General features: G+C 42.6%; 349 protein-coding genes, 3 tRNA genes and 1 pseudogene. 247 read left to right on the top strand and 106 right to left on the bottom strand.

Annotated elements, in window-relative coordinates:
• Positions 1 to 223 precede the first annotated feature (223 nt).
• The 11 genes and pseudogenes from NH399_RS04555 to NH399_RS04505 all read left to right on the top strand — a co-directional run bounded on the left by NH399_RS04555 (position 224) and on the right by NH399_RS04505 (position 14,946).
• Positions 224 to 6,238: an RHS repeat-associated core domain-containing protein gene (locus NH399_RS04555; protein ID WP_305885087.1), complete on the top strand. Its 6,015-nt coding sequence runs from the start codon at positions 224 to 226 to the stop codon at positions 6,236 to 6,238.
• A 9-nt stretch (positions 6,239 to 6,247) separates the two neighbouring features.
• On the top strand, positions 6,248 to 6,631 hold the full coding sequence (locus NH399_RS04550) for a hypothetical protein (RefSeq protein ID WP_253037282.1): 384 nt from the start codon (positions 6,248 to 6,250) through the stop codon (positions 6,629 to 6,631).
• A gap of 449 nt (positions 6,632 to 7,080) precedes the next feature.
• Positions 7,081 to 7,299, top strand: coding sequence for a hypothetical protein (locus tag NH399_RS04545; RefSeq protein ID WP_253037281.1), 219 nt, complete (start codon positions 7,081 to 7,083; stop codon positions 7,297 to 7,299).
• Between the two features lie 380 nt (positions 7,300 to 7,679).
• Positions 7,680 to 7,913 carry a hypothetical protein gene (locus NH399_RS04540; protein WP_253037280.1) on the top strand — a complete coding sequence of 78 codons (234 nt, stop codon included), beginning with the start codon at positions 7,680 to 7,682 and terminating at the stop codon, positions 7,911 to 7,913.
• A 236-nt stretch (positions 7,914 to 8,149) separates the two neighbouring features.
• Complete coding sequence (locus NH399_RS04535; protein WP_253037279.1) at positions 8,150 to 8,677, top strand: hypothetical protein; 528 nt, start codon at positions 8,150 to 8,152, stop codon at positions 8,675 to 8,677.
• A gap of 430 nt (positions 8,678 to 9,107) precedes the next feature.
• Entirely contained in the window at positions 9,108 to 9,476 is a 369-nt protein-coding gene (locus NH399_RS04530; protein ID WP_253037278.1) for an SMI1/KNR4 family protein, read from the top strand.
• Positions 9,477 to 9,849: 373 nt separating this feature from the next.
• A complete protein-coding gene (locus tag NH399_RS04525; RefSeq protein WP_253037277.1) occupies positions 9,850 to 10,593 on the top strand; it encodes a hypothetical protein in 744 nt (247 codons plus the stop codon).
• Between the two features lie 723 nt (positions 10,594 to 11,316).
• Positions 11,317 to 12,529, top strand: a pseudogene (locus tag NH399_RS04520) (IS256 family transposase).
• 178 nt (positions 12,530 to 12,707) lie between these two features.
• Positions 12,708 to 13,025 carry a DUF805 domain-containing protein gene (locus tag NH399_RS04515; RefSeq protein WP_253037276.1) on the top strand — a complete coding sequence of 106 codons (318 nt, stop codon included), beginning with the start codon at positions 12,708 to 12,710 and terminating at the stop codon, positions 13,023 to 13,025.
• A 186-nt stretch (positions 13,026 to 13,211) separates the two neighbouring features.
• Positions 13,212 to 14,219 carry a tryptophan--tRNA ligase gene (locus NH399_RS04510; protein ID WP_253037275.1) on the top strand — a complete coding sequence of 336 codons (1,008 nt, stop codon included), beginning with the start codon at positions 13,212 to 13,214 and terminating at the stop codon, positions 14,217 to 14,219.
• 133 nt (positions 14,220 to 14,352) lie between these two features.
• Positions 14,353 to 14,946: a hypothetical protein gene (locus NH399_RS04505; protein ID WP_253037274.1), complete on the top strand. Its 594-nt coding sequence runs from the start codon at positions 14,353 to 14,355 to the stop codon at positions 14,944 to 14,946.
• A 107-nt stretch (positions 14,947 to 15,053) separates the two neighbouring features.
• Here NH399_RS04505 and NH399_RS04500 read toward each other — a convergent pair whose 3' ends face one another.
• A complete protein-coding gene (locus tag NH399_RS04500; protein ID WP_253037273.1) occupies positions 15,054 to 15,365 on the bottom strand; it encodes a Rho-binding antiterminator in 312 nt (103 codons plus the stop codon).
• A gap of 251 nt (positions 15,366 to 15,616) precedes the next feature.
• Here NH399_RS04500 and NH399_RS04495 point away from each other — a divergent pair, with 251 nt between their 5' ends.
• Together NH399_RS04495 and NH399_RS04490 are read left to right on the top strand one after the other, a co-directional pair.
• Positions 15,617 to 16,726 (top strand): hypothetical protein, encoded by a 1,110-nt coding sequence (locus tag NH399_RS04495; RefSeq protein ID WP_253037272.1) that lies wholly within the window; start codon positions 15,617 to 15,619, stop codon positions 16,724 to 16,726.
• Positions 16,727 to 18,751, top strand: coding sequence for a DUF3857 domain-containing protein (locus NH399_RS04490; protein WP_253037271.1), 2,025 nt, complete (start codon positions 16,727 to 16,729; stop codon positions 18,749 to 18,751). It begins immediately after the preceding gene.
• 83 nt (positions 18,752 to 18,834) lie between these two features.
• Here the strand turns inward: NH399_RS04490 and NH399_RS25820 are convergent, their stop codons facing one another.
• From NH399_RS25820 to NH399_RS04455, 7 genes are all read right to left on the bottom strand, one after another.
• Positions 18,835 to 20,520: a GAF domain-containing protein gene (locus NH399_RS25820; protein WP_253037270.1), complete on the bottom strand. Its 1,686-nt coding sequence runs from the start codon at positions 20,518 to 20,520 to the stop codon at positions 18,835 to 18,837.
• Positions 20,517 to 21,485 carry an ABC transporter substrate-binding protein gene (locus NH399_RS04480; protein WP_253037269.1) on the bottom strand — a complete coding sequence of 323 codons (969 nt, stop codon included), beginning with the start codon at positions 21,483 to 21,485 and terminating at the stop codon, positions 20,517 to 20,519. The genes NH399_RS25820 and NH399_RS04480 overlap by 4 nt, the downstream gene beginning before the upstream one ends.
• A gap of 227 nt (positions 21,486 to 21,712) precedes the next feature.
• Positions 21,713 to 23,881, bottom strand: a complete 2,169-nt coding sequence (locus tag NH399_RS04475) for a pre-peptidase C-terminal domain-containing protein (protein WP_253037268.1) — start codon at positions 23,879 to 23,881, stop codon at positions 21,713 to 21,715.
• A 626-nt stretch (positions 23,882 to 24,507) separates the two neighbouring features.
• Positions 24,508 to 25,227, bottom strand: coding sequence for a hypothetical protein (locus tag NH399_RS04470; RefSeq protein WP_253037267.1), 720 nt, complete (start codon positions 25,225 to 25,227; stop codon positions 24,508 to 24,510).
• 14 nt (positions 25,228 to 25,241) lie between these two features.
• Positions 25,242 to 26,690 carry a hypothetical protein gene (locus NH399_RS04465; protein ID WP_253037266.1) on the bottom strand — a complete coding sequence of 483 codons (1,449 nt, stop codon included), beginning with the start codon at positions 26,688 to 26,690 and terminating at the stop codon, positions 25,242 to 25,244.
• A gap of 279 nt (positions 26,691 to 26,969) precedes the next feature.
• A complete protein-coding gene (locus tag NH399_RS04460; protein ID WP_253037265.1) occupies positions 26,970 to 29,063 on the bottom strand; it encodes a winged helix-turn-helix domain-containing protein in 2,094 nt (697 codons plus the stop codon).
• Between the two features lie 242 nt (positions 29,064 to 29,305).
• The gene (locus NH399_RS04455; RefSeq protein ID WP_253037264.1) at positions 29,306 to 29,941 is read right to left on the bottom strand and encodes a hemolysin III family protein; all 636 of its coding nucleotides are present in this window, start codon (positions 29,939 to 29,941) and stop codon (positions 29,306 to 29,308) included.
• Between the two features lie 233 nt (positions 29,942 to 30,174).
• Here NH399_RS04455 and NH399_RS04450 point away from each other — a divergent pair, with 233 nt between their 5' ends.
• Positions 30,175 to 30,666: a histidine phosphatase family protein gene (locus NH399_RS04450; RefSeq protein WP_253037263.1), complete on the top strand. Its 492-nt coding sequence runs from the start codon at positions 30,175 to 30,177 to the stop codon at positions 30,664 to 30,666.
• Positions 30,667 to 30,760: 94 nt separating this feature from the next.
• Entirely contained in the window at positions 30,761 to 31,429 is a 669-nt protein-coding gene (locus NH399_RS04445) for an SMI1/KNR4 family protein (RefSeq protein ID WP_253037262.1), read from the top strand.
• Positions 31,430 to 31,477: 48 nt separating this feature from the next.
• Here NH399_RS04445 and NH399_RS04440 read toward each other — a convergent pair whose 3' ends face one another.
• Positions 31,478 to 33,652 carry a M3 family metallopeptidase gene (locus tag NH399_RS04440; RefSeq protein WP_253037261.1) on the bottom strand — a complete coding sequence of 725 codons (2,175 nt, stop codon included), beginning with the start codon at positions 33,650 to 33,652 and terminating at the stop codon, positions 31,478 to 31,480.
• A gap of 117 nt (positions 33,653 to 33,769) precedes the next feature.
• On the bottom strand, positions 33,770 to 34,207 hold the full coding sequence (locus tag NH399_RS04435; RefSeq protein ID WP_253037260.1) for a hypothetical protein: 438 nt from the start codon (positions 34,205 to 34,207) through the stop codon (positions 33,770 to 33,772).
• 342 nt (positions 34,208 to 34,549) lie between these two features.
• Between NH399_RS04435 and NH399_RS04430 the strand changes: the two genes are divergently transcribed.
• On the top strand, positions 34,550 to 35,212 hold the full coding sequence (locus tag NH399_RS04430; RefSeq protein WP_253037259.1) for a YceH family protein: 663 nt from the start codon (positions 34,550 to 34,552) through the stop codon (positions 35,210 to 35,212).
• Between the two features lie 106 nt (positions 35,213 to 35,318).
• On the top strand, positions 35,319 to 36,557 hold the full coding sequence (locus NH399_RS04425; protein WP_253037258.1) for a bifunctional alpha/beta hydrolase/OsmC family protein: 1,239 nt from the start codon (positions 35,319 to 35,321) through the stop codon (positions 36,555 to 36,557).
• Positions 36,558 to 36,571: 14 nt separating this feature from the next.
• On the opposite strand, the gene NH399_RS04420 is transcribed toward NH399_RS04425, so the two are convergent.
• On the bottom strand, positions 36,572 to 37,072 hold the full coding sequence (locus NH399_RS04420) for a hypothetical protein (protein WP_253037257.1): 501 nt from the start codon (positions 37,070 to 37,072) through the stop codon (positions 36,572 to 36,574).
• Between the two features lie 161 nt (positions 37,073 to 37,233).
• Here NH399_RS04420 and bluB point away from each other — a divergent pair, with 161 nt between their 5' ends.
• Positions 37,234 to 37,905: a 5,6-dimethylbenzimidazole synthase gene (bluB, locus tag NH399_RS04415; protein ID WP_253037256.1), complete on the top strand. Its 672-nt coding sequence runs from the start codon at positions 37,234 to 37,236 to the stop codon at positions 37,903 to 37,905.
• Positions 37,906 to 37,915: 10 nt separating this feature from the next.
• Here the strand turns inward: bluB and NH399_RS04410 are convergent, their stop codons facing one another.
• The 4 genes from NH399_RS04410 to NH399_RS04395 form a co-directional block, all read right to left on the bottom strand.
• The gene (locus NH399_RS04410) at positions 37,916 to 38,899 is read right to left on the bottom strand and encodes an NAD-dependent epimerase/dehydratase family protein (protein ID WP_253037255.1); all 984 of its coding nucleotides are present in this window, start codon (positions 38,897 to 38,899) and stop codon (positions 37,916 to 37,918) included.
• A gap of 74 nt (positions 38,900 to 38,973) precedes the next feature.
• Positions 38,974 to 39,327 (bottom strand): DUF3703 domain-containing protein, encoded by a 354-nt coding sequence (locus tag NH399_RS04405; protein ID WP_253037254.1) that lies wholly within the window; start codon positions 39,325 to 39,327, stop codon positions 38,974 to 38,976.
• Positions 39,328 to 39,541: 214 nt separating this feature from the next.
• Positions 39,542 to 40,045, bottom strand: a complete 504-nt coding sequence (locus NH399_RS04400; RefSeq protein WP_253037253.1) for a GrpB family protein — start codon at positions 40,043 to 40,045, stop codon at positions 39,542 to 39,544.
• A 17-nt stretch (positions 40,046 to 40,062) separates the two neighbouring features.
• Complete coding sequence (locus tag NH399_RS04395) at positions 40,063 to 40,416, bottom strand: GFA family protein (protein ID WP_253037252.1); 354 nt, start codon at positions 40,414 to 40,416, stop codon at positions 40,063 to 40,065.
• A gap of 358 nt (positions 40,417 to 40,774) precedes the next feature.
• Between NH399_RS04395 and NH399_RS04390 the strand changes: the two genes are divergently transcribed.
• From NH399_RS04390 to NH399_RS04370, 5 genes are all read left to right on the top strand, one after another.
• Positions 40,775 to 40,850 (top strand) — tRNA-Ala (locus NH399_RS04390).
• Between the two features lie 40 nt (positions 40,851 to 40,890).
• Positions 40,891 to 40,966: transfer RNA gene (locus NH399_RS04385), tRNA-Glu, on the top strand.
• Between the two features lie 114 nt (positions 40,967 to 41,080).
• Positions 41,081 to 41,156 (top strand) — tRNA-Glu (locus NH399_RS04380).
• Between the two features lie 99 nt (positions 41,157 to 41,255).
• On the top strand, positions 41,256 to 41,840 hold the full coding sequence (locus NH399_RS04375; protein ID WP_253037251.1) for a tetratricopeptide repeat protein: 585 nt from the start codon (positions 41,256 to 41,258) through the stop codon (positions 41,838 to 41,840).
• A gap of 85 nt (positions 41,841 to 41,925) precedes the next feature.
• A complete protein-coding gene (locus NH399_RS04370) occupies positions 41,926 to 42,909 on the top strand; it encodes an IS30 family transposase (protein WP_253037250.1) in 984 nt (327 codons plus the stop codon).
• A gap of 226 nt (positions 42,910 to 43,135) precedes the next feature.
• Here the strand turns inward: NH399_RS04370 and NH399_RS04365 are convergent, their stop codons facing one another.
• Entirely contained in the window at positions 43,136 to 44,089 is a 954-nt protein-coding gene (locus NH399_RS04365; protein ID WP_253037249.1) for a transposase, read from the bottom strand.
• Positions 44,090 to 44,307: 218 nt separating this feature from the next.
• Between NH399_RS04365 and NH399_RS04360 the strand changes: the two genes are divergently transcribed.
• From NH399_RS04360 to NH399_RS04350, 3 genes are all read left to right on the top strand, one after another.
• Positions 44,308 to 44,997, top strand: a complete 690-nt coding sequence (locus NH399_RS04360) for a metallophosphoesterase (protein WP_253037247.1) — start codon at positions 44,308 to 44,310, stop codon at positions 44,995 to 44,997.
• A gap of 160 nt (positions 44,998 to 45,157) precedes the next feature.
• Positions 45,158 to 45,490 (top strand): gamma-glutamylcyclotransferase, encoded by a 333-nt coding sequence (locus NH399_RS04355; protein WP_253037243.1) that lies wholly within the window; start codon positions 45,158 to 45,160, stop codon positions 45,488 to 45,490.
• 56 nt (positions 45,491 to 45,546) lie between these two features.
• Positions 45,547 to 45,990, top strand: a complete 444-nt coding sequence (locus tag NH399_RS04350) for a GNAT family N-acetyltransferase (protein ID WP_253037242.1) — start codon at positions 45,547 to 45,549, stop codon at positions 45,988 to 45,990.
• A 172-nt stretch (positions 45,991 to 46,162) separates the two neighbouring features.
• On the opposite strand, the gene NH399_RS04345 is transcribed toward NH399_RS04350, so the two are convergent.
• A complete protein-coding gene (locus NH399_RS04345) occupies positions 46,163 to 46,660 on the bottom strand; it encodes a nuclear transport factor 2 family protein (RefSeq protein ID WP_253037241.1) in 498 nt (165 codons plus the stop codon).
• Between the two features lie 187 nt (positions 46,661 to 46,847).
• Between NH399_RS04345 and NH399_RS04340 the strand changes: the two genes are divergently transcribed.
• Entirely contained in the window at positions 46,848 to 47,372 is a 525-nt protein-coding gene (locus NH399_RS04340) for a hypothetical protein (RefSeq protein ID WP_253037239.1), read from the top strand.
• A 181-nt stretch (positions 47,373 to 47,553) separates the two neighbouring features.
• Entirely contained in the window at positions 47,554 to 48,351 is a 798-nt protein-coding gene (locus NH399_RS04335; RefSeq protein WP_253037237.1) for an MBL fold metallo-hydrolase, read from the top strand.
• A 60-nt stretch (positions 48,352 to 48,411) separates the two neighbouring features.
• Here NH399_RS04335 and NH399_RS04330 read toward each other — a convergent pair whose 3' ends face one another.
• Positions 48,412 to 49,014 carry a hypothetical protein gene (locus NH399_RS04330; protein ID WP_253037235.1) on the bottom strand — a complete coding sequence of 201 codons (603 nt, stop codon included), beginning with the start codon at positions 49,012 to 49,014 and terminating at the stop codon, positions 48,412 to 48,414.
• 337 nt (positions 49,015 to 49,351) lie between these two features.
• On the opposite strand from NH399_RS04330, the gene NH399_RS04325 reads away from it, so the two are divergent.
• The 18 genes from NH399_RS04325 (at position 49,352) to NH399_RS04245 (ending at position 63,469) form a co-directional block, all read left to right on the top strand.
• Positions 49,352 to 49,678 (top strand): MmcQ/YjbR family DNA-binding protein, encoded by a 327-nt coding sequence (locus tag NH399_RS04325; RefSeq protein WP_253037234.1) that lies wholly within the window; start codon positions 49,352 to 49,354, stop codon positions 49,676 to 49,678.
• 179 nt (positions 49,679 to 49,857) lie between these two features.
• Positions 49,858 to 50,364 (top strand): hypothetical protein, encoded by a 507-nt coding sequence (locus tag NH399_RS04320; RefSeq protein WP_253037232.1) that lies wholly within the window; start codon positions 49,858 to 49,860, stop codon positions 50,362 to 50,364.
• Between the two features lie 93 nt (positions 50,365 to 50,457).
• A complete protein-coding gene (locus NH399_RS25815) occupies positions 50,458 to 50,538 on the top strand; it encodes an SEC-C metal-binding domain-containing protein (protein ID WP_371876058.1) in 81 nt (26 codons plus the stop codon).
• A 140-nt stretch (positions 50,539 to 50,678) separates the two neighbouring features.
• On the top strand, positions 50,679 to 51,257 hold the full coding sequence (locus NH399_RS04315) for a hypothetical protein (RefSeq protein ID WP_253037231.1): 579 nt from the start codon (positions 50,679 to 50,681) through the stop codon (positions 51,255 to 51,257).
• Positions 51,258 to 51,380: 123 nt separating this feature from the next.
• Positions 51,381 to 52,439, top strand: a complete 1,059-nt coding sequence (locus NH399_RS04310; RefSeq protein WP_253037229.1) for a serine hydrolase — start codon at positions 51,381 to 51,383, stop codon at positions 52,437 to 52,439.
• 47 nt (positions 52,440 to 52,486) lie between these two features.
• Entirely contained in the window at positions 52,487 to 52,795 is a 309-nt protein-coding gene (locus NH399_RS04305; RefSeq protein WP_253037223.1) for a hypothetical protein, read from the top strand.
• A 151-nt stretch (positions 52,796 to 52,946) separates the two neighbouring features.
• Positions 52,947 to 53,678, top strand: a complete 732-nt coding sequence (locus NH399_RS04300; RefSeq protein WP_253037221.1) for a hypothetical protein — start codon at positions 52,947 to 52,949, stop codon at positions 53,676 to 53,678.
• Between the two features lie 16 nt (positions 53,679 to 53,694).
• Positions 53,695 to 54,090: a hypothetical protein gene (locus tag NH399_RS04295; RefSeq protein ID WP_253037219.1), complete on the top strand. Its 396-nt coding sequence runs from the start codon at positions 53,695 to 53,697 to the stop codon at positions 54,088 to 54,090.
• A 31-nt stretch (positions 54,091 to 54,121) separates the two neighbouring features.
• Positions 54,122 to 54,442, top strand: a complete 321-nt coding sequence (locus NH399_RS04290) for a hypothetical protein (protein WP_253037218.1) — start codon at positions 54,122 to 54,124, stop codon at positions 54,440 to 54,442.
• A gap of 25 nt (positions 54,443 to 54,467) precedes the next feature.
• Positions 54,468 to 55,622 (top strand): FAD-dependent oxidoreductase, encoded by a 1,155-nt coding sequence (locus tag NH399_RS04285; RefSeq protein WP_253037217.1) that lies wholly within the window; start codon positions 54,468 to 54,470, stop codon positions 55,620 to 55,622.
• A 100-nt stretch (positions 55,623 to 55,722) separates the two neighbouring features.
• Positions 55,723 to 56,358, top strand: coding sequence for a DUF6058 family natural product biosynthesis protein (locus NH399_RS04280; protein WP_253037212.1), 636 nt, complete (start codon positions 55,723 to 55,725; stop codon positions 56,356 to 56,358).
• A 54-nt stretch (positions 56,359 to 56,412) separates the two neighbouring features.
• The gene (locus NH399_RS04275; protein ID WP_253037203.1) at positions 56,413 to 56,751 is read left to right on the top strand and encodes a tRNA-binding protein; all 339 of its coding nucleotides are present in this window, start codon (positions 56,413 to 56,415) and stop codon (positions 56,749 to 56,751) included.
• Between the two features lie 270 nt (positions 56,752 to 57,021).
• Positions 57,022 to 57,213, top strand: a complete 192-nt coding sequence (locus tag NH399_RS04270) for a DUF3185 family protein (protein WP_253037202.1) — start codon at positions 57,022 to 57,024, stop codon at positions 57,211 to 57,213.
• A gap of 185 nt (positions 57,214 to 57,398) precedes the next feature.
• The gene (locus NH399_RS04265; RefSeq protein ID WP_253037200.1) at positions 57,399 to 57,950 is read left to right on the top strand and encodes a hypothetical protein; all 552 of its coding nucleotides are present in this window, start codon (positions 57,399 to 57,401) and stop codon (positions 57,948 to 57,950) included.
• Between the two features lie 99 nt (positions 57,951 to 58,049).
• A complete protein-coding gene (locus NH399_RS04260; protein WP_253037198.1) occupies positions 58,050 to 59,198 on the top strand; it encodes a GGDEF domain-containing protein in 1,149 nt (382 codons plus the stop codon).
• Positions 59,199 to 59,265: 67 nt separating this feature from the next.
• On the top strand, positions 59,266 to 60,282 hold the full coding sequence (locus tag NH399_RS04255; RefSeq protein ID WP_253037196.1) for a hypothetical protein: 1,017 nt from the start codon (positions 59,266 to 59,268) through the stop codon (positions 60,280 to 60,282).
• Between the two features lie 198 nt (positions 60,283 to 60,480).
• Positions 60,481 to 61,977, top strand: coding sequence for a DNA recombination protein RmuC (gene rmuC, locus NH399_RS04250; RefSeq protein WP_253037195.1), 1,497 nt, complete (start codon positions 60,481 to 60,483; stop codon positions 61,975 to 61,977).
• Between the two features lie 100 nt (positions 61,978 to 62,077).
• Positions 62,078 to 63,469 carry an HDOD domain-containing protein gene (locus tag NH399_RS04245; protein WP_253037194.1) on the top strand — a complete coding sequence of 464 codons (1,392 nt, stop codon included), beginning with the start codon at positions 62,078 to 62,080 and terminating at the stop codon, positions 63,467 to 63,469.
• Between the two features lie 5 nt (positions 63,470 to 63,474).
• On the opposite strand, the gene NH399_RS04240 is transcribed toward NH399_RS04245, so the two are convergent.
• Complete coding sequence (locus NH399_RS04240) at positions 63,475 to 64,608, bottom strand: GNAT family N-acetyltransferase (RefSeq protein ID WP_253037192.1); 1,134 nt, start codon at positions 64,606 to 64,608, stop codon at positions 63,475 to 63,477.
• 56 nt (positions 64,609 to 64,664) lie between these two features.
• Between NH399_RS04240 and NH399_RS04235 the strand changes: the two genes are divergently transcribed.
• The 7 genes from NH399_RS04235 (at position 64,665) to NH399_RS04205 (ending at position 72,669) form a co-directional block, all read left to right on the top strand.
• Positions 64,665 to 65,183, top strand: a complete 519-nt coding sequence (locus NH399_RS04235) for a glycine zipper 2TM domain-containing protein (RefSeq protein WP_253037190.1) — start codon at positions 64,665 to 64,667, stop codon at positions 65,181 to 65,183.
• 119 nt (positions 65,184 to 65,302) lie between these two features.
• The gene (locus NH399_RS04230; protein ID WP_253037187.1) at positions 65,303 to 65,569 is read left to right on the top strand and encodes a PepSY domain-containing protein; all 267 of its coding nucleotides are present in this window, start codon (positions 65,303 to 65,305) and stop codon (positions 65,567 to 65,569) included.
• A 30-nt stretch (positions 65,570 to 65,599) separates the two neighbouring features.
• Positions 65,600 to 66,274 carry a response regulator transcription factor gene (locus tag NH399_RS04225; RefSeq protein WP_253037186.1) on the top strand — a complete coding sequence of 225 codons (675 nt, stop codon included), beginning with the start codon at positions 65,600 to 65,602 and terminating at the stop codon, positions 66,272 to 66,274.
• A gap of 24 nt (positions 66,275 to 66,298) precedes the next feature.
• Positions 66,299 to 67,660 (top strand): ATP-binding protein, encoded by a 1,362-nt coding sequence (locus NH399_RS04220; RefSeq protein ID WP_253037185.1) that lies wholly within the window; start codon positions 66,299 to 66,301, stop codon positions 67,658 to 67,660.
• Between the two features lie 50 nt (positions 67,661 to 67,710).
• Positions 67,711 to 68,784, top strand: a complete 1,074-nt coding sequence (dinB, locus tag NH399_RS04215) for a DNA polymerase IV (RefSeq protein WP_253037184.1) — start codon at positions 67,711 to 67,713, stop codon at positions 68,782 to 68,784.
• Between the two features lie 289 nt (positions 68,785 to 69,073).
• Complete coding sequence (locus tag NH399_RS04210) at positions 69,074 to 71,596, top strand: M9 family metallopeptidase (RefSeq protein ID WP_253037183.1); 2,523 nt, start codon at positions 69,074 to 69,076, stop codon at positions 71,594 to 71,596.
• Between the two features lie 419 nt (positions 71,597 to 72,015).
• Positions 72,016 to 72,669 (top strand): YHYH domain-containing protein, encoded by a 654-nt coding sequence (locus NH399_RS04205; protein WP_253037182.1) that lies wholly within the window; start codon positions 72,016 to 72,018, stop codon positions 72,667 to 72,669.
• A 77-nt stretch (positions 72,670 to 72,746) separates the two neighbouring features.
• Here the strand turns inward: NH399_RS04205 and NH399_RS04200 are convergent, their stop codons facing one another.
• Both NH399_RS04200 and pyk read right to left on the bottom strand, forming a co-directional pair.
• Complete coding sequence (locus tag NH399_RS04200; RefSeq protein ID WP_253037181.1) at positions 72,747 to 74,003, bottom strand: threonine synthase; 1,257 nt, start codon at positions 74,001 to 74,003, stop codon at positions 72,747 to 72,749.
• Positions 74,004 to 74,097: 94 nt separating this feature from the next.
• On the bottom strand, positions 74,098 to 75,543 hold the full coding sequence (gene pyk, locus NH399_RS04195) for a pyruvate kinase (protein ID WP_253037180.1): 1,446 nt from the start codon (positions 75,541 to 75,543) through the stop codon (positions 74,098 to 74,100).
• 644 nt (positions 75,544 to 76,187) lie between these two features.
• Here pyk and NH399_RS04190 point away from each other — a divergent pair.
• The 6 genes from NH399_RS04190 (at position 76,188) to NH399_RS04165 (ending at position 83,488) form a co-directional block, all read left to right on the top strand.
• The gene (locus NH399_RS04190; RefSeq protein ID WP_253037179.1) at positions 76,188 to 77,957 is read left to right on the top strand and encodes a PAS domain S-box protein; all 1,770 of its coding nucleotides are present in this window, start codon (positions 76,188 to 76,190) and stop codon (positions 77,955 to 77,957) included.
• On the top strand, positions 77,944 to 78,393 hold the full coding sequence (locus NH399_RS04185; RefSeq protein WP_253037178.1) for a response regulator: 450 nt from the start codon (positions 77,944 to 77,946) through the stop codon (positions 78,391 to 78,393). Before NH399_RS04190 ends, NH399_RS04185 begins: the two co-directional genes overlap by 14 nt.
• Positions 78,394 to 78,410: 17 nt before the next feature.
• Complete coding sequence (locus tag NH399_RS04180) at positions 78,411 to 79,481, top strand: ATP-binding protein (RefSeq protein ID WP_253037177.1); 1,071 nt, start codon at positions 78,411 to 78,413, stop codon at positions 79,479 to 79,481.
• A gap of 58 nt (positions 79,482 to 79,539) precedes the next feature.
• The gene (locus NH399_RS04175; protein WP_253037176.1) at positions 79,540 to 80,181 is read left to right on the top strand and encodes a glutathione S-transferase family protein; all 642 of its coding nucleotides are present in this window, start codon (positions 79,540 to 79,542) and stop codon (positions 80,179 to 80,181) included.
• Positions 80,182 to 80,775: 594 nt separating this feature from the next.
• Positions 80,776 to 82,932 carry an SdrD B-like domain-containing protein gene (locus NH399_RS04170; RefSeq protein WP_253037175.1) on the top strand — a complete coding sequence of 719 codons (2,157 nt, stop codon included), beginning with the start codon at positions 80,776 to 80,778 and terminating at the stop codon, positions 82,930 to 82,932.
• A 16-nt stretch (positions 82,933 to 82,948) separates the two neighbouring features.
• A complete protein-coding gene (locus tag NH399_RS04165) occupies positions 82,949 to 83,488 on the top strand; it encodes a hypothetical protein (RefSeq protein ID WP_253037174.1) in 540 nt (179 codons plus the stop codon).
• Positions 83,489 to 83,563: 75 nt separating this feature from the next.
• Here NH399_RS04165 and NH399_RS04160 read toward each other — a convergent pair whose 3' ends face one another.
• Complete coding sequence (locus tag NH399_RS04160; RefSeq protein ID WP_253037173.1) at positions 83,564 to 84,328, bottom strand: nucleotidyltransferase domain-containing protein; 765 nt, start codon at positions 84,326 to 84,328, stop codon at positions 83,564 to 83,566.
• A gap of 241 nt (positions 84,329 to 84,569) precedes the next feature.
• On the opposite strand from NH399_RS04160, the gene NH399_RS04155 reads away from it, so the two are divergent.
• Both NH399_RS04155 and NH399_RS04150 read left to right on the top strand, forming a co-directional pair.
• Positions 84,570 to 84,929 carry a DUF4156 domain-containing protein gene (locus tag NH399_RS04155; RefSeq protein ID WP_253037172.1) on the top strand — a complete coding sequence of 120 codons (360 nt, stop codon included), beginning with the start codon at positions 84,570 to 84,572 and terminating at the stop codon, positions 84,927 to 84,929.
• A gap of 372 nt (positions 84,930 to 85,301) precedes the next feature.
• The gene (locus NH399_RS04150; RefSeq protein ID WP_253037171.1) at positions 85,302 to 85,886 is read left to right on the top strand and encodes a 2OG-Fe(II) oxygenase; all 585 of its coding nucleotides are present in this window, start codon (positions 85,302 to 85,304) and stop codon (positions 85,884 to 85,886) included.
• A 45-nt stretch (positions 85,887 to 85,931) separates the two neighbouring features.
• Here the strand turns inward: NH399_RS04150 and NH399_RS04145 are convergent, their stop codons facing one another.
• Both NH399_RS04145 and NH399_RS04140 read right to left on the bottom strand, forming a co-directional pair.
• Entirely contained in the window at positions 85,932 to 87,062 is a 1,131-nt protein-coding gene (locus tag NH399_RS04145) for a PQQ-dependent sugar dehydrogenase (RefSeq protein ID WP_253037169.1), read from the bottom strand.
• A 50-nt stretch (positions 87,063 to 87,112) separates the two neighbouring features.
• Entirely contained in the window at positions 87,113 to 89,164 is a 2,052-nt protein-coding gene (locus NH399_RS04140; protein WP_253037168.1) for a TonB-dependent receptor, read from the bottom strand.
• 391 nt (positions 89,165 to 89,555) lie between these two features.
• Between NH399_RS04140 and NH399_RS04135 the strand changes: the two genes are divergently transcribed.
• The 4 genes from NH399_RS04135 (at position 89,556) to NH399_RS25810 (ending at position 94,830) form a co-directional block, all read left to right on the top strand.
• Positions 89,556 to 90,212, top strand: a complete 657-nt coding sequence (locus NH399_RS04135; protein WP_253037167.1) for a GDSL-type esterase/lipase family protein — start codon at positions 89,556 to 89,558, stop codon at positions 90,210 to 90,212.
• Positions 90,197 to 91,282 (top strand): acyltransferase family protein, encoded by a 1,086-nt coding sequence (locus NH399_RS04130; RefSeq protein ID WP_253037166.1) that lies wholly within the window; start codon positions 90,197 to 90,199, stop codon positions 91,280 to 91,282. The genes NH399_RS04135 and NH399_RS04130 overlap by 16 nt, the downstream gene beginning before the upstream one ends.
• Before the next feature lie 279 nt (positions 91,283 to 91,561).
• Positions 91,562 to 92,731, top strand: a complete 1,170-nt coding sequence (locus NH399_RS04125; RefSeq protein WP_253037165.1) for an FIST signal transduction protein — start codon at positions 91,562 to 91,564, stop codon at positions 92,729 to 92,731.
• A gap of 8 nt (positions 92,732 to 92,739) precedes the next feature.
• Positions 92,740 to 94,830 (top strand): ATP-binding protein, encoded by a 2,091-nt coding sequence (locus NH399_RS25810; protein WP_253037164.1) that lies wholly within the window; start codon positions 92,740 to 92,742, stop codon positions 94,828 to 94,830.
• A 53-nt stretch (positions 94,831 to 94,883) separates the two neighbouring features.
• Here the strand turns inward: NH399_RS25810 and NH399_RS04115 are convergent, their stop codons facing one another.
• Entirely contained in the window at positions 94,884 to 96,155 is a 1,272-nt protein-coding gene (locus NH399_RS04115; RefSeq protein WP_253037163.1) for a DUF945 family protein, read from the bottom strand.
• A 449-nt stretch (positions 96,156 to 96,604) separates the two neighbouring features.
• On the opposite strand from NH399_RS04115, the gene NH399_RS25805 reads away from it, so the two are divergent.
• From NH399_RS25805 to NH399_RS04025, 18 genes are all read left to right on the top strand, one after another.
• Positions 96,605 to 97,039: a prepilin-type N-terminal cleavage/methylation domain-containing protein gene (locus NH399_RS25805; protein ID WP_371876056.1), complete on the top strand. Its 435-nt coding sequence runs from the start codon at positions 96,605 to 96,607 to the stop codon at positions 97,037 to 97,039.
• Positions 97,040 to 97,228: 189 nt separating this feature from the next.
• On the top strand, positions 97,229 to 98,128 hold the full coding sequence (locus tag NH399_RS04105; protein ID WP_253037162.1) for a Dyp-type peroxidase: 900 nt from the start codon (positions 97,229 to 97,231) through the stop codon (positions 98,126 to 98,128).
• Positions 98,129 to 98,482: 354 nt separating this feature from the next.
• A complete protein-coding gene (locus tag NH399_RS04100; protein ID WP_253037161.1) occupies positions 98,483 to 98,653 on the top strand; it encodes a hypothetical protein in 171 nt (56 codons plus the stop codon).
• 135 nt (positions 98,654 to 98,788) lie between these two features.
• Positions 98,789 to 99,442, top strand: coding sequence for a paraquat-inducible protein A (locus NH399_RS04095; protein WP_253037160.1), 654 nt, complete (start codon positions 98,789 to 98,791; stop codon positions 99,440 to 99,442).
• Complete coding sequence (locus NH399_RS04090) at positions 99,439 to 100,077, top strand: paraquat-inducible protein A (protein WP_253037159.1); 639 nt, start codon at positions 99,439 to 99,441, stop codon at positions 100,075 to 100,077. Before NH399_RS04095 ends, NH399_RS04090 begins: the two co-directional genes overlap by 4 nt.
• A complete protein-coding gene (locus NH399_RS04085; protein WP_253037158.1) occupies positions 100,074 to 102,743 on the top strand; it encodes an MlaD family protein in 2,670 nt (889 codons plus the stop codon). Before NH399_RS04090 ends, NH399_RS04085 begins: the two co-directional genes overlap by 4 nt.
• 66 nt (positions 102,744 to 102,809) lie before the next feature.
• A complete protein-coding gene (locus tag NH399_RS04080) occupies positions 102,810 to 104,789 on the top strand; it encodes an alkaline phosphatase D family protein (protein WP_253037157.1) in 1,980 nt (659 codons plus the stop codon).
• A 181-nt stretch (positions 104,790 to 104,970) separates the two neighbouring features.
• Positions 104,971 to 106,317, top strand: coding sequence for an SWIM zinc finger family protein (locus NH399_RS04075; RefSeq protein ID WP_253037156.1), 1,347 nt, complete (start codon positions 104,971 to 104,973; stop codon positions 106,315 to 106,317).
• Positions 106,317 to 108,929, top strand: a complete 2,613-nt coding sequence (locus NH399_RS04070) for a DUF6493 family protein (RefSeq protein WP_253037155.1) — start codon at positions 106,317 to 106,319, stop codon at positions 108,927 to 108,929. The genes NH399_RS04075 and NH399_RS04070 overlap by 1 nt, the downstream gene beginning before the upstream one ends.
• A gap of 150 nt (positions 108,930 to 109,079) precedes the next feature.
• Positions 109,080 to 110,279 (top strand): hypothetical protein, encoded by a 1,200-nt coding sequence (locus NH399_RS04065; protein WP_253037154.1) that lies wholly within the window; start codon positions 109,080 to 109,082, stop codon positions 110,277 to 110,279.
• A gap of 21 nt (positions 110,280 to 110,300) precedes the next feature.
• Positions 110,301 to 110,519 (top strand): hypothetical protein, encoded by a 219-nt coding sequence (locus tag NH399_RS04060; RefSeq protein ID WP_253037153.1) that lies wholly within the window; start codon positions 110,301 to 110,303, stop codon positions 110,517 to 110,519.
• Between the two features lie 448 nt (positions 110,520 to 110,967).
• Positions 110,968 to 111,780 carry a response regulator gene (locus NH399_RS04055; protein ID WP_253037152.1) on the top strand — a complete coding sequence of 271 codons (813 nt, stop codon included), beginning with the start codon at positions 110,968 to 110,970 and terminating at the stop codon, positions 111,778 to 111,780.
• Between the two features lie 14 nt (positions 111,781 to 111,794).
• Positions 111,795 to 112,157 carry a response regulator gene (locus NH399_RS04050; RefSeq protein WP_253037151.1) on the top strand — a complete coding sequence of 121 codons (363 nt, stop codon included), beginning with the start codon at positions 111,795 to 111,797 and terminating at the stop codon, positions 112,155 to 112,157.
• Between the two features lie 16 nt (positions 112,158 to 112,173).
• Positions 112,174 to 112,707 (top strand): chemotaxis protein CheW, encoded by a 534-nt coding sequence (locus tag NH399_RS04045; protein ID WP_253037150.1) that lies wholly within the window; start codon positions 112,174 to 112,176, stop codon positions 112,705 to 112,707.
• Positions 112,708 to 112,738: 31 nt separating this feature from the next.
• Complete coding sequence (locus NH399_RS04040; protein ID WP_253037149.1) at positions 112,739 to 115,273, top strand: methyl-accepting chemotaxis protein; 2,535 nt, start codon at positions 112,739 to 112,741, stop codon at positions 115,271 to 115,273.
• Between the two features lie 4 nt (positions 115,274 to 115,277).
• Entirely contained in the window at positions 115,278 to 118,907 is a 3,630-nt protein-coding gene (locus NH399_RS04035; protein WP_253037148.1) for a hybrid sensor histidine kinase/response regulator, read from the top strand.
• The gene (locus NH399_RS04030; protein WP_253037147.1) at positions 118,898 to 119,377 is read left to right on the top strand and encodes a hypothetical protein; all 480 of its coding nucleotides are present in this window, start codon (positions 118,898 to 118,900) and stop codon (positions 119,375 to 119,377) included. Before NH399_RS04035 ends, NH399_RS04030 begins: the two co-directional genes overlap by 10 nt.
• A gap of 11 nt (positions 119,378 to 119,388) precedes the next feature.
• On the top strand, positions 119,389 to 119,862 hold the full coding sequence (locus tag NH399_RS04025) for a hypothetical protein (RefSeq protein WP_253037146.1): 474 nt from the start codon (positions 119,389 to 119,391) through the stop codon (positions 119,860 to 119,862).
• Here the strand turns inward: NH399_RS04025 and NH399_RS04020 are convergent.
• The gene (locus NH399_RS04020; RefSeq protein ID WP_253037145.1) at positions 119,832 to 121,607 is read right to left on the bottom strand and encodes a GGDEF domain-containing response regulator; all 1,776 of its coding nucleotides are present in this window, start codon (positions 121,605 to 121,607) and stop codon (positions 119,832 to 119,834) included. The two genes, NH399_RS04025 and NH399_RS04020, sit on opposite strands and share 31 nt — an antisense overlap.
• Before the next feature lie 607 nt (positions 121,608 to 122,214).
• On the opposite strand from NH399_RS04020, the gene NH399_RS04015 reads away from it, so the two are divergent.
• Positions 122,215 to 122,565 (top strand): helix-turn-helix domain-containing protein, encoded by a 351-nt coding sequence (locus NH399_RS04015; RefSeq protein ID WP_371876057.1) that lies wholly within the window; start codon positions 122,215 to 122,217, stop codon positions 122,563 to 122,565.
• 14 nt (positions 122,566 to 122,579) lie between these two features.
• Positions 122,580 to 122,843, top strand: a complete 264-nt coding sequence (locus NH399_RS04010) for a hypothetical protein (protein ID WP_253037143.1) — start codon at positions 122,580 to 122,582, stop codon at positions 122,841 to 122,843.
• A gap of 4 nt (positions 122,844 to 122,847) precedes the next feature.
• Here the strand turns inward: NH399_RS04010 and NH399_RS04005 are convergent, their stop codons facing one another.
• Positions 122,848 to 123,840 carry a sterol desaturase family protein gene (locus NH399_RS04005; RefSeq protein ID WP_253037142.1) on the bottom strand — a complete coding sequence of 331 codons (993 nt, stop codon included), beginning with the start codon at positions 123,838 to 123,840 and terminating at the stop codon, positions 122,848 to 122,850.
• 1,819 nt (positions 123,841 to 125,659) lie between these two features.
• Positions 125,660 to 126,760 carry a tryptophan 2,3-dioxygenase family protein gene (locus NH399_RS04000; protein WP_253037141.1) on the bottom strand — a complete coding sequence of 367 codons (1,101 nt, stop codon included), beginning with the start codon at positions 126,758 to 126,760 and terminating at the stop codon, positions 125,660 to 125,662.
• Positions 126,761 to 127,062: 302 nt separating this feature from the next.
• Here NH399_RS04000 and NH399_RS03995 point away from each other — a divergent pair, with 302 nt between their 5' ends.
• Positions 127,063 to 128,454: a TIGR03013 family XrtA/PEP-CTERM system glycosyltransferase gene (locus NH399_RS03995; RefSeq protein ID WP_253037140.1), complete on the top strand. Its 1,392-nt coding sequence runs from the start codon at positions 127,063 to 127,065 to the stop codon at positions 128,452 to 128,454.
• Positions 128,455 to 128,478: 24 nt separating this feature from the next.
• The gene (locus NH399_RS03990) at positions 128,479 to 129,507 is read left to right on the top strand and encodes an XrtA/PEP-CTERM system-associated ATPase (protein ID WP_253037139.1); all 1,029 of its coding nucleotides are present in this window, start codon (positions 128,479 to 128,481) and stop codon (positions 129,505 to 129,507) included.
• A gap of 101 nt (positions 129,508 to 129,608) precedes the next feature.
• Here NH399_RS03990 and NH399_RS03985 read toward each other — a convergent pair whose 3' ends face one another.
• The 4 genes from NH399_RS03985 to gltA all read right to left on the bottom strand — a co-directional run bounded on the left by NH399_RS03985 (position 129,609) and on the right by gltA (position 133,045).
• Complete coding sequence (locus NH399_RS03985) at positions 129,609 to 130,619, bottom strand: hypothetical protein (RefSeq protein ID WP_253037138.1); 1,011 nt, start codon at positions 130,617 to 130,619, stop codon at positions 129,609 to 129,611.
• 118 nt (positions 130,620 to 130,737) lie between these two features.
• Entirely contained in the window at positions 130,738 to 130,995 is a 258-nt protein-coding gene (locus tag NH399_RS03980; protein ID WP_253037137.1) for a hypothetical protein, read from the bottom strand.
• 27 nt (positions 130,996 to 131,022) lie between these two features.
• A complete protein-coding gene (locus tag NH399_RS03975; protein WP_253037136.1) occupies positions 131,023 to 131,643 on the bottom strand; it encodes a hypothetical protein in 621 nt (206 codons plus the stop codon).
• A 112-nt stretch (positions 131,644 to 131,755) separates the two neighbouring features.
• Positions 131,756 to 133,045, bottom strand: a complete 1,290-nt coding sequence (gene gltA, locus NH399_RS03970) for a citrate synthase (protein WP_253037135.1) — start codon at positions 133,043 to 133,045, stop codon at positions 131,756 to 131,758.
• A gap of 334 nt (positions 133,046 to 133,379) precedes the next feature.
• Here gltA and sdhC point away from each other — a divergent pair, with 334 nt between their 5' ends.
• The 9 genes from sdhC to NH399_RS03925 all read left to right on the top strand — a co-directional run bounded on the left by sdhC (position 133,380) and on the right by NH399_RS03925 (position 143,546).
• The gene (gene sdhC / locus NH399_RS03965) at positions 133,380 to 133,754 is read left to right on the top strand and encodes a succinate dehydrogenase, cytochrome b556 subunit (protein WP_253037134.1); all 375 of its coding nucleotides are present in this window, start codon (positions 133,380 to 133,382) and stop codon (positions 133,752 to 133,754) included.
• Complete coding sequence (sdhD, locus tag NH399_RS03960; RefSeq protein ID WP_253037133.1) at positions 133,748 to 134,095, top strand: succinate dehydrogenase, hydrophobic membrane anchor protein; 348 nt, start codon at positions 133,748 to 133,750, stop codon at positions 134,093 to 134,095. Before sdhC ends, sdhD begins: the two co-directional genes overlap by 7 nt.
• The gene (sdhA, locus tag NH399_RS03955) at positions 134,096 to 135,862 is read left to right on the top strand and encodes a succinate dehydrogenase flavoprotein subunit (protein ID WP_253037132.1); all 1,767 of its coding nucleotides are present in this window, start codon (positions 134,096 to 134,098) and stop codon (positions 135,860 to 135,862) included. It begins immediately after the preceding gene.
• Positions 135,863 to 135,880: 18 nt separating this feature from the next.
• Positions 135,881 to 136,579: a succinate dehydrogenase iron-sulfur subunit gene (locus NH399_RS03950; RefSeq protein ID WP_253037131.1), complete on the top strand. Its 699-nt coding sequence runs from the start codon at positions 135,881 to 135,883 to the stop codon at positions 136,577 to 136,579.
• 117 nt (positions 136,580 to 136,696) lie between these two features.
• Positions 136,697 to 139,510, top strand: coding sequence for a 2-oxoglutarate dehydrogenase E1 component (locus NH399_RS03945; RefSeq protein ID WP_253037130.1), 2,814 nt, complete (start codon positions 136,697 to 136,699; stop codon positions 139,508 to 139,510).
• 44 nt (positions 139,511 to 139,554) lie between these two features.
• Positions 139,555 to 140,748 carry a 2-oxoglutarate dehydrogenase complex dihydrolipoyllysine-residue succinyltransferase gene (gene odhB, locus NH399_RS03940; RefSeq protein WP_253037129.1) on the top strand — a complete coding sequence of 398 codons (1,194 nt, stop codon included), beginning with the start codon at positions 139,555 to 139,557 and terminating at the stop codon, positions 140,746 to 140,748.
• A 100-nt stretch (positions 140,749 to 140,848) separates the two neighbouring features.
• Positions 140,849 to 142,015 carry an ADP-forming succinate--CoA ligase subunit beta gene (sucC, locus tag NH399_RS03935; protein WP_253037128.1) on the top strand — a complete coding sequence of 389 codons (1,167 nt, stop codon included), beginning with the start codon at positions 140,849 to 140,851 and terminating at the stop codon, positions 142,013 to 142,015.
• Entirely contained in the window at positions 142,015 to 142,887 is an 873-nt protein-coding gene (gene sucD / locus NH399_RS03930; RefSeq protein WP_253037127.1) for a succinate--CoA ligase subunit alpha, read from the top strand. The genes sucC and sucD overlap by 1 nt, the downstream gene beginning before the upstream one ends.
• 146 nt (positions 142,888 to 143,033) lie before the next feature.
• Positions 143,034 to 143,546 carry a hypothetical protein gene (locus tag NH399_RS03925; RefSeq protein ID WP_253037126.1) on the top strand — a complete coding sequence of 171 codons (513 nt, stop codon included), beginning with the start codon at positions 143,034 to 143,036 and terminating at the stop codon, positions 143,544 to 143,546.
• A 246-nt stretch (positions 143,547 to 143,792) separates the two neighbouring features.
• On the opposite strand, the gene NH399_RS03920 is transcribed toward NH399_RS03925, so the two are convergent.
• The gene (locus NH399_RS03920; protein WP_253037125.1) at positions 143,793 to 144,746 is read right to left on the bottom strand and encodes a transposase; all 954 of its coding nucleotides are present in this window, start codon (positions 144,744 to 144,746) and stop codon (positions 143,793 to 143,795) included.
• A 228-nt stretch (positions 144,747 to 144,974) separates the two neighbouring features.
• Between NH399_RS03920 and NH399_RS03915 the strand changes: the two genes are divergently transcribed.
• Positions 144,975 to 146,321: an amidohydrolase family protein gene (locus NH399_RS03915; RefSeq protein WP_253037124.1), complete on the top strand. Its 1,347-nt coding sequence runs from the start codon at positions 144,975 to 144,977 to the stop codon at positions 146,319 to 146,321.
• Positions 146,322 to 146,408: 87 nt separating this feature from the next.
• Here the strand turns inward: NH399_RS03915 and NH399_RS03910 are convergent, their stop codons facing one another.
• On the bottom strand, positions 146,409 to 150,170 hold the full coding sequence (locus tag NH399_RS03910) for a cytochrome c peroxidase (protein ID WP_253037123.1): 3,762 nt from the start codon (positions 150,168 to 150,170) through the stop codon (positions 146,409 to 146,411).
• Positions 150,171 to 150,659: 489 nt separating this feature from the next.
• Here NH399_RS03910 and NH399_RS03905 point away from each other — a divergent pair, with 489 nt between their 5' ends.
• Positions 150,660 to 151,121: a response regulator gene (locus tag NH399_RS03905; RefSeq protein WP_253037122.1), complete on the top strand. Its 462-nt coding sequence runs from the start codon at positions 150,660 to 150,662 to the stop codon at positions 151,119 to 151,121.
• 59 nt (positions 151,122 to 151,180) lie between these two features.
• On the opposite strand, the gene NH399_RS03900 is transcribed toward NH399_RS03905, so the two are convergent.
• Positions 151,181 to 151,570: a hypothetical protein gene (locus NH399_RS03900; RefSeq protein ID WP_253037121.1), complete on the bottom strand. Its 390-nt coding sequence runs from the start codon at positions 151,568 to 151,570 to the stop codon at positions 151,181 to 151,183.
• A 324-nt stretch (positions 151,571 to 151,894) separates the two neighbouring features.
• Between NH399_RS03900 and NH399_RS03895 the strand changes: the two genes are divergently transcribed.
• Positions 151,895 to 152,122 carry a KTSC domain-containing protein gene (locus tag NH399_RS03895; RefSeq protein ID WP_253037120.1) on the top strand — a complete coding sequence of 76 codons (228 nt, stop codon included), beginning with the start codon at positions 151,895 to 151,897 and terminating at the stop codon, positions 152,120 to 152,122.
• A 55-nt stretch (positions 152,123 to 152,177) separates the two neighbouring features.
• Here the strand turns inward: NH399_RS03895 and NH399_RS03890 are convergent, their stop codons facing one another.
• Positions 152,178 to 152,759, bottom strand: a complete 582-nt coding sequence (locus NH399_RS03890) for a YceI family protein (protein ID WP_253037119.1) — start codon at positions 152,757 to 152,759, stop codon at positions 152,178 to 152,180.
• Positions 152,760 to 153,476: 717 nt separating this feature from the next.
• Here NH399_RS03890 and NH399_RS03885 point away from each other — a divergent pair.
• Complete coding sequence (locus tag NH399_RS03885) at positions 153,477 to 155,912, top strand: polyprenyl synthetase family protein (protein ID WP_253037118.1); 2,436 nt, start codon at positions 153,477 to 153,479, stop codon at positions 155,910 to 155,912.
• Between the two features lie 42 nt (positions 155,913 to 155,954).
• Here the strand turns inward: NH399_RS03885 and NH399_RS03880 are convergent, their stop codons facing one another.
• Positions 155,955 to 156,716, bottom strand: coding sequence for an energy transducer TonB (locus NH399_RS03880; protein WP_253037117.1), 762 nt, complete (start codon positions 156,714 to 156,716; stop codon positions 155,955 to 155,957).
• 19 nt (positions 156,717 to 156,735) lie between these two features.
• Positions 156,736 to 157,011, bottom strand: a complete 276-nt coding sequence (locus NH399_RS03875; RefSeq protein ID WP_253037116.1) for a hypothetical protein — start codon at positions 157,009 to 157,011, stop codon at positions 156,736 to 156,738.
• Between NH399_RS03875 and NH399_RS03870 the strand changes: the two genes are divergently transcribed.
• Positions 157,003 to 157,455 (top strand): hypothetical protein, encoded by a 453-nt coding sequence (locus NH399_RS03870; protein ID WP_253037115.1) that lies wholly within the window; start codon positions 157,003 to 157,005, stop codon positions 157,453 to 157,455. The two genes, NH399_RS03875 and NH399_RS03870, sit on opposite strands and share 9 nt — an antisense overlap.
• 44 nt (positions 157,456 to 157,499) lie before the next feature.
• Here the strand turns inward: NH399_RS03870 and NH399_RS03865 are convergent, their stop codons facing one another.
• Entirely contained in the window at positions 157,500 to 158,285 is a 786-nt protein-coding gene (locus NH399_RS03865) for a peptidylprolyl isomerase (protein WP_253037114.1), read from the bottom strand.
• Between the two features lie 292 nt (positions 158,286 to 158,577).
• On the opposite strand from NH399_RS03865, the gene NH399_RS03860 reads away from it, so the two are divergent.
• Positions 158,578 to 159,402, top strand: a complete 825-nt coding sequence (locus tag NH399_RS03860) for a hypothetical protein (RefSeq protein ID WP_253037113.1) — start codon at positions 158,578 to 158,580, stop codon at positions 159,400 to 159,402.
• Positions 159,399 to 159,884 (top strand): pilin, encoded by a 486-nt coding sequence (locus NH399_RS03850; RefSeq protein ID WP_305885085.1) that lies wholly within the window; start codon positions 159,399 to 159,401, stop codon positions 159,882 to 159,884. Before NH399_RS03860 ends, NH399_RS03850 begins: the two co-directional genes overlap by 4 nt.
• Before the next feature lie 56 nt (positions 159,885 to 159,940).
• On the opposite strand, the gene NH399_RS03845 is transcribed toward NH399_RS03850, so the two are convergent.
• Positions 159,941 to 160,357: a hypothetical protein gene (locus NH399_RS03845; RefSeq protein ID WP_253037112.1), complete on the bottom strand. Its 417-nt coding sequence runs from the start codon at positions 160,355 to 160,357 to the stop codon at positions 159,941 to 159,943.
• 259 nt (positions 160,358 to 160,616) lie between these two features.
• On the opposite strand from NH399_RS03845, the gene NH399_RS03840 reads away from it, so the two are divergent.
• Entirely contained in the window at positions 160,617 to 161,129 is a 513-nt protein-coding gene (locus NH399_RS03840) for a MerR family transcriptional regulator (protein ID WP_253037111.1), read from the top strand.
• Between the two features lie 49 nt (positions 161,130 to 161,178).
• Here NH399_RS03840 and NH399_RS03835 read toward each other — a convergent pair whose 3' ends face one another.
• From NH399_RS03835 to NH399_RS03825, 3 genes are all read right to left on the bottom strand, one after another.
• Positions 161,179 to 161,520: a hypothetical protein gene (locus NH399_RS03835; RefSeq protein WP_253037110.1), complete on the bottom strand. Its 342-nt coding sequence runs from the start codon at positions 161,518 to 161,520 to the stop codon at positions 161,179 to 161,181.
• 233 nt (positions 161,521 to 161,753) lie between these two features.
• Positions 161,754 to 162,533 (bottom strand): amidohydrolase, encoded by a 780-nt coding sequence (locus NH399_RS03830; RefSeq protein ID WP_253037109.1) that lies wholly within the window; start codon positions 162,531 to 162,533, stop codon positions 161,754 to 161,756.
• Positions 162,530 to 163,672: a methionine aminotransferase gene (locus NH399_RS03825; protein WP_253037108.1), complete on the bottom strand. Its 1,143-nt coding sequence runs from the start codon at positions 163,670 to 163,672 to the stop codon at positions 162,530 to 162,532. Before NH399_RS03825 ends, NH399_RS03830 begins: the two co-directional genes overlap by 4 nt.
• A 356-nt stretch (positions 163,673 to 164,028) precedes the next feature.
• Here NH399_RS03825 and NH399_RS03820 point away from each other — a divergent pair, with 356 nt between their 5' ends.
• The 4 genes from NH399_RS03820 to NH399_RS25360 all read left to right on the top strand — a co-directional run bounded on the left by NH399_RS03820 (position 164,029) and on the right by NH399_RS25360 (position 170,152).
• Positions 164,029 to 167,481, top strand: coding sequence for an ELWxxDGT repeat protein (locus NH399_RS03820; protein ID WP_253037107.1), 3,453 nt, complete (start codon positions 164,029 to 164,031; stop codon positions 167,479 to 167,481).
• A 748-nt stretch (positions 167,482 to 168,229) separates the two neighbouring features.
• Positions 168,230 to 168,736, top strand: coding sequence for a hypothetical protein (locus NH399_RS03815; protein WP_253037106.1), 507 nt, complete (start codon positions 168,230 to 168,232; stop codon positions 168,734 to 168,736).
• Positions 168,737 to 168,877: 141 nt separating this feature from the next.
• Positions 168,878 to 169,354 carry a dual specificity protein phosphatase family protein gene (locus NH399_RS03810; RefSeq protein ID WP_253037105.1) on the top strand — a complete coding sequence of 159 codons (477 nt, stop codon included), beginning with the start codon at positions 168,878 to 168,880 and terminating at the stop codon, positions 169,352 to 169,354.
• A 132-nt stretch (positions 169,355 to 169,486) separates the two neighbouring features.
• A complete protein-coding gene (locus NH399_RS25360) occupies positions 169,487 to 170,152 on the top strand; it encodes a peptidylprolyl isomerase (RefSeq protein WP_256489272.1) in 666 nt (221 codons plus the stop codon).
• Positions 170,153 to 170,201: 49 nt separating this feature from the next.
• On the opposite strand, the gene NH399_RS03800 is transcribed toward NH399_RS25360, so the two are convergent.
• The 4 genes from NH399_RS03800 to NH399_RS03785 all read right to left on the bottom strand — a co-directional run bounded on the left by NH399_RS03800 (position 170,202) and on the right by NH399_RS03785 (position 175,001).
• Positions 170,202 to 171,365, bottom strand: coding sequence for a hypothetical protein (locus NH399_RS03800; RefSeq protein WP_253037104.1), 1,164 nt, complete (start codon positions 171,363 to 171,365; stop codon positions 170,202 to 170,204).
• Positions 171,366 to 171,515: 150 nt separating this feature from the next.
• Positions 171,516 to 173,057 carry an aldehyde dehydrogenase (NADP(+)) gene (locus NH399_RS03795; RefSeq protein WP_253037103.1) on the bottom strand — a complete coding sequence of 514 codons (1,542 nt, stop codon included), beginning with the start codon at positions 173,055 to 173,057 and terminating at the stop codon, positions 171,516 to 171,518.
• Between the two features lie 23 nt (positions 173,058 to 173,080).
• Positions 173,081 to 174,085, bottom strand: a complete 1,005-nt coding sequence (locus NH399_RS03790) for a 4-hydroxyproline epimerase (protein WP_253037102.1) — start codon at positions 174,083 to 174,085, stop codon at positions 173,081 to 173,083.
• 1 nt (position 174,086) lies between these two features.
• Positions 174,087 to 175,001: a dihydrodipicolinate synthase family protein gene (locus tag NH399_RS03785; protein WP_253037101.1), complete on the bottom strand. Its 915-nt coding sequence runs from the start codon at positions 174,999 to 175,001 to the stop codon at positions 174,087 to 174,089.
• A gap of 135 nt (positions 175,002 to 175,136) precedes the next feature.
• Between NH399_RS03785 and NH399_RS03780 the strand changes: the two genes are divergently transcribed.
• Both NH399_RS03780 and NH399_RS03775 read left to right on the top strand, forming a co-directional pair.
• A complete protein-coding gene (locus NH399_RS03780) occupies positions 175,137 to 176,375 on the top strand; it encodes an FAD-dependent oxidoreductase (RefSeq protein WP_253037100.1) in 1,239 nt (412 codons plus the stop codon).
• Positions 176,376 to 176,535: 160 nt separating this feature from the next.
• On the top strand, positions 176,536 to 177,462 hold the full coding sequence (locus tag NH399_RS03775) for a universal stress protein (RefSeq protein ID WP_253037099.1): 927 nt from the start codon (positions 176,536 to 176,538) through the stop codon (positions 177,460 to 177,462).
• A 67-nt stretch (positions 177,463 to 177,529) separates the two neighbouring features.
• On the opposite strand, the gene NH399_RS03770 is transcribed toward NH399_RS03775, so the two are convergent.
• Positions 177,530 to 179,008, bottom strand: a complete 1,479-nt coding sequence (locus tag NH399_RS03770) for a serine hydrolase (RefSeq protein WP_253037098.1) — start codon at positions 179,006 to 179,008, stop codon at positions 177,530 to 177,532.
• Positions 179,009 to 179,237: 229 nt separating this feature from the next.
• Between NH399_RS03770 and NH399_RS03765 the strand changes: the two genes are divergently transcribed.
• Positions 179,238 to 179,885 carry a hypothetical protein gene (locus NH399_RS03765; protein WP_253037097.1) on the top strand — a complete coding sequence of 216 codons (648 nt, stop codon included), beginning with the start codon at positions 179,238 to 179,240 and terminating at the stop codon, positions 179,883 to 179,885.
• Here the strand turns inward: NH399_RS03765 and NH399_RS03760 are convergent.
• Positions 179,882 to 181,573, bottom strand: a complete 1,692-nt coding sequence (locus tag NH399_RS03760) for an ABC transporter substrate binding protein (protein ID WP_253037096.1) — start codon at positions 181,571 to 181,573, stop codon at positions 179,882 to 179,884. The genes NH399_RS03765 and NH399_RS03760 overlap by 4 nt on opposite strands.
• A gap of 346 nt (positions 181,574 to 181,919) precedes the next feature.
• On the opposite strand from NH399_RS03760, the gene NH399_RS03755 reads away from it, so the two are divergent.
• Positions 181,920 to 182,318: a VOC family protein gene (locus NH399_RS03755; protein WP_253037095.1), complete on the top strand. Its 399-nt coding sequence runs from the start codon at positions 181,920 to 181,922 to the stop codon at positions 182,316 to 182,318.
• A 39-nt stretch (positions 182,319 to 182,357) separates the two neighbouring features.
• Here NH399_RS03755 and NH399_RS03750 read toward each other — a convergent pair whose 3' ends face one another.
• Positions 182,358 to 183,863 carry a diguanylate cyclase domain-containing protein gene (locus NH399_RS03750; RefSeq protein ID WP_253037094.1) on the bottom strand — a complete coding sequence of 502 codons (1,506 nt, stop codon included), beginning with the start codon at positions 183,861 to 183,863 and terminating at the stop codon, positions 182,358 to 182,360.
• Between the two features lie 579 nt (positions 183,864 to 184,442).
• Here NH399_RS03750 and NH399_RS03745 point away from each other — a divergent pair.
• The 6 genes from NH399_RS03745 (at position 184,443) to NH399_RS03720 (ending at position 192,442) form a co-directional block, all read left to right on the top strand.
• Positions 184,443 to 185,759, top strand: a complete 1,317-nt coding sequence (locus NH399_RS03745) for a radical SAM protein (RefSeq protein WP_253037093.1) — start codon at positions 184,443 to 184,445, stop codon at positions 185,757 to 185,759.
• Positions 185,756 to 186,622 carry a hypothetical protein gene (locus tag NH399_RS03740; protein WP_253037092.1) on the top strand — a complete coding sequence of 289 codons (867 nt, stop codon included), beginning with the start codon at positions 185,756 to 185,758 and terminating at the stop codon, positions 186,620 to 186,622. Before NH399_RS03745 ends, NH399_RS03740 begins: the two co-directional genes overlap by 4 nt.
• Positions 186,612 to 187,364, top strand: coding sequence for a bifunctional 2-polyprenyl-6-hydroxyphenol methylase/3-demethylubiquinol 3-O-methyltransferase UbiG (locus NH399_RS03735; protein ID WP_253037091.1), 753 nt, complete (start codon positions 186,612 to 186,614; stop codon positions 187,362 to 187,364). The genes NH399_RS03740 and NH399_RS03735 overlap by 11 nt, the downstream gene beginning before the upstream one ends.
• A gap of 218 nt (positions 187,365 to 187,582) precedes the next feature.
• On the top strand, positions 187,583 to 188,668 hold the full coding sequence (locus NH399_RS03730) for a methyl-accepting chemotaxis protein (protein WP_253037090.1): 1,086 nt from the start codon (positions 187,583 to 187,585) through the stop codon (positions 188,666 to 188,668).
• Positions 188,669 to 188,751: 83 nt separating this feature from the next.
• On the top strand, positions 188,752 to 191,157 hold the full coding sequence (locus NH399_RS03725) for a DUF4157 domain-containing protein (RefSeq protein ID WP_253037089.1): 2,406 nt from the start codon (positions 188,752 to 188,754) through the stop codon (positions 191,155 to 191,157).
• A 19-nt stretch (positions 191,158 to 191,176) separates the two neighbouring features.
• Positions 191,177 to 192,442, top strand: a complete 1,266-nt coding sequence (locus NH399_RS03720; RefSeq protein ID WP_253037088.1) for a hypothetical protein — start codon at positions 191,177 to 191,179, stop codon at positions 192,440 to 192,442.
• Between the two features lie 119 nt (positions 192,443 to 192,561).
• Here NH399_RS03720 and NH399_RS03715 read toward each other — a convergent pair whose 3' ends face one another.
• Positions 192,562 to 193,263: a hypothetical protein gene (locus NH399_RS03715; protein ID WP_253037087.1), complete on the bottom strand. Its 702-nt coding sequence runs from the start codon at positions 193,261 to 193,263 to the stop codon at positions 192,562 to 192,564.
• Between the two features lie 30 nt (positions 193,264 to 193,293).
• Positions 193,294 to 193,764, bottom strand: coding sequence for an RNA polymerase sigma factor (locus NH399_RS03710; protein WP_253037086.1), 471 nt, complete (start codon positions 193,762 to 193,764; stop codon positions 193,294 to 193,296).
• 94 nt (positions 193,765 to 193,858) lie between these two features.
• Here NH399_RS03710 and NH399_RS03705 point away from each other — a divergent pair, with 94 nt between their 5' ends.
• The 3 genes from NH399_RS03705 to NH399_RS03695 all read left to right on the top strand — a co-directional run bounded on the left by NH399_RS03705 (position 193,859) and on the right by NH399_RS03695 (position 197,102).
• Complete coding sequence (locus NH399_RS03705) at positions 193,859 to 194,377, top strand: GNAT family N-acetyltransferase (protein WP_253037085.1); 519 nt, start codon at positions 193,859 to 193,861, stop codon at positions 194,375 to 194,377.
• 294 nt (positions 194,378 to 194,671) lie between these two features.
• On the top strand, positions 194,672 to 196,591 hold the full coding sequence (locus NH399_RS03700) for a S8 family serine peptidase (RefSeq protein WP_253037084.1): 1,920 nt from the start codon (positions 194,672 to 194,674) through the stop codon (positions 196,589 to 196,591).
• Between the two features lie 55 nt (positions 196,592 to 196,646).
• Positions 196,647 to 197,102: a GNAT family N-acetyltransferase gene (locus NH399_RS03695; RefSeq protein WP_253037083.1), complete on the top strand. Its 456-nt coding sequence runs from the start codon at positions 196,647 to 196,649 to the stop codon at positions 197,100 to 197,102.
• 3 nt (positions 197,103 to 197,105) lie between these two features.
• Here the strand turns inward: NH399_RS03695 and NH399_RS03690 are convergent, their stop codons facing one another.
• Positions 197,106 to 199,298, bottom strand: a complete 2,193-nt coding sequence (locus NH399_RS03690) for a TonB-dependent siderophore receptor (protein ID WP_253037082.1) — start codon at positions 199,296 to 199,298, stop codon at positions 197,106 to 197,108.
• Between the two features lie 486 nt (positions 199,299 to 199,784).
• Between NH399_RS03690 and NH399_RS03685 the strand changes: the two genes are divergently transcribed.
• Entirely contained in the window at positions 199,785 to 200,330 is a 546-nt protein-coding gene (locus NH399_RS03685) for a hypothetical protein (RefSeq protein WP_253037081.1), read from the top strand.
• Between the two features lie 114 nt (positions 200,331 to 200,444).
• Here the strand turns inward: NH399_RS03685 and NH399_RS03680 are convergent, their stop codons facing one another.
• On the bottom strand, positions 200,445 to 201,719 hold the full coding sequence (locus NH399_RS03680) for a M12 family metallo-peptidase (protein WP_253037080.1): 1,275 nt from the start codon (positions 201,717 to 201,719) through the stop codon (positions 200,445 to 200,447).
• 30 nt (positions 201,720 to 201,749) lie between these two features.
• Complete coding sequence (locus NH399_RS03675; RefSeq protein WP_253037079.1) at positions 201,750 to 202,091, bottom strand: hypothetical protein; 342 nt, start codon at positions 202,089 to 202,091, stop codon at positions 201,750 to 201,752.
• Positions 202,092 to 202,650: 559 nt separating this feature from the next.
• Here NH399_RS03675 and NH399_RS03670 point away from each other — a divergent pair.
• The 3 genes from NH399_RS03670 (at position 202,651) to NH399_RS03660 (ending at position 208,193) form a co-directional block, all read left to right on the top strand.
• The gene (locus NH399_RS03670) at positions 202,651 to 204,120 is read left to right on the top strand and encodes an MBL fold metallo-hydrolase (protein ID WP_253037078.1); all 1,470 of its coding nucleotides are present in this window, start codon (positions 202,651 to 202,653) and stop codon (positions 204,118 to 204,120) included.
• 183 nt (positions 204,121 to 204,303) lie between these two features.
• Positions 204,304 to 206,412 (top strand): FlgO family outer membrane protein, encoded by a 2,109-nt coding sequence (locus tag NH399_RS03665; RefSeq protein WP_253037077.1) that lies wholly within the window; start codon positions 204,304 to 204,306, stop codon positions 206,410 to 206,412.
• 128 nt (positions 206,413 to 206,540) lie between these two features.
• Positions 206,541 to 208,193, top strand: coding sequence for a C10 family peptidase (locus tag NH399_RS03660; RefSeq protein WP_253037076.1), 1,653 nt, complete (start codon positions 206,541 to 206,543; stop codon positions 208,191 to 208,193).
• A 48-nt stretch (positions 208,194 to 208,241) separates the two neighbouring features.
• Here NH399_RS03660 and NH399_RS03655 read toward each other — a convergent pair whose 3' ends face one another.
• Both NH399_RS03655 and NH399_RS03650 read right to left on the bottom strand, forming a co-directional pair.
• Entirely contained in the window at positions 208,242 to 208,772 is a 531-nt protein-coding gene (locus NH399_RS03655) for an SRPBCC family protein (protein ID WP_253037075.1), read from the bottom strand.
• Positions 208,769 to 209,089: a metalloregulator ArsR/SmtB family transcription factor gene (locus NH399_RS03650; protein WP_253037074.1), complete on the bottom strand. Its 321-nt coding sequence runs from the start codon at positions 209,087 to 209,089 to the stop codon at positions 208,769 to 208,771. Before NH399_RS03650 ends, NH399_RS03655 begins: the two co-directional genes overlap by 4 nt.
• Before the next feature lie 339 nt (positions 209,090 to 209,428).
• Here NH399_RS03650 and NH399_RS03645 point away from each other — a divergent pair, with 339 nt between their 5' ends.
• From NH399_RS03645 to katG, 5 genes are all read left to right on the top strand, one after another.
• Positions 209,429 to 209,971, top strand: a complete 543-nt coding sequence (locus NH399_RS03645) for a GNAT family N-acetyltransferase (protein ID WP_253037073.1) — start codon at positions 209,429 to 209,431, stop codon at positions 209,969 to 209,971.
• 108 nt (positions 209,972 to 210,079) lie between these two features.
• Entirely contained in the window at positions 210,080 to 213,526 is a 3,447-nt protein-coding gene (locus NH399_RS03640; RefSeq protein WP_253037072.1) for a hypothetical protein, read from the top strand.
• A 62-nt stretch (positions 213,527 to 213,588) separates the two neighbouring features.
• Positions 213,589 to 214,386 carry a hypothetical protein gene (locus tag NH399_RS03635; RefSeq protein WP_253037071.1) on the top strand — a complete coding sequence of 266 codons (798 nt, stop codon included), beginning with the start codon at positions 213,589 to 213,591 and terminating at the stop codon, positions 214,384 to 214,386.
• Between the two features lie 50 nt (positions 214,387 to 214,436).
• Positions 214,437 to 214,925 carry a hypothetical protein gene (locus NH399_RS03630; protein WP_253037070.1) on the top strand — a complete coding sequence of 163 codons (489 nt, stop codon included), beginning with the start codon at positions 214,437 to 214,439 and terminating at the stop codon, positions 214,923 to 214,925.
• Positions 214,926 to 215,246: 321 nt separating this feature from the next.
• Positions 215,247 to 217,418, top strand: a complete 2,172-nt coding sequence (katG, locus tag NH399_RS03625; protein ID WP_305885088.1) for a catalase/peroxidase HPI — start codon at positions 215,247 to 215,249, stop codon at positions 217,416 to 217,418.
• 532 nt (positions 217,419 to 217,950) lie between these two features.
• On the opposite strand, the gene NH399_RS03620 is transcribed toward katG, so the two are convergent.
• The 6 genes from NH399_RS03620 to NH399_RS03595 form a co-directional block, all read right to left on the bottom strand.
• A complete protein-coding gene (locus NH399_RS03620) occupies positions 217,951 to 219,987 on the bottom strand; it encodes a methyl-accepting chemotaxis protein (RefSeq protein ID WP_253037068.1) in 2,037 nt (678 codons plus the stop codon).
• Between the two features lie 222 nt (positions 219,988 to 220,209).
• Positions 220,210 to 223,287 carry an efflux RND transporter permease subunit gene (locus NH399_RS03615; RefSeq protein ID WP_253037067.1) on the bottom strand — a complete coding sequence of 1,026 codons (3,078 nt, stop codon included), beginning with the start codon at positions 223,285 to 223,287 and terminating at the stop codon, positions 220,210 to 220,212.
• A gap of 14 nt (positions 223,288 to 223,301) precedes the next feature.
• Positions 223,302 to 224,867, bottom strand: coding sequence for an efflux RND transporter periplasmic adaptor subunit (locus NH399_RS03610; RefSeq protein WP_253037066.1), 1,566 nt, complete (start codon positions 224,865 to 224,867; stop codon positions 223,302 to 223,304).
• A complete protein-coding gene (locus NH399_RS03605; protein ID WP_253037065.1) occupies positions 224,842 to 225,192 on the bottom strand; it encodes a hypothetical protein in 351 nt (116 codons plus the stop codon). Before NH399_RS03605 ends, NH399_RS03610 begins: the two co-directional genes overlap by 26 nt.
• A 44-nt stretch (positions 225,193 to 225,236) precedes the next feature.
• Positions 225,237 to 226,178 (bottom strand): M56 family metallopeptidase, encoded by a 942-nt coding sequence (locus NH399_RS03600; protein ID WP_253037064.1) that lies wholly within the window; start codon positions 226,176 to 226,178, stop codon positions 225,237 to 225,239.
• The gene (locus NH399_RS03595; RefSeq protein WP_256489269.1) at positions 226,178 to 226,564 is read right to left on the bottom strand and encodes a BlaI/MecI/CopY family transcriptional regulator; all 387 of its coding nucleotides are present in this window, start codon (positions 226,562 to 226,564) and stop codon (positions 226,178 to 226,180) included. The genes NH399_RS03600 and NH399_RS03595 overlap by 1 nt, the downstream gene beginning before the upstream one ends.
• A 193-nt stretch (positions 226,565 to 226,757) precedes the next feature.
• On the opposite strand from NH399_RS03595, the gene NH399_RS03590 reads away from it, so the two are divergent.
• From NH399_RS03590 to NH399_RS03570, 5 genes are all read left to right on the top strand, one after another.
• Positions 226,758 to 227,207, top strand: coding sequence for a hypothetical protein (locus NH399_RS03590; protein WP_253037062.1), 450 nt, complete (start codon positions 226,758 to 226,760; stop codon positions 227,205 to 227,207).
• A 77-nt stretch (positions 227,208 to 227,284) separates the two neighbouring features.
• Positions 227,285 to 228,364 carry a hypothetical protein gene (locus tag NH399_RS03585; RefSeq protein WP_253037061.1) on the top strand — a complete coding sequence of 360 codons (1,080 nt, stop codon included), beginning with the start codon at positions 227,285 to 227,287 and terminating at the stop codon, positions 228,362 to 228,364.
• A 31-nt stretch (positions 228,365 to 228,395) separates the two neighbouring features.
• Positions 228,396 to 229,244 carry an ATP-grasp domain-containing protein gene (locus tag NH399_RS03580; RefSeq protein WP_253037060.1) on the top strand — a complete coding sequence of 283 codons (849 nt, stop codon included), beginning with the start codon at positions 228,396 to 228,398 and terminating at the stop codon, positions 229,242 to 229,244.
• 73 nt (positions 229,245 to 229,317) lie between these two features.
• A complete protein-coding gene (locus NH399_RS03575) occupies positions 229,318 to 230,031 on the top strand; it encodes an NAD-dependent deacylase (RefSeq protein ID WP_253037059.1) in 714 nt (237 codons plus the stop codon).
• A gap of 815 nt (positions 230,032 to 230,846) precedes the next feature.
• Complete coding sequence (locus NH399_RS03570; RefSeq protein ID WP_253037058.1) at positions 230,847 to 232,511, top strand: SUMF1/EgtB/PvdO family nonheme iron enzyme; 1,665 nt, start codon at positions 230,847 to 230,849, stop codon at positions 232,509 to 232,511.
• A gap of 44 nt (positions 232,512 to 232,555) precedes the next feature.
• On the opposite strand, the gene NH399_RS03565 is transcribed toward NH399_RS03570, so the two are convergent.
• Together NH399_RS03565 and NH399_RS03560 are read right to left on the bottom strand one after the other, a co-directional pair.
• The gene (locus NH399_RS03565) at positions 232,556 to 234,379 is read right to left on the bottom strand and encodes a winged helix-turn-helix domain-containing protein (protein ID WP_253037057.1); all 1,824 of its coding nucleotides are present in this window, start codon (positions 234,377 to 234,379) and stop codon (positions 232,556 to 232,558) included.
• Between the two features lie 550 nt (positions 234,380 to 234,929).
• On the bottom strand, positions 234,930 to 236,108 hold the full coding sequence (locus tag NH399_RS03560) for a serine hydrolase (RefSeq protein WP_253037056.1): 1,179 nt from the start codon (positions 236,106 to 236,108) through the stop codon (positions 234,930 to 234,932).
• Between the two features lie 275 nt (positions 236,109 to 236,383).
• Here NH399_RS03560 and NH399_RS03555 point away from each other — a divergent pair, with 275 nt between their 5' ends.
• From NH399_RS03555 to NH399_RS03540, 4 genes are all read left to right on the top strand, one after another.
• On the top strand, positions 236,384 to 238,177 hold the full coding sequence (locus tag NH399_RS03555; protein ID WP_253037055.1) for a transthyretin-like family protein: 1,794 nt from the start codon (positions 236,384 to 236,386) through the stop codon (positions 238,175 to 238,177).
• A 343-nt stretch (positions 238,178 to 238,520) separates the two neighbouring features.
• Positions 238,521 to 240,863 (top strand): TolC family protein, encoded by a 2,343-nt coding sequence (locus NH399_RS03550; protein ID WP_253037054.1) that lies wholly within the window; start codon positions 238,521 to 238,523, stop codon positions 240,861 to 240,863.
• A gap of 19 nt (positions 240,864 to 240,882) precedes the next feature.
• Complete coding sequence (locus tag NH399_RS03545; RefSeq protein WP_253037053.1) at positions 240,883 to 242,001, top strand: efflux RND transporter periplasmic adaptor subunit; 1,119 nt, start codon at positions 240,883 to 240,885, stop codon at positions 241,999 to 242,001.
• Between the two features lie 11 nt (positions 242,002 to 242,012).
• On the top strand, positions 242,013 to 245,081 hold the full coding sequence (locus NH399_RS03540) for an efflux RND transporter permease subunit (RefSeq protein ID WP_253037052.1): 3,069 nt from the start codon (positions 242,013 to 242,015) through the stop codon (positions 245,079 to 245,081).
• A 316-nt stretch (positions 245,082 to 245,397) separates the two neighbouring features.
• Here the strand turns inward: NH399_RS03540 and NH399_RS03535 are convergent, their stop codons facing one another.
• Positions 245,398 to 246,351 (bottom strand): transposase, encoded by a 954-nt coding sequence (locus NH399_RS03535; RefSeq protein ID WP_253037051.1) that lies wholly within the window; start codon positions 246,349 to 246,351, stop codon positions 245,398 to 245,400.
• 207 nt (positions 246,352 to 246,558) lie between these two features.
• A complete protein-coding gene (locus NH399_RS03530) occupies positions 246,559 to 248,094 on the bottom strand; it encodes a DUF3369 domain-containing protein (RefSeq protein ID WP_253037050.1) in 1,536 nt (511 codons plus the stop codon).
• Between the two features lie 139 nt (positions 248,095 to 248,233).
• On the opposite strand from NH399_RS03530, the gene NH399_RS03525 reads away from it, so the two are divergent.
• Positions 248,234 to 250,210, top strand: coding sequence for a YfiR/HmsC family protein (locus NH399_RS03525; RefSeq protein WP_253037049.1), 1,977 nt, complete (start codon positions 248,234 to 248,236; stop codon positions 250,208 to 250,210).
• Positions 250,211 to 250,285: 75 nt separating this feature from the next.
• On the opposite strand, the gene NH399_RS03520 is transcribed toward NH399_RS03525, so the two are convergent.
• The gene (locus tag NH399_RS03520) at positions 250,286 to 251,998 is read right to left on the bottom strand and encodes a DUF4153 domain-containing protein (protein WP_253037048.1); all 1,713 of its coding nucleotides are present in this window, start codon (positions 251,996 to 251,998) and stop codon (positions 250,286 to 250,288) included.
• 51 nt (positions 251,999 to 252,049) lie between these two features.
• Complete coding sequence (locus NH399_RS03515; protein WP_253037047.1) at positions 252,050 to 252,538, bottom strand: hypothetical protein; 489 nt, start codon at positions 252,536 to 252,538, stop codon at positions 252,050 to 252,052.
• Between the two features lie 142 nt (positions 252,539 to 252,680).
• Between NH399_RS03515 and NH399_RS03510 the strand changes: the two genes are divergently transcribed.
• Positions 252,681 to 253,214 (top strand): DUF4166 domain-containing protein, encoded by a 534-nt coding sequence (locus tag NH399_RS03510; protein WP_253037046.1) that lies wholly within the window; start codon positions 252,681 to 252,683, stop codon positions 253,212 to 253,214.
• The gene (locus NH399_RS03505; protein WP_253037045.1) at positions 253,211 to 253,540 is read left to right on the top strand and encodes a low molecular weight protein tyrosine phosphatase family protein; all 330 of its coding nucleotides are present in this window, start codon (positions 253,211 to 253,213) and stop codon (positions 253,538 to 253,540) included. The genes NH399_RS03510 and NH399_RS03505 overlap by 4 nt, the downstream gene beginning before the upstream one ends.
• 80 nt (positions 253,541 to 253,620) lie before the next feature.
• Here NH399_RS03505 and NH399_RS03500 read toward each other — a convergent pair whose 3' ends face one another.
• Positions 253,621 to 254,631, bottom strand: coding sequence for an endonuclease/exonuclease/phosphatase family protein (locus NH399_RS03500; protein ID WP_253037044.1), 1,011 nt, complete (start codon positions 254,629 to 254,631; stop codon positions 253,621 to 253,623).
• A 152-nt stretch (positions 254,632 to 254,783) separates the two neighbouring features.
• Here NH399_RS03500 and NH399_RS03495 point away from each other — a divergent pair, with 152 nt between their 5' ends.
• The 3 genes from NH399_RS03495 to NH399_RS03485 all read left to right on the top strand — a co-directional run bounded on the left by NH399_RS03495 (position 254,784) and on the right by NH399_RS03485 (position 259,548).
• Entirely contained in the window at positions 254,784 to 255,455 is a 672-nt protein-coding gene (locus NH399_RS03495; protein ID WP_253037043.1) for a phytanoyl-CoA dioxygenase family protein, read from the top strand.
• Between the two features lie 115 nt (positions 255,456 to 255,570).
• Positions 255,571 to 257,394 carry a M14 family metallopeptidase gene (locus tag NH399_RS03490; protein WP_253037042.1) on the top strand — a complete coding sequence of 608 codons (1,824 nt, stop codon included), beginning with the start codon at positions 255,571 to 255,573 and terminating at the stop codon, positions 257,392 to 257,394.
• A gap of 399 nt (positions 257,395 to 257,793) precedes the next feature.
• Positions 257,794 to 259,548 carry an aryl-sulfate sulfotransferase gene (locus NH399_RS03485; protein ID WP_253037041.1) on the top strand — a complete coding sequence of 585 codons (1,755 nt, stop codon included), beginning with the start codon at positions 257,794 to 257,796 and terminating at the stop codon, positions 259,546 to 259,548.
• A gap of 59 nt (positions 259,549 to 259,607) precedes the next feature.
• On the opposite strand, the gene NH399_RS03480 is transcribed toward NH399_RS03485, so the two are convergent.
• Entirely contained in the window at positions 259,608 to 262,208 is a 2,601-nt protein-coding gene (locus tag NH399_RS03480; RefSeq protein WP_253037040.1) for a PEP/pyruvate-binding domain-containing protein, read from the bottom strand.
• A 382-nt stretch (positions 262,209 to 262,590) separates the two neighbouring features.
• On the opposite strand from NH399_RS03480, the gene NH399_RS03475 reads away from it, so the two are divergent.
• The 5 genes from NH399_RS03475 (at position 262,591) to NH399_RS03455 (ending at position 269,506) form a co-directional block, all read left to right on the top strand.
• Positions 262,591 to 263,481, top strand: coding sequence for a hypothetical protein (locus tag NH399_RS03475; RefSeq protein ID WP_253037039.1), 891 nt, complete (start codon positions 262,591 to 262,593; stop codon positions 263,479 to 263,481).
• A gap of 352 nt (positions 263,482 to 263,833) precedes the next feature.
• A complete protein-coding gene (locus NH399_RS03470) occupies positions 263,834 to 265,096 on the top strand; it encodes an efflux RND transporter periplasmic adaptor subunit (protein WP_253037037.1) in 1,263 nt (420 codons plus the stop codon).
• Positions 265,097 to 265,098: 2 nt separating this feature from the next.
• Positions 265,099 to 268,227, top strand: a complete 3,129-nt coding sequence (locus tag NH399_RS03465; protein WP_253037036.1) for an efflux RND transporter permease subunit — start codon at positions 265,099 to 265,101, stop codon at positions 268,225 to 268,227.
• Between the two features lie 54 nt (positions 268,228 to 268,281).
• Positions 268,282 to 268,902: a TetR family transcriptional regulator gene (locus tag NH399_RS03460; protein ID WP_253037035.1), complete on the top strand. Its 621-nt coding sequence runs from the start codon at positions 268,282 to 268,284 to the stop codon at positions 268,900 to 268,902.
• A gap of 64 nt (positions 268,903 to 268,966) precedes the next feature.
• On the top strand, positions 268,967 to 269,506 hold the full coding sequence (locus NH399_RS03455; protein ID WP_253037034.1) for a hypothetical protein: 540 nt from the start codon (positions 268,967 to 268,969) through the stop codon (positions 269,504 to 269,506).
• 50 nt (positions 269,507 to 269,556) lie between these two features.
• Here NH399_RS03455 and NH399_RS03450 read toward each other — a convergent pair whose 3' ends face one another.
• Positions 269,557 to 270,780 carry a phosphatidylinositol-specific phospholipase C domain-containing protein gene (locus NH399_RS03450; protein WP_253037031.1) on the bottom strand — a complete coding sequence of 408 codons (1,224 nt, stop codon included), beginning with the start codon at positions 270,778 to 270,780 and terminating at the stop codon, positions 269,557 to 269,559.
• Between the two features lie 1,062 nt (positions 270,781 to 271,842).
• Between NH399_RS03450 and NH399_RS03445 the strand changes: the two genes are divergently transcribed.
• From NH399_RS03445 to NH399_RS03420, 6 genes are all read left to right on the top strand, one after another.
• Positions 271,843 to 272,088, top strand: a complete 246-nt coding sequence (locus NH399_RS03445; RefSeq protein ID WP_253037030.1) for a hypothetical protein — start codon at positions 271,843 to 271,845, stop codon at positions 272,086 to 272,088.
• A 178-nt stretch (positions 272,089 to 272,266) separates the two neighbouring features.
• Positions 272,267 to 272,581 carry a hypothetical protein gene (locus NH399_RS03440; protein ID WP_253037029.1) on the top strand — a complete coding sequence of 105 codons (315 nt, stop codon included), beginning with the start codon at positions 272,267 to 272,269 and terminating at the stop codon, positions 272,579 to 272,581.
• A 705-nt stretch (positions 272,582 to 273,286) separates the two neighbouring features.
• Positions 273,287 to 275,413 (top strand): choice-of-anchor B family protein, encoded by a 2,127-nt coding sequence (locus NH399_RS03435; RefSeq protein ID WP_253037028.1) that lies wholly within the window; start codon positions 273,287 to 273,289, stop codon positions 275,411 to 275,413.
• Positions 275,414 to 275,517: 104 nt separating this feature from the next.
• Complete coding sequence (locus tag NH399_RS03430; protein ID WP_253037027.1) at positions 275,518 to 276,504, top strand: FixH family protein; 987 nt, start codon at positions 275,518 to 275,520, stop codon at positions 276,502 to 276,504.
• 14 nt (positions 276,505 to 276,518) lie between these two features.
• Positions 276,519 to 277,862 carry a cytochrome-c peroxidase gene (locus NH399_RS03425; protein ID WP_253037026.1) on the top strand — a complete coding sequence of 448 codons (1,344 nt, stop codon included), beginning with the start codon at positions 276,519 to 276,521 and terminating at the stop codon, positions 277,860 to 277,862.
• 180 nt (positions 277,863 to 278,042) lie between these two features.
• Positions 278,043 to 278,378 carry a hypothetical protein gene (locus NH399_RS03420; protein WP_253037025.1) on the top strand — a complete coding sequence of 112 codons (336 nt, stop codon included), beginning with the start codon at positions 278,043 to 278,045 and terminating at the stop codon, positions 278,376 to 278,378.
• Positions 278,379 to 278,431: 53 nt separating this feature from the next.
• Here the strand turns inward: NH399_RS03420 and NH399_RS03415 are convergent, their stop codons facing one another.
• Positions 278,432 to 280,150: an alkaline phosphatase gene (locus NH399_RS03415; protein WP_253037024.1), complete on the bottom strand. Its 1,719-nt coding sequence runs from the start codon at positions 280,148 to 280,150 to the stop codon at positions 278,432 to 278,434.
• 299 nt (positions 280,151 to 280,449) lie between these two features.
• Between NH399_RS03415 and NH399_RS03410 the strand changes: the two genes are divergently transcribed.
• Positions 280,450 to 280,788 (top strand): hypothetical protein, encoded by a 339-nt coding sequence (locus NH399_RS03410; protein ID WP_253037023.1) that lies wholly within the window; start codon positions 280,450 to 280,452, stop codon positions 280,786 to 280,788.
• A gap of 778 nt (positions 280,789 to 281,566) precedes the next feature.
• Here NH399_RS03410 and NH399_RS03405 read toward each other — a convergent pair.
• The 3 genes from NH399_RS03405 to NH399_RS03395 all read right to left on the bottom strand — a co-directional run bounded on the left by NH399_RS03405 (position 281,567) and on the right by NH399_RS03395 (position 286,994).
• Complete coding sequence (locus NH399_RS03405; protein ID WP_253037022.1) at positions 281,567 to 283,792, bottom strand: TonB-dependent receptor domain-containing protein; 2,226 nt, start codon at positions 283,790 to 283,792, stop codon at positions 281,567 to 281,569.
• Between the two features lie 73 nt (positions 283,793 to 283,865).
• A complete protein-coding gene (locus tag NH399_RS03400) occupies positions 283,866 to 285,131 on the bottom strand; it encodes an imelysin family protein (RefSeq protein ID WP_253037021.1) in 1,266 nt (421 codons plus the stop codon).
• 156 nt (positions 285,132 to 285,287) lie between these two features.
• A complete protein-coding gene (locus tag NH399_RS03395; RefSeq protein WP_253037020.1) occupies positions 285,288 to 286,994 on the bottom strand; it encodes a DUF4856 domain-containing protein in 1,707 nt (568 codons plus the stop codon).
• Between the two features lie 500 nt (positions 286,995 to 287,494).
• On the opposite strand from NH399_RS03395, the gene NH399_RS03390 reads away from it, so the two are divergent.
• Entirely contained in the window at positions 287,495 to 287,917 is a 423-nt protein-coding gene (locus tag NH399_RS03390; protein ID WP_253037019.1) for a DUF4177 domain-containing protein, read from the top strand.
• Between the two features lie 55 nt (positions 287,918 to 287,972).
• On the opposite strand, the gene NH399_RS03385 is transcribed toward NH399_RS03390, so the two are convergent.
• Positions 287,973 to 288,515 (bottom strand): PEP-CTERM sorting domain-containing protein, encoded by a 543-nt coding sequence (locus tag NH399_RS03385; RefSeq protein ID WP_253037018.1) that lies wholly within the window; start codon positions 288,513 to 288,515, stop codon positions 287,973 to 287,975.
• 870 nt (positions 288,516 to 289,385) lie between these two features.
• Here NH399_RS03385 and NH399_RS03380 point away from each other — a divergent pair.
• From NH399_RS03380 to NH399_RS03285, 20 genes are read left to right on the top strand one after another with little or no spacing between them, the layout of a single operon-like run.
• The gene (locus NH399_RS03380; RefSeq protein WP_253037017.1) at positions 289,386 to 289,985 is read left to right on the top strand and encodes a DUF4255 domain-containing protein; all 600 of its coding nucleotides are present in this window, start codon (positions 289,386 to 289,388) and stop codon (positions 289,983 to 289,985) included.
• Complete coding sequence (locus NH399_RS03375) at positions 289,985 to 290,653, top strand: hypothetical protein (protein ID WP_253037016.1); 669 nt, start codon at positions 289,985 to 289,987, stop codon at positions 290,651 to 290,653. The genes NH399_RS03380 and NH399_RS03375 overlap by 1 nt, the downstream gene beginning before the upstream one ends.
• Positions 290,654 to 290,670: 17 nt before the next feature.
• Positions 290,671 to 293,112: a phage tail sheath subtilisin-like domain-containing protein gene (locus tag NH399_RS03370; RefSeq protein ID WP_253037015.1), complete on the top strand. Its 2,442-nt coding sequence runs from the start codon at positions 290,671 to 290,673 to the stop codon at positions 293,110 to 293,112.
• 11 nt (positions 293,113 to 293,123) lie between these two features.
• Positions 293,124 to 293,555 (top strand): phage tail protein, encoded by a 432-nt coding sequence (locus NH399_RS03365; RefSeq protein WP_253037014.1) that lies wholly within the window; start codon positions 293,124 to 293,126, stop codon positions 293,553 to 293,555.
• Between the two features lie 6 nt (positions 293,556 to 293,561).
• Positions 293,562 to 295,697, top strand: a complete 2,136-nt coding sequence (locus NH399_RS03360) for a phage tail sheath C-terminal domain-containing protein (protein WP_253037013.1) — start codon at positions 293,562 to 293,564, stop codon at positions 295,695 to 295,697.
• 1 nt (position 295,698) lies between these two features.
• Entirely contained in the window at positions 295,699 to 296,202 is a 504-nt protein-coding gene (locus tag NH399_RS03355; RefSeq protein WP_253037012.1) for a phage tail protein, read from the top strand.
• A gap of 11 nt (positions 296,203 to 296,213) precedes the next feature.
• Positions 296,214 to 296,429, top strand: a complete 216-nt coding sequence (locus NH399_RS03350; protein ID WP_253037011.1) for a hypothetical protein — start codon at positions 296,214 to 296,216, stop codon at positions 296,427 to 296,429.
• Positions 296,426 to 297,160 carry a LysM peptidoglycan-binding domain-containing protein gene (locus NH399_RS03345; RefSeq protein WP_253037010.1) on the top strand — a complete coding sequence of 245 codons (735 nt, stop codon included), beginning with the start codon at positions 296,426 to 296,428 and terminating at the stop codon, positions 297,158 to 297,160. Before NH399_RS03350 ends, NH399_RS03345 begins: the two co-directional genes overlap by 4 nt.
• Before the next feature lie 4 nt (positions 297,161 to 297,164).
• A complete protein-coding gene (locus NH399_RS03340; RefSeq protein ID WP_253037009.1) occupies positions 297,165 to 298,331 on the top strand; it encodes a phage late control D family protein in 1,167 nt (388 codons plus the stop codon).
• Positions 298,328 to 298,837 carry a phage baseplate assembly protein V gene (locus tag NH399_RS03335; protein WP_253037008.1) on the top strand — a complete coding sequence of 170 codons (510 nt, stop codon included), beginning with the start codon at positions 298,328 to 298,330 and terminating at the stop codon, positions 298,835 to 298,837. The genes NH399_RS03340 and NH399_RS03335 overlap by 4 nt, the downstream gene beginning before the upstream one ends.
• Positions 298,838 to 298,873: 36 nt before the next feature.
• Complete coding sequence (locus NH399_RS03330; RefSeq protein WP_253037007.1) at positions 298,874 to 299,851, top strand: hypothetical protein; 978 nt, start codon at positions 298,874 to 298,876, stop codon at positions 299,849 to 299,851.
• Positions 299,851 to 300,285: a PAAR-like domain-containing protein gene (locus NH399_RS03325; RefSeq protein WP_253037006.1), complete on the top strand. Its 435-nt coding sequence runs from the start codon at positions 299,851 to 299,853 to the stop codon at positions 300,283 to 300,285. Before NH399_RS03330 ends, NH399_RS03325 begins: the two co-directional genes overlap by 1 nt.
• Complete coding sequence (locus tag NH399_RS03320) at positions 300,285 to 300,674, top strand: GPW/gp25 family protein (protein ID WP_253037005.1); 390 nt, start codon at positions 300,285 to 300,287, stop codon at positions 300,672 to 300,674. The genes NH399_RS03325 and NH399_RS03320 overlap by 1 nt, the downstream gene beginning before the upstream one ends.
• Positions 300,675 to 300,692: 18 nt before the next feature.
• On the top strand, positions 300,693 to 303,083 hold the full coding sequence (locus NH399_RS03315; protein WP_253037004.1) for a putative baseplate assembly protein: 2,391 nt from the start codon (positions 300,693 to 300,695) through the stop codon (positions 303,081 to 303,083).
• Positions 303,070 to 305,184, top strand: coding sequence for a phage tail protein (locus NH399_RS03310; protein ID WP_253037003.1), 2,115 nt, complete (start codon positions 303,070 to 303,072; stop codon positions 305,182 to 305,184). The genes NH399_RS03315 and NH399_RS03310 overlap by 14 nt, the downstream gene beginning before the upstream one ends.
• A gap of 40 nt (positions 305,185 to 305,224) precedes the next feature.
• Positions 305,225 to 307,888 carry a hypothetical protein gene (locus NH399_RS03305; RefSeq protein ID WP_253037002.1) on the top strand — a complete coding sequence of 888 codons (2,664 nt, stop codon included), beginning with the start codon at positions 305,225 to 305,227 and terminating at the stop codon, positions 307,886 to 307,888.
• Positions 307,875 to 309,158, top strand: coding sequence for a hypothetical protein (locus tag NH399_RS03300; RefSeq protein ID WP_253037001.1), 1,284 nt, complete (start codon positions 307,875 to 307,877; stop codon positions 309,156 to 309,158). Before NH399_RS03305 ends, NH399_RS03300 begins: the two co-directional genes overlap by 14 nt.
• A 34-nt stretch (positions 309,159 to 309,192) precedes the next feature.
• Positions 309,193 to 310,728 (top strand): hypothetical protein, encoded by a 1,536-nt coding sequence (locus tag NH399_RS03295; RefSeq protein ID WP_253037000.1) that lies wholly within the window; start codon positions 309,193 to 309,195, stop codon positions 310,726 to 310,728.
• Between the two features lie 17 nt (positions 310,729 to 310,745).
• On the top strand, positions 310,746 to 312,851 hold the full coding sequence (locus tag NH399_RS03290; RefSeq protein WP_253036999.1) for an ATP-binding protein: 2,106 nt from the start codon (positions 310,746 to 310,748) through the stop codon (positions 312,849 to 312,851).
• 17 nt (positions 312,852 to 312,868) lie between these two features.
• On the top strand, positions 312,869 to 316,750 hold the full coding sequence (locus NH399_RS03285) for a hypothetical protein (RefSeq protein WP_253036998.1): 3,882 nt from the start codon (positions 312,869 to 312,871) through the stop codon (positions 316,748 to 316,750).
• Between the two features lie 80 nt (positions 316,751 to 316,830).
• Here the strand turns inward: NH399_RS03285 and NH399_RS03280 are convergent, their stop codons facing one another.
• Positions 316,831 to 317,136: a helix-turn-helix transcriptional regulator gene (locus NH399_RS03280; protein ID WP_253036997.1), complete on the bottom strand. Its 306-nt coding sequence runs from the start codon at positions 317,134 to 317,136 to the stop codon at positions 316,831 to 316,833.
• Positions 317,133 to 317,534, bottom strand: a complete 402-nt coding sequence (locus NH399_RS03275) for a hypothetical protein (protein WP_253036996.1) — start codon at positions 317,532 to 317,534, stop codon at positions 317,133 to 317,135. The genes NH399_RS03280 and NH399_RS03275 overlap by 4 nt, the downstream gene beginning before the upstream one ends.
• Positions 317,535 to 317,990: 456 nt before the next feature.
• On the opposite strand from NH399_RS03275, the gene NH399_RS03270 reads away from it, so the two are divergent.
• On the top strand, positions 317,991 to 319,079 hold the full coding sequence (locus NH399_RS03270; RefSeq protein WP_253036995.1) for a GGDEF domain-containing protein: 1,089 nt from the start codon (positions 317,991 to 317,993) through the stop codon (positions 319,077 to 319,079).
• Here NH399_RS03270 and NH399_RS03265 read toward each other — a convergent pair.
• Both NH399_RS03265 and NH399_RS03260 read right to left on the bottom strand, forming a co-directional pair.
• Positions 319,069 to 319,440 carry a hypothetical protein gene (locus tag NH399_RS03265; protein ID WP_253036994.1) on the bottom strand — a complete coding sequence of 124 codons (372 nt, stop codon included), beginning with the start codon at positions 319,438 to 319,440 and terminating at the stop codon, positions 319,069 to 319,071. The two genes, NH399_RS03270 and NH399_RS03265, sit on opposite strands and share 11 nt — an antisense overlap.
• Before the next feature lie 139 nt (positions 319,441 to 319,579).
• Positions 319,580 to 320,458, bottom strand: a complete 879-nt coding sequence (locus tag NH399_RS03260) for an MBL fold metallo-hydrolase (RefSeq protein WP_253036993.1) — start codon at positions 320,456 to 320,458, stop codon at positions 319,580 to 319,582.
• Positions 320,459 to 320,564: 106 nt separating this feature from the next.
• On the opposite strand from NH399_RS03260, the gene NH399_RS03255 reads away from it, so the two are divergent.
• Complete coding sequence (locus NH399_RS03255; protein ID WP_253036992.1) at positions 320,565 to 321,467, top strand: LysR family transcriptional regulator; 903 nt, start codon at positions 320,565 to 320,567, stop codon at positions 321,465 to 321,467.
• A gap of 12 nt (positions 321,468 to 321,479) precedes the next feature.
• Here NH399_RS03255 and NH399_RS03250 read toward each other — a convergent pair whose 3' ends face one another.
• The 3 genes from NH399_RS03250 to NH399_RS03240 form a co-directional block, all read right to left on the bottom strand.
• Positions 321,480 to 322,151, bottom strand: coding sequence for a response regulator (locus NH399_RS03250; RefSeq protein WP_253036991.1), 672 nt, complete (start codon positions 322,149 to 322,151; stop codon positions 321,480 to 321,482).
• On the bottom strand, positions 322,148 to 324,337 hold the full coding sequence (locus tag NH399_RS03245) for an ATP-binding protein (protein ID WP_253036990.1): 2,190 nt from the start codon (positions 324,335 to 324,337) through the stop codon (positions 322,148 to 322,150). Before NH399_RS03245 ends, NH399_RS03250 begins: the two co-directional genes overlap by 4 nt.
• 256 nt (positions 324,338 to 324,593) lie before the next feature.
• Entirely contained in the window at positions 324,594 to 325,352 is a 759-nt protein-coding gene (locus tag NH399_RS03240; protein ID WP_253036989.1) for a heme-binding protein, read from the bottom strand.
• A 113-nt stretch (positions 325,353 to 325,465) separates the two neighbouring features.
• Here NH399_RS03240 and NH399_RS03235 point away from each other — a divergent pair, with 113 nt between their 5' ends.
• Positions 325,466 to 326,347 (top strand): LysR substrate-binding domain-containing protein, encoded by an 882-nt coding sequence (locus NH399_RS03235; RefSeq protein ID WP_253036988.1) that lies wholly within the window; start codon positions 325,466 to 325,468, stop codon positions 326,345 to 326,347.
• A gap of 2 nt (positions 326,348 to 326,349) precedes the next feature.
• On the opposite strand, the gene NH399_RS03230 is transcribed toward NH399_RS03235, so the two are convergent.
• Positions 326,350 to 326,901, bottom strand: a complete 552-nt coding sequence (locus NH399_RS03230) for a 4'-phosphopantetheinyl transferase superfamily protein (RefSeq protein WP_253036987.1) — start codon at positions 326,899 to 326,901, stop codon at positions 326,350 to 326,352.
• Between the two features lie 457 nt (positions 326,902 to 327,358).
• Here NH399_RS03230 and NH399_RS03225 point away from each other — a divergent pair, with 457 nt between their 5' ends.
• The 5 genes from NH399_RS03225 to NH399_RS03205 all read left to right on the top strand — a co-directional run bounded on the left by NH399_RS03225 (position 327,359) and on the right by NH399_RS03205 (position 338,942).
• Positions 327,359 to 329,014 carry a sensor domain-containing diguanylate cyclase gene (locus NH399_RS03225; protein WP_253036986.1) on the top strand — a complete coding sequence of 552 codons (1,656 nt, stop codon included), beginning with the start codon at positions 327,359 to 327,361 and terminating at the stop codon, positions 329,012 to 329,014.
• 85 nt (positions 329,015 to 329,099) lie between these two features.
• Positions 329,100 to 329,693, top strand: a complete 594-nt coding sequence (locus tag NH399_RS03220) for an imm11 family protein (RefSeq protein ID WP_253036985.1) — start codon at positions 329,100 to 329,102, stop codon at positions 329,691 to 329,693.
• 224 nt (positions 329,694 to 329,917) lie between these two features.
• Entirely contained in the window at positions 329,918 to 331,873 is a 1,956-nt protein-coding gene (locus tag NH399_RS03215) for a GMC family oxidoreductase (protein WP_253036984.1), read from the top strand.
• A 205-nt stretch (positions 331,874 to 332,078) separates the two neighbouring features.
• Positions 332,079 to 333,152, top strand: coding sequence for a hypothetical protein (locus NH399_RS03210; RefSeq protein ID WP_253036983.1), 1,074 nt, complete (start codon positions 332,079 to 332,081; stop codon positions 333,150 to 333,152).
• A 126-nt stretch (positions 333,153 to 333,278) separates the two neighbouring features.
• Positions 333,279 to 338,942: an alpha-2-macroglobulin gene (locus NH399_RS03205; RefSeq protein WP_253036982.1), complete on the top strand. Its 5,664-nt coding sequence runs from the start codon at positions 333,279 to 333,281 to the stop codon at positions 338,940 to 338,942.
• Positions 338,943 to 339,031: 89 nt separating this feature from the next.
• On the opposite strand, the gene NH399_RS03200 is transcribed toward NH399_RS03205, so the two are convergent.
• The gene (locus NH399_RS03200) at positions 339,032 to 340,570 is read right to left on the bottom strand and encodes an AbgT family transporter (protein WP_253036981.1); all 1,539 of its coding nucleotides are present in this window, start codon (positions 340,568 to 340,570) and stop codon (positions 339,032 to 339,034) included.
• Between the two features lie 674 nt (positions 340,571 to 341,244).
• On the opposite strand from NH399_RS03200, the gene NH399_RS03195 reads away from it, so the two are divergent.
• Positions 341,245 to 342,069, top strand: coding sequence for a hypothetical protein (locus NH399_RS03195; RefSeq protein WP_253036980.1), 825 nt, complete (start codon positions 341,245 to 341,247; stop codon positions 342,067 to 342,069).
• A 160-nt stretch (positions 342,070 to 342,229) separates the two neighbouring features.
• Here the strand turns inward: NH399_RS03195 and NH399_RS03190 are convergent, their stop codons facing one another.
• Entirely contained in the window at positions 342,230 to 343,018 is a 789-nt protein-coding gene (locus NH399_RS03190) for an alpha/beta hydrolase (protein WP_253036979.1), read from the bottom strand.
• 676 nt (positions 343,019 to 343,694) lie between these two features.
• On the opposite strand from NH399_RS03190, the gene NH399_RS03185 reads away from it, so the two are divergent.
• The 5 genes from NH399_RS03185 to NH399_RS03165 all read left to right on the top strand — a co-directional run bounded on the left by NH399_RS03185 (position 343,695) and on the right by NH399_RS03165 (position 349,090).
• A complete protein-coding gene (locus NH399_RS03185; protein ID WP_253036978.1) occupies positions 343,695 to 345,596 on the top strand; it encodes a glycosyl hydrolase family 18 protein in 1,902 nt (633 codons plus the stop codon).
• A 247-nt stretch (positions 345,597 to 345,843) separates the two neighbouring features.
• The gene (locus tag NH399_RS03180) at positions 345,844 to 346,476 is read left to right on the top strand and encodes an ATP phosphoribosyltransferase regulatory subunit (protein ID WP_253036977.1); all 633 of its coding nucleotides are present in this window, start codon (positions 345,844 to 345,846) and stop codon (positions 346,474 to 346,476) included.
• Positions 346,477 to 346,485: 9 nt separating this feature from the next.
• Positions 346,486 to 346,932, top strand: coding sequence for an AAA family ATPase (locus NH399_RS03175; RefSeq protein WP_253036976.1), 447 nt, complete (start codon positions 346,486 to 346,488; stop codon positions 346,930 to 346,932).
• Entirely contained in the window at positions 346,919 to 347,674 is a 756-nt protein-coding gene (locus NH399_RS03170; RefSeq protein ID WP_253036975.1) for a tRNA(His) guanylyltransferase Thg1 family protein, read from the top strand. The genes NH399_RS03175 and NH399_RS03170 overlap by 14 nt, the downstream gene beginning before the upstream one ends.
• Positions 347,675 to 347,707: 33 nt before the next feature.
• A complete protein-coding gene (locus NH399_RS03165) occupies positions 347,708 to 349,090 on the top strand; it encodes an SMI1/KNR4 family protein (RefSeq protein ID WP_253037518.1) in 1,383 nt (460 codons plus the stop codon).
• Between the two features lie 347 nt (positions 349,091 to 349,437).
• On the opposite strand, the gene NH399_RS03160 is transcribed toward NH399_RS03165, so the two are convergent.
• The 3 genes from NH399_RS03160 to NH399_RS03150 all read right to left on the bottom strand — a co-directional run bounded on the left by NH399_RS03160 (position 349,438) and on the right by NH399_RS03150 (position 355,122).
• Entirely contained in the window at positions 349,438 to 350,175 is a 738-nt protein-coding gene (locus NH399_RS03160; protein WP_253036974.1) for an MBL fold metallo-hydrolase, read from the bottom strand.
• A 4-nt stretch (positions 350,176 to 350,179) separates the two neighbouring features.
• On the bottom strand, positions 350,180 to 350,788 hold the full coding sequence (locus NH399_RS03155; RefSeq protein ID WP_253036973.1) for a hypothetical protein: 609 nt from the start codon (positions 350,786 to 350,788) through the stop codon (positions 350,180 to 350,182).
• A 206-nt stretch (positions 350,789 to 350,994) separates the two neighbouring features.
• A complete protein-coding gene (locus NH399_RS03150; protein ID WP_253036972.1) occupies positions 350,995 to 355,122 on the bottom strand; it encodes an ATP-binding protein in 4,128 nt (1,375 codons plus the stop codon).
• A 287-nt stretch (positions 355,123 to 355,409) separates the two neighbouring features.
• On the opposite strand from NH399_RS03150, the gene NH399_RS03145 reads away from it, so the two are divergent.
• The 9 genes from NH399_RS03145 to NH399_RS03105 all read left to right on the top strand — a co-directional run bounded on the left by NH399_RS03145 (position 355,410) and on the right by NH399_RS03105 (position 371,756).
• A complete protein-coding gene (locus tag NH399_RS03145; RefSeq protein WP_253036971.1) occupies positions 355,410 to 356,921 on the top strand; it encodes a hypothetical protein in 1,512 nt (503 codons plus the stop codon).
• Between the two features lie 400 nt (positions 356,922 to 357,321).
• Complete coding sequence (locus tag NH399_RS03140; RefSeq protein ID WP_253036970.1) at positions 357,322 to 363,315, top strand: hypothetical protein; 5,994 nt, start codon at positions 357,322 to 357,324, stop codon at positions 363,313 to 363,315.
• Between the two features lie 58 nt (positions 363,316 to 363,373).
• The gene (locus NH399_RS03135) at positions 363,374 to 365,209 is read left to right on the top strand and encodes an RHS repeat-associated core domain-containing protein (protein WP_253036969.1); all 1,836 of its coding nucleotides are present in this window, start codon (positions 363,374 to 363,376) and stop codon (positions 365,207 to 365,209) included.
• 441 nt (positions 365,210 to 365,650) lie between these two features.
• Entirely contained in the window at positions 365,651 to 367,087 is a 1,437-nt protein-coding gene (locus NH399_RS03130; RefSeq protein WP_253036968.1) for a hypothetical protein, read from the top strand.
• 4 nt (positions 367,088 to 367,091) lie between these two features.
• Positions 367,092 to 368,246, top strand: coding sequence for a hypothetical protein (locus NH399_RS03125; protein ID WP_253036967.1), 1,155 nt, complete (start codon positions 367,092 to 367,094; stop codon positions 368,244 to 368,246).
• Positions 368,243 to 368,620, top strand: a complete 378-nt coding sequence (locus NH399_RS03120; protein WP_253036966.1) for a hypothetical protein — start codon at positions 368,243 to 368,245, stop codon at positions 368,618 to 368,620. The genes NH399_RS03125 and NH399_RS03120 overlap by 4 nt, the downstream gene beginning before the upstream one ends.
• Positions 368,621 to 368,646: 26 nt before the next feature.
• The gene (locus tag NH399_RS03115) at positions 368,647 to 369,978 is read left to right on the top strand and encodes a HEAT repeat domain-containing protein (protein WP_253036965.1); all 1,332 of its coding nucleotides are present in this window, start codon (positions 368,647 to 368,649) and stop codon (positions 369,976 to 369,978) included.
• A 30-nt stretch (positions 369,979 to 370,008) separates the two neighbouring features.
• Positions 370,009 to 370,287 (top strand): hypothetical protein, encoded by a 279-nt coding sequence (locus tag NH399_RS03110; RefSeq protein WP_253036964.1) that lies wholly within the window; start codon positions 370,009 to 370,011, stop codon positions 370,285 to 370,287.
• 74 nt (positions 370,288 to 370,361) lie between these two features.
• Positions 370,362 to 371,756 (top strand): hypothetical protein, encoded by a 1,395-nt coding sequence (locus NH399_RS03105; protein ID WP_253036963.1) that lies wholly within the window; start codon positions 370,362 to 370,364, stop codon positions 371,754 to 371,756.
• Between the two features lie 30 nt (positions 371,757 to 371,786).
• Here the strand turns inward: NH399_RS03105 and NH399_RS03100 are convergent, their stop codons facing one another.
• The 3 genes from NH399_RS03100 to NH399_RS03090 all read right to left on the bottom strand — a co-directional run bounded on the left by NH399_RS03100 (position 371,787) and on the right by NH399_RS03090 (position 375,690).
• Positions 371,787 to 373,670, bottom strand: coding sequence for a DUF4157 domain-containing protein (locus NH399_RS03100; protein WP_253036962.1), 1,884 nt, complete (start codon positions 373,668 to 373,670; stop codon positions 371,787 to 371,789).
• A 153-nt stretch (positions 373,671 to 373,823) separates the two neighbouring features.
• The gene (locus tag NH399_RS03095; protein ID WP_253036961.1) at positions 373,824 to 375,023 is read right to left on the bottom strand and encodes an acyltransferase family protein; all 1,200 of its coding nucleotides are present in this window, start codon (positions 375,021 to 375,023) and stop codon (positions 373,824 to 373,826) included.
• A gap of 79 nt (positions 375,024 to 375,102) precedes the next feature.
• Positions 375,103 to 375,690, bottom strand: a complete 588-nt coding sequence (locus NH399_RS03090) for a CIA30 family protein (protein ID WP_253036960.1) — start codon at positions 375,688 to 375,690, stop codon at positions 375,103 to 375,105.
• A gap of 228 nt (positions 375,691 to 375,918) precedes the next feature.
• Between NH399_RS03090 and NH399_RS03085 the strand changes: the two genes are divergently transcribed.
• Positions 375,919 to 377,544 carry an RNA polymerase sigma factor gene (locus NH399_RS03085; RefSeq protein ID WP_253036959.1) on the top strand — a complete coding sequence of 542 codons (1,626 nt, stop codon included), beginning with the start codon at positions 375,919 to 375,921 and terminating at the stop codon, positions 377,542 to 377,544.
• Positions 377,545 to 377,889: 345 nt separating this feature from the next.
• Entirely contained in the window at positions 377,890 to 378,171 is a 282-nt protein-coding gene (locus NH399_RS03080; protein WP_253036958.1) for a hypothetical protein, read from the top strand.
• Positions 378,172 to 378,483: 312 nt separating this feature from the next.
• Here the strand turns inward: NH399_RS03080 and NH399_RS03075 are convergent, their stop codons facing one another.
• Entirely contained in the window at positions 378,484 to 379,515 is a 1,032-nt protein-coding gene (locus NH399_RS03075) for an amidohydrolase family protein (protein ID WP_253036957.1), read from the bottom strand.
• Between the two features lie 375 nt (positions 379,516 to 379,890).
• Here NH399_RS03075 and NH399_RS03070 point away from each other — a divergent pair, with 375 nt between their 5' ends.
• The 3 genes from NH399_RS03070 to NH399_RS03060 all read left to right on the top strand — a co-directional run bounded on the left by NH399_RS03070 (position 379,891) and on the right by NH399_RS03060 (position 383,114).
• Positions 379,891 to 380,499 (top strand): hypothetical protein, encoded by a 609-nt coding sequence (locus tag NH399_RS03070; protein WP_253036956.1) that lies wholly within the window; start codon positions 379,891 to 379,893, stop codon positions 380,497 to 380,499.
• Between the two features lie 356 nt (positions 380,500 to 380,855).
• Complete coding sequence (locus NH399_RS03065) at positions 380,856 to 381,299, top strand: type III secretion system chaperone (protein WP_253036955.1); 444 nt, start codon at positions 380,856 to 380,858, stop codon at positions 381,297 to 381,299.
• A gap of 27 nt (positions 381,300 to 381,326) precedes the next feature.
• Entirely contained in the window at positions 381,327 to 383,114 is a 1,788-nt protein-coding gene (locus tag NH399_RS03060) for a hypothetical protein (RefSeq protein ID WP_253036954.1), read from the top strand.
• A gap of 223 nt (positions 383,115 to 383,337) precedes the next feature.
• Here the strand turns inward: NH399_RS03060 and NH399_RS03055 are convergent, their stop codons facing one another.
• Positions 383,338 to 383,763 (bottom strand): MarR family winged helix-turn-helix transcriptional regulator, encoded by a 426-nt coding sequence (locus tag NH399_RS03055; protein WP_253036953.1) that lies wholly within the window; start codon positions 383,761 to 383,763, stop codon positions 383,338 to 383,340.
• 190 nt (positions 383,764 to 383,953) lie between these two features.
• On the opposite strand from NH399_RS03055, the gene NH399_RS03050 reads away from it, so the two are divergent.
• From NH399_RS03050 to NH399_RS03025, 6 genes are all read left to right on the top strand, one after another.
• Entirely contained in the window at positions 383,954 to 385,351 is a 1,398-nt protein-coding gene (locus NH399_RS03050) for an NAD(P)/FAD-dependent oxidoreductase (protein ID WP_253036952.1), read from the top strand.
• 399 nt (positions 385,352 to 385,750) lie between these two features.
• Positions 385,751 to 386,356: a transcriptional regulator BetI gene (gene betI / locus NH399_RS03045; RefSeq protein ID WP_253036951.1), complete on the top strand. Its 606-nt coding sequence runs from the start codon at positions 385,751 to 385,753 to the stop codon at positions 386,354 to 386,356.
• Positions 386,353 to 387,810 (top strand): betaine-aldehyde dehydrogenase, encoded by a 1,458-nt coding sequence (gene betB / locus NH399_RS03040; protein WP_253036950.1) that lies wholly within the window; start codon positions 386,353 to 386,355, stop codon positions 387,808 to 387,810. Before betI ends, betB begins: the two co-directional genes overlap by 4 nt.
• Positions 387,811 to 387,813: 3 nt before the next feature.
• Positions 387,814 to 389,475 carry a choline dehydrogenase gene (gene betA, locus NH399_RS03035; RefSeq protein WP_371876055.1) on the top strand — a complete coding sequence of 554 codons (1,662 nt, stop codon included), beginning with the start codon at positions 387,814 to 387,816 and terminating at the stop codon, positions 389,473 to 389,475.
• A 52-nt stretch (positions 389,476 to 389,527) separates the two neighbouring features.
• Complete coding sequence (locus NH399_RS03030) at positions 389,528 to 390,745, top strand: BCCT family transporter (protein ID WP_253036949.1); 1,218 nt, start codon at positions 389,528 to 389,530, stop codon at positions 390,743 to 390,745.
• A 19-nt stretch (positions 390,746 to 390,764) separates the two neighbouring features.
• A complete protein-coding gene (locus tag NH399_RS03025) occupies positions 390,765 to 391,469 on the top strand; it encodes a TorF family putative porin (RefSeq protein ID WP_253036948.1) in 705 nt (234 codons plus the stop codon).
• A 110-nt stretch (positions 391,470 to 391,579) separates the two neighbouring features.
• Here the strand turns inward: NH399_RS03025 and NH399_RS03020 are convergent, their stop codons facing one another.
• Complete coding sequence (locus NH399_RS03020; RefSeq protein ID WP_253036947.1) at positions 391,580 to 392,071, bottom strand: MarR family winged helix-turn-helix transcriptional regulator; 492 nt, start codon at positions 392,069 to 392,071, stop codon at positions 391,580 to 391,582.
• A 225-nt stretch (positions 392,072 to 392,296) separates the two neighbouring features.
• Between NH399_RS03020 and NH399_RS03015 the strand changes: the two genes are divergently transcribed.
• Both NH399_RS03015 and NH399_RS03010 read left to right on the top strand, forming a co-directional pair.
• Complete coding sequence (locus NH399_RS03015; protein ID WP_253036946.1) at positions 392,297 to 393,406, top strand: hypothetical protein; 1,110 nt, start codon at positions 392,297 to 392,299, stop codon at positions 393,404 to 393,406.
• Between the two features lie 8 nt (positions 393,407 to 393,414).
• On the top strand, positions 393,415 to 395,010 hold the full coding sequence (locus NH399_RS03010; RefSeq protein WP_253036945.1) for a BCCT family transporter: 1,596 nt from the start codon (positions 393,415 to 393,417) through the stop codon (positions 395,008 to 395,010).
• A gap of 206 nt (positions 395,011 to 395,216) precedes the next feature.
• Here the strand turns inward: NH399_RS03010 and NH399_RS03005 are convergent, their stop codons facing one another.
• Complete coding sequence (locus NH399_RS03005; RefSeq protein ID WP_253036944.1) at positions 395,217 to 396,392, bottom strand: carboxylesterase; 1,176 nt, start codon at positions 396,390 to 396,392, stop codon at positions 395,217 to 395,219.
• Positions 396,393 to 396,692: 300 nt separating this feature from the next.
• Between NH399_RS03005 and NH399_RS03000 the strand changes: the two genes are divergently transcribed.
• From NH399_RS03000 to NH399_RS02960, 7 genes are all read left to right on the top strand, one after another.
• Entirely contained in the window at positions 396,693 to 397,727 is a 1,035-nt protein-coding gene (locus NH399_RS03000; RefSeq protein WP_253036943.1) for a flavin reductase family protein, read from the top strand.
• The gene (locus NH399_RS02995; RefSeq protein WP_253036942.1) at positions 397,724 to 398,779 is read left to right on the top strand and encodes an acyl-CoA desaturase; all 1,056 of its coding nucleotides are present in this window, start codon (positions 397,724 to 397,726) and stop codon (positions 398,777 to 398,779) included. Before NH399_RS03000 ends, NH399_RS02995 begins: the two co-directional genes overlap by 4 nt.
• Before the next feature lie 106 nt (positions 398,780 to 398,885).
• The gene (locus tag NH399_RS02990; RefSeq protein WP_253036941.1) at positions 398,886 to 399,494 is read left to right on the top strand and encodes a glutathione S-transferase family protein; all 609 of its coding nucleotides are present in this window, start codon (positions 398,886 to 398,888) and stop codon (positions 399,492 to 399,494) included.
• Positions 399,495 to 399,753: 259 nt separating this feature from the next.
• Positions 399,754 to 400,917, top strand: a complete 1,164-nt coding sequence (locus NH399_RS02985; protein ID WP_253036940.1) for a diguanylate cyclase — start codon at positions 399,754 to 399,756, stop codon at positions 400,915 to 400,917.
• A 587-nt stretch (positions 400,918 to 401,504) separates the two neighbouring features.
• Positions 401,505 to 413,603, top strand: a complete 12,099-nt coding sequence (locus tag NH399_RS02970) for a DUF1566 domain-containing protein (RefSeq protein WP_305885084.1) — start codon at positions 401,505 to 401,507, stop codon at positions 413,601 to 413,603.
• Between the two features lie 15 nt (positions 413,604 to 413,618).
• Positions 413,619 to 413,948 carry a hypothetical protein gene (locus NH399_RS02965; RefSeq protein WP_253036939.1) on the top strand — a complete coding sequence of 110 codons (330 nt, stop codon included), beginning with the start codon at positions 413,619 to 413,621 and terminating at the stop codon, positions 413,946 to 413,948.
• Positions 413,949 to 414,520: 572 nt separating this feature from the next.
• The gene (locus NH399_RS02960) at positions 414,521 to 415,132 is read left to right on the top strand and encodes a hypothetical protein (RefSeq protein WP_253036938.1); all 612 of its coding nucleotides are present in this window, start codon (positions 414,521 to 414,523) and stop codon (positions 415,130 to 415,132) included.
• Positions 415,133 to 415,177: 45 nt separating this feature from the next.
• Here NH399_RS02960 and NH399_RS02955 read toward each other — a convergent pair whose 3' ends face one another.
• Both NH399_RS02955 and NH399_RS02950 read right to left on the bottom strand, forming a co-directional pair.
• Positions 415,178 to 416,479 carry a serine hydrolase gene (locus NH399_RS02955; protein WP_253036937.1) on the bottom strand — a complete coding sequence of 434 codons (1,302 nt, stop codon included), beginning with the start codon at positions 416,477 to 416,479 and terminating at the stop codon, positions 415,178 to 415,180.
• Between the two features lie 111 nt (positions 416,480 to 416,590).
• On the bottom strand, positions 416,591 to 417,763 hold the full coding sequence (locus tag NH399_RS02950; protein ID WP_253036936.1) for an AraC family transcriptional regulator: 1,173 nt from the start codon (positions 417,761 to 417,763) through the stop codon (positions 416,591 to 416,593).
• Positions 417,764 to 418,249: 486 nt separating this feature from the next.
• Here NH399_RS02950 and NH399_RS02945 point away from each other — a divergent pair, with 486 nt between their 5' ends.
• Entirely contained in the window at positions 418,250 to 419,293 is a 1,044-nt protein-coding gene (locus NH399_RS02945; RefSeq protein ID WP_253036935.1) for a VCBS repeat-containing protein, read from the top strand.
• Between the two features lie 127 nt (positions 419,294 to 419,420).
• Here NH399_RS02945 and metE read toward each other — a convergent pair whose 3' ends face one another.
• Complete coding sequence (gene metE / locus NH399_RS02940) at positions 419,421 to 421,733, bottom strand: 5-methyltetrahydropteroyltriglutamate--homocysteine S-methyltransferase (RefSeq protein WP_253036934.1); 2,313 nt, start codon at positions 421,731 to 421,733, stop codon at positions 419,421 to 419,423.
• Positions 421,734 to 421,843: 110 nt separating this feature from the next.
• On the opposite strand from metE, the gene NH399_RS02935 reads away from it, so the two are divergent.
• Entirely contained in the window at positions 421,844 to 422,731 is an 888-nt protein-coding gene (locus NH399_RS02935; RefSeq protein ID WP_253036933.1) for a LysR family transcriptional regulator, read from the top strand.
• A 175-nt stretch (positions 422,732 to 422,906) separates the two neighbouring features.
• Here NH399_RS02935 and NH399_RS02930 read toward each other — a convergent pair whose 3' ends face one another.
• Positions 422,907 to 423,830: an alpha/beta fold hydrolase gene (locus NH399_RS02930; RefSeq protein ID WP_253036932.1), complete on the bottom strand. Its 924-nt coding sequence runs from the start codon at positions 423,828 to 423,830 to the stop codon at positions 422,907 to 422,909.
• Between the two features lie 145 nt (positions 423,831 to 423,975).
• Here NH399_RS02930 and NH399_RS02925 point away from each other — a divergent pair, with 145 nt between their 5' ends.
• Together NH399_RS02925 and NH399_RS02920 are read left to right on the top strand one after the other, a co-directional pair.
• The gene (locus NH399_RS02925; protein WP_253036931.1) at positions 423,976 to 424,359 is read left to right on the top strand and encodes a helix-turn-helix domain-containing protein; all 384 of its coding nucleotides are present in this window, start codon (positions 423,976 to 423,978) and stop codon (positions 424,357 to 424,359) included.
• A gap of 406 nt (positions 424,360 to 424,765) precedes the next feature.
• Entirely contained in the window at positions 424,766 to 426,847 is a 2,082-nt protein-coding gene (locus NH399_RS02920; protein WP_253036930.1) for a S9 family peptidase, read from the top strand.
• An 81-nt stretch (positions 426,848 to 426,928) separates the two neighbouring features.
• On the opposite strand, the gene NH399_RS02915 is transcribed toward NH399_RS02920, so the two are convergent.
• On the bottom strand, positions 426,929 to 427,315 hold the full coding sequence (locus NH399_RS02915; protein ID WP_253036929.1) for a VOC family protein: 387 nt from the start codon (positions 427,313 to 427,315) through the stop codon (positions 426,929 to 426,931).
• A gap of 445 nt (positions 427,316 to 427,760) precedes the next feature.
• Between NH399_RS02915 and NH399_RS02910 the strand changes: the two genes are divergently transcribed.
• Together NH399_RS02910 and NH399_RS02905 are read left to right on the top strand one after the other, a co-directional pair.
• Positions 427,761 to 429,920, top strand: coding sequence for a TerD family protein (locus NH399_RS02910; protein WP_253036928.1), 2,160 nt, complete (start codon positions 427,761 to 427,763; stop codon positions 429,918 to 429,920).
• A gap of 134 nt (positions 429,921 to 430,054) precedes the next feature.
• A complete protein-coding gene (locus NH399_RS02905) occupies positions 430,055 to 430,456 on the top strand; it encodes a hypothetical protein (protein WP_253036927.1) in 402 nt (133 codons plus the stop codon).
• A gap of 93 nt (positions 430,457 to 430,549) precedes the next feature.
• On the opposite strand, the gene NH399_RS02900 is transcribed toward NH399_RS02905, so the two are convergent.
• Genes NH399_RS02900 through NH399_RS02890 form a run of 3 tightly spaced genes read right to left on the bottom strand, consistent with a single transcriptional unit; the run spans position 430,550 to position 432,658 of the window.
• The gene (locus NH399_RS02900; RefSeq protein ID WP_253036926.1) at positions 430,550 to 431,158 is read right to left on the bottom strand and encodes an outer membrane beta-barrel domain-containing protein; all 609 of its coding nucleotides are present in this window, start codon (positions 431,156 to 431,158) and stop codon (positions 430,550 to 430,552) included.
• On the bottom strand, positions 431,128 to 431,964 hold the full coding sequence (locus tag NH399_RS02895; RefSeq protein ID WP_253036925.1) for an SH3 domain-containing protein: 837 nt from the start codon (positions 431,962 to 431,964) through the stop codon (positions 431,128 to 431,130). The genes NH399_RS02900 and NH399_RS02895 overlap by 31 nt, the downstream gene beginning before the upstream one ends.
• 46 nt (positions 431,965 to 432,010) lie before the next feature.
• Positions 432,011 to 432,658, bottom strand: a complete 648-nt coding sequence (locus NH399_RS02890) for an outer membrane beta-barrel domain-containing protein (protein ID WP_253036924.1) — start codon at positions 432,656 to 432,658, stop codon at positions 432,011 to 432,013.
• A gap of 358 nt (positions 432,659 to 433,016) precedes the next feature.
• Between NH399_RS02890 and NH399_RS02885 the strand changes: the two genes are divergently transcribed.
• The 20 genes from NH399_RS02885 (at position 433,017) to NH399_RS02790 (ending at position 458,315) form a co-directional block, all read left to right on the top strand.
• A complete protein-coding gene (locus NH399_RS02885) occupies positions 433,017 to 433,574 on the top strand; it encodes an AraC family transcriptional regulator (RefSeq protein WP_253036923.1) in 558 nt (185 codons plus the stop codon).
• A 9-nt stretch (positions 433,575 to 433,583) separates the two neighbouring features.
• Positions 433,584 to 435,347, top strand: a complete 1,764-nt coding sequence (locus tag NH399_RS02880) for a lipopolysaccharide assembly protein LapB (RefSeq protein WP_253036922.1) — start codon at positions 433,584 to 433,586, stop codon at positions 435,345 to 435,347.
• A gap of 2 nt (positions 435,348 to 435,349) precedes the next feature.
• Entirely contained in the window at positions 435,350 to 438,190 is a 2,841-nt protein-coding gene (locus NH399_RS02875; protein ID WP_253036921.1) for a tetratricopeptide repeat protein, read from the top strand.
• Positions 438,177 to 438,950, top strand: coding sequence for a M48 family metallopeptidase (locus tag NH399_RS02870; RefSeq protein WP_253036920.1), 774 nt, complete (start codon positions 438,177 to 438,179; stop codon positions 438,948 to 438,950). Before NH399_RS02875 ends, NH399_RS02870 begins: the two co-directional genes overlap by 14 nt.
• Before the next feature lie 22 nt (positions 438,951 to 438,972).
• Entirely contained in the window at positions 438,973 to 439,263 is a 291-nt protein-coding gene (locus tag NH399_RS02865) for a hypothetical protein (RefSeq protein ID WP_253036919.1), read from the top strand.
• Between the two features lie 43 nt (positions 439,264 to 439,306).
• Entirely contained in the window at positions 439,307 to 440,017 is a 711-nt protein-coding gene (locus NH399_RS02860; RefSeq protein WP_253036918.1) for a MotA/TolQ/ExbB proton channel family protein, read from the top strand.
• Positions 440,018 to 440,023: 6 nt separating this feature from the next.
• Positions 440,024 to 440,527, top strand: coding sequence for a biopolymer transporter ExbD (locus tag NH399_RS02855; RefSeq protein ID WP_253036917.1), 504 nt, complete (start codon positions 440,024 to 440,026; stop codon positions 440,525 to 440,527).
• Position 440,528: 1 nt separating this feature from the next.
• A complete protein-coding gene (locus tag NH399_RS02850; protein ID WP_253036916.1) occupies positions 440,529 to 441,092 on the top strand; it encodes a biopolymer transporter ExbD in 564 nt (187 codons plus the stop codon).
• A gap of 10 nt (positions 441,093 to 441,102) precedes the next feature.
• Complete coding sequence (locus NH399_RS02845) at positions 441,103 to 442,071, top strand: AgmX/PglI C-terminal domain-containing protein (protein ID WP_253036915.1); 969 nt, start codon at positions 441,103 to 441,105, stop codon at positions 442,069 to 442,071.
• A 324-nt stretch (positions 442,072 to 442,395) separates the two neighbouring features.
• Entirely contained in the window at positions 442,396 to 447,447 is a 5,052-nt protein-coding gene (locus NH399_RS02840; RefSeq protein WP_253036914.1) for a PKD domain-containing protein, read from the top strand.
• Positions 447,448 to 447,781: 334 nt separating this feature from the next.
• Positions 447,782 to 448,291: a hypothetical protein gene (locus tag NH399_RS02835; RefSeq protein WP_253036913.1), complete on the top strand. Its 510-nt coding sequence runs from the start codon at positions 447,782 to 447,784 to the stop codon at positions 448,289 to 448,291.
• Positions 448,288 to 448,890: a hypothetical protein gene (locus NH399_RS02830; RefSeq protein ID WP_253036912.1), complete on the top strand. Its 603-nt coding sequence runs from the start codon at positions 448,288 to 448,290 to the stop codon at positions 448,888 to 448,890. Before NH399_RS02835 ends, NH399_RS02830 begins: the two co-directional genes overlap by 4 nt.
• A gap of 323 nt (positions 448,891 to 449,213) precedes the next feature.
• On the top strand, positions 449,214 to 449,966 hold the full coding sequence (locus NH399_RS02825) for a TetR/AcrR family transcriptional regulator (protein WP_253036911.1): 753 nt from the start codon (positions 449,214 to 449,216) through the stop codon (positions 449,964 to 449,966).
• Positions 449,966 to 451,084 carry an efflux RND transporter periplasmic adaptor subunit gene (locus NH399_RS02820; RefSeq protein ID WP_253036910.1) on the top strand — a complete coding sequence of 373 codons (1,119 nt, stop codon included), beginning with the start codon at positions 449,966 to 449,968 and terminating at the stop codon, positions 451,082 to 451,084. Before NH399_RS02825 ends, NH399_RS02820 begins: the two co-directional genes overlap by 1 nt.
• 2 nt (positions 451,085 to 451,086) lie before the next feature.
• Positions 451,087 to 453,393 (top strand): efflux RND transporter permease subunit, encoded by a 2,307-nt coding sequence (locus NH399_RS02815; protein ID WP_253036909.1) that lies wholly within the window; start codon positions 451,087 to 451,089, stop codon positions 453,391 to 453,393.
• Positions 453,394 to 453,416: 23 nt separating this feature from the next.
• Positions 453,417 to 454,181 (top strand): efflux RND transporter permease subunit, encoded by a 765-nt coding sequence (locus NH399_RS02810; RefSeq protein WP_253037499.1) that lies wholly within the window; start codon positions 453,417 to 453,419, stop codon positions 454,179 to 454,181.
• Positions 454,182 to 455,071: 890 nt separating this feature from the next.
• Complete coding sequence (locus NH399_RS02805; RefSeq protein WP_253036908.1) at positions 455,072 to 455,296, top strand: hypothetical protein; 225 nt, start codon at positions 455,072 to 455,074, stop codon at positions 455,294 to 455,296.
• A gap of 193 nt (positions 455,297 to 455,489) precedes the next feature.
• Complete coding sequence (locus tag NH399_RS02800) at positions 455,490 to 455,747, top strand: hypothetical protein (RefSeq protein WP_253036907.1); 258 nt, start codon at positions 455,490 to 455,492, stop codon at positions 455,745 to 455,747.
• 111 nt (positions 455,748 to 455,858) lie between these two features.
• Positions 455,859 to 457,019, top strand: a complete 1,161-nt coding sequence (locus NH399_RS02795) for a hypothetical protein (RefSeq protein WP_253036906.1) — start codon at positions 455,859 to 455,861, stop codon at positions 457,017 to 457,019.
• Between the two features lie 681 nt (positions 457,020 to 457,700).
• A complete protein-coding gene (locus NH399_RS02790; RefSeq protein ID WP_253036905.1) occupies positions 457,701 to 458,315 on the top strand; it encodes a hypothetical protein in 615 nt (204 codons plus the stop codon).
• A gap of 182 nt (positions 458,316 to 458,497) precedes the next feature.
• On the opposite strand, the gene NH399_RS02785 is transcribed toward NH399_RS02790, so the two are convergent.
• Positions 458,498 to 460,921, bottom strand: coding sequence for an Ig-like domain-containing protein (locus NH399_RS02785; protein WP_253036904.1), 2,424 nt, complete (start codon positions 460,919 to 460,921; stop codon positions 458,498 to 458,500).
• Between the last annotated feature and the right edge of the window lie 452 nt (positions 460,922 to 461,373).

Genomic DNA, 461,373 nt, shown 5'->3' with positions numbered 1-461,373 from the left:
ATTAAAATTGAAAAATAAATAAAGCCACTTGTTTTGTTATTTTTAAATCTCTAGTATTGGCTACGATTGCAAATAGAGTATAGCGATCTAAAATTCTACGCGTTTGGTTTAATGCGGGGAATAACAGGACAATTATTTTATTGGATCTCATTTACTGAGCTTTTTATTCAGTCATGCTGTTATTGCCCCGAATTTTAAAAAATGGAATCTCGGAGAAAATTTGATGACACTATCTATACGTGGGCGTTCGCTCACCTGTTTGCTGAGTGGTATTGCCTTTTTATGTCAATCCGTCACAGCAACAGACATTGAGCGACAAGGGAAAAAATTTGAAGTTGATGCAGTTTCGGAAAATTATTCTGTTAATGTTAAGCCATCATTGATATCCGTAGGGAGCTTTGAAAACCCTACTATTGAACAGGTTATGGCTTCAGGTCAGTTAGGTGGAGTTCTTCATCCTAATATTGATGTTCAACAAACAACACTTTCATTAGAGCAACGGGATAGCTTAGCAGTACAAAACAGTGCCTTTGCAAAAGCAATGGATGAATGGAATAGCCACAACTATAAACATGCTTACTCAATGATGGAGGACTATCTCCAACGTTATCCCAATGGACTCTGGGCGGGAGAAGCCGACCTGCATATGGGGTGTGAAGCGAGGTTCAACGGACGGTATCGAGAAGCGAATGAACGATTTACTCGTATCATAAAAAAGTTCGAAAACAGTCGCTCTGTTAATGCACGACTCATTGCGGAAAAAGCGAAAAGTAGACTTGCTGTCCTCAAGGTTATGGAAAATAACCCAGAGGGCGCAGAGAAGATGTTTTATGATCTCAAAGCCGATGGGAAGGGATGGCGTCAGAGAACGTATGCTACTTCTTGGGTGCAAAGAATTTCGAGGTTAAAGTCCAAAGGCAAGGAGTTGGCTAACTGCGGTAACCGAGCTTTCAGTGAACTCCTAAAAAGAGAAGGAAAAGTGATTGAGGCTGAACAAGTTCAATCACTTGTCCCTGAACAAGAAAAAGGATTTAGCATTCATGACTTAAGTAACCTCGCTAGTCAGTATGGTTATCACATGAAAGCGCTCAAGGTAGAAACACAGCAGTTATCGAAGCTACCACTACCCGCCATTGCTCATGTTGATAGAAGTGACACAGGGGGGTTAGGTCATTACTGGATAGTAGAAAACATAAGCGATGAAGGCATTACCGTTTATGACGAACAGAAACAACGTCGATTTGTTCAAACTTCAGAGGAGTTTTCTAAAGAGTGGGATGGCACTTTACTTGTCTTCGCATCAAACGACAGGGCGTCACTTAGCTCATTGCCAGGAACCGAGTTGTCAGCACTCAAAGCATCTGAAACCTACGGTGGTTGCTGTGGTATTCAGCGACCAGAATCGGGTTTAGGAGATCCTGGAAAGTTCAATAACGATTGCAGTGGTTACGGTTGTCCTGTATTCCGAGTGAATCGCGTGAATATGAATCTTTATGTCACGGACACTCCACTTTGGTACGACACGCCTTACGGTCCTGATGTTGAATTCAAACTGAGTTATAACAGCCTGTCTGCACTCCAGCAGTATGAACCGTTCGGGAATAAATGGTCATTCAGCTATGGCAGTTATTTAGTCGAAGATCCTGGCAAAGCGGTGACCGTCTTTAAAGGGGATGGAGAGCGAGCTGTCTATATTTCTGATGGTAACGGTGGTTTTGAAAAAGCCTATGGTGATGATTCGGTATTAGTCAAAGAGCATGCAACCAAATACACCTTAACACAACCTGATGGTACTGTGTTCACCTATGAGTTACCTCATAATACTCAGTCTCAGCAAGTCATGTTGACTGAGATTAAAGATCTCTATGACCACAAAATTACATTGCATTATAACGCCAGTATTCAATTGGAACGTGTAGAAGATGCACAAGGTCGTAGTACCGTACTTCGTTATAACGCGAGTGGCCGAGTCAAAGAGATTCAAGATCCTTTCGGACGCAAGGCTCTGTTTGCTTACGATGCCCATGGCAATCTTGAAGACATTACGGATATGGGGAGTTACACCAGCACCATTGGTTATGATGACAATGTGTTTATTACCTCTATTAAACGGCCAGTAGAAGGAACCTACACGTTTAAGACTGAGTTACCTGATGGCATTCAATCAAGTGGTTACCCTCGTGAAGGTTACTTTATGTGGGAGTACTATCGTATCACCGTCACACATCCTAACGGGAAAAAGTCAGAGTACTTTTATGCGGGTAATGAAAATGGATGGTATGTAAGTCCGAGAGATTATATTGAGTACCAAGATTCGGATGTGAACAGCTTTGCCTCAGATAAAGAGTATTATAACTTTATTTCTGATGATAGTGGTCGAGGTGAAATCAGTGAAGTCGCTTTCTCCAATGATCCTCAATGGAATGGTCAAGTTTTTTACAGTTACGACAGTCATGGTCGCATCAAGTCGATAAAAAAGTCGGGTAGAAATAAAACCGATATTATTTACAATGCTTCAGGGCAACTGGAAGCCGTCAAAGAAGCCGTAGGTACTTCGTCTGAGCGCGTTACTCAATTTGAGTTTCTGAATACGCACATAAACTTACCTACCAAAGTGACCTATGCACCGATTGATGATGGCTCTTTTTTAGAGCAAATAATTGATTATGATAGTTCCCAACGTCCTGAGTATTTTCATCTAAAGCAGACAGACACAAACGGCGTTGCATCTTTTAGAACCTCTCGTTTCGAATACAACGATAACCATCAGGTGCGTTTGGTTGATGGACCAAGAACCGATGTTTCTGATATCACCACCATGACCTATTATGATTGCTCAATGGGTATCAGTTATTGCGGACAGCTTCATACCATGACCAATGCGTTAGGTCATGTCACCACGTTTTCTGATTACACGCTCGATGGCAAAGTAGGGCGGGTAGTGGATGCCAATGGCTTAACCGTTTTGTACACCTATGACAACTTAGGCCGTTCAAAAACGATTACGCAATTCTCTGATGAAAATCCGGCTCAGACTCGCAAGGTCACTTATGAGTATGAGGGAGTCAATCGTGTTAAGAGTGTATCCTGGTCTGACGGTCGTTCAATGACTTACACCTATGACTCGATGGGACACGTTGAAAAAGTTGTCGATGAGAAAGGCGAGCGCATCGAGTATGTGAACGATGACAACGGCAATCAGAAGGTGACCAAGTTTTTTGATGCCGCAGGTATTGTGAAACATCAGATAAACAAAGGCTTTGACACCTTTAGCAATGTCTCTTCTCTCACGGACAGTTTGAATCAAACAACGGCTTATGAATTTCATACGTCACAACTGTCTCAAGTGACTTTTCCTGATAATGAAAAGACTTACTATTCCTATGACGACCTGGAACGTAATTCAAACGTTAGCTTTGATTTGTTGGATACTGGAAAGGAGTACAATAACTACGACCGAATCACAAAGGTGACAGGGGCTAATCAACTTTCGACCACCTATACTTACAATGCTTTTGGTGATCTGTTAGAGCGAAACAGTCCTGATACTGGCAAGACAACTTATACTTATTACCCTGATGGCAACTTAAAAACAGTTAAAGATGCTCGTGGTACAGAAGTTGTCATTAGCTATGATGCGCTGAATCGACCACTAAAAGCCGATTACGTGAATGATGCAGAAGACATCATCTACCATTACGATGACATCAACTCTGATAATCAAGGTAAAGGACGACTGACTAAGATTCAAGATGAATCAGGAGTGACTGAATATCACTATGATGATTTTGGTCAAGTCAGCAAAGTGACACAACACATTGCTTCCCATACATTCATTACAGAGTATCATTACAATCGTCATGGTCAGTTAGAGTCTGTTAAATACCCCAGTGGTAAGGTGATTGGTTATCAGTATGATGGTGAAAAAGTCGCTCAAGTCTCACTGACTCATAATGGTGAGAGTCAAACACTGGTCGACCAACATGAATACCTGCCCTTTGGGCCACTCAATCAAATGCGCTATGGCAATGGACTGGTTCTTAATCGTCATTTCAATCTGGATTATCGGTTAGAGTCAACCACCGTTGGTAATCTGATAAACAAGTCGTATACCTATACAAAGAACAATCTGGTTTCTCATATTAATGACAACCTCAACCCCGACGACTCCATTGCGTCTAAGATAGACAAGTTTGGTCGTGTCGAAGTCGAACAGTTACCCAATGCGTTTAAAGTTTTTGAGTATGACACGGTAGGCAATCGAACTAAAACGTTAACGTGTGAGTTTGGTCGATTTGGTGTGAATACAGGTGATGACTGCATTAATCTTTATCAGAAAACAAAGAATGAATGTACGATTGAGCGTTGCGAACCTGACTTTTGTTCTCACGCTGATGATCCTTTTTGTTACGAACCCGAACCGCCTTGTGACCCAAGTTCCGATCCCTATTGTGAGCCACCCGTTTGCGATCCCAATTTAGATCCTGATTGTGCGCCTGCTTGTGATCCAATTAGTGATCCGAGTTGTGTACCTCCTTGTGATATTGACTCCGATCCAAATTGTGAGCCGCCCTGTGATACAAACGTTGATCCAGATTGTAACGGTACGTTGCCCTGTGACACTTTGCCACAGTTTTGTTCTACCGCTCCACAAGACGCCTGTGATGGAACCGTCAGTATGTGTATGGTTCAAAATAATGACTGCGCCAATGTGGAAACTTACTGTGCGCTAGTGTCTACAGAAGCTTGCGATAACTTAAAGAATTATTGTTTAGCAATGACGATGAACTTCAAGAATGAAACTGCACGTTCATTGTTAACATCGAATCAATCATTTTTGACTTTACTTGAGCAGAGTAAAAGCGATTCAAAAACATCGACCAGTAACACTACCACTACATCACCTGAGCCTAAGTATGAACTGTATCACTATGCCGATAAGTCGCATCTGAGCAGTTTGAATAACACCTTGTTTAGCTACGATGAAATGGGTAATACCAAGTCAAAAGGGAATTGGTTATTCGAATACAATCACCGTGGCCGATTGAGTTCTGCTGTTTCAAGTGATTCTATCGCCAGCTACCAATATAACGCGGCAGGTCAGAGAGCGATTAAGACCGTTGATGGCACACCCACTATTTACTTATATAGTCTGGGTGGCATGTTAATAGCGGAAGTGGATCAGCATGGCGTTATCAAGAAGGAGTATGTGTATCAACACAATGAGCCGCTGGCTTTACTGGAAAATGATTCGGTTTACTTCTATCACAACTCACATATTGGTACACCAGAGATACTGACGGATAAGAACCAGAATGTGGTTTGGCAGGCGAAGTATGATGCCTTTGGTAATACCACCATCAATACTGAGCTGGTGGTTAACAACATTCGATTTGCAGGTCAGTATTTCGATAGTGAAACAGGCTTTCATTATAATTGGATGCGATATTATGATCCTCAAACAGGTCGTTATATCACCAGTGATCCTATTGGTTTAGCGGGTGGTATTAATACCTACGTCTATGCTCTCAACAATCCATTGACGTTCAATGACCCAACCGGAGAAATCGTCCCTCATTTAATTTATGGATTCATGATGGGCGCAGGATTTAACTTCCTGACTCAGATGATAGCTTACCAGGGCAATATCGCCTGTGTGGATTGGTGGCAAGTAGGGGCGTCAGGCGTTCTGGGTGCTTTGATTGATGTGTCAGTTATGTCGATGTTTCATAAGTTGTCACAATTAAGGCACTTGAGTAGAATGAGACGCGAGGCGATGTTGGACACCTCGTGGATGAGTAACCCTTATCATCCGAACTGGCGCTATGTGCAAGGACCTAGAAGTGTTGGGGCTGCGCAGGTTACAAAGGGTGGAAGGGTCCATATTGATGTTGGAGGTGAAGGTAGATTTGCTGATGCTATTAACCTCAACCCAGGGACACTTACAACTACGACCGGTGCAGCTGGAAAGCCAATCCCTAACCTTGTACAAGGAGTAGGAAATCAGATGCCATTTAAGTCAAATGCAGCCGATGTCATCACGCTCCAAAATGCTCCCATTTCGAATGCTACTGCAAGCGAAATAGCTCGAGTCATTAAGTCTGGAGGAAAAGTCCGACTCCAAAGCCCATCTGATTACGCTACAACTGCTCATCAACGCGTTATCGACGCAGTTGGGGGAACAGCTAGACAGCGTACATCTTCGGGTATGATGATCACAATAATTAATGTACGATAGGTAAATAGCATGAGCTACGACGTTAAACGTAAAGATGATATGTACCATGTAGAACTTTTTGATGAGCCTAAAAATTGCAGAGCACTAGAAATGAGCCCGTCTACTCTAGAAGGCTTTTTGTGCGAAGGTGTTTGGCTTGTACTGCTCTTTGCAGTGTGGAGTACGCCTGACCGCAAAGAGATAGAAATGGCATTGCGTTTCGCAAAAAACAAGGGAATTAACTTGGGTATCAGACCGTTTGAGGATTTTGACGAAAATTCTAATTGGTGTCCTGAATTGACTGGACAATTTGGTAGTCCTATATGGTTGCTTTATGACAACGGGAATCTAAAAAACAGAAAGGTTGGATTATGTTCAGAGTCTGATTTAAAGGACTTGGTTGGAATCGTATAAGTTTTAGTCTGTCTTAGGGTGCTAATGTTACAAAGAGTGAAACTAAGCTTATCGATGACAGGAAACCTATTAATAACAAATACGCTGGTGAGACACATCTTTCGGGCGTAAAGTTTAACAAAATGGGTTTCCAGACTTTTCTCCGTTTGCAAAAGCTGAAGTGAAGTTAGTGAGGCACAACTACCTAATATGCTTCTATGATATATACTTTCTTAACAATCAGACTCTATGGTACTTATAGAGTTGCAGCAGCAACATATCTCCTCTGTATGATGAAAACAAAAGGAGAATAGGAAAGTTAAAAGAGTTGCTACTTCAAGATAAGGAAATAAATCTAGCTTAGCATTGTATTACGAAAGGGGAACTAAGCTTCCCCTTTTAGTCATAATGTTCGTTAAGTGGAATAGTGACAGAGTTAGTGATTGTTATTTAAGCTTGGTGTATTTGCTATGATGAAGATTCAGGAGCTAAAAGCAAAGTTACTAATTAAGCAATTAAAAGAAGTCAGTATCGTACTCTCGAGGAACTATAATCAAAAGAAGCTCACTTTCTCCATAATGATAGAGGACAATAGAGTGATTGAATGTGTTACTCATGGAGTAAGCCGTATGGCATTTGTTTCTCCTGATATTACAGAAAAATGGATGCTAAAGAAGAAGTTGCAATAATTTAGTTTAAGTATATTACTGATATTTTTCAGTCGAATATGCACATAAATATGGCCTTTCAGACAAAGATATTTTACCGTTGCTAATTGATTATCCTGAATGGGCTAGTAATGCTGTTCCAGTATGCTAAAAATGTCTTTTTCTAGTTATGACGGTTTATGAGTGAGCATAATCTGAAGAGTGGGAGTCTCGGTGCTAAGCGGTCATATGCGAATAAACATCTGACTGCTTCAGGTTGATTGGGAGTTCAAGGAGAGCAATGGTTTGAGGCTTGTATGCTATTTGTTTACAAGCCGAAGAACTCTAGCTATCTGCATGATACCAAAGTTAGATAGCTCTCTTTAGTAGAGCTGTCTAACGTTACTAAAGGAAACTGTTAAATGAAAAGAAAAGATAATATGCCCGGTCTTGTTTATTGGGGGCTATATGGCATTAAAACTAAAGTCACTGCATTAGCATTTATGGCTTTGAGTGTTGCTATTTGCTTTGTCTGTATTGCTTATGGATTCGTTGAGCCCGTCTTTTTTCAAGGAGGCCTTTTTGCAGTACCTGCACTTTGGTATTGGTATGCTATTAAGTGGGTCGATAACAACTCCAGTTGGGATGAGGAGTGAATAACCTTGTTCCTATTCACTCTGTCAGTGCTGATAAACAATAAAAAAGGAGGTTGAATAAACTTGGACTAATAAAACATAGTATCAATGATATTTGCATTTGGAATAGTTTGCTCTGAATAAAGGGAATGTAGAGCCTGTTTTAACATATTCATGCATAGCATAATGGAAAGTAATTTCATCAGAGATTGCAGGAGTGCTATTGCTCAAAATATTTAATTGTATGGAAGTTTGCCATGAAAAAACCACTTTATTCTACAAAAGAGTGGAGGCGGCACGGTGTCACCAAAGAATGTCAATTATCAATAAAAGCATCAGGTGTTCAAGATTTTTTGCTGTCCTGTTTGCCCGAAGACTTCAAGCTTTACTCTTTGATAAGTAGCTATTACACCAAGCTAAAAAATAGCTCAGAGTACTTTAATGTTCTCAGAGAAATTCGATTAGATGATTTAAATCATGAGTATTCGGAAGGCGTATCTCAGTATTTTATTCGCTCTAAAAAGTTAACACCAAACATAAGTCTCGAGGCTATTGATAATAGCAATGAATTTTTGGTGTTGAATGGTTTGATTAGCTTGCAAGTATTCAAGTATTTTAGAGGGGTAACAGTGTCTCCAACATTACTTATCGTTGACTCTATTATAAATAGGCAGTCTAAAAGTAAGGTCTTTCACAAGAAATACTATCAAATATCCGAAACTCTCAAGGAGTTACTCCCCATTTACAGTATGAAGAGACTCAAAGCAAGAGATACTCCTGTATAATCGAATTGGAAAACGTCATGTTTGAGATAAAAATAATTATACTATTAAGCTTTTTCTTGCTGGTTTTGGCTTGGTTGAGTGGGATTAAAAGGACTGCTTTTGTACTTGCTTATTCATACTTTTTGGTTTTCTCGTTTAGCTATGCCTTAGATAGGTGGAGCATGGATCTGGGTGTTTTAAAAGTCGTTGCCTGGTATGTTTTGTTCGTTTCTACTCAGGCCTTAGGTTATTGGATTTTTCAGTACTTGTTATATCGAAAGGAAAGGGAGGGAAAAAGGGAAGAGTAGTAATACATGTTGTGTTTTATCAACAAGCCCTCCTGTGACAGGGGCTTGATGATACTTTGAACTTTATAATGTTTTAGAGCGTGTGCTTAGATTTTTGCATTTGGTTAAGAGCAGTTACTGTAAAGTACATTAAGGATTAAATTATGAAAGAGAAAGACTTAGTGAAAGTTGAATCAGAGTTAAAGATAAAAATCCCTTCTTTATATCGGCAGTTTTTAGCTGATTTGCCTTCTGAGCTTACAAACGATGATGAGTCGGGCATATATTGCGATGCAGATACCATTATTAAAGCGACAATGTCTGCACGAGATTACAAAGAAGAGGACTGGGATGAACCGTTTGCAAATAACTTACTTGCTGTTGGGTGGAATGGTGGTGGAAGTTGCTACTGTATAAGAGAGGGTGAGTCAGGAGAGCAGGTATATTTATTTGATCATGAGCTGGGTGCAATTGATCCTAAAGAAACACTCAATTTGAAAGTGTTTATCAAGGAGTGGTTGTTGGCAGATTAGCCCAACTATTGGGAATCTGTTTAACTGGCCTCAACAAGAATGTAAAATAGGCTTGTTCCATAAATATGGCGCAAGGATGTTAAGTAAGTCACTTAGATATGTTCGATTAATAGCCATTTTGTTCGTTTGGTAACTACACTATTCAACCGTTAGATGCATAATTTTTCCTATTTCGGTAGTGGTTTTTTGACGTTGACTTGTACCTAATGGAACACGAACTTGTCGAAGATGAGGAGAACAAGTTGTTCTGTTTCGATTAAGCTGGGAGCTTTTCGGTATAATTCCAGCAGGGTTTTTAACAAAACCTGCATTTGCTACTAACCTTGTTTTATATAGAAGCAAGTTAACATATTAAAAAATATAAGAGGATAAAATGTCAGAGGTATACGAGTTTATCAAAGGAGAAGTCGAAAGAAGCGAGATGGACCTCTCTGATGGGTATCGTCAGGTGTTTATAGTGGGATGCAGCGATGATGGTGAGATAGCCGTGTTTCCATGTAAGGCCATAACTCCATTTCATTACCCCAGAAATATAGAGGAACTAGAGAGTTACGACGAGCAACAGCACTTCGATATAGATGAAACTCATTGGGATGAACGCTGGCTAGTAGTTCAGGAATTTCAAAAACAATACGAATTTGCTTGTTTGCCAGAAAACGAAGAGAGTTTTGATACACTATTGAATAATGAGTTTGAAAGTAGAGTTAGTATATTGAAAGAAGCTTGCTTAAAGCTAAGATCTCAAAAGCCAATTGTATTTGTCAAAAGTGAGTCAGAGTATTGGTTTGAAGTCAACACCATTCATCTTGCTGGACCTGAGCTACCAAGGCAGTTTGAGAAAAGAAATGATATTGAAGTGTTTTCTATGCTACTTCGTCACGTTAATTCTCGCCCGGAATACAGCTTGAAAATAGAGGGCGGAGTTGTTGTAGAAGTGGACTTAAGCGGTGGCTCTACGGATGACTCGACGATTAACATACTGCGAAATATTCCAAGTATTGAAACAGTTTTACAACACGTAAGGCGTATTAATATGGATATGACAAGAGTATCGCAACACTCGTTAGATTTTCTTAAGAATAGGTTACAAAATGCAGAAGTAAACTATACTCACTAAAATAATCTTAATCGATTAAAGACTTGTAGGGTGAAAATACAAAGAAGGAGCGAGAAACTATTTGCTGATTTTTCTCGCTCTTAACACAGCCTTGCTTTTTATATTTTAGAGCGTGCGCTTAAATTTTTTCGAATTTAGTTGAGAGCAGTCATTATAAATACATTAAGAATTAAGTTATGAATGAGAAATAGACCTTCAATCAAAATAATGTGGATGGTATGTTTATCGGTTGTGGCCGCAATCGTGGCTTGGTTTATTGTACTTCTTTTTCTCAAAGTGATTAGCCTAAGCGTCTATTCAATAACGGCTATTTTATATGACATCATTATTGGCTCTATAGCAGCATTATCGAGCTCTTTCGTTATGATGGAAAAATATAGTATTGAAACTGATGAGGCATAGTAAGAATAGTAATGGCTTGATATTAATGGAGAAAATAAATTAGTAATACTGCCGTTAAAGGATGGAAGGCTGGTGAAGTTGTTGTTGGTTATCAAGGCATTGGATTTTCTTCAAAATATACTCGATGGTCTGTATGAGATTATTGGGTATATGCTTTTAGTTATTACTACAATAAAGTAGACTTTAAAAGGAAGTCGTTCATTTAACCTTTCGGTGTGCTAGCTTGTTATCACTTTTTCTTTCTAAGCGGTATTACCGTTGGCAGGTAGTGTTCAAAAATCTGTGTCATTTCCTTAAAATAGGCATGCGAGGAGATGACTCATGGCAAAAGATGACATCCAATTTGATTTAAATCAAGCACTTGAAGACTTGAAAGCGGGAAAACCAATGAGTGGTAAAGACGGCTTTCTCACACCGCTTATCAAACAGCTCACCGAAGCCGCCTTAAAAGCTGAGCAGGAAAAGCATTTAGAAAATGCTCCTGAACCGAATCGCAAGAATGGCTACAGCAAGAAAACGACAAAATCACCGGTTGGCTCGTTTGAGTTAGACACACCTCGAGATAGGGCCGGTTCATTTAAACCTCAACTTATTAAGAAAAATCAAACCCATTTAACGGAAGATTTAGAACGAAAAATACTCGCGCTGTATGCTCATGGCAATAGCTACCAAAGCAATCGAGAGCACTTAAAAGACTATTACGATATTGAGTTTTCCAACGGCACACTGAATGCTGTTACGGATAAGCTACTACAGGAATTACAATCCTGGTGAGAGCGTGATCTCGACCCGATTTATCCTATGGTTTTGGCCCGGTGCGATTCACTATAAAATCAGAGAAAACGGGCATTATGTTATCAAAGCCATTTACACCATTTTGGCCTTAACGATAGAAGGCAAGAAAGAATTGCTGGGGTTGTATCTGTTAGACGCGGAAGGTGCGCACTACTGGCTCAATGTCTTAACTGACTTACAAAATCGAGGTGTTCAAGACATTCTGATAGCTTGCGTCGATGGTCTTAAGGGCTTTTCTGAGGCGATAGAAATGATTTACCCTGACACTGAAGTACAACTGTGTATCATCCATCAAATACGTCACTCTATGAAGTATGTGGCGTCTAAAAACCAAAAAGCGTTTATGTCGGATTTAAAAGCCGTCTACAAAGCGGGGACCAAACACGCTGCTGAAATCGCCTTAGATGATTTAGATACAAAATAGGGAAAACAATATCCCCTGGTCATCAAATCGTGGCGTAATAAATGGGAAAATTTATCCGTTTATTTTAAGTATTCGGGAGACGTGAGAAAAGCGATTTATACGACCAACGCGGTGGAGGATGTGCATCGTCAATTTCGCAAGCTCACCAAAACAAAAGGCGGCTCCCCCAACGAAAATAGTTTACTGAAACTCATCTATGCTGGCGTGCTTAATGTCTCTGAAAAATGGACGCATCCGATACAGAACTGGAACCTGATGCTCTCGCAAATGGCTGTCCATTTTGAAGGTCGGCTTGAGCGATGCCTGGATCTTTAACTCCATTTTACTTAATATGAAAAGACTCTCGGTTACCGTCGAATAACGCCGTCGGTAACCGCTTGAGCATAGCGAAGTGTATTCGCTTCAATCATGTGACACAGAATTTTGAATAGCCTCCGTTGGCATGGTTCCCATGCTAGGACTGCTATATGAATAGGCTACAAGAGGGTAATCCATGTTTAAGTTCTTCTATTTAAATGTTAAAGGGCGATGTAGCCGGAAAATATACTGGCTAGTAGGTGTGTTGCCATTTGTTATTTTAGGCTTCCTTGCTTATTTCTTAAATAAGGCCCTGAATTTAGGTGAGGTGGCATTTTTGATTATTAATCTCTTGGTGTTGTGGCCTATTTTGGCGATGCAGGTTAAGCGACTACACGATATTAATGTCACGGGCTGGTTTTGTCTTTTGACCTTTATTCCTTATATAGGGCTTCTTTTTTCTGTGGTCATCGGTTTAGTACCAAGCTCTAAAGCTGAAAATAAGTATGACTGAAACTTGAGCCATGTTAAGAAGCCATGAATGAACAGATCAACTTTGAGACTGCCTAATCGTACTCATAACAGCAGCAATCTTTCATCATGGATGTTAAAATAGCCTTATGAGTCTTAAGCAAGTGGCTGTGCGCCAACAGCAGCACTCGCTAAACTGGTCAACAGTTAACCAAATTGCAGAGCGGTTATGAAAAAACAAAAATACTTAACCGGTATTACTTGTACTGGTATTCCTCATCTAGGAAATTATGTGGGGGCGATTCGCCCAGCGATTGAATCCTCTAAGGATGATAATAAGTCGTCTTTCTATTTTATGGCGGATCTTCATGCACTGATCAAATGCCAAGATCCGGCGTTGGTGAATGAGTCCTCTCTGGCCATTGCCGCAACCTGGCTGGCTTTTGGTCTAGACACTGATAAAGCGGTTTTTTATCGCCAGTCTGATGTTCCAGAAATCTCTGAGCTTTGCTGGATGATGAATTGTGTCGCTGCAAAAGGTCTGTTGAACCGAGCTCATGCCTATAAAGCCACGGTCGATGCAAATACTCAAGATGGTAATGATCCGGATTATGCCGTGACCATGGGTTTGTACAGTTACCCTGTACTGATGGCAGCGGATATTTTGATGTTTAACGCTAATAAGATCCCTGTTGGGCGAGACCAGATCCAGCACGTAGAGATGGCTCGAGACATCGCAGGACGTTTCAACCACATTTATGGTGAGATGTTTGAGCTGCCAGAAGCGGTTGTCGACGATAATATGTCGGTTTTGAAGGGCCTGGATGGTCGAAAGATGAGCAAAAGCTACAACAATACCATTCCGCTCTTCCTGGAAGAGAAAAAGCTGCGTAAGCATATCAATAAGATCAAAACTAACTTATTAGAGCCAGGCGAGCCAAAAGATGCTGATTCATCCACGGTCTTCCAGCTGTGGGAAGCTTTTGCTACTCCCGAGCAAACGGCTGCCATGCGTGAAGAGTTTGCCAATGGGATTGCCTGGGGTGAGGCGAAGAAGCAGTTGTTTGAACTTATCAACGAACAACTAAAAGAACCTCGCGAACGCTATAATGAACTGGTACAAAATCCTGCAGAAATTGAAGCGGTATTGCAGAAAGGTGCCGAAAAAGCGCGTGAAATCAGTGTGCCTTTTATCCAGTCACTGAAAGAAGCCGTAGGTATTAAACGTTTTAGTTAATAATGGATGCTAAATTCTGCTAGCCTTTCTTTGAATAGCAATGAAGGGCTGGCAGGTTCAAAAGAATAAAGGATAATTCTTTTTTTAATAACAGCAATGGACGTCGTATATTTTTGTCTTAATAAGGAACTTTATGTCTGAATCTAATGTATATAAAACACCTGAATCTTCTTTAATCGACATACAAGAAGGGGACGAGCTGTCTCCATTTTATGTCGTATCAACGAGGAAGTTTCTCATCATGTATTTCTTTACCGTTGGTTTTTATCCCATTTATTGGTTTTACCGAAACTGGGATCATTACAGCCAGGCAAAAAATATATCGATGTTGCCTTTAGGTAGGGCAATATTTTCAATTTTCTTTATTGTCAGTTTGGTGGGGAAAATACAAGATGAAATGGAATTGAAGAGTCGCAATCAACTCACTTTTCCTGCTGGTTTTATTGCGGCCATTTGGATCGCACTTATGCTTGTGAGCTCATTTGTGGGTGTCGTGGAACAAAATCTGGGATCACCAGAACTTGTGGTAGCTTTGTGGGCTGCTTCTTTCTTTGGTGTTCCTGCGGTTATGTACCAGGTTCAACGGGCCATCAATATGGCTTGTGGTGATCCTGATGGTCACAAGAATGACCAGCTAACCTGGAAGAATATCGCTTGGATGGCTTTCTTTATATCTATCTACGGATTTATATTAAAGGAACCTCTACTGGCTCTCATCGGAAATTAAGTCGGCAAAAAATCATAACTCACCAGAGAGTAAGCCAACTGAGTGCATAAACGATAGCTACCAATTACTTAATAGTTATCCCTCAGTTAGCTTACCCCCAAGTGAACCTAGTGTTCGACGTGAGCGTTTTCTCTAGGACTGAGCATAAGTCGTTTAAACTTGGCTTGCTCTGTCAGCACAACAATGTGGAGAATAGATGATAGTAGAATATTCCGCTGCTCATCATTTTCGGTACTGATAGTAATCCACTCGCCAACGTTTTTATTATTTCCCGTATCTCTTGCAACGCCTATCCACTTGTTTCCGTTGACACATTCGACGGCAATTTCGTAGCCAAATGTACAAGCAATTTCGATATAGTCGTGCAAGTCGCAATTGATGGGGGTGTGCGTATTCAAAATAACAACCTTACGTTTCATTGAATAGACAAAGTAGTTAGAGTGCAGAATGCAGGTTTTGTTTCAATATGCCCACATTTTACTTCTTTAGTAGTAGATGTGTGAACTGTGAATACGCTTGATATGGTGTCATCAGACGGTATAATGGCACCGATTTTATTGGTAGCGCTGGTAAAAACGGAATTTACTGGTTGCTGGGCAGTTTCAGTCGAGACCTTATTGCCCTAAATTCAATTAGTTAGAATTTTTATTTTATAGCTGGAGAGTCTATTTTGAGACGTTTTCTTATACTTTTTGTTGTATTTCTTTTGGCGAGTTGCGCTTCTGTACCTAAAAAAGCACGCCATTTGGCAATTGAAGCCCCCACTTTATCCTCAACGCAGAAACAAATAGATGATTTTTATCAAGCGGATAGTGGCACCATTATTTCTTATGTGAAGTTAGTGAACCAAATTCACAGTGTTGATGTGGCAAAGATGTGTGCGCCTGACAATATCCGTTTGTATGAAGATGCCTATCGAATTAACCCTTCCAGTCTTACTGCTATTGCTTTTATGGCTGAGTGTGAAAATGATGACAGCGAACGAGAGAGCAATCTATTAGACAAGTTGCGATATTTGATGGTGTCCTTGTTACAAGATAACAATGGAGACTCTCTTGAGTATCCCATCGAAATACGAGAGTTATTTGACGCAGAAATATTACTAGAAGGGGCCAACTATCGGATCCTTGATAGCGTTTATGTGGAACATAACAAGCAAGTCATTATGCAGTATCATGTTATGGATACGGAAACCGGCGAGTTTGAATACCGCTACTTTTCATTAGCGAAATTACTTCGCCAGGTATATTCGGGGATTTCAGGTCTGTTATCGCAAGAAAACATTCTAAAAATTACCAAAGCAACCTACTTAAAAAATAGATACCCTCACACTTTAAACGCTGTCGCAATGGATCATGTAAATAACGGAAATCTCGACAAGGCTTTGTCGACCATCAATTTATATGAAGAGCCAACGCAGATTTCTCATATTTTGCTTTCAGAGATTTATCTACAGAAAGGTGAGAATGATAACTTAGATACTCTTGTAGATTCCCTTTTTGAATATTCAGAGTTAGGTAACATTAATGCCACCGTACAGTTGGCGCGTATTTTCTGGTCGCTTGATTCATCGAAAGAAACAGAAAAACAAGTTAAACAACTTCTTGCTCGTGTTGACCGACAAACTCAAAAGGGACATGGTGCTTACTTGTTAGCGCAAAAGATAAAGCAGTACAAAGGTGAGCAAAAGAGCTTTAAATATTGGATAGAGCTAGCTGTTGAGCAAGGGCATAGCGATGCTCAAAAAGCTTATGAATTAATAAGAAAGGAAGCAAGCTAAATGAAATCTTATCTCTCAATGGTAAAGTGTTGCCTATTTTTATCGGCTACTTTAATGAGTTTTTCTGCATGGTCAGAGCAAATTCAGAGCAATGGCTTTTCTTATTACATCGACGATGCCCAACCATGGGTGAAGCCCGTTTCGCTCAAATCTAAAGATGTTAGCAAACATGATCAGAGTGTTGCATATCTACTATCTGATTCTCAGGTTTATATCAATAAAAATGACTATGGTCGCTACAAGCGGTATGCGTTCCAGGCCGTTTCTAAACAAGGTTTAGAAAATATCTCTGAGTTTTCAATCAGCTTTCAACCAGATTATCAAAAGTTCTATTTGCATTACATACGTATTACTCGTAATGGCAAACTGCTCGATCGTACGCGCTCCTCTGATATTCGACTCGTTCAACGAGAAGAAGAGATCTCTCGCCGTATGTACAACGGATATGTAACCGCTATGGTATTGCTAGAAGACATACAGGTAGGGGATATCGTTGAGTACGCTTTCACTATTAATGGAAGAAACCCTGTGTATGGTGAAGCGCAATTCAGTGCTTTTAGTCTTAACTGGTCGGTCCCTGTCCATCAAACTAATATCCGTCTGTTGACTGATCGAGAGTTAGAGCATCAAATGTTTAACAGTGATGCGAAGCTTAAGCGTATTACTCATTCCGACAATTCCATTGAATACTCTTTGTATAGAGAAAATGTTCCTGCTGTATATCATGAAGGTGAAGCACCTGCCTGGTTTGATCCCTATGCTTATGTGGGATTCACTGAATATAAAAACTGGGGAGAAGTTGTTGACTGGGCTAAACCACTCTATTCATTCAGTGGCATTAAGAACAAAGAGCTACTAAAAAAAGCTGCTACCTGGAAAGCTCAAAGTAAGAGCAAAAAAGAATATGCTGAAAAGGTGATTCGTTTTGTTCAGAATGACATTCGTTACTTTGGTATTGAAATAGGCGTTAACAGTCATAAACCTACCCATCCGGATGAGGTTTTTGAAAGAAAGTTTGGAGATTGTAAAGATAAGACTTCTTTGATTAATGAGCTACTGAGGCTTAATGGAATTGAGGCTTATCCGGCGTTAGTGTCTAATTCTACCCGCAAGGGGATTGAAGATTTTACCCCTCAACCAGGTGCATTCGATCACGTTATTAGCTACATCAAGCTAGATGGGAAAGACTATTGGATTGATGGCACTCGGACCTTCCAGTATGGCAGTTTGGACAATATTACTGCGTCAAACTTTCAGAAGGCATTGGTAATAAGTGATGACTCCAGAACGCTAACGCCTATCAAATTTAATGATGCGATGCGTTCGATGGTTTCGATAAAAGAAGCTTTCTCTGCCGATAACTACAAGGATGCCGTTAAATTAACGATTACCTATGTTTATAGTGGCAGTAAAGCAGAGTCTGTACGAGCCAGTCTGGATAGCAAGGGTAAAGAAAACTTCGCAAAAGACTATACTAATTACTATGCCAAGCAGTTCCCAAGTATTGCCAGAGAAGGTGACATCCAATTGATTGATGATCAAGATGGCAATCGATTGACTGTGCAGCAGAACTTTATCATCAAGGACTTTTGGGATTTGAGTGAAGAGCGATTAACAACTCCTCTCTATGGTGATTATATCGCGAGTTATGTTGCCAAGCCCGAAGTGGTTAGCAGGAACTTCCCGCTTGCTAATTATCACGCCATTGGAATTCAGCAAGAAGTGAGTATGTCATTTCCAGAAGTGATCGACTGGAATATTGATACCAATGCTTACCAAATAGAAAACGATGCAATGAAATACCAAAGAAAGGTAGATTTCGAAGGTCGTGAGTTTAAAGTGAAGCATTCTTATGAGTCTAAACAAGACCATGTAAGTGTTGAAGATGTTCCTGACTATGTAGAAAAAATCAAAGAGATCCGTGATGCTCTCTATTATTCCGTCTGGGTAAGTAATGAGCGCGAGGAGGAGGATGATTTACGGGGAACATTAAGAAGCTTATTAAAAGCTAAGCGTAAGCAGTAAATAATAGAATGGCTCTCTTTGAAAAGGAGAGCCATTGATAAAAGTCTCTGTATTGTGATGATAAGTTGTTGAGTCTAATGGTGTTAGAGCGGATTTCTCAAAGCTTGAGCCATCTCCAATGCTATTTTTCGTTTCTCAAGTGCATTTGCCAAAATATCAACGGCTAGTTGCAGATCTTTAATTTCGTCGAGCTTCCATTCATGAGCTGTTATCAGCGACGAAAAACCCACACCGCCCCATACCTGACCACGATAAATAATAGGGATCAGCAACGCCGACTTTACCTGGTGTTGTTGGAATAATTGCTTTAATTGATCACCTGTATCCAGTTCGTCAATTGAGTTGATGATCAAGTTGTTATGTTGATGAAGGACTTGCTCTACACCCACCAAAGAGCGAGTGGGCAGAAACTTGAAGGTCTTCTTTATGGATGGGCAGTTTGGACGAACCCATTCGTTGGTGCAAATTAGATGCCGCCGTTGCTCGGTGTAAAGCAAAATGTAGGCGCGATCAACCTCGACAATATGAGAGAGAGATTTGAGCGCGTCGTTGATAGCGTACTTAAGTTGAAGGGGGTGACGGCCCACCATGCTGGCAGAAATAGCAGCAAGAGCGGCTTCTATTTTGGACTTTCGAATCAGGCTAGCTCTATGTAACTCTTGTTGTCTTACTAGCCGTCGTACGGAGATAGAAATGGAACTTATCTTGTCATCACCTTCAATTTTAGCAAAAGGTTGTTGCTGTTCAATTGTGGTTTTTAGTTGAGTGTCTAGCAGGTTAAGCCGATTAATATGGATCCGTTGGACATAAAAAATTAACCCAATGCTGATGATAATACTGAACGCAAGTACCGTAATGAGTAGCCTCTCTTTGCTGAGAATGTTTTGGATAAGTCTATTAGACTGTGTTGCCATTATTTGATTGAGTTGTTGTTGGTAGTCATTAATAGCGACATTTAATTTAAGCAGAATAACATCAAGTTCAGCATTGAGCTGTTTGATATTAGCGTTAAGAGTTTGCAGCGACGCTACTTGATGAAAGTAACTCTCGTTGCCTGTTAGAAGGTGTGCAACTCGCTGTAAAATATGACTGGCACTTTCGTTGCCTTCTCGTTGGTAACGAGAAATTAATTGGCTGAGCTCGCTCTCTACCGATTGTTTACGTGACGAAAACAATTGAGGATTTTCACCGTCGCTAGTGGATAGAAGGATATGATCAACTTGTGACAATAGATGATGATGTATGGGGAGTTCATCATTGTGGGGAAGATCGTCATGACTGATCATTTGATGAAGCTTCTCGGATTGCATTAAGTAGCTTTTGATCAGTTGTTTGCGTTGATGGCGAACAGCAATGCGTTGAGCGTTGTAAGTATCCAGTTGGCGAATGGCTCGTTCAAGCTCATTAATGAACGGTTGAATATCCAGTTTTTGATTATCGTCTGACGCTTGATTCAAGGTTTTTGTTTGATTGCGAAATCTCTCTACCTCATCCAAAAACTTTAAACTATTCAACAGTAGTTTGTCTTGATCGACTTCGTTAGCGAGTATAAAGCGGTAATCGGCTAATGTATTGGACTGCAATACAATGTCATTGATTAAGAGCAGCCGATTACTGTGAGGGTAGATTTGCTGGGAGTACTGTTGGCTAACTGAGAGTAGGGTGAAGTAAGCTATTAACGTAATGGTACCAATCAACATGAGTAGTACCAATAGACTATTGATAATATTCCAACGTGGCAGGAAGTATGCGAGCAACTGACGTATCACTGTTTAACCTGTTGTTGGCATTTATCAGGGAGCCACTGTTGCCATACTGATTCGTTGTGATTGATCCAGTTGTGTGCGACTTCTTTGCGGGTAAAGCCAAGAGCATCCATCTGATGACTTAATTCAGCAATCGATCGATTATCAAAATTAAAGCGACGGATCATTTCGGCTGCACAAGGCCATTGCTTTAACAAGTCCAACGAGACGGCTTTTTTCAATATGCCATGCTTAGGATTTCCGCAATCAAAAAATTGCTGTGGATCGGCGCCGTATTCGGGTTGCGTATTGCATTCGGGGTGATGTTCTGGAAATTCCACAAATTCTCCTTCATAAACAGCCTGCATCGAATTCGGTTGCCAGTTATACAAAATAATGGGAGTTTTTTGGGCATAAGCCGCGGCGAGTTCTGACCATAGCGTTGAAGCATGAGGCGCATGGATTATTGTGTAGTTAAGATTAAGAGCATCGAGCCGTTTTTGATCCAATCGATTCCAGGGGCCACCTAAGAATCGTCCTTTTGGGGCTGTTTCGGGAGTCATAAACAGATCATCACAATCCTTTAAAGCTTGCCAGTCAGGCAATCCAGGGCACAGCTCTTTGACGTACAGTGGATACCACCATTCTTCTCGAGTTTTTGCATCGTGAGTGCCAGCATCAATAAGGTTGCCGCTACTGACTAACTGTTCAAAATCTTTGTTTAAGATACCAGGCCATACTTCTACCTGTATATCGATAAGGCCTCGAGCGATGGCTTTAAATTGGTGAGCTGTGCCGGTTGGGCGATAGGCAACCTGATAACCTTCACGCTCTAACAAGATCCCTGCAATATGGGATAGGATGATCTGGCTACTCCAGTCATTTTCGGCAATGACAATGGCGCGGCTATCCTTGTCGTTCGCCAGGACAGAAAAACACAGACAACAGAGAAGGCTGAGTGCAACAAAGTTGCGAAAAACAATGAACACAAATAGGACCTGTTATTATCTCAGTTAGTGGCATTTTTGAAAGGATCAGAATTTTTTGTTTCATTCTTATCCGTTTCATTATAGGCAAGCTGCCGTATTAATGACACTTTTTAACAGGGTAATATTGATGGAGAAAAATTAAAAAAATCGCACTCAATGATAAGTGGGGAGGGAATAAGCGGACGCTGGATAGCGTCCGCTTAGTATGAGAGAGATAGCTTAGTAAATTAAGGCTTCCACTCTGCATCTAACGTTAGGTTAGAGTAACTGCTATAGCCACGGATGCCAATGAACCAGGTACCGGCTTGAGGCGTTAATACCGCACAGCTTTCTGCATTACCATTGCGGTAAGGTCGGCAGTTGTACTCCGTTAGTGTAGGGCGAGCGCCTGGACGAACGTATAAATCTGCATCGCCTGTACCGCCGCTGATGTTAACAGAAAGACTTGCCATACCTTCTGGAATCTCCAGCTCAAAGTATGTCCACTGTCCTGCAGAACCCGAAAGCGTTTCGTTTAAGCTGCCGCCTTGAGGAGGTGTGTTTTCATTATACGAACCCACCAAGCTGACTCCACTAAAGGCGCTATAACCTGTGATAGAAACATGATATACACCAGCACTTGGAGTAGAGAAACTGCAAGTTTCATTGTTACCGTTCAACCATGGACGACAGTCATAGAGTGTGGCTGTTGGCTTTGCATTGTGGCGAACATACAAATCCGCATCTCCGTCACCACCTGACAGCACGAAAGATAAGTCTCTGGCACCTTCAGGTACTTCCATAGTGAACTCAAGCGTTTCGCCTTGTGCAGCAGTTAAACCTGTGACAGCTTGATTGTTCAATAACTTGCTGTTGTCAGTCTTGTCTTGGAACAAAGTTGCTACCAGATCAACATTTTCGAATGAACGACCAACCGGGCTTAACAGAATGTACCAACGACCTTCTTGAGGTGAATTGATAGTAATGCTTTCATCATTCTGAGGTTGAGTTGAGCGGAAGTCAAAGTCAGTAACAGAAGGTTGACGATTGAACGCAACATAAACGTCCATCACACCTTCTAGCTTGTCGCCGTGATTAGAGGTTTCAACAACCAGTCGAGTGTCATCAGCTGATACATCAATGTTGTAAGTCTGAGGACCTTTAGAGCGTAAGTCTTCTTTTACTTTTCCACTAACTAATGCATTTCTGTCTTCACCAATACAGCTCAGGTTGGTTCCATTTGCCAGAGGATTATAAACAACACCGTTGGTAGAAATACTTCCCTGCAAAAACTCAATGTTGGCACAAGAGTAAGCATCCAGAGGGTTGTTATTCATAATCAGACTAGAGATTAATGGAGAAAAACCCCACGAAGTGTCAACGTCGGTGATTTGGTTGAAAGAAAGATCAACCGTGCGGATGTGTTTTGACAATTCAGGCAAGCTGCTGATACTTTCGTTAGCTGCATTCAATGTGCGCAGGTGACGGAAATACTGTAAGCCTTCCAATGAAGTGATTTGACCATTTCCTGGTGTGTTAATGGTTTTTACTTTAACCGCTTCTAATGTGTCAATTTCGTTATCACCATTAGTATCAAACTGACCAACCAGGTAATTTTTGAAGTGAGTATCAGGAATATTGATGATCTTTGCACCGTAGTGTAAAGCTGCACTCCACTGATCGCCGCCACTGATGTAGCTGCGTTGACCTGCGAAGTTATTGTATTCTTCGTATCCTGCTTTGGGCACAATGGTTTGTTCACCGTTAGTAGTGAAAGCTTTTAAGCCGTAGTGCATGATAGATAGGAAGTCATAATCACCATCGGTGCTGGTATTACGAGCAGTAAAGTTATGAGTTTCGCCTGGCTTAACGTTCTCGGTTTTAATTTCGACGTAGTTGTCACGGTCAGCACGTTGCTGCTCATGCCACATACCTAAACTATGTCCTAACTCATGAACGATAATATAAAGCACTTCCCAGTTATTCATCGACAGGTTTTGACGACCACCAATCATGCCAACTGTGGCAAAGTTTTTGTTGTCATTACGTACATAAATGTGGTTGGTAGCGTTAGCGTCTTCGATAAAGGTTAATTGAGCGACACTTTCCCACACTTTTGTTGCTTCTACAAAGCGTTGACGATTTTCCTGAGTCACCGCTGGATCAAAAGTGTAATAAACCTTTCCATCTGTCCACTTATTTTTAGTTAGATCCATTTTTCGTGGGCCGATTGAATCATCAGCAAGAACTAACATATCGTCATATTGATAGAATTCACGACCGTCAATCTCTACTCGCTCAATTTGGTTAGAGTTAGACAATTTAAAGTGTGAAGGAGTGGAAGTGTTCTGGTGAGCAATTGTCGCAGTAGATAAAGTTACTGTCATTGCTGCTACGATTGCGTTTAATCTAGTCATTAGATTATTCCCTGTAATTTTTTCTTGTTTCTGAATTTCATCAGAAAAACTATGTGTTAACTAAAATTTTACCTAAGTAAAAACAAAAGTAGTTGGCACTCAGAAACGGCTGACAGTTCAAGTTCTGGACACATCCTCATCGCCACTTACGAAAACCTGAAGTATCAGTTGCTACCTTGCATTGGCAACGAACGTTTCACGGTACTAACTTAATCCGTGATCATCCTTGTTATTATTCTTATCAACTTTCATGTTGCGAAAGTTATGTGATGACCTGCACAGAAATTATCGTGTATTGAGAATGATTTTCTCAAACTAAAAAAAATGAGGTTATGGATTAGAAAAACTAATGGAAGCGTTATTGTGCATTAATACCGCAATAACGCCTGTTTTTTTTAACTTTTTGTCGGGAATTTATAGATAAGAGCGACTATTGTATACAGAATACTTTGTTAATTTTTTATGGCAGCAAAAAAAGAAAGGGATTTTTTGTCGGTTTTTATAGGTTAAAGTCTTATTTTTAGTAAGTCTAATAATGTTTTGTTAAAAAGAAAAAGTTGAATTTTAAAACTCTATACACTCAGGCAAAAAGAGACGTTGCCTGAGTGATACTACATTATTTACGGTTATTGACAGGAAGTTTTTTTAAACTCTTTCCATTTATCTTTCCATACATTTTTTTGTGCTCCAAAGTCGTCAGCGATTTCATGTATCTCGATGTCTAAGTCAGGCTCTCTTTCATCAAGTTGTCGAAGAGCGCCTCGACAATCTGGACATCGTTCGCGATTAATGGTGACTTTAAGTTTCGCTTTACCCAATTGTCTTCCTTCAGCTTGTCGAGTCATGCGCCATTCGTTTAATTTTTGTCTGGTAGAGTAAGCGATTTTAAACTCTGAATCGTCGATACGTCCTGTTGGAGATAGAATACTTTCATCGAGCTCATCGGGTGCTATTGCATTGGAGTAGCGTGTATCTGGATTTGCCGCTGCACCAGCAAGAGGGGCTTTAGGTTTGAGATCGAGTTTACCACTGACAGATATCTGTCGATCATAGAAACCATCTTCTGTAGATAATTCTCCAATAGCAATAGTGGATTGACCTGTATTGAGCTTCTTTACTCTTGCTGCGTGCGAGCTATCTGGTTTTGATTGCCCGTTCACTTTCTTTATACTGAGATCTCTTAAGTGTGAAGCGTCGACATAAGCCTGTTGATATTCGCGTGCTAAGTCCCCAAAGATTTGATGAAAATCTGAGTTATCCGGCGTGTAGGGGGGATGCTCGATAATCTGAGCAAAACAACTGAGTGAAAATATAGCTAATGATAATGTGGTTATAAATGACTTCATATTAAACTCCAAATTTATAAGCTGCATTGTAGTGATTCGTTTTCATCAAAAATGTCATCGATCAAGCTTTCTTCGGCGAGACCTTCTTCAGCAAGAAAACTGCCTTCGCCCAGCTCTAAGTCGATTGCTTCTTGTTCGATCAAGCTTTCGAAACCAGCCGATAGTCCATCTATCATCATTGAAATAGTAAAAACGAATTCCAATATCTTGCTTAGTTCGTCGGGTGTGCGGGACTGTAGGTCGGATATTCTTTGACCTATTGCCATTTGTTTTCTTTGTTCTAGTTTGTTGTTGTCCCTTTTTAGCTGACTAACAAAACAGCGCTCTCTAACATAAGACCAGGTCTTATCTTTGAGTTCTATGTTTGTGGCCGAGTTAGGTTTGTTGTCCTCAGAGCAAGAAGAACCTGAGAGATCTCCAATAGCGTGCTCAGATTCTATTTTATTAATGATCTCAATGGTCGCTTGAGTCGCTCTTAGTGATGGTGGTAGATATACCAAACTGCGTGTGCTTTTATCGTATATAGGAAGATAGTTTTGTTCGAACTGATTGAACAGGATGTAAGTAGCTGCCAAAAGTTTGGGGCCATTATGAGCATTCCTTGCAAAAAAGTCTTCAGCTGCTGATGTTCCATAGTTTTCCTCATATACTTGAAGAGTTGTAGCCATCAGTGCTCGTAGAGCAGGAACTTTTAGGTACTGTAGTATAGGCTTCTGCCAGGAATACTCTCTGACGCGTTTTATCCATTTATCAGAAATGATGTTGTCGTCGCCGTAGGCAAGTTCTCGATCTCGATTGTGATAGCCATAACTAGCGCGCAAAACTTGCCGCCCGATAAAATATTGTTCAATCTCTGGCACATTAGACGCTTGTTGCTCATAGAAATAGCTAAGATTCCAATTACTTAAAACATCTGATACGACACGGTTTGCGATATCTATATTGACTTTAACTGAGGGCGCAAAGTTTTTTAGCGTGTCTTTGAGTTGAGCTTTGTACTGAATATCTAGAGTGTGAAGATCTGCCTTATTTTCAGGGGTCGCTTTATTTAATTGACGTTTGTAGGCATTTACAGAGTTATAAATTCGTCTATCTATTTGTTCGTTAGGGTTCCATTGAAACAGCAAGTAGCGACAGTTAGATAAAGAAGATGGACAGAACTTTCTCTGATTAGACAAAAATAAGTTTTCTTGATTTATATTAAGTTCGGCTGGGGTTAGGTCGGGTAACGTGTTTATATTGAACTGGAAGTTCTCTCGGTAAGTGGCTAGTTGCTCCTCTGATAAACTTCTCCGTTCTGCCTGTTCCATAAACTCGAGACCTGAGAGGTAGGGGAGAATGGCAGGATCTGGGTTGTGAGATAATATATCCGCGACAGTTGGTCCTGTTTCAGCGTGAGTGGATAATGTGGAAAAAATGATTCCTGATACTAAAAGAATCGTAGTTTGCTTTTGTATTTTCATACTGTTCCTTATTAAGTTCGAAATGGAACAGCCAAGTTATCTTCTAAAAATGGATTTCTCTATCATTTAGCTCTGATTTAATCTGACTAGATTATGAAAAAGTATGATTTGGTGAAAAGTACTCTTGAACTTTGTTAAGTAGTAATGAGCAGAAGATTATATCGCGAAGCGAAAGAAGTAAATTATTAGGCCAGTAGTCTGAGGAGGGATTAATACTCAAGATAATAGAGGAGAAAAGGGCAAGTGTTATTTTGATACGGTTTTAATCAAGGGGAAGGCTCATTCCTTTGAGCAGTTTTTTGAATAAGTTTCATTAATTTGAGCAAGAACACTTTTTATGCTTTCGATGCTTTTAAGATGGGCTTTTCGATTGCTTGAAAGATGAGGCGTCGCTTTGACATTTTTAAATATAAGGTGCTTACTCCAGGTGAGTGCATAGAACGATGATTGTTTGGTTGCTTTATTAAGATGAAGCAGTGTTTCATTCAGGTCTTTCATTAACAGATAGTATTGAGCCAAAAGGAAGTGTCCATTAGCGGAGTTTAGTTCTCCTGCTGTCAGGCTACTTATATAAAACATGGCTTTCTTGAGGCTGTTTTCATAAGGACTCGAATTGAGCTTTAGTAACTTGGCTTTATAGAGTTCTACCTGAGCTCTAAATAATGCTTCACTACGTTTGTCGTGTATCTGGAGGTTATCTAGATTCCATAAGTACTCACGAGCTTTGCTATATTCATGTGCTTCTACCGCAGCAGAAGATAAGTAATACATCGATAAGAAGGGGCCATCAGGATCTTGTTCTATCGTAGAGCTTTTTTCGATATCTTGCTCAATTTGATCGATAAATTCTGAGAAGTTACCAGTAAGTACAGCTAATCTATAGTCTAGCGAATGGCCTGCAACTAATTGATACCAGTGTTCCTCTAATTGATTCTTCCAATGTCGATACATATTGAAGTCTCGAGCTTTTAGGTTGGCAAAGGCCAGGTTAGCCAGTGTCATAGGCTTACAGGAATATAGTAAGGTTTTTGAGCCCATAAATTGCAAAGCATCTGCTAATTGTGACGTTTGTATTAAGTTCGCTGCTAGATAAACGTGAGCAAGGTTTTGCTCGTAATTAAGATTTTTTATTTCATTGGCCATGTGAGCAAGTAGTTTAGAGCTTTTGTCTTGAGTTTGAGTGCTATCAATCAGCATCAATGTGTTGTCTTCAAACTCAGGGCGAGCTTCGAAAGCGAGTTTAAACTTATTGTGAGCTGACTCAAATTCTTTAAGATGTTTGAGATACATTCCATGAAGAAACAAACTAAGAGCATCATCATGTGTTTTTTGGAGCTCTTTAATAGATTGTTGATACTGATCGTATTTTGCAAAAAAAAGCGATATGGCGATATAAGTGAAATGATTATCAGGGTAGTGCTTAATAAAAAAATTGATGCTATTCCTAAGCTCATTATCCGAAGCTTCGTGGAACTCGTAGAAAGCCAAGAGTAACTTGAGAAAATGAGATTGAGTAAGGGCTTGCTGGGAGTTTAAGTTGTTATTGAAGTGCTTTTCTTTTAGCTTTTTCATCTCTCTATTGAATTTGTCTTGATTTGACCAATACATTGAAAATAAAGACTGTATTTTTTCTTCACTGTATAAAAGAACGGGAAGGTTATGAGGTGTGTCGTTACTTATGTGAGTGCTAAATATCGAGTCTTGAATATGAGTGATTAAGGCTTGAGTGTCTATTCGCTTTAGATTGACCGTCGATAAGTATTTTGTTGAAGCATCTATAGGGGATGTAATCGATATTATTAGATTCTCTGTTTTATCGAGTTGCAGAATCGTTAACGTCAGTGGTGTTTCCAGTTTGATTGAGGAGCCGAGCGTTGCTTTCAGGTGCTCGACTTTGGGCTTCATAGGGTGCTGACTATGAAGAAGCGTCTTATCGTCGATACATAAGTTGTTCAAACACTCATTTTGCTGGAAGAGGTGAGTTAGCAGAATACTTGTACTGATTATCAATAAAAATATCCATATTCCGGCTTTTCTATTTACATTGAACTTTTTAGTAGCCGTAGATTTCTCAGTTGTCAGTTTTTTTCTGTTTAAGGAATAACCTTTTCGCGGGATGTTTACGATCAGTTGATTCGCTTTATCTGTATCTTTGAGTTCAACTCGTAGATTTCTAATTCCTTGATAGACAACATTATCAACAACATGCTTATCGCTCCAGAGCTTAGATTTTATGTCTTCAATTGAGTGAATTGTGTCAGGGGAGTCATTAAATAGATGAAATAATTGCCAGCTCAGAGTACTGAGTTCTAAAGATTCTCCTTGATGAATAATACGCTCATCATCAGGCAACCATAACCATTTTTCAGACATTCGCTTTATATGGTAAGTCAATTATTGGGAAGAATGATGATAGTGATCTTTGCTATCAGATCAATTGCTAATATTACCTAAAAAGAAATTGTAACTTAGAAATTGATTACTATATCAAATAGTTAATTATGATTTTAAAGTAGCGCTGTTAGCATTTGTTAGTGGGTAACAGAAGTTGTCTGATTGTTTTATATTCACCTTGTTGTTGAAGATGAAATGAGTTGCTTACTCTAAGCTGTGAACTAGATCACGAAACTATAAATAGAAAAGAAGTGACAAGCACATCCTGCCATAACAAAGCAATGCCAGATCGCATGAGTGTATTGAATCTGCTTGGCAACGTAAAATATCACGCCAATGCTGAAACATATCCCTCCCGCCAATAATAACCACAGTCCATTAGTGGGTACTGCTTGATAAAGTGGATAGATAAAGAAAATAGCCATCCAGCCCATTAGCAGATAGAAAGCGACAGAGATTTTGGCAAAGCGTTTACCAGCGAACCACTTGAGCAATAATCCTACTAACGCCAATCCCCAAATAAGAGTGATACCTAAACTACTCAACCAACCATTTAAAGAAACTAATAAAAAAGGAGTGTAGGTTCCTGCTATTAATAGATAAATAGCGGAGTGATCGAGCATTTTTAGAATGGGCTTTGCAGTGGGTGAGGCGATGGTGTGATAGAGCGTCGATGACAAAAAGACAAGCAACAACGAGATACCGTAGATAAGGGTACTGGCTATCGCAACGGGCCCTTCGGCTTTGAGTTGCAGCATGACCAAACCAACAATGGCTAATAGAAATCCGACGCCGTGAGTTAACCCGTTCAGGCGTTCTTCAAGAGGAGAGTAGGCGGATGTTGTTAAATTATTCATCGTGGTTTGCTAACTGGTAGGATTAGTTGCATCTTACCCGTTTGGCGTACATCTGTACACTGAAAGATAAAGCACAGGAGTTGATACAACAGAATCTCTATTTCTTTTAGGCACTTACTGAGAGGGTGGGGATTGAGATAGTGTTATATTTACCAGCAACTGGCTTATTTGCTTTAGAGAAATTCGTTAAAATAGCCTCATAAGTCTTTAAATAAACAAAAGTGGTGATTTGGATGAAAATTGTGTTATTGGCACTCGTATTGTTTGGCTTGTCTGATATTACTCTTGCTGCACCCAATGAAGATATTCTGAGTGTATACCTGATTCGCCATGCCGAAAAGCAGCAGGGCAAAGATCCTGAGCTCACTAAAAAAGGTCTACAACGAGCAGGTTTTTACCGTCACTTCTTAAAAGATGCAGCAATAGATGGCATTTTTTCGACCGATTATCAGCGCACTCAGCAAACGGTTAAGCCCCTCGCACAACATTATAAAAAAGACGTAACCCTTTATGATCCTCGTCAACTTAAACAATTTGCCGAGCAACTTAAGCAAAAGAAAGGCAATTATGTTGTGGTCGGGCACAGTAACACGACACCGCAATTGGCTTCGTTTTTGGGGGCAGATGAGTGGGCAATGGATCATCACGAATTTGATCGTGTTTATCATTTAATATTAAAAGATGGCAAGCTTATTTTTTCGACCATATTGCGAAGCCCTAAATAAGTTCTTCGTTGGGGTATTGCTTTTTTAAAGAGTTTACAAAAAAGACAACTAATTACTGCAAGTAAAATAAAGATAATATGGGAGCGCAATAAATATGACTGCGAGCCGTCAAAAGATAGAAGAGTTTTTTAAGGCTATAGATTCTAAAATAGAAGTCACTGAACATTGCTTTAATAAAGGAGCGACGACGGATGAGCTGGATAAATTAGAATCTGCATTGGGTTTTGATTTACCTGTAACCTATAAAGAGTTACTACAGCATGCCAATGGAGAGGGCGAAAAAAAATTATTAACGATGGGCCTGTTTTTCTCAAGCTTTGATCGGGTGCTTGCCGAAATAGAGCGCTTTAAGTCATGGGATGATCATCAGCCTGAGAGTGTTTATCAAAAAGGTATGATAAAACCTAATTTATATAACCCCAAGAGGATTCCTTTTGCCAGTGATGAATCGGGGCAATATTTGTGCATTGATTTTGATCCTGACGTCAAGGGGCAGGATGGACAAATTATCTATTTGCCTACGTCAGAGCCAGAGCCTGTATCCGTCATTGCAGCAAGCTTTGATGACTTTTTAGATTTTATTACTGCGGCAATAAAAAACAATCAATTGAGTCTATATGATGAACGAGAAGATTGGGATGAAGATGACTGGGAAGAATGGAGAGTTGAAGAAGATGGAGATCTTCGACAAGTCACTGTTTATTTTGAGCGTGGTTGGAAAGATGATTGGACGGACGTCGCTGAACAATATAATTTGAGATAAGAATATTAAGCCCCTGACTTTCGAAGTCAGGGGCTTGTTCATCAGCTATTAACGAACGACAGGGAATCCTCGTGCTCGCATCAGAGCATTGATGTCGGCATCTTTGCCACGGAACGCTCGGTAGGCTTCTACCGGATCGACGGCATTACGAACGCTGAATAAGTGCTCTACGAGTTTTTCTGCCAGAGCTTCATCATAGAATCCACCAGGCGCATTGGCAAAAGCTTCTGCTGCATCAGCGGTTAACACTTCTGCCCACATATAGCCATAGTAAGCCGCTGCATAACCTTCGCCAGAGAATATGTGTCCGAAGTGCGGTGTTCTGTGACGCATAACGATCTCTTCTGGCATATTTAGCGCTTTAAGCGTTTCTCGCTCAAATTGATCCGCATCAATATTCGCAGGATCAATGGTGTGCAATTTCATATCAATCAGTGCAGACGCCAAGTATTCTGTCGTCGCAAATCCTTGATTGAAGGTCGCCGCTTTTTTAATTTTCTTAACCAATGATTGGGGCATTGGTTTTCCAGTTTTGTTATGAACCAGGAAGCGATCAATCACTTCATCTGTAAACAACCAGCGTTCTAATAGTTGCGATTGAAACTCGGTATAGTCTCGAACACCGCCATTTAAAGATGGGTAATTTACTTTTGAAGAAAGGGCATGTAAGGCATGGCCAAACTCATGGAAGAAGGTTTCGGCATCATCCCATGAAATGAGCGTGACTTCACCAGGAGCAGGTTTAATGAAGTTGGAATTGTTAGAGGACAAAACATTCGTCTTACCATCAATAGTGGTATGTCCGCGATAGCTGGTTGCCCAGGCTCCAGATTGTTTGCCTTTACGTGCAAAAGGATCGAGATACCATAAACCAACATGTTCACCGGTATTTTTGTTGGTCACTTCCCATACTTTAACGTCGGGATGAAAAACTGGAACGCTGCCTTCTTTGACTGGCGTAAACTCGAAGTGGAATAAGCGGCCAGCAACATAAAACATCGCGTCACGAAGTTTATCGAGCTGTAGGTATTGCTTAATTTCGTTGGAGTCCAGATCGTATTTCTGCTTACGGACTTTTTCGGCGTAGTAGCGATAGTCCCAGGGTTTAACAGTAATTTTATCGCCTAGTTTATTGGCAACTGCCTGCATGTCGGCGACTTCTTCTTTTACGCGAGCAATGGCGGCGGGCCAAACTGCTTCCATTAATTTGATCGCACGATCAGGGGATTGAGCCATACGATCTTGCAAACGCCACTCAGCGTAGTTAGAAAAGCCCAGCAATTGGACACGCTCATGGCGTAGTTTCAAAATTTTCGCAATCAGTTGATTGTTGTCGTGTTTATCACCGTTGTCACCACGACTGTAATAGGTCTCCCAGACTTTTTGACGTAGCTTTCGCTCGGTAGAGTAGGTCAAAAATGGAGACATTGATGAGCGCGTATTGGTGATGGCATAGGAGCCTTCTTTTCCGCGCGATTTTGCAGCAGCTGCAGCTGCGGATACAAAGGAGTCAGGTAAGCCACCCAGTTGTTCTTTGGTGAGATAGAGAACGTAGTTTTCTTCGTCAGCCAGTACGTTTGAAGCAAATTGAGTATGTAGCTGTGCTAGCTGCTCGTTAATTTCGGCAAACCGCTTTTTGGCAGCAGGCTCGAGAGTCGCGCCATTCTGTGCGAAATTATTGTAGGTTATTTGTACCAGGCGTTGCTGCTCTGGATTTAAGCTTTTCATCACCTCTGGGCTATGCACGGCCTTAATACGTGCAAACAAACGCTCATTTCGATTGATTTTTGCACTGTACTGGGCGTATTGAGGGATCAGCTTGACCTGAACAGCACGAAACTCTTCTGAAGAACGGTTTGAACTCCACACGCCAAAATAGGCAAACAGACGATTCAGTGCTTTGCCCGAACGCTCCATCTCAAGGATTGTATTATCGAAAGTGGGTGCCGCTGGATTGTTGGCTATGACATCGATTTCGTTGAGGCTCTCTTGAGCTGCCACCGTAAAGGCAGACTCCAGATCGCTGACTTTAACCGTATCGAAAGCGGGCACACCACCGTAAGGACCAGACCATTCTTGCAATAACGGGTTGCTTTGCTCTGCCTGTGCGGCTTTTGTGACAGGCACCTGGTTGGTTGGCTGAGAGGTGGTTTGCGTATCTGCACAACCCAGCATAAGGGTAGAGATAAGGGCGCTACTAATGAGTGAAGGGCGAAGCTTCATTGTTGTTATGCCTCCTAAACATGCACTTTTGAAATGCTTTAAGTCTATTTCATCCCGCCAGACTAACCGTATACGCCCTTCATGCCTAGTCAGGAAATGTAATAAAGCATTACCCCATTAAGGGCGATGAGGCCGTCTTCTTTCTGGAGGGGGGAGAGGAGATTGCATGACTCGTTCTAATGTTTGCAGTACTCGATGCTCTGCGGAGGGTTTGGCAAACATGAGCATTTTCCAGCCAACAAACAGCGAAAATACGATAGCGACCACCGACATCCAGACAAAGCGGTGCTTAAAGTAGCGAATAATAAAATACAGATACAGGCCCAGGATGATTAAGCGCGATGCCGTTTTGATAAAGGCGCCGCCATCGACAATCAACGCAGACAGTAAACTACCAACGACTCCGGCAAGTAGGCCAAATAGGGCAATGCGCTTATCGTGAAAAAATGCCTGCCATGTGAGCGTTGTTACACCAACAATCAGTAGGCAAAAATTGATTTCAAACAGAGTTTTGTAGCCGTCACTAAGGTAGAAGTAGTAATAGAGTATTTTCATTAAAAGTCGTTAGTTATAGCCAGAACAATCGTTATACCTCTATCGTCTTTTAGACTGCACTGGTGTTGACCAGGTGCAATGTAAAAAACTTAGGGCGTCAACCCTACCGGCTGAGCTGCTTTGCAGAATAGCCTAGTATATCAAAATAATCTTTAGCGAAGGAGTGATTCTGATCAATCCAGAGCTTGATTTGTGATTGCAAAAGGCGGCTTGATATCATCAGAGAGTGATAATAGACTGAGCCTCATCGCAGTATCAATTCCCAAAGTATTTTAAGGTGCAGGTAGGCGGCCAACAGCGCTGCACCTTGAAAGACGACGGGTATATTAGAAAGGAAACCTCATGAGCCTGGCATTATCGCTTCATCAAACTCGAGTCTTAGGGTGTTTAATAGAAAAAGAAGTTACCACTCCCGAACAATACCCACTATCACTCAATGCGTTGACCAACGCGTGCAATCAAAAAAGTAACCGTGAGCCGGTATTGTCTCTGGCAGAAAGCGATGTGCAAAATGCGCTGGATGAGTTGGCTTCTATCCACCTGATTATGGAAGACACCGCATCAGGCAGCCGTGTGGTTAAATATAAGCATCGATTTTGTAATACCGAGTTCGGTGAGCTTAAGTTAACGGCGCAAGAGCTGGGTATTTTATGCGTCCTCTTTTTACGCGGACCCCAAACGCCGGGAGAATTGCGCAGTCGTACCAATCGACTGTGTAACTTTCGCGATGTGAGCGAAGTGGAGTCGGTGTTATTGCAGTTATCTCGTCGTGAAGATGGACCTTTTGTTCAATCCTTGCCGCGTGAACCGGGTAAGCGTGAGAGCCGTTGGCAACATCTGTTAGGTGATAGCCAGGAAGAGCAGTCCACAGCGCCAGAGCCGGTGATGACTTCACCCTCTGCTTCTGGAGTTGAGGAGCGGGTAGCAGAACTGGAATCGCAAGTTGAATTAATGCAGCTTGAAATCGACGAGCTAAAAGAGCAACTTAAAGCTCTAATCGACTGAAGGTGATTTCAAGTTAATAAACTCAGCCGTTGTAGCGTAACAATTCTATACTCTCAATAGTCTTATTTAGACCAACAGGTCCTAACCCACATAAGCGAGAGGAACTATGAAGCTGCAACGAAAAAAGTTTACCTTTGTCAACGAGCAGGGCATTGAGCTCTCTGCACTGCTTGAAATGCCAGCGAATGAACCTCGTGGATTTGCGCTGTTTGCGCACTGTTTTACCTGCGGCAAGGATATCTCATCAGCTTCTCGTATCGCGAGAGCGTTAGCAGCCCGCGACATTGCCGTACTGCGTTTTGATTTTACGGGGCTCGGCAGTAGTGATGGTGACTTTGCTAACTCTAACTTTTCAACCAATGTTCAAGATTTAATCGCAGCGGCAGAACATTTGCGCCGCGACTATTTGGCGCCTGTTTTGTTGATCGGTCATAGTTTGGGGGGAGCTGCTGTCTTGGCTGCCGCCGAACAGATTCCAGAATGCAAAGCTGTGGTGACTATTGGAGCTCCATCGGATCCTGAGCATGTGCAAAAGCAATTTGCATGTGATATTGATGACATTGTCAGGCAAGGATCGGCGCAAGTCAGTTTGGCTGGGCGACCCTTTGTGATTACTAAGCAGTTTCTTGACGATATTGAGTCACAATCTCTGGCAGAAAAAATAGCCCATCTTAAAAAAGCATTATTGGTGTTTCATTCTCCACAAGATGCCACTGTGTCGATTAACGAAGCGGCAAAAATTTATCAGGCAGCGAAGCATCCTAAAAGTTTTGTTTCGTTAGACAATGCGGATCACTTACTGACTCGCAAAGAAGATGCAGAGTATGTCGCAAACACGATTAGCGAGTGGGTCTCTCGTTACTTGCCTGATGACCAGCCTGTCCATAAAAACTCATCGCTATCTGTGAGTGGTGGGCAAGTGGTTGTTAAAGAAAAAAACAAACAGTTTTTGCGCGATATTGTTACTGATGATCATTTCTTTCAGGCTGATGAGCCCATTAGAGTTGGCGGCAGCAATCTGGGCCCTGATCCTTATGAATTATTACTGGCTTCTTTAGGTGCCTGCACTTCGATGACGATTCGTATGTACGCTAATCGCAAAAAGATTCCTTTGGTTGATCTGGATGTCTCTTTATCTCACTCTCGTGAGCATTTAAAAGATTGTGAAAACTGTGACGATGCTGGCAATAAAATGGATGTTATCGAAAGGTATATTCGTTTTTATGGCGACGAACTAACGGCTGAACAACGTCAACGCCTGTTAGAAATCGCTGATCGATGTCCTGTCCATAAAACACTGATGAACATGGGAGAAATTCGAACCTTTGAAGCACCAAGTGAGTGAAGCTTTGTGTGTGATTAGTCCATCCAGTCTTTAATCAAAGAAACTAAAAAAGTAATACGACTATTGGATAACTGGCGGTAGTCTAAGTAGGGCGTAATAACACATCGAGCTTCTTCGTTGATCGCAAATTGTTCGTTAAGCCATGTCATAGACGGCAGGTCTAGTGTTTGTGCATAGGTTCTGCCAGCAATAAGATGAATGCGGTTTTTTGTTTTTATGTTGCTAAAATCAGGCGGACAAAAAAGCAGTGCTTGCTGGGAGTCTGCCTGTAGCAAATAGTGATCACGCAGCTGTTGCCAGGTATTCCATTGAAGGGAGTCGAGCTCGAACGCTAACTTGGCATACACATTAAAAATTTTTCGCCAATGGTTGCCCGTTTGTTGAGCAATACTAGCAATTTCTCCAGTCACCATGGGCTGCAAATGAGACAGTTGTTCATATTCCGCTAGGGGTGGTCGATTCTGTATATAAATGGCTAGTTTAAAGTGTTTGTTACCTAGTCCGACAAGTGACATAAAAGTGTGTAGGCTCCGTTATTTAATGCTTGCTCAATTTACCTGTGCTGGATGTGTTGTTCAAGTCTCCAAAAATTCCCTTTTCATTCTATTTCATTCCGCTATGATACTTGCGACTGTTTTAATATTTACTAGCAAGCCAGTGTAAAAGAGAATTCAATATGAGCCAGCATGCCTACCCACAAGAACAAATCGATGCCGTTTATCGAGCGATTTATGAGCGCCGTGATGTTCGCCATTTTGTGGCGGGTGAGATTGAAGAGAAAACACTCAAGCGTTTGTTGGCGGCGGCCCATCAGGCTCCCAGCGTTGGCTTTATGCAGCCCTGGCGGTTCATTCGAATTACCAGCCATGATACACGCCAAGCTATCCATGCTCTTGTCGAGAAGGAGCGTGTTGCTACTGCCGAAGCGATGGGGGAGCGCAGTGACGAATTTATGCGGCTCAAAGTAGAAGGCATACTGGAATGCTCTGAGGTGCTTGTTGTTGCACTGGCTGATAGGCGAGAAGAACATGTATTTGGCCGACGAACCATGCCGGAGATGGATCTATCGTCGGTTAGTTGTGCGATTCAAAATATCTGGTTAGCGGCCAGAGCGGAAGGTTTGGGCATGGGGTGGGTCAGCTTATTTGAGCCAAGCGAACTGGCGACCTTGTTAAAGATGCCAGAAGGTAGCCAGCCCGTTGCAGTTTTATGCTTAGGCCATGTTGATGCGTTTTATGACAAACCCATGTTAAGTATTGAAAACTGGGCGCATCGACGAGATTTGGATGAGCTGGTGATGGAAAATCAATGGCAAGAACTGGCCGATCATCAAGACCAGCCAGACTAAACTCTAAAATTTAGATGCGCTTGTGCTGGCGTAACCAGTCGAAGCAATCTTGCAGCATATCATCGAGTGGAACGCTTGCATTGTAGCCAAGCTCCTTTTGTGCTTTTGCACTGCTGACTTTTAATACGTCGCTTACAATTAAGGCTTTTTCGGGAGTGACGTCGGGTTCTTTTTTAGAAATAAACGCCCACCACTCTGACACTTGGCCAATGATGGTTAATAGCCAGGCAGGGATAGGTTTCTCAGGTACTTTTTTATTTAATAACCCACCAATTTTTTGCGCAAACTCTACAAACGAAGCGTCAGCCCCTGACAGAATATAGTTTTCACCTTTGCGGCCTTTGAGCGCAGCTTGCCAGTGGGCATGAGCAACCTGTTCGATGTGACAGAAGCTACCGAAACCTGGTGGCACACCCGGCAGTTTATCGGTTGCAATCAACGTAAACATTTGTGACCAGTTGTGGGTATCCCAGGGACCAACCAGGTGACATGGATTCAGTATGACTGCATCGAGATCTTGTTCTTTTACTGCCTTGCGAATATTTTGTTCTGATAAATATTTAGTTCGGTAGTAGTTGGCGATGCTGTCGCCGCCTCGCTGGGGTGTTTCTTCTGTGATCGTTTCGTTGTGATGAATACCAAAGGCAGCGATGCTAGAAGTATGGACCAGACGACAATTTTCGCGTGTTAAAGCTAACTGGATAATGTTCTCAGTACCGCCCAGATTTATCTTACTTTGCAGTTCATTTTTTTGTGACCACATGCTGGTATCGGCGGCAATGTGAAAGATGGTATCTACATCTTGAGGGCAAGCTGAATTAAGCGAGTCAAAGTTGAGTACATCGCCTTCATACCAGTTTATGGAACAGTCTTTAAAGGCAGATATGTCGGATGTAGTACGGCGGATAGCATGAACTTCTACCCCTTGCTTTAATAATAGAAATATCAGATTGGTCCCAAGAAACCCGGTGGCTCCAGTTATAAAAGCTTTCACGATGCGCCTCTTTTTTATTCTTGTAATAAGTCAAGAGTACCAAACCCGATTGAGATTGAATAGTTGCAGCTCTTCTATTCCATATTTTGTCCATCTTTAAAGTAGGGGAGCAATGCTTCGCGTATTGGCATGGGTTTAAAAGGGTTAACGTTTGCGCCGCCTGTATTGCCACGAGGAACCCAGAGATGGGTAAATAACAATGCCGCTATAATGCGAAAACCCTGTCCAATCCATTCGTTTAGATTTCGATACTTAATGGCCCATTTTGCCATTTCCCAATGACTGCGAGTATGCAGACGCCAGTTATCTTGTCCCAGAATATGAGCATTTTCTAGTTGATAGAAAGCTGCTTGAGGTTGTTCTTCTCGCATCAATCGATGAGCATTGGTTAGAGCGGTATAAAAAGCGGATTGGCGTTGAGGGTTCATAATGGCTCCTGATTAAAGTGATTGATCAGAAGCCTAAAGGCTGGAGTTGCTCGAGGGTCAATCGTTATCCATACCCAAAGTATTTCAAGGTGCAGGTAGGCGGCCAGCAAGCGAATCCCCTGAGCTTAGCTGTACTAAGCGATTGGGGTGAGTGCGCGCAGCGCTGTAACTTGAACAACAGCGCTGCATCTTGAAAGGCGACGGGTATATTAATTTATTGACGATTGAGCACTTCTTTAATAAACGGCCACTTCTTTTGAGTGTAAGCTTCTCTATCATCTCGATATTGTTCTGCCAGTTTGATTTTTAAAGTTTGATACTCGTTAGCTAACTCTGGATGGTTTCTCAGTCGATCTCGAAACAGCAATCGTTGGTGCCATAACTCACTATCGAACGGAATAAGATGCAAATGATGGGTTCGGAAGGCGTCGGAAGGTTTGCAAAACCAATGCATAACATCAGGTTTATAGGGATAGTAACAATAGCCATTTTGAGTCAGTACTTCGATAGCTTCTTTTGAAGCAGCCAAAGAGGTCACGCCAACCATTATATCTATGATAGGTTTTGCCGTAAGCCCCGGAACAGAAGTGCTGCCAACATGTTCGATGCTGCCACCTATCCAGGGGGCGAGCAAAGGGGATAAGAAGGCTTTCTCTTGCTCAAACTGTTTTGGCCAGTTGGTGTTATAGGGGGATAGTTCAATGGCTGCGGAAGTCATGTGTTTCTCTCTAAAGTCTATAGTTGGTTTCTGCCATCAAATTGAGTCAATTTTAGTGAACGGGGAGAAAGTCCTTCGACACAACCTAGATTGATACGGTATTTGCCTGGGTCATAAGTAGTATCGTGAAAAGGGTAGATACCACAATGCTTGCAAAAGTAGTGGTTAACATCTTTATCGCCCCATTGATAATTGGTTAATGCGTCTTTGCCAGACAGCAGATTGAATTGATCAGGTTCGACGTAATGCGCTGACATAATGGCGTTTTTACGAATGCAAATAGAGCAATTGCATTGAAGACCTGCGTCAATATTAGGCAATTGAAAGGTAAAAGTAACGGCTCCACAATGACAGCGTCCTGAGTATTCCATGGTTAGATATCCCGATGTATGTTTTTTATTGAGTGTATGTGAATTTTTAGAAAAATGCACTACTTAATTGAGTAGTTTTTTGTTGGGCAAATTTGGAGTGTTTGTATAGGATGCGTGTAAAGGTGAACCAAGAAGATAGAGAAGGGTGGGTTTTATGAGCTGCTGGCAAAAATATGTGTCTGTCTATTATAGTGTGAGAAATCAATAAGATGGCGTAATCTTGAGCGATTCGATGATTCTTCAATCGATTCTTATCTTAGCGCGATCACTTATCACCCAAGTCATAGAAATTTAATACTTTTTTCATCTTTTTTATTGACAGTTTACAGGTCTATCTATAATATTCGGCTCCGTCTTCGGGGCTATAGCTCAGCTGGGAGAGCGCTACAATGGCATTGTAGAGGTCAGCGGTTCGATCCCGCTTAGCTCCACCAAGATTTTTAATCTCGGTGTGAAAACACCGAGATGTCCTAAGTCCCCTTCGTCTAGAGGCCTAGGACACCGCCCTTTCACGGCGGTAACAGGGGTTCGAATCCCCTAGGGGACGCCATTATTTGGAGCGCTTACTCATCGAGTAGGCGTTTTTTATCGGAGACAAGCTATACTTGTTTGTCTCAACTGCCGACAAGTTCGGTGGGGCAGAGTAAAATCTGTTAAGTCCTAAGTCCCCTTCGTCTAGAGGCCTAGGACACCGCCCTTTCACGGCGGTAACAGGGGTTCGAATCCCCTAGGGGACGCCATATTTAAAGGCTCGATCATTTGATCGGGCCTTTTTTTATGCCTGGAATTTAAGTAGGGTGTCTGGTAAATCGAAACGCAGGTATAAGTGATTAATCTCAATGACTAGAACGACACGGTACAAAATAATTTATTTTTCAGCTATCGTTATTTTAATGGTAGTGGCGATTTATCTCTATCATGCATTTGATCGAAATTTTGTTGTATTGCTGGCGATTGTTGGAGTTGCTTTAATTCCTGGTCGTGCTCAAGGGATATTGCTTAGAGAACATTTTAAGGGAAGACAACTAATGACTCAGGGTGAGTACCAAGAGGCAAAAGAGTGTTTTGACAACTTTAGCAGAAAACTGAGCAATAAAAGTTGGCTAAAACATACTATATGGTTAGGAGGTTTTGTTTATACCAAAGATATTGAAGCCATGACGCTAAACAATATTGGTGTTTGTAATCTTGAACTGGGAGATGTTGAGAATGCTCGAGAGATGTTTAATGGTGCTCTCGAAATCGATGTTGATTATCCGATACCTTATTTCAATCTATCTATTATCAGCGAGTTGGATGGAAACCGAAGTCAGTCTGAGGAGTTTTTGAATAAATCTATTGAGTTGGGATATGCCCAAACGACTGCTGATCAAGTGATACATAAAGCTCAAGAAATATATGCGATTATTGAAAGTAGAGGATAAACGCTGCATTAGCGGACACTCCTCCTGGTTTCAAAATAGAAGTGCACCACCTATACTAATGGCTTATATGCCAAGGAGGTGCACAATGGGAAAGATTTACTCACATCTATCTCTATTTGAGAGACAGAGAATATTTGATTGGTTTCACTACCAGAAGAAGTCAATCAGGGAAATAGCAAGGCGATTAAGTCGTTCACATTCAACCATTAGTCGAGAAATAAAAAGGCATACTTACTTTTATTATGTTGATTGTTATTACCCTCACCCAGCACATCAAGCCTATAAAAGCATGCTCAAAAATAGGGCAAAGAAGATACTGACTAAGTGTGATAAAACCCAAAACTATGTCATTGAGAAATTAAAGCTAGGTTGGTCTCCAGGAATTATTTCTGGAAGGCTAAAGCGGGAAAATGAGTTGAGATATATCTGCCATGAGTCAATTTATCAGTTCATCTATAAAGAAGCTCCAGAGCTTAGAGCGTTTCTTCCAAGGAAACATAAAAGACGCAGAAAGAAATATCCCTATAGGAAACATCCCACAAAAATCAGTTTAAAAACAAGCATTCTTGAGTGTTCTCCATCGATTAACAACCGCTCAGAGTTTGGTCACTGGGAAAGTGATTCCATTGAGTCTAAAAACAGGAAGTGCGCGATTAACGTTTTATTAGAACGAGTTTCCAGGCTAACTCATATAACAAAACTTACTTCGAAAAAGGCATTCGTAACAAAGAATGCCATAGTAAAGCGATTGTCTGAGCATCCAGGTCATTTAGTTAAGTCGATAACCTATGATAATGGTGTTGAAAATGCTGAGCATTTAGAGGTTAATCGACGCCTTAATTGTGACTCTTATTTTTGTCAGCCATACCATAGCTGGGAAAAAGGCGCTGTCGAACAAATAAACAGCTTAATCAGACGGTTCTTACCTAAAGGAACTGACTTTACAGAGGTTACTGACACCGCTTTAAGAAAGATTGAATATCAGCTTAATTCCAGGCCCCGTAAATGTCTGGATTACAGAACTCCAAACGAAGTTTATAATGAAATAAATGGTGCACTTTCAACTTGAAGCTGGGCCTTTTATTAAAAGTAACAACAAGCAGACATCCTGTTTACAAGAAGTTAAAAACACTTCTTACAAGCAACTGCATTAAATTTGAAGGTGTTTTCTATTTGAATTTTGTTCTCAAAAGTTTGTTTGGGTCATATAGATTAATGCGAAATTGGGAGTGACATTTTCTCTGGATGATAAAGCGCCTTTCGCATAGGCGAAATAAGGACTTCTTTGTACTAACTCAGGAATAAAGCAGCTTAGCCGAACTGATTCCGTGCAAACAACGGCGATAAAGCTTCTTGGCTCGTTGTCGAATAAACTCAACCGGACCTATGACTCGACAGTAACGACTCTCTAAGGATTGAAGTTGTGTTAACCAATGGTTGCTCTGTAGGTTGAGACGTTCTAGTACGGATTGAGCTTCTTTAGGTATGGAGGCTTTATTGGGATGAACAATCGCTTTACCTGCCCATTCAACCAGATTAATGTAGTCCCTGTTTGATATATTCTGAGTAATTTGTTTTACAGAGCCTGAAACAGGAAGTAATGTTTCATTAAGTGATTTGTCATCAGTTATGTCATTAAGTCGCTGCTTGATGGAAGTGTGATGAGACTCTTCTAACTTTTGAGTGATTTTCGCTCTGACGGGATTCAGGTCCACATAAGCCATACAGGAAAGTACGGCTCCTTCATCCAATAGGGCTTGAGAGGTATAGCGAGACTGCCAGAACTTGCCATTGCAGTCATCTTCTTGATTACTGAGCTTAGCTAAGGGTTCATTCAATCGACTCATAAACCAGGAGAGGGAGCCGAGTCGTTGTCGATAGAGGGCGAGTGTTTTAGGTGAGTTCAAGATGGCCTGTTTTCGAAGAGTTCTTCTGACGTCAGTTTTACTGGGATAAATAGCAAGCCATCGCTCTGCGACCTCATCATTGCTCCATTGTAGTGGTGCCAATGGGTCTAGATACAACACAATATGATAATGGTTACTCATCACCGCATAAGCATAGATATCAATGGAGAAGAGGGTGCTCAGTTCCTTTATTCTCCTCTCAATCCAGTCTTTACGATGAGAATAGTCTTTGCCAGTTTCTTCATTTACCCCACAAAGAAAGGCTCTTCGAACACAACGAGTGGAGCAGTGATAAAATCCGGGCGAGTGGGAATCCACCAGTTCTTTTCTGGCAATGGTCATCCATGACCTCCTTAATACTTATAAAGTCAGCAACATAGTGTCGAACCAAAGACCTTGAGGCCAGAGGAGAATAACTACTGATGATGTGAGAGGTTTCTTAATCTGTATTAGGCAAAGTGCTATAGTCGGAATGTCTGGTGATTTTACGATTTGAAATTCTTAATTAGTGCCCTTACAAATATGGTAGAATAGAAAATAAAGGAGACAGTTGACTCATTATGAGTAACAGAGTATTTGCCATTGGCGACATCCATGGACATTTGAAGCCACTTCAAGCCATTATTCAAAAGGCGAATCTAGTTGCTGGAGATACTCTTGTCTTTCTGGGAGACTATATCGATCGTGGTCCAAGTTCGAAAGCGGTTATTGAATACTTGATTGAGTTAGAGTCTCAATATGAAACAATCTTTATATTAGGCAATCATGAAGAGGCTTTGTTAACCTCGCGAACCGATAGTGATTACTTTGAAGCTTGGTTAGGTTTTGGTGGGGATACAACCCTTCGCTCATATCAACTCCCCATTGAACAGGAGAGCTTAAGTAAAATACCAACCAGGCATTGGCAATTCTTGGATAACTGCCGTGAATACTATGAGACGGATACCCATCTGTTTACCCATGCGACCATTGATCCTGATGTAAACATTAAATATCAATCGGAAGAAAATCTTAGGTGGTCAAAGCAGTTTTCTACTACCCCCCACACATCTGGTAAAGTCTCGGTTTGTGGTCATGTATCCCAAAAGAATGGTCAAATACTGAATCTCGGACATTCCGTTTGTATTGATACCTACGTATATGGTGGCGGATGGTTAACATGCCTAAACTTAGCGGATAACAGCTATATTCAAGCCAACGAACACGGACTGTGCCAAACGGGTGTGTTAGCCCAAGAGCTATACGATTAAACTCAGGTCTAAGGTTCAGGGGCATCTATAATTAGTGCTTCGAAGCCAGAGGAAAATAGCCTTTAATGATGTGAGAAGTTGCTGAGTCTGCTTTGAGTTAAGTGTTATAGTCGGAGTGTCTGGTGGTTTGTATAGTTAGCAAATAAGTGAAGGTATTAGAGTGAAGCGATTATTTGTTTACGGTACTCTAGCTCCCGGTCGAGTTAATCATCATGTTTTAGCCAATGTGCCGGGCAATTGGGAGTCAGCCTCTTTGAAAGGACATCTATTTTATGAGGGGTGGGGAGCTGATATGGGATGTCCCGGAATTGTTCCCTCGGAGACAGGTGAAAGTGTTGAAGGTTATGTTTTATCCTCTGATTGTTTGGAGGAGTACTGGGATAGACTGGATGAGTTCGAAGGGAGTGGATATCAAAGAGAATTAGCTAAGGTAAAGTTAGCTAATGGCGAGTTCGTTGAAGCATTTGTTTATGCGCTTAGTGGCGGCAGTTGAATTTTTATTTTAAGGACCTATTAACATAATTTGTTTGGAAAGTTTGAGGTCTAATAATGGAAGTTACACTCCACCGAGTAACAAAAGAAAACTATGAAGCTGTTTGTGAGTTAGATGTTACTAAGGAGCAAGAAGAGTATGTTGCTTGTAATATGTGGTCATTAGTTGAATCTATGTTCAACCATGGTTATGAAACCAGAGCTATCTATTTAGAGAAAGAGGTTGTTGGTTTTTTTATGTGGGTGAAAGAGACTGACGATAAGGTTTCTATCTGGCGATTTATGGTCGATGCAAAGTATCAAAATAAAGGCATTGGACGGAAGGCTCTCAGCCTTGCGATAGATGAAGTAAAACGAAATATCAATATTAAACAGATTGAGATCTGTTATGACCCAAAAAATCCAGTTGCTAGAGACTTTTATGCCAGCTTTGGATTTGTAGAAACGGGGATGGATGAAGATGATGAAGACATGCTTGCTATAATAGAGCTTGCGGCATAACAATGCTTTGCCTGGTCGTACAGAGATTGCTTGTTGGCCATTAATATTTTAAGCATTCAGTATGTGAAGCTGAATGCTTAAATGTAAAAGAAAGATTGTGCTCTTATCAACTATATTCGTGTCTTCCTGGCCAAGGGGGCTCTTTGAAATTTAGTTAACTTAAGCGACTAAATTAGTCTTCGAAAGCGGGTTTATGATCAAAGCTGAGAACTCGTTTTAGTATCCATTGATCTTTTTCTAAAACCCAAAGGTGGGTGAATTTCGCTATGCCGGTTTTTTTCAATTGTTGCCCTGAACGTTTGATATAAAACTCGTGGGTGCCGTTTTGTATAGCTCCATAAAGCTTTCCGTTGTCTTTAAGAGGGTAGACCTCCATGGTGTCTTCAACTAATTTTCTTATGGGTTTGTTGTTTTCATCTGAGCAGATGTTTTTTTCTACCGCAGATAGAAAGGCTTGTCGGTTCTGTAGTCCTGCGACATCATGATAAAACTCGAAGTCTTCCGGTATGATAGGCTCTAGTACACTTGTTTTGCACTGATTAAAAGATTCTTCAAAAATAATATGATCCAGTTGCTGTATTTTTAGGAAGAGCTGTTTCTCCTCATCGACTTTTGATAATGCTGGAGCGGTCGAAGCCAGGGCTACGAACAAGAGAAAAATTATTTTCATTTTTTATACCTGAATTGTTTTTGGCTTAATGGAAAGAAACAAAAATCGTGCCAATATCAAACCCAGCGTAGAGCGCCTAGGGAAGGCTAGCAAAGTTATTTTTGTGTGATAAAAGGACTAAAATGTGGCGAGCATGTTTAGTTTAAGGTTAAAATACCTACTCTCATGTTAGAGAAGGATTAGTATTATGAGCATGGTAGTGCAAAGCGAGTGCCCGGGAGAGGCGCTATATGATCGATATTACAATGAATGGGATTATACCGATTGTTTTATTACCGAAGTGACTGGCGAAGTTAGCCTGGAACAATTTGTCGAAGCATTCTATACCACTTATGTTTTTAAGATGGAGCGAGTAGTTCTTGCATGTCTGGTGTTTAAGTTTTCGTCAGATAGAGATGTTGAACAGTTAGTTAAGGGAGAGTCAGATAAGTTTGCTGCATGGACGATTGAAGACAGAGCTGATGACCAACTATTGATGTGCGACTTTCAAAGGAAAACTCGGTCTTGGTTTAAAGTAGAGCCGTATGAAGAAGATGGCTGTCAAAAAACGCGTTTATATTTCGGTACCGCAGTTGTCGCTGATCGAAAAGATAAGCAAGGTAACCCAAGTATTGGCAAAGAGTTCAACTTTTTTATAGGGTTTCATGTTCTTTATTCTCGCGTGCTTTTGTCGGCAGCAAGGAATAGGCTAGTTAAAACACTGAAGCGATAGTCTTTATTGGCTGAGGTATCAAGGAGTTAATATTGAATTAGCTCCTTATTTTGAGATTCTTTAAGGTAGGAAAGGTCCGCGGCTTCCGTTTAATTATTGTTGATTGATTTTTAATCTTTTGTTGGCTCGTGTTAAGATATTCAATAACAATAATAACGGTCGTGTAAAGGCTACGCAGACAATGAAATTTCCCATCTTGATTATCTTTATATTTAGCAGTTTTTTATCGGTGGCCCATGATAACAAGGGCAGAGCTCATTACCTAGGCAATGAAGGTGTTATGGTGAGCCAGTCTGGTGTTAAAGTGCTTTTTGATCCTTTTTTTCATAATAGCTATGGGCATTACACTCTGGTTCCAGAAAAGTTGAGACAAGCTATTTTTGATAACAAAGCACCTTATGATAATGTCAGTGCGATATTCATTAGCCATGCTCATGGCGACCATTTTGATAAGAACGATGTTTTAAAATACCTGCAAAAAAATCAAACTGTGAAGCTGTTTGCTCCGGCACAAGCGGTAGAGATGATAAAGAACCTAAAAGGATATAAAGAAGTTAAAGACCGAGTAACTGCAGTACATTTAAAAAAAGGAGAGGCACCCAAGCATTTTAGTATAAAAGACATTGATATTGAGGTGGTGCGCATTCCTCACGCTGGTTGGCCTAAGCGAGCTGAGATAGAAAACATGGTTTTTCGAGTAAAGGTTGGCGGTTCAACTGTGGTTATGCATATGGGAGATGCCGATTCTGATGTCTCCCATTACTATGAGCAACAGTTTTTCTGGCCTAAGCAAACGACAGATATGGCTTTCCCTCCTTATTGGCTGTCGCTCTCAGCTTCAGGTAAGCATGTTTTAAATAAAGTTATCAACGCGAAGAAAATTATTGGAGTTCACGTACCTACTACTGTACCACCAGATTTAAAAGCGAGTGGAGATGACTTTTTCTCTAAGCCTGGTGAAACTCGGGATATCGAGTAGATAAAGTGTAATGAGATAAGAAGGGCACTCTTAGCTTAAATGAGTGCCCGTTGAGTTTAGTTAAGTATCGCTGTCACCTGTTTCTGGTGTATCGCCAGTTTCTGTTGGTTGTGGCGTAGAAGAGCTGGGTAAGGTTGGCACTGACGCCGAGTTGATCACCGCCGCTTTTTCTAAAGATGCGACTTTTTCTTTCAGGGTATTCAGTTCTTTTTTGATTCGCGTATTTTCTCGGCCTAGCCATCCAGCACGCGCTGATTCTTTTTCGAACTTTTTTTCAGCTTCAGTGAGTTTCTTTTTTAAATCGTCAGTTAAGGCGGCTGCTTGAGACGTATTAGCTGATTTTTGTTGCTCTGCTTGTTGGATTGTCTGATTGGCTTGTTCGAGTTGTTGGCCTAAGGCTTCGACTTGAGATTCAAGCTGCTGGATTTTTTGGGCGGCATCATCAATCTGTATCTGGCTTTTTTGGGCAATATCAAGCTCGGCTTGTTTCAGAGTGCGTTGATATAGCTCGTAGCCTCCTGCTGCAGATGCGCCTGCGACGACAATAAAGGCCAGCAGGCTGGACTTGTGGTGCTTAAAAAAGCTCTGCTGTGCACCGCAAAACGGACAGGCAGTTTCGCCCCATGCGATTTCTCGTTTGCAGCCTATGCAGCGGTTTTTCATAGTATGAGATCTCTTTGTACTGTCTTCATGCAAGAATAGCATGCCTCTCACTGCGAAAAAAGGCATGGATGTTTGAAGTGGCACAGCAGTCTAACCTTGGCTTTCAGCCTATACTCCTATTACTCGTTTGCGCGTTAAATGCCTCTTTGGTATGAACAAAATGTAAACTAAAAAAGTATTGATAGTATTTTCTGAATGCTGTGTTTAGATTAAAAACGTCATCGGAGATTGAGCTTAAGAGGCTTGTAATAGGTTTGTGCAATCTGGATACTTATGAAGAGCATGCAAGATTGACACAGGCATCTAAGAGTCCAATATCATTTTGAGGACAAACAATATGAGTGATCCAACTAAAGTTATTTGTGAGCAGGCACGGGCGTTTCCTGATGTTGTAGAAGGTATGTCATGTAATCAAAGTTCCTTTAAAGCCAAAAAAAGTAAGTTTTTGTTTATTGGACCAGGCCCGAAAGGAAAAGGCTATAAAGCCATGTTTAAACTGGAGCAATCCATAGAGCAAGCCCAGGAGCTTGCAACAAAAGAGCCAGAGCGATATAAAGTGGGAGCATCAGGCGGCTGGATCACTGTTTTGTTTACTGAACAAAAGCCCATCCCAAAGGGCATTTGGCAGAAGTGGTTAAAAGAGTCTTATCAATTAAGCTGCTAAGTTTAGACTGTCGGTGCATGATAATGGAATGAGCAAGGAGCAAAGGAAGTGAATAAACTTTGAGCTGGCGTTTTTAAATATGTTAGAATTCAACGCTTCTCGAGGAGGTAGACGAGAGATTTAGGAGCGAATGCTCATGGATTGGTTAGACACTGAATAATATTTACAGGAAGTCCACATTGAAATTAGAGTTATTGCTATTGTTTGGCATTCTTTCTTTGAGTTGCCACGGGAAACATGACATCACCTATGGAACTTTTCACTTTGAGGATGAGAAGCTAGGAGCGACCTACGAAAGCCACTATGAGTCATTGAGTGAATTTTGTCACTCTGCCAATGAGCTTTTTAAGCAAGAAGAGCCTCTGTGTGTTCCTGAGACTATCAAGAAACAAATAGACGTCTATTGTGAAGGATTAAAAAGTCAAATCGAGTCACAATTAAAGACATTGGCAACTAACGAAGCTATGCCAAAAAACTCAGATTACACAGGCTCTGGAACAATACAGGGAAACAGTGAACGAAATGTCTCTGTAACCATTCATGATGCAAAAGAGTCTTCCAGCGAACAACAAAAAGCGATAAGGCAACTCGCAGAAAAGATTGCTGGAGGACCGCCAAGAAAGTTTAATTACGAATTTAAGTTTGTCTGTTCATATAGTGACGAAAAACAAGGAGAAATATTATGAAAACTCAATTAGAAAACTTACTTTGCTTTCGAGGTTACGAGTAAGCGACGTAGAGGGTTCCCTTCTGAAACACAAGTAAAGACAGGTGACAGAGTGGTTCATGGAGACAAAGAGCTCATAGAAAAACTTGGGAGAAATGATCCCTGTCCTTGTGGTTCAAGGAGGTTATTTTAAAAAGTGTTGTTTAAAGTCAGGCTGTTTTTGACGGTAGTAATCGACACTACTATCGTCGCTGAAGGTTGAAATCAATTCTTTTTTTGCGTGGTCGACGATAAAGGCTCATTTTTGAGCCTTTTATAAAAGGAGTTCTTTTTATGAATGAAGCAGTAGAAGTTTCTGCGACAGAGTGGGAGCATCTGCATTTTTACGGTATCACATCTTATCCCTTGAGTGAGGTGGGGCTTAATCAGCAGATGGCTCAAGGTCTCATTAATATGGTTGGTGCAGGTGCATCGATTTGTACTGGCGCTTTGATTGCGCCTAAGTTTTTGATTAATCAAAAAGGTACGACACCGTGGCTTGCTATGTTTGCGCTTCTTGCTGCCAGACAACCTGCATTGCTACAGGATATACATAAAGGAGAGGCGGCGGCCTTTATACCTAATGATATTTTAGAGTCGCTCTTTATTGATCATAACAATTGGCCGGCTCAGTTATGGTCCCAATATAATATTGAACTTAAAGGGTTTAATGTATTTGTCTTACCATTCTTAGTGCCCAAAGGATCTGCTTACAATTTACACTTTGAGCAGTCGATGAAGGCACCAGATGGCAGTCTGGAAGTGTTTGGCGCTAATGTCTTCGATGAAAACCAGCCAGAGAAGTTACTGTTAGAGTTACAGAGTATACTGGAGTTTATTAATCTGCATCGTCCAGACATCGTTGAGCAATAATTGTCTTCTATTAGTGGAGCTAAAGATTCGTCGTATAAAAATCTTGGTATTCAATAATAAAGTTTCCACTAAAGGCTACCTTAGATAGAGCCTTTGGTGGCGTTCATTCTACAAGGATATCAAATGAAGTTTGCCTATATCATCGTCAATTTATTTATTTTGTGGTCTTCACTGTCTTTGGCAGCTAATCAAAATTCTATTGAAGCCTCGGTTTTAAAGATAAAGAGTGGGGCCTACACAGGCATCGATGGACTGCTAGTTTATAAAGAAGGTAAATTGACGAACGAGTACTACTTTAATGGTTTTGATGCGAAGAAGCTTCATCAAACACGGTCGACATTCAAGAGCGTTACGGGGTTGCTTGCGGCCATCGCATTTGATAAACAGCTCTTGAAGCCAGATGAGCTGATCGTTCCACTTATCTCTCGTTACATGAAACTAGAAAACATCGATCCCGATAAAGCAAAAATAAAGGTGAGTGATCTGCTTAATATGACGTCGGGTCTTGATTGTTCCGAAATGCCGGGCACTGGACCATATCATGACGAGCAGGTTGATAATGGTTCTAATCCTCTTAAGTACAGTTTATCTATTGCTATGTCTGGGCAACCTGGCAAGAAGTGGAAGTACTGTAATGCAAACTCCTTTTTGCTAGGTGTAGCTTTGTCTGCGGCTCTGGAGAGAGCGAAGCAAGGCAACATCAATGAATTTGCTAAAGAGCAGTTGTTTGCTCCTCTTGGCATTAGTGACTATCGAATATATCAAAGTCCTGAAGGTTTTTTATACGCTCAGGGGAATGCTCGTTTTAAACCCAAAGACTTAATGAAGCTTGGTTTGTTAGTTCTTAATAAAGGCAAGTGGCAGGGTAAAACGATTATTAGCAATCGTCATATTGATTCTATATTGAATGGGGTTGTCGATACGCACTGGTCCTGGACTGACTTAATTAAAAAAGATCCTAAGCACAAAGCTCGTTATGCTTATCAATGGTATAGAACCCTATTTGATTATGGAAATAAAATGGTTCCTGTCGCTCATACCTGGGGGAATGGTGGCCAATTTGTATTTGTTGCTCCAGATTTAAATTTAGTGGTTGTTTTTACGGGGAGCAATTATGGAGATATTAAAAAACAGAAGCAGGCATTTGAGATTATGAAAAAATATATTATTCCTGCCGTTTAAATGAAGTCTTAGTGCGGCCGACAACCTAAACTGGATATGAAAGAGCAGTGATTACAAAGGGAAGCGTGACTCGAGAGAAGGCGGCCAGTCAGTTTGAGTTTTTGGCAGAAAAATATCGAGGGCGAAGAAAAGCAATCAAAGAATTTACTCATACTGCACCAGATTTCGTATTCTGGATTTACCCAGATGGCGAATTATTTGATGCGAAAGATGCACATAAAAAGAACGTACCGAAAGGTTACCGTCATATACTCGAAGATGAGCCTGATTACGGCGGTTTTCTTCGAGGAAGGGTTGCTAGCAATTGCGGCCTCAACTCATTGTTGTTTATTGTCGAGCCGAAGCTCTTGCTATAAAAGGAAATAAGTTGGAGCAGTTTTTAAAGGGCGTTTCTCAACTCCCGATTCCCATCGAGTCGAAAACTCTGATTATAAGCGACAATGGCGATCTTTATGGCACTTTAGACGATCTAAAGCAAAGACAAGAATAAAAAAGTGATTGATATAGATGAGAGATGATAAGTACCGAAAGAGTATTAATCGATTAGCAGAAAAAGGAGAAAGAGGGTTTCCTAGAGCATCGCTTGAATTCTATGGTCCCAGTAAGTCCCGCGCAAAGAAAGCGGTACTCGTTATTTATGATGATAATGCTGAGCTCTTCCGTAGTGATTTTAATACAAAAGGTTATGATCTTCGCTGGGACTCTGGTTTTAACAAAGAGGTCTTACAAAAGCTTCGTGAGCATCATGTTAAAACTCTGGATCTATCAAATGTTGTTGTGGGCTGTCATAAAAGTATTCAACACTCAGAGTGCAGATACTGGCAGCGTTTAACTGATGTTAAATCCTATGACTTTAGTGAGCTAACTGAAAAAGGGCTAGTATACGAACTTGAACCCAATGAAGAGGGAAGTTTGATATTAACTGTTTGCAAGCCGCAGAGTGTTAAAGGGAACAAAATATACGATGATAGCTGCTACGTGGAACTTGATGGTATTGAATATCCGACCGACAGCCCTATCATTAGTGGGGTTCTTACGGATGGCGTGTGGGAGTTTGGTGTTGTATCAAGTTATGTGCCTGGTCCGGGGCCTGATGAGTGGTTTGAGGAAACAACGAATTTAACTTTTATGAAGAACACTATCATAGATTACTACTTTTCAAGCAGTAGCTTAATGAAGCGAGAGCCTATTCACTCACTCATTAGAAAGTTGAAACTTTTAGTAGAAAAGATGAAGTAAGAGATGAATACAGGTAATGAAGGAACTTGAATTCCAAATATCCAGTGTTCGGTGGAGTGATTTTTCTGGTCCAGAACATTATAAACCTGACGAGCTAGTAGAAGCTCTTATCGATTTATCTCGATATGACGAGTCGAGAGCTATCAATGGGCTAGAAAACAAAGTACTTTTTGCTGTAGGTAATAATCATGCTGGAACCTACTATCCTGCGGTGCTTGTAGCTCTTGATATACTGATAGTAATTGAGCAAAGCTCTGAGGTTGAAGCCATTCGCAATTGTGCTCATGCGATTTTAAATAATTTATACTATTTTTCGCCAGAAGTCGGCGACTACATGGCTCATTCTCCTCAAGAAATAGAGGACTATGTCAAAGTAAAGCTTAAGCCTTACTCTGACAACCCTGAGTCTTAACTCGATTTTAGAGGTTTGTATTGGATGTGTCATGAGAGCTGATATAGATAAAATAAAGGAAATCGTCGGATTTAGTTGTTTTTTCGCCGGGATTGTTCTGGTTTTAGTTGTGACTTTTTATCCGTCAGTGCCTCGAACTCCAATGGGTTGGTTGGCATTATTTCTATTTGGAATTCCGGCATGGATATTGTTGGAGATGCTGGGCGATTTCGTTTTAGGTTCTAGTTTTTACAAGAATCTTTCCTCATTTGCTCGTATACTTCTAACCATTCCAGCGGTAGTATTTCTTTGTGGTGTTGCGTTAGTCATTATAGGCGTTGTGCGGCGTTACGTATTCTTAGCTGGTGGCTAAACTAACTGTGAGCTAAGGAACCCTAATGAAATTGACTAGAAGAGACTTTGTTCGAGTGAGCGCTTTACTTGGCCTAAGTGGTGGCATCTCTTCTTTGTTTGCTAAGAGCAAAAATAAACCATCCCATGTCATCATTGTTGGGGCTGGTGCCGCAGGATTATCGGCGGGCTATTTACTGGCGCAGTTGGGTATCGACTTTAAGATATTGGAGGCATCTTCGGTTTATGGTGGAAGATTAAAAACATCAACCGACTTTGCTGATTTTCCTGTTTCGCTGGGAGCAGAGTGGTTGCATGTGAACCCTAATATCTTGGTACAAATTGCGCAGGGTGGAAAAACAGCGATTAATGTTCCTACTATTGGCTACAAACATGATGACAAGGCAGTTTACTGGGATGGTGAAGAACTGGAAGAAGTGATGGTAGGAAAAGTAAAAGACAGAAAATTCGTTGGAGGGTCATGGCTTAACTTTTTCGAGGATTACATACTGCCATCTGTTAAAGAGCATATTAGCTACAACACGATCGTAGAGTCTATCGATTACTCAAAGAAAAAAGTGTCTGTATCTACAAGAAGTAAGCAGAATTATGAAGCTGATAAGGTCATATTGACTGCCTCATTAAGGTTGTTACAGGATCAAGATATTGGCTTCTTTCCTCAGTTACCTGAGTCAAAACTCGTAGCTATAAAAAAGGCAACTATGTGGAAAGGCATTAAGATTTTTATGAAGTTCTCCAAGAAATTCTATCCTACCTTTGTCGTTCCAGAGGATATAGAAGACCGATCTGGACAGATTCTTTTTTATGATGCTGCTTACGGTCAAGATACGAGCGAGAATATCCTTGGTTTCTTCGCTGTTGGAAAACCTGCCGAACCTTATTTGTCACTTTCTGGTAATAACTTACGAGACTTTGTTTTAAGTCAGTTAGATCACATATTTGGCGGTGCCGCGAGCCGCAGTTTCATTAAGTTCATTGTGCAGAACTGGCAAGCTGAGCCCTTTGTGAAGGCTGCCTATCTTCAAGATTATGAGAGTCTAGATGTTGTTGAAGCTTTATCTCTGCCCATTAATAAGAAGGTTTACTTTGCCGGTGAAGCCTATGCTGGAAGAGAGGATTGGGGAGGTGTTCATACAGCAACGCAATCAGCTAGAACAGCAGTAGAGCAGATGATGAGCTAAATCTCTTGTTGTTTAAGCCGTAAACATCTGGCATTCATCTTGTGTTTTATAAGTCTTTATTGTTAAGCTACTTAAATAAGTAGCTTTCTGGGGGTAAAGATTGGAATTAATACAGTATTTGGAGCGTCACTTCTATAACAGGCAAGAACTGCTTGCCCTCAGCAAAGTAACAACAGAGGAGCTATTAAAGTATCAACAACAGGAGATGATGCCAAATTGTTCTTATCGTGTAAGTTTTGAGTTAAAAAGTGACTCCTTCTTTGGAGCTCACCAGGAAGCACACGAAACAGAATACTATGCTAAAGGGTACGCTTCTTGGTTAGGTATTGTTAAAACGCTGGAGTCTAAAGAACACGTCTATGAGCACTTTTATCAGCGTTACATACGGAAGATCGCAGAGTTAAAAAAGCTGGGCCATTGGTCAGACGATCCAAAAGTAAATGCTCAGATCGATTTGCATATAAGCTCAGAATGGAAATATTTTTTGGACGGTACCTATGGTTTGTGCACTCAATCTGGTTTGCCAGAAGATATTGCAGCTAAAGAATTGGCAATACTGGAAATCAATCAGTTGTCATCCGAGGAATCTTTAACTGTTGAACAAACAGCCCAATTAACTAAAGCGGTAAATCTACTCGATGAAGCAAGTTCGTTGTTTGCTCCCCACGAGAGGCCTAAGAGTTCGAGGCAGAGGCTAATTAACGATATTCGCCGACGTTTTCAATTATCGGCATGAATGAGTAAATACTAAAACAGAGATGAATGCGTCATTTAATAAGAGATTAAAACTATGAGTCACATTAGTTGGGATGATTTTCAAAAAGTGGAAATTCGAGTCGGGACTATTGTCGAAGTGGAAGACTTTCTTGAAGCACGAAATCCTGCCTACAAACTGAAAGTAGATTTTGGTGACAAGATTGGAATCAAGAAATCCAGCGCTCAAATAACTGACTTGTACACTAAAGATGAGTTACTCAACAAAAAGGTGGTGGCTGTTGTTAACTTTCCAGTTAAACAGATTGGTCCTGTGATGTCTGAATGTCTGGTGACTGGGTTTCATAGAGAAGATGGTTCTGTTGTGCTCGCTGTACCAGACTCGGATGTTCACGATGGTGCGCGATTGGCTTAAATCAAATTTTGTTATGTGGATTTTACATAGATGGTGAGTCATTCATCAGAGATATTCCGTTGTTAGAATCTATTGCATCAAAATCGAGTATTAATTAGTCTCTTAATTTTGTGGTATAACCCACTGTGAGTATGCTACTTTGAGGGCATATTACTTTTATTAGTCCTTACTTTTTGAGGGGAGTTCTTGAAAGAACTATTAAGTAATTGACTAGAAGAGGGAATATAGGCGTTGCATAAAAACGATTACTCTTAAAAACTGAGGTCATATATGAATAATAAAATCATTGGAATTGTATTAATCATTGTGGGAGTCGCGCTGGCTTTTTGGGGATATAACATCTATGACTCAGCAGGCTCGCAAATCACACGCGCATTAAGCGGCGACACTCCAATTGAAGCTTGGGCTGGAATGGTGGGCGGAGTGATTTGTGTGGTTATTGGAATCTTTAAAGTAAAATAAGTTCAAGTTGCCAAATACTGATTTAGGTTCTTCAGTAGGCTTGCTATTCATCCATTATTAAAGTTGATAAATAGCGAGCTGTTTCCTGTTCATTTACTGTAATTCTGGATAGCTCTTATTGCTAAGCATCTGTTAGGAAGAGTTGGTTAATCGAGTATAAGTTTAATTGGAATAAGTAGCGAATAATGTCTGACATAAAAGAACAAAAAACGATATTAAGTCGTCTGTGTCGATTAATGTGTGGAGTGTTTTTTATTGCTCTGGTCATGTCTTCAATTTTTACCAATGGTTTTTTCTCGATACTTCCATTGACTGTAAAGAACATTACGCTTTCTGTTTTTGTATGGATTTTATTTGTTCTATCATTTCATTTTTCTAAGCCTGATCCTGACCAGAGAAATGTTAAAGCCACTCTGGTGATCGCCTTTGTCGGCTTTTTCTTCACTCCTTTTTTAATTCTAGAAGCTGCTCCAGCTATTAAGCATATCAGTTCCTATGAGTATAAGGAGCTGGAGTTAAACATTGATCGCTTAGCAAAGTCTAGTGGCAGGGGAATGTGTTCTCCAAGAGTCGAGTTTGATGATGCTGGTATTCTTTTTTATCCATATATATGTCTATCAAATGACGATTATGAGAGGCTAATATCCATGCAGAAAGTATGTGCGGTCGTCAAAGCTTCTAATGTTGGGCGTAGCGACTACCGTCTTAAGCAACCGCTAACAGAAGAGTGCACTTAAGCTCACAAAATCAGGCCTCAAAATTACTGAGCAATGCCTATAAGGTGATATTTATCGTCTATACTAGAACCATCAATGGTATGACATTAAGCCTGCACAATGCAGATAGATGGCTACACATTATTTCTGATTTTCTTTATATCCGCATGTACCGGCGCATTAGTCAGCGGCTTTCTCTGGTTAGTTAATCGAGAAATCAAAGGTTTAGGTTATTGGTTCTGGTCTCAGCTCCTTTACGCACTTGCTGTTCCCTTGGCGATGTCTCGGTTTGTATGGGGAGAAACAGTCGGTATATTACTTGCTAACAGCGCTTACTTCGCTTCTACTCTGTTGTTTGTGATAGGCCACGTTGTCTTTCTTAAGAAAAAACATCCAGTATGGTTTTACACTGGCTTAATTGTCGGTTTTGTCTCTGTTTTTAGTTACTACTATTTTGTCGAGCCGAATACTCATGCTCGCACTCAGTTAATGAGTGGTGTTGCTGCTTCCGTAGCCATGTATTTTTGCTTTCTTTACTGGGAAGCGTGGCGTTATCAGAGACAAGTAGCCTATCTATTTGCATTGTCTGTATTTCTTATCTCCTTCACTATCAATGTGATGAACATTATGCATTCGCATTCAACACCGCCAGAAACTTTATTTGATGCGCTAGCAGAAAAGCCTGCTCTCTATATTGGACTCTTTATTGTCCAACTGGTGCAGCTCTTTGCGCATTTCTCATTAGTAAACGCCATTCGTCTAAAAGCGCTCAGTTATTTGGCCGATCACGATTCTTTAACAGACACTCATAATCGCAGAAGCTTTATGCAGCAGGCAGAAAGAATATTCAATCGAGCGCAGGATGATCAGCAGCCCTTATCGGTGTTAATGATCGACGTAGATTGGTTCAAGACCATTAACGATCGTTACGGTCATCACATAGGAGATGAAACTCTCAGAGCATTGGTCCAGCAAGTAAAAAGTCAATTGCGTCCGGGTGATCTGCTTGGACGATATGGCGGCGAAGAGTTTTGCGTTCTGTTGGAATCTGTGGAACAGGATGGTGCACTAAAAGTTGCAGAACGCATCAGAAAAGCAGTAGAGAATAATAATATTAAAGTTCGTGATGTTAGTTTGGTATCTACCGTCAGTATTGGCGTATCTGGCATAACACAACTGATGGATTCATTTGAACAGGCATTGCAGCGCGCTGATGAAGCTTTATATCAGGCTAAGGACAAAGGGCGTAATCAGGTTTGCAGCCTGTAATATTTATTGCCCAGTAGTACAACCTGTGATACATAGTGAAGAAAATCTGTTTTTCTTGGACTAAATATTGAAGGTTAAAGTTCTAAACATTTTTTCTGTTGCTATTTTATTGGCTGGCTGCTCTGGAGTTCAGCAAAAACGTATTTTTCATACTCAGACGCTCAATGCTAATGGGTTATATGATGAGCAGCAGCAAAACTTCTCGCTAATAATCAAAGATGAAGAGGTCGCTGCTTTTTCCAGACCTGGAATTCATGGGAACATAGGATTTAAGACACTTTCTGTCAGTAAGGCGAAGGCGGTTGTATCTTTTGCTGATTCTCTATCGAAGTCTTCATTTGAGATCTTGAGTCATGAACTAGTGTCGCGAGAGAAAAAAGCAACTTCTTATACCGGAGAGCATTCCAACCTATTTTCGCGTTATGTTAATCCATCCAAGTGTAACGAGATGGCGATTAAGTCTAAGTTGCCTTTGGACGTACAAGAAACTCTGTCTTTTAGAATGGAAGCGTGTGAAGACTTTATCGAAGTCATCACAAAAAATAATCAGCATAAATGTTCGATCGACTTAACCTCTTTTGCCAAAGCTCATACTAATAAAACCGGTAGCCCAGAATGGCCACTATCAACGGCTTTTGACTACGCGTTACAAGAAAGCAGCGGAAACGTAATATTACGAGAAAATAACTGGCGTTATGTGAGAAGTGGTGAAATAACTTTGTATGAGTTGTCATGTACAGAAAAGGTGAAACAATACGAAATTTCTACACGAGGTCTTGGTGATGAGTTTTTTATTGTGAAGGTAAGCCACTATGGAGAGCCAGCGTTAATTATTCGTTATGATGATTGGAAGAAAAATCGTATTGTTAAATTAGATGGAGAAATTCTATACGACGGACCCATACTCATGCGGAGCTTTCATAATGAGTTGTTTTTGCCCGATGAGGGTTACATATATTCCTTTGATGTAAAACGTAAAGAACAACAGAACACATCCTCTTTTTATTTGGATATTCATCGTCTGACTTATCAGAGAGATGGTTTTGTAAGTCAAACAGTTGAGTTTCCTTTACCATCACGTTAATTGGTGTTCCTTGGAGTAAAGTATTTTTTGCCATTGGTATGTTAACTCGACAAGTTCGACATTATTCCAGTTCTGTGACATACTGTTTTAATAAGTACTACTTGGATAAGCTGTGGGACATGCGGTAGACCCAACTTCGCGTGTTTTTATTGAGGTTTATTTAGTACCTATTGAATGATTAAGGACTGAAACGTGAGCATGATAAATAACATAACATTAGAACAAAGTGTGATCGGAATATTGGCCTTCAGTGTCATCCTACTGTTTATTTTGCTGTCTCTGATATTAAGGCGTTTGTCATCCTTAACCAAAAATCACCATGAATCATCACTGATTAAGCAAGAGCTCTCTGAACAGCTATTACAGCTTCGAGAAGTGCAGTTAGAACGATTCTCTCAGGCAACCGCAGATACGCAATATGCCTTTTCGCAGTTAAAAGAAAGCCTCACTCGGCATTTAGGCACTTTTCAGCTTAAGCTCGACAAACAAGCCAGTGTGACGGCAGAAAAATTATTGCGACAGCAGCATCAATTTCAAACAGTGATCGCTGAGCAGATGCAGGGGCTAAAACAATCCCAGACAGAAAGCTTCCACCAAGGGTTGATGCAACAGCAACGTCAGATAGAAACCTTTAGAGTTGCTTTAATGGAATCACTGCAACAATCACAAACAACGGCGTTGCGTGAGCAAGATGTCTTAAGGAAAAAACTGGTAGAAGAATTACGGACCCAGTTGAGTGATATCCGCGATGAGTTAAAAAATACCCTTAACCAAAATACTGAACAAGTAACCAAGGGCCTAACCAGCCTCACTCAATCCACCGATGACCGATTACAGCAAATCAGCGGACAGGTAGAAAAACGTTTAACAGAAGGTTTCGAAAAAACCACGCAAACATTTAGTGATGTATTAAAACGTTTGGCACTGATTGATGATGCGCAGAAAAAAATCACCGAGTTATCATCGAATGTTGTCAGCTTGCAACAGGTGCTTGCCGATAAGCGATCACGGGGAGCCTTTGGTGAAGTCCAGCTCAATGCATTAATTCGTAATGTATTACCAGCGGGTCATTATGCTATCCAACATAAACTATCTAATAATAAAATCGCTGACTGTATGTTGTTTTTACCAGAACCTACTGGGCATGTTGCTATCGACGCAAAGTTTCCTTTGGAATCTTATCAACGCATGACCGATTTTGAGCGTTCAGATATTGAGAGGGCAGCTGCTGCTCGACAATTTAAGCTCGACATAAAAAAGCATATTCGAGACATCAAAGACAAATACATTATTGCGGGCGAAACAGCGGCCGGTGCAATGATGTTCATTCCTGCTGAAGCGATCTTTGCAGAAATACATGGTCATCACTCCGAGCTGGTCGACTTTGCACACAAAGAGAAAGTCTGGCTAGTGTCACCTACCACCATGATGGCAATACTGACAACCGCCAGCGCGGTGATCAAGGACGAAGCAACGCGAGAGCAGGTGCATGTTATTCAACAACACCTTGGTTATCTGGCTCAAGACTTTGATCGTTTCCAACAACGCATGGACTCATTATCTCGTCATATCAACCAGGTATCCAAAGATGTTGATATGGTTCACACTTCGGCTAAAAAAATAACAAATCGATTTAGTAAGATTGAACAGGTCGAAATCAAAGAAAAGCCTGCTGAATCTCTGATTTCTAACTGATTTTTGAGATAGCGCGAAGATTTTGCGATCCGGGTAGGCGACTCGGTTATCTATTGGCTATATTTAAATAAAGCCTAGTGATCGTTTGATGGAGTCTGTAGTGACCTTAATAAAGTCTTTGGAAAATTACCTCAATGATAGGGAAGCGGATTTTGAAGTTGTCGAGATGGAGGAATGCAAACATCTGATAAATGCTGCTGACACCTTAGGGGTAGAACCCAATCAAATGCTTCGTTGTGTATTGCTGCAAGGGGATTCCAAGCGATACATGGCGGTTTTACCCGCCAGTCATTTGTTAGATTTTGAAGCTTTGCGTAATCTGAAAGCTGATGAATTTAACGTCATTGATGACGCCATGGCTCTGCAATACTTTAGAGGATGTGATCAGGGGTATTATCCGCCGGTTCCAGATTTATTTGGTTTTGAAGGTGTGGTTGACTCGAGTGTGTTTGAGCAAGAGCAGGTGTTTATTCACATAGGTCATGGTGATGGCTTTCTAAGGTTGGAACGACGTGCTATTGATCTGGTCTTCTCGGCTTTTGAAAGCATGTCCTTTGCTTGTGGCCCAGAAAAGCTCTATTCCGGTCGTAGTGCGCAAGAAGACTGTAATGATGCTGCGCTTCAGCAGTTTACGCCGATTCGAATAAAACAACGTATTGACGAAACCTTTGATTTACCTGCAATGCCAGACATTGCTCAAGAAATCATGAAGTTAAGAGTTGATCCCAGCGCTGATGCTCGAAAGTTAGGCGAAATTGTGGCCCGAGATCCCAGTTTGGCGGCTCAAATTATCAGTTGGGCGAGCTCTCCGTATTATGGTTATAAAGGCACGATCGACTCTGTTGAGACAGCCATCTCTCGAGTGCTCGGGTTTGATCTGGTAATGAACCTGGCGCTGGGTATATCCATTGGCAAATCGCTCAACGTCGCCGTCGATGGGCCCTTGGGAGTCAGAGCCTTCTGGAAGCAGTCGGTCTATTGTGCCAGCCTGGTCGAAAAGCTGTGCCTGGGAGTGCCGCCCAAACAAAGACCCGAGAGAGGCCTGTCTTACTTAGCGGGCTTGCTGCATAACTTTGGCCATTTGTTGCTTGGTCACTTGTTCCCACCTCAGTTTTTGTTGGTCAATCGATACGTAGAAGCCAATCCCTATATTCATATCGAAGATATTGAACATTTTGTATTGGGCGTTACTCATGAAGAAATGGGCGCCTGGTTAATGAAAAACTGGCACATGCCTGACGAGCTTATAGTCTCGGTACGTTGGCACCATAAAGAAGAATTCTGGAGTAAGCACGCGGTTTACTCCAATCTGGTCTTGCTGGCGAACCGGCTATTAAAACGCATCGAAATTGGCGATGCCTGCCGCATGGAATTGCCCCAATCGACACTCGAGCTCTTGTCTTTAGAAGAATCTAAAGTGATGCAGAGCTTTGAATCTCTGCTTGAAGAGCGAGATGTGCTCGATATGATGTCAAAACAGCTGGTGGCATAGCTTATTCAGGTTTTAAAAGGTAAGCGTTGATTAAGCTCATCACGGTAGGCCGACAATTGGAGCGATTCATCAGAATATATCTGTTTGAGCTGCTGATTGAGGCCGTCGTGACGGGTAAAGTAGAAAGATGAGCTCAGCTCTGCCTCGAATCCCCGCGTGACTTTATGCTCTCCCTGTACACCCGGGTGAAATGCCTGCAATCCTCGTTCAATACAAAACTCAATACCCTGATAATAACAACATTCAAAGTGCAGCTGAGTCACTGGGCTAAGAATTCCCCAATAGCGTCCATATAGAGTCCTATCATCAAAGGTCATGCACGACATGGCTAGAATGTTTTCATTTTCTCGTGCTACCACCAATAAGCACTGCTCGGCACATTCAGTGAGCCAGCGCTCAAAGAAAGATGCGTTCAAATAACCTAAATGCCCTGATTTTTTTAAATACGTCGATTGGTACAAGGAGACAAAGGCGGCGATCAAATCTGCGGTGATGCTGTCTCCGGTGCAGCGCTCAATGGTGAGTTGAGATTGAGCAATCTTTTTTCTTTCGGCACGAATGTTTTTGCGTCGTTTCAATTTGAGCTGTGAGAGAAAGTCTTCAAAGCTGGTATAGTCCCGATTTCGCCATAAAAACTGAATGCTATGACGCAAAATCCACTCTCGTGATACTAGCTGTTCCGTCCAGCTCTGTGGCAGATACAATAGTTGCCCCATAAAGAGCCCCAGGTTTTCTAGCTCTTGCTGAACTCGATCCGATACCTTCTGCATAACAAGAGGAGATGTCTCTGGCAAAGGCATCTCTACTGGCGTAAAGGGGAGTTGGGCCACCCACTTGGGGTAGTAGCGAATACCGGCTCGTTGCAGTTGCTGGGCAATATCCCAGTCAAAAACGTATTCACCGTAAGAGTGATGTTTTAGATAACCGGGCAAACACAGTGATTGCTCTTGAGCTTCTAGATTCAGATGGTAGGGCTGCCAGCCGCTCTCTGTCTCCAGACACCCTGACTCTTCCAGCAACGACAAAAACTGATGGTTGTAAAACGGATGTTTGGAATGGCCGGATAACTGCGTTGCCAAAGTGTTGCAATCACGAACACTGTGAGTGAATTGATGGGATGGAAAATGTTCAGACTTCATTCAGTTACATAGCCCTAAAATGGATACCAAGCTGAGCAAAGTTTGAAGGGTTATTCATGAAAAAGTCAATGTACGGGCTATTATTAAGCGTAATGAGTTTACCAGCTTTGGCCTATGACAGAGATGAAGGTTACGCTTGGGGCACTGTTTTAGAAGTAAAACCTCTGGTCGAAATCGTTCGTTCGACGGAACCAGAAGAATTTTGCCGAGAAGTCGTGCACTACGAAAAACCGAAATCCAGTAAAACCGCAACCATACTAGGGACTATTATTGGTGGTGCTATTGGTAACGAAATAGGCCACGGTAAGCGTAATAAACAGATTGGAGCGGTAGCTGGGGCAGTACTGGGCGGCGCTATTGGTAATGATATTGCCAAGTCCAATCAACGTCCAGGGCGTAGCAGTGTGAGAACTGTGTGTGATACTCGCTATGTTGAGGTAGAAAGAGAACGGGTTTCTGGTTATCGTGTGGTTTATCGATACAACGATAGAAATTACACAACCGAAATGCCTTATGACCCAGGTGATGAGATCCGAGTTCGTGTAAGCGTAGCGCCAGTCATTGACAATGACTAATGGCTAGGGCAAGATGCGGGGCACTCTGTACTTGTCTAAGTAGTAGCCGCTCGTATGACCTCGTTCTGTCGAGTGTTACTTAGTTATTATAATAATTCCAGTAGGCGGAGATTCTAGAAGTGAGAAAGTATTTAACATTTTTGGTGATTAGTGCGTTGATGTTGGGCACGTTAAATGCCAGTGCAGCGGATGCCAAAAGTTGTAAAGTGATTTCTAAAAGCCAGGCCATAGCAGCCGCACAAAGGCAAGTGAAAGGTAAGGCGCTCTCTGCCACTCGAATAAACAGTCGGGGGCCTGCTGTTTATAAAGTTAAAATTCTGGTTAAGGGACGGGTTAAAACCATTAATGTAGATGGATGTACCGCCAGAGTTATTCGTGTTAATTAAGACAGTGGTCGTAATAAGGAACCAATCTGTATGAGAATATTAGTCGTAGAAGACGAACAAGCATTGCAAGATCAACTTAAGGATGCTCTCAACCAGCAAGGGTTTGCAGTTGATCAGGCAACGGATGGTGAAGAAGGCCTATTTTTTGCTCGAGAATATCCCATTGATTTGGCCATCGTCGACTTAGGCTTACCTAAACTCAATGGACTGGACCTGATTAAGAAGGTTCGAGAACAAGACTTAACCTTTCCTATTTTGATATTAACGGCCCGTGATCGTTGGCAGGACAAAGTCGAAGGGCTTTCGCTTGGGGCCGATGATTATTTGGCAAAACCTTTTCAGATGGAAGAATTATTGGCGCGAACCAATGCGCTGCTGCGACGCTCTGCTGGCTTAGCCAATCCTGTGGTTAAAAAAGGCCCCATTGAGCTAGATACCATGTCGCAAGGTGTTACCGTAAATGGCGAAGTGCTGGAACTTACCGCTTACGAATACAAAGTGCTCGAATACCTTATGATGAATTCTGATAAAGTCATTTCAAAAACCGAGCTAACAGAACATATTTATGAGCAAGATCACGATAAAGACAGCAACGTCCTTGAAGTCTTTGTACGACGCTTACGCAAAAAGCTGGATCCCGAAGGAACCTTGCAACCCATCGATACGTTACGTGGTCGAGGCTATCGTATCAGTCCAAACTTATAGTCATAATACTCTAAAAAACACAGTATGTTTTCTTCGTTAAAATTTCGTTTAACGTTACTGGTCTCTATTTCACTGATCGTGTTGACCAGCGCCGTTGCCTGGGTGCTGGTTAAGGCCTTTGAGCAAAGTTTACAGTCTCAGCTCCAAGATCGTATGCAAACCCAGATGTATATGATCCTAACCGCAGCCGACGAAGATAAACCCGGTCAATTGTTAATCCCCGAAGTTGTTCATGAAGAAACCTTTAATCAGATCGACAGTGGCAACTATGCATTTGCACTCGATAAAGATAATACTGAACTCTGGCGCTCTTTTAGTGCGGTGGATCTTAATAGTTTTGCGGCCGAAAAAAGTGCGCCTGGTGACTTCGAGTTTGATCAGATAGTTACCAACGATATTGGCTACTTTCGTATGCGTTATTCAGTTATCTGGGAAAGCAACGATGGCAGCGAACACTTTTATCAGTTTATTGTATTGCACGAAGCTTCTCAGTTATACGATGTGATTGATGAATTCCAAATGACTTTATGGAGTTGGTTAGCATTTGTCTTTGCGGCCATGTTTATCGTGCAATTAGTCGCATTGCGTTGGGGGCTGAGTCCTTTGCGTCATATCGCTTATGATCTGGCTAAAATAGAATCTGGCGAACAAACACAGTTGAGTGCTAAGTACCCCAAAGAACTTAAACCCTTGACACAAAATCTGAATATATTGATTGAAACGGAACGAACGCAACGCGAACGTTATCGTCAGACTTTGTCTAATCTTGCTCATAGTTTAAAAACACCCCTGGCGGTTATTCAGGGTTCCTTAGGGCAAGACATTTCGAAAAAAGAATTTGATAAGCTTCTGTCACAGCAAGTCGTTCGAATGAATGAGATTGTACAGTACCAGTTAAATCGAGCGGTGACTGGACAAAAAAGTCATATGCTGGCGTCGGTCAACGTGAACGAAAACATCGAAAAAATTCTGGCTGCGCTACAAAAAGTGTATGCACGCAAAGCCTTATCCGTAGAATTTATCCAGCCCGAGCCTGCTCGTTTTTATGGCAATGCGGGCGACTTGATGGAGTTCATGGGTAACATATTAGACAACGCGTTTAAGTGGACGGCAACGCAGGTAAGGGTGTCATTGCAAGTTAATGAATCTCCGCAAATGTATGGAATAAAAATTATCATTGAAGATGACGGCCCTGGTGTTCCGCCAGAAAAGCGAATCAATATATTGCAACGAGGCAAACGGCTTGATGAGCAGGTCGAAGGGCAGGGCATTGGTTTATCGGTTGTTGCAGAAATTATCCATCAGTATGGCGGCTCCATTGTTATAGATGACAGTGAGCTAGGTGGTGCCAAGTTTGAGCTGGCGTTTGAGTTTGATCGCGTCTAGTTCCTATCACCAACAGTGCTTTTTAATCCCATTTATTGGTGCCGCTAACCATGGCTGAAGAATCCGTTCAGCGCAAAATTATTCATATTGATATGGATTGTTTTTATGCTGCGGTAGAGGTGAGGGATAACCCAACGTATCGCGGACAACCCATCGCTGTGGGAGGTCGTTCGGACCGCCGTGGAGTGATTGCAACCTGTAGTTATGAAGCTCGCGAATACGGCGTTCGTTCTGCCATGCCTTCGGCTCATGCTCGCAAGCTCTGTCCTGAGTTGGTTATCTTGCCACCTAACATGAAGAAATATAAGGCCGAGTCAGAGAAAATTCGTCAGATCATGGCTCGATACACGGATAAAATAGAACCGCTTTCATTGGACGAAGCCTATCTTGATACCTCTCACTCCGAAGCGTTTCGTGGCAGCGCTACTTTGATAGCCAATGCTATTAGAGATGACATTTACCGAGTGACTAAACTAACGGCATCTGCAGGAGTAGCGCCCAGCAAGTTCTTAGCCAAAATTGCCAGCGACTGGAATAAGCCTAACGGCATTAAAGTGATTACTCCTGATGATGTCGATGATTTTGTCTTTCACTTACCTGTTGCCAAAATTCATGGTGTAGGCAAAGTGACGGCACAAAAAATTCGCAATCTAGGTATCAATACCTGCGGTGAGCTGCGCGAACTGAGTCAGGCTGAGCTAATTAAAAAGTTTGGCCGTTTTGGTGATACTCTCTATCGATTTGCACGTGGCATTGATAATCGCGAAGTCAAAGCCCGATCAGAGCGAAAATCTGTCAGCGTAGAGCGCACCTATTCTGAAGACATGAGCACCTTGCAAGAATGTCAGCAAGAGCTCCCACACCTTACCTCTCGACTGTCCGTTCGTTTAGGGGGAGGAGACAATATTCATCGAATTCAAAAACTGTTCGTGAAGCTGAAGTTTTCGGATTTTACCATTACGACGATTGAAACCAGCGCTCGTCGCTTGGATGTCAATGTATTCTATGAACTGTTGGAGCAAGCTTTTGAGCGCAAACAATTAGCTGTTCGCTTAATGGGCATCGGTGTGCGCTTGCGAGAAGCGCCTACTCAGTTTGAGCAATTAGATATTCCTTTCCCATAACTATCCGTAATTTCTACGCAGTTCCATCTCCATCTCAATTTATTCTACTTTTACGATTAAAAAAAGATATCCCTTTGTAGGTATTTTGGCCTTCTGGAGTTCTCATTTCATATCTTTTATGCGATAGAAGTGGCAAAAAACAAATGGGTATATTGTATACAATATAATGTGTGGTTATGATGACAGTGCAGTATTCAAACAATAAAACTGAATACTGCTTTCCATTCTGCGCATACGGGGTGCAGCGCAGAATGCCACCTAACACAAAAAAATAATGTCGAGGTTCATCATGAACATGTTCAAAAGTCGAGGCTTGGTAGGAGTCTCTATGTTGCTTATGGGAGCAAGCTTTTCAATAGCTGCCAAGCAACATGCGCCTGTTAAGCATTCATCTCAACATATCAAACCGCAGATAGAAGTCGAGGCTCCTGTCGAGCCCATGTATCATCATATCCATAGCAAGCATCATTCACATCATCAAAAAGTCTCTATAAAAGCAACCTGTGATATGAATGGCTTTGCTACCAAAACCGGTTCTGCACTCGTCAGTCATATTCGTAATGCTGATACTGAGTGTCTGAACAACTTATTCACTGCCAACACAACCAGTTTTGCAGCTTTTCAAGCGAATAAAATGCTCGATGTTGCAAATGCAACGGCTACCTTAGCCAGCCAATACTCGGCGACAAACGGGCCGAATGATATTGGAAATCTCTATCTATTTTTGCGAACTGGTTATTACATTCAATTTTATAATCCAGATGATGTACCTGCTTACGGCAATAATGTGACACAAGCCGTAACTCGTGCATTGGATAACCTGGTAGGTAACGGCGATTTTTATGCAGCCAGTGATCAACATGGAAAAAATATTAATGACGCGATCATCTTGATGGATAGTGCGGGGTTACAGCATCGATATATACCTGCCGCAAAAGAGTGGTTGAATCGTTGGAATCAAGATGCCGCTCAGCACTGGTATATGAGAAATGCGGTTAATAGTTTTTTTACCATGCTGTTTCGTGGTCATTGGAATGATCAGTTTGTTGCAGCTATTGCCGATGATTATCAACTCGTAGAGCTGCTCGCTAAGTTTGCACAACAAGACTGGATGCTTACTCATGATGCATTGTTTATGCAAGAAAATGCAGCGGGTGAGCTCACCCGAATTCTACAACATAAGCAGGCTGCGGTTTATTCGACAGTAAAAGCTCGCACAAAAACAATACTGCAACGTTATAGCATGACCGGAACAGGCGCCAGCGTCTGGCTTCGTGCAGCAGGCAATGCTGATTATTACGATGACTGCGCAGAATTTAATATTTGTGGTTTCAAGGAGCAACTAGAGCAACAAATTTTATCGGTCAATCATTCTTGCAGCTCAACCATTAAAGTACGTGCACAAGAAATGAATTCATCAGAGTTGAATGATTCTTGTCAAAAACTTTCCGTTCAAGAAACCTTTTTTCACTCTATGTTAGAGACCAATAATACGCCCGTTGCAGATGACCATAACGAAGATCTCGAAGTGGTTGTGTTTGATGACTATGATAACTACAACACTTACGCTGGACTCTTTTTTGGCATCAGTACTAACAATGGTGGAATGTATTTAGAAGGTGATCCTTCCGATGTCAATAATCAAGCGCGTTTTATTGCTCATGAAGCTTCCTGGTTGCGTCCAGAGTTCGAAGTTTGGAACTTAACTCATGAATATGTTCATTATCTTGATGGACGTTTTAACCTTAAAGGGGATTTTGCCGACGCTCGTACCAGTAGCCACAAAACAGTTTGGTGGATAGAAGGATTGGCAGAATATATTTCGAAAAAGAATCGCAATGACAGCGCCATTGAAGCCGCTCGAACTCAAGCTTTCCCACTTAGCACGATTATGTCTAATGACTATAACAGTGGGCAAAACCGAGTTTACACTTGGGGTTATTTAGCCGTTCGTTTTATGTTCGAAAAACATCGTGGCGAAGTGGATCAAATGCTTGCCTATTTCCGTGCAGGTAACTACGACAATTACCTAAGTTACATCAACAGCATTGGCACCAGCTATGACGCAGAGTGGAATGCCTGGCTGCAAACTGTTGAAAGCAACGACGACATTCCCGGCAATGGCGGGGGAGGCGGCGGAACCGACGCTGAACTGCAAAATGGTGTAAGCAAAACGGGTATTGCTGTTGATGAGCAAAATGGAGAAGTTCACTTCTACATCGAGGTTCCAGAAGGTGCAACAGATCTTAAGTTTGAGATCAATGACGGAACCGGTGATGCTGATCTCTACGTTAAACGAGGAAGTCAACCAACAGCTTCTGATTATGACTGTCGTCCATGGAAAAACGGTAATCAAGAAAGCTGTGAGTTTGCTACTCCGGTCTCAGATCGTTGGTATGTGATGTTACGAGCTTACAATCCATTTGCTGGCGTTACCTTAACAGCGTCTTTCACACCTCCAAGTGGAGGAGGCGTTGATGCTTGTGCAAATAGCTCAGGTATTACTTACGGTAATGTCGAACTCAATACGCCTACTTGTGTTGCAGGCAGCAATGCACTTCAATATTTTTATACTTATGTTGAGGCTGACACGAGTCAATTAGTGATTGAGCTGAATAATGGCTCTGGTAATGGCGATCTTTATGTTAAGGATGCATCATGGGCTACGGTTTCTGACTACGATCAACGTTCAACCGGAGCAACTAACAGCGAGCGTATTGTTGTGAACAGTCCAACAGAAGGTTGGTACTATGTATCGGTTGCTGCTAATCCAGAGTATGGAGATACAACTTTAACTATTAGTTCTAACTAGCTGTAATAAAGCGCTGGTGTTGGCCAGCGCTTGTTTTATCTGAAGAAGCCTTGTGCAACTTCGATCTTTTCATGTATTCGAAGATAGTTTTAAAAATTTTAAGGAACCAAAGCCTACCTATAAAACTTTAATGTGGTTTGCTTAAATATTGTCCACTCTCTCCTGATCTTATTAGTGAAACATAATGTATGTTTTTAATAGAGCTTGTGACTACCTTCTCATTTATATTTATTGACAGAAATGACATTAAAGTAGTCAGATAAAAAACTTTAAAAAATATACTGAAATAGATATTTTGTTGTTTGTTTTTCTCATAAAATAAATCGTTCTTTAATATCCCGCCTAGCTTAACGATATGCAAACGACTGTTGATTTATCGTTCAAAAAAATTTACTAAAACAAAAATAGAAAGGTTAAAGATGAATTACTTCCTTATATTAGTTATTGGAGCCTTTATGGTATCGGCCAATGCTCATGGTGGTCGCACTAACAAAGATGGATGCCATGAGAATAAGAAGACCGGGGTATACCATTGTCATGGCGAAAAACTCCAGTATTCAACCTTAACAAAAACTAAAAATGAGTCTCAAAAATTACTTAACTATCGTCGTTCAGATTATGAGCACTGGATTGACCGGGATGATGATTGCCAGAATGAAAGACAGGAGCTATTGATAAAAACCTCTCAAAAGAAAGTAAGGTTTACCAATAGTAAGAAGTGTACTGTCTTTTCTGGCCGTTGGTATGATCCTTACTCCGGTGACACCTTTACAAGAGCCAGCGACTTAGATGTTGATCACGTAGTGCCACTGCTATGGGCTCATAACCACGGAGGTTACCAATGGTCTAAAGCAAAGAAACGAGAGTTTGCGAACGATACTGAAAACTTACTCGTGGTTTTAGATCGATTGAACAGTCAAAAGTCAGCCAGTGGTCCTGATAGCTGGCTGCCGCCACAGTTTTTTTATCAATGCGAATATGTTGAGAAATTCGACAGTATTGTCAAGAAATACAAACTTAAATATCAATCCGGTGAAAAAGCATTTATCCAGAAGTTTTTGGCAGAATGTTAAGTTGAGTTTCTCCTCTATGGATTTAGAGGAAAGTGATAAGAATGTTTTAAGACATTCTTATCACCCAAAGCGAAAAACTAACACAATAATTTGCGAACATTTGGTAAGTACTTCTCAAAACTTCCTGTATTAAAACACACCACCGAATCAGAAGACTTAATCAAGCCTGATTCAAAGGCTGGTTGCAAAGCCGCTACTGTGGCGGCACCTTCTGGACTGATCCAAAGACGGTAGTCACGATACAGTGCAGAAAGTTGGTCGGCAATCGCAGATTCAGAAACTGTAATACCACCGCCGCCGCTTTGGCGCACAATATCCAGTACTTTAAAATGTCCTACACCACCAGGCACATTAAGACCTGTTGCCAAAGTTTGGCCGCCATCAGTGGGTATTGTATCTTTTAGGTTGTTTTGTAATGCGTGAACAACGGGAGCATTCTTTTCACTCTGAACAGCAATAATACGCGGACGCTTTGAGTCGATCATGCCGAGCTGTTCCAATTCATCAAATGCTTTCCACATCCCTAAGATACCAGTTCCTCCACCGGTAGGATACAAAATAACATCAGGTAGTGACCAACTGTCTTTGATTCCAGGCCAGGGTTCTGCAAGTTCTAGTCCCATGGTTTTTTTGCCTTCAATACGCCAGCCCGGCTCCTGGAAGGTTGCACAATTAAAATAACCTTGGGGCAGGTATTTTTCTTTCATTAAGGCGGCAGCTTCTCGAATGGTTCCTGACACCAAATCCAGATGAATTTTTTCGTGCATCTGGGCATAGGCTGATACTTTTCCTAAGATAGGCATGGGAGTATCGTCGGGCATAATCACTGCGGTTTCGAAGCCAGCCTTAAGGCTGTATTCCGCTAAAGAATCACCCGCATTACCTTGGGTTGGCACCACCAGCTTATGTATTCCATGGAATCTTGCCATAGAAGCGACCATGGCCATGCCCCGGTCTTTAAAACTGCCAGTAGGGTTAGCACCAAATCCCTGATGTGGTTGTCCTTCATCCTTAATAAAGAAATCAATATTCAGTTTGAGTTGAGTTTTGGCGTATTGAGTAAAATCCAAAACAGGCGTGTGGCCTTCGCCGAGAGAAAAAATACAATGGCTTTCATCATTGTCATCAATATTCAAGGGAAGCAGAGCGCCAAAGCGCCACATGGATGGAAGATCATCATGATGCCAGCTTTCGTCAGGGTAATCGTTTTTGATTTTGGCGACATCCATAACAAACTGTAGAGGCCTGTTATCTTGTGGACACAAGTTCATTAGTTCGGTTTCTGGATAAGTGGTACCGCAACCGGTGCAGACTAAATGCTTTACATATTTCATGATGATGTCCCTGAGCCTTGATGGTGACTTTATTATTTTTGTGATGTTTTTTGGGGCAATAAAAAAGCCTCCATAAGGAGGCTTGATATTACGGTTAAACGATTTCGCCGACTTTTAGTATTTTTAAGGCGTTAGTGCCTCCAAGAAGTCCCATGTGATCGCCTTTAGTGAGCAATACCAGATCACCTCGTTCGACAATGCCTCGTTTTTCCAGTTCTGCTACTGCCAGTCGGTTAACATCATGTCGAGCCAGAACGCTTGGGTTAAAAGGAATAGAATCTACACCTCGATACAAAGCGATTCGACGTTGAGTATCAACACGAGAAGTTAGTGCGTAAATTGGAATGCCAGAACGAATACGAGACATCCACAAAGCAGTTGCTCCGGATTCTGTTAGACAGCAAATAGCCTTCACACCTTTTAAGTGGTTGGCAGCGTACATCACCGCCATGGCAATGGCTTCATCGCTGCGCTCAAATTTGCATTCAACTCGGTGCCCAGAAACTTGAGTACTCTTTTCTTTTTCTGCTCCAATACAAACACGACTCATCGCTTCAACCACTCGAATAGGGTGTTCGCCCGTTGCTGTTTCTGCTGATAGCATTACGGCATCGGTTCCGTCAAGAACAGCATTGGCCACATCGAAAACTTCGGCACGAGTAGGGATGGCATTGGTAATCATCGACTCCATCATTTGTGTTGCTGTGATGACAACACGGTCCAGCGTTCGCGCTCGTTGGATAATTTTTTTCTGTACACCTATTAATTCGGCATCACCAATCTCTACGCCCAAATCACCTCGAGCAACCATCACGGCCTCGGAAGCCTCGATGACTGAATCTAGTACTTCATCTGACTCTACCACTTCTGCTCGTTCTATTTTGGCGACGATTCCTGCGTGCCCACCAGCTTCTTCTTGAAGCTTTTTGGCCAATTGTATGTCTTCTGCACTGCGCGGAAAGGAAACCGCTAAATAGTCCACACCAATCTCAGCGGCCAGCAGAATGTCTTTTTTGTCTTTGTCGGTGAGGGCTGAGGCAGAAAGGCCGCCACCTTTTAGATTAATGCCTTTATTATTGCTTAATTCACCACCAATGATGACTTCTGTGATGACACGATTGCCTTCTATGGCGGTAATTTTAAATTCTAGTCGTCCATCATCTAATAACAGAATATCACCCGTTTGACAGTCGTTAGGTAATTCTTTGTAGTCTATGCCTACGACTTCCGAGTTTCCGGCTTCTCTATCAAGGTCGGCATCAAACACGAAGGTCTGACCAGGTTCGACAGTCACTTTGGTGTCGGCAAAACGCGCGATGCGGATTTTAGGGCCCTGAAGATCGCCGAGTATGGCAATTTCTATGTCCATTCGATGGGCCACTTCGCGCACACGCTGAGCGCGTAATTTATGATCTTCTGGACTTCCATGAGAGAAATTCAGACGAACGACATTGGCACCAGCCTTAAATAACGCTTCGAGCGCCTCTTCATTATCGGTGGCAGGGCCTAGCGTGGTGACGATTTTCGTTCTTTTATACACGTTTAATATTTCCTTTAAATGGGATGAGGGGAGCACTCTCACCGTATAAATATTGGACAATGAGTTGTGACGAAACCCTCATAGTATAGTTAAGCTATGAATAAATAGTGACATCTCTGCTTCAGATTTGTCGAAAATAAGACAATCTTCTTTGAATAAGGTTAGAGCATTGATTTATCAGACTATTATGAGGGCTTTGCCTGATTTTTCAATGCTTAAGAAGAATTGTGATTGTAGAGTGTTAGCAGCCATTCTAGTTCATATTTTATCCGGCTATGAAAGAGGTGACTGATTTAAGGAGTGGAGAGTTTAACAAGGTGTTCGAGTGAAAGATAAAGATGGTTATGAATGAGTCGATAAACGAATAGAAATACTCACGGCAGAATGTGGTCGTTCTAATCATTTTAAATGAGTAATACATTGGTGATAGTTTTCAAAGTATTTATACAATAAATGATATTTTTTATTTTAAAGTATTAGAAACTAGCGGAAATATGACTAATACTAAGGCAAGGAACCTGTCTCAATTGCTTTGTTTATTTTAAAAAAACATTCCTGTTACCAACGCTCTTTATGAGTTTTTTATGAACCAATTATGAGAGTAACATTGAGTCAAAACGGGAAGTTTTAAAAGGTAATCCAGTATGAAGGATGATGCGATCATTCTACTTGATACAAAAGGACGTGTTTTACAACAAAACGCCGTTGCTGACGATTGTTTTGGAAAAGCTTTAAAGAATTTTAATCTCATAAGTGAGTTTTTTCACGGTAGTGCAAAAGAAAAGATTAACCAGTCCTTCGACAAATGTTTAACAACAAAAGAAGACATTAAGATCGAAGTCGATTATAGCTCCGACTCGTTAGTTAATATTTCATTCAACGTTCTTTGTAATTCAGCGGATGCCGTCACCATTCTTGTTGTCATTCATGGTTTAAACAATGAGTATCATCATCAAGAGTTATTATCTCTTATTGTGGAGCAGGCTCCTAATGCGTTGATCATGACGGATGAGGATGGAACCATAGTCTTGAGTAATGCTCAGGCCGAAAGTCTCTTTGGTTATGAAGAGGGAGAGTTGCTAGGTACCTCTGTGCATTCTCTTGTGCCAGAAGACAGTCGAAAAATACATCCCCAAATGCGTAAGCAGTTTTTCGATAACCCTGTTCCTAGAGCCATGGGAGCCGGAAGGGATTTAAAAGGTCAGCGGAAGGACGGTAAGGCGATACCCGTTGAGATTGGTTTAAATCCTATTAAAATTCGTGACCGGCAGCTGGTTGTTGCGTCGATAGTTGATGTTTCTCATCGTCAGAAAGAACAAGACCAGTTAAGGCTGATTATAGAGCAGGCTCCGAATGCGTTAATTATGACTGATGTGAGTGGGATTATTGTATTGGCAAACACTCAAGCCGAAAATCTTTTTGGATATGGTCCTAAAGAATTATTAGGTATGTCTGTTGATAATTTGGTCCCACAGAAATATCGCCCTGAACACTCTAGCGTACAAAAGCAATTCTTTGAAAAGCCAACTACAAGAGCGATGGGTAAGGGAAGGGATCTTAATGGTGTTAGGAAAGATGGGACTGAAGTTCCTGTAGAGATTGGTTTGAATCCGATTCATACGCAATCGGGAATGTTTGTTGTTGCCTCTATTCTTGATATCCGAGAGCGCCTTTTGATTCAAAAAAATCTGGAGAGCCTCAATAGTAAGCTGACCCAAAAAAACCAAGAAATGGAGCAGTTTGTTTATACCGTGTCCCATGATCTTAAGTCGCCTTTAGTGACGATTGGTGGATTTACTAAGCAGCTTCAGCAACAACTGAAAGATATGTTAGATGATAGACAGTGTCATCGCTTTGAAAGAATTAGCGCAAATGTAAAGCACATGGAAGATTTGCTACTCGACTTGCTGAATCTGTCTCGCATCATTCGACAGGATATTGAGAAAGTTAAGGCAGATGTTAAACACTTGGCAATGCCCGTTATCCACTCAATTGAATCAATGTTAGAAGATGCAAAAGTCGTTGTGAACTTTGATGATTGCGTACATCCTGTATTGGCAAATGAACGCTTATTGTCGCAGTGCTTACAAAACTTATTAACTAATTCAATTAAATATCGAGACGACTCAAGACCTTTGGTTATTAATGTTTGCACTGAAGACTTAGGTCATGAGGTGGTGGTTAAAGTAATTGATAATGGAATGGGAATCGAAGAAAAATATCATGACAAGATATTTCGCATGTTTGAGCGTTTGGACATAGGAGAAGGGACTGGAGTTGGTTTGGCGATTGTAAAAGCCATTATGGAAAAACATAATGGCTCTGTCCAACTACAGTCGCGCTATGGTGAAGGCAGTTGTTTCTCACTTCACTTTCCGAGTAAGAGTGAGGAGTTAGATAATGAATCAAGTTAAGCCAATTAATATCTTGCTGGCCGAAGATAACTGTGATCATGCCGAGTTGATGATTGATACACTAAAAGATTTTAATAGTGAAAACTCGGTTGTTCATGTGACAAATGGTGAGCAGTTGTTGGAGTACTTAAGAAAAGAGCAGTGGAATAACACCGATGGCGAGCATAAGCCGGATCTGGTTTTACTCGATATTAAAATGCCTCGTATGGATGGTATTAGCGCACTAAGAGAAATTAAGTCTGACAGTAAACTAAAATCTATGCCCGTCGTAATGGTGACTACCTCAAGAGCTCAAAGTGAAATCGAGCTTTGCTTTAATGAGGGAGTAAACAGTTTTATCACCAAGCCCATTCAATTTGATGAGTTTTCTCGTAAGATAAGGGAACTGAATTTGTACTGGGTACTAACAACTGAGTTACCGGGTTCTCATATCTGAGATTTGAGAGGCAAAAAATGCAAATCTTACTCGTTGAAGATAACCAAGACCATGCGCTGCTTATTCAAGACTTGATTGGGAGTGCGTTTAGCGACGATACGTCTGTTCATACAGAGGAAAACCTGTTGCCAGCAATGGACCTGTTATCTGATAAAACATTTGATATTTGTCTTTGTGATCTGCAGCTACCCGACTCAAGCATTGGTGAAACCATTGATAGGCTCAAACAGATAGAAACCTGTGTTCCTATTATCATTCTTACCTCTATTAATGATGAGAATGTTGCTCATAAACTGCTAACTTATGGTATGCAGGATTTCTTACCAAAAGATGAGCTGAATATTAACTTGCTTCATCGTATTTGCACTTATGCTATTAAGCGAAAACAGCAACAGATATTGTTAGAAGAAAGAACTAGCGATATGGAAGCTTTTTGTCGTTCTTTATCCCATGACTTTAAAGGCATGGTGCGGCGAATTGGTAGTTCATCAAAAATTATACAAGAAAAGTTGGGTGAGGCGATTACAGAGGAACTCTCTGATTGGTTCCGTTTATTAGATACTAATGTCAACGCGATAGGAGCACTTGAAAAAGGTTTATATGATTATTTAAGTACTAACAATTTGGCTATAGTTACTACTGAAGTTGACTTGAATGTTGTGGTTGAGGAGGTTTGTGCTACCTTGGAGGGCGGCGAGGATCAGTCCTACAATATTGCTGTATCAGAACTTCCAAGTATTAATGGTGTGAGATCACAATTGTTCATTCTATTTTATAACTTGATTCAAAACGCAATTAAATACAACGAGAATGAACCTAAGATTAATATTGCTCATCAGTTTAATAAGAAAAGTCACTCTCATGTTATCACCTTTAAGGATAATGGCATTGGGATGAAAGAAGAGTATCTTAAGAAAATATTTTCACCTTTTTATCGACTTCACTCCGATAGGAAATATCAAGGCTCTGGCCTTGGTTTAAGCATCGTAAAACGTATTGTCGAAAATCATGGTGCAGATATTCGGGTAGAAAGTAAGGAAGGCTCCGGTAGTTGTTTTTTTGTTAGCTTCTCTCAACTCGAACACTAGAGTGACAGCAACCTCTATTTACATTAGACTGTCGTTTTGTAGATAGGCTTAAGAAACCATGTACACTCTATTTTATTATCCTTGTAATGCCAGTCTTGCTCCTCATCTTTTACTTGAACATATGGAATTGGATTATCAATTAACTTTGGTGGATAGAAAGGAGAATGCACATAAGTCTAAAGAGTTTTTGCAATTGAATCCACTTGGACGAATTCCTGCACTTATTGATGATGAGATGGTACTTTTTGAAAGTCCGGCTATCTGTGTTCATCTGGCAGAGAAACACCCCGAAAAATTTATGATGCCAGGGTTAGGTACTCCTGAGCGCGCAAAGTTTCATCAATGGCTTATGTTTTTAACGAACACATTACAAGCTGAACTGATGGTGTATTTTTATCCAGATAAATACACCACCATGCCCGAAGTCGCGCCATCAATAAGAGAACAGCAGCATGAGCGAGTCGCTCAATTTTTGGCCGTATTAGATGATGCACTATCGAAACAACCTTTTCTGGCTGGTGAGCGGCTATCGGCATGTGACTTTTACTTTTTAATGTTGGCAATATGGGCGGACGAAATTCACCAGCCACCAATGAGTTTCCCTCATATTAAAAAATATCTTCAACGGATTACAAAGTTGCCTTCTGTTATAAGAGTGTGCGAAAAAGAAGGCATTAGTTTAGAAGAATATCAAAGTTAGTTTTATTATATAAAGAGATGCCTAGCTATTCCTTTGTGGGTATTTTTTCTTTGGCAGGAGTAACGTTTATATTTCGTCTTATTGATAAGATGAAATATAAACTTTCGAGTTGATTATTTTTTCTTAGCGTTTTTACCTAGTTCAACACTATTACTGGCTCATCCATAAAACCTTATTCCATTGCGCGAGTCTTATGAGCTCTATTTCAAAATATCTTTTAGCAGGAAATTATTATTCAGGAAGTAAGCCAATTTATCATCATGCTTTATAACAAGACTTCTGGTTTTCTATATTGGAATGCATTCGATTATTTTTCTTTTAAACAGAGACTTATAAGACTAGCTACGATCAAAAGAAAATAAAAAAAGAGCTAGACCAAGGAGCTCATAACAAATCAGGATGGCTGCATAAATATTCTTTTATCTTTCTAACCTTAACCTGCTCTGAATTTTATTGAGCTCTCAGTCTCATTTTCTATGTAAATATTGTTGTTACAAAAAGTGTAATATTATTGTGTTTTGAGTTATGTCTTTTTCGAAACATTGCGTAGAATTCCGGCCTCAATTAATTCGTTTTTTGTATACAGGATATTATATGAAGTTAGTTAAACTCGTCCTTACTGCAGGGCTTATGTCTTTAGTTGCTGCTTGTGGCGGTGGAGGAAAAGATTCGGAACCAGCCAATCGTTCTCCGGTTCTTGATACTAGAGACAGCTTGTCTGCCGTTGAGCAATCACGAGTTGTGTTAACCGTTGTTGCTGCGGATTTAGATGGCACTATCGAGTCATTGACCTGGCGTCAGACAGGTGGCTCGCCAACGGTGACACTTGAAGAGACGTTTGCCAATACTGTATCTTTCGATGCGCCTGATGTTGATGTGGCTACTGAGTTAACTTTTACCGTGACGGCAGTAGATAACGATGGTGCTTCTTCATCAGCTACGATTAAGGTAACTATTACTCCTGATCAACCGCCAGTTGCTGTAGCTCCTGCTGACTTTAACGCAACCGCTGATTCAGAAGTAACCTTGAGTGGAACAGGAAGTACTGATGATGTATCGATTAAGAGCTATTTATGGGAGCAGGTGTCTGGTACTAATGTAACCTTGACCAATGCGAATACCGCTACTGCCACTTTTACTGCGCCAACTTTCGATCCTGCTAATGCTCAAGTATTAGTTTTTCGTTTAACAGTAACTGATAGTCTTGATGCAACAGCGACCGATGAAGTGTCTGTCACTATTGTTGAAACACCGACAGGCGCGACCTTATCAGGGCGCTTAACTTACGACCATGTTCCTCACAATACTGCATCCAGTGCACTGGATTACAGCAATATTGGGCAGCTGCCGATTCGAGGTGCTGTTGTTGAACTTCTAAAAGCTTCAGATTCTTCAATTGTTGAGTCAACGGTAAGTGATGAAAACGGTAACTACAGTTTTACTGTGACGACGGCGGGCGACTACAAAGTAAGAACCAAAGCGCAATTGCTAAAAACAGGTGACGCTCCTACCTGGGATTTTACCGTTGTCGATAACACCAATGGTCAGGCTTTATATGTAATGGACTCAGCCACTCAGGCGGTTGCAACCAGTCCTGTTACATTGAATGTGAATGCGGCATCAGGTTGGGGTGGCTCGAGTTATACCTCTACGCGTGTTGCTGGACCTTTTGCTATTTTAGACAATGTCTATGAAGCTAAAGAAAAAGTAGTTGGCGTTGATGCTGATATTAACTTTGTGGCGCTCAAATTAAATTGGAGTGTAAACAATCGCGCTGCTAGAGGCGATAAAGCGAATGGTGACATTGGCACATCTCACTTTGATGGCACTGATGTGTATATCTTAGGAGACGATGACAGCGATACTGATGAATACGATGGGCATGTTGTTATTCATGAATGGGGTCATTACTTTGAAGGTCGCCATTCTCGTTCGGATTCTATCGGCGGGTCTCATTCGGGTGGTCAGCGTTTAGATATGCGTGTCGCATTAGGTGAAGGTTTCGGTAATGCATTGTCTGGTATTGTAACAGACGATCCTTTCTATCGTGATTCTAATGGTGCTCGTCAAGGCAGTGGATTCGATATTAATGTTGAGCGCAATACGGTAACTAACGAAGGTTGGTATAACGAGGGTAGTGTACAGTCTGTGTTATACGATATTTATGACGCACAAAATGATGGGGTTGATACCATTGCATTGGGTTTTGCTCCAATTTACACCGCTTTAGTTAATGGTGAAGTCACAACGAATGCAAGAACCTCTATTTTTACTCTAGCTACTGAGATCAAAGCAGCCGCACCTGATGATGTTGCAGGTATTGATGCGTTGCTAGCTGGGCAGAGCATTATTGTTAATGACCACTATGGTACAGGTGAAACCAATGATGGTGGTGACGCAAGAAACTTACCTGTATACAAAAGTATTACCATTGGTGGACCTGATTTGGAAGTGTGTAGTTTCACTGCTAATGGTAATTACAATAAATTAGGTAATCGTCAATTTATTCGCTTACCTATTGCCACTGCTGGTAGTTATAAAATCAATGCAACGGCATCTGGCGGAGCCGATGCGGATGTAAGAGTATTTCGCCGCGGTGAATTGGTATCTCGATTAGAAGTAAGAGGTAATGAGTCGGGAGACGTAAATTTAGAAGCAGAAGAGTATGTGCTTGAAGTTTATGATGACCGTGCGGTATCTACCAGAAACAATTCAGATGCCTGTATTAACGTAACCGTCCGTGCTAACTAATTAATTGGAGAGTGATATGAAGTCTTTATTAAAATTAACGGTGGCTTTGAGTATTGCCTCTTCTTTGGTTGGTTGTACTCAAGAAGCAACACCTGTTGTAGAAATGAAAAAAGAAGCTGTTGCCCATGCATACAGTAAACCATCGGCACCCATCGAGTTGGATTACAAGGTACTAACCAAATCACCTTTAGCCGGTGATCTGATTGAAATTGAAGTGGCATTTCGTTCTTCGACAAAAGCACCTGTAAAAGCTTCAGTGTCGTCAGCTGAACATCTGGTATGGGTAGAGGGTAAACCACAATGGTCGACTCAGCTATCAGCAAAGACTGGCAAGTACAGTGCAGTAGCACCTATCCGTGTTATAGCAGAGAAAAACGGACGCTTTTACATTAACCTGGTGGCCAGTGTTGAGCAAGATGGAAAAACTCAATACCGTCCTTTTACCATTCCTGTTCAGGTGGGTAATGAAGCGGTTCAACATAAGCCTGTTGGTACTGTGGTAACCGATGAGCAAGGTCAGAAGATTCTGATTCAGAAAGGCCAATCGAGCAACTAATTGACTCATCGATAATAAAAGCCGCTTTCAGTTTCTGGAAGCGGCTTTTTTATTGGCTTTTATTTTATGAGTCTCTTAGTTTGAGCTGAGAAGTTGGCGAAACAGCTCATCAAAAAGAATGGGTTGTTTTTTACTATTTTTGCCAATATTGATTTCTTTTAACCGAACGAGTTGTTGTCGGGCATACGTCTGTAAATCATCATTCACACTGATCATGTCTTTTTCTTTTCCTTCAGCTTTCACTGTGATGATTTTTTCCAGCTCTTGTTGCACATCTCCGTATTTTTTTAACAGATCGTCCATCAGCTCGCCAAATAGCATAGGTGGAGCGGTTTGGTATTTTTCGATCCATAGGGCACATAATAATGTTCTATAGGCGTAAAGTAATCGTTTGGCAGAAAAGCTACTTTCTTGAGAAACATCAAACTTTTTGGCAGACATATTCAAGTAGTGATAGAAAGCGGGTACAGGGTTAAAAACGGACTCTGCAAAAGCTTTTAGCCTAGAGCTTTTTGTCTTTTCTTCACGATAAATAATCGGAGAGTTTAACCATTCATGAATTACTGCATTACCAGAGTACATTAAGTTAAGCGCTTTTTTAAGATCCCAGCCAGCAATATCTAATAAGTCAGTGATAGGTACTTCTAAGGTATCTTTTTGTTCAAAAACACTTAAGTAATGGCTAGCATCTTTGTAGTAAATGATTCGAACGTCGTAGTCGCTGTCATGAGAGGGGAATCCCCAGGCTCGACTACCACTTTCAATGGCTACAAGAATTTGAATGGACTTTTGTTGTTCGAGTTGAGTGAGATGTTGTTGAATGTCTTTCTCGATGGTCATGTAAATAATCCTTGTTTCACTGGACTCAAAAATACTAGTTCACTGAGCTTGCGTTAGTTTAGTGAAAAATTACCCAAAATACCATGTTCTAAAGGCGCGGTTTTTACTGTTAGTTCTTGTCCGTTAATGTATGTCTTTGTAAGGACTTGTCGTAAATGAATTAACTCTGAGTTTTGTTAAGTTATGATTCAGTTCAAGAGGGTATTATGCCTCCTACATTGATCGAATACTGGAGTAAAAAATGAAGAAGTTACTAACTGTTGTTGTTGCACTGAACCTGGCTGCTTGCTCGGCCATCCAAGTTAACCCAGGCGCAGAACGTGTACGTTTAACCCATCAAGAGCCAGGTAATGAGTGCCGCTTCTTAGGCGATGTAACTGGCAACCAAGGTGATTTTTTTACCGGTGGGTTTACATCTAATGCTGATCTAGAAACAGGCGCTCGTAACGACTTAAAAAATAAGGCGGCCGCACTCGGTGGTAATTTGGTCTATCTTTTAACCCAACGAGCGGGGCAGACCGGAAGTTTTGACGTTGATTATGGTGGCAGCACTCAACAGACTAACGTGACTTTAACGGGTAATGTTTACTCTTGTCCATAGGCGCACTTTATCCCCGTCGCCTTTCAAGATGCAGCGCTGTTGTTCAAGTTACAGCGCTGCGCGCACTCTCCCCAATTACTTAGTTAAGCTAAGCTCAGGGGATTCGATTGCTGGCCGCCTACCTGCACCTTGAAATACTTTGGATATATTAATAACAAGGGGTTGCTTGCCTGGGAATCTTGCGCAGGCTGATGAATGCTGAGTCATCTACTGCGCAGGACGCCTCTCTAAATCTCTTTCATTATTGTTATTGTCTCGAATAAAACGCATAATGCTGCATGAGTATTCAAACAGATAATTACTCGTAAAAATAAAAACGAGAATAGGCTTGGACCTGTCTGATAGTGTTTTAGTTATTGATTTGAGACGTATATGAACAACGATCCCTTTTTTGGTATTTACGAAAACAGCTTACCTGCCTCCTTTTGCCGCCAAATGATCCAGCGCTTTGAGTCGGATGCCAGCGTGACTAAAGGATTGGTTGGTAATGGCACACGAGAAGGTGCTTATCAGCCTGATATTAAAGACACCACCGAGATTGCATTAACCCCGGAACGCTCTGACTGGGCCGAAGAAAATAAAGTGTTGATGAATAGCCTTGGTCAGCATCTTAATCAATATATGAAACATTGGGGTAAGGCATTTGGCTGTGCTATCCGCCATGAGCCAATCAAGATTGCAAAATACAATCCTGGCGCCCATTTTGACTGGCACTCCGATAATTTAGGCGGAGGAGTGACCACTCGTGTTATTACCTGTCTGTGGTATTTAAATACGGTAGAAGAAGGCGGTGAAACCGAGTATCCGTGGCAAAAAATGAAAGTTAAGCCTGTAGAAGGGCGCTTGCTGTTATGTCCAGTGGGTTGGACTTATGTCCACCGTGGCGCACCACCCGTATCTAATGCTAAGTACATTGCGATTACCCAATTGCATCAGGTGAACTCTGAGAAGATCTAAAGGCTAGAGGCGCGTTCGAAAGAATGCGCCTCTAGATGATAAATATTAAGGCGCTGTATGAATAATACGCGCTATTTTTCCATTATCGGTTGCTACGTATAGGTAACCGTCTGCTGCTTCTATAATATTTCTGACCCGTCCGAGCTTATCGAGAACCACTTCTTGGCTAACAACTTTATTGCCTTCGAGTTTGCATAACACCAGATAGCCAAATTTTAATGAACCGACTAACAGGTGACCTTTCCATTCGGGGTAACGTTCGCTGGTAACAAAGACCATGCCCGAAGGTGCGATCGAAGGGGTCCAGTGCCAAAGCGGCTGTTGCATGCCTTCTTTATGAGTTATATCCGTAAAACGAGTGCCATTGTAGTTGATGCCATAGCTGATGACTGGCCAACCGTAGTTCAGCCCCTTTGATATCACATTGATTTCGTCGCCACCTCTGGGGCCGTGTTCATGGGTCCAGATGGCTCCTGTCTGAGGATGTTTGGCCATTCCCTGAGGATTGCGGTGACCATAAGAGAAGATGGCTTTTTTGGCTGACGCATCTTTTACAAAAGGGTTGTCTTTAGGAATTCTGCCATCATCGTGCAAACGATAGATCTTGCCTCCATCCAGTTTGATATCCTGGGGCAGGGTGTCGCGATCACCTCGATCGCCAATGGAGAAATACAAAAAGCCTTGCTTATCGAAGCTGATGCGGCTGCCAAAGTGATGCCCACGAGTGCTGTTAGGACTAGCTTTATATAACACCTGTTGTTCAGTCAGCTGGTCGTTTTTTAGCTTGGCGCGTGCAATCGCTGTATTGGAGCCTCTTCCTTTGCCTTCGGGGCTGGAATAGGCGTAATAAATCCAGCCGTTGTTGGCATAGTCTGGGTGTAGGTGGATGTCCAATAATCCTCCCTGACCCTTGGCAACAATATCCGGCAATCCCTTAATTTTTTTCTTTTTACCATCGGCACCTATTCGATACATAGCGCCTTTACGCTCGCTGTATAGCAGGCTGCCGTCAGATAAGAGCACCATTCCCCAAGGTATCGAAACATCGTCGACTCGAGTTTCAAGACGATAGTGGTCAGTGGTTTTAGAAGTAGGGATATTCGCTGCCTTTAGCGTCGTCGCAAACAGCGACAACCCAAGTAATAAATAGAGAGGATTAGTTATTCGATTTATCATAGTAATGTTCCTTTTGGCCCATTGTAATCATAGAGAAAACACTCACTTTTTTATAGTAATTGAGTGAGTTCGAAACCAACGACTATCTGACGTTCTGCGGCGGGCTCAAAATAGCGACCGCCAAAGGCGTTAATACGCAAATTGTCGTGGTATTTGCTGTTGGTTATGTTGTTGAGAATCACAAAACTGTTCAATTGAGTTTTTGACCATTGATAGCGGTAGGCGATAGTCATATTGAGTCGATGATATCCATCGGCGGCCAGACTATTGTCGTTGTTAACAAATCGTCGGCCAATTTTTTGCGCCTGAGTACGAATAGAGAAATCGTCAGTTGGTTGCCACCGTAACTGAATATCAAATTGGCGATCGGGTACACCGGGCAAACGACCACCACTAAAATTGCCATCCGGTGTGACAAAATCATCCAGTTTGTATTGAGCATGAGTTAACGCGGTTGTTAGCTGAATGGAAGGGGTCAGTTGCTGATTTAAGCTTATTTCTAGTCCTCGCCGCGTCGAAAGCCCATTGTTACGGAAGAAGTCTCGACCACTGCCAGAAAAATCAGGGACTTCGAAAGGAATGATGGTGTCTTTGACGCGAGTATTAAAAAGCACCACTTCCAGATAATCAAATGGTTGCCGATATAGACGCATACCTAGTTCTGCGTTTAAGGCACGTTCGGGCTCGAGTTGTTGGTTAAATCCACCTCCATCCGCTGGGGCCAGGGGATTCGCTAACTCCGTTGTGGTTGGGGTTTGAAAGGCTGAGCTGATGTTCGCGAAGAATAGTTGATTAGCCTGAGGGTGATAACCTATGCCCACGTTTAGACTCGTATCTTGCCAACGCTTTTGACCCGAGTCGTCGCCATTCGTTAAAAAGTGATCGTCTACCTCCAGCTCAATATCGTCGTAACGAAGCCCCACTGAACTCGACCAGTGTTGATGCCACTGGTGCTGCCACTGAGCAAAAGCGGCCAATGTGTTGAGCTGCTCCTGTTGCGAAAATACCAAGGCACCGCGCTGGCTCTGATCATTATTAAAGCGTAGTCGTTGATCCTTTTGTTGGCGCCATTCCCACCCTAAACTCCAGCTGGAATCTTCTTGATTGAGGTTCAGTCGTGAATGTAAGCCACGAAAGTGTCGTTCCAGATCAACCTGACCGCCACCGACAAATGGTAGTTTGTTGTCAAAGTCGCGTTGAATGTTAAAACCATTAATATGCCATTGCAGCTGTTCACTGAATTGGCGTTGATAGGCCAGCCCCAACTTATTTTGAGCAACGGATTCGCCAGCATCAAAGAGTTGATTTCGGTCTCTTGCCGACGTTGGATTTTCAGTTGCTTGTTCTAATGTAATACCACCAGGATCCTGCGCGAGTGGCGCATCCACTCGGCTAATTAATGCACTGAGTTGAGAATCTTCGTCTATGCGCCAGCTCAGTTTGCCATTCCATCGGTCTTGTAAGCTTTGGCTGTGATCGCGATAACCTTGATAATCCGTTCGACGCCAACTCATATTGATATCCAATGGTTCAAATGATGCGTGAGTGGCTATTTGTCGATCATCGAGCCCGTCGGCGCCACGTAAGTGGCGTAGGGTAGCATGAGGCTTATCTGCGCCCGTTCGAGTCACCAGGTGAACAACGCCACCTGCCGAATTACCGTAAAAAGAAGAGCTTGGGCCTCGTAACACTTCAAGCCGCTCGACTTGAGTTAGGTCCAGACTGTCAATTTGAGATTGGCCATCTGGTAGCGTGTGAGGTATGCCATCCACGACAATGGTGATGCCACGTATACCAAAACTGCTCCTTGAGCCAAATCCTCTTATGGATATTCTTTCGTCTTGGGCAAAATTAGCACTGCTTTGAAAAAAGACACCGGGTACACCAGTGAGTAAATGACCTAAGTTGATTCCGGATTCTGGTTGTAAGTCTGAAGCATCAATTACCGAAGTGGCTGAAGGTATGCGGCTTAATCGAATGTCATTGGTCGTCGCCGTTACTACGACTTTTCTTTCATCTCCCTCATTCGTGGAGGTTGAGGAAAGAGGCGTTGATGCCAGAGGAATTAGGACAAGCCCAATAAAAGAATGGGATAAAATCATTGTGGCGCTAGAGTCCTGCGTCAGTTGATAGCGGCAAACAAAGTGTGAGTTTTACCGAATTTTTTTAGATTCCGCCAGTCTAACACGGTTAGTCGTTGATTTTTATCGATAAAATACGTTTTGGTTGCAGAGGCTACGATTGAGATGAAAACATAAAATCTCAGGGAGGGGAGTTGCTATCTCATTTAATAAGGAACATAATATCAACACTTAATTAGCCTTGCAGAGCCCAGTATTGGCGGATATTTTGATTAGATGGGTGCCAATATTTTTTATTTTGATGGCTGTATAAATCGATTATTTTTTAGATAGAAACCTTCTTGGATATTCAAAGCTAATTACTCGCTAGATAAGCATTTATTCAATTATTTAATAAGCTTCGAGGGACTTCGTGAAAGCTTTGGGATTTAGACGACTCTTGTTGTTCACTGTGCCGCTTTTGTTAGTAGTGACAGGTTGGCTTGTGCTCGGCCAAAACAAAGTCGATTCTCGTATCCTTCACTATGTTATTGATGATTTACAACACAAGCATGGCCCCAAAGATCTTTTATTAGGCAGCTCTTCTGTCGAGTTCTTACCACATGAGTCCGGTATCTTATGTGGCTCCTGGTTGAATCGTGGGATTGGTCAGTCTCAGCTTGCGGATGTTATTCGTTATCTGCGGTGGTCTCCATTAAGTATCTCACCGTCTCGTATTTTTATTTATGCAGCAGAGAACGATCTCAGTTTTGGTCTTGAAGTCGCAACCACGATGAAGCATTACCAACAATTGGTGGATACGCTACGTCAGCGTTTTCCCAGCAGCTTAATTCACATTGTTGCCATTAAACCTTCGCCAGCGAGAGCACAAGACTGGGGGATATATTCGCAATTTAACCATCAGATGGAGCTGTGGGCCAGGCAGCAAGAGAAGCTAGAGTTTTATCGGCCAGAGTGGCAGTCACCGAAACATGAGGTCGCTGTTTTTCGCGAAGATGGTATTCATCTGACACCTTATGGTTATTCTTTATTAATACATGGAATTAATTCGACATGCGCAGTCAGTTAGAGCGACTTCATTTTTTAGATTCAATGCGAGGTGTATTGATGATGCTTGGTGTGGTGCTTCACTCCGCCCAGATATTTAGGCCCGCGAAAACCTGGGTCATTTATAGCGAAGAGTCATCACTGTTAGCAGACATCGTTGTTACTGTTATTCATACTTTCCGTATGCCCGCATTTTTTATGGTTTCAGGGTTGTTTTGTGCTTTGCTGCTCAGTCGTTACATGGCTCGTGAGTTTTTAAGAATACGCTTTAAGCGTATCATTTTACCGTTGATTTCTTCGGCTATTTTTCTCAACTCATTGCAAGCGATTGCATTAGTTCGCTCCGGCTGGTTGTCGACCGATGCCTCACAATATTTTTTGCAGGGAGGCTGGGTATATCATCTCTGGTTCCTTAACTACTTACTTATTTTTATTTTGCTGGCGGCATTGCTGGTGCGTTTTTGGGAGCCTTGGGTGGCTCGGATAAGTGATGCTGTTGCTTCTGTGCCCATTTTATGGATTCTGTTATTAGCGCCATTAACGAATGGTCTTATTGTAGTGTTTAACTGGTTGGGACTGCCTATATATAATGAATACTTTGGTGTCGTAAATACTTATACTTTATTGACCTATTTGCCTTATTTTGCGTTTGGTATTTTACTGTATTACAACCAAAAGTTACTTCATGAATTTGCTATGGTTCCGCTTTGGCTCAGTTTTTTAATCATGGCCCTTGCTGGAGTTATTGTTGAGTTTGCCAGCACTTCACCGGACCTTTTTAGTGGTTCTTTGGTGATATATTGCAAGTCTTTGTTGGGCTGGTTTTCTGTTTCTTTATGCTTCCATGTTTTTTATCGGTTCTTAAATACCGAGTCAAAACGATGGAGCTTTTTGTCTGATGCTTCCTATACCGTTTATCTATTTCACCATCTGTTAGTGATATTGTTTGGATTGATCTTTATTGGACTTGGATGGCCAGGAGAAATCAGCATGTTTCTCATTATCTTTCTAACCATTGTTGTCACTTTGTTGATTCATAAGTTCATCGTACTTAGATTTCCGGTGGTTCGATTACTGTTTAACGGAAAATAATATTATCTCAATGTGTAATTGATGCCGGGCTTTATGAAACTCGCAATGAGTTTAGTAGGGCCTTAGTTGCACTTTTTTATATCAAATCTATCCATAATTTTGATAATCATGTAATAACAAACCAACGTCATTCTTAAATGTTATGTCGTCTATAAAACACTGAGTTTGAAACTGATATTTCTTTAACTAGGATCTATACTTTAACGATGGATCCAAACTATACCATTACCTATTTATTAAAAGCTGTTAGGTGTTAATGACTCAACAACGAATTACACTATGACAACACAGGTAAAGTCTTTTCACTGCAAAGTCACCAATAGCGAAGAAGCTGGTGCTTTTTTAGGGCGCGAAATTCGAGCGCACTTTTGTGACCTGGATATTGATGCATTGGTTGTTTTTGCTTCTTCCACTCACCGTTATCCCAGCTTATTAAAAGCACTTGATGAACATTGTAATCCTAAAGTATTAGTGGGGTGTTCGTCTGCTGGTGAGTTTTCTCATGCACAAGTAGAAGAGAACTCCGTCAGTGTGATGGCCATTAGCAGTGACACCATGCACTTTTATGCCCATCTAGAATCTGGGCTTCGGGAAAATACCGAAGAGGTTGCCAGTCGACTTGCCCACAAATTTTCTCCCTATAAACATGCTGATTGCCATCATCGCTCAGCGTTAATATTAACTGACGCACTTGCCGGCGGTGTAGAGCTATTGATTGAGCAGTTAACGCTCTGCTCATCGGCACAATATCAGTTGTTTGGTGGTGGCGCGGGAGATGATGGGCACTTTGAAGAAACTCAGGTTTTTTTAGGGACCGAAGCTTACTCTGATAGCGTAGTGGCATTGGAAATTTTGTCACAGCAAAAGCTGGGTATTAGTGTTCGTCATGGTTGGGTTCCTGGTTCTGCTCCGATGCGCGTCACTCATGCTGAAGGGCCCGTTGTTTACAGTATTAATGCGACGGCAGCGACAGAAGTGTTTAAAGATTATGCTCAGCAACAAGGGTATCCATTTGATCCTGAGTGTCCCATGCCTTTCTTTTTACAAAACATTGTGGGAATTAAAAGCAACGATCAATACCACTTACGAGTGCCTTTAAAAATACAGCAAGATGGTGGTGTGGTCTTTGCTGCTGAGGTGCCTGTTGGAGCAACTATCTCGATTATGACCAGCGAAATACAGTCTGTCGAAGAGGCGGCAAAACTAGCAGCCAAAGATGCAATGTCTCAGGTTAAGGGTAAACCTGCCCACGCATTATTCTTTGATTGTGTTGCTACTCGGTTAAGAGCTGGAGGAGATTTTGATAAGGAGTTGCAGAGCGTTCAAGAAGAGCTTAAAGAGTGCGAATTTGTTGGATGTAACACCTATGGGCAAATTGCCAGAGTCGATGGGCAGTTTGAAGGTTTTCATAATTGTACCGCAGTTGTATGCACTATCCCGAGTGATTAGGAGACTATGTGAGTATCGAATCCTTGCATCAAGATTTCGCCACATTATTGAAGTCACCAAAACAGCGTCAAGAAGGTGCAAAAAAAGTGGCCCAACATCTGGGGGCTGATGATTTAGTGATTTTAATATATGACTCTGAGGTAGAGCAGTTTTTGCCTGCCGATGGGTTTATGCGTCAATACCCTGAACACAAGCAGTGGCAGCAATTTATTAACTCCTGTAAAGAAAACCAGTGCTATTCTGGTTCTTTATCTTATCCTGATATCGAGCAGTCGGCACTAGCGCAAGGCTTTTATTGTCAGCCTGATTGTATGTTTGTTTTCTTAGGTAAAGAAATCGAACAGTCAAAACAAGCTCTGGTTAACTCCTTAATGCCGATAGCCAGTCACAGTTTGCATCAAGAGTTTCAATTAAAACTATCGGAGCTGCGTGAAACTCAGGCCCTCAACGAGAAAAAGCGAGCCGAAAAACTTTCGCAAGAGCTAAGACGTTCTCAAATGCAATTACAGCAGGCTTTTGCAACATTAGAAAAAAGCAACAGCTTGTTAAATACCGTCATGTTATCTGCGCCACTAGGTATTGGATTCATTGACGCCAATTGTGAAGTCTTTGAATGCAATGATATCTTTATCAAGTTTATGTCGGACAGCGAACGTAAGCAAAAGGACGAACTTATTGGTTGTGCCCTAACGGATGTTGGCACATCAGTTAGCAAAATTATTCAGCCTTTGTGTCGTTTGGCTCAGCACACAGGTTGCTCTATTATCAATTTTGAAGTTGGCCCTATTATTAGAGAAGAAGGCTACGAAGAATTCTATTTGCTCAACGTTTATCCCATTAAACCAAGCTCAAATAATCGGTATCACGGGCTTGGAGTGAGTCTGATTGATATTTCTAATCGTAAAGCTGTTGAAAAACAATTAATGTTATCTAAAAAGCGAGCAGAGATAGCGAGCCAGTCTAAATCTGAATTTATGGCAAAAATGAGTCACGAGTTTCGTACTCCTATGAATGCTGTTATGGGCTTGTCGGAGTTGTTACTCGATACTGATATTAACCGACAACAGCGAGCTGATATAGAAATAATCCACGAGAGTGCGAGTAATTTATTACGTCTTATTTCGGATATTCTGGACTATATCCAGATGGACTCAAGAAGAATCAGCATTGAGCAGCAGGCTTTTTCTCCAACTGAGTGTATAGAAAAAGTTGTAGCTTTATTTAAGAATCAATTGCTAGAAAAAGACATTGCATTAAAAACTGAAATTGATTCATCTGTCCCTCAAAGTATTGCTGGTGATAAAACAAGAGTGCGTCAGGTGCTCATTAATTTATTAGGTAATGCGCTCAAGTTTACCGAACAAGGCAGGATAGTCATTCGCTTGTCGAGCTTTTACTCTTTAAAGGGAGAGGAGCAATTGTTATTTAGTATTGAAGACACTGGCCCTGGTATTCCTAAGGAAAGTCGCAATCGATTATTTAAGTTGTTTTCTCAGCTAACGCCGCTGAACAAGTTAACGGATCAATCCTACGAAGGAACCGGACTTGGGTTGGCCATTTGCAAACTCTTGAGTCATCAAATGGGAGGCGACTGCTGGTTTGATAGTAAACTAGGCGTTGGGTCCACTTTTTACTTTAATATTATGAGTCCTGTTGCACAGTCTAAAGAGCGGAAAAAACGACGTTTAAAAGAGCTTCCAGCAGCTGGCGATGTTGCTCTAAAAGTGCTGGTGGTAGATGATAATCAAATCAATCGATTAGTTGCGAATAAAATGTTGCGTCGAGAAGGGTGTGAGTGCATTGATGTGTCGGGCGGACATGAAGCCATTAAACTGTTAGAGAAAGAAAACTTCGATATCATATTTATGGATTTGCAAATGCCTGTGATGACAGGTTATGAAGCATCAGAGATTATTTTAAAGCAATACAATAACAAGCCTTATATTATTGCGCTTACTGCTGTTGCCGAGCAAAGCAGTCGTGATCGTTGTGCGAGAATAGGTTTTAGAGACTACTTGTCTAAACCTATTGAGCGAGAACAGTTGCGTACTGCATTGACAAACTATTTGCGTGAAAAAGATGCTTTAACATCAACTTGATATTGTGGTGAGAAAGAACACTTACTAAACAGTAAGTGTTCTTTTTAAAAGGATTAGAATAAAGCGCCAAGAGGGAACGGCTGGCCATTAAGTAATGCCTGGCCTTTGTCGAAACTGAAATCAAACTTTAGTTCTTTGTCTTCTCGAACTAAAAGGTTTTGAGCGATAAGAGTTTCGATTTGTTGAGCCATGCCTTTAGCAACAAAAAACTGTTCAGGTCCACGGCCATCAGCATTGGCTTGAATAGCCATTAAGATCTCCATTGGGTTGGACGGATTGAATTGGTCACCATTCACAGTTATTTTGGCTTTGCTGTTAAAATCACCTTCGTTTGTTGTCATCTTAAGGGATTTGATCTCAAGCTCAGGATTGTCGGCAATCAATGCGGGAAGAGATTGCATCAACGCCCATTGAATTTCCTGTGGAGCTTTAGCATTTTTTAAAGTGGTATTGATATTTATCAGCGCTGTTTTGTTGAGGTTATTCAGTGTCATTTGATAGCCAATATCAGAGAAGGTTTCTCCGTTAGCAACAAGCGCTTCGGTATTCATGGCGACCAGAAAGTCGACGGTTTTTTCTTTAACTTCTGAGGCCCAGTCAAACTTTATGTTAGATAAACGCGCTTTCTCTTCGGTTTTATCAAATGCTTTAAACTCCGTTAAGTGCATGCTAGAGCTACCATTAAAGATTGCACTGGCTTCTTCTGAGCCGATAACCTGATCAAGAGAGAAATGGGCTGCGCCAAACATCAACTCCGTATCTCCTTCTTTAACCGAGACGCCTTTAAATTCGCCCTGGCCTTTAATATGCTGGTCTTTATTGATAACGAAGTTAACTTCAGCTGGCTTTATATCAACTGTTACGCCGTCTTTTGCAAAACCAAATGCTTTTAATGCCAGTAGCATGTCAGTGTTGCCGTTGAAGTGAGTTTGCGTATAAAGCTTGATAGTATCTTCGTTTATATTGTAGGTTTTGAGGGCATCAGAGTCTTGTGGCTTCAAAGCCATTTCGATACTCATCAATCCAACATTAACCCCTTGATTGCCCCATAAAACAGGACCATGAAGAATGTTTAGCTGAGTGCTTACTGGAATGGATTGAGTTGTACCGGTTTCTACATCCAGAAGCGTGTATTCAATTTTCAACTCAGCGTTGGAACGATTAATGCCTCGTTCGTAGTGGGTAACTTCTGCCTGAATATTGGGCGACTGATTGAGTTTGGCAATATCAGCTTCTACATGTTGCTTAACACTCCCGCCCATAAAATAGGGAGCCACGCCAAAAAAGCCAACTAAAAGAGTGATAAACGAAAACAACTTTTTCATTGATAATTATCCTGATAAGTAAAAAACAGAGTGAAATAGCCGTGATGATTGAGCGACGGCAATAGCTGAACATCCATGACTTCAGACATATTAACGTGTTGCCTCATATTCCATGTGGCCAAGCTATCAGCAAGTTAACAGAACGCTGTTTTTCGAGTCAACGAGATTTTGTTTTTAAGCCTCTATATTTTAAGAATCGGCGAATAAGCGACATATAACCATAAATTCTATCTGGTCATACCAGTTGAGTTTATGCTGTTCTTATGCCGTTAGAGATTCATTAACTCTTTGAAATATAAGAGATACTAAGGCAGTTAATATGAAATGTGATGTGCGTCACATTTTTGCTGGTTAAGTAATATACTTTTCTAGTGTTAACAATAACTTGACGAAAATAAGGGCTATTTTTAGACTGTCTTTTCATCATTTTATCCAGTGCTGGAGTTTCAATGAAAAAACAATCAGGTTTTACCTTAATCGAACTTATTGTAGTGATTACTATTATCGCTATTTTGTCAGCAATTGCCATCCCTCGGTTTATCGAGTTGGACACACGTGCAAGAATTTCATCTATTGAAGGGCTCTTCGGAACCGTCAAATCAACATCGGTATTGGTTCATGCCTTAGTGTTGGCCGAACAGAATCCTGCTACGGTCACCATTGAAGGAAATGTCATTACTAACACGAACGGCTATGCCTCGGCGGGCACCATTGATGATGCCATGGACTTTACCACTGGTGACTATACCTTTGCCGTAGCAGGTAACACGGCGACTTTTCAACTGGTAGGCGCACCGACCCCAGCTGATTGTGTGGTCACTTATGTAGAAAGTGCGGCACTTAACCTACCGCCGACCATTACATTAACAACAACAGGCTGTTAATATCATTCGATTAAAAAAGAGGCATTAGCCTCTTTTTTAATGCCTTCGAGAAGTACCAAGTGCTCAACAGGCGAGCAATAGCCAGACTGGCTTACTTTAAGGATCTTTTTTATACTCAGTTCACGGATTTTATGAACTTGCACTCATAATAATCATTTCTTTTGATATTTATTTACTCGAGGTTATCGAATGTCGTCATTAGTGGGACCAGACATTATTCAAGACGGTATTTTGCAGGATGTGCCAGCCGTTGGTCGTTATTTATTTTTTACACAAAAAGAAGGTTCAGAGCCGCTCGAATCATTAAAAAAATTAGCTGAGTTATGTAATGGTAAAAATTGTGTGGTAGGGCTTGGATATTCGTTACTCAGTGCTATGGATAAAAGGATTCCAGGACTCACAGATTTTAAAGCCGTGGATAACGCCAAGGTCGAAGTTCCCACCAATCAGGCAGCTATTTGGTGCTGGCTTAGAGGTGAGCAAAGTGGGGATTTAGTTTTGCAATCGTTAGCGATTAAAGCGGCTTTAGAAGACGCTTTTGATTGCTGCCAAATAGTCGATGGCTTTAAACATCAAGACGGAAGAGATTTAACAGGCTATGAAGATGGGACCGAAAACCCGACAGGGGATGATGCTGTTAACACCGCTTTCGTCACTTCTGATGAGACTGGCGTTGCAGGATCGAGCTTCGTCGTTGTACAGCAGTGGTTGCACGATTTCCGCGCTTTTCATCGTTATTCGCAGCCAGAAAAAGACGACATGATAGGTCGACGACTAGAAGATAATGTTGAGTTTAAAGAGTCTCCCGCTTCGGCCCATACGCGACGAACGGGCCAGGAAAGTTTTGAACCTGAAGCTTTTTTATTGAGACGTTCTATGTCCTGGGGAGATGCTCAGGGAGAAGGCTTGATGTTTGTCGCCTTTACTCATGAGCTGCGTGCCTTTGAAGTGCAGATGGCGCGCATGGCTGGTGCAGAAGACGATATCGTTGATGGAATATTCAATTTTACCCAACCGCAGAGTGGCTATTATTTCTGGTGCCCCCCGGTTGTTGCTGGCAAACTGGATTTGACTGCCTTACTAGATTAATAAGGAGTCAAGCGTGCTGCGCTTATAAACAGCATCGGCAACCAGGCTCCGTTTTGATTATAAATTCAGACGAGCGGAGCCTGATAATCCTTTACTCCCATTCAAACCCTTATTCTCATTCAATCTCTGGATTTCTTCGACCAACCTCCTGGTCACTAGCTTAATAATCCTTCTACCTTTTTTAATTTATCTGGAAGCTTTATTTTGTGGCGACAAAAATTGTCGCTCAGGGGCCTATAATAACTATTAATCGCAAGGCACTAAGCAACAACGCGAGAGCATTTTGGTCACACAGCAGGAAATACTACCCCAAGGGATGGATGGGTATTCTATAAAGCGCACAATCAGGAATTAATGTTAACCAATATAGGATGGTTAAGAGATTATCTAGGGATTGAAATCGTTATTACGGCAGGGGATGCCGCCGCAGCAAGAGTTCTTAGCATGGACAAATGGCCAGGGATGGCACTTAAGGTTGTATTTGGCCTCTACTTGGTTGAAAAATATACTAACAGAGCGAGCTAATTTTGATAGAAAGCAGAACAAAGGAACTGTTTTCGTAGCCAGCAGTCTTATCAGAGGCATTGATAAACACAGGTTGGCAAAGGGAAAATTCCTGATATGATTACAAAAGCACAACAGGAATGGTGCCCATGATTTATGAACGATAATGATAACAATACATTGCAACAGTTGATGGTATGCCATCACTGTGATCTGGTGCTGCAAAAACCACCCTCGGTGCCGGAGCACCATCGAGTTTTTTGCCCTCAATGTCACCATAAACTGCTGAGTCACAAACCTAACAGTCTCGAACGAACCTTTATCTGGACACTCACAGCCTTAGTGTTCTTTATGCCCGCTATTTTTCTCCCTTTATTGCATCTGGACTTATTTGGTCAGTCTCCATCCAGCTCTGTTATGAGTGGAATACTGGCGTTGTGGCAACAAGAATTCTATAGCGTTGCAGTGGTTGTCTTGGTGACAAGCGTTTTAGCGCCTATGCTGCAATTAATCTTGTTAAGTTATGTGACTTACAGCCTGTATTTTGGACATAAACTTCCTGGTCTTGTTAGAGTTTTTAAAGCCTATCTTGAATTGCGCCATTGGGGCATGTTGGAGATCTATCTCATTGGATTGTTGGTATCTGTCATAAAACTGATTGATATGGCAGAAGTTGTGGTAGGTATCGGCTTGTTTAGCTTTATTGCGTTATTAATGGCACAGATTATGGCTGTTTTTTCGATGGATGCGCCTTTATTTTGGCGACTACTAGAACAAAACAAAGCGACGACGAAGGAGTTGCCTCAATGAGTGATATAAGCTACTCGCCAAAGTCTGCGCGCGCTCTTAATATTGCCGTTTGTCATCATTGCCATCAATTGGTCAGAGGGCATGGGCGTTGTAGCCGTTGCAATACACTAGTGCATTTTCGCAAACCAGATAGCTTGACACGAACCTGGGCATTTCTGATCGCTGCTATCGCTTTTTTTATTCCGGCCAATCTAGTGCCCATCATGAACATTAAGATGTTAGGACAGGGTGAACCCGCGACCATAATGGAAGGTGTCATTTTGTTTATTGAGCATGGTGATTTGCCCATAGCTATCGTTATTTTTGTGGCCAGTGTTCTGGTGCCTTTATTAAAAATTGTTGCACTGGTTTTTTTGCTATTGTCAGTGCATTTTGAGTGGGCTCGAACAGCTCGCAGAAAAACCATCTTGTATCGTATTGTCGAGTTTATTGGGCGTTGGTCGATGATTGATATTTTTGTGGTCACGGTATTAGTGGCATTGGTTCAACTAGACAAGCTAGCATCCATTGAGGTATCAGAAGGGGCAACGGCTTTCTGTTTTGTGGTGGTTTTGACCATGGTATCGGCACTCTGTTTTGACACCCGGTTGATTTGGGATATAAAAGAAGAATCTACAAAAGGCAATAAAAGATGAGCCAGAATACAGATAACGACATTCATACTCACGAACCCAATATTCAACCCAAAAAAGGGATTAATCTACTCTGGCTGCTTCCTATTGTAGCGATACTGATCAGTATCTGGTTAGTACATAAAAATTTATCAACCCACGGTATCATGATTCAAATCACCTTTGATTCTGCGGTTGGGCTCGAAGAGGGCAAAACCAAAGTTATGTACAAAGGATTGCAGGGGGGCATTGTAAAAAAGCTAGAGTTGACCGAAGACATTAATTACGTCATTGCACATGTCGAAATGATTAAAGAGGCTGAAGACAGTTTAACGGACAAAACATTATTCTGGCAGGTGAAGCCAGAAATTTCTTTAAGCGGTGTGTCGGGTTTGGAAACTTTATTGTCTGGAGACTACATTGCTATTCGACCTGATCGTACTGGTATACCTCAAACAGAGTTTGTGGCATTAAAACAACCTCCGCCGCCTGATCACAGTGAAGATGGATTGTATCTCGAGCTGGTTGCAGAAAAAGTGGGTTCTATATCTACTGGCTCTAAAGTTTATTATCGTCAGCTGGAAGTTGGTGAAGTTCGAAACTATTTTTTATCTGAAGACAATAAAAACATTATTTTTGAAGTATTTATTCCCGAACGTTTCACTCATTTGGTTAGTAAGGAATCGCGCTTCTGGAATTCCAGTGGGATTACTATTCGAGCCAACTTGCCTAACATTGAAGTGAAAACAGAATCTTTGGCGTCTGTTATTGCCGGAGGCATTAGCTTGTCGGAGCCTACGACTTCAAACGATGAGCCAGTCAAAGACGGTGACCGTTATCAACTGTTTGATGATTTTGAGGCAGCCGAGCAAAGCGAAACCTTAACTTTTACTTTAGACAGTGCGGCTGGCCTGAGTGTCGGCACTGAAATTCGTTGGCGTCAGTCTCGAGTTGGAGAAATCAGCAAGATTGAGTTTGACCAATCGTTGCAACAAATTACAGCCACCGCAACTTATGATCCTGACGTGCAGCCCTTAATTACAGAGTCCACCCAATTTGTTTTGGTGCAGCCTTCATTTTCCTTACAGGGTGTCAATCATCTGGATGCTTTTTTATCTGGAAACTACATCGATATTAAACCAGGCAAAGGTAAACCTCGGTCAAAGTTTCCGCTCATTGATTCTAATGACTATTTGGCGCAGTCGGGCACAGGCCGATTAATCACATTAAACGCTCCCTCATTAGGTTCAGTTCAAACTGGCTCACAGGTGTTTTTTAAACATATTCGTATTGGAAAGGTTGTTAACACGGCTTTATCAGAAGATTTTAAGAGTGTTGATATTAAAGTGATGATTGACCAACGATACAGCAAGCTAGTTAACGAGTTCAGTCGCTTTTATCGCTCTTCCGGAATTCAGATCAAAGCGGACTGGAAGTCTGGTTTACAAGTTAATGCCGGTTCCGCGCAAACCATTTTGGCGGGAGGCATTAGTTTAGTGAATGCCGAAAAAACTCCTAAAGAAACACTTAATGGAAGTTATCGATTGTTCGACGATTACCAGAGTGCAACAGAAAATGGGCATTTGTTAAGGCAAGTGAAAGGATCGCGAGTGGTTAAATTGCGTAGTCGAACATTACATTCGGTTACCCATGGTGCGCCAGTTTATTATCGTAAGTTAAAGGCAGGAGAGGTGTTAAACGTTGCTTTATCGAAAGATAATCGAAGCGTTGATATTGAACTCTTGATAGCGCCGCAATATGCCCATCTAGTGACACAGCAAAGTCGCTTTTGGAATGCCAGTGGCGTTCAGGCAAAAGCCAGTCTGGCGGGAGTGAGTGTAACCACCGAATCTATGTTAAGTATTATTGATGGTGGTATTGGCTTTGACTCTCCCTCGGCTAAAGCTAAAAGAGCATCGACTAAAAAGGTGTTCCCTTTGTATGAAACTTACGATCAGGCAGTCGAACAAAGTTTATCCATTACCATTGATTTTCCTAAAAACCAGGATTTAAACATTGGCTCATCACTTAAGTACCAGGGCGTTAAAGTGGGGGAGGTGACAAAGTTATCTTTGCGTGATGAACAAGGTGGAATCAAAGTGGTGGCCAAGCTCTATCAAGATGGGCATTTTCTCGCGCGCGAAGGCAGTTTATTCTGGATTGCTGATGCCAAACTTGGAATTAGTCAGACAGAATATTTGAGCAACGCTTTGTTTGGCAGTCATATAGAAATCGTCAGTGGTGAAGGTGCTGAGACGCGTCATTTTGCTGGCTTGTTAGAAAAACCTAACGTTAAGCCCGAAGAAGGATTAAATATTCGTTTAGTGACGGCTCAGTTGGGATCCGTTGGTTTGGATGATCCTGTGTATTATCGAGGGGTTACGGTTGGCAAAGTCACGCATTACGAACTCTCGCCTCAAGGTGATCAAGTATCCATTGATGTGAATATTCAGGCTCAGTATCAACACGTTGTAAAGAGTAATAGCCTGTTTTGGAATTTTAGTGGAGTGCATGCTGAATTTGGCCTCATTGATGGGTTTGAAATGAATACGGATTCTTTTGAAGCCATACTCACGGGTGGCATTGCGTTTATGACGCCGAGAGAGGAGTTTTCTGGTAAAGCGGCGACTGAATTAATGGAGTTTCCACTCTACAAAAAGTTTAACGAAAAATGGGAGAAACTGGAGTGATTGAGCACTCCTTGTAAGATGACCAGACCTGCTGGCAAATAAAAAATAACAATACAGAGGTGTTTTATGAGCATTATTGCTGGACCTGCTATTCGTCGGAGTGAGCTTACTCGTGTTTTCATTTGGTTAATTCTTGATAGTAAAGCGACAACTATAGAAGCTCGGGGATTTTATCATGGACAGTCTGCGGTGATTGCACGGTCAACCTCTGCAAGCCATAAACCCATGACGATTGGTGAAAAGGGATTTGCCTACCTGTTATGTCTAAAGCCGACACAAGGTTCAAAGTTTAAAGAAGACAAACGCATCGATTACGATATTGTCATTGATGGTGAGAATTTGCAGCAGCAGGGATTATTGAGCGGCCCACAAAAAATCAGTTATGGTCAAAATGAATTGCCCAGCTTTTTTGTTACCAATCAACATAGAAACATTCTGCAGGGCTCTTGCCGAAAACCTCATGGGATCGACAGCAAAGAACCTGGATTCGATCAGATGATTGCCGCCGATGGCCAGGTCGGTAAGTTACGTAATCGTATTGAGCAACGACCATCAATGTTGTTTTTTACTGGTGATCAGATCTATGCCGATGATGTCCCTTATTCAATGGCGTTGCCACTACGCACCCTCGGAGAGCAACTGGCGGGATGGCAACAGGAACTTCCGTCTATAACAAAGAAGCCCAAACCGGTTAATCCGGCCTCCTGGCGCATTGGCGATCGGCAGAGCAAGATTTCTCGTCATGGTTTTTCATCGGCTCATTGCCGCAATCATCTGTTAACTTTCGGTGACTATTGCGCCATGTATCTGATGGTGTGGGGCGGTGTAGTTCCTCAGTTACCTGATTATGAGGAAGTTGAGCCGTATTTAAAAAGAACCCGTCGCCGACAAGGGAAATCGCGCCCGGTTCTGACTCCTATTATTAAAAAGAAAACTTATGAAAAAGAGCAACAACAAGTCACCGCGTTTTTGCAGGATGCTTGGCATATTCGTCGATTAATGGCCAATGTTTCGACCTATATGATATTTGACGACCATGAAGTAACCGATGACTGGAATCTGACCGAGAAAAATGCCCACCAATTGGCAAATAATCCTTTCAGTCGTCGTGTTGTCACCAATGCGCTTGCTGCTTACTGGGTATTTCAGGGCTGGGGTAACGATCCTGATGCATTTGATGATGATTTTAAATCTTCGCTCGCTGACTATTTGGCATCACGTAAAGTGTCCGGTCACCAAGCCAGAGAAAATAAACTACTAAAGCGGTATTGGGGATATCAAATAGAAACCAACCCTTTGACCTTAGTGATCGATACTCGTACTCATCGAGTGCTAGAAAAGCGTAAGCCTCCTCAGTTGTTAAATCCTACACAGCTAAAGCGCCTAACCACTCAAATGAAAAAGTGGCGACAAGATTATCTCCATCAGGAGGCGCACCAAACGTTGTTATTGGTATCTCCGTCACCAGTTTATGGTTTTACGGCCATTGAGTTGTTACAACTGGCAGCTTCTTCGCTAGAGGTACTGACTCAAGGATTGCTAAAGACTCATAACTTGGCTGATATTGAAGCATGGATTGCCAACGAAGAAGGATTTGAGCGCTTCAAAGGTTTTATGGAGCAGATTTTTCTTAATCATTGCGTCATTTTTTCTGGCGATGTTCATTATTCTTATACCCGTCGTGAGCTTCGAGCCAGTCAATCTTCTCGCGGGCAAACCCGGTTTTTGCAGCTAACCAGTAGCTCGTTGGCTAATCACCCTGGCGCTTTTGGTAAAGGTTTCTTAAAAGCTCTCTCGGCAACCGAAAGAGTGGTGCGAGATTCGTTAGGCGTCTTTAATCGTCAACGTAGTCATTACCTATGGCCACAGGAGAAAGGCAAAGACAAGATGCTGTTTTTTGTGAATCATGAGCTTAACTATGGCGAACTGGTCTTAAAAGATGGTGTGCCAGTTAAACATTCCTTAAAGTTCCGTCATTTAAAGAATAAGCCAGACTATGAGTGGACATACGATCTGACTCAGACCTCTCTTGTTACCATGGATTAGAAGGTGATCTATTGAAACAGGGCTCATTTCGGCTGCGTTTTGTTGCTGGATGAGCCTTTTTTAGAGATTTTCAGGCGACAATATTTGTCGTATATATTGGTATTATAGTTCTTGTAGCCACCAATAGATACTTGCACTGTTGGTGAACGACTTGCCTCATCTTGCTATCAAGGACACGATTATGGTTCAAATAGAACAACATTATCAATATCATCAGCATTCATCTTTAGAGAAAGCACGCCGAGGTCTTTGCCTCAATTTATCTTCGTCGGCAGAGCTTACTCAATCAGCCACTTTATTCGAAGGAGATATTCAGCACTCGGAAGTCACTGCCCGAAGCTTGCGGGTACTGGGGGATGTGATCGAGTCACGATTTTATGAGCCTGCTGCATTAAACAATAAGCGCGCAAAGCATGCCGATCCGCTTGCGACTGTGGGGCATGACGCCTTGCGCTTTGAAGGATTCTCTTCTTGTTGCAGTATTTATGCGCGCCTGGACATTTTTAGTCAGGGGTTTAAGGCTCGTCAGCTCTCGGCGGGTACTACCCACGTTGAATTCGGTGCTACGGTAAAAGCCGCTCTTGCAGGTGTTTACAATCATTCACCTTTATCCATCATGTTAAATTCTGCTAGCCCACAATTGGTGACAAAGAAGAAAGCTCTGGTACACAAACAAATCAGTCTACCACTGCGATGGATAAAAGGGCTGGCTGAGGTACAGGCGCTACAGACAGATTTGCAACCTATTTTTACGCTCAATCGTTTTCGAGCATTAAAATTGTTAAGGCAGTTGCCATCCCGAGCCAGTAAAAATTCGGTATGGTTAGAGTGCTTAGATAATAACGTGGTAGTTCATCATCACCCTTATGCGACGGGTATTGAGTTTAATGGTGCAGAACGTTTGCAGTTATTAAAGAGTTTGATTCCTATTGCGCAAAGCGTTTCTTTATTTGCTGATCCCAAAGGACAGTTGACCACCTGGGTCGTAGACTTTGGCTCATCAACTTTTACGCTCGTATTGAGTGCCGAGCCTGCTCGTGGACTTTCGGGAGAAGGGCAGTTACTCAGTCACTTGGCAAACAGCAATGACGATTTAGTTGAACAAGTGCAACAGTTGTTGAATCAACAACAGTATCTGGCAACTGATGTTTTGAGCGAGCAGCTTTCTGTTACACCGGAAGCCGTAAAAAGTGCTTTAACCATTCTTGCCTCGCGGGGCCTGGTTGGTTTTGATGCTTATCAACAACGCTTTTTTTATCGCCGTCTTCCTTTCGATCGAAACCTGGTTGAGCAGGTTCATCCTCGTTTGTTAGAAGCGCGTAAGTTACTTCAGTCACAGCCCATTAAGTTAGTGTTGGGAGAACAGGAGGTCATCACGCATATTGCCAGCAACGATGCAACCTATCAGGTGAAGTTGAGAGCCGATGAGCAACGTTGTACTTGTCAATGGTTTGCTCAACATCAAGGTAAACGAGGGCCTTGTAAACATATATTAGCGGGCCAGATGGCATTAAGGGAGTATCACTGATGGAATCGAATCGTATGCAAGATTTATTGCCTTTAATTGAAGCGGGCGATCAACAAGCATGCTTCGACTTTTTAACCCCTCTATCAGTAAAGCACTTGTTGTTGGTGAGCGAGTTAAAATCTTTGGTTGAGTCACTACATAGAGAACGATTGCAACTGGCGGAGGTGCGGCGTAAAGATTCTACGCTAGCACCGCTAAAAGTGCGTTTTCAGTTAGCCAAAGCGTGTCTTTTTATCGTGTCGAACTTATCTCAGCAAAAGACGCGACCATTATGGATGATTCCCGAGGCGCAAATGCTGAGCTGCGTTGTTAAACAATTTCAACCGTCCTGGATCAATGAGTGGGCAGAGTGGGTGTTAGACAAAAATCCTCGTTATTACGCTATTATCGACGATTGGGTGCAGATGGGATACTGCCAGAAGCCGCAGTGTGATAGCTATTATTTGGGCATGATTGATCATTTAGGTGATGAACATCTGGTTGAGAGGTTGTTATCGTTACCGGATGTTTTGGCGGAAGATATATGGCGAATCTTTGAGATCGAAGGCTACGGAGAATTCAGTCTGGCAAGCCATGACAAATATTGTCCTGTGTCAGCTCGTTGGTTAAATGCACTGGTTTCTTTGAGTGCTCAAGGAGCTTTGCCTCGTGAACGTTTATTGAGTTGCACATTAAAAGCATTAAGGAAAGATTATTCACCGTTTCGAGCTGGTTGGTATGGGCGCTTGTTACAGCAACTTAATCCAACAGAAACTGAGTTAATTCGACATCTTCCTGAACTTATTTGTCTGGCGAATAGCCAAGTGAGTACTTCCGTTGCTTTGGCCGTTCGTTATTTTTTGCCCATGGTAAAAAGTGGACATCTATCAACAGAAAAACTCGTAGAACCTTTGAAAAGCGCACTGAATGCTCATACAAAGACGGTTTTTTCTGGTGTACTTAGAGTGTTAAAAGCCGCGGCAAAAGTCAGTCCAGAGAATAATAGTTTATTACTGGAAGTTGCGGTTAAAGCACTTTCTTTGGAGGCTTCAGATATTCAAACCACAGCGTTAGATTTTATCGAAAGTTATGAAGAGGGCCATTCTTCTGAGATCAAAATGTTGCTGAGTTCTTATCAGCCGTTGTTAATGCCTTCTATTCAGCAGCGAGTGTCACAATGGATTGAGGTCGACTCTAGCAAAGATATCGAGCCGACCTTTATTTTTGAGCAAGATTTAAATGCAGTAAATCGGATAAAACGAATTCAAGACTTTGATGAGCTGCTCACTTCGATCAGCTATTTATTTGAGCTATCTGATGATGTTATTGAGCTTGAACGTACTTTGGATGGTTTAGGGCGGTTAGCTACCAATAAGCCAGAAGGATTTGAGTTCATGACAGCGGCTTTAAGAAAGCGGGCTTACCGACTGGTTCGGCAGAAAGTTGCCGATCCTGTTCGATTTTTCTTCGCTCTTATGTTGCTTAGCTATTTTGATAACAAAAATTATTTTGGTAGTGAGTTGGACCGCAAAGATCTCTATCAACAACCACATGCGAGTTTTATCGATGTATTTTACCAAAGACTCTGTGGCTTAACTCAACAACTGCTGGACGAACAGAAGCTTCCATCATTAAGCTTGCCAGAGCTTCCTAGTGGCGCTGTTCATTTGGACACCTTAGTAGAGCGTTGGCTCTCGGTCATGGAAAGTGAAGCGAACTTTTTAGAGGTTGAACAAAGATTAGCTATTTATCGTATTGAGTCATTCGAGAAGTTATCAGATAAGCAAATCAAACAACTGCAACGAAGAGGTGATGAGTTTTCTAACATTTTATTATTTCTTGGGGGTATGGATGTTCAACTGAACAAAGAGGGGCCTCTGTTTGCTGCGGCATCAGAACAAAAGCTCAAGGCAGAAAGTAATGATATTTTGGTGGGGCTGGCTCCCTCAATGTTGTCGCAGGAAAACACCGAGGCAAGCCTATCTTTCGCTCAACTATTTGCTAGCGCTAATACGGGAAGCTATGGCCACCATGTATGTGGTTTACATAAAAGTATTGTTCGATGGGCCGCGACTGTGTGGCCAGCAAATATGGAGCTTTATTATGCTGCTGCCGCAGCAATCGTTGATGTTGAACGAACGGAAATTCAACGCCAGACCCCTCACTACTATGAGCCGTTGTTTGACTCAAATGTAAAACTTGGACCTATGGCGATGCGTTTATTGGCTAAGGGATTGTCGGCAGCAGACTTTGAGCATAAAGGTATGGCCATTGAAGTTGTTATTCGAGCTCTGGCCGAAGATCGTCTTGATGTTTCTATGTTAGCGGAGGCGATGTCGAAATTATTAAAAGACATACCCATAAAGCTGCTCCGTTGGCGTAAGAACTTGACTGAAATTGCAACAACCTCCGCCTATCATGCCGCCCAAGTTCTGACATTGTTAAAACAGTTGTTATCTGAGCAAGGCACCTGTTTGCCAAAAGGTATTGGCGAGCTATTAGAGTTAATGTATGAATTGAAAATAGCGTCGGGAGATTTTGATTTGGAGCCTCAATTGGAAACTTTATTAAAAGGTTTACAGCGAGGAGGTAAAGAAAGAAACTACTCCCAAAAGATACTGACATTGCACTGAATATTTTGAAGTGTCGAAAACCTGTTTTGAGTCAGGCCTCAATAGGAGATGAGGCCTTGATAAATACATGTTATTGTCGGCTCAGACACTTTTGTGTACTTTTACTGATGAGGGCTGTTAATCTTTGGTTAAAATATCAGAGGATGGATAATGGAACAGTTATTTACTTTATTTAATGTGATCGTGGCCTATGTTGCTGTGTTGGTGCTGTTTAGTATCGTGGTAACAGCGATTGTTCAAGGAGTTCAGTCTTATTGGAGATTGAGATTGAAGGCGTTAAAAGTCGGGGTCTCCCGATCAGCTGAATCTTTATCTGATGAAATCATCACTTATATTGCCACTATCGAAACCCAAACTGATATTTCTGTAGAAGAAGCCATCATTACCATCAAGCAGAAATGGCCTGTTATTAGTCGCCTGATTGGTATTGAGCAAAAAGATGCGCGTCAATTTAGTGATCTAAAAGCACTTAAAGATGAAGTAACCCAGCAGCTTGAGAAATTACTCGGGCAAGACAGCTCGAAAAGCTTATGGATGTCGAGGGATGCTTATGGTGCCAAAGTAGAGTCTGTGTTGGCATCCGTATCAACGGTGGGTATTGAAGAAAGTGTCGAAAAGGGCAACGAAAAAGTTCAAGCAATGATTCAACGAGGGTACGATACGCTCGAAGTCTGGTCTAATGAAATTTTTGTAAAACAGGTACGTGCCATCACCATCGCTGCGTCCATTTTTGTTGCTTTTGTGTTTCAACTGGACACGCCCCATCTATTGGCTCGACTATCTGTAGACGAGCAAACCCGTGGAAAAATAGTTGAAGCCGCTGTCTCACAGTTTGAAAAGAATGCTCAACAAAGAAACGATGAAAGCAAAGCTGAGGATTATCGACAGATAGTGACGAATCTGATTGGACAACAGAAAGATGAGAAGATAAAAGCTGTGCTCAGTGAAAATCTGGAGTCTATTGCTGATTCTGAATCGGAACAACAGGTAAGAAACACTATAAAAGAGGCTTTGGAGGATTTTTCAGCATCAGAGGTCACTGAGGTGATCAATCAACTTGATGAAACCTTGAGTATCGTTGAACAGAAGAAACTGGACAACATCACCGACGAGATATCACAAATCTCCTTGCTGGTTACACCTTTCGGTATTTCTACATCCGGTTTTAAAACCTTCTATTTCAAGCCTGACTCCTGGCAACCTAGATTCTCTCGTATATTGGGTACGTTACTCACCGCATTCTTATTGACTTTTGGCGCTCCTTTCTGGTTTGAAGTGTTAAAGAACATGATCAACTTAAAGAATCGTGCGACCAATCTACTGACAACTAAAGATCCAGAAAAACCGTAAATACTCTTCGGAGGATACAGAATGAAAAAGATAGAAACTTTGATGCAGGCCATCGAGTCCGGCGAAAAAGAACAAGCGTTGCAATTGGTTGAAGAGTTATATAATGAAGTCAGAGATTTTAGTCAGATGATTCATTTTGATGAAAAAGAGAACAGCATTTCTATTGCTAAAAACTCAGGAAGTTTTGAGTACGCAGTAGAATGCAAAGAGAGGGTGAAGGCATGGGTAGGAGGGCATTGATATTTTATCGATGCCTTTTCTTTTAGCTCTAACTAAATTGGCCGAAAGGAGTAATGTAATTATTCCTCTAAAGTGGCAGGAGTTTCTATAGGTTACCTACTAAGAGGAGTATTCATAAAACAATAAACTCAATAGATATTTGATCTCGTTCTCAAAATACGTTTTCTTTCTTAATGTATTTTACTTCTAAAACTAAGTCTTTAATGCTCTGTAAAAATAATATTTTCTCAATAGTCAATGTTTATCAAAAGCAGCTTATCTTTTTTTTCAATAAAGCTTTTGTAAGCGAATGATTACTTTGGACTATCTATAATATCAATGATATCTCAAGCTTGCTTTAGTCTTTGCTTAGTGACTCTCTAACAGCTACAGGCGTGGAAAGCGTGGGTAAAATCTAGTCTACACTCAAAAGCCCGATACCTTTTTGCAGTCAGGATCGTGTAGTCAGATGAATGCTAAGACAGATTATTCGGTTTTAATGGTTGGCTTGTCGAAAGATGAGATCAACATCATAGATAAAGTATTTAAGCTATCAACGGTGGGTAAAAAATATCAGCTTAGTTTTGCTGCAAGACACGCTGCCGAAGATGCCAGCATAGCTATTGTAAATGGTGATGACCTTCAGTTGGTTAAACGATGGAAAATATGGAATGCTCGAAGTCGACCTATTTTCACTATTTATGCCTGTCGTCAACAGCGCGTTAATAACACTTGTGTGACTATCGCAAAACCTTTTACGCCGATTAATATTATCCGAGGAATTGAGGCTGCACTTTATCACGGGTTTAATATTATACCCGACACGACTATCGATGATGAAACGCAACTATCTTCATCGAATCAAATTACTCCTCACTCGACTAAGTCTACACGCCGAGCTTTAGTTGTTGATGACTGTCCAACTATCTTAACTGCAATGAGAATGCACCTTGACCTTATGGGAATTCAAGCCGTGTGTTGTGATAGTGGAGAAGAAGCTCTTAATCTTTGTCGAACCAATCACTTTGACCTGATATTTCTTGATGTCGTATTAGATGGCATTGATGGCTATGAGGTATGCCGAAATATAAAGCAGATTGCTCACCTTAAGTCGGCACCTGTATGTATGCTCACTGGCAAGTCGAATATGTTTAATATCGTTCGAGGAAAACTTGCTGGCTGCGACAAATATCTTACTAAACCCGCTAAATCACATGAACTATCACAAGCAGTAATGGAGCTTCTCAAGGTAGATTCTATTGCTCGACTCAAAACAGCTTAACTGGAGACTTACTCATGTCAAAAATACTCATTGTTGATGATTCCAAAATGGAGCGAGAAAACCTTTATCAAATTGTTTCAGACGCAGGCTACCAGGTATCGTTAGCCTCCTCGGGTAAGGAAGCATTAGAGAGAGTCAGCAAAGAACCCCCAAGCCTTATTTTCCTGGATGTAATCATGGATGACCTCGATGGTTTTAAAGTATGTCGAAGTTTAAAGTCGGATAAAAAAACAAAGGATATCCCCATTGTTTTTGTGACCAGTAAAGGAGAAAAAGCCGATAAGAAGTGGGGAGAGATGCTCGGCGCTAGGGATTATATTACCAAACCTTTTAATGAAGACGACATTGTTCGTTCTTTAGGAAAGTCTTTAAGATAGTTTTAAGGTGACTGGTATGCATGATAACTCCCCATTATCGCCTCTAGAAGCCTTAGACGTTGGGCGCTTTAAGCGCTCAGCACAAGTAACAAGTCACGAAATAAATACTCGGTTTCATTGTCTCTCGACGGATGCCACTCGGTTATTGATCGCTGTTGAATGTCTCTGTCAGGTGGGGGATGCGTCTCAGGTTTTTATAATGCCAGGGCACTTTAAAGCTTTAGCAGGGGTCTATCATCATAAAGGACAGTTGATTCCTGTGTTTGACTTGTATGCCTGGCTAGACGAGACAAAAGATGTGAAACAGAAAACGCTTGTCATCTTAGGCGAGGAAGAAAAAGCCGTTGGATTGTTATGCAAAAGCCTGCCCCATAAACTCAGCTTTAATCAACAGCAAGGTGAGAGCTTGCCAACCAATGCCCCTCATGCTCTACAGCAAGTATCGAGCTGTATTTTTCATGATACCGACCATGGTATTTGCTTTTTACTAGAGCCGGACTCTTGGTTTTCTCATTTGGCTAGTACAGTGATTCAAACAGAACATCATTAACTGGTTGCTACATATATCAGGATACTAACTTATGAAATTGCGTCAAAAACTTATTATAGGTGCTCTCTCGGTGACGATTATTCCTGTTGTCGTTGTGTCTACATTTCTTGACCGATTGTCTTTCGAAGCAGGAAAAGAATCTTTGGAAGAACAAGCTAAGCACCAGTTGGTTTCGGTACGAGACTCGCGTCGAAGTCAATTGAAGTCTTATCTGGACGTACTAAAAAACCAGGTAAAAACATTTTCTGATGACTTAATGATTATTAATGCGGCTAGTGACTTTCTTTCATCTTTCAAGGACTTTCGTAGTCAGGCCGATAAAGGCGCGATTACTCAGACTGCATTAAACGAGTACAAACAAAACCTTACTCGTTATTATACTGAAGACTTTGCGCAAGTATATCAGCCAAGAAATACCGGTGACTTACCCGATATGAGTAAGCTCTTATTACCACTGGATGCTGACTCTATCGCTCTGCAATATCATTATATTTCGGCGAACCCAGAAGAAATTGGTAAGAAGGATAACTTGAATTATGCCAATGATTCATCGGATTATTCCCGCTATCACCGCGAGTATCATCCTCATATCAGAGAGTACCTCAAAGCGTTTGGTTACTATGACATTTTTATTGTCGATGCCAAAAGTGGTGACATCGTTTATTCGGTATTTAAAGAAATAGATTTCTCTACCTCATTGATCAATGGCCCTTATGCAGACTCGGGAATTGGTCGAGTTTTTCGACGTGCAAACCGCCTTACTGACCCTGACGGTGTTGTATTCGAGGATTTCTCATCTTACTTGCCTTCTTATAATGAGCAGGCGGTATTTATCGCCTCGCCCATTTATAAAAATAATGTAAAAACCTCCATACTGATCTTTCAGGTGCCCATTAGTCGTATCAATGAAATTATGACTGCCGAACAACAGTGGGAGCGTTACGGTTTAGGTAAAACCGGTGAAACCTATATTGTTGGAAGTGATAACTTGATGAGAAATAACAGTCGCTTTTTGGTAGAAGATAAACCAGCTTACTTAGCAGCTTTGAGCGCATCAAATCTTGATCAACGATTAGTCAAAGAAATTGATGCAAAAAATACCAGTATTGGTTTACAACGGGTCTCAACGGAAGCTACTCAGGCTGCGTTGTTAGATCAAACAGGGTTTGCCCATATCATCGATTACCGTGGCGAAATGGTGTTGTCTGCCTATACACCTCTGGAGTTTCTTGGTACCAAGTGGGCTATTTTGGCTGAGATAGATGAAGCCGAGGCATTTGCTCCTACTGTGGCCCTACGTGATACCATTTTTAATGCGGTATTAATTATTGGTGCGTTGGTTATGGCATTAAGTGGAGGCATCGCCTGGTTTATGGTGAGAGCACTTACTCGACCCGTTTCTAATCTGGAACAAACTGTAACCAGAGTGTCTCAAGGAGACTTTGCTGCCAGGGCCGAAGTTGAGTCCGATGATGAACTGGGCACATTAGCTGCAACGCTTAATCGTTTGTTAGATGATCGTATCGCTTCGTTGGCAGAAGCAGAGCGACAAAACGAAGCGCTTAATGACTCTATTATCAATTTGTTGCAAGGAACCACTCAATTGTCAGAGCGAGATCTGACGGCCGAATTACCGGTAGCGGAAGATGTGACGGGGCCATTATCGGATGCGATCAGCCAGGTCGTAGAGGCTATCAGTGATGTATTGCATGATGTTAATTCGATAGCACAAACCGTTGAAGGATCTTCCCAAGCTGTAAAGAATCAGTCGGTAGAAGTCGCCGAGGCTGCTGAAAAAGAACTAACTCTGTTAGAAACATCTTCTAACCGTCTTATTCGCGCTAGTAAATCAATGAAAGATAATGCTCGTCTTGCCAATCAATGTAACGAAATGACGGGCAGTATGTCGACCATGACCTCCAAAGCGTATGATGCCGTTAGTGATACGATTGAAGGCATGAACGATATACGAACAACGATTCACGAGGCAGAAAAACGCATCAAACGGCTGGGTGAACGCTCGCAAGAAATCAACAACGTAGCTGACATTATTAATAACATTGCCGAGAAAACACATGTACTGGCCCTTAACGCCAGTATGCAGGCAGCAGCGGCTGGTGATGAGGGCCGGGCCTTTTCGGTTATCGCAGAAGAAGTGCAGCGATTAGCAGAAAGTGCTCGAGGCGCTACTGCAGAAATTTCTTCGCTGGTAGAAAACATTCAGCTGGAAACTTCGGATACGGCCGAGACCATGAGTGTCACCATTACCAAAGTGGTGGATGGAGCAGAACTGGCAGAAGAAGCTGGTAAGCAAATGGAAGAAACAACACAGACTGCGGCGGAGCTGGTGACACGGATCCAACAAATTTCAGACGCTTGTAGTCTGCAAGCGCAGGTGAGCGATGATTTAAAGAATCGCTCAATGCAACTGCAAGAAACAGCAAAAGAAACTCAGGAAAAACTGGGGATGCAAAACGAAGAAGCGGTCAAGCTTGTGGGCAACTCCGAGAAACTCATCGAGTCGGTGGGGCTATTTAAACTTCCGGGTATGAAAGAGTCGGCGTAATCCTATGGATAACCTCAAACCATCCATTAAGTTATTTGACTGGCAGCAAGTGCTGGTTGAATGCGAGAGTCTGCAGGCACTGGTGGATCAGTGTTTAAGTGCAGAAACTGATGCCGATGCGACAAGTTATTTGATGCAGTATCAGCAGCACTTTTATGAGCTGCTGGTGTTACTGGAGCCTTTGGGTAGTGAATCTTTATCACTGCTGTATTCGCTTGTTGGAAGCGATGTCGATAAATTTACCCAACAACAAAAACGCCCTTGCTTGGTTAATCTTCGCTTACTTAAAGAATGGCCGCAGTTATTTTCTGATTGCTTTGCCCGTGTGACAGGGGAGCTTAGTTCCAGCTCTCTTATTGCTGTGCTAAGCAGTCAACATTGGTCTCATCCTTTGTCGGTAGAGCAGGCTGATTGTTTGGCAAAGGAGCTTACTTTGCTTCAGCAATCGTTTGAAGCTACAGAATTTTCTGCCTCAGAATTTCAGGAAGAGGTTGTTATTGAAAACTCAGAGGTACCGAAAGCTGAGTGGTTGCTCGAAGAAGTTCCTGCGGCAATGTCATCCGATGACTTACTCGCTGAGGTAGTCGAAGTTGCCGATGAAGCCATGCCAGACTTTTTAATGGATGCAGTTTCATTGCCAGAGACTGTCGTTCAACAAAAGAATAGCGCTCAGCAAGAGGATACTTTTCAACAAGTGGATATTTCTCAGCAAGAGAGTATCACTCAAAATGATCAATCCTCGCTTGAGGAAGCGTTTGCCAGCCAGCCTGATGAGCATCAACGTTCTGAGGTATTTAACGCATATCGTGAAGAAGTGATGCCTGTGCTGCAAGAGTGCCTTATGTTACTGGCGTCGCCAAAGGACGATAGAGAAGTTTCACCTTTAGCCGATCATTTTGTTAAGTTGGCTGATGTAGCCCACTATCTCGACCTTTCTGGTTCTTCGGCGGTATTTTTTGTCATTAATCAATGGCTACAACCGTTTGTGGATGGTGAGAGAGAACCAAAGCTACAGCACTTTGAGCAGCTGACACATTGGACTGATTATTATATCAAGGTGTTGGATTCTGGAAAGCAAGCAGATATTGAAGCCTTAACGGATTCTACTTTTGAATTGGCACAAGGTGAACAGCTGGCCTTTGATAAAAAAGAGTTAGCGGATTGGTTAGCAGAAGAACAGATTGCAGAGTGGGAGGATGGTGTTGATGATATGCCATCGATGCCCACCACTGCAGAGGCAAATGACGTTGCATTGGTTATTGCAGAAGATGCTCAGACCGCATTGATTGACATGTTTTTAGAAGAAGCTCCGGTGCATGTTGATACGCTAACTGAAGCGTTAAATCGTTACGCCAGTCAATGCAATAAAGATGATCTGATTCAGGCTCAGAGAGCGATTCACACATTGAAGGGAGCCGCTGCGACATTAAGCGTTGCAGGTGTAGAAAATATTGCTCACGCCTTTGAAGATATTCTGGAGTTTTTAATAGCGAAAGATCTCGAACCTGCTCAAGAAGTGATTGATTTCTTAATGGGGGTAGCGGATGCTTTGGCGGATTGTTGTGATTATTTAGTAGGCGGCGGTGCGCTTCCAGAGAATCTTTTGGCAATCTATCAAAGTGTGTTGGATGCCATTCAAGCCATTCGAAACGAAGGCAGTTTTTTATCAGTACTCGATTTCCGATCAGGTGAAAACTCTGACGGTTCTACGGTAGAGCCGCAGAATTTTGAGCCGCAAGCGGAGTACAAAGATAACTCTGTCTTGAATGAGAAGAAGGAAGCAGAAGGAAGTGCTCAATCGAGTGAGAAAAGTGATTCTTCCTATATTCGTGTTCCCGAAAAGAGTTTGGAGAGTATGCTCAATGCCTTAGGTGAGTCAACGATTTTACGAGGTCATGTGGACGATACTCTAATGCATTTTGGGCAACATCTAAAGGCACTGTCTCAACTGGCAGAAAATATTCGTTCTACAATCTTTAATCTAGAAAACTTTGTTGAGACACAGTCTGTGACTGATTGGGAGAAAAAGTCGGGTCGAGATCAACAAGAAAACCAATTCGATCCACTTGAAGTGAATCGAATGAACGAATTACACACCTATCTGAGTCAGGTGATCGAGTCATCATCGGATATTCGGCAGGTAGAGAGTGCATTAGCGAAGCGCCTATTACGTTTTGATGAGTTACACCAGAAGCAACAGGATATTTCGAAAACTCTGGAGCGACAGGTGATGGGGGCGCGAATGGTCACCGTAAAATCGGTTTCCGCTCGGTTGGAACGTTGTGTGAGGCAAGTTTCTCGCTTGTTGGGTAAGTCGGTTAAGCTGGAGATCCAGGGAGAGCATACTTTAATTGATATAAAAGTGATCAATGCGCTACTCGATCCTCTGATGCACTTGTTACGTAATGCGGTGGATCATGGCATTGAGTCTCTTGAGCGGCGGCAGCAGTTAAATAAACCAGAGCAAGGAAGCATTCGTTTGTCGTTTGAAGCCAAAGGTCATTCGTTTATTGTGAAGTGCCAGGACGATGGTGGGGGCATTCAATACGATGACATTCGTCACCGTGCCATTGTGAAAGGATTGATTACCGAACAGCAGGTAGTTGATCGTAAAACATTGAACCAGTTTTTATTGCAACCTGGCTTTTCTACGCGCGAAAAGGTGTCGGCAACTTCCGGTCGAGGCATCGGTATGGATGTGGTTGCACAGAGCTTGCGCCAGATGGGCGGCTTTTTTCAGTTAGAATCGCAACAGGACAAAGGTTGCTTAATCACTTTATCAATGGCTGCGACCATGGTAACTCAGCATATTCTTATGGTGAGAGTTGGTGAAGCGAGATACGGTATACCATCTTCTATTATTGAACAGGCGTTTGCTGCCCAGTCTGGAATCATTAAGATGGTCGCATCCAATTGCCAATTTGAGTTTATTGATAAAAGCTATCCCTTGTTCTGGTTAGGTCAGTTTTTGGGACAGTTGCCAGAAGATACAGAGACGACCGCTGAGAACAATAAACCTGGCTTTTTACTCAACAAAGATAACGAAACACTTGCGCTGTTTGTCGATGAGGTTCTGGGATGCCGCGATGTAGTGCTTAAGTCCTTCGGGCACTACTTGCCACGTCTTCCCGGTACTATGGGTGGTGCTCTAATGGGGGATGGTCATATATTACCTATCCTCGACATTAATGAATTGATGGCATCGAATAAAACGAGCTATCAATCAAGCTCAATACCCGTCGAGCCTGTGCAAACTTTGGGCTCGAAAAAAATATTAGTTGTTGAAGATTCTCTCAGTACTCGTCGTGCATTAGAACAGTTGTTAGGCGATACCGGATACGAAGTGAGAACGGCTATTGATGGTATTGAAGCAATTCAATCGTTAAAACAATGGCAACCTGATTTAGTGTTATCGGATTTGGAGCTACCGCGACTCAATGGGCTGGAGTTAACTGCACATCTACGTAGTCAATCTTCTTTTAAACAATTACCGGTTATTATGCTCACGTCTCGCTATACCGAAAAGCATCGGCAGCATGCGCAAAAGGTCGGTGTGAATCGTTATTTGACGAAACCTTATGTAGAGGATGAAGTGCTTAGTCATATTGAACAAGTGCTAGAGGAATGCGCATGAATTTGTGTGAGCAATTGGATTATGCATCTGTAACAGCAAGCGGTCACAGTGAGTTATTGAATAAAGGTCATTACCGGTTTTATATCGGCGATCAGGTGTTGGCTTTACCTTGTAATGATCCTGTGCAGGTTTTGTTAACCAAAGAGCTGGATATCAGAATTGGTGAGAAAGAGCGCGTTTATGTGGATGGCTTTCCTATTATTGATTTGCGTTGGCGTTTATCACAAAAAGAAAACTACGCCTATTGGGCAACTCATGTTTTGCTGGTGGACTATTGTTTTGGCGCTTTCGGGTTAGCCTGCTCTAATGTCGCCTTCTATCCTCCTGGTACCGATGCAAAAGTCATGAAGTTACCGACTATCATGTTGACTGAGAAAGCCTTTATTGGTGGGATATTAGTCGAGCCGCATCAAGTGAGTTTACAGCTGGACTGTGAGCGTTTGTATCAAATAGCTTTTGCAAACATTTAACGAGTACTACTATGTCATCTTATGCCTGGCAGCTCTCGGTAAGCCGAGATATCAGTTTTCTAGTGGCCTCACATCATATCAGCGAGTTGTTAAGAGCACCGCAATGGATTGATATACCCGGAGCTTGCTCTTACTGTCGTCGACTATTGTTGAGAGATTCTCAGTTGATTCCCATTCTTGAATTCAGTTCAGAGCAAGCTTATTCTCGTCAACCATTGGTATTGCTGCTGACTTACAAAGGGAAGCAAGGAGAAAGGTGGGGAGCTATTCGTTTGACTCATTATCCGCAGATGGTATCGATCAGTGATTCTATGGTGGGAGATATGAAGCAGTTGTCACCCATCATTCGAGACTACTCAATCGCTGCGGTTTGTATGGAGGAGCGGCATTACGGCATCGTCAACGTAGCACAGCTTTTTTCGCCTAGACCAGTGGTACTCAGTCCTTCTGGACTTCAATTGTTAGCTTCTCGAAGCAGGGCTTGATTTTTTTCTGTCGAGAGCTGACGCTTGGATTCTTTTAACGCTAATGCGTTGGCGTCATCAAGAGACAGCGGTTTCGAAAAATAATAGCCTTGAATATAATCACAGCGGTGTTTCTTAAGAAAGTTAACTTGTTCTAATGTTTCTGCGCCTTCAGCGACCACTTTTAATTTTAGACGTTTTGCCAGATCAATGATGACCTGAATAATCACTTCTTTCTGTGGCTTAACCCCGATCCCCTGCACAAAAGTTCGATCGATTTTAAGAACATCAATGGGTAGATCGGCTAGGTAGCTGAGTGATGAGTATCCGGTGCCAAAGTCGTCTATAGCTATTTTTACGCCGAAGTTATTTAACTCTTTGAGTGTGCTAACGGTTTGTGTTGGCTGTTGCATTAACACCGACTCGGTCACTTCGATATCAAGGTTTTTTGCGGCAACGTTATAATGAGTTAATGCGGTTTTAACACGATGAAATAATTGTTTGCCGGGACATTCGCTGGCCGATACATTGACAGAAAGTACCAAGTCTGGCAACGCACTTAACCATGGGCTAAATACTTCGCAGGACTGATTAAGAATGACTTCGGTAAGTTTACCACTAAGCGATAGTTTTTCGGCACAAGGAATAAATTCGTCGGGAGAAATAAAGCCACGCTCAGGATGTATCCATCGAGCTAACGCTTCGAATCCAATCAACCGATTGGTCTGCATACAAAACTGGGGTTGCAAGTAGGGAACAATGCCGCCATTTTCTAGAGCCAGTCGAAACTCATGTTCCAGTCGGATGCTTTCCTGACTTAACTGCTTCATGGATTCATTGAAATTTCGATAGGTTTTGCGCCCATCTTTTTTGGCAAAGTACAGCGCTTGATCCGCTTGCGTTAATAAATGATTAGGATCGAAATCGTCAAATGGAAAACAGGTCATGCCAATCGATGCACTGACCTGAATGACCTGACCTGAGATGATCAGTGGTTCTTCCATAGAACGCAGAATTTTTTGCGAAACATAGTGCGCTTTGGTTGAGTCTACATCTTCTAAAATGATCGCAAACTCATCACCGCCCAGTCGTGACACTGTATCAGAGGTTCGCACTGATTTTAGTAGACGACCAGAGAATTGTTTTAATACTTCATCGCCAACAACATGACCGAACTCATCATTAATCGATTTAAAGAAGTCAACATCAATATATAAAATGGCATGTTTGGACTGGTTGCGTTTTGACTGTGCAATCAAATGCTCCAGCCGATCAAAAAAGAGATTACGATCGACCAGATGCGTGAGAGAATCATGGTGAGCTAGATGTTGAAGCTCTAGATCCATCTGCTTGCGATGAATGGCATAACGCAAGGTTTTATCCAGCAGTTTTGCGGTCATTTCATCTTTACATAAAAAGTCGGCGGCACCCGCTTCTAAAGCAACTTGATCGATTTCATCCGAATTCATTCCGGTGATAAGAATGCAACTGGTGTTGGGATATTGAATGGCAATCTTTCTTAGCAATTCTATGCCGTTATCACTGCTGGCACCCAGATGATAGTCGATGAGGCAAACATCAAAGGTGCTTTGTGCCAGACAGGCTAAAGCTTCCGTGTGATCTTCTGCTTGCTCAATTTGATAAGAAGAGTGAGAACCACTTTCTACAAGGTAGTTTACATATTCGCGATCGGCTTCATCATCATCCACAATGAGCACTTTCACCGATTCGGCAAAATCATTCAATAGATGAAAATATTCATTCATACTTCAGACCTTAGCTATATCCTTGTTTTTCAACTTGTTTTAGCTCCACCAGAAACCAAAACAATAAGAAACGATACCTTTTAGTGTTAATAACTTAGATGAGGACGAATTGAAGTATTCTGACTATCTTTTTCAGTGTAGAACAAAATCCAGAGAAGCATAATATTCATTTACTTCATCTTAGTCTGTTTGGTTATTAGAATCTGAAGAGTTAGAAGGACTTACACTCTAAAGTGGTAGAAAAAAGCGACACAAGAGGGCGGTTTGACAGGAGAGCGGCTTCTCAGGATGGAGAGAATCGTAGAAATTTTGAACATCTTTATTGAAAACCCAGAAATACTGGTTTAAGGTAGTTTGACACGTTAAACCTGTTTCATACTGGTTAAATCTGGCGCTATACTTAAAATTGAGCATAGCGAGCAGCCATCGCAAAAGGGCAATAGGCTTAATGGATCGTCATTAGTTGAGTTTTATTGCCAACATGGATAAAGTACCCCAAAGTAGCTATGGATAAGCTGGCACTCCAGAAATGCGTAAGAGTATTGTTTCATTTAACATCGTCAGGGCGTAGTTAGCCCGAACAGCGGGAAATAATATGGACCAAAGCATTCATTACAGCAAGACCAAAACCAGCTTTTATCGTCGTTTATATGTGGCTTATTTAATTGATTCAGGCGTCAACTCGGTGCCAGCAATCATGGCCAAAACAGGCATGCCCAGGCGTACGGCACAAGACACCATTAAGGCCTTGGCTGAACTGGATATTAAGTGCCATTTTAATTTGCCCAAAAAATCCGGTTACTACGAGATCCTGGATTGGGGGGCCATGAACAAAGAATGGATTCATGAGCACCTAGAGCGCATCTGTAGCATATTAGGATATCAATATGAGCCTTTCGAAAAAGCACCAGAAGCAGAAGCTCCTGAGGCAACTCCAGAGGAGGCTCCATCAGAATAAGAGGACAAACATTATTGTTTAGATTTGAAGTACTACCGAAAGACTGGTTCAAAAGGCGTAAACCAGTAAAATCGCCGAACATCATTAAAGTAGAAGTCGATGATTTTAAAAAACAGCCTAATCATTTTTGCCGCATTCGCGTGTACTACGATGATGACAGTGAAAAATCACTAATTGGCCGAGTTCTCTACAACTCGATTAAAGAGCACTGGACGGTTGACGGCATGGAAGTCGCTGTCAGACTTATCGAAAACTCTCAAGGTGCGTCGCAACACTAGGCCCTCACTGGGCTGGTTTTCTTTGTTTTTTCTTGTTGATCCCAACCAATGACAACAACTGCATAAAGCTGAGCTTTAACGGCTGCCAGTATATGCCCAACAGGGTGTCGTGTTCCTTAAACTTATCACCAAATCCAAACTTCAATTTTGGTGTATCTTTGGCGGTAACCAGAGTGCCAGCCAGCCGATCCCATATCGCCAGCGCGGATCCCATATTCTTATCAAAATGAATCGGATTAGCGCTATGGTGGATCTGATGTTGCGCCGGACTGATAAACCAGTGTTCCAAAGTCTCACCCCAGCTCAGCCAGATATGAGAATGTCGCAAATTAGAACCCATGATGTTAAATAGAAAGACAAAAATATTGGCGCCTGCAAATTCGATAACCGATAAGGTCGGACCAAACAGGTAGTAAGAAATACCGACTGCTAACCCTTGTGCAATGGCTAAACGACAGGCAAACAGGTAGTTTTCGAAAGGATGAGAGCGATACACCGTAAATGGCGTTAACACCTTTGCCGAGTGATGGACCTTATGAAACTCCCACAAAAACGGCACTTTATGCAGCAGGTAATGCAAGATAAATCGTGATAAATCATCTAATACAAACAGCAATACCGTGAAACTGAACATGATCACTGGCTTAGATTCTGACACTACAACTACTGGCCCGAACAACCACTCAAGGGCATCGGTTACGGCCAGAGCAATAGGCACCATGGTCACAATCACGGGAGCCAGCAACAAACCTCGAATCACTTTGTTGATAATCAACAACCCATAATCTTGCTTGGCAGAACTTGCCAGCCAGATCTTCTTAGGAAATAGAAACTTTAGAAATCGCCTGATACTGCGACGACGACTCTGCATCACAAACACGGGAATAGCCAATAACACCGCACCTGCCAGATAGATCAGGTAGATACGCTGACCCGCATCAAACCAATAGAGGCTGAGATCTTTCAGGGTGGCGGTTAAGGTGTCGAGTAGAGGCATTCAGTGGTGGTTTTGTTCTGGGTTGAGGTTGGTAGTTTACCTGAAAATAGGGGAAGTTACAGGGGGGGTTTTTGAGTCCCTTACGGGGAATTTTTTACGTTTATCACTCTAAACGAAACGTTCTGACTTGATTCAGCCCGCAGGTTTCGCCATGCTAGGCGAGCCCCTTTTGTCAGCCCACAAAAGAGGCGAAAAAGGGCTATGTTCCAAAGATGAGGCCTTCGGCACCACTCCGTCAGCTTGAAGCCATCGACGAAACGTCATCCACGCGCTTCCCTGCGCGGGGATGACTCTTGCTGCGTCCATGCAGCAAGCTCGTGAGTCTTCAATCTGACTCCGTTCTCATCTAGTCACAAAGGAGTCGTCTGATAATTCAGAGCCAAGAAAGAGAGCTAAACAAAAACACAAACGAAGATCGAATCTTCCCTGGCATTGATAAGATCAAACAATCCCTTCGGCATTAACAGGCATACTAAGACCATAAAATCCCTGCTGAACAAATGCCAGCGCAGCGACTATGGGCTCTTTGCTTCCTTTACAGCTCTTGGTAAAGGAAGTCGCTGTAAGGCGAAACTCGTTTTATCGAAAGAGTAAGGAAGTAACAGAAGATCTTTTGAATGAACAAATCACTCCCTACGAAAAGTTCAGACTTGATTCAACCGGCAGGTTTCGCTTTTATGCCCTTTGGGTACTGCTGAGCGAGCCACTTTTGTCGGCCCACAAAAGAGGCAAAAAAGGGCGATGTTCCAAAGATGAGGCCTCCGGCACCACTGCGTAAAGTCTTAGCCCTTCGACTGAGCGTCTTATACGCACATCCTTGTGCGGATAAGACTCTTGCTGCGTCCGTGCAGCAAGCCAGTGCGGTCTAAGACTTTACTCCGTTCTCATCCAGTCACGATGGAGTCATCTGACAATTCAGAGTTAAAAAAGATAGCTAAGAGAGAAAGCGGAACAAAAACACAAAGCACGATCGAATCTTCCTTGGCACAAACAAGATCAAGAAATCCCAGCAGAATTAAAAATACATACTTCCCGCATAAAATCCCTTGTGAACAAATGCTAGCGCAGCGACCTAGGGCTTTTTGCTTCCTTTACAGCTCTTGGTAAAGGAAGTCGCCATCGGGCGAAACTCGATTTATCGAGAGGGTAGAGAGATAAAAGAAAGTCTTCTGAATTCACCAATCACTCCTAGCGAAAAGTCCTGACTTGATTCAGCCTACAGGTTTCGTCCTGCTGGACGAGCCCCTTTTGTCGGCCCACAAAAGAGGCAAAAAAGGGCGATGTTCCAAAGATGAGGCCTCCGGCACCACTGCGTAAAGTCTTAGCCCTTGGACTGAGCGTCTTATACGCACATCCTTGTGCGGATAAGACTCTTGCTGCGTCAATGCAGCAAGCCAGTGCGGTCTAAGACTTTACTCCGTTCTCATCCAGTCACGATGGAGTCGTCTGATAATTCAGAGCGAAGAAAGAGAACAAAACAAAAACACAGAGAAAGAGCGAATCTTCCCTGGCACAAACAAGATCAAAAAATTACTTCAGAAGCTAAAAGGCGTACTCGAACCATAAAATCCCGGCTGAACAAATGCCAGCGCAGCGCCCAAGGGCGTTTTGCCCCTATCTTGTAGTACAAGATGGGATCTAAGGACCTTCTTTTTCGCTCTTGAAAAAGAATGGTCGCCATCGTACCCGAACGGGGCATAAAGGCGAAACTCGATTTATCGAAAGGGTAGGGAATTAACAGAAGTACATAGAGAAACACAAAAGAAAAAAAGACACCCAATTCAGCGGAAAAACCACCGAATTGGGTAAAAAAGACTAATTATTCACCCTCAGGATGAAAATAAAAATTCAACGCCCGTCTTAAAGCCTCCGGCAACTCCGGTAACGCCGAACGCGGCAACAAGAAAGTCGGTAACGTAAATAAATCCTTAAAAAATCGATTATTCTCTGTCGTCTTACGCAAATAATCATGACCAGAAGAACCACCCGTACCAATCTTAGTTCCCAACATACGCAACACCATAATCGTATGACGATAACGCCAGCTGGTGAAATGCTCATCCAAATCCACTAAAGCCGTTAACAGTTGGAAAGGTGCCTGGAACATAGGCTCATCACGATATAAATTGATGAAAACAGCACCTAACAGCGACTTTTGACTCATACGAAAACGGCCATCTTCTTTAAGTTTGGCATATTGCTCTTCGTCAAGCAGCGCGTCAAAGTTGGCCAGAGTGTTGTCTAAGTCTTTTAACTGGAACTCTCGGTCAGCTTCAGAAAGGTAGTCATTATTTTCGATAATTTTGCGATCATTATCGAGCATTTCGTCAACGGCCTGGCGATATGTCTGCCAGAATTTAAAGTCTCCAAACTCGAAAAATGGCATGCGCTCGAGCCAGCTTTCGACACAATCAAACAGTGATGGCTCATCTTCCATCTTCAACAGGTGCGTTCTATCGGTTTCGTTCAAACGACTATAGAAAGACTCTTTGTCAAAGTTGATACGGAACTCAGATTTTAATCCCAGCAGGATCTCAATTTCTTTAAACTGAATGCTCTGGAAGCCTGATGCGGGTACCAGATAGTCTCTAAAATCAAGAAAATCCAGTGGTGTCATGGTTTCCATAACACTGATTTGGTCGATCAATAATTTTTGTATGGATTTTATTCGAGAAAGACGAGCATTGATCATACCCAGTGACTTTTCGGGCAGATGAGGGTTGGCAAACAGCTGGTAAATAGAGCGAAGCTCATGAAGCATCTGCTTAAACCACAGCTCATAAGCTTGATGAGTCACAATAAACAGCATTTCGTCATGGGCTTCGTTACCATAGTCCTGACTCACTGGATATTGACTATCTAATAATTTGTCGAGCTGCAAGTATTCGCCATAATAGCAAGGCTTTGTATTTCGTTGCATTGCGCACATTTTTTATTATCTCGCTAAGTTATAATTGATACGCCTTTATGGTATCACACCTATCTTTAAAAGCCGTCTGACCAGCCTGTAAATACAGCAAAACTTAAGACGCTTTTATTATATGTTGTCAATCTTTAGGCAAACGAGATGGTAAAGGGGAGCCGCGATGGCCTATGCTATTAATAATTGTTGCAATTACTTGATTTAGTTGATGTAGTTGTTGGTAATTTATTATAGAAGCGCTATAATTTGCCGCTTAATAACTCTCTACTAACTAAACTTACAATTACAAGGAAGTGCGAATGGTTCGTGTATTCGGTCATTACATTCCTCGCGGTCTCATTTTGCTGTTGTTGCTGGAATTTTGTGCATTATTTGTCAGTGTACATATTGCTGCGGAGCTGAGACTAGGCGAAGGAGTAAGCCCTGAGTTGTTTCACGACTTCAATATCAAAGCCACAGTATTTTCGTTAACCTTTGTGTTAATTATGATTGCGGTTGGACTGTATCAACGCAGTACGCGGGAGTCCTTTGCAACAGTAATCACGCGCCTGTTTTGGGCGTCATTCATTTGTTTCTGGGTACTGGCTATCTTTTTCTACCTCGTTCCTGAGCTATTCATTGGTCGAGGCGTGTTCTTTATTAGCTTAATTCTGGCGTTTGGTATTTTGGTTGTTAACCGTTACCTGTTTGAGCTGTTTTCTGATCATGAGATCTTTAAGTCTCGAGTGTTGGTGATAGGAACGGGTAATCGAGCAAAGCAGTTGGCTCGCTTGCGTCGAAAGAGTGACTGGCGCGGCATTAACCTTATCGGCTTTTTGCACCTGAAGGGCGATCACGATGAAGTCGATGCTGAAGATTTGATCATCCGACGAGATGATTCATTGCTGGCTTTAATCGATGAGTATGGTATTGATGAGTTAATTTTGGCGGTTGATGATACGCGCAAAAACTATCCTGTTGATGATGTTATCCAGGCTAAGCTGGATGGTGTCAAAATAACCGATATCACTGAGTTTTTTGAGCGTCGAACTGGTCGTATGGAAATTGATGCGTTAACACCGAATCAAGTTATCCTCTTTGAAGGCTTTGACAGCAGTTATTTGCGCGAGATGGTTAAACGCTTGTTTGATGTTGTTGTGAGTACCGTTTGTCTGATTTTAACCATTCCTGTCATGATTGTGCTGTGGTTCTTGATTAAGCGAGAATCAAAGTGGCGTGATCCTGTGATTTATACTCAGATACGCGTTGGCCAGCACGGTAAACCGTTTACTATTTATAAGTTACGCAGTATGGTGGTAGACGCAGAAGCCAATGGTGCGCAGTACGCGACTAAAAATGACGCTCGTGTGACAGGCATTGGTCGTATTATGCGCAAAACTCGCTTGGATGAAATTCCGCAAATGTGGAATGTACTGAAAGGTGATATGAGCTTTGTTGGGCCTCGACCTGAGCGTCCAGAATTTGTTGAGAAGCTCAACCAAATCATCCCTTATTATAATATGCGTCACCGAGTGAAACCGGGTATTACTGGTTGGGCTCAGATTTGTTATCCTTATGGAGACAACGATGAAGACGCAAAACAAAAATTGCAATACGATTTGTATTACATTAAAAACTTCAGCTTGTTCCTAGATATAACGACCATGATTCAAACGGCTCAGGTTATTATCTGGCAAAAAGGGGCTCGTTAAAAGGACTAGCAAGGCAGGTAATTTATGTACGATTCTTATTATAAGTTTAGTGGAAAACCTTTCCAGCTCGCGCCGGATCCCTTCTTCTTCTTCGGAAGTAGCACCCACAAGCGCGCACTGGCTTATTTGCGTTATGGTTTATCTCAGGGCGAAGGATTTATTATCGTCACGGGTGATGTTGGAACGGGTAAGAGTACTCTGGTACGTACCTTATTCGGAACATTAGAAAACAAAAAAGATATTGTTGCGGGTGAGTTAAACAATACTCAGCTGGATTCGACGGATATCTTACGAATGGTAGCCGCTACTTTTGGCTTGGCCCATAAAGCATCAGAAAAAACTTCTCTGATAAAGAATCTAGAAAACTTCTTTATCGCGCGTCAGCGCGAAGGCCGCCGCTGTATGTTGGTGGTTGATGAGGCACAAAACCTGCCACTGGAAAGCCTCGAAGAGTTACGCATGTTGTCAAATCTCTTCAATGATGGCAAAACATTACTGCAGATTTTCTTGTTAGGTCAGTCTGAATTCCGCGAGATGCTTGCTGTTCCTCATCTTGAGCAGGTGCGACAGCGTATCACCGCTTCTTACCATCTGGCTCACTTGAATGCGGAAGAAACTCAGGCCTATATTGAGCACCGACTGAAAAAAGTAAACTGGCAAGATGATCCGGTGTTTACCGCAGAAGCGTACCAACATATCTTTGATTTCACCGAAGGTGTCCCGCGTCGAATTAATAGTATTTGTGATCGCTTGTTGTTGTACGGATTTCTTGAAGAGAAGCATCGTATCGATGGCGAAATTGTAACCACTGTTGCCAGTGAGATTGCGGTAGAGCATCCCGAGATCGTTGCACCTTCTCAGCCTCGTCACAACCTGGAGCGCGCCAAAGCTGCTGGTGGCGGGGCGCCTGCAGCAGATGCGGGTCCATTAGAAGAGCGTATGCAGCAGTTAGAAGCAGAGATGGAAGCCATGAAAAAGCGCTTTAAGAAAGAGCGTGAATACATGCGCAAGATTATTCAAATCAGCTTAAACTTTGATGATGACGATGACTAATCGTTTTGAATCAGATTAAAAAAGGAGCGAAAGCTCCTTTTTTTGTGGATGACTGTCAGGGAGGGGCACGTTTCTACATAGATTGCCATTTAGCCCGCTTATCACAAGCGTGTTAAGCAGCTGTTATCCTGGTGGTTGCATATTACTCCTGTAATATCGACTTCGTTTTTTGGTACTTCTCGTCCTAATAAGTTAGATACAAAATCTCGCAATAAATCCCCATCTAATAATGTAACCATTTCTATATGATTTAGTTGGTCATAGGTTGCTCGTTTAAGATACTTCGAATGAGTATTATTCCAATCTGCTGCGAGTGTTACTCTGTCATGATTTGAGGTGTAGAGATAGACAGGAAACTCTGCTCCTTGGAGCTTTTGAGTAATGTCGAGCTCTTCTGGTGATACTTTTGATTCAGTATGGATTATCTGAATGGCTTTTTCGATAGTATCTGTTGATATCAGGCTAGCGTAAAACTTATCGTGATAAAGAATTTTCCATAGCGCTTTAACCGAGTACTCAAAATCGGTCATAGGGGCAATTAAATGCAGTTGTGAGTTTTTGACTTTTGCCGCTACCGCTTGAGCCGCTGCGGCTCCCATTGAGAAACCAATAAGATGAACTTTCTTAGGCGATTGTTGCTGAATTTCGGTAACAATAGGCTCTACTAAATCAAGTCCGAACCGAAAATGTTCAGACTTGTCGGCGCTGGGGACTACAAATACTTTGGCTCCTGTAATATGTTGAAGCCACTGTAAGTGAGTGAAGAGGATTTGTGTGGGTTGGGTATATCCTGTAAAAATAAAGATGAGAGAGGGATTTGTTGATGCGATTGATCTGGTGTTATTGCTATTTCGTTGATACTGCCAGATCTTATGGGTATCGTTAATTTGAGCATTAAAAGATAGCTTGATTTTGTCAGTCTCTAACCGCTTGGTGCTTAGCAGTTGAATGCAATGAGAATGTTCATCGCACACTTCTTTTTCGATAATATAGTTTGAAATATTACCCGTGAAATTCACTCTTTCTGGAGAAGTTATTTGGTTGGCAATATAGGATGCACAACCGCTGAGTGACAAAGTAGTGAGTAAAACAACCACCCTTTTTATAAGCATCACTAGTTCCTTTTCTGCTCTATTTTTAAGCATGTTAAAAACAAAAATTTTGCTTTGCAAGTAGCAGGGAGGCACAGGCTTTCATTTTCAAAGCCTGCTATTTACCAGCCTGAAGTTGTTATCTGGCTAACCAATCAGTGATTAAAAATTCAGCAGTTTTTTCGACCCCAAATCGTTGCAGAGGATCAAAATACCAGGCGGGATCGAGCAGACGTTCATAATGGATAGTCAGCGTAACCTGGGTTTGATGGTTATTTAAGGCTTTCAGTTTAATCGCAGTCGATTTCAAAGCCATATAGTTGGCAATATAACTGGTGTCTTTGATCACATCCGCTTTAATCAGATATTCATTCGCATCGGTGATTTTCAATTGCATCTGACCTTCGTGAGTATTCGTCACAAATCAACGATGATAGCGGTAGTCGAGAGTATGAATATCCTCCAGCTCCAACGAACCCGCCTGGATGGTATGTGGCATAGGGAAGAGGCGTAAAAATCCACTCCGTTTTGCGTTGAGATCCCTCAGTTGGGTGAGTTGATGTCGGATGGTTGCTACGTCAGATTGCACAACGCGGCTAACTTCAACCTTATTCATCCGTTCAAAACTGAGCTCGGGTGTCGTACCCTCGAAAGCGCTGATGAGAATAAGAGTAGGGAGCAGATGGCTATAGAGCTTCTTGGATTTATTATCTTTGGCGTATCGAATCATGGCATGCAGTGCGAAGACCAATAAAATAACGCCAAAATAGATGGGCATAAACATGACAACACATAAGAAACCTTCAAACAGAATGATTGAGCTGGCGAGCATAACAATCAAGGAATATAGGCAGAGATTTAGATAGACTCTTTTCCAGTCGCTGTTATCAGGGGAGGGAATCAAGAACAGCAAAGCGACGGCAATGGCATAAGGAATACCCACATAAAGCAGTGCTGATTCGTCGAATTTGTATTCGCTTAAGATACGAACCGACAAGGAAGCGATTCCGCTGACTATTAAAAGAACAAGACCTATTTGTCTCATTTAGCTTCTTCCTTCTTTAGAGTTATCCTTGGCATTTTCAGGATTAAGAGCAATAAATTTTAACCATAAAAAAAGGAAGCCGAAGCTTCCTTTTTACGAATCAGATCGCTGCTTAACGTTTGTCCATAGGAACAAAGGCGCGCTCTGTTGAACCATTGTATAACTGACGCGGACGGCCAATTTTCTGGTTTGGTTCGCTGATCATCTCGGCCCACTGTGCAACCCAACCTACCGTTCTTGCTAATGCAAAGATAACCGTAAACATATTGGTTGGGATACCAATCGCTTGCAAGATGATGCCAGAGTAGAAGTCGACATTTGGGTACAACTTCTTGGATACAAAGTATTCATCTTCAAGTGCAATGCGCTCTAACTCCATGGCTACTTTAAAGATAGGATCGTCCTGGCAACCCATTGCTTCGAGTACTTCGTGAGCACTTTCGCGCATAACTTTGGCACGTGGGTCAAAGTTTTTGTATACACGGTGACCAAAGCCCATCAAGCGGAAAGGATCGTTTTTGTCTTTAGCGCGTTCAATAAACTCAGGGATGCGAGACACATCACCGATTTCATTCAACATACGTAAACAGGCTTCGTTAGCACCGCCGTGCGCTGGGCCCCAAAGTGATGCAATACCTGATGCGATACATGCAAATGGGTTAGCACCAGAAGAACCGGCTAGACGAACGGTCGAAGTTGAACAGTTTTGTTCGTGATCCGCGTGCAAAGTAAAGATACGATCCATAGCGCGAACTAAAACAGGATCTGGGCGCTTGTCTTCAGAAGGCATGGCGAACATCTGGTTTAAGAAGTTCTCTGCGTAAGACATTTCATTACGAGGGTAAATGAAAGGGAAGCCCATAGAGTAGCGATAACACATCGCAGCAATGGTTGGCACTTTTGCGATTAAGCGGAAAGCGCTTTTGCGGCGGTGTTCTGGATTCGTGATGTCTAATGAATCGTGATAGAACGCAGACAATGCGCCAACAACACCGACCATAACAGCCATTGGGTGTGCGTCGCGACGGAACCCTTTGAAGAACTGAGCCAGTTGCTCGTGCAACATTGTGTGATTATTAATCTCAGCAAGAAAATCTTTTGTTTCTTCTTCGTTAGGTAGCTCACCATGTAATAAAAGGTAAGCAACTTCCATAAAGTCTGAATTGCTTGCTAATTCATCAATCGCATAACCGCGATATAATAGAGTGCCTTTTTCGCCGTCGATGTAAGTAATTTTGGATTCGCAAGATGCAGTCGACATAAAACCGGGATCATAAGTGAACACCCCATTCTTCACCAACTGGGTTACATCTAATACTTCCTTACCAAGGGTAGGCGTATAGACCGGTAACTCTAAAGTATCCCCAGAGGGTAGGGTGAGCTTCGCGGTTTTATCTGTCATTCGATGACTCCTTAGTAAACACAAATTTGTCGTGGTGCAAAAATCAACGCGTACTATAGGTTGATGAAATTATTTGTCAATGCTACCTGCCGTTTATTCGTCGAAAACGTTTAGTTTTTAGTCAAAATCTCAAGAATTTGTGCAGAACCACAAATCCATTTGTAAACAAGCAGTTGCATCTATATAATTTGCGCAACCTTGCTCATGTCACAGGTTAGCCTATAGTTAGTATAGCCTACTAAATGATCAGGCAAGACAAAACTTGATAGCTAAGTTAAGAGACACAGCCTATTCTGTGTTCAACTTTAAAACAAACAAAAGAACGTAACAAGCCGTGAAAAAGCAAAGACCAGTAAATCTCAATCTGTTATCAATTCGCTTTCCGGTAACAGCTATTTCTTCGATTCTTCACAGAATCTCGGGAGTAGTTTTATTTATCGGAGTTCCTGTTTTACTTTGGCTTCTTGGATTATCACTCGAGTCTCAGACTGGGTTCGAAAAAGCTAGTGCCTTTATCAGTGCCGGTTTCGGTAAGTTTTTATTCTGGGCAATCTTAACTGCATTGGCTTACCACATTATTGCAGGTATTCGTCACTTGTTGATGGATGCTGGTATTGGTGAAACCTTGTCGGGTGGCATGAACGGTGCGCGCGCTGTTCTTGTGTTGGGTGTAATCGCAGCTGTATTACTAGGAGTCTGGCTATGGTAACCGCAGTAACAAGTTTAGGACGTAGCGGACTACACGATTGGTTCGTACAACGCCTCAGTGCTGTTGTAATGGCACTTTATACATTTTTCCTCCTTTGGTTTGTCGCCACTACCCCTAATTTGGGATATGAGCAGTGGGTTGCATTATTCCATAATCCAGTTTTTAAAATTGCCAGTATTCTTGTTGTTATCTTAATGGCGTTTCATATCTGGATTGGTCTTTGGATCATATCAACCGATTACATTAAACCAGTTGCTATCCGAATGGTTGCTCAGGCGTTTACTATTTTAGTTTGCCTGTCATTTATTTTTTGGGGCATTCAAATTTTGTGGAGTGTATAAATGGCCATTCCAGTTTATACCTATGACGCCGTAATTGTTGGCGGCGGTGGTGCGGGAATGCGCGCATCATTACAGTTGGCTAAATCAGGTCAAAAAGTAGCATTAATTTCTAAAGTTTTTCCAACTCGTTCTCACACGGTATCGGCGCAGGGTGGTATCACCGTTGCGTTAGGTAACACGCACGAAGACGATTGGCGCTGGCACATGTTCGATACCGTTAAAGGTTCGGACTACATTGGTGACCAAGACGCCATCGAGTTTATGTGTAATCAAGGACCAGAAGCGATCTATGAACTTGAGCACATGGGCTTACCTTTTTCTCGTCGCGAAGATGGAAAAATTTATCAGCGTCCTTTTGGCGGACAGTCAAAGAATTTTGGTGGCGAGCAGGCTGCTCGTACAGCAGCGGCTGCTGACCGAACGGGTCACGCGTTGCTACACACCTTATATCAACAAAATTTAGCTGCGAACACTCAGTTCTTTACCGAATGGTTAGCGATCGACCTGGTAATGAATGACGATGGCCAAACTTGCGGCGTGATTGCCATGTCCATCGAAACTGGTGAAGTGGCTTTCTTCCGTTCTCGAGCGACCGTATTTGCGACAGGTGGTTCAGGACGAATTTATCAATCGACAACGAATGCATTGATCAACACAGGCGACGGTGTTGGTATGGCACTTCGTGCCGGTATTCCAGTACAAGACATTGAGATGTGGCAGTTCCACCCAACGGGTATTGCTGGTGCAGGTGTATTGGTAACCGAAGGTTGTCGTGGTGAAGGTGGTTATCTGGTCAATAAAGATGGCGAACGTTTCATGGAACGTTATGCGCCTAATGCAAAAGACCTGGCGAGCCGTGACGTTGTTGCTCGTTCGATGACCAAAGAAATTCTTGAAGGCCGTGGCTGTGGTAAAAACGGCGATCACGTTTTCTTAAAACTGGATCACTTGGGTGAAGAAACGCTCAACGCGCGTTTACCTGGCGTACTTGAGTTATCTCGTACCTTTGGTCATGCGGATCCTGTTAAAGCGCCGATTCCGGTTGTTCCAACCTGTCACTATATGATGGGTGGTATTCCAACGAATAAATACGGTCAGGTTATCGGTAAGAAATCAAAAGACGGTGAAGAATACATCGTTGATGGTTTCTATGCGGTAGGCGAAGTTGCTTGTGTATCGGTTCACGGCGCTAACCGTCTGGGCGGTAACTCATTGCTTGATTTGGTTGTCTTTGGTCGTGCAGCAGGTATGCACCTCGAAGAAGCCTTGGCAGATGGTATGCCGTTCGCAGAATACACTGACGAAAATATGGATAATGCGTTGGCTCGCGTTAATCGTTGGGATGAGTCGAAAGATGGTGAAGACCCAGCAGAGCTACGCGCAGAAATGCAAAAAGTTATGCAAAATGCCTTTGGTGTATTCCGCACCGGAGACTTAATGAAGCAGGGCCTCAAAGATCTACACGCGGTTCGTGATCGTCTTAAGAATGCTGTTTTGGCAGATAAGTCGAGAGCCTATAACACCCAGCGTGTTGAATGCCTTGAGTTAGATAATCTGATGGCGGTTGCTTGTGCAACAGCAAAAGCGGCAGAGTGTCGTACCGAAAGTCGCGGTGCTCACAGTCGTGAAGATTATCCAGATCGTGACGATGAGAATTGGTTGTGTCACACCTTGTACTATCCAGCAACAGAAGAAATGGATACGCGAGAAGTGAACATGGAACCAACGACCATGGAAGCATTCCCACCCAAGGCAAGAACTTACTAAGAGGCAGGTATCGCGAATATGAAATTTTCAATCTACCGATACAATCCTGAGACAGATAGCGCTCCACGCATGCAGGATTACGAACTGGAGATTCCAGAAGGTTCTGACATGATGCTGTTGGAAGCATTACTGTTATTGAAAGATAAAGATCCAACATTGGTGTTTCGACGCTCGTGCCGTGAAGGTGTGTGCGGATCAGATGGTATGAATATCAATGGTAAAAACGGCTTGGCGTGTATGACCCATGTTTCTGAACTAGGAAACAAAGTGGTTGTACGTCCATTGCCAGGATTACCTGTTATTCGTGATCTGGTCGTTGATATGGCTCAGTTCTACAAGCAATACGAAAAAGTGAAGCCGTATTTACAAAATCGCAATGAGCCACCTGCAAAGGAACGTTTACAGTCGCCCGAAGAGCGTGAAAAGCTGGATGGTTTGTACGAGTGTATCTTGTGTGCATGTTGTTCAACCTCTTGCCCATCATTCTGGTGGAATCCTGACAAGTTTGTCGGTCCTGCTGGTTTGCTTCAGGCCTATCGTTTTCTTGCAGATAGCCGCGATACCGAACAAGATGATCGTTTAGCGACATTGGATGATGCGTATAGCGTATTCCGTTGCCGTGGCATTATGAACTGTGTGAGTGTTTGCCCGAAAGGATTGAATCCGACGAAGGCTATCGGTCATGTACGTTCAATGCTGTTGCAGCGTGGCGTTTAATCCGCACATTATTGAAAGTTAGACTATTATTACGTTTATGATGACACTTTGAGCACTCTGTGCTCAAAGTGTTTGTGTCTGTTACCGGTAAAATTAACTAAAACAATCTGCTGAAAAATGGAAAAGACCCTTCAAGAACAGTTTGAAGCCAGTTTCTTAACTGGTGGTAGTGCCGACTATCTCGAAGAGATATACGAACAGTATCTGGAGGACCCGTCCTCGATCGATGAGAGCTGGCGCTCAAAGTTTGATGCATTGAAGTCGTTAGGTACGACTTCTGATGTTGCCCACTCACAAATACGTGATTACTTTCTACAGTTAGGTTTAAGCAAGCATCGCATTGCCGCTACCAGTTCTGGAGATACTTCCTTTGATGCCAAGCAGGTTAACGTTTTAGAGTTAATTCAGGCTTATCGTGCTCATGGCCATCAATATGCCAAACTCGATCCTTTAGGCCTCTGGAAACAGGCGACCATCGACCATCTGGATATCAATAAATACGGTTTATCCAAGATGGATATGGACACCAAGTTCCGTACTGGATCTATGTATGGTGCCGATGCCAAAACGTTAAAACAGATTATTGACGAGCTTGACTCAACCTATTGTCGTTCTATTGGTGCTGAATTTATGCACATGACGGATCCAGCGCAAAAGCAATGGGTTCAAGAACGCCTGGAAAGCTCGTTATCAACACCCAAATTTGATGCAGGTGCCAAACGACAAATTCTTTCTGCGCTGACAGCGGCAGAAGGTCTTGAAAAATATCTGCATAATAAATTCCCTGGCGCAAAACGCTTTTCTTTAGAAGGCGGTGATAGCTTATTACCTATGTTGGAAGAGTTGATCCAACGTTCGGGTAGCGCGGGAGTTAAAGAAGTTGTTATTGGTATGGCTCACCGTGGACGTCTTAACGTTCTGGTGAACTTACTGGGTAAAAATCCTGATGAGCTGTTTGCTGAGTTCGCAGGTACTAAACAGTTAGAGTCGGGTTCTGGTGATGTGAAATACCACCAGGGCTTCTCGTCGGACATTAACACGCCCGGCGGTACCATCCATTTGGCTCTAGCGTTTAACCCTTCTCATTTGGAGATCGTCGGACCGGTTATTCAAGGTTCTGTACGTTCTCGTCTGGAACGTCGCGCAGACGACAGTTATTCCAAAGTATTGCCGATCGTTATTCACGGTGACTCAGCCTTTACGGGGCAGGGTGTTGTGATGGAAGCCTTCAATATGTCACAAGCTCGTGGCTATAAAATTGGCGGCTCTGTGCATATCGTGATAAACAACCAGGTTGGCTTTACCACCAATAAACCAGAAGATACGCGTTCGACAACCTACTGTACGGATGTTGCCAAAATGGTTGAAGCGCCTATCTTCCATGTTAATGGTGACGATCCAGAAGCGGTCGTGCTGGTTACTCAACTGGCTTTAGACTTCCGCGAAACCTTTAAGAAAGATGTCGTTATCGACCTCGTTTGCTACCGTCGTCATGGTCATAATGAGGCGGATGAGCCACGCGCTACGCAGCCTCTCATGTACGCCAAGGTACGCAAACATCCAACACCAAGAAAAATATACGCGGACCAACTTGAGCAAGAGGGCACACTGGAAGCCAGTGCGACCAAAGAACTTGTCGAAGAGTATCGCAACAAGTTGGACGAAGGTAAAAATGTTGTTTCTAACTGGTTACCCATGCAACAACATGAATTTACCGTCGATTGGACTCCCTTTTTAGGCACTGATTGGTTGGAACCTGCTGTTACTTCATTATCTCGTGAGCAGTTCGATGCGTTGGCCCAACGTATTACCGAAGTGCCCGAAGATGTCGACATGCAAATGCAGGTGAAGCGCATCATGGCGGATCGCGTCAAGATGGCCAATGGTGAAATCCCTATGGACTGGGGTTTCGCTGAAACAATGGCTTATGCTTCCTTGTTAGACGATCAGTATCGTGTGCGAATTTCTGGACAAGACAGTGGCCGTGGTACTTTCTTCCATCGTCATGCTGTTTTACATAACCAGAAAGACGGCACCAACTATCAACCGCTGAAACATATCAGTGGTAAGCAAGCGCCTTTTGACGTGATTGACTCAGTATTGTCAGAAGAAGCAGTGCTTGCGTTTGAGTACGGTTACTCAACCACAGAACCTCGTGCATTGGTTGTCTGGGAAGCTCAGTTTGGTGACTTTGCCAACGGCGCTCAGGTAGTCATTGATCAATTTATCAGCTCCGGTGAGCACAAATGGGGACGTTTGTGTGGTCTGGTTATGCTGTTACCTCATGGTTACGAAGGGCAGGGACCAGAACATTCATCAGCTCGTTTAGAGCGTTATTTGCAGTTATGCGCCGAGCACAACATGCAAGTATGTGTGCCTAGTACACCTGCTCAGGTATTCCACATGTTACGTCGCCAAATGGTACGTAATTGGAGAACACCGTTAGTTGTTATGTCGCCAAAGAGTTTGCTACGTCACCGTTTGGCAACCAGTTCTATTGAAGAACTGACGAATGGAAAGTTCGAGCCAATCATTGACGAAATCGATTCACTGGATAAATCCAAAGTGAAACGAGTCGTTATGTGTAGCGGTAAAGTGTTTTACGATTTACTCGAAAAACGCCGCGCCGAAGAACGTGATGATGTAGCCATTATTCGAATTGAACAATTGTATCCTTTCCCACGCAACTTAAAAGAAGTGTTGGAAGGTTACGAGAATGCAAGTGAGTTTGTATGGTGCCAGGAAGAACCTAAGAATCAGGGTGCCTGGTATTGTAGTCGTCACAACTTCCAGGCGTCTGTACCTGCTGGAGTTGAAGTTGAATTTGCTGGTCGCCCGGCTTCTGCAGCACCTGCTGCTGGTCACATGTCATTGCATGTTGAACAGCAAAAAGCGCTGTTAGAAGACGCATTGGGTTCCAAGAAATCGTAAACAAATTTATAAAATTAAATATTGGTGAAAGGGTAATAAAAACCATGTCCATCGAAATTAAAGTTCCGGTCTTGCCTGAGTCAGTGGCTGACGCAACCATCGCAACTTGGCACAAACAGCCTGGTGAAGCATGTGAGCGTGACGAGAATATTGTTGATATTGAAACCGACAAAGTGGTTTTGGAAGTCGTAGCACCGGATGATGGCGTACTGGAATCCATCGTACGTAACGAAGGTGATACGGTTGTTGCTGAAGAAGTCATTGCCATGTTCAAAGCGGGTGCAGCAGGTTCTGCTAAGCCTGCGGCAAAAGAAGAAGCGGCTCCTGCAGAAGCTTCTTCAAGTGACGCCGACGCTGATGCATTAAGCCCAGCAGTTCGTCGCTTGGTTAGTGAACACGGTTTGGATGCAAGTGCTATCCCGGCAACAGGTAAAGGCGGTCGTCTTACTAAAGAAGACGTAGAAAAATTCATTAAGTCTGGCGCTAAGTCAGCACCAGCGGCAGCTCCTGCACCTGCAGCTCCGATTGCGGCTGGCGCGCGCGAAGAAAAACGTGTACCTATGACACGTTTGCGTAAGCGTATTGCTGAGCGTCTGGTTCAGGCACAAACAAATGCGGCTATTTTGACGACATTTAACGACTTGAATATGAAGCCGGTCATGGACATTCGTTCCAAGTACAAAGACCACTTCTTGAAAGTTCATGGTGTTAAGCTTGGCTTTATGTCGTTCTTTGTTAAAGCAACGGTAGAAGCACTAAAACGTTATCCAGCGGTTAACGCATCTATCGACGGTGATGACATTGTTTATCATGGTTTCTACGATGTGGGTATCGCGGTTTCATCACCTCGTGGTTTGGTGGTTCCTGTGATTCGTGATGCGGATCAGTTATCAATGGCAGAGATTGAAAAATCGATCATTGAATACGGCCAAAAAGCACAAAACAACCAGCTGACCGTTGACGATTTAACGGGCGGCACCTTCACTGTATCTAATGGTGGAGTATTTGGTTCCATGTTGTCGACACCTATTATCAATCCACCACAGAGTGGAATTTTAGGAATGCATCGTACTGAAGAACGTCCTGTTGTAGAAAACGGTGAGATCGTAATTCGCCCAATGATGTATCTGGCTTTCTCTTATGATCACCGTATTATCGATGGTCGTGAGTCTGTTGGCTTCTTGAAAACAATTAAAGAGTATCTTGAAGATCCTGCACGTATGTTGCTGGAACTTTAAGAGTCGTTTATTTCTAGTGAACCTCTCGACGATCCTGATGGTAAGCCGAGGGGTTTTGCCTTGTATCGTGATTGTTACTTAACTCAATTGGAAAAGTAAAATGAACCTTCATGAATATCAGGGTAAGCAGTTATTCCGCGAATACGGCTTACCAGTATCTGATGGTATCGCTTGTGATACCCCAAAAGAAGCTTTTGAAGCTGCAGGCCAAATCGGCGGTGATAAATGGGTTGTTAAAGCTCAGGTTCACGCAGGTGGGCGTGGTAAAGCAGGTGGTGTAAAGCTTGTTTCTACTAAAGAAGAAGTGAAAGATTTCGCCGCTCAGTGGTTAGGTAAAAATCTGGTAACTTATCAGACTGACGAAAACGGTCAGCCGGTAAGCAAGATTTTGGTAGAGTCTTGCACTGACATCGATCAGGAACTTTACTTAGGTGCGGTTGTTGACCGTACCACTCGTCGTGTCGTTTTCATGGCATCGACGGAAGGTGGCGTTGAAATCGAAAAAGTAGCTGAAGAAACGCCAGAAAAAATTCTAAAAGCCGTTGTTGATCCTATGGTTGGCGCTCAGCCATATCAGGGTCGTGAGTTGGCATTTAAACTGGGCCTTAATGCTGCTCAGGTTAAGCAGTTCACCCACATCTTCATGCAGTTGGCGAAATTGTTTGTAGAAAACGATTTGGCTTTGCTAGAGATCAACCCTCTGGTTATCACTGACGAAGGCAACTTACACTGCCTGGATTCAAAAATGGTAATCGACAGCAACGCTCTGTACCGTCAGCCTAAATTGCGCGAAATGCACGATCCTTCGCAAGAAGACGAGCGTGAAGCTCACGCAGCTCAGTGGGAACTGAACTACGTTGCATTAGACGGCAGCATTGGCTGTATGGTTAACGGTGCTGGTTTGGCCATGGGTACCATGGACATCGTAAACTTGCACGGCGGTTCTCCTGCTAACTTCCTTGACGTAGGTGGTGGTGCAACTAAAGAGCGCGTTGTTGAAGCTTTCAAAATCATCTTAACCGATGACAATGTTAAAGCCGTATTGGTTAATATTTTCGGTGGTATCGTTCGTTGTGATCTGATTGCCGAAGGTATTATCGGTGCTGTTAAAGAAGTGGGCGTTAAAGTTCCGGTTGTTGTTCGACTGGAAGGTAACAACGCAGACTTAGGTGCAAAAGTACTGGCGGAAAGCGGTTTGAATATTATCGCTGCAGAAAGTTTGACGGATGCTGCTAAGAAAGTAGTAGCGGCAGCGGAGGGCGCGTAATGAGCATTTTAATTAATAAAGATACCAAAGTTATCTGCCAGGGCTTCACGGGTTCTCAGGGTACTTTCCACTCAGAGCAAGCAATTGAGTATGGTACAAACATGGTTGGCGGTGTGACTCCTGGTAAAGGCGGTCAGACTCACCTGGGTTTGCCAGTATTCAACACGGTTTCTGAAGCCGTAGAAGCAACAGGCGCAGAAGCTTCTGTTATCTACGTACCGGCTCCTTTCTGTAAAGACTCTATTTTGGAAGCGGCTAACGCAGGCATTCAGTTGATCGTTTGTATCACTGAAGGTATTCCTACACTAGACATGCTGGAAGCTAAAATCCGTTGTGATGAGTTAGGTGTTCGTTTAATCGGACCTAACTGCCCAGGTGTTATCACTCCTGGTGAGTGTAAGATTGGTATCATGCCTGGTCACATCCACTTACCAGGTAAAGTCGGTATCGTTTCTCGCTCAGGTACTTTGACTTATGAAGCCGTTAAGCAGACAACTGACTACGGTTTCGGACAGTCTACCTGTGTCGGTATCGGTGGTGATCCTATTCCTGGCTCTAACTTCATCGACATCTTGCAAATGTTCCAGGACGATCCTGCAACAGAAGCAATCGTAATGATCGGTGAGATCGGTGGGACAGCTGAAGAAGAAGCGGCTGCCTTCATCAAAGAAAACGTTACTAAGCCAGTTGTGTCTTACATCGCTGGTGTAACAGCTCCTCCTGGCAAGCGTATGGGTCACGCAGGTGCAATCATCTCTGGCGGTAAAGGTACTGCTGCGGAGAAGTTTGCTGCACTTGAAGACGCAGGCGTTAAAACTGTTCGCAGTTTAGCAGACATTGGCGCTGGCTTAAAAGAAGCGACAGGCTGGTAAGTTATTACCGTCTATTAAAGCTTTTTAAAAAAACCGGAGCTTGAGGCTCCGGTTTTTTGTTTTTGAGGGGTGTGTTTTGTTATTAAAAGCGTGCTTAAGATAGCGAGCTTTTAATAGGAAAAACCTGGATAAGAGAATTTAAAGTAATGTACGAAGTATTATACGACTATGCCAGTCGTCCTCGTGACGAGTACTGGTTTGTTATTATTGGTATACCCGTTTCTTTTTTGATCGTGATGCGCTTGCGCAAAAACTTAAAGCAGGACTTTAGTTTTAAAAGAGCTTTGTATTACTTCACATTATTTTTTCTGGTTATGCAATGTTTTGCGACTCTGGTTTATGGCTATCAGGAATGGGCCTTTCGTCAGATCCAAAAAGAAAAAAAGTATCATACAATCGAAGGCCCGCTGTCAGAACTTAGCTATCACTCAGGATATGTTAATAACTTAGTTAATGGCAACAGACTGTCTTTTAAAGTTGGGGACCATCAATTCGCGTTAGAAGAAATTCGTACTGATAGCTGCTTAAAAGAGAGCGGTATTAAAGCCTTGGTAGCCGCAGGCGAATCTGTCGTTATCAGGGTGTCTTATGCTGAAGAGGTTTTTGGTAATAGAAACCCCTGCATCTTGCGAATAGAGAAAGTTAAGACGAGCAACTAACAGCGGATTAAGCAGACACCCTACTTATCAAAAAGAAGAAACTTCAAAATAACGGACATTCCACTTATCTAGAAGTAAACAATGTCGTTTATTGTTCGTTTTTTGAGAGAATGAAAATTGGCTTTTTGACTGTTCTGTCGAAAGTTTATTTTTGGTAGGTAGAGTTTTATCAAGTTGGGATAAGTATTTTATCAGGACGATAAAGAGCCTTCCGCTAAGGCAGAATCGTGATTTCTTTGTCCTTGTTTAGTTGTAAAGCAACTTGGCCGAACTGATTCCGTGTAAACAACGTCGATAAAGCTTCTTGGCTCGCTGTCGAATCAGTTCAACAGGGCCTATGATTCGACAGTAACGGCTTTCTAAGGATTGAAGTTGTGTTAACCAATGGTTGCTCTGTAGGCTGAGACGTTCAAGCACGGATTGAGCTTCTTCAGGTATGGAGGCTTTATTGGGATGAACAATCGCTTTACCTGCCCATTCAACCAGATTAATGTAGTCCCTGTTTGATATATTCTGGGTAATTTGTTTTACAGAGCCTGAAACAGGGAGCAGTGTTTTTACGAGCGATTTGTCATCGGTTATTTCATTAAGTCGCTGCTTGATGGAAGTGTGATGAGACTCTTCAAGCTTTTGAGTGATTTTCGCTCTGACGGGATTCAGGTCCACATAAGCCATACAGGAAAGTACGGCTCCTTCATCCAATAGGGCCTGAGAGGTATAGCGGGATTGCCAGAACTTTCCACTGCAATCATCTTCCTGATTACTGAGTTTCGCTAGCGGTTCATTCAGTCGACTCATAAACCAGGAAAGGGAGCCGAGTCGTTGTCGATACAGAGTGAGTGTGTCGGGTGAATTCAAGATAGCCTCCTTTCGAAGGGCTCTCCTGACGTCAGTTTTACTGGGATAAATAGCAAGCCAACGCTCTGCGACCTCATCATTGCTCCATTGTAGTGGTGCCAATGGGTCTAGATACAACACAATATGATAATGGTTACTCATCACCGCATAAGCATAGATATCAATGGAGAAGAGGGTGCTCAGTTCCTTTATTCTCCTCTCAATCCAGTCTTTACGATGAGAATAGTCTTTGCCAGTTTCTTCATTTACCCCACAAAGAAAGGCTCTTCGAACACAACGAGTGGAGCAGTGATAAAATCCGGGCGAGTGGGAATCCACCAGTTCTTTTCTGGCAATGGTCATCCATGACCTCCTTAATACTTATAAAGTCAGCAACATAGTGTCGAACCGAGTACCTTGAAACCAGAGGAGAATCACGACAGTTGGTGTGAGAGGTTTCCTAATCTGTATTAGGTAAAGTGCTATGGTCGGAGTGTCTGGTAGTCGTTATATCTGTTTAATTTTTCTTAAATTATTAGAAAAATAAGTGTCGTTGCTGATATATTAATCAAAACAACAAGGGAATGAGCTATGAGTTTAAAACATACTTTTTCTTTCAGTTTCTTATTATTTTTTCTTACGAGCTCACTGCAAGTTTTTGCACTAGAAGATAGCCGTAGTTGGTTACTGACCGATGTATCGATGATTGATGTTGAGTCAGGCACCGTAAAACCAGGCGCTAGCATCTGGATAAAAGATGGGATGATCGAAGCGATTAATCCTAAGAAAACACCAACCGGTATTAAGGCAGTTTCTGGGCAAGGCCGTTGGTTAATCCCTGGTTTAAGTGAAATGCATGCGCATATAAGCGGTGGTGAAAAATATATAGATAGAGTTTTAAAGTTATTTGTTGCTCATGGTGTCACTAATATCCGAGGCATGTTAGGCCAGCCATCTCATCTTGATTTAAGGCAAGCGCTTAACTCGGGCAAAAAGCTTGGACCTTATTTAGTGACATCAGGTCCTTCGGTGAATGGGAATAGTGTTAGAAGTCCTGCTGAAGCAAAAAGTAAAGTTACAGCCCAGGTCAACGCTGGTTATGACTTTCATAAAATTCATCCTGGCTTGTCGCCAGAGTCTTATCGCGCAGTTGTGAAAACTGCAAAACGGTTGGGCAGTTCTTGGGGGGGTCACATCGCCATGGAAGTAGGTATAGTGGGTACCGTAAAAGCAGGCCAATCTACCATTGATCACATAGATGGTTTTATCGAAGAACTGGCTATTAGAAATGGTGGTGATCTGGCCAATCGAGGGTTCTTTGGGTTCGGTTTAGCAGAGAAGGTTAAGACACAATCAATAGCTGAGCTCATTAAGGAAATTTCTGCTTATGATTTTGCTATCGTCCCTACTGAGACGCTTATGCATAATTTCGCGTTGGATAAGCCGATAGAAGAGTTGATGAGTAACCCTGCACACAAATGGATGCCTGAGAGTACTGTTCAGGGTTGGAAACGATCTCGAGAGAATTTTTGGTCGAACGATTCTGTCACTAAAAAACGAGCTAAGCAATTCCTAAATGTTCGCAGCCTACTAATACAAGAGTTTCAAAAGCAAGGTGTGCCTATTTTATTGGGTTCTGATGCTCCACAAGTATTTAATGTACCCGGTGATTCATTACATAAAGAACTCTCATTGATGGTAAATGCAGGGTTAACGCCATTGCAGGCACTTCAAGCAGGCACCCAGAGTATTCATCAGTTTTACCAAGGCAAGCATCCGGTAGGAAAAATTGCCAAAGGCTTACGTGCAGATCTTGTTTTATTGGATAAGAACCCATTAGAGAACATTAATAACACAAGTTTAATACGTGCAGTGGTAGTTGCGGGAAAGATGCTTGATCGTAATCAATTAGATGAAATTTTAAAAAGCCTTGAGTAGCGGGGTGTCTGTTGAATATATAAGCTTCAGAAACTCATCGAGCGAGCCATACAGTATCAGACAGTCTGGTTAAGACCTTCCTAAATGCTAAAGCGAATTTAGGAAGGTTACCAAGTCTGTTATTTCTTGCTCAGTTAACTCTAACGGTCTTATATCAGTATCAACAACCAATTGCTCATTAGCGCCGTCGTTATAAGCTTCTACAACGTCTTCTAGAGTGGCCAGGCTACCGTTGTGCATATAAGGAGCGGTTGTTTTGATACCACGTAAAGTGGGTACTTTAAATAATTTAAAATCTCTATCTCGTGAAGTGGTATCAGCGCGACCTATGTCGGTGCTGTCCACTAGTCCGGTGGCTCTAAAGCTTTCGTCTGTGAAGTTAGTACCTGCATGACAACCACTACAGCGCGCTTTACCTTCGAATAATAGCAGGCCTCGATACTCAGAATCAGAAAGGGCAGAGCGGTCACCTGCGACGAAATTATCGTATTGAGTTCTCGGTGAAAACTGAATCGCCTGAAAGCTAGCTAACGCTGCTGTGATATTTTCTTGATTTGGTGATTCTCCATAAACCTGTTGGAAACGTTCTGCGTAATTACTCTCACTGCTTAAGCGAGCAATGGCTTCATCCATCGGTAAGTTCATTTCATGCTCCGCTTCAATGGGAACAGAAGCTTGTTTATCTAGTGTTGTAGCTCCACCACTCCAGCCTTGCAATGTAGAGAATAGTCGGTTCACTAATGTGGGAGTGTTACGAACACCCGCGTCAGTTGGTTCGTTACCTTGGGCAATAGCCAAGCCGTCCGTAAAATTCAGGTTGGCTTTATGGCAAGTTGCGCAAGAGGTTGTTCTTTGTTTAGAAAGAATGACATCATTGAAAAGGGTTTCGCCTAGGTCGGCGGCCTCTTGGCTAAAGTTCTCAATAGCGGCTGCTTTGCCTGATAAAGATTGTAAGTGTGAGGGAATCCTATTTTTTAACGCCGCATTTGCTTCTCTATGAATATCGATATTTGCGTAATAACCAATTTCATAATCTTGTCTGGCAATGTTAGAGACTTTAACTTCATCTAGCAGCAATAAACCAGAGGAGGATTCAGGGCCAATTCGCACTCGACCGCTGGTTTGTAACACACCAAAATTATTCGCAAGTTTTTCTGTTCTCAATACACCATCAGAGTAGAGTTTTATTTTGCCTGTGCTTGGTTTAAAGCTTAAGGCAATATGAGTCCAGCGATCATCAGGAATACTAGGACCAGAAATTTCAATGCGATTATTTTCTGTATCGGTAATGACACCCCGTAAGGTGTTGCCATTTGTCAAAGAAACTTCCAGACCGTTTTGCATTCTAAATAAGCGAATAGTGCCATTGCCGTTGATTTTTTTAACCCAGAAGTCGATGGTTACACCTTCAGCGAGTTCATCCCAACCTTTATTTTTGGCAACTTCAATATAATCTCCGCCATTAAAATAAATGGCCTGGCCATATCGTCCTACCAGTTCATCACGATTATTAAATTCATTAGGGAACTGAGCACCCACTAAAGTACCATTGTTAAAGTTGCCCGAGGTATCATTGGTGCGAGTGACCAAAAAGTTGCCAGCACGGTTGAGTTGTTCGTTCATACCAAGGTACAACACAAAGTTACCGTCTAAGTAATCGTTAAATCCAACTTCACTGTAGTCATTCGAATTCGAACCTATGATCGGATAAACTGGTCCTCGTAACGAGTAAGGAATGTTTAAGTCGTTGATATCTTTAAACGGTGTCCACATAGTGGTGAACGCGCCTGGTGAAGATAAAAACAATCGGCTTTTTCCTCGACGAGGATTAATCGGGCCGTCAATATGTCGAAAAGTCCATCCGGTCCAACGTCCAACCACCGTAGTGCCCGTTCTTCTAGCACTGACACCTTCTCGCGAAGCTTGATAGAAAAGTTCTGAGCCATCACGGCTGACCCACGGGTAAGCGCCTTTTATTAATTCGTCTCGATTAAAGTCGTTGCCAGTGGCATCTAGCAGCGGTCGTTCGGCAATAGGAAAGCGAACATTGAATGGAATGCCATCGACCATGGTGTCGCTGTCATCCCAGTACATGTTTGCGATTGACTTGGGAACACTCCATCCATTAACACCACCTGGTGTTGGGTTCCAACTATAAACCAGATTGTCAATTCGACCATTGTTGTCTGGATGACCCTGACAAATAACCAGCCTGCCATCAATCGTGGCTGACGGTTCGATGCAACGGAAGTCCAGGTTTGCAACGGTTCTAAAGCGTTGGAACTCAGTGGTAAATTCGGCGCTGATGATTTGCGCATTTTGTGTGTTGGCATCACGAACAATGAAAGTTGCTTTCTGAAAGCCCATTTGGTCATTATCACCGTTGCGCTTGGAAGTATGATAAACCAGCGCCTTGTAAGTTCTATGAGTGCCGTTAAAGGAGTAATTGCCGTTTGCGTCAGAAGGGTAGGGATTTTCTCGCGTTTCGCTTGGATCAATGACGATTGCTAGCCAGTTCATCTGCATGTCAGGCGCATCTTCATTAGCCTGCATTAAAAGATCTCGGCCAAAGGCTCCACGCTTAAAATCGACAGTGCCATCATTACTACGAACGATATTTTCTGGACGGAAAGCCGTCGCAAACCATCCTTGAGAACGTTTACGTACAAAAACACGACCATCCCAGGTGACGGAATGGCCATTACCATTAAAACCTGTATCAATGATTTTTGGAAACCCTAGCTGGCGATCATCATTAAGCGCATACAAGGCTGCATCAGGTGAGGAAAATTGTTCTCGGCTTTTTGCGGTGCCGTCCCCTGAGTCACTGTCATCATCGCATTGATTTGAACCGTCGTGCGTATCCGTTTGCCAAACGATTTCGTTAGCTGGAGTGTGCAAAGCTAAGTTACCGTGATTGTGCAACATAAGGTAAGTGGCATCGGTGCCGTTGGTTTTACTTGACCACAGTGCATTGCCATTGGCATTTCTTAGCACCATATTTCCATCACCTTGCAATCGAAATCTTACGCCTCCCTGATCATGAGTCGCAGAAGACCAAAGTGCGGCGCTGTCACTTAATCGCCTCAAGACCAGGTTGCCATCGCCTTGTAAATAAAAACGGTAGCGACCATTGTTAGATTCTATAAATTCGTTATTAACTATTTGCTGTCTAGATTGAAGACTATTGTTGCTGTTCGGTGTGTTGGAACTGTCGCAAGTATCGTCTTCACCACCAATCTCGCTATCATCGTCGTCTTCATTGGTTATGGCTCCAAAGTTAGGATCTTGATGTCTGTCAAAATAAGAAAGCAAATTGTCGTCTACTGTGAGAGCTTCTGCGCCGTTGAGCTGATAGTTTAAAGATAAAGATTGTGAACCATTGCCTTGGAAGTATTCGACTCTCAGTTCATGAGTGCCTTGCACTAATTCCATACTTTGTGAAACGACGGTAGCCTCTCCATTTTCGCCGTTATTGGTAGCGATTAATTGCCCATTAATAAAGAGTTTTGCGCCATCGTCAGAATGCAAACGAAAGACATAAGCGCCACTGGCTTTCGCTTCAAAAAGACCTAATAACACCAGGCCGTAGTGACTATCGCCTAACTGATGAGTTCCTACATTTTCAACAATACGACTTTCTACAGGTGATAGGGTGGTGAAGTCGGGTAGCTCAGTCCAGCTACCATTGAACTTGTGTGCAATGAGACCTTTGGACGTATTGTCTATGGTATCGACGGTTTCTTCAGAAGACTCTTCTCCAGAGCAGCCGCTTAAAACTAAGGCTACGAAGAAAATAAAAAACAATCGATATAAAGTAGTGTTTAATTTATCAGTGAAAGCAGTCATAACAATAATCCCTACAACGTTCTGGCGTAATAAATTAATTCAGAAAAACGCAATAAAGAGATATCTCTTAAATGCGAAAGCGCAACTTACAAACCACATCACGTTAAAACTGTATTACCTATTAAGTAGTATGGAGTGTAATCATTGACCGTCTGTTGCACCGTAAACCAGTTCACAATATGAAGGTAAGAGAGCAAACTTTGATATTAATTATCTGCTTGTGCTATTTGATTAAGGGTATCAGCAGTAAAACATTGCACCGTAATGGTGAGTCTAAGAGGTTATTGCGATGTTAAACTCTAGGAAAAAGGTGTGATCGAAAACGCTACTAACTTCGATAAAACGGCAGTAACCAAGAGGCACATTCTTAGCGGTAGATAAAAAGAGTTGAACTATATTGTGTATAGAATTTAAGGATGCCCCTGGAATGTTTTACTCTCCCTCTGAAAAAAACGCCTGCTTACGCTGATTTCTGTCATTGTTCTTTGTGTGGGTCTTTCTGTAGTCATTGCGATTTACATCCTTTATTCGACGGCATATCAAAACCCTATCGAAGATACAAAGCTTTCGATTTCAAGTCAGAAGGAGTTAGTCTCGGCAGTCGGTCGATTTGACGCCATCAATAGTCAGACTGATCATCAAGGAGGGGCGCTTGGAGGAACTTTGAGTCAGGTTGTTGATGCTCACAAACACTATAACTGCCCAGGCGAGATCACTGAGTTTGAGCAGTGTGATATTTTATTATTGGATATACATCTTCCAGAGTTAGCCGATGGTCTGGAGCTTCTTGATAAATTTCCCGCAATGAAAACCATTATTTATACTTCGAAAGTCGATGGTCAGCTCAAAAAACAGTGGCTTGATTGCGGTGTTTTCGCCGTGTTTGAAAAAGGAACTGAACTGCAAAGTTTACTTACATTATTAAAAGCAGAAAGTAGAGAAAAGAAATAGTCCTTCGAGCCTGATTTGTAAAAAGAAAAGACGAGCAAAGCCCGCCTTTTAGAACACCATTAACGACAAGTGATTGTGCGGAATAATGGATAACATTGGTTTTTACTGCCTGTACCAAGTGATTCCCAGCGACGCTGATACCAATCATAGGTGGTATAAGAGCTTTCGTCTTCACCGCAGTAAATAGAACCTCCAATCATTTCGTTATAACCTTCTTCTTCACAAAACTGATTACCGTTTAATGCTGTGATAAAAATATAATCGACCTGACCGTATTGATTCATACGTTTAGGGTAGTAGTAGCTACGAGAGTATGGTTGAACTGCCTCGATACCGTGCGCTTTATCAAGCTCAATTACTTTGTCTGCTTTTGCATCTTGATTTTCTGCCATTGCGAAAGAGGCTGATGCACATGCGATAAATAAAGCGATGGATTTGATTGTTTTCATGGTTATATTCCTTTGGGTTTTGTTTTTAATGCGCTGTCTATCCTGTTGGTTGAAGATGTCAACAAATTGAAAAAGGGGTTTTGTTTTTATGATTGAATTGTTTCTTAAATGAGAAAAGTGATTGAATTAATTCTGCATGAGATACTTTTTATTGAGTAATTGAGATGGCTCTCAATGCTGTTGTTAAATTATGCAAAATATCTCTGGCTGGTGATGTTTGTAGATTGTATAAAGCAGCTCCAAGAAAAAGGTATTTTTGATATTGTATTATTTATACACTATATTTATGTTGGTATTTCCTATTGCTCAAGAGCTTAGTTTATTGTGATTGACTGGGTTTATGTAAATTCAAAAAGGATACGGCGCATCGGTTATAACTCGATCAGTCATGCTATGCATGTTGATATTAAAAACTCTCCTCAAAGTGGTATGTATAAAGGTGTGCCAAAAAGTTTATTTTGTGACTTTATAATGTCAGAAGATATAGATGCTTTTTATCAGGAAAAAATAGAATCTGTTTTGATGAATCAAGCGGTAAGAAAAACTTCTTAACACACTTGTTGCTATAAGAATACCAGCGAAAGGAGGCTCTCGCTGGCTGAATGTCTTATTGTTTATTAAAAGACAAAACAAAGGATACTGGAACTGTTGTTGTAATAAACTCCAGACCTGCCAATTCGGTTAGTTTTTTAAGACCATCGTTAAAAGCGAAAGTTTGAGCACTTAGCAGTATTGGACTGGTTGATGTCGCTACAATTTTGCCTTCGGCATTAACGTCAATAGTCATTGGAATTTTTATTTTGGCCGACTTTCCGTGCAGTGACAATAATCCTTCGATTTCGGCACGGTGCTGACCTTGCTTGAGTAGCGCTTCAGGCAACTTTGCTTCGATAGTCGCTGAAGGAAATTTGTCCGTTTGAAACACATGCTTAATCATACGCTCGTTACGAATGGGGATATTGGTTTCTACGCTACTTAGCTGAATATTGAGTTTCGCTGTACCATTTTTGCTGACGGTTCCCGTCACTGCTTTAAAAACGTTTTTTTCTGTCGCGCTGGCTGTTGAACCTTTAAATATTTTAGTAGAGAGGTAACTGACTTCTGATTGTTTGGTATCCAACTCCCAGTTTGCGAATAATGAACTGGAAAACAATAAGCCAAGGCTTAAAATTTTTGTCGAGTTTTTCATGACTGACAATCCCTTTTTGTGATTCTAAAAATGTAATGTTAGTAGTTGTCAGGCATTCTAAAAAAAAATACCGAGGACTTCTAATAACCTGTTCAAACTATCTCAAATCAATAAGTATTCATTGCGAAAAGGCAGCTTAACTTCTCGCTTATGAGATACATTAGCCCTTGGGTTTGGGCGTATAAAGCGCGACCTTATCGAGTACTATTTAGGTTGAGCATTAAATACTCTGAAGTGTTTTTATCCAGTACTAATCTTTGTCGTCCTGGTTGAAGTTTTTTGGCTACTTATCAACCTGAGAGCTCTAATTATGCTTACGGAAGACAAAGAATAGTTTCGACAGAGTTATAGCTTTTCATTTTAAGAAATAAAAACCATCTCCATTTGTTAATAAATATGGCAGAGTATGGACTCTACTAGGGTAGTTCTTATTGTCTTGCAAGTGATGTGGTTGCCAGCTACGCGATGTGAAACACTTGATAGGGTTTATCAGGAATACCTAATTACTGGTCAAATTGACTAATGTGATTAAAATATTAGAGCTAAATAGTATAGTTATCAATGAGTTATACTGTGGCATACCAATTGCTTAGATAATTAAACTGGGTGATTAATTGTGCAAAACCTTGTTTTCCGTTGATTTTTATTTGTTATAGCCAACTGACGGGATCACCCAGTCTTATTCTGTCTGATTGTTATGGAGTTTATCATTTGCCTATGAGCTTTGGAAAAACAGAACCTTCTTATCATACTCACCCCGACAACATCTCGTCAGATGCTTGTTCTTCCTACATCGATAAACACAGTTATAAGCGCGCGGAGCGTCGCGCCCATTGGTACCTGAAAGATCTACGCCAGTTATTAGAGAACGATGAATTTTTGCAGCAGCTGCATAAGGACTATCGCACTTGGCAAAAAACAAATCTGGTGACAGGCGCAGCCTTGTCTGAGTGGGAGGCTGAACAATATGAAAGTGCCAGTGGCCAATCTTTATCTTTCTTAGAACGCTTGGCCGCTGAGCACAAATTAAAGCGCTATCTAAAAAAATCGGTCGCATATATCTTTATGCGTGACTTGGGTCAATCTTTACAGTCGGAAGCAACACAAAAGCAAGTCGATGAAGTGGTTGGTAAATTACACGGATGGATAAAAAAGCGCATTCGAAATCAGAACTCAGAATCTATTGACTCGACTCCTTTATTGCATGAAAAAGCAAAAGAGTATGGTTTAGAAGAAACGCTCTATTGGTTAATGGGTAAACTGGGCCAGGTTCAAAGTCATATCCCCGGTGGGGTGGACGAAACTCACGGCATGCGTAAGTTGGTTAAAATAATTGCAGGTGTTGTGATGCACCAGTTTATTGAGTTACCTGCTGGTGTGAGCGAAGCGGAACGTAAGCAAAAGCTTGAACAAGCCATAAGGTTGGGTTACAGCTATGGATTGACTTATCCCTTTATTGACGACTTGCAAGATTCTTCGAGCGCGCTTAGTCGTCAAGATAAAGAGAAGTTCAATCAGGCCATCCGAACTAGTTTATTGCAGGGAGAAGCCGCGCCTTTGCCGAGCTTTTCTTCATCCAATCAAACGCAAATGACATTTGTTCATCGTGAGTTGTCAGAAGCATTCAATACTATTCGTAGCGCTCAGTCGGAGTCTTCGGCAAAGCAGTTTTTTGAGCAAGCCTATGTGTTTTTTGAAGCACAAGATATTGACCGTCAACATCGACTAGATAATAAAGCTTATAGCATTGAACAATTGTTTTTACCAGTTATCTTAAAGTCGTCGGGTTGTCGTTTGATCGCTCGCGATATGCTGGATGTGAAAGAAAATATCGATTTTAATCATCATACTTTTTGTTTTGGCATCTACAATCAGTTTAATGATGACATCAAAGACCTGTTCGATGATTTAGAAGAAGGCAATGTTACGCCTTACACTTACTATTATCTGCATCAAGAACAACGACCTGATTTGCTCAATCCCTATCGGGTTTACTGGTCGGTGGTTTTTTACCTTATTCATCGAGTGTATAACAACGATGCTTTTAGTAAAAATCTATTGTTAGAAAGAACCATCAACGCTCATAAAAGTTTACGAACCTCTATTGGTGTTGAGCGTTATCAAGCACTACGAGAAAAACTACTAACAACGGGTAATAAGGCTTTTGATGATCTTATCGACAAGTTGATCGAGAAGCCTAGCGATGTTGCCTGGTTTGATAAATTATTGAGTCGCCAAGTGGCTGATTTCTTTTCGCAACAGAAGCAAAAAAAGCGAGACTTTGTTGAGCGAATCAAACATGTTAAGCAACAGGTAGATGACTGCTTACCTCTTGCACCTTCAAAACATCATATTGACAATACATTAATTGATGCTGCTAATTACAGTTTGCAAGCAGGTGGTAAACGTTTGCGATCCATCATGGCTTATGTATTGGGCGTTGATCGATATGGACTGACATTTGAGCAATTGAAGCCAGTGTTGCGATTGCTAGAATATATGCACACAGCATCGGTGATTCTGGATGATTTACCATCGCAAGATGATGCCGATACGCGACGAGGAAAACCCTCATTGCATTGTCAGTATCAAAGTGAGGCAACCGCAGAGCTAACGGCAGTAATGATGATGATGCGCGCAGTAGAAGAACAGGCGAGCATCAAAGGTGTTGACGCGCAACGGGTGTTAGAATCCATGCGTTATTCTTCTCACACTACCCAGGTCATCTGCCAGGGACAGTGGATGGACTTAGAAGCTATGGGGAAACCCGTTGATATGGCACAGCTCGAAACCATCAGTGAGCTTAAAACCGGATTGGCGATAGAAGCGGCACTTTTAATTCCCGCTATTTTGGGAGGAGCTAATGATTTTGAACGTAAGCATCTAAAGCAATTTGCTTATCATCTAGGGATCGCGTTTCAAATTCGAGATGATATGTTGGATTATATGGGAGATGAAGAAACCCTGGGCAAACCTATTGGTCAGGATGAAGATCAATTAAAAGCAACTTTCGTGACCTGTTTGGGGATTGAGGGTGCTAACCATAAACTTTTTGAACATTATTATCTTGCGCAGGATGCGCTAAAACATCTCGGAAACGAAGGTTCTTTTTTAGCGCAGGTATTGGAGTTTGTTGTACACCGAGATCGATAATTGCGGTTTTAGACAAAGCTTCCGATTAGAAAACTGTGGAATTTAGTCAATAAAAGGGGGAGCCATAAGTTGCTCCTCGGCTTTTTTATTTCCCATAAATGCCGACATCATTAAAGCTGATTTTGCCAGCTTAAAATCTTTTGGGCCGTGCTTTCCTTCCAGCGCCATCTGTGCCAGTTGAAAGGTCATATTACGGTTAAGAGATGAGGATTCCAGCGGATAATTGATCGATTGTTCCATTTGGCTTCGGGCCAGCACTTTATCTTTGCTGACATTATAAAAAGCCATCACCATTAACGCATTACCATTGTTGTAGGACGCGGCGTATCTAAGGTGTTCGAGCATTTTTTCTTGATCATCGATGGCTAAAGCCTGGCGAAATAGCGCTTGGCTGTTTTGCCCTTGCTTTAAAAACTCCCGACGCCGAAGTTCTTTTTGGTAATCAAAGTTAATATGGTGGCTTACACGATAGTAAGCTTGGTTATTTACGTCAGTATGTCGCCAGCGCCACAATGATGCGGCGGTAATTGCTGCTTGATCAAACATTGCCTGAGGAGAGGCTTCAATAACGTGTATATCGTGAGCTCGACCTTGGGCGTCGAGAGTAAATTCCAATTTTACAAACCCACTTAAGCGTTGATTAAACGCTGTGTCTGGATAAAGCAAGTCGGTTGTTGGTGTGGCTATGGCTTCACCGTCTAGTCGAGGTAAGGTTTTTGCGTCTGGAATAGAAGAAAAGCAGCCTGTCAGTAAAATTAAGGACAGAATAAGGCTGAGCAAAAAAGGTACAGCTATCAATCTCATAAAATCTGCCTCGCTACTTTTAAAAAAGGAATAAGATACCTGTGATGGTTAAGCACCATAATACCGTCATTTCTACCACTTCGATATCTTTTGACAGGGTATCAAAGCAAGTTTTGTTTATTAATCGAATGTTTTGTGACGAAGTCATCGCTAGTTCTATCAATACGCAGCCCGTGGCATCAGGTAGCTGATGTTTTATCTCCCAGTCAAGTGAGGTATGATAGCAGGTGATATAAGTAACTCCTGATACTTTCTGTTTAACTTCTTCAAACTTGGAATATTTGTAATGATTCACTGTGTTCCCAAAGGGCTTTTATCTTGGGACTATCGAGTAACCAGAAATAACGAAAGTGCCTTCCTGTCTTTTGATTTTGAACGGGCGAATGGCAATATTCAGCTAAGTAAAGATCACAACTACATCGTAAAATGTCATGGTGAACGACGTGATTTCTGGACATTACAGCAAGGGAGCAATCTACTTTACTCAGCGAAAAAAGAACCTACTTTTTTGCATACTTTTGAAGTGGTTGGAGATAGGGAAGAACTGATATTAAAAGCTCGCTCAGCGTTTAAGCGTGGATTTGATGCCTATTCTGGTCAGCACCTGGTGACGACAATTGATCCAAAGTTTGTATTATCCAGAAAAGCGGTGATACACGAAAATAAAGATGAAGTGTCGTTTTTATGCGCCAGCTTCTTATTTTGGCTTGCAGCCTTTAGCTGGAAGAAAAAGAAATAAAAAAGCCACGTATTAAACGTGGCTTTTGCTATCCTGGAAAGGCATTAAGCTTTTCTGCGACGCAGAGTCGACAAACCTAGCAAGAGGGCTAAACCTGCAAATCCGAGGCTTCCGCCGCCGCCATCATCAGAATTATTGTTGTTATTTAGCAAAGTATTTTCTGGTGGGTTTAAGCCCGCCGCTGTGTTGGCCGCAGGATCAATAATGATAACGTTCGATATGATTAAGAAGTTATCCGCATCGGGATCAACACCGTTGGTTGCATCTGTTGTTGTGTAGTCGCGCAAAGGCAGATTAGTCAGAGCACCACCAAAGTTGAATCGATCCAAAGCCGCAATGGCTTCAACGACTTGCATACCATCACCAATAACTTCGCCAAATACAGTGAACCCGCCATTTTGCACGTCCAGGTTGGCACTGTTATCGGCTAAATTAAAGAACCACTCATTGGTAGCGCTGTTTGCGTTGCCCGACAACTTTGCCATGGCAATGGTACCACGTACATTTGATAGCTTAGGTTCATTGGCGACGGCTGGGTTAGAGTCGATGTCGTTTAAAGGCAATGCACCGTTATAAGCAAATCCACCACCTTGAACCACAAAACCAGGAACTGAACGATGAATAATGATGTTTTCGTAAGAACCTGCGTTAACGTAGGCTAAAAAGTTAGCAACGGTAGCGGGCGTTGTTTCGTCGTATAAGTTCACCTGAAAACTGCCCATAGAGGTTTGAAACTCAACAATGGTCGCTTCTGAAGGGGCAGAAAAGCCAATACCTGCTGCAAGGAGTAGGGATGACAGGCTTAATTTTGCTTTTGCTATCAATCTCATAAATCTTTAGTATCTATTTTATTATTGAGGGGCTAGCTAGCATAAACCAGCCGATGACAGAAATCTAGCGTATTGGGCGACATCTCAATAGCAGGAGTTTATAGTACGGCTGGTTAATAATTGTTCTATTATGTTGTATCTTGTTGAGCTAGAAAGTGTTGATAGCGTATAGCCCTGCTTACCGAAAGTGTATTTGGGAAAAAGATAACTTAGTCGTTGTTGCTCCCCGAGATAATCCTCACTTGACGACTTTAGACTATTAAAGTGATCACTACAGTATGATGGAGAAGATATGAGCTGGACGAGATTTCAGTATGTGTGTCGACGGTACTCCCTAAGAGAAAACCCACAAACAACCCTAGAGCAAGTGCGCCAAGAACTTGATCAAGATCCTGTCACTGACTTTTATGGAAGTTCAGGTCAAAACCGTTACTTAATAAACATGCTGTATCAACAGGCGAATCAGCTAGCCATCGATAAAGTGGATTCTATGGCTAAGCTTTATGGAAACTTAAAGTTTAATGATGAGCTTGTAGCCACACAAAAGATGAATATTATGATTGCTTATCTTGGGCTTGTATCCTTTGTGTTCTTTTTTGTATCAGTCATCTATCAAATATATGTTTTCCCAAACTTCTTTGAGTTATTTGAATCATTAGATATTGCAATGCCCTATGAGACATTATTCTTTGTACAAAACTGGCTTGTTATATCCTCAGGGATTTTCCTTTTTATTGCCTTTGTATTTCTGTCCTGTTTACGGATAAGAGCGTTGAATGAGTTTCGTCAAACGGCGTCTCAACATTGGTTGGATAAACTTTGTATACCTAAGAGTATTCGTTCTGCTCAATCGGAGTTGCTGGATGTACTCCTTTATCCTTTGCAGTCAAAAAGTAGTAACCCTCTTATTCGCCAACATTTGGGGCGTTATTCGACGGATGCATTACAAGCAGAGATCGAAGTGTTGGTTCAGAGAAAAAGTTCTCAGTTAATTAGATCTTCAGAAGCTTATTTGAACAAACTTATTCTTGTGGTTGTGATATTGATCGTCGGGTCCATCTATTTATTTTTATCGAGCGCCTATGCGCCTATTTTTATTTTGGGAGAAACGGCATGAAGAAAGTAGCGGGATTTACATTAATCGAACTTATGGTCGTAGTTGCTATTATTGGAATATTAGCATCGATTGCTTTGCCTCCTTATAAGGAATACGTACAACGCAGTGAAGTTGTTGAGGCTTTGGTGATGGCTGGCTCTTTGAAAGACAAAGTAACGCAATATTATACAGAGCATCTAAGCTTTCCTACCGACAATAAAATGAGCGGCATCCCCGAAGAGAAGTTACTTATTGGCAATCGTATTTCCGGCGTTAAAGTAGAGAATGGTGCGATTCATATTACCTTGGGCCACAAGGCCTCTAAAATACTGCACGGAAAAGTATTAACCTTTCGACCTGCAGTTGTCACAGGAAGCCCAACCAGTCCTATTACCTGGTTGTGTGGATACGATGAACCTGTGCCAGGTATGGAAGCCGTTGGAGATAATAAAACGAATTTAGATAACGTTCATTTGTCCGCATCATGTCGAAAAAAATCTTGATGTTTTCAGGCGAACCTCAATGTTCTTGTTAGGTTCGCCTAGATTCATATCACTCGCTACCTATAAGGCTTAATGTCTGGTGTTACTAAGGTCGTTCTTGCTTGGTCGCTAAACAAATATTCTTTAGAAAAATGACGCATTAAAATAGATAAGGCATCATTAACCAGATCAGAGTTTTGTTCTACAAAAGATGTCCAGTTGGTATCTGTTGTTTGACTCATTCTAGAAGCCATTATTTGTACCAGCGAGTGAGTGATAGTGAGATGAAACTTTTGATGAGCGCCCAGGCTCTCAGCATAGGCTTTGATGCCGGTACATACTTTATGTGTGGCCGTTTCTAAATCGTAGTCATTCAAATACAGCCAGGCCAATCGCAAATGCCCTAGGTGATCAAAGTGCACAGGATCAAGCGTTTGGTTTTCAAACTGGGTTAAAAAACTTTGCTCACTCAATGTCTCTATGGTTGTGCTCATTCTTTCGTATCCTCATGTCTCCAGGTTTTTGAATGATAAAGGCTGCACCTGTAGTCGGGTCAAACCCTTGAGCAAGCTATGTTGGGATGATACGCATTAAATTGAATGTTTACTGATAATAATCAATAGGCTAAGGCGGGGTGGTGAGCATGCAAAGAGTTCTTAACTTAGGCGCAAGAGCATAAGTAGATTTTTTGCGTTGACCTGTCTATAGGGTATAGGGTTGATACTAAGGGTTGTTGAAGTAATGGGAGATACGATGATCACAGTGACTCAGATAGCAAAACGCTTTGGCCTTTCTAGAGCAACCATTCTTTATTACGAGCGAGAGGGGTTACTTGCACCTGCCTGCCGCTCAGAGAATGGCTATCGTTGGTATGACGAAGCCCAGATTCAACGTTTGCAATCCATTCTGGCCTATCGCTCTTATGGCTTACCCTTAGCAGACATTGCCGTACTGCTTGATAATAAATCCGAAACGTCTCAAACACATTTGCTAAGAGAGCACTTTCATAAACTGGAAGTCGAAATTAATACCTTAAGAAAACAACAGGAAGCGATCGTTGTGGTGTTGCAGGAACCCGAATTGCTGGGGAAGAATAGCGTGACCAAAGAGCGTTGGGTGGCGATTATGCGGGCTGCGGGTTTCGATGACGAGGCTATGTTGAACTGGCATAAAAAGTTTGAAGAAATGGAGCCAGAAGAACATCATAGGTTTCTTGAGTCTCTAGGAATACAACAAAGCGAAATTGAACACATCCGAAGTTTATAGCGTTAATGGTTATACTCGATCACCTAGTCAATTAACACCCATATCGCGGTCATAAAACTTTTCGAACGCACTCTAATGATTCTGCACTACTGACAATGCCATCGGCATTTATATCAAATATTTGTTGAGAGCAAAAACTACCAACGACTTCGCCATCAGCATCGTCTTCGTCTATTGCATTCGGTGAGCACATCTCTCCGCCATAAAACTCTTGGTGGGGTGTTCTTTTGCCGTGGGAATAAGTGCTATAGCAGGTCACTATTAAGTATCCCACCAATTGAGTCAGAGTTTCATTGCTATAAAAATACACTTCGCGTTCACGATGAGTCATACCATCGGAAGGCATCGTGAATATCGTCATAATGATTAGCAGTACTAATTTATTAAGCATAGCTCTTGTCTCTTTGCTATATCATGGGAAGCTAAATTAGAAGGAGTTGATGTTAACGTCAACCATTTCGTTGAGATGTATCACTATGTTTAGATAATTCGTTTTGGTTGTTTAATACAAAAGTAATGTTGCGGTTATCCGTCATGAAAAGACAAAAACGCCTGACTGATTAAGGTCAGGCTTTTATCGGGATTACTGATTAGAGATAACTCTTTTACGGATTGTTTTGAGAGCTAAACCAATTCAAAATTATCGGCATCCAGGTGCGCCGGAAAACGCTGGCGGAAAGCGTGTAATTCTTCGTGATTTAAGCTGGCTTTGAGTTGCTGCTGGCGATTGGGTGTTGCAGCAGCTAATGAGTGCCCCACAAAATCCAGTATAACCGAGTCACCACTGTGGGCTACGTCTTTCCCATCGTCGCCAACGCGATTGACGCCGATAACATAAGCCTGATTTTCAATGGCTCTGGCTACGAGGAGAGAAGACCAAGCGTAAGCTCTGGCCGCAGGCCAGTTAGCCACGTAAATTAAAACATCGTAATCATTTTGATTGCGACTAAATACGGGAAAACGTAAGTCATAACAGATCTGCAAACACACTCGCCAACCTTGGTAGTTTACAATGACTCTCTCGGCACCCGCCTGATAATGTTGATGCTCATTACCCATGCGAAATAAGTGACGCTTGTCATAGTGGCTAACCTTGCCATCAGGCTCTACAAAATAACAGCGGTTAACATATTGATTGTCGTCTTTAACGGCCAGGCTACCAACGAGTGCGCATTGGTTTTGCTGAGCTTGCTGTCGCATCCACTCTAGCGCTTGACCGCCGTTTTCAGCGGCTACGCGTTCGCTCTGCATACTAAAACCCGTGGCAAACATTTCGGGCAAAACAACGATGTCTTGATCTTGGCAGTCTGCAAGCAGCTGCTCGAAGTGTAATAAATTCGCTGACACATCTTGCCAAACCAGTGATGTTTGAATGGCACTGATTTTAAGTTCTGGTTTTATCATAACTGGCCTAATCTTTTAGCGGCTTCTTTTAGCGTGTGCGGACGCTTGGCAAAACAAAAGCGTATGACTTTATCATCGCGACCTGAGGCAAAAAATACCGACATTGGAATGGCCGCAACGCCAGCATTTTCTGTTAGCCAGATACAAAATTCTGTATCGGGTAAATCACTGATGTCGCTGTAGTCTGCTAAAACAAAATAACTGCCAGAGGAGGGCAGTAATTTAAAGCGGCTGTTTTCCATTAATTGATTGAACAAGTCGCGTTTGTCCTGATACATATAGCCAAGCTCTGAACAGTGATCAGGCTGAGCCATCATCACATCTGCAAGTGCTAGTTGAGCAGGAGTGAACGAAGAGAAGGTTACATATTGATGAATTTTTCTAAACTCTGTGCTCAGGTTCTTTGGGGCAACACAATAGCCAAGTTTCCATCCTGTCATATGATAGGTTTTGCCAAAACTGGAAACAATAAAGCTGCGCGCTGCCAGACGCTCAAAGCGATGAACACTCTGATGCAGGATTCCATCAAAAGTAATGTGCTCATAGACCTCATCGCTGATTAGAAACAGTTCGTTGTCACAAACCAAAGCTTCTAGCCGGGACAAATCATCATAAGACAAACAGGTTGCGCTAGGGTTATGAGGCGTATTGATCACAATGGCTTTGGTGCGCTCGTTAATAGCGCTGTTCAAAGCATTCCAGTCGATACGATAAGCGCCTGGCGTAAGTTCCAAATGAACAGGAACACCACCCGCTAGAGTGATGGCGGGATCATAGCTATCGTAGGCCGGGTCAAACACGATGACTTCGTCGCCAGGTTGTACTACAGCCTGAATGGCAACAAACAGTGCTTCGGTCGCTCCAGAAGTGACCGTAATATCTGTATCCGCACTAACATCACGTTGATAACAACGAAAGATAAGCTCTTTGATCTGTTCGCGCAGTGGCAGTACACCAGGCATGGGAGCGTATTGATTCATCCCATTTTGAATGTACTCTTGTGTTTTGCGCTTTAATAGCTCCGGTCCGTCAAACTCTGGAAAGCCTTGCGAAAGATTGATGGCATCATGTTGTTGTGCCAAGGCCGACATCTGGCTAAATATCGTTGTGCCGACATGAGGCAGTTTGGTAGGTAGCATAAAGGAACCAAGATTACGATTGGAGTGACTTGCATGGTATCACCGCCGTTATGGAAAGTGTAGTTTTGGCCCGAGATGATCAAGTTCAGTTCGATGATTTGAAATACTGATTTTGTGCGTTAATTATCCAATTTATGACAATTAAATGACTGTATGCATCTTCTAGACGATTTTTTTATTGGTTTCTGGTATATAGAGCATTGTTGTTCGCTTGATTTTTAATTTAGCTCTGTGGAAGTAACAAAAAAAATAAAGAGCTAGGGACATTGGTTATTAGAGGACTCACAGGTATAAGGACAGTACCTGCTTCAAGCCAGTGGTGATATCAATATTTTGGGGATTTGAGGTTATATCTAGTGAGAATTACACATAACATAGGTTTGTTAATATTCTTTTCGATTTTTTTATTGAGCTCTTGCGGCGGTGGTTCTGATTCTGTTGAGCCGCCACCGGATACGACACCTGACACTTTTGCTTTTAACGCTGTTGATAATGCCGAACTGGATGTGTTCGTCGAGTCAAATAGTATTGTGGTAAGCGGCATTTCTCAAGCAGTCGCTGTTAATGTGACTGGTGGTGAGTATCGCATTGCGCAGGGCAGTTTTACTCAGCAAGGTGCTCAAGTTGCGGCAGGGCAGTCCGTCACCGTAAGATTGAAAACATCGACTAATTATGATGAGCAATCAGAAGCAACATTAACGATTGGTGGTGTCTCAGCGACCTTTCGTGTGACGACTAAGCAAGATACCTCTCCTGATGCTTTCTCTTTTGTTGCTCAAGACAACGTTGCGCTAAACACTCGTGTTGATTCAAACACGGTGACTATTACAGGCATCAGTGCGCCAACGCCCGTTTCGGCAACCGGCGGCAGCTTTAGTATTGATGGCGGTGAGTTGCAAACGTCATCGACTATTAACAACGGACAAGCGATTTCTTTAGCGCTGGTGACAGGTTCTGAACACTCGACGACTTATGAGGCAGAACTCAATATTGGCGGTGTGACGGCGACATTTTCTGCGCGTACCCTGGATGATACTCAACCAGAAGCGTTTAGCTTTCCTGCACAAACAGGGGTGGCGTTAAATGCCCCAATCGAATCTGCTCAAGTGGTTATTAGCGGAATAACAGGCTCTTCACCCATTAGCATCAATAACGGTGAATACAGTATCGATGGTGGCGCTTTTACATCTGCTGTAGGACAAATAAACAATAACCAACAAGTCGCTGTAAAGTTAACGTCTTCTGGTGAGTTTTCTAAAACCGTCACAGCAGAAGTCACCATCGGTGGAGTCAGTGGAGAGTTTGCGGCGACTACAAGCCATCCTGCGTTTTATGTTCATGCTGATGACGGTCTTCATGGTATGGAAGTATGGGGAACGGATGGCACTGAAGAAGGAACACTGCTGTTACAAGATCTCAATCAGGCAGAGCAAGTTTCTGCTCCAAAAGCCTTAACGACTTTTGGTAACGAGCTTTATTTGTTTGCCAATGACGGCAAAACGGGTACTGAATTACGAAAGCTAAACTCTACAACGGGCAATATCGAATTGGTAAAAAATATTCGCATAAGCCCTAATGCAACAGCAACGAATAAGATAAGCGCTGGTGCCACGCAAATGTACTTTTTCTTAGGCAATCAGCTTTGGGTTTCTAACGGAAGTGAAGCGGGTACCAACGCAGTTAAAGAGATTGCTCTTATCGATGATCAATCGATCAATATGCTCACCATTGTTGGCGACTTGTTATTTTTTACCGCAAACACGCAGGGAACTCCAAGTGCTGAGCTATGGGTGTCCAACGGAACGGAAGCTGGCACCACGATGTTGAAAGACTTTAACCAGGCCAATTCTTTTGATGCTCCGAGTGATTTAGTCGCATTATCCAATCAACTGTTGTTTAGCGCCAATGACGGCGTCAATGGCAGAGAGCTTTGGGTCTCTAACGGAACCGTCGCCGGAACACAGATGTTGTCAGATATTGAGTCTGGTTTGCTTTCTAGTTCACCTAGCTATTTGACGCGCGTTGGCAGCCAGGTATATTTTTCTGCTTCTACCGCGAGCAAAGGTACGGAGCTTTGGAAGACCGATGGAACGGGCGCTGGTACTCAACTGGTAAAAGATATTGATCCTAGCGGCTCGGGTTTTCCAATCCTCCTTCAAGCAGTGGGGAATGAACTGTATTTTGCGGCTCAAAGCAAAGTATGGAAAAGCGACGGTACTGACGCTGGCACCTTATCTATTACGACTCAAACAGAATGTTCAGAGTCACCAAGGGATTACCATGAACTTAGTGGTAAGATTCTGTTTAAGTCAGGTTTTAGTGAAGCGGTGTTATGTCAGATTTCGGGCAGCTCAGCAGGGCTGGTAAAGAATATTTTCCCTGATGTGACTAATGATCGCTTGCTTAATCTCAAAGTATTAAACAATCATCTTTATTTTCTTGCGACTCATGGAAACACTGCGGCTATTTGGCGAAGCGACGGTACCGAGGCGGGAACCACTGAGTTTAAGCCTGCTAATATCGATACTCGTATTTCTGATATCGTTATCGATAACGAGCTTTATATGGTTGATGCATCAAGTTCTTCTGAGCCTGGTGGAGAACTATGGAAAACCGACGGCACCATCGATGGCACACAGGTTATTAATATTAATACGGCAACGGATTCATCGGTTAATATTTTCCTGGCTAACACAGCGAAGACCACGGATTCTGGCTTGCATTTCTTTAATAATCTTTCGGCGGGTGTTTCGCTCTTATCGGTCACCAATGGTGCGTCGAATGGAGCAACCTCATTGGATGTCTATGACGCCGAAAATCTAACCGTTGCTGGTGATAGAGTTTACTTTACTACCAAAGCGGGTTCTGCCAGCGCGGCAGAGGGTGCAGAGTTGTGGGTTGCTGATGTGAACACGGCGACACGATTGTCAGATATCAACACTGGCAGTGGTGATTCTTTACCTAGTTTACTCACTTTGGCCTCCGATGGTGCTCTTTACTTCCGAGCTTATGATGGAACAACGACAGGATTATGGAAGTACACAACATCTGGCGGTGTGGAGTCGGTAAAAAATGGGTTTGATACTATTAACAGTATCTACATCAACAACGACAAGATTTTCTTTTCTGCCAACGACGGAAGCTCGGGAGCAGAACTGTGGGTGTCTGATGGTACTGAGAGTGGTACATCATTGTTAAAAGATATTTGGGTAGGGGCTGATGGCTCTGATCCCAATAATTTCACCAAGCTTGGTAATGATGTACTGTTTAATGCCAGAAATGGCAGTAGCTCTGGGCTATGGAAGACCGATGGCACAGAATCTGGCACCGTCTTTTTAAAGAATGTCTTCCTGGAAGATTATAATCGCCACGATCAGGGATTGTTCAATAATCAGCTTTATTTTGCGGGCTACGACAATGTGAATGGTCCTGAGCTGTGGAAAACCGATGGTACAGTTGCTGGTACGCAATTGGTAAAAGACATTCGACCTGGTATCAGTGGAGACAGTCCTCGTGTCATAGGTGTTTTGAATGGACGCTTGTTGTTCTTGGCGAACGATGGCACCACGGGTGTCGAACTATGGGAATCTGATGGAACCGCGTCTGGTACACAGTTAGTAAAAGACATTAATCCAGCGGGTGATGGTGTTGACAGTGCTTTGATCGTTGGAGAGTTAGTCTATTTACTGGCTAATGATAATGTGCACGGTTTGGAGTTATGGAAATCGGATGGAACGGCTCAAGGGACACTCTTGCTAAAAGATATCAATTCTGGCTCAGAGTCCAGTTTTTATTATCCGCAAAATTAGCGGTTTGCTCATTGTTGCTGGAGTTTAAAAACTCTATAACCTCAAAGGCTTTGGTTCGACAGGTTTTCTCCTGTAGGACTGAAGCTTTGGGGGACCTATAAAATTCTACCTTTCTTTTACTTGCCTTAATTACTTTTGTTCTTTTTCAATATTTAATAAAAAGGGCGATCAAAAATCCATTTTAGGGCATGCCTATCCTTCACTGAAGTTCACCGAGGAGTTGTGATCTTTTATTGTGTTAACAAAGGTTACACCCTTGTGAGAATACTGGTTTGTAGCTTTTTAGCGCGATTATTTTGATACCATCCAGTGCAATATAGCGTATGATTTATAATCTCCTGCAAAATTATCTCTTCTAAAAATAAAAGCTAAAATAATCCTACTTTGAGTTGGTTAATCATTGATTCGCATACTTTAATTCGATAGTGTGATCGCCAGTTGCCCTTAGGGCATGGATGGTTATTTTATGTTGCGAGTTGATGCGCAGCTTTTAGCGCTTGTTGAACAACTTAATAAGCAACATAGGGATATTTTTTGCTGAGTGACTTCTTACATTATCAGCATATTGATTGTCAGATGTTTTATTTGGAAATAGAAAGATAAACATTTTTTGAAGCCCTATTTTATAAAGACAATACCGATTATGGAGTTGTTTTGTGCTGTTGCTTAGTCAAGGATTAACAGTGCACGAGCAAATGGAATCGCTCTTTTTTTTAATATTAAAAATAGAAATGAGGATATATGCGTTATGATTCAGTTTTATAAGGAAAGTCAGTGGCACCGTTTTGGCCTTGCCCGTCAAGTCAGTTTGAGTAAAAGTGAGGATGATATTCCTAACTTTCTGGCTAACTATTTACTGGAAGAGTACGAACCTTACACCATCATTAGCAGCTATTTTGAAAAAAACAAAGTCGATTCTGGATACCGTAATATTCGCCGTGAAGTTAAATTGAATACCCTGGAAGCCATGATCAAAGGTGGAGTTTCACAGTTTTTTATTATGAGCAAAGCACTGACACCGCCGCTGGGCTTAAGAGGACTGCCTGCAAGCAATGAAACTTTATTACTCAATGGATTGATCTGTTTGCAAATCTATTCTAAGTTTCGCGGAATGACAACCAAGCCTACCATTATGCTGGTGGATGCCATTCAAAACAAAACCAATAATAAAGTTGTGCAGCACGCAGCCTATCGCGATATTTTTTGGGCATTTCAGCGTGCCTCTCGAAGAAAAATGATGACTAAAGCTGCTTAAACCGCAACAAACTTCCTATTCGAGCCTGTTGCTCCATAGTCGAAGCTATCAAGCAAAGGCAACAGGTTCCGATCTTAAGCTCGATAATTTCAATCTAATAAGTTTAATATATTAATTTACTCAATTGAGGAGAATCTCCCTTTGATTCCACAGATATATCCTGTTGCAAACATTGGCAAAGGCCAGCTCTATGTGATGCCCAAACCTTCTGCAGAATGGTTAGAAGAGGACGTGAAGTACTTTGCGTCTTTAGGTGTCACCAAAGTGGTTTCTTTATTAGAGTCTGATGAAGAATTTGAACTGGGACTCAGAAACGAAAAAAACGCTTTGCAAGCAGAGGGCATCGACTTTTTGCGCTTTGCTATAAAAGATCGAAACCTACCTGAGCCTCGGTCATTTGGACACTTGGTCGATAACTTATATCGAGACATTCAGAATGGACAATCAATAGCGGTACATTGTCGCGCAGGTATAGGCCGAACAGGCGTTTTAGCCTGTTGTTTGCTGATAAAAGATAATCTTGCCCCCGAGCAGGCTATCGACCAGGTTTCAGCGGTACGAAATATTCGGATACCCGACACACAGGAACAATTCGATTTTATTTGTGACTATCAGTAAACATTCTTTCTGATTGCGGCCTCTGCTGAACCCTTTGCATCGCGAATACTCTATTGGTCGTTAATTATTTGACGGCATAAATTCTCCGTTGATAAGCTTAGCGCATCATAACAACAGTATTTTGGAGACTTTATGGGACTGCGCAATCGTAAGCATCGGTTCGCTATTTTTTGTGGGCTTGTTTTCTTGGTTGGGTTATCAGGTTGTACCTCAGAAGACAAAGCTATTTTGGAGGCGGATGCCTTTATCGCCGAACAAAAAGTAGACAAAACCAAAGAGACCTGGAAAACAACGCTCAATAAACCACCTATTTTTACTTTGGATGCGCAACGTAAGTATTTTTGGGAGCTGCAAACAAACAAAGGCAATATGACGATTCAGCTGATGCCTGCGGTGGCACCCATGCATGTATCTAGCACTATCTATTTAACGCGCTTAGGATTTTATGACAACACGGTTTTTCATCGAGTCATCAAAAACTTTATGGCGCAAGGTGGCGATCCCACTGGAACAGGACGCGGCAATCCTGGTTATCGATACGATGGTGAATTTGATGTGAATGTAAAACATGATCGTGCTGGTTTGCTCAGTATGGCGAATGCTGGGCCGGGTACTGACGGTAGCCAGTTCTTTATTACCTTTAGAGACACTCCTCATCTAAATGGCAATCATACTATTTTTGGCGAAGTGGTTCAGGGAATGGATACGCTTAAAACCATCGAGTCACTGGGTGGTGGGCGTAGTGGACGTACAACAGAAAAACTTGAAATCGTAAAAGCGACCATTCGGGTCGAATAAGCACTAAAGCGCTTCCTCTGTACATAAGTGACAGAGGAAGCCCGTTTTCCTACTTAGTACTCGCAGCGCCTGCTAATACCATTTTCTTTACCTGTGTAATAATATTTTTACTGGCTTTGGGATCAAAGCCTGCAATTTTTGGTGTGTGAATGTGCCCAACAGGGATGGTTGATTTGAGTTTATTACGCAAACGAATGGAGCGATAAGAAATTTCGTTAGAAAGATAGCCGCCCCCTGAACCACGTACCGAGGTTTGACCTTCTAGCTGTTTGAGTGATTTGGGCTCAAACGTTTTCTCGAGTGTTGAAACCCGGTGGTTGTCTTTAACACTATACGGCGATTGAATAGTTAACATGGCTTTGACTGGCAAGCTGAACTCAACAAACTCTTTGCCTTTAAGTTGTTTGCCATTTGACAAAGGTGCCAGCGGATTTTGCGGTGTTGCTCCCGTATAAACGTTCAAGTTATCGGGTGCTTTGGCACTGCGTCTTAAACCAGGAAAACGCTCAAGATCGAATTGCTCTCGGCCCATACTCACGGTCACAATCATATCGACTTTGCGCTGTTTAAAATAAGGCCGTAATAAACTTTCTATCATACCTTCGTCAAAGTCTTGATAGCGTACTGGGATCATGGCGGTTTCTATGGCGATGGTTTTTCCTTCATGTTCGAATACTTTGCCATCTAACCAGAGAGCGGCAATACCGGACGGATTGCTTTGCCCAATAAAACGATCCAGGAAGAAAGGATCAAAACCTGTTAAAAGTACCTTGATATCCGCATCATCTTTGAATCGTATATCGAAAATACCACGGGTGTTTCTCTCGATGATATCCAGATATTGTTGCAGCATCTTCTCTTTTAACTTTTTGTTTCGCTTCCAACCTTTAACGATTTTGCGCAGAGACAATCGTGCCCAGTAGAGTGCGCGATCATCCAGATTTTCGTCTTTTTTCATACGTTCTACTGCGAGTCGCCAAAGTTGTCGGCTTGAATCTTCTACTAATTGACGTAGCAATTTTTTACTTTTGATAGGCTTTGCTTGTTGCTTAAATTGGTCGAGTAGGGGATCGAAGGCCGATACCACTTCTGGGATTCGTCGCTCGGCGATTTTTAACCGCTTTTCTTCAACATTGTCGGCACTAAAACCGGATATAGAAAATCCGAGAGTAAAAAGGAGTAGTAATGCATGTTTAATATAAGAAATGGGCATTATCGGTGGTCAACTTAATTAAATTTAAAAAGAATGGTGCAAGCTTATAATGGCCCTGCTTTTTGTCAAGGTATTCGTGATTGGTCGGTCATGATAGAAAAGCCTGCAATATGAGGTATTGCAGGCCTATTTGATGTTAGCGGCAAATGTTTAAACAACAAAACTGCCATCAATGACGCGTGGTACAGATAGTGCCGAAGTATCTTGTAACGCATCGTCTAGCAGACTCTGAGGGGCATTTTGGAAACACACCGGACGGCTGTATCGCAAAATGGCTTCACTTCCTACTGAGGTGCTGGCTGCTTGAGTGCCTGCGGGATAAGGACCGCCATGATGCATGGCTGGGCAAACTTCAACGCCCGTTGGATAGCCATTAAATATCACGCGTCCCGCTTTATGGCTGAGTACCTGGACCAATGAGCGATGTGCTTGCAGTTCATTGTCGGTACCGTGCAAGGTGGTCGTGAGTTGACCTTCTAGCTGTCGGGCAACGGCAAGCATTTCGTCGGGGCTGTCGCAAGCAATCAGTAATCCTGCAGGACCAAATACTTCTTCCTGCCAGGGAAGTTCGTCATTCAGCTCTGCCGCTTTCGTGGCCCAAATATGCGTCGATACATTAATCGGCGCTTCTGCTAACTCTTTGCCCTGAGCGATGAGTTCCATGGTTGGGAGTTGTTGACGCTCCAAACATTGCTGTTGAAAGCGATGCGCGATATCAGGTGTTAACAAAGTACCGGATTCTGTTGCTCGAACTTGCTCCCGAATAGCGTCTACCAGGGCTTGCCACTGTTCGTTCTGATAGCCAATCAACAAACCAGGATTAGTACAAAACTGACCGACACCCAGAGTGAGAGAAGCGACATATTGTTGTGCAAAACCTTCGACATCCTGCTCCAATTGTTGCGGCAGAATAAACATAGGATTGACGCTGCCCAACTCACCAAAAAATGGAATAGGGCTAGGGCGGTTTTGTGCGCGGTTAAAGAGCAGACGACCTACTTTGGTTGAGCCAGTAAAACCTACGGCGGCAATGGGAGCTGCGTCGACCAGTCGTTCGCTAAGCTCGGGTTGGCGACCCTGCAAGCACAAGAAGGTGCCTTCAGGCAGCTCACAGGACGTTACCGCCCGTTGAATGGCCTCGGCCACCATAGCCGTAGTGGTTGGGTGCGCCGGGTGGCCTTTATAAACAACACTGCAACCGGCAGCTAAAGCCGCGGCGGTATCACCACCAGCAGTCGAAAAGGCTAACGGAAAATTACTGGCACCAAAAACGGCCACTGGCCCTAAAGGAATGCGCATTTGTCGCAGATCAGGCTTTGGCAAGGGCTGTCGTTCGGCATCGGCATGATCGATGATCACATTAAGATGACGGCCACTATTAATATGCTCAGCAAACATGCGTAACTGGTTAGTGGTGCGTGCTCGTTCGCCAGTAAGTCGAGCGTGGGGGAGAGCGGTTTCTGCATGGCAAATGTCAATCAACTGATCGCCGAGAGCTTCAATTTCGTCGGCAATGGCCTGCAAAAAACGACTACGAGTTTGCGTGTCGGTGAGACTGTATTCTTCGAATGCTTTGGCTGCCAGTGCGCAGGCCTGAGTGACCTCGTCGGCACTGGCTTCTTTGTACATCGGACCAAAAGGCTCGCCATCAAAAGGACTACGAGCTTGAAATTGATGAGAGTCAGAATTCATATCATGTTCCTTTGAAAGGGTAATTAAGTCACTGAAAAGCCTTGAGCATAGGGGTCGGCAGGATCAACAAAGATGGTATTGATTCCTGTTACCTGTGCCCAGCCTTCGATACTTGGATTGATCGCCAGATGATGGCCGATTTCGCAGGTGCTTTCGATGCGACCTTTAAACTGGCTGCCAATAATGCTTTCGTGAACGAAAGTGTCATTTTGTTGCAACTGACGCTTAGCAAAAAGTTGTGCCATGCGCGCGCTGGTGCCCGTTCCACAAGGTGAACGGTCAATGGCTTTGGCACCATAAAATACCGCATTGGCGGCATCTGAATCAGCGTTCTGTGGTTCACCAGTCCAGAGCAGATGAGACAAGCCTTTTACTTTGCTATCCAGTGGGTGGACGCAATTCAATTGCTGATCAATGGCTGCCCGTATGACTGGACTCCAACGAACAATATTACTGGCACCAAACTCGACGAGTCCGGGGTAATTTTGTTGCGGTTCGATAATGGCGTAAAAGTTTCCACCGTAGGCAACGTCGTAACCTAGTTTGCCAAACCCTTCGATGTCGATTTCTTGATCTTGAAAGGCCAGAAAAGAAGGCACGTTAAAAATTTTTACGGCGGTGACTTTGCCATCGGTATTCTGTTGATACTCAACTTTGATGGTTCCAGCGGGAACATCCAGAGTCAGCTGGCCTGGTGTTTTCGGCTGCAAATAACCATGCTCAATGGCGGCTGTCACAATACCGATGGTGCCGTGCCCACACATGGGCAAGCATCCACTGGTTTCGACAAATAAAATGGACGCATCGCTGTCGGCATTGATTGCAGGATAAAGAAAGCCGCCGGACATCATATCGTGGCCCCGTGGCTCAAACATCAACGCCTGACGAATCCAATCATGGTGCGCCAAAAAGTCCAGACGTTTTTCGCCCATGGTGGCTCCCTCTAACTGGGGAGCGTTAGACACAATAAGACGAACCGGATTTCCGCAGGTGTGAGCATCGATACACTGGAACGAAGCTTTGCGCATATCAGGCTACCTTTAGCGACTGTATTTTAGGGCGAGTGGCCAGCGCTTCGCGCATGAGTGTTTCGACTTGCTCGCGCTCTGCACCTTCTAGAGGTAACCGAGGGGCTCGTACGGTTTCGCTGCCGCGTCCCATGATTTGCTCTGCTAACTTGATGCATTGAACGAGCTTGGGAATGGTATCGAGTCTTAGTAATGGCATAAACCAACGATACAGCTCGCGCGCGGCTTCAATTTGTTTGCTTTGCGCATAGTTATAGAGAGCAACAGATTCGCGCGGAAACACATTGGTCAGGCCTGATATCCAGCCATTGCAGCCAAGTAGTAAACTTTCTAACGCAATATCATCAACACCACAGAAGATATTGAAGCGATTACCAAATCGGCTGTAGAGTTCAGAAATGCGTCGCGTGTCAGTGGTTGATTCTTTGATGGCTACAATGTTTTCTATCTCTGCCAATTGTTCCATGCTGTCGAGACCCAGATCAACGCCGTAGCTAACGGGGTTGTTGTAGATCATCACAGGTAATTGAGTCGCCTTGGCAACCCGAGAAAAATGGGTGATCGCTTCCTGTTGATCGCTGTGATAAACGAGGCCAGGTAACACCATCAAACCGTCAACACCAATGGCTTCCGCTTCTTGTACATAGGTGATGGCGGCTGCCGTGGTGATTTCGGCAACACCGGTTAACAAAGGAACACGACCATTAATGGCTTGTTTTAACGCTTTGAGTAATTGCAGTTTTTCTGTTGCAGACAAAGCGTAGTTCTCACCGACGGTTCCAAGAGCGATGATGCCATGTATACCATCATCAATCAGTTGTTCTACCATGTTACAGGTAGCGTCAATGTTGAGGGATTCGTCGCTATTGAATTGCGTTGATATGGCGGGAAAAACGCCTGACCAGGTATTTTGCATTGGTGTTCCTTTTGATTTTAAGGTTGAGCTTAAATGTATATTGTATACAATATTGTATTTTCAACATTGACTCAAGCGTTATTTCATCTTGTGAAGATAGTCGAGCGCAGAGTGATTGGGTAATAAGGATAGAGCGTGTCGCAGAGTATTACGATTATTGGTGGCGGTATCATAGGTGTTTGCTGTGGATTGGAGCTACAGCAACGCGGGTTTAACGTGTCCATTATTGATGACAAGCAAGACCGTCAGGGCTGTTCGACGGGGAACGCCGGACATTTTGCTATTGAACAGATTAACCCTCATGCCAGTTGGTCTATGTTGCCACGCATCCCAAAAATGCTACTCGATCCTATGGGGCCTCTCACTATCCGTTGGCCTTATTTTCCGCAGCTTTTCCCCTGGTTGGCGCGGTTTTTCTGGAATGCGCGCAGTGCGTCGGTTGAACGCAGTCGTGAAGGTTTAAAAGCACTGAATCAACAGGCTCTGGCGGCCTGGGAAGCTCTATTGGCCAATATAGGCGCACCGGAGTTTCTGCAAGCCAAAGGCCATTTGTTGACAGCAGAATCGGATAAGGGAGTCGCCGCATTGCGTCAGATGCAGCGCCAAAGTGAGCGTCATGATATTCGGTGCCAATGGCTAACCAAAGAAGCCATGTTATCGATGGAGTCGTTATTATCAGACACCCTGAAAGCTGGCTTGTGGTATCAAGATACGGCGTTTTGTATTGAGCCTGGAGAGTTGCTTCTGCGGTTGCGTCACGAGTTTAAGCAACTGGGAGGGCGGTTAGAGCGCGACCGTATTTATCAGGTGGATCCCGATCCTCGAGGCTATAGATTGCAAGGCGAAAAATCTTATGTCTGCCAACGATTATTAATTGCAGCGGGGGCCTGGAGCCATCAGCTGACTAAAAATCTTGGCTACTCGGTCCCATTAGAGACAGAGCGGGGCTATCACTTAATGTTGCCCGAGCATCAACACTGTCTGTCACGTCCGGTAGCTTCTTATGAACGCAGTTTTATTATGACACCTATGTCGTCGGGGTTAAGGCTCGCGGGTACCGTTGAATTGGCAGGACTGAAAGCAAAACCCAATTATCAACGGGCGCATTTATTGCAAAATCATGCTCAGGCGATTTTACAATTACCAAAAGAGTTTGTTGCGCAGGACGCCTGGATGGGGTGTCGGCCAACGCTGCCGGATTCTTTGCCTGTCCTCGATCAATCTAGCAAGCACCAACACCTCTATTTTGCCTTTGGTCATCAACATTTGGGTTTAACGCAAGGGGCTATTAGCGCCCGATTAATGACGGCGATGATTACGGGTGATCATGTATCCATGGACATGAGCCCTTACCGTATCGACAGGTTTCATTAGCGAGTCATTTTACATAGTTGGAGTGGTGCCTTTGTAGATGGGGTGCATGACTATCATTGAGTGAGATGTATGCTCTTGTGCTGATCTGGATCAAGCTCACATTTATCGAATAAGAACATAATAGAAGAACACAAAGTGATAACGATAAATGAGGGCTAAGATGAAGATTAAGCACATTCTTGTTGATATTGATCCAACCAAAGATAGCCAGCCTGCTTTAACCAAAGCCATCGCGCTAGCTAAAGCTTATGATGCGTCAATAGAGTTGTTATTGGTTGCTCATGAAGAAGGATTCTTGTCTCAGGTTTTTTTAGGTGAAGAGCAACGAGAATTAGCCCGACTTCACTACATGGAAACCAAAAGAAAGTGGCTAAATGTTTATCTCGATCTGGTGGACAGTGTCGATGTTGATGTGTCTTATGATGTGGTGTGGAATAAATCTATCTGCGCAGGTATTTTAGAGAAAGTCGAAAAGTCCAACGTTGACTTAGTGGTGAAGTCTACCCATCGCCATCCGATGATTAACAAAGCGTTATTCACGCCTACCGATTGGCAGTTGTTGACCACTTGTCCTGTTCCTTTATTGTTGGCAAAAACCGGTACTGCACCCAGCTACAAAAACATTCTGGCAGCGGTTGATCCTATGCGTCAGCGTAATAAACCCGCTGAGCTGGATCAGGTGATATTAAAAACGACCGAACAATTGGCAGATAAACTCACAGCAGCGGCAAAGGTGATCCATTGTTACGAACCTGTGGGGTTGGAACTATGGCAAGATATGGGAGCTGGTATGCATGGCTTCAGTTTCAGCAACGAACAATACAAAGATTACACACAGAAGCTTGAAAAACATCATCAGGACCAATTTAACAACTTACTGAACGACTATCATTTTAGTGAAGACAGCCGTTTTTTGGTTGAGGGCGTCGCACATACGCAACTGGTTAATACGGTGGCTGAAAAAGAAGTCGACTTGTTGGTGCTTGGTACCACTTTTAAACCTGGTTTACTAGGAACTACCTCAGAGAAAATTCTTGATAATATTGACTGTGACTTATTGGCTGTTAAAGCCGACGAGGGTATTTAAGAGAAACAGCTTAAGAATGGCAACAAGCATCATCGGTTGATGATGCTTGTTTTGTATAAGAGACAAATTATTTTAGTGGTCTTAAGGCTTTAACGGTGCCGTCTGCTTCAACAAATGCAAACATGGTTTGTCCTTTATGCTCGATAAAACGAATTTTGGTCGGACGTTCTCGTCGAACATAGGTGTTTTCGGCAATTTTAAATAATTCGTCTTTTGGTGCGCCCTCAAAAGAATATTGTGCGTACACGCGATCTGCCTCAGCAAATACCGAAATATTGGTGTAGTCATCGTACTGGTAGGTACCCGACATACGTTCAATTTCTTTTTTATTAAACGGCTGTGCTTTCATCAAGGGAGGAATGATGTCTTGCCATTGATTGACCTCAGCGATGGAATAAATAATTTCATTAAGGATATCGGGCTGGTTGGCATTGGTTAAAATCACAATGCCATAACCGTCTCGCTGATGGCCGACCAAAGTAGCCGTAAAACCGTCGAGTCCACCACTGTGTTCGAAGTAGTCTCCGTAGCCTTTGAGCGTTCCGCGCAAAAATAAGCCGTTTCCTACATAAGGCATCGTTGAGGGAGTAATCATCTTCTGCGCGTATTCCTGCGAGATGTAGGAGTGTTTGTCGCCTTTCAGACTTTTTTGTAGGGCAATCACGAATTTTGCCAGGTCATCGGCGGTGGTCCACAGTCCTGCGGCGGCCATCTCTGGGAAGCGGCGATAACCATCAGCAACCGGTTTGCCATCGGGCAGGTAGCCGCTGGCATATTGCTTAGGTGCCTGTTGTGGTGCTGATTGATCAAAAGTACTGTGAGTCATGCCCAATGGTTGCAATAAAGAGGTTTGCATCAGAGTGGCAAAGGGTTGGTCTGCCACATCACTAAGGAGCTGCTGCAATACGGTATAGCCGCCTCCAGAGTAGCGAAAAAGTTCACCTGGTGCAGAGTTGACTATCACGGCATCGCTATTGGCAGGAGAACGCCCATTGAGGATTTGCAATACCGAGGGTAATGTTTGTTTTTGGTCGTAGCCATCGAAGCCATGAACCGTAAGACCCGCACTGTGATTGATCAGATGCTTTATTTGTACTGGGTTATTTTGGGTATGAAGGTTTGGCGCGATTTTCCAGCGTTTCAGTGCTTTATTCGCTTCTTGATCCAGCGAGATTTTGCCTTGTTGCACCAACTGAAGTGTTGCCAGTGCCGTTAAAGGTTTGCTAATCGAGCCCGCTTGAAATCGAGTAGACGAGGTGACTGGTTGTTGGGTTTTGAGTGACTGGATACCGTATGCTTTATGCCATTTGATATTAAAGTCTTCAATAACCGCGATACTGATCCCATGAATACCATAGTGCTTCATACGTCCTTTTAAGGTCCAGCTCTTATCGCCTTCAAACTTGATCGGTGTGCGCAAGCTTTGTTCAAACCGACGAATTTCTTCTGCGTGTGGAGTGGCGGTTTTGGTGTCAGAAGCATTCAGTGTGAAGGGAATAAGCGCTGTGCTAATAAGAAGTTTAAATAGAGTGTGCTTGTACATCATGGCTTTTCCAACTTTTTTATTGTGTCGCTGATTTAACGAGCTGCTCGAGGCGGTGGGGTTCGAGAGTCGATGTTTAATTTTTTGTTACAGTTCGGCTCTTGTCAATATACCCAAAAATTGGAGCATGGAGAACCGATTCGGTTGTGTTACACTCAGGTTCGCTCAATAGGGAGTGGGCAGGGTAATCAATATCAGGAAAATTCACCACTGACAATGCATTAAGAGTATTATGAGAAATTTCAAGAATTTAGTGTTTACTTTGGGGATGTGTTCTTTCGTATCGGGTTGTGTTGTAATAAAAGAACAGCCCACCACTGATAAAGCACCTGTCGAGCAGAAATCTCTGCAAGTGAATCATTCTCATGGCATCGACTTCTCAAATCTTGACTTATCTGATGCGGCTACCTTTGAAGAAGAGGAAACCGAAGATACTGCTGAAGTCTCAGAGAGCGCCAAGGAGAATGCTACAGAAAGTGCCACAGAAAGTGCTGAGATGGTTGAATCAAGCCCCAGTATTCAGTTCAGTATTGACGACTTCCCGTTTTTAAAACAGCATCCACAAAAGGTCGTTGAGATTGAGAACATCGAGCGTTCATTATTCATTACCACAGGCTTCCATTTAAAAGGCCCTTTGGTGGCGACTTATACCGGAGCCGAAAATTACATTCCTTCCTCCGTTCAAGCATTAATTGAGCAGCATGATATCAGCGTGTCTAAAGTGGTTGAGTTGATCATCGAAGGTGATAAGCAATGGCATGTGATTAACGACGATTATCAACATCTAAACCCAGGCGACAGAGTTTCTTTTGATGTAATGGCGGTTGCTAAACCCGAGTGGGGAACAGGAGTGATGATTTTAGAACTTCATCAGCCTTAGGGAGCCAGTTTAAAATTATTCTTGCCTGTCCGTTTTACTTTATACATCAATTTATCGGCAGTTTTTCTTAGCTTGATTGCACTGTCTGCATCATCTGGATAGACTGCCACGCCGATGCTCACACCCACTTGCAAAGCATTGTTTTGATAGCTCATGGGTGAGCTGATCTCTTCAATTAAACGTAAGCAACATGATTTTAGTTCTTGGCGTTCGTTCATACTGGTTAAAATAATTAGAAACTCATCTCCACCTATTCGTGATGCGGTATCCATTTCTCGAATCACTGAACGCATTTTATACGCGACATATTGTAGTACTTTGTCGCCGGCATCATGCCCGTGAGTGTCGTTAACAATTTTAAATCCATCTAAGTCCAGATAGAGCAGGGCGACTCTGTCTTTATTTCGCTTCGCAGAGCTGATGGCCATATTAAGACGATCAAGTGCCAGTCGCAAACTGGGCAAGCCTGTTAACTGATCATGGTTGGCCAGATGTTCTACTTCTGCTTTTTGTTGGTTTAATTCTTCAGTTCGTTCTTGAACCATCATCTCTAGTTCATCATTAAATCGGCGCAGATTATTTTGAATTTTTCGCCGCTGCCCAATGTTAATAAACAACAGAATAATGATTACCGTTAATAACACAAAACTGGTAACGACAATGTTAACAAGCGCTGTGTACTTACGATAAAAAGAAACTGGCTCGTTAACTAAATTGATATTATCGGGTAAGTGTTCTTCAGCTATGCCAAAGCGTTGCATTTGATGATAATCTAGTGTGGGCTCAAAGGGTAATTGGGGCTGTATCTTGATGTTTTCTACGGGCTCACCATCAATAATTCTTAGTGCAATCTGAGCCGCTGCGCCGCCATGGCGATGAGCATTGTTAATCATCCCTCCCAGAGCGCCACTACCGATGATGAGGTCGGCTCCCCACATACCATAGACTGGTGCATTACTTTGAGCTGCTAAGATGGGAAGGTCATGATGATAAGAGAAGTAACGGCCAGTATTATCTCGATATATAGCCATAACCAGAATGGCACTTTCCTGATTCATCTGACTGGATTTTTGACCGAACTCGTCCAGTGAAAAGTCATCCATAATATGCAGCTGTATATGTTTTTTGTCTTCGCGTTGTACCCATCTCTTCTTTATTTCTCTCGCTGACTTGACCATGTGTAAGGCGATATCTTTAGTACCACCTAGCAAGTAAATCTGTTTTAAGTTAGGTTGAACTTGACTAATAAACTCTAAATTGCCCTCAATCTCAACTCCTTCAATGACTCCCGTAAAGTTCTGCTTACCTTTCAAAATCGATTCATTGAAAACATTGATTCCCAAAAATACGACGGGAATATCTGGGAAGAGATCGTCACCATGCTCGACGATGAAATGAAGCGCTGCATCATCGGATGTGATTATCACATCAGGCCTAAATTGTTTATAAGTATAATGATAAAGCTTCAATAGCAATGCCCGATGTTTCTGATCATCAGCGAAACGGCGGTTATCCATATATTCAATATGAATGTTTTCTGTAGGAACCTTCGTACTTAATACTTCGATGGCACCACGAGTGAGTTCGTCAGTCCACTTATACTGAGGATGGTAGGAGTTGAGAATTAAAACCGTTGGTTGATTGTTGTCGGCGAACGATGACAATGAGATCAACAGTAATATCGGCATCAAGAATTTTATTCTGAACATAGGTGGATATAGAAGAACTCTATAAAATAGTATTCCGTACATTATTAATGCATTTAAAATCGGTGCCAGAGTTAGAAAATGACTGGGTCAACAGCCCGGATGAACAATTGTTATCGCTATCTCTTAAACATAGCAGTTATTAAGAAAAAATCATTATTAAATCGGCAAAAAGTTGCTCTGTTAGAGAGTGTTAGATGAGCTTATAAGCTCCTTTTAATCAAAAGCTTAGGTTAGGCTCAATGAATTTTTATGCTGCTCAACTGGCAATACCGTCAAATATACTCTATAAGCAACACTTTGAGCTATAGATTAAGTTGAGATCACAGTGACTCTGAGCGTAACGCCTTTCTTGATGTATGACGGTGATGCCCAAAGGGCGATTAACTTATATTTGTCCATCTTTTCTCAGTCGAGCCTAAAGTCGGTAACCTATTATGGGCCTGATGAAGAAGGGGCTGAAGGGCAGGTCAAAAGGGCTGAGTTGCGTATTGGAGAACAGAATATTATTTGCACTGACTCTCCAGTGAAGCATAGCTTCGCGTTTACTCCATCCATTTCTATGTTTGTTGAATGTGAGTCTTGCGAAGAACTGGACAAGTTAGCCGAAGGACTTAAAAAAGATGGCATTGTTTTGATGCCACCCCAGAAGTATGATTTCAGTGAGCGTTTTGCCTGGATTAACGATCAATTTGGCGTGTCGTGGCAACTTAATGTCGCTAGTTAATCGAGTAGAGCATTCGTCTATGTTAATACTAAGCATCCATTAGACAGCTTCGGCATAACACAAAGTATCGCGACCGTTGGCTTTCGCTTGATACAGTGCTGTGTCGGTACGTTCAAACCATTTTTCGACGGTTTCATTGGAGGTGTATTCAGAAATACCAAAGCTGCAAGTGATCGTGAGTGACTGTGGCATGGTATATTGTTTGAGTTGTGTTGCAATTCGATTGCATAGCTCTTCTATTTGGTTTTGCTGAGTATGTGGACAAATCACAATAAATTCTTCGCCGCCCCAGCGCCCAGTAATGTCAGTGTTTCTTACGGCTGTCATAATGAGCTCTGCAACGGCTACGAGTACCTGATCGCCTACCTGATGCCCGTAACGATCGTTCACATGTTTGAAGTTATCAATATCGATAAGTAACATGCTCAGAGGGTAATGATATCGGTTCGCTTGATTGGTAAGAAAATACAAACTTTGATTGATGGCTTGTCGATTCTTAAGCTTTGTCAAATCGTCATGGATCGAAATGTACTCAAGTCTGCGGTTACGGTCCTCAAGATCTTGTTTTAGCTTTTCAAGTTTTATGGCTTTCTTTTCTAGCTTTAAGTTGTAGGTTCGAATCGTTAAATAGCGCTCCAGAGTGATGATGGTAATCAGAAGAATGATCAAACCTGCCTGCCATAAATAGGAGTAATCTATTTCACTAACATACTGAACACTGCTCCACTTTTTAAAGATGATAATGTGTTCCTGCTCAGATATTTTGTTAATCAAAAAGTCCAGCACTTCGATCAACTGCCCTTGATCTTTTTTGGCCGAAAAAGCCAGTTCATCATAAGCAGAGGAGCGCCCAGATATTTTCAGGTTTCCTAGACCAGATTCTCTGATCAATTTATTAACGGATAAGAGTGAACCAATTGATGCATCGAGTTTGCCTTCTGAAACCCAGTGAAGACCTTCTAACTCGCTACCCATACTGACGACATGGATTCTTGGGTAGTTTTCTCTAACATATTCTTCTTGCGCATAGTTCTTGGGGATCCCCACTCGTTGCCCTGATAAGGACGATAAACCAGAAATAAAGGGAACATCATCTTGCGTTACGATCACAACGGGATCTTTTAAATAGACTTTGCTAAATAAGAATTGCTTTTTTCTCTTGGTAGTTTGATTCACCATGGCCAGTAAGCGGCATTGTTCCGATTTAAAGTACTCTAAACTTTGGCTCCAGCTGCTTGTTGGAACCAGTTGAAACTGGAGGCCAGATTTTTGTTCTAAAAGCTTGATGTAATCGGCAGAAATACCCTCATGTTTGCCATCTATAATACCTTCAAAAGGCATCCAGTTAGGATCGACACAATAGGTTACCACCGGGTTCTGGCGAACAAACTCTTGATGTTGTGCAGACAGCTTCAAGGATGCCGCATTTGATGTGACTGGAACTAGCAGGAGGAAGGCGAGGGTTAGATAGAATCCGACAACCCCCAACAAAGTATGCAGCAGAACGACCAAAGCATGATGAGTTACAGCCTTTGTTAGATCCATGACTAATCCTGGTAGCCGAGTTAGGGATATTGTTTAGCCGACAGTGGTGAAGGTTATTATTCTATCTACTCCTTTATTGGGATAGGATGAAATATAGCTATTGTCAATATTGCACACTTTTGGAGCATGGTGAGACACTAAATTTAAATCTTACTTTAGCTTTTAAAATAAGACTTTATACCTTTAAACTTGAGTATATTCTCAACAAAAGTGAAATCGACTTAAAGTGAAATGTTGTATAGCAGCATTAGCAATTCTATCGTTTTGACTTACTCCTATGGAAGTAGACGGATGAGAATGAGTTGGTTGCTTGATTGGCAAAGATGGTTAAGAAAGTAGAGTGTTTAAGCAGGCGTCGCTGTTTTGGGGGGCCAGTTGTTAGCCCAATCCCATTTTGGACGCCGCTGCGTTAGAATGTTAGGTATGTCGAATACCGACAGGTCTTTTGTTCTGTCTATCCAAGCAAATCATCGTTTTGGCATTGACTATCAAGTAACAAGTAAAGTGCCTAGCAAAGACAAAGGAACCGTGTGAGCGCAGGGACAAGATTTAAAGCATTATCTAATAGGAGATTTTATATTGACGACGGCTTATTTTCATTTAACAGTGCTTAGTAATTTCATAAAGGGATTTAACAAGTATCAAAAGGTTTATGATAAATCCAACATCAAGGGGAGCCGCTATCCTGGTGTGTTTTTTGTACTAGAAGAAAGCGAGATTGATATTGGAGTGAACAAAGCGTCTCGCTTGCTAGAAAAACTCAATATTCCTGATGATCGCATTATTGTGATGGAGGCTTTGTTACATCCACATCAAGTGCGCCAAAACGACATCACCGAAACTCAACTGGGCCAGTACATTGAGGGTGATCAAATTAAAATCAATCGAGTATTTGATTGGTGTGATGGAAAAAAAATAGAGCGCCGCTGTGAAGACTTGATGGCTGACTCTTATCGAATTAACGGTGTCAATCAGCAAGGTTTTTCTGAGCTAAAACCTCGCAGCCTTTCTTTTTTACCGGTTGCCAAGGGGTGTCAGGCAAAGTGTTCTTTTTGTTTTTCGACAGCATCTATCTCTGCCGAACAAAAACAGACAACGGCTGATACTCGGTTACGTCGAGCAGCTTTAGAAAAAGCGGTGTCTTTGGGTATTAATCGAGCGGTGATCACTGGAGGGGGCGAACCCGGTTTATTACCTTTGCCGCGGTTGTTGGAATTGATTGCTTTGTGTCGAGAGTATGTAAGTAAAGTGGTTTTGATTACTAATGGCTACAGCTTGATTAACAGCCGTGATCCTGAGGAGGACCTCAACCAATTGGAGCAAGCTGGATTAACGGTGTTATCGGTTTCTCGACACCATTTTTCGCGTCATGACAATGCTCGGCTAATGGGACTTGATATCGAGAGTGAAAAGCTTGCGCAAGTGTTTCGGGCCAGACTTAGCTCGTCACTTAAGTTACGTTGGGTATGTGTTTTACAGAAGGGTGGAATCGATTCAACCGAAAAGTTACATGCTTATATCGAGTGGTCGATGGCTTTAGGGGTTGCCGAAATATGTTTTAAGGAACTCTATGTTTCGAGTAGTTCAGAATCAATCTACTTTGATAGAGCAGCAAACGATTGGAGTTATCGTCATCAGGTGCCCTTAAGCCTCGTATTAGAGCTTGCTCAGCAACAGCAGTGGGAATTGGTCGAAACATTACCCTGGGGGTGTCCTGTTTATAGGATTCAACGAGGAGCATCCTCCATCAAGGTCGCTGCATATACGGAGCCTTCTGTCTCATGGGAGTTTGCTAATGGAATGTGCCGTAGCTGGAACATGATGGCCAATGGGGATGTCTATGCGAGCCTCGAATCCAAAGACAGCATTATCCATCTGGACAGGCTTGCATTATGAATTATGCCGAGTTCAAAGTGTATCAGAGTACGCTGTCGGATCAGATGGAGCGGTGGGACGACTTGGATCTCTATGAGCTTATCAATATGGGCTGGCAAGAGAAACTTTCGACCCATAAGAGCCTGATCTTTGGTGAGTCCTATTTTCGACGCTCTGCGCTTGGTGTTCGTCCGTTGCTGTCTGAATTATTTGCACTGTTTACCGGTTGGGGACATTCTATTGGATTACCCGAAGATGTTTATCCAGAATATTTTCGCTTGCTTCCTGCTGAAGCAAAGAGTGTGAGCTATCGGAGTTGCCTTAACAACATAGGTGAGAGTACAAAACTCAATTCAGGGCTACTGCTCGTAACGAATCCTGTTATTCCTGAGGGGCGTTATTTAGATGAACAGGAGCATCTGCATCTCGATCAATGGTTGCAGGGAGGAGAGCAACGCTGGTTGTTATTTGATAATGTCTATGATTATCAACAAAGGGCGCTGAGTTATTCTTTCGCGTCAGATCGAGTGATCTATGTGGGCAGTTATGCAAAGGTGCAGCTGCAACCCAAAACATTGGGCTGGGCATTGTGTCGACATCCGTTGGAGGGCTTTGAAACTCATTCAGGGGTGACGGTGGACCTTGGTCTGGCAGACAACCTGCACCAACACTATGGGAGAGCTTGGCGTCATATTGCTGCTCGATGGCCGAATTTATTTGACGGATCACGCCAACCAATTGGGTATCTTACGGTGGTTGAATGTGATTATCGAAACTTATTAACTCAGGGAGTTGCTGCTGTGCCTGGGTCTGTTTTTGGTATTGTTGATGAGACAATCAGTGTGGTTTCTTGTCTCTCTGAGGTGAAAAAGCATGTACTCTGATGAAGATTTACTAACACTTTATAGCGATGCAGAGTTTTATGATGCGGAGTTCGCCAATAGAAACTTTGAACTCGATTTTTATCATTCAAAGTGCAAAGACTACCATCGCATCTTGGAGGTTGCTTGCGGTACAGGACGTTTGACTATTCCGTTAGCAAAGCAGGGCCATGTCATTGAAGGGAAAGATGTCTCGCCTGCAATGATTGCCAAAGCGCAAAGCAACGCCGTGGCACAAAATGTTAATGTTTCATTCTCGGTAGAAGATGCGCGTCATACACAGGGACACTATGACCTGATATTTATGGCAACGAATGCTTTTCAGCATTTGATTGACTATCGTGATGCTTTGCAAGCTTTACGCTCACTTCGCGCCAGTTTGAAAAACTCTGGTCGGCTGATTATCGATGTGCAGATCCCAGATTGCAAAAGACTATCGCGGCCAGCTAATGAGTCTCGTCCGTATAAGACGTTTCAATATCAAGGTTTGCCAGTTCAGGCTTACCTGGAAAGTTACTATGAGCCCTGGACACAACTTTACTGTTTCTCCATTCGTTACTTTCGCGATGGTTCTTTGTATAAGCAAAAGGAAGTGGCTATGAGGATGTATTTTCCCCAAGAAATCCAGGCATTGTTTTACGCCGCCGGATTATCTGTGGACAGTGTTTGGGGGGATTATCATGAGAATGAGCTTTCGTCTTCATCCGATAAGCAGATCTATGTTTTAAAGAGTGCTCAGGACTGACTTATATATATCAAAATGGAATGCCAGAAGCCGCTAGGAGCCTCGGCAGAAGTTAATCGCAGCCCAGTTAGCAGCGCTTAGACATAATCACTTTCATCGACTATATTCAGGTAAAGTCGGGTTACTGCGTGTCAAAAATTAAAGCTAGCCCCAAAAATAGCAAGGAGAGGTTGCGGCGCGCAACTCTCATGTTGACAGTGTGTTAAGGTGAGTAATACATGTTTGTATCTAAAGGTAAGTACGACCAGCTATCGGATGATTATGATAAGTTAAGTGCAGAAAATGCTGAGCTTAAGGAGCAAGTCTCGCTGCTAGAGATGCAAAAGAATGATATAGCTCAAGCGTTGGAGCAAACTCAAGGACAGTCTGATGACTCCTTTACTATGAGTATGTTGGCTAATTCGATAGAAAGCTTGTTGCAAGTCGATAGCGTCAGACAAAGTGTACTCTTGTCTTACGAGCGGATTGAGGCCGAAAGCCAGTCAGTTGGTCAAATTAATGACCTGTTCGAAGTGTCTTCTAACGTACTCAATAATATTGTTTCTGGTATGCAGGGCTTAACGGGAAACATGGACAGTATGACCACCAACATATCGGGCTTGTCCGAAATGGCTGGCAATATTAATACCTTTGTTTCGACCATATCGCAGATTTCTGACCAAACCAATTTGTTGGCGCTAAATGCTGCTATTGAGGCAGCTCGAGCCGGAGATGCTGGTCGTGGTTTCAGTGTGGTTGCTGACGAAGTTCGCTCACTGGCCAACAGCACCAACTCGTCTGCCAGCGAAGTTGCTGAGTTGGTTAACAAGATTATTCATACGACAACCGAAACTGTGGATTCGGTTTCGGTTATTCAAGATAGCAACACGGAGTTATCACAAGGAGTGAATAGTTTGAACTCTGACTATCGCTCCATACTTGACTGTTGCAACTCCATGAAAAACACGATTACGGATGCGACGACCAAAACGTTTTTGCAAACCGTAAAACTGGATCACATTGTATGGAAAGCCGAAGTTTATTCTGTCGCGCTAGGCTTTAGTGACAAATCCGCAGAATCCTTTGCCGATCACAATATGTGCCGATTAGGCCAGTGGTGCAATGGGCAGGGTAAAGAAGAGTTTGGTAGCTCCTCGGCCTTTCGTTCTTTAACGGCTCCTCATGAAGCGGTGCATCGCAATGGAATTGAAGGCTTATCTCTGGTCCGCTGCGATAATAAAGATGATGCCATCAAGGCGTTCAGAAGAATGGAAGAGGCGAGTGTGCAGGTCATGTCTTATCTTGATGAATTAATGAATGCTTAAAGCGTTGTAATCTGGGGTTATCAGGCATTCATCAGCCTTTGTGAATAATGTTGGTTCTGGTCACATAGACAGGGATTCTAACCATGAGCCGTTATACAACAAAAGATTCTGGCGATAAAAATCGCCAAGCAAATCGTCAACAGCCCACATCTTCGTTGGCCTCGTCTGAATTTTCTGACAATCGGCCAAGTACGGTGCAGCATCAAAAACTTCAGCAGAGCGCTGACACCAGTTTTCGTAGTCAAAAGTTATCTCAACTGCAATCTAAAGCAGCCCAGTCGCCTAATCATCAAATGTCTTCGAATGTGTCAAATAGTGGGGGACTGCCCGATAATATTAAGTCAGGAGTAGAGCAGTTATCGGGCTATTCAATGGATGATGTGAAAGTACATTATAATTCGGCTAAACCCGCTCAACTTCAAGCCCATGCCTACGCACAAGGAAATGACATTCATCTGTCTAGTGGTCAAGAGAAGCACTTACCCCATGAAGCCTGGCATGTGGTGCAACAAAAGCAGGGCCGAGTAAAGCCCACCAAACAGCTGAAGTCAGCTGCTGTTAACGATGAGCCTCAGCTAGAGAAAGAAGCTGATATCATGGGACAAAAAGTTCTGGATTTCGGACAGCAGACATCCAGTAACCCGAATTCGCAATCTACTCAGTTGTTTTCCGTAAACCGAAGCTCCGTGGTCCAGAGAGTACTTAGCGAAAAAGATAAAACACGGCTGGTGAATGTCTTTTTGGTTAAAATTGGCAAGCTAGGGCAAACCTTGTCGGATGGTGATAACCAACAAATTCTCGACGACGCTATCGAGAACTATGAAGAGTATATCGATGCTTATTGTTATATGGACAATATGCTGACCATTGACAATGATATTGATATAGATAATGAAATAATTGACATTAAGAAGTCGGACGAAGTGGTTTTATCTGATAATAGTATGAAATCTAAGTTTGGCTTTTATATTAAAGATAATATTGTCGGGCATATTGATGAGCAGACCTTCAGCCCTGCTGCTAACAACGTGGATAATATAGCAAAAGATACTGAGGATGCTTTTGTCGGCTCAATTACTACCATTCCAAAATCGAAGGGAGGTAAAGGGCCTCTTGATGTGGCTAATCTTTACTTGCAAGAAAGTATGAGTGATCAAGGTGCTCGTAATGCGCTGGCGCTGGTTTTTGGAGTTAATTATAAAGCGGATCTTCAGGGGAGAAGTGATGTTGAGATACAAAAGGACATTAACTCTGTTAAATCGTGGAGTGCATTTGGTTTGCATGCGGATGGTTTTTTATGGCATCAGTGGTATACCGCAAAGGGAGCCCCGGCAAAAATTAAGGATGTGAGAAGTGCATTTTCAAAACAAGGTATCTTTCAGCACCGTGTTAAGCTCTATGAAAGCGAGAAGAGAACTAAAATCCCCTATGGCGCTGCTCGCAGCTGGACATTTGACCAAACAAAACCTGTTGCATCAGCGTTACAAAAGAAAGTAGAGAATGTTTGGGTGCATGTGAGTGACCCTGATGCGCCTAGCTTATTATCTCGCGCTAGTAATAAACATGGGCAACAGGTTTTAGTGCCAGTTTTTGATCAGTATCTAATGATCATTCAAGAGTTGGTAAAAGAACAAGGAGGCGGTTCTTTGCCTCCTACCGTCATCTCTGGCGGTTATGAGTTCAGAGAAAAATCCAAAGGTGGTGATGTTGATAAGAGTGAATTTCTGGCCATGATAGGCCATCGATTAGATCTCGCTATGCGAACGGCGATTGGTGATGCAGATCCTGAGCGTAACACAGCGAAGAATACCTATTTGCCAGAGCCGAACTTACTGTTTAAGTGGGAAGATTTTTTGAAGTCAAAAAAGAATCTTTTTGGAACCGATGTGAAAGAATCCATTAAGATGCTCAGCGGATATTTAAGAGAAGCGAATAAAGTCGATAATCCCATTGTAAGGTTTGATACTCGAGCCAATGTTGCAACAAAAACGGATGATCGTTTTAGAATCGATCAGCGCCGAGACTCTAAAAGCAAACCCACCTCTCTTGACGAGTTCAACCCTGATGTATTGACCAAAGAAGACATTCGTCTTATTGTTAACCAAAGTCAGAGTTACGCGACTTACAATACTTGGGTTTTACCAGTTGCCGAGAATTTTGGCATAAAAGGCGGTGCGCTAAAAAATATATTTGAAGGCTGTATGATTTCGGAGGTCTGTGACTTTGAGCCTGATAAGATAAAGGCACAGCTGGATACTTTTAAAGTGCCGAGTGTTTTTGTTATTAATCGCGATCTTACTAGTCAGGTTAGGGTGAAAGGGCGATTTAAGCCGGGAGTTCTCGAATCGTATCGTGCAGAAGTTGCACAACAGTTGAACAGTGCTGGTAAGGCGATGCTCGAGTTTATGAAGCGCCTCTTTGCGGGCGAAATTCCGGATCCTGCTTTTGAGAGAAGCCTGGAAAAAATTAAAGAGCTAGAAGAACACTAAAAATATAAGACGACAACGAATGTTGAAAGAGAATATTAATAAGAAAATACAACTGCTCGCCAATAAAGGACCCTCAGAAGAACACTGGAATCAGATTACTGTTTATCTTGATGCATTAAGTGATAGAGGTTTTGAACAAGAAGCTGTTGATGCATTTTCTTCCTTGCTGGACAGTTGGCCTGACTCCCTTCGTCAAGCACCGCGTCGATGGGTGAAGTGGATTATTGAGCAAGGGGCTCTGATGCCTCGTTGGCAGCTGGTAAAAGCGCTGGCACTTGAACACGAAGACGAGATCATTTCTTCAGATATGTTAAGCAATCTTACCTGGTTGCAGACGGGCAGTTTTACTACACCCACAGAGTTTTTTTATTTCGATGGTGCAAAAGGGCTAGGGTATCTAGAGTGTCGTGGTAATACTTATTTAGATGACAGCGCTCTATTGAAACATGCGACTAAGCTTCGCTTTCTAGATATTTCGGCGTCTGCCAATTTAACCGAAGTCGACTCGCTGGCAAAATGTAAGCAACTCGAAACCTTAATTCTTAGGGACATGTCTGCACTGGTCAAAATCGATGGTATTCATGGTTTGCCCATACGTCATCTCATTCTTCAAGCTTGCGACCACCTAATCGATACGCATGTTATTGCGTCACTTATGAAACTCGAAGAGCTGGAGTTGTCAGTAAAAGCGAGCAGAGAAGTAACCTACCTTAAAGCCTTGCCATTGTTGAAAAAGTTGAATCTACAGGTAGAAGACAATAGCTTGACGGCAAAAGACCTATCGAGTTTGCAGACGCTGAAAGAGTTATCAGTCAAAAAAATTAAGTTAAACTCATTAAGCGAGCTCGCTGAGTTAACGCACTTAGAGCAGTTTTCATGTCTGGAAGACTCGGGCATTACCGAGTTAGATTTTTCTAAACCGCTATCTAGATTATTTTATCTTCAATTAGCTCACCATCAACATCTTACTTCTATGCAAGGGAAGGGAATTTCATCACATCTAAGGCATTTATCCTTGCCGCACTGCCATGCACTGAAATCTTTAGATGGGATCGAACGGTTTGCTGAGCTAGAGTATCTGGAGTTAACTCTTAATCCTCAACTGGAAGACATATCGGCTCTAAAATCACTAAAGCATTTAAAATATTTGACTCTGAGTGGCTGTGAAAAGATTGTTGATGGAAGCGTCTTGGCAGAAATATCCAACTTAGAGGAGTTGGTGGTAGTCGGCTGTTCATCATTAAAAGGCGTTAGAGAGCTAACTGGTGTTGTTGTGACAGAGTAGTGAATAAGCTTTTTAATTTGTCTATCTGTTATACCTTTTTTTGAATCGGTTGAGCAGTCATCTTGAGCAAGTTGCTCAAGATGACTGCTCAATATAACGGCTGTGTTCTCATCATAGTTTTAAGCCGGTGAGTGTGAACTTCCACTTTGCTCGTTATTAAGCACTTTATTCAGTTCTGACTTGGTTATATAAAGTTCTTTAAGCAAAGGCCCAATCTCTTTTTTAACCAAATGGTTTTTCAACCAAAGGCATAACAGCATGGATACTGCAATAAAGGCAAAGTACAAGCATAAATAGAACCCTGGTACCCAACTGCCTAACAAACTATATTGCAATCCCCAAAAGAATGACACTCCGATAACAGTCGCTGGTATGAGAGACCATAAATGAGCGCGAGACCAAAAAGCGTTCTGTTGCTCCAGCAGTTCGATTTCGTTGTTAATGCGAGAAGAAAGCGTCCAGCTCATACTCTCTTTGGGTTGGAGAGATAGATAAAGCTTAACTGGAATAACAAGGCAATAAAGCGCCATCAAACTCATGGCTGCGTACATCATAATGTTCATTTGAGGAGCACCGTTTGCCACAAGGGAAGGAAATAGCTCCTCAATGATCATGGGATACAGATAGTCCCCTTTAATAATGAACATCATCACCGTAACGAAAGAAAAAATAGCAACAGCAACTTCCATTATAAAGTGGCGCTTTATCTTTTTGTTAAACAGGTCAACATTTTGAGTCATCATTTTGAATGTCCTTGATTCGATTGTTGGTTGGTGAGCTTTTTCGTCATTCATGGCTTGTTTTAAGTCATCGAGTTCCATAAGTGTTCCTCTGTTAAATAGGGCTGCTGCTTAATCGACAAACGTTTCGCGAAACTTGGTTTTTAATCGTGAAATTCTGACCTTGATGGTGTTTGCCTTGGTTCCTAGTACTTCTTCCATCTGCGAGGCATTCAATCCATCGAGGTACATAACAAATACGGCTCTATCGACATCATTGAGCTGAGAGACGAAGGTCGAGAGTATTTCTTCCTGGCTTAAGCCGGAGAGTTGTAGCTGCTCTTGGCTAGAAAGCGGTTTGTGAGCCTTATTTTTTCGCTCTCTGATCGCTGATCTTTGATAAGAGATGGCCGTATTGATTGCTACTCGGTAAAGCCAGGTTTCGGCCTTGGCATCTCCTCGAAAATTGTTGCGGCTACGCCATAATTGAATCATTATCTCTTGCATCAGATCCTCGTGATCATGAAGAGCCGTGTAACTTCGAGCGATATTACGAATCGTTCGAATATTGGCCTCAATGAGTTGTTCGTAGTCGATAGTCATTTATTGTTATATCTTGATGGTTTAACTTATTAGTCGATGGGTTTATCTAATAGTTACAATTGGGTGTGAACTATTTTTAAAAGGAATAAGGATAATGACAAGTATCCGCTTAGCCACTGTTGATGATATTAAGGAACTTGCTAACCTCTGTGAGCAGACTTTTCGCCAGGCATTTGCGTCTGACAATGCAGCGGATGATATGGATGCTTACTGCGACCATCATTTTAGTGATGAGCAGCTAAAGAAAGAGCTAGAGGACCCTAAGGTAATCACTCTGGTTGCGGTCGTTCAAGGAATGCTGGCTGGTTATGTGCAACTTGTCCTAAATCACTCTCATTCTGCAGTGGATGTCGCCCATCCTATGGAAATCAAGCGGTTTTACATAGAGCAAAACTACTACGGACAAGGTATCGCACAGCAGCTAATGACGGCAGTGTTGGAAGAGGCTGAGCGCTTGAGGGTGGATGGAATCTGGCTCGGTGTGTGGGAGCATAATCCCAGAGCCATTCGCTTCTATGAAAAGTTTGGCTTCTCAGAGGCGGGTGAGCATACTTTTCGGTTAGGAGAGGATGTTCAGCGTGATTTGATCATGGCAAAGCTTATTACTCACTGAGTACTTCTAACTCAGTCTCTGCTGTTTTTTATTAGATCTTCACTCATCTGCTTTTTTAATACGAAGGCGTTTTGCAGTCAATTTTATTGTGAGCTGCTTCCATAGTTTTTAGTTCTATATCAGAAATGTAGCATCAAGTAACCATATTGTATCAATGGAAATACAAAAAATAACGCGAATCTAGTTGTTTACTTTTTGAGTTGTATATACATTTTTTCGGGCGGGTATTTATCCGCAATAGTAGTAGGAGTTCTAGATTAAATTAATAACCAAGAAAACAAGAAGAGAATAACTATGAAAATAAATCGATCTACAGCACTAGTCGCGACACTCGTTGCTACATCGGTATCCGCTGCGATAACCGAGAATAGCAAGTCTGGACAAAATCATATCAAAATGAGTTATGGAGATGACGCTTATCAAACTGAAGGGGAGTTTGGAGAAAAGCGTTATATTGTGACTTTTAATAACGAGCAAACCTTTATGAGCAAAAGTGCCAATGGCAGTGCTCAATTCAATAAGGCGTTAGCGCGTGAGTTCTTAAGCCGCAAAGCGGGTTCTGTTAAGCGAGTTTTGGCAGAGCAAAAGTCGGTAGCTGTCATGATGACGCAACGACAGTTTGAGGCGTTGAATCAGGACCCTTCGGTTTCTATCGAAGAAGATCCTATTAGAACTTTGGCGGCTGAGTCGACGCCTTACGGCATTACCATGGTGCAAGCGAAACAGGTGAGTGATTCGCTGACAGGTAATCGTAAAGTCTGTATCGTTGATACCGGATATGATCGCAACCATGAAGATTTGATTTCAAATGGTGTGACGGGTAATGATAACGATGGTTCGGGTAACGATACCGGAAACTGGTACGAAGATGGTAATGGCCACGGTACTCACGTTGCAGGTACTATCGCAGCGGTTGGCGGCAACAGTAAGGGGGTTGTTGGCGTTAATCCAAGTGGCAAGCTCGGTTTACACATTGTTAAAGTATTTAACAACTCAGGCAATTGGGCTTATGGCTCTGATTTGGTTGCAGCGATAAAACAATGTCGTGATGCCGGCTCCAATGTCATCAGTATGAGTTTGGGTGGCAGTAACTCAAGTAATGCAGAAAAACAGGCTTTTGACAGTGCGTTAAGTGCTGGTGTGTTATCCATTGCTGCGGCCGGAAACGACGGCAACTCGTCACTTTCTTATCCTGCATCTTATGATTCAGTGGTATCAGTGGGCGCTGTTGATTCTAATAAGAATCGAGCCAGCTTTTCTCAGTACAATGCGCAGGTAGAGTTATCTGCACCGGGCGTTAATACTCAATCAACCTGGACTGGTGGAACTTACAAATCGATCAGTGGTACATCAATGGCAACGCCACATGTGTCTGGCGTAGCGGCATTAGTATGGAGCCATTACACCAGTTGTAATGCGACTCAAATTCGTAAAGCTTTGAACGAAACCGCCGAAGACCGAGGTAGCAGTGGTAGAGATAATGAGTATGGCTACGGTATCGTACGTGCCAAGGCAGCTTTTGATTATCTTGCTGATGGTTGTGATGGTTCTGGTAGTGGCGGCGGTGGAGGCGGCGGCACTGGTGGTAACGAACTGACCAATGGTGTTGCTAAAACCGGTTTGTCGGGTGCTGCGAATGCAGAAACTTTCTTCACATTAGAAGTGCCTGCGGATGCAACCAGCCTTAACTTTAAACTGGCTGGCGGTACAGGTGATGCTGACCTCTATGTTAAACATGGAGGCAAACCTTCAAGTTCCAGCTACGATTGTCGTCCTTATCTGAGCGGCAACAACGAAACCTGTAACATCAGCAGTGTTAAAGCAGGTATCTATCATGTCATGGTGAAAGGTTACTCTGCGTTTTCTGGAGCCAGCTTAACTGGAACCTACAGTAAAGATAGCGGCGGTGGCAGTGGTAGCTCGTTTAATCGCTCAAATGTTTCAGGTACTAGCGGTAGCTGGAAGCACTTTAGTGTGACCATTCCTGCTGGCATGTCTTCGTTTGTTGTTAATATGTCAGGAGGCACGGGAGATGCTGATCTCTTTATCCGCAAAGGTGCAAAACCTACCTCTAGCCGTTATCAGTGTCGTCCTTATTTAACGGGTAACACAGAAACTTGTACGATTAACAATCCTGAAGCCGCTACTTGGTACATTAGTATCAATGGTTTCGAAGATTATTCCGGCGTTAACCTTAAGGGTGTCTGGAAGTAGTATTGACCACTAAGCATCGCCCTGATGGGGCGGTGCTTTCTATTTCGATATTGTTATGAACTCTATTACCATTTCTTTTGATAAAAGTTTACTTAACCTGGCATTTGTTCATGAGTTTTTAAGTGAAAAGTCCTATTGGGCCAGAGGACGCAGCCTTCAAACGGTCGAAAAAACCATTCAGCATTCTTTTTGTGCGGGTGCTTACTGGCATGGTGAACAAGTGGGATTTGCTCGCGTAGTAACAGATTATCAAACCGTCGGTTACATTATGGATGTGTTGGTTTCGCCCGATATGCAGTTACGTGGTATTGGTAGTCAGTTAATACAGGCTATTTTAAATGCACCTCAGTTAGAAGAGGTGACTCGGTTTGCTTTAAGAACGAAGTCTGCAAATGAGTTTTATAAAAATCTGGGTTTTAAGACGCATCATTCAGAGCAGCTGGTTTTTGAACGGGGTAATCAACATTTTTTTTCTAGTGTCATTGATCAAAAAGGGTTGCGTGTATTGTGATAATTAGAATTTAGTATGAAAGCTGACTTCCAGAGTTCTCGGTGCACCGATCGCTACCTGATTAGGGTAAAAAATATCGGCCCAGGGTGCGTAGCGTTCATCAAATAGATTTCTAACATTGAGAGCAATACGAGTATCTTTGTCTTTTTGGTAGGCAACAAAGAAGTTCGTTAGATAATACTCCCTAAATGTCACCGTGTTCTGAAAATTAGAAAAGCGATCACTTACATAACGTAATCCCGCACCCACTTCAACAGGTAGCTGCCATGGATTATTATGGCTAAACCATAAGTTGGCAACAATATCGGGAACATTCGGTGGTGTATTATTCGTTGCATCAATCCCGAAATCAGGATCAACAAACTCTCCATACTTTGCATCGGTGTAGGCAATGTTGCCGCCCAATCTAAAATTGTCTGTTAACTGGCTGGATACAGCAAGCTCAATGCCTTGAGAGTCTTGTTGGCCCGAGTTGCCCACAGTATCGTGAGTGACTAATAATAAAAAATCACTCCGTTGAATATCATAAAGGGCTGTGGTTAATTCTATTTTTCCGTCTGGAGAAAAGTATTTGAGACCCACTTCATATTGACGAATATCGGTGAAGTCAAAGTTTTCGTTAGCGTTGACTAGCAATATGTTTGAGCCAACCGGATCGTGGCCGGTGCTCCACTGAGCGTATACTGACAAATTGTCTTGCAGTTTATAACTTGAAGCCAATCGATAAGATGTGGGTTTAAAAGTGCGAGCAAAACTGTCTTCGGTAATAAATGAGCCATCAACATCAAAGTTATCTCTGGTGAGCTGAATGGATTCGTCTCTCACACCCAAGTCCAGCCGCCAACGTTCTGTGAGCGAAAGAGAATTTTGTAAGATAAGTGCTTTGACATCAATTTTTGTTGGGCTGCTGCGTTTATCGAGTGGCCCAAATAGTCCTGCCGAAGGATTAAAAGGATCAACACTGTCGCCATCAGGAAAACCTCTGTCCCGCACAAAGTCCGTTTTATTGTAATCGATACCCAGGTGCAAATGATTTGGCATATCGCCTAAGGTACTTTGCCAGTGCCCATCCAATTGAAAGCCGTAAAGATCGTGATGATGAAAGACAAAGAAGCGATCGCGATCAAGTAACTCCGTCGTCTCATTAAAAACATAGCTTTCGGCATTTTTCCAGGCACGGCTGGCATGAAAGTGATAAAGGTTCAATTTAAGTTCAAAATCCTTAGAAGGTGCCCAGCGAGTCATTAATCGACTCCAAAGATGCTCCGACTCAGAACTTTGATCGTCAACGTTGTAGTTATTGATTCGCATAGCGTCATCTAACACTCGACCGTCATCTGTAGTGACGATGCCAGACAGAGGCGAACGAGCAAAGCTGGCGGGTACTAAAGGTGTTCCCCAGTAGGCGGGTAGATCATCTTTCAGATAATCGAAACTTAATTCCATGGTAAGGTCATTGTTAAATTGCTTGAGTGCAGACGCCGTCAGATTAATAGAGCTGGACTCTGTATCATCGACCCAGCCATTAGAAAGAGATTGATTGAGATCGATGCGGATGGCGGAGGAGTTGCTTATACCGCTATTAACACCAAAGCCCCATTCGCTGGTAGAAAAGGTCGCATTTGAACCAAAAAATTCGACGGTTGTTCCATCGTTGATAACGGGTTTTTTTGTGATCATATTGATCACACCTGAAGCAGTTGCCGAACCATAATTTAGCGTTGAAGGGCCTTTAATGACTTCAACCTGTTTTAAGTTGAAGGTATTTTGAGGTCGCATGGTCATAGATGCGGGCCCAGTTCTTATTCCGTCCCTTAGAATAATGACCGAGTCACGACTGAATCCTCTCATCGAGAAGCTAGAGGGCTCTGCCGGAGATTCTCCTGATATAACGCCGACCAGATTTTCGGCCGCTTCGGTAACACTTTTTAGTCCCCTGGCTCGAGTTGTCTGGCTGTCGATAATGTCGACAGACATAGGTAAGTCCAATAACTTTAATTGGGCTGGGTTACCTGTTTGTGGTGTTTGCTTGAGTCCTAGTTCTCGAACGGCTGCTCCTGTCACTCTTACGTGAAGCAATTGCTCAAGCGTGTAATTCATTAAATCATCATCTTCTGGAGCTGAATGAGCAATCACAGGAAAGTGACAAAAATAGACATATCCAATAAGAAGAACAACTCTACGATTATTAAGCATAAATAAGAGATTGTATTGTTAAAATTTTTAATAGCTATACACAGTATAGTCAAGGATATTAAAGCCGCCTGTATGATGTTTGTATTTACAGTGTAAGCAGCTATGAACAGTGATTTTAACTATCAGTTTCAAGAGGTTAAGTCATAAATGGAATAGTGGGTCAGGCTAACAGCTGTGAGTTAAAGTGGAGGATAGTCAATTTTAGCTACTTTCTGGCCAGTTAATTGATGTCTATAGCAGGATTGTCACCGAAAAAGCACTCATTGGCGGCTAGTGAATATTATATAAAATCGAAGGGCAGTTTTGCTGGTGTTTAAGAATAAGCTCGCTATAATTTGCGCCCTTGAGTTATCTGTAAATGGGCATGCGAGATGCTATCTGACGGATAACAAAGTCTCGTAAAAAAGTGTGTTAATTAGAGCATGTATTTTTGCGAGGCAATGACTGAAGAATCAGTATTAGATATTAATTTAAGGGATATTTTTTATGAGTCAATCTGTTTACGAAACACCTAAGTCGAATACCCAGGCCGTTAATGCTTTGGAGTGGGACGGTTATAACTACAAAATTCAAGATCCAGCAAAACTACCAAGCGTCTGTGTTTCTTGTGGTGGTGAAAGTGATTTGGTTTGTGTTCACAAAAAACTTAACTATGTTCATCCAGCAACTCTGCTTTGGATAATTCTGGGGCCTATTGTGCTGCTCATAGCTTACGTCGTCAGCCTTAAATCAATAAAAGTTGAGTTTCAGCGCTGCCAAAGTTGCCATCAAAAGAAAACATTCTGGTCGAAATTAAATATTGCTACCTGGATAAGCTTTATCGGATTTATCGCATTGGCCTTTGTAGTGGAAGGGTCTTTAAGAAGCTTTTGTTCCATTATGATTTTTGTGTCTTTTTTCTTTGGCCTTTTTACCTTAGTTATGCAGGATCCTGGCTTTTCGGTGAAGGCACACAATAAACCTTACTTTTACCTTAAGGGTTTCAAAAAAGAAGTTGCAAAAAAGTTTGCTATGAAAACGGCTAAGTCATAGTGACTTTAATATAAGGCGTGCAGAAAGAGAATGACCGTCGGAGGAAATAGAGTCGGGAGCTTGTGTTGCAAAAGAGTAGAGTGCTTCAAAAAGAAACACTCTATCTATTAGGCTCTATCCATTAATAATATAAGTGACAATGGGAACTAGCCAGGCCAGATTATCGCTCTGTTGGCTTACTCGAAAGTTTGCCACTTCATGCGCTCGAGTGTTGAGTACCCGGGCGTTGTCTTCATGAGCAGCGGTTCCTGTTACTTGATTATTAACTTGCACATTAGGATTTGACCATTGTTGTATTCGAGGCCCACCAGTGCCTGAAGGACAACCATAAGCCATGACCGTGCGCCAAGTGTTTGCCGTTACATTACAGTAACCATGCCCATAGGCAAAAGGTGTGGTACTGGGATCGGTGTGGCGAATATGTCGAGCACCAAACAGGTGACCAATTTCATGGCCAAAACTGTAGTAACCTGTTGCGCAGGACTCGCGCGCAAAACCAAAAGCACCGTCTGCATTGGCACCAATCTCATTGGCGATACCACAAAAACTATAACCGTTACCCGTTAACACAATCATAAGATCGGCATTGTGTGTATCGCGTAAGTTATTCAGCTCTTGTGCATGAGTATTGGATTGATTACGGAAGTAGGTTCGATCCGTGTAAAAGTCACCGCTATCGGCATATCCTGTTTGATAGTGATGGACAATGTTGACTCGAGTATTAACCTGGCTATTTGCATAGGAGTCGTTGGTTTCGGTTTCCAACAAATCCATATAGGCTTGAATATTACCCGCTACATTACTAAAGCCAGCGGTATAGGCAACAATGACTGTATACTCATCGCCAGAGTCGGTATTTTTTCGATCAACAGGGTTTTGCGGATCGAGTTCATTTTCTGCCGCGTTTTCGTAGGGTTTAATGGCTTCTTCTATATATTCATCAGCATGATCTCGCAAACTGGAATCGTCAACTTTAAATATCCAGACTTTGCCATCTTCTAAGGTTTTAAGTTGATACAAACCTTGTTTGCTGCGAATGTTGCCCACCAGATGTTTCCCGTTAATAGCTAACGATATGGATTCCACTTCGTCTTTGGAATAGGCAACCAGCGTTTTGCGTTGTTCGTCAATCAGATCAAGGCGTTTAATAAAAAACACATTATTCTGCGTAAATGAAGTAACAGAAAGTGGGCTGTCTTCACTGATCGAATCAAACTTGCTGAGATCAAACTGAGTGACACCAACTGCTTGTTTTGTGCGATCCTGTTGCAAGTAGTAAGGAGCAGACTTAACGCCTTGAACAATATTCTCGAAGAGATCAAGGGGCTTGTCATTACTCCAGCTACTCATGCTGGCAATCAGTAGTGAGCTTAATAGTATTTTTCTCATAAACTAACTCCTTTAATTGATGACTTAGAGCTAGTTATGACTCATTCGTACCATGCTGGTTTTGTCGTAGTGATTACAACTGGAACCGTCTAAACGAACGGTAACCGACTTATCGGTTGATAGAGCAGTGAGTGCGGTAGCGTACATGGATTTTCCTTGTCCAACACTGATATCCCACGTTAACCAGCCATTGCCTGGGCAGCTGTTTTTCGATGTCCAACCATTACAAGGTTTCATATAAGCGCTATTAGAACCTGTATGAGATTGTAGATCGCAAATCTTAAATTTATGATCCGCTGCTGTGGCAGAAACAGAACCTAGTGCAGAGAGTAATAAAGATAAAGCGGGTGCAAAAAAGAGTACTTTTTTCATGATATATCTCCTAAATAAATTGACTTCCTGATAAAACTCACCAGCAGAATAAACGAAATAAAAGAAAAATATCCATACTTTCTTTGCGATAATTAAATAAGTAGATCAGCATGAGTTTTTTGTGAAATTGAGATAACTCTGCACGTCTACCGATTGTCTGAAAACAGTCAATAAAAAAACGTCGTTTTTATGTGGGCTTGTTCAAATTTGCCTTCAGTCTCTTTTAATTTTTCTCCAATGCAGTGTCTTCAAACTTAGATAACGAACTAAAAAGTTTTTGCTAACAAGTGCTCAAGTTGTGAATAAATTTTGGGAGTAATGAATGAAACCTTTCTTCGAGCAGGGTTTTAAAATTAATAAACTCGTCTCTTTTTACTTACTTTTTATAGGATTTTCAGTGTCCTTGTCTGAGTGTGTCTACTGGCGTATTTGGGCTTTTTATTAAGGATTGCGCACAAAATATCTCAAATTAAGGCATTTTTCAGGTGAATTTCAGGGTTCTGAACCCTGTTATTGCTAGGTTCGAGCTTCGATAAGGCGATAACAGGAAATAAGAACAATGAAAAAGTTGATGATGATCTTGCTTATACTAGGGGCCGTAACAAGCGAGGCGGGAGAGCTGAAAGTACACAGTATTAATGTTGGATGGGGTCAGTCCGTATTGGTCGAGGGGCCTGATGGTACCAGTTTATTATTTGATGCCGGTCTTCGCAGCAAGCGCGAGCGAGTAAAAGGTTTTCTTGAATCTCGTGGTATTAAGCAACTGGATTACTTTGTTTTAAGCCATAACCACGCCGATCATGGCGGTGGTGCGGCAGATGTTGTGAAGGCATTTAGACCAAAGCAGAGTTTTTATTCGGGTGCCGAAGAGAATAGCCAGCGTGTGTTTATGCAAAACTGGTTCGCATCCTACGATACGGCGCAGGTGCCTGAGCCACAAGCCATGACACCGGGTCAGATAATTTCGCTTGGCGACGGCGCAACGGCAACGGTTATTTATGTTGGCGGTGAGCTCATTCACCAGCAGCAGGTGATCAACACCTTACAAGCTCAAGATTCAGCGTATCAATATCCGATGTCAAAACACATTAATGACTCGTCCATCGTATTATTAATTAAATACAAAGGTTTTGACTACATTCTATCGGGTGACTTGGGTGGCCATGAACACAATGGACAGCATGATTATGAAACGCCAGTCGCAACCGCTATGTTGATCAGTGATCAACCTTCATCATCGCTCTCATCAGGAGGAATGGACATTTTGCATGTGGGTCATCACGGTTCAAAAACCAGCAGCAATGCGCGTTTTGTTGAACTGATTAAACCCGAAGTGGCGATCGTATCTGTGGGGCCGAATCAAGGTCATGGATTGCCAAACACCGAAACCATTGATCACGTTCTGTTAGCTAATGATGTGTTGGTACTGCAAACTGACGAAGGCAAACTGAGTGATTATCGGACCAATCAAAGTGGCTATGTAGTAGGAGACATCACCATCACCAGTGATGGCGAACAATATCAAATCACCACCGATGGTTCTGCTATTGATACGCTTGCTCAACCCGCTGTGGTAACAGAGGCAGATTTGGCAGGATTACCCATGGTGAGTCATGTAGACGATGATATATCGGGTACCGATAATCCGCCGACATCAGAGTCGTCATTTACAGAGATTGAATCCAATAACACTTATCAAGCAGCGAACGTTATTGAGTCTCATGTTTCGTTAGTGATGGGTTTCTTTGAATCGACACAAGATGATTTTGATTGGTACACCATCGAATTACCCGCTCAGCAAACATTAGCTTTAGACATGAGTGGCCCGCAAGGCTCGCAAGACTATGATATGTACTTATACAGTGAAGGTGGGAGCCTGTTGGAGCACTCCGATAACATCGGTAATCAGGAATCGATTCGTTACTTTAACCCTAATCGATACAAGACCAAGAAACTCTACCTGTTGCTTTATCGCTATGAAGGTGTGAGTTCAACGGAAGCTTATCAGGTGAATGTCAGCAAACATTAGTCTGGCTCTTAATCATACAAATCAAGACGCCGCCTGTTGTTTTAACTACAGGCGGCTTGAAGAGTTCCTATTTAACCGTGCTTTATGTGGGGTTATATCCGCAAAAAACTCTATTTTTTACCTTTCTCTCGTTGAGTTAATCCTCTATATTGAAAGCTCTCTGCCACCACGATTTTCTATGTTTTGTCTGTATCGAGTCACCAGTATCTACAATTAGGCGATTGGTTTATTGATTGTCAGCAAATGTTGCTCAAACAGGATGACCAGTGGCTGGATATCCCTGTTCTCAGTTTTAAGTTATTAATGGCTCTGGCTCAGTCTCCTGGTGTTGTTGTCTCTGCCGATGAACTCATTAAATCGGTTTGGGGCCAAAAGGTGGTTTCGGACGAAAATCTGCAACAGAGAATCCGCATGCTGCGGAAGCTGCTGCAAGACGACAGTCAAAACGCGACTTATATTGGCACTGCTCGAGGAAAAGGCTATCGGCTTTTGATTGAGCCCGTTTGGTTGGCGAGCCTGCCGGAAGAATCCGTTGAAACCTCTGATTTATCATCAACACCGTTACCTCCTGAGCCGATATCAGCAGAACAAGCATCCTCACCACGAGCGCAAGCGACTCATGCTGGTAAGAAAAATAACCTGATTGCCACTTTGACTGTGGCGTTGTCGCTGGGTGTTCTATTGGTATTGGGCGTTCAATGGATGAGCACTAACACAAGTCACACCGAACAGCCGATTCAAGAGACGACTTTACCACTCAGCATTAAGCGTTTGGCTGTATTGCCCATTGTGCAAGAGGACCCCTTGCAACAGTTTGAAGGTCTTGGCGAAGGGTTAACAGAGCAATTGATTCAAGGGTTGTCACAAAATAAGAATCTTCAGGTTATCGCTTATGCGTCTGTCGCGGGTTACCAACAGCAGCCCAAAAAACTCAATGATATTGCGCAAGAATTGAATGTTGACGCATTGCTGATGGGAGACGTCAGCAATCAAGGAGAGCGATTCTTAATAAGCTTACGCCTACTGAATACCCAAGATGAAAGTGTGTTGTGGCGTAAGAAATTTGATTTACCCACTCATGAGTTGGCGGGTTTTTCTGATCAACTATTAAGCGCTATCAGCGCGCCTTTTGCTCATGATTATCACCCAAGACATCCGCAGCAGTCGACCTATCAGGATGCCTACAGTCTTTATTTGAAAGGGCGCAAACATTACTTGCGCTACAATCGGCTGGATAACCAGATGGCCGAAAAACTGTTTCGCCAAAGTTTGGCGCAGTCGCCTGCTTTTACCCTGGCCTTATGCGGACTGTCTGATACTTTGTCGCAAAAGGTCCAGCAGTATGAAGGCAGCTGGGCTGATTCGGAAGAAGCCTTACGGCTGGCAGAAGCCGCCGTAAATTTGCAGAGTGATCTGGCCGAAGCCTACAAAGCCAAAGGGTTTGCTCTAGACACTCAAGGTCGATACCCAGAATCTATAGAAGCTTATCAAAAAGCCATCGAGCTGAATCCCAATTATGCGGATGCCATGTTAAACAAGGCGGTCCTGCATTGGGAAAGTGGCGACTACGCCAGTGCTTATGAGTTGGTGAATCAAGTCATTACTCTTGATCCTCTTGAGGTGTTTGGTCATCTGCTCAAAGCGAATATTTTAGCGGGTGCTGGCGATTTTGAACGAGCGGAGCCTTTATTCCGGCAACTGTTGCTGCATCACCCTGATAATCTGATGGTGGCGCAAGGGCAGGGGCAGTTTTTGTTTGATCAGGGCGACTATAAGGGCGCTGCTGACGCAGCTCAGAATCTTTTGCGAATGGCACCTTATTACACGCCCGCGGTGTTGCTGGCTGCCGATAGTTTTCTGTTTAATGGCGAGGTAGCCAAAGCTCTGGAGTATTATCGAAAACTGGCGGCGTTAAAATCATCGTGGAAAGCCGATTACGCTTTGTTGCGTATCCAACTGATTGAAGCGAATCAAAAAGGTCATGCTTTATCAATGGAATTATGGCCAGAAGACACTGCGGAGTTGAATCAGACTCAATTGTTGACGCCCACGGTTAACCAATTATTGATGGCGTCTTATTTCGAAGGGCAAGTGCAGTTATCTTCAACTAACTTACTGGCGCGATTGATCGAGCAAGACAGGGTTCATCAAAAATGGTTGGCGAAAGACCCTCATTTGCAACGTCTCAGAAGCTTGCCAAAATACTCCACACTGTTGGAACAGTTGGCCAATAACAAGCGTCAGCACCAGCAATTGTTGCTGCAAATTGATCAGACAAAAAATAAAAACTGATACCACTAATGGATTGATTTTCCAACAATTTGGGTAAAATCAGCGAGTAATCAGGCTATTTTCAGGGAATCTTGTTGCACTTCGACTATGATGCGCGCGTTTTTCGTTGTAGAGATTAAGGAAATCTAATGCGCCAATCTTCTGTTTTTTCCATGATCAAGGTAAGTCTCGCCGGACTATTGATCAGCGGAGTTTCTATTTCTAGCCAGGCGGCTGTTGAGCCTTTGTTAAAAACCCAATGGGGTCAAAGTGACGTATGGCAATCGCAGACACCCAAACAAAACGGTAATCCAACTTATCCTGGGTGTACGACCATTTCTACCGCACAGATTCTCTACTATTTTCAGCATCAGAAGCAGGCGAGCTCGACGGTGTCTTATGTGTTAGAGCATGATGATGTGGTTGGTCCTCATATCGATGGTCGTGAGTTAAGCCTCGATCTCACGCAATTTAGCTACGACTGGCAAAGCATGGGCCTGACTGATCAAGATGCCACGGCAGCGGTTAAAGGTTCTGCTGAATTTATCTATCACGTTGGGGTGACGCTTAACGCCCAATTTGGTGGCGATCAGGGAACATCGGCGACGGGTAAGCAGATCGAAAATGCGTTCCGTTATCAGTGGGGGTTTAACGCCAAATCTCGCCGCAAAATGTCGATCATTTCGAAAGAGGCATTCAACTATTCTGACGAAGAATGGGCCGATGTGATTCGTGCGGAGCTGGATGCTGGCAGACCCGTTCTTTATAACGGCTTGCAACAGTCAGCCAATGCGGGACACTCTTTTGTTATCGACGGCTATCGTGATGATGGCAAAGTTCATGTCAACTGGGGATGGGGCGGATACGGTAATGGTTACTATGATGTAAACCAGCTGCAAGATCCTTCTGGTCGTCGTTGGAATCGTTTACCCATGATCTTTAGAGGGCTAGAGCCTTATGAAGGCCGTGGTCTGGAAATCAAACAAGCGCAACAGCAAAACGAAACTTTCACCTGGGTGGGCAACGGCTCTGTGATTTCGAAAACGTCGGGAGATATGACTGGATATGGTCTTACTCAAGATGAGCTCTATATTCCTGCTCACCAAAAAGCCGTCACTAGCTTTATTCAGTGGGAAGTCGACCAGACCGATGGTACTCGTTTGTTAATTGAGTCAGGTTCGAATAAAACCGTGTCGATTCAGTATGGTGTATGGAATGACCGGTCTCGTGATCGCGTTTATAAAAATGTGACTTTGCCTTTTGTACTTGATCCTGCAAAAGATAATTTCAGTGACATTCATGGCGAATATTTTGTGATTGCAGTGATTGATAGCGATACATCTACTACTGCACAAACCCTGGAAGTGAAAGCAACGACCCAAGCTGCATCAAACGTTAGCAGTCAAAAAGCCAAGCCGTTAGAAGTGGACGGTGCGATTTGGCAGGGCAATGGTTCTGTGATCAGCTACACGTCAGGAACTAAAAGTGGTTACGGTTTGACACAAGATGAGTTATCGATTGGCAAAGCTGACAAAGCGCCAGTGATATTTTTCCAATGGGAAGTTGATAAACGTGATGGCAAAAAGCTGCATTTATCAGCGCCTAAGCAAATGGCGAGCATCACTTATGGCGTATGGAATGATCGCAGTAAGGATGTGACTCATCGTGTTGAGTTGCCTTATACCATCGATCCCGAAGCCGATGGCCTAAACATTGATGACGGTTCTTATTTAGTCATCAAAGTAAAGTTTGAACAAATACCCAGCTCACCGACGGCTGTCACCGCCGAAACGCGTCAATAAATGATTAACCCCTTCTTGCCAATAGGCGAGGAGGGGTTTTGCAATGGTTTAAAGCATTGCTTCATATTCTTTTTCTAATGCATTGTGCTGCTTCCAGAACCCTTCTGGAATCTGATCCCCAAGAACGTCTTCGAAGATGTTAAGGTGCGTATGCCATCCCGCCATAATGCCCAAGCGCTCATCCTGAATAACCAGTCGACTGTGAATTAAAGTCAGTAAGACTTTCTCACCTTGTTGTTCAAGTGAAATGCGTACCTCGGTGTCCGCTTTTTCTCCCAACCAGGTAAAGCCAAAAAGATGAGGAGGGTTAAACTGTGTGATAACGCCTTTTGTGGGTACACAATCAGGCATGTCTTTGCAAGATTCTCCTGGCGCTTCATCTTGTTTGGGAGACAGCTCCGAATTCTTAAAATTCAGCTCCATGGTTCCGCCCACTTTGGGATCAGTCTCGCCTCCGGCAAGCCATCTGGCTCGTTTTTCGGGGTCAACGATAAAAGACCAGACTCGCTCTATTGGGCCAGGAAGTAAACGGCGAAACTCAAGCGTGTTGTCATCGATCAGTGTTCCATAACGATTCATGGTGAAGACTCCTCGTCATCAGATTGTGCCAATTCATATTCCAGTGCATCCAGGCTCGAATTCCAGAAGTTGCGAACTTGCTGAACCCATTGTTCAACTTCATCAAGACCCGATGAACTCAAACGATAAATGCGTTTTTGTGCCCGTTTCTCGCAAGTCACCAACTCGGCTTGCTTCAGCACTTTTAAATGTTGAGAGACAGCAGGTTGGCTGATAGCAAATCGCTCAACCAACTCTCCAGCCGAAAAAGCTTCCTGGCTCAATAGCTCCAGTATCTTGCGTCGATTGGGATCTGAAAGTGCTGTAAATTTATCCATAATTTTAATATAGTTGATTACTTATATAAGTCAACACTTATTTTTTCGGTGTTTTATAAATAACATTAAAATTGACTTGTAAGTATTTAATTAATAATGAAAATTAAAAGTCCTATCTAAATTCTAGATTGTATCAAAAATACGTTGTTTGCTCCGCCATTCGAACAAAATCGACAGACTGTCTGATAAAGAATTGCGGACTGTCTGATAAAGAATTGCGGACTGTCTGATAAAGAATTGCGGACTGTCTGATAAAGAATTGCGGACTGTCTGATAAAGAATTGCGGACTGTCTGATAAAGAATTGCGGACTGTCTGATGAAGAATTACGGGGTGTCTGATGAAGAATTACGGGGTGTCTGATGAAGAGTTGCTGGGTGTCTGGTATTTGACTTGGGTTTCCGAGAAAATACTAATTGGTTGCGCACACAAATTTATAAGAGAGAAAGTATTGGCGGAATATCAAATAATCGAAAAGATCATCGACGCAGATAACTTCTTACGTTTACGAGAAATTTCAGGTTTAAGCCCACGACCGAGAGAGGCTGCCGAAAAAGCCCTGCCTAACAGTCTGTATTGTGTTCAAGTTCTTTTTGATAACAAACCTGTTGGCATGGGTAGAGTGGTTGGCGATGGTGCGTTGAACTTCGATATTGTAGATATTGCCGTTGACCCAGAGCATCAAGGAAGAGGGCTTGGGCGAAAGATAATGGAATCCGTGATGACTTATATTAAGGGTGCTGCGGTACAAGGTTCTTATGTGTGCTTGATGGCAGATGTTCCTGAATTGTATGAGAAATTCGGTTTCACGCTTTCTCGACCTCAAAGTGAGGGAATGGTTTGGACTGGAATTGCAGATGAGAAAGGGACAATTATGGAGTGATTAAAATCTCTTTGTGAGACACTGATGGTGGTTAGTCGCTATGGAACCTAAACTATAAGATATTGAGACACTTAGGCTCCCACTATTCGAATAGGGATGAATCGTTTTATGTACGAGTCACAGGAAAAGTCAGCCCCCAAACTCGAGCAGAAAAAACAAAGTTCAAGTCGTGCGACTGAGACCCTCAAGGATAACCGCTCGCAAGCGGTCAGGCAGAATAAACTGCAAAGCATGGCCGATCAATATGTCTCTAATATGCCAGATCCCACGACTGGCGCTCAGCCTGCTGACCTCAAAAGCAGCTCTGTAACAAATTTACCACTTCAGTTAAAAGCTGGCCTGGAACATCTGGGTGGGGTTAATTTATCGGGTGTACAAGTGAACTATAACTCATCCGAGCCTGCCAAGATCGACGCGAAAGCCTATGCCGAGGGCAACACCATCAATGTATCTCCAGGAGAAGAGAAGCATTTGCCTCATGAAGGATGGCATGTGGTTCAACAAATGCAGGGGCGTGTAAAACCAACGGTTCAAGCGAAAGGGCTCTCTATAAATGATGATCCACAGTTAGAACACGAAGCTGATGTGATGGGTGCCAAGGCGATGCAGCTGGGCAAGCAGGGCATTGCGGATGACTCAGCAGCAAGTTTATCCAATAGCCAGGGACATGGAGAGACAAAACAGCTCAAGGGCAAGGCCGTTATTCAGGCAGAGCATGGCGATATTATCGAAATGATTATGACGGTTTTAGGCGTGGGCTCCGCTATTGCTATGGGGATTTATTACACGCTTCCTAGAATTCTGGTTCAAGGGCTTGCAGCGGGGGCGGCTTGGGCTGCACCTTTGTTGATTCGATATTATCGCTCTTCATCATCCAGCAGTAAGAAATCTGAGAGCGAAGACGAATCAAGCAAAACCAATGAAAGTGAATCAGAAACACCGCCCAAGGAAATAGGTGATAAACCTAAATTAGTATTGCGCCTTTATTCACCCAATTCTGAACATCCAGATGCGCCAGGAGAAGTCACTCATGTGACAAACAGTTGTTATGCAGCGTCTATTCTCAACTTGATTGCAAACTCAACGAACTATCGTCGACTTTTTGATCCTGCCCGAAATGTTTTGGGAGCAGATTCAAACGGCCGCAGATTACAGGATGTCGTATCTCCGTTGGTATTGTTAATTCACGGAGGAAATACATTAAGTGGTGAGCAGGTGACCGGGCTATTGCGGTTGTTGGCTCAATTAGGATTATTGCAAAGCGTTGAAGAAGACATTCCTCTGATTGAGCAACAGCAGGATGCGGCTCGAGTGCTTATGGGAATGTTACCTTTAGTGATGCCTGCCGATCCTTCCGATTTTTCTACTCGAACAAGAACGCATCGTGTTTATGATGATGAACAAGAAGATAGAGTTGATAACGAAAATGAAAATGTTTTACAACTAGGGACTCGAGGAAATCGAACCTTAGAGCAAGGTTTAGTAAACTACTTTAATAGCTACGCCATGCGCGACCCCGAAGTTAATGACCCTCATCAGGTTTCTCGCCGTGGTTCTAATTTTCCTGCCGTGTTGACCATTCATGTTGTGCGAGAGTCACGACACAGTCGCATAGATATGCCGGGTGCATTTACGATTCCACGTTCGATTACTCAAGATGGCCGTGTTGGTCCTCGTTATCGATTGCGAGGTTTTGTTGTTCACCGAAGTTCACATTATGTTTCTTATCTTCGTCGTACAGAACAGTGGTTCCGCTCTGATGATATTGGGCCCAGTGTTTCGCCCGTTAATATTTCCAATCATCAGGAGCCTGGCATGTCAGGGCCTGCGTTTGCTCAAGGTATGCTTTATACCTATGAGCGGGTAGATGATTATGAAGGAACGGAAAACCGACTGACTTTAGGTGAAGCGCACCCCCGAGTGGTTCGTCGTAATGGTTATACTGTTTATGTTCCCAAAGGCAAAACTTTAAAAGAATCCGATGATTCTCAATCGAGCACATCTAATAAACGAGTAGTTCGACGTAACGGTTACACGATCTTTGTACCGAGTGGAAAAAAGCTTAATGAGTCCACTGGAGCATCGAGAAGTCCGTCGACAGGAAGAGCAGTGCGCTTTGATGGGTTTACTATGTACCCTCCGACTAACCCGCCAACAAAAGAAGAACGTTCGAAGAAGCCCTCGTTGCCGAAAGTCTCACCGAATATCAAGACTCTAAAAGATATTCTGCCACAAGAGGATACCTCTGTTCACGGGCACTCGAGTTCTAAGCCGGGGCCTTCTGGCTCTACCATGAATCAAGGGCCGCAAACTGCCACTATGACAATCACCAAAAGCCCGAGCGAATTGGAGCAACCAAAAACAAAAAGCTCTGGCACCAATACTGGCTTTCAAGATCCCGATCCGAGTCCTTCGCAAACCGTTACTTTAGAAGATGAGGTACCAAAGTCAGGTCTTACTGCTAAAGCGAAAACAGAGCAAACACCAAAGACTTCCGAAGACACCACAACGCAAGTAGAAACTCCCGATGTAGAAACTCGTCGTCGATTGTTTCTTGAAGCCTACGACAAGAGACAGCAACAAAACAAAACCGAAGAAGTAGAGCCAGAGGTTCAAGTCGACTCCGAAACTAACGAACAACAAGCAAAACCTGTGGTTGTGAGCTCTGAGCCATCGGTTGTGGAAGAAGAGTCCAGTGTTGTTAAGGACACTCAGCCCAAAACGGTTGAGCCAGAACAAAGCACTGTGGACTCGGAGCCTAAGGTGGTTGTTGATGAGCAAACGTCAGCTAAAACCACCGTTGAAGAAGATTCTGTCGTGAATCCACCCGTTGAAGAAAACACGGTAGATCCAGTGGTTGCAGAGAGAGAGCGTTTACGCAAAGAAAGACGTAGACTAGAAAGACTTGCAGAAAAAGAACGTATCCGACAAAGACAACATAATGCACAAGATGCTCTGGGTACGGTGGAATACTATATTCACTTGGTTCAGACCATGATGTACAGCGGCGCACTCACGGATGAAGACTTTGAAGCACTGCAAAAAATAATGGATAAGCTGCGAGAAGTTCAAGCCAGTGTTCTTAATAAATCTGATGGGATCGCAAAAGAGTCGGTTCAACAAATAAAAGACTACATCACTCGCATTGCGACCAAAGCCTTAGCGAAAGTCATTAAAACCCAAGCGGCTTCTCAAAGAACGGGCGGAACCGATGGTGTCTGGACTGGAAACATCAGTGATGTACTTTTAACACAGTGGATTTTAGAGCATGAAAATCATGGTATGGCGGCCAGCAATGCCGCGCAAGTTGCTCGAGGTATTGTGAGCCACAATGGCACGACGAGCGGTGGAGGAACACGTTTTCGGTATAACGGTCACACTGTCTTCCACATTTCTCATGGCAAAAATGGGCGTACTGATGGATGTACCGTTTTCTTTATTGTGACCAAAGAGGGTGTCACGATAGTCGGTATAGGCGCACATGCAGGATCGTCTTCGTACAAACTAGACTGGAAACTCTCTGGGTGGTGTGAAGGTACCACCATTAGTTTATAAATCAAGATCGCATTGAGTACTGATTGTTAAGTCAGAGGCGAAAACCTAATAAGGATGTTCTTATGACATTAACTGATTTCATCAAACATATTGCCGTTCCAATTATTTCTGTCGGAACAGCCGTGATGGTAGGCATTTTAAACTATCAAGTGAGTCAAAATGATTTGGCGCTTCGAGATAGAGACCAACAACTTGAAGAGCGCATAAGCGAAATTGACTTGTTGATCAAGCGCTCAAAAGAGGAACGAGCAGAGCGAGAAAGTAACCAGGACTTTAATATAAGAATTTATGATATTGTGACACAATCATTGGAGGAGGGTAATCCAAAGAAACAGGAAGCCGCAAAAGCCTTTGTTATTGTGATGGTAGAAGAACCTCTGCGATCATCCTTGCTCAATGTCTTAAAGCAAGGGGGAGAGCCGGCAGTAAAAGCAAACATTGGGCGTATCTTGGCGCAAGAAGAAAAGTTTCTTAATAAAGTGTATGCCGAACCAGAAAAACAACGCAGTGCACCTGCAAGTTATAACTGGGGACAGTGGGACTTTGATGTTTTCTGGTGCTCTTCATCGGGTAATATTGCTAAGAGCCAAGCAAAAGCAATTGGCGATCAATTGTTGTCGGAGGGTGCAAAAGGAAGAGTCAGGATCAGAGAGTTACCTGAGTCCATTAATGCCAAAGCTGGTTACCAGATAGATGGTTATACTATTCGAAAGAACAAGGATGAAACTGAAGCTGCCGATGCAATTAAAGCACTTGCCGAAAAGTCTTTAAAGAAACTGGGCAACCAGAGTCAGTTCAGTATTGGCTTAACACGCCAAAAAACGCCTTGGTATATTAGTGTGTTTGTTTGTCCAAACTAAGAACCTGAGAGCTTAGAGTACTAAAGTTCTTGCTAGTAAGCGGTGAAGCGATGTTTTTTAAAAGGCGGAAAAGGCAAAATAAAGATACTGAGTCTCAAGAGAACGCTTTTAGTAGGGCTGATGGAGCATTTGTCCCTGACTTTACAAGACGAGAGTTTTCTTCTTCCATTGCTTACTCGACTTCCTTTGAAGGATGTTTTAATGGTGTTTGGGTTGGCTGGCTTGGAACTTATGTTCCTAATGAAGGTAATATTGACTCTAAAGCTTTAGATATCATTATGCACTTTAAACAATATCACTATGTTGACACTGCTGATCTTGGGTATCATACCTGTGAGTTGTGTAATCAGTATGAGGAGCGCGGTGAATTTGTTATAGAAACAAAGTATGCGCTTTATTACTTGCCACAAATGATCGACCACTACATATCTGAGCATAATTACTTACCGCCGACAAAGTTTATTCAAGATATACTTGAACATTGGGAAACGATACCATGCAAGAAAGGATTATGTGCTGCGCAAAGCGATAAAAGTTAGTCTTGAAGAAAAAGTGAGCGCCAATAGTTGTTTTTATTCTCAAAAAATTATTTTTTAATACTCATTAGGTAGGTAAGAAATCTCAAACCAATAGTACGATTGATAAAATCAATTGTACCAATAGATTCTTTTGATTACACATCGCCATTGTTATTCGTTAGTCTAATTTTCATAGCATTGTTAAGAGTTGAATAAGTCGATATCTCAACAAAACAGTGCTTTGGCATCGCATTTATAAATTATAAAAAAGAATTATGAGACTCTTTTGAGGAGTAATAGACTATGAATAAAGCAACGGTCGCGATTGTTACTGTGCTCACTATGGCTGTATCGAGTACTGCCAACGCTAAAAATTCCCAACCTAAATCCAACGACTATTGGTGGCCACAGAAACTGGATCTGGAGCCATTAAGAAAAAGTAACGAGGTTTCACCATTAGGCAAAGATTTTAACTATGCCGAAGAGTTTAAGAAGCTCGATCTCAAAGCACTTAAAGCTGATCTTGTGAAGCTTATGACGACTTCACAAGACTGGTGGCCTGCTGATTACGGACATTATGGTCCATTGTTTATTCGAATGTCCTGGCACAGTGCTGGTACTTACCGTACTTTTGATGGACGAGGCGGCGCTGATGGTGGTATGCAGCGTTTTGCGCCACTTAACAGTTGGCCAGATAACGGCAATCTGGATAAAGCGCAACGATTGCTGTGGCCTATCAAACAAAAATACGGTAACAAAATTTCTTGGTCAGATTTAATGGTGCTAGCGGGTACGGTCGCAATGGAATCCATGGGTTTTAAAACCTTCGGTTTTGCTGGCGGGCGTGAAGATGCCTGGGAGCCTGAAATTGTTAACTGGGGTAGCGAAGGCGAGTGGTTAGCCAGCAAACGTCATAGTGGCAAGCGTAAACTGGACAAACCATTAGCAGCAACACGTATGGGATTAATTTACGTTAATCCAGAAGGACCTAATGGAGAGCCAGATCCTCTAAAAGCAGCCAAAGACATTCGCGAAACCTTTAGTCGCATGGCAATGAATGATGAAGAAACCGTTGCTTTGATTGCTGGCGGTCATACCTTTGGTAAAGCTCATGGTGCAGCAAAAGCCAAGTATGTGGGCGTGGAGCCTGAAGGGGCAGGTGTTGAGCAACAAGGGCTAGGTTGGAAAAACAGTTATCGCAGCGGAAAAGGTGCTGACACCATCACTAGTGGTTTAGAAGGTGCCTGGACGATTAACCCAGTTGCCTGGACTCATAACTTTTTGCAAAACCTCTATGCTTTCAACTGGGTAAAAACAAAAAGCCCAGCAGGTGCAACTCAGTGGATTCCGGATGATAAAAGTGCTGCTTCATTAGTACCCGATGCATACGACCCTAAAAAGCGTCATGCGCCGATCATGTTTACTACGGATTTGGCTTTACGTTTTGATCCTGCATACAATAAGATCTCCAAACGTTTTCTTGATAACCCTAAAGAGTTTGAACTGGCTTTCGCCAAAGCCTGGTTTAAGTTAACTCATCGAGACATGGGACCGCGTATTCGTTATCTGGGTGAGTTCGCTCCTCAAGAAGAATTGATATGGCAAGATCCTGTGCCCGCTGTTAATCATTCGTTGGTTAATGCTTCGGATATCAAAAAGCTAAAAGATAAAATTAATAAATCAGGATTATCAACGTCGCAGCTGGTAAAAGCAGCCTGGGCTTCTGCATCAAGCTATCGCGGGACAGACATGCGTGGCGGTGCAAATGGCGCTCGCGTTCGTCTGGCTCCACAAAAAGATTGGCAAGCGAATGATCCTAAAGAGTTAGCCAAGGTGATAAGCAAGCTCGAGAAGATCCAGAAGGACTTTAATAAAGCACAGAAGGGGAATAAACAGATCTCCTTAGCCGATATGATTGTGTTAGGTGGTGCGGCAGGTATTGAGAAAGCGGCCAAAAAAGCCGGTGTTAAGGTAACTGTGCCTTTTTCCCCTGGTCGCAGTGATGCTAGCCAAGCAAAAACGGATGTTAAGTCGTTTGAGTTTCTTAAGCCGACAGCGGATGGCTTCCGTAACTACTTTGAAAAAGGTAATCCTCATTCACCAGCAGAAATGCTAGTCGATAAGGCCAGCATGCTTGAGCTCACCGCGCCAGAAATGACCGTGTTAGTCGGAGGCATGCGAGCACTTAATGCTAATAGTAATAAATCCAGCTACGGAGTTTTCACCGATAAGCCAGGAACTTTAACGAATGACTTTTTTGTTAATCTTTTAGATATGTCGGTGGAATGGAAAAAATCAAAGAAGTCAAAAGGTGTATATGAAGGCTATGATCGTTCCAATGGCAAGTTAAAATGGAAGGCCACGCCAGTTGATCTGATTTTCGGTTCTAACTCTGAGCTCAGAGCGATTGCTGAAGTGTATGCATCTGAAGGCGCAAAAGAAAAGTTTGTTCAGGACTTTGCCAAAGCCTGGTCTAAGGTGATGAAGCTTGACCGTTTCGACCTTAAATTATAGTGTGAAATATGACGTCACTTTGGGTGGATTTTAAAGTGACGTCATGACTTTTTTATAAAATGAGTTAACTGCACATCTCTAGTAAACGAGAGTAACCACATAGACTTCTCACTCTTTTCCTGGCACCTTGCATTTACTTTTTGCTTAATATAGATTGTCTACAGTTTTACATGGTGGATGATGGATGTGAGAAGAAGAAAGAGAGTATCGACAGCGGTTAGTAAAAGTCAGGAGATATCAAGTTCACTACAAAACCATTGGATATCATGCGTATTATTTGGTCTTTTGACCATACTGTCCGTACCGTCAGCATTATTTAAACCGAGTTTATTCTCTATATTAGTTGCACTTTTTTCTGTTTTGCTCTTTGTTCATTCAATATTGGGTATCATTGCGCTCAAAAAAATAAAGCAAAGGCTAATAGATGATCCCGATAAGTACGCCAACCAGCAGGTACCTCAGCCAATTCTTTATACTGCTGTATTTTGGTTTTTACCAAAGTGAAACTTAGATACGTTTAAAGAAGAGTGAATCAACGTTTTTGATAAAAAGTATCAACCACATTACGCATCTCTTCTGACAAGCGGCTCATTTCCTGACCGGCTTTGATAGTATCTGTTGAGTAGTTGGCCGTTACTCCTGATACTTGTTGAATATCATGCAATAAACTTTCTATGCTTTGCGCGAGCGACTGTTGGGTTCCTGAGGTTTGAATAGTCGCCTGGTTTTTACCTTGTATATCGCCAACGACTTCATTTATCTTTAGTAGAGCTTCATCCAGGCGTTCGGACTCCTGCAAGGTTTCTTGTGTTTTATCATTACAACGATTCATTACCTGAACGACCTCTGATACACCAGTTTGCAATGCGACGATGGTTGATTCTATTTCTTGCGTTGATTGTTGGGTACGTTGAGCGAGAGAGCGAACCTCATCGGCTACAACGGCAAAGCCGCGACCTTGCTCGCCTGCTCGTGCTGCTTCAATAGCGGCATTTAAAGCCAGTAAGTTGGTTTGCTCTGCAATAGATTTGATAACTTCTAATACTTGGCTAATGTTTTTACTTTGTGTATCCAGATGCTCAATAACATTCATCGAAGCGCTGATTTCTTCTGATAGCTCTGTATTTGAACGTCTGGCCGAGCTTACTATTTCGCTGCTGGCTTCTGCCTGTTCAGTAGATAGGTTTACTGCATGACTAACCCCTTCGGTATTGGCCGAAATTTCCTTCACTGACAATAACAGATCATGAGTAGCATCAATGATTTGTTGTGTTGAGCTTTGTTGTTGAGCGACAGCGGTTCCTGTTTGGGAGGCAATATTCTCAACATCGTTGGCTTGCTTGGTCACTTTGTCGGAGGATGCATTGATTGAGTTGAGTAGGGTGCCTACTTTTTCGATCATCCAATTAAAGGACTTACTTAATGAGGCGATTTCGTCTTTGCTATAAATGCCTGCTCTGACATCGGTGTCACCAGAGGCAAATCGTTCGGCTGTTTTTATCAAACTACGGACACTCATACCAATAGAAAAGCTCATACCAATAAAAAGATAACCTGCGGCTAGTAGTGAGATGATCACGAAGGTCAATAAAGAATACAGCTGGGCATTCTGATCGGCAATGCGCTCTTCATAAAACTCTTGCAAAAGCACCTTTCCTTGCTGGTAGCTTTGATGCAAAGTTTGTTCGTTTTTCATGATACGATCATGCATTTGTTGGCGAGTGACCGTAATATCCATTGCCAAAAAGAACTGCTCGTCAATAAAGGTGAGTAAGTCGGCTAGTTCTTGCTGTTGTTTGCTGAAGTTGCTATCGAGTTGTCTAAGGCGGCTATCGAAAGTCATTAAGTATTGATTGCTCGCCAATGATTTTTCTTTGATCACTTTTAAGGCATCAAATTCAATCGACATTTCATCGAACAAACGATTATCCGGTGGCTGCAACGCTAAGCCTGAGTTGGTAACGGCAAGTATTTTGTTATAGACCTGATACATCTCGAATATATCATTAGTGAGATAGCGCGCCAGATAATAGTTTGCTAGTTCAGAGTCATTTGCGATACCCGTTTCTATCGCCAAAATCTTTTGTAGCTGAATGATCTCGTTCGCCGGAGTTTGTAGGCCTGCGAGTATATCGGCTACAGAATCTCTAACGTTAAATGAGAGTTGGCTTGATGTATTGGCCGAATTTTGAATTTTGGCGACTTGTTTCTTCCAGCTTTCTGTTTGAGTAAACTTATGTGAACCTCGTGCTAGCTTATCGAGTTCTTGGTTGAAAGTGTTCAGGGAGCTTTTTACGCGCGCTAACTGGGCTTCACTAAGATCTCGATTAGCAACTATCGCCTCTTGGAGGTAAGCGTTATAAGTACGGTAGAGTGATTCTACCTGAGGAATCACTTGCAGTGCAGCAATTTCTTGGCGGCTCTTTTTTATCGACTCTGCGGCTTGAGACAGATAACCAAATCCTAGAATAAATAACGGAATAAGGAATATGACACTCACAAGAATGAATTTGCTGCTGTATTTAAGCCGATTCATCAAGAGAATCGATGGCAAAAAGAACCGCTTCATTGGTGCTCCAGTATTATCGTAACAAGTACTTCCCCTGAATAATAATAGACTAATACTTAGATTTAGTGAGCGAAAATTATTAAAGAATTTATGAAGTTAACTAAGAAAATTAAGCAATGAGAAGGTTTCTCTTCTCATTGCTTAGGACACTTAAAGACGATTTGACTCTGATAGTGGAGAATCATACACAAGGTTGTTTACTCCATCTTGAGTAGACAGACTTTAGTGCTTGTTAAAATTGGCGAAATAAAAGTATAACGCTGGCACAACCAACATATTCAAGAGGGTAGAGCTAATTAATCCAAATAGAATGACCACAGCCATGGGCGCTTGAATTTCGCTGCCAGGTTGTCCTGCAGCCAGTGCGAGCGGAACCAGTGCCAAAGCGGTTGCCAGTGCTGTCATTAAAATGGGGACCAGACGTTCTTCTGAGCCTTGTTCGATAGCCTGTTTTAACGGTAAACCTTCGTCCAATAGATGTCTGATATGATCAATCAAGATAACCCCGTTTCTAGTCGCAATACCAAAGAGAGTGATAAAACCAATAATGGCGGCAATAGTGAGGGTCCCACCTATTATCCAGACACCTGCAATACCACCAATCAGTGCGAGTGGCAGGTTTAACATAATTAAAAAAGCATCACGTATAGAGTTAAATGCTGTGACTAATAAAAAGAAGATACCAATGATGACAATGATGCCTAGCATCAGTAACTTTGAGCTGGCCGATTGCGCGCTTTCAAATTGCCCGCCGTAGGCAACAAAGTATCCGGCGGGTAACTCAATGTTTGTCTGTATTGTACGCTTAATGTCTTCTACCACGCTGACCAAATCCCGCTCTGCGACATTGGCCATAACCACCAGCTTTCTCTGCACATCTTCTCGCGATATTGTATTCGCCCCACGACGACGCTCAATGTTGGCAATGGCTTGAATTGGAACGATAGCTCCGTTGTCTAAGGTTATGAGTGTATTTTTGATGGACTCGTCAGAAGGTTGCTGAGTATTCAGTAACTTCACTACCAGATCGAAATTAGCTTGGCCTGCGAGTACGCTACCCACTTTTTTGCCATCAAAAGCTGTTTCAATAATGTTTGCAGCATCTTGCACAGACAGGCCATAGTTCGCGAGCGCTGGTCGGTCGAATTTGATCTGCAGAAAGGGGATTTCACTTTGCTGTTCCATGGCTACATCTACAGCGCCCGGAACTTGTGCGACAAGGCTCTCAACTTGTTTCCCTAGCTTCCGTAGCTCACTCAAGTTTTCTCCAAAAAGTTTGATAGCAATGTTAGCTCGAGTTCCCGACAGCATGTGATCAATGCGATGGGAAATCGGTTGACCTATGACAACATTGGTTCCTGGTACGGAAGAAAACTTTTGACGTAGAGAAGTGAGTAACTCGGCTTTAGAGCGCTCTTTCATGTTCAGCGTCACTTCTATCTCTGATGCAAAAACCTGCTGAGCATGTGGGTCCAGTTCCGCTCGGCCTGTTCGACGAGCCGTTGCGATCACTTCTGGCTCAGATAGCAAGATCTGTTCTACTCGTTGACCGATATCATTAGAAGTCTCTAAGGAGGTACCTGGTAGCGTTACTGCACTAACGGTTAAACTGCCTTCATTGAACTCTGGCAAAAATCCGCGGCCAAATTGGGTGAGTGTGATAACCGACAGCACTAATCCCACAAGAGCAACGGCTATGATCCACCGACTGTGAGTGATGGCCATTTTTAACCAGGGGCGGTAGCCAGATTTCAGTATTTGAATAAACCTGGAGTCATGCGTTGTTCTAACCACGCTGCTAGCTGGGAGTAAATAAAAACATAAGACCGGTGTTACGGTTAATGCAACAAATAATGAAGCTGATAATGCCATTACATAGGCAAAACCAAGAGGTTGCAGAAGCTTTCCTTCAACACCGCTTAAGAAAAATAGCGGAATAAAAACCAGGATGATAATCAGCGTGGCAAACACAATAGAACTCTGGATTTCTTGTGTTGCTTTAAGAATCACTCGAAACATGGGGTAGGGAGTTTCTCGGTGTGCGTTTTCTCTTAATCGTCTAACGATGTTTTCGACCACAATGATGGCGTCGTCTACCAAGGCGCCCATGGCAATAGCGATACCGCCTAATGTCATAGTGTTTAAACTACCACCTAACCAGTAAATGGTTAAAATAGCCGTGAGTACCGAAAGCGGTATTGCTAGCAGTGCGATGCTGGTTGCTCTGGCACTTAACAAAAAGATGAACATGATAGCAACAACCAATATTGCGCCGTCTCGTAACGCGGTTGTTAAATTACTGATTGAAGTATTAATAAAGTCGGACTGACGGAAGACATTGGTTTCGATACGCATACCTTCAGGTAGAGTGTCCTGTAGATTGGCGATCACGTTATCTAATTCTTCCGTTAGCTTTAGTGTGTTGGTATTGGGTTGCTTTTGAACGCCTAGCACGATAGAAGACTTTGCGTTGTAAGCTGCTGTCCCACGTCTTGGAGCAGGACCTATCTGCACATCGGCCAGATCACGAACCAGTACCGGAAAACCATCACGAGTCGTGACGAAGGCTTGCTCGATATCCGATAAATTTTCAATGCGGCCCAGTCCTTGAATCAGGTGTTCTTGCTGATTCTCTACAAAAAAGCCTGCGGAGGCATTTGCACTGGCTTTAGATACGGCATTATTTAATTGTTGTAAAGAGACCCCATAAGCAGATAACCGTTCTGGAGAGGCGACTACTTGAAATTGCTGTGTTTCACCACCGTTGGGAACAACTTCAGCAATGCCCGGTACTGCAAGAATGCGTCGACGTACTACCCAGTCTGCAACGGTTTTTAGTTCCATTTCTGAGTGTTTATCAGATACCAGGGCGATAAACATAATTTCGCCCATCACCGATGATACGGGAGCTAAAATTGGTGGAGGGATATCACTTGGCAAACTAGATAGCGTGGTTTGGAGTTTTTCTGAGACAATTTGTCGGGCATTATAAATATCGGTGCCCCATTCAAAATCAATATGAATGACAGAAATACCCACGCCTGTACTCGAGCGCACTCGGCGTACACCACTGGCACCATTCATTGCAGTTTCAATCGGAAAAGTAATCAGCTGCTCCACATCTTGTGGTGGCATTCCTCGACCTTCGGTTACCACTGTCACAACAGGGGCTGTAAGGTCCGGGAAGACATCAATGGGCGTATCTTTTGCTGTCCATCCACCCCAAAATAGCAAGAGTGCGGCCATGGCAACAATTAGCAGTCGGTTTTTTAGCGACCAGTGAATAGTATTTTTTATCATAGTAATGCCGCTAATTAATGGGCGTGACCGTGTCCGAGAGAATCTCCACCTAAGGTTGCTAACTTGACATAGTAAGCACCTTTCGAAACCACTCGTTCATTGTTTTGAACACCGGATATTACTTCCACCCAATGAGTATCTTTGATGCCTAAAGTGACCACTCGGCGTTCAAAAGATTCTCCTTCAGATTGGACGTAAACAACAGACTGACCGTTATCATCAATAACGGAAGAGGTAGGGATAGCCAAAACAGATTTTGATTCACCAATAAACAGGTTAACTGGAAAACGAGAACCTATCAGGCCAGGGCCTTGTGAGGTAGGGTAGGCAATAGCCACTTCGACAGTTCTGGAAGGCAAAGTCACTTGCTGATTTATTTTAACAAGGCTGGCATTGTTTGTGGTATCTAAAACGACCATCTGTTTGCTGGACTTAAACCATACGCCAGAAGTTTCGTTAACTCTTTCGCCGAATTTTTCTGGAATTTGAACGTTTAACCAACGCATGTTTTTATTGGCGATGGCAAACAAAGGCGCACCTTCTAAAACATAAGAGCCAGGGTGAACAAACACTTGAGTGACTTCACCCTGAAGAGGAGAAGTTAACAGAATACCTGCTGCTTTGTGCTTGCCCGTTTGTTGGGCAAGACGCGTCTTTGCTGTTTTGAGTTCGGCACTGGCTACCGTTTGTTCCTGTTTCGCCTCCATCAAAAGCTTTTCAGAAACTGAGCCTTTTTGGTAGAGTTTTTCCTGGCGAACAACGTCCGCTTTAGCTAGTTTTAGCTTCGACTCAGCACGCTCAATATCCAGTTGCAAATTTCCAATATCAGAGTTTGAGCCTAATCGTGGAACAAAACTACCTAGTGACTCATTAACCGCGATTGAGTGGCCTGCAGTGATCATCCGAGGTGCCGTATAATAACCATCTTCTGGTGCTCGAATAATAGTAAATTCATTAAGAGGTGCCGTGACCGTTCCAAAGCCAGGTAAAGATGGACGCAGCGCTTTATTTTGAACTTGAACGCTGGCAAATGGGTTTTGCCACTGTTGTTCTTTGAGGTAGCCAACGTCACCTTCATTGGCTGTGTGTTCTATTTTTGCGTCGGTTTTCTTTGCATACACTGAAATATGACCAAGGTGATGGACACTTTCAAAGTCTTCGGTGGTAAGTTTGACTTGAAGCTCAAAACGACCTGTTTTGTTAGGCACAACATCGGGCAAAAAGATACCTGTGCGGGCTGGTTCGCGAACTCTGAATCGAGCGACAGTTTTCTCTTGAGTTTTTAAATAAATATCCAATACGCCATTAAGAACAGGCTTAAAGTCTTTGAGCTGAGTAAAGTGCGCAGCAAAAGTCGAGGGTTTATTGACAACCAGGGGAGGGAACTCAACAAAAAGTTCTGTCGTATCGTTATAGTGGGTGACGACATTTGCGGGTTCTTTTTCTTCTTTATGTTGCTCAGGTGCTGAGTGGGCGTGACCACCACCCGCTTGTGCGGGGAGGCTAGTCAACCAACCCGCAATAAAGATGAAGCTTAGTTGAGTAGCAAGAGACTTAGTGATCATGGTCGCCTTCGTCATGAGAGTGGTCTTTGTCTTCATGCGAGTGGCTATTGTCGTCATGAGAATGTTCTTTGCCATCGTGAGTATGATTATCTTTTTTGGGTTCTTTTGACTGATTGTCATCATCGCCATAATAAGCTTCTGTTTTGGGCTTTTCTTTATGCTGTTCATCATGGCTATGACTGTGTTTCTCGTCGCCATGAGAATGTTCGTCATTACCGTGAGAGTGAGTATTTTTGTCGGTAGCCGAGTGGGCATGATCATCACCGTGATGATCGTCGCTACAACCTGTCATGCTTAGAGAAAAAGCAAGCATCGCAGCAATAAGAGCTGTGTGTTTCATGGTTACCCCTTTTATGTATTTTATTTATTAGTATGATTATGGGATCAAAGGATCCAGCCGATAAAGGTTTCTATTGCGTGGTGATTGGATACAACCAAAAGAGGTAATAGTAAAAAGTATGACCACAACATAATGTTTGATGAGAAGAACTTCGTTTTGGATTGTTCTCGCTCCAAAAGAAAACGAATCCTTTGTTCTACTTCAGAGCCTAATATAGAAACTGGATACAGGTTAGACTGTTGGCAGCGAGCCAGCTTGAGTAACACTTCAGCCACTTCCAGTTGGTTAAATTGGTTGGCAACATCTTGGTCGGCTCTTATTTCTGTAGAGAGTTGCCAACGCTTTTGTAACTTTCCTGGCGAAAGATGGAATGTCAAAAAAATCTCGAACCAGATGTTTTTGAATACGTCCTTTCTTCTAATATGAGCGCTTTCGTGCGCGAGTACTATACGCTGTTCTCTTTTGGTCAGGTACTTCATAATTCCCGTAGACATAAATATTTTGGGAGAGAATACACCCGAGGTGAATGCGAGCAGCTGCCGATGCTCAAATAATTGAAACAGCTTGTTTGGTTGCACAAGACGAGCCAGCTGGTTTCGTTGGTACAATGCTTTGATTTTATAAGCTGCTCGATAGATAAAAGCAGAAGTTAACACCATAATGACACAGATCCAGAGACCTGATTGAATAGTACTTAAAGTCACTTCGGGAAAGTGTACTAAGCAAAAGTGAGGGTGGTGGAGCGAGTGAGTTAAGCAATGATCATCTAACCAGCCTGTCAGTTTGGCAATGGACAAAATAACCAAAGACACCGAAATCAAGATTGGTAGAGACAACGGCATGGTTGCTGCAAACCACAGCAATCTTCTTTCGTTTTTAACACTGCTACATACTTTGGTGTGGCTAACGCCCCAGGCGATCACGTTACCAAGTATCCACGCCATGAGAGCGGTAACAAAAAACATCCAGAAAAACATCAACGACATTATGATTCACCTACTTTTCGGCGGCGTTCAATTTCTGCTCCGAGCATATTTAAAGCGTCGTCATCAATGGACTCGGCGGCGTTGATGATAGCCGCTGTTGACAGCTGAGAATCAGTGCCGAAACGACCTAACATATCGGTAATCATGGAGCCGAGTAGTTCTTCTTTAGAGACTTTTACGGAATAGATGTAACTGTGGCTCTGCTTACTTCTGACTAAGAGTTCTTTTCTAAAAAGTCTTTCGAGTGCAGATTGGATCGTATTGGTCGAGAGCTTCTTAGTGCTACTGAGGTGTTCATGGACCGATTTAACCGTTCCTTCACGGTGAATCCATAAATGTTCCATGACTTTTATCTCAAGTTCTCCCAAGATTGGAGATTGCACCATAGTTAGATACCATTACGTAAAGTGTGAGTATCGCTATCATACTGATAAAAAACCGATGGTCAATCGGTTTTTTATCAAGTTGGGGAATATGTTGGTTAAATAGCTGGAATGTTTAAGTGCGAAATGGGCTTGCAATTTCTTTATAATGGTTTGTTTTTATTGTATTTTATGGCTTTAGTTGGGAGAGGTGCCTGTGAAACTAGATGATCTTGAATATCTATGGGACGGCAGCGACCCGGGTTGGCAGCTTCACCGGATTGACAGCCAGGTATGGCGTTTGATCTTTCGATTTGCACAAGGAGGGCCAAGTAATCAAGAAATAATAGCGCTCAGAAAGGTGGTTCCAGAATTTAAGAAAATGAAGCTTCTTGAGGTTGTCTGCTTACTTAAAGGAGAAGGTTACTACGATACTCCTGATATTTTTAACGATAAGGAGTGTAATAATATGGCTGCATTAGCGACGAATTTGGGTTTAAAATTTGAAATCATTACTGAACAGAGTATAGGGTATTTACCTGTATCAAAAGACAACTATGCACTTCTAATAGAAGACGAAGAGCTATCATTAGTTGTTTGTGAGAAAATGTTAGAAGCTGGAGTTCCCGTCGTAACTACTGAGCAGGTGCGTAAGCACATGGATTAATCAATGGATATTGATTATTAATAAACTGGATTTTCGCCTATTTAATGTGGTCGTATAAGTTTTAAAAGGTTTAAATAATGTTATATCTTGCAGTAGCATTGATTGTTCTTATTTGGTTAGTTTTTAATTCAATTGCGTTAGGACGTATTAAAAATAATATCAATCTTACAGTCAATCAGATAAAAAATTATTCATTGTTTGTTTGGGGCGTGCCTTTTCTTGGCGCCATTTTTATTATTGGCCACATGCCAGCCTATGAGCCAGAAGAAAAAGGTAATGGAGAAAACTTTCTACTAACAACTACGAACCTTGAAGAGCAATTTTCTAATGAGTTTGGTGTGTCCTTCTCAGAGGTGGTCACAGCTAGTGAATCCAACAATATCGATTTAGAGAAGTATAAACATTATTTTCCCTATTGGTTTCGGCACTGGATAGCCTCTCTTGGTGACAAGGTGGGTGCTGATTTTTCGGCTTACGAATTAACGCATTCTGTTGTTTTATCACGAAGTCCTTTTAGTTTTGCTAAAGCAGTTGATACAGCGGTTGGATATAATCTGAACCGTATGCGTCAATTGCTCGCTGGTATAAATTGCTTTAACGAAGATAAATGCGCTGTCTTTATTTTTGATGATGAGGAACTCTATTACTCTTACTTAGGCCAGTTTTATGATGAAGAAGGAGAGTTTTCTCAAAGTTCTGGGGTATTTATTTCTTTGCCCTTTAAACATCTGGTAGTGAAATCGGTCGTGCTCAGCGAAATTGAGCATGTGCTTGTTCATGAACTGACGCATTTATTACTTTCTGATAATGACCTGCCAGTTTGGATAGACGAGGGTATAGCGATGAGCGTTGAGTCTCGACTGGCTGGTTACAATGTTTATCAAAAAAACTTGAATATGGAGAAGCACTCCGTGTTTTGGGAGCAGGATAGATTGGAGAGCTTTTTTTCTGGAGCTGGATTCAAAGAGGCTGGCGATTTATCTGAATATTCTTATGATTTAGCAATGAAGCTCGTTTCAGTATTCTCATCAGACTGGAGTCGTTTTGCTCAGTTTGTAAACCAGGCGACTAGAGAAGATGCTGGCCAGAAAGCAGCCGAAGAGATACTGGGAATAGACCTAAGAGAGTTTGTGATGCACTTTATTGCGGATGATTAGAAGCCTTATAATTCACGATTAATTAAAAACTATGAACATTAAACAGATTGATATTTTTCATCTAGAGGAGTGTGTTTGGCTAGCTCAAAAGTGGGTTGGCGTGTCCGCCTATGATTTTTCTTTTGAACCACTTTTTCGATGTCGTCGACCTTACCAGATACCACCAGGCCGAGAACTTATTTGCCGAGTAGGGGCATTTGAAAATTATGAAGACTCTTATTCTGAGTTGAAGAAAATAGGATTCGCGTTGATAAACAATGTAGAAGAGCACTTCCGAGCAAGTGAATTATCTCAGTGGTATCCTCTTATCGAAGGTGACACTCCGAGAAGCATTTGTTACGACAAGATTCCTGATGTTTTAGATATAGAGCGTGACTTTGATTACCCTGTGTTTATCAAAGGATCTCGTCAGACAGCCAAGCATAGTAAAAACTTAAGTGTTGCTAAAAACAGAGATGAGTGTCGTAGTATCCTAAAAGAATATCAACGCCATCCTATATTGCACTGGCAGCAGTTAGTCTGTCGTGAGTTTGTAGACTTAAGAGCAGTCGAAGCAGCTTCCACTGAAAAGGTATCACCGTCCTATGAATTTCGAAGTTTTTGGTATAAGGGTAAGCTGGTTGGAGTGGGGCATTATTGGTCTGAATTCGTTAAGTATTCATGGTCCGAATCAGAGAAAGCCGAAGCGTTAGCTTTGGCTAAAAAAGTATCTGATACGGTTAAAGTGCCGTTCTTGGTTATCGACCTCGCGCAGACTCTTGATGGTCGCTGGATCGTTATTGAGTGTAATGATGGACAAGAAAGTGGGTATGCGGGTGTTGAGCCTATTCAACTTTGGAACAATGTTTTAAAAGCTGAACACCAAACTGATGAAGTTTGAACTAAGCCGTTCGTACTAGTAAGAACTCAAGACACTAGGAAATAAAGATAAATAAGGGTGTGAAAGGATTATTATGAAACCACCTATCGACAAAAACAAAGTCGTTGTACTCACAGGTGCGGGTGTTAGTGCCGAAAGTGGCATTCCCACCTTTAGAGACGCTGACGGGCTGTGGAATAATTATTCCATACAACAAGTAGCTACACCTGGTGCCTGGAAGGCGAATCCTGAGTTAGTTCTGGATTTTTATAACGAAAGACGCCGTCAGATAGCGGATTGTGCGCCGAATAAAGCACACATCGCGATAGCTAAGCTGCAGGAGAAATATAATACCATCGTCATTACGCAAAACATCGATGATTTGCACGAGCGGGCTGGATCTAATCAGGTTATTCATGTGCATGGTGAAATCACTAAGGCGAGAAGCGAGAGTGATATTAAAGATGTTGTCTCTATCGGCTACAAGGATATTAATCTTGGCGATTGTTCAGCCGATGGCCAGCAACTACGCCCTCATATTGTGTGGTTTGGTGAGACGGTACTTAACTATAATTTGGCGCGGGAACACTTAAAAACAGCGGGGAAAGTGTTGGTAGTGGGGACCTCTTTATCGGTTTTCCCCGTAGCCAATCTGTTAAAGAAAGCCAGATACGGTGCAGAAAAGATCATTGTGGCTCTTGATATCGAGAAGCGTCCTTATGGATATCGTTTTATACGGGGTAAAGCGACTGAAATGGTATCGTATATTTCCTGCCGCTGGTTAGAGGGAATGAGGGCTGACGAATGACGACTTTGAGATTTGAAAGTTTGGTCGTATTTTGAACATATCGAATATTAAGTTTACGAAAGAGGCAATTGTTGGCCGAGTTTATCGCTAATAATATGGATTTTAATATGCCGAGAAATATTAAGATAATTATTAATAAACAATAGGATAGAAGAAATTTTAGCGGCTTTTAAGTTAAGAGATATTTTAATTTATAGGATTTTCTTCTGTTTTTATATTTTCGATAAAAAAGATAAGTTATCAGAGCGTTTTATAAGAGAGCTGTTACTGTGATGACTCGCATATTGGCCTTATAGATACTTCTGTTGTGATATCACTTTCTATCCTTGCACCAATGGACCCAATAAATGCAACGTCATGGTCAATCTCTGACATGTCATTAGATTCACGCAGACGCAAATAGAACTTTTCATGATTTCTCCCAGAACGCGCATTTTGAATTATTGAATAGAGCCTCGTGCACCTTCTATTAGTTAACTTTGATTCAAATGATTTGAGCATCTATCGAATATTTGATGGTTGAAAGATAACTAGCTCGAAAGGCCAGAGTGTCTTAGGATGGCATCAGGGTGTCTTAAGTTGGTGCTGAGAAGTTCTAAACGTAGTTTGTGTATATTAATTGCTCAGCCATTGCTGTCTAATTCATAAGAGAGTAATTTACTAAATAAAACAACGAGATAGCAAGGTATTCTTGATCTGGTTTATTAACTTATAAATCTATAATTTTTCTATTTTCATCCGAATTTAACTATTTGCTAGGATTTTCTTACTCGTTTTTCTCATTCTTGTTTTCTCTTTACACAAAGGAAAAGCGAATGAAATTAAACACAGTTTTACTCTCTGTATGCGTGTCGGTTGGTAGCATGAGTCTTTATGCAGGCAAGAATATTTCGCCTATTGAACCGCCCATGGTGACGATTCCAGCAGGCAGTTTTGAAATGGGATCTGACGACAGAGAATCCTCTAAACCTGTTCATAAAGTCCATTTGAAGGCTTTTGGTCTCGGCAAGTACGAAGTGACCGTTAAAGAGTTTCGGCAGTTTGCTAAAGCGACGGGTTATCCTCTACCTACCGAATGTCGCCATGAGTTAGATGGTTGGTTTAAGCTGGCGTCTCCAGGAAGCTGGGATGCCAATGCGCTGACGACCAGTGAATTTCAACCAGTAGTTTGCATCAACTGGAAGGCAGCCAAAGCTTATACGGATTGGTTGGCTAAAGAAACGGGGAAACCCTACCGCTTACCAACAGAAGCTGAGTGGGAATATGCCGCTCGAGCAGGTACCAAGACCGACTATTTTTTCGGTGATGATAAAGATGGTACACAAGTGTGCGAATACGCCAATACGGCGGATCTCTATGGCGAAAGCATTTTGCAACGGGATGCTAACACCAGTTATTACAATTGGACGACTGGGTTGCATAAATGTTCTGACTCTTCTGCTTACGCCAGCATCGTCGGTATGTATAAGCCAAATCCTTTAGGCTTATATGATGTGATCAGCAATGTTCAAGAAATGCTCGCCGATTGTTATGTGAGAGGATATGAAAACGCACCAACGGACGGTTCAGCGAGAAAAGATGGCGAATGTCGACGACGTGTCGCCAGAGGCAGCAGCTGGCACTGGGATAATAGCCCGCTCACAGCTCGCGGAGCCATCGGCGAAGATTTTTCGGGTGGTGTTGATGGTTTTCGAGTCGCCCTTGATGGCGAGGCTCCAAAAGCTTCTAAAGCGACCCAGTATTTTTTAAAGTCACTTAAATTTGCGCAAGCGACAGAACGAAAACGCCGAGCGCTGATATCTGACTTTCCAGAGCCTGTGCGCAATGTGAAGTTAAAACAGAGCGACGGCGTAGTGACCTTAACCTGGGATAAGCACCATCAGCAGGATATTGAAGGTTACCGCGTCTATCGTAACCCAATAAAAGGTGAGATGTTTAAGCTGGTTGCGGCTAACCTCAAGCACAATCATTTTGTTGATGCTAACGCCGGAAAACATGAGTATGAATACACCGTTGTAGCAGTAAAAAATCATTTGCAAAGTTATTACAGTGAACCGGTTATTACTAAGGCAGGTACTTTTAATTTGCCAGGCAAGATCGAGGCGGAATGGTCCGTTAAGACAGAAGGGGCTTCTATCAGTTTTTCTTCCGATAATGATCGTGGCGGCCATGTGCTGACAGGGCCCGAAGGTATTGCGAAACAGGCGCAAATGGAATATTCCATAGACGTTACTAAAGCCGGACATTATCAAGTGGAGTTTCGGGTTGCGAGTCCTGAAGATCGCACAGGTTTTGAGCTTTTGATCGACGATAAAAAGCTCGATCGATATGCTGTTGCCAAAACAGGCGGTTATCACGAGTGGCAGACTCAGGGAGGAAGCAGTATTTATTTAAGCAAAGGCAAACATTCGCTAAAGATCAAATCACTGGACAGCCACTGGAAGTTAAACTGGCTGTCATTGCTGCCAAAAGAGAGCTGATCGTTTGAGCCAGTAAGAGACAAAGGCAGCACTGAGTGCTGCCTTTATAAATTAAGCGCTGTGAGCTTTTCTTGATTGATACGAGACCAACGCTGTGTTGCATGTTCGCGAATATATTGACTGTAAAAATCGTAGTTCACATGAGTGTCTTTTTCTTCACATAAGAGAAGGGCGATGTTTAGGCTCAAGGGAGTTTCTCCGGCCATTTCTGCTTGTTCAAAAGCCCGCTGTGCCTGAACAATAAACGCGTGGGAATCTTGTGTTGCTTTCGCCAGAAGAACTCGTAAATAAGCATTGTGGGCGTTATTTGCAACCAGAGTATCAACAAGTGCTTTGGCATCACTCAATCGATTCTGTTCAATATACATAGTGAGCAGTTGTTCGCGACTTGATTTGGCAACCCAGTGGTTAGGTGTTAGTTGCGTATATTCCAGAACCCGTTTCAGGTGTGGCTCTTTGTCCGAAGGCTTTTTAGTAAATATCGAATAATGAAAAGGTATTTTTGCAAAGTGATAAATTGGCAGCTGGTAGCTTCTCATTTTACTTTCAGCTTGTCGCAGGTATTGGTATTTATCTTCGTCTTGACGGTTTTTAGATGCCATGACTGAAAGATAGGTAAGGGCGTGCAATTCTCGAGAAACATCTCTGGCTTGTTCCGACAGCTGAGCAGACATTAGCAAATCGTTTTTTACGGCGGCATAATCGCCCGCTTGATGATCGAGCCATGAGCGCGCGACCCAGGCATCCGCCTGACGCTTCAAGTTGCCAATATGCTCAAACTGTTCGATTGCGGCAGTTAACTTTTGAGCACTGAGTTCATATAACTCTTTACTTGTTAATATCTGACTTTGATACAAGAGTGCATTGCCTTGTTGCTGGCTGTCTTTTTGCTCTTGTGCCTGTTGACTGAGTTTTTCTGCCATTATCATGGCTTTATCTAACTCATCGGATGCGATGTAGTGATGAACCAGATGACCTAATAGAATGAGATCCGATGGTCGCTGCTGGTGAGCAATGGCCAGATTAGCCAGTTTGACTTGAGGTGGCTGCACTTCGTTGAGAAACGAGTATAGAAAATCTTGTTGCAGATGTTGCTGTAATTTAGCGATGGCCTGCGTTGTATTGGAGGCCGATAGTTCACCATTCCATTCATTGACACGTCCCTTAAGCGAAAAGTCGAGAAATGTAATCTGGTTGTGGGCACGCATATCAATGGACAAAACCATCGGATGTTCATCAGCAATCTTTGGATATTCTAGCTCGATGGCCAGATTGAAACTTCTCGAATCTATGTGGGTGAGCGCTGTAAAATTAAAGTGCTCATTATCAGTCAGTTCTATTGATGAGCCATCTTGTGGATCTGAAAAGGGCAGATAGGCAATCTTGGACACTGTTGCTCGGGTGTTTTGGTCGGAGGTGTCTCGAAGAGTGGTTAGGATAAATCCTAAACAGAACACTAAAACAATGGCTGCTAGTGCAAGTATTGAGCTTCGTCGAGGTTTGGAAGCTTTAAGGGTTATGTCTGTAGTTGGCTGAGGTGAGTGTTTTGGCTCTGCTGATTGAACCAAGGGTAATTGCCATTGATACCCTCTCTTCGAGAAGGTTTTGATGGCGTCGTTGCCTAATAGATTTCTTAAATGGCTGATATTCTGAAAGATAGCCTGATCAGAGACCACCTTGTCTTGCCAGACGTGAGACAATATGTCGTTTTTGCTGAGCACTTTGTCACGATGCTGCAACAGCAGGCTGAGCACCTTGGCTTCGTTATGGCGAATAGCGACGGCTTCACCCTTTTGCTTCAAAACAAGATCGGCACTGTTAAACTCAAAATCTTTAAATCGGTACAGCATGGTTGCTTGTGGACGCATCAGTGGTTCTTCGAATGTGAGCGTATTTTAACGGATTGGGCCTTATAGAGTCACTGTTTTATCTAAAGCTTTTATGAGAGGAAAGCGGTGTATAATCTTATTGTTCATAAAATAGGTATTTTAATTGTTAATAGGATGAAACTTAAGGTGTTAATTCTCTTTGTTGGTTTTTCGGTATTTGCTACTGCTGGTAAATGGACTGAGTCTGGAAAAATTACAAGTATATACCCTAAGCCCAGTCGAAATGGTATCTATTTTAAGCATCAGCACATGATCAATGATGGATGTTCAGTTTCTTCAAATCTTTTTCTTAGGGCTGACCAGCCGTTGTTTAAAGAAACTTACTCATTGTTACTGGCATCATATACATCGAATAAAAAAGTCAAACTTTATATTGACGGATGCCAAGCAACTTACAATTACCCCATAATCACAGAAGTAGTTGCAGACTAGCCGCTTGTTGGACTTGTAAATCATAGCTCAGAGTCCTGCTAGAGGACTCTGACTTACTAAACGAAAAGCTAACATTATTTAATTCTATCGTTATCAGTTACTCGTCCTTCATATTGTCGATAAGAGCGTAAACTTCGGGCACCAGCCAGCGGTCCATTTTTCGCCAGCCGTCTTCTAGCTGAGTCATCACTACGACCACCAGGTTTTGACTTGGATCAGCCCAGAAAAAAGTGCCGCCTTTACCTGCCCAATAAAAACTGCCTTTGGCTCTATGCCCATCGGTTGCTTCTTTGACACCGAGGCCGTAGCCGAAGCCTGTGCCTGGGTAAAGTTTGGGAAGTAACCAGGTATCCATATTTTCTGTGTGCGAGCTTAACATAGTGTTGACGAGGGATTCCGACAAGATCCGATGGTTTTTGTACTGGCCTTTGTGCATTAGCATGGAAACAAATTTGGCGTAATCACTGGTCGTAGAGATGAGTCCACCACCGCCAGAATGTAAACTGGGTTCTTCTAGATATTCACTACGATTTCCAAATTCACCAAAGCTCACTTCGCCATCTTCATACTCGTACATGTCTACCAATCGAGAGGCATTAGCGGCTGCTACCCAAAAGGCCGTGTCATTCATTTCTAAAGGGTCAAAGATGTGTTGTTTCAGATAATCGCCTAGTCGTTGTCCTGTCACTTTTTCGATCAATGCGCCCTGAATATCACTGGCAATACTATAACGCCATTGAGCTCCCGGCTTATGTTTTAATCCAATACCAGAGACATCGCTAATGAGTCCATCGGTTGTATTGTCGCGATCGTTAGGATCAAGTAATAAATACATAAAGTCTACCCAATTGCTAAAGCCACCAAAGTAGCCGAGTCCAGCAGTATGGGATAAGAGCTGATGGACGGTAATGGTGTGTTCTTTTCCATCAAATTCAAAAGGTTCAAAGTCGGGCAGGTAGGTTCTAATGTCTTCATCAAGTTTGATTTTTCCTTGTTGCACTAATTGCAACACCGCCACTGACACAATAGGTTTTGTCATCGAGTAAATGCGAAAAACGTCATTCTTTTTGAGTTCTTTTTTTTGCTTGATGTTGTTATAGCCAACGGAAGAGTAGTGGATAATTTTGTCATCCTTCATGATCATGGTGACAGCACCAGGAAACTGATGCTCTGTTACATATCGTTCAATCTTTTTATCCAGTGTATTTGCTGAGTTAACGATGGGTGTTAAAAAAAGCAGAGCCAGTGTAACCGTAAGAGTCCAATTGGTTTTCATTAGTATTACTCCTGATTGATTAGGCTACCAAGATAAGACAAAGCAAGTGAAATGAAAGTGAAAAGTAAGATAAAGCGTCCAATCAATTTCAGAGATTTCTTACAGAGATTTGCGAGAAGCCTGATTTTGTTGAACACGGCACTGGTGTATGATTTATCGTGCTGTTAGTTGTAGGTATACAGGGATAACTTTCAGCCAAATATTGCTCACAAAGGAATGATGTATTGGAAGGAAGTTATAGCATATTTAATGTAAATAACTGAAAGGACTTTAGCATGGCCAATCTATTTAGATTCAGTGCAAGCTTAGCTGCGCGCATTACAAAGTGCGGATGTCGCGCCAGATTTTCAAACGTTCGAGTACAACTCTTCAGGGCTCAAAAGGATGATTGCCCACGAGAACCATCGATTGCCAAAACGTATCAGCAACTGTCTGATAAAGATCTCGCCGGTCGAAAGAACGACTTATTAGTATCAGGAACAGCAGATGACGATGGTCAGTTTGCCGCGAGTTTTGATGGAGACAAACTCGATTATGCCGGAGAGTGTATCGAGGTCGTTGTTAGTTTTAGACAGATCCCTGGGAGTGAAAAGTCACTCGATCCCGAAGAACATTTTTTATTAGCTCGATACTGTCCACAATGGGAACAGTTAGAACGTTATCAACATCACTATTATGATTTTCTCGTTCCATCCAATATTTGGTGCGCATGGCTTAAAAAACACGATATCTGGGTCATTTGTGGCCGAGTGACTACCTGTGAAAAACCTCAAAGCCCTGTTGGTGGCGTTAAAGTAAAAGCGCACGATGTGGACTGGATTCAAAATGACTTTTTAGGTGAAGCCACTACTGATGCTAATGGTTGGTTTTATATTTACTATGATGGCGACCAATTCAAGAAAACACCTCTATCTCCCTTTATCAATCTAGAATGGACTGGCGGTCCTGATGTGTACTTTCAGATCGAAGCGCAAGATGCTAATGGCAATACCATCCTGCTGTTGGATGAGCCACCTGCACGCGGACGTAAGCCTGACAGAGAAGACATTACCAACTGTTTTTGCGTTGAGTTGTGTGTTGATCTGGAGCCGATTAACCCTGTTGAAATTCCTATGTGGACTCATGTGGGCAACTATCAAATACCCGACTCAACCAATATGCACGATTTTCGTAGCAATGGTTATACTCAAGTGGGTAATCTGGCGTTTACCGGAGTGATGACCATGATTGGTCAAACAGGAAAAGCAACCGCCAGCAGAAAACTACGCTATCGTTTTCTTTATGAAAGAAATTGGACTGGCCCAGCGTTGCCTGCCAATCCTGTCACCAAAGATATGATCCCTGCCACTCAAGTTGGGCAGATAGTGGCTTCTTTATCACCTCTCATTTTAGAGCCGGTTTATGTCAATAACCCGGCGGCGACACATAACCATGTTCCTGATGTTAATGGTTGGATCTCGGTAGAAAGCGACTCGCGTTATACACCTGTTGGCAATCGACTGATTCGGCTTAACTCAACACACTTAGCGCCTTCTCAAGGGTATAGTAATCCGTCTCCTAATCCTGATGCAGGTACTCCGGCAGCTATTGATGCTGCTCGACAAGTTCATGAGTTCGCTCTGGCGTATGAGCTTCAGGAAGATACAGGCGGAGGTTGGACAACCATCCATGAAAGTTTGTTAGAAAAGATTGTCATCAATAATGCCAGCGCGTTGATGTGGTTAGAGTTAGACGAGTTTCTAACGGGGGCTAATTTGTGTCAGCCTATCACCCATACGGTAACGGTTCGTTATACCGTAGACCATCCTCATCTTGACTGGTTCGAAGTAGAAATCGAAAAACAGGGAGCACACATGGATTGGCCGGTACCCAGAATCGATGATGGAGGCAGCTTTACCTTTAGAGGAGGGCAGTCCACTGGAACGCCTGCAACTTCTGATAACCCAGTCAATGTTGCAGCCTGGGATGCCTGTTCTTACATCGTGTTTTTGCGCTCTCATCGACGCCTGACAAATGGCTACGGTGGACCAGGAATACAAACGGCTTATCGAACCTTCTGTAAGACTTAATCTAGCCTTTGTTGACAGGCTCTCGATGTGTTCGAGAGCCTGATCGATTGTCTCCGTGTAACCTGAATAGAAAAGCGCCAAAGAAAGGGTAAGTTTTGGTGCTTTTTAAGCTCTTTGTCAAAAGCTTAACGAGCGTGAGATTCTAATCCATAGTCAAGCCACGTAAATCGTGGATTTAGAAAGAAAAACCAGACATATCGCCCTGCAATGGGGTGGCGTTTTGAGCCCTGTTACACTAGACTAAACTATTCTTACAAGCCTATCGTTTTAATAACTCAAAACAGCTGCATAGATAGGCCATTTTACTCAGTGTCTGACGTTTGTCTTGTTAAGGGATAGACTTATGTATTTTAAGTACAGTTTACTATTCATTCTTTTTTTCGTTTCTTTTTCGTTGAACGCCCGGGATGTCCATATTGCCTTGATTAAAGATGGGCCCGCTCAAAAAGAATTTTTATCCGAACCTCAAGTTATCCGTGAAATCAAAGATCTGCTTGGCAATGAATTCAACCCCATATTTGTCGCTGATGAGCTGACGACAGGGGATTGGACCATCGCTGGCATCAATCGAGTTCTTGATAATGCCTATGCAAATAAAAATGTTGATGTTTTGGTGACGTTAGGAGCTATCTCATCAAACGAAGTTGGCAAGCGCAAAAGCGTCGCTAAACCAACCATCGCGGCGGCGATTATTGATCCGGCTGCTCAGGGACTGCCCTATAGCAGTGGCAAGAGTTTGCGCAATAACTTCACTTATATTGCTGATGTAAAAGAGCCTGGACATGAAATTGCGTTCTTCAAAGACTTTGTTAGCAGTAACAAGTTAGGCGTCATCATTGAACCGATTTTGTTTGATAGTTGGCCTGAGCTAGCCGAACTGCTTGAGGAGGCCGAAAGAAGCTTCAATGTGTCGTTTGTGCGTATCAGCGCCGAAGGCAATCCTGCTGCTGTTGTTAATAAGATTCCAGCGGATGTAGAAGCGGTTATTGTCGGGGTGTTATCGCAGTATTCTGATCAACAAACGAGACAGTTAGCTGCAGAGCTTATTAAGCGCAAGCTCCCCAGTTATACCTTCGTTGGCGAAAAAGACGTAGAAAATGGTTTTCTGGTAACCAAAAACCAAATGAGTCAGGCACAGCAGCAGATAGCTCGACGGGTAGCGATTGACATTCAACGTATTTTGTTGGGAGCGAATGCAAAAGATTTGACCGTCGACATGCGCTTTAGCGAAAGAGTTATTTACAACGAAAATACTGGCCTTTCTATTGGCTTTGCGCCTAAGTGGGCCGATATTATTGATGCCCGCATAATCAACAGCGAAAAACAGGTCAATCGCCGAGCCTTTACGCTGCGTGAGGCCATTGCATTTGCCATCAAGAACAATCTGGATTTAAGCGCCTCTATGATCAATGTCGACTTGTCTGCCAAAGATGTTGCGCTGGCACGACAAGGGCTTTACCCCAGTCTATCGGTAGGGGCGGGTTACACACAGATTAAGGAGACTCAGGTAGTTCCCGGAGTTAGTCCAGAAAAACGCGCCGATGCTCAGTTGAGTTTTTCGCAAGTGATTTATTCGGAAGGTTTATGGGCAAACTATGATATCAGTAAGTTACTGCTAGAAAGCCAGGAATCTCTTTATCAATCCAGCTTATTCGATACCGTGCAACAGACAGCTACAGCCTATCTAAACTTATTACGAACTAAGTCAGAAGAAGAGATTCGTCAGGCCAATCTGGAGGTTACGCGAAAAAATCTGGAGCTGGCAGAAAACCGTTTACGAGTAGGCTCAGCCAGAAAATCCGATGTGCTGCGTTGGAAAAGCCAACTGGCTTCTGATAGAAAGAATCTATTTACATCTCAGGCTAATCGCCGTAACGCAGAACTGGAGTTGTCTCGTATATTAAATTTGCCGGGCAAAATATTAGTAGACGCACGTCAGCCAGAAGTTGGCAGTTTGTTAAACATACTCACTAACTCCAGATTTCAAAAGTTTGTTGCGAATGAAATACATTGGCAAGTATTCCAAGATTTCTATAAACAGGAAGCGTTAGCGAATTCGCCAGAGTTAAAAGTCTTTGAATCCAGACTTGGTATTAACCAACGAGAGTATCATGCTAATCGTCGTGGTCACTATGTGCCTGATGTGAGCTTGTCAGCTCAAGCCGGGCACAATTTTGATCAAAGTGGGTTGGGAGCGTTAGATCATCGAGTAGAAGACAGTTGGACCATCAGCTTGAATGCAACCTGGTCGCTGGACTTAAACAACAAACGACGAACCACCACAAGCCGTAAGAAGTTGGAACATAAACAACTGGAATTACAAAAGCAGGCGTTGGAAAGACAAATTGTCACCAGTACCGGGCAAGCGCTATTTCAAATTGGCAGCTCTTATCCCAGTATTGAGCTAACACAGATCAGTGCTCAGGCGGCATCGGAGTCTCTGGATCTGGTAAGAGATGCTTATGCCAAAGGCACCGTTTCTATTTCGGATTTATTAGATGCACAAAACAATGCGCTAAGTGCCAGATTGCTGGCTGCTGACGCAGAGTATTCTTTTCTTCAAGATTACATTAATTTGATGCGTACTGCTGGTGATTTAAAACCATTGCTGGATGGTCAGTATAGTAGCCAATGGTTTGATCGAATTATTAAGTATTTTCGTCAACAAGGTATAGAAGTTGAGTAGGTGGATAGGGGATAACAAAGTGAAAATATTATTCAATAAAAGCATCATCGCTTGTTTTGTTCTGGTGTTGATTGCGGGATGTGAGAAAGAACAACCCGTTATTAAAAAGTCTTATCGTCCCGTTCAATACGTTAAGGTGACCAATGCTGAAGGCGAAGTTAAACAAACTTTCTCTGGAGTGGTTGAAGCTGGATTGGATGCGCAGTTAAGCTTTCGAGTCAGTGGCACCGTTGATAATCGTCAAGTTAAACTGGGTGACCGAGTAGAGAAAGGGCAGTTATTGATGTCGCTGGAGTCCACCGACTATCAGGTGGCTGTTCAACAAGCTCAGGCTAACCTACAACAAGCTCGAGCGAATGAGCGCAACAGTAAGGCAAATTATGAGCGAGTGACTGAGCTCTACGAAAATAACAATGCCTCCAGAAGTGATCTTGATGGTGCAAGAGCCGGTGCCGAATCGGCAAAGGCGACCACTCAGGTAGCCTTTAAACAACTGGAGTCGGCGCAGCTGCAACTGTCTTACACCAAACTAAAAGCGCCTCAAGCTTGTTCTATCGCTCAAGTGTTGGCGGATACCAACGAAAACGTTGCCGCTGGACAAGGGGTTCTTAGAATCAATTGTGGCCAATGTCCGAAAATTAAAGTCAGTATCCCAGAGCAGTTTATTCGCTTAATTACTACTAATGACCATGTTCAAGTTACAAGCACCAGCAATCCCGATAAAGTGTATTCTGCGGTAATTTCTGAAGTGGGTGTAGCGGCTGAGTCGGGCGGTGCGTTTCCGGTAGAGGCTTTGCTTCAGGATTCTTGTGATGAGTTTCGTACTGGCATGACGGCCAATGTAAAGTTTGATTTTTCTCAGCACATCGCCAAAACAACCGACAGTCAGCTGTTTGTTCCTTACCTATCCGTTGGCCAAGATGAAAAAGGTAATTATCTGTTTGTGTTAGAGCCATTTGAGGGTGAAGTGTATAAAGCAACCAAGCGTTATATTCAGGTTGGAGAAAAGGCTCAAAATGGTATTCAGGTAGTGACTGGACTTAAAGAAGGTGAGCTTATCGCGACCGCTGGCGTACGCAAGTTGCTAGATGGTATGGAAGTTAAATTATTAGACAAGCCGATCTTGGGCGCCTACTGAGGGGTTTGTTTATGGACATTACACGTTTTGCCATAGAGCGCAATCGCGTATTTATTATGTTTTTCTTGATCCTCATGTCGGCGGGTATTGGTGCCTATCTTACCTTGCCGAAAAATGAGGACCCTGGATTTATTGTTCGAACAGCATTTATACAAACGATGTTACCTGGCGCTAGCCCACAGAGGGTTGAACAACTGGTGACAGATCGTCTGGAAAAAGAAATTCAGCAAATGCCAGAGATCAAAAATGTTCGTAGTGAATCTTTGACGGGCGTTTCTTTGGTTTATGTCGATATTAAAGCTGAGCACACGCATCTGCGCCCAATATGGGATAAGTTAAGACGTAAAGTTAACGATGCAAAAAATGATCTACCTAAAGAAATTCGTGGCCCTTTTGTTAACGATGAATTTGGTGACATTTTTGGTACCGTTGTTGCTATTACGGGCGATGGTTTTAACTATCGTCAATTAAAGCAAGTTGCAGATGAAGTGAAAAATGAGCTGCTATTGCTTTCGAATGTTGCGAAAGTCAATATTATTGGTGCTCAGGAAGAACGCATATTTTTGGAGTATGAAAATGCCAGACTGGTTGAGCTGGGTATTTCGCCGAATCAGCTTCAAGGCATCTTATCGCAAAAAAACATCATTCGTTCGGGTGGCGATTTTTCCACGCGTTTTGAAAAAGTCATTATCGAGCCAACGGGGAATTTCGACTCCATTGATGATATCGCCAATACGATCATCAACTTGCCGGGTACTAACGCTGTTGTTAAGTTAGGCGATGTTGTACGTATTAAACGAGGCACTATCGATCCGCAAGAAATGATCATGCGTAACACCGGCGAAGCAGCTATTGCCATTGCTATTTCGCTAAAAGAGGGCGGCAACATTATCGAGCTGGGCGAAGAAGTAAAAGCCATGATCGAGTATGTTAAAACGGTGTATCCCATAGGACTCGACTTTCAGTTTTTATGGTTTCAAGCGGATGATGTTGAAAAGAAAATTAATGAGTTTTTAGGGAATGTTTGGCAAGCCATTGCCATTGTTCTTGCCGTAATGCTGTTGTTTCTTGGCTTAAGAACTGGGTTTATTGTCGCCTCTTTGATTCCGTCAGCTATGGTGATGACATTGTTTGTTATGCAGTCTTTTGACATTGGGATCGATCAAATGTCACTGGCCTCGCTGATTATTGCGCTAGGTATGTTGGTGGATAATGCGATTGTTATGAGCGAGAGCATTATCGTTCGTACCAATCAAGGTGAGCCGGTTAAACAAGCATCCATTGAGTCTGCGAAAGAACTTCGCATGCCACTACTGATCTCTTCTCTAACAACATCGGCCGCATTCTTACCCATCTTTTTGGCGGAGTCTCAAGTGGGTGAGTATACGGCGCCACTATTTAAAGTGGTGACCATTACTCTAATTGCATCTTGGCTATTAGCATTAACATTAGTGCCTTTGCTTTGCGTACTGTTCCTTAAAGTGAAAAAGCAAGCGCAGTCAGAGAGTTTTGATTCCGGATTTTATAGCCGTTATAAGTCGATTTTATTAGGTCTGTTAAAACGACCTTGGTTATCAGTGGTTGGAGTGATAGGAGTGTTTTATATTTCACTGCAAGGATTCGCCTTTGTAGAGAATGTATTCTTTCCAGAAAATGATAAGCCAGTGGTCACCGTTGAGGTTGAAACACCAGAGGGATCGCCCATCGAAAGAACATTGGTGATTGTGGATCAAATAGAGACCTTTATTCGAGACAACTTGATGGTCAACGAGTCCAGAGAACGTGGCTTTATCAGTTGGGGAACCTACATAGGTGAGGGGCCTCCCAGATTTACACTCTCTGCGCCTTCTCATGCTCGAGCTTCAAACTATGCGATGGTGCTAGGAAATATCACTGATGTCGACATCGCTAAAGAGGAAATTTTCCCCAAAGTAGAGGCATTTATTTTGGCGAACTTTCCTGACGTTACGCCAACGGTTGATTTCTTACCCTTAGGAACGGCTGGCGGCGCGCCTATAGCGATTCGTGTTATGGGACGCGATCAAGACAAACTGTTTGAGCTTGTAGAAGAGGTGAAAAACAAACTGGCTAATATCCCCGGCACGAAAAACATTATTGATGATTGGGGCGTGCGTTCGAAAAAGATCGTGCTGGATATTGATAACACACGAGCACAGCTGTCCGGTGTTACCAATGATGAAGTGGCGTCTGCCATGCAGACTTATCTAACGGGTCTAGAAACTACCAACTATCGCGAGGGTGATAAACTAATTCCTGTTGTGCTTCGTTCGAAACATCCAGAAGATAAACCCATTGATTTTACCTTGCTCAGTAATATTGGAGTCTATTCTCAAGCGACCGGCAAGACGGTTCCTTTAAGTCAGGTGGCAACGCTCGACCTGGAGTGGCAAACGTCAAAAATACTACGCCGTGATCGCCTAAAAACGGTGACCGTCTCTGCTTATATGGAACCGGGTTTTAACGCGTTAGATGCGACCTTTGTTGCCAAAAATTGGCTTGAACAACAAGACTGGCCTTTTGGTTATCGTTGGGAACTTGGGGGCGAGTACGAAGGCTCTGTTGAAGCGCAGGAATCTATCTTTGCCAAACTCCCTATTGCCGGGCTCATTATGTTGATGTTGTTAGTATGGCAGTTTAACTCTATGCGCAAGACCGTCATTGTTCTGTTGACGATTCCACTTTCGCTCATTGGTGTTGTGTTTGGCTTGGTGGTTACCGATTTGCCTTTCGGCTTTATGACCATGTTGGGCGTGATTTCTCTCGCGGGTATTGTGATTAATAATGCCATCGTGCTGTTGGATCGTATAAAGATAGAAAACGAAGAGAACGATGTGCCTATTCATGAAGCGGTAGTTTATGCGTGTTTGCAGCGCCTCCGGCCGATACTATTAACCACAGCCACCACGATAGGCGGAATGCTTCCACTCGCTGTGGCTGGAGGCCCGTTGTGGGAATCTATGGCAGTCGCGATTATCTTTGGTATTTTATTGGCGACACTACTGACCTTAGGAGTTGTTCCATTGCTATATAGCTTATTCTATCGGGTTAAATACTCTTGATAAATATTGTTAACTAAATGACAACAAGCAGACTGTCTGATAAGCGCTACTTCTTTAAGCTGCTATCAGACACCCTGTTTGATATTTAATGGACAGTCTATGGAGTTCTAAATATTAGGCTCGCTATGTCGTATTAGCAGACAGTCTACTAATAGTCGGTGTAATTTGAACTATTTATGGAAGGAAGATTTACTCAAATTGCTAGAATGCAGTGAATAAGTGAGTATTGTTGTCGAAAAATGTGCGATAGATATAACTGGGCTGTTAAGAATACTTAATGAAGAGGTGCAGATACTTTCACTTTGACTCGTTGGAATTAATTTGTATAAAGCATTTTGGCTGAGGAGATACCTCGTAGATATCGACGTTTTAAGAGCCGGGCTTTTTCTCTTATCACTTCTACAGGACCAATCATTCGACAATAGTGCTGATCGAAATGTTGTATCTGCATTAACCAATGATTCGGTTGTAGATTTAATTGTTCCAGTACAGATGTAATGTGTTTGGGCATAGCTGCTTTATTCGGATAAAGGATGGACTGTCCAATCCATTCAACAAGATTGATATAGCTTACGGTTGATAAACCGAGGTTAGGTGTTTTAAGGGAGCCAAGTATCGACTTAATTGGTGTTCGTTGTTCTTTTGAAGTAAGGGATTGAATTCGATGCTTAATAGAAGTGAAGTGTGAGGTTTCAAGTGTTTGGGTAAGATTTGCCCGTATGGGATTTAAGTCAACATAAGCCATGCACGAAAGAAGGGCTGCCTCATCAAGTAACGCTTGAGAAGAGTAACGAGCTTCCCAAAATTTTCCTGAACATTCGTCCTCAAGATTACTCATTTTCGCTAAAGGTTCATTGAGTCGATTCATAAACCAAGAGAGAGAACCGAGTCGTTGTCTATATAGAGCTAGCTTATCTGGGTTGTTTAGAAGGGCTTGTTTTCTTTGAGCATGTTTTGCCGAGTCTTTACTAGGATAAGCGCGAAGCCATCGCTCAGCGATATCATCATCAGACCATGAAAGTGGGGCGAGAGGATCAACATATAGAACGATATGATAATGATTACTCATAATAGCATAAGCGTAGATATCAACAGAGAAGATGGAGGAGAGTTGTAAAAGTCGTTGCTCAATCCACGTTCTTCGGTGGTTAAAGTTTCGCCCAGTTTCTTCATCAAGGCCGCAGAGAAAAGCGCGACGAACACAGCGGTTAGTGCAGTGATAAAAACCTGGGTTGTGGGAGTCCACCAACTCCTTTCTGGCGATTGTCATCCTTGGTTACCTTAAAAACAGCTAAAGGGAGTGCTATTGTTGATATATCTCGCTAAAGAATCGATAAGTGATTGAATGTTTGGTGTGTAAGCCATTTCTGAAGAATGTGTAGGAGGAGCGAACTAACCAGACTGTCTGATTGTAGCTAGGCTACTCTTTGAGAGAGTCTGAAAGATTTTTAATGATCAGGCTGTCTGATTGATTACATTAGTCGGGGTATTTTTCTTGGATGGCTACAATATCAGACAGTCTGGCAACAAGCCGTTCGACAAGCTTTGGATCGAAGTGCTTCCCTTTCTGTTCCTGAAATAAATTAATGATTTTATCGATATGCCAAGGCTCTTTGTAACAGCGACGGTTATAGAGCGCATCAAATACGTCGGCAATGGCGGTAATACGGGCAAATAAGTGGATATCTTCTTCTTTTTTATTATTTGGATAGCCGCTGCCATCCCATTTTTCGTGATGGTCACCAGCAATTTTAGCCCCGGCTCTTAAAACTTCTAACTGCGAGTTGGCTAGTATGTCATGGCCTATCTGAGCGTGTTTTTGCATGACTTTCCACTCTTCATCGTCGAGTGGCCCCGGCTTATTCAAGATGTGATCTGGAATCGCTATTTTGCCAATGTCATGTAATGGTGAGGCCATATAAAGAACATCAACATCGCGGTCATTAAGCTGGATGTCTTGTGCGAGAGTTTTGCAAATCCAGGCGACTCTTTTTACATGGTTGCTGGTTTCTTTGGAGCGACTTTCTACTGCTTCACTCATTCGGTAAACGATTTCTCGCTGAGTGAGTTCGATTTCTTCAATCATGGAAACATTATCAAAAGCGACACCTATATGGGTGCAGAAAATTTGCAGTAGGTGCCTGTCCAGTTCTGACAACGGAGGTAGACCATCGAGATAGAGAATGTTTTTTCGATTCAGATGGGAATGGTAAACGCCGATGAAGTAGTCGTCTGCGAAGTGTTCTCCGCCTTTTGAGATGGTTTCTTGGACGATTCTTTCTTTATCCGAATCAATAACTTCTTCTAGCTTGCGTGAAATATGTTGATCGAAGCGGCCCGTGCCAGCAAGGATGGTGCTATTTTGCTTATCATAGGTTGCGGCGATACCTTCTATTTTTCCGTAGAAGGCACCTTCATTTGCCTGCAATAGAGCCGACAACTGCTCGAGCGCACCCTGAGTAAACTCCTGCAGTGAGTGATGAGCGAAGATTTTGTCAGTGCCTTTGATGATGGTTTCCAGACCAAGCTTATTTCGATGAAGAGCAATAATATCTCGGTAGGAGCGTAGGCAGCTGTACATCAGGGTAAATAACTTGTTAGACGTCAACTCCGTTTTTTCTTTGTAGTCGTTAATATCGTACTTCGCGATCACCTCTCGCTCTGGCGCCTGACCAGGCTGTCCGGTACGTAGTACAATTCTTACGTGGGTGTCGTTGTTGTCGTTGCGTATCCAGCGTGCTAGTTCTAGCCCTGCATGGTCGGTTTCCATAACAACATCTAGCAGGATGACGGCAAATTTTTGTTTCGAGAGCATCTCTTGGGCCTCTTTGGCTGAGTAGGCCGAGGCAATATTGAGAAGCTTTCCAGAAAATTCGAAATATTTGAGAGCCAGGCGAGTTACCTGGTGAACTTCGGGGTCATCGTCGACGATTAGTATATCCCACAGCTCGTTCTCATCTTGCTGTGTGTCATCGGATTCATCTGCAAACACTAATTCGTCATCTAATGTCATATTAAGATTATCTTCTTTAATTATGTTGGTAATCGCACAATCATAATAATATTTATAGTACGTTGTGCGCATTCGAGCTATTTTTCATATTAGAAACTTTCAACTATATTATGAATAATAGTTATAAATGGGCACTTTTATGCAATACTTTTGTTCCTTTCGCGCTCAGTTTACTGCTCAAAACTCGCTTATAATGCGCGGAGTTGTGTTGTTTGGCCTGCTCTTTGCCTGTCTTCAGCTGTCCAGCGCTTCAGTGTCTTCTGAACAAATAAAGGTTGCCTATATATATAATTTTATGCGCTATATTGAGTGGCCAAAAGGCGCTCATAGCCAGTCTTTTCGCGTTGTCTACTATGGATCAGAGGATGAATATTGGGAAGCGTTACAAAAATTGCGCTCCCGCAAGATAAAAAACCAGAATGTTGCACTACGTCGAACCACAAGCCTTGATAAATTACTTCCCGCAGACGCCATTGTTGTCGCTAAAGACAGAGGCGGGGCGCTGAGATCTATTAATACCAAGCTTGCCAAGCAGCCTGTCTTATTAATCAGCGATGGCGTGACAGAAAAACCTTTGATAGGCATCAACTTTACCAGTGAGGATGACAGCCGCGTAGGCTTTGAAGTCAACCGTTATAACCTCGTATACCAAGGCTTGAAGGTATCTTCCGATATTGTGGTGTTAGGAGGTACTGAAATCGAGATTGCGGGGTTGCTAAAAGAAATGGAAGCCAATCTCGAAAACAGCCGGTCGCAGCTGGCTCAGGTAAAAGATAAGGTTGATCAAAAGCAGAAGCAATTAGATGTTCAAAGCAAAAAGTTGAGTGCTCAAAATAAGCGCCTGGAATCCCAAAACCAAAAGCTTGCAAAACAAGAACTTAAGCTGACTACTTTGGACAAATCGATTAAAGATTATCAACGTTCCTATAACGAGCTTAAAGGGGAGTACGACAAGCTTACTCAGTCACTAGAGCAAAGCCGGGCAGAACTGGATGGTTACAACAAAAAGCTTCAGTCAAGGCAGGTTGAACTTAAGCAGAAGCAGGACGATATTGGTAAGCTTTCTTCTTCTATCGAAAGCAACAAGAATATTTTACTTGAACAGCAAAAGGCTCTTCAGCAGCAGCGGTTAGAGTTAGAAAACTTCCAGACAAAGGTATCGCAACAGTCTGAAGAACTTGAGGCCCAAAGTTCGATCATTAAAAGCCAGTCGATGGCATTGTATGGCTCGATTGTGGTGATTGCCTGCATTGCGATCAGTGTTGTCATGGTATATCGCGGTTATCGGATAAAGCAGCGAGCAAATTCTGAGCTGGAAGAAAAAAACAATCTTCTGGAAAAAATCAATACAGAATTAACAGACACCCAAGAACAATTGGTGAACGCAGAGAAGATGGCGGCACTGGGTGGATTGGTGGCAGGCGTTGCTCATGAAATCAATACGCCTATTGGTGTTGGGGTTACTTCTGTCAGCCATCTGATCGACTCTGTTGACCATTTTAAGAAGCAATATGATGCTGGTGAACTTAAACGGTCAAGTTTGGAGCAATTATTGATCGATCTTCAGGAGTCGGGGTCGATCATCAGTCGAAATTTGAATCGAGCCAGTCAGCTTATACGAAGCTTTAAACAAGTATCGGCTGATCAAACCAATGAAGAGAAAAGAAGCTTTAACATAAAGCAATATCTTGGCGAAATCACTCAAAACCTCCATCATCGCTTAAAGCAAAAAAATCATAATGTGACCATTGATTGCTCAGAAGATCTCAATATTGAATCTTATCCCGGTGTATTGGCTCAGGTGATTACTAATTTAATCGTTAACTCGGTGATTCATGGATTCGGAGAGCAAACTGGCGGTGAGATCAGCATTAAGGTAGAGAGCAACGGTGACTATATCGAACTACATTATCGTGATACTGGTAAAGGCGTTGATGAGTCGGTTCAAGAAAAAGTGTTCGACCCATTTTTTACGACAAACCGAAACCAGGGGGGGACTGGCCTCGGTTTAAATATTTGTTATAACATCATGACCAAAATGCACGGCGATATTCAATGTTTGCCTTCGGATTCAGGCGCCTACTTTAAGCTTAAGCTACCTATCAAGGAGGCCTAAGCTAATTAAGTTCTGAGCTCAATATTTTCCGACTTTTCAAAGCTATCCGCGACAGCCTTAATCAAAGGTCATTCCTTATTGCATTTTTAACGTCATACCTTCGGCCTTAATGTTACGCCACTTGGGTTTTTCTAGTTCGAAATCGTTGCTTTTTAACTTCTCCAGCAAGAGTTCAGGCTTGCCTGTACCTTTACCTTTTGTGAATTGCATGGATTGGCTTTTCCAACGACTCCCCTCGAGATAGTAAAGCGTGAAAAACACCGAGTAACTGTTTTGCACGAACAGATATTCAAGCTCCCCGTTTTCGTCCAGATCAATGGGGTAGATTGAATATTTGGGCGTATAACGTCCCCACAGTCTCTGACTTTTAACATGTTGATAGAGTGCTTCCATTAGATCGTCAGGGGCCGTTCCATTAACAACATGAACCGCTTTGGCAAACTCTTCTTTACTAAAAGAGACCTCGTCATCATTAAAGTTACGGTAAAGACGAGTAATGTTAAGAGCAATGTCAGGATCGGACTCTGCGATTTCTTTTTTGAGTGCCATAAGCGCTTCGTAACCTGGTCGTTCAAGATTGTAACGAAAATAGCTAAGGTCAAATTCTTTTAATGACACTTCGTTGGATTCAAGACGCGCAAGTTGACTGTTAACAGAGATTTTACGAAAGTCTACCAAGGGACTATTGATCATCAATAGAGTAACCAACAAAACGATACCCATGCGAACATTAACCCAACTGAGCTGATCTAACCAACGATCGCGATGCCGGATGATTCCAAGCAAATATCCAGCTGCAAATAGCGCAAGCAATCCCCACAACAAAAATGCCCAGCATCTTGCTATGCTCCAACCGTATTGCTCCACACGCAAGCTTAGCCCGTAGAAACTGATTAAACTGTATATTGGAAGCAGTGCGATACCAGCGTAGATGTAGCGATGCAGCCATACAGGATAGGGATGAGTATCGGGATCATCTTGGTATACTGCATTGACTGCAAAGAGAATTAAGGCCTGCATCCACAAGATAAGGGAACTACCGCCTGATTGCCAAAGCACATCCAGGCCAGTGAATGGAAGGGTGCTTAAAAATAGCATAGAGATAAAAATCAGCACTACTAACAAGAACTTCATTAAAGTTTGTTGAATTCGTGCGATGGTATCGATGATAGAAAACTGACGCCGGAATAATACAATTCCCATACCATGGGCGAGAGAAAGTGCTGGATAATAAAACCAGCTTTCAGTAAAGAGATCATAAAAAAGGTTGATCTTAATGGCTTTAAACAGGCCTGCCCACAACATGAGCACACCCCAAAAACAGAGCGTGAACAAAAGTGCCAGAGCAAGAGTCAAAAAATTTCGCCATGACCAACGAAACAACTGGCTGTAGTTAACCTGTTTGCTAACAGAAAACTGTTGTGTATACATTAAGGCTTTAAAGGTGGCTACCGTCATGGTCATCACATAGATAGCCAGCAGATCTCCTGAATGCAAATGGGGTAGCGGTGTTTTTTGGTATCCCACATAGTATCCCGTCAGACCTGCAATAAGGGTAAATGGAACCGCCCACTTCAATATGGCTTTAGTATTATTTTGATTCAAGGATAACAATAGAAGAAGAGGGCCAACCAGAGCAATACTGTAAAAACTGAACAACCATTGAGGCGATTGATACGGCCAGAACTTAAACTCTATTGACTGATGAAGCAGTAATAGTATTAGGCCTTGAACAAGAGCGATGGCAATGAGTAACTTTGTGGGTATATTAAGAGGTTGAGTTTGCATAATATCCTACGTATCCAAAGTGTGAGTTGGCATTATTTAACTTTATAAATCTCAATAGACTTTCTCTATCGGCGCATCGGTGATTCGAGCAATTTTCTTTGCTAAATTTTCTATATGATAAACTGATTTAGAGAACTCGATAGAAATGCTCTTGTTATGAAGCTCGAGTGATAACTCATATGAGTTGGCACTGTCTTGTCGAGTGCTCTCTGTAATAGTGATATTTCTTATCTGTGCAAACCTGGCAACGACTTTTCCTCGGTTGATAAAAAGCTTACTGGATTTAATAAATTGGTGACGGTCACCTTTTATAACAGAAATGGCATCATCAATGATTTTCTTTGCAAACAGAAGAGGGGCTAAAAAGAATAACCAAAATATGATTACCTCTAGAGATTCAGTGCGTTCAAAACCTGATAGAGTGTAATACCAGAATGAAAAGAAAACGATGTAAAACACCAAAGAGAAAAAGCATGCCAAACGTGAGCGATCAAGAATAAGCAAGCCGCTCGTATCTTTTATAATACGTAAACCATTCATATTATTTCCTTTATAAATCAAGCACTGAGTCGCTCTATGACTCTGTGTTCGCACTATATCATAGAGTTATCCCTTTTACTAAGTGGCTTGGGTTAAGTTAGAATGGCTTTATGTTAAATAATAATTTTCTTGTACTTGCTTTATGCTGGTAAAAAAATGGTTTGGCTCAAATTTTGAGCAGTTACACCCTCTGATGCAACAGCTGCATCTAAACGGAGGGGCTTTGAATGGTGTTATCCAGATAAAATATGCCCAAGGATTGCCTGGATGGATTGCCCGTCGTCTGGCTCAAAAACTCAATATTCCAGCGGCAGGGGAGCATGAGTTAAAGGTTCAAATTGAACACAAAGACGATGGCCTGCATTGGAATCGATGCTTCAACCAACAAAGTTGGGTGCGTAGCGTTTTTACACCGGTAGGAACCGCCGATAAAGGTTATTGGATCGAAACAACGGGGCCTCTGACCTTACGATTAACCGTTGATATTGCAGACGGTGGTTGGTATTGGCGTTGCCTAAGTATTCGAGCGTTTGGGTTACCTTTACCTTTGTGGCTGTTTCCACAGTCAAAAGCCTATAAGCGAATAGAGAATGGTGGTTATCGCTTCTTTGTTGGTTTTCGTATGCCATTGGTTGGTGAGTTACTCTCTTATAGCGGGTTGCTGAAGGCAGAATGAAAAAAAATTTGTTATTTATTTGCAGTATGAATCAATGGCGTAGTCCAACGGCAGAAACATTGTTTCGTAAACATGCCGATTATTCTGTCCGTTCTGCAGGAACACGTGATAAAGCTCGTCGTAAGGTGACTGCCAAAGATATACAGTGGGCCGACCTTATCTTTGTGATGGAACAAAAACACAAACAACGATTAAAGGCGACTTATGGTTCTTTGCTTCAATATAAGACGCTTCATGTTTTAGATATTGAAGACAATTATCAATACATGGACGAAGAGCTTGTACGTTTATTAACTCTCTCCATAGAGAACTTGCTCGACATTTAAATGACTTAAAAGAAAGTCGCTCGGGCACGACTTTCTTTCAAGCACGACTTTCCTTCAAGTATGATTATCTTTAGACGTGACTACTTTCTTGTCCAATAGAACCTTGCTTCTAGTGGCCAGTGGTCGCTCAGATCTTTGCCTGAATTATCTTTAAAATTGTCCAGGTAATTTAAGTCGATTGCTTCCAGGCTTATCTTATTGTTGCCGCGAAAAGCAATATGATCGGGTTTATTAAAGACATGGGTGCAAGTGTCTAAGTTGCCAGTAACAGCTTCGCAGGCAAAAGTCAGGTTAGTTGCTGCGAGAAAGTCTTCTATGATAACGCGAAACTCTTCGGCTTTGGGACGAGACTCAGGATCATGCCAACCAAGATTATAGTCACCGGCTACAATGATCGCGTTACCATCAGAGTTCGCGTTGATAAAGTTAGCCAGTGCTGCCATGGCCTTCTTTTTCGCTTTGATATCACCTTCCTGTCCACCTGCATCGTTATGTAAGTTATAGACATCCACAGTCAGATCTTTTGACAGGTAGTGACGTTGAAAAGTGAAACCTTTTTCGGTGTAGCAATCAATATCGTAACAGCTTGGCCATTCTGAGCGCACAAAACCATGAGCATTATCAAAAGGAAGTTGTGATACACGCAACAATCCATCGCCAAAAGACACTCTATTACCGCGGAAATGTTTTGAACGATAAGGGTATTGCGTGTCGCTTAGGTGATCTTTGACTTTCGAATGCTTGTCTTTAATGAACAGCTCTTGCATCACAAGAATATCAATGGGCAGCGTATTTAGGATCTTTACGATGGCTTTAAATTCTGAGTTTTTATTTCCACCGATGGAATGAGGAAAGCCATCGACATTGTAGGTGACAACCGAAAACTCACCTTGGTTATTCATCGGAATATCTTCTGGACTAAATGTTTTTCCGCCGGAGTTTTTTTTGCCTTTGGGCCATAAGTCGCTGACCAACCCAGGAATATCCGCCATTACCGTTCCAGGATCAACGTCAGCGAGAGTTGGAGCTGACGCTACCAATGCCAATCCTGCAACAGAAGGCAGTAAAAAGCGTTTTATTGTTGCTTGCATCAAGTGTTTCCTTTTATCGTTATGTCATTATGTTTGCGCGAAACTCATCGATACCATTCTTAAGTGCTACTCAGTAAGTTGCAAGAAAAAAGCAGTACTTTATTATTGAGAATGGCGATAGTTTGTAATCCGAGATAAAGAAGGGCGTCAGGATGGATAGTTTTTTACGTCAGGGTTTTGTGATTATTTCGCAAGCAGTTGACAGCGACATCATTGAGCGAGTTAAACAGGAGTTACAGGCCTCGCAACTTAGCGGACGCGCTGGTGCAAGAGATCTTGAAGAGTCCTGCGACTCTATTCGAGCGTTGGTTGCTTCGCACGCTTTACAGAAAATTGCTGAACAATTGTTAACTGCCCCCGTGAGTGTTGTTCGAGTTCTCGTATTTAATAAGGGCGTAGATAGTAACTGGGGAGTCAGCTGGCATCAGGATTTGAGTGTTGCCGTGACGACACAACAGGATCTTCCTGGATGGAAAAATTGGCGAGTCAAACAAGGTCGGTTACACGTTCAACCTCCGGTTGCTGTGTTACAACAAATGGTGACTTTGCGTGTCGCCCTTGATGATCAAGACGAACGCAATGGGTGTTTATGTGTAATTCCTGGCAGTCATCTCTTTGGCCGTTTGTCCGAGTCAGAGCAACAAGATTACATTGAACAAAAGTCATCGGTATCTTGTTCATTACAGGCGGGCGATCTTCTCGCTATGAGTCCTTTATTGTTGCATGCTTCGTCAAAGTCGCTAAACAACAAACCAAGACGCGTTGTGCATATTGAGTTTTCTAACTATCAGCTACCCAAGCCGATGGCGTGGGCCTATCGCTGAGTATGTTTGGTCATAATTTGTTACCTATTGTGAACCTGCTGACAATCTGCTAGAGCTCTGTGTAGAAACAAGTTAGACTTGGCGCAACAATAATAACATGAGGCTTTTTGGGAACATGAGCAAACGCCTTTCTATTTTGCCCGCAGTTTTGTCTGCCAGTATATTTTCTTTGTCGTTATCGGCTGCAACAACCTCTATTGAGCCGTCTTCTTTGTTACCACCTTTACCTGCGTGGAAGGGAGCGAGCGAAGCGTTAATACAACCTGCTAGCAATCCATGGCAAACACCGGCCGAAAAAAATGATCTGGCATCAACTCCAGATTATGAAGCCAGTGTTGCATTTATGAACAAGCTTGTTGCCAGTGATCCGAGATTACAAAAAGTTAATCTGGGCAAAAGCCCGCAACAGCGTGATATCTGGATGGTTATCGCCAGCCAGCAAGGAGCTAAAGACGCTCAAAGCTTGCGCAACAATAAAAAGCCAACGCTGTTAATTCAGGCGGGTATTCATTCTGGAGAAATTGACGGCAAAGATGCTGGCTTTATGTTATTGCGCGACATCATTCACGGTAACAAAGGCGCTTTGTTAGATGGTGTAAATATTCTGTTTGTCCCCATTCTCAGTGTCGACGGCCATGAGCGTCGTAGTCCGCTAAATCGTGTTAATCAACGCGGTCCAGACAATATGGGATGGCGCACCAATGCATCTAATCTTAATTTAAACCGCGATTATGCCAAGCTAGATACTCCTGAATTGCAACATATCATTCGAGCCATCAATATCTGGCAACCGGATCTATACTACGATGCTCATGTAACCGATGGCGCAGATTATCAATATGATATTACTTATGGCTTTAATGCCGATTTTGGTGACTCACCCTCTATCAGTCGCTGGTTAGAACAAAGACTCAGGCCTTCTGTTGATAAAGCGCTGGCAGCCAATGGACATTTGGGTGGTCCTTTAATCTTTAGTGTGGACTCTATGGACTTTAAGAAGGGGATTTCTGGTTGGACAGCGTCTCCCCGATTTTCTAACGGCTACGGTGATCTGCGTCAACTACCCACTGTATTGATCGAAAATCATTCCCTTAAGCCTTATAAACAACGGGTTCTCGGCACTTATGTCATGTTTGAAGAAACGCTCAAACTACTGGCTCGAGACGGCAAAAATTTGCGCAAAGCCATTGCAGAAGATCGCGCACGGCGTCCCGCCAAACAGGTACTCAAATGGAAGACGGACGTTAACAATCCTGAGTTAATTACTCTGAAGGGGATGGAATATAAAACCGACATCGATAAGGTGACTGGACTGCCTTATGTTGAATGGACAGGCAAACCTTATGATTATGAAAAACTGCCCGTTTATTGGTCGCGTTTACCTGCGGTAGAAGTAAAGACGCCACGCAGTTTTTACATTCCTGCTCAATACACGCAAGTGATAGAGCGTCTGAAGATTCATGGCGTTGATATGGAAGTTTTACCCAAAGCGATGACCATCAAAGCGACTCAGTTATCTGCCAAAGATTTTAAACTGGCAGAAAAACCCTTTGAAGGACGTCAGATGGTTAACTCCACTTTTGATAGTAGCCAAGGAAGCTTTGTTTTACCCGCAGGTAGTATGAAAGTGAAAACCGATCAGCCTTTGGGACGCTTAGTGGTCGGCTTATTAGACCCACGAGGTCCAGACTCTTTTTTTAGTTGGGGATTCTTTAACTCGATTTTTCAACGCACGGAATACATCGAAAATTATGTATTGATCCCAATGGCGCGCGAGTTGTTTGCAGAACAGCCAGAGTTGAAGCAAGCCTTTGAGCAGAAAAAACAATCTGATAAAGAGTTTGCCGAAAATACGCGAGCGCAAATGCAGTGGATTTATCGACATTCGCCTTTCTATGACCGTGCTTATCTGAAGTATCCGGTCCTATTGGAGTACTAAAATCCAACAACACCTCTCAGGCCATCATTAGTAGCTTGAGAGGTGTTTTTTATTATTTTAAGAAGAGCGCCCACCAGAAAAAATAAAGCTTTATTTTGTCAACGGAATGACGATTGGGTCGTTGTAGTCTCTAAGTGGCTGAAAATTTAGGCGTTGTCAGATATTTATGGCATGACCCTCGACGATATCGAACGATCTAATAACAAAACAAGTCGATAGATTTTCAGCGTTACTTATAAGCCTGCACAGCTACCCACTTTGTTGTTTATAGAAATGAGCCTGAGTATGCGTCAATGAGCAATGCTCAAAGCGTGTACAGATTTCAATGATACATTGAAGGAGTGTATTTTGTTTTCATTTCTATATCGTTTTTGTTTTAAATGTTGTTTGATATTCATTATGCTCACGGGCCTGGTGGCTTGTGGAGGAGGGAAAGAAGAGACACCAAGCCATTCACTGACCGCTAACTTAACGGTGGTTAGTCATGGCAACGAGAATGGTCCAGAAAATATACTATTAGCAGTCACCTTGAATGAACCCAATACTTCGGGATCTGCCATTGATGTTGAGCTAGTATTGGCAGATGGCAGCAGTGCCAGTGAGCTTGACGATGTTTTATTCGAACAAGGCAGGGTGCTAAGTATTCAAGAAGGTGCATCGAGTGGCTCCTTGAGTATTTCGGTGGTCGATGATGCGCTGGTGGAAGACACTGAGTCGTTGGTATTGACGGCCACCACTCAACACTCTGCTGTGTCTCAATGGAGCAATCAAACCGTAAGCGCTAATATTATTGATAACGATGCCAGTCAGGCAAACTGGAACTTTGCCTTTAGTGTGTCAGCTCATCCTGCGAACGCCTTGATGGTCAATGCGCAAATCACTGCTGATGTCGCTACTCAAGCTTCTTTGACTTTTGAAGCTGATGGGGTTGCACAACGTATCATCACCAGCAACAACATGGCAGCAGAGCATCAATTGACATTGGTCGGCCTGCGTGCAGAAACTCAGTACCGTATCAAAGCAACCTTAACGGATACCGACAACAACAGTGTCGAAACAGCAGAGCTGTTCATAACGACGGGGGCGTTACCCAATAATGTTCCTAATGTTGAAAGTTTAACTAACACTAGCCAAAGCGAAGGCGGCGTGACTTTCTTTGCTGTTGCCAATGACACGGCCAACTCAATGTTTATTGGCGTCGATGAAGAGGGAGTGCCTGTCTGGTACTATCATAACGATGCCAGCATGAGCGGAGCGCCTACCATAAAATCACTCGGGGATGGTCGTCTTATGCTGGTGCTTAGTCGTGAAGTTCGTATTATTTCTACCACAGGCGAAACCTTACAAAGTTATACCTTGCCTGCCTTCCATCATGATGTTTTGCTACTGGATAATGGTCATTTACTGGCGCTTACGAATGAGGCACAAACCATTGATGGCCAGCTGTTGCAGGGAGATGTGATTATTGAGCTCGATACAGAAGGTAACCTTGTTTGGGAGTGGTCCAGTTTTGAGCATTTAGACACGGCTCGTTTTCCTGGTAGCCTGTCAACACGAGAGCTTGGCTCTGGCGCGCTAGATTGGACCCATTCTAATGCTCTTTTCTATGACGCTCAAAACCATGCCATTTTGCTTTCCAGTCGTTCACAAAGCTGGGTTGTTAGCATTGACAGAGACAGTAGTGAATTAAATTGGATCATGGGTAGCAGCGAAGGTGCAGCAGCGTCTTTCGCCGATAAATTTTTTACTCTTGAAAGAGGCAGTTGGATGGCTTCTCAACATGCTCCTATGATCACCCGCGATGGCGAGTTATTGATATACGACAATCGTAATGAAGCAGAGTTGGATGGTCGTACTAACAACAGCCGCGTGGTGCGTTACCTGATTAATCATGATAACCAAAGTGTGACGCAAACCGGAGAGTGGATTGCTCCTAAGTACACTCAATCCTTAGGTGATGTTGATGAGTTGGCTGGGGGCAATATTTTATATAACTCGGGTGGGCCGGGTAGTCATAACGATGCTCATATTGTGGAAGTCACTGCCGAATCAAACAGTGCTACGGTGTGGGAAATCCGAGTACCGGGTGCATCGGTTTATCGTGCAGAAAGAATAAGCTGGAACGAACTATTAAGCGCCAATTTTAATCAATAAACAGACGGATGACTCTGTTGTGTTTAACGGAGTCATTCATTGAGCAGTAAAATCGAGTCTTAGTCGTTCAAGATGCGCAGGGTACCGTGATGGCCATCAACTTCTATCCGCTGACCGTCCTTTAATACACTCATTACTTGATCAATGCCTGTCACACAGGGTTTGCCAAATTCACGCGCGACCACTGCGCCATGTTGCAGGATGCCGCCCACTTCAAGAATAATCGCACTGGCGTTTACAAACAGCGGGGTCCAACCCGGATCGGTGGTGTAGGCGACGAGAATATCTCCTGCCTCAATGGGTTTATCGTGAGGTGTGTGCAGCGTTTTAACGGTACCAATGACCTTGCCAGGTGACACGCCTGTGCCTTTTAGTGTGCCATCCACCGCTTGAGAAGGAGGACGCAGAATACGACCGCGTGAATCAATGACCTGAGGAAACTCTCTGACTTGTTGTGTCAGCGTCTGGATGCTTTTGGCTTGCTTTTGAGCGATGTTTTTTAAATCGATAGCACTGTTTTTTTCGCTGGCTTCTATATCCGCTAACTTAAGATGAAAAATATCATCAGCCTTTGCCAGACGTCCTCGTTGTACCAGCGTTTCGCCAAGTAATAAGGCGCGTTGCCTCATGGCGTAGTTAAACAGTACTAATTGATGTTTGGGCATATCGCGGCTTCCAGCAAAGCACTCAATCAGATGATGTAAACGCTTAAGGCATTGGCGTCGCAACCAGCCACTTTGTTGCATGATTTGCGCAAAGGCTTCGCGTCGTTGCTGCACTTGTTGTTTGTGAATGCTGCGTGGATCATAGTCGGCATCCACCATAAAAGACATTGGCCGTAGCAAGATAAGAATATCATCCTGATAACGAGGATTAGACTGATCCATTTCTGACGGGCCTCGCATTCCGTAACGACTCATAAATGCATCCCAGGCCTGTAAGAACTCCACCGTCATGTTTCGTTGTTTGATGCGTTCTGCCAACAACTCCAGATCTTGAATATCATCTTGATTCAGTTGCTGGGCTAACTCATACATGGCGATGCCCATTTCTACCACTGGGTTCCCTGTAAAACCTGACAGAAGTTTTTCTGCCAATGGTCGATGGCGCTTTTTTACGACTTTTGTTATTAAATTTTGAGCTATTAGCCCGGCAGCAAGAGCGGCACCTGATACACCAAATATTTGTTCGGCCATCTGTTGACTGTAGGTTTCACGAAACTGTCGATAAGGCAGTGAGTAATCGACAGTGCTTGTCATTTGTTGCTGATAGGTTTGACAACTTTGTTGATAATGTTTTTCTGCTTTATCAGGCGCAAGCATCATTTTGAAAGTGGTGCTAATGAGCTTTCTTAAATGCCATAGTGTTTTTATGCCGGGGAGAACCATAGATAAACCCGCCCAACGAGGACGTTGTGGAGCTTTGTAAAAAGACTCATCGATAGTCGATAATATATCGGCCATCAGTGCATCGTTAATACGATTTGCTTCGGCTAGCTTTTGAGCCTTGTTAAGCCATAAGATATTAGAAAAATTTAAATACATGCGCCCGCCAGCATAAAATACAATGCCAGACTCAGGAGCAAGAGAAATGCGAAACTGTTCTTTTAACACCCTTGTTAAAAAGTATTCGCCGAGATCGGTTTCGAGCGCGCTAATAGGCGCATTGGTTGTCATGCCTTTTGAAAGCGCTGCGTCGGCATAGAGTCTTCTTGGTGCACCTGGTTGAGTTTGCATTGAGGGATCGAGAGGTACAAAAGTCGTAATAGGGCGGGCCTGTAATAAATAAAAATGTTCATCGGCATAAGCCCATTCAATATCTACCGGAAGTTGATAGAGAGACTCTATTTGTTTTAACCATTGAACCAGAGTTGTTAATTGCTCCTGGTTAAGCGTTTGTTGTGAGCTGCGGTCTGTTTGATGAGCTTGCAGTCCTCCTTCTTCTGCAAGCAATAGGCTTTGTTGTTTGCTGCCAATTTGGGTTTTAAGAGTTTGTTCGGTTACTTTATTAACAATAAACTGATCGGGAGTCACCAGGCCAGACACAACGGCTTCACCTTGCCCCCAGCTAGCATCAATCACAGCCTCATCGTAATCATTGGTTATGGGATTAATAGAAAAACCGACGCCGGCTATTTCGCTGTTCACCTGTTCTTGAATAATCAGTGCTAACTGCAAAGGTAATAGAGCAAAGCCTTTTGTTTGCTTATAGGATATAACATGAGGCTCGAAACAGGCTGCAAAACATTGTCGGATGGCCCACTCGAGTTGAGCTGCTGGCACTCCCAGCTGGGTTTTATACATGCCTGCAAAAGACGCATTGGCCAAATCTTCTTGAGCAGAGGAGGAGCGGACTGCCAATAATGAGGTATTCAATTGCTGTTTCGCCGTGTTAATGGCGGCTTCTTGTTCTGGCAGTAAAGTTTGTTCTAGAGCAGCTAGGCGTAAGGTTTGTTGAGCTTCGGGTTGAGTCAGATCGGTGTTGAGCAGGGGAGCGAGGTTTTCAATCCAGGAGGTAAAGAAGTGGCTGCTCAAGACATAAGCTTTTGGTACTGGAAAGCCAGCTTCTATCAACGTCTTTAATGACAGAGCCTTGCCACCAATCTGTTCCAGACTCACTTCTTCTGAAATTGAAAGGTCAATGATCAGTGATTGATGCATGGGTCACCAAATCAAACTCCATGGATGCAATAGAGTTTGAGTTATTGTTTATGACTCAGCAAATACTATCTCAAGTCATTGTATAACATCAATGTAAATTCTATTTTTAGATAAACCTGTGAGTTTGGTTTTTTTATTTCGGTAAAATTATTTTTGCGAAGAAGATAAAAGTAATGAAATCGATAAAAGTAAGTAGGTAACTAAGAAGTATTATATTTATAGTGCAACACTATAATAAATCTTATTGTGACGAGATGTTTGTATCTAAAAAAGCGAAGTTTTGTAAAAAAACATCTAGGGTTAACAAATAAGCAACAAAAGGATTTTACTGTCCTCTTTCATCGCAGTATTTTTTTGCGTTCATTCAAAAGAGGAAAGAAAAATGAGTAACAAGATAATCTCTGTACTTTTCGTCATAACTCTGGCGACAACGTCTTTAACATCATCAGCATCCACTTTGATCAAATCGATGACCGATAGTTCGGGCAAAGTGACGGTTGCAGTTTTTGAACAAATTTCACCAAACTATCGACAGCACTATACGGACTATGCTGTTAACGTCCCTGATGATTTTGTTGTCATTGGCGGAGGGGCCGAAGGCGCTCATGTTCCTACTGGTAATTTGATAACAGCGTCTTATCCAAATGCACAACTATCAGCTTGGTTGGTATCGACAAAGGATCACAGCCACCCTCAGGCCATTAAATTAAAAGCCTACGCCATTGGTTTAAAAATCGCTGGGTTATCACGTAGTCAATTATTGCAGCATATTTCTGTGAACGTTGCGACCAGCAGTTGGGGCTCTCATCCAGACATCACCGCAGGTGTTTCTGCTGGCCATCGATTGATTGGCGGTGGCATCAAAGTGAACTGGAGTGGTTATGGCAACTTGGCTACGGCTTCGTATCCGTCAAACAGTTTTGGCTGGCGCGCTCAATCAAAAGATCACTCGGTAAGCAGTTATGCGACGACTCAAGCGTATGCCATTGGCATCAGAGACTATATTGCGGGTGTGGGTACCATTGGCGTTGATATTAATACGGCGGGTTCTTCTTATGCGGCTCATCCTGCCAGCAGTGTTGGTGTACAGCACGGATATGCTTTAACGGGATGTGGCGCCAAGGTTCATTGGAGTGGGGCAGGAAACTTGTTGTGGAAGCTCAAGCCGCTTACTCAAATTTCGCAACATGGCTGTGAAGCATCTTCAAAGGATCATAGTCATTCTTCTCCTGCGACCATAACCAGTTATGCCTTAGGCATTAAAGTTCTGTAGTGTTTGGCTGCGCCGAGTCTTTCCTGTAGGTACTCCTTAGCCTACAGGAGAGAATCGGTGTATCTAATTGAGCGAAGAATAAGGCTCATTTAAGCTTAAAGATAAACTTGAAAAAATAACCCTTAATTAGCTGATTTATATGGACTTTTAGATTTCTATCTCTATGGAATAAGAGCGAAAATTAGCATGTGTAGTGCACTTCTATTTTGAAACTAAGGGTATCGATTTAAAGCCATTAGCAGACAGTCTGGTTACTGACAGAAAGTGGTAGAAATCTAAATATTAATAGCATACCTACCAGAAGGTATGTATAATCTTGCTCCAATTTTGTACAGATTAAGAGATGTTATCAATGTCGTTGAAGCAAAGATTGTTTGTCTGGAGTGTGTTCTGCTTGTTCAGTGTCAGCATGTCGCTGGAGGCTAAAGATAAGATTGCTGTCGCAGCCGTCAGGACCGAGACTGCCCCCATCATAGAGTGGCGATTTGCAGAGGGGATTGCTCAAGGTATTCGACGGGAGTTTCTGAACTTTGAACGAGCGGGCAAAGTTGTCTTTCTTGCAGAAGAAAATGTTGGTAGACAAATTCGAGCAGGCAGTAAAGTGGTAGGCCCCAAACAGGGAGAAACGTTTGGACAGCTATTAGCTCGAGTGGATGAACGCTCTGATATTCAGGCGGTAAAGCAAAATGAAGCGGCTCTTGAAGCGTCTCGTTTGCGTATCACTCAAGCAGAGGCGCAATTAGAGCAGGCAAAGAATAATTTAAATCTTGCTGAAGCCAACTTTGAGCGTAACAAGCAAATGTGGCAAAAGAAATTGCTCTCAAAGAATCAATATGACTCGGCTCGAACGGAGTTATTGAACGCTCAGCAAAACTTACAAAGTGCCGCAGCGTCTTTAGAGGCTGCAAAAAGTGATCAAGCGAGTGCTGTTGCTCAGCTAAATCAAGCCAAAGTGAGTTTGGAAAAAACCAGCATCTTTGCTCCCTTTGACGGTGTGATTCGAAAGCTCAATATCCGAGTGGGTGATTATGCCGCCGGACCTGCTGGTGGTGTCAGTGATCGTGAGCGAGAGTCGGGTGCTGCTATTGTGGTTATTGATACCAGTCAGTACGAAGTGACCTTAGAAATTCCTTATTACGAAGCGGGTGACATACAGGAAGGACAAAAAGTCTATTTAAGTTTTAGCAGCCATCAGTTACATGAAGCGTCAAAAAATAATTTTTCAGATAAAGATATCGCTATAGGCAGTGTTTATTCGGTGAGTCCGTCGATCAGTTTGGATAAACGGGCTGTTGAAGTCAAAGTCCACACTCAAACCAACGCAAATGCTTTACGAGACGGTTTATTTACTACGGCATGGATTGTCAACAAAGAAAAGAGCGATGCGCTTGTATTACCCCAAAGTGCCTTGATTATTCGCGGGCGTCAGGCCTTCGTTTATAAAGTATCTGCGGATGGAGAAACCGCAAAACTGCAACCTGTAACGCTAGGGATTGAAGGCTTGTCTAAAGTCGAAATTCTTTCGGGGTTAGAACCAGGAGATCGCGTTGTAACAACGGGTAAGCATAAGTTGGTTGACCAAAGTGCTATTCGTATTGTTAAAGAGGGAGTTTAGTCGTGCAGTCTAGTGGATTATCGAATCGGCTATTTGTTGATACTACCTTTGCCTGGTTATTGCTGTTGATGTTTTTGTTGGGTGGAGCCATTGCTTACCAATCCATGCTGCGAGAGAACAACCCTGATCTGGAGATACCACAGGCGCTGGTCATCACTGAGTGGGCAGGCGCGTCAGCGGAGCAAATTGAAAAACAGATCACCAAACCCTTAGAAGACAAAATTCGCTCGCTAAAAGGTTTAAAGAAATTACAAAGCGGATCACAAAACAGTTTCGCGATTCTAGCAGTAGAGTTTAATAGTAGTATTGAACTAACCGAAGCTATGAACCTGCTGCGAGCTAAGGTAGATGAAGCTCAGGCCGATTTTCCGCAGCAGGCAAAGAAACCTAAAATTGAGCAGGTATCTGTTAACGACACGCCGATTCTTGAATATGTTCTGTATGGCGAAATCGATGATCATGTGTTGAGTGAAGTCACTAAAACTCTAAAGCGTGAGTTTGAATCGCTGGCGGGTATTAAGAAAGTCGATCTAGGCGGAGAAAGAGAGTCCAGTGTCCATGTTCGCTTATTACCGGACCGTATTAAAACGCTGGGTATTTCGCCGTTATTAATTCAACAGCGCATCGAAAAAGCAAATCATGATATGGCCTGGGGTGAATTTGACGACGGCAGTGAAGTGTGGCAACTATATCTGGAAGGACGTTTCAACAACATAGAGCAGCTTAAACAATTACCGATACAAAGGGTTGATGAAAATCGACTAATACGATTGCATGAGCTTGCACATGTTTCTATTGATCTCGATCAGAAAAAAAGCTCAACTTATTTTTCTGAAGCAGGAACGGAATTTGAAAAAGGAGTGAGCTTTAGCATCGTTAAGCGCCCAGGCTCCGATACCATCACAACGATTGAAAAAGCAAAAGCATTGATGGTCACCATGCCAGAGCAAAGTTTTTGGCCTCAAGGGCTAGAATACGCACTCACCGCAGACGAAAGTGAAATCATTCACGAGTCTTTTAACAACATCGTGTCGAATATTCTACAGGCGATGGTAGCCGTTTTTATTATCTTACTGCTGTTATTAACCTGGCGCGAAGCGTTAATTGCAGGTATTGCGATTCCGGTTACTTTTTTGGCGGTTCTGGCTGTTCTTTATATGATGGGTTACACCTTAAACACCATGGTTATCATTGGTATGGTGTTGGCTTTGGGCTTGTTGGTTGACGTGTTTATTCTTGTGATGGAAGGTATGCATGAAGCAATTTTTACGCGCAAGCTATCTTTTGCTAAAGCGGCCATGAACACCGTAAGAACATTCATCAAACCGGCTTTTGCTGGCCAGCTTACAACGATTTTAGCCATGGCTCCCATGATGGCGATTGGAGGAATTGATGGCAAGTTCATTCGTTTGATTCCGGTCACCACCGTACTCAGTTTGATCATGAGTTTTGTAATTGCATTTTTAATATGCATTCCATTGTCTCGTTTGTTGTTAAGTAACAAACATGGCGCTGGAGAAACCGTGATGGATAAGCTGACTGCAACAGTGACTGGACGTCTGAAAATATGGCTGCGTCGTTATCCGCTTAAAAGCAAAGGCTCGTCAATGGCCTGGGTTGTTAGTGCTTTTGGAGTGTTGGTGTTAGCACTGTTTGCAGCAACCCAACTGCCTTCTGAACTTTACCCAAAAGCTGATGGTCGTAATCTTGGGATCACCATTGAGCTTTCGCCATCGGCTTCTCTGGAGCAGACCGAGAAGGTGGCTGAGATTGCAGGCGAGTATCTTCGACAACAACCGTATTTTAGCAATGTTGTTCGTTATGCGGGTCAAAAGAGTCCTTATTCTGTCGGCTCTTTGAAAGAACAATTGTTGCCAACGGATGGTAGTCATCTGGTGGGACTCTCTGCTTTGTTTACGCCAAAGAGCGAACGAGAACGAATGGCTTACGAATACCTTCCTGACATTCGACAAGGGCTCGAAAAAGCTCTGGCTCATGTTCCCGGTTTGACCATTATATTTACACCGCAGACGGGGGGATCAACCAGTGATGATCCTATTCAGATTGCCATCAGTGGTGCCGACATGCATCGGTTGTCAGAGCTTTCTCGAGAAGTTCAGCAATTACTTGCAAGTATTAATGAAGTGACTGATGTGCGCGATAATCTTGGTTATTGGCGACCACAAGTGAGAACTTCTGCACGTGCTGAAGCGTTAAGCTTTTACGGCTTATCAGAAGATGAGTTGTCTGCTCAATTACGTTTGGCAACCGAAGCCGATGAGTATGGTAAATTTAAGGTTGAGGGAGTTAACGACGACCTGCCAATTCGCATCAGTAGCTGGTGGGAAAGTCGAGCCGGTGCCGTTGGTGGGCCGCGAGAGATGAGCGAAGCATCGTTAATTAATATCATCACTAGCGAAGGTAAGGCGATTCCGCTAACCAGTGTCATGGATTATCAAATTGTTCAAGTGCCCACGGTCTATACTCACGACAAAGGTCGGCGCACAGTGATTGTTCAGGCAAAAATAGGACAAACAACCGTTGGGCAAGTGTTGGCAGAATTGCAACCCATGTTAGACAAAGCAAAAACCAACTGGGGTCAAGGATACGATTATCGTTTTGGTGGTGAAGCAGAAAGTTCTGCCGAAACTTATGGCAGTGCCGGGCAGGTGTTCTTTTTAGCCATTTTTATGGTGTTTGCTGTATTGGCATTGTTGTTTAATTCTTTTAAGCAACCCATTGTTATTTTGTTAACCATTCCTTTGGCTCTGATTGGCACTTTTGGAGGCTTTTATCTGCTAGGCATTGCTTTTTCATTCCCCGCAATGATTGGTTTGATTTCATTGGTGGGTATTGTGGTGAATAATGCTATTGTGATGATAGAAACGATGAATAGCTATCGACAAGAGGGAATGTCCTTAGTCGAAGCCGCTAGTAGCGGAGCCGCTGACCGGTTACGTCCAATTATTGGTACTACTGCGACCACAACGGTGGGTTTGATTCCACTCGCATTAAGCGATCCTATGTGGTATCCATTGTGTATGGCGATCATCTTAGGTTTGATAGCCTCAACCATAACGGCCATGGTGATTATTCCCGCAATGTATCGGTTATTAACCAAAGAGTCCTAGTTTGTTGTCGGCCCTCAGGCTTTGCTTGAGGGCTAATTCATTAGAGTAAAGGTTATGCCCAGAAAAACGAAAGAAGAAGCCGAGCAAACACGATTGCTTTTGTTATCAACTGCTCTAGAAGTGATGAGCCAAAAGGGCGTATCAAAAACGACCTTGAATGATATTGCTAAAGCCGCTGGATTAACGAAAGGCGCTATATATTGGCACTTTAATAACAAAGCTCAATTGATGGATGAGGTCATCACACACTACAGCCAGCAGGTAGATGAAGAGTCGGAACGGGTGATGGAAGAACAAGAACACCCGATTAAAAAAATCCTGGCGGGCGTAGATTATTATTTTGCCCAACTGGAAGCGTCTGATGATCTACAGCGGGTATACCAGCTGCTCTATCACAAATGTGAGTTTACTGAAGAAATGAGCGTGTTGATTGAACGTATGAAAACCGATCTACAACATGCCTTTGAGCTCTTTAGCACACCAATAGAGCAGGCACAGTCTCAGGGATTGATAGGTTCAGACACAGATAAAGAAAACGTTGTTAGAGGATTGATTATTCTGGTAAATGGTTTAATGGAGTTGTGGACTTTTCAACAGGCAGATTGGTCTATTCGCCAACAAGCTCAGTTGCAACTGGGTATTTATTTGCGAGGTTTAGGTTGGGAGGGGGAGTAACTCCAAGTTTCCATTAACCGAATTTATTCTATACTCAAGATGGGGTATGAGTGGTGTAGGTGTTATGAATACAAATCGTTCCAATAATAAAGCTCGCAAATTAGGAATGTCGAAGCTACCAGGTAAAGCGATGGAGAAAAGTGCTAAGGCATTATACGAGCACTTTAGTGGATTAAAGTTAGGGGTGTTTGATTCTGTTGCGTTGGCTTTGTCGATGGCTACAGATTGTCGTTATGCTGGCGTTGGTCGTTATAACGGTAAGGCAGGGGTGCGGGTAATGTCCTTTTGTGACAACGCGCGTATCATAAAAGATCCCATTGAATATGAACTGGCCAATACTCCCTGTGAAAAGGTCGCCGAGGCCAGTAGTAGCTGTTATTTTCGTAAAGTGCGCGCAACTTTTCCTGATGATGAAATGCTTTTTGAATTAGGTGTCGATGATTACGCGGGCTGTAATTACTACTCACCTGAAGGTGAAAAGTTAGGGCATCTGTTTATTATGAGTAACCGACTGATTGGCAACTATACAGATGTTCAAAGTACTTTGGAGTATATGTGCTTGCTGGCCGAGGTTGAGCTGGCCGAACAGATCGCCTTACATTAGCTGAAAAAATATAAACCTCGAAGATCCATTTCGAGGTTTTGTACGATGTCTTAGAACTGAGTGTTCTGACCTTCTACTTTCCACTGACCTTCTTGAGCTCGGTCATCATGGTTTAACCATACATGAGAGTGCCCAGCATTATCTTTGGCCTGTTTTAGCTTTTGGTTGTCGAGGCTATTGGTTGGAACGCTAAAGTGATACTGGCTGCCCAAACTTTGACACTGTGCCTGTCCGCTACTCCATGGACCGCTATTCGCCGTCACTTTCCAGCTGTTGTCTTGATGATTTTTACAAGCGAAAACATAGTAGGTATCGCAGCTCTGATCATCCCAACGACCATTACCCCACTGTAGAGCACAATCTTGTACGCCACCCCAGTTGTTGGGTTCGTTACGATCCCAACTCCAGATACCCGCTTCCAGACGGCCATCGTTCATTACCATATCGTCCAGATTGACGATGTTTGCACCTTCTCTAAAGAAGCGAGTCACATCACCTGAGCTGATGTGGCCAGTTTTACCACCGGTTACTACATTAGCAATGGTGCCTGTTGTGGTTCTGTCTTCCCAGATGCGACCAATATCGCCCAGGCTAGTGAAGGCGGTGTTCTTCCAGTTAGAGTTACCACTGCAACCGCCATCTCCCCAAAGCACCACTTTTTTGCCTGCGGCAAGTACATCGGCTTTGGTTAAGTCAGAAGGAATCGCACGGCAGCCGTTACTTTTGTAAATCTTGTTGCCGAAGCGCGCATTGATCTGGTTGTAGGCATCGTTATGACGTCCGTCCATGTGATCTTCAATGTATAAAATAAGAACCTGGTTGTCGCTTTCTGAGCTGTTTAACCAGTCTCTAATTTCATTAAGTCCTTCGGTCAGGTATTTGTCGTTTAAGCTACAGAAGCCATGACACATCAATAATCGCTTGGGGTAAGAAAAGATACTCTCCATTTTGCGTGTCCAGTGCACATCGATTTCAATAAAACGAGCGCCCATACGCAGCTGATCTTTAATGGAGTACTTTTGTTGTGGATCGAGATAACGACAGCCAACAGAAAAATTACAGGCACGATACACTTCGGAATTATAGGTATTGTGAGTACCTGGAATGTTGTTATCAGCCATCGGCGAATAAACATCGAGATTACGCTGAGCTTTTAGCGTTTTACCCACCCAACTGTTATTAAAGTTATCGATTGAATCAGCACTGACCAAACCGCTTAAGCCCAGAGCAACCAAAGCCGCCAGTGGCTTTGCCCAACGATGTTTTAATGTCATAACGCGTTACCTTTTATTGTTGTGTTTAACGGAGTAGGGGCCTTGCCCTATACAAAGATTGCCAGCCTCCCGCTTTGACAGCCTCTGTCTGTTAGACGTTATTCATCCTGAGTTCAGGATAAGCCTATCAATATACCGACACGGTTTTTCGTCCTAGTGAAGGGGAGTCAATGAGCGGTGGTGATCTCCAGAAGCCTCAAAGAGAATTTTTTTAGGCTCAAGATTCCTCAAACGCTTATGTGCTTCGTCTTAACCTTTAGAACCATCGTTAATGGTTCTGTCATGGCTCGTGTCGATGGTTTTATTGCACCAATGTATTAGCCCCTCAATAGGGCGACAAGGGTAAATAAAGCCTAAGCAAATAACTTTTTGAGAGATATTCTGCCTGAATTGAACGTTCTATGAGCAATCGAACCTCAATGGCTGGATGAGTTTTAAACTGTCAGAATTGTCGTTCTTTTTTGGGCTGGCTTTCTGTCAACCAGAAAACGATAAAAAGCGTTTAAAAAGTACGCTAAATATTTATCAAACATTCGAATGGGAGATATTTTTGAGAGTAAATAATGACATTCCCGAATAGCTCACCATAGGTATTTTTAATGTTTTAACTACCTAGTTTGAGATAATTTTCTGAGTGTTTTTTACTCTTTCTGATGTTACAAATGGCAAGTGGATACTAAGATATTGTGAAGATACAAAACTGCAATGTTTCTCAATAATAAGACTAGGTATAATTATCTTAATTATTGAAATTACGCTGGTTTTTTGTGGGCGTCTCTTGTGTTAAACGAAAAAAGCCTTTATTATTCGGACCAATTCGAAGGAACGGATAAGGGAAAGTGCTTTTTTGGAGCAGTTAGGTTTAGCTAACTTGCGCTATGGGACGTTACAAATTGCGTTTTTTGATTCATATCTGCGTGTAACAGCCAATTACCCACTGAAAAGATAAATTTGGGCGACCAGTTTGTGCTTTTTTGATGATTGACTACACTTATGTGAGAGTTGGACTATCTCAAGTAGCAAAGGTGTAGTCTGCTATGAAATACCTTGGGAATAAAGAAAATGAAATTAAACAAAGATAATTCGAAGTACTTCGTTGCTTTCTTGTTAGGAGCTGTATCTTTTTTGTTTGGCGTATTCAACTATTTCGGTATTATTTTTAATTCGGGTGAGTTGTTTCAGGCCAATGGCTCTTCTTTCCAATTAGTTGTTCTGTTTTGTTCTACCGTCTTTGGCTTTGTTTTTATGGCTTGGTCAGCGATGGAAATTCAAGTGCTGAAGCAACACAAAACTCATTCGAACCAATAGTGAAATAACATAGCTCGCTGCTTAGTCGCTGTGCAAGGCGGGCTATTTGTATTGGATGTAATGGACATTCCAGAAATACGGATTCTGGATACATGTCGATAAAACCTGCATTGCTTACTAGCAGGTTAGCACTCCTGTTTTTTAGAGTGCGGTCATTTTTAATTTGAGGAATTCCACTATGAAAACATTCATAAGTATTGTCATTGGAGTAATGGCATTACCTGCTATTGCGGGTAAAGATGTTAATGACAGAACCGTTAACTATGTTTATCAACCCGATCTCGCGCCAACAGAATTTGAGTTTAGTGCTAACAGAACAAACGCTTGTGGCACCGACTTATATCGAGTGCAAAGTCCAGATGAAGCAACAGCTGATCGCAAATTCTCTCTCGTACTAGCGGCATTCACCACTAAAAAGAAATTGTCTTTTCATGACACCGAAGTGTGTAAAAGTGGTCGCGCGGTCGTTTCTTGGGTTAAGTTGGTTAATTAATCACAAATAGGTTAGTGTCTGGGTATTGGGTACAATCACCTGATACCCAAAACCTGTTTCACTTGAAACTTTTTTTCAGTCCGTTTTTTATTATTCGTCTCAATTTGGTATTTCCTTTCTACGCGTTTTCTCTATCTCAAACACCAAAACAAAACCCTAGTTAACAAAAATGTAAGCTAATGTCCGGGTAAAAATTGCAACACTGAGATGAATTATTTTTTCTGTGGACTTTCATTAAGTTTTCAGTTGTTTATTGTTAAAAGCTTATTACAATTGCCCTATACTCGATTTGCTGGTTTTTTATACAGTGAATTGAGATATACCCAAAGCATTTCGAGGTGCAGCTAGGCGGCCAGCAAGCGAATCCCCTGAGCTTAGTTTTACTAAGTGATTGGGTGAGTGCGCGCAGCGCTGCAACTTGAACAAAACCGCTGCATCTTGAAAGGCGACGGGATAACAAAAAAGCACGCTGATAACATTAACTATCGGCCAATGAACCGATGGAATGAATACCAAAATCAAAGCGTGTTGTCGTTTAGGACCAACGACAAAAACTCGTCGAAAAAATGCTGTAACGAGTCAATGAGTTAACAATGTAAAAACGATTGATCGTTCTAGGGCGAAACAAGTTGTTGTGGGCTTGTTTGGTTCTGCTGTGATGCGATGAATGCAACAATAATACTCATGCACACGGGGCTAAATAATATGAAACTTCTCTATCAGAAGATCGTAGCAATGTTCTTTTGTCTAACGTTTTCTGTGCTCAGCTTTTCTCATAGCGCAATGTTTAAAGACAATTTTCGATACGACAATTCCAACGAAGGTTTATCGGCATCTATGCTGTTGATGCTAAGTGGTAATTTGTTTGCTGCTAATCAATGTACCAATGGCAGTGCGGCAGGTTATCCCTGCGATAAAGTTGATCTTATGGCTTTTATGCCAAAGGCAAACCTAGGTGGTGGGTCACAAAATCTGAATGACATTTGGGGTTGGACCGATCCGGTGACTGGCAAAGAAATTGCCATTGTTGGGCGTACTCACGGTACTGCATTTGTTGATATTACGAATGCAGAAAATCCCGTAAACCTCGGTTTTTTACCATCCCATAATAATGGCAGCGACTCATGGCGCGACATGAAAGTGTATAACGACCATGCTTTTATTGTTGCTGATGGCAGTGGCAACCGAACACACGGTTTGCAAGTATTCGACCTGACAACATTACGTACGGTAACGCCCGGTGGTACTTTAACTGAGACTGCACATCTGGGTGGTTTTGGTAATGCGCATAATATTGCTATCAACGAAGACTCAGGCTTTGCCTACATCGTTGGTTCCAATCAATGCAGCGGTGGTTTGTATATGGTTGACGTATCAACGCCAACGGCACCGACTTACGCCGGGTGTTTCTCTTCCGATGGTTACACTCACGACGTTCAGTGTGTCAATTATGCAGGACCAGATTCAACCTACAGTGGTCGTGAAATCTGTGTTGGCTACAACGAAGATACAATTACTATCGTTGATGTGACCAGCAAGAGCAATCCAGTGCAGATTTCTCGTAGTGGTTATGCGGGATCGCGCTATACCCATCAGGGCTGGTTTTTGGATAACACCCATAGCAAGCTCATAATGAATGATGAGCTGGATGAATCTGGTACTGGCAGCAACACCACCTCTTATATCTGGGACGTAAGCGATCTTGATAATCCTCAAGAAATAGGGCGCTATGTTGGACCCACGGCAGCTATCGATCACAATCTCTATACCTTGAACGGTTACGTTCTTGAAACCAATTACCGCGCAGGTTTACGGATTCTTTCATCAGACGATATCAATAATGGAAACCTGAGTGAGGTTGCCTACTTTGACACGATTCCAGGATCAGACTCTGCACAGTTTTCTGGCACCTGGAGCAGCTACGTTTACTTTGAAAGTGGCAATGTGGTGCTGAGTGATATCGGAACTGGTCTGTTTGTCGTTCGTCCTGATTGGGACGCTATTGGTAATGGTACGCCACCACCACCTCCACCGCCTGAGTATTGTACAGCGGCAAGCAACAACGCCAGCGAAGAGTGGGTGAGCAATGTAACCGTCGGCTCATTCAGCAAAGACTCTGGTAGTGCAAAATACAGCGACTTTACAGCAGACACCGTAAGTGTGGGTACTGGTACTACCGCTGTATCTTTGACACCTTCATTTTCTGGTTCACAGTACAATGAATATTGGCGTATCTGGGTTGACCTCAATGATGATAAAACTTTCGCTGATAGTGAAATTGTGTTTGATTCTGGCAGTGCGACCAATTCGACGGTGACTGGCAATATGACGATCCCTGCGTCAGCGGAAGGCACAACGACGCGTATGCGCGTGGTGATGCGCTACAATGCGGCACCGTCAGCCTGTGGCACTTTCAATTATGGTGAAGTTGAGGATTACACGGTTTCTATTGGCAGTGGTACACCGCCACCTCCGCCGCCACCCAATCCTGACACTTTCGAAAACACCAATAGCTATAGTATTCCGGATAATAACTCCACCGGTATCTCTAGTCCTATTGACTCCACTCGTACTGGTAATTCTGGAACGGTCAGTGTGGCTGTTGATATTTCTCACACCTACAAAGGCGATCTTATCGTGGACCTTGTTCATCCTGATGGAACGGTTTTCAATTTACATAATCGTACCGGGGGATCGGCGAATAACATTGTCGAAACCTACAGCGTCAACGTGGGGAATAAGCCAGCCAATGGTCAGTGGCAACTCAGGGTAAGAGATTTAGCTTTTTATGATCAGGGCACGATTAATCGTTGGAGTATCACTTTTCAATAGTCGAGGTAAACACGATTAAAAAGACATGATTGTTGAGTAAGAGTGGCTGAGTTATCAGCCGCTCTTTTTGCGTTTTTATTATCAGCAGAGAGCGATGTAACCAGATGACTAAAATAAAACAAAAGCTGTTCTTTACTGGATTAATCATTGTTATCAACCTTAGTCTTACTATCAAAGCGAGTGACAGTGCCGAGACTTTTTATGGTCTCGATGCGAACGAGCTATTTGATAAAGCAAACCACTACTTTGAATTATCTGACACCAACATGCAGAAGTCGCGCGCTTTAATCCTTGAGGCCAACAGTCTGCGCAAAAAAATAAATAAGCTAAGAGCTCATAAGAGAAGGGAAAGCAGTCCATTAGTGCAAGACCAACTGGCTCATGATGCTCAAAAGCTGGCTTTGCAACTGGAGCAAAAACAACTGGAAGGAGGGCGGTTACGCGCCGAGAGCCTGTCGCTTAAACAACGAGCTCGATCATTTTTTGAAGAGGCCTTTTGCCAGAAGTGGAAGCCCTGGGTGAAAAATCGTGATCCACTGACCATGGATGACACCATCGCTATGACGCTGGCTCATAACTCTCGTATTCTTAGTGTGAAGCCTTCTTTGCTAAACCGAATGGCTACAGGAACAGACCGTATTAAAGATCGCGGAGAGAATGACGATATGTCTCTTCAAATTCCCGCTCTCGCATCGCAGAATGCACCACCGGATCTTGATATCAGTGCCTTTCAGATTTCTCGCGAACAAGATTTTTTTGGCCATATTGAGGTAGATGCTCATCCTGAAGCTAAAGCGCAACATAATGTTAGTGCAGTGCCACTTAATAAAATTCATCGCTGGCATTTGTTACTCAGTGATCGTAATGGACAACCGGTGACTAATGCTAATGTTGATATCGAAGGCCACATGCCCGGCCATGTACACGGCTTACCTACAGAGCCTAGAGTGACGAAAGAAGTGGCTCCTGGTGTTTATCAGGTAGAAGGGCTTAAATTTCAAATGAAAGGCTGGTGGGTCATTAGTTTTAAGGTTCATTCAGCCGACAAAGAGTCGGTGCCGGATGACTTAACCTTTAACTTAGTTTTATAAGCCAGGGAGGCATTATGAAGATTTGTGTCCGCTGGCTTGTTATCGCTTTATTGGGAACTCTTTTATTGAGCGTTGTTCCCCTGCATGCTCAAGATCCTTATCGTTTTACCGAAGCAGATCTGAAGTTTCTTAAGCAGTTCTCTTTATCTCGCCTACCTGAGTTGCCTAAGTCTCCTGGCAATGTGATCGCAGATGATTTAGCTGCGGCAAAGCTGGGGCAGCAGTTGTTTTTCGATAAGCGCTTGAGTGGCAATGGGCAAGTCTCTTGTGCCACCTGTCATCAACCCGAGCGATATTTTACCGATGGTAAAGCGCTTTCTGTTGCATTGGGTACGACACGCCGTAGTGCGCCGTCTTTGTTGGGAGCTGCCTGGAGTCCTTGGTTATTCTGGGATGGTCGAAAAGACAGCCTGTGGTCGCAAGCACTGGGACCATTAGAAAATCCGGTGGAACATGGCACCACTCGCAATGCAGTTGCACAAAACATGTTGCGCTCTTATTTGCCTGACTATGAAGCTATTTTTGGCAAAGTGAACAATGTGAGCGAACTACTATCTTTGCCAGAAGATGCCTCGCCAATAGGGAGTCAAACCGCTCAGAACAATTGGTTAACGATGACCGCTGCACAAAAAGAGCAGATGAGTCAGATTTTTGCAAACAGCGGTAAGTTGTTAATGGCTTATCAGCGACGACTGATGATGACCCCTGCACCCTTTGATCAATTTGTAGAGTTATTGAATGAGGGCAAAACACAAGAAGCCAAAACAAAAATAACAGAGTCTCAGGTAAGAGGTTTGCGCTTGTTTGTTGGCAAAGCTAACTGTGCGAGTTGCCACAATGGTCCTTTGTTTACCAACTTTGAGTTTCATAACGTAGGGGCGCCTGAGTCGAATCTTGTTAAGGTCGATCTTGGTCGTTACGAGGGCGTTAAAGCCTTGGTGAAAGATGAGTTTACCTGCTTATCAAAGTGGAGCGATGCACCGAAAGAGTCTTGTGAAGAAATGCTGTTTTTAAAAACGAAAGGAAAAGAACTCATTGGCGCATTTAAGACTCCCACGCTAAGAAACATTGTGCATACCGCACCTTACATGCAAACTGGGCAGTTCGCTGATCTTAAGCAAGTGATGCAGCACTATAATGTACCTACACCGCCTTACTATGACCGTTCGCAACACCCGGAGCGACCTCACTTTGATATCTTGCCTTTACTACTAACAGAGCAAGAAATTGACGATGTGATTGCGTTTTTAGGAAGCTTAACTTCGCCGATAAAAGATACTGATGAGTGGTGGCGTGATCCCAATAACCTATCAACTAAAGAGGTAGCACAAAAGAATAATAAGAATCAAACGCATTAAAAAATTAGTCGTTGTTAAAGCTTTTTTTTACGTTACGAGAGAAATAATTCGGTATTTATATTTTGTGACGCTAATGTGAATAATCACGCTTCTATATCTCATTTCAGGTCAGTAGGATATTCGGGGAATGGCCAAAGTAAAGAGTATGCCCCTAATACATTGAAACCTTAAGGAGTTGAAATGAGAGGTAGTTGCTTATGTGGAAAGGTCGTGTTCGAAATTAATGGCGAATTAACCATTGCCCAACCGGATGGGCGCGCTCAATGTTGTGGTTTAGATTCTGCTGAATTGTTAGTAGAAAAAAAAGACTTCGTTTGGTTAACCAGTTTACGATATGTGAAGACTTATCAAAACCAGACTGATATTGGTTCTCTGCCTTATTCGCGTTCGTTCTGTACCAATTGTGGAACCTGCTTACCAGTGCTGATCGATGGTACAGACTTTTATATCTTACAGAGTCATCTGGTAGAGCACTACGATGCGAGTGAATATGTTGCAGCAAAGAAAGTCAGCTAAAACACATCACAGAAGAAACAAAGCTTGAGCTTCTTCTGTGATGATTTCAAGACTTAGCGTTTTCTTAACCACATCCACCAAGGATCGTATTTAAAGCGTTTATAAGTTTCTTTGTGAGTATTGGGTTTGTCTTCTTTATGGTCGATGTTATAAACATCCCAATACAGCTTATTGTCTTCGACTTCGCAAACAGCGTAACCATGAATGGCACTATTAAAGTCTTTAATATGTGGATTATTGAGTTGTGCTCCGCCATTTAGCAATGGGCTGAGATCGGTTTTTAATGGTATGTTTGCATCAATAATATCTTGAATATTAGGAGAGGTAATCGAAGGTGTCATCAGCTCCAAACCAACCAGATTACTGTAATCCCAGTTATTTATATTTCGATAGTTAATCTTAAGGTAAGAAGCGATGTGTGTATGTAAGTCACCGGTCAATACCACAAAGTTATTAACGTCGCGATTTTTTACCGTCTTCATAATATCTTCGCGTTCTTTTTGATAGCCATCCCAGGCATCATAATTGGCATAAGCCACTTGATGACCGAGAACTGTTAGCGCAAGTTGTGCTAACAAGGTCTGGTTGCCCCACATTTTCCACTTTGCAGACGATTGAGTGATACCATCAATCAACCATTGCTTTTGTTCGTTGCCTAACATGGTTTGACCGGGTGAGTTGTAGTCGTAGCACCAGTAGTTGTCCCAGTTATTGCCGTCGCCGCAAGGTTGCTCACTACGGTAAGTGCGCGTGTCCGTCATAAACAATTCCATTAACTTTCCGACACGGAAGCTACGATAAAGCTTTAGATAGTCAAAAGGATGACTAGCGTTTTCGTCGATCATCACGCGCGCGGGAACGTATTCTGTCCAGGCCTTTTGTGCGTCGATTCGCAACTGCCACAATTTTTGTGGATCATTGTTAAAGCGGCTATCGGTGGTGTAAGGATGATCGGGCGCACCTAGGGTATCCTTATCATAGTCCCAGAAAGTATCATTGGCCGTCTCGTGATCATCCCAGGTGATAATGAAGGTATGTTGCTCCATTGCACGCTGTAGATTTTTATCTGAACGGAAGGTTCGATAAATATGACGGAAGTCGCGAATATCGATAGCTACTTTTTCGCCACTGGGCAAATGAATAGGGCGTTTGATTTGGTCATCAAAACTTGGGTAGGTTGCATACTCATAAATAAAGTCGCCAAGATGGATTACAAAATCCAGGTCTTCATTAGCCAGATGATTGTAGGCATTAAAGTATCCAGTGGTGTAATCCTGACAGGTTAATACGGCAAAACGAAGCTGACTGATGTCTTGATTGTGTTCTGGCAAAGTTTTGCAGCGGCCAGTGCGACTCGCCACACCTTTATATATGAATCGATAGTAGTAGGTTTGCCTTGGTTGAAGATGACCATCGAGATCCAGATTCACCGTGTGATCTCTTTGGGCTGAAAAGTCAGCCGCGTCAATACTGCCTTCCATGACCAACTGAGTGAAGTTCTTGTTTAACGAGACCTGGAAAAATAAAGGACTGGTACCATCGTATTCGGTATCGCGAATGTGCGTCCATAAAATAACACCTCGTGGAGCAGGATCTCCTGAAGCAACCGATAAGTCAAAAATTGACTCGCTGTTGGAACCAAAGTTATTGATACCCAAATCAAGCTGAGTGTAGTCGGCATAAGGGCCGGAATCTGAATGCGCTACTAAGGTATAAGGGGTTAATAAAGAAGCGCCCATCAATTGGACAAAGCTTCGGCGATTCACGTTCATGGGGGTCTCCGAGGTGTGTTATTTTTTTGTCGCTACTGCTTGTTTTTTAAAGAGCGACATTTATAAATAACTGGGCGGACCCGTTCAATGAACGCATTGTTAAGCTTTTTCGACTCATCGGAATGAATATGTCACAGAGATGACAGTGGTAAAATTAACTCGATATAAAGAGATTGTTTTGAATGAAAAATAATCGTTATACTCTTGAGTCTTCGGCGATTCCCTTTTTACTTCAACTTATTCTGTAATCTCGCTACTATAGGACAATGTCAGGATCAGGGATTTATGGAGTGTGACGAATGACTCAAAATAAGATTATTATATTCATTATTGCAATGGCGCTTGTCTATTATGTGCTCGATAATTTATCGCAAAATACGGGGCGAGGGGGCTTTGAAGCCAGCACCTATGCTAATTGCAGAGATGCAGAAAGCGGTGCCTATGGTGAGGAAGGGCTAAAAGTTTATTGCCATTGTATTACTCAAACAATCTCTAGTGAATTAAACGATGACGAAGTCGAAGCTGTGCAAGGCGGTGATACTGAGATACTACAAGCCGCTCTACGACGTTCATTGGATAAAGTTGAGCGCTGCTCGATTATGGCTGATAGTGCTGGGAAGTTACCTGTATTAACTTAGTATTCGTTTTTCTGAGCTATTCGATGGTTTGAATGAATGTAAAGATAAAGCCAGAAACTTACTCTATTTTTTTGGATGCAATGATTTTAAATTAAAATGATGATAGTAGAATCCAAGAAAAAGAGGAGAAAGAGTATAGAAGCCAGTTATTGTTATAAGAAGACTGTTAAGTTCATGTGAAAACGTAATCATAAGAGATGATGGTATAAATATCATTATCCCACTGATTAGAAAAAGGCTGGCTGCGATATTGAACTTCTTACGAAAAATTAAAAGGCTGGCGCACATATCAGAGAGCAGGGCGGTAGAGACATAAATAAATGTTAGAAGTGTAAATGTATCTGAAATGAAATTAGGTCTCTTTCCTACGTCAATTGAAATTACTATTTGCGAGAGTAAGAAAATTAATCCTGATAAATAGGTGAAAATGATAACGGATCTATTGGGTTTCAGCGGAGCGTTTTTCGTTGAGTTTACATCCGATAAAGAAGTGGAGAAAGTTGGCTTTTTACCCATATATTCTGCTCGAGGCTTAATAGTAAGTCAGATACTGCTTTCTACTAAACGACAGAAAGTCAAACTTGGGGTTGATATTTAAAATTAGTTGAATGAACATGCCAGAACTATTTTGCAGTTCTTGGTATAGGATGTCGTCGAATATCCAAACAAGGCATAACGACGAAAGGAAGTGTTAAAAAATCTAGGGAGCTTAAAAGAAAAATATTGAATTAACTAATCAAGAAAATAGCCCCGCCAGAAGCGCGGGGCCTATTAATCATTACCAACGATATTTATAACCAACAAAAAACTGTTGCGGCTTACTGGGACGAGCTCCAAATGGGCGTCGACTTACAATTTCCACTTCATCAGTCAAGTTATCAACTTTCAGATACAAAGTACCATAATCATCAAAGTCATAAGCGGCAGAAACATCCAGCACCCAAAAGGCTTCAGTACTGACACCCGATAAAGCTACATCCGAGCCCGCCGCTTCCCACATTTCGCCAATGTAGCGACTCAGCAAGTTGAAGCGCCACTGTGTGCTTTCAAGACCCAGGCTTATGCTCATTTGATTTTCTGGCAGATAAGGAATCGGATTACCTGCTGTTACATTACCCCAAAGTTCAAAAGTGGACTCAAATGATTCTTCAAACTCTGCATTGTTATAGGTATAAACAAAACTAATGGGAAGATCGATGCCTGCACCAATATCAAATCGATGAGAAGCGCTGATTTCGACACCATCTACTTTCGCTTTACCAGCATTAAATTCTTGATCGCTGTTGGTTACACAATCTGATGAAGTAGAAAGCGTACAACTCTCTTTTAAGTTTTCAAAGTCACTGATAAAGCCAACCACTTCTAGTCGAGTGGTTGAATGCTGATATCGATAACCCAACTCAAAATTAACACTCTCTTCGATTTTAATATCTGGACCTTGCTTAGGGCTGGTAGGAATAAACCCGCGATGAACACCCGCAAATAAACCAGAGTGACTATCTAACGAATAAAATACACTCGCACCCGGCAACCAGATGGTCGTCTGTTTTTCTAACCAGTCGGTTTCTTGACCGGCTTTATTGTTTTGATAGCGAGAATCAATGTATTCGCCGCGTAGACCCAAGGTTACTTCAAGCTTATCGAAGTTAAGTGTGTCTTGCGCATACCACGAGATGGCTTTGGATTCTTCGGTATTGGCCGTTGTTAGATTGGTAGGATTACCTGCCGATGACAGACGCCCGGATACCATGTTGTAACTGTCTTCAGTATGAACTCGCTCAATTTCATCTTGGTGGAAGCGAATACCAGAACGGAAGTTATGAGTGATGCCCCATTCTTTAAACTCCCAACGCAAATCGGATTGGATGCCTTGAGAGTAAAACGAACGATCATTAGTTCCAATCAACAGTTGATCAAACAATCCTTGATTATCTTGCTGGCCTGTTAAAACCTGATAATAAAGGTCATTAGTGATTGGATCTTGTAAAATTTCCTGCAAGCTCGGTGTGCTGCCACTGTCGCGGAAATTATTAAGCTTACGCCAGGCTCGATCAAAGTTGTTGCGATAAATTCGTGTGGTTAAGTCGAAATCTTTGCCAGCAATAAAATGGTTAAATTGGACCTGCGAATGTTCCCAGTCCATCAAGCCCAACTGACTGGCTGCATAACGTCGATAAGGTGTCGCAGCAAAATCGGCATCCGTTAAACCCAGGTAGGTTTCGTTAGAAACTTCATCGGCGTAACCCAGTTTTAATTCAAAAACTTGCTGGTACTTGTCACTGTCCAGGTTATAACGTAGCTTTGCGATGACATCATTCTTCTCGAAGCCACTGTCACCGCCGCCATCCAGCTCTTTAAAGCCATCACTCTGAGTGGTTAACCCTTCTAACAGAACACCAAAATTACCCGACGTTTGAGCAACGTAAGCGTGGGCTTTCTGGTAACCATCACTGCTGCCAGCGATATCGATCATTCCTTCGTTATCTTGTGGAACCCCACGAGTTTGCAAGTTAAGTGTTCCTGCGACTGTGTTAGGACCATAGAGAATAGCAGCGGGGCCTTTGAATACTTCGACACCCGACAATCGACTAACCATTGGGAAGTAATAAGCCGCTGGCGCAGAGTAGGGCGCTGGGCCAATTAACACACCATCTTCTAGAATGTTAATTTTTTTACTACGCTCGGGTGTGACACCACGAAAGCCAATGTTTGGGCGTAAACCGAAGCCATCTTCCTGTCGAATATTAACACCTGGAACGGTTGCCAGGATTCGATGAATATCGTCGTACTCATATTTTTCTAGCTCTGCTTCGTCAATAACGGTTGCAGATCCTGCTTCGGTATTCAGCTGTTTGCGCTGACCAATAATGGTCATGCGTTCATGATAAGCGTCTTCTTTTTTGGCTTGCTTATCTTCGGCATTATCATCTTCCGCTGCCATGGCATTGAGCGCAACCAGAGTAGCCAGTGTGAGTGTTGTTAATTTAAAAGGCGAGGTATTCATAATAAGCGATGAAAGTCCTGTTTTGTGGCTGGATGAAAGCCTGTTCATCCAGCATTATTCTTTTGATGGTTGCTTAGTCGTTATCACCAGCAGAAGTGGCTGGAAGTTCCAAAGACAGTTGGTTGATGAAGTCGGCTTTCATCTGATCGGTAATAGCTTTGACTTGATCATGTGTTGCCTGAACCTGAGCACTGTCATTTTGCAAGGTGTCGCCTAGAGTCGCCTGATAAGTGTCAATATTAGCAATGGCATTGTTGATTGCATTCAACATATTGGTGGCTGTTGCACTGGCGCCTTCTTCAACCAAAAAGTCATCAAAACCTAATGTCACCTGGCTATTCGTTACTTCACCTGTAAACAGAGTGCGTAAACTCACAAGGTTATTGCGAATATTTTGTAAAGAATGATTAGCAAATTGAGACTCGCGATCTTCTGGGCAAACATTTTGCTGACAGCTGTTATCAAATAAACCCAGAGGAATGCCTAACTTGGCATCCTTGGCAATACTGTCGATGTAAAACATGCCATCAGAAATGCGGTTAACGGCTTCGTGAACATTATTAAAGTCACTGCCCGGTGCGTTGGCGGCATTGAGTAATGATTGAGCATAGCCATTCGCGCCACCCCAGGCATCAAGCAATTGCTGTGCGCTATTGGCAATGTCACCTGCCACGGCTACTGCAAACTGGCAGCGTTGCTCTCGGCGAGCTGCGTCAGTCAAAGCATCCCATCCAGCTGGTGCGGTGTTGGCAGTGCAAGAGTGGGCCAGATTCGTATTGAATAGCAGATATTCCAGAGCATCCAGACCACGTCGAGTAAATACTCGGTTAGAAATATCGTAGGGCGTACCATTGATATTTCCAGCGTTAAAGAAAGCAACGTCCTGATCCACAGCACAGGTGCTAACCACAGGCCAGGAATAGATATTGTTTTTTAGTAGGCTTTGGTTGGCAATGAGAGGTCCCAACTGCATGACTTCGATCTGTTGCCATTGGTTCATTGAAGTCAACCAGGCATTTTGCGCGCTGGTGCGATCCGTATCGCGCTGCTGCTCAGTGATTGAACCATTATTAAATCCCTGTTCACTCTGACAATAGGTGCTCACGGCTTGTTCAAGGCTATTAGCCACAGTTTCAAACTCGTTGAACTTTGGGGTAATCACATTGTTAGTGAGGTGGGTGAGTAGGGCATTTTCATCAAACTGAGTTTGGTTTCCGCCGTTATTATTGCCGCCATTAAAGCCTGCTCCAGCAGTGCTATCGACACTATCGCTACATGCCGCCACAAACAAAGTTGACGTCACTGCAAGGGTAAGAGGTTTGAGCGAAGATAATTTCATGGGTTTGACTCTTTTTTTTCTTTGAGGCGAGTATAAAGACATCTTTAAAAAAATACAGTTTTTTAAAAGTGTCTTGTTGACTTAGATCAGAAAAACGACAAAAGGCTAAGCCCTGCGACTTAACCTTTTGTTCAATCACTGCGTCATTTTATATGACTACCAGTTTGCAACATGCTCAGCTTCGAAGCTATAAGCTGCTTGTAGAAGATCACGAGCTGCCAGCAAGTCTGCTTTATACTGAGTTACGTCAGCAGCCGGAGCAACCACTGGAACATCACGCATCAATACGTGAAGTTGCGTGTAATTTGCATCCGTTAATGGAGAGAAGCGGCTGAACTGAAGGTTCAAAGCAAAGCCTTTCATTTCTGACCAATGCTTAGCTAAATCAGCATAGTTAAATTCAGCAGTACCCAGTTTATCTAAGTCAGCAATGGTGTCGTTGATGTAATGAACAACTGTTGCAGAAATCGATTTTTCCCAAGCGTCCAATACCGCGTCACGCTCTACTTTTAACGCGTCCATTTGTGCCGTTGTTAACTCGGTACCAATGTTATCGTTAATAATTTTACGGCCATTCAATAAAGCGGTGAAGGCTGCGTTAGTGAAATCTGTTGGGTTGGCTAATGCGGCTGTACCACGGTCACGCTTTGCGGCATTGACAGAGTTACCCATGTTGAGCTCGGATTTTAAATCAATGGTGCTGTTGCCATTGCTGTCATGAAAACCTGATGCGTATGCTTCACGACCGCCTTTACCAGCGATTTCGTCGTCAGTGTACTCCAGGTAGTCACGAGCCGCGCCAAAGTAACCGTAACCTTCATCCCACTGATGTTCTAGTGAAGTGTAAGCACTTGAGCCTGCCAGGTTGGTACTGCGCAAACCTTTGCCGTCTGTGTCGTCATCAAGGTAATCATCAGCACCCTGAGAGAAAGCTACTGCACCTAGCAAGAACTTCTGAATCAGTTGTTTTAGGTCACGGCCGTCAGTGGTTAAGTAGATAGATGTGATAGGGTTGCCATTGAAGTCATTACGAGTGTTTCCGTTAATGAATTCTTGAGCATTATCTGCCAGCATACCAAAGTAAATTTGTACCAAGCCGTGAGGCGTTGTAGAACCTGCTGCTCCCCAGCCTTCAAACGCGCCTGCGTTCCAGTCTTTGTGTTGACCAACGGCGTCGCTACCAGCGATTTTGCCAAACAAGTCTTTGTGAGTAGAAGACAGCTGGCGTAAATTGGTTTGCTCTGAGTTCTCGATAAAGTCGATGGCAAAACCGTCAGCCACTAAGTCATAGTCTGCATCAGCAATCTGGTAGAAAGAATTCAGTTTTGCTAACACTGCGGCGCGGTCAGCAAAAGCGCTAGCATTCAGGTCTTCTTGTAAACCGCTGCCGATGTATTTGTTGAGCTGCGAGATAAGCGCCATGCGCGTTACCTGGCCAGAATAAGAAACAGTTGAGTTGCCGTCACCATTCACAAACTTATAAGTATCTAGTAAGTCATTTACATTAATTGTGAAAGCTTGAGAGAAGGAGAGGTTGCCGCTGTCTGTTACCGTTACGCTCACATTCAAAGTGGGTGTCTTTTCGAAGTTCATGGTGACACCGTCTTTCAACTTAAGCGTAGTTCCAACAATTTCAAGCTGATCGTGAGTGGCAGTAAAGGTGAAAGTTTCACCCGTATTCCCGTCAGTTGCAGACAAAGTACCTACCGTCGCGCCTGCTGCATTTTCGTCAACAGTGGTTTTAGAAAGAGCAATCGCTGTAGGGGCTGTATTCGTTGGACCATTAGAGGACCCACCACCGCAAGCACTCAATAGTGTTGCCGCTGAAACAGCAAAAAATACTTTGCTTAAGTTGGATTTCATGAGTTTATTCCTGTTATTCGCAAGTTTATGCGCGGATGATAAACTAAGTATAAATGCTAATCAATCTCAATTAGACTATAAAAACCATTAATATCTAAAAATTCTCAAATATGTATAAAAAGCAACCTTATTATTTGAAGTATCAATAAAAAACATCACCTTTATAAGTTTATTGCCTTAGAGATCCGATGTGTCTGGAGATGAATAGTTGGAGTTTCAAAGAAAGAAGAAAGGAGCGGAGCGCATGTTCTTATTATATAGAAGGTTAGGTTACTAACCCAAAACGACACTTTATAACCATCGCAGCGCTTTTTTTATGTCTGAATCATTGGTTGACTGTTTTTGGGCAGATAGCGTTAAAGAGCTGGGCAAAATCTGGACGAATTTTGCTGCTGTCGTAAGCTTGTCAGTGATATGCCGTAACGATGGCGTAAAGGTTTCTGTGGGTTTCTCGTAGGCTGGAATGGCCTCTATACGAAATAATAAGGTGTGATATCAATATGAGAGTGAACGCAGAGAAAGTTGTTGAACTACGTAAACAACGTTTTTGGTCACAAGATGAGTTGGCTCTGGCGCCTGGACTTAACATCCGCACTGTTCAGCGCATTGAGCGAGAGGCCTCGGCATCGCTGCAATCCAAAAAAGCATTAGCGGCGGCTCTCGATGTTGATATTCAGGAGCTTGACTACCAGGAGCAGCCCAGGATGAAACGCTATGAATACAAAACATTAGAAATCGAGCATAAAGAAGGGTTTTTAACCGGAATCAAAAAAGCTGAGTTGCCAGACTTGGAAGGAATATTTAACCGTGAGGGCCAAGAAGGTTGGCGTGTTGTTCAGTTACTTACGCTAGAGCTAGCAAGTGCCATGTGGAGTATGAAAACCGGAAAAATGGTCGCTTTGCTAGAACGAGAAATTATTTAGGATACAATAGAGTGGCATTATCCGCCGCTGTGACTCGGCGGATAATGGAGTAATATTAATGAGCTCGCTGACGGAATCCTGCAAAACCTAAAATACCTGCCAGGAGCAGAGCCAGAACACCCGGTTCAGAAATTGCCTGCACCGTATAATAGATGGCTACATCAGCATGTTTAGGATCACCCCACATACCCCAGGACACTTCAAAGTTTGCATTAAAACCAATCATCGGTCCTAATTGGTCGGCGGGCATCTGAGAGGGATCACCGTTCAGGTACTGAGCATACGCCAGTGCAGAAACACCGTAGTTGTACCATTGCTCCAAAACATCATAAGTGCCTCCATCGCAACTATAACCAGGCCCCGAATCACCCAAAGTGATGGCATCACCAAAGCACTGAACCCATATTCCACTAATATAATGATCCGCTGCTGGATTTATACCAAAGAAAAAATCCCCTGTTGAATTGGGCAAGTCTGGTGAGTCGGCTGCACCTTGTAGCATAAAGCTATTGATGTTATCCGGATCCGGTAAAGTGAACGGCGTTGCTAAACTCAATTGAGTATAAAACAGTGTTAAAGCGACGAGCAGTTTTTTCATAGAAAAATATCCTTGTCCATAGTCAGGATTAAATAGAAAAGTGAGGCTAACACTAGTCAATAGTCGAAACAATTCGCCTTAAGTATTAAGTGAGTGTTCAAAAATATTGGCTTCAACATTTTTTAAATACTCTTATTGTTTTTAAAATGGTCTAAGAATATGACAAAAGCATTTAAATAAATTGAAATAAGTAGAAGGTGAGCAAAATGCGAGCAAAAATAGAGCGTTAACTGAGCTTGCTATTATGTTTAGAAAAAGCAAGCACTGCTTTTGTTTTCATGATTAATGCTGACGGCTCGATGAATCTAAAAACATTATAGAAGATAGGCTTATAGAGAATAAAAAAATTAAATAAACGGCCTTAAATCAATGTCGCAAAATTGATATACAAAATACATTATTCGCTAATGACTTAAAAACATAATAAAACAGACAAAAAAGTTAAGTGGGTCACGGTTGTTAAACAAATAAAATTCTTTCGCGCTAATTTTTTATTCCATTTTTAATATTAAAAATATCTAGCAAAGCGAAAATAAAAATCGCTTTTCCTGTTGCACAGCCAAAAAGATCTTTTATTAACAAAAATTAATTTACCGCTACAGCCCAGATAAACAGGCATACAAGAAAATGCTAAATATTATTTTGAGATAATGCAGGGTGGTGCCATTGACAAGAACATGAGCGAGTATTTAAATAGATGTATACAGGATGTACACCTTGATTGAGTGAAGGACTTCATCTTCCCTTAAAGAGTTCAGGTGAGTAACTTAAAACTACTCTCATAATTATGTGACGAATTTGATTTGTTGCGACAAATTGTGACGTGCTAGTTCAATTAAAAAAACATGTCGTTATTGTTAAGGGATATCAATGGCAAGTTACTCAGTACTGCATGACATCAGCAAAGAAATACAAACCAATTTGTATAATGCTTTGGTTGATACTCCAGATACTGACTTCTCATTAACTGATGCCGACACCGATATTATACTCGCCAAGCCCGATGACGCTGATAGTGATAGCGGCAAAATTTCTTTGTATCTATACCACATGGATATCAACGCACACTTGCGTAACCAACCCATGGTTGCCATTGGTGCTGAAGCGCTGGTAAATCCTCCGCTGCCTTTTCGACTACGTTATTTGCTAACACCAGTTACCGATTCTCATGTGACGAATCAACTGCTATTAGGGCGTTTGATTCAGTTTTTATACGATAACCCATTAATTCAAAGTTCTGCTGAGTTAACCCTAAATGATGATCGCGGCGGCTCAACAGAATTACGCATTCATCCCGACAGCTTGTCTGTGGAGTCGCTTAACCAATTATGGACTGCGATGAACGAGGCCTATCGATTGAGCTATTCGTTTTCTGTGGATGTCGTGCCCATCGATTCTGCCAAGCAACCTGCTGCGGCCCATCGTGTGGGTGTTTCGCAAGGGGATTTATCGTCGGGAGTGGATGACTGATGGCGATAATGCAAAATATCATTCAAGTCGGTAAGGTGGCGCTGACCGATCAGGTATCCTCCCGTCCGATTAAAGATATTTCTCTCGTTACAGTGGAATATCGCAGTGACAGTAACGTCGATTTTCTTCCGTGTCCATTTAGCGAACGTCTGGATGGTCAAGGGAATTTACTCTTACTCAGTTCTCGTCCCGCTATTGATCTACTGCGCGAGTTCGAAGACGACGATTATCATTTTCGTATTCAAATACAAGCCACAGCCCATCAAGAAAAGACCGTTACCTTTACGGTAACCAAAGCCTCCTGGGATGCCTATGTTGCTCAAGTAGAGGCCCTGCAAGAAGGCACTTTGGCTACCTCATGGCAATTGCTATTTGATGAGGCCGATCAGCTGGAGCCCAATCCTGTGGCTGCCGAGCTTAGTTTACGTCGTCAAAATCATCAGGCATTAGATCCTGATGATTATGTTTTGGAAGTTACCGCACCATCGTCGGTCAATGGACAGGCGGTGGGCAGTTTAAATGTTTGGAAGTTTTACCCACTACCGATTGCCGACAAGGTAACGGTACAGGTTCGTCTTTCAGCTGATGACTCTGTTATTACATCAGCTGAATTTGGTATTGATTATGCACAAACACTCAATGTCTGGGATCTTCCCATCAACCATTGAGCTATGGAGAGTATGCTATGCCAGAGTATCTAGCACCTGGAGTTTATGTTGAAGAGGTATCGTCAGGAAACAAGCCCATTGAAGGCGTGAGTACCAGTACTGCGGGAATGGTAGGGGTAACCGCCAGAGGGCCTGTGAATGTTCCCACATTGGTGACCAGCCTGGGGGGATTTAATCGCGTATTTGGCGGAAAGTTGGATTATAACGTTTATACCAATAATCTTGATGCGCTCCCTTATGCTGCCGAGGGCTTTTTTAAGAACGGCGGTTCTCGGGTTTATGTCACGCGCATTGTGGGTGATGCCGCAACTCGCTCCGAAGCAGCGTTGTATTCAGAAAGCCTGGCAGGTTCGGCCGCTTTTGAATTAAGCGCTGGCATCGCACTCAATGGCACAACGTTGCGCTTAGGTTCAGGGCCATTCGATCAGTTGGCCGCTGACGTTAAGTTACTGTTTTCTGAGCCCGGCAAGTCAGATGTCGTTGAGATCCAAAGTGTCGATAGTCGCACCATTTCGATTAATCGCGGATTGGCAGCAGAGATTGCTGATGCGGCGGCTTTTGATGTGTGTTCTGCCACATTAGACGAAGATGTCTCGGTTAACATCACTCAAGATATGTCTGCGGCAGGTGGATTAGAAATCGACGCCACCTTAACAGCAACACTATCGAATCTGGATACTCTGTTTCTCGAAGACACCATTGATCCTGATAAAAGTGAGTACATTACGATTAATGCCGATGCTACCGCCACTTTCTCAGAAAACGGCGGTGTCTTGCTCTTTGATCATCCTGTTTCTCGCACACGCTTGTACAAAGTTACTATTAGTGTTGATAAATCCTTCACCGCAAGTGGTGTTGCAGCTGTGGCGGCCACAGACATCGCAATTAACGAATCCATGACAGGGCAAGAAGCCTTTATTCGAGCTGGTGGAGAATATTACTTAATTAATGGCGGAGAAGTGGTATTAACGCTGAAAGCCGGAATTACTAATGGTTATCTTGCCGGGGCGAATGCGCGTTTTCTTGATGATGTATTCTGCAATGTTCACGGTATTTATCCCGGTGCCTGGGGCAATGACTTACGCGCCTTGGCGTTACCCAAAAGTTTGCTGCAAACAGAAACGTCAACCGGTGCTGCTGATACGGATACCGAAATTCTATTAAAGTCGGTGTTTGCGATTCAAAAGGGCACTTATCTGCGTTTTACAGTGGCACCCGATAATATCATTGTTCGCAAAGTCACAGCGGTCGATCGCGCCGGGCTTAAGGTCACTATTGAGTCGTCACTCGGTGTTGTGATTGCCGCCGATCAAGCGGTGGAATCCATTGAGTTTGATTTAGTCGTCGAGCGACTTGAGGGCGACAAAATTGTCGAGAGCGAACGTATTGATGATTTGGCCATTGATGCTGACCATCCACGTTATGCGCCACGCATTGTGGGTAGCTACGACAATGGTACTCAAACTATTTCTACATCCGGCGCATCCGAGCTGGTGCGTCTAGGAAGCTTTAATGACGGTAATGCGCCTTTAACCGGTGTTTACTTTGATTTGGCATCGGGCGATGACGATATCGCCAGCATTGATGATCAAAGCTTTATCGGTAACGCGTCAGACGATCCCGATCAGCGCACGGGTATTCAGGCGATGATCAACGAAAACGACATCAGCATTGTTGCGGTTCCCGGCCAAACATCGGTGGATGTGCAAAAAGAATTGATTGTTCATTGTGAGCGCATGCGCTATCGCTTTGCAGTTTTAGATTCAGAAAAAAGCGCGAAACTGGCGGGTGTGCAAACCCATCGAAAAAATTACGATACCACTCACGCCGCTTACTACTATCCCTGGTTAACCATTGCTGATCCCTTTGGCGAAAAAGGCGATGAACTTAACATTGCACCTTCGGGACATGTGTTAGGTATCTATGCTCGTACCGATGTGCAGCGTGGTGTTCATAAAGCGCCAGCGAATGAAGTGGTCAAAGCCATTCGCAGTTTTGAGACGCGCTTAACCAAAGGCGAGCAAGACATTCTTAACCCTGGTCATATTAATTGCTTCCGCGATTTTCGCGATGCGAATCGAGGCTTGCGTTTATACGGTGCGCGCACATTGAGTTCTGATCCCGAGTGGAAATACATCAACGTGCGCCGCCTGTTCTTGTTTATCGAAAAATCCATCGACAATGGTATGCAATGGGCCGTGTTCGAACCCAATGCCGAGCCACTGTGGGCGACGGTAAAACGCAGTCTGACCAACTTTTTATTAACGGTTTGGCGAAGTGGGGCGCTTGAAGGTGTCACCCAGGACGAAGCCTTCTTTGTTAACGTGGGTCTCGATACCATGAGTCAAGCCGATATCGATAACGGACGACTGATCGTCGAAATTGGTGTGGCACCTGTGAAACCCGCAGAGTTTGTCATCTTCCGCATCAGCCAGAAAACCCGTAGCGCACAAGGATAAGGAGATAGAAAATGGCAGAACGTAACGATCCCTATGCCCAGTATAATTTTCTAATAGAAATTGATGACTTATCAGTGGCCGGATTTACTGAAGTGGGTGGTCTCACCACCGAAAGCGACGCCGTCGATTATCGCGAGGGCAGTGATGACAATACGATTCGTAAACTTCCGGGTTTAAGAAAGTACACGAACATCACATTGAAGCGCGGCTATACCAAAAATGATGAGCTGTGGCAGTGGCGTAAAACAACGATTGATGGCAATACGTTGCGCAAGTCTGGAGCCATTGTTTTGTTGAATGAGCAACGCAAAGAAGTCATGCGCTGGAACTTCAAAGAAGGCTGGCTAGCCAAATGGGAAGGTCCATCATTAAACGCCACGACCAACGAGGCAGCGATAGAGTCTATCGAGATTATTCACGAAGGTCTGGAACTGGGAGGATAATCACTGATGCCTGCTCCCGGTGTCTATCTACAAGCCACCACCACAGCGGCGGAGTCGTTTGATATTCGAACCGATCAGGCCGCTCTGGTTGGCTATGCCGAAAGAGGTCCGGCTTTTGTCGCGACTCGAGTGAACTCCTATGCCGAGTTTGTCGAAGTGTTTGGCGAATACAAAGTGGCTTACTTGACGGCCAGTGCCAAAAGTTATTTTGATAATGGCGGGCAAGTACTTTATGTCATTCGAGTGGTGGCGGGGAGCGCACAAACAGCTAAGGTCGACTGGCACCATTTTCGTTGCTTTGCTGCTGCTCCCTATTTTGTAGGACCAGGTGTAGAAGCGCAAAAAAATGCACAGCGAAAGTATGATGAAGTTGAGCTGGCAGGCACCCGTCATTTTTATCGTCTGCAAAGCCCTGGTGTTTGGGGCAATGATCTGGCGGTCGAGTTACGACTGAATCATCCTTCTAAACTAGTCGTGCAGCAATGGGAACCCCAACTCAAGCGTGCACGACTGTCGAGTGTGGCAGGCATAGAAGCTGGGAGTCTGCTCAACATCAGCGAACTCTATGATGCAATGAGCGATACGGATCCTCAATGGGTTCGTGTGGTAGCGGTAGATGCGGCTCGTCAACAAGTCACCTTGCAAAAACTTCCACCCGCTTTAGAAGCTAAAGATTGCAGTGGCGAATCTGTTTTTGTAGTAGAGATGCAAGCGCTCGTGTATTTCCGCCGTCAGCAAATAGAATCTTTTGAACGTCTGGCATTGCATTCTCAACACTCTCGTTATTTCGTTGAACTCATTAATCAGAACAGTCGTTTTATTGCGTTGAATGAGCCTGATGTGATTGAGGATGACTGGAACTGGCTCGCCACATTAGCCGACACCTACACTTTGGAAGGCGGTCAGCTTAACATGGCTGATCTTCTGGTCAGTGATTTTGAGCGCGGCATCGCTCAAGTGGAACACGAACGAAATATTGCTCTATTAGCGACGCCAGATCTGGTGTATCAACAACCATTGCAAGCTGAAGAAATTCCTCGCTTTATTGACAATAACATTTGTCAGCACCTATTGCCCAAAGCCAGAGGTCGTTTGCAGGGGCGTGTCTTAAACGAAGCAAACCAATCGTCCATTGCCTTTGCCAGAGTTATTCTGCGGGCGAGTCTGCCTGATGGCACTCTGCTAATGTTCGAAGCAAAAACCGATGCGATTGGTCAGTTCTATCTCGAAGGTTTACCGGACGGTAATGCCACGGTTAGCATCGAGTCTTCCGCTTATGAGTTAGAAGAGTTCTCTGTCACCATTGAAGCTTTTGGTCGATTAACAGAAGAAGTCTTTGGCCTAACGCCCATTGATTTGCCTCCGGCTTTTGATCAAGAAGATATTTTACGTTTGCAATTGCAACTGATAGAGCAAGCCGAAAAGCTGCGCAATCACTACATTCTTTTGGATACGCCGCCCATTGCTAACAAACTCGACGAAGTCCTTAACTGGCGCTTTCAGTTAGAGTCAAAGTACGCCTCGTTAATTTACCCCTGGCTTAAATTCGGTCACGCCGAAGATGACCGCGAGCAGCCCGCATCAGCATTAGTGATGGGCGCATTAGCACAAACCGATCTGGATAAAGGGCTGCATTATTCCAGCGCTAATTTGCCGCTGGTCACACATGGCCAACTAAAACATAGCATTACCGACATTGATCACGAGCGTTTAAACGAAGCAAATATTAATGGACTTCTGGTTAAACCAGGAGAGCATGTTCATCTTATGGGAGCGCGTACATTATCTTTCGAGCGAGAATGGCGTTACATCACCAGCAGTCGGCTGCTGATGTTTATTATTCGTTTTCTCGAGCAACGTATGCAGTGGGTAACCTTTGAGCCTAACTCGGATTTATTACGCATTGCCGTGCGAACCAAATTAACCAGTTTGATGCAGCACTTGTGGCGTAAAGGAGCATTGGCGGGTCATACACCGCAACAGGCTTTTTCCGTGGTGTGTGACGAAACCAACAACACTGAGGCTACACGAGATCAAGGTTTAATGATTGCCGAAATAGGCATTGCACCAACCGAGCCTAATGAATTTATCTGGTTGGTTTATCAGCGTAATGCTGATCGTTCAACCGTGGAGGTGAGCTAAGATGGATTTGCCACGACTTGATCCATTACCGGGTTATAACTTCCGTGTTGCTTTGATCGAAGGCGATTCGGTTGGCGCTGCTTTGTTGAGCGGATTGGCAGGATTAGCTCTCGGTGGTTTTTCTGAAGTTTCTGGACTTGATGCCAGTATTGGAATTTATGAACACCTCGAAGGAGGTGTGAATGATCGCGTCCATAAATTTGCTGATCGAGCCAGCTACAGCAACATCACACTAAAACGTGGGGTGGGTTTGTCGGAAGACTTGTATTTGTGGCATCAAGATTTTATCAAAGGCGAGGGGGCTGCGCGTAACGGTTTAATCGTGTTAGCCAATGACTTAGGTATTCCTATCAAAGTATGGACATTCTTCAACGGTATTCCTGTCAAATGGACCGGACCTGAGTTCAATGCCATGACCAGTGCCATTGCCGTTGAGTCTCTAGAGATCGCTCACGAAAAAGTTGAGTTGACACTGAGCCCTGGAATGTTAACCAGTTTGATTTAAGAGAGGTTTAAATGACTAACTCGTCAGGACAAAAAATTCAAATGGGTACGCTGACCAGTGAGATCACTGTCATTGATGAAGACGCACTGTTAACGCCTGCGCAGTTAGAAAGAATCACGATGGAAGTCATGCGTCGTGTTGAGCAAAAGTTGCAAGTGCAACAGCAGCGCGAACAAGACCAGGCCATTCAACAACAGGCATTTGATCGACAGGAGTGGTTACGTTGAGTCTGGGCAACCCTCTAAATACCGACGACCAAAGCAACGCGCATAAGCTGACGTTTCAGCGCTTGAATATCGACAAGTCGATGCGTGGCGATCCGGTTTCTGTTGATTACAATCCCAAAGAACTCGCGTTTACCAAACGTGTAAATTACGCCGATATTGCGATCCCAGGTTTGGACGTTGCGCCTTTACAGTTTGTGCGTGGTGATGCAGAGACTGTGGGTATCGAGTTGTTGTTTGACACGACTTCCAGTGGTATGGGAGCAACGGCGGTTTCGGTGGTTGATAAGTTCAAGTCATTATACGGACTGGTAAAAATTGATGGCGATATGCACACACCGCCGATTGTACGCATTTCGTGGGGTGATAAAAACATCGGTTATTTACCGAATGCTGAAGATGGCACCGCGCAAGCCAATGTATTTGATGCGGTTGTGTTGAGTGTTGATAGAAAGTTTCTGCTATTTACTTCGACTGGAACACCGGTGCGTGCCGTTATTACCATGGCATTAAAAGAGTATCGCAGCGTTGCCGAACAAGTCGCTGCTATTAATTTTCGTTCTCCGGACCATACACGAATTTATACAGTCAGAGAGGGCGATAACTTGCCTTCCATCGCTGCCGAAAAATACGGCGATCCCGCTCGCTGGCGCACGATTGCCGAACACAATGGTATTCGCAATGTACGGCAACTGACTCCTGGCTTGCAGTTAGAACTGCCGCCGTTGAGGTAACTGAATGAGCACTCCGATTTATGAACAGCGTTATCACTTTGCTCCTATGTTCGAGATCAATCTCGAAGGGAGTGCGGTGAGCAATACGACCTTACGCGATGTTCAGGAAGTGACTTATACCGAAGCGGTAACGGGGTTCGATACCTTTGAGTTTGTACTTAACGATTGGGACGCGGCTACTCAACAAGTAAAGTACAGTTCGCCTTTTGATGAGGGTGGCCAGTTGCGGCAGGTAAACGGCGAACCCGTACCTAACTTTGATCCTGGCACTTTATTATCGCTCAAGATGGGATATTACGGAGAGTCCGTAGAACCTTCGACTATGATGACGGGCAGAGTGGTTTCAGTGGCACCGTCTTTTCCATCCAGTGGCACTCCTACCGTTCGTTATCGTGCTATCTCAGAGTTAGTGAAGTTTCAGAAAGAAAAAAAGTCTATTGCTTTTGAAGAACCCAAAACACCCAGCGAAATTTTTTCGACCATCGCTCGTGATGAATTGAATGTTCAAAGTGAAACGCCCAATCAGGCGAATGAAGCGCCGCTGGAATATTTAATTATGGCCGATGAATACCCGATTATTTTTCTTTGGCGGCTAGCGAAGCGGGTCGATTATGAAATTCGATTATTGGTTGACCCAGACACCCAACAAGAAAAACTTTTCTTTGGTCCTAGGGCAGAAACCAGCGAAGTCATTGAGCTTAAGTGGGGGCAGTCATTGATTGACTTTTCGCCACAAATAAAAATTAAAAACCTGGTATCAAAAGTCGTAGTAAAAGGTTGGAATCCTGTCGAAAGCGGCGAGTCTCGACAAATCACTGGCGAAGCCACACTGGATGACATTGATCCTCAGCTACCTGATAGCCAGCTACGGGACCAAATCGGTAATGCTGTCGGTGAAACCTTAGAAACCGTGGTTAATGAAATTTTCGAAAGTGAAGATGAGGCGAATCAAAGAGCAAGAGACATTTTAACCAATCTGGCGCGCGACATGGTTACAGGAACTGGCACCTGCATTGGTGATCCTAGAATTCGTGCAGGAGCTACATTAAAGCTTGTTGGAATGGGTCCGAGATTTGATGGTGAGTATTTGGTTAAGCAGTCTACTCACTCTATGGGTAATGGTGGCTATACGGTGAAGTTTGCCTGTGAACTAAAAGGGGTCGTACCGTGAGTCGGCAGTTAGAAGGGGTCACTATTGGTCTGGTGAAAGATCTGGAAGACCCAGAAAAGTTGGGGCGTATTAAAGTGAAGTACACCTTGCTGGATGGCGAACCAACCAGTAACTGGGCCCGCATAGCGACACCAATGGCTTCTTCTACTGCTGGTATGTTTTTTCAACCAGAAATCGATGACGAAGCGCTCGTGGTATTTGAAAGTGGCAACATGAGCCGACCTTACATTATTGGTTTTTTATGGAACGGCACCAACAAGCCACCCGAAGAAACCATGGAAAAAAGAACACTCAAAACCATCTCCGGTCATACGATGGTATTTGACGACACAGAAGGTGAAGAGAACATCACCATTATTGATAAAAATGAAAACACCATTGTTATGAATAAAGACGGTATTGAAGTCTCAACAGACAAAACCATGACCTTAAAAGGTAAAGAAGTGACGGTTGAAGCGACGGATCAATTAACCTTAAAAGGTAATCCGATCCACATGAATCCCTGATGCAGAAAGACATCAGGGACATTAAGAGGTAAGGCGATGAAACAAACATTTGAGTTACCCGAACATTCTGAAGCATTGTTTTTCCCTGCTCAGTTTTCTTTTGAAAACGAAGTAGGGGATACTTTGACTGACGAAACGGGTTACGAAAATGTTGAACGCATCACTTACACTCATAACAGTCATTTGGGAACGGATCTGGAACCTTTTTATACCGTTGTCATAAAAGGACGATATCAATTACCTTCGGCCAGTGAAATCTGGACCGACGATAATGACCAATTAGACGCGATTCGTGACCTAACCAATGCGCCAAGGTTGCAGGCTCATGGAAATAGCGCAACGATAAATTTTGCTGATGATGTTAACAGTGACAGCGATGGTCTAAAAGATCCTGTTTATGTGGAGCATGATCTGGCGATTGTAAAACGCAGCGCTGATATTATTGTAAAACGTTTTAGAAATGTGTCTTTAGGCGGACTATCTAGTGTCTCAACATCCAGTTATGAGTACGAAGTTCACGCAAAAAATCAGCTGTGGTTGCGACGGATTTTAGGCGACACCAATCCGGATACCATTAACTGGTTTCCGCGTTTTAAAAGTCCACGCAAACCCAGTGAGTCAATGATCGCTACGGAAGTGCGTTTAACCACATCCAATGCACATTTTCAGGGCAATACTTCTCGTCATATCGTACGCAGCATTCGCAACAAACTGACTCAATCAGACAAAGTGCTATTGACTCGAGAACGAGAAGTTGATGCTAAAACCTATTTAACCACCTATCGCTTTCAAATGCCTGAGGCGGCACCACGTGTTCATTATTATACCTATTGTGGACATGGTAAAGATGAAGCCAGTCGGTGGTGCAAAGAATCGGTATCGGTAAGTATTGATACGCTCGAAGTGTTTCCTGATAACGGGTATGTCGATATTTCCTGGCGTGGCTATTGGCGTTCTGACTTGCCTATTGAACGCTACCGTGAACTCAAAATTCAATTCGATGGAGGTGCTTAATGGGTAAGCCAATTGCACCCGCCGATAATATTGCTTTTGCCTTTCCGGATATTTGTTTAACGACCATTCCGCCTGCAGGACCGGTGCCTATTCCTTATCCCAATATTGCGCAGCTTGGTGACGCAAATGACATCAGTGATGAATCGAATAAAGAATTATTAGTGGGTGGCAAACATGTCTTGTTGGAGATTTCTTCAGTAGACAGTTCTTCTGGAGCGGAGCCTGCCGACCCGAGTTCCGGGGTGACCAGCGGCGCAAAAAACAAAGTGTGTTATTTCGCACAGTTTAGCGGCTCGGTTTTATACGGATCGCAGAGTGCTGGGATCGTCCGCTTTATGGATTCAACAGAACAAAATGCGTCGGCAAAAGATGCGCCGGGCAATGCGAAGGGGATGGTGTTGGCGTCTGACCCCTCGGTTTTGGTAGGAGATTAATGATGCCAGAGTTTACTGGAAGAGGGTGGAAGTTTCCTGTTCGCGTGAATGCGCGAGGCAGTTTGTCTTTTGTCGATGGCGCTCAAGTAGTGGAGGAGGCTATTGCTATTTTGCTCGGCACGCCCAAAAACAGCCGAGTTATGGAGCCGGATTTTGGCTGTGATTTACCGCGCTTTTTATTTGCGCCAAATAATGCCAACACACGAGCACTGATTGGTGAAGAGGTTCGACAATCATTAATTCGTTTCGAACCGAGAGTTGATGTGTTATCGGTGAGCGTTGACAGTGCCGTCGAAAATGCGAACCAACTGTTTATCCAGGTTGACTACCGTTTACGTAGCAACAACACGCACCACAATTTGGTGTATCCCTTTTACTTGAATGAATAAAGACAGCAGGGACTGACTATGGCTAAAGAAGCGCCAAAACTGGATTTAAGAACAAGTGAAGAGCTGGTCAACGAGGCGAAAAATCTGATCCCTCAGTTTACGCCAGAGTGGACTAACTTAAACGATTCGGATCCGGGGATTACCTTGGTCAAGGTACACGCCTGGATGACAGAAACCTTGCTGTATCAGATTAATCAGTTGCCCGACAAAAACTATGAAAAATTTGTTGAGCTGTTGGGTGTTCGTCCCAATTTGGCAACAGCAGCAGAGACCGATGTTGCCTTCAAGTTGAAAAAAGATCTTGGCGCTAAAGATGCCGACTTGATAGTTAACATTGCACAAGGCTCCAAGCTTGAAGTGGATGATCCTGAGTTAGAGACGCCCATTGTTTTTGAGACCTCTCGTTCTCTCAGTGCGGTTAACGCGGCTATCGGTGCGGTGATTGTGCCCAACAGCGAGCAGCATGATTACCGATTAGTCACTGAGTACAACGCCAAAGAAGCTGAGATTACGGTTACAGCACCTTTTTATCCGTTTTTATTACAGGATGGTGAGCGTCGTGGCATGTTTGTGGGGATTGCACTCAGACCTCATCAGAAAGTGGATAAGCCCGAAGACTATCTGCAAGATCGCTGGCCCGTCGGAGAATTGAATTTAACGGTGTCGGCGGCAGAAATCTATGATTACTATCAAGACGGTGATCAAGAAAAAATGATACTCGGCCCTTATGCCGAAGCATCATTATTACCTCATCAACAAACTCAGGCCGCGACTCAAGTTGAGTGGGAGTATTTTTCGTCAACGACGCCAGAGCAGTTCTTGGATGATGCCAACTGGCAGTCCATCGCTGCGGATGGTGAAGGGTTAACACTGGCGCAATCGGGTCACATATCCTTGGAGTTGCCAGCCAATGTTCCGCTATACCGTTTTAGTCAATTGCCCCGCAATGTATGGGAATCCATAGGGGCATTGCGGCCTCCTTCTAATCATGCCGAACTGGTAAATGATATTGATGAGCAGGTCATTGAAGCTGCTGATATCAGTGATGAAGAATGGGAAGCTATGGGGATTACGGATGCTGATCTGCTCAACGACATTAAGTCCTGTTGCGAAAACGGTACTACTTTAGAAACGATATTATCGAATGCCGGAGTAACCTTAGATACTGCGGCTATTCGTGCGAAAACCGACTGGGTCGATTTAAGTGAAGAGTATGAGTTGCCTTCGGTCGCCGAAACGCCAATGATTTGGTTGCGAGTCACTCCTCAGTCCAATGATTTCGCCAATCGTTTGTTTAAAGGATTATTCCTGAATACTGTCACTGCGTTAGCGCGCGAGACCTGGTACGATCAACGTTTGGGCGTGAGCAATGGTCGCCCCAATCAAACCTTTACATTACCGCGTACGCCGCTGTTATTTGACAGTGATAAAAATCAACCACTGATTGAACTGGTCGTGGCATCGAAACACGAGCAGCAAACCTGGCAGTGGCAAAATGATTTTTATGGTACAAATTCTGAGTCACAGATGTTTGTGTTTGATCCCATTGCGCAGTCTGTACAATTCGGAGATGGAATTTTTGGTGCCATTCCACCTGCGGGTCATCAAATTTTTGTGCGCAAGATGGAAGTGGGGGGAGGTGTTGCTGCAAACGTCGGCAGTCACACCATTACCAAACTCAAGCGCGCCATTAAATATGTTGATAGCGTCACCAATCCTTTGCCTGCAATCGGTGGACAAGATACGGAGTCGTCAAAACAAACCCAATTGCGAGCTGCTCATGAAATTCGTCATCGAGATCGTGCGGTCACCGCAGATGACTTTTCGGAGCTGGCCCTTAATACACCATCAGTGCCAATTCATTCGGCTTACGCTTTAGCCAATGTCAAAATACAAAAAGACGGTGACACTCTAATCGTTGATAAAGATTTACCGGGCGCGGTAACGGTAGTGATACTGCCTTACAAAACGACACCGCGGCCACAGCCCTCCGAAGCAGAAATAAAAGCGGTTTGTGCCTTTTTAAATGAACGTCGTTTGATCACTACACAACTTTATGTCGCCGGACCACAATATGTTGCCGTGACTGACTTTAAAGTCAGCATCAAAGTTCATTCTGAATACGATTTAAAAACCGTATCCGATGCGGTCAAACAACGTCTACTAACGTTTTTCCATCCTGTTATCGGTGGGCGAGAAGGTAAAGGCTGGCCTTTTGGAGAAGATATTTATTTATCGGATGTGTTCTGCGAAATGTTAGATGTTGATGGCGTTTCTCGAGCATTCGATTTATCGGTGGCCATTGAAGGCACCACCAATAACGATGACCGAATAGAAATAGAAGCGGAACAACTCGTGCACTTGAGCCGCGATGTGATGAATATAAAGGTGAGTTATGAGTATCGATAACCCACTGCCTTTTACTTATCGAAAACCTTTCTATCACCGAGTTACGGCGGGTTACGATTTTACTGCACCAGGAACTACAGAGGCCGTTGGTTGGCGTGAGTGGATTGATGGTGACCCCGTCTTGTTGGCTGACTATGATGGTGAATTAGAGCTTAAAGATAAGAACCAACAAGCGCTGGCGATCACCGAGGTCAGTGGCAGTTTTGGTGGGTTAACAACGCCAAAGGGCGTTGCCCATATTCAAAACGGCATTGTGTTTGCTATTGACCGTAGCCACAAAACCATTGTTTGTTATTCTCCCGCGTTTAAAAATAAAGCGCCGGTGTGGCGTCCCTTATGGCAAACCGAGGGATTGGATGAAGACTCTCCCTATGCGCTACAACAGCCAATGGATTTGATGTTCAGCTCAAAAAATGAGTTAGTTGTGTGTGATGCCGGTAAGCAACAGGTCATCTGGTTTCAATGGCCGACCTTACAGGTAAAACACATCGCGCAGTTTTGCGATGGTTATCCCGTCGCTGTTACTCAGGGAAGCCTTCATAGTTATATTGTTGCGCTCAACCCATTAGATACAGCCGAAGAAAATACCGATGCTCGTTTGGTACGAATCGATGCCGCATTTCAACAGCGTCAGGCCATTGAATTGCCGCGTCATCATATTGGTCATGCCGATGCCTTAACAGCCCTTGAAGATGGTCGCATTTTGTTATTGCGCCATGGCGAAGCCGTTCCTATTGATATGGCATCCATGACGTTGCATGCGGACGCAAAGGTCTGGTGTCTTGATGATTGGCGTTGGCAATCTTCTTTTTGGCGAGTTCATGACATCAAGCCGATTGCCAATCTGGCTGAGTTGGGTGATGCCAGAAGCACTGTGCCTGCATTAGTTTTGCAAAATGGCGAGTTGTATCAGCCGAATCTGAAAAATCCCGGTTGTGCCGCTGCCTGGTTAGAAGCGTCAGGCATTGATCGAAAAGGATTTATTGTTATCACTCAGGGGCAGGGGGCTTCTCTAAGTGCCTCGCGTATTGCCATTGTTGCGGCCCCTAAGCGTATTCGTATCAAGAAGTCTCGTCGCTTGATCAGTCCGCCCATTGAGTCTGATTCGGATCAGTTCCATTGGGATCGATTGCTATTGCAAACACAGGTCTTAACCAATACCTCGTTGGTTATTCAAACCAAGACCTCTGATCGATTGTTATCGGATAACGAAATTATTGGTGACTTTCAGCAGCCATGGTCAACTGCTATACGACTGGATGCTAACAGTGAGCCGCAGGTATTGATTCAAAGTTTACCTGGGCGTTATTTGTATTTATCCATCGAGTTTTATGGTGATGGGTATACCTCAACACACATTGATGCGGTGAATATCGAGGGGCCGCGGCAATCGTCTTTGCAGTGGTTACCACCGGTTTATCATCAGGATAAAGAAAGTAAACATTTTCTGGATCGACTGCTGAGTTATTTTGATGTGGTGTTTGACCAGCTAGGGTATCAGGCCGATCACTTTGCGCGTTATTTATCGCCCTTTACGGTTCCTGACGAAGATTTTCTTAACTGGTTGGCAAGCTGGTTTAATTGGGATTTTTTTCCACAAACCTCAGTGGAGCAGAAGCGCGAAATCATCAGCCAGCTCATGGAGTTTTACCGACAGCGCGGCACCATGAAAGGTCTTAAACGGTTGCTGCGTTGGTATACCGGCTTAGCAGAACCTCATCCTCAGATTATTGAGCATTTTGCATTTGAGCGATTTTTATCGGCGGGTGTAGAGCTCGCATTAGCAGGCAAAAAATATTCACTGTCAGAATTAAGTGCTGATAAAGCTCATCGTTTTACTTTGTTGCTGCCACAAGCGTTAGCGACAAGCGATGAAAACAAAGAGCGTTTTTATCAGTTGGTCAATGCTCAAAAGCCTGCGCATACCCAGTTTAAGATTGAGTTTTTTGACTCTCAAGTGGTCGTTGGTTGTCAGTCTCGGATTGGTGTCGACATGATCATTGGTCGACGTCAGGAGGCAATACTGAATGACAACGAATTGGGAGTTAGTACGGTTTTAACCAGGAGTCCGATTACTTCATTTCATAACGATCGTTGTTAGAAGTGATGGGCTCTGTTGTTAACTTTAAGGAAAGATAACAATGACTCGTGGAACTAAAGATTGTATCGGTTGTGGTATCGACGAACCCGTTCGAAATAACTATTTCGATGGAAAGTTAATGGAAGAACGCGACTTTACCACTGAACAGCATTACTTTATCAAAAAGAATCGTTTGCATAACCAAACCTTACATGGTTCCGGTGCAGTATGCGGGTTAAAGGTCACTCAGCATCCTAATGAAGGATGTCGCACCAAGTACGTGGTGCTTGAAGCTGGTTTGGCCATCGATTGTTGCGGGCAAGAAATCATTGTGCCAGAAAATATACGCATCGATGTACAAGCCTGGGTTGAAGAACAACTCAAAAATGAAGAGTCGATTGACTCTATCATCATTGGCTTACGTTATTGTGAGACCGAAGCAGAGCATGTGCCGCTTATGCTAACGGATTGTTTTTGTGCTGATGAAGACAGCGCGGCTAACCGTATTAAAGAGCAGTATGAAGTCGTTATTGCTTCACGTGACGATAGCGACATTGAGCCTGCTCTGGCACCGACGCAAGCGAAACTAGATTGGAATCACAGCATTGCCTTGAGTCAGCAACGTCCACAAGCGTTTCTTGCTGATCACTTACACCAACGTTATTATTTGTTGGCTAATGCTAACGAAGGCACCACCAGTAAACTGTTTGTTTATCGAGATGATAATCATGACTTGGTGACCGCTGTTGACGTTGGCGACAACCCTCGTGATGTGAAAGCAACCACCCTGGCCGATTACATTCTGGTTTCTACTTTTGAAGATGAGCAACCGCAAATCTGGTTCTTCGAAGAAGAAACCATTCGTACGGTAGGCACACCCAGCCATCAGTTAAAAATGGAAGCGGCAACACAGCTTGCATTGTCTCGGGTGGATGATTCTTTGTTTGCGCTGTCACAAGAAAATGCAACGGTTTATGCGTTTCCTGGTAGTGACATTAAAAACTGGATAAAAGAAGAGGCAGGCGAGCCAGCTCCTACCGCCTCGGTTTTATTGAATGAACCTTTTGTCGGTGATGAGAGCGAACGTATCTCGGCGCAGATGAAAATTACTCCCGATGGCAGCTTTATTTTCTTTGTTCTACAAAATAAAGAGGCGGCTACCGAGTTTTTCTTAACCAGCGTGAGCAGCTTGTTTTCGGGCAGTGTGGACCCTGATGCAGCGCGTATTAAGCTGGATGATCTTGACGATGAAGAGTTAATCATCGACGTTGCCATTAGCAGCGATGGCGAAATGGTTTATGTATTATCTCGCGACAAAACACAAGGATACATTCGCGCCTATCAATTTGACCGCCATGAAGAACAACTGGTGCAGCAGGGCGGCGGTGTTACCTGGCCTGGACAACCAGTATCACTGACCATATCGGCGAACGAACGTTGGGCTTATGTGATTGATAATGGTGAGACCGAAGAGTTAGCACTGTCTGAGCAGGGTAATCTTAAAACCATTGATTTACATCTGGCCATTGAAGCGCCAATTGGTAGCCCGTCAGAAGAAGCGCTTAACAACAGTTTGCGTATTAGCGGTGAAGGCTTTGAAGGACAGCTCAGCCACCGTGGACAATTATTGTTTGTGTTGGCCTACGACGACAATCCAGAGTTAGAGCCCGATCGTGGCTTGCTTGCCATCATTAATATTCAAGAAGAAGATTGCGAAGCGCTTTTTTATAAGACTTTAGACGGTTGCAAAGTGTGCACCGAAGAAGACGACTTTGTTTATTTGGCATTGATGGAAGACTATGATCCTGAGTTGCCGATGGTCGATGAAGTCGTGGGACAAAGCGCCGATGAAATTAACTTTATCGATAACATTAAAGTGCGCAATATCGTCCCCAGCGCTCAACAATTGCGCGATGTCATTCACTGTCTAATCGAACAGGGACTAACCAGCGGTGTCCCTGGACCTCGAGGAGAAATCGGTCCGGCTGGTGTCGATGGAGAAGACGGCGAAGATGGTGTTCAAGGTGAACAGGGTATTCCCGGCGAAAAGGGAGATAAAGGTGACAAAGGCGATAAAGGTGCCAAGGGAGCCAAAGGTGATCCTGGCCCGTTAAATGATCCTGATGTCGGTCATATTCGAGCGGTGAGCTGGGTTCATGACGATTATCTTCTCGACAGTGTGCTGGACTATGATGGATTGTTAAAAGAGATGGGACTTGTCGTAGCTTTTGATCAAAAGATTCAAACGAAACTTTTATCCCGCTCTGCTCGAGCCCCGTTTTTTGATGCACGATTTGAAGTGTTCGGTTCTAACGGCGGTGGTTATGCCTCTTTGATTGGTCCTTCTCGTATTCAATGGTTCCCGGCAATCGTTGAAGAGGGCGACATTGATGATCAAAATCGTATTATCAATGTGAATGAAGTTTCAGATGATGATGGGCCTAATGCCATTATTTTCAAGCCCATGTTAGATTTGAATAATGACTTCCAGTTCGAAATGCTGGTGCGCTTTACGCTTCATGGTGACTTTATTCTAACGGAAGAGGGACACATTATTGATGCCAATCACCGTGAAGGTTTGATCTCCAAGCAGAAAGATTATCGTTCTGGTAACGGACGATTAGGTAATCAATTTTATTCATGGTTTTATGTTGGACGTCCCGACTTGAGTGATGGTGTGAGAACTTATGCCTCACGCGGAGGATTCTCTCGTGGCCAAGAGTGATAAAGAAAAGGGGTATATCAAACGCCCCGAGTATTTTGAACGACAATCCATTCGCGCAAAGCATCTGACGGAAGAACAACGCTTTCAAGATCGCGTGCGAGTGATGGATACTCAGTTTTTTACTGGCTGGGGTATGGTTTGTGGCGGAGGTGTGACTCATAGCAAAAAGAATGAATCATGGACAGTGACCGTTTATGAAGGCTATGGTAAGACACCTCTTGGCAATCCTGTTTTACTGGATGGAACTGTCGAGTTTGATATTCGTGAAAAAGCGTTTCATTGTTTAGGGCAGCCCGACGCTTGTTCTCTTGATGACGACTATGACGATGACTATCAAGAAAAGTATCTTTGTCGTGGATACCTGGTGGCTAAGTACAAGGCGTTGGAAGAAAGACGAGAAGCCGCTGCGCCAGATCGCTGTCATAGCCATGATACGGATTATGGGATTAGCGGTTACTGTTACGGTGTTGAGCTGGATTTCTTGTGTGAAAAACCTTATGAAAAAACTCACCGAGAATGTTCTGGAAAAATGAAGCGCACTTTTCAAACCCATCGAATTTTTCCGTGTCAACAACTTGACTTTGTACATCCTCAGCACCCTCATTCAGACACAGTGATCCTGGCGACTATTTATTTTAGCCGACAAGGTATACACAGTATTGATTTAGTAACGGATCGTCATCAGCTAGTACCTTATCCAATCTTGTTGGATTATGTAACTTGCATGACCGATGCCATTGATGAACTTTATCAAGGGTATTCTCCTAAACAACCGGAAAAGAAAAAGAAGTCGCGTCCATTGGATGTTTATAAATATGATAGCTCCAAAGGGAAAAAGAAGGCCGTCGAAGAATTTTCGGTATTAACCAACCCTCAGAAGAAAAAGCTGAAAGAAGCCGAGTTAGCTAACGCTGATGCTATTTATAAGGCTGATCGTGATGTTTTGATCGAGGTTCTGGGAGCTAACAAAGAAGCATTGGTTGACGACTTGTTGGAAGAAGCCAAAGAAAAAATGAAACGGGAGAAAGAGCTGCCAGTGTTTGTAGAGGCCATTGATGTTGAGCATCATGACTCCGTTTCGATTGATGATATTGAAATTTTGAATGAAGAAGAAAAAGTGGCCCTCGAAGCCGCTGATATCTACAGTATGGCTGGGGCTGCAACCTTGAGTGAAAGTGAGCTGGTAGAAAATTTTGCTTTTGAAGAAACACGAGCTAAAGCTTTGATTGATACGATTAGAGGTCGGGTTTTCTCCCCAACGATGGGGTGAGTTGTTTTATTGGTAATTTATAGGCGGAGAAGGTATGCAGCTGGTACTGGATCACCATCATTTAAAAGTGTTAACACCGCATGCGGATCAAGTTACTCGTATTCGTTCGGGCGTTGATCACTGGGCAACTCATCAGCTGCCTTATGCTCTAAGCAATAAACTGGAACAGGTCATTCATCCTAATATTGGTTACCTCTGTATTCAGTCCGTTAATATTAAGTTGCTTATTAAAACTCGTAATGGATTAATGCAGGCCGATATTGATCGGTGGGCAGATGCGATTGTCGATGCTATTTTAGCGAGCTTGCAGGTGCATCAATCGGATAACATTCGTCGCTATCAATCCGAAGTCGATTTTTTAACCCAATATATTAAGCATCTTTTGACACACCGCCGTGCGGTCGACTGGCCTTATCAGCCCTGGTTCAAGTCGCAACTCAGCGTTAACGAAAACATATTGCAACGGTTAGAACATAAAGCGTCTTTGCTTCCTCAGGTCTTTCAACAGCTTCAACAAGAAGGTCTATCCATTCGATTATTGCAAAGCTTTGCGCCTGATGAAAGCCAACGGCTTCTGTATGCGCTAGGCGCGCCCTCGAATCCGCAACTGTCATTGTTAGCACCCTTGGATCTTGCTGAAATAAGTGAACAATCAGGGCGGATGTTATCGGCATTGTGGCCATTTCAATCTTCTCATTGGCTGTTAGTGCTGGCACTGCAGCTATGGCAACAAAAAGGCCGCGCTTTGACCGATGATGAATGGAATACTCTGTGGTCCTGGCTAGTGATCATTCGCTGGGCCATTCGCGAAGAGAATGCAGAGTGTTTGCAAGAACTTATGCAATCTGATGCGATAGTCGTAAAAGACAGCCAGGTTCGCTTGTTGTATGAAATGAGTCGGCAGCAGCAAGAACGAAAAGAGACATTCCATTATCTACTGCAACAGGCGCAAGTGCTTTTGCGATCTCACCAAGCACTTAGCCATGTCTATTCGGCTGACAGCCAACAAAAATTGACCAGCGATAAACCTCGAGTAGAGTTACGTTTTGGCGGTTTGAGTCTGGTATTGGCAGCGTTGATGCGCCATCCACTGGCTGCGAGCTTTGATGGTCCTTTTTTATGGATGATGTGTTGCCAGGCCGTCCCATCAGAGTTGCGACCTTTGGCTTACTCTGACAACGGACTGCGTTCACTGTGTTTAGGTAACGTCTTGTGGGAAGAGGGGCAGGTGATCGCTCGTCGAGTATTGTCTTCGGCAGCTTTTGAAACCTTTTGTCGTTTCGAAAATATAGAGACTGACACTGACAAGCCGATATCGGAAGCGCTGACAACCGCCGTGTTAGCCGTGTTTGCTCAATACTTAAATGGATTCGAAAGCACCAGCGAAGAAGGATTGTTTCAACACTTTATTGATTACTCTGCAGAGGTTGAAATTAGCCCGAAAACTTTATGCTGCCGAATCGAAAAAATGCCGCTGTCGGTGGTGGTTTCTTTGTCCGTTTTATTCAATGAGCAACCGCGCTTACCGGCTTGGTTGGATCGTGAATGGCTTATTCAGTGGAAGTCGTAGTGTAGGAGTCTATTTTAATGAACCAACCCGCCAAATTAACCGCTGTCGCACACTATGCATCGGATCATGAATACTATCAAGATTGTATCCAGTGGTTAAAGTTACGACTCATTGTTGAGGTTGAGCGCATTCGTTGCAGTCGAGGAGAAGACTTCCGTGAAGGGTTTGGTGGCTTATACGTTTCTGACGAAGAAGTTAACGAGTTTTTACAAGAACAGATTGGTGATGGTCATGCACCTGATAGCGATAAATTAACCCGCCTTTGGTTGCAAATAGAACAAAGAAAAGCAGCAACATCAGGATTGAAACTTCAACGTATAGAAGCGCTTTATGATTTGATGCCGAGTGAAAGCTTTCTTCTGTTATTGGTGTTTCTTCCAGAAATTGAGCCAAGGTTACGTAAAGTTTTTGCTTATCTGCACGATGATGTACAGAAGAAACAGGCTTCATTAGCTTTGTGCCAACAGTTGTTTCCTGAGTGGATGGCGGCAACGGATTGGCATGCAATCTTATCGCATCAGGAACCTTTAAGACGAGTGCCTTTGGTCAGTTTTGAAGGACAAGACTCAAATCGTTTAATGCAAAACTTAAACTGTGAGGATGGTGTTCGAAGTTTTTTGTCGGGTCATCCTTTGCCAGATGAATGCCTGGCAGAGCAACTTCGTTGGCGATTACCCGAATCAACAGAAGCGCACCTTGATGTGGAATACGAAGATGTCGTAGCTCCTTTGCTAAAGCTGCATCAAACTCATGCAACCATCGCGCAATGGCCTGTGGTGTCCATTGCTTGCAATGACACTGAGCATAGTTTGCAAGTATTGTCCGATGCCTTACAAATGCCGGTTTACTCTCTGGCGCTATCAACCCCCGTTGATTCTCAAAAGTTTTCTCGAATGTTGCGAGATGCCTGGCTAAATGACGCTTTGCCTGTTGTGGTATGGCAGGGAGAGGTCGTTGATGCTGAGTATGATTGGATGCAGCAACAGCAGGGTTGGGTGATGCTACATTCTGCAGATGTTCAACCAATAAAGTTTGCTGCATTGTCCTTAAGCTGGACACCCTTATCGACGGATCAGCAACTGGTTTTATGGAATGAAAAACTGCCAGCGGTTTATTTTGAGCTTGAAGACACTGATGAAAGTCTGTCGAATTTAGTACAACAGTTTCAATTAACGAGCAGTGATATCGAAAAAGTCTGCCAGCAATTGGCTTTGCAGCTTAAGTGGCAGCAAACAGCGGTTTCTTGCGAACAAATCTGGCAACTTTGTCGAAGCATGGCTGCGGCACCCATTGCCAAACTGGCGAAACATGTTTCTACAGCGTTTCGATGGTCAGATCTTATTGTATCGGATAACGTTGCGGATGAGTTACAGTCATTTCAACGGGATGTGCGCTACAGCTTTCAATTCATTCAACAATCAGCCATGGATCAAGTTCTTGGCGCTGCGCCCAGTGTGAGTGCGCTTTTTTCTGGCGCATCAGGTACAGGAAAAACCATGGCTGCCAGTGTGTTGGCCAATGAGTTAGGGCTGGATCTGTTTAAAATTGACTTATCTCGGGTGGTCAGTAAATACATTGGCGAAACCGAAAAAAATCTGGACCGTATTTTTACTGCTGCCGCGTGTAGTCGCGCTATTTTGTTTTTTGATGAAGGCGATGCATTGTTTGGTAAGCGCAGTGAAGTTAAAGATGCTCATGATCGCTACGCCAATATTGAAGTCAGTTATCTTTTACAAAAGATAGAAGAGCACCCAGGCTGCACCATCATCGCGACCAACTTTGCTGATAATATTGATGATGCCTTTTCTCGTCGTCTAGAACATATTATTACTTTCCCTATGCCTGGTGAAGATGAAAGACGTCAGATCTGGCAGCGTATTAACTTGTTGTTAATTGAACGCGACGAAGACATTGATTTTGATTTTTTAGCCCAGCGTTTTGTGTTGTCAGGTGGCCACATTCGCAATTGTTTGATCGCCGCTTGTTATCAGGCCAAAGAGCAACAAGCTGCAGTGTCTATGAAGCATCTGTTGCTTGCTGCGATACGTGAGTATCGAAAGCTTAAGCGTCCCATCAAACGTACATTGCTTGGAGATTATTACGATGTGCTTATGGATGCATAGTCGAGTGAGAGGCGCCAATGACTGAACCCGCACGGGCGCAAGACGCACCGAATAATACAACGGCTCCTCCGACACCTAATCGGGCACCTGAGCCGAATAATGCTGCTCCAACTGCTGATGGCGAGGCAGGCAACCAGGCGGTGATGGGATTACAGGAAGATGGCAGTTATAAAATTCAGTTAGGCAATGGTATTCATATCGCGGCACGATTATTTAATCGCAGAACCGCCGATCTTGAAAATGAAAACCTGACCATTCCTGGTGTTAAGTTTAAATCGTTTCGTAAGGATCAAGGACGCAGACCTGGAGGCCGACTGACTGCCGAACTGACGTTGCCAAAAGTCGAAGAAAATGAATTTACTATTAACATTAACGCAGAAGGTGAAGTAAGAAGTTTGCGTAATGCGCGTAATATCGATTTAGATTTTCCTGCGTTAAATAATCCGCGCATTACAGAGCTGGCTTTTACTGAAGACAAACAGTTGGCAGGTACTTTAAATATTCGTACCAACACCATGAGGCCTCGTGGCTCTAACATGACCATTACTGGCGAGGGTAATGTGTCGATTCGTGGCGGTAACTTTTCGGGCAGTTTTACAGCCAACATGACTTATCCTGATCTGGCTGATGGTAGTTTTACGGTCAGGTTTTCTGAAAGCGGTGATGTGACTGGCGAAGGTAACGTTAATTTAACTCACTCCTTGTTAGAAGGTGTGACGGGCACGCTGGCATTAGAAGAGAATAATTTAACCACCACCGTAGCGATTCCTGTTACTCGACTTAACCCTCGCATACCCGGTTTGTCGTTGACTTCGGGTACTGTTAATCTGCGCGCGGTGAATCGTGATATCTCTGGTGGATTAGAAGCGGTTACCTTTGACTATAAAGATTTTGCCAATGGTTCGGTTTCGGCCAATATCGCCAATGGCCGTTTGAGTGGTAATGGAACCTTCAATAGTTCTTTATCTGCTTTGTCCGATGTGTCTGGCACCATTGGTTATCGGAACAATCAATTCAGCGGATCGATTACCGTTAACTCCAGTGATTTCCCTGAAACCTTACCCATTCGATCTGGCAGCATTACTGGAACCATTGATAATGAAGGGCGACTTGGGTTTTCTGGCAGTATGGTGGCTGCCTTAGGTCCAGTCGGAGAAGGTACTTTTAGTGCCTCCATGGATGCTGAAGGTAATACGTCTATCGCGGCAGAAGTGGATCTGGCGATTCCCGGATTGCAAGGCGCGCGTTTTCGTGTGGCGTTGGTTAATGGCGAACTGGAAGGTGAAGGCGACGTTCCCATTAACACCGAAGTTCTGCAAGGGGTGTCCGGAAACGTTCATATCGAATACAAAAATAACTTGTGGTCGGGCGAAACCACGTTTTCTTTTGAAGCGGACAATGGTCGTTTAAGTGGATCGGTCACCGTCGGTGTACGGCAAAATGAAGAAGGGGGTTTGAACGTATACGGTGGTGGACAGCTGACAATGCAGTTGTCTGACAACATCACCGGAACAGTAGGCGCCGAGATCAGTCCTGAAGGTCAGGTCACTCTGAATATGCGCATCGATGTTGCGCCAATAGAGTTATTCCCCGAGCGTCGAGTCGAGAGAGAGCTGTTCCGTCACAGTCAAAATATTCCATTGTGGGCGATTTTGGTAGCCGTCATTCGAATGCGGGCAGGGGTTCGCGCGGGGATTGGTCCTGGTCAATTCCGCGATATTTCTGTCACGGGCACTTACACTATTGGCGATCCCGAAGGGCCGGATCTCGAATTTACCGGTGAGTTGTTTATTCCTGCGTTTGCCGAAGGCTATGTAGCATTTGGTGCTGGCTTAGGTTTGGACGTGGTTTTGGGATCTTTGACGGGCGGTATCGAAGGGGTTGCCACGGCGGGTATTTATGGTGCGGTATCGGTGCGGCCTTTGTTGGAATACGACAATGGCGACTGGGCGATTTCTGGTACGGCAACTATGGCTGCGGGAGCGCGTTTCAAACTTGGGCTTAATGCCTGGGCCGAAGTCGAAGCTTTCTGGGTCACGGTGTGGGAAAACACCTGGAATCTCGCAGAAAAAACCTGGAATATCGGCCCAAATCTAGCGGTTCAATTCCAGTTGCAACGGTATGTATTAGGCAGTGGCGAAACACCTGAAGTCACTATGGAAACGGGCGATATGCCTGGCATTGACAGCATGATTCAGGATGCGATGCCAAAAGATGATCCGGCTCCTGCCGGAGGGCGACAAGCCATGCAACAACAGCGTGGACAATGGCGTGGTCGCCGTCAGGGAGAAGGGCGTCAACAATCACCTCCTGCTAGCCAGCAACAACAGGCCGCGCGGCCACCACAGGCCGATCCTCAGGCCGCACCCCCAGAGCGAGCGCCACAACGACCAGGTCGACGTCCACCACCTCCGCCTGGTGCCGCACGTGGTCAGCAAGGCGCGCGACCTGGCTCAAGTAATCGCGGAGGAGGCCGAGCACAGGGTAACACGGCAAACAGCCCTAACCGTCGCGGAGCCCCTGGTGCTAGCCCTGGCACTAACCGACAGCCTGGCGCTCAAGGTAGCGGACAGCCTGGTTCGCCCAATGCTCAACAAAACCGCAGACAGCCTGGCGATCCGACAGCCAGCGCCAGCGAGGTTCCAAACAGCGATCAGCCAAGACATCCTGCTTCAATCACCTTACGCATGCTCGATGAACCGCCTGTGCCGACACCCCGCACTGCAGATCAAAAGCGCGCTGACTTGAGAGCCGCTAAACAAGTTCTGGATCTGGCGGCAGCTCAATCACCTAGAGGTTATGACCAACTTGATGATTACTATGGGCGCATTCAGCGGCGTTTTCGCCTAACGGATATCAGTCTGGTGCCAGAGGGAAGCGGCTATAAAGTGAATTTGTCCATTAATCCAAATTTAAGGGCCACATTGCCCGATGTTAAAGCTTCGGGTACAGGGATTGCCGGAAAAACCACGAATATCGTTCATCGCAGTACCAATTTGGGCGGTTCACCGGTAGGAGTCGAAATGACGGCAAATTGGCTGGGACCTGATCACCCCGTAGGCTCGGACTCTACCAGTGGCAAACAGTCCACTTTAATGAATAAACTCGAAACAGATCCTGGACGTAACAATAATCAAAAGTACATTCGAGGTCACTTGCTCAATGCACAGGTGGGTGGGCCTGCTCGAGATGTTAATTTATTTCCAATTACTGCCGAAGCCAACGAGCTGCACAAAACAACAGTGGAAACGCGCGTAAAAGATTGGGTCAATACGCAACGCTTATGGGTTTATTACAAAGTGAAAGTCATTGCACCAAGTGGGGACCGCGTACTGACCAACCCTTCGACCCCGGTGAGTAAAAAACGTCAGAACTATGTTAATGCAACCTTTCAGTGTCATGCTTACCAACGTTACATGAATGGCCGCAGAAAGGGCGAAGAAATAAAGGTCGATATTCATTCGCGCTATCGTATTCCGAGCGCACCAGCCGGTACGCCAACATTTGACCGAGATGATAACTTTGATGTGCAAACGGATCTGAGGGCAGGTCGTGATAGAAGAGGAACCTCGGCGGTTGTGGCACCAACAGCTCGATCGCAAGATCTTGCGGCAACCATTGTTCCTGTCGGTGGCTCCGGCCCTGTGTTTATTGATAGTAGCTTACGCTCGCGCATTGCTAGTCGATTGGCAGCTGGCGTGAGTTGGGCTGCCATCAGGGCAAAACTGAAAGAGTTTACCTTTGTTGGAGATTCGGCGGTTGATGCTTTACGGGCTGCCTATGGTGCGGGAGCTGCTGGATATAATGGTACCGATAAAGGACAGCTAACTCGGCTCAATAACTTATATTTGTCTGACAAGCGTAATTTTGATCTAAAAATTGCGCGCCTCAGACCTTAATCAGCTCGCCACTTACTGCTGAGCAGACAGCCTGTCTATCTAACGATGTCTAAATCTGAGAGCAGACTGTCTGATAAGGCTTAACCCTTCATCAGGTAGTAGGTGAACATAACACCTAGGAGTATGCCTAAGGCGAAAATGGCGGCTTTGAGCAGCGGCTCCGAAATCTGCTTGCTAGCGGGTTCGGGTTTTGATTCTGCAAGTAATTCTTCTCGCTCAAGTTCCAACACCGAGACCAAAGCCGATACCGTTTCCATTGAGGTTGCTCCAGTTTTCTCTATCCGCTGAATGGTACGGAGGCTGACTCCGACAACATCGGCTAAATGTTGCTGAGTCCATCCTCTTTCCTGTCGCTGTGCCTTGATTTTCTGGGTATCGAGTTTCATAGGGATATCATAAAGTTGGATAAGCCTTTCATCAGGCTTAGTGCCAATACGCCCAGTCCCATTGCGAAAATGGCATGAAAGACAATCAGCTTCTTAAAATCCGAGGCCGTTTCTTGAGTGCATAAAGCAAAGTTATCGGCGTCTATTAATTCGCCATTCTTATACAACTGACACTCGCCCTCAGTCATTGTTGTGTATTTAAACTTCACCTCGTAACTTGCACCACCGAATTGAAACCGATGTTTACTCAACGCCGTTCGCTGTGAAATTTTGTTGTTTTTAACAAAGACAGCCTGGCGCCAAAAGAAATTAGAAACATAAATATCGACTGGATTTTCACCATCCTCTAAGTGAACCCAGATCCCGTCAATAGAAGGTAAGTAGTTGTTGGTTGTCATAAGTCAAACCCATCTTGTTGTTGATTGAAGTTAGGTGATATTTTGACGCCACAGCCAGCTTTTACTACGTCACGCCTACGACATAGCGCAAAAACTGCATAAGACACGAGTATGACACCTATCAGTAACTAACTGATTTGAAAGGAAATAGTTTACTGGCATATCAAGATAAGCACAAGCCTCATCAAGTGATGGCGAAATAATCAGACACCCCACAAATGTTGAGGCGTCAGGACCCTCAAATAATCAGACACCCTGTGCACGAACAAGCAGACACCCCGCAAAAGCTGAGACATCAGAACTCCAGAACGAATAAACAGACACCCCGAAAATGTCGAGGCGTCAGAACTCTCAAATAACCAGACACCCCGCGAGTTCCTATCGATTTGCCCAACCCAAAATAACGTACCGAGATAAGCTATACTTTGAGTACAGACGAGCTCTCTGATTCGGTCAATGAAGAGTAAAAGCGTAAGAAACCGACTGGATGTCCTTAAGTCTCAATCGATTGATTTGCTTATAACGGGTTTTCTCGTCTTGGGCATGATCGGCGTGCCTATATCCATTAGCCGTGCATTGCATACAGGGTGGCTACAGGCATATACCTTTCATTTGTTAGGGCTTTCATTTATTGCCGTCGTTTATTGGCTACGCGGACAGCTGTCTGCACAGGTGAAAAGTCTGTTACTGGTCTTTTTAACCTCCGGGGTGTCTGTTGTTGGGTTGACGAATTATGGGATCTTAGGCAATGGATTGTCGTGGGCGGTGTTTAGCCTGACCATCAGTCTGTTTTTCTTGAATCGCAGGATGTCCGTTATTATTTCACTCGTGCTTACTCTGGTGTTTTTGATCAGTATGTACCGTTTTGTTGCTCAGGGAGTTGATATTGCAGGAGGCAGTAGTCAGTATTTTTCTAGTTATTCGTCGTGGATTAACAGTTATTTTGGAACGGCCCTTATCGGAGTGTTAATTATTGGGGTGGTACTTAATCAACGACGTCAGACGGCAGCTTTGTTGGTTGAGATCGAAGACCAAAAAAAGCAAATAGAACATCAAGCCAACCACGATCCCTTAACCGGATTACCGACCCTCAAACTTGCCAGTGATCGGTTAGAGATGGCATTGAGCGCAGCTCGAAGAGGCGGTCACAAGACAGCATTGTTGTATCTGGATTTAGATGAATTTAAGTCCATCAATGATAATTTTGGTCACGACGCTGGTGACAAGGTGCTTCAGATTACTGCCAGTCGCATACTATCGTCGGTGCGAGATAGCGATACCGCTTGTCGTATCGGTGGAGATGAGTTTATTGTGATTGTGAGCAAGGTTGATGAAGTTGAACATGTTATTGCCTTGTGCACACGTCTTATTATTGAAGTCAGTAAGCCGATTCGCTTTAATGAGCAAGAGTTGGCGGTGGGCATCAGTATTGGTGGTTCGTTATTTCCTGATCATGCGAAAGAGTCTACCGCTCTTAAAAAAATGGCTGATCAATATATGTACGAAGCCAAACGCAGTGGCAAAAATAATTACGTTATTCCTTAGCTGATTCGTCCTTCTTAGCTTGCGCCAAATGTACCAGGATTGGAATCAAAATAATACTCAGCCCGATGGCATTCCCAAGCAGTAAATAATACAAATCCGATTCTGTTTTGTAGTCATTGAGTGACCACAGTATCCCTAATGCAGGAGGAAGCGCTATAAATAAGATATGTATTTTCAAGAATCGAGTACGGTGATATTTCTTTCTAAGTGAGAAAACAAGAATCAACACCAAATGAATCGCGCTGGATATTCCTACCACAAGAAAAGTGTATACAAGGGGCAAAAAGCCTGTGTAGTCAGAGGCAAAGGCCACAGAAGGAAGCAATAAACAGAGTAGTAGTGCTGCTCGAGACCCACTCATAAAGTTCTTCTCACTGTTTTGTTCGTTCTTTAATACTAACGAGCCCGGAGTCGTTTTAAAAGCGGGCAGTTTTTACAGAGTGTTAACTTTTGTTTCGATGGCGAGCCTTCCATGGCTTCTATGTTTGGAGATTAGTGGCTTATGGCCATTGCTGTTCGCCTTCAATTACCTTGGCGCTAAGCTCTAGTAGTGCATCACCTTTTATGTTTGGGTAGTGCTGTTTCATTAGCTGGATCAGCTCTTTAGAATTTTTCGCTTTGTTCGCTGAGTCTTCAAATTTGTTAAGGTAAGTTTGAATAAACCCAATGGCAGAAGCATTGTTATTCTGTTTGCCTAAGAAATGCCCTGGTACGACTCTTTTTGGGTGCAGAGCATTCATTTGATTCAGGGTTTTCTGCCAATCTTGTCGTGATTGCGGAGTTTGTGAATCGGCCAGCCATGCGTGCATATTGTCGAATACACTCACACCGCCAACAATGGTTCGAAGCGAAGGTATCCATAAAAAGGTATGTTTGGGATCGTGTCCATCCAAACCCACAACGTTAACTACCTGGTTATCAATGGTTAAAGTATCACCTTTAATTGCTTCTGGGATGTACGTTTGTGTGGGTGCGTTTTTACCGAGTATCGGTCCCCAGTATTTAAGTTTGGGAGCAGCTGTTTTTTCTATGTAGGCCTTAGTTGTAGGGCTACTCAGTATTCGCGCTTTCGGAAAAGCTGATTTAATGACTTCGAGTCCGAAGTAGTAATCAGGATCGCCATGGCTGATGTAGATAGTGGTGAGGGTTTTACCTGTTTCTTTGATCATACTGACGAGAGTTAAAGCGTCATTGCGCTGGAATTGAGCGTCCACCAGTATGACCTCTCGTTGCCCAATAATGAGGCTGGAGGTGACCGGAAAAATACTCTTTTCGCCAGGATTAAAGACTTTTAGCGTTAGAGGGGCTTTTGCCGTGGCAGAAAGGGTACTTAAAGTAAGTAATATAGCTAGAAAAAACAAAGAGATAATAGATTTCATTAAGGAGCCTTCTTAAGTGTTATCTGTAGGATTGGGATAGTCTATGTTGCTTTAATCGAACGAAAAACCCTATAATCGTCAATAAAATGTTGCATAGATCGGTTATATGGACAGAGTGACTTCAGCAAAAGTATTCGTCAGTATCGTAGAGCTGGGCAGCATGGCGGCCGCCGCCGATGCTTTAGGTATGTCGCGTTCAATGGTCACTCGCTATCTGAGTGAAATGGAAAGCTGGGCGGATGCGCGCTTATTGCATCGTTCGACTCGACGACTAACCTTAACCGCCGCTGGCGACAATTGCCTTCAAAGTTGTCGACAGCTGTTAGCCATCAGTTCAGAAATCCCGAAAGTGGGACAAGCGACGGATCAAGTCCCGAAAGGAGAGTTGCGAATAAGCTGTTCACCTTTTATCGCTCAAGTATTGCTGGAGCCGATGATTCATCCGTTTTTGCAACGTTACCCAGAAGTGTCCATCGAGATGCTGGTGGGCAATCAAACCCTTGATTTGGTCAAGGAGCGGATCGATCTTTCCATCCGTATTAGTAACGATTTGGATCCCAATTTAATCGCTCGGCCGCTAGGGGTCTGTCATTCCATACTGTGTGCAAGTGAGGAGTATGTGAGCGCAAGAGGACAACCAACACAGTTAGAGGATTTGGCTCATCATAATTGTTTGGCTTACTCTTATTTTGGTCAGAGTCAGTGGAACTTTGAACATCAGCTAGGAGAGCAACTACAACGTGAAGCTATTTCTGTTCAAGGTAACTTTGCAGCAAATGAAACGGAAGTGTTGTTGCGGGCAACATTAAAGGGAGCGGGCATTTCGTTGTTACCCAGAGTGTCTGTACTGCCGTTTATTGATAGCGGGGAGTTGGTTGAATTGCTACCGCACTATTTTCCGGTCCCCTTGGGGGTACATGGAGTATATCGTTCTCGAGAGTATCAACCACTTGCTGTAAGAATGTTTTTGGATGCTTTAATCGAGTCTTTTCAGGAACTCTCGCTTTAACTCATGCGCTAATTAAAGATCAATGGGCTCAAACTTATATCCTGCACCATAAATTGAACGAACCAATTCATTGTCTAGTTCCAACCCTTTAAGCTTTTTGCGCAAGTTACGAATATGACTATCAACGGTACGGTCCGACACTTCGCGATAATCAACATAGACTGAGCGAATGATCTGATCACGAGAAAATATTCGATTGGGTTGTGAATAAAGCAGTTTGAGTAAATTATACTCAACGGTGGTTAACTCTACACTGTTTGCTTGATAGGAAACTCGATTATCCTGATTTAACACCAATTGATTCGACGTAGATACCTGTCGGTCGGTGCGACGTAGATTGGCTTTCACACGAGCGGTTAATTCTCTGGGGCTGTAAGGTTTGCACACATAATCATCTGCGCCCGATTCTAAGCCAATTAAACGATCAATTTCTTCAACCTTGGCGGTTGTGATAATAATTGGGACATCCGAAAATGTGCGTATTGCGCGGCAGATATCCATCCCGTCCTGACCTGGCAACATTAAATCCAGAAGTATTAACGAAGGGGAGTGTTCTTTTACCCACTCAACGACGCCGGAGCCTTCACTAAAATGTTCGGTACTGTAACCAGCTGCCTGTAGATAGCTGATCACGATGGATGCTATGTCGACTTCATCTTCAACAACGAGAATAGTGTGGCTCATGATTCATGCTTTTGTGTTAGCGGAAGGCTCATTGTAATCAATAATCCACCTAATTGCGATAGCTCTGCAGTTATCTCACCGCCATGAGCAGAAATGATCTCATGGCAAATAAATAATCCTAAACCACTGCCATCTTTCGCCATTTGTTGAGTATCAGAAGAGCGATAAAATTTATCGAATAAATGGGGCAAATCGTTTGCTGGCACGCTTGGGCTAGAATCCTCAAGGCTTAGATGCAGTGTGTTTTCTGTACTTGACACTCGAACTACCATCTTACCTTTTGCATGGGTATAACGAATGGAGTTTTTAATCAAGTTACCAACAACTTGTGCCATGCGCTCACTGTCTAACTCGGCTTCGAGAGAGGGTGGCGTTTGAATATCGGCTTCCAGCGTTAAGTCTGCTGCAGCGATAAGAGGACGGAAATTAAACAGGTGCTCTTCAAAAAACTCATTAACTGTAATGGTTTTTAGCTCAAGACGTATAAGTCCTAATTCGTTCATTGAAGATTCTTTCATATCACCTACCAGGCGATTGAGATCGGTAATACGATTTTTTAAGGTCGAGAAGGTTTTTTCATTGGCTTCTACCATGCCATCTTCCATCGCCTCCAGATGGGCTTTTAAAACGCCCAAGGGGGTTCTAAAGTCGTGGGCGATTTCGGCCAGATGCTCATTTTTTCTATCGAGAGCGGTCAATATTTGTTGGGCTTTTTGGTTGGCTGTACGCCTGCGTTGGATCTGGAAGTAGGCGAATATGAGCAGCAAAAGAATCAGTAATCCTGCAATCGATAGGTTCACTGTTTGTTGATAGGCTTTTTGTAAGATGATTTCTTCTTTTAATAAGTTATCTTTTTCTAGCTCCGTCACTTTGAGTTGTTCTTCTAACAGTTTGACATCACGCTTCAACTTGGCTTCGGCTTTTGCACGTTTTTCGTTAATGTCTTTAACATTGATTTCGTTTGACTCTTTTAATAATTCGTAAGCCGCTTGATAGTGTCCTAGGTGATAGTTGATCTTGGCCAGATGAGAAGTATCGATAATGATTAAACGGAGAACATTCATTTCTCTTGATATGGCCAAAGCCGTTTCTGCATAAGAGTGTGCAGATTCATAGTTTTTTTCATCAATTAAATAGCTGGCTAAAAGAGCACTGGCAAATCTTAATGTGTTTTTGTAGTTATTTTGGCGCGCAATGTTTTCGGCTTCGGTAAGAATAGGTAGCAGCATGTCACGTTGATTGAGGGCTCTTTTGATCATTGACAGTGTTAATAAGTTCATTGCCAGATGGTTGGTATCGTTAAGCTCTCTTGATAGCTCAATTGATTTTAAAACATATTCTTCTGCTTCTTCATTTTTGTCGATTTTATGATGGATTCCCGCAAGCTTAAAATAACTGAACATCATATCCGATTTGTCATTGCGGCGAATATCCATTTCAAGAGTCTTCTTGAAATATTCGATAGCTTCGTCGTTGCTACCAAGACCAGACAATAACGATGCTAAGTTGTAATAGATAGTCGCTAGTTGATCTACATCATCTAATTTTTCAAATATAACGCGGGCTTTGAGAGTCAGCTCTAGAGCCAATTGCTTTTGGTCCATGGCTTCGTAGTAGACGCCGAGGACTGAGTACATTTGCCCGAGTCCTTTGGTGTCGTTAGATGACTCATAAAGTGGCAAGGCTAAGTCATAAAAATATTTGGCTTTATCCATATCAAAATCATTGCGATAAAATACACCTGTCATACGATAATAATTCGCTAACCCGCTAAGATTATGTTCTTTTGCCATTGGCAATACGGTGTTTTCCATAATCTCAATGGAACGTTTGAGCTGGCTGCGATTTTTTTCAATAAGAGCAATTTCAAACCAGGCATCGGCAACTTGTTTTTTGTCTTCTAGATTTTCGGCAATCGTGACGGAGCGTTTGGCGTATTCAATGGCTTCATCCAACTTGCCATTGTCTTTTAGTAGACGAGAGAGTTTTTGAGTGACCAACAGAATGTGTTGATTTTTACCTTGTTGTTCTACCTCTGCCAGTAGTGCCCTAACGCGAGATTCAGACTCGGTACTGGCATCAGAAATCTGCTCAAGTTGTTGTTCAAGAGTTTGAAGATCAACTTCGGCGAAAGTATGAATGGGAGAGCAAATGAGAAAGCAAAGAAAGAACAAAGAATACTTCATGTTAAATCCGCGACGGTTATTTTTATCATTTTCTTAGTTCGCGAGATTATAACACGGAGTGAATCAGAGCAAAAAAACACGTTCACAAGAGGGCTAAATAAACTCAAAAAGTAATAGTTGTAGGGCGCAAGTACTCAATTCAATAATAATTAAACAAAGACTAAAAATGGGAACTTTACCCAGATAAAAAACAAGGGCTTTAAATGTAAAGCCCTTATCAAAAGTCGTGAGATGTTGTTATTTAAGTCTCTCAACACTATTTTGAAAGTGTCGAAGGTAAATTGATTGGATGGGTTTTGGGGAGTTTCTTTCCAATTTGAGCTTCCTCACCACCGCAAACGGGATGGGCGAAGCCATGCTCGCTCTGATATATAATGTTGTCATCATTGGTTGCAGAGACACCCGCTGGAACATAATCCAGCTTTAGCGCGTCCCGCGTTTTCCAGGCAATGTTGTGGTCGGCGCAAGAAGTATCTCCGCTCACTCCGAGGGCCCCAATAATGTCGCCTTTTTTGTTATAGAGGGCGAGGCCGCCACCAAATACATTCACGCCTCCAATTTTGCCGCCGATCATCGGATCTTGAGAGCTTCCAAAATGGCTATAGGCCCCTCGATAAGCCACTGCCGTATTTACCGGGTTACTGTGTTGTAAGCCAAAGAGGCTGCCTCCGGGTTGAGTCGCGGTCCATAGATTTGCTGTGGATAACGCCAGGTTGTTTAAACTGAAAGCGTTAGCTGTATTCGCTTTTTGGGCGGAAATCACTCGACTGCCTAACCATTGGGCATCAACCTCATCGCCACTATAGGTTACTGCGCAAACCGACCCTGTGCGATCGACTATGGTTGCCCACATATTGAATTCCAGACCGCCATTAACTTCGGCTCCGGTCGTCTTGACCGATTTTTTAAGGGCCTCAGTAAGTTGTTGGTGACCAGGCAAATCTTGGCATTGGTTGGCTTGTACGCTCATAGCCATTAGCCCAGTGAAAAGTAGAGGAATGATTTGTTGATTCATGAAGTTCTCCAGATTTTGGCAATAATGTTGTTGAGGAGAATTATATTGTTTCTAAAAATATATAGAAGATGCTAATCTGAATATCATTGTTACTATATTGGAACAGTTGAAAAGTGCAGAATCGCTACGAAGGACTGGATGTTTTTGTTCAGGTTGCAGAGGTAGGGAGTTTTTCGCAGGCAGCTCGTAGGCTTAGGGTGTCTAAAGCTCATGTCAGTCGCCAGATAAGTCGTCTGGAAGAACGTTTGGGGCAGCAGCTCGTGTTGAGGACAACTCGCAGAGTGTCGTTGACTGAATTAGGACAGATTTTTTACTCCAAGATAAAAGGTGAACTAGAACAATTAGAAGCTGCCGAAAACGCTATTATGAGTGCAGGTAGCAGGCCAAGAGGGTGGTTGCGAATATCTGTAGCCGGTGCCTATGGAGAACGGTATGTGGTTCCTGCCGCGATTGAGTTTATGAAGCGGTACCCTGATGTTGAGGTTGATTTACAGTTTACTGAGCGTAATGTCGATCTTCTGGTTGAAGGCATCGATCTGGCTATTCGCTCGGGCAAGCTAGAAGACTCGTCGCTTATTGCTCGACGTATTACATCAAGAAAACTTAAAATATGCGCCAGTCCTGATTACTTTGAGCGAAAGGGAGTACCTGACACGCCTGAGCAATTAAGTGAATTTGACTGTCTGCAAGGTTCAACACCCTATTGGTATATAAAAGGACAGGGCAGTAACTCAGACCGATTGGCCATCAAAAGTAGATGGAAAAGTAACAACGGTCATGCGCTGTGTCAGGCGGCCATTAATGGAATGGGTATCACTCAGTTGCCCGAGTTTTATGTTGAAAAGGCGCTACGACAAGGCTTGCTTTCAACTTGCTTAGATAACTATCAACCAACGGATAATGGTATTTGGGCGGTCTATCCGAATAACAAACACTTGGCGACTAAAGTTCGCTTGTTTGTTGATTTCCTTGTCGAGAAGAATCGAGTTGAATGAGTTTATGGCTCGATAGCAATGAGCGTTTGAACGCTGCTTTCATCATATTGGAAACGTCCTGCAAAACAGCGACCTTTAACAAGCTGAGGAGTTAAGTCAGTCGTTAGTTTGAGAGTAAAAGTGTGGGTGTTAAAACATAAGTCCTGGAGCTCGGCATCCAAAAAGTCGAAGTAACGTCCGACTTCAATAAATAAGGCTTTAAACAAACTCTCTTTGGCAGAGAATAACAGCGTCAACCCGCGTTCAAAGGGCCACTGGGTAGTATTCAGGTAGTCTTCTTCTGTTGTAGAAATCAAGCTGGATTTAATGTCTTTGGCTGTCGCGCTTTCGATCCATATTTCGTGATCCAGCCCCAGATAGCGAATATGCTGCTTTAAGGCGACAGCCGCGAAAGCTCGCTGATGAGTATGAGTGATGGCGCCGACAACTTCTGTTGGCCACAGTGGGTTTCTAGAGGGGCCTACTGCTATTTGCTCAACCTCGATACACAGTTCTTTGAGGGCTTGCTGGGCGACGTAACGACCTGCCAGGAACTCGGCTTTTCGCTTAGTCACTGCTTTATCCAGGCTATGCGGATAGGCAACCTGCAGCTGTTTAAACAAACCTAAAGAAAACTGGCCGACATCAAAACCCACGCCCTTTAGACAAACTTGCCCAAGATCCAGAAAAGAAGGGAATACGCTGGGGGTTATGAAACCACCGCCATTAGGTGCTAGAGAATTGATAGACGTTCCCTCGAGTTATTGGCAGATCACTTTGCCATGGGATTCTAGAGATTTGGTCTATAAGAATCAATGCTTTAGTTTGGCTGGAGGTGATAGCGCGCCAGAGTTGATGCAACGGTAGGCTCTGTGGGCTTTTGCTGACAAATAATGAGGTGCCTATGCCCAGTTTTTGAGGGCAGCCTCAGCATTAAATCTCTAAAAGCGTTTGTTGAGGCCGGTTTTTGTACTACATTTAATACTATGTGAGTAGTCTTAATATCAGCATTTATCGTTAATAGCCGTCGATATGAGCAGTGACAAGCAAAAAAACATAAAACGAGAAGCTCTTCTTTGGGAGGCGGCTGAACAAACCTCCGAAAATCCTGCAAGTCAAAGTAACAGCCGATTACGTAAAGGAATCGTCTCCATTATCTTATTGTTGACGCTACTTTTCAGTACCGCCTGGGTGGTTGAGCAAAGTGTCGATAGTTTGTATAAACAGCGACAATATGCCTTCCAGGCAGAAACTGAGGTTGTTCAAAATCGTATAAAAGATCGGCTCGACCAACACCTGAACCTGACTCGCTCGATTTTGGGCTTTTTTAAAAGCAGTGAGTTTGTCTCAAAGGACGAGTGGAAAGAGTATCTGCAGGCCCATCAACTCCATGAGCAGTTTCCTTACCTTTCAGCGGTTTACTTTGGCTTGAATGAACGTTCGCCACAGGCTGACGCCTATTTAGCGAATCTGGAAGAAGGTAATCATCAGCTCAACTCTTTTTATACCTGGAAGTATCACGGTGGCGAAAGACAGAAAGTGAGTAATAAAGGCTGGCCGATCCTTTACGTTACGCCGAACGATGACTATCTAAAAGGGCTCGATCTCTCCACATTAAACGATAAGATTCTGACGACGATTACCAGTAATGGCGATCTCATTTTATTGCATCAATTGAAACTGTTCCCCAAAGGGCCGACGACGCTTACTTTTACTGTGCTGGTTCCGGGTGCGAAAAATGATGGGCATCAAAGATATAAAGGGATCATCGGCGTATCTTTTCTACATGAAAACATGTTCAAGGAGTTAATGCGGGGTGCCGATCGAGAAGTTAAATGGGAGCTCTACCGAGGCAGGCAGGCCAATGCCGACAATTTAATCTTTGGCCTTGATGTTTATCATTCTTTTGAATATGAGAAACAGCCAGAGTTCTTCAAAGAAGTCGTTTATTCTTATGGCGGTCAAGAATTTTTGTTGCTCATGCATGCCGATAAAGATTGGCGCATCAGCCATCGTGAAGAGCGCATTCCCTATTATATCGGAGGAGTAGGGCTTGCCATTAGCTTGTTGATCTTTGCTGTGAGCTGGGTATTAGAAAACACCCGTTCAAGGGCGTTTAGCATCGCCGAAAATATGACGGAAGAATTACGTTTAGCGAACTTTAAACTATCAGAAATGGCAACAACCGATGTGCTCACAGGGATCTCCAATCGTCGCTCCTTTATGGAGCGTTTTGAGGTCGAAGTAACACGGGCCAAGAGATACAATCAGTATTTTTCTTTTATCATGTTCGATATTGATTACTTTAAAGAAGTCAACGATAAGTACGGACATCCTATGGGAGATGTTGTGTTGTCGAATATCGGTGACTTGCTGAATTCGGCCACACGTACCAGTGATATCAGTGGTCGAATAGGCGGTGAAGAATTTGCGGTGTTACTGCCTCATACCGACTGTAAAAAAGCAGAGCAGGTGGCCGAAACTCTCAGAAACCGATTAAGTAAAACAGAGCACTTTTATGATAGCGTCAGCATTAACTGCAGTGCGAGTTTTGGCGTGATATGCAGTAGCCAGGTGAGTGTTATCAACACCGACGTTATATTTAAGTTGGCCGATCAGGCTTTGTACCACGCAAAAGAACAAGGACGCAATTGTGTTGTCGTATTTGATGAGGACAAGACAGATTAGTTAATACTTGAGTAACAAACTGAACCGTGAAAATTCGTTCTGATTATGTCATTATGAACGAAAGAAACCCATTAGCTACCTTCTTATGATCTATGCCATCCTTGCCAATGTTGTCGATTACTTAAATTTTGTGCTCGATAGCAAAGAGACAAGAAACAAGTTGGGAAAGAGCACTCAATTCCATTTTAATCCCTCCCCAATAAGCTACGCAGATGTGTGGCAACCGATAGACATCGACTTTGCGAAACTCTCTGGCGGTGCAAAAGGCGGCATGCCTGATATAACCCTACGCAATGGGCGTCTATTTTTAAATCAAACGGCATTTGAAAGTTTATATTCGGTGTTAGAAAAACATGGAGAGCTTTTGCCTGTATTATATCAGGACAAGACCGGTTATCTGTTCAATCCTCTGTCGTTGGCAGAATCGGTGGAAGGTGTTGATCAAAAGCTGAGTACTAGAGACCATTATGGTGAATTACAGTCTTTAGCTTTTCATGAAGAACGGGTGAAAGACTTTGCTGTTTTTCGGACGGCATTTGATAACTACCAAGGTGTCTATTGCAGTTCTGCCTTTAAACAGTTAGTTGAAGAGGCTGGGTTGAAAGGCATTGTTTTTAATTCTGACTTAGGTAATCTCTTTGCATCAGATCCTTCTGCTCAACAACCAACTTTGCATTAAGCCTTTATTTATAGCGAAATAGAGAAGAATGAGACTCTCTGATAAAAGAATGAGATTTTAAAAGTCGCTTTTGTCGATTGTTTCTGATCGTGTTTTCTTCTGTGATGTTGTCGCATCACGATGAATTATTGCGTCTTCGTATATTATTTTCTATCGACATTTTTATCCCCAAAGATTGTTGTTATAGTCAAGCCACAATAAATAAAAAATATGTGGTAGGACCTATGAAACAAAAAAAATCTCAAGAGCCTTTTTCTAAACAAAAAATCTCTCGGCGCGAATTTACTAAAAAATCTATTCAAACCGGTGTTGCTGCCGGAGCATTAACCAGCGGCGTAGCCACGGCTTTTAACGGTAGTTTCGAATTTGTTAATGAGGAGTATGAATTTATTATTGTTGGGTCGGGGGCTGGTGGCGGTCCGTTAGCGGCTAATTTGGCACGAGCCGGTCATCGGGTGTTGGTACTGGAAGCAGGGGACAATGATCCCAATGATGATACTTACAGTATTCCCGCGTTTCATGCTAAAGCGTCAGAAGATCCCAAACTCAGTTGGGACTTTTTTGTAAAACACTATTCTGATGTCAATCGCCAACAGGCTGATTCAAAATACATTCCGAACAAAGGTATTTTTTATCCACGAGCGAGTACTGTTGGTGGTTGTACTACCCATCATGCCATGATCACTGTTTATCCTCACAACAGTGATTTCAATCGCATTGCAGAAATCACAGGGGATGATTCCTGGGATGCATCTAAAATGCGTCGTTACTTTGAACGTCTGGAACGTTGTCAGTATTTGCCGCGTCCCTGGTTTGGTATTAATCCTTCTCGGCACGGATTCGATGGTTGGTTAAAAACCAATAAACCGGATATTCGTCTGTTATTTGAAGACCCTATTGTAAAAAGCATTGTGACATCCGGTTTGGCAGAAGCGGGTCTCGATGAAATTCTTGAAGAAGTTTTTTCGGGTAACTTGTTAGATATTAATCACTGGCGTGTAGCCTCTGGCGAAGAAGGGGCTTTCTTACCCGCAATGGCTACCAGTCGTAGTGGTAAACGTCATGGTGTTCGTGAATATCTATTGAGTACTCAGGCGATGTATCCCGATAAGTTGACGATTCGCACCGGGGCTTTGGTATCGCGAGTATTATTGGACGACGATAATACAGCGGTGGGCGTTGAATATCTGGAAGGCAGCAAACTGTATCGGGCTGATCCGCTGCACAGTGCAGAAACAACGGGAACCAAACGCCAGGTACGAGCCAGTCGTGAAGTTATTTTGGCAGGTGGTGCTTTTAACAGTCCTCAATTGCTTAAGCTATCCGGTATAGGTCCAGCGCAAGAGCTTAGAAATCACAACATTGATGTCAAGGTTGAGCTGGGTGGCGTGGGCGAAAATCTGCAAGATCGTTACGAAGTAGGCATTGTGAGCGAGATGTCTCAAAAACTTCCGCTGGTAGAATCTTGTACCTTTGGTGAAGGTGACGACCCTTGTCTGGATCGCTACAAGAACCGCTGGTGGAATCGTGGACCTTACGCAAGCAATGGCAGCGCGTTGTCACTGGTTCAACGCTCTAAACCCGAAATGGAAGATCCTGATCTGTTTATCTTTGGTTTGCCAGGCCGCTTTACAGGGTATTATCCTGGATATTCTAATGATATTGCTAATGTTAAAGATCAATATACCTGGCTGGTACTTAAAGGACATACCAATAATAGTGCAGGGCAGGTGACACTGAATTCAGCGGACCCACAAGATGTGCCGGATATTAATTTCAAATACTTCGATGAAGGCAACGATGCGTCTGGCGATGACTTGCAGGGCGTGATAAAAGGCGTTGAGGTTTGCCGAAATATTATGAAGCGTTTTCCTGCCAAATATTATGTTAACGAAGAAGTATGGCCGGGCAATGCGTATCAAACAAACGAAGAAGTGGGTGATTTTGTTAAGAATGAGGCTTGGGGGCATCATGCTTCTTGTTCAAATAAGATGGGGGTTGCTGGTGATCCTACCTCAGTGGTTGATCGGAACTTTAAGGTCCATGGCACGAAAAACTTACGAGTGGTCGATGCGTCGGTATTCCCATATATACCCGGATTTTTTATTGTAACCTCGGTGTATATGATCAGTGAGAAGGCGACAGACGTTATTCTGGCTGATGTACGACATAATGCCTAACTCTTTGTGAGTCAGGTCATAGTCCTGTTGGGCTGATTCGTCTATAATTCGCAGCAATAAGGATATTGCTGCTTTAGCTAGCTGTGTTTTGGCTACCTGATTGAAGCTGTGTAATATTCTGTAGTTAGGAAGATATTGTAAAAAAGAAATAATTAAAAAAGACATAGTTAAATAAAAATAAATGTGTAAGGAAAAACACAACAAAATGAATGTTCAACAAAACTTTACGTTTAGTGAAAGGCGTCTCGTTATTGAGGCGTTGATTAATAAAAAAATACTCGCCTCTCAATCTAACCAAGGCAATCTTTATGTGTTCCTGGATGATTTATCAATCGGTGTGATTGACACCCAGACTGGGGACTTTCAACAAGTTTATCGCTTTGACGCTAATCGATTTCCAACGGATGCAGAGTTTCATCTTCATAACAGCGCTGACGATCGCTATGTTGCTTTAACCTGCACCAAGAGAACCACTGAGCATACCAAAGCGATCAGTGCGGGCGCGATCATTTCGGTCACTCAGCAGCAGGAAGTGATGGTCTTATCAAATGGTGATTACCATACCGAAAACACGCCGTTTCCAATATGTTTTATTGAACATGAAGGAAACAACCTGATAGTCCATGCCACTGACTGGAACCGGTTGGATATTACCAATCTGGAAACTGGCGAGTTATTAACGCCAAGAGATCTAAAGGAAGCTCCCGAACTGCTCGATGATGAAGATATCTTAATGACAGAGTGGCCTGGTGAGCTGAAACCGTCACCCAATCAGGACAGAATAGCCACTATCGGTTGGGTATGGCATCCCATCGGCCATGCTTACAGTTTTCATTTAAAGCGTTGGTTAGAAGGGCATACCTGGGAATCTGATGGCTGCTCCCATCAAAGAAGTTACGCAGTATGGGATTATTTCTGGGATGCGCCTTTTTTCTGGATCGATAATGAGCGCCTTTGTATTTGGGGGCATTCAAAGGAAGATAAAGATGGCTTTCCTAAAAGTGGGGCGTCTATCTTCGATGCCAACAAAAATGAAGTGTTATTACTTTCTTTTGAAGGACCAACACTGGATATATTCTTTTATGATACCTATCTTTTCTCCGGCATTCGTCGTGGTGAGCAAGAGCGACTAGGATTGTCTGTCTGGTCGATTGAAGATGGCAGCTTATTGTGTGAAAAGTTAGGACTTTTACCCGATGATTATATTCAAACGTCTCGAGAATTTGTGTCATTTAATGAGAGTGGAGAAATTTTGTTCACACAGTGGTATTGTGCCTAATTGTTAGCGTTTGATTTATAACCTATTAATGGAAGTCTAGGGGCTGTTACAATAAATTGGGTGCGACCCATTGAGGTTTAAAGTCGTCTAGTAAAAAAGCAGTCGTATAATTAATAGGAAATCATCATGAAAAAATGGGGACTCGCGCTACTATTGAGTCTGACGGCCTGTCAGTCGAGCGTTAATATCACAGAATCTTCGAACGCCGCTGAGTCCTCAAGTATCACCAATAAATACTCATGGAACAGTGCGATATCAAAAAATCTAGAATCTCCGGTTATTACTCAAGTTTACCAAGACATCGATGTCAATCGTGCGAATATAGAGTTTACCTTTTCTAAGGATATGCAGCGTAATGCTGCAGAGACCATTCAATACAAGACCGAACCTCGTGTGCCTTGTATCTGGACTTGGAACGATGTGAGGCATCTGAGCTGCCAGATAGATGAAGGGGCTGGATTAACACCTGCGACTCTCTTTAAGATCGATATGCTTGATGGATTGTATGATCAGCAGGGTAAGAAATTAGCACCTTACAGTTATCAGTTTGAAAGCCCGCTGCCACAAATAGAGCATGTTGAAACAGAATGGAAATCTCCCGTTAAACCAGAATTATTGGTTGCTTTTAATGTAGGCGTTGATGAAAGAAGTTTAAAAAATCGCCTTTACCTTCAAGCTCCAAATGGCGATAAAGTTTTGTTAAGCGCTTCGAAACCTCAAAGGCTTGATACAGATTATGAAGGTCGTATTTGGGGTAAAAACAATCAATGGCTTTTAAAACCGACAAAAGCACTCCATTCTGCACGCACCTATACGCTTTTTCAATCTGAAGGGATCGCAACCCCTTATGGCAAACTCAAGTCAAAAAAGCGTCAACTAGAGGATATTCATACCTATGGTGATTTTGAGTATAAAGGCGCAAAATGTCGAAATGACACTGTGTGCGAGCCAAACCGTACCTTAACTTTGAGTTTCTCAGCTCCTGTTGATCAAGATGATATAAAGAAATGCCAAAAGGAACTGGAGCAACAGGCGGTTAGAGTTTTTTTAGACCGTTCATACGATGATAGAAAAATCATTGTAGCGCCTGAGTTCGCCAATGCCACAAAACGGTTGCACTGTTTAGAATCGATTCGCGATGTTTTTGGCAGACAACTTGATAGTGGCAAACCTATTACTGTCACTGCTGGCGACTTCCCAGCTTTCCATTACAGTCCTTTTGCCAGCGAAGCCGTGACAACGGATGACGAGCTAAAATTATTTCATCAGTCTGTTAACCTGAGCAGCATCGATATTGAGTATCTGGAAGTCGATTACAAAGAAGTGGATATCGAGCAAGAATATAAACATCGCAAACTAACTATCAATGATAACAGAAATAAGTTGGTAAAGTCGGATCTTTTGACAACGGAATTAAAGTCGGCGAGGAGTGTCGCTGGCGTGGCTCGTATCGGCTCCAATCCTTGGCAAGATCGTTCTTTCTTTGTTCAAAAGACTGACTACAATGCCATCGTTACTCGTAACGGAAATAATACTCTGGTGTTTATTACCGATATTCGAACTAATCAGCCCGTTGCGAATATGCCGTTTACAGTGACCTTTTCGCGTTACTATGAGGGAGAAAGGTTGCTCTCTAGCGCGCAGGGACGCACCGATAAGCAAGGTGTCACTGAGTTAGCTGGATTTGCTCCAAACTTTTACTCTGGCGATAAATCAACTCTGACTTTTAAGCTGAAAAACGGCGATGAATTTGCGATTCGAGGAGAGCATAACGTCGAGCCTGAACTTCAAGGCGATGACTCTTACAAACAAAAAAGTGATGGTGAAAAAGTATTTTGGGGAGTGACTGACAAACCACTCTACCGACCGGGTGATTCGATTAAATTTACCGGCTTTTTGCGTAAGGTTGATGGTGCGAAAACTCGCATCACCCCACTTGAAAAAGATGCTCTGCTCTATGTTGAGGGTGCCGACATATCTTGTTGGTCATCTCATTGCGATTCCTTTTACGTTAAGCGAAATATTGCTATGGATAATCATGGTCGTATATCTGGGGAATTTAAGATTCCTGATAATGTGGCTGATGGTTATTACATGATCCTGTTAGCTGATAGTCAGTTTAATGATATTGTAGAAAACTATCTGGAATTTCAGGTCGCTAACTTTAAACGACAAAAGCTAAAAGTAACTGCCAAGCCACAGATTGAAGGAACGCTAACTAAGGATGAATTAACGGTTACCACTCGAGCTGAGTATTATTCTGGTGGTCCTTATGCGAATGTGCCTGCATCAGTGGCACTCTCGATGGACAGTGCTTCGTTTGCTGAAAGCTTGGAGAACAATCTGGCGAACTACCAAGACTTTATATTTACTCCTAACTCATCGAAGCAGCAAGAAGAGCTGAGCAGCTATTTCTTTGATGGCGGTACGCTCAATCACTCAGGAGAGTCTGAAGTAGAGATTGAATTGCCATTAAATGCCATCAATTATGGTGAGTTGACGATACAGTCAATCATTACTAATGATGAAGGTATTGAGGTCTTAAGTCGCCTTGAGTCAGTACCATTTTCTCGCAAGCCTTATTATGTGGGTATCAAAGCACTCGACTGGTGGTTGCCTTCTGGCAAGGAACTTAAGTTGGAGTCTAGAGTTGCGGACTTGGCAGGGGAGCTAGTGCCCGATGTCGAAGTGAAATACTACACTCAAAAAAGTAACGGTTTTTGGTCCTATGACGACGATAGTGAAAACACAGAAGAAAGAAAGCGCCTCTCGTGTCGAGCGTCTTCAAAGAATGGCAGTAAGCAAGAAGGGCGCAACACCTGCTTTTTTACTCATAACCCATCCGGCTATTATCAGCTGATCGCAGAGATCGTGTATCCTGACGGCAGTCGTCAATATTCTTTTTCTACTCATTATTTTAGTAGCGGAGAACAAGACACCGAAAGCAACCTTGTTTTAAAAGCAGAAAACGAGTCTCTTAATATTGGAGACAAAGCAAAACTGAGCTTACAGCACCATTTAGACGATAACGCCTCTGCGCTGGTAATGATTCATCGAAACGAAGTGTTTGATTATTGGTGGCAACCACTGCAAAAAGGCCTTAACGACATTTCTTTTACTATTAAAGAGCATTACGCGCCGGGATTTGATGCGACAGTCTTTGTTAATTACGGCGATCTCGATGCATTAAAGCAACTTGAGGCTCCGAATTTTGCACAAGCCATCACACAAAGGTTTAATGTTAAGGTTCCGTCAGTAGCGCCTTTAGTAACTATTAGCCGATTAACTAACACAGTAAAACCTGGAAGTAGTCTGGCTGTTCAACTAACCAATCATCGTGACTCTTCCTCGAGTGTTGTGCTTGCCGTTATTGACGAAAGTATCTTAAATCAGGTCTCAAATAACGAGTATTATGATGTTAAGCAGTCTTATCTGGGAGAGTCGGCACTTTCTTGGAGTCCACCTAATTTTTATGAGTTATCGAAATCACTCTATTCGTCTAAATTTTATGAGATGGCTTATAGTGATACTTTTGATGGAAAGCTCATGATTACAGGCTCTCGAATTCGTCGGCAAGATTTGCGTTTACATGAACCCGTGATGACGAATGATGCCTTTTCTGTAGAGTCCTCTTTGGAAAAAGGTTCATCTCAACGCTTTAAGCAGATTGGTAGCCACCGTATTGATCCTTCAATGATTCGCAGTATTTTTAAAGAGTCTGCTTACTGGAACAGTGAGATTAATCTAGATGGAAAACAAAAGAAAATCGTCGATATTAAATTGCCTGATAATTTAACGCGTTGGAAAGTGATTGCGATTTCTACTGGGCGTGAGGGTGATATTTTTACTGATACAAAAGAGGTGGCGGCAGCGAAAGATATTGAGTTACATGCCGATGTACCGATGCAATTGACCCAAGGCGATCATTTTGTTTTTCAACCAGAAGCAATTACTAAGACCGATGATATTCATTCACTTTCTATTACTTCTGCTGCGGAGCTAATACCTAATAAAGAGTCACCCAGTAAAGAATCGCCAAATAAAGTATTGCTTAAAGAGACTGCCAAAAGTTTTGATAAGGTGACTAAGTTTGAACGTAATAAGCTTGAGATGACTTTGAGTATTGCCGAAGAAGGAAAGTTGGATCTGCTTACTCTTGCCAGTTCTACTATTGATAATGACGCTTTACTGCAATCTGTTCCTATCCAATCAACTGAGCAAACTCGTCGAATGTCTCGATTTACCTTATTGCCCGAAGAGAAGGTCGTTGAGTTCACCATGCCTGAAAACTATTCAACCTCTCGGGCAAGTATCCGCTTTGACCTCTCTCAAAGTCTTGTATCGAGCCTCGATGGCACATTCGACTATATGCGACGCTATCCACATCAATGCTGGGAGCAAAAGCTGAGTCGAGCACTGGTTGCCAGCATTAATCTTCGCTCGGAGGAAGATGTCGATAAAGCTTTGTTAAACACTCATATCGAAGATGCCATTCAGTCTTTTGGCCAATTTCAGGCTTCTAATGGAGGCATGGCGTTTTTTGGTAATTCTGAAGCATTTGTGAATGACTATTTGAGTGCCTATACCTACAAGAACATTGCTTACATGAGTAAGTATGGGTATGAATTTTCTGAGTCGAGTATCCGCAAGTTGAGTCGTTATCTGATTGGCCAGCTTAAAGACAAGGATAAAAATATGACTCTGGAACTGGCTGTCATTATGGTTAATGCGCTTAGCGTTAACTCCGATAATCAAGCGATCGTAGATGCTTATTTGCCATCACTGGTTGATGCCCATCAACAGCTTGATGTTTACAGTAACAGCTTGCTTTTAGAAGCTGTTACTCGAAACGCTAAATACCAACAATACGAAAGTATCATCAAAAATATGCTACTTAATAAAACAAGAAAGACTGATAAAAAGCGTACCTTTATCGATGATAAAAAATTACCTTGGTACTTTTTTAGTTACGATGCTAAGAAGTATTGCTCTGCCATCTCTGCACTTGTTTCAAGTAAAGCCGATAAGAAAACCATTTTTCAGTTGATTAACGGTGCACTTGATTATAAAAGAAATAGCCAAGGAGACTTCGGCAATACGATTAGCAATGCCTATTGCAGTGTTGCTATCAGTGATTACGCTGCTGAGTATGAAAGCAACACGTCGGCACTCGAGTATTCGTTATCGTTACAGCAGCATGATGTCTCGCTTGACGAAGCTAATAAAAATGATGAAGTTGCGGTATCTCTCAAGGCACCTCTCACTGTTGCTGTAAAAAGTGAAGCAAGCGCCACTGCTTATTTGGCGTCAACACTGGAATACAAGGTGAATGCCATGGAAGTGCCGACCACATCCAACGGGTTTCATCTTACTCGTAGTTATTTTAAGCGGGTAGATGGCAAGTGGCAGGTGATTGATCGCCATATCATCGAGCAGGGGGATTATGTGAAAGTGAGACTGTCTATTCACAATCCATTGTTCCGTCGTTATGTCGCTTTGACTGACACACTGCCAGGCGCTTTCTTTGCATTGGATGAAGAGCTTGCCACCAGCGCACCAGCAGAATTGTTTAAGCAACTGCAACAAGATTACTACTTTAGAGAAAAGCAGTTAGGCACCCGACATGCGCGATTCTATGCCGATTATTTGCCTGCGGGTAATCACACCGTAGAGTATCTAGTGAGAGTGACTCATAAAGGGAAGTTCTCTGCATTACCTGCGCTCATCGAGGAGATGTATGACGATGATGTGTTTGCGAGTTCAAGTGCGCAGATGGTGCTTGTGCATTAAAAAAGAAAAATGAAAGGAAAGGTGAGTTAAAAAGTTTCGAAGCGATGGCAATGTCCATCGCTTCGATCGTTAGGGGCTTTGTGTGCTGATTACTTCGGCAAGTATTCAAAGCTTGCTTGCAAGCCTAGCGGAATACCAATGTTCCAATAAAGAATCAAGAACAGTGTCCATACGATAAGGAATGTAATGGAGTAGGGGAGCATCATCGCGGTTAATGTTCCTATACCCGCATTGGTCACATAACGTTGACAGAATACAACCACCAAAGGGAAGTAAGGCATTAACGGAGTAATAATGTTGGTACTGGAGTCACCGATACGATAAGCAGCCTGCGCCAGATCTGGAGAGATACCTAACTGCATCAACATAGGAACAAAAATAGGAGCCAGTAGTGCCCATTTTGCTGAGGCAGAACCAACGAACAGGTTGATAAATCCAGTGAGGATAATAATACCTGTAATGGTTACAGCACCCGGCAGAGCCATGGCTTTAAGGAATTCTGCCCCTTTAACAGCCAACAAAATACCCAGGTTAGACTGACCGAAGGAGTAGATAAACTGAGCAATAAAGAACATGATAACCAGATAGTAACCCATGCTGTTCATGGATTTGGTCATGCCTTCAATGAACTGTTTACTACTACGGATAGTTCCCGTTTTGAGTCCAAAGACTAAGCCAGGGATCAAAAACAGCAAGAAGATAAGTGGCACAATCGACTTCATCAATGGGGCAGAAAACGCGGTTAAGGTTCCGTCCGCTGCACGCCATGGAGATGTTTCGATGGCAGCTGTTCCAACAAGAATAGCAATGCCGATACCAATAGATAATAAAGCCCAACGTAACGCTGAACGCTCGTCATCAGAAAGTGGTTCCATCGTTGGAAGATCAGATAAGTCGCCGTCTAATGCGTTGTTTTTAAGCTTAGGCTCAACAATTTTATCAGTGATAAACCAAGCTAAGCTAACGATTAAGATAGAAGAAATGCCTGTGAAGTAGTAGTTATTCAAAGGATTCAGAGTTAAGTTTGGATCAAGAAGCTGGGCGCCCGCCTGAGTGATACCTTGCAACATGGGGTCCAGTGCAGATGGCAAGAAGTTGGCTGAGAATCCACCAGATACACCAGCAAACGCTGCTGCAATACCTGCAAGTGGGTGTCTGCCTGCTGCGTAGAAGATAACGCCACCAAGAGGGATAACTAATACATAACCTGCGTCGACTGCCGAGTGGCTCATAATACCAACCAGCACGATCATAGGCGTTAATAACCATTTAGCGGTTACCGCCATCAGTGCGCGCAGTCCAGCGTTGATAAAGCCGGAATATTCAGCAACACCGATACCCAACATCGCTACCAAAACCACGCCAACAGGATGGAAGTGCGAGAAGTTAGTCACCATCACTGAGAAAAGCTGGGTTATTGCTTCGCCAGAAAGTTGATTGTTAATGGCCAAAGCCTGGCCGTTTCTTGGGTCAATGGCATTGAAGTCAACGCCAGATAATATCCATGACAGCACCCATACAATGGCGGTTAAAAGAATAAACAGTGCTGCCGGATCTGGAAGCTTATTTCCCCACACTTCCACCGTGTTTAACAGGCGTTGCATGGTTGATGGTGATGTTTGTTGCATTTTTGCTCCTCTTTTAGTCTTATCGAGTCCTACCTTTCTGACTCCGCAGGCAGTGTAACTTATTAGAAACGATATGGAAAATCGAGAGTAAACGACTCGTATTAATACACAATATTTGGTTATGGTAAGCCCAAATTATTAAGATTTCGTAGTGCCTATGTGTCTTGATTCTTTGTTTTGGTGGGATCTGCAGAAAAGTAGCCGAATGTTTATCCAGTTTGTGCTCGATTTATAAGGCTTCTGAAGTATCTGGAATTAGAAGAGGCAATTGAAAGGTAAAGTATGACTATTTCAAACTGGGATTTTAAGAGGCTCTTTTCTGGATGGACGAAGCCATTGGACAATATTTGAGCTGATAGGTGATTTGAGACGCTATAAAGGCATGTAGTAAGAGATTCCTTCAATGATTTCCTTTTCTTTGAGCTAAATTAAAGCATTAAATAAATTTGCGCGAAAAATGTTCTCTTTTTGTCGCTTTGTGGCAGAAGCATTTAAATTGGCTCAGAAACATAAATGCTCAGATTTTTTGAATTAGGGAAATTTACAAATCTGTCCAATAGGTCATATATCTTGTCCAATGAGTCGTAACTTGCAGCACCAACAAAATGGCATGTTCAATGACGGCTTAAGATAAAGCCTCATTGTTAATTAATGTGCATTTTGGAGGAATAAAGATGTTTGGAGTGACCAAGAAGAGTCTTCTTATCGTCATACTTTTTGTTATTGCAATAAAAGGTTATGCAAACGAATACATTACATGCAATAGTTGCAAAAGCCAGCCTGAGTTTTACAGTAAAATGTATAGCAAGGCCGAAAACCTTGTTACGGCCCATGGCTATAATGGAGATATTTTTGTTGCAAACTTTCAGGATGCGAAAGTTTATGCGTGGCGAGTAAGTGCATTCTATCGGTTTTCTGATTTTGATGATGATCCTCAAGTGCACATCCGTTCTTATCTAATAAATGTGCCTGGCGATATTTCATACTCAGTCAATGGTATCGCGAATTCAAGCTTAATGAAGAACTTATTAAGTCAAGATGTTGAGGTGCCTTTCAGTCGATTCGAAAGTGCTTGGGATTTGGCTCGCACCAGCTATCTAAGAAAGGAGCTGAATGACTGGTTTTTCGAAACTCACCAAGTGCAATCGAGAGCAAATTCGGTTATATTGATGTTTGGCAGTGCATTTAACTCAGAGCTATCTGGCATAAAAGTAAGATTTGTATTTGCTGATGGAAGCTCAATATTGATGGAGGCCTCTAAGCTAAATGACAATAAATACTTTTTCACTTATGTTCCAGGCAGTGCTATCGACAAGGATGACAACAAAATCCCTGAGCCCGGTGATCCTATCGTAGGGAACAACTACGGGTTCGATACACTCGCAGCTTTATACGACTTCATGAACAGAGCCGACCGGTATTACAACTTTAGATACAATCTCGTTAATACAGGCGGAGGGAAATACAAAAAGTATTTTGTCACTGTTTCTAGAGAGTAATGACGGACAATGCCTTGCTGAAGGATTAGCAAGGCATGCTGTTTGTATGCGCTTAAATGATGAGAGTTAAATATTTTGAAATGAAATGAAATGAGATGTGTGGTGTGGTGTGTGTATCAGGCAGAGGATACATTATTAATGTAAGCCTTTGTAAATACCTTCAGATAATACTCTTAGCAAATGCTTTTACCATACCGTAGTGGTTCACATTTTTAATAACTGATAGTTTGTTGCCATAGCCATTTTGATGTAGCAAACCAGAATAGCTTTGGGACTGACGGATAAACTCTTCACTTTCATCGCCACCAACTGATATAAATATTGAGGTAGAAGTTTGGCTCGGCTGATGATTCAAGCTTAACGATTCGACATCGGCTAAAGAAAGTTTCAGAGATGCGTTCAAATAAGATTGTCGTAACGGCTCCAGATCGTAAATGCCGCTAAGCAAGTTAACCTGCTCAAAGTAAAAGCTCTCTTTGTTTTGAAAGGGATGTTCTAATATTTTCGCAGCGAGAAATGCACCAACCGAATGGCCGCATAAGGTGATACGTTTCGGATCACCATTCCACTGTTGAATATTATTAACCACCCATTTCATAGCAGATATATTTTGCTCAACAATATCCACGACTTTTACCTTAGGGGCCAAGTCATGGTTGAGAAATACTGCTGTATAGCCAGCTCTATTTAGTGGTTTAGCCAAAAAGCTGTATTGACGTTTGTCTAACGAGCGAAAATATCCACCGTGAATAAAGATGAATACTGGAGACTGCGGCTGAGCTGCTGGAAATATATCTAGCTTTTGTTCAGAGGAGGGGCCGTAAGAGATATCTAGGCTTCCGCTTGAACTTAAACGAGTGAAAAAGCTGTCAACTTCATTTTTTAGTAATGCAAATCTACCTAGTGGATGGCGCTTTCGTAAGTTTAACTGCGAGTCATAATGTGTCATATCTATATTGCTTCAGCTATCCGTTTAGGTTTGTTACTTTTGGTTGTTCCCACCTTTATTACCCGGAATGTTAAAAGCCTTTAATGAAAACATAAAGCTAAATAATCTGAAAAGAGTGTTCAGATTATCGAAACAATCAAAGTTTTCGTAAGCTAGGCATTGTCTAGAAAACACTGACTATGACAATCCACATTAAGCTCGACTAGGTTTTGTATTAACTACAGGGTTAATCATAGTAGAGTGTCGAGGCTGATACTGAGAACCGTTACCCAAATAGCAGAACTCAAAAGTGACTTTATAAGCTTTCAAGAAACTATTGAGACAGCTATTGGGCAAAATAATTCTTAGTGGCTTTTAAGATCTTTTTCTTATATTTAATTATTTTTCTCTATAATCTAATTAAAATATTTATGTTTGAAAATCACCTTAGTACTTACTGTTAACTCTGTCTCATTTTGAGCATTTAAATAAAACGTAGCATTATTTGACCTACTCGATCTTTCTCTGGTTTTCTCTGCTTTAATACATGAACTTAGTCACGGAAACTGCAAAAATGAGGTGCTGCCGCATTGACAGTTAAAGTCATTTATTAAAAATAGAATATACCTATTAAATATTTTAGGCGCATGAAAAGAGTTTTTAGCTCTCTCAGCACTTAAAGCATCAGAGAATAATTATGATTAAACAGTCTGCAAAATTTTTATTCATTAGCACCAGTTTATTATCATGCTCAGCGTATGCATTAAACTGTGATGATCTCGACAATTGGAGTAGTACTAAGGTTTATACAGGTGGGAAAAAAGTCCAACATAACGCAAAAGCTTACACGGCAAATTATTGGACTCAAAATAATAATCCAGAGACTCATTCATCAACACCTTGGAGTCATTGGAAAGAAGAGGGCGTGTGTGACGGCATCACACCACCTCCGCCACCACCACCTCCAACGCCGATAGACTGCGGCGATCTGCCTCTCTATCAACCTGGCACTCAATATAAAGCGGGAGATCAAGTTTATAATGTTCTTGAGTCTTCGGGAGAAAAACATAAGTACACTTGCGAAATTTCTGGGTGGTGTTCTTCTTCTGCGGCTTGGGCTTATGAACCAGGCAATGGTTTGCATTGGGGCCAGGCATGGGGCGATGCTGGTAGTTGTTCTGATGACGGGCAGGGAGAGCCTGTTGATCCTGTAGCAGAAGCCAACGGACCGTATCAAGGAAAAGTGAATCAGAGCATTCAATTTTCCAGTAGCGGTTCTGGCGATGCCGATGGAAAGATTGTTAGTTACCGCTGGAACTTTGGTGATGGAACCACTGTTGGACAAAAAAATGCAGAACATCGTTATTCAGCAGCTGGAAACTACACAGCATCTTTAACCGTTACTGATAACGATGGCCGTACACATACCGATACAGCTCAGGTAACGATTGGTGATGATACTCCGCCACCACCACCGCCTCAACCGACGGATCAGATCGTGCTGGGGTACTTCACACAGTGGGGCATCTATGCTCGAGGTTATCTAGTAAAAAATATTGTTACCAGTGGTTCGGCAGAAAAACTCACTCATATTAATTATGCTTTTGGTGATGTTAAAAATGGACGTTGCGCATTAGGGAATGATAACTGGGCCGATTTTGAAAAGCGTTTTAGCGCAGCCGAAAGTGTGGATGGCAAAGCCGATGGTTGGGATAATCCTAATGCGCTTGCTGGTAACTTTAATCAGCTGAGAAAGCTAAAAGCCATGTATCCTCACATTAAAGTGCTTTATTCTTTTGGCGGCTGGACTTATTCCGGTGGGTTTGCTCAAGCGGCAAAAAATCCACAGGCCTTTGCTCAATCTTGTTATGACTTAGTGTTTGATTCGCGCTGGAGTGATGTTTTCGACGGCATTGATATTGATTGGGAATATCCTAACGCCTGTGGTTTGTCTTGTGACAACAGTGGCCCGCAAGCTTTTGCAAAAGTCATGGCTGCACTGCGAGCAAAATTTGGTGATAAGCTAGTCACTGCGGCTGTGCCTGCTGGTGCTGATAAGATTGCTGCAACAGACTATGGTGCGGCAGCTCAACACATGGATTTCATTAATGTGATGACTTATGACTTTTTCGGCGCCTGGTCCAAAAACGGTCCGACTGCGCCGCATTCGGCACTTAATAGCTTTCCCTCCATTCCTACCATTGGTTATCATTCTGATGCGGCTATCCAGGCTTATAAAGCTCAAGGCGTTCCGGCAAATAAAATTGTACTAGGCATTGGTTTTTATGGAAGAGGTTGGTCGGGTGTCACGCAAAAAGAACCAGGCGGTACGGCCTCGGGTCCTGCTCCTGGTACTTATGAGCAAGGTATTGAAGATTACAAAGTACTAAAAAATACTTGTCCATCCAATGGTAAAGTTGGCGGCACTGCATTTGCTCACTGTGGAACAAACTGGTACAGCTATGACACGCCCGAAACCATCTTAACCAAGATGAATTATGTTAAGAGTCAGGGATTAGGCGGAGCTTTCTTTTGGGAACTGAATGGTGATACTCAAAATGGTGAGCTTATCTCTGCGATACATGAAGGGTTAAAGTAGTCAGGTTGAATGAGAGGGGAGACCCTCTCGTTTATTTTTACGGAACCTGTTGATTTAGTCCATTGAATGGATATATAGTTAGCCACATGAAAACTTTATTTACTTGTATTATGCACGATCATAAACAGTCACATATATGGCTGGGAGTGCTAGTGCTTAAGTAAAGTTGATTTACCCGTTTACTAAGAAAGCCCTCCCAGCCTAACTGCGAGGGCTTTTTTGTTGGAAAGTAAATGAGGTTATTAGAATGGAGTTTAGAATTGATGCCCAGGCCAGGGGCGTTCGAATTATTACTGGCGCAGAAGCAAATGATAGAAGGCAACTGCTAAACAAGCTCATTGGTATTGCTGAAAGTAATGGATTCAAAGAGATCACCTTACCGAGTATTGAACCTTGCTCAATATATACTGACAAAGCTGGAAAGGAAGTTTTGTCTCAAATGTACGGAGTGATAGACAAAAAAGGTAGGGAACTGTGTTTGAGACCGGAGGTGACTGCAACCATTCAGCAAGTTGCTAATAATTATTACCGAAGAAGTAAGGACGTAAAACTTTGGTATTTCGAGCGATGTTGGCGTTACGAGAGACCACAGAAAGGACGCTACAGAGAGTTTTTTCAGTTCGGGTTAGAAGTTATTAATCCGTCTTCCGAGAAGATAAAGCCCGAGCTTATTCGAATAGCTGAGTCAATGGTTCGACTTAAGACTTCCAGTTTTGAAACTTATACTAATGTGAAAAGAGGGTTGAATTACTATACTGAAGACGGCTTCGAAATCAGCTCTTCACAGTTGGGTGCTCAAAAACAAGTCGTAGGTGGAGGACGATATTGCCAAGGAATTGGTTTTGCTATCGGATTTGATCGACTGATGTTATGTCAGTAAGGCTATGTTATGAAAGGAATTATATTGATGGGGTTACAAGCAAGTGGAAAGTCTACTTTTTGCTTGCAGCGTTTTAACGATACTTACATTCGTTTAAATTTGGATATGTTAAAGACCCGTAATAGAGAACGTATTTTGTTTGATGCTTGTATGACATCGAAAACACCTTGTGTGATTGATAACACCAATCCTAGAGCTGAAGACCGGGTCTTTTATATCGAGCAGTTTAAAAAGCATCGATTTGATGTGGATGGCTATTGCTTTATTTCGAATATTAATAGCTGTCTTAAGCGAAATGATATTAGACAAGGTAAGGCTAGAGTTCCTGAGAACGCCATAAAAGCAACCCGAAACAAGTTTGAGTATCCTAGTTTTGCCGAAGGTTTTGACCGCTTGTATGCCGTCAGGTTGATAAATGAAAAGTTTGTAGTAAAGGAATGGAATGATGAAGTTTAGTGAGCTAGATAAAAAAATGCGGGTATATGAGACGAACAATGATTCATGCGTGTTACCTGGGATGTATATAGTTGCTCGTATTGACGGTCGGTGCTTTACAACACTGACTAAAGAGAAAATGAAGTTTGATGCACCTTATGATGAAAGATTCAGAGATATTATGGTCGATACTGTTAAGCATCTTATGCAAACAGGATTTAAAGTTCGATACGGATATACTCAGAGTGACGAAATCTCTCTTTTGTTCGATATCAACGAAAACGCTTTTGGTCGCAAAGAGCGCAAACTTAATTCGGTGCTAGCGGGTGAAGCCAGTGCTATTTTTAGTTTGCGACTGGGCGAAGTTGGGGCGTTTGACTGTCGTATTAGTCAGCTACCCAATGAATCTTTGGTGACTGATTATTTTAGATGGCGTAATGAAGATGCTGCAAGGAACTGCCTGAATGCTTATTGTTATTGGACAATGAGAAAGAAAGGCAAGAGTGCGCGCAGTGCATCTAACGCTCTACTAAATAAGTCAGTGTCTGAGAAAAATGAACTGTTGTTTCAAAAAGGTATCAACTTTAACGATGTGGAAAACTGGAAGAAGCGTGGAATTGGCATTTACTGGGAAGACTATGAAAAGTCAGCTACAAACCCCTTAACAGGGGAGCTTGTGACAACAGCGAGAAGTCGTTTAAAAGTCGATATGGATATTCCCTGTAAAGACAATTACAGCCAATTTATTCTACAATTTACATAAAAGTTACTTAGAGTGCGATGGTTATCGAGAGTGATGATGAAAGAGTATAGAGAACAGATAGAAAGAATTAAAAACAAGCTGGAGGTTGCTAAAGAAACGGACAAAAGCCTTAAGGTTTTTGGAGCACGTTCTCATAAATATCGATTAGGTCCTGTTCTTTCAATAGAAGATATTGAAGTGTTTGAGAAAAAGTACCAATTAACGCTCCCAGAGTGCTATAGGGCATTTTTAACGCATGTGGGTAATGGAGGAGATTCCTACGATAGTTCCGCTGCGGGGCCTTTTTACGGAATCTATCCTCTGGGTGCTGGCGTCGGAGATATTTTAGATGAGCCAGAACCACATTTATCAAAACAAGCCATTCTTTTTCCCGATATGTTAGATGAAGAGTGGAAGCATTTTACAAACATGATCAACGATGATGATATTTCTGATGATGAATATGAGCGAGAGCTTGAAAGGCTTTACGCTGGAGTTATGCCTATCGGGTCTCAAGGCTGCACCTACTTGCATGCTCTTATTGTTACAGGAAAGTACCGTGGTAGGGTCGTCAATATTGATATGGATCAACAAAAGCCTGTTTTTGCCTATGAAGCAACTTTTTTGGATTGGTATGAAAGGTGGCTGGATGAAATCATTGCTGGCTGGTTGCTTCAAGACGGGCCTAGTTGGTTTGGCTACTCTATGGGCGGAGACGCGGAACAGCTATTAGCGGTATTCAACAGCACAAAAGATAGACGTAAAAGAGAAGATGCGCTTTACGGTTTTGCCAAGTTGGATGCTGTCTCCATTAAAAGCTGCGAACAGCTATTGGCCATTGCGAAATCGCGAGAAACTAATGTAAGTGATATTGCTCTCAAAATGCTTTGCCGATTCTCATACTCAATGGCTATCGATGAACTTAAATTCTCAATTGAAAGTGATGATGTGTCATGTTTGAATGCTTGCCAAAGTATATTTTGGTACGCCAAAGAACATGCTGGCCAATGGAGCGGACTATTAAAGAGAAGACTAAAAACGGTTAATGATCCAGAGTTGCTTCGTTTTATAACTTACTTGCTACAGGAGACTGATATTGATTACGGTAAAGAAATATCAAGGTTCTGTCAGCATGAGAGGGTCTCTAGTCGAGTCACTGCCTTTCATTATCTTGGTCAACTAAGTAATAAAAGTACTTATATTGAAGTCTTCCTTTCTGGACTACGCGACGAGTCTCCTAAAGTAGTTCATGCTACTTTACAAGCATTAAATACTGTAAAAGACAAACGGTTATTGGAGGCTTATCGAGAAATCATTGAGAGATTTCCAATAGATGAACATTCAATACATATTAACTTGGAACACCGCCTACAAGAGAACGGTTATAAAAGTTTATCTGACTTTATGAGTGTTTATGATGATGAAGTGCAAGAATGACACGAGACCATGGCGTTAATATATGAGAGGTTTAGTATCGAACTAAACCAGTGATAAATATTAAGAGCCGAAGTCACTGGGAGAACTAATACTTGAAAGTACCTTGATATAAATAGGTTTTTCAGTTCAAAGAGAGCAAGGCGTTACGTCTGATTTATTAATGCATATTAAGCTAATGTATAGGATTGTACTTGGCAAGCACTATCTGGCCCGAATAGACGCGAGTACCAGTATCGAAAGCGAACTTGGTGAAGGCGCTACTTTCCATGTGTCAATTCCTTTATATGTGCCAGAGTAAAGACTGGTTTGCTGAGGTTTTTTGAGTTCTTTTTTTAGTTTCTCCTGATTTAAGAGGGGATAGCTGTGCCCACTTCTAACTCTTCGAACCAATCTAAAAATTTTGTGATGTTATCTCCAGTGAAAAGTCGACCATGTTGAGGTGCCATGATTTCTATATTTAGTTCTCTGGCTCTTTTTATCCAGTCATTTTTTGCGCGATTAGATGGCATCCAGCGACGGTGAAAGCCTTCCATTTTAGGTATGTGAGATTCGAAATCATCGACTTCTAAAGGTACATCTCCATGCTCAAGTGCGGCACCAATATCACCACTCATAAGGACTTTTGTTGTGGGGTCGTAGACGTGAAAATTTCCCGAGGAATGTAGATAATGTGCGGGAATGATTTGTAAACTTGCTGTGCCCATATCAATCTCGCCTCCTTTATCGGGTAGTGAAACATACTCGATGTTTTTCATTCCGAAGTGACGAATGAAACCTTCCCACAACCATGGGGCATGCAATCTTGATGTTGGTATCGCTTTGTCCCATAGACCGAGGGAAGAAATAATATCGGGATCTTGGTGTGAGGCAAATAGATCGGTAATCATATCAATAGATACATGCTGCAAGACAGATGCTAACATAGGGGCAAAAAGCTCAATGCCTCCAGGGTCTAGCAAGATAGCTCTATCACCCACCACAACCAGATACTGGTTGGTATCTATGATTTTTTCTGGCTTATCTGGATCGCGCCCAAACATGAGCCACTTTGTTCGGTTACTTTCTGCAATTTTTCTAACTTTCATAATTTTATTTTTCTATTGCTTCTTGAAGTAGTCTTTTGGCTTGCTGTACCTGTTCGGTGATTTCATCAGCCGCTGAACGGATTTCATTTGAGATAGACACCAGCTCTGGTTCGTAAGGGCCTGATTGTGATGCTTCAATTTGGGAAGTGCTGGCAATGATATAGGCCGCTCTTACCTGTTTAACACTTTCATCTAGCCAGGAGCTTAATTTTCTTAACTTGTCGGTGAAGCCTATCTTATATTGTCTTTCTTCTTTTTGTAAAAAATCTCGAAGGTTATCGATTGTTGATAGATGTGTAATGTCATGCGGTTGGTCATAGACGAATAAGACGCTATCCAGTGTTTTGTTGTTCCATGCGTGTTGGCTTGCCAGTCGAGATATTTCAACGGCGGTGTTATTGATGGTAATGGCCGTGGTAATCATACTTTTTGCAAAGTATTCAATATAATCTGTAATAGCTCGAAACCCCACGGCATTAGCTCCGGCTCTTGCGGTAATTGAGCGTGCGTTCTTGGCAATAAGGGTTATGCGCTGCGCTGCGATCGTCGCATAGTGAAGCCTGGCCGCAATTTCTGCTGTTAAGACAAACACCGGGTGAGCTGAAGTAGTCATCTTCTTCCCTTTGATTCCCACAAAGTTTCTCTAAGAAATATAGATTACAGAGTTCTATTTTTAAAGTTGAGTAATATTAAAAGCACGAAATGCAACCAGAAGAATCGTAAGCTTGTAGTAAAACAATATGAGATTCTGAGTCGTTGGTTACTACTCAGTTATGGTTAGTGGCTGCCGGATATTGACGGATGAGTTGCTGCAGATTATTAGGCCTCAGTTCTTGAGTTTTCATCTCGATATTGTTTAGGCGTTAAGCCATAGTAGGCTTTAAAAACTGACCCCATGTGAGATTGGGTTGAAAAGCCAATGTCTTGAGCAATAGACTTTAGACTTTTGCCTTGCAAAACCAGCTCTGCCGCAGCTTCCAAACGTATAATGCGAATGATATCTTGGGGAGTATGCCCCGAAATCGCTTTAATTTTTCTTCGCAACTGCGATTCAGAATAATGCAGGCATTCACTTAACTCTTTTACTCCAAAAGATGGATTCGATAAATTCTGTTGAATATGCTCAAGTACTTTCTCCATAAACTCCGTTTGATTAGGCGCACATTGCTTTAAAGTAACTTGCAATGGTGTTTTTTCATTAGAGCTTTTTTCTTGCGAGTCTTGCTTGGTGCTTACTTCAAACTTGGTTCTTAGCAGCGCTCTTATGTTAACTAAAGCTTGCGCTTTAGCTGACAGTAACTGAGGATCATAAGGCTTTGTGATGTAGTCATCCGCCATGGATAAGAGACCGCTTTGTTGACTCTCTTTATCGGTTTTTGCTGTGAGCAATATAACCGGAATGTGTGATATTAATTCATCGCTTCTTACTCTTTTTATCAGATCAAAGCCACTCAACTCAGGCATCATAACATCGGAAATAATAATATCGGGAAGTGTTTCTTTGGCTTTTTCTAACAAAGATAAAGGATCATTAAAACAGACGGGGTTAAAGTCGTGAGACAACTGTTCTTCTAATTGATTTAACAGCTGAGTGTTATCGTCAACACAATAAAGCAATGGTTTATCATGAGGTGAAGTGCCGCTCTCAGACGTTTTTTTGAAGGTTTGTTCTTTTGAGGTGCTATGATTAAGCTCGGCGGTTATCCAGTCTCGGTACTCTTCCAGGGATGATTCCATCGTAGGAGAGGTTATCTTGAGTGTCTGAGAATCTTCAAAAATAGGGAGTTTTACAGTGACTTTTGTTGACTTGTGTGGCTGAGAATCTAGTGTGATATTGCCGCCCATGTTTTCTACTAGTGACTTTACCAGCGGGAGTCCAAGGCCAAGACCATAACTGTTTTTAGCATCACTCAGTTGTACATAGCGCTCGAATGCCGCATTTATCTGAAGTTCTGTCATGCCTTTACTTTGGTTTTCTACACTAAAGTGCCATTGTTTGTCGATAATGCAGGACGTTATGTTGATGGGTGTGTCAGAGATAGAATATTTGATTGCATTGTTGATTAAGTTGGTGACTATCTTGTCAATCGTGTCATGTTCACAGTGGATGACCGCAGCCTGGTTCTCTACAAGCACCAGTCGTTTGCTGGATACAAAGCTGGCATACACAGTAAAGTAAAACTCGACAACTTCGTGAGTGTAGAAGTAGTGTTTTGTATCACTTTGGTTACTGGTTAACTTACTCTTGGATAGTGAAATCATATTGTCCAACATTAAGCTTATACGCTGAATAAAGCGCTTTAGCTTTTGGTGTCGTTCAGCTTCGTTGCCTTTGCCAGACATAACACCAAGCATAAGAGTCAACGGTGTTTTCAGTTCATGTGAAATATTGGCCAGAAACTCTTCTTTATAAGAAAGCGTTTTTTGCAGCTGTTCTTTTTGAACTGCCAGCTCCTGCGTTTTTGTATCTATGATTTTTTGTAGCTTTCTGTTTTTTTGCTCAATATATATAGAGCGCCAGCTAACCAAGGCCCAAATAGCCAGAATGTTTAAAAAGCAAAAAAATAGCCAGGCATACCAGCGCAGCCAGAAAGGATGCTCTAGTTTAAAAGCGTTTTTAATCTCTTCTTTGCCCCAAAGCCCAGAATTGTTTGAGGCTTGCATGCGTAGCTGGTATTGTCCCGACGGAAGGTTGGTGTAAGTAACGCTAAATTGCCCTGGTGGCAGCTCTCTAAGAGAAGCATCATAGCCAACTAATTGTACTCGAAAGCGGTTTTTTGTCGCATTGGCGCGAGAGCTTGAACCCAAGTGGATAACGAGGTTGTCATAGTGACTTTTAACTTCTAGATGATCATCAAATAACTCAAGCCCACCATTATCATATTGTGCGGGATGTCTATTATTATCCAGAAACGTTAGCTTAGCTATGGCTACTGGAGCAAATGGATTAAGCTTTACTCTCGACGGCACAAAGTAATTGAGTCCTTTTTTTCCTCCAAAGTACAAGCGTCCTTCTTCATCTTGAAAACTTGCTCCTCTTACAAATGCACTGTTGATGACACCATCGTCTTTAGAATAATACTCTAGGATTTGTTTAGCGACCGTATCAAATTTGTAGAGACCTTTTTCAGTAGCAAGCCATAACAAATGACTGCCTGACTTTTCGATGCTTAACACTTTGCCTAGTGGCTCTTGGTGAATGAGTCTTTGGTTTTTCATATCAACAAGCTGTAAACCTTGACTACTACCAAGCCATAATAAACCTTGCTGTTCAATCGGCTGAATTGCGAATGCTGGTTTATTGTATGGTTCACCAGAAAAGTCATTTCTGTCGATATTTTGATACCGTGACAAATCCTGCTCAATCGCCGTTAATCCCGCGGCGAGAGAACTCACCCAAATTCGGCTATCGCTATCTTGAGCAAAAGATAAGACAGGACCACTGGCGACACCTGTAGCTCGATCAAAAAATGCTATCTCGTTGCCTTCTTTTGAATAAACACCCACGGCACTTTGAAAGCCTACCCAAAGTCTGTCTTGCGAATCATGAAAAAGGGTGGAGGCATAACGCAGAACGGCTTGTCCGTATTTGTCTTTTAACGGTTGAAATTGGTTGTCAGCAGCCGATAAATACTGCGGTCCTTTTTCTGTAGCAAGATAAAGTGTTTCATTAATTGCGAGCATGCTGCGTATTCGATCACTGATAAGTCCGTTGTCGTTTGATTGCGAAGGCGTTAAGTGAGTAACATCATCTTGGGGAGAAATATGGATAATCCCTTTGCCAATAGAACTAACCCATAGTCCATTGCTCATTTTAACGAAGGAGGAGACAGGCGCTCCTTCAATGTGTTCAAAGCCAGCAATATTATTCTGGTTAAAGTGCATGCTCCTAAGTTCTGCATAATAGAGACCATCAAAGGTTGCTAGCCAAAGAATCGCTTCCTTATCGATGTGAATACTTTGAATATTGACGTTTTGATGGGGTTGTTCTGGCCCTGGGTTTAAGGTCACATGTTGCAACAGGTTGTCTTTGCTAATGAAAAACAAGCCTTTGTTTCGGGTAGCGATCCATAAGCCGCTTGTGTGAGAGTAGATGTTTTGTACAAAGGTGTTGTTCAATGCCTTATGAGCAGGAAACGCTTTTTTCAGGTAGCTTTTTCCATGGCGTTCTACTACCGAAAATACACCTTCACCATGTGAGCCGACTAAAAGCTGCCCATTATTATCCCGTAGCATGGTATAAATGCCGAAGCTGTCACTGACGGTTTCCAGAGTAGGCACCTTAGACATTTGTCTTGTTTGGATATTGAACTCATAGAGTCCTGTACCTTTTGTGAGCGATGCTAACCATAAGGTGGTGGTGTTTTTCTGAGCAACGGAGACGAGATAATGTCCCTCTGTTTCTTTTACCCATCGCAGCTGGTTGCTTTGATGGTCAATAAAGAACAAACCTTTGTTAGTCACTATCCATAAATTGTGTTGATTATCTTCTACCACGTCATTACAAATTGCAGATTTAAACTCAGTTCCCGCGACAGAAGAAAAAGGGTAAGATTTAAAACCATCTTGCTCTGGCAAATATTGGTTAACGGCGCCAGAGCTACATGCCCAGATAACGCCGCGCGAATTTCGATAAAGTTTGGTTACCAGGTTATTGTAAAGGGAGTGAGTCTCTCCCCAGATGTGGCCATAGTGCTTAATATTTCGCCCGTCAAAACGGGTGATCCCTGCATAGGTACCTAACCAGATATCTTTGTCATCAGCCACTAGACTTTTAATCGAGTTAGTCGAAAGCCCTTCATTAACTGACAAGTGTTTAAAGGTTAATGTGATGGGCGATGCCTGTTGTTGGCTATGGGCACTCATTGAACAAATGCCGATCAAGCCTAAAACTAGGAGGCTGCCTATTTTTTGTAGGGTTGCTATGTAAGCACTTTGTGGATACATAGAGTATTTCCTTATGATTTCACTCTCAATTTTGTCAAGAAACGCGCAACTTCTGTCGGATATCCGCCATATCCGTGTGAGCGATGCTCGTAATTGGATATACTGGCTGCCGACAAAAAGGCGAGCCATTCTACCACAGGGAAAGTCAGCTAAAAATTAAGGAGTATCAGCATCACTCGAAGTCTCTTACTCCCGTCGTTTTAGGATGACAGAATTTCTATGGCGCCGCCAAAGGAGTCATTTAATGGTCAAGTCTTATATAAGATTTTAATTATCTGGAGAAGTTTATGAAAACATGGGCGGCAGCCATCATTGTTATTACGCCAGTAATGACAACTGCGGGAGTAAGAGAGAATGTTTTGCAGGGCACGCATTATATAGAGTCCTATGCAAGTGGCTATGGATACACCGAAGGCGTCATATCATCACAAGAAAACAGACCGATTGTGTTGGAGCGTGAATCACCAAAAGAGATGATGGTTTACGCCAGTAGTGGTGCTCGGGTATGGGTTGAGTCTCGTTTAAATCTCCTTAGTCAGCCTATGGGAGACCATACGGGGGTTGTGCGTTTTAAATGTGGCGGCGTATTTACGCCAGCCATGAATATACAACCTCCAGCTGGAAGTGACATTCCCGACACTGGCAATCTGGGAGATGACAGTGTTAACCAAGGTTGTTTTGGTGTTAGCTGGGAATATACTTACGACTCGTCTTATCAAGGAGGGGTAATGAGGGCAAAACTGATAAATACCAATGCCACTGGGAGTGCCAGCGAGGAGCGGCCCTATAGTCGGTTAAATGCTAATGTGACCTTGAACGGCAATAGCTCTCAGCAAGTTGGTTTCTCTGATAACTGGACGGAAGTTCCCCTTAATTCTGGCCTAAATGAAATGCAAATGACGGCTTCTGCAAATACACTTCTTTCGTTATCCGATCTCTTTGCACAGGGGAGTTCGATTCGAGTTTCTAGTGGAAATGTAGCTTTGTTCTGGGAAATCGAAGAGCCAAAGTACGCTTTTAATGCCGAAGCCAATAGCGATCAACTCAATGAAGCTGTCGTTGTTGTTGGTGACTCGGGCAGTGTTTATCAAATGGATAAACGAAGAAAGTGGGTCAGTGGAATGCTACCTGTCGATATCAACCAAACGTATCGTTTGTCGGGCAAATTCAAATCCGTTGGCAATCAGCCTTCCTTTGTATATTTTGGCTTAGAGAGCTACGACAAAGATTTTAATCTTATCGAGTCCATTACAGTAAACCGCCGTGGTTCAGACGCAACAGTGGCGTCAGTACAAGGTAATATTATCTCAGTGAAAGAGCCTCTATCGGGCTGGGCCGAAGCTAATAGTCCAGCACATAAGCGCAGTATTGGTATTTATTATGATGGTGATTTAAGTAAACGCCCAGACTACTATATTCCGATTGATACTAGTGTTATCTACAGCACTGATCCTGAAGAGGGGGGGTATCGTTATCTGGCGACCTCTCAAATTCACCTTAACGAATCATTACCCGGCGAAGTTCTTAGTCAGATCAAACCTGGCACTACAGTGATCAAAAACCATCGCATCAGTAGTACTCATATTTTTGTTGCTGGAGAAGCCATGCCCTATGATGATTGGGCCAACTATAGCCGAGCTCTGCAAGGTATTAGTTGGGAGAATAGTCATTCAGCTTTTCGTCCGGAGACAAAGTACGTAAAAGTTTATGTCGCTGGAAACTGGATAGACGGAGAAGGTGCCATACTCGAGTTTGATGATTTAGAACTAGAGAAAGTTATAACTCAATTACCTCAGTAATTGCCTTTAATCGGTGAGCAATAAGCTCACCGAACACCTACCTTTATATCGACATATTTCCGTAGCCATAGATTTTTAGATGTACTTGAGCATTTTTTAGCTCAACTTTTAGCTCAATCATGCGTGTTGCGCGATAATCGATAGATCATGCGCTTTTCTTTATAGTGTTCATTACTTCATTCTTGGCATAGTTCCTCGCGAAATACTTTGGGTTTGTATTCGAAGCTTTTTAAGTGCGCTCAATATTCCAATCTTTGAGAAGCGGCGGGTATGAACCTTTATTTTAAGTCGCACTGTTTTTAATACCGAACAATAAGTAGCAATGACGTTAGTCATTCTATTTTTTTGATCATGGAAGCAAGCGATAACAACTTAAGATCTTTGACGCGGAGGAACTAAAGTGTCAACTACATCGTTATATGTCTGCAATAGGACATGGAAGCTGTTTTTACTATTACTGTTTATATTGGGATGGAATGATCTGCATGCTCAAAAAGAGCCTGCTAAACGTCTACCCGATGATTCTTCTCAACAATGGCTCGATCCACTCACATCCGATTCGCCATTTACTGGACTAAGTGACTCTGCACCTATGGTGCAAGTTAACGAATACACAGGAAAAGCAACAGTCACTATCGATACCATTGGTGTGAGTGGTATGAGTGTTGCTCCAACACTGCAACAAGAAGTGTTGTTTGTTGAGTCATCGTCAACTTCAAACCAGGATGCACCCAGACGTTTTGACAACAAAATGATGGCGGGCTGGCAGGCACACCAAGGCTATTTGCGAGCCGACTGGAACTGGGAGAGAAAAGCGCCCGGTCAAGGTTATCCATCCACACGATTGCGTTATGTTAGAGCGAACGGTAGTGTTCTGGAGTTTCAGGAGAATCGAGCCTGGGCTAAAGAAGTGGTTCGGTTAGGTGAACGTTATGCAATGGATCATACCTTCGAGCCCAGTGCTAACATTTTTCTTTCGCGCTTTGATCTGCCGAATACACAGCCAGTTGAAGCAACACCAAGTGGCGAACCTCATGCTCCTCATGGATGGCGACGGAGCTTATATAAAATGCAGGAACCCGATGGTTCGGTGACGACACTCAGGTTAGCTGGCTTTGTTGATGATCAAGCGAACAGCGATCAACAACATCGTCATGCTATCTATGTACCTGTTGAACGACGCTCGGCATCGGGTCGTGTTATTAAAATCCATTACGATGGTGAAGGTGAGTGGGGCATTGGCCATAACGTCAATACTGATTTCCAACCTCGTGTTAAATATCTGGAAGATCCCTGGCAACGTCGTCTCGTTTATCATTACGAAACCATCGGCGATTTGCCAAGACTGCGACACCTGACTTTGCAACAGGTGAGTGCTTCTAATACTGAATCAGCTTCTTACCAACAATGTGGAAGAGAAGCCTTGAGTGCTCGTGTGGGTAATCGAGGAGGCAACTATGTTTCGGGTTCTTCTTGTCAGCGTCTGGCAGAGTTTCAATATCTTCAGGTGGCTGGTGAATGGGTGTTACGACGTTGGGTCAAGCCTGATGGACAAACGACGATTTTTAACTACAGTGCACAGTTTGGTAGACCGTTAATTTCTGCGGTGACTTTACCCACTGGCGGACAGATTGGCATTCAATTCGCTCTCTTTGAATTACCAACCGTTATACTGGCTCCCGTTGTAGAAAATGAACCTCAGATTTGTAGTCATAGTGAAAGTCGCTATTGCTGGGTTGCTACAACACAAAGATATGTTCGAGTCAGCCGTTTACAACATTCTGGAGGAACCTACAGTTATGCTTATGAAGCGAAGGATGTCAACACGCCTAATGTTTCTCCTAATACGGTAAAAGCGATTCGCCCAGACTGGTCTTGGTCAAACGGAGTTGGATATTATTTGGTGACAAATGTTCAGCTGCAAGGTGCCGAAGAAAACTATCATAGAGTCACCTATTATTCTCACCCCAAACCCGATACGAGTCATATTCAGGGATCTATAGGTCATTATGTAGGAACGGGCTCATCGGGATCTCCAGTTGCTCGTGTCGAAACGTATAACGCAGCGGGCATGTCAGCGACAGAAAAAGCTTTGTTCTGGAACTATTATGATCCGGCGGATCAAAGTGTTCCGCCAGGCAATGGAACACTGTACGTTGCTGATAAAGCACCTCGTGTACAAGGTTTCGTCGAACGCCTAGATGGTGTAGAAATGTTAACGCAATTTGATTATTTATATGAAGTCAATTTGCCGCAATCACCATGGGACCCTTTGGTAAAATGTTACCCTGACTGGGTGAGAGAAGAACTGCGACGCAGCAGTCAGTTAATGTGTGCTGGTATGCTTATTCGTACCCGTCAACAAACGGTTAGCTCGCCTGTCGCTGAGCAACGTTTTGAGTATCATCACGAGTTTCCAAGTGTGTCGCCAGCAGAGTCTCTAAGTGCTGCTAATGAACCACTTTTATTAGGTTTACCTAAGGATGCAAAATCATTTCAGGACAATGTATTAACTCAATGGTTCAAGCGCAGCTATCTGCCTGGTACAGGACTGGAAGATGAACACCAACAAGCTCGAGTAGTGCGAATTATTGATGGCAACTGGCCTTACAATCCAAGCTGGATTAAACGTAAACGCGATTACTATACAACGAGCGATGGCCCCCTTAATGGTTTATTAAAGCAAGAGTATGTGGGCGTTCCTGAATACGCAACTCGTGTACTTGATTATCAATATGATGTGCCTGTTGCCACACAACTCCCAGATTCTCAACCTGTCTACAAAAAGGTCGATTTAGCCGGTCGTCTAACTCACACAATTATTGATAATGCAGTCGAACGCAGTGAGTTTGATGATACTGGTCGTTTGTTACGTCAATATACTGCAACCAAATCTAATCCTGGACAAGCCGCAGCGAATACCCCGGTTGTGCGAACTTGTTGGAAAGTAGCGGTTGGTCCTTCTGCTGCTAATTGTTCTTCATCTCATGGACTCAGTGATCCAAACTGGGTATCAAATCAGGCCACTGCTGCTGCATCTGATTCTTCTTCGAGTAGTTGGGTTGCAAAAGATAGTGTATTGGATGCCTGGGGGAGACCGATTAAAACTTACAATCAAGTTGATGACGCAACACAGGGTTTAGTTTCGCAAACCACTTATAGTGCTATTGGATTTAAAAAACTTGAGTTTGATGTCGTTAATAATATGACAACAAAAACCTGGCATGATGTGGTCGGCCGTCCACTTAAGCAGGTACGTTATCAAGCCAGCGAAAGTGATGCAGAAGTTATCAGCGAATTTCAATACAGCAAACTAGCTGATGGTCGTTCCATCGTAAGAAAAACTCAGTCTACTTTAGTTCTAACAAACCCCGAAGATTCTGATAGCGCAAAAGAGTATCGTTCGATTGTTACTCATAATGAAGTGGATTTTTTTGGTCGCCCAATTAAGCAGGGAACTGAGGCTCACGGTGTAGCACAGGGTGAAGGTCGTTACACACAGTTTAGCTATTCATTTAATCCTGATAATGGTCAGTTTCGTACCGAGATTCGACCGGATGGCGGACGCTATCGTAGTCTACGTTTTGACATGTTAGGCAATCTGCTCGCAGAAAATCATCCAGAGTTTGATGGTGTTATCTATAACTATGATCCACAACGAGGTTTGCTAGTGGATACCGAGTATTTAGTGAGACCTGACAGCCAACTGACTGGACCGCGAATATGGCGTAACAGCTATGACAACGTTGGTCGCTTGACGCATGTTCACAGTCTGGTAAGCATTGATGATTCTCCTACTCAGTTACTTTATCATTCTTACGATGAGTGGGGACGTCTTAAATCACAGGGAGCCAGCGTTGACAAAGTGCATCAAGTGACACGTTTTGATGACGTTAATCGACCTCATGTGGTTACCAGCAACCTGGGTGACTTTGATGCAGGACCAGAAATAGAAACATCCACTCTCGATGCAGACAGTGATGCAAGAATTCAGTGGCAAGCCGCAGACAATGCACGTTTTTATCTGCTAGAACTCGAACAAAATGGCAGTAACAAATGGCGGCAAACCATCGAAGCGCCATTAACGTCAGCGACTGTCTCTGCGGGAACCTTGCAAGCAGGTGTTGATACCCTTATAAAAGTTCGTTCTGTTAATCAGGAGTTTCAGCCAAGCTACTGGGAAACGAAAACCATTGACGTCTCTGGTGAAACGCGTTTTCGATTGTCAAAGAATCAGCTAGAGTTTTCTGCAAATATCAATCAAACCGACGCGCAGATTTTTTCGGTTATTAATCAGAGTGCCGAACGCCTGAGCTTTATTCTTGCCTGGCCGGGAGCATTTGCGGGGCCCAAGTCGTTCGAAGTGGCCGCAAATACCTCGTTACCTATTGAAGTTCGCTTCTCTCCAACGCAGCCGAGCGATGATGGTGAATTTTCTGTTGATTTTACCCATGATGGAGAAACGCAATCGCTGACTTTAATTGGCGAAGTTCAGGCGAGCTGCCATCTTACTTTGTTGTCATTGGAAGGTAGCAGTGAGCAATTAGATTTTGGAACCGTTGTTGATGGTACTGTGGTCAGTCAGCAAGTGCGCGTCACTTCTCGTCATTGCTCACCGCAAACTTACGCAACCGTTAGTTTGCCTGCTCCATTCGGTTTTAGTGAGTCGTATCCGCGAGTGGTATCGAAAGTCGTCGATGTGAGTAGAGAATCATTGGATATGACGATCTACTATCATGCAGACGTTGATTATGGTTTGGCACAACAGGTTCATCAGGGTAATGTGCAAATCGCTATCGATAGAACTCCCATGGCGAATTTAGCAGTGAAGGGAGTGAGTCAAACCTTACTCAACGCCTGTCAGCTTCAAGTTGCGGCTGTTAATTTTGGCGAGGTGCCAGCCTCGAGTGATATGAATACTACTTCAAGAGTACGGCTAAATCACCAGTGTCCTGAAACTACAACTGGAACATTGCGATTGAATGCTCCATTTTATGTAGGACAATCGACGACTGCGAATCTGACCTTTGAAGCAGGACAGCCCTATACAGAAGTGGAGCTATCGTTCCGACCTAACACCACCGCACAGCAGTCTTACTCAAGTAGCGCTCGTGTTGTTGCTCAAGGAGCAGAGATAACATCATTCAATTTACATGCGCGAGTTGGTCCGCCAGAAACTCCAAACCCTGCGCTTATTCAGTTTGCAAGTTCAGCTTGTGATCAAGGCAATGGACAATCGGGGACGCCTTGCGAAGCTTCTGTAATGGCATCGAACAGTGAAGGAAACCTATTGAACGTTCAATTCCTTCCTGTCCTTGAACCCAATACAGTAATGCAGAATATTGAAGTTGAGTTGCTCTCTGCATCCAACAATACCAGTGTTGGCCGTTTCGAGCTTAATCGATCACAAGACGCTGATAAGTGGCCGGGTTGCATGGCGCAAGGCAGTCCTAATCGTTGTTGGGCATCGTTTAGATTTATTCCAGCAAACTCCGCTCCGCCATCTGGTTCGGTCAACGCAACAGCGGTCGTTCGTAATCCAGATCGTCAGCAAACCTTGTATTTAAACTTAAAAGGAAGTTACGTAGCGACTCCTACATTAACGACACCGAGTGCACCGATTAATATTGGTCAGGTTCCACTAAACCAATCTCGCAGCGGCGCTTTCTCGATAACCAATCACGGTGGACGGCCTATCTACTATTGTATTGAAAACGTCCGCCCCGGAAGTTTGGGCGCTAATCTTGTAACACTTGGCATACCTCGTTGCAGTGATGGCAACATGAATATTGAGGCTGGCACATCCCGTGATCATGCTCCGATTATTTATGCGCGAGAAGAAGAAGCGAATGTTGGTGACCGAGTCGATGCCATTTTCAATCTACGATGGTTTACAGATGAACACAGTGGAGAGCTCTATCGAGGAGAATTTTCTATTCAAATGCTAGGCGATGTGACAGCTGCGAGTGATCGCTTGACCATCTCTGAGACACTCACACGGTTTGCAAATATTTATTCGACCTACGCACCATACTCTTGCACCACACGTATGAAAATTCGAAAGACAACGCGCTATGTCGATGGTGACCAAGGTTACTTCATGGTAGATGGCGTTTCGGGTGTTGACTGGTTTGACAGCGAGCGCTTCCCTGGCATGTTGCGGTATGAATTTGACCACGACATTATCTTTATAGCTGGTGACTACGTAGAGAGAGATTTAAAAGTCAGGTTTACTCGCGAACATATGGATGCAGCCGTTGAATCGAGCTCTGGTATCACTGGGCAAATTTGTCTACACGGAAGATGGAATGATCAGCAAGACAGCACTTCTTACTGTGTACCCGCTGCGGCGTTCCACAATAATGGCGAAGGACAGGTTCTTCATTGTAATTAATGAGAGGTTAGCGAGGGGAATAACCTCTCGCTCATTTTACTATTGAATTGGAATTCTTATGAAAATACAAACTATTTGTTCTACAAGTCTTCTTATGGCTTTAGGTTTTGTCTGGCAGTTGAACGTTCAGGCCAATCAGTTTGAACTTGAGTATCTTTATGGCAACAGCGGGCAGTTGAAAGGGCTTAATTCAAGTTGGATTGGGAGTAAAGGTAGCACTGCTAATTTTGGCGTCGACTTTGACTTTCTACCCAATGGTCAAGTTAAGGGCGTTTCTGCTCGTCATTGTCTCGGTTGTGAGTCTCAATCTGTAAAACAGCTGAGTCATTTTGATCGCTTGGGAAGAGCGACCAGCGCTGTCTGGAGCGATGGTGCTGAAGCCAGTTATCAACTCGATAACTTTGGTCGGCTTCGTTATATGCAATTGAGCTTACCAGGAGTTTCTCAAGCTCAGTACCGGGCCGATTCGATCAACTATGACGAATGGGGCTACGTACAAGGTTATCGTCGAGTGGATTCAACGGTTAACAACTACGTTGGGTTTCAATACGGTCAACAAGGTGAACTGACTCAGTGGAACGTTGGTAATGAGCAGGTTATTTATGGTTATGATACTCAGGGCAATATGACCTCTCGCCAGGGAAAAGTAGGTGATCTACCTGAAAGTTATCGACGTCAATATGATCGCAAAAACCATGTTGAAGGCTGGCAATACGATGCGATGGGGCGTTTAGTCAAAGATGATCAATATCACTATTCTTACAATAGCGCAGGTCGTTTGGCATTAATTCAAGATGCAGAAACTGATGCTGTTGTCGCTGCTTATCGATATGACGTCTCTGGGATGCGAGTAGCAGTGATGGAAAATGACAAAGTCAATTTTAGTCACCGTAACGGTGATACGGTTTTGGTACAAACTTCGGTTGCAGCATCGGGAGAACTAGAAGACGCTAAGTTATTTGTTCCTTTGAATGGCGTCGTAGTGCAAGAGCGTTCGGTCTCTGGTGATTCTACTAACTATTTCCAAGATCGTATGGGTAATCCAGCGGTGCGATGGGGAGGCAATGATGGCGTGATGGTGCAAGAGTATTCGCCTTATGGCCAACAAACATTCGCTTATGGACCAGACGTCCATCAAGGGCCTGGTGGTTATACTGGAACCCATGAAGACGATGCTACCGGGCTCACTTATATGAGAGCCCGGTATCAAAGCCCTACCGCCGGAAAATTTTTAACGCCTGATCCAGCGCGAGATTTTGATCCTTTTAAACCTCAAACGTTTAATCTTTATCAGTATGCGTCGAATAATCCGGTGAATAAGGTTGATCCTACCGGTTTATTTCAAGAACCTAATGATGAAAATGATACCGATCAGGTTAGGCCACAAGACTTGGAGTTGGAAGAAGATATTCAACTGACCAAGGATGCTGTTGCTAACAATTCAGGCAAAGCTTGCATTATTACAATGAGAGACGCCTGTAGAGAAGTGCTTAATGATAATGATATTGGAACCGGAGTATCACCAACAAATTACGATTCCTTAATGGAAGATATGGAGGCCAGATGCCAGGTTGATGGATGTCATGAGTTTACATTTAATGGCTCTTCCAGAACCCCATTAGGTAGCGTGACGTCATTGACAGAAAGTATTGCCGATAATCTGGAACCGGGAGTTTACACCTTAGGTATTGCAGATGGAACTCATACTATGATGCTAACCTACGATGGTGAGACTTATTCTTTACTCGACCAAGGTACACCTTGGAGCGGTGACTTTTCCAATGGAGCAGATCTTGATGCGCATCTGTTGCAGACAACCAAAGACATGGTTAATGCTGGTCGCGCTGATTTTAAGTCCATTCTTAAAGTTCGGAAGGTGATATTTGATGACTAATACAAGCATTTCATCAAGGCTTTAATCTAAGCCAGTCATCAAAAGTTTGTCGTTATACTTTTCGGCTATCTGAGCGGAGCCTGGCTCCGCCGTAATGCTCATATTTCGTCATGCTTTATAGTATTGTATCTTTTTGGATATGTTAAACTCCTTATTGGATATCTCTATGTTGCTCTATATTTTGATACTTGGAGTTCTATAAATTAAGAGAAAGTAAATATTTTCCTTTTAAAGCAATGGGTTAGCTGGGTATTGTCTCGTTGGTACTATAGCTTTTATAAACTTGGCACAGCATTTGTAATACCTAAAGCATATTCGAGTTATGGATACACTGTGGGACTTAAGAGCAATTTCCGAATTTGCCTCTAACGCAGAAAAGCGCCTTGTTCTTTCTATTCCCCAGTGTGTCCAACTTCCTAATTTTATCGAAGTGGACCTACAATGCTTGAGCCAATACAAAAGAACACTCATTTATCCTTGATCGAAGGTGAAGATCTGGTGTTATTCATTAACGCCTGCTTCACTTGCACTGGTCAAAACGAATTCTATGAAGAAGCTTATGAGCAAGGTCTGTCTATCGACTTCTTACATCAATACATCCTCGGAAACTACCGACGCCTTTACGCATTGACACTGGCGACCGGTATCAACCATTACAATCAAGCACTTATCATCTTTAATCTTTTATCGAGTGGGGCACCATCCTTTGCTGCGAATAAGCTAGAGGAATCCAATCTTATCTGGCTTAGTTTACAAAGCTTACCGGCTAATCGTGTTTTTAAATTATTCGCCACGCTTAAGAAGCAGAAGGTAAATAATCGTCGTACCCGCGCTGTGATCAAGCGTTATCTTGCTTCACGTAAGGACCCTGCTTTTGATGCGGTTAAGTATCGAACTAAAGTAAAACAAGCGATCATGCATGCACATTTGAAAGTGTGTGACGAAAGAGGTCGTTTTCTTTTCGAGAAAGAAAGTAGAAAACCCTTTGAAACGCCGATCTTTGATAGCTTTCAACGAGCTAAGTACAGCAAGCAGGCTATCTATGAACTGCCTTATACTGTGGCAGAAGGATTGGCCCAGAAGCAGGGGATTCCGCGAAATGTGTTCTTAAAAAGTATTGAAAGTAATCTAACAAAGAATGAAAAGTTACGTCTTCAAAAGTCGGCTCAACGCCAGAAGAAAGTAAGTCTAGATGTAGATTTTAAAACAGTAGATGTTACTCGATTATCACTTTACTGGTTGTCTTTGCCTTATGAGACTAGAAAAGTGCTAAAAGACAAGTTCGAGTCAGCATTGGATTATCATGCGCAAAAACTAATTGCTGGAACGCAGTTAGCCAGAGATAAAGTTGCAGTGGTGATCGATCGCAGCTTCTCTATGTGGGGAAGTCAAGAAAAGCAACGTCGCCCGTTGGCGGTAGGTTTTGCGATTCATCAAGTTTTGAAGCGAGTGGTAAAAGACTATAGTGTTTTTTGGTCAACACCTGTTAAAGATGACCTTTTTGTTCAACCGAAAGGCCAGTCAAACATAGCCGAGCCTTTTGTTAACGCTTTAAAGCAAGAGCCTGATGTATTAATTATTGTGTCCGATGGGTTTGAGAATGATCCGACAGGATTAACGTCACAAATTTATCAGTCCTGGTTAAAGATTAAGAGCAGAACAAGAAACACTAACATCATTCATATTAATCCAGTTTACGACGCCAACCGTTTTGATGTGAAAAAACTGAGTGAAGGGATAACTTCTGTCGGTATTCGAAATGTCGAAGACATTGCCGTTACTATGGAGTACAGCCGCTTTGCCAATGGTCGAGCGACGATAGAAATGTTAGAAGACTATGTGTATCGAAAGTATAGGGAACAAATCAGTGCAGCCTAAGCCGATGTTAAATAAAATTAGCCTGGATCAATTTGAACTAGCACCTTCTCAGGTATGGGGAAATGTGCGTCTGATTCCTATTATCAGAAAGTCGTACCAGGAGGATTTACGGTTAGGTATTCAGCAATATGATGAGGATATGACCCTTGTTGCGTTGGATGGTAAGCCAGGTGCTAAGTTTCCTAGCTCTATGTATTGCAGCTATGTGCCTCATGGTGTCGTTGCTCGTTGGTCTACAGATAATACTTCTGTTGTACCTTATGGGTGTGAACTGGAAAAAGCAGGGAAGAAAAGTAACTCCAGAATACGAGTAGAACATCGAATGGCCAAACGAGAAGGTGATCGGCAGTTACGGTTTTTGCCACTGCATTTGGCTATGGAAGGGTTTTTGAGCTTATGTTTCGGAGGGCCAGACGTTGCTTGGTCGGAGTATTCCAGCTCTGTGTTACGTCATGGGTTGGGGGCGAGATATGAAAGGTCTATTAGAGGCCGACAAACTCGCGATTTAGAAGATGCTTTGCGAGTTTTTGAGATTCACGAACATCAGGTTGGGGTGGTTATCCTAGTTGCGGATGCACCTGCATCAATTTTTATTGTTCCGCATCCAAGTGATTATCGCTTGATGCATAAAGGGCTAATAGAAGACTTTTATGGTGAGTTGATTTTTTACAATGGTCAGAGCTTATACGATGCTCCGGATCTGGATTTAGGACTGGAAGACGTAAAGGTTAACCAACTCGAGGATTTGGATAAGTTACTTAATGTCGCGAGAAATAGTTATTCGAAGCAGCAGAAAGATTTGTTACGAGGAATACTAAGTCCTAAGGTCGAGTCAAAATTGGTTAACCAACTAGGGCCGTTTACCTTGCAAAGATTTACAACGGACTTAAGTAACGATCAAGAAAACTTTATCGGTGAGGCTTTGATCCGTGATGATGGTCAGATTGAGTACTTGAAGACTTATCAATTATCACGTTCTCAAGCGAAAAGAGGATTTCTGTTGAAGTCTTTGGCGAAAAATGGATGGAACTTGGAAGATACCGCTGCAAGTTTTGGATGTAGTCAAAATGAGTTAATCAAGAGAATGGATAATGCTGGATTTGGGTATTTTTTAAAGCAGCATATCTTGGATGCTGCTATTAAAAAGGTGAGTAGATGAAGGCATATAAAGAACAATTATTGACTCGACTGCATCAATCTGGCTGGAAGCTGGTTGGACAAGAAGAAGGAGCAGATTGGAGTGTTGATGAGTATTGGAAGATAAGATCGATAAAGCAAAACTGGGGACTAGAAGCTTTTGTATACTTTTTAGTTGATCCTATGGATGAACGGGAAAATAAGATATGGGATATTCGAGCGACTTATCAAGAAATAGATGGATGGCTAGATAGAGATTCCACATTTGCTACACTGGATATGGTGAAAGGAAGGTTTGATGAAAAGTCCAGGCAATTTGTTACCGAAGTCAACCGATATCGTGACGAGCTTCTTAGTTTTCCAAGGTTGGAAAAGGAAGGTGTTAATAAGTTTTAATGGACAATTAAGGTTGAACATACGTTATGATAAATTATAAAGATTTGGTTAGAAGAATATCATCAATATTTCCGAAAACGGAAGAGGTTGATGAGTTACTCGAAGTAAGTAAAAGTTGGGATGGGCGTCGACGAGAAGCTGCTGTTAATCAACTGGGTGTGTTGGGTGATCCTGTCGCATTGCCTATGTTGATTTTGAGAGCTAATGACTGGGTTCCACAAGTTAGGCATGCCGCTAGAAGAGCGATTTTCCGGCTACGTAAAGCTGAGAATGTGGAGGCGTTTGTCGAAAGTTTGCCTTCATTTTATCATTTGAGAAAGTGTCGAAGGGAACGGCATGATACGTTAATTGAAGATATTGAAAGATTTTTACTCGACAGCCGATATAGTGAGCATTTGATCCAGGGTATCTCTAATGCGAACCCTTACGTGCAAAGGGCATGTTTTGATCTGGCCCTTGAAAATAAGCTAATGCCTTATAGCGAGCTGGTAGTTATTGGTCTTAAACAGACGGATGTCGTTACTAGAAGCAAAGCTTCCGATCTTATTAGAAGCTTGGAACCTTCAAGGAGACGAATGGCCACCGGTATAGCTATTAAAGACACTTATATGCCTATTAGGCGTGAGGCTTTCCAGATCGAAATAAAGTATGGATTGTCCACTAATATTCTTGAAGAGTTCTTATATGATAAGAGTGTGTCTATTCGAGAGATAGCGATTAAGCACTTAAAACTGGCCGGTATTGATGTTATTTCGTTATACAGACAAACACTGTCAATCAACGAATCAGTACGCAAACAGCGTTACTCGATATGGGGGCTTGGATACCTAGGAGACACATCGAGTGAGAGAACTATTAAATCCTATGTGGCCAGTGAGTACCCAAGCCTGAGAAAGCAGACATTGACTTCTTTGGTCAATCTTTTGGGAGATGATGCTTTTGATGCACTAATCTCTAGTTTGCATGATAAATCTCCCGCAGTATGTCGGGAATCGGCCCGTCTAATTCTGAAGCTCGATATTCTGTTTGAGGCAAAAGAGCTTTTGTCTGTCATACAAGATAGTACTTCTCAACATACGTTGGCGGCTTGTATTGAGCTTGCTAAAACGAGTAATAAGTGGGAAAGACTCATATTTTTGCTGGATATTCGAAAGTTGCTTGAAAGTGAAAAAAATGCTACTGCCAAGTTAGCGGGAGACGCTCTGATAGAGTGGGAGTACTCGTATAATCGTAGTCAAATAATGCCCACTCCCACTCAGATCAAGGAAATTAAGCGACGACTCCCAGATATCAAAGGTGCATTTGATGGATATGGTATGCGTGGGCTTCTTTTTTCATTAAGAGCCATGGGTATCTAAAAATTAATTTTTATTGAAGGATAGGTAGTTGTGAACGACGAAGATATAATCCGTTTTATTCGCTCTTTAGATGCTAAAGTATCCAAAGAGGATGCAAAAGCAAAGTTTGTTGAATTTGGCGAAGTGGCTCTTTATGCAAATAAAGAAGGCTACTTGCGAATGGCTGTTGAGTTATTGAAGTGTGCTTTCCCTGAAGAGTGCTTTGAGGCAGACTTAAACTATTTGTTTACTACGGACTCAGACTTTGGTATTGAGCATTTAACAGTCACCGAACAAGAGTTAAAATGGCTTGTAACTCGAGTTTTTTGATGGCTTATAGTCCTGGAGGTTGATTATTGTGCTTCCAGGCTCTTTTGGGAAAAGTTTGAAGTTGGAGAATGCAGTTGACTAATAGACAATGGATTGACCAGTTTTTCTATCTAGATGCAGAAGAAACTAAAGGGCTTCCTTACACATTGCACCCCAGAGGAAAGTTCTTCTGTGTGTCATTATCCGAAGTCTTCGATAATCCAGAGCACTTGATCGAGTTGTTTCACCGGAGATTAGAGGCTCCTAGAGAATATGGTGCTTACTTCAATCCAATCGATTACTTCCGATATCAATTTCTTATCTTTGATCAAGATAAGGAAAATGAGCTTAGCTTCTTTCACCCCGTACAGAATAAGAGAACGCCACAGAATGACTGGCTTTATCTTCATAACCTGATTCACAATCAAGGAGTCAAGATATTCCATGATGGTACCCAAGAAAAAGCACGATTCTCACTGTGGGATCGACTTCAATGCGAAGCATTTGTAACTGATAACGAATTGTCTCTGGTAACTCGTCAATTAAAATCCAGTGATAACCAGGCGAAAGTGCTATTCTCTATTGCTAAGGAGTTTTCTAGCGATTATCAAAGCTTTCCATCATTTTTATCGAAACTGATGGAGCAAGACGTCACTCCAGCGCTTACCAAAAGAGAGATTCGGTTTCCATTAGACGAGTTTGTAGCTGAGGCTAAGTCGTCGATGGAAGGCGCTATCATTTTTGCTCACCATTTGAATGATGTATTTCTTGATAAGATCAAAAGCGCTTGCATACACCCCCAAGAAGTATTGTCTTTTCATTTAACCAATAACCAAGTCATAGACATTACAAGAGACCAGCTGCTTGTTCAAATCCATGAGAAATATCCAGAGTATGATTACCACCCGCTCTTAAATGATACTATCTTAACCAGTAAAGAATGGAGCTACTCACCACCGATAGTGCAAGAAAAGAAGCTTTCCAGTTTTGACTTTAAAACGAGCGTTCAGTCCATTGCAGTAGAAGAAATTCCTTATTCCGACGACTTAAAAAAGTACATAGAATGTTTTGATATTTGTATGGAGTTTCAAAGATATAAAATGTCAGAGGTTATCGTTGATAAACTTGCTGCAACGGAACAGATACTCAAATTATTGCCATGCTTTAAAGATCATTGGGACGGTGAACCATCTATTCGAGAAGTTAATTACGACGAGTTTTGGGATTTTGGCAAAAGCGATCGGCATAGGGGGTTAGGCTATGCGTTATATGAACCGCCTTATGGGACGACCGACGAGGAGGCGATTTCTCTATTCAACGATGATTTAGTCAACTTAATATTCAGCGACCAGCCAAAAGCAGATTGGGTTATCTATGAGTCCTCAACTAACAATGGTTATTTCATTAATGAGTGGTGGGATTATTTGTGGGTCGCCTACAATACGAAACGATCGGAATTTGTAGTTTTAGCAGCGACCGCGACTGACTAGTTTCTTATTGATAATAAACGAGGCGCAATATTACCGAATGTATCGGTCGATAAGATTATTCATAATCTGTATACCTTGAGCCATTATTCTATCGACATTATGTGGCTGATGTTGAATTGCATCCATTGATTCCATAATAAGCCGCTCTACATGAGGTCGAAATTCATTGCGTAGTTCATCAGCTTGTAGGCGACTCAGTTGTCCTGTTCGTTCTCTTTGATTAATGTTTCTTTCTATTTCAGCGGCCATGGCTCCGAATGTTCGTCCTGGCCGATCCATTGCATTGGCATCCAGAGGAACCTCTTGTGTGGGCTCTGACTGCCAGTCAAACTTCACGCCATCGGTATCAGACCAGGAGTTTTTAGCTCTAGGGTTTTCGATGTCTAATGAAGGGTTAACCTCTTTCATATTATCTGTGAACTTGCTCTTTGCCTCTATCTTGTTCCAAGGGCCTTTGGCTTCATGTAAGTGCACATGAGCTTTGCTGTATTGTCCTTTATTGGAGTAATTGATAGGCATTGACGCGATTTTTGATGCAGAAGGGAACTGAGACAGTGTTTTTATCATGATTTCTTCAATCATCTTGCAACCCGCATTGGCAATCATAGCCCAGTTTTCTTTATTGCTTCCGCCATCTGCTAACTGAAGAACATCGGTATTGACCAATGGTTCGTTAAAAAATTGAAGGCTATTAGTTTTGAACTGAATTTTTACGTCCTGGTATAATCCTCCTTTATAAAAAAGAATAATCATTCTCATGATATCACTCATTGCAACAAAGGATTTCTTAGCAAGCATAATTTGCAATAAGGGTAAAAATTTCGATACCCAAGGTGGTTTATCTTTCCAGGCTGCCATTGTTCGTGAAAAGTCCACTTCAAACATTCTGAAACCTCTTACTTCGATACGGCGGCCAACCATATTATCAACGACCTCGAAGTCTTCATTTTTCTTTTTGGCAGTTTCATAAACCCAGATAAGATTTTGCCAACCCTTTGCTTGAGTCTTTTTGCGCGTGTCAATGGCGTCTTGTAGCTCTACGTTATCCCGATATTCTCCTTGGACCCAAATACTATGAATGTTTTTCTCTTTAAGCGGGGATACAGGCTTTTTCGGTTGTGGGAGTTTTGACTTAATGGTTGCAATTAAACCGCTGCAGTGATCCTTGTAGTCACTTTGCTCGATAACATCAATCTGCATTCGCACAATATCTGCGTACATAGTCAAAGACGACAAGTCATGAAGGTCATTGAGAAAGTTAACGGCATCCTTTACGTTAGATGGCATTTCTTCAATGATCGTTGCTTTAACTCTTTGTACCGCTTGAGTGGTATGTGGTGGAGTCGCTGTTTTTAGTGGAGTAGCAGAGGTTGCTGTTGTAGTAAGGCTCATTGCTTTTGCACCCATGGTGTCTGCTTCATCCTCAAGATGTTTATCGTCATTAAGAGCAACGTTATTTTTCATTTGCATCGTAGGATTAACACGTCCCTGTTTTTGTTGAACGACGTGCCAGGCTTCATGGGGCAAATGCTTATCTTGGCCTGGTGCGATATGGATATCATTTCCTTGAGCGTATGCATGAGCTTGTAGTTGTATGGGCTTGAACGAATTGTAATGGACTTTAACATCATCCATCGAGTAGCCAGATAATTGCTCGATGTTAGACTTCAGTTGTGTCGGTAGCCCATTGACTTTATGACTCCCAGGCTCAGAAGTGTTAGCTTGCGAGGTGCCGTTGGCAATATTTTGAAGTTGGGCTGTTTTGTTAACTCGATGACTTTTATTGACCATGCTTTCCAACTCACCATCATCCTGTCCGATGGAAGAGCTTTTCACACCTTTAGCTTGTCTGAGCGGTTGTTTGATCCTCGATTTTTCTTCGTCCTGACTCGACTTCTGTTTTGACTCTCGCATGATCAATCTCAGTCCCTATTTGCGCCGATACTCCTATAAGCTAGCATTTCTGAAGAATATCTCAAACTTTAGCCTTGCTGATGAGAATCTCAACTCTGAGTTATCGGTAGTTGCATAAGTTGCCATGCAAAGGTTTTTACAAGTGTTTGTGCCTTAGTATAGGACTCGTTGATTTTTCTTTCCGTTCAACACAAGCCCCAAGAACGTTGACCGAACAAAAAGATCGTAAAGCAGGAGAGATACCAATAAAGTTATTGTTGTAATCCCTGTTAGCTTAATCAACCAATGTAAAGCCAGCTCAGCAAATGCGATCTGCAACCAAATCACAATCGGTAGATGGACCAGATAAAGCCAGTAAGAAGAGTCAGCAATATATCGAACAACTTTACTTGGTCGATCCATAAAATGCTTAAATACTCCTAGAGTAAGTGAAACGAGAGACCACATCATCACCGCATAACTCAGCATAAAGCTCGCTTTTATTAACAGGTATTGCGGGTGAGCCGGTTTTGTTTGGAAGTTAGCAAGCATAAGAGTCGAAAGAACGGCTACCAAACCAATAATAAACTTAATCGATGTGAGTTGCGCAAAATGATCCATAAGAGCTTTCTGACGATGGAGCAACCAACCAAAAACAAAGAACCCACTATAAATTAACAGAACCGGAATGTTCGGAGTCAGTGACTTATCAGGCGTATCAACTCCCCAATGGTCCATAAACCAAAGGCATGCAGCAATAGGAACCGAGATAACAAAGAAACCAAGTCGTGATTGGCAAATCCACTCGATCACACTGTCAGAAAATCGAGTTAATGCATTCTTTGTCGGCTTATGAAGACCAACAAAGAAATGCAATAAAAGAACCCCCGCGCTGATCAATAACAGGTAATATAAAAACCAAAGATGAGTACCAACCAGAAGATCTTTTGGCAGATCGAGCAGAGAGAGAAATCCTGTTTTTGCAGCATTCCAAATATTCACTTCGCCACGCATGCTCTCTGCACCCATCAACCAACCCGAGACAAGCAAGGGTCTTAGCAATAGCCAGCCAACTATAAAAGGAATACCAATACGCACCAGACGAGAAGATACAAAGCCCCTCAACTTGTCTTTATGAAACTTCATGTGGCTAAAGAAGCCCGCAATAAGAAAAAATAATTCCAATCGAAAAGAATGACTAGTTAATGCAAACGCTGGCACCGCTGAGCTTGTGGATATATCCATCACTGCCCAACCAATAAATATTGGCATAAAAGATAGGCTGGCGTGAAAAACAACGCCCAAAATCAAAGCAAAAGCACGAGCTGCGTCTAGATAATCGAGTCGCGAGTTATTAACTAAAGATGTATTCATAGTTTGGTTGCATTGGTGTGTTTATCGTTACGGAGAATGTTTGAGGCTTCAAAGAGAAGCCTCATCGAGTCGCTAAAAATTAATAAAAACTGACTTCGTCCACTTCGAACTCGAAAGAAGCTCGCTGTGGACTGTAAGCGACAATGCTCAGGCTATTAATGGTTTTGGTGTCTAGCTGGGTTTGTTCTGACCAGGCGCGCTTCATAGATTTAAAGGGGATTTTTACCTCATGAAACTGACCGTCAGAAGCCACAACAACAGGCGCAGCATGATAATCAAAGTTAGTAATTTTGGTGCTGTTAGCAGAAATATTAATGTTGCCAGAGTTAACTCTAACCAACAAACGAATGCCTTCATAGTCGCTGGCATCGAGCGGTTGTCCCTCTGCTGCCAGAGGCAAAACGGTGCTAGCCCAACCGGGTTGGCCTCTGGCTGGAACTATCTTACCTTTTACCGACATAATGCCTTTAGACACTGCTTGCTGTGTAGTCGTGTTGCCACCTGCAACCGTATCGTTAATATAATGACGGGCAATACCAAAGCTATTATTCTTTGCATCGCTAAAATCATCGATCACTGAGTTAAGGCTTCCTGCCAGGCTGACTCCCGAAAAGGCTAGAAGTGCAGCTAAAGATAGGGCTTGGTTGATTAATGAGGTAGGTTTCATTGTTGGCTCCTGACAAATGGTTAACCGCCAAAGGCGAGTAAAAATCAAACACAGAAATGTGATGTCTACTCATAAGTGCCCAGCCTTGGTAGAAAGGTGACAAAAAATTTTAAAATTCCCTTATCTCGATAAAAATTCACTATTTTTGAGTTTTTTTAGAAAATCTTGTCACCTTTTGGAGAGAATCGGGCACATACTTGTATGAGACCCAGTTAAAGAACGGCAAATATGTTTAAAAAACGAGTAAAAATGGCTGATATAAGCGGCAATTCGAGTGACGCTACCTTGGTTATGGCGTCACTCGGTGGAGATCGAGACGCTTTCTGCGAAATTGTTACCCGTTATCAAAGCCTGTTGTGCTCCATAGCCTATTCTTCGGTAGGCGACCTAAAGCACAGTGAAGACATTGCCCAAGAAGCCTTTGTCGAAGCCTGGAAAAAGCTGGATACGCTGCACGACCCGGTGAAGCTAAAGTCGTGGTTGTGCGGGATCTTACGTTTTAAAGTCAGCCACTTTCGCCGCAAGGAAGCAAAGCAGCCTGTAAAAGACGCCAACGAGCTTAGCGAAGCTACAAGTGGGGTGTCTGCCGATGAGGAATTAGAGAATAGGGCAATCCGAGAACAAGAACAGGCATTGCTGTGGCAGGCACTAGAAAAAATGCCAGAAAACTACCGCGAACCTCTGATTTTATTTTATCGAGAACAACGTTCGGTTGAACATGTCGCCGATGAGCTTGAGTTGTCAGAAGACGCGGTCAAACAGCGGCTCTCCCGTGGCCGCAAGCTGTTGCAAGAAGCCATGATCACCTTTGTGGAAGACACCCTGGAAAAAAGCAAACCGGGTGCAGCATTTACCATGGCGGTTCTTGCCGCTATCAGTGGCGCTTCTTCGCCCCCGGTAAAAGCCGCAGCGTTGGGGGTGGGTGTCGCCAAAGCGGGCTCGTCATTTAAGTGGACTTCTTTGATCACGATTCTGGCTCCATTTTCTGGCTTAGTCAGTTCATTCTTTGGTTTGAGAACGGGTCTGGATCAATCTCGGACACCCAGAGAGCGACGAAGCACTATAAAATTTGTCGCACTCTTTATGCTCATTGCCATTGTGTATGTCGCTGGAATGTTCGCTTTTAAGCATCTCGCTGTTAACAATGAGCAGAGTGCAACGCTTTATGCCATTTTCTCACAGTGTCTGGTTTTCGGGTTCTCGGCCAGTTACATCATTCTAGTCATTCGTATGTTCAAAGATATGCGTCAACTTAGGGCTCAGGAGCGTCTATTTAACCCTGAGGCCTTTGAAAGTGAAGCTCATCAAGTGGGTTCTAAACAACGAGAATACAGGAGTCGTTTTTGTTTGGCGGGGATACCTTTGCTGCATTTTCGATTTGGTATGCCAGAGCAGGGTGATAAGCCCGTCGTAGGTTGGATTGCCGGGGGCGAACATGCCTTCGGTTTATTGTTCGCCTGGGGTGGGATAGCGATTGCGCCGATCAGTGTCGGCATTATATCGGTGGGTGTGATCAGTATAGGGGCGATAGGTCTTGGTTTGATTGGACTCGGTACGGTGGCCATCGGAGTCGTTGGCTTCGGCGCATCGGCCATTGCCTACAAAGGTTATGCTTCACTGTCTGCATTAGGCTGGGAAAGTGCCTACAGTGGTGGATTTTCCATAGCTAAAGAAGCTGCTCTCGGGCCAATTTCTTTCGCCAAGCATATTAATAATGAGCAAGCGGCAGAGATAGCAAACCTGGTCCTCTTTGCACAAAGCTACCTTTGGGCTTTAGGTTTCATATCCATACTTGTGATTGTCCCAGCGGCTTTGTATTCCAACAAGGTGCGTCAGAGAATGGGAAAAAATTAACTACGGATGCTATCAACATTCTGGGCTTCGGTGAGCTACCGAAGCATCAATTGAACATTTAACGAGAGGTATAATTTGATGGAAGCGATCTACTACATTTTTTCTTGGGGTTCTCCAGTAGGATTGGGCATGTTCTTTTTATTATCAGGCATAGGGGCTGGAATATTTTGTTTGGGGCTTTCACGTTGCCAGAAAGAAAAATAAAGGTTGAAAGCCTCATTGGCCGAAAAGATGACCGATGTTCAAGAAAATGACATTTTTTACACATTTATCATGGCATATTATTGATTTCTAAGCATACTGAGAGTTAGTTCGGTATCGTTAACAGGTGTCGTTGCTTCCCTTATGAAACTGTTGTTAATAGAAGATCACGAAGATAACGTCGTGTTAACGCCTCCCTATATGCATAATGGCACAATCACGAATTTACGAGGTGCCATTGAGTTTTATGATGGTATTGCCAACCCATCCAATAATCCTGACTTAGCTAACCTCGAGTTTAACGATGTCGATGAAGATACAATATTGGCGATAGAAGCCTTTCTTCAATCGTTGACAGACGAAAACTTCGATAGCGTCATACCTGAAAGAGTTCCAAGCGGTCTTAATCCTGGGGGTAATATTTAAAATTGAACAGGAATGAAAGAGGTGGTGTCGTTATTGTAAAATATGCGGCATAAACGAATGTTAATGTTAGTGATTATCCTCAAACAAGCTTGTATGGAAAGTTAGGAAGCGTGGCTGCTGATAGAACCTGTTTAGAATGACTGATACTCACAAACCTTCTACCCAACAAGTTGAAGTCATTTGTTAATGAGTTTTTGAAAGCGGAAAATAAAAACGCCGTTCGAATAGTCGAGCGGCGCTTTTTAGAAAAAGATTAGACAGGGTTATGTCATTCGTCATGATCTTTTGGCGGAGAGCCGAGAACCGTCGGCTCTAGTCGCCATTTATCCAGCGTAGTACATTATCATGCCAGATTTCAGAGTGCTGCTGTTGCGTAATAACTTGTTTTTCTAGCGCATCGTCAAGCAATCGTCCTGGATACCAGCCTTCGACAGTCTCCATTTCTCCAAGAGGATAAGGATCGTCAATACCACAGAGTATTTGGTTCGAACCATGTCGATTGAGCATTAATTGCAAGGTATAAGGATCGTGAACCAGCGTGTCAAAGTAGACATTTTCATGGGCCAAGATATCGTTGGGATGATAGGCACCAGTAAATAGGTCGGGGCGTCCTTCCAGTCCTTGAATCACTCTTGCATGATTGGCTTGTGCCAGCATGGCACCATGGGCAAAGCAGGTTCTTATTTGCGGATACTGCTGGGCGATTCCATTGAGTGCATACATCATGTAAGTATCGGCTGTTTGAGCCATCATCCATACTAAATGGTGACGCCAAAATGTGTTTTTCATATTGACGAGTTTGTCTGCATCGTAAGGATGAATTTCTATTGCCAGTTTCAGCTCATTGGCCAGTTCATATATAGGTGCTAGTGAAGAGTCGGCTACGGATACCCATTCTTGATCCTGGTTTAAGTAATGAGTAGATAAGCAGAGCAGTTTTAGATCGTGCTCTTTAACACAGCGCTCTATCTCTGCTAACGCTTGATCGATGTAGGCGGGTTGTACGACAAAGCCAGTGGTCAAGCGTTCTTTGTTCTCGGCTTGTACTTGTGCGTTAAAGTCATTTTGAAAACGAATGATGTCATGGCAATCCTCTTCGCTGTAGCCATTACAGTAAAGCTGCGATAAGGTGAGGATAACTTCATGGTCGATTTGATGCTTATCCATCCAGGCCAGCTTTTCGTTCAAGAAGAAGCTATCGTCAGTGATGGGCCTTTTCCAATTGGCCTGACACATATATTGCCCATCGTCGCTGACCCAAAAAAACTCCTTCTCTTTCATAAAACGAGGGATTTGATGAGCATAAGGCAACAAATGGCCATGGCTATTAATCTTTTTGGTCATTTTATTATTCTTCAATTTGGCTTCACTGAATACGTGAGCTCTTAGGTCTAGGTGCTTTGACTATGATGATAGGGTATATGGTTTACACTTCGCAAACTACTTTTTGCAATAAGTTGTTAGGTGCGGGCTTGCCTTAGTAGACAAGTCTTAAGAAGGCTATGTAACGGTATGCTGGATTGCTCTTTTACTAACTATACAAGTAGTTTCTGTTTTTTGCGTTGCTGCGACCCGTTTTTGGGATTTAGTGAAGGGGAAAGCTTGAGTAGTCGCCTTTGGAGCATGTTAAGCTGTCAATCAACTTCCATGCTCGCATTAAAACACCTTCGGCGTATAAAATATGACCATGTCGAAACCGATTGGTAAGGGACAATAAAAGTGAAAAATACAATAATATCACTGATTCTATTACTGGCAATGAGCCTATTCAGTAACAAAGTTATCGCTTGCGGCAAGCTTACTGGTAAATTCGCTGAAGTTCCGAAAGAGGCTCAAGAGGTTCTAACGTTGGCATTAGGGCTGTTTTGTAAGTTACAGGGCAAAAAGCCACAATGGAGAAATCTGAGAATCACTCAAGTTGCTCGGGGTATCGATTCTCAAGCAAGAATGATTGCTTTATGCCTGCAAAGAGACGGCTGTACCGTTTATGAAAATCAGGAAGCCATTACCGAAATTAAAAGTTTGAAAGACAAAAGCCAACAGAGCATTGCCAATAAAATCAGAACACAAATCGAACGTGGTTGCTATGTCTCAAAACACTTAACCAATCGTGGAGTTGATGTTGGCACAGGTTGGGAGTCTCAATTCGAAAATTACAAAACGCTCGTCGATTCTTTAGCAACTATTATTAGCGAGATGAGTTACACAGTCGGTAAGAAAACTTATAAACCCATCGTGATTAACAAGAGGCATGGAACGGGGCCACATTTACACATTAACTTTCCGCCTTATGGTTTTAACCCGAAAAAGTGTCCTGGTAGCTCGTAATTAATAAAACCAAATAAATTTTCTCTTGATATATATGGATATCTGCATATTGAGTGTCTAAATGGCTACCTATAGGTATAGAAAAGCATATTAAAGAGGGCTTACGAAGAATGCTTTGTGCATATCTTTGAAAGATTGGCTCAAGTTTTTAAATTAGGCGCAAAAGAATTAGAGATAACCTCCTTAGAGGAGGTGGATTATCGTTTCAAATATCAAGAGGATTGATTGTATTTTGCTCGCTTTAAACCTCTTTACTGTGAATTTGCACAATGTGCAAAAATATTGCAGTAAATGTGCAACCAAAACAAGCATCTCGTTACCTACTAGCCATAAAGATTTGAGGTAATGAAATCACAATGCATAGAAGTAGTATTAGCAACACCATAAAAATAGTCTCAGAAATCCTACAAATAACAGAAGCAAAATCCTATCCCAATGGTTGGGAAATGATCATCGAAGGCAACGACTCGGCCATTATCACTCTGAATGAAAAGTCTGAAGTACTGGAAGTGTCGGTCTCTCTCACATTGAATGAAACAGTACCAATCAACGAGTACTATGAAACTTTGTTGCGTTTCAACGCACTTGGTCATGAAACTGGAGGGTTGAAGTTTTTTATTGAAGGGGGTGAAGAACCCGACTTGATTCTTTCTTTTCCTATATCCGTTTCATGCTTTGTCCCTGATCAGGTCGCAAGCCTGATTGAGAATCTATTCAAAGTAAAACGGCAATGGGAAACTTTACTTAATGCAACTAACACGTCACAAGATGCTGCTTCCACTTTTGGCATGATGGTGTAATTAATCCATTTGAAGAGGAACTAAAAAATGCCTGATCTAACAATGCCTGTGCAAGGTGATATAACACGAGGTTTATTTGATATTATAAACCAGTTTGATAAAGTTTCTGACAGCGCTGAGATCCGCTGTAAAGATGGTTCAACTTTGTATGCTAAAGAACAAACAACAGGATTTAATCTTTTTGGCTCACGTACTTCTCACCGCAATGGTGGGTTAGCACTCGTTACTCAATTGTTAGAAAAACGATTAGGAACAGATGGCGCTAAAGCCGCTCTGGCCGATGTAATGAAAGAGCGAACAACGCTTACTTTGGGGGATGTAAAGCAACTAGCAAAAACACATAATCCAGACTTGCAAGCTTTGATTGGAAAGACGGTTGATCCTGCTACAGCGCAATCATTGGAAAACGTTGTATTATTTGATGGTTTTGGTCGCGTGGTAGAATTTCTGGATGAGCAAGCGATTGAGAATGATGCGAGTATTTTAGAGCGACTCACTCAGGGTATAACCGCTGGATTAATTGAAACCAACTCGCGCTCCGAGAGAAACACCTATAAAACAGAGGGTGAATGCGTTATTGCAATGATCAGTCAGCTTAAGCAAGAAGATTCTGCGATTGCTGATCAATGTATTTCAACATTAAAAGCGACCTGGTTATCCGGTGAAATGTCTCAGCAAAGAGTGCACGAAGTTTTTACAAGTATTGCAAACCAGGATGGGCTGTCAGAGGTTTCTCAAGACCTTGCATCAGAATTACTCACCCACATTGAGCAAGAAAAGCCATTAACTCAGTATCAGGATGGTCTCTACTCAAGAAAGTTTGAAAGTGAATTAGTTCGGGAGCTTGTGCAAAATACACCTGATACAGTGCGGAATGCCAGCGCTAAGATGGGCCAGTATATCGTTGATCAGTTAGTCAATGCTGCGACAACCGATGGTGTGTTGAATGAGGGAGAACTTAATAGTGCTTTGCGAGAACTGGCTTGTGTCATTGAAGGAGATACTCGTCCCTGGTTTGAAGAAACACCCGATATTAAAAGTTTTATTGATGAGCCAACGTTGGAAAACTTCACCCAAATGATGACTCAGGTGAATAATGGTTTTGATACCATTAAAGTGCCTTTTGTTTCTGTTAAGCTTGCGACTACATCTAACGATATCATGAAGCAAAGTTGCTCTCATTGGAAAGCACCTGCGACGATTCTGTATGGCCAGGTAAAGAGCGCTCGTTCGACTGATGATCAAATATCATCAATCAGTCAACCCAAAAAACAGGGAAGTGAAGAATCGGTAACCATTCATACCAAGGTTCAGAGTACTAAAACACAGGATTATGGTACTCGTCTGAATTATCAGCCTCGTAACGATGAGTTTGGGTTCTCGACCTATGGTAAAAGTTTTGCGGATGCTAAGATTCCAAACAGTCAAGGTAGTGGTGTATCAGCATTTGAAGAACGAGCATTAACAAATAACTCTGTAGTAGTAAGTGGCACATCCGGCTCGACTAATTTATTAACTTTTCTGGGAAGAGAAATGGAGAAAACCGTTGATGGCTTCAGCGTTGATGATATGTATCTTCCTGCGATGATGTTCCTGACATTTGATGGAGGTCACTCAATCAATGAGTCCTGGTCAGTATTCAATGCGATGAAGATTCAACGCCCCATAGAAGAAATAGGGCAGACGCTGAATCATACTGTTCTTGATTACCGTGCATTAATGGATTTACTTCCTCAAGACGACCAGGGGAACTTTGCTACTGCCATTGATAATGCAATTGAGCGTGTTGTCGAAATGAGAGAATCGATTCATTAGATAGCTAAGAGAGTGATGTTTTGTGAAGAGGTGCTAGCACCTCTTCAATGGCAAGAGTTCTCAACCGATGATTCATTCATAAGAAGTCCTCTTTCTATAACTTAAGTCTCAAACTATTCTCAATCAGCATGTTTCAAAAAATAGCGAATATTAACTCAAAGAGAATGAGATTAGGGAGCATTTTGGTCTCTTTGTTTCTTGAATGGTTAAAAGAAAAGGACTTTTATTCCCACGGTTCTGACAGTAGCTGCTTGAGGAGTTCTACTTGCTCCACACCTATTTTGTCAGCAATAGCCGCTTCTACTTTATCCATGGCAATACCAATTTGTTGTCGAAATTGTTGCCCCTGTTGAGTGATGTGCACTATTTTGGCGCTTAGATTTTCTTCATCTTCTTTGAGTTCTAATAACCCCAGCTCCACCAAACTTGCGACGGTTTTTTGAGCGGCCTGTCGGCTGACACCCAATCGTTTTGCCAAATTGGAGATGCTGGAGGGCTTTCCTCTTAACTGCGCGAATATTCGACCCTGTGCCAGAGTTAATTGCTGAATGCCTGACTCGTTCATGAGATCGAGCTGCATCTGCTCCATCCATTCTAATCGTTGGAGCAATAAGGTCTTGAGTTTGTTACTGAGATCAATTGTTTGCATAGGTGTCAATACTAGTTGACACTCAGAGCAATATCAACCTATTATGTGTCAACTACGGTTGACGCTGGTGGTAGATAACAAAAGGAAAGATTTGGCTAAGAAGCCATAGATAGCCATAAGGCAAGCTTTTTGCAGTCGAGCAGGTGCGGTAAATGTCTTGCCTTATTGCTATTTAAGAGGTTGTTTAGCTATGAAAAATCCTACTCACATTGTGATTGTTGGAGGTGGTGCCGGTGGATTAGAACTGGCCACTAAGCTTGGTGATACGCTAGGTAAAAGGAAGCAAGCCAAGATTACTCTGGTTGATGCCAATCGCACCCATATATGGAAGCCACGTCTTCACGAAGTCGCCACGGGGGCGCTCAACGCCACAGTGGATGAACTGTCTTACGCCGCTCACGGCTATCATCACCATTTTGAATTTATTTGGGGAAAGATGGATGGCCTGGACAGGGATAACAAACAAATCAGCCTGGCTCCATTATCGACAGAAATTGAGAATATTCTTCCACCGCGAACATTAAACTATGATCAACTGGTGATTGCGGTTGGCAGTCAAACCAATGATTTTGGTACGCCAGGAGCAAGTGAGCACTGTATTTTTCTGGACCGACGCGAAGCCGCTGAAGAATTTCACCAAGCTTTTTTGACTATCTATATGAAAGCTTCCGCGAGTGCACAGGTCACTGCATCATCAGCCGATATTTTGGCAGACAAAGAGCCGAACACCGAGTCTAACGCACAATCGAATTCCATTTCTCATACTTCAACAGAACAACCAGAGAAAGAAAAATTTGCCATTGCAATTGTAGGCGGAGGAGCGACAGGCGTTGAGTTAGCTGCAGAGATTAAAGCCGCCGCAGAACATCTATCTAAATATGGCTTTCAGGGCATTTGTCCTGAGAATGTTTCTATTACCATTATCGAAGCCGCCGATCGTTTGATGCCTGCTTTGTCGCCACGGGCTTCGCAAGCCATATTGAGGCAGCTTTACGCTTTCGAAATAGATGTTTTATTAGGTGAGCTGGTCACTCAAGTTAGTGCCGAAGGTTTGTATACCAAGAGTGGAAAGTTTATTCCGGCGCAGTTGAAAGTGTGGTCTGCCGGAGTTAAAGCGCCAGAGTTTTTAACGCGTCTGGGTGGTCTGGAGACAAATCGAATTAACCAGCTGGTGGTTAAGCCCACGTTACAAACGACCTTAGATGAGAACATTTTTGCATTTGGTGATTGCGCACAATGTGCAATAAAAGGTTCTGATAGAAGCGTACCCCCTCGAGCGCAAGCGGCTCATCAGCAATCCAGTCTATTGGCAAAGTCGCTGCGAGATAGTATTGCAGGCAAACCGTTAAGAGAATTCAATTATCAAGACAAGGGATCGTTAGTCTCTCTAGGCAAACAAGGCAGTGTTGGGAATATGATGGGCAATCTTAGCAAGGACTTTACTTTCGAAGGTAAAGTGGCTCGTTGGTTATACGTCATGCTTTATCGCCTGCACCAGAGTGCATTGCACGGTTGGGGAAAAACCTTACTTCTTACCATACGCGATAGAATCAATAGAAAGATGAATCCGTCCATGAAGCTGCACTAATGGCAGTCTTTAAAAGAGGATGACCGTCGCTACAACGGTCATCCTCTCCCTCTAAACTCCATCTATAGGCATAACCTTAAGTTTCAGAGCACTAATTCCTTTAGCAAAATCCTCCTGTAATAAATGTAAAAGACAGGGCTACTTGTATAAGTAGCCCTGTTGCTTTTATCTAAACAAGCTTTACTTACAACTCTCTATCTTTGGTTGGAAATCTCAATTTAATTCTTTGTGTTCGAACTATATTGTGATTGATATTTATACAAATATATTGGTGTTTTCTGTAAAAACAGCTACTAATTTGACGTAAACAGACTATAACTCCTATCTAGGGCTCGTTTGATCCTTTGAGTTAAAAGTATTACAATTGTTTTTAATTGATTGTTTAATTAAAAAAGAATTATGCCAAAACTCGGAATGACACCCATTCGTCGGCAGGAACTTATCGAAGCAACGATAGAAACCATCGCTGAGCTGGGGTATCAAAAAACAACCCTGACTCATATCAGTAAGAGGGCGGGTTTATCTTCAGGGATTATCAGTCACTACTTTGGTAGCAAGCAGGAGTTGATCGAAGCCAGTGTTCGTTACTTGATTGGCGAACTTAAAAGAGACTTACTTAAGAGTCTTGGGGAGCGCGAGGTTTCGGCAGAAGAACGCCTGATGTTAATCGTTGAGGCGAATTTTTCTTCTACTCAAATAGCCAGTGCAAACACCAAAAACTGGTTAACTTTCTGGTCTCAATCCATGCACGACCCTATGCTCAAACGCCTGCAGAGGGTGAACAGTAAGAGGTTGGCCAATAACCTGCTTTTCAGTTTTAAAGAGCTGCTTCCTATCGAACAAGCAAAAAAAGCCGCTTTAACCACCGCGGCCATGATCGATGGCTTCTGGCTGCGTTTCGCTTTAAGTCACGAACTGTCAATGAATCATCAGCAAGCCATTGGATTTTGCAAAGGCTACATTAAACAGATTATCGAGTCACAAGAGGTTCACGAAATTTTATGAAACCAATTCAAAACTTCATACATGGGGAATATGTAGCAAACACCTCCGGTGAAACTTTTGAAGTCTTAAACCCAGCTTCAGGCGAATTGTTATATAACATTGAAGTGGCCGATGAAAGCATAAAACAAGCCGCGATAACGAGCGCAGCTCAAGGCTTCAAAGACTGGTCGAGTAAGACAACCATGGAACGCAGTCGTATTTTGCGAAAGGCCGTGGCAATTTTGAGAGAACGCAACGACGAACTCGCTAAAATTGAAGTCTTAGAAACCGGCAAGCCTTGGCAAGAAGCATCGGTTGTTGATGTTGTTACGGGCGCAGACTCCATCGAATTTTTTGCGGGTGTGATCCTTGGGATGGAAGGCAATCAACAAGATCTTAGCGGTGACTTTTATTATAGCCGACGGGAACCTCTCGGTATTTGCGCGGGCATTGGCGCCTGGAATTATCCTTTGCAAATTGCTTGCTGGAAATCAGCGCCTGCATTGGCTTGTGGCAACAGCATGATTTTTAAACCGTCAGAAGAAACACCATTAGGTGCACTCAAGCTTGCCGAAATTTTTATCGAAGCCGGTGTTCCCCCTGGTGTTTTTAATGTTGTTCAAGGTGATGGTGAAGTCGGAGCCTGGTTAACAGCGCACGAAGACATCGCCAAAGTATCTTTTACGGGTGAAGTGGGTACTGGCAAAAAAGTGATGGCTTCTGCGGCTTCCAGTCTAAAAGAAGTGACTATGGAATTAGGTGGTAAATCGCCGCTTATCATATTTGATGATGCCGATATCAACGAAGCGGTATCCGCTGCAATGCTAGGTAATTTTTATACCCAAGGCGAAATTTGTACTAATGGTACTCGAGTGTTTGTTCATCAAGACGTTTATGAAGAGTTTGTTGAGCAATTGTTAACTCGCACAAAAAATAATATCGTCATAGGTGATCCTATGAAACCAGAGACTAATCTGGGCGCACTCATTTCTAAAAAGCATCAAGACTTAGTACTCAATTATATTCAAAAAGGCATCGAGCAAGGTGCTACTCTTTTGTGTGGCGGAAAACAGTCAAAGCCAACAGGGTGCGAAGAGGGGTATTTTGTGGAGCCTACAATCTTCACTGACTGTAATGACGATATGACTATCGTGAAGGAAGAAATCTTTGGACCTGTTATGTCCATTCTTACTTTCTCAAGTGAAGACGAAGTGATAGAACGCGCTAACAACACCCATTACGGTTTAGCTGCAGCGGTGTTTAGTAATAATATCAAGAGAGCCCATCGAGTTATTCATCAGTTAGAAGCCGGCATTTGCTGGATTAATGCTTATGGTGCATCACCTGCCGAGATGGCTGTTGGTGGCTATAAGCAGTCGGGTATTGGCCGAGAAAACGGACTCGAAACTATCAAACATTACACGCAAACCAAGTCGATTTACGTTGGAATGAGCAATTTGGAAAGTCCTTTTTAGATCATGGACACTATGATGACTTACGATTATATCATTGTGGGCGCTGGGTCGGCCGGTTGTGTGTTGGCGAACAGACTTTCTGAAGATGCATCCAATAGAGTTTTGCTACTCGAAACTGGCGGTTCCGATAACAGCCTGTTTATCCAGATGCCGACCGCTTTGTCTATTCCTATGAATACTAAAAAGTATGCCTGGCAATTTCATACGGAGCCGGAACCTTTCTTAAATAACCGTCGTATGCACTGCCCTCGAGGGAAAGTACTCGGTGGTTCATCGTCGATCAATGGCATGGTTTATGTGCGAGGTCATGCAAAAGATTTTGATGAGTGGGAAGAGCACGGAGCAGAAGGGTGGAACTATCAAAACTGTTTGCCTTATTTTCGCAAAGCTGAGTCCTGGTATCTTGGCGAAGATGCATACCGTGGAGGCGATGGCCCCTTGGGTGTGAACAATGGCAACGAAATGGCAAACCCCTTGTATCGTGCTTTTGTTGATGCTGGAGTAGAGGCCGGATACCTCTCAACAAAAGACTACAATGGTGAGCAGCAAGAAGGCTTTGGTCCTATGCACATGACGGTAAAAGATGGTCGTCGTTGCTCAACCAGTGCTGCTTATCTTAAGCCCATTATGCATCGTAAGAACCTTACTGTAAAAACTGGCGTTCTTGTTGACAAAGTCATTGTAGAAAACAAGCAAGCCATCGCTGTAGAGTTTTTAAGAAAAGGTAAACGTCTTCGAGCAAATTGCAATAAAGATATAGTTCTATCAGCAGGTCCTATCGGTTCTCCTCATATACTACAGCGATCAGGAATCGGTAATGCAGATGATCTGAAAGAGGCTGGAATTGAGGTAAAACATTCATTGCCTGGAGTCGGTTACAATCTTCAAGACCACTTAGAGTTTTATTTTCAATTTAAATGCAAACAACCGATCACTCTCAACGGAAAGCTCGACTGGTTCAGTAAAGGTTTAATCGGTGTTCGCTGGTTACTAACGAAGTCAGGGCTTGGCGCTACTAATCATTTTGAGTCTTGTGGATTCATTCGTTCAAAAGCTGGCGTTGAATGGCCCGACATGCAGTATCACTTTTTACCTGCAGCCATGCGCTATGATGGCCGCTCAGCTTTTGATGGTCATGGCTTCCAGGTTCACATCGGTCACAACAAGCCGAAAAGCCGCGGATGGGTTAAGCCAGTGAGTGCTGATCCCAACGAGGCACCTCGTATACTTTTTAATTACCTACAACATCAAGATGATATTGAAGGTTTTCGAGCTTGTGTGCGTCTCACTCGAGAAATTATTCATCAATCAGCTTTCGATGACTATCGAGGCGAGGAAATCCAGCCTGGAGTGCAAGTTAACACCGATCAAGAGATCGATGAGTTTGTTCGGCAGTCTGTAGAAAGTGCCTACCATCCTTCTTGTAGTTGCAAGATGGGTAAAGACAAAGATTCTGTGGTTGATGAAAACACAAAAGTTCATGGCATTGAGGGATTACGAGTGGTGGATTCCTCAATATTTCCAACCATTCCCAATGGCAACTTGAATGCACCGACGATCATGGTTGCCGAACGAGCTGCCGATCTCATTTTAGGAAAAGTACCGTTACCTGGTTTAGATGTTAGAACAGACGTAGCGGAGAACTGGCAAACGCAACAACGATAACTATTTTTATTTACAATAAAAAAGACTATAACGCTCATAGAAGGAGGGCAGAATGACTTTGTGGCTCACAGCTGGAATGTTACTTACCATGACAGCTGTTATTTTTATTTTATTACGTTGGGGAAACCTTAAGTGCGTCGGCGTGACACCCGTACATACTTTCACATTCATCGCAATACTCTTTACCTCGGGTCTCGATGTTGGCTTGATCATGTTTCCGTTAACAGAATTTGCAGGTTATGCTGACACAGCAACGAGTCCTGAATACGCTTTTGCCAATCCGCTCGCAATTGAGTTTGGCTTTTGGGGGTTCTTAATATGGGCGTTTTACTTTGTCACCTGCTTTTACTTTTGCGTTATAGAACCCAAGGTCAAATTTTTTGAAATACCTTGGGTGAAGTGGATTAATAACATCATTATTATCGGGACTTGTGCCTTTACAGCTTATCTATTGCTATCAAATTTACCCTGGTATTTGCCTGAGCTAGGAGATGGCAAGACTATTATTCCTACTTTTTATGCTCTGGTCTTTATTGCTATTGCTTTTGCCGTTTATTCGAGTAGTGATCTCAAGTATGTTCGTATATTAAGCTTGTCAACAACCTGGTTATTTGTGGGCTTGATAGCTCTATTGTGGGTTAATGCATTTATCGTAGAGTCTAATCCAGTTTCAGAGTACTTTGGTACTTTATCTTTGATCGGTGATTACTTTACTAATATTCATCAGTTTCTTCTGCCTCTCAACGATTATCATGAGTTTTATTTATTTTGGTGGTTTGCGTGGAGCATTATGATTGGACAGTTTACTTCACGTTTTGTAGGCGGATTAAAAGCTTATCAAGTATTGCTTGCCATGTTGATTTTCCCTTCAATTCCTATCGCACTATGGTTTAGTGTCCTTTATTTTTATCATTCAAATGGGATATCTACAGCGGGTCTACTTAACATTTCTATGATTATAGTAGGTATTACCTTTGTTATTAACTCTCTAGACTCTCTCATCCGATTGTATACAGACAACTTGGACTTAACCGTTAAGCGGCTGGGTAAGTTAAAATACTTTGTGATGAACTTTGTTGCTCTGAGTGTTTTGACATTGTTATTTAAGCTCGACTTTCTAAAAATTCAGTGGGTTGGCGCATTAGTAATCGGGTTATTCTTCGGTTGTTTGGCATTCATCCTGGTTAAGCATCTAAAGAGCTTAAAAGGAATGACAAAAGAAAGCGAGTCGCTTGCTGTTGATTTTGAAAAAATTAAATCTATACACTAAAAAATTAAGAGAAATACGAATGAAAAACTTAACAACTTTATTAGTTGCTCCTATCGCATTAAGCTGTTCTACATTAGTGCAGGCAGACTTTTCTGCAACTACCAAATTGGCTTCTGATTACACTTTTAACGGTGTCAGCCAAACTCAAAATGATCCTGCTCTTCAGGCGAGTCTGGACTATAGCGGTTCCGAAGGTTTTTATGCTGGAACCTGGGCTTCAAATGTTGATTTTGGGCCTGCTGATGGCACTGATTTAGAGTGGGATTTCTATGCTGGACAATTTCTGCAACTAAACGAAACGGTGACTCTGGATTACGGTATTGCTTACTATACTTATCATGGTGGTGATAACTCGAGTGATGGAAACTACCCAGAAGCTTATACAAAATTTGGTTTTGCTTCTGAATACGGTACAACGGGTGTTAATCTGTGGTATAGCTGGGATTATTTTGGTTCTTCAGAAAGTCATACGGTCATCATGTTGACTCACAGTATTGAGTTGAAGAAAGGCCACAATCTTACCTTCACTATTGATCGTTCTTTTTACAACAATAGCGACAATCGATTCTGGGATGGCAATAACGGCTATCAACATTTTAGAGTTGGTTACACTACTCAGATCAATGGATTTGACCTGGAAATCGCAGCAGAGAACACTAGCATGGATCTTGATACTGCGGATGAAAGAATTGTCCTTTCAGTAGCTAAGACCTTTAGTCTATAAGGAAAGTATAACCTGACTCACTTGCTGGCAAGTGAGTCAGACTCAAAGTCTGTTGAGCTTTTCTATTCAGAGTTATTTTCAAAAAATACTCTACAAAAGAGCAATAGGCTTTAAGCTTTAGGTTCTGGCTCCTTTGCTGTAATGGCTCCTATCTCAAGAACGGGAGCTGCGTCTAATTCACTGGCATCCATCATTGAGGCAACACGTCCAAATGAAGACAAGAGTAAGTTCTGCTCCCAAAGCTCTAAAGTACTAAATCTTTCAATAAAATGGTCTTGCAGTGGCTTGGGCGCTTTCTTTAATAATTTTTCTCCGTTCTCGGTTATAAAAATTGAAACCCTACGACGATCTTCTGTACTTCTAATTCGATTAATAATATTACGAGATTCTAAGCGATCAAGAATCGTGGTAATGGTACCTTGACTTAAATTAATGTTATCTGCGATTTGTTTTGCAGTAATACCGTTGTTATTCGCGGTTTCTTGTAACACTAATAGTTGAGGTCCAGTTAAACCTGACTCTTTGTTCAGCTGTTTTGAATGAAGATCGATTGAGCGAATAATTTTTCGCAAAGAAATAAGGAGTTCTTCATATTTTTCCATAGTACAACCACTTGTCTAAAGTACTGTTTTTTAATAGAAACTTAGTTAAAGATAACATGGTTTTGAAAGTCTAGCGAGATTATTATATTCATCTTTACTCCTGCATTCATTTGGTGCCGAAAAAATCTAAGATGTAATTAAGCAGTCATTCAAAAACGCGTTGAAAATAGTTTGAGTACAAAGTATAGTTTTATCATCGAAGCTACCAAAAGTCAGAGGTTTATTGTGCTTAAGCTAAGCTACTTATATTCCCTGTTGTTTGCCGTTTTCAGTGTATTCCCCTTTAAAGTCAACGCAAAAGTTAGCCCAGAAATAGACATTGGGGGAGCTGTCCGTCTTAATTATTCTTGGAAAGATTATGATAGTGAATCGAATGGAACCTTTGACTTCGAACTATTTCGCATTGATATGGATGTAAAACAAGAACAGTGGTTCTTAGACGCACAATTTCGTTGGTATCAAGGTTTTGAAGCCATTCATCATGCTGAAGTCGGTTATAAAGTAGACTCATCGAATACCCTCGTTGCAGGGATTACTCAAGTTCCTTTTGGTATCGCACCTTACGCATCTCACAGTTTCTGGTTTGGCGGGACTTATTATTTGGGGTTGGAAGATGACTATGATGCAGGTATTAAGTGGCGCCATAGCCGGGGAAAGTGGAATTTTGATAGTGCTTATTTTTTCAATAGCGAATACGATAATCCTTCTCGATGGGGACGCTATTCCTTTGATATCGCCAGTTCTTACAATGACGAAAGAAACAATAAAGAAGACGGTGGTTTAAGCTTTCGCGCTCAATATAAACTTGCCAAGCATACAGTGGGTGCTTCATTCAAAACTGGAAAATTTCGAAATCTTGATAGTATGAGTCGCGGCGATCACTGGGCTGCAGGCATACATTTTGATGGACATTTTAATAGCGACTGGAACCTTCAGGCTCAATACATTCTATATGAATATGATGCTGAAAGTCGTTTAGGGACAGGTGATCATCGCATCGCTCTGGCAGCTTTTGAGTTTCCTTTCGAAATCGCCACAAAAGCCGAAGTCTCAACATTCAACATTGCAAAAACCTTTACTATAAAAAATGATTTTGTTGATACGGTCACCTGTTATAACGACAGCACCTATATAAGTGCTTCCGATGAGTCTGGCTTAACAGACTCGGTTCAAAATGTCACTGGCTGTTTGCTAGCCAAAGGCGGCCTATATACCTATGTTGATTGGATTGCAGGTAAAAATATGTGGTTTGCCGGCGGGCCAGGGATCGGTATTTATGAAGGTCATGAAAAATGGCGCTCACGTTTAAATATTAATATTGGTTATTACTTCTAGGGGAAGCCATGAGTGATAAAACTGAAGAGCAACTCGATGTTGAGTCTCCCGTATACGAAACAAATCATGAGGTAGGTGAAAATAATGTTGAACTAATGGGGATGGATTTGCACAATCCAGTTTTCTTTTTTTCCTCATTACTGATCGTTATTTTTGTTATTGGAACACTGGTTTTTCCTGAATCCGCTAAGTTGGCTTTCGACTCATCAAAAGCCTGGTCCATTGCTCACTTTGATTGGCTGTTTATGGTGGGGGGAAATCTGTTTGTCATATTTTGTTTGGCATTAATTCTATTACCCCTTGGCAAGATCACTTTAGGGGGGCCGGATGCGAAACCCGATTTCAGTTTGCTCTCCTGGTTTGCCATGTTGTTTGCTGCGGGAATGGGAATCGGCCTGATGTTTTGGAGTGTGGCAGAACCTGTAGGTTATTTTACTAACTGGTATGGAACGCCTCTAAATACTCCAGAAGGCACGCCTGAGGCAGCGAGAATGGCCATGGGGGCGACGATGTTTCACTGGGGGCTACATCCTTGGGCTATTTATGCAGTCGTTGGTTTATCTTTAGCTTTCTTTGCTTATAACTGCAACATGCCTCTAACCATTCGCTCTACCTTTTTTCCTCTCCTCGGAGAGAAGGTTTGGGGTGGAGTAGGTAATGTTATCGATACACTTGCCGTGTTGGCGACCATCTTTGGCTTAGCGACTTCGCTTGGCTTTGGGGCTCAACAGGCTGCCGGTGGTTTGAATTTCTTGTTTGATATTCCTAATACGATAAACACTCAAATTGCGATCATTTTTGGCGTGACTATGGTTGCCATCTTTTCTGTTGTACGAGGGCTCGAAGGGGGCGTTAAGATTCTTAGCAATATTAATATGTCACTGGCATTTGCTTTAATGCTTTTTGTCATCATTGCGGGTTCGACGACACTGGTAATAAATGGTGTTGTGACCACCTTACTTGCTTATGCAGAAAACATCATTCCGCTTAGCAATTGGATTGATCGTGACGATGACACCTTTTTTCATGGGTGGACAGTCTTTTATTGGGCGTGGTGGATCTCCTGGTCGCCTTTTGTGGGCATGTTTATCGCGAGAATTTCGAGAGGACGAACCATTCGCCAATTTTTGTTAGCAGTATTAATCGTTCCTACTTTGGTAACAACACTTTGGATGGCAACGTTTGGAGGTAATGGTCTGGAGCAGGTTCAACAAGGTTATGGCCAGTTAGCCAACGGAATCACAGATAGCTCTTTAGCGTTATTTCAAATGTTAGAAAATTTACCCATGAGCTCTGTTACCTCCTTTTTGGCCATTGTTTTAGTGCTGGTGTTTTTTATTACTTCATCAGACTCTGGTTCTCTAGTCATCGACAGTATCACCGCGGGAGGTAAGCTTGATGTTCCTGTTACTCAGAGAGTATTCTGGGCAACCATGGAAGGTGTGATCGCTGCTGCATTACTTTTCGGAGGTGGGGCAGATGCACTCGGTGCTTTACAGGCTGCTGCAATAACGGTGGGATTACCTTTCACGGTGGTATTGATTGTTATGTGCTGGAGCCTATATCTGGGTTTAAGAAAAGAATACGTTTTGAAACAGGATTAGTACTTCAGATGTTGAGAACCTGTTAAGCTAAAAATGAACCTAGAATTTACATTAAGTGCAAAATGACACCAAGAAACAATGTCTTGCGTTATTTTGTTGAAGTTTATTCTAGGTTCGGCTTTATTCTTAATGTCTCTATTTTGTCGAGCGATTAGTTAATGGAATACCAGTTCGCTTTCTATTAAAAGCAGCGCAATTTAACTTTACTATCTATCAATAGATGGCTGAGTTAATTCTCTAATACTTTCTACCAGGTTTTGATAATAAGGGTTCCAGGTCAGCCTTGCGTGTATCTTGCCTTCTTCTTCATAGCCCCATGCGGAGTACCAAACTTCTTCTCCTGCTCTACAACGTGCACTAGCATCGTCATCAAAGCTGTTCATACACATTTTTCTTTCACCATTCTGCCCATAGTATGTGTTGTGGGGAGCAAATAGTGTACTCATGTGAGAGCCTGTACTTATCTTGTGAGCGTCGAGCTTCATGGTAAAAGTCTTAATTGATGGCTGCTTGAAAGTAGATTCACCATACCAAATCAGTTGGCTATTCGGGTTAGTGAAATTATCTTCATAGAGAGTTTTAATCGCATAAGGATCAACAACACTATCGGCTTCGCTTATTACAATTAAGGTTGGGATCGTTACCTTTTGCTGTTCTAACAAATCTCTAAGTCTTTCTGCGCTGTCAGAGTAGGCAATTGCGCCATTGATAGGGGCAGAAGTGTAACGGGCAATATTATGTTCTTTGGCAGTGTAGCCATCAGTAAACAATGATACAAAAGGGGCTAACTTTTCCAGAAACGGCGCTTGCGATTGAAACCCTGGAGAAAATAGCAACAGGCCATCGATGTTGCCTTGCTTAACTGCATGAATCGTCACAAGGTTAGCGCCCGTCGAAAAACCGCCTAGCCACACTTGCTCAAATTCTTGCTTCATCAAATTGGCGTAGTGATCTACCGCAGTTTGCCAATCGTTGTAGCCTGGAAGTTTTAAATCGTCAGGTTTACTGCCGTGGCCGGGTAGCAGGAGTGTTCGAACATGAAAACCTTGTGCTCGCAGCGTGACAGCAAGGTCAGAAAAGCTATATGGAGAATCGCCAAGCCCATGAACTAATAAGATGGCCTTGCTTGATGGCTGTTCTGGCGTGAGTTCGAAGGGCATGTTCATGGACACTTCTTTATCATGAGCCGACGTAATATAAGCTCGATTGCTTGATAGCCAAGTTTTAGTGGTCTTCAGGTATTCAGCAAAACTAGGCTGAATATAGTTGTAGTATTGCTGGGACTTAAACAGAGGAGCATGGCTGTTCGAAAGAGTGCTACAGCCGACGTTAACAATCAGTAGCGTCAAAGTTAGCACGATGCGAATGAAAGTATGATTCATTGATAAGTCCCGTATTTAAACATGTGGCTAGAAGACAAAGGTGAACTCTAATATTGTGGCGATAGGACAAGGAGTTACCTGTTGGTGTGCTTCTGTAGCGGCTTAAACTTAGCTCCATTTTAGTGCAGTTTATTTGAGCCGAAAACAAACAAAACCGCTTTAATTGGATACAAAAATACGGTCACTTCTCTCGATTTGTTGATTAAAGAAATGAATTAACGCTTGCCAAATAATAATTTCAGCGTACACTTGTGCACTCAACTGGGCGTACATGTGTACGCTGAAGTAAAGGCCCTTATTATGCAAGTTGTTGATTGGCTATCCAAAAATCTACTTCATCATCAGACATTAGCTGGCTACATCGAACCCTTGATGCAGATGTTTAAGCCAGCATGGCGTTCGATGATGTTCCGAGCAAAAGTCCTATCGCAAAAATCCATTGGCCAAGATGTTATTGCGTTGGAGTTAACCGTGCCTAAGCGTTGGCCAATGCACAGAGCGGGTCAGCATATCGCCCTGACCGTGGAACTTGATGGTCGCTTAATGACGCGTACCTTTACCATTGCATCGAGCCCAGAAATAGCAAAGCGTCTTGGTTACGTTCGGCTAGTGATTAAGACATCTGCCAACGGACGCTTCACATCGAACTTGAGCAATATGAAAGTGGGGCAGTGGGTTAATATCTCTGCGCCTTCGGGGGACTTTATTCTCAATAAAGAGGCATCGGATGTTTTGATGCTAGCTGCGGGCAGTGGCATTACTCCATTTATTGCTATGCTGGAATCCTTACCGCCAAAAAATAACCAAAACATTCAACTGCTCTACTATGCCAAACCTGGACAGCACGTTTTGAACGACGAGTTAGAGCAGCTAACCCGTCTCAGGCCCAATGTTACTGTTCGTTATTTGAGTCGTGAAAACGATGGGGACGTGGCACGTCAACTGGCTTCCTATTCTAACTACGATTGGATGGCATGTGGCCCAGGAGATTTTTATAAAAGTATTGAAGAGGCCGCTGGCAAATTGAAAGTTGAACTAAGCAGCGAACATTTTCTTGCTTTGCCTTTGGTTCAGGATACAGAAGTATCTTTGCCTGTGAGCTATCAAGGAACAGAAATACTTATTAAAAACTCCAAAACCTTACTCTCCCAATTAATCGATGCAGGAGCCGATGTAACATTCGGATGTGGCATCGGTATATGCCATCAATGCCAATGTGTTAAGAAAAGCGGTGTTGTTAGAAACATCAAAACGGGGCAGTTGTCTGATGCTGGACAAACTTTGATTCAACTTTGCATTTCTCAACCAGTCACCGCTTTGGAGCTTGAAGTATGAAGGCAACCCCAGATTTTGATTTATTGGCTCAGCAGCTGGATGAGATAAAGCAAGAAACTTTGGATAAAATAGGGCAGAGCGATGCGGATTATATCCGCAAAGTTATCGTTGCTCAGCGTTTGTGTGAATGGTCGGGACGCATTTTGTTAGTGCTTGGTTTTATTAACCCTATCCTTTGGTTGGTGGGTGTTTTGAGTCTCGCTGTTGGAAAAATCCTTGAGAATATGGAAATTGGTCATAATGTGATGCACGGCCAATATGACTGGATGAACGATCAATACATTAACTCAAAGGCGTACGAATGGGACATCGCCTGTGATGGCGCCAGTTGGCATCGTACCCACAATTACGAACATCACACTTTCACCAATATCATTGGTAAAGATCGTGATTTTGGCTATGGGTTACTGCGTTTGTCACAAGACTTTAAATGGCGAGTTAAAAACCTTTGGCAGTTTGCCACCTATCTTATTCTCAGCGCTTTATTTCAATGGGGAGTATCATACCACGAGCTTGCTGCAGAACGCGTTTTCATGGGTAAGAAAAAACGAGGACGAAGCTCGTCGGTCAACCACAGTGAGTTAAAGAAGCGCTTTTTCAGCAAAGGTGCCAGACAGTTAATCAAAGATTATGTGTTGTTTCCGTTATTGGCGGGTCCATTTTTTTTATGGGTTTTCTTTGGTAATTTAGCGGCCAATTTATTACGTAATTTATGGACTTCAACGATTATATTTTGTGGTCATTTTACAGAAAACGTCAAAACTTTCTCTCAGGCTGAGTGCGATAATGAGACCCAAGGCATGTGGTACTACCGACAGGCTCTGGGGTCTTCTAATATAGAAGGCAGCAACTGGTTTCATATATTAACAGGGCATTTAAGCTTTCAAATTGAGCATCATCTGTTTCCTGATTTACCAGCAAAACGTTATTGCGAAATGGCACCTAAGGTGCAAGCGGTATTTTTACAACATGGTATTCATTATAACTCTGGTAGTTTTGTTAAACAGTATGCTTCGGTGGTTAAACGTATCTTACGTTTTTCGTTCCCTTGAACAGTATTTTGGTTCAGTAACGGGCAAGCTTATTATAAACATGATAAAGTTGCGGGCTTTCAAAACAGTGTCGTTTAAGAGTATTTAAACTAACAAGGGGTTCACTATGATCACAGTCCATCATCTCAACAAGTCTCGTTCAACGCGCGTATTATGGTTGCTGGAAGAATTGCGACTTCCTTATCAAATTGAGCATCATCAAAGAGATCCCTTAACTCAGCTTGCGCCTGCTAGCCTGGCTAAGATTCATCCACTATCAAAAGCGCCTATTATGGTTGATGGTGATATTACTTTGTGTGAGTCGGCAGCGATTTTAGAATACATCTTAGACCAAGATAAATCAGGTCAGCTTAGGCCCCAGAAACAAAGTAAGTCTTACTACCAATATCTGGAATGGTTGCATTTTGCAGAGGGATCATTGAGCTTACCCGTTATTACTACCTTGTTTATGCAAATGGAAGACAGAGGCGGCAATGCTGCAATGGATGGTTATATTGCGAAAGAGCTAAACCTCGACTTTTCGTACATTGATGAAACTTTGTCGAAGCAAAACTATTTCGCTGGTGATCAGTTTACCGCCGCAGATATCATGATGACCATATCATTAGAAATAGCTGCTAGCTTGAACATACTTGAAGGCCGAGAGAATATCAAAGCTTACTTAAGTCGAGTTCAAGCTCGAGAGGCTTATCAAAAGGCAAGAGCTTTTGGTTAGTGAAGTGCCAGGGGTATTATGTTGGCTAAAATTAAATAAACAATAGCAGATTTTGTAATCTCAAGAATTGGCGGGGGAAGGCAAGGAGGCGTGCTTCATCTGCACAATAAGGGCTAACAATATTCGTTGGCCTCTTTTGTTGATTGAGTTCCGTCTGCCATTTAACAAAAGGAGCATAGCCCTTTATATCTTTGGTATATGATCTAAACTTAAATAACAGATAGTTCATCATCTATATTACATTATTTAAGTACTTTCTATGCATAATCCTTTAGGTAATCTAAAACCTCGTCGTAGGCTGTTTCTCATATTCTTAATCAGCCTCTCTGGCATGTTTATTATTCTTGCGCTTTTCTATTATGGTCTCAATACCAGTTTGATAAATGAGAAAAAGTCTCAGTCAAATCATTTGACGACGGCATCGATCGGCGTTGTGAAATATTATTATCGATTGTTTAAAGAGCAGAAAATGACCGAGTCTGATGCTAAGAGAAAAGCTCTGGATACCATCGAAAACATGACCTTTAGTGGTCAAGGTTACTACTGGATTAATGATGGCAATGGCATTTTACTAATGCACCCTTACACGTCTGAATACGTTGGCACCGATGTCAGAGTGCTAAAAGACATCAACGGCGTTTATATGTTTAGAGAATTCATTCGAGAAGCTAAAGCAGGGGGCGGCTATGTAGAATATTACTGGCCAAAGCCAAACGGCGAAGAAAAGTTTCCGAAGCTATCTTATGTTGGTTATTTTGAACCTTGGGACTGGGTCGTTGGTACGGGACTCTACATCGACGAAATGCAGCAAGATATCCAAAGTTATGCTAATCGGGCGATAGGGGTTGTTGTTTTTTTCGCCTTTTTATTCTTTGTTGCAACTATGTACTTTATGCGGAAGCTGGTAGAAGAGCTAAGAAGCAAAGCGATAAGGGATCCGCTCACATCGCTCTATACTCGACGTTATTTAAATGAGCGGTTGTCGGAGCTGCAATTAAAAATGAAGAGGGAATCAGATGCCCGTCTAGCGGTATTATTTATGGACATCGACCACTTCAAAAACATTAATGACACCTATGGTCACAATAAAGGCGATGCAGTTATCGAAAAAACAGGAAAAGTTATTTTAAGTATGTCTCGACCTGACGATATCTGCGTTCGATACGGTGGCGAAGAGTTTGTCGTTATTGCCGTATCAGAGCATACAGAGGTAGCGGAGTTGCTCGCTGAACGAATACGTCTCTCTTTGAATGGCGTTCAATTTGATGACAACAGTGAGTCTTTTAATGTCACCTTGAGCGTCGGTGTTGCTTACCAAAAAGAAAATGAGGAACTTTCTGATACTATCGAGCGAGCTGACCAAAACTTGTACAAAGCCAAAGAGGAAGGAAGGGATAGAGTAATATGTGACGATGGGACATAATTTGTACGGCTTTGACTTTAGCTAGGATTAAATAAATTAAGATTTCATATACTTATAAATTGAATGAAGAACTTAAGAGTCAATAACGAAAGTAAGGATTAAGCTTTCATACTCCAAAAGAGGTAAAAGTACCATAAACAATGATTGACTCGATATTTCTCCTTTCTTATTATCCCGCAGGATTTTTTACCTACTTTGATAGAAATCATCTAAATGGATGCTGTATTTAAATTGAACAAATTCAAACTTTTTGAAGCCATGTTTTTATAAACATTTTTTGAGCACACTCTTGTTCTTGAGTGTTCGATGTTAATTGGATGAGTGTGGACAAAAAAGAACCTAATGTTGAAAATTTGATTGAAAACTAGGCTAATTTAATGAAATTGGCAGAATTGTAATAGCTTTTGTCCAAGGATTTATAACTCTATAACGAAATAATTGAGTACCATTCCGCCAATTAATAGTCGGAATTTATTGTTAATCAGGATCACCGAATGAGTTGATAAAAGTCGCACTCAGATCTTTTTTATTGTTTTAACCATTTTAATAACCACCACGACGGATTCAATATTAAGAGGATACTTAAATTGAACAGGCTAAATATTCATAGTGTCTTGTTGTTATCTTTTACCTCGCTAATGCTTGTTGGCTGTAATAACGAGGCAGACATCAATGAACAAAAATTAAAATCTCTCCAACCATCCGAGAATGTTGTTTTATTGGATGATGATATGGATGGCGTTCCCAATCATTTTGATCAATGCTTTTCTTCCAATTCTACGAGCGTTGATATCAATGGATGCCACCTCGACGAAGAAGCTAACTTGGGTTCCCAAAATTCAACTTTTGCGATAAGTGAACGGATCTCTACCTCCGGTAGAAATTTGGCTGGCAAAAATTCTTTGCGTTCTACAAGTGTTTATAAAACCGTCAATATGGATGGGAACGACATTCTTGCTGGCACAGCGGGTAGAGATGTTTTAGTTTCTGGTGGTGGTGCTGATGAATTGTCGGCTGCAGAAGGCGATGACATTTTAATCGGCGGAAGCGGAAATGATACCTACATTATTGGACCAAACAGTGGCTCAGATGTCATTGTCGATGTGGATGGTAGCAACACGCTTTATTTCGTTGATGGCATCAGTTTCAATGATGTTGCAAGTGGTTTAACAAAGTCAGGGGATGATTTGGTTCTGGTGTTGGCCGGTGGTCCTAACCAGATTCGTGTAGAGAAGTTTTTTGCTCTTGCAAACACCATTGATAAGTTGGAGTTTCAATCCGGTGGTTCAATTACGGCGGCACAACTTTATGGGGCTTTTGGTTTAGCGGCCCCAACAGCTACGGAACTCAGTCGAGATATTATTGGTGGCACAAACCAGGCCGATACTGTTTTGGGTACCGCATTACCCAACATTTTATTAGCTGGTCAAGATAATGACACTTTAGCGGGCGGTGAGGGAAATGACTATTTAGTCGGTGGCGATGGTAATGACACTTATCAAATCGGTGCACAAAGTGGTCTGGATGTCATTGTTGATGGAGAAGGGAACAACACGCTTCATTTTGTTGATGGTATTGGATTCAACGATGTCGCCAGCGGATTGTCAAAGTCTGGCAATGATTTAATCCTCAACATAGGTACGGGCGAGCACAAAGTTCGTCTGATTGGTTTTTTCAGCCTCACTCAAGTTATCAATACCATTACTTTTGAAACCGGTGGCCAGATAACCGCTTCACAATTGTATGGTGTATTTGGTGTTTCTGCGCCTACCAATAATTTGCCAGTCTTCGACCAGGTGAACAATGGCGACAACTCTAATCCTCCGGCTGATGAAGATAACGACGGTGTTGTTGATGACGTCGATTTATGTCCCAATACGCAGGCAAATGACTCGGTTGATGTTAATGGTTGTGGATTAAGTCAAAAAGATTCAGACAATGATGGGGTTAACGATGCTCTTGATCAATGTCCTGCAACGGCGAGTAATGAAACCGTTGATCAAAATGGTTGCCCTGATGAGCAAAGTGGTAGTCAAGACAATGCAAATGGAATTGATCTGTCAGGTAACGACACATTAGTCGGTACGAGTAGTCGAGACTTTTTGGTGGCAGGAGCAGGTTCCGACCAATTATCGGGTTTAGAAAGCCACGACATTATGTTAGGTGGTAATGATCAAGACACCTATATTATCGGTTCAAACAGCGGAACCGATTTAATCATTGATGTATCGGGACAGAACATCATTCGTTTTATCGATGGCATTAGTTTTAACGATATCGCCAGCGGCTTAACTCGCTCTGGTAACAACTTGATTTTAAGAATTGGAAGTACAGGCAACGAAGTACAGGTCGAAAACTTCTTCACAGTTAGTAATACCATCGAAACCATTGAGTTTGAAACGGGTGGTTCTATTTCTGCAGCCCAACTGTTTGGTGCTTTTGGTGTTGCAGCGCCTACGGCTTCTGCAAACAGTGCAGATGTCATTATCGGTTCAGGTGAAATCGACACTCTAACAGGCTCAACTAACGCAAATATCTTAATCGCAGGTCAAGGTGATGATACTCTAGAAGGCAAAGCGGGAGATGATTATTTAGTCGGTGGTCCAGGTAAAGATACTTACATCATCGGCGCTTCGAATGGAGTTGATCTGATTATTGATGGCGAAGGGGATAATGTAATCCACTTCATCGACGGAGTGACTTTTAATGACGTGGCGAGCGGATTAGGAAAAGTCGGTGACGACCTCGTACTAACGGTCGGCGGAAGTGCTCACAAAATAAAAGTAAATCAATTTTTTAAAGCGTCTCACAGTGTAGCTAAAATAACATTTGCTACCGGCGGAGAGCTATCAGCCGCGCAAATTTTTGCGGCATTTGGTTTATCGCAACCCAGCGAAAACTATGCAATCAATGATCTTTTAACCGGCGTTGCGGCAGAAGATACCGACAATGATGGTGTGCCTGATGCATTAGACTCATGCCCATCAACGCCAGCTGGAATGGCTGTGAATGCAAGTGGATGTGCGGATTCTCAGTTGGATGATGACAATGACGGTGTGTTTAACGATGCGGATCAATGCCCAAATACTTCTTCAGGAGCCAACGTTAATGCGAATGGCTGTGCCGAGTCACAATTAGATAGTGATAACGACGGCGTTAACAATGCATTAGACCAATGTCCTAATACGGTGGCGGGTGCAACCGTCAACGCTAATGGCTGTGCCGACGCACAAGTAGATAGCGACAACGATGGTGTGAATGATGCTTTAGATCAATGTCCGAATACTGCTTCTGGTGCGACGGTTAATGCTAATGGTTGCGCCGACGCTCAACTTGATAATGATAACGACGGTGTTAACAATGCGTTGGATCAGTGTCCTAATACTGAAGCTGGAGCCACCGTTAATGTAAGTGGTTGTGCCGAGTCACAACTAGATAGTGATAATGACGGTGTTAACAATGCGTTAGACCAGTGTCCGAATACTGCGTCAGGAGCGACAGTTAATGCCAATGGCTGTGCCGAGTCTCAACTGGATAATGATAACGACGGCGTTAACAACGTTTTGGATCAGTGCCCCAACACGGAAGCAGGAGCGACCGTTAATGCGAACGGTTGTGCTGAATCACAACTAGATAGTGATAATGATGGTGTTAACAATGCGCTGGATCAATGTCCTAATACCGAAGCTGGAGCGACGGTTAACGCCAATGGCTGTGCCGAGTCTCAACTAGATGATGATAACGATGGTGTTAATAACGTTTTGGATCAGTGTCCGAATACAGAGGCTGGTGCGACCGTTAATGCGAACGGTTGTGCTGAATCACAACTAGATAGTGATAATGACGGTGTTAACAATGCACTGGATCAATGTCCTAATACCGATGCTGGAGCGACTGTTAATGGCAATGGTTGTGCTGAGTCACAATTAGATGATGATAACGATGGTGTTAATAACCCATTGGATCAGTGTCCAAATACCGAGGCCGGTGCAATCGTTAATACTAATGGTTGCGCTGAATCTCAACTGGACGATGATAACGATGGCGTTAATAACGCGTTAGATCAGTGCCCCAATACTCAGGCGAGTGCCACCGTTAATGCTAACGGCTGTTCAGAATCTCAGTTGAACGAAGATTACGATAATGACGGTGTTATCAATCGTGACGATCAATGCCCATCGACAGAAGAGGGAGCAACCGTTAACGAAAATGGTTGTGCGGCGTCTCAACTTGATACTGATAATGACGGTGTTACCGACAATTTAGACCAATGTGCAAGTACATCCGCAGGTGCTGTTGTGGATACCAATGGTTGTGCTGAAGCCCAAAGAGATGATGATAACGATGGTGTATTAAACGGTATTGACCAATGTCCAGATACCGCAGAAGGAGCGACCATTGATGTAAACGGTTGTGCGGAGTCTCAAATAACCGATGGCATGCGTTACAAAAGTTCTTTGCTTCCAAAAACAGGTGCGGACGTATCTTACTCTACGTTAGATGATGCTGATTTAAACTGGGGACAAGACCGACACTATGTAAGAAGCAATACCTTCGATACGGTTACCGATACCAAAACAGGATTGGTTTGGTTGGATAATCTTGAAACTAAGGAATCTAACTATACCTGGACAGCCGCTCGAGATTACTGTTTAGCATTAGATTACGCGGACAGAGATGATTGGCGATTACCGACGGCGTTAGAACTTTTATACTTGCTTGATCTAAGCTCAAGTCATTCTAGAGACATTCCTAAAATTGATGGAGCCTTTGCCAATGCCACCGACAATTATTACTGGGCCAATAAAAAAGATAGGATCTCAGGTGTCGATTACGGTGATGTTGTTCATTTTGATTTAGGAACGAGAGGCCAACGAAAAACGAGTTTAGAAGCAGCTCCTCGATGTGTCAGTGGTACACAAAAATCTGAAGCTGAGTACTTTAGAGAAAGCCCTATTTATTCTCAAGCCAATACGGTGACAGATACTGTCAACCGAATCATGTGGCAAGATGATATTGTCGTAAAAACGAATGAGTTTACATTTGCAGAAGCTTTAAATTATTGTGAGAGCTTAGAGTTAGATGGTTCGACGGATTGGCGACTGCCTAACATCAACGAGTTGCACTCAACGTATAACAATATTATTTCAACCAGTAATCCTACATTTAAGAACCGTCCTCCACGTACGGGTAGTTCATACCCTTATCTGTGGAGTTCGACTACTTCGCCTTATGACACTGACAGTGCCTATGTTTTATGGGTGTCTCCTGGTAATGCTCACAGCTACTATAATCGCAAAACCAGCTCATGGGGAGATACTAAGAACTTTGTTCGCTGTGTAAGGGATTATAGCTATCCAGTTTCAGTGCCAGGTGGTGATAGAAGTGCAACAGTCGGAGATACCATTTCTTTTGATGGTGGTGCCAGTTATGATCCAGATGGAACGGTCGTACAGTATCGTTGGTACGATCCTGACAGTATCAGTATAATATTTGGGACTGTGACTTATTCAACGGTTTATAGCGGTGAGCAAACATTCGAAAGCAATAGTTTCCCTGTTGGTTCGAATAACGTTGAGTTGGCTGTTACCGATAACAACGGACTGGTATCGCGTCAAAGTTTTGTGGTAACCATTGTCGACCGTGACAATGAAGCACCTGTTGCGAACTCACAAGCCATTAATACTAATGAAGACGAAAGTGTCTTGATCACATTGGTTGCTACGGATGGTGATACTGATCCTCTGAATTACGAAATCACTGAGCAGCCTCAAAGTGGTGCCGTGAGTTTGAGTGATAACAAAGCAACTTACACTCCTAACGAAAACTTCTCTGGAACAGATAGCTTTAAGTTTAAAGTGAACGACGGTTCAGCAGATTCAAACATTGCCACCGTAACGATTAATGTGGCCTCTGTTAACGATGCACCTCCAGTTGCTAATGCAGGTGGTAATAAAGAGATTACACTGGGAGGCGTCGTTCATTTTGATGCTTCGGAGAGTTACGACGAGGAGGGGATTGTTTCTTACCAATGGTCGCTAGATGGTAGCGTGCTAAGTACAGAGAAAACTTTTTCTAAAAGTGATTTTGGTGTTGGCCAACATCAAGTGACTCTTGCTGTGACTGATACTGATGGAGCCGAAGCAACGGATGAGATAACCGTTAGTGTAAGCTATCCATTCGAGCAATGTACTGTTGAAGCTATTGAAGACGATTCTGAGTTTGTTGATTCTTATCCGTCAGAAGATATTAGCTGGATTGGCCTCAACATGACGGATGTTAAAGAAATCGAAAGAGCCTTTAACCATGCTCGTGCGATTGATAACTCTGTTTTCAAATTCTTAAAGATGCCGACTCAGTCCATCTGGAATAGCTGGTCTCTGCAACAAAAAGGGTTATACCTTACTAATAGTGAGCGAGAAGCTCGCGGATTAAAACCCTATGAAGGCGTGAGCCCTGATGTGGTTCAGGTGACGCAAAATTACGCAGACTATATTCGTTTAAACAACGAAATTATTTCTCATACTCGTAGCAGTGATGGAGCTTCGCCTGCCGATCGTCTTAATGAAAACTCTACCATTAAAGGCAATCATGAAGCGGGTATCAAAGCAGAAAACCTATATGGTGGTTTTGATTACGCCGAAACACCTGATCCTACTACCGCACTTATTGATGCTATTTACCGTTGGACTTATGCCGATAAATACCCCTATGCAGGAAAAGCCTGGGGACACCGAGATCTTATTTTACAACCAGGATTGAAAGAAAACTCTGGCAACAGTCATGCAGAAGGGTTGATTGGATTTGGTGTTTCTACAGGAGCGTATGATCCAAGTGGTTCTAATCCTTCTAGTTTGGGTGTCGTTGTTTCACTCAATGTCATTGATCCTATTGATACATGGAGCCATAGCAATTCCGAGTTGGTGGATACCAGCACGGCACACCAATGCAACAGCTCTACAGTAATCAATGTCGATACAACTGGCATCGATGTTAATCAGCTTAAAGCGGTTAGCATCAGTCCATCTAACATTGTGCTGAATGTAGGCGACTCTGAACCACTGGCTGTGACAGGATTGTTCGCTGATGGTACAAAAAGAGACTTAACAAGCACCGCTAGCTTTGTTCCTGACGCTTTGTCTGTGGTTAATGTTGATTCTGGTGTGGTAACGGCGTTAAAACTGGGTTATGCCTCAATATCAACTCAAATTAACGGTATTAAATCAAACCGAGTATTTGTGACCGTTGGTGAGCCTACCGATATCAGCAACTTAGCCGGTACATTTGCAGAAGACTTTTTAGAATACATTCCTGACAATGGAACCATTGCTCAGTATGATCCTAAAGCCTTTGGTTTGTTTACTGGTTTGGTAAAAGACAAACACAGCAATCCACTTGAAGGCGTTAAAGTGGCTTTCCATAGTAATCCTGAGTATGGAAGTGTTTTAACCGACAGCAATGGTCGCTTTGTAATCGCTGGCCATGCGGGTAAACGTGCACTGGTATACAACAAAGAAGGTTATTTAACCATCCATCGTGAGATTGTTGCTGCGAGCAATGCTTGGAACACACTTGATGATGTCGTCTTACTTGAAGTGGACACCAAGCTCACGGCGATTGATTTAAATTCCAACACTCCACAGGTGCATCGTTCAACGGTTATTACCGATGCGTTCGGTTCTCGTTCTGCGACCATTGTGTTTAATGGAATCTCATCAGCAACCATTGAGTCACGAGATGGTTCTACTCGAACGATTGAAGATTTCTTTGTTCGTGCTACCGAGTATGAGTTGCCAGAGTCCATGCCTGGAGAGCTTCCTCATGAATCTGCTTTTACTTATTGTTCTGAGTTAGAGATCCCTGGCGTTGGCGATGACGAAACCGTTACTTTCGACAAACCGGTCACTATGTACGTGGACAATTTCCTTAACTTTAGAGTGGGAGAAATTGTTCCAATTGGTTACTACGACAGAAATGCGACTGACTGGAAAGCTTCTGATAACGGAGTCGTCGTTAAGTTGTTAGATAGTAACAACGATGGTTTAGTGGATGGCCTTGATTACACGGGCGATGACATTGCTGATGACATTAATAAAAACGGCAGCACCACTGACGAAGTGATTGGAATCGAAAACTTTACACCAGGTGATACCTACTGGCGTGGAAGCTTTAACCACTTTACTCCATGGGACTACAACTGGCCCTGGGCACCAGGTGCTGGCTCAACATCAGCAGGATTCCCTTATGGAAATACCAACGGTGAAAATCCTAACAATAATGAAAATGCCTGTGTTAGTTCTTACATCAATCTCAAGCCTCAAGCGCTGCATGAAGACATTGAGATTACGGGAACGGACTTAACGCTACATTACTCAAGCCAAAGAACCGATGCTTATCATCATAAAATCGAAGCAAAGGTCAGCGGCGATACTATTTCGTCTACCTTGATCGAAATGATCGCAGTGCTTGAAATTGGCGGTCATCGTTTCGAGCAAAAGTTTGCACCACAAACCAATAAAGACGTTGAGTTCATGTGGGATGGTCGTGATGCTAAGGGCAATGTATTACGTGGATCGATTCCAGGTCGAATTCGTATCGGCTATCGATACCCCTTGGAGTACATGAGTGCTGGTAATGCCGCTGACCGAAGTCAGGCATTAGATGAGTTCGCGAATGCTTGGGCGCAAGTAGGTTCTGAAGTAACTGCTGTTAGAGGTCGACAAGACTTTATCACCTGGACTGATCAAAAGATTAACGTGTTTGGTGCGCCAGAGAGTCATATCGCAGAAGGTTGGTCTGTCTCTAACCATCACACTTTGGCTCAAACGGACAATCAAAGTCGAACCAAACTGGTATATCGCGGTGACGGCGACAGTGAATATGTTGTGACAATGGCAAATGTTCTTAATACCGGAATCACACACAGTATTGTTACAGGTGACGACGGTTACTATCAGGATGATGGAAAAGACATTGACTATGTTGTTGATGCCGACGGCGTATTGATTGATAAGGTAACAGGGCTTGAGTGGCAGTATATCAGTGACAAGCCTGCTGCCTTCACAAGAATGGTTGAAGCTTCAGCCTATTGCCGAGCGTTAAACATCGGAGATACCAGCACTTTTGAATGGCGTTTACCAACGGCAAAAGAGCGAGCATATACCATTGATAAATCGAATACTCAAAAGGGTGCTCGTATTTACCAAACTGATGCTCTCAGTCATTGGACGAGCAGCACTAGTAATGAAGATGAAGAACTGCTTCCTGTTGTTTGTGTTAAAGGTCAAACCATCGATTCATTATATGTTGAAGGTTTGAAGCGTGACGATGTAGCAGAGGTAGTGACGGACGAACAAAATGGATTAATGTGGCAGGATACTGCGGCGAATGCATCGAATCTGTTTAATTGGACTGGTGCCATCAATTATTGTGAGTCATTAACACATGCTGGCTTTGATGATTGGCGCTTACCCAACGTCAATGAACTGCTGTATACATTGCCTAATAGCGTGTTTGTAAATCAAACAACGCTAGATTCGCCGGACCCATGGTTCCCGAATGTTGACTTTAGAAAACCTTACTGGAGCTCAACGATTAATGTTGAAGATGAAAGCCAGGCATGGGCGGTAGAAAGTTTAAGTTACGCTTATCCTGGTTATGCTCATAGCGACACCTACAATGTTCGTTGTGTTCGAGATGACTTGGCAAGTGCAAGCTCTCCTTATGTCTTCGATCAAGATGGCAAGCATATCAAAACCATTGATGTTGCTAGCGGTGTTACCTTAACGACATTTAATTATGACGATCAGGGACGCTTAATCTTTATGACCGACCGTTTTAACAATAAGGTCACTATTCATCGTGATGCAGAAGGTAAGGCGACTTCTATAGAATCGCCTGACGGATATATCACGACATTGGTTGTTGATGTTAACAACGACTTGGGCTCGGCTAAATATGCCGATGGAAACGCGTATATCTTTACCTACGACAACCACTTAATGACGCAAGAGCTGGATAAGGCAAATCACTTATTTACTCGTGAGTTTGATGTCCATGGCCGAATTAAGCAGAGTGAAGACCCTGAAGGTGGTATATGGAGCTTCTACAACATTAAAGATGATTTCTCTAAAATCGTGGAGTATGGCTACTCTACTGCTGAATCAAGCCGTTACTTCTCTAAAGAAAGTCAGCTTTCTGAAGGAGATACTCAAGTATTGACAACTTACAAAGATAAAACAGAAGTCAGTATTGTTCGGAATAAGGAGAAGTTGAGAGAAACGTATGTTGATCAAGGGGTCACCACGATTATCGATATGGCTATCGATCCAAAAACAAAACTCGAAATCCCAAAAACTGTTTCAACAAAATTGCCAAGCGGTTTAGAGAGTGTCACTCAAATAAGTAAAAGCTATGGGCTGAATGGGCAGGTATCCAAGAAGTTATCTGTTGAAGTCAATACAAATGGTAACTTGTTCGAGATTTCTGATGATTTTACAACTGGAGAGAGAACATCGAAGTCCGCCGAAGGTCGAGTGGTAGTAGAACAATTTAACCCTATCAACAGACTTTTAGAAAGCGAACAAGTTTCAGGGTTTCATGCTACCGAGTATGGATATGATAGTAGAGGACGTTTAGTTGCAAGCACGACTGGCGATCGTACCACCACTTTCTTGTATGATGATAATAAAAGTAAGGGCAGTGTAACTTCTATCATCAACGCAATGAATCAGGAAACTTCTTTTGATTACGATGAGCTGGGGCGACTGGTTAAAACAACTTTCCATGATGGTTCCGAAATAAGTCAGGACTACGACGCGAATGGGAACTTAGCGTCTATTCAACCTCCTGGACAACCTGTGCATCGATTTAACTATAACAGTGTTGGAAGAGAAACTCAGTATACTCCACCTATCGTAGACGGGGTCACTATTCCAGAAACTACTTATGAGTATGATAAAGATCGCAAACTTACGAGGATTTTACGTCCAGACGGTTCTCAACTGCTTTATAGATATAAAGCCAATACAGAGCTACTTGGCTCGATGGAAATCCCTCGAGGTATTTTTGAATATAAATACAACTCACATGGTAATCTTACTAACATAGCAACTCCTGAAGGAAATGAGCTAATTATTGGTTATGATGGCGATTTATTAACACAGGAAACTTGGTCGGGTGATGTTGTTGGAGATGTGTCTCTTATTTACAACAATAACTTCCTAATCAGTGAACAGTGCGTTAACTCTACCCATTGCGTTAGTCTCAGTTATGACAAAGATAACTTATTAACTGGTGTGGGAGAGTTATCATTTACTCGAGAAGTACAAAGGCTAGGTCTACAAAAAGGCTCTTCTCTGGGTAATATTCATACATCCCAAAACTATACTAATTATGGCGAAGTTTCTGACTTTTCAGCTAAGTATAATGATGAAGAACTATACAAAGTATATTACTCATTTGATAAGCTCGGTCGAATCTCTAATAAGACTGAAACGATTTTTGGAGTTACTTCAGAAAGTGAGTACAGCTATGACGATGTAGGCCGATTAAAAGCTGTCAATAAGGATAATCAGTTAACTAGTTACTCCTATGACAATAATGGTAATCGATTAAGCCGAGTCACGGGAAGCTCTACCTACTCTGGGCAATACGACGAGCAAGACAGAGTTAAAAGTTATGCTGACTATACTTATAGTTACACTAAGAATGGAGAAGTATTACAAAAAACGAATACTTCATCAGACGAAGTTACTAACTATCGATATGATGTATTAGGAAACTTGCTAAGTGTTGAAATATCGGATGGTTCTAATACTGATTTATATGAGTATATAGTAGATGGTGCCAATCGCAGGATCGGCAAGAAGATAAATGGAGTCACAGTACAAAAGTTTATCTATGCAAATGAACTAAACCCGATAGCAGAACTTGATGCTGATAATAAAGTCGTATCTCGTTATGTTTACGGAGAAAAAGTCAATGTACCAGAATTCATCATTAAGAATGGTGCCACCTATAGAGTGATATCTGACCATTTAGGGAGCCCAAGGTTAGTGGTAAATTCACAAACTGGAGTAGTCGTCCAGCGATTGGATTATGATGAATTTGGGAATCTGATTGCTGATTCAAATCCTGGATTCCAACCGTTTGGTTTTGCTGGTGGTATCTATGACCACCACACAAAACTAGTACGTTTTGGCGCCAGAGACTATGATCCATTTATCGGTCGTTGGATGGCTAAAGACCCCATTCTTTTTGAAGGCCAGGATGTTAATCTATATAAATATATATTCTCGGACCCTGTTAATCTAATTGATCCGACTGGTGAGGCTGGACCTTTAGGTTTTGTAATAGGGGCTGCTCTAGATTTTGGTATCCAGATGCTGATGAATGGTGGTGATATTACAAAAGTTGATTTTGGTGATGTTATTGTTAGCGGCGTCATTGGTGCGGTTGCTCCCTCGATGTTAGTGACTGGAAAAAACTTGAGAAATCTTAAGAAGCGCCATGATCAAATCAACAAAAGAATGTCCGAAGCTACAAAGCAGAAGTACATTCGAAAGTTGAAAAGTAAAAATAAGAAAGTAAGAGATCAGGCTATAGCTGAACTAAAAACAGCCGGATTATGGCAGTTTATGAAGAAGTTATTTAAAGAACTTTTTGATTATTATCCTTGCGAATAGTGTTAAGCTGTAGGTATGAAAAAATATAAATACGAGATAGTGGCGCTCGCAATATTCTCATCACTGTTTGTTATGACCATGATATTCTCTCATGGTCTAACGAGAGGCGTTGTAATAATTGCGTTATCTTTATCCGCCTTTTTTACTATTTATAGCTTGCCGCTGATAAATAAAAAAGTCTGGCATAAGAGTGCTAAGCGAGATGCGATATGGGGCGCAGTTTTGTCTGTTCTTGCGGCAAGTTTCTTTGTTGGAATAAGCCTAAAGTTGGTATTGTTTTTAGTTTTTGGAGCTATATCTGGATACTATGCAGATAAATGGGTCAAACATGTGCCTATGCCTTAATTTAGAGTTTTAGCCGCTTTCAATACAGTCATATTTTTACTTAACGATTGCAACTACCTACACTTAAAAGTACAGGTAGTTGCTTCTATTCTGAGGTAAATTAAGCGCTAGAACTTTATTTGCCCGAAGCTAATTTTTTACGTAATGGGAATTACTTGAGGCGCGATAAGTTATTGTTAAATCTATTGGCGTAGAAGATCTAATGTACTTAGGAGTAGAGGCGGATCCTCCCGCGGAGAAGCTCAATGCCATTCTTGAAGAAGATAGAGCTAACAGCAAGGAGTAGTTGTTTGAGTTAGCTTCACTAAACGTAAATGCTCTGCGAAACATTGATAATATCAATGATTTCGTGGAGTATTACACGAACCCCTTTTGTTTATTATTCTAAGCTTTTAAATTTAGCGAAGGAAACAACGCAGCTGTAGTAGTCACATAGTTGTGAGCGTGATTTACTTTATATCATAAGTGTTAGACCAAGAAGGACGTTTAAAGTGAACTCTAACCTGATAATTCTTTGTACTTCCATTACATTGCTTACCTCTTGTTCATCAGAGCCGGATCACGACCTTTTAATGCAAAAAGCTATTGAGGCTCGTTATCCTGGTATTTATAAGGACGTTGACGAACTTAAACAAGATTACCCTGACTTTTCGCCTCAAATCAGACAATGGTCTGATGACCTTAGCTTTTTATTTGGTCGAGGGAGATATGCAGTAAGGCTTCCAGAAGAAGAGGTTATTATATCAAAGACTGGTATGGTAAAAACTACACGAAGGTGTAGTGTTGAAGGCAAAGCTGGATGTAAAATCATACCACCAAAACATCCTAGTTTAGGTGTAGTGGGGACCTTACAGTTAGGAGCGCCGAGTCATTCTCCTATTACAAAATATAAGATTAGCTGGTCTGGAACGTCAGATGGAACTATTTTAACTAATGGGCACTGCTTTGCTGCCTATAAGGCGTCCGATGAACCATTAGAGCTGACTATCAGTGTTGAAGGCTTCTTACCAATAGTGATTAAGAACATTTACGGTAATCGTTTGATCGCAGCAACTTTTGATAAAGAGCGTAACCACTACGGCACCATAAGAATATCTACAGATACATTCAACCAGTCAAAGACCTGTCTGCAAAGTGTCAGAGACCAATGGCCAAATGTGGGTGGCTGGGCCTGGAAAAGATAAGTCGCCTCACTTAGGCCCAGCCGTTTTTTAAAGCCTTGTCTATATCTATGGAACCCGAAACAGCCACGACTGATCGAGTACTTTGAGCACACGATACATCCAGTCTTCATCGAGTTGGGTTTGATTTAGCGTCATAATAATGGTCGATTGAGTTTTGGGATTGTAAAAAGGTAACACCCCATAAATACCTTCATGTCCCCAGAGTTCTACTTTAACTCCACTGGGAAGACGATACGCTTTCTTCATGACTCCTAACCCGTACTCAAGCTTAACGAGATTGTTAGAACTTGATGAGACAGGTAGTGGCACTGTGTTACTTAACATCAAGTCTAAGGATTCCTGGGTCAACAGGCGTTTGTCTCTAAAAAGTGCTTTTAAAAACAACTTCATCTCAAGAGTATTAGTTACCACGCCACCTCCTGACCAGTCGGCTGACGTATTTATTCCCGAAGCAACCAGATTAAAATTACCTAAGCCCAGTTCAGTTAAGTCCATAAAATGATCGACGGGCGCTTCAGAGTGGTGTGACTCATGCCATTCAAGATAAGCTTTGGTCATTCCCGCAGGTTGATAAATATGCACTCTATAATTGTCAGCCAGTGACATATTGGTTAATTTTTCAATAAGAATACCAAGTAACACATAGTTGGTATCTGAATAATGAAAAGTGTCACCTGGTTTTGCTATTGCATTTTGCGCCAGACCGTTAGAAAAATAGTATTGCAGTATCTTCTTTGCATTCCATTGTCTGGTAGCCGCTCCCGTTTCTTGAACTCCCAGCGCATCTAACACACCCGCCAAAGCAAGAGACACCTCATCCTCGCTATCAGTTGCAGTATCAAATATATAATCTTTTAACCCGCTGGTATGGTTAAGCAGTTGCCGAACAGTAATCTGCTCGCCATATAGTTCATTGGCAAACTGATTTAGCTGATTGAGGGTGTAACCTTCTGGCATATCGTTCTGTCTTAACAACTCAGACAATGGTTGATCCAGTTGTAATAAACCATCTTCAACCAGCTGCAAAACTCTTATTGCCGTAAACATCTTAGCTGCGCTGGCGATTCGGAAGTTGTCATCAGCTTGCATGTTCCGAGTTGATTTAACATCGGCTATTCCTTGGGCATCTTGCCATAGATAACCATGCCTGGGGACATCAACTAATAAAGCTGAGTTTTGGATGTTGTCTCGTCGCAAACTATCACTCAAGATGGTTTTGAAGCCGTCATCGGCTCTGCCATTTAAGAAAAGTGACAACTGTTCTACTTTGTCTGAGTCTTTACATGCACTCGCCAAACACAAAAAAAGACCGATAAACAAAACCCTGACTCTAGTTAACTTAAACATCTGTGAACCTCTTTTAACGATTGAATTCCACAGAAATCTAACAAAAATCAAGATGTTATGAGTTCGGACCGATAAGACAGAACTCTCATTAGAGAGATTTGTATACTCAAACTACTGATTTAGCCTTCGATAGTCTCCAGGTGTTTTATCAGTAAATTTCTTGAATGCAGTATAAAACGCAGACTTAGAGTTAAAGCCGCAGTCGACCGCGATATCGACAATCTTTTTGTCGCAATGAGTGACTAATTGTTTTTGAGCTTCCTGAATACGGTATTGATTAACGAAGTCAAAAAAGTTTTGAGCGAGGTTCTGGTTAATGGCTTGCGATAGGTGATGAGATGAAATCTCCATTCGTTCGGCCAATTTGGTAAGAGATAATTCACTATCAAGAAAAGGCTTGTGTGTTCCCATAAAGTCTTGAGCCGTTTCAAGGAGCTGCAAGGATAGTGATTTATCGATGGCGGAATTCTGATATTTGACTTCAGTTTGTTGGAGCTCAGAAGTATTCATTTTCATTGGCTCCATCGGACGCGACGCTCGGTAAGCCGTGATCTGATTGAAAACTGTTCGCTTTTGGAAGGCAAAGTAACTAAGTACATAAAGCATTAGTATGAGTAACAAATGAACGCTGATGAATAATTCATCCGTAATATCCAGAAGGCCACCGATCAAAATCTGAGCTAAGCTGAGTAACCAGATTGCCATCATTGCGAAAAGAATCAAATATAACCAGCGCAGAGACACTTTTTGTTCAGAAGAATAAAAGGACTTCAAACTCTTGCGATGGAGCTTCAATGCCCGAAGTGCAAAAGCAAAATATAAAGGACCCTGTATCGTCGATACTAAAAACACAAATATGACACCAGAGATTAGAGTCCAGTTGCTGATAAGCTCTTCTTTAATTCCAACGAAAGCAAAAAACACTTTTTCTTCTACGGGCAGCATAAAGAAGGGGAGCAATAGGAAAATTGATATCAATGCTGGGAAAAAATGCCATAAAAACCGGCGTTGCCACTTTGAATCCAACATATAACGGATATAACCATAAAGCATAGGGCAAAACACTAAACTTAATGGGAAGGCAGCACCTATTAAATAGGGAAAGCTTCGATACAATTCTGAGAGATAAAAATATGCATCAACCAAGGTCAAACTGATCGATAAACAGATGATTGATAGCCATGTACTAGAGACACTTAAGCTTTTGCGATTCGTGAAAAACAGTATGGCAATCAAGACGCCTTGTAGAGCGCCAAATAACACAAAGCTAGCTGACCAATTCATATATTTAGAAACCTATTGTTAAAACCTTTTGTCTGAGTGCATGGCTCTTTGTTTATTAACTATGCATTATGATACCAACAACTTCGTTAAGAATTCATGTACCTAAAGCTGATAAGTGACAAATCATCTTCTCAGATAGTGTTTGGAACAAGCCATATCAACTAGTTTTAAAGACGGAATAAAGTGTTTCATGTTGAATGCTGAACTAAGCAAAAGATAAAACAGGGAACTGATGAGGACTAAGAATTCTTTATTAGTCCAAGAGTTAACTAATGGCTATTAAAAATCAGCCAACTCTTTGCTTAATTCAGACACCGTTCTAAGGATGAGTTTTCGGTGGATAGTTTTAAGATATTGATTAATATGGACTTTATTTGAATTTCTCATAAGTGAAATCATTGTTGGCGGGAATTGGTTAACGACCCAAGAAAATCTAGGGCTATAGTGGCAGCTCAACTTTATTGATGAAAAAGAAAAGGAAAAATCATGAAAAATAAAAGCTCTATTGTTGCATCAATACTCGCGATGTTTGCGATATCTGGCCCAGTGACCAGTGCAGAAAAACTTGCTGGTGAGACATCTGATGGTTGGTGGAATGGGACTCATCTTTTAGAGGGTGGCCATATACTGATACCTGTTAACTCCAAGTGGAAAAAGTTAGGTAGCGATGGCTCATTAAGAACCACCAGTTTTTCTAATATCGGCTGGAATAACAATCCTCAAGTTATGGACGTAAATGGCGATGGCCATAGTGATGTTGTTCTCGCATACAATTACACATGGAATATTATGTTTGCCGATGGGTACGGAGGGTTTAACAAACCTATAAACACTCGGATATCGAATAAAGGTTGGAATACTAACCCTCAAGTAATGGATATTAATGGTGATGGAAAAGACGATCTCTTAGTAGCTGCTGACGGGAAGTGGAAAGTATTAATATCCAATGGTCGTGGGTTTAATACTCACATTAATACCAATCGAGCGAATACTGGATGGAATAATAACCCTCAGGTACTCGACGTCAATGGTGATGGTATGGATGACCTGGTGGTTGCTTATAATTACACTTGGAATATTTTCTTTAGTAATGGTCGCGGTTTTAATAGTGCAGTAAACAGTCGAGTAAGCAATGCGGGGTGGAACAACAAAGTGCATGTTGCAGATATGAATGGCGATGGTTTAGAAGATATGTTGGTCGCAGTCAACGGTACCTGGAAGAAAATTCAGTCTTATGGATCTGGTTTCAATCAGCCCATTAATACTGGACGTTCAAGTGTAGGATATGCTTATTCTCATATTATGGACACTAACTACGATAACATCCCTGAATTAGTCTATCCCAAGGACTTTTTTGACAACAATCATGTCGGAAACTGGATGATTGTAGACTTAAGAAGCCATCAGCTCATTGATTCTCAAGTGCCTGCTTATGGTTACCGAAATGTTGCACACGTAACCAGTAAACATCAACTGACTCTTGAACACAATGGCTATTGGAGAAGAACCAGTCTTCGCCGTCCTTGGTAACTCAGTATCTGGAAACTTGATATGTAAAAGTGGCTGATTTGATCAGCCACTTTTGCTGTTTTTTGTCCGCAGAAATTATTCTCTTTGTCTGAAATTCAGGACAAGATCGTTTCATGTTAAAGGTGTATTAAGCAGGAGTTTGTTCTGTTGCTGAATGATACTCCCTTAAACTCTGCGCCGCGCTAACCATATTTTTAAGAGCCGGGAGCACCTCTTTCCATTGACGAGTTTTTAGACCACAGTCTGGGTTTATCCAGAGTCTATCAAAAGGGATTCGTTGTGCTGCTTTGTCCATCAAGGCCGTTATTTGCTTTTCGCTGGGTATATTTGGCGAATGGATATCGTAAACTCCAGGTTCAATTTCATTCGGGTAACTAAAGTTGTCAAACACATCTAACAGTTCCATATCTGAACGAGACGTTTCAATGGTAATGACATCCGCATCCATTTGCGCTATCGAATCAATGATATCGTTAAACTCCGAGTAGCACATGTGCGTATGAATTTGGGTTTCGTCTTTTACACCGCTTGCGGAAAGGCGAAAACTTTCTACAGCCCAGTTTAAATACTCAGTCCACTGTGAACGACGTAAGGGTAAACCTTCTCGCAATGCAGGTTCATCAATCTGAATGATCTTGACTCCAGCGACTTCCAAATCGAGTACTTCCTCTCGAATTGCCAACGCTAGCTGCAAGCAGCACTCTTTTCGGGAGATATCATCACGTACAAAAGACCAGTTCAAAAGAGTGACCGGACCTGTCAACATGCCTTTTACGGGTTTTTCTGTGAGTGATTGAGCAAAATCAATCCACTTTACCGTCATGGCTTGAGAGCGGCTGATGTCACCAAATATAATCGGTGGCTTTACGCATCGGGAACCATAAGATTGAACCCAACCAAATTGGCTGAAAGTATAGCCTTTTAACTGCTCGCCAAAGTATTCAACCATGTCGTTTCGCTCTGCTTCACCATGAACCAGCACATCCAGGCCGAGAGATTCCTGTTGTTCAATGGATACCCTGATTTGTTCTTTCATTTTTTCTTCATAACGGCCATTGTCCAGTTCTCCCAGTTTAAATTGTCTTCGAGCTTGGCGAATATCTGTGGTTTGAGGGAAGGAGCCAATGGTAGTTGTAGGAAACGATGGCAAATTTAGGTGCTTTTTCTGATAAATCGCTCGATTTTGATAGTTGTTGCTCCGTTTTGTCATATCGGCAGAAATATCTTTAGTTGCCTTTATCACTTGAGGATTATGCACTCGTTTTGATTGACGGCGATTGCTAACCGCTTTTAAGTTTTCTGTCAGTTCCGCTTGAACAGATCCTGGTCCATCGTTAAGTGCACGGCTCAAAATCTGTAACTCTTCTAGCTTCTGTTTTGCAAAAGCCAGCCAGGCTTTTACTTCTGTATCTATTTGTGTTTCGTTATCTAGATCAACTGGCACATGTAGCAGGGAGCAGGATGGCGCTAACCATAATCGATCTTGCAAGCTTTCTGCATAGGGCTTTAATTTTTCCAGACACGCAATCAGATCGGTCTTCCAGATATTTCGCCCATCAATAATCCCTAGTGAGAGCACTTGATCATCGGATAAAAAGTTCAATAGGTTATCGAGCAATCGATTTGCATCTTCGCCCTGTTGCAGAGCTTCAATATGCAATCCTGCAACGGGTAATTGACCTGCAAGAGGGAGATTTTCTTCTAACTGACCAAAATAAGTGGTTAGCAAAATATTAACTCTGGCGTTTTGGAGAGCTTGGTAGGCTTTTACAATCGCTAACTGCCAATCATCATCGAGTTCAGTTACCAATATCGGTTCTTCCACTTGAACCCATTCCACATGATTATCATCAAGAAGTCGCAGTAACTCTGCATAGATGGGGAGCAATCTGTCGAGGAGGGTCAGTTTGTCACTATTGTCTTTGGTTTTGGCTAACCAAAGGTAAGTTACTGGACCAATAACAACCGGTTTCGCATTAACGCCTTGTGCTCTTGCTTCTTTGATTTGTGCTATCAACTGCTCTGGGTTTAAATGAAAAGTTGAGTCGGCGTTTAACTCTGGAACAATATAATGGTAGTTAGTATCGAACCATTTAGTCATCTCTCCTGCGAATACACACTGAGCATCTGTATCATTCGCTGACCGTCCTCGAGCAAGGCGAAAATATTGATCAAGTTCATGATCATCAGATATCGCGACTCGTTCTGGGATATTGCCTAATAAGAAGCTGGTATCCAACACTTGATCGTAAAATGAAAAGTCACCCACAGGAACAAAGTCGCAATGTTGCTGCATACCCCAGTTTTCAGCTCTAACTGATTGCGCTACTGCCTGTAGAGCCGTTTTACTGTTATCACCGTTCCAGTATGCTTCTAGCGCAAATTTTAATTCTCGTTTGGAACCAATTCGTGGAAATCCAAGGTTATGTATTTTAGCCATATCGTCATCCAATTTTAAAAGTCACTTGAAGAAGCAAGAGTTTATGGCATTGATTTGATGAGGAATAATGGTATATTTTCAACAACCAATGAATAGTTTTCATAGTTGCTATGATCGAACGAATACATTTAAAGATTTTGCGAGAGATTGACCAGCTTGGTTCTCTTACCGCAGCGGCTAAGTCCTTGCATTTGACTCAATCTGCTTTGAGTCATAGCTTTAAAAAGTTAGAAAACCAGTCGGGCACTCAACTGTGGCACAAAAAAGGCCGCCAAATACATTTAACACAAGCCGGAAAGTTTTTGCTTAATGAAGCTAATCGACTTTTGCCACAGATGGAAAGATTGGATGAGGTACTGCTTCAATACGCAAAAGGAGAGAGGGGGGCATTGCGCATTGGGATGGAGTGCCACCCTTGTTATCGTTGGTTGTTAAAAGTGGTTGAGCCATTTCTTGCGGAGTGGGAAGGAGTCGACGTTGATGTAAAGCAAAAGTTTCAGTTTGGCGGTATGGCAGCGTTATTTAATCATGAGATTGATATCTTAGTAACACCCGATCCTTTGGAAATAAAAGGGATTAAGTTTTCTCCTGTTTTTGACTATGAACAAGTGCTGGTTGTTGCAACTACAAATGCACTCGCAACTCATACGACTGTTAGTCCTGAAGCATTGTCTAACGAAGTGTTATTTACCTATCCGGTAGAGAAAGAAAGGTTGGATATTTTCAAGAACTTCTTAATTCCAGCAAATTGCCAGCCAAAGAAACACAAGCTTATAGAAGCAACAGAAATGATGTTACAGATGGTTGCCGCTGATCGTGGCGTAGCCACATTACCACTCTGGCTGGTTAATGAATATCAGGATTCTTTGCCCATTAAAGCAGTACGATTAGGAGATAAAGGACTGCCTAAAAAAATTTACTTGGGCATAAGGACAAACGAGGAGCCAACGGAATATATCAGAGCTTTTTTTAAACTGGCTTTGAAGTCGAAATTCTAGATAGCAGTCGATGAATCTTAAATTAAGAAGAGTACTCTAATCCCGCTTAGAAGCACCGTAAAAAATGATCCCATTGAGACCTGACTAGACGCTTGAGCAAAGCTGCTTAATGTCAGGTCTCATTGAGTAAGGATACTTACTCAAATGTTAGGTAACTGAGAGCCATCGGTACATTTCAACTTCCACTGTGGGTATTAAAGCCTCCATCGACCCAGTTAGTCAGCAGATCTACATAGTCTTGTCCTGCATCTTCTGAAGAAAAATGTGACGCATGCTCAAAAACGACCAACTTGCTCTGAGGAATATTCTCGGCTAAAAAGTATGCGTTTTCAACCAACACAAACGGGTCTTGTTTGCCCCAGGTAATCAAAGTTGGGGTTTTGATATCCTTAAGCCTTTGTTCAATCCATGGCAATTCTTTTGAATAGGAACCAAAGAAACTAATTGCGCACTTGTGAGCTTGTTGATTATAAGCAATATCATAATATTCCTTTATTGCGCGCTTCGTAGGTTTATGATGATGATAGCCTTCTTTAACGGCGGTCAGGAAGTTCGTTTTCATTATTGGTTTTTTATTTATCCCTTTTGCTAGCCAGCGAATAAAAGGAGACTTGATCACTGTCATCAACATAGGCGACAGTTTTGGTGGAAAGCTTCCTGGTCCATCAAAGATATTTAAACTCAAAAATCGTTGAGCATGATTGATCACCGCAGTTAAAGCGATTGGAACACCAACGTCTGGCCCTACTAAATGTGCTTGTTTGATATTGAAATGATCCATTACCTTTATGATTATTTCGCTCAAGTTACTTGGAGACATATCATTCTCGTCGGCTGTTGATAAACCAAACCCAGGTATGTCAAAAGCTAATACATCAAACTTGTCGCTGAAGGTATTTAGGGAGGATTCCCACATGCGAATACTTTGAGGCAGGCCATTCAACAATAGTAGAGTAGGTGACATAGGCTTTTCTTTTCGAACATAGCGAATTTTAAACTTACCCAGGTTCACAAATTGTGGAGAAAAAAGATCTTCTACGTGTTCAGGCGTATCGGAAGCATAATAAGTCAGTGCCTTGTTCAAAAGAGATTGTGTCATATTGAGCCTATCTTTGTATTTAACCAGTAGTGATTTATTGTGTTAGTTACTAATGTATACTAGGTTATTCTATTTAGTGTAAACTGACAATAAGGCAGTATTTAGTGGTCAAGTTACCTTTTGATAACCTATGGGAGTAGAAGTAATGTCGCAGAAAGAAAATCAAAGACGGGTTTTTCTAAATAACGAAGAATGCCCGATCCGTAATGTGGTGGCACAGATCGGGGATAAATGGTCCATTCTTATTTTGTTTGCATTAGTCGACGGTGCTGACCGATTTAACTCTCTTAAGTCTCGTATTGTAGGAATTTCGCAACGTATGCTCACTCAAACTCTTCGCGATCTGGAGCGTGATGGCTTCGTGCAGCGAACGGTTTTTCCTCAGGTTCCCGTTAAAGTAGAATATGAACTCACCGAATTAGGCAAAGGCTTGTCGGCCTCAGTATGGAAGTTAGTCTCTTGGGCAGACGAGCATCACGCTGATATTCGTAAAGCGCGACAGCTATACGATAAGGCGAATGAAGGATAGAACAAAGACAGCTCTTATTTATTTTGATGTACGAATGTTAGAGGCCATTAGAATAATGTCGTAGACTTAAATGCTTAGCTAGAATTTACTTTAACTAGGATAAAGTTTTTAAAAACAATGAATTACAAGTGCCTCTTAAGGTTTGATCTAGGATTGTTTTTATTGGCTTGGAATTTCAGTCACTATCGTTGAGTCTGCATCTAAGTAGGCTGATTGCATTATCGAGCTTCTTTATTAGTTCTTCTTATAGTTTCCCTATTGCCACCCGTTCTTATCATATAAGAGCTTTGGGAGCAGTACTTCCTCGTCGCATTGAAGAGATACATTTTGAAACACGTCTTACCGCCTGGGCTTTCATTCCTCTGATACAATAAGCCGAAATTGCAAGAACCACGAGACAACAATAATGAAGAAACTCCCATCTTTACGAACAATAACGGCTCTCTGCACCGGCATCTTGTTAACGGCGAATGTGTCGGCAGAAAGTGAGTCTAAAGAAGCCAATAAACACTTTCTTAATTACAAAGATCTCTTTAGTTTAGAATATGCCGCCAATCCTGTAGTCATGCCCGATGGCGACCATGTTATTTATGAACGCCGTAGTATGGATATTATGACGGACAGTATGCGTCGAAATTTATGGACAGTGGCCTTAGACGGCAGCAGTCACATGCCATTATTGTCAGATTCCAAAAATCATTTTAGCCCCGTGTTTTCTCGCGATGGTTCTAAGATGGCTTACTTATCGAGTAAAGAAGGGAAGGTACAAATTTATGTGAGGGATGTGAAAACGGGCAATACCGCCAGAGTCACTGATGTGACCATGAGTCCTAACAGCCTGAGCTTTTCTCCTAACGGAAAGCAAATCGCCTTCGCAATGTTTACTCCCGCTAAACCCAGCTCGTTGTTTAATCTGTCGTTTAAACCTAAAGGGGCTAAGTGGGCGAAGGATGCTCAATATATTGATTCGACCTTATTCCAACAAGACGGCGTTGGGATGAACAAACCAGGAAACCTTCAGGTTTATGTAGTGCCAACGATTGGCGGTACTCCAAGACAAATTACCTCGAGTGATCACAATTATGCTGGCTCTTTGGCTTGGACCAAAGACGGCAAGAAAATCATTGTATCTGCGAATACCAGAGAAGATTTCGAGTTTGATATTTTTAACAGTGATTTGCTAGCCATCGATGTGCTCAGTGGCAAGGTGACTCAGTTAACAAGTGCTACAGGCCCAGAAAACTCACCCAAAATAAGTCCTGACGGAAAACGTATTGCTTTTACTGGATTCGAAGATGACGGTAAGTCTTTTCAAGACAGCGAACTCTATGTGATGAATGTTGATGGGAGTAAGATTAAACAGTTAACTCCAAAGCTGGATCGTTCGGTGCAAGATATTCGCTGGGCAAAAAACAGCAAAGGGCTCTACTTTAGCTACGACAACGATGGTCAAAGACGAGTGGCTTACGTCAGCTTATCTGGCAAGATATCTAATAAAACAAGCTCCTTAGGCGGTATGAGTCTTGGTAGACCTTACACTTCGGGTCAATACGATGTTACTGACAGAGGTAATGTTGTTTACACTCATTCTGACGGCAAAAAACCTGCTGATTTAGCGGTTGTCGATAAGCGTGGTCGAGTAACCAAGCTAACGGATCTCAATGGTGATGTATTTGATCATAAAACAGTGACTAAGCCTGAACTGCTCACGGTAAAAAGCTCTGTTGATCAACGGGATTTGCAAGCCTGGATCGTGACACCTCCAAACTTTGATCCTAAGAAAAAGTATCCATTGATTTTAGAAATTCATGGCGGACCGCACACAGCCTACGGTCCTGGTTTTTCATCGGAGGTTCAGCTCTTTGCGGCTGCAGGTTATGTGGTCGTGTATGGAAATCCTCGAGGTTCTACTTCTCAGGGTAGTGAGTTTGCTAATTTAATTAATAAAAATTATCCGTCAAATGACTATGATGATCTGATGGACATGGTAGATGGCGTAATTGCCAAAGGTTATGTGGATGAGAAGAATTTGTTTGTTACTGGTGGTTCTGGTGGTGGAGTTCTGACCGCCTGGATTATTGGTAAAACCAATCGATTCAGAGCTGCTGTTGTCGCTAAGCCAGTGATTAACTGGATCAGTATGATTGGTACGTCAGATATTTATACCTTTATGACTCGATACTGGTTTACAGATTTACCATGGAAAGACTACGAGCAGTACTGGAAGCGTTCGCCTTTAGCATTGGTGGGTAATGTAGAAACACCGACTATGGTTTTAACAGGCGAACTCGATGTGCGAACACCAATGAGCGAAAGTGAGCAATATTACGGGGCCTTGCGTTTGGAAGGTGTAGAAAGCTCCTTAGTCCGTATTCAAGGAGCCTATCATGGTATTGCGGCGAAACCTTCAAACTTAGCAAGAAAGGTTGGGTATATTCTAGCCTGGTTTGATAAGTACAAAGGGGCAGAAGAAGCAAAGAAAGACTAGATGTAATCAGGCTCCTTCCAATTATGAGAGGCGCGTTTCTTGTGCCTCTCATAAGTCGTTTTTCTAAATAGGAGAACTAAATCAATCGACGGCTTCAACGCCAGGTGGATAATAAGTGATTTCAAACCGAATCCCATCTGGGTCTTTCATAAACAAAGCTCTAACTCCATCAAAACTTTGAATTTCTGGTACAGCAAAACCAGCTTGTTTCATTTGAGTCTGTACTTCTTTGACAAAGTCTTCAGAAGGCGCGGCAAAGCCTATATGATTCATTCCTGCTCCATACCTTTCATACTCATGAGTACCTTCTTTAGCCTGATTAAACTGAAAGAAGAAACCCTCATTATCAGTCCATACATAGTCTCGTCGCTTCGTAAAACCAATTAAATCCAGCAGCTTTTCGTAATAAGGCATACTGGCTTCCAAAGATTTGACCAAAATAGTCACATGATCGATTTTAAGTGGCATGCTACTCCCTTCGTGTTTTAGTTTTCGCTTTAGTGGATAGCTAAGTTATTTAAGCGATTTGGGGGCGAATTGTGAGATGACAAGCCGTAACACTATCTTTGGACTATAAGAGTTTTAGAGAGCTGAGTAAAAATTACCGGGAGATTAGCAATAAGTAATTTGGCTATTCGATAAATAGGGACTAGAGTATCAAGTGATGTCTTGCTAGATATACCTTTGAGTTTTGTGGTGAAAGCGCCTAAAAAACAACGGTGTAGCGGATTTATTTAATATTTAACTCTAGTAATAAAGTAGGGTATATTAGTTGTGGAGTAAGAGATGTTACATGTGGTGAATATACAGTGAGGAAAGAGGCCGCTCTAAACAGGGAATGTGTAGAAGGAAGAACGACCATAGCCTCAGAACGAAGGATAACAGCCCTAATAAAAAAATCAAGGTGACGATATTGTTCGATATATTTAAAAGCAACAAAGAACCTGCTTTCGATTCTTCTTTCAAAAAAAAGGATTGGCCTCTGTTATCTTTTCAAGAAATAGCTATAAGAAAAAGAGGTGCCATCATAGGCTCTAGTTTGGACTCTGTTGATACTGTTGAGCTTTCAAGAGTTCAGCTTGAAGCCATGAAGCTAGGCTATGTCTTTTCAGAACAGGCAGCTAAGCCAATTGCTAATGATAAGTCACTTGAAAAGGAAGTGTTTAATGTACTTCAATCGTTGGTTGGAGCGAATAAGAGTTGGGAACCATTCTATCCAAACTTTCCAAAGCAAGTGGCTAACGCAAGCGATATAGAACTATTTTTAAATTCTATTACTCATTACTGGGCATGTGGTCAGTGGAAGCCGCAATATACTAAAGAGTCTCGTCTACCACTTTTCGAAGAAATAAAACTAAAGAAAATAGAGCTGTTACCGAAAGACGAGCTGCTATCTCTCTTTTATGAGCTATTATCTTCAAATGGCTCAATTTCTGAGAAAGACTACGAAATTATTTATAGTCTGTTGAGACTGTTTGATGAGGCGAAGCTTCTTGAGAATCTACCGGAAGAGGTTCCATTCAAAGAAGTAAGGTGCCAACTTTTAGCTTTTTCTTTAGAGCTAAATCTTTCTCGAATTGTTTCTATGGGCGTAACGAATACTACCGATGTTTTAAGAGTTGCCACCGCTCTATCTGGTGGAGATATTTCTCTCGCAGCCAATACCAAGTTCAAGCTAAAGAGAAGGTACAGAAAGTGGCTTGTCTTGGAGTTAGAGAAGGTTATTAATGAAGATGATGTGAAGCGTCATGCAAAAAAATGGAAAAGGTTGTTTCATTGTCTGCATATAGGGGAGTACAAAGCTGCTTCGAAATCGAATGATATCGCGGATAAATTAAGAAATGCTAAGTTAAAAGGGATGAATACCGAAGTTGAAGCTGCTTTGTTGAAAAAAAATGATGTTATTATTCTAGAAAAGTTATTAAGCAAACCAGGAGAGTTCGCGAGGCGACTTGATCATCTGTTGAGGATATTTACCGAAGAAAAAGCACAGAACCTGCTTGCTCAGTTTAATGAGGTTGTGGACCAGGTAGATACTCGAGTTTTAATACAGATGCTTGGGCACTTTAGGCACAGAATAGTCAGTCAGCGCGATCATATTGTTCATGGAAAAACAGAAACTCTCCATACGAGGGTTGCACTGCCTAAAGGACAGATTGCAAATGTTAAGGTTCTTAAAAGTAAGCTTAAAGATATAGATCCTCGTATTCTAGCCGATGTTGTTGAGCTTATAGAGAAAAACCTCAAAGAGAGGTTTTCTAGACTTCCAAGTCTAGGTAAAGTCTGGATTGATCCTGAACTTGCAAAATGCCCTGTCCCCATTCAAATGCGGAGTGCATCTGAAGGTCTAAAAATAGTACAGCGTGGTACTCGAATGCCGATGGGTGATAAGAATACCTTAAGGTTTTTTATTCATTGGGTAGGCGAAGATATAGATCTCTCCGCTGCATTCTTAACCGAGAAACTTAAGTTTCACTCAGAGATAGCATATTACAAACTAAAAAGAAATTCTAAAGATGGGTATCAAGCGGTTCACAGCGGAGATATTACCTATGCTCCAGCTCCCGAAGGTGCATGTGAGTTCATAGATATTAATCTAGACTCTATCAATACAGATGAGATTAGATATATCGCTATGGATATTCGTGTTTATGAGGGACCTCCATTTCCTGCTCAAGAAGCTAATGTTGGATGGATGATGCGCGATGGCCTTGGAGAAGCTGGAGAAGTATTTGATGCGAAAACGGTTGAACAACGAATTTCTATTAGTGCCACCAGCTACTCCTGCATGGTCGCAATGTTTGATGTAAAAAAGAAAGAGGTTATATGGCTCGATCTTTTAGGAACATCTAACTACTTGAAGGGAGGCAATAATGTGGCTAACAATCGGTTTAATATCGAAGATTTATTGGAAGCATCACTGAACTTTCATCAGGTATCAATGTATGACCTTTTGCATCTGCATGCGCAGGCACGGGGTGAAGTTGTTCAAAGTCCAATAGAATCTGAAAGTCAGTTTAATAAAGAGCTCATTTTTAGTTATGAAAAGATACTGTCTGAGTTCCTATCGTAAGGAGTTGATAGATCAAATCGTAAGTTATAGATTTTTAGTAGGGCATCTAAAGGCTCGCAAGGAACGAGCTATCTGAGTGCTAAATATTAGAACCGAAGAATAAAGATCTAACGTTAGGAGTTAACTTTTTATTGATGAAATATATTTATACAGTCATTTTATTTGTTGTTTCTGGCTGCGCAACCGTTAACTGGCACGGCTTTTTGCCTTCCAAGCAGTATAAAGTAAGGTTTACGACTAGCAATGATAAACCTGTAAGTGGAGTCATGGGTGCTTGCCATGGGAATGGGATCTGGCCCAGTGATGAAATGGCGAAAGAAATTAATGCAAGAGTAAAGCCTTCGGAAATTGATGGTATGATTACGCTTAGTCATAGCGGATATCACCATGGCGGTTCTTATAATCAGCTGGGTTCTATAACTTGGGGGCACTCTAAGTCTGGCGAGGTTTTCTGTAGCTTTACATATAATGGCACAATCGTAGTAACGGACAACATTACAAGCTTTAACCAACTTAAAACAGTTGTTATAAACTGAGTGATGACTTCTTGAAAACTCGGCACTATGTAAATAATAAAAAACGCCCATGCAAAGCAATGGGCGCAATCAGGAGAGCTAATAAAATAGAAGTTAAAACTGGTAACTAATACCTAATGACATCTGATTGTTATGTGTTGATTTGTCTTCACCAATAATATTAGTTTTGTAAATATGATCGCGATAATCTAAGCGCACTAGCCACTTTCTTGACAATGCTACTTGATAACCTGCGCCGATAGTGTAGGTAAAACCACTCTCGCCACCAAACTCTGTATCGCCGATACCAGCAACGACATAAAGCGACGATAAGTTTTCTTTCGTGCTTTTCATAAAGTGCTCGCCTTGGAACACATTATATCCCACTAAAAAGTCAAAGTGAGTAAAGGTGCGATCACTACCAGAGAACAATTGCCCTTGGCTTTGTTCATACGAAGACAAAGACACATCGGTTTGTAAGTAGTTTATTTGCATGAAGTAGTCTTCATTAGCATTAAACGTTCCGTTAATGCCAACGATAGCTTCGCTGGTAAAATCTTCGATATTGATAAAGCCGGTAAAGACACCCATATCAAAATATTCTGTATTAACGTTTGACGCATTGATCTGAGTCGTTGTTTCCTCAGCTAAAACGTCTACCGTGCTAACAGCTAAAGCTAATAAGCAGGGCTTTAGAAGAATGCGTTGAAACCAATATTCCATCGTTCAAGTCTCTCATCGTCGTTATCAGTTGATAGGTTATAATTTTGCAGTCCGGCGCGGATCACGAAGTTGCGGCCAATATAGTAGTTAGCACTGATGCCATAACTGCTGAAGCTTTCGTCCTCAATATCCAATGGAGCAAGCTCTGGTTGCGACTCAATCTTGAGGTTACCGCTACCTAGTTGGAAAACAGGAGAGAGCTTCCATTCGGAGAAGGGCTCAAAAAGTACATTAATGCTGTGATAGTTGCCTTTTAACTCAGATTCATAAAACTTACCGCTTTCTAGCTCCAAACCCATCCAGCTCAGAGGGCGGTAACCAGCAGTGAAACTGAAAGTATTGGTGCCTTCTAACTCTCCGCTGGAAAACTGACCAGTGTTAAAGCCAATGCGCCAGCTGTCTTTGAGGTAGTCACCATAGCTTACAGATGGCAGATCGACTGGCTCTCCTGTGGGTAATAAAGTACGAGCGATTTGCGCTGCTTTTACCCATCCGGTACGGCCATTTTGGCTACGCACTTCGTACCATCCGGTACGGCGCGTCATGATTTCAACTTGTTCGCCTTGCTCAATGGTATAGAACACGGGGTATCCTTTACCTGGGCCCGAGTGCATTTCTAAGTAAGGGTCAATAACCTCTAGTTTTAGTTGAGGCTTAGTATCCTGGGCCTCTACCTGAGTCAGCATAGATGCCAATACAATGCCCATCACTTGAGCGAGTTTTGTCGCTCGAAAGGGTACTCGGCGACTTGTCTGAGATTGATCTTCGGTGATACTCAAGCCAGACGAGGTGCAATTGTTTTCCATAATCCATTCTACCTATTCGTACAACTAAGCATTAATCGAGAATCGATTAAAACAAAGCATTAAAGCCTAATGAAAATTCAATATTGTGTGTGGTTTTATCATCGTTTAAAAAGTTACGTTGGTATACGTGATCACGCAAATCAAAGTTCACGGTTAACCAATCCGTAGCAACGATTTTATAAGTACTACCCCATACAAAACCTGTTTTGCTTTCGCCAGCAAACTCCACGTTCTCGATACCTGTTGTTAGGTAAATGTTGGAGTTGAATTTACTTTTTGCGCCCATAAAAGAGCGACCTTTGAACAACTTGTAACCCATAATCAGTTGAGTGAAGTTAAATTTCTCATCATCATCGCTGAGAAAGTCGCTGCCATTGACATCTTCGAAAGTAGCGCGACCAACATCGGACCGGCCATAGTTTAATTGGCCAATAAAGTCAGAGTTGATATGGTAAACAAATGACAAGCCTGTAACTTGGTTGCTACCAAAGTCTTCAACGGCTAATGATCCAAAAAAGATACCTAGTTCAAATTTTTCGGTATCGATGGCCGCACTTTCTGCTTTTGGGGCTTGCTTTTTTGGCTCGATAATGGTTACTGCCGAATCATTGTCGGCGGCCATTAGCGGCTGACTTAGTATGCCTAACAAACCAGCGGTTGCTGTCAGTGATGCATGTTTTAACAGGCTTAACATAGTGATTCTCTTTTTTCCTTATGGGATGATGGGTAATGGCTAGCGACATTTATGTGAAGTACTTCACGAATCCATCGAACAACAAGCTTACGGCTCATTCCTAGCTGCGGTAATGCTATAGCAATTAAATTCCAGACCCCAGTTATATCCCTAAATCTTGTGACAAAAGTCTAATTTCACGTAAGAGCTGTATAGGTTCTGTGAACGAGTTTGATTTTTAAGCAGATACCGCTATTGCTATTGACCTGTCTTTTATATGATTCCCTCAACCAATGCTAGCTCTACGAGTTTAGCCGTGTTAACGAGGTCTAATTCCTGAGTTAAGGGAAACGTTGTAATCGATCGGAATTGTCAAACCATGCAAAGTCACGCAATTATTTTTTTATTTGCTCTAGTGCTGTCGAGTGTGTCAAGCAGTGCTTGGGGAAAAAGCAAAGGAACAACATCTGCTGAAGAGCAGGCATTAACGACGCTTAAAAATATTTCTAGTAATGTTCAAAAGCTGAAAGAAGATGTTGTTGTACTTAACAAAGATCTTAAACTTATGGAAGAAACGTTGTTGTTCCCTTCCAGTACAAAGTATTCCGTATTTGTCTCTTTAAGCTCGGGTCAGTTTTTTACATTAGAAAGTGTTAAGTTAAAGATTGATGGCAAGTTAGTTGTGACTCATGTGTACTCAGAAAATCAACGTCAAGCGCTGTCTCGTGGTGGCATTCAAAAACTTTACGTCACTAATCTTAATGAAGGCAAACACAACGCGACGGCTTTCTTTACGGGGGTTGGACCCAGTGGCAGAGCTTATAAACTGGCAAAAACATTAGACTTCGAAAAAGGTTCTGCGGGTGAGTACCTCGAATTGGCGATTGGCGATGACGGTTCTGCTCAAGAGCCTATCGTTCGTATTAAACAGTGGTAGATGAGTGTTATGAAACTACCGTCTTTGTCAAAGGAACTGTTTAATAACAAAGGTTTCAGAGCTTTCATTATTGGGGCAAGTATCGGTTTGTCCTGTACTGTGAAGGCCGATATCTTTGAGCAAAATGTTAGCTCTACCGATGATCTGGAGTGGGGCAATGTCTTATTTGAGTATTACCAGAAAGATTACTTTAATGCATTGATCGAGTATGAATATGCTCATGCAATAAGCAACCCTACGGCTAATAGCGAATTCGGCCAGTTAGTAAAAGGCGGCATGATGTTGTCTTATGGTTTAGCGGATGAATCACACAGCGTGTTTCAATCTTTGCTCAACAAAGATAATCTTGAACCTCAAGTTCGCAATTCTGCCTGGTACTACTTAGCTAACTTGCATTACCACAAGTCTGATATCCCTAATGCTTCTGAAGCTATGCAAAAAATTGCAGGGGAAGTGCCAGAGCACTTACACACCGATTATCATTACCTTGCAACTCTGATCAACAACGCTGGTAATCATCTTGCTGGAACAGAACAAATTCTTGATAGCTTATCCGTTGAACATCCTAATTATGCCTATGTTTTATTCAACTTTGCCATCAGCCAGTTTAAAGCCGGAAACGTAGAAAGCGCAGCTCAGCACCTACAGAGTGTGGCTGCCTTATCAAGGAGTAATGAAGAACTTTCGCTGTTAGCTGACCGTGCTCGTCATGGCTTGGCGCAAATCGCAATTCAACAAGGTGATATGCTGACAGCATGGAATTATCTTACGTCTATAAGCACTACGGGACTTTATTCTAATCGCGCGTTGCTTACCTACGCCTGGACTGCCATTAAGTTGAAACAGTTCAATTTAGCCATTGCTGCTTTGCAAATATTGAATGAGCGTTCGATAGCAATTCCTGAAGTTCAAGAAGCCAAAGTATTGTTAGCGCATCTGTATGAACAAGAAGGTTCTCCTAGAAAAGCGCTAAAAAGCAACTTGCTGGCGATTGAAGCTTTTAATGAAGGATTAAAAGATATCCAGGAAGCGCGAGAAATCATCGCCATGCAGGATGTTCCTAAAGAATTTATTACCAATTTTGATGCAGTGGTCGGGCAAACTGATTGGTATGCAACGGAGCCGACTATTGATTATCGTAAATTAACCCCCTTTGTTGTAGACCTTATTGCGAGTCATGCTTTCTCGGAAACTCTGCGCGAGTTATCGGACTTATACGCCATACAGCAGAACCTTGAATACTGGTCAATTCAAGCAGAAGAGCATCTACTCATCTTAAAAAACTCAAACAAGAAGACCTTTGGTAAAAAACAACGCAAACTGATTGCGCAAAGTGAAAAGTTGAAGCAGCGCTTGCAAGATCAAAAAGCCGATCTGAAGTTGTACGCGCTAACATTGCCTGAAGAAGAGCAGAAGAGGCTCAAAGCACTGGTTGAGTCTACCAGCAGAGAGTTGAATTTATTGAATAGTCGTCTCGAGCAGTTGAAGAACGTAAAGGAGCCTTATCGTCCACCAGCGAGCTACAAGCCCATGGTTGCTGAGCATCATGAACGCATCAAACAGCAGTTACGTTTAGCTCAAAGTAATATTACCGTTCTAGAGCCTGTTGTGCGTAGTTTGGTAAATGAAGAGCTGAGTAAGCATGAAGACAGAATGAAATATTATCTGGCACAATCCAGACTGGCGAAAGCTCGACTGTATGACACAACATTAATGACTTTGGATAAAGCCAAGTCAAAGAAAGTAAAGAAAACGGATGGAGAAGAGGGATAAACATGAAGAAAGTTGTTGCTGTTGTTAGTGTTTCTTCGTTGATTGCCGCCTGCGGTTTTGGTGGAGGTCGTACACTCGGCGACCTGGAATATACTCCACAGAAAGAAAAGAAAATTGAGTTTGAAGCGCTGAGTCATAAAGAAGTTCGAGAGGAATATCAAGAGCTCCTCACATTATTCAAAGATGAAGAGCTAAAAGAGCAGATTGAACGCCGTATCGCTGATGTTTACATGATTGAAGGCGGAAAAAAGCAGTTAACGACAAAACGCACAAAAAGTTACTATGCTGATGCCATCAAAAGTTACCACAAGATACTAAAAAAGTACCCTGACTCGCCTGATAATGCGGATGTATTATATCAGTTAGCAAAAGCCTATGAGATGGATGAGAAGCAGGATCAAGCATTAAGTATGCTTGAACAATTGACCACGCGTCATCCAAACTACAAGAATAATGCAGAAGCCCATTTTAGAAAGGGCGATATTTACTTTGGCAAGAAGCAATATCAGAAAGCGCAAACTGAGTATGTGATCGTTACTCAGATGGACGATGATAAGTTGAAGACCTACTCACACTATATGTTAGGTTGGACTTATTATAAGCAAAACCGATTCAACTCCAGTCTCAATTCTTTTGCTTTAGTATTGAGCCGTTTATTAGCCAATAAAACGCTAGAACAATTGACGAGTGTTGAGAAGCCTTTGGTGGATGACACCGTTAATTCAATGACTCTGGCCTTTGCTCAGAGCGGTGGTGCTGAGGCCATTGATAATATCGCCGAACTGCAAGGTAAGTCTTATTTATGGAAGATTTATGAGCACTTAGGGGATTATTACCTGAAGAAAGAACGCTATGAAGACTCAGCGAATACGTTCCGACATTATGTTACTCAGTATAACTTCTCAGCGAAAGCGCCAGAATTGCATAGCAAACTCATTGATACCTATGTAAAAGGTGGCTTCCCACTATTGGCGTTAAAAGAGAAAGAAACCTATGTGGAGTATTACGATACCGCTTCGCAGTATGCACAGGTTAACGGAGGGCTAAATGAAGGAATCATCAGCAAGTTAAAGCTCTACTATGATGAATTAGCCAGCCACTATCATAGTCAGGCTCAGAGCTTAGTAAAGTTATTTGAGAAGAAGTCTAAGGCGAGCAAAGCTAAGCCAATACCTGAAAAGACTCAGAAGATAAAGCAAGATGCTGTCGCTGCATTTAATAGGGCTGCACACTTTTATAGCCAATACATTAACACTTTTACAACGGATCCTCGTGTTCCAGAGATGGCATATCTGGAAGCAGAAGCGCATTTTTCTGCTGAAAAATACGACCAAGCGATTCAATCCTTTGAGCTAGTTGCTTATCAGCTGAATCATTTTAAAGAAGCGAAGTATCGCTCCAAGGCTGGTTATGCTGCAATTGTATCTTACGAAAAGCTTCTTGCAGAGTTACAAGACAACCCCGTGGAAGCCAAGTCATGGCAGGCTAAAGCGGTAGAAAGCATGTTGCAGTTTGCCAAGGTATTTCGTAATGACAAGCGGTCGGCGGCTGTGTTGACCAATGCGGCCGAGTACCTATTTGGTTTAGAGCAGTACCAACGCGCTTTGAGTGTTTCTGAAAGCCTTATCTCTAGCAATAAAAAGCTGGATAAGCAGTTAAAGAAAACCGCTTACGGTATTGCTGCCCATTCTCATTTCAAGCTGGGTCAATATCAGCAAGCCGAGCTGAACTACTTTAATCAACGTAGTTTAATCGACAAGAAGACGAAAGAGTACAAACAGGTATCTGAACGGTTAGCGAATGCAATCTACAAAAACTCTCAAGAGCTGATAGAGACGAATGAAGAACGCAAAGCGATCCTACAGCTATTAAAAATTAAATCATTGGTTCCATCGGCAAAAGTGCGAGTTTCTGCGCAATATAATGCTGCAACTTTGATGTTAGCAACCAAGCAGTGGGATTCTGCTATCACCGAGTTACGCGAGCTTATCAGTGCCTATCCGAAGCATAAAATGGCGGCGGAATTTCCTCGCAAGCTGGCATTTGCTTATGAAAAAAATCAAGCATGGAAAAAAGCAGGCGAAACTTATTTAAAACTGAGCAAGGCGGATAAAGATCCTGAAGCCAGACGAACAGCCTTGTTTGTGGCTGCAGAAATGTTTGAAAAAAATAAGAACTATGACACAGCAATTGATTTGTTCAAGCGCTATGCTAGAACCTATGAGCAGCCTTTTGTTGTACGTATGGAAGCACGTTATAAGTTAGCCTTTTTATACGGAAAAACAAAGCAAGCATCAAAAAAATTATTTTGGTTACGTCGAATTATCGATGGTGATAAAAAAGGCGGAGAACAAAGAAATGACCGCAGTCGCTGGTTAGCTGCCTGGGCAAACATTCAATATGGTGACTATTTCGCGAGCGAATATCGCAAGCTAAAACTGAGAGCGCCATTGGCGAAGAGTTTACCGAAAAAGAATAAGATGCTAAAGGATGCCACGCGACGTTATGAAATGGCCGCAGATTATGAAATCTTGGAGTTTGTCACTATGTCGAGCTTCAAGATCGCGGAGCTGTATCAACAGTTGGCTTCTGCGTTAAGGCGAGCACCAAAACCTAAAGGGCTCAACGCAGAAGAACGAAAAGTATATAAAGAAATTATTGAAGAGCAAGCAGGGCCGCTCGATGAACTTGCAGAAGAACTGCATTACGGCAATGTAGAGAGAGCCTGGAGCGGTGAGTTTGACCAGTGGATCAGTAAGAGTTTTTCGGCAATGAGAGTTCTCGCACCTGCGAGGTTTGATAAAGAAGAAGCGGAAGTGAGTTACGGTGATGAAATTCGTTAATATTCGAACAACAATCAGTGCTTTGTTAGTTGCGACAGGCTTGGTAGGTTGTGCTACAACGGGTAAAAGCAACCAAGCATCATCGCCTCAACCTCGGCCAGAGAGAGTTCGCGTACTGGATACCAGCGAGTATATCCCACAGCGTGAGGTGGCTAAAGAAACCGGGCTTTTACTGCCTTATCAGGCAGCAAATAATCCCTATACTAGCTTAACTGGAAGGTTAGATAGTCAAGCCGTATCGATCTTTGTTAACGCTCGTAAAGCCTATAGAAACGGCCATTTTATCAAAGCAAAAACCTTGTTAAAACCTTTGGTTGATAACAACCAGGAGTTGTCTGGTCCTCATGTTTTAATGGGAGATGTTGCTCAAGCTCAAAAGCAATACGACTTGGCCATTGAAGCTTATGAGAAAGCCATATCAATTAACCGAAACAACATTAATGCGTACATTCGTTTAGCGAAAGTACAGCGTATTAAAGGTCAGTTTTTGCCAGCGCAGAACACCTATGCAAAGGCTTTGAGTGTCTGGAAAGACTTTCCCGAAGCGCATCTAAATCTAGCTGTTTTATATGACCTTTATTTAAATAAGCCGTTAAAAGCACAAAGACATTTAGAAGCTTATCATTTCTTGACACAAGGTCGAGACAAGAAGCGCAATGCCTGGCTAACCGAGTTAATGCAGAGAACAGGAAAGAGCATTGCTCTTGAGCTTGAAACAGATAACGCAGCGACAGCAAAAGCAAACCCTGCTTCAATTTAGTCTGCGAGAATCGAGAAGCACTATGAAAATTAAAATCTTAACCGTCGCTTTGTTCGCAAATATGAGCTGGGCAGAAGAAGCGCCCATAAAGCTGGAATCTAACTTTATTGGTGATAAAGAACAGCCTTCTGTGAGTTACTTTATTCCATGGAAAGATATTGGAACACCAGATAAGTTACAGTGGCAAATGACTGATAAACACGATAAAACCCTCGAGTTAGTGGACAGAAAAATATTACTCCGCTCATCAGGGATGTATAAATCAATGCAACTGGAACAAGGTTCGAGTCGCATACAATCTACTCAAAAGTAATTAAAGTAAACAACCGTTTCAGTTCGTTTAAGAGGCAGTAACAATGGAAACAGGATACAGCAACATTATCTCATTTTTTCAGGAAGGGGGATTATTCATCTACCCAATCGCAGTGGTTTTTGCACTTGGCTTAGTCATCAGTATTGAACGTTGGCTATTCTTATCTCGTGAGAAGATCAGAAACGTTAAAGCCTTCGATAGTTTCTTGCCTTTGTTGCGTACCACCGATGTGGAAAAGATGCTGTTATTCACTCGCGAAAGCAAAGCACCTGTAACTCGTGTCATTGGTTGTGGCTTAGATATGATGAAGGTCACCAAACATCGCGCGGATATTGAGCACTCTATGAATGAAGGTATGTTGGAAGCCATGCCGCAGCTCGAAACTCGTACTGGTTATCTTTCGGTACTAGCTAATATCGCCACCTTACTTGGACTTCTCGGTACTATTATCGGTCTTATTGGTGCTTTTTCTGCAGTAGCAACAGCAGATCCTGCGAATAAGTCGACATTATTGTCAGAGTCGATTTCTGTGGCAATGAACACGACGGCTTTTGGTTTGATTGCGGCGATTCCATTATTGGTATTCCATGCAATTTTGCAGAATAAGACTTCAGCCATTGTAAGCAGTATTGAGATGGCTGCGGTTAAGTTCTTAAATATCATGACTTACAACCGTGAAATTTATGCCGGTGTTGCTCCAGCTCCAGTGGTGGCTGAAAACAATAAAGAATCCGAGAAAGCAACGGCTGAGTAAGTCATCATGGCACTGAACTTTAAAACCAAATCCGTAGACGAAGCCGAACTTGATGTGACTTCGTTCATGAATTTAATGATTGTATTGGTACCGGTATTGTTGCTAACGCTAACATTTAACCAAATTACCGTACATGAAATTAAACTGCCGGATTTAACTCAAAGTACATCTAGCGCTAATGAAGAACCACCTAAGCTTGAGGTTATCCTTGGTACTAAAGGTATTAAGGTATATTACCCAAGTAATGTCATGATCCAGGATATACCGCTAAAGAGTGCAGGTGATGGCGAGGCCTACGATTTTGACCAGCTGTCTTTGGTATTAAGAGAAGTAAAAAAGCAGTTGAGTGAAAAGCGCGATGTATTGATCTTATCCGAAGGCAGTGTTGATTATCAAAGCCTGGTTTCGGCAATGGACGTAGTGAAATCATACAAGACTGTCGTTGCAGCCAGTATGGTTGAAGTCGAGTTATTTCCAGAAATATCTTTAGCTGACGCGAGTATTAAATAATATGATGAATTCAAATATTAATACGTCGAGTTTAAACTTCAGTCAGGTGAAGAAGCCACCCTATGCGACCAAACTTAATTTGGTCGCATTAATGGATATTTTTACCATTTTGGTGTTTTTCCTGTTGTTGAACTCGGGTGATGCCGATCAATTGGAGAATGCCAAATTTGTGAAGCTACCTGACTCAAGTGCCGGTGCCGCTCCCCATGTGGAAGCATCGATACTGATCGGCGAAACAGAAATCTGGCTGAATAATGAAGTCGTGTTAACCGTTGATGACGCATTAAATTCAACGGCGAAAGTGTTAGAGCCATTGGCGAATGCTTTAGAGCAATACACGACCGATAAAGGCGAACTGAATGCCTACGAAAAAGAGAACGGATTAGCGATTACCATTATGGGGGATCAAGCGGTTTCTTTTTCTTTACTAGAGCGAGTGATGGCTACTTGTAGCGCTAAGAACTTTCGTGATATTTCGTTAGCTGTGAATCGAGTAGCAGCGAAACCTGTTAGTTTGTCTGCTGGTGAGCCACCGTCGTTAGCTAGCCAATCGGGAGGAGGTTAAGATGTCCAGCATGACCATGCAACCTCTTTCTTCTGATTTAGTACTGCCCTGGAGTCCTGATAAGGCGCAAGAAGAACGCTTTGTAAAGTGGACCCGGAATACAGGTATTGCTCTTTTACTATTATTCGTGATTGTACCCTGGCTACCTGTATTCGAAGCTGAGTATGTACCGGAAGAGCGCAAGATTGTTAAAACGAAAGTCGTTTTAGAGGCGGTCAAACCTCCGCCCGCGCCGAAGCCCAAGGTGGAGCCAAAGCCTAAACCAAAACCAGAGGTTAAGCCCAAGCCGAAGCCTAAAACGAAACCTAAGCCGCCAAAAGCCAAGACAAAGCAACCAGGCAACAAGCCAAAGGCCAAAGCAAAGCCAGTGGACACTAAAGCGGCGTTACGTAAATCCGCAGGTTTAGCAGAAGTTCAAAGCGAGTTGAGTGCGTTACGTGGTGCACTGAATGTAGCGGGTATGAAGCGCAAAAAAGCGTCGAATAAGAAAGGGGTGGTAGCAACGGCTAATCGTAATACTTTAGGCGAGAACCGTGCGACCAAAGCGAGCCTGGGCGTGAGTATTGATGAAAGCTCAATGAAAGGTGACACCGTTAAATTAGCATCTCACGCAACGACTGAAGTTTCTGGTGTTGTGTCGGTGGGAGGTTCACCTGATGGCGTACGAGGACATTCGTCTTATCGTTCAGGACAACGGGATACAGAAAGCATTCGTATGAAGATTGAGCTTAAAAAGCCATCAATTTATGCTCTATATCACGCTGCTTTGGATGAAAACCCAGACTTAAAAGGTAAATTTATTTTTAAGTTAATCATTGAACCTGATGGTAGCGTTTCAAGTTTGGCACTGGTATCCAGTGAACTTGGATTGCAACCGCTAGAAACGAAAATATTGAACCAAATTAGACGGATTTCTTTTGGCTCAGAAGACGTTTCTGCAACTCCAGTTGAATACAAGTTTGTATTCTTTCCTAGTTAATTTATTAACTCACCTGCTTACTGCGAAGGCTTAAGCAGGTTTTTTTTGCCTTTAATTCAATGAAAAGTGCTCTATTCATTGTGTGAGAATTGCGCAGTATCTCATTAATAGACTTCTGTATAGAATAAATAGTAACCAATTAAACCTGCGTCAATCCTCATCCATCAAATGACTTCTGTGCTGATCAAAAAGTAAACTTAGACTTCCTTCACAAATTATTTATATCTCTCTAATTCCTAACCTCAGTTTGTGACCTCTTACCGTCACGTCTTGACTTAAAGTGGCACTATAGCCCCCATAGAAAAAGCATTTAAGGAAATTTTTATGAGCTCACTATCGAGTACATTCAGGGTTCTAGCAACATTTTTTGTCCTTCCTGTTGTATTGGTAGGTTGTAGCGACGGACCAGACCAAGTTGAGGCTGAAGAGCCAACCTTGAGAAAGTCTACTCAGTTCGCATTTGTTGAACGTAACGTGAGTGATCAAGTTCAGCTGTCCAGAAAACAATTCAATGAAAAATTGTCTGATACGAGTCAGTCTCCATTAGAGCTGGCTTCTCCCTATGAGTTCAGTCCAGGGGCAACACTTTTCATTCGATCTGGCTTGGATGTTGATGCCGTCAACACGGATGTATTAACCAAGTATTTCGGCAGCGAAGAGTACGATGTTAAAGATCTCAATGTATCACCGGATGGCAAACAGCTTATTTTTGCCGCGCGAGGTTCAGACTTTCATCCGACCGATTCCACCTGGAATATCTTCCTTTATGATTTTGAAACACAAGCGTTAACACGAGTCATTAAGGATAATATATTAGCGAACAGTGGACAGGATACCAACCCGACTATTTCCTGGGACGGTGTGATTTTCTTTTCATCGGATCGTGATGCGGGTAACCCAGAATTTCCGCGTGAGAACATTGAATTAGTAGGCGATCTTTGTCGTAAGGTAGATCCTGCAGAAAATCCCTCTCTGGTTCATCGTATGACAATGCAAGGGGAAGATATTGTTCAGCTGACCTATGGTCGTCATAACCATGATATTAAGTTAACGACTTTAAAAGATGGTCGAATTGCTTTTGTTCGTTGGGAGCGCAGTTATCAAGCTTTACCGTCGTGTGATTCCACGGGCAGTAATGAGGAGTTTTCTGCTGACGGAACAGGTTCTACAGGATTGAACTTGCCGCAAGCATGGACTCAGGAAACCCAATGCCAGTTTTCTAAAACAACTCCTTCTGGCCCGGTTTTTGTGACTAACCATTATAAGCTGCTAACGCTCAGTGCCAGCGGCTATGACATGGAACAGCTTTATAACACGGTTACTACCGATACTTCTGATGAAGCTTTTTTGGCCATGGACCGTATTTTTCAGGCAGAGAACGGTAATATTTTCACATTGCTTCGCCATCAGTATAACCCAGTGGCTGGTGGTGCTATTGTTGAACTAGAGCCGGTACAAAACTCAGAAAATAACCGAGTGTTCGCCGAATTCTCGCCGCGTTTGTTAACAACCGATAGTGTTAATCTTTATCCAGGACAATTATCGGATCATGGTTGGTTCAGTGCGTTTTGGCCTTATCGTGATGGAACCGATCGACTCTTGCTGAGTTGGTCACAATGTACTTTGGTTAACAATGGTGTGAGCTCGTTCTGTGATTCTGCCAATGCACAAGGCGAGACGGATGTTCAGTACGGCATCTGGATGTATGATCCCATTAACGATAGCCGTTCGCCAATTGTTCGAGCAAAAGATAATACCGTATACAGTGATATCGTAGTTGCTCAGCCACATGTTGGTAGCGATCTTTCCTTGGCAGCATTTAATCCAGATTTTGTTGATAATGATGATGCAACACAGATTCTTTGCGATTTTCCAAACAATCCTCCTATTGCTATTGCAGGTGCTGATCGCAGCGGCTACCCAGGCGATGTGATAAAGTTCGATGGTTCTAATAGTAGTGATCCCGACGGCGATCCTTTAACTTATCTATGGACACTTACCAGTAAGCCAGATGGCAGCACAGCGACACTTATCGATGCCACAAAAGTAAATCCTGAAATTCAGGTTGATCTGGTGGGTACCTACCAAGTCACGCTAGTGGTAAATGATGGTGAGGTAGACAGCGCACCCAGTAGTTTGTCAGTGAGAATAATTTCTGACAATAACAAACCGGTAGCGCATGCTGGAGCGGATCAATCGGTAGCGCTCAGTCAAACGGTCACCTTGGATGGTTCACAAAGTAGTGACCCTGATGGTGATACATTAACTTACCGTTGGACACTGGTATCACAACCTGCAAATAGCAGTGTGACTTTGGATGCTGCAAACACAGTGGCACCGAAATTTACTCCGGATCAACAAGGGAGTTACGTTGCTCAACTAATAGTGAGTGACGGTGAGATGGAGAGTGCTCCAGATACAGTCAATATCACGGTTTCTGCTCCACCGAATAACAAACCTATTGCTCACGCGGGTGATGATCAGTCGGTCATGGTAGGGGATTCTGTAACCTTCGATGGTTCTGGTAGTCGCGATGCTGACGGCGACAGTTTAACTTACCGTTGGAGTTTGATCTCTTCGCCTGCAGGCAGCAATGCTGCGTTGGTAAATCCAAGCTTAGTTAACCCAAGCATCACACCCGATGTAGAAGGTAGTTACGTTGCGCAATTGATTGTGAACGATTCTTACATTGACAGCGATGCCGACAGAGTCGTTATTACGGTAACTAAAGCGAACAACCAACCGATTGCCAATGCGGGTAATGATAAACAGGTGCGGGTTAATGCGACTGCTTCATTAGATGGCTCTGCCAGTCACGATCCCGATGGTGACAATCTCACTTATTCCTGGAGCATGATTTCGCAACCAGCCAATGTGAATTTGGTTAATGCGAATTCTGCCAACCCAAGTTTTACACCGACCCAAGCGGGAGCGTATGTTGCTCAATTGATTGTCTCTGATGGACGCGATACCAGTGCTCCAGATACCGTGACCATTACTGTACTAGAACCAAACACAAAACCGATTGCTGACGCAGGCGTCGATCAAACGGTCAGTGTTGGTGATCATGTTTCTCTTGACGGCTCACGCAGTCGTGATCCTGATGGTGACCCTTTAACTTACCTCTGGACTTTAACATCGCAACCCGATAACAGTGGTGTTGTGTTAGCGGATGCCGACAAAGTGAATCCAAGTTTTGTGGCTGAACAAGAGGGGAGTTATGAAGTTCAACTGGTTGTTAATGATGGGACGGAAGACAGCGAACGTGCCACCGTAACTATTACTGCAGAAAGACTTAACGGTAAACCAACGGCGGATGCTGGTAACGACCAATCAGGATTGGTTGGCACCGAGTTTACCTTAGATGGCTCTGCCAGTGATGATCCAGATGCGGATCCTCTGACTTACCTTTGGACTTTAACTGCGCAACCAGATGGTAGCCAGGCGACATTAAGTGATGCCAATTCCGTTATGCCAAAATTAATAGCGGATGTTGCAGGTATCTATGAAGTTCAGTTGGTGGTTAATGATGGCACCATTGATAGTGATGCTGACAAAGCGATGATCACCGTAGAGTCGGCAAACAATGCTCCTGTTGCAGAGGCGGGTGCAGATCAGAAGTTCACTATCGGACAAACTTTAAGTTTAGATGGTTCTGCCAGTTATGATGTTGATGGCGATGCACTAAGCTATCGTTGGGAAGTGATCAGCCCTGACAACGCTGTTGATCAAGTCTCTGATGCCAACAGTGTGGCACCCACAATCACTTTAACAAAAGCAGAAACCTATATTGTTCAATTGATTGTTAATGATGGCGAAGCAGACAGTGCGCCGGATTCAGTCACATTAAACTTTGATAATACTGCTCCAGTAGCTAATGCAGGCCCAGACCAAACTGCAAATGAAGGCGATACGGTTCAGCTTGACGGTTCTGCCAGTAGCGATGTTAACGGTGATCCTCTAACTTATCATTGGACAATAACCAATAAGCCTGCGAACAGCCAAGCAACGATTAGCGATGCGAGTTTAGTAAATCCGCAAGTAACGGTAGATATGAGTGGAAGCTACCAGCTAGAGTTGTTTGTTAACGACGGTTATGTAGACAGTGCTGTTGATGCCATGATCATTACCGTGTTTGAAAATACAGCTCCAGTAGCGGTCGCAGGTGACGATATGATGGTAGATCTTGCCGCAACCGTTTCATTGGATGGTAGTAAAAGTTACGATGCTGATAATGATCCGCTAACCTATCGCTGGGATTTATTACATAAACCTGATGCTAGCCAGGCCGTTTTGAACGATTCTGGTAGTGTTAGACCTTCGATTGATATTGACGAGTATGGCGAATATGTTATTCAGTTAATTGTTAATGACGGCAATCTCGACAGTGCTGCCGATACGATTCGTCTTACCAGTGAAAACTTACGTCCAGTCGCAAAAGCGGGCGACGATCGAGAGGTGAGCTTAGACAAACGAGTGACACTCGATGGCTCTGGTAGTTTTGATCCCAATGGTGATGCCATTAACTATCAATGGAGTTTGATTCATAAGCCCGCAGGCAGCCAGACAGTGTTACGCAATCCTCAGGATGTTAAGCCTAATTTAACTCCAGATGTAGAAGGTACTTATGTTGCGCAGTTGATTGTTGATGATGGTGCATTAGACAGTGCCCCTGATACGATTTCAATGAATGCGTCTGATGAGCCGCCTACCTGTGATGTATCTAATGATCTGGCGCGTACGATTCCAATTACGATTCGTGACTTTAAACAATCGCATCCTGACTTCGAATATCGCGTTGGCGTGGACTACGATATCGTTGAGTTCTTATTAGGTGCTGATGGTTTACCTGTATATGCGCCAGCTGACGGTGAGTCAACTCATACTACCAATGGCCGTGAGTATTTTGACCAGTGGTACCGTGATGTTCCTGGTGTAAATATCAATATTCCAAAAACATTGACGATGACTCGTGAAGAAGGCTCGACTATTTGGTCTTATAGTAACAGCAACTTCTTCCCGATTAATGGCGAAGGTTTCGGGAATAGTGGTTTAACGAATCCAGATAAAAACTTCCACTTTACGCTAGAAACTCACTTAGTGTTTGACTACAAAGGTGGAGAAGAGTTTACCTTCCGCGGTGACGATGACTTATGGTTGTATATAAACGGTCACCTGGTTATCAACATCGGTGGTGTTCATTCAGCGATAGAGCGTACCATTAAGATGGATGAAATTGCTGAAGTGGCTGGGTTGGTTCAAGGCGAACGTTACTCTTTTGACCTCTTCTTTGCAGAACGCCATATCACTCAATCTAACTTTATGTTCCAAACGAATATTGAGCTGGAATGTGTAGTGCGAGAGGGTGATGAGTAAAGTAAGGCGCAGCTAGGTAACTAGCGAAGTTAAAAGCTCGGCCTGATCACTTTGGTGGTTGGGCCTTTTTTATTTGCAGCGAGTAAATATCTAGAAACTCATCTTCTTCGCTTCTATTTATCTCAATAGTCAAATCTCACCTCATTAAAGAAAAGATTGTTTGTTCAAAGAACACTCAATAGGTATATTAGAAAGTGAGTGCATTTCAATGATTCGATCTCTGGAGTTTAGCCAGATCCAATGATGGATTTTACAAAAGGTATTTTTGTTTTGAAAATCAGGGCATGAGATTGGAATAGTTGTCAGCACCGTAAATTGGAAAAAGGAACTCGATATGTGCAACTTGAAGAAATGGGTAATAATTTTACTCTTTAACCTCATGTATTCAGTCTCAGCTCAGTCGATTAATTTTACTGGAGGTTGGAAGGGTAAAATTTTAGGTGACGCTTTTGAAGTGGTTCTCTGGCAAACTCAAGCTATCGACAATAACGTGCGACAAAAATATTATGGCGTTATGTATCTCACTAAATACGATTGTTTAATGATCTTTCATTTGGACTATCAAGTAAATGGTGAAACTCTGGGATATTTTGTTCCAGAACGGAAAAACGACAGAAAAGCCAGTAATTGCAGAGAAAACATCAATAAAAAGGATAGATTTAGAGCGAATTTCAAAGCCCGGAATCCCGTCAGTAGCGACTCCATCACATTATTTACGGAAAGGTTGGACTATAAGGATAAGAAGTATCGAGAGCCAGAGCGTATTCGTTTTACATTAACTCGGAGTTTGGTTTCTGAGAGTATGTACGAACGTATTTATTTAGCTGGCGAGGAACAACGATGACTCCTCCCTTTGATATGGTTGACATTTTAAAGAACAATAAACAAGTTGATACTAATGACTTATTAACCGTTCAGTCGACACCGGCAACTTTCAAGCTTGATAATCCTGATGGGTACTTTACAGTTTCGAATTCGGCTGTCTATCAAATTGAAGTGCAAAGCACTAATAAAAATGGATCGTATTACTTAAAGTTTTATCAAATTGTGAACCTGTTTCCTCACACTCGAAACGGCTCTTTGGTTGGCGTTGGTACCTGGGATCCAATAGAGCAAACATTATCTATGCGAGAAGCTAGAGATTTGGATGGGTGTGGTTGGTCATATACGGATCCATTTAAGTCTGAGTTTAGCGGAGTTCATATTAAAGGGCTCTCCCATCCTTCCTTGTCAGCAACGACTTCAGGAACATCCTGTGCTTTGGGGCGTTTTAGAAACTGCTCTTATCATAGCTGTTTGATATGGAGCGATGATCGGCGATTTGGGAAGTTTGAACGGGCATACTATATAGTGAAGTCCAAAAAATCCGCACTGAAAATTTACGCATTACTCGATAAACCCAGTCAAAATGTATTCGATGATATTAACGAAAAAATTTATTAATGGATGAGGCTATAAATTTCATGCTATAGGAGAGTCCTATTTATAAGTAAGTAGGGGATAAGCTTCGAAATCCTGGGAGAATCATTTGGTGCGAGCAGCAACTCCACCAGGCCAGACTTTCGAGGAACAGAAAGGAAGAGTCATAGAAGGAAATGCTATTTTGCACCTGGAACTACAACTTATCTATAAATATCAGTTCATTAGGTCTTATATCTCTAGTTCTTTCTGAACTAAACTTCAATCGTTTTTTCTTAATACCTTGCCAAAATAATTCTATTCGAATGTCATTCGAATAGAATTTCTTGATATTGAAGAGAGCACTCATGAGTCCAAAAGCCAGGCACACCCCACAAGAACAGGAAGAACTGATTATCAATGCAGCCATTGAGTGCATTGAAGAAACCTCTCTGCTCGACTTTACGATGGCCGCGATTGGGAAGAAAGCTGAAGTATCCATGGGGACTATCTACAAACATATGCAGTCAAAGGAAGATGTTATCGTTGCTATTGGAGTGAGGATGCTAAAGAAACATCATCGCATCTACTCTGATATTTTGCGTTTTCCCTTAACCATGCCAGAACGACTCATTTGTGGCTATCTAGCGACACCCACCGAACTCACCGATTACTCTTTTGGTGTGCAACTTGAAATGTTATGCAGTAGCAAAGCCGTTTTGCAACGGGCATCAAAACGTTGGGTTGATGGTCTGGTTCAGTTTGATCATGCCATTGCCAATGAGTTTCAACAGGCACTCAGAGATTCTTACGAGTCTGGTGAAATCGTCTTATCCGAAGAAGATGCTCCATCAGTGATGGAATCACTGTCGATGGGTCTGTGGGCGATGTGTGTTGGTTTTACACAAGTAGCTTATCAACGAAATGCTCGTCAAGGGGATGGTCTGGCACCCTCATTGCCGTTTCTTGCTTCTCCTGAATTACCTTATCCCATGCAACCTGAGCACGGTATCGTAAAAAGTGCCCACCGGTTTTTAAATTCTTTCCCTTGGAAGCATCCACTGGATGCTGCAGGGATTAATAGAGCTATTGAATTACTTGAACAGCGAGGTTATCGATAATGAAGTCCGCTATTAAACGTTGGACGCTGACCGGCGTCCTCAGCTTAGCCTTATTGACGGGGTTGGGAAGTTTCAAATTTATAGAAGTGAAAGCTGCCATAGACAATGTTGCGGCAATGCCTGAATACTCAGAAACCGTTGAGGTCGTTTCACCTCGCGCTGTAGAGTACACACCCAGCATTACTGCACTTGGTGTAGTGTTGGCACCACAACAAGTGGTTCTGCGAAACGAATTACCTGGCTACATTACAGAGGTTAATTTTGTTTCTGGAGCAACGGTGAAAAAGGGCGATGTTATTGTGCAGCTGGATATCAGCGAGCAACAGGCAAATCTGGCTTCAGCAAAAGCGAGAGCCAAACTTGCTCAGTCACTCTTTAATCGTGAGACTGGATTGTTAAAATCATCGGCTGTGAGTGAAGACGCTGTCGAACGCGCTGAATCAGAACTGGCTGTCGCGAAAGCTGATATTAAAGCCATCCAAAGTATTATTAAGCGACGCACAATTCGAGCACCTTTTGATGGCGTGATTGGTATTCACCAATTGGAAGCCGGGCAGTTCTTATCTTCAAATACCGAAATAGCGCCTCTGGTTGGACACAGCGAAAACATGTGGATCGACTTTAGCGTTCCACAGTTCTACGGTGCACTAAAAGTTGGCACTGCGATAAAAGGAGAAGTGGTGAGTACCACTTCTTCTGATGAATCCTTTAATGCTGTCATTATTGCCGGAAATTCTGGCATCACCGCCGAAAGTCGTAGTCGCTTATATCGAGCATCAGTTAATAAAGCCGCAGGATTACTTCATAACACAGCTGTCAAAATCGATGTTCCTGTAGGCAATGTGATGTCAGTGTTTGCGGTGCCTTCTACGTCCGTTCAAACTGGTGCAAATGGAAAGTTTATTTATGCGCTCGACCCTGAGCCTGACTCAACATCTTACCGAGCACGCCAGCTACCGGTCGAAGTCGTTAATGCGCAAGAAGGACTTGCTTATGTGTCAGCAGAGATTGGTGACAATATAAAAGTGAGTGGAGCGGGCGCGTTTAAACTGAATGAAGGTCTGCTCGTTCATAGCAACTCGCGTCCGTTGATTACGCCAATCAGTCAGGCGAATTAGTTATGGATCTATTTGTAAAACGTCCCATTGTGTCACTGGTGATATCTCTAGCTTTGTTACTCGCAGGTATCTCAGCCGCTTTTAACATTTCAGTCATACAGTTTCCTAAAGTTGAAAGTACTAACCTGCTTATTACAACAGTTTATCCAGGAGCCTCTGCGGATGTCGTTCAAGGCTTTGTTACGGATCCTGTTGAAAGGGTAGCGATGACTGTGCCTGGCGTTGACTTTGTAGATTCTCGCAGTATGGCAGGAGTCAGTAGCGTAACTGTCTGGCTTAACTTAAATGAGAACAGCAGTCAGGCGCTTGCCGAGTTAACTTCTCGACTTAATCAAATTCGTTTCGAGTTACCCACAGATGCTCTCGATCCCTCTGTTCGTGTTCAACGCGCGGATCAAACCGCTGCTCTGTTTTATCTGGATGTTCAGAGCAAAGGGTGGAGTCGTGCCGAAGTAACTGACTATATGTCGCGTCATATAACACCTCAGCTCGCCGCGATTGATGGCGTTCAACGAATCGGTCTGGAAGGAGGGCGAAATCCAGCCATGCGAATATGGCTAGATCCCATTCGCCTTGCCAGTGTCGAAGTCGGGGCGGACGAAGTGCTGCAAGCTCTCAGAGAGAATAATGTTCTTGCCGCCGTAGGACAAACCAAAAGTGACCGCAACCAGATTCAGATACTTACTAATGCGACTTTACAAAACGTTGCTGACTTTGAATCCCTGATTGTGAGTAATAAAAACGGCATTTTAATCCGACTGCGTGATGTTGCAAACATAGAATTAGGTGAAGATAGAGGTGATGACCTTTCGCGATTGAATCAGGATTCTACGGTTTTCATTTCTATCTGGAGCATTCCTGGTGCAAACGCGATTAGCATAGGTGATGAAGTTTACAAACGTCTTGACACGATTAATCAATCTCTGCCTAAAGCCTTAGAGATTGGTATCAGTTATGACGCGACTATCTATATGCGCAATGCTCTTAAAGAGATTGTGAAGACTCTATTAGAGACCGTGGTTCTGGTGGGGCTGGTAGTGTTATTACTCATGGGATCTTTTCGAACGGCTTTAGTGCCACTGGTCACGATCCCTATTTCGGTTTTAGGTGCCATTGCTGTTATATCCATGATTGGATTTACGCTTAATCTTCTGACCATTTTAGCCATTGTTCTTTCCGTTGGATTGGTGGTTGATGATGCCATCGTGGTTGTTGAAAACGTAGCTCGACATATGCGAGAGGGTAAACCTCGTATTCAGGCGGCGTTGATCAGCTCCAGAGAATTATTAGCACCCATTATCGCAATGACATTAACTTTGGCTGCTGTTTATGCTCCCATCGGTTTTGTGAGCGGATTAACGGGGGCACTTTTTCGCGAGTTTGCTTTTACCCTTGCGATAGCGGTTTTAATTTCAGGTGTTGTTGCCATCACTCTTTCGCCGATTATGAGCGCTTATGTCAGTGCCAGTAAAGGCCAAGAAGGCCCGATGACTCAACGAGTGAATCGTTTTTTTGAACGTCTACAAAATATATACGGTCGCTGGTTGCAAAATATTTTTGAGTGGCGTTCGCAAACAATAGCGTTGGGACTATTTTTCGCCTTGCTCATCGTTCCTTTTTACATGATGTCTGCAAAAGAATTAGCGCCTGTTGAAGATCAAGGCAGTATTCAGATGGTTATACAGTCGTCTCCTGATTCTCATGTGGAATATGTTGGGGATTATATGCAAGATGTTGTTCAGGTTGCCTCACAACTGCCTGGCTTTTCTGAAACATGGCAGGTACTTTCTCCACCGGGAGGTTTTGCTGGAATCGAGTTTGTTAATTACGCTGAGCGTGATTTTAAGGTGCAAGATCTGCTTGGTCAGGTATACGGTCAGATGTCTGGTATCACCGGATTGAGAGTATTACCTATTCTGCCTAACGCTCTGCCCACTGCGGGTCAATTTGATGTAGAAATGGTTGTGCAAAGCTCTGACTCTTATAAGAAGATGTCAGAGTATACAGCACCATTAATTGCCGCTGCTTTTCAAAGTGGTCACTTTACCTATGCGGATACCGACTTAAAAATTAATCAGTCGCAAGCTCGGTTGATATTGGATCATGATCGTATAGCAGATTTGGGCCTAAGTGTTCAACAAGTGAGCGATCAATTGGCTGTACTGGTTTCTGAGCAGGACGTTAATCGTTATGACGCAGGTGGAAAATCGTACCGCGTCATACCTATGGTGAAACGCGATGCCCGACAAAGTCCACAAGCGTTGCTTGACTTGCAGCTTACATTGCCCAGTGTGATTTGGTTCCAGTAAGAAGTATTGCCAGTTTGGAAAATGTGACCAGCCCGCAAGCATTATCCAAATTTAATCAACAACGTTCTTTTAGAATCTACGGAGGTATCCACTCAGGAACAACAACCGAAGCGGCTTTGTCAGCTCTTGAAAAAGCGGCGGCTGAAATTTTGCCAGAAGGTTACACCATCGATTATGCTGGGGTCTCGCGTCCTTTGCGTAAAGAAGGAAACAGTTTGATATCGGTGTTGTTGGTATCTCTCTGTGTTGTTTATCTTTTGTTGGCAATTCAGTTCAACAGCTTCCGCTCGCCATTAGTGGTGTTAGCAGGCTCAGTACCTCTAGCTCTATCGGGAGCCTTGTTATTCAGCTTTTTAAGCCTGACCTCTATCAATATATACGCACAAATAGGTTTTATTACCTTGGTTGGGCTTGTGGCAAAAAATGGAATTTTGATAACGGAATTTGCAAACGAGCTACAACTAAAAGGCAGGTCAAAAATTATCGCGATCAAAGAAGCCGCACAAGTACGCCTACGACCTATTTTGATGACTACATTGGCAACGGTCATCGGTCACTTCCCGCTGGTGATGGTGTCTGGCGCGGGTGCAGAAGCTCGAAATAGTATTGGTATTATTCTGGTTGCAGGAATGTTTATTGGAACACTGCTCACGCTGTTTATTTTACCTTGTGTTTATTTACTCCTGGGTGAAAATCTTGAAGAAAAAGGTCAAGAAGACGTAGCTCATAACGAAATAGAGAGTAGCCTGCAAACCGTTGGCATCAATAAAGTTGCAGAAGTTGCTTGATGATTTTAAATGAAGCTGTTTCTTTACTCTTGTCTCACTCAATCTAGCTTTAGCTCTAAGTGGATATTAAGCTGGGATGTGTAGTGCAAGTAAAGCAGGGCGCTGCTAGGTAATTAAGAGAACTAGTACTAGGCCTGATCATTTTGGCGATTGGGTCTTTTTTGTTTACAGTAGATGAGTTTGATGAAATATTTTGACTCAACTTGTAAGAGAGTTTCATCAATAACGTTTAGGCACTTAGTTTTTTAATACTACTTTGGTGTTTATCTCTTATTGCGCTTGCGCTTTTATGGCTATTTGTTATTTATTTGGATTGTGCTATAAAATTTACAATGTGGACGACTACCTAACCTTACTTTTCTAAAGTAAGAGGAAATGGTATTGGGAAATACAATATCGTTTAGAAAGCTAGTTTGAGAAGGATGTTTGCTGATTTTAGGAGTTAGAAGTTGAGTCTAGACAGTTGATATCTCGCCACAAATAAATTGCTCTATCCGATCCGTTAAGGATATTTTGTTTGTAGTCTTTCAGAATGAGCAATGTTTCTGATGTATTTAGACACTATCACTTCGAACAACCAAACGTTTGCAAGGATAGTTGGAGTAATTGATAAGCTCCTAGTTTGGCTAAGATGTTTGATTCTATCAAAAGCGAGGGCACGATTGGAGAATTTAAGGAGTTTTGAATGATAGCTCGTTTTAATGGTTTAGTTCATGAATAGCAGGTTCTGTACTATGGAGTTTGCTTAATGTTGGAAATGGTAAGCTAGGAAACATGCTTTCAAAGCTTTTGGTAATGAGTGGGAAAGTGTGTAATTGTTTTTGCACTGAGGCGATACTTTGCAAGAGTTAGTGCAAGAATGAAGGCTTATAGTGAAGAGGAGAAGAAAGATGATTAAACAAATAACTATTTTACTAGGTTGTTTGGTACTAATGTCAGCGCTACTTCTAATATTGGGAGCGATCGGCGCTCCTGATAGTCAGTCATCCTCCAGAAATTGGTTTACATGGGACGACTCACGAATGATAGTCGCTACCGGTCAAGAGTTACTTAAGTATAGCGTTGGCGCATTTATTGGTTTTCTAACTGGTTCAGCGGTTAAAGAAAAAGTATAACAAACTGACTAAAGGTGTTCAATCCATGCATTCTTGTAGTAATACGACTAAAAAAGCCTCCGAGACCAAGGTTCTGATAGATAGCTCTGCTGAACTTTTGGGGCTCGTTCTAAGGTTTGGGCCTTTGAGCTAGAAAAATTGATCGTCAGCAAATCAAAATAGACATGCAAATTATTAATAAGAGGAATTAAGTATGCCTTGGAGAGAAAGGCTCAAGAATTTAAATGATGGTGACCAGTTGATACATGTCTCACACAGACTAAAAGGTAGCCTTGGTCAAACTGATATCGATCATTATGAAATTATTAATGGGACCGGTGATGTTGTCGGTTATGTTAAGTTAGAAGATCATACAGATATAAAAGCACCTCACACACAGTCGATTACGCTTACTCAGAAAAATGAAAATGGTGAGGAAGTTCATCATGAAACTTGGTACCCGAAAAATTAGAGGAACTGAGCACAGCTGCTACCATATAAGTACGCAAATGATATAGCTTAAAACCAGTTCTAATGTCCATCTTCAAGGCAAAAACGAAGTAAACGGAAATGGAGTGAAATTTTGCAATTCATCACTAATGGCCCAGATATACCAGATGTACTTTTACAAGCGCACGAAGAAGGCCGAATAGTGTTTTTCTGTGGTGCGGGTATTTCTTATCCAGCCGGTTTACCTGGATTTAAAGGGTTGGTAGAACAAATCTATTCTGAATGTGGTACTAGTATTTCTGATATTGAAAAAGAAGCATTTGAGCGAGGGCAGTTTGACGCGACACTAGATTTGTTGGAACGCCGTTTACCTGGCCAGCGCTTATCGGTTCGTCGTGCATTAGCTAAGGTATCACAACCCAAGCTCCGCCGAAAAGGAGCCTTCGATACGCAAGCAGCTTTGCTGCGCTTGGCACGTAGTCGCGAAGGCGCATTACGAATGGTAACAACTAACTTTGATCGTATCTTTCACACTGCTGCAAAACGTTCTAAACAAACTTTTAAAACCTATTCGGCTCCAATGCTACCGATGCTTCCGATTTTCAGTTGGGAAAATCCTGTGGAAGCAAGTGCTGTATGGAAAGGTTTTCTTTGGTCCCCACGCTTATACCAACCTTTGTTGACTGCAATAAAAACTTACTTGCTTGAATGTGCGGATCACTATATTGAGCTTGGTGAACATCGCCAACAGTTTGCTATCTTCTTAACCTATACTGCATTAGGTCCTACTGAAGAGTATACAGTAGATGAACTAAGGTCAGCAATTGATGCATTACCGCAAGATGGCCTCGAGCACTGTGCGCGAGCTTTAACACAAGCATTAGAAGGTGCGGCAGATCAACGCGAGGAATATTGGCGTAACCGCTGCCAACCTTTTTGGCAAAATATTTGGCCAAAATCACGCGATTTGGCGACCCCTCAGATAGCGGAGTCTTTGGCTCGATTAGTTATTGCGTCTCGTAAAGAATTTCCAAAAGCTTTAGCTTTAGTATCTGATTGGCTAGAACCACTCGAACATCAAGACTATGCAGTTCATCTTTTGAAAGAGTCAGGCCTTTCCAGCCTCTTTCCTGAAGAAGCTTTACAATTGCTTAGTGTGCTAATTGTAGAGCAGCAATGGGCACCTAGTGAGCTAGGTCGATGCTTAGAGGAAATTTCACAAGCCAAACCAGATCTTACTCAAGATAACCGATATCAAAAATTAAATACATACTTTCAGACTCGTGGTATTTAAAATATATAAGAGAATCTTGCAAATATTGAGCAGGGATGTGTAGTGTAAAGTGATCGTGACCTTTTTTGTTGGTTTCGATAAGTTTTGAGAGAAAAGGGAAAGTGAGAATCCTTATGCCGTTAAATAACAGCATAAGGATTGTTGTATAACGATATTACTTACATATATCTATAATAGACACCTTGGCTGATTTTAAGCCACAACCACCCGTGCCAACTCCCGACCCTGATGACTTTTTCAGTGCAGGCCCCGCGACCAATGGTTGATTGCTGTTAACATCTGCTTTAAACAAATCTCCTTCGTTTAAACTATTATGGGTTGTTGGCACTTGCTTATAGTATTGCCATGTAGGGCTAAAGTAGTTGGCTAATTTAAAGACCCTTCCTTATGAATCGAGAATCATTATAAGTTGGCTGTATAAAGGAAATTTCATGAGCTGGTCTTAAGGGCCTATATTTTAAATATGTTAAACAATTCTCACTAAGGCATTCTAAATCTTACTTAATGCCGAAATTTTAAACGGATTGTTGGGAATTCAAACGAATTGACTGAATTTTTAAGGGAGATTAGCGGACATATTGATACCCTCGTATCCTTATTTTTCAATACTGATCTGGATGCTAGATGGATATATCAGGGGTAGCTCCAAGGCTTATTACGAATAGAAGTTAAGAGGTAAAAATGAAACAGTTCAAGTTACTAGTAGTTACAATTATTGCCATCCTAACCACTGGCTGCGCCTTCCACGGAGAAGCCTACCAGGTGAAACTCCAACATGAACAGTTGGCTAATATAAAACTCTACAATGTAGATCTTATAGACGCTCGCCCACAAAGTGCTCATGAGGCACGTAAATTAGGCGGCTTTAAAGGCGACACCATCGAGCAAATTGAAGATGAAAGATTTAGTTTTGACAAGGTGAAATACTTAAAATTAAAACTGGAGTCAGAACTTAAACATAAGGTAGGACAGGTTAAGTTAATAAAGTTTCAACATATTATCGACTGGACCGTGACAGGCTCGAATAATCACCAAGATATTGTAGCGGGAGCTATTCTTGCTAATACTGGTGGTCACATGTATGTAAGAAAAAGCGCCAGTGATGACAATGTTTCATGTCAATTGGAATTGTTAGTTAACGGTCGACGATTTACAGCGTATAGCAAAGCTTATTGGTCATCAAAAGAGAATCAATGGTTTTCACTCTATGAAAGAGATGATATTAAACAAAGGCTAGCGTTTGTTACTGATGATGTGATTAACAAAGTTATCAAAGACATGAATGCACAACTTTAGAAATATGTACCCCAAAAACAATCTTGTCCAAGGAATGAACGAGGCTGTTTGCTGTTTCTCTGAGCCACTTATCAATGGTGGTTATCAGATCGAAAGTAGTCTTGATGAAACAACTATTAGAAAAGGCACCCCAAAATTTAAGATTGGGCAGATATAACTTCTGCCCAATCATGAAGGAGAGGCTAGTTTCTAACAATAATATGTGGTGGTAACACTCCAGGTTGATTGTCGATCACTTGAAAGGTGTCATAGATCACATTACTAAAAATCACTTCAGCAGGGCCAGGCTCAGGAGGTTGGATATACATATCTGTTGCGTTATTTCTCATCGTGACGTTATTGATTTGCCAGGTGCTATTGACCGGTGTCGCGAATCCCATACCAAAACCTTCAATCGTCACATCGCTTATCTGTGCAGGTCCGTGGGTGGCATCGTTTCCTACGTCAAGTCCTATACCTGATTTCGCCGTACCAGGATTAGGACTGAATACACTCACATCTTTTCCAAAACCTACGATGCGCGCTTTTTTCAGACTCATTCTTTCGTTGTAGTTAAGCAGCACCCCATCTCTGGAGCCCCAGACAGTTAAATTACTCACTGTTGGATTTAAGGTATCGATATAAGCTTGTGGTGGAGGCTGATGAAACGCCGTTGCGCCATTTTCAAATGTGTAAGCAGCACTGTTAACATATCGAGAACGGAAACCCACGGTTGCACCATAGGATTCATTTCCACTGTTTTCTGCCATAGGTGCCCACCAAACGGGAATGGTTTGTCTGTTGGTAATTAGATGGCCGTTGGCTATGTCACTAACATTGACAGTTGTGCGAACTGAGGTCGGTTGCGTTGGCTCCATGATGCCATCAGTCCAGTAAATAAAACCATGAGCAGAGGCACCTGCAGAAACATTATTAATCACTTTGACACGGTTACCAGTAAACCAGAAGCCATCACCGTCATTACCAAAGTCTATCAAGTTTGCACCGAGATCGGGATCAATGGCTCCTTGATCATCTAATACAAAACTGGGGTTATAGGTACGGATTGCAATATTTCCTTGTATAGTACCTATTTCATCACCAGCCTCTGTATAGAAACCTGCGCCTTGTAAGCCATAAGCGACATTATCTATAAAATTGACATGAGATGAGTGATTAACATAACCCCAGCCTGGACCATTGAAAGCAACGTTGCCTTTAACTAAAGCCGCCGGTGAATTTGGCATGACGCCTACCTGGTGAAAATGAATAACATAACGACCGCGTCGATTTTCTCCGCCCAGAGCAACCACATCAGCTGAAGACGCAAAATCATCGCCTGCGTCTGGATGCGGAACAAACTCGAAATCATTCAATGGTCGAGTCTTATCTGTTCTACCAAGTTCGGTAAATCTCGCATTTTGTACATTAACATTAGAACTCATAAACATAATGTGTCCACGATGTAGAGTGGCCGTGTTTTCTGATATAAATTCGACATTACGACTGGCATTGGCAACGTAGACATTTAGGGTAGGGTGAGGTGCCCGATGATTTAAAGCCAAATAGTCATTTAATGTGATCAGGGAGCCATCAATAGCCGTAATTGTTCGAAGCTCATCACTTCTAGGATCATTCATGATTGTCCCTGTGATAATTAATTGATCATTGACTTGCCAACCGCTAGGAGTATTTAACAACCTTAACTGAATATCTCCTTTTTTAGCTTGTGGACTTATGATTGCTCTGTGTGTTTTTGCGGCGCCGAATATCGTTGTGGTACCCATTAACACTGCGCCACGGCCAAGGCGTTTGGTATCTGCAACAGGTCCATCGTCAATAAAAGTGACCTTGGCCGTTACATTGGCATTAATAGGTTGAGAGGAGGTTCCTATCTGTAGCAAACCTGGGCATGTACTGACCAGAGTATCTACATTTAATTCTGTATTGCGATCATGAGCAAATAGTAAAGAGCCGTCGACTCGAACAGTTTCCAGACGTTCCGATACGAGACTATTGATTGTTACAGTAACATTCTTTGGAATTTGTACAATTGCGCCATTACCAGGAACTTGTCCTCCCCAGGTCGCAGCATCTTGCCAGATGCCAGACTGTACGGCTTTATGGGTCATCAAATTCTCACTGGCGAAATCAGGTATCATCGTGCAGTGATGGTTATGTCCAGTAGTGCCGTTAACCGTTATAGAGACGGTGGCTGGCTCACTTGTTAAGTTTCCGTCATTCACAGTGAAAGTAAATGAGTCATTGCCAGAATAGCCTGCTTTAGGAGTATAGGTCAGATTGGGGGCCGTACCTGACAGGCTGCCATTCTGAGGTTGATTGGTCAGTGCAAATGTTAGCGGATCAGCATCCGGATCGGTTCCCGACAAAGTGATTTGAACCGCAGTATTTTGATCGGTTGTTACAGATGCGGCTGTTGCGCTAGGCGCATTGTTAACCGCTGGTGGTTGAGGCTGCGGCTCTGAAGTTTGACCACCTGAGCCTCCACAGCCTGCTAGCGTACAGATGAGTAAGAGGGCAATGAAAATATTATGAATAGAGTGTCTTAATCTGACAGGACAATTGAATAAAAACCTGTCTAATTGATTTTGCGAAATAGCTTTCATTTTCTGTTGCTTCCTCTGTGTCAATTGAGAGTTCATAGCGCGATTTATCTTGCGTTTATCTCTAAGACGAAAGGAGTGATGGATTGAGGAATAAAAATATATTGAGGATGCCAATATGTGGATTAGCTCACATTATTATCAACTGCATTTATTTGAGAAGTAGCGATTCATTAACCGTTGAGGAGTAATCTGAGTAAGCCAGGTAACATATTGATTTTAAGGAACTTTCTTTGACCTAAACTCAAAGTTTAAACTTACCATCCTGTCTGGCTTTGAAGAGAATAGCCCATTGAGGCAATGTCAGGTTCGAATTGTGAACTGACATTGACCGGCTCCCATTTTTAGATCCACCTTGTAGTGAAGACGGGCTCATCAAAATTCGCTGTTACTTAGGAACTCTTTAGGCGACAGATTATTAAGAGCTTGATGAGGTCGACTCTCGTTGTACTCTA

The sequence above is a fragment of the Pleionea sp. CnH1-48 genome (assembly GCF_024124665.1).
In the GTDB taxonomy this organism is placed as follows: Bacteria; Pseudomonadota; Gammaproteobacteria; order Enterobacterales; family Kangiellaceae; genus JAMXSB01.
Note: the sequence above shows the minus strand (reverse complement) of the source record. Positions and strands in the feature narration are given on the sequence as shown.

Excerpts from the sequence above, each read along its gene's own strand:
- NH399_RS04555 (WP_305885087.1), top strand. The coding sequence starts at position 224 with ATGACACTATCTATACGTGGGCGTTCGCTCACCTGTTTGCTGAGTGGT.
- NH399_RS04550 (WP_253037282.1), top strand. The coding sequence starts at position 6,248 with ATGAGCTACGACGTTAAACGTAAAGATGATATGTACCATGTAGAACTT.
- NH399_RS04545 (WP_253037281.1), top strand. The coding sequence starts at position 7,081 with ATGATGAAGATTCAGGAGCTAAAAGCAAAGTTACTAATTAAGCAATTA.
- NH399_RS04540 (WP_253037280.1), top strand. The coding sequence starts at position 7,680 with ATGAAAAGAAAAGATAATATGCCCGGTCTTGTTTATTGGGGGCTATAT.
- NH399_RS04535 (WP_253037279.1), top strand. The coding sequence starts at position 8,150 with ATGAAAAAACCACTTTATTCTACAAAAGAGTGGAGGCGGCACGGTGTC.
- NH399_RS04530 (WP_253037278.1), top strand. The coding sequence starts at position 9,108 with ATGAAAGAGAAAGACTTAGTGAAAGTTGAATCAGAGTTAAAGATAAAA.
- NH399_RS04525 (WP_253037277.1), top strand. The coding sequence starts at position 9,850 with ATGTCAGAGGTATACGAGTTTATCAAAGGAGAAGTCGAAAGAAGCGAG.
- NH399_RS04515 (WP_253037276.1), top strand. The coding sequence starts at position 12,708 with ATGTTTAAGTTCTTCTATTTAAATGTTAAAGGGCGATGTAGCCGGAAA.
- NH399_RS04510 (WP_253037275.1), top strand. The coding sequence starts at position 13,212 with ATGAAAAAACAAAAATACTTAACCGGTATTACTTGTACTGGTATTCCT.
- NH399_RS04505 (WP_253037274.1), top strand. The coding sequence starts at position 14,353 with ATGTCTGAATCTAATGTATATAAAACACCTGAATCTTCTTTAATCGAC.
- NH399_RS04500 (WP_253037273.1), bottom strand. The coding sequence starts at position 15,365 with ATGAAACGTAAGGTTGTTATTTTGAATACGCACACCCCCATCAATTGC.
- NH399_RS04490 (WP_253037271.1), top strand. The coding sequence starts at position 16,727 with ATGAAATCTTATCTCTCAATGGTAAAGTGTTGCCTATTTTTATCGGCT.
- NH399_RS04475 (WP_253037268.1), bottom strand. The coding sequence starts at position 23,881 with ATGACTAGATTAAACGCAATCGTAGCAGCAATGACAGTAACTTTATCT.
- NH399_RS04470 (WP_253037267.1), bottom strand. The coding sequence starts at position 25,227 with ATGAAGTCATTTATAACCACATTATCATTAGCTATATTTTCACTCAGT.
- NH399_RS04465 (WP_253037266.1), bottom strand. The coding sequence starts at position 26,690 with ATGAAAATACAAAAGCAAACTACGATTCTTTTAGTATCAGGAATCATT.
- NH399_RS04460 (WP_253037265.1), bottom strand. The coding sequence starts at position 29,063 with ATGTCTGAAAAATGGTTATGGTTGCCTGATGATGAGCGTATTATTCAT.
- NH399_RS04455 (WP_253037264.1), bottom strand. The coding sequence starts at position 29,941 with ATGAATAATTTAACAACATCCGCCTACTCTCCTCTTGAAGAACGCCTG.
- NH399_RS04450 (WP_253037263.1), top strand. The coding sequence starts at position 30,175 with ATGAAAATTGTGTTATTGGCACTCGTATTGTTTGGCTTGTCTGATATT.
- NH399_RS04445 (WP_253037262.1), top strand. The coding sequence starts at position 30,761 with ATGACTGCGAGCCGTCAAAAGATAGAAGAGTTTTTTAAGGCTATAGAT.
- NH399_RS04440 (WP_253037261.1), bottom strand. The coding sequence starts at position 33,652 with ATGAAGCTTCGCCCTTCACTCATTAGTAGCGCCCTTATCTCTACCCTT.
- NH399_RS04435 (WP_253037260.1), bottom strand. The coding sequence starts at position 34,207 with ATGAAAATACTCTATTACTACTTCTACCTTAGTGACGGCTACAAAACT.
- NH399_RS04430 (WP_253037259.1), top strand. The coding sequence starts at position 34,550 with ATGAGCCTGGCATTATCGCTTCATCAAACTCGAGTCTTAGGGTGTTTA.
- NH399_RS04425 (WP_253037258.1), top strand. The coding sequence starts at position 35,319 with ATGAAGCTGCAACGAAAAAAGTTTACCTTTGTCAACGAGCAGGGCATT.
- NH399_RS04420 (WP_253037257.1), bottom strand. The coding sequence starts at position 37,072 with ATGTCACTTGTCGGACTAGGTAACAAACACTTTAAACTAGCCATTTAT.
- bluB (WP_253037256.1), top strand. The coding sequence starts at position 37,234 with ATGAGCCAGCATGCCTACCCACAAGAACAAATCGATGCCGTTTATCGA.
- NH399_RS04405 (WP_253037254.1), bottom strand. The coding sequence starts at position 39,327 with ATGAACCCTCAACGCCAATCCGCTTTTTATACCGCTCTAACCAATGCT.
- NH399_RS04400 (WP_253037253.1), bottom strand. The coding sequence starts at position 40,045 with ATGACTTCCGCAGCCATTGAACTATCCCCCTATAACACCAACTGGCCA.
- NH399_RS04395 (WP_253037252.1), bottom strand. The coding sequence starts at position 40,416 with ATGGAATACTCAGGACGCTGTCATTGTGGAGCCGTTACTTTTACCTTT.
- NH399_RS04375 (WP_253037251.1), top strand. The coding sequence starts at position 41,256 with ATGACTAGAACGACACGGTACAAAATAATTTATTTTTCAGCTATCGTT.
- NH399_RS04370 (WP_253037250.1), top strand. The coding sequence starts at position 41,926 with ATGGGAAAGATTTACTCACATCTATCTCTATTTGAGAGACAGAGAATA.
- NH399_RS04365 (WP_253037249.1), bottom strand. The coding sequence starts at position 44,089 with ATGACCATTGCCAGAAAAGAACTGGTGGATTCCCACTCGCCCGGATTT.
- NH399_RS04360 (WP_253037247.1), top strand. The coding sequence starts at position 44,308 with ATGAGTAACAGAGTATTTGCCATTGGCGACATCCATGGACATTTGAAG.
- NH399_RS04350 (WP_253037242.1), top strand. The coding sequence starts at position 45,547 with ATGGAAGTTACACTCCACCGAGTAACAAAAGAAAACTATGAAGCTGTT.
- NH399_RS04345 (WP_253037241.1), bottom strand. The coding sequence starts at position 46,660 with ATGAAAATAATTTTTCTCTTGTTCGTAGCCCTGGCTTCGACCGCTCCA.
- NH399_RS04340 (WP_253037239.1), top strand. The coding sequence starts at position 46,848 with ATGAGCATGGTAGTGCAAAGCGAGTGCCCGGGAGAGGCGCTATATGAT.
- NH399_RS04335 (WP_253037237.1), top strand. The coding sequence starts at position 47,554 with ATGAAATTTCCCATCTTGATTATCTTTATATTTAGCAGTTTTTTATCG.
- NH399_RS04330 (WP_253037235.1), bottom strand. The coding sequence starts at position 49,014 with ATGAAAAACCGCTGCATAGGCTGCAAACGAGAAATCGCATGGGGCGAA.
- NH399_RS04325 (WP_253037234.1), top strand. The coding sequence starts at position 49,352 with ATGAGTGATCCAACTAAAGTTATTTGTGAGCAGGCACGGGCGTTTCCT.
- NH399_RS04315 (WP_253037231.1), top strand. The coding sequence starts at position 50,679 with ATGAATGAAGCAGTAGAAGTTTCTGCGACAGAGTGGGAGCATCTGCAT.
- NH399_RS04310 (WP_253037229.1), top strand. The coding sequence starts at position 51,381 with ATGAAGTTTGCCTATATCATCGTCAATTTATTTATTTTGTGGTCTTCA.
- NH399_RS04300 (WP_253037221.1), top strand. The coding sequence starts at position 52,947 with ATGAGAGATGATAAGTACCGAAAGAGTATTAATCGATTAGCAGAAAAA.
- NH399_RS04295 (WP_253037219.1), top strand. The coding sequence starts at position 53,695 with ATGAAGGAACTTGAATTCCAAATATCCAGTGTTCGGTGGAGTGATTTT.
- NH399_RS04290 (WP_253037218.1), top strand. The coding sequence starts at position 54,122 with ATGAGAGCTGATATAGATAAAATAAAGGAAATCGTCGGATTTAGTTGT.
- NH399_RS04285 (WP_253037217.1), top strand. The coding sequence starts at position 54,468 with ATGAAATTGACTAGAAGAGACTTTGTTCGAGTGAGCGCTTTACTTGGC.
- NH399_RS04275 (WP_253037203.1), top strand. The coding sequence starts at position 56,413 with ATGAGTCACATTAGTTGGGATGATTTTCAAAAAGTGGAAATTCGAGTC.
- NH399_RS04270 (WP_253037202.1), top strand. The coding sequence starts at position 57,022 with ATGAATAATAAAATCATTGGAATTGTATTAATCATTGTGGGAGTCGCG.
- NH399_RS04265 (WP_253037200.1), top strand. The coding sequence starts at position 57,399 with ATGTCTGACATAAAAGAACAAAAAACGATATTAAGTCGTCTGTGTCGA.
- NH399_RS04260 (WP_253037198.1), top strand. The coding sequence starts at position 58,050 with ATGCAGATAGATGGCTACACATTATTTCTGATTTTCTTTATATCCGCA.
- rmuC (WP_253037195.1), top strand. The coding sequence starts at position 60,481 with ATGATAAATAACATAACATTAGAACAAAGTGTGATCGGAATATTGGCC.
- NH399_RS04240 (WP_253037192.1), bottom strand. The coding sequence starts at position 64,608 with ATGAAGTCTGAACATTTTCCATCCCATCAATTCACTCACAGTGTTCGT.
- NH399_RS04235 (WP_253037190.1), top strand. The coding sequence starts at position 64,665 with ATGAAAAAGTCAATGTACGGGCTATTATTAAGCGTAATGAGTTTACCA.
- NH399_RS04225 (WP_253037186.1), top strand. The coding sequence starts at position 65,600 with ATGAGAATATTAGTCGTAGAAGACGAACAAGCATTGCAAGATCAACTT.
- NH399_RS04220 (WP_253037185.1), top strand. The coding sequence starts at position 66,299 with ATGTTTTCTTCGTTAAAATTTCGTTTAACGTTACTGGTCTCTATTTCA.
- dinB (WP_253037184.1), top strand. The coding sequence starts at position 67,711 with ATGGCTGAAGAATCCGTTCAGCGCAAAATTATTCATATTGATATGGAT.
- NH399_RS04210 (WP_253037183.1), top strand. The coding sequence starts at position 69,074 with ATGAACATGTTCAAAAGTCGAGGCTTGGTAGGAGTCTCTATGTTGCTT.
- NH399_RS04205 (WP_253037182.1), top strand. The coding sequence starts at position 72,016 with ATGAATTACTTCCTTATATTAGTTATTGGAGCCTTTATGGTATCGGCC.
- NH399_RS04200 (WP_253037181.1), bottom strand. The coding sequence starts at position 74,003 with ATGAAATATGTAAAGCATTTAGTCTGCACCGGTTGCGGTACCACTTAT.
- NH399_RS04190 (WP_253037179.1), top strand. The coding sequence starts at position 76,188 with ATGAAGGATGATGCGATCATTCTACTTGATACAAAAGGACGTGTTTTA.
- NH399_RS04185 (WP_253037178.1), top strand. The coding sequence starts at position 77,944 with ATGAATCAAGTTAAGCCAATTAATATCTTGCTGGCCGAAGATAACTGT.
- NH399_RS04180 (WP_253037177.1), top strand. The coding sequence starts at position 78,411 with ATGCAAATCTTACTCGTTGAAGATAACCAAGACCATGCGCTGCTTATT.
- NH399_RS04175 (WP_253037176.1), top strand. The coding sequence starts at position 79,540 with ATGTACACTCTATTTTATTATCCTTGTAATGCCAGTCTTGCTCCTCAT.
- NH399_RS04170 (WP_253037175.1), top strand. The coding sequence starts at position 80,776 with ATGAAGTTAGTTAAACTCGTCCTTACTGCAGGGCTTATGTCTTTAGTT.
- NH399_RS04165 (WP_253037174.1), top strand. The coding sequence starts at position 82,949 with ATGAAGTCTTTATTAAAATTAACGGTGGCTTTGAGTATTGCCTCTTCT.
- NH399_RS04160 (WP_253037173.1), bottom strand. The coding sequence starts at position 84,328 with ATGACCATCGAGAAAGACATTCAACAACATCTCACTCAACTCGAACAA.
- NH399_RS04155 (WP_253037172.1), top strand. The coding sequence starts at position 84,570 with ATGAAGAAGTTACTAACTGTTGTTGTTGCACTGAACCTGGCTGCTTGC.
- NH399_RS04150 (WP_253037171.1), top strand. The coding sequence starts at position 85,302 with ATGAACAACGATCCCTTTTTTGGTATTTACGAAAACAGCTTACCTGCC.
- NH399_RS04145 (WP_253037169.1), bottom strand. The coding sequence starts at position 87,062 with ATGATAAATCGAATAACTAATCCTCTCTATTTATTACTTGGGTTGTCG.
- NH399_RS04140 (WP_253037168.1), bottom strand. The coding sequence starts at position 89,164 with ATGATTTTATCCCATTCTTTTATTGGGCTTGTCCTAATTCCTCTGGCA.
- NH399_RS04130 (WP_253037166.1), top strand. The coding sequence starts at position 90,197 with ATGCGCAGTCAGTTAGAGCGACTTCATTTTTTAGATTCAATGCGAGGT.
- NH399_RS04125 (WP_253037165.1), top strand. The coding sequence starts at position 91,562 with ATGACAACACAGGTAAAGTCTTTTCACTGCAAAGTCACCAATAGCGAA.
- NH399_RS04115 (WP_253037163.1), bottom strand. The coding sequence starts at position 96,155 with ATGAAAAAGTTGTTTTCGTTTATCACTCTTTTAGTTGGCTTTTTTGGC.
- NH399_RS25805 (WP_371876056.1), top strand. The coding sequence starts at position 96,605 with ATGAAAAAACAATCAGGTTTTACCTTAATCGAACTTATTGTAGTGATT.
- NH399_RS04105 (WP_253037162.1), top strand. The coding sequence starts at position 97,229 with ATGTCGTCATTAGTGGGACCAGACATTATTCAAGACGGTATTTTGCAG.
- NH399_RS04100 (WP_253037161.1), top strand. The coding sequence starts at position 98,483 with ATGTTAACCAATATAGGATGGTTAAGAGATTATCTAGGGATTGAAATC.
- NH399_RS04095 (WP_253037160.1), top strand. The coding sequence starts at position 98,789 with ATGAACGATAATGATAACAATACATTGCAACAGTTGATGGTATGCCAT.
- NH399_RS04090 (WP_253037159.1), top strand. The coding sequence starts at position 99,439 with ATGAGTGATATAAGCTACTCGCCAAAGTCTGCGCGCGCTCTTAATATT.
- NH399_RS04085 (WP_253037158.1), top strand. The coding sequence starts at position 100,074 with ATGAGCCAGAATACAGATAACGACATTCATACTCACGAACCCAATATT.
- NH399_RS04080 (WP_253037157.1), top strand. The coding sequence starts at position 102,810 with ATGAGCATTATTGCTGGACCTGCTATTCGTCGGAGTGAGCTTACTCGT.
- NH399_RS04075 (WP_253037156.1), top strand. The coding sequence starts at position 104,971 with ATGGTTCAAATAGAACAACATTATCAATATCATCAGCATTCATCTTTA.
- NH399_RS04070 (WP_253037155.1), top strand. The coding sequence starts at position 106,317 with ATGGAATCGAATCGTATGCAAGATTTATTGCCTTTAATTGAAGCGGGC.
- NH399_RS04065 (WP_253037154.1), top strand. The coding sequence starts at position 109,080 with ATGGAACAGTTATTTACTTTATTTAATGTGATCGTGGCCTATGTTGCT.
- NH399_RS04060 (WP_253037153.1), top strand. The coding sequence starts at position 110,301 with ATGAAAAAGATAGAAACTTTGATGCAGGCCATCGAGTCCGGCGAAAAA.
- NH399_RS04055 (WP_253037152.1), top strand. The coding sequence starts at position 110,968 with ATGAATGCTAAGACAGATTATTCGGTTTTAATGGTTGGCTTGTCGAAA.
- NH399_RS04050 (WP_253037151.1), top strand. The coding sequence starts at position 111,795 with ATGTCAAAAATACTCATTGTTGATGATTCCAAAATGGAGCGAGAAAAC.
- NH399_RS04045 (WP_253037150.1), top strand. The coding sequence starts at position 112,174 with ATGCATGATAACTCCCCATTATCGCCTCTAGAAGCCTTAGACGTTGGG.
- NH399_RS04040 (WP_253037149.1), top strand. The coding sequence starts at position 112,739 with ATGAAATTGCGTCAAAAACTTATTATAGGTGCTCTCTCGGTGACGATT.
- NH399_RS04035 (WP_253037148.1), top strand. The coding sequence starts at position 115,278 with ATGGATAACCTCAAACCATCCATTAAGTTATTTGACTGGCAGCAAGTG.
- NH399_RS04030 (WP_253037147.1), top strand. The coding sequence starts at position 118,898 with ATGCGCATGAATTTGTGTGAGCAATTGGATTATGCATCTGTAACAGCA.
- NH399_RS04025 (WP_253037146.1), top strand. The coding sequence starts at position 119,389 with ATGTCATCTTATGCCTGGCAGCTCTCGGTAAGCCGAGATATCAGTTTT.
- NH399_RS04020 (WP_253037145.1), bottom strand. The coding sequence starts at position 121,607 with ATGAATGAATATTTTCATCTATTGAATGATTTTGCCGAATCGGTGAAA.
- NH399_RS04005 (WP_253037142.1), bottom strand. The coding sequence starts at position 123,840 with ATGCCTCTACTCGACACCTTAACCGCCACCCTGAAAGATCTCAGCCTC.
- NH399_RS04000 (WP_253037141.1), bottom strand. The coding sequence starts at position 126,760 with ATGCAACGAAATACAAAGCCTTGCTATTATGGCGAATACTTGCAGCTC.
- NH399_RS03995 (WP_253037140.1), top strand. The coding sequence starts at position 127,063 with ATGGTTCGTGTATTCGGTCATTACATTCCTCGCGGTCTCATTTTGCTG.
- NH399_RS03990 (WP_253037139.1), top strand. The coding sequence starts at position 128,479 with ATGTACGATTCTTATTATAAGTTTAGTGGAAAACCTTTCCAGCTCGCG.
- NH399_RS03985 (WP_253037138.1), bottom strand. The coding sequence starts at position 130,619 with ATGCTTATAAAAAGGGTGGTTGTTTTACTCACTACTTTGTCACTCAGC.
- NH399_RS03980 (WP_253037137.1), bottom strand. The coding sequence starts at position 130,995 with ATGCAATTGAAAATCACCGATGCGAATGAATATCTGATTAAAGCGGAT.
- NH399_RS03975 (WP_253037136.1), bottom strand. The coding sequence starts at position 131,643 with ATGAGACAAATAGGTCTTGTTCTTTTAATAGTCAGCGGAATCGCTTCC.
- gltA (WP_253037135.1), bottom strand. The coding sequence starts at position 133,045 with ATGACAGATAAAACCGCGAAGCTCACCCTACCCTCTGGGGATACTTTA.
- sdhD (WP_253037133.1), top strand. The coding sequence starts at position 133,748 with ATGGTAACCGCAGTAACAAGTTTAGGACGTAGCGGACTACACGATTGG.
- sdhA (WP_253037132.1), top strand. The coding sequence starts at position 134,096 with ATGGCCATTCCAGTTTATACCTATGACGCCGTAATTGTTGGCGGCGGT.
- NH399_RS03950 (WP_253037131.1), top strand. The coding sequence starts at position 135,881 with ATGAAATTTTCAATCTACCGATACAATCCTGAGACAGATAGCGCTCCA.
- NH399_RS03945 (WP_253037130.1), top strand. The coding sequence starts at position 136,697 with ATGGAAAAGACCCTTCAAGAACAGTTTGAAGCCAGTTTCTTAACTGGT.
- odhB (WP_253037129.1), top strand. The coding sequence starts at position 139,555 with ATGTCCATCGAAATTAAAGTTCCGGTCTTGCCTGAGTCAGTGGCTGAC.
- sucC (WP_253037128.1), top strand. The coding sequence starts at position 140,849 with ATGAACCTTCATGAATATCAGGGTAAGCAGTTATTCCGCGAATACGGC.
- sucD (WP_253037127.1), top strand. The coding sequence starts at position 142,015 with ATGAGCATTTTAATTAATAAAGATACCAAAGTTATCTGCCAGGGCTTC.
- NH399_RS03925 (WP_253037126.1), top strand. The coding sequence starts at position 143,034 with ATGTACGAAGTATTATACGACTATGCCAGTCGTCCTCGTGACGAGTAC.
- NH399_RS03920 (WP_253037125.1), bottom strand. The coding sequence starts at position 144,746 with ATGACCATTGCCAGAAAAGAACTGGTGGATTCCCACTCGCCCGGATTT.
- NH399_RS03915 (WP_253037124.1), top strand. The coding sequence starts at position 144,975 with ATGAGTTTAAAACATACTTTTTCTTTCAGTTTCTTATTATTTTTTCTT.
- NH399_RS03910 (WP_253037123.1), bottom strand. The coding sequence starts at position 150,170 with ATGACTGCTTTCACTGATAAATTAAACACTACTTTATATCGATTGTTT.
- NH399_RS03900 (WP_253037121.1), bottom strand. The coding sequence starts at position 151,570 with ATGAAAACAATCAAATCCATCGCTTTATTTATCGCATGTGCATCAGCC.
- NH399_RS03890 (WP_253037119.1), bottom strand. The coding sequence starts at position 152,759 with ATGAAAAACTCGACAAAAATTTTAAGCCTTGGCTTATTGTTTTCCAGT.
- NH399_RS03885 (WP_253037118.1), top strand. The coding sequence starts at position 153,477 with ATGAGCTTTGGAAAAACAGAACCTTCTTATCATACTCACCCCGACAAC.
- NH399_RS03880 (WP_253037117.1), bottom strand. The coding sequence starts at position 156,716 with ATGAGATTGATAGCTGTACCTTTTTTGCTCAGCCTTATTCTGTCCTTA.
- NH399_RS03870 (WP_253037115.1), top strand. The coding sequence starts at position 157,003 with ATGATTCACTGTGTTCCCAAAGGGCTTTTATCTTGGGACTATCGAGTA.
- NH399_RS03865 (WP_253037114.1), bottom strand. The coding sequence starts at position 158,285 with ATGAGATTGATAGCAAAAGCAAAATTAAGCCTGTCATCCCTACTCCTT.
- NH399_RS03860 (WP_253037113.1), top strand. The coding sequence starts at position 158,578 with ATGAGCTGGACGAGATTTCAGTATGTGTGTCGACGGTACTCCCTAAGA.
- NH399_RS03850 (WP_305885085.1), top strand. The coding sequence starts at position 159,399 with ATGAAGAAAGTAGCGGGATTTACATTAATCGAACTTATGGTCGTAGTT.
- NH399_RS03845 (WP_253037112.1), bottom strand. The coding sequence starts at position 160,357 with ATGAGCACAACCATAGAGACATTGAGTGAGCAAAGTTTTTTAACCCAG.
- NH399_RS03840 (WP_253037111.1), top strand. The coding sequence starts at position 160,617 with ATGATCACAGTGACTCAGATAGCAAAACGCTTTGGCCTTTCTAGAGCA.
- NH399_RS03835 (WP_253037110.1), bottom strand. The coding sequence starts at position 161,520 with ATGCTTAATAAATTAGTACTGCTAATCATTATGACGATATTCACGATG.
- NH399_RS03830 (WP_253037109.1), bottom strand. The coding sequence starts at position 162,533 with ATGATAAAACCAGAACTTAAAATCAGTGCCATTCAAACATCACTGGTT.
- NH399_RS03825 (WP_253037108.1), bottom strand. The coding sequence starts at position 163,672 with ATGCTACCTACCAAACTGCCTCATGTCGGCACAACGATATTTAGCCAG.
- NH399_RS03815 (WP_253037106.1), top strand. The coding sequence starts at position 168,230 with ATGATTCAGTTTTATAAGGAAAGTCAGTGGCACCGTTTTGGCCTTGCC.
- NH399_RS25360 (WP_256489272.1), top strand. The coding sequence starts at position 169,487 with ATGGGACTGCGCAATCGTAAGCATCGGTTCGCTATTTTTTGTGGGCTT.
- NH399_RS03800 (WP_253037104.1), bottom strand. The coding sequence starts at position 171,365 with ATGCCCATTTCTTATATTAAACATGCATTACTACTCCTTTTTACTCTC.
- NH399_RS03795 (WP_253037103.1), bottom strand. The coding sequence starts at position 173,057 with ATGAATTCTGACTCTCATCAATTTCAAGCTCGTAGTCCTTTTGATGGC.
- NH399_RS03790 (WP_253037102.1), bottom strand. The coding sequence starts at position 174,085 with ATGCGCAAAGCTTCGTTCCAGTGTATCGATGCTCACACCTGCGGAAAT.
- NH399_RS03785 (WP_253037101.1), bottom strand. The coding sequence starts at position 175,001 with ATGCAAAATACCTGGTCAGGCGTTTTTCCCGCCATATCAACGCAATTC.
- NH399_RS03775 (WP_253037099.1), top strand. The coding sequence starts at position 176,536 with ATGAAGATTAAGCACATTCTTGTTGATATTGATCCAACCAAAGATAGC.
- NH399_RS03770 (WP_253037098.1), bottom strand. The coding sequence starts at position 179,008 with ATGATGTACAAGCACACTCTATTTAAACTTCTTATTAGCACAGCGCTT.
- NH399_RS03765 (WP_253037097.1), top strand. The coding sequence starts at position 179,238 with ATGAGAAATTTCAAGAATTTAGTGTTTACTTTGGGGATGTGTTCTTTC.
- NH399_RS03760 (WP_253037096.1), bottom strand. The coding sequence starts at position 181,573 with ATGCCGATATTACTGTTGATCTCATTGTCATCGTTCGCCGACAACAAT.
- NH399_RS03750 (WP_253037094.1), bottom strand. The coding sequence starts at position 183,863 with ATGGATCTAACAAAGGCTGTAACTCATCATGCTTTGGTCGTTCTGCTG.
- NH399_RS03740 (WP_253037092.1), top strand. The coding sequence starts at position 185,756 with ATGAATTATGCCGAGTTCAAAGTGTATCAGAGTACGCTGTCGGATCAG.
- NH399_RS03735 (WP_253037091.1), top strand. The coding sequence starts at position 186,612 with ATGTACTCTGATGAAGATTTACTAACACTTTATAGCGATGCAGAGTTT.
- NH399_RS03730 (WP_253037090.1), top strand. The coding sequence starts at position 187,583 with ATGTTTGTATCTAAAGGTAAGTACGACCAGCTATCGGATGATTATGAT.
- NH399_RS03725 (WP_253037089.1), top strand. The coding sequence starts at position 188,752 with ATGAGCCGTTATACAACAAAAGATTCTGGCGATAAAAATCGCCAAGCA.
- NH399_RS03720 (WP_253037088.1), top strand. The coding sequence starts at position 191,177 with ATGTTGAAAGAGAATATTAATAAGAAAATACAACTGCTCGCCAATAAA.
- NH399_RS03715 (WP_253037087.1), bottom strand. The coding sequence starts at position 193,263 with ATGGAACTCGATGACTTAAAACAAGCCATGAATGACGAAAAAGCTCAC.
- NH399_RS03710 (WP_253037086.1), bottom strand. The coding sequence starts at position 193,764 with ATGACTATCGACTACGAACAACTCATTGAGGCCAATATTCGAACGATT.
- NH399_RS03705 (WP_253037085.1), top strand. The coding sequence starts at position 193,859 with ATGACAAGTATCCGCTTAGCCACTGTTGATGATATTAAGGAACTTGCT.
- NH399_RS03700 (WP_253037084.1), top strand. The coding sequence starts at position 194,672 with ATGAAAATAAATCGATCTACAGCACTAGTCGCGACACTCGTTGCTACA.
- NH399_RS03695 (WP_253037083.1), top strand. The coding sequence starts at position 196,647 with ATGAACTCTATTACCATTTCTTTTGATAAAAGTTTACTTAACCTGGCA.
- NH399_RS03690 (WP_253037082.1), bottom strand. The coding sequence starts at position 199,298 with ATGCTTAATAATCGTAGAGTTGTTCTTCTTATTGGATATGTCTATTTT.
- NH399_RS03685 (WP_253037081.1), top strand. The coding sequence starts at position 199,785 with ATGAGTCAATCTGTTTACGAAACACCTAAGTCGAATACCCAGGCCGTT.
- NH399_RS03680 (WP_253037080.1), bottom strand. The coding sequence starts at position 201,719 with ATGAGAAAAATACTATTAAGCTCACTACTGATTGCCAGCATGAGTAGC.
- NH399_RS03675 (WP_253037079.1), bottom strand. The coding sequence starts at position 202,091 with ATGAAAAAAGTACTCTTTTTTGCACCCGCTTTATCTTTATTACTCTCT.
- NH399_RS03670 (WP_253037078.1), top strand. The coding sequence starts at position 202,651 with ATGAAAAAGTTGATGATGATCTTGCTTATACTAGGGGCCGTAACAAGC.
- NH399_RS03660 (WP_253037076.1), top strand. The coding sequence starts at position 206,541 with ATGCGCCAATCTTCTGTTTTTTCCATGATCAAGGTAAGTCTCGCCGGA.
- NH399_RS03655 (WP_253037075.1), bottom strand. The coding sequence starts at position 208,772 with ATGAATCGTTATGGAACACTGATCGATGACAACACGCTTGAGTTTCGC.
- NH399_RS03650 (WP_253037074.1), bottom strand. The coding sequence starts at position 209,089 with ATGGATAAATTTACAGCACTTTCAGATCCCAATCGACGCAAGATACTG.
- NH399_RS03645 (WP_253037073.1), top strand. The coding sequence starts at position 209,429 with ATGAAGAATTACGGGGTGTCTGATGAAGAGTTGCTGGGTGTCTGGTAT.
- NH399_RS03640 (WP_253037072.1), top strand. The coding sequence starts at position 210,080 with ATGTACGAGTCACAGGAAAAGTCAGCCCCCAAACTCGAGCAGAAAAAA.
- NH399_RS03635 (WP_253037071.1), top strand. The coding sequence starts at position 213,589 with ATGACATTAACTGATTTCATCAAACATATTGCCGTTCCAATTATTTCT.
- NH399_RS03630 (WP_253037070.1), top strand. The coding sequence starts at position 214,437 with ATGTTTTTTAAAAGGCGGAAAAGGCAAAATAAAGATACTGAGTCTCAA.
- katG (WP_305885088.1), top strand. The coding sequence starts at position 215,247 with ATGGCTGTATCGAGTACTGCCAACGCTAAAAATTCCCAACCTAAATCC.
- NH399_RS03620 (WP_253037068.1), bottom strand. The coding sequence starts at position 219,987 with ATGAAGCGGTTCTTTTTGCCATCGATTCTCTTGATGAATCGGCTTAAA.
- NH399_RS03615 (WP_253037067.1), bottom strand. The coding sequence starts at position 223,287 with ATGATAAAAAATACTATTCACTGGTCGCTAAAAAACCGACTGCTAATT.
- NH399_RS03610 (WP_253037066.1), bottom strand. The coding sequence starts at position 224,867 with ATGACGAAGGCGACCATGATCACTAAGTCTCTTGCTACTCAACTAAGC.
- NH399_RS03605 (WP_253037065.1), bottom strand. The coding sequence starts at position 225,192 with ATGAAACACACAGCTCTTATTGCTGCGATGCTTGCTTTTTCTCTAAGC.
- NH399_RS03600 (WP_253037064.1), bottom strand. The coding sequence starts at position 226,178 with ATGTCGTTGATGTTTTTCTGGATGTTTTTTGTTACCGCTCTCATGGCG.
- NH399_RS03595 (WP_256489269.1), bottom strand. The coding sequence starts at position 226,564 with ATGGTGCAATCTCCAATCTTGGGAGAACTTGAGATAAAAGTCATGGAA.
- NH399_RS03585 (WP_253037061.1), top strand. The coding sequence starts at position 227,285 with ATGTTATATCTTGCAGTAGCATTGATTGTTCTTATTTGGTTAGTTTTT.
- NH399_RS03580 (WP_253037060.1), top strand. The coding sequence starts at position 228,396 with ATGAACATTAAACAGATTGATATTTTTCATCTAGAGGAGTGTGTTTGG.
- NH399_RS03575 (WP_253037059.1), top strand. The coding sequence starts at position 229,318 with ATGAAACCACCTATCGACAAAAACAAAGTCGTTGTACTCACAGGTGCG.
- NH399_RS03570 (WP_253037058.1), top strand. The coding sequence starts at position 230,847 with ATGAAATTAAACACAGTTTTACTCTCTGTATGCGTGTCGGTTGGTAGC.
- NH399_RS03565 (WP_253037057.1), bottom strand. The coding sequence starts at position 234,379 with ATGCGTCCACAAGCAACCATGCTGTACCGATTTAAAGATTTTGAGTTT.
- NH399_RS03560 (WP_253037056.1), bottom strand. The coding sequence starts at position 236,108 with ATGAAAACCAATTGGACTCTTACGGTTACACTGGCTCTGCTTTTTTTA.
- NH399_RS03555 (WP_253037055.1), top strand. The coding sequence starts at position 236,384 with ATGGCCAATCTATTTAGATTCAGTGCAAGCTTAGCTGCGCGCATTACA.
- NH399_RS03550 (WP_253037054.1), top strand. The coding sequence starts at position 238,521 with ATGTATTTTAAGTACAGTTTACTATTCATTCTTTTTTTCGTTTCTTTT.
- NH399_RS03540 (WP_253037052.1), top strand. The coding sequence starts at position 242,013 with ATGGACATTACACGTTTTGCCATAGAGCGCAATCGCGTATTTATTATG.
- NH399_RS03535 (WP_253037051.1), bottom strand. The coding sequence starts at position 246,351 with ATGACAATCGCCAGAAAGGAGTTGGTGGACTCCCACAACCCAGGTTTT.
- NH399_RS03530 (WP_253037050.1), bottom strand. The coding sequence starts at position 248,094 with ATGACATTAGATGACGAATTAGTGTTTGCAGATGAATCCGATGACACA.
- NH399_RS03525 (WP_253037049.1), top strand. The coding sequence starts at position 248,234 with ATGCAATACTTTTGTTCCTTTCGCGCTCAGTTTACTGCTCAAAACTCG.
- NH399_RS03520 (WP_253037048.1), bottom strand. The coding sequence starts at position 251,998 with ATGCAAACTCAACCTCTTAATATACCCACAAAGTTACTCATTGCCATC.
- NH399_RS03515 (WP_253037047.1), bottom strand. The coding sequence starts at position 252,538 with ATGAATGGTTTACGTATTATAAAAGATACGAGCGGCTTGCTTATTCTT.
- NH399_RS03510 (WP_253037046.1), top strand. The coding sequence starts at position 252,681 with ATGCTGGTAAAAAAATGGTTTGGCTCAAATTTTGAGCAGTTACACCCT.
- NH399_RS03505 (WP_253037045.1), top strand. The coding sequence starts at position 253,211 with ATGAAAAAAAATTTGTTATTTATTTGCAGTATGAATCAATGGCGTAGT.
- NH399_RS03500 (WP_253037044.1), bottom strand. The coding sequence starts at position 254,631 with ATGCAAGCAACAATAAAACGCTTTTTACTGCCTTCTGTTGCAGGATTG.
- NH399_RS03495 (WP_253037043.1), top strand. The coding sequence starts at position 254,784 with ATGGATAGTTTTTTACGTCAGGGTTTTGTGATTATTTCGCAAGCAGTT.
- NH399_RS03490 (WP_253037042.1), top strand. The coding sequence starts at position 255,571 with ATGAGCAAACGCCTTTCTATTTTGCCCGCAGTTTTGTCTGCCAGTATA.
- NH399_RS03485 (WP_253037041.1), top strand. The coding sequence starts at position 257,794 with ATGCTCACGGGCCTGGTGGCTTGTGGAGGAGGGAAAGAAGAGACACCA.
- NH399_RS03480 (WP_253037040.1), bottom strand. The coding sequence starts at position 262,208 with ATGCATCAATCACTGATCATTGACCTTTCAATTTCAGAAGAAGTGAGT.
- NH399_RS03475 (WP_253037039.1), top strand. The coding sequence starts at position 262,591 with ATGAGTAACAAGATAATCTCTGTACTTTTCGTCATAACTCTGGCGACA.
- NH399_RS03470 (WP_253037037.1), top strand. The coding sequence starts at position 263,834 with ATGTCGTTGAAGCAAAGATTGTTTGTCTGGAGTGTGTTCTGCTTGTTC.
- NH399_RS03460 (WP_253037035.1), top strand. The coding sequence starts at position 268,282 with ATGCCCAGAAAAACGAAAGAAGAAGCCGAGCAAACACGATTGCTTTTG.
- NH399_RS03455 (WP_253037034.1), top strand. The coding sequence starts at position 268,967 with ATGAATACAAATCGTTCCAATAATAAAGCTCGCAAATTAGGAATGTCG.
- NH399_RS03450 (WP_253037031.1), bottom strand. The coding sequence starts at position 270,780 with ATGACATTAAAACATCGTTGGGCAAAGCCACTGGCGGCTTTGGTTGCT.
- NH399_RS03445 (WP_253037030.1), top strand. The coding sequence starts at position 271,843 with ATGAAATTAAACAAAGATAATTCGAAGTACTTCGTTGCTTTCTTGTTA.
- NH399_RS03440 (WP_253037029.1), top strand. The coding sequence starts at position 272,267 with ATGAAAACATTCATAAGTATTGTCATTGGAGTAATGGCATTACCTGCT.
- NH399_RS03435 (WP_253037028.1), top strand. The coding sequence starts at position 273,287 with ATGAAACTTCTCTATCAGAAGATCGTAGCAATGTTCTTTTGTCTAACG.
- NH399_RS03430 (WP_253037027.1), top strand. The coding sequence starts at position 275,518 with ATGACTAAAATAAAACAAAAGCTGTTCTTTACTGGATTAATCATTGTT.
- NH399_RS03425 (WP_253037026.1), top strand. The coding sequence starts at position 276,519 with ATGAAGATTTGTGTCCGCTGGCTTGTTATCGCTTTATTGGGAACTCTT.
- NH399_RS03420 (WP_253037025.1), top strand. The coding sequence starts at position 278,043 with ATGAGAGGTAGTTGCTTATGTGGAAAGGTCGTGTTCGAAATTAATGGC.
- NH399_RS03415 (WP_253037024.1), bottom strand. The coding sequence starts at position 280,150 with ATGAACGTGAATCGCCGAAGCTTTGTCCAATTGATGGGCGCTTCTTTA.
- NH399_RS03410 (WP_253037023.1), top strand. The coding sequence starts at position 280,450 with ATGACTCAAAATAAGATTATTATATTCATTATTGCAATGGCGCTTGTC.
- NH399_RS03405 (WP_253037022.1), bottom strand. The coding sequence starts at position 283,792 with ATGAATACCTCGCCTTTTAAATTAACAACACTCACACTGGCTACTCTG.
- NH399_RS03400 (WP_253037021.1), bottom strand. The coding sequence starts at position 285,131 with ATGAAATTATCTTCGCTCAAACCTCTTACCCTTGCAGTGACGTCAACT.
- NH399_RS03395 (WP_253037020.1), bottom strand. The coding sequence starts at position 286,994 with ATGAAATCCAACTTAAGCAAAGTATTTTTTGCTGTTTCAGCGGCAACA.
- NH399_RS03390 (WP_253037019.1), top strand. The coding sequence starts at position 287,495 with ATGAGAGTGAACGCAGAGAAAGTTGTTGAACTACGTAAACAACGTTTT.
- NH399_RS03385 (WP_253037018.1), bottom strand. The coding sequence starts at position 288,515 with ATGAAAAAACTGCTCGTCGCTTTAACACTGTTTTATACTCAATTGAGT.
- NH399_RS03380 (WP_253037017.1), top strand. The coding sequence starts at position 289,386 with ATGGCAAGTTACTCAGTACTGCATGACATCAGCAAAGAAATACAAACC.
- NH399_RS03375 (WP_253037016.1), top strand. The coding sequence starts at position 289,985 with ATGGCGATAATGCAAAATATCATTCAAGTCGGTAAGGTGGCGCTGACC.
- NH399_RS03370 (WP_253037015.1), top strand. The coding sequence starts at position 290,671 with ATGCCAGAGTATCTAGCACCTGGAGTTTATGTTGAAGAGGTATCGTCA.
- NH399_RS03365 (WP_253037014.1), top strand. The coding sequence starts at position 293,124 with ATGGCAGAACGTAACGATCCCTATGCCCAGTATAATTTTCTAATAGAA.
- NH399_RS03360 (WP_253037013.1), top strand. The coding sequence starts at position 293,562 with ATGCCTGCTCCCGGTGTCTATCTACAAGCCACCACCACAGCGGCGGAG.
- NH399_RS03355 (WP_253037012.1), top strand. The coding sequence starts at position 295,699 with ATGGATTTGCCACGACTTGATCCATTACCGGGTTATAACTTCCGTGTT.
- NH399_RS03350 (WP_253037011.1), top strand. The coding sequence starts at position 296,214 with ATGACTAACTCGTCAGGACAAAAAATTCAAATGGGTACGCTGACCAGT.
- NH399_RS03340 (WP_253037009.1), top strand. The coding sequence starts at position 297,165 with ATGAGCACTCCGATTTATGAACAGCGTTATCACTTTGCTCCTATGTTC.
- NH399_RS03330 (WP_253037007.1), top strand. The coding sequence starts at position 298,874 with ATGAAACAAACATTTGAGTTACCCGAACATTCTGAAGCATTGTTTTTC.
- NH399_RS03325 (WP_253037006.1), top strand. The coding sequence starts at position 299,851 with ATGGGTAAGCCAATTGCACCCGCCGATAATATTGCTTTTGCCTTTCCG.
- NH399_RS03320 (WP_253037005.1), top strand. The coding sequence starts at position 300,285 with ATGATGCCAGAGTTTACTGGAAGAGGGTGGAAGTTTCCTGTTCGCGTG.
- NH399_RS03315 (WP_253037004.1), top strand. The coding sequence starts at position 300,693 with ATGGCTAAAGAAGCGCCAAAACTGGATTTAAGAACAAGTGAAGAGCTG.
- NH399_RS03310 (WP_253037003.1), top strand. The coding sequence starts at position 303,070 with ATGAGTATCGATAACCCACTGCCTTTTACTTATCGAAAACCTTTCTAT.
- NH399_RS03305 (WP_253037002.1), top strand. The coding sequence starts at position 305,225 with ATGACTCGTGGAACTAAAGATTGTATCGGTTGTGGTATCGACGAACCC.
- NH399_RS03295 (WP_253037000.1), top strand. The coding sequence starts at position 309,193 with ATGCAGCTGGTACTGGATCACCATCATTTAAAAGTGTTAACACCGCAT.
- NH399_RS03290 (WP_253036999.1), top strand. The coding sequence starts at position 310,746 with ATGAACCAACCCGCCAAATTAACCGCTGTCGCACACTATGCATCGGAT.
- NH399_RS03285 (WP_253036998.1), top strand. The coding sequence starts at position 312,869 with ATGACTGAACCCGCACGGGCGCAAGACGCACCGAATAATACAACGGCT.
- NH399_RS03280 (WP_253036997.1), bottom strand. The coding sequence starts at position 317,136 with ATGAAACTCGATACCCAGAAAATCAAGGCACAGCGACAGGAAAGAGGA.
- NH399_RS03275 (WP_253036996.1), bottom strand. The coding sequence starts at position 317,534 with ATGACAACCAACAACTACTTACCTTCTATTGACGGGATCTGGGTTCAC.
- NH399_RS03270 (WP_253036995.1), top strand. The coding sequence starts at position 317,991 with ATGAAGAGTAAAAGCGTAAGAAACCGACTGGATGTCCTTAAGTCTCAA.
- NH399_RS03265 (WP_253036994.1), bottom strand. The coding sequence starts at position 319,440 with ATGAGTGGGTCTCGAGCAGCACTACTACTCTGTTTATTGCTTCCTTCT.
- NH399_RS03260 (WP_253036993.1), bottom strand. The coding sequence starts at position 320,458 with ATGAAATCTATTATCTCTTTGTTTTTTCTAGCTATATTACTTACTTTA.
- NH399_RS03255 (WP_253036992.1), top strand. The coding sequence starts at position 320,565 with ATGGACAGAGTGACTTCAGCAAAAGTATTCGTCAGTATCGTAGAGCTG.
- NH399_RS03250 (WP_253036991.1), bottom strand. The coding sequence starts at position 322,151 with ATGAGCCACACTATTCTCGTTGTTGAAGATGAAGTCGACATAGCATCC.
- NH399_RS03245 (WP_253036990.1), bottom strand. The coding sequence starts at position 324,337 with ATGAAGTATTCTTTGTTCTTTCTTTGCTTTCTCATTTGCTCTCCCATT.
- NH399_RS03240 (WP_253036989.1), bottom strand. The coding sequence starts at position 325,352 with ATGAATCAACAAATCATTCCTCTACTTTTCACTGGGCTAATGGCTATG.
- NH399_RS03225 (WP_253036986.1), top strand. The coding sequence starts at position 327,359 with ATGAGCAGTGACAAGCAAAAAAACATAAAACGAGAAGCTCTTCTTTGG.
- NH399_RS03220 (WP_253036985.1), top strand. The coding sequence starts at position 329,100 with ATGATCTATGCCATCCTTGCCAATGTTGTCGATTACTTAAATTTTGTG.
- NH399_RS03215 (WP_253036984.1), top strand. The coding sequence starts at position 329,918 with ATGAAACAAAAAAAATCTCAAGAGCCTTTTTCTAAACAAAAAATCTCT.
- NH399_RS03210 (WP_253036983.1), top strand. The coding sequence starts at position 332,079 with ATGAATGTTCAACAAAACTTTACGTTTAGTGAAAGGCGTCTCGTTATT.
- NH399_RS03205 (WP_253036982.1), top strand. The coding sequence starts at position 333,279 with ATGAAAAAATGGGGACTCGCGCTACTATTGAGTCTGACGGCCTGTCAG.
- NH399_RS03200 (WP_253036981.1), bottom strand. The coding sequence starts at position 340,570 with ATGCAACAAACATCACCATCAACCATGCAACGCCTGTTAAACACGGTG.
- NH399_RS03195 (WP_253036980.1), top strand. The coding sequence starts at position 341,245 with ATGTTTGGAGTGACCAAGAAGAGTCTTCTTATCGTCATACTTTTTGTT.
- NH399_RS03190 (WP_253036979.1), bottom strand. The coding sequence starts at position 343,018 with ATGACACATTATGACTCGCAGTTAAACTTACGAAAGCGCCATCCACTA.
- NH399_RS03185 (WP_253036978.1), top strand. The coding sequence starts at position 343,695 with ATGATTAAACAGTCTGCAAAATTTTTATTCATTAGCACCAGTTTATTA.
- NH399_RS03180 (WP_253036977.1), top strand. The coding sequence starts at position 345,844 with ATGGAGTTTAGAATTGATGCCCAGGCCAGGGGCGTTCGAATTATTACT.
- NH399_RS03175 (WP_253036976.1), top strand. The coding sequence starts at position 346,486 with ATGAAAGGAATTATATTGATGGGGTTACAAGCAAGTGGAAAGTCTACT.
- NH399_RS03170 (WP_253036975.1), top strand. The coding sequence starts at position 346,919 with ATGATGAAGTTTAGTGAGCTAGATAAAAAAATGCGGGTATATGAGACG.
- NH399_RS03165 (WP_253037518.1), top strand. The coding sequence starts at position 347,708 with ATGATGAAAGAGTATAGAGAACAGATAGAAAGAATTAAAAACAAGCTG.
- NH399_RS03160 (WP_253036974.1), bottom strand. The coding sequence starts at position 350,175 with ATGAAAGTTAGAAAAATTGCAGAAAGTAACCGAACAAAGTGGCTCATG.
- NH399_RS03155 (WP_253036973.1), bottom strand. The coding sequence starts at position 350,788 with ATGACTACTTCAGCTCACCCGGTGTTTGTCTTAACAGCAGAAATTGCG.
- NH399_RS03150 (WP_253036972.1), bottom strand. The coding sequence starts at position 355,122 with ATGTATCCACAAAGTGCTTACATAGCAACCCTACAAAAAATAGGCAGC.
- NH399_RS03145 (WP_253036971.1), top strand. The coding sequence starts at position 355,410 with ATGAAAACATGGGCGGCAGCCATCATTGTTATTACGCCAGTAATGACA.
- NH399_RS03135 (WP_253036969.1), top strand. The coding sequence starts at position 363,374 with ATGAAAATACAAACTATTTGTTCTACAAGTCTTCTTATGGCTTTAGGT.
- NH399_RS03130 (WP_253036968.1), top strand. The coding sequence starts at position 365,651 with ATGCTTGAGCCAATACAAAAGAACACTCATTTATCCTTGATCGAAGGT.
- NH399_RS03125 (WP_253036967.1), top strand. The coding sequence starts at position 367,092 with ATGTTAAATAAAATTAGCCTGGATCAATTTGAACTAGCACCTTCTCAG.
- NH399_RS03120 (WP_253036966.1), top strand. The coding sequence starts at position 368,243 with ATGAAGGCATATAAAGAACAATTATTGACTCGACTGCATCAATCTGGC.
- NH399_RS03115 (WP_253036965.1), top strand. The coding sequence starts at position 368,647 with ATGATAAATTATAAAGATTTGGTTAGAAGAATATCATCAATATTTCCG.
- NH399_RS03100 (WP_253036962.1), bottom strand. The coding sequence starts at position 373,670 with ATGCGAGAGTCAAAACAGAAGTCGAGTCAGGACGAAGAAAAATCGAGG.
- NH399_RS03095 (WP_253036961.1), bottom strand. The coding sequence starts at position 375,023 with ATGAATACATCTTTAGTTAATAACTCGCGACTCGATTATCTAGACGCA.
- NH399_RS03090 (WP_253036960.1), bottom strand. The coding sequence starts at position 375,690 with ATGAAACCTACCTCATTAATCAACCAAGCCCTATCTTTAGCTGCACTT.
- NH399_RS03085 (WP_253036959.1), top strand. The coding sequence starts at position 375,919 with ATGTTTAAAAAACGAGTAAAAATGGCTGATATAAGCGGCAATTCGAGT.
- NH399_RS03080 (WP_253036958.1), top strand. The coding sequence starts at position 377,890 with ATGAAACTGTTGTTAATAGAAGATCACGAAGATAACGTCGTGTTAACG.
- NH399_RS03075 (WP_253036957.1), bottom strand. The coding sequence starts at position 379,515 with ATGACCAAAAAGATTAATAGCCATGGCCATTTGTTGCCTTATGCTCAT.
- NH399_RS03065 (WP_253036955.1), top strand. The coding sequence starts at position 380,856 with ATGCATAGAAGTAGTATTAGCAACACCATAAAAATAGTCTCAGAAATC.
- NH399_RS03060 (WP_253036954.1), top strand. The coding sequence starts at position 381,327 with ATGCCTGATCTAACAATGCCTGTGCAAGGTGATATAACACGAGGTTTA.
- NH399_RS03055 (WP_253036953.1), bottom strand. The coding sequence starts at position 383,763 with ATGCAAACAATTGATCTCAGTAACAAACTCAAGACCTTATTGCTCCAA.
- NH399_RS03050 (WP_253036952.1), top strand. The coding sequence starts at position 383,954 with ATGAAAAATCCTACTCACATTGTGATTGTTGGAGGTGGTGCCGGTGGA.
- betI (WP_253036951.1), top strand. The coding sequence starts at position 385,751 with ATGCCAAAACTCGGAATGACACCCATTCGTCGGCAGGAACTTATCGAA.
- betB (WP_253036950.1), top strand. The coding sequence starts at position 386,353 with ATGAAACCAATTCAAAACTTCATACATGGGGAATATGTAGCAAACACC.
- betA (WP_371876055.1), top strand. The coding sequence starts at position 387,814 with ATGGACACTATGATGACTTACGATTATATCATTGTGGGCGCTGGGTCG.
- NH399_RS03030 (WP_253036949.1), top strand. The coding sequence starts at position 389,528 with ATGACTTTGTGGCTCACAGCTGGAATGTTACTTACCATGACAGCTGTT.
- NH399_RS03025 (WP_253036948.1), top strand. The coding sequence starts at position 390,765 with ATGAAAAACTTAACAACTTTATTAGTTGCTCCTATCGCATTAAGCTGT.
- NH399_RS03020 (WP_253036947.1), bottom strand. The coding sequence starts at position 392,071 with ATGGAAAAATATGAAGAACTCCTTATTTCTTTGCGAAAAATTATTCGC.
- NH399_RS03010 (WP_253036945.1), top strand. The coding sequence starts at position 393,415 with ATGAGTGATAAAACTGAAGAGCAACTCGATGTTGAGTCTCCCGTATAC.
- NH399_RS03005 (WP_253036944.1), bottom strand. The coding sequence starts at position 396,392 with ATGAATCATACTTTCATTCGCATCGTGCTAACTTTGACGCTACTGATT.
- NH399_RS03000 (WP_253036943.1), top strand. The coding sequence starts at position 396,693 with ATGCAAGTTGTTGATTGGCTATCCAAAAATCTACTTCATCATCAGACA.
- NH399_RS02995 (WP_253036942.1), top strand. The coding sequence starts at position 397,724 with ATGAAGGCAACCCCAGATTTTGATTTATTGGCTCAGCAGCTGGATGAG.
- NH399_RS02990 (WP_253036941.1), top strand. The coding sequence starts at position 398,886 with ATGATCACAGTCCATCATCTCAACAAGTCTCGTTCAACGCGCGTATTA.
- NH399_RS02985 (WP_253036940.1), top strand. The coding sequence starts at position 399,754 with ATGCATAATCCTTTAGGTAATCTAAAACCTCGTCGTAGGCTGTTTCTC.
- NH399_RS02965 (WP_253036939.1), top strand. The coding sequence starts at position 413,619 with ATGAAAAAATATAAATACGAGATAGTGGCGCTCGCAATATTCTCATCA.
- NH399_RS02960 (WP_253036938.1), top strand. The coding sequence starts at position 414,521 with ATGCAAAAAGCTATTGAGGCTCGTTATCCTGGTATTTATAAGGACGTT.
- NH399_RS02955 (WP_253036937.1), bottom strand. The coding sequence starts at position 416,479 with ATGTTTAAGTTAACTAGAGTCAGGGTTTTGTTTATCGGTCTTTTTTTG.
- NH399_RS02950 (WP_253036936.1), bottom strand. The coding sequence starts at position 417,763 with ATGAATTGGTCAGCTAGCTTTGTGTTATTTGGCGCTCTACAAGGCGTC.
- NH399_RS02945 (WP_253036935.1), top strand. The coding sequence starts at position 418,250 with ATGAAAAATAAAAGCTCTATTGTTGCATCAATACTCGCGATGTTTGCG.
- metE (WP_253036934.1), bottom strand. The coding sequence starts at position 421,733 with ATGGCTAAAATACATAACCTTGGATTTCCACGAATTGGTTCCAAACGA.
- NH399_RS02935 (WP_253036933.1), top strand. The coding sequence starts at position 421,844 with ATGATCGAACGAATACATTTAAAGATTTTGCGAGAGATTGACCAGCTT.
- NH399_RS02930 (WP_253036932.1), bottom strand. The coding sequence starts at position 423,830 with ATGACACAATCTCTTTTGAACAAGGCACTGACTTATTATGCTTCCGAT.
- NH399_RS02925 (WP_253036931.1), top strand. The coding sequence starts at position 423,976 with ATGTCGCAGAAAGAAAATCAAAGACGGGTTTTTCTAAATAACGAAGAA.
- NH399_RS02920 (WP_253036930.1), top strand. The coding sequence starts at position 424,766 with ATGAAGAAACTCCCATCTTTACGAACAATAACGGCTCTCTGCACCGGC.
- NH399_RS02915 (WP_253036929.1), bottom strand. The coding sequence starts at position 427,315 with ATGCCACTTAAAATCGATCATGTGACTATTTTGGTCAAATCTTTGGAA.
- NH399_RS02905 (WP_253036927.1), top strand. The coding sequence starts at position 430,055 with ATGAAATATATTTATACAGTCATTTTATTTGTTGTTTCTGGCTGCGCA.
- NH399_RS02900 (WP_253036926.1), bottom strand. The coding sequence starts at position 431,158 with ATGGAATATTGGTTTCAACGCATTCTTCTAAAGCCCTGCTTATTAGCT.
- NH399_RS02895 (WP_253036925.1), bottom strand. The coding sequence starts at position 431,964 with ATGGAAAACAATTGCACCTCGTCTGGCTTGAGTATCACCGAAGATCAA.
- NH399_RS02890 (WP_253036924.1), bottom strand. The coding sequence starts at position 432,658 with ATGTTAAGCCTGTTAAAACATGCATCACTGACAGCAACCGCTGGTTTG.
- NH399_RS02885 (WP_253036923.1), top strand. The coding sequence starts at position 433,017 with ATGCAAAGTCACGCAATTATTTTTTTATTTGCTCTAGTGCTGTCGAGT.
- NH399_RS02880 (WP_253036922.1), top strand. The coding sequence starts at position 433,584 with ATGAAACTACCGTCTTTGTCAAAGGAACTGTTTAATAACAAAGGTTTC.
- NH399_RS02875 (WP_253036921.1), top strand. The coding sequence starts at position 435,350 with ATGAAGAAAGTTGTTGCTGTTGTTAGTGTTTCTTCGTTGATTGCCGCC.
- NH399_RS02870 (WP_253036920.1), top strand. The coding sequence starts at position 438,177 with ATGAAATTCGTTAATATTCGAACAACAATCAGTGCTTTGTTAGTTGCG.
- NH399_RS02865 (WP_253036919.1), top strand. The coding sequence starts at position 438,973 with ATGAAAATTAAAATCTTAACCGTCGCTTTGTTCGCAAATATGAGCTGG.
- NH399_RS02860 (WP_253036918.1), top strand. The coding sequence starts at position 439,307 with ATGGAAACAGGATACAGCAACATTATCTCATTTTTTCAGGAAGGGGGA.
- NH399_RS02855 (WP_253036917.1), top strand. The coding sequence starts at position 440,024 with ATGGCACTGAACTTTAAAACCAAATCCGTAGACGAAGCCGAACTTGAT.
- NH399_RS02850 (WP_253036916.1), top strand. The coding sequence starts at position 440,529 with ATGATGAATTCAAATATTAATACGTCGAGTTTAAACTTCAGTCAGGTG.
- NH399_RS02845 (WP_253036915.1), top strand. The coding sequence starts at position 441,103 with ATGACCATGCAACCTCTTTCTTCTGATTTAGTACTGCCCTGGAGTCCT.
- NH399_RS02840 (WP_253036914.1), top strand. The coding sequence starts at position 442,396 with ATGAGCTCACTATCGAGTACATTCAGGGTTCTAGCAACATTTTTTGTC.
- NH399_RS02835 (WP_253036913.1), top strand. The coding sequence starts at position 447,782 with ATGTGCAACTTGAAGAAATGGGTAATAATTTTACTCTTTAACCTCATG.
- NH399_RS02830 (WP_253036912.1), top strand. The coding sequence starts at position 448,288 with ATGACTCCTCCCTTTGATATGGTTGACATTTTAAAGAACAATAAACAA.
- NH399_RS02825 (WP_253036911.1), top strand. The coding sequence starts at position 449,214 with ATGAGTCCAAAAGCCAGGCACACCCCACAAGAACAGGAAGAACTGATT.
- NH399_RS02820 (WP_253036910.1), top strand. The coding sequence starts at position 449,966 with ATGAAGTCCGCTATTAAACGTTGGACGCTGACCGGCGTCCTCAGCTTA.
- NH399_RS02815 (WP_253036909.1), top strand. The coding sequence starts at position 451,087 with ATGGATCTATTTGTAAAACGTCCCATTGTGTCACTGGTGATATCTCTA.
- NH399_RS02805 (WP_253036908.1), top strand. The coding sequence starts at position 455,072 with ATGATTAAACAAATAACTATTTTACTAGGTTGTTTGGTACTAATGTCA.
- NH399_RS02800 (WP_253036907.1), top strand. The coding sequence starts at position 455,490 with ATGCCTTGGAGAGAAAGGCTCAAGAATTTAAATGATGGTGACCAGTTG.
- NH399_RS02790 (WP_253036905.1), top strand. The coding sequence starts at position 457,701 with ATGAAACAGTTCAAGTTACTAGTAGTTACAATTATTGCCATCCTAACC.
- NH399_RS02785 (WP_253036904.1), bottom strand. The coding sequence starts at position 460,921 with ATGAAAGCTATTTCGCAAAATCAATTAGACAGGTTTTTATTCAATTGT.